Origin of the sequence: Sphingomonas sp. R86521 (genome assembly GCF_042466235.1) — a bacterium.
GTDB lineage: Bacteria > Pseudomonadota > Alphaproteobacteria > Sphingomonadales > Sphingomonadaceae > Sphingomonas.
This window is the reverse complement of sequence record NZ_JAXHBY010000001.1, coordinates 2,512,501-2,965,321: the sequence shown is the minus strand read 5'-3', so window position 1 is coordinate 2,965,321 and position 452,821 is coordinate 2,512,501. Positions and strand designations below refer to the sequence as shown.

At 66.4% G+C, this 452,821-nt stretch carries 447 protein-coding genes, 8 tRNA genes, 2 other RNA genes and 3 pseudogenes (1 of these 460 cut by a window edge); 288 read left to right on the top strand and 172 right to left on the bottom strand.

The window, feature by feature from the left end:
- The 5 genes and pseudogenes from SJY20_RS13885 to SJY20_RS13865 form a co-directional block, all read left to right on the top strand.
- A protein-coding gene (locus SJY20_RS13885) for a regulatory protein RecX (protein WP_380787505.1) crosses the window boundary here: on the top strand, positions 1–88 show its 3' portion. Its footprint begins 464 nt before the window's first position; the window shows 88 of its 552 coding nt (coding positions 465–552); its start codon lies beyond the left edge, outside the window; its stop codon occupies positions 86–88.
- Positions 89–204: 116 nt separating this feature from the next.
- Positions 205–726, top strand: coding sequence for a cold-shock protein (locus tag SJY20_RS13880; RefSeq protein WP_380787504.1), 522 nt, complete (start codon positions 205–207; stop codon positions 724–726).
- On the top strand, positions 726–1,232 hold the full coding sequence (locus tag SJY20_RS13875) for a DUF192 domain-containing protein (protein ID WP_380787503.1): 507 nt from the start codon (positions 726–728) through the stop codon (positions 1,230–1,232). The genes SJY20_RS13880 and SJY20_RS13875 overlap by 1 nt, the downstream gene beginning before the upstream one ends.
- A gap of 69 nt (positions 1,233–1,301) precedes the next feature.
- Complete coding sequence (locus SJY20_RS13870) at positions 1,302–1,694, top strand: NADH:ubiquinone oxidoreductase subunit NDUFA12 (protein ID WP_380787502.1); 393 nt, start codon at positions 1,302–1,304, stop codon at positions 1,692–1,694.
- Positions 1,691–2,122: pseudogene (locus tag SJY20_RS13865) on the top strand (DUF2155 domain-containing protein); the annotation flags it as partial. The gene SJY20_RS13870 and the pseudogene SJY20_RS13865, both read left to right, overlap by 4 nt.
- Positions 2,123–2,157: 35 nt before the next feature.
- Here SJY20_RS13865 and aat read toward each other — a convergent pair.
- From aat to SJY20_RS13850, 3 genes are all read right to left on the bottom strand, one after another.
- A complete protein-coding gene (aat, locus tag SJY20_RS13860) occupies positions 2,158–2,889 on the bottom strand; it encodes a leucyl/phenylalanyl-tRNA--protein transferase (protein WP_380787501.1) in 732 nt (243 codons plus the stop codon).
- Entirely contained in the window at positions 2,889–3,593 is a 705-nt protein-coding gene (locus SJY20_RS13855) for a ParA family protein (RefSeq protein ID WP_380787500.1), read from the bottom strand. The genes aat and SJY20_RS13855 overlap by 1 nt, the downstream gene beginning before the upstream one ends.
- An 89-nt stretch (positions 3,594–3,682) precedes the next feature.
- Positions 3,683–4,066 (bottom strand): hypothetical protein, encoded by a 384-nt coding sequence (locus tag SJY20_RS13850; protein ID WP_380787499.1) that lies wholly within the window; start codon positions 4,064–4,066, stop codon positions 3,683–3,685.
- Positions 4,067–4,264: 198 nt separating this feature from the next.
- Here SJY20_RS13850 and SJY20_RS13845 point away from each other — a divergent pair, with 198 nt between their 5' ends.
- From SJY20_RS13845 to SJY20_RS13745, 21 genes are all read left to right on the top strand, one after another.
- On the top strand, positions 4,265–5,329 hold the full coding sequence (locus SJY20_RS13845; RefSeq protein ID WP_380787498.1) for an NAD(P)-dependent alcohol dehydrogenase: 1,065 nt from the start codon (positions 4,265–4,267) through the stop codon (positions 5,327–5,329).
- A 229-nt stretch (positions 5,330–5,558) separates the two neighbouring features.
- Positions 5,559–6,539, top strand: a complete 981-nt coding sequence (locus SJY20_RS13840) for a cysteine synthase A (protein WP_380787497.1) — start codon at positions 5,559–5,561, stop codon at positions 6,537–6,539.
- 47 nt (positions 6,540–6,586) lie between these two features.
- Positions 6,587–6,859 carry a hypothetical protein gene (locus SJY20_RS13835; RefSeq protein WP_380787496.1) on the top strand — a complete coding sequence of 91 codons (273 nt, stop codon included), beginning with the start codon at positions 6,587–6,589 and terminating at the stop codon, positions 6,857–6,859.
- A 296-nt stretch (positions 6,860–7,155) separates the two neighbouring features.
- Positions 7,156–7,656, top strand: a complete 501-nt coding sequence (locus SJY20_RS13830; RefSeq protein WP_380787495.1) for a division/cell wall cluster transcriptional repressor MraZ — start codon at positions 7,156–7,158, stop codon at positions 7,654–7,656.
- The gene (rsmH, locus tag SJY20_RS13825) at positions 7,653–8,597 is read left to right on the top strand and encodes a 16S rRNA (cytosine(1402)-N(4))-methyltransferase RsmH (protein ID WP_380787494.1); all 945 of its coding nucleotides are present in this window, start codon (positions 7,653–7,655) and stop codon (positions 8,595–8,597) included. The genes SJY20_RS13830 and rsmH overlap by 4 nt, the downstream gene beginning before the upstream one ends.
- Positions 8,594–9,286 (top strand): hypothetical protein, encoded by a 693-nt coding sequence (locus SJY20_RS13820; RefSeq protein ID WP_380787493.1) that lies wholly within the window; start codon positions 8,594–8,596, stop codon positions 9,284–9,286. The genes rsmH and SJY20_RS13820 overlap by 4 nt, the downstream gene beginning before the upstream one ends.
- Positions 9,283–11,001 (top strand): peptidoglycan D,D-transpeptidase FtsI family protein, encoded by a 1,719-nt coding sequence (locus SJY20_RS13815; RefSeq protein ID WP_380787492.1) that lies wholly within the window; start codon positions 9,283–9,285, stop codon positions 10,999–11,001. The genes SJY20_RS13820 and SJY20_RS13815 overlap by 4 nt, the downstream gene beginning before the upstream one ends.
- A 10-nt stretch (positions 11,002–11,011) precedes the next feature.
- Positions 11,012–12,439, top strand: a complete 1,428-nt coding sequence (locus tag SJY20_RS13810) for a UDP-N-acetylmuramoyl-L-alanyl-D-glutamate--2,6-diaminopimelate ligase (protein ID WP_380787491.1) — start codon at positions 11,012–11,014, stop codon at positions 12,437–12,439.
- 130 nt (positions 12,440–12,569) lie between these two features.
- Positions 12,570–13,928 (top strand): UDP-N-acetylmuramoyl-tripeptide--D-alanyl-D-alanine ligase, encoded by a 1,359-nt coding sequence (gene murF, locus SJY20_RS13805; RefSeq protein WP_380787490.1) that lies wholly within the window; start codon positions 12,570–12,572, stop codon positions 13,926–13,928.
- Entirely contained in the window at positions 13,928–14,998 is a 1,071-nt protein-coding gene (gene mraY / locus SJY20_RS13800) for a phospho-N-acetylmuramoyl-pentapeptide-transferase (RefSeq protein ID WP_380787489.1), read from the top strand. The genes murF and mraY overlap by 1 nt, the downstream gene beginning before the upstream one ends.
- Complete coding sequence (murD, locus tag SJY20_RS13795; protein ID WP_380787488.1) at positions 14,995–16,284, top strand: UDP-N-acetylmuramoyl-L-alanine--D-glutamate ligase; 1,290 nt, start codon at positions 14,995–14,997, stop codon at positions 16,282–16,284. The genes mraY and murD overlap by 4 nt, the downstream gene beginning before the upstream one ends.
- Before the next feature lie 14 nt (positions 16,285–16,298).
- Positions 16,299–17,525 (top strand): FtsW/RodA/SpoVE family cell cycle protein, encoded by a 1,227-nt coding sequence (locus SJY20_RS13790; RefSeq protein WP_380787487.1) that lies wholly within the window; start codon positions 16,299–16,301, stop codon positions 17,523–17,525.
- Positions 17,522–18,664 carry an undecaprenyldiphospho-muramoylpentapeptide beta-N-acetylglucosaminyltransferase gene (murG, locus tag SJY20_RS13785; protein WP_380787486.1) on the top strand — a complete coding sequence of 381 codons (1,143 nt, stop codon included), beginning with the start codon at positions 17,522–17,524 and terminating at the stop codon, positions 18,662–18,664. The genes SJY20_RS13790 and murG overlap by 4 nt, the downstream gene beginning before the upstream one ends.
- Complete coding sequence (gene murC / locus SJY20_RS13780) at positions 18,661–20,076, top strand: UDP-N-acetylmuramate--L-alanine ligase (RefSeq protein ID WP_380787485.1); 1,416 nt, start codon at positions 18,661–18,663, stop codon at positions 20,074–20,076. Before murG ends, murC begins: the two co-directional genes overlap by 4 nt.
- A gap of 125 nt (positions 20,077–20,201) precedes the next feature.
- Entirely contained in the window at positions 20,202–21,155 is a 954-nt protein-coding gene (murB, locus tag SJY20_RS13775) for a UDP-N-acetylmuramate dehydrogenase (protein ID WP_380787484.1), read from the top strand.
- Between the two features lie 26 nt (positions 21,156–21,181).
- Entirely contained in the window at positions 21,182–22,093 is a 912-nt protein-coding gene (locus tag SJY20_RS13770; RefSeq protein WP_380788711.1) for a D-alanine--D-alanine ligase, read from the top strand.
- A complete protein-coding gene (locus tag SJY20_RS13765) occupies positions 22,090–23,037 on the top strand; it encodes a cell division protein FtsQ/DivIB (protein WP_380787483.1) in 948 nt (315 codons plus the stop codon). Before SJY20_RS13770 ends, SJY20_RS13765 begins: the two co-directional genes overlap by 4 nt.
- Positions 23,038–24,300 (top strand): cell division protein FtsA, encoded by a 1,263-nt coding sequence (gene ftsA, locus SJY20_RS13760; protein WP_380787482.1) that lies wholly within the window; start codon positions 23,038–23,040, stop codon positions 24,298–24,300. It begins immediately after the preceding gene.
- 109 nt (positions 24,301–24,409) lie between these two features.
- Positions 24,410–25,921: a cell division protein FtsZ gene (ftsZ, locus tag SJY20_RS13755; protein WP_380787481.1), complete on the top strand. Its 1,512-nt coding sequence runs from the start codon at positions 24,410–24,412 to the stop codon at positions 25,919–25,921.
- Between the two features lie 141 nt (positions 25,922–26,062).
- A complete protein-coding gene (locus SJY20_RS13750) occupies positions 26,063–28,318 on the top strand; it encodes an SPOR domain-containing protein (protein ID WP_380787480.1) in 2,256 nt (751 codons plus the stop codon).
- Positions 28,315–29,499: a deoxyguanosinetriphosphate triphosphohydrolase gene (locus SJY20_RS13745; protein WP_380787479.1), complete on the top strand. Its 1,185-nt coding sequence runs from the start codon at positions 28,315–28,317 to the stop codon at positions 29,497–29,499. Before SJY20_RS13750 ends, SJY20_RS13745 begins: the two co-directional genes overlap by 4 nt.
- A gap of 64 nt (positions 29,500–29,563) precedes the next feature.
- Here SJY20_RS13745 and SJY20_RS13740 read toward each other — a convergent pair whose 3' ends face one another.
- The gene (locus SJY20_RS13740) at positions 29,564–29,857 is read right to left on the bottom strand and encodes a hypothetical protein (protein ID WP_380787478.1); all 294 of its coding nucleotides are present in this window, start codon (positions 29,855–29,857) and stop codon (positions 29,564–29,566) included.
- 204 nt (positions 29,858–30,061) lie between these two features.
- Here SJY20_RS13740 and argS point away from each other — a divergent pair, with 204 nt between their 5' ends.
- The 8 genes from argS to tatC all read left to right on the top strand — a co-directional run bounded on the left by argS (position 30,062) and on the right by tatC (position 36,561).
- Complete coding sequence (argS, locus tag SJY20_RS13735; protein ID WP_380787477.1) at positions 30,062–31,786, top strand: arginine--tRNA ligase; 1,725 nt, start codon at positions 30,062–30,064, stop codon at positions 31,784–31,786.
- Complete coding sequence (locus SJY20_RS13730; RefSeq protein WP_380787476.1) at positions 31,786–32,508, top strand: SPOR domain-containing protein; 723 nt, start codon at positions 31,786–31,788, stop codon at positions 32,506–32,508. The genes argS and SJY20_RS13730 overlap by 1 nt, the downstream gene beginning before the upstream one ends.
- 166 nt (positions 32,509–32,674) lie before the next feature.
- On the top strand, positions 32,675–33,676 hold the full coding sequence (locus SJY20_RS13725) for a glycoside hydrolase family 3 N-terminal domain-containing protein (protein ID WP_380787475.1): 1,002 nt from the start codon (positions 32,675–32,677) through the stop codon (positions 33,674–33,676).
- 16 nt (positions 33,677–33,692) lie between these two features.
- Positions 33,693–34,415 (top strand): segregation and condensation protein A, encoded by a 723-nt coding sequence (locus SJY20_RS13720; RefSeq protein ID WP_380787474.1) that lies wholly within the window; start codon positions 33,693–33,695, stop codon positions 34,413–34,415.
- On the top strand, positions 34,415–35,002 hold the full coding sequence (gene scpB, locus SJY20_RS13715) for an SMC-Scp complex subunit ScpB (RefSeq protein ID WP_380788709.1): 588 nt from the start codon (positions 34,415–34,417) through the stop codon (positions 35,000–35,002). Before SJY20_RS13720 ends, scpB begins: the two co-directional genes overlap by 1 nt.
- Before the next feature lie 28 nt (positions 35,003–35,030).
- Complete coding sequence (locus SJY20_RS13710; protein WP_380787473.1) at positions 35,031–35,267, top strand: Sec-independent protein translocase TatA; 237 nt, start codon at positions 35,031–35,033, stop codon at positions 35,265–35,267.
- A 35-nt stretch (positions 35,268–35,302) separates the two neighbouring features.
- Complete coding sequence (gene tatB, locus SJY20_RS13705) at positions 35,303–35,797, top strand: Sec-independent protein translocase protein TatB (protein WP_380787472.1); 495 nt, start codon at positions 35,303–35,305, stop codon at positions 35,795–35,797.
- Positions 35,794–36,561 carry a twin-arginine translocase subunit TatC gene (tatC, locus tag SJY20_RS13700; RefSeq protein ID WP_380787471.1) on the top strand — a complete coding sequence of 256 codons (768 nt, stop codon included), beginning with the start codon at positions 35,794–35,796 and terminating at the stop codon, positions 36,559–36,561. Before tatB ends, tatC begins: the two co-directional genes overlap by 4 nt.
- A 103-nt stretch (positions 36,562–36,664) precedes the next feature.
- Here the strand turns inward: tatC and SJY20_RS13695 are convergent, their stop codons facing one another.
- From SJY20_RS13695 to SJY20_RS13685, 3 genes are all read right to left on the bottom strand, one after another.
- A complete protein-coding gene (locus SJY20_RS13695) occupies positions 36,665–36,799 on the bottom strand; it encodes an entericidin A/B family lipoprotein (protein ID WP_380787470.1) in 135 nt (44 codons plus the stop codon).
- Positions 36,800–37,105: 306 nt separating this feature from the next.
- The gene (locus SJY20_RS13690) at positions 37,106–38,635 is read right to left on the bottom strand and encodes a sensor histidine kinase (RefSeq protein WP_380787469.1); all 1,530 of its coding nucleotides are present in this window, start codon (positions 38,633–38,635) and stop codon (positions 37,106–37,108) included.
- 98 nt (positions 38,636–38,733) lie between these two features.
- Positions 38,734–38,898: a NepR family anti-sigma factor gene (locus SJY20_RS13685; RefSeq protein ID WP_380787468.1), complete on the bottom strand. Its 165-nt coding sequence runs from the start codon at positions 38,896–38,898 to the stop codon at positions 38,734–38,736.
- Positions 38,899–39,135: 237 nt separating this feature from the next.
- Here SJY20_RS13685 and SJY20_RS13680 point away from each other — a divergent pair, with 237 nt between their 5' ends.
- From SJY20_RS13680 to SJY20_RS13670, 3 genes are all read left to right on the top strand, one after another.
- Positions 39,136–39,933, top strand: coding sequence for a response regulator (locus SJY20_RS13680; RefSeq protein WP_380787467.1), 798 nt, complete (start codon positions 39,136–39,138; stop codon positions 39,931–39,933).
- A 44-nt stretch (positions 39,934–39,977) separates the two neighbouring features.
- Complete coding sequence (locus SJY20_RS13675; RefSeq protein ID WP_380787466.1) at positions 39,978–40,115, top strand: hypothetical protein; 138 nt, start codon at positions 39,978–39,980, stop codon at positions 40,113–40,115.
- Positions 40,116–40,205: 90 nt separating this feature from the next.
- The gene (locus SJY20_RS13670; RefSeq protein WP_380787465.1) at positions 40,206–40,862 is read left to right on the top strand and encodes a sigma-70 family RNA polymerase sigma factor; all 657 of its coding nucleotides are present in this window, start codon (positions 40,206–40,208) and stop codon (positions 40,860–40,862) included.
- Between the two features lie 57 nt (positions 40,863–40,919).
- Here SJY20_RS13670 and SJY20_RS13665 read toward each other — a convergent pair whose 3' ends face one another.
- Positions 40,920–41,096 carry a hypothetical protein gene (locus SJY20_RS13665; RefSeq protein ID WP_380787464.1) on the bottom strand — a complete coding sequence of 59 codons (177 nt, stop codon included), beginning with the start codon at positions 41,094–41,096 and terminating at the stop codon, positions 40,920–40,922.
- 152 nt (positions 41,097–41,248) lie between these two features.
- Between SJY20_RS13665 and SJY20_RS13660 the strand changes: the two genes are divergently transcribed.
- From SJY20_RS13660 to SJY20_RS13635, 6 genes are all read left to right on the top strand, one after another.
- Positions 41,249–43,849: a bifunctional [glutamine synthetase] adenylyltransferase/[glutamine synthetase]-adenylyl-L-tyrosine phosphorylase gene (locus tag SJY20_RS13660; RefSeq protein WP_380788707.1), complete on the top strand. Its 2,601-nt coding sequence runs from the start codon at positions 41,249–41,251 to the stop codon at positions 43,847–43,849.
- Positions 43,842–44,300, top strand: a complete 459-nt coding sequence (locus tag SJY20_RS13655; RefSeq protein WP_380787463.1) for a peroxiredoxin — start codon at positions 43,842–43,844, stop codon at positions 44,298–44,300. The genes SJY20_RS13660 and SJY20_RS13655 overlap by 8 nt, the downstream gene beginning before the upstream one ends.
- Before the next feature lie 266 nt (positions 44,301–44,566).
- Positions 44,567–45,682, top strand: a complete 1,116-nt coding sequence (locus SJY20_RS13650) for a M23 family metallopeptidase (RefSeq protein WP_380787462.1) — start codon at positions 44,567–44,569, stop codon at positions 45,680–45,682.
- Positions 45,683–45,860: 178 nt separating this feature from the next.
- Positions 45,861–46,199 carry an iron-sulfur cluster insertion protein ErpA gene (gene erpA / locus SJY20_RS13645; RefSeq protein WP_380787461.1) on the top strand — a complete coding sequence of 113 codons (339 nt, stop codon included), beginning with the start codon at positions 45,861–45,863 and terminating at the stop codon, positions 46,197–46,199.
- A 16-nt stretch (positions 46,200–46,215) separates the two neighbouring features.
- On the top strand, positions 46,216–46,980 hold the full coding sequence (gene xth / locus SJY20_RS13640; RefSeq protein ID WP_380787460.1) for an exodeoxyribonuclease III: 765 nt from the start codon (positions 46,216–46,218) through the stop codon (positions 46,978–46,980).
- Between the two features lie 9 nt (positions 46,981–46,989).
- Positions 46,990–47,793: a transporter gene (locus tag SJY20_RS13635; RefSeq protein WP_380787459.1), complete on the top strand. Its 804-nt coding sequence runs from the start codon at positions 46,990–46,992 to the stop codon at positions 47,791–47,793.
- 254 nt (positions 47,794–48,047) lie between these two features.
- On the opposite strand, the gene SJY20_RS13630 is transcribed toward SJY20_RS13635, so the two are convergent.
- Positions 48,048–49,199, bottom strand: a complete 1,152-nt coding sequence (locus SJY20_RS13630; RefSeq protein WP_380787458.1) for an N-acetyltransferase — start codon at positions 49,197–49,199, stop codon at positions 48,048–48,050.
- 140 nt (positions 49,200–49,339) lie between these two features.
- On the opposite strand from SJY20_RS13630, the gene SJY20_RS13625 reads away from it, so the two are divergent.
- Entirely contained in the window at positions 49,340–50,431 is a 1,092-nt protein-coding gene (locus tag SJY20_RS13625) for a fatty acid desaturase family protein (RefSeq protein ID WP_380787457.1), read from the top strand.
- 172 nt (positions 50,432–50,603) lie between these two features.
- On the opposite strand, the gene lptG is transcribed toward SJY20_RS13625, so the two are convergent.
- The 13 genes from lptG to SJY20_RS13560 form a co-directional block, all read right to left on the bottom strand.
- The gene (gene lptG, locus SJY20_RS13620) at positions 50,604–51,701 is read right to left on the bottom strand and encodes an LPS export ABC transporter permease LptG (protein WP_380787456.1); all 1,098 of its coding nucleotides are present in this window, start codon (positions 51,699–51,701) and stop codon (positions 50,604–50,606) included.
- Positions 51,698–52,903 (bottom strand): LPS export ABC transporter permease LptF, encoded by a 1,206-nt coding sequence (gene lptF / locus SJY20_RS13615; RefSeq protein WP_380787455.1) that lies wholly within the window; start codon positions 52,901–52,903, stop codon positions 51,698–51,700. Before lptF ends, lptG begins: the two co-directional genes overlap by 4 nt.
- Positions 52,904–52,972: 69 nt before the next feature.
- A complete protein-coding gene (locus SJY20_RS13610; protein WP_380788705.1) occupies positions 52,973–54,859 on the bottom strand; it encodes an ATP-binding protein in 1,887 nt (628 codons plus the stop codon).
- 91 nt (positions 54,860–54,950) lie between these two features.
- Entirely contained in the window at positions 54,951–56,213 is a 1,263-nt protein-coding gene (locus SJY20_RS13605; protein ID WP_380787454.1) for an aminotransferase class I/II-fold pyridoxal phosphate-dependent enzyme, read from the bottom strand.
- 133 nt (positions 56,214–56,346) lie between these two features.
- A complete protein-coding gene (locus SJY20_RS13600) occupies positions 56,347–56,592 on the bottom strand; it encodes an acyl carrier protein (protein WP_380787453.1) in 246 nt (81 codons plus the stop codon).
- A 58-nt stretch (positions 56,593–56,650) separates the two neighbouring features.
- Positions 56,651–57,562 carry an NAD-dependent epimerase/dehydratase family protein gene (locus SJY20_RS13595; protein WP_380787452.1) on the bottom strand — a complete coding sequence of 304 codons (912 nt, stop codon included), beginning with the start codon at positions 57,560–57,562 and terminating at the stop codon, positions 56,651–56,653.
- A gap of 91 nt (positions 57,563–57,653) precedes the next feature.
- Entirely contained in the window at positions 57,654–58,751 is a 1,098-nt protein-coding gene (gene proB, locus SJY20_RS13590) for a glutamate 5-kinase (RefSeq protein WP_380787451.1), read from the bottom strand.
- Positions 58,752–58,866: 115 nt separating this feature from the next.
- Positions 58,867–59,913, bottom strand: a complete 1,047-nt coding sequence (gene obgE / locus SJY20_RS13585) for a GTPase ObgE (RefSeq protein ID WP_380787450.1) — start codon at positions 59,911–59,913, stop codon at positions 58,867–58,869.
- A gap of 128 nt (positions 59,914–60,041) precedes the next feature.
- Positions 60,042–60,587 (bottom strand): GNAT family N-acetyltransferase, encoded by a 546-nt coding sequence (locus tag SJY20_RS13580; RefSeq protein ID WP_380787449.1) that lies wholly within the window; start codon positions 60,585–60,587, stop codon positions 60,042–60,044.
- Positions 60,588–60,771: 184 nt separating this feature from the next.
- Positions 60,772–61,059: a 50S ribosomal protein L27 gene (gene rpmA / locus SJY20_RS13575; RefSeq protein WP_380787448.1), complete on the bottom strand. Its 288-nt coding sequence runs from the start codon at positions 61,057–61,059 to the stop codon at positions 60,772–60,774.
- A 13-nt stretch (positions 61,060–61,072) separates the two neighbouring features.
- Entirely contained in the window at positions 61,073–61,420 is a 348-nt protein-coding gene (rplU, locus tag SJY20_RS13570; RefSeq protein WP_380787447.1) for a 50S ribosomal protein L21, read from the bottom strand.
- 302 nt (positions 61,421–61,722) lie between these two features.
- Positions 61,723–61,959: a hypothetical protein gene (locus SJY20_RS13565; protein ID WP_380787446.1), complete on the bottom strand. Its 237-nt coding sequence runs from the start codon at positions 61,957–61,959 to the stop codon at positions 61,723–61,725.
- A gap of 182 nt (positions 61,960–62,141) precedes the next feature.
- A complete protein-coding gene (locus tag SJY20_RS13560) occupies positions 62,142–62,915 on the bottom strand; it encodes a metallophosphoesterase family protein (RefSeq protein ID WP_380787445.1) in 774 nt (257 codons plus the stop codon).
- Positions 62,916–63,055: 140 nt separating this feature from the next.
- On the opposite strand from SJY20_RS13560, the gene SJY20_RS13555 reads away from it, so the two are divergent.
- A complete protein-coding gene (locus tag SJY20_RS13555) occupies positions 63,056–64,012 on the top strand; it encodes a PDZ domain-containing protein (protein ID WP_380787444.1) in 957 nt (318 codons plus the stop codon).
- A 4-nt stretch (positions 64,013–64,016) separates the two neighbouring features.
- Here the strand turns inward: SJY20_RS13555 and wecC are convergent, their stop codons facing one another.
- Positions 64,017–65,312: a UDP-N-acetyl-D-mannosamine dehydrogenase gene (wecC, locus tag SJY20_RS13550; protein ID WP_380787443.1), complete on the bottom strand. Its 1,296-nt coding sequence runs from the start codon at positions 65,310–65,312 to the stop codon at positions 64,017–64,019.
- Positions 65,296–66,417: a non-hydrolyzing UDP-N-acetylglucosamine 2-epimerase gene (gene wecB / locus SJY20_RS13545; RefSeq protein ID WP_380787442.1), complete on the bottom strand. Its 1,122-nt coding sequence runs from the start codon at positions 66,415–66,417 to the stop codon at positions 65,296–65,298. Before wecB ends, wecC begins: the two co-directional genes overlap by 17 nt.
- A 112-nt stretch (positions 66,418–66,529) precedes the next feature.
- Between wecB and galU the strand changes: the two genes are divergently transcribed.
- Complete coding sequence (gene galU, locus SJY20_RS13540) at positions 66,530–67,402, top strand: UTP--glucose-1-phosphate uridylyltransferase GalU (protein ID WP_380787441.1); 873 nt, start codon at positions 66,530–66,532, stop codon at positions 67,400–67,402.
- Between the two features lie 108 nt (positions 67,403–67,510).
- Here the strand turns inward: galU and SJY20_RS13535 are convergent, their stop codons facing one another.
- Positions 67,511–68,803 (bottom strand): hypothetical protein, encoded by a 1,293-nt coding sequence (locus SJY20_RS13535; RefSeq protein ID WP_380787440.1) that lies wholly within the window; start codon positions 68,801–68,803, stop codon positions 67,511–67,513.
- Between the two features lie 496 nt (positions 68,804–69,299).
- Here SJY20_RS13535 and SJY20_RS13530 point away from each other — a divergent pair, with 496 nt between their 5' ends.
- The 3 genes from SJY20_RS13530 (at position 69,300) to SJY20_RS13520 (ending at position 72,597) form a co-directional block, all read left to right on the top strand.
- Positions 69,300–70,607, top strand: coding sequence for a nitrous oxide reductase family maturation protein NosD (locus tag SJY20_RS13530; RefSeq protein ID WP_380787439.1), 1,308 nt, complete (start codon positions 69,300–69,302; stop codon positions 70,605–70,607).
- A gap of 68 nt (positions 70,608–70,675) precedes the next feature.
- Positions 70,676–71,914 carry a glycosyltransferase gene (locus SJY20_RS13525; protein WP_380787438.1) on the top strand — a complete coding sequence of 413 codons (1,239 nt, stop codon included), beginning with the start codon at positions 70,676–70,678 and terminating at the stop codon, positions 71,912–71,914.
- Complete coding sequence (locus SJY20_RS13520) at positions 71,911–72,597, top strand: acyltransferase (protein ID WP_380787437.1); 687 nt, start codon at positions 71,911–71,913, stop codon at positions 72,595–72,597. Before SJY20_RS13525 ends, SJY20_RS13520 begins: the two co-directional genes overlap by 4 nt.
- Here SJY20_RS13520 and SJY20_RS13515 read toward each other — a convergent pair.
- On the bottom strand, positions 72,594–73,850 hold the full coding sequence (locus tag SJY20_RS13515) for a hypothetical protein (RefSeq protein WP_380787436.1): 1,257 nt from the start codon (positions 73,848–73,850) through the stop codon (positions 72,594–72,596). The genes SJY20_RS13520 and SJY20_RS13515 overlap by 4 nt on opposite strands.
- A 56-nt stretch (positions 73,851–73,906) precedes the next feature.
- On the bottom strand, positions 73,907–74,908 hold the full coding sequence (locus SJY20_RS13510) for a glycosyltransferase family 4 protein (protein WP_380787435.1): 1,002 nt from the start codon (positions 74,906–74,908) through the stop codon (positions 73,907–73,909).
- A gap of 221 nt (positions 74,909–75,129) precedes the next feature.
- Here SJY20_RS13510 and SJY20_RS13505 point away from each other — a divergent pair, with 221 nt between their 5' ends.
- From SJY20_RS13505 to SJY20_RS13490, 4 genes are all read left to right on the top strand, one after another.
- The gene (locus tag SJY20_RS13505) at positions 75,130–76,467 is read left to right on the top strand and encodes an O-antigen ligase family protein (RefSeq protein ID WP_380787434.1); all 1,338 of its coding nucleotides are present in this window, start codon (positions 75,130–75,132) and stop codon (positions 76,465–76,467) included.
- Between the two features lie 86 nt (positions 76,468–76,553).
- Entirely contained in the window at positions 76,554–77,249 is a 696-nt protein-coding gene (locus SJY20_RS13500) for a polysaccharide biosynthesis/export family protein (protein ID WP_380787433.1), read from the top strand.
- Positions 77,250–77,295: 46 nt separating this feature from the next.
- On the top strand, positions 77,296–79,494 hold the full coding sequence (locus tag SJY20_RS13495; RefSeq protein WP_380787432.1) for a GumC family protein: 2,199 nt from the start codon (positions 77,296–77,298) through the stop codon (positions 79,492–79,494).
- Between the two features lie 31 nt (positions 79,495–79,525).
- Complete coding sequence (locus SJY20_RS13490) at positions 79,526–80,725, top strand: hypothetical protein (RefSeq protein WP_380787431.1); 1,200 nt, start codon at positions 79,526–79,528, stop codon at positions 80,723–80,725.
- On the opposite strand, the gene SJY20_RS13485 is transcribed toward SJY20_RS13490, so the two are convergent.
- On the bottom strand, positions 80,696–81,784 hold the full coding sequence (locus SJY20_RS13485; RefSeq protein ID WP_380787430.1) for an acyltransferase family protein: 1,089 nt from the start codon (positions 81,782–81,784) through the stop codon (positions 80,696–80,698). The two genes, SJY20_RS13490 and SJY20_RS13485, sit on opposite strands and share 30 nt — an antisense overlap.
- Positions 81,785–82,050: 266 nt before the next feature.
- Positions 82,051–83,052, bottom strand: a complete 1,002-nt coding sequence (locus SJY20_RS13480; protein WP_380787429.1) for a glycosyltransferase — start codon at positions 83,050–83,052, stop codon at positions 82,051–82,053.
- A 126-nt stretch (positions 83,053–83,178) separates the two neighbouring features.
- Here SJY20_RS13480 and SJY20_RS13475 point away from each other — a divergent pair, with 126 nt between their 5' ends.
- Positions 83,179–84,699 (top strand): lipopolysaccharide biosynthesis protein, encoded by a 1,521-nt coding sequence (locus SJY20_RS13475; RefSeq protein ID WP_380787428.1) that lies wholly within the window; start codon positions 83,179–83,181, stop codon positions 84,697–84,699.
- 93 nt (positions 84,700–84,792) lie between these two features.
- Positions 84,793–85,749 carry a class I SAM-dependent methyltransferase gene (locus tag SJY20_RS13470; protein ID WP_380787427.1) on the top strand — a complete coding sequence of 319 codons (957 nt, stop codon included), beginning with the start codon at positions 84,793–84,795 and terminating at the stop codon, positions 85,747–85,749.
- Between the two features lie 15 nt (positions 85,750–85,764).
- On the opposite strand, the gene SJY20_RS13465 is transcribed toward SJY20_RS13470, so the two are convergent.
- The 9 genes from SJY20_RS13465 to SJY20_RS13425 form a co-directional block, all read right to left on the bottom strand.
- Positions 85,765–86,733, bottom strand: a complete 969-nt coding sequence (locus SJY20_RS13465) for a glycosyltransferase family 2 protein (RefSeq protein WP_380787426.1) — start codon at positions 86,731–86,733, stop codon at positions 85,765–85,767.
- Positions 86,723–88,120: a sugar transferase gene (locus tag SJY20_RS13460; protein WP_380787425.1), complete on the bottom strand. Its 1,398-nt coding sequence runs from the start codon at positions 88,118–88,120 to the stop codon at positions 86,723–86,725. The genes SJY20_RS13465 and SJY20_RS13460 overlap by 11 nt, the downstream gene beginning before the upstream one ends.
- A gap of 120 nt (positions 88,121–88,240) precedes the next feature.
- A complete protein-coding gene (locus tag SJY20_RS13455) occupies positions 88,241–89,005 on the bottom strand; it encodes a HesA/MoeB/ThiF family protein (protein ID WP_380788703.1) in 765 nt (254 codons plus the stop codon).
- Positions 89,002–89,421 (bottom strand): hypothetical protein, encoded by a 420-nt coding sequence (locus tag SJY20_RS13450; RefSeq protein ID WP_380787424.1) that lies wholly within the window; start codon positions 89,419–89,421, stop codon positions 89,002–89,004. Before SJY20_RS13450 ends, SJY20_RS13455 begins: the two co-directional genes overlap by 4 nt.
- Complete coding sequence (gene dut, locus SJY20_RS13445) at positions 89,418–89,855, bottom strand: dUTP diphosphatase (protein WP_380787423.1); 438 nt, start codon at positions 89,853–89,855, stop codon at positions 89,418–89,420. Before dut ends, SJY20_RS13450 begins: the two co-directional genes overlap by 4 nt.
- Positions 89,852–91,036, bottom strand: coding sequence for a bifunctional phosphopantothenoylcysteine decarboxylase/phosphopantothenate--cysteine ligase CoaBC (coaBC, locus tag SJY20_RS13440; RefSeq protein WP_380787422.1), 1,185 nt, complete (start codon positions 91,034–91,036; stop codon positions 89,852–89,854). Before coaBC ends, dut begins: the two co-directional genes overlap by 4 nt.
- A gap of 10 nt (positions 91,037–91,046) precedes the next feature.
- On the bottom strand, positions 91,047–92,183 hold the full coding sequence (locus SJY20_RS13435) for a hypothetical protein (protein ID WP_380787421.1): 1,137 nt from the start codon (positions 92,181–92,183) through the stop codon (positions 91,047–91,049).
- A complete protein-coding gene (gene ubiB / locus SJY20_RS13430; RefSeq protein WP_380787420.1) occupies positions 92,180–93,712 on the bottom strand; it encodes a 2-polyprenylphenol 6-hydroxylase in 1,533 nt (510 codons plus the stop codon). Before ubiB ends, SJY20_RS13435 begins: the two co-directional genes overlap by 4 nt.
- Before the next feature lie 235 nt (positions 93,713–93,947).
- Positions 93,948–94,709 carry a class I SAM-dependent methyltransferase gene (locus SJY20_RS13425; RefSeq protein WP_380787419.1) on the bottom strand — a complete coding sequence of 254 codons (762 nt, stop codon included), beginning with the start codon at positions 94,707–94,709 and terminating at the stop codon, positions 93,948–93,950.
- A gap of 55 nt (positions 94,710–94,764) precedes the next feature.
- Between SJY20_RS13425 and mutM the strand changes: the two genes are divergently transcribed.
- The 4 genes from mutM (at position 94,765) to SJY20_RS13405 (ending at position 99,605) form a co-directional block, all read left to right on the top strand.
- On the top strand, positions 94,765–95,580 hold the full coding sequence (gene mutM / locus SJY20_RS13420) for a bifunctional DNA-formamidopyrimidine glycosylase/DNA-(apurinic or apyrimidinic site) lyase (protein WP_380787418.1): 816 nt from the start codon (positions 94,765–94,767) through the stop codon (positions 95,578–95,580).
- Between the two features lie 110 nt (positions 95,581–95,690).
- Positions 95,691–95,954 (top strand): 30S ribosomal protein S20, encoded by a 264-nt coding sequence (gene rpsT, locus SJY20_RS13415; protein WP_031394736.1) that lies wholly within the window; start codon positions 95,691–95,693, stop codon positions 95,952–95,954.
- 425 nt (positions 95,955–96,379) lie between these two features.
- Positions 96,380–97,858, top strand: coding sequence for a chromosomal replication initiator protein DnaA (gene dnaA / locus SJY20_RS13410; protein WP_380787417.1), 1,479 nt, complete (start codon positions 96,380–96,382; stop codon positions 97,856–97,858).
- Between the two features lie 52 nt (positions 97,859–97,910).
- Entirely contained in the window at positions 97,911–99,605 is a 1,695-nt protein-coding gene (locus SJY20_RS13405) for a hypothetical protein (protein WP_380787416.1), read from the top strand.
- A 4-nt stretch (positions 99,606–99,609) separates the two neighbouring features.
- On the opposite strand, the gene trpS is transcribed toward SJY20_RS13405, so the two are convergent.
- From trpS to secB, 3 genes are read right to left on the bottom strand one after another with little or no spacing between them, the layout of a single operon-like run.
- Positions 99,610–100,614, bottom strand: coding sequence for a tryptophan--tRNA ligase (gene trpS, locus SJY20_RS13400; protein ID WP_380787415.1), 1,005 nt, complete (start codon positions 100,612–100,614; stop codon positions 99,610–99,612).
- A gap of 8 nt (positions 100,615–100,622) precedes the next feature.
- Positions 100,623–102,188, bottom strand: coding sequence for a murein biosynthesis integral membrane protein MurJ (murJ, locus tag SJY20_RS13395; RefSeq protein ID WP_380787414.1), 1,566 nt, complete (start codon positions 102,186–102,188; stop codon positions 100,623–100,625).
- Between the two features lie 21 nt (positions 102,189–102,209).
- Positions 102,210–102,719 (bottom strand): protein-export chaperone SecB, encoded by a 510-nt coding sequence (secB, locus tag SJY20_RS13390; RefSeq protein WP_380787413.1) that lies wholly within the window; start codon positions 102,717–102,719, stop codon positions 102,210–102,212.
- A gap of 158 nt (positions 102,720–102,877) precedes the next feature.
- On the opposite strand from secB, the gene SJY20_RS13385 reads away from it, so the two are divergent.
- The 5 genes from SJY20_RS13385 to SJY20_RS13365 all read left to right on the top strand — a co-directional run bounded on the left by SJY20_RS13385 (position 102,878) and on the right by SJY20_RS13365 (position 109,129).
- A complete protein-coding gene (locus SJY20_RS13385; RefSeq protein ID WP_380787412.1) occupies positions 102,878–103,522 on the top strand; it encodes a Tim44/TimA family putative adaptor protein in 645 nt (214 codons plus the stop codon).
- Complete coding sequence (locus SJY20_RS13380; RefSeq protein WP_380787411.1) at positions 103,522–104,838, top strand: murein transglycosylase A; 1,317 nt, start codon at positions 103,522–103,524, stop codon at positions 104,836–104,838. Before SJY20_RS13385 ends, SJY20_RS13380 begins: the two co-directional genes overlap by 1 nt.
- Positions 104,813–105,403: a Smr/MutS family protein gene (locus SJY20_RS13375; protein ID WP_380787410.1), complete on the top strand. Its 591-nt coding sequence runs from the start codon at positions 104,813–104,815 to the stop codon at positions 105,401–105,403. The genes SJY20_RS13380 and SJY20_RS13375 overlap by 26 nt, the downstream gene beginning before the upstream one ends.
- Before the next feature lie 158 nt (positions 105,404–105,561).
- Entirely contained in the window at positions 105,562–108,030 is a 2,469-nt protein-coding gene (locus SJY20_RS13370; protein WP_380787409.1) for a TonB-dependent receptor plug domain-containing protein, read from the top strand.
- A gap of 58 nt (positions 108,031–108,088) precedes the next feature.
- Positions 108,089–109,129: an alpha/beta hydrolase fold domain-containing protein gene (locus SJY20_RS13365; RefSeq protein WP_380787408.1), complete on the top strand. Its 1,041-nt coding sequence runs from the start codon at positions 108,089–108,091 to the stop codon at positions 109,127–109,129.
- An 18-nt stretch (positions 109,130–109,147) separates the two neighbouring features.
- On the opposite strand, the gene SJY20_RS13360 is transcribed toward SJY20_RS13365, so the two are convergent.
- Entirely contained in the window at positions 109,148–111,460 is a 2,313-nt protein-coding gene (locus SJY20_RS13360) for a hypothetical protein (protein ID WP_380787407.1), read from the bottom strand.
- A gap of 99 nt (positions 111,461–111,559) precedes the next feature.
- Between SJY20_RS13360 and SJY20_RS13355 the strand changes: the two genes are divergently transcribed.
- The 4 genes from SJY20_RS13355 (at position 111,560) to SJY20_RS13340 (ending at position 115,631) form a co-directional block, all read left to right on the top strand.
- Positions 111,560–111,853 carry an Hpt domain-containing protein gene (locus tag SJY20_RS13355; RefSeq protein WP_380787406.1) on the top strand — a complete coding sequence of 98 codons (294 nt, stop codon included), beginning with the start codon at positions 111,560–111,562 and terminating at the stop codon, positions 111,851–111,853.
- A 63-nt stretch (positions 111,854–111,916) separates the two neighbouring features.
- Positions 111,917–113,098 carry a hypothetical protein gene (locus SJY20_RS13350; protein WP_380787405.1) on the top strand — a complete coding sequence of 394 codons (1,182 nt, stop codon included), beginning with the start codon at positions 111,917–111,919 and terminating at the stop codon, positions 113,096–113,098.
- 35 nt (positions 113,099–113,133) lie between these two features.
- A complete protein-coding gene (locus SJY20_RS13345; RefSeq protein ID WP_380787404.1) occupies positions 113,134–114,243 on the top strand; it encodes a DUF2336 domain-containing protein in 1,110 nt (369 codons plus the stop codon).
- Positions 114,240–115,631, top strand: coding sequence for an ATP-binding protein (locus tag SJY20_RS13340; RefSeq protein WP_380787403.1), 1,392 nt, complete (start codon positions 114,240–114,242; stop codon positions 115,629–115,631). The genes SJY20_RS13345 and SJY20_RS13340 overlap by 4 nt, the downstream gene beginning before the upstream one ends.
- Here the strand turns inward: SJY20_RS13340 and SJY20_RS13335 are convergent.
- The 3 genes from SJY20_RS13335 to gltX are packed head-to-tail and all read right to left on the bottom strand — an operon-like array spanning position 115,593 to position 118,593.
- The gene (locus tag SJY20_RS13335) at positions 115,593–115,796 is read right to left on the bottom strand and encodes a hypothetical protein (protein ID WP_380787402.1); all 204 of its coding nucleotides are present in this window, start codon (positions 115,794–115,796) and stop codon (positions 115,593–115,595) included. The two genes, SJY20_RS13340 and SJY20_RS13335, sit on opposite strands and share 39 nt — an antisense overlap.
- Complete coding sequence (gene gltA, locus SJY20_RS13330; RefSeq protein ID WP_380787401.1) at positions 115,796–117,079, bottom strand: citrate synthase; 1,284 nt, start codon at positions 117,077–117,079, stop codon at positions 115,796–115,798. Before gltA ends, SJY20_RS13335 begins: the two co-directional genes overlap by 1 nt.
- Positions 117,080–117,102: 23 nt before the next feature.
- Positions 117,103–118,593 (bottom strand): glutamate--tRNA ligase, encoded by a 1,491-nt coding sequence (gltX, locus tag SJY20_RS13325; RefSeq protein WP_380787400.1) that lies wholly within the window; start codon positions 118,591–118,593, stop codon positions 117,103–117,105.
- 19 nt (positions 118,594–118,612) lie between these two features.
- Between gltX and SJY20_RS13320 the strand changes: the two genes are divergently transcribed.
- Complete coding sequence (locus SJY20_RS13320; protein ID WP_380787399.1) at positions 118,613–120,817, top strand: ComEC/Rec2 family competence protein; 2,205 nt, start codon at positions 118,613–118,615, stop codon at positions 120,815–120,817.
- 638 nt (positions 120,818–121,455) lie between these two features.
- Here the strand turns inward: SJY20_RS13320 and lexA are convergent.
- The 3 genes from lexA to SJY20_RS13305 form a co-directional block, all read right to left on the bottom strand.
- Positions 121,456–122,127, bottom strand: coding sequence for a transcriptional repressor LexA (gene lexA, locus SJY20_RS13315; protein WP_380787398.1), 672 nt, complete (start codon positions 122,125–122,127; stop codon positions 121,456–121,458).
- A 67-nt stretch (positions 122,128–122,194) separates the two neighbouring features.
- On the bottom strand, positions 122,195–123,379 hold the full coding sequence (locus SJY20_RS13310; protein WP_380787397.1) for a molybdopterin molybdotransferase MoeA: 1,185 nt from the start codon (positions 123,377–123,379) through the stop codon (positions 122,195–122,197).
- Positions 123,376–123,531 carry a hypothetical protein gene (locus tag SJY20_RS13305; protein WP_380787396.1) on the bottom strand — a complete coding sequence of 52 codons (156 nt, stop codon included), beginning with the start codon at positions 123,529–123,531 and terminating at the stop codon, positions 123,376–123,378. Before SJY20_RS13305 ends, SJY20_RS13310 begins: the two co-directional genes overlap by 4 nt.
- A gap of 165 nt (positions 123,532–123,696) precedes the next feature.
- Here SJY20_RS13305 and SJY20_RS13300 point away from each other — a divergent pair, with 165 nt between their 5' ends.
- Positions 123,697–124,011 carry a hypothetical protein gene (locus SJY20_RS13300; RefSeq protein ID WP_380787395.1) on the top strand — a complete coding sequence of 105 codons (315 nt, stop codon included), beginning with the start codon at positions 123,697–123,699 and terminating at the stop codon, positions 124,009–124,011.
- A 318-nt stretch (positions 124,012–124,329) separates the two neighbouring features.
- On the opposite strand, the gene SJY20_RS13295 is transcribed toward SJY20_RS13300, so the two are convergent.
- The 5 genes from SJY20_RS13295 to SJY20_RS13275 form a co-directional block, all read right to left on the bottom strand.
- Positions 124,330–125,469, bottom strand: a complete 1,140-nt coding sequence (locus tag SJY20_RS13295) for an acyltransferase family protein (RefSeq protein WP_380787394.1) — start codon at positions 125,467–125,469, stop codon at positions 124,330–124,332.
- Positions 125,470–125,792: 323 nt separating this feature from the next.
- On the bottom strand, positions 125,793–126,260 hold the full coding sequence (moaC, locus tag SJY20_RS13290) for a cyclic pyranopterin monophosphate synthase MoaC (protein ID WP_380787393.1): 468 nt from the start codon (positions 126,258–126,260) through the stop codon (positions 125,793–125,795).
- The gene (gene trpC, locus SJY20_RS13285; RefSeq protein ID WP_380787392.1) at positions 126,257–127,033 is read right to left on the bottom strand and encodes an indole-3-glycerol phosphate synthase TrpC; all 777 of its coding nucleotides are present in this window, start codon (positions 127,031–127,033) and stop codon (positions 126,257–126,259) included. The genes moaC and trpC overlap by 4 nt, the downstream gene beginning before the upstream one ends.
- Positions 127,033–128,025: an anthranilate phosphoribosyltransferase gene (trpD, locus tag SJY20_RS13280; RefSeq protein WP_380787391.1), complete on the bottom strand. Its 993-nt coding sequence runs from the start codon at positions 128,023–128,025 to the stop codon at positions 127,033–127,035. Before trpD ends, trpC begins: the two co-directional genes overlap by 1 nt.
- Complete coding sequence (locus SJY20_RS13275) at positions 128,022–128,615, bottom strand: anthranilate synthase component II (RefSeq protein WP_380787390.1); 594 nt, start codon at positions 128,613–128,615, stop codon at positions 128,022–128,024. Before SJY20_RS13275 ends, trpD begins: the two co-directional genes overlap by 4 nt.
- Before the next feature lie 202 nt (positions 128,616–128,817).
- Here SJY20_RS13275 and SJY20_RS13270 point away from each other — a divergent pair, with 202 nt between their 5' ends.
- Positions 128,818–129,276 (top strand): hypothetical protein, encoded by a 459-nt coding sequence (locus SJY20_RS13270; protein WP_380788701.1) that lies wholly within the window; start codon positions 128,818–128,820, stop codon positions 129,274–129,276.
- A gap of 211 nt (positions 129,277–129,487) precedes the next feature.
- On the opposite strand, the gene SJY20_RS13265 is transcribed toward SJY20_RS13270, so the two are convergent.
- Entirely contained in the window at positions 129,488–130,963 is a 1,476-nt protein-coding gene (locus SJY20_RS13265; protein WP_380787389.1) for an anthranilate synthase component I family protein, read from the bottom strand.
- Between the two features lie 16 nt (positions 130,964–130,979).
- Positions 130,980–132,929, bottom strand: a complete 1,950-nt coding sequence (locus SJY20_RS13260; RefSeq protein WP_380787388.1) for a SurA N-terminal domain-containing protein — start codon at positions 132,927–132,929, stop codon at positions 130,980–130,982.
- Between the two features lie 114 nt (positions 132,930–133,043).
- On the opposite strand from SJY20_RS13260, the gene tpiA reads away from it, so the two are divergent.
- A complete protein-coding gene (tpiA, locus tag SJY20_RS13255) occupies positions 133,044–133,787 on the top strand; it encodes a triose-phosphate isomerase (RefSeq protein WP_380787387.1) in 744 nt (247 codons plus the stop codon).
- Between the two features lie 101 nt (positions 133,788–133,888).
- Positions 133,889–134,584: a hypothetical protein gene (locus SJY20_RS13250; RefSeq protein WP_380787386.1), complete on the top strand. Its 696-nt coding sequence runs from the start codon at positions 133,889–133,891 to the stop codon at positions 134,582–134,584.
- Positions 134,585–134,728: 144 nt separating this feature from the next.
- Here SJY20_RS13250 and SJY20_RS13245 read toward each other — a convergent pair whose 3' ends face one another.
- Positions 134,729–136,093, bottom strand: a complete 1,365-nt coding sequence (locus tag SJY20_RS13245) for a leucyl aminopeptidase family protein (protein WP_380787385.1) — start codon at positions 136,091–136,093, stop codon at positions 134,729–134,731.
- A gap of 133 nt (positions 136,094–136,226) precedes the next feature.
- Here SJY20_RS13245 and SJY20_RS13240 point away from each other — a divergent pair, with 133 nt between their 5' ends.
- Complete coding sequence (locus tag SJY20_RS13240; protein ID WP_267395103.1) at positions 136,227–136,373, top strand: lmo0937 family membrane protein; 147 nt, start codon at positions 136,227–136,229, stop codon at positions 136,371–136,373.
- Positions 136,374–136,412: 39 nt separating this feature from the next.
- Here SJY20_RS13240 and rimO read toward each other — a convergent pair whose 3' ends face one another.
- Positions 136,413–137,738, bottom strand: coding sequence for a 30S ribosomal protein S12 methylthiotransferase RimO (rimO, locus tag SJY20_RS13235; RefSeq protein WP_380787384.1), 1,326 nt, complete (start codon positions 137,736–137,738; stop codon positions 136,413–136,415).
- Positions 137,739–137,841: 103 nt separating this feature from the next.
- Between rimO and SJY20_RS13230 the strand changes: the two genes are divergently transcribed.
- Positions 137,842–138,978 carry an anhydro-N-acetylmuramic acid kinase gene (locus SJY20_RS13230; RefSeq protein WP_380787383.1) on the top strand — a complete coding sequence of 379 codons (1,137 nt, stop codon included), beginning with the start codon at positions 137,842–137,844 and terminating at the stop codon, positions 138,976–138,978.
- Positions 138,979–139,096: 118 nt separating this feature from the next.
- Here the strand turns inward: SJY20_RS13230 and SJY20_RS13225 are convergent, their stop codons facing one another.
- From SJY20_RS13225 to SJY20_RS13200, 6 genes are all read right to left on the bottom strand, one after another.
- Complete coding sequence (locus tag SJY20_RS13225; protein WP_380787382.1) at positions 139,097–139,399, bottom strand: hypothetical protein; 303 nt, start codon at positions 139,397–139,399, stop codon at positions 139,097–139,099.
- Positions 139,400–139,460: 61 nt separating this feature from the next.
- A complete protein-coding gene (locus tag SJY20_RS13220) occupies positions 139,461–140,639 on the bottom strand; it encodes a VWA domain-containing protein (RefSeq protein WP_380787381.1) in 1,179 nt (392 codons plus the stop codon).
- Positions 140,640–140,823: 184 nt separating this feature from the next.
- Positions 140,824–141,387 carry a CHAP domain-containing protein gene (locus SJY20_RS13215; protein WP_380787380.1) on the bottom strand — a complete coding sequence of 188 codons (564 nt, stop codon included), beginning with the start codon at positions 141,385–141,387 and terminating at the stop codon, positions 140,824–140,826.
- Positions 141,388–141,436: 49 nt separating this feature from the next.
- Complete coding sequence (locus SJY20_RS13210) at positions 141,437–142,888, bottom strand: hypothetical protein (RefSeq protein WP_380787379.1); 1,452 nt, start codon at positions 142,886–142,888, stop codon at positions 141,437–141,439.
- Positions 142,885–143,739 carry an AAA family ATPase gene (locus SJY20_RS13205; RefSeq protein ID WP_380787378.1) on the bottom strand — a complete coding sequence of 285 codons (855 nt, stop codon included), beginning with the start codon at positions 143,737–143,739 and terminating at the stop codon, positions 142,885–142,887. The genes SJY20_RS13210 and SJY20_RS13205 overlap by 4 nt, the downstream gene beginning before the upstream one ends.
- Positions 143,740–143,970: 231 nt before the next feature.
- Entirely contained in the window at positions 143,971–144,636 is a 666-nt protein-coding gene (locus SJY20_RS13200; protein WP_380787377.1) for a DUF6975 family protein, read from the bottom strand.
- 276 nt (positions 144,637–144,912) lie between these two features.
- Here SJY20_RS13200 and SJY20_RS13195 point away from each other — a divergent pair, with 276 nt between their 5' ends.
- Together SJY20_RS13195 and SJY20_RS13190 are read left to right on the top strand one after the other, a co-directional pair.
- Entirely contained in the window at positions 144,913–147,192 is a 2,280-nt protein-coding gene (locus SJY20_RS13195) for a DPP IV N-terminal domain-containing protein (protein WP_380787376.1), read from the top strand.
- A 204-nt stretch (positions 147,193–147,396) separates the two neighbouring features.
- A complete protein-coding gene (locus tag SJY20_RS13190; protein WP_380787375.1) occupies positions 147,397–148,422 on the top strand; it encodes an aspartate-semialdehyde dehydrogenase in 1,026 nt (341 codons plus the stop codon).
- Between the two features lie 212 nt (positions 148,423–148,634).
- Here the strand turns inward: SJY20_RS13190 and SJY20_RS13185 are convergent, their stop codons facing one another.
- Together SJY20_RS13185 and SJY20_RS13180 are read right to left on the bottom strand one after the other, a co-directional pair.
- Positions 148,635–148,853 (bottom strand): hypothetical protein, encoded by a 219-nt coding sequence (locus SJY20_RS13185; protein ID WP_380787374.1) that lies wholly within the window; start codon positions 148,851–148,853, stop codon positions 148,635–148,637.
- Positions 148,854–148,862: 9 nt separating this feature from the next.
- Positions 148,863–149,015, bottom strand: a complete 153-nt coding sequence (locus SJY20_RS13180) for a hypothetical protein (RefSeq protein ID WP_380787373.1) — start codon at positions 149,013–149,015, stop codon at positions 148,863–148,865.
- Positions 149,016–149,124: 109 nt separating this feature from the next.
- Between SJY20_RS13180 and SJY20_RS13175 the strand changes: the two genes are divergently transcribed.
- The 6 genes from SJY20_RS13175 (at position 149,125) to SJY20_RS13150 (ending at position 156,101) form a co-directional block, all read left to right on the top strand.
- Positions 149,125–149,209, top strand: a tRNA-Leu gene (locus tag SJY20_RS13175).
- 67 nt (positions 149,210–149,276) lie between these two features.
- Positions 149,277–150,905, top strand: coding sequence for a trigger factor (tig, locus tag SJY20_RS13170; RefSeq protein WP_380787372.1), 1,629 nt, complete (start codon positions 149,277–149,279; stop codon positions 150,903–150,905).
- A 165-nt stretch (positions 150,906–151,070) separates the two neighbouring features.
- A complete protein-coding gene (locus SJY20_RS13165) occupies positions 151,071–152,039 on the top strand; it encodes a glycosyltransferase family 2 protein (protein WP_380787371.1) in 969 nt (322 codons plus the stop codon).
- Between the two features lie 56 nt (positions 152,040–152,095).
- Positions 152,096–152,785, top strand: a complete 690-nt coding sequence (locus tag SJY20_RS13160) for an ATP-dependent Clp protease proteolytic subunit (RefSeq protein WP_380787370.1) — start codon at positions 152,096–152,098, stop codon at positions 152,783–152,785.
- A 120-nt stretch (positions 152,786–152,905) separates the two neighbouring features.
- A complete protein-coding gene (clpX, locus tag SJY20_RS13155; protein ID WP_380787369.1) occupies positions 152,906–154,171 on the top strand; it encodes an ATP-dependent Clp protease ATP-binding subunit ClpX in 1,266 nt (421 codons plus the stop codon).
- Positions 154,172–154,982: 811 nt separating this feature from the next.
- Complete coding sequence (locus SJY20_RS13150; protein WP_380787368.1) at positions 154,983–156,101, top strand: hypothetical protein; 1,119 nt, start codon at positions 154,983–154,985, stop codon at positions 156,099–156,101.
- A 327-nt stretch (positions 156,102–156,428) separates the two neighbouring features.
- Here SJY20_RS13150 and SJY20_RS13145 read toward each other — a convergent pair whose 3' ends face one another.
- Positions 156,429–156,761: a GFA family protein gene (locus tag SJY20_RS13145; RefSeq protein ID WP_380787367.1), complete on the bottom strand. Its 333-nt coding sequence runs from the start codon at positions 156,759–156,761 to the stop codon at positions 156,429–156,431.
- 286 nt (positions 156,762–157,047) lie between these two features.
- Here SJY20_RS13145 and SJY20_RS13140 point away from each other — a divergent pair, with 286 nt between their 5' ends.
- Together SJY20_RS13140 and SJY20_RS13135 are read left to right on the top strand one after the other, a co-directional pair.
- Positions 157,048–157,455 carry a hypothetical protein gene (locus SJY20_RS13140; RefSeq protein ID WP_380787366.1) on the top strand — a complete coding sequence of 136 codons (408 nt, stop codon included), beginning with the start codon at positions 157,048–157,050 and terminating at the stop codon, positions 157,453–157,455.
- Between the two features lie 212 nt (positions 157,456–157,667).
- Complete coding sequence (locus SJY20_RS13135; RefSeq protein WP_380787365.1) at positions 157,668–158,603, top strand: hypothetical protein; 936 nt, start codon at positions 157,668–157,670, stop codon at positions 158,601–158,603.
- A gap of 41 nt (positions 158,604–158,644) precedes the next feature.
- Here the strand turns inward: SJY20_RS13135 and SJY20_RS13130 are convergent, their stop codons facing one another.
- A complete protein-coding gene (locus tag SJY20_RS13130) occupies positions 158,645–159,172 on the bottom strand; it encodes a DUF3617 domain-containing protein (protein ID WP_380787364.1) in 528 nt (175 codons plus the stop codon).
- Between the two features lie 262 nt (positions 159,173–159,434).
- Here SJY20_RS13130 and SJY20_RS13125 point away from each other — a divergent pair, with 262 nt between their 5' ends.
- Positions 159,435–160,511 carry a calcium:proton antiporter gene (locus SJY20_RS13125; protein ID WP_380787363.1) on the top strand — a complete coding sequence of 359 codons (1,077 nt, stop codon included), beginning with the start codon at positions 159,435–159,437 and terminating at the stop codon, positions 160,509–160,511.
- 4 nt (positions 160,512–160,515) lie between these two features.
- Here SJY20_RS13125 and SJY20_RS13120 read toward each other — a convergent pair whose 3' ends face one another.
- The 3 genes from SJY20_RS13120 to SJY20_RS13110 are packed head-to-tail and all read right to left on the bottom strand — an operon-like array spanning position 160,516 to position 162,865.
- Entirely contained in the window at positions 160,516–160,917 is a 402-nt protein-coding gene (locus tag SJY20_RS13120; RefSeq protein WP_380787362.1) for a c-type cytochrome, read from the bottom strand.
- Positions 160,914–161,177: a hypothetical protein gene (locus tag SJY20_RS13115; RefSeq protein ID WP_380787361.1), complete on the bottom strand. Its 264-nt coding sequence runs from the start codon at positions 161,175–161,177 to the stop codon at positions 160,914–160,916. Before SJY20_RS13115 ends, SJY20_RS13120 begins: the two co-directional genes overlap by 4 nt.
- Positions 161,144–162,865 (bottom strand): M1 family metallopeptidase, encoded by a 1,722-nt coding sequence (locus tag SJY20_RS13110; RefSeq protein ID WP_380788699.1) that lies wholly within the window; start codon positions 162,863–162,865, stop codon positions 161,144–161,146. Before SJY20_RS13110 ends, SJY20_RS13115 begins: the two co-directional genes overlap by 34 nt.
- A 167-nt stretch (positions 162,866–163,032) precedes the next feature.
- Here SJY20_RS13110 and lon point away from each other — a divergent pair, with 167 nt between their 5' ends.
- The 7 genes from lon (at position 163,033) to SJY20_RS13075 (ending at position 171,177) form a co-directional block, all read left to right on the top strand.
- Positions 163,033–165,426, top strand: coding sequence for an endopeptidase La (gene lon / locus SJY20_RS13105; protein ID WP_380787360.1), 2,394 nt, complete (start codon positions 163,033–163,035; stop codon positions 165,424–165,426).
- A 199-nt stretch (positions 165,427–165,625) separates the two neighbouring features.
- Positions 165,626–165,898 (top strand): HU family DNA-binding protein, encoded by a 273-nt coding sequence (locus SJY20_RS13100; RefSeq protein WP_147079997.1) that lies wholly within the window; start codon positions 165,626–165,628, stop codon positions 165,896–165,898.
- Positions 165,899–165,959: 61 nt separating this feature from the next.
- Positions 165,960–166,034, top strand: a tRNA-Val gene (locus SJY20_RS13095).
- 268 nt (positions 166,035–166,302) lie between these two features.
- A complete protein-coding gene (locus tag SJY20_RS13090; protein WP_380787359.1) occupies positions 166,303–166,923 on the top strand; it encodes a CerR family C-terminal domain-containing protein in 621 nt (206 codons plus the stop codon).
- Complete coding sequence (locus SJY20_RS13085) at positions 166,920–168,083, top strand: HlyD family secretion protein (RefSeq protein WP_380787358.1); 1,164 nt, start codon at positions 166,920–166,922, stop codon at positions 168,081–168,083. Before SJY20_RS13090 ends, SJY20_RS13085 begins: the two co-directional genes overlap by 4 nt.
- Before the next feature lie 2 nt (positions 168,084–168,085).
- Complete coding sequence (locus tag SJY20_RS13080; RefSeq protein ID WP_380787357.1) at positions 168,086–169,672, top strand: DHA2 family efflux MFS transporter permease subunit; 1,587 nt, start codon at positions 168,086–168,088, stop codon at positions 169,670–169,672.
- A complete protein-coding gene (locus SJY20_RS13075; protein ID WP_380787356.1) occupies positions 169,672–171,177 on the top strand; it encodes an efflux transporter outer membrane subunit in 1,506 nt (501 codons plus the stop codon). The genes SJY20_RS13080 and SJY20_RS13075 overlap by 1 nt, the downstream gene beginning before the upstream one ends.
- 234 nt (positions 171,178–171,411) lie before the next feature.
- On the opposite strand, the gene SJY20_RS13070 is transcribed toward SJY20_RS13075, so the two are convergent.
- Positions 171,412–171,744, bottom strand: coding sequence for a DUF6481 family protein (locus tag SJY20_RS13070; RefSeq protein WP_380787355.1), 333 nt, complete (start codon positions 171,742–171,744; stop codon positions 171,412–171,414).
- A gap of 284 nt (positions 171,745–172,028) precedes the next feature.
- Between SJY20_RS13070 and SJY20_RS13065 the strand changes: the two genes are divergently transcribed.
- Positions 172,029–173,633, top strand: a complete 1,605-nt coding sequence (locus SJY20_RS13065) for a hypothetical protein (protein ID WP_380787354.1) — start codon at positions 172,029–172,031, stop codon at positions 173,631–173,633.
- A gap of 83 nt (positions 173,634–173,716) precedes the next feature.
- Positions 173,717–176,449: a TonB-dependent receptor domain-containing protein gene (locus tag SJY20_RS13060; RefSeq protein ID WP_380787353.1), complete on the top strand. Its 2,733-nt coding sequence runs from the start codon at positions 173,717–173,719 to the stop codon at positions 176,447–176,449.
- A 109-nt stretch (positions 176,450–176,558) separates the two neighbouring features.
- On the opposite strand, the gene SJY20_RS13055 is transcribed toward SJY20_RS13060, so the two are convergent.
- Positions 176,559–177,251 carry a prolyl hydroxylase family protein gene (locus SJY20_RS13055; protein ID WP_380787352.1) on the bottom strand — a complete coding sequence of 231 codons (693 nt, stop codon included), beginning with the start codon at positions 177,249–177,251 and terminating at the stop codon, positions 176,559–176,561.
- Between the two features lie 149 nt (positions 177,252–177,400).
- Here SJY20_RS13055 and SJY20_RS13050 point away from each other — a divergent pair, with 149 nt between their 5' ends.
- The 22 genes from SJY20_RS13050 to SJY20_RS12945 all read left to right on the top strand — a co-directional run bounded on the left by SJY20_RS13050 (position 177,401) and on the right by SJY20_RS12945 (position 196,476).
- A complete protein-coding gene (locus SJY20_RS13050) occupies positions 177,401–178,186 on the top strand; it encodes a type II secretion system protein N (RefSeq protein ID WP_380787351.1) in 786 nt (261 codons plus the stop codon).
- Complete coding sequence (gene gspD, locus SJY20_RS13045; protein WP_380787350.1) at positions 178,183–180,393, top strand: type II secretion system secretin GspD; 2,211 nt, start codon at positions 178,183–178,185, stop codon at positions 180,391–180,393. Before SJY20_RS13050 ends, gspD begins: the two co-directional genes overlap by 4 nt.
- Positions 180,393–182,036 carry a GspE/PulE family protein gene (locus SJY20_RS13040; protein ID WP_380787349.1) on the top strand — a complete coding sequence of 548 codons (1,644 nt, stop codon included), beginning with the start codon at positions 180,393–180,395 and terminating at the stop codon, positions 182,034–182,036. The genes gspD and SJY20_RS13040 overlap by 1 nt, the downstream gene beginning before the upstream one ends.
- Before the next feature lie 134 nt (positions 182,037–182,170).
- The gene (gene gspF, locus SJY20_RS13035) at positions 182,171–183,394 is read left to right on the top strand and encodes a type II secretion system inner membrane protein GspF (RefSeq protein ID WP_380787348.1); all 1,224 of its coding nucleotides are present in this window, start codon (positions 182,171–182,173) and stop codon (positions 183,392–183,394) included.
- Positions 183,395–183,402: 8 nt separating this feature from the next.
- A complete protein-coding gene (gene gspG / locus SJY20_RS13030; protein ID WP_380787347.1) occupies positions 183,403–183,843 on the top strand; it encodes a type II secretion system major pseudopilin GspG in 441 nt (146 codons plus the stop codon).
- Positions 183,818–184,345, top strand: a complete 528-nt coding sequence (locus SJY20_RS13025) for a GspH/FimT family pseudopilin (protein WP_380787346.1) — start codon at positions 183,818–183,820, stop codon at positions 184,343–184,345. The genes gspG and SJY20_RS13025 overlap by 26 nt, the downstream gene beginning before the upstream one ends.
- 103 nt (positions 184,346–184,448) lie before the next feature.
- Positions 184,449–184,892 carry a type II secretion system minor pseudopilin GspI gene (gspI, locus tag SJY20_RS13020; protein WP_380788697.1) on the top strand — a complete coding sequence of 148 codons (444 nt, stop codon included), beginning with the start codon at positions 184,449–184,451 and terminating at the stop codon, positions 184,890–184,892.
- A complete protein-coding gene (gene gspJ / locus SJY20_RS13015; RefSeq protein ID WP_380787345.1) occupies positions 184,889–185,521 on the top strand; it encodes a type II secretion system minor pseudopilin GspJ in 633 nt (210 codons plus the stop codon). The genes gspI and gspJ overlap by 4 nt, the downstream gene beginning before the upstream one ends.
- A 37-nt stretch (positions 185,522–185,558) precedes the next feature.
- Complete coding sequence (gspK, locus tag SJY20_RS13010; protein ID WP_380788695.1) at positions 185,559–186,494, top strand: type II secretion system minor pseudopilin GspK; 936 nt, start codon at positions 185,559–185,561, stop codon at positions 186,492–186,494.
- Positions 186,491–187,564, top strand: coding sequence for a type II secretion system protein GspL (gene gspL / locus SJY20_RS13005; protein ID WP_380787344.1), 1,074 nt, complete (start codon positions 186,491–186,493; stop codon positions 187,562–187,564). The genes gspK and gspL overlap by 4 nt, the downstream gene beginning before the upstream one ends.
- On the top strand, positions 187,561–188,034 hold the full coding sequence (gene gspM / locus SJY20_RS13000) for a type II secretion system protein GspM (RefSeq protein WP_380787343.1): 474 nt from the start codon (positions 187,561–187,563) through the stop codon (positions 188,032–188,034). Before gspL ends, gspM begins: the two co-directional genes overlap by 4 nt.
- A gap of 11 nt (positions 188,035–188,045) precedes the next feature.
- Positions 188,046–188,753: a type II secretion system protein N gene (gene gspN, locus SJY20_RS12995; RefSeq protein WP_380787342.1), complete on the top strand. Its 708-nt coding sequence runs from the start codon at positions 188,046–188,048 to the stop codon at positions 188,751–188,753.
- 47 nt (positions 188,754–188,800) lie between these two features.
- A tRNA-His gene (locus SJY20_RS12990) sits at positions 188,801–188,877 on the top strand.
- Between the two features lie 34 nt (positions 188,878–188,911).
- Positions 188,912–189,958: a Leu/Phe/Val dehydrogenase gene (locus SJY20_RS12985; RefSeq protein WP_380787341.1), complete on the top strand. Its 1,047-nt coding sequence runs from the start codon at positions 188,912–188,914 to the stop codon at positions 189,956–189,958.
- A 136-nt stretch (positions 189,959–190,094) separates the two neighbouring features.
- A complete protein-coding gene (ccmC, locus tag SJY20_RS12980; protein ID WP_380787340.1) occupies positions 190,095–190,820 on the top strand; it encodes a heme ABC transporter permease CcmC in 726 nt (241 codons plus the stop codon).
- A gap of 97 nt (positions 190,821–190,917) precedes the next feature.
- Positions 190,918–191,349, top strand: a complete 432-nt coding sequence (gene ccmE / locus SJY20_RS12975) for a cytochrome c maturation protein CcmE (RefSeq protein WP_380787339.1) — start codon at positions 190,918–190,920, stop codon at positions 191,347–191,349.
- Positions 191,346–193,259, top strand: a complete 1,914-nt coding sequence (locus SJY20_RS12970) for a heme lyase CcmF/NrfE family subunit (protein ID WP_380787338.1) — start codon at positions 191,346–191,348, stop codon at positions 193,257–193,259. Before ccmE ends, SJY20_RS12970 begins: the two co-directional genes overlap by 4 nt.
- A complete protein-coding gene (locus SJY20_RS12965) occupies positions 193,256–193,783 on the top strand; it encodes a redoxin family protein (RefSeq protein WP_380787337.1) in 528 nt (175 codons plus the stop codon). The genes SJY20_RS12970 and SJY20_RS12965 overlap by 4 nt, the downstream gene beginning before the upstream one ends.
- A gap of 53 nt (positions 193,784–193,836) precedes the next feature.
- Positions 193,837–194,220, top strand: coding sequence for a cytochrome c-type biogenesis protein CcmH (locus SJY20_RS12960; protein ID WP_380788693.1), 384 nt, complete (start codon positions 193,837–193,839; stop codon positions 194,218–194,220).
- On the top strand, positions 194,220–194,858 hold the full coding sequence (locus SJY20_RS12955; protein ID WP_380787336.1) for a tetratricopeptide repeat protein: 639 nt from the start codon (positions 194,220–194,222) through the stop codon (positions 194,856–194,858). Before SJY20_RS12960 ends, SJY20_RS12955 begins: the two co-directional genes overlap by 1 nt.
- A gap of 63 nt (positions 194,859–194,921) precedes the next feature.
- Positions 194,922–195,755 (top strand): carboxylating nicotinate-nucleotide diphosphorylase, encoded by an 834-nt coding sequence (gene nadC / locus SJY20_RS12950; RefSeq protein WP_380787335.1) that lies wholly within the window; start codon positions 194,922–194,924, stop codon positions 195,753–195,755.
- Between the two features lie 4 nt (positions 195,756–195,759).
- Positions 195,760–196,476 carry a ribonuclease T gene (locus SJY20_RS12945; protein ID WP_380787334.1) on the top strand — a complete coding sequence of 239 codons (717 nt, stop codon included), beginning with the start codon at positions 195,760–195,762 and terminating at the stop codon, positions 196,474–196,476.
- A gap of 4 nt (positions 196,477–196,480) precedes the next feature.
- Here SJY20_RS12945 and SJY20_RS12940 read toward each other — a convergent pair whose 3' ends face one another.
- The 8 genes from SJY20_RS12940 to aroA form a co-directional block, all read right to left on the bottom strand.
- Entirely contained in the window at positions 196,481–196,894 is a 414-nt protein-coding gene (locus SJY20_RS12940; RefSeq protein ID WP_380787333.1) for a DUF4112 domain-containing protein, read from the bottom strand.
- Positions 196,895–196,899: 5 nt separating this feature from the next.
- On the bottom strand, positions 196,900–198,348 hold the full coding sequence (locus tag SJY20_RS12935; protein WP_380787332.1) for an ABC transporter substrate-binding protein: 1,449 nt from the start codon (positions 198,346–198,348) through the stop codon (positions 196,900–196,902).
- Positions 198,348–198,431 (bottom strand) — tRNA-Leu (locus tag SJY20_RS12930). The genes SJY20_RS12935 and SJY20_RS12930 overlap by 1 nt, the downstream gene beginning before the upstream one ends.
- Positions 198,432–198,465: 34 nt before the next feature.
- Positions 198,466–198,747, bottom strand: a complete 282-nt coding sequence (gene ihfB / locus SJY20_RS12925) for an integration host factor subunit beta (protein WP_380787331.1) — start codon at positions 198,745–198,747, stop codon at positions 198,466–198,468.
- 134 nt (positions 198,748–198,881) lie between these two features.
- The gene (gene rpsA, locus SJY20_RS12920) at positions 198,882–200,600 is read right to left on the bottom strand and encodes a 30S ribosomal protein S1 (RefSeq protein WP_380787330.1); all 1,719 of its coding nucleotides are present in this window, start codon (positions 200,598–200,600) and stop codon (positions 198,882–198,884) included.
- Between the two features lie 943 nt (positions 200,601–201,543).
- Positions 201,544–202,095, bottom strand: coding sequence for a hypothetical protein (locus SJY20_RS12915; RefSeq protein ID WP_380787329.1), 552 nt, complete (start codon positions 202,093–202,095; stop codon positions 201,544–201,546).
- A 113-nt stretch (positions 202,096–202,208) separates the two neighbouring features.
- Entirely contained in the window at positions 202,209–202,832 is a 624-nt protein-coding gene (gene cmk, locus SJY20_RS12910; protein ID WP_380787328.1) for a (d)CMP kinase, read from the bottom strand.
- Positions 202,829–204,193: a 3-phosphoshikimate 1-carboxyvinyltransferase gene (aroA, locus tag SJY20_RS12905; RefSeq protein WP_380787327.1), complete on the bottom strand. Its 1,365-nt coding sequence runs from the start codon at positions 204,191–204,193 to the stop codon at positions 202,829–202,831. Before aroA ends, cmk begins: the two co-directional genes overlap by 4 nt.
- Positions 204,194–204,301: 108 nt before the next feature.
- On the opposite strand from aroA, the gene SJY20_RS12900 reads away from it, so the two are divergent.
- From SJY20_RS12900 to mprF, 4 genes are all read left to right on the top strand, one after another.
- Positions 204,302–204,631 (top strand): TIGR02300 family protein, encoded by a 330-nt coding sequence (locus SJY20_RS12900; protein WP_380787326.1) that lies wholly within the window; start codon positions 204,302–204,304, stop codon positions 204,629–204,631.
- A gap of 85 nt (positions 204,632–204,716) precedes the next feature.
- Positions 204,717–204,792, top strand: a tRNA-Ala gene (locus tag SJY20_RS12895).
- 166 nt (positions 204,793–204,958) lie between these two features.
- The gene (locus SJY20_RS12890) at positions 204,959–205,708 is read left to right on the top strand and encodes an AcvB/VirJ family lysyl-phosphatidylglycerol hydrolase (protein WP_380787325.1); all 750 of its coding nucleotides are present in this window, start codon (positions 204,959–204,961) and stop codon (positions 205,706–205,708) included.
- Positions 205,705–208,260 carry a bifunctional lysylphosphatidylglycerol flippase/synthetase MprF gene (gene mprF / locus SJY20_RS12885; RefSeq protein ID WP_380787324.1) on the top strand — a complete coding sequence of 852 codons (2,556 nt, stop codon included), beginning with the start codon at positions 205,705–205,707 and terminating at the stop codon, positions 208,258–208,260. The genes SJY20_RS12890 and mprF overlap by 4 nt, the downstream gene beginning before the upstream one ends.
- Positions 208,261–208,270: 10 nt before the next feature.
- On the opposite strand, the gene SJY20_RS12880 is transcribed toward mprF, so the two are convergent.
- A complete protein-coding gene (locus SJY20_RS12880; protein WP_380787323.1) occupies positions 208,271–209,269 on the bottom strand; it encodes an anion permease in 999 nt (332 codons plus the stop codon).
- Positions 209,270–209,461: 192 nt separating this feature from the next.
- The gene (locus SJY20_RS12875; RefSeq protein ID WP_380788691.1) at positions 209,462–210,580 is read right to left on the bottom strand and encodes a DUF47 family protein; all 1,119 of its coding nucleotides are present in this window, start codon (positions 210,578–210,580) and stop codon (positions 209,462–209,464) included.
- A gap of 200 nt (positions 210,581–210,780) precedes the next feature.
- Here SJY20_RS12875 and SJY20_RS12870 point away from each other — a divergent pair, with 200 nt between their 5' ends.
- Positions 210,781–210,948 carry a hypothetical protein gene (locus tag SJY20_RS12870; RefSeq protein ID WP_380787322.1) on the top strand — a complete coding sequence of 56 codons (168 nt, stop codon included), beginning with the start codon at positions 210,781–210,783 and terminating at the stop codon, positions 210,946–210,948.
- A 7-nt stretch (positions 210,949–210,955) separates the two neighbouring features.
- On the opposite strand, the gene SJY20_RS12865 is transcribed toward SJY20_RS12870, so the two are convergent.
- A complete protein-coding gene (locus tag SJY20_RS12865; RefSeq protein WP_380788689.1) occupies positions 210,956–212,245 on the bottom strand; it encodes an MFS transporter in 1,290 nt (429 codons plus the stop codon).
- A gap of 114 nt (positions 212,246–212,359) precedes the next feature.
- Here SJY20_RS12865 and pgsA point away from each other — a divergent pair, with 114 nt between their 5' ends.
- Genes pgsA through SJY20_RS12850 form a run of 3 tightly spaced genes read left to right on the top strand, consistent with a single transcriptional unit; the run spans position 212,360 to position 213,611 of the window.
- Complete coding sequence (pgsA, locus tag SJY20_RS12860) at positions 212,360–212,911, top strand: CDP-diacylglycerol--glycerol-3-phosphate 3-phosphatidyltransferase (protein ID WP_380787321.1); 552 nt, start codon at positions 212,360–212,362, stop codon at positions 212,909–212,911.
- 2 nt (positions 212,912–212,913) lie between these two features.
- Entirely contained in the window at positions 212,914–213,171 is a 258-nt protein-coding gene (gene moaD / locus SJY20_RS12855; protein WP_380787320.1) for a molybdopterin converting factor subunit 1, read from the top strand.
- Positions 213,168–213,611, top strand: coding sequence for a molybdenum cofactor biosynthesis protein MoaE (locus SJY20_RS12850; RefSeq protein ID WP_380787319.1), 444 nt, complete (start codon positions 213,168–213,170; stop codon positions 213,609–213,611). Before moaD ends, SJY20_RS12850 begins: the two co-directional genes overlap by 4 nt.
- 199 nt (positions 213,612–213,810) lie before the next feature.
- On the opposite strand, the gene SJY20_RS12845 is transcribed toward SJY20_RS12850, so the two are convergent.
- The 3 genes from SJY20_RS12845 to SJY20_RS12835 form a co-directional block, all read right to left on the bottom strand.
- Entirely contained in the window at positions 213,811–214,416 is a 606-nt protein-coding gene (locus SJY20_RS12845; protein ID WP_380787318.1) for a fasciclin domain-containing protein, read from the bottom strand.
- Positions 214,417–214,519: 103 nt separating this feature from the next.
- The gene (locus SJY20_RS12840) at positions 214,520–215,146 is read right to left on the bottom strand and encodes a fasciclin domain-containing protein (RefSeq protein ID WP_380787317.1); all 627 of its coding nucleotides are present in this window, start codon (positions 215,144–215,146) and stop codon (positions 214,520–214,522) included.
- A 63-nt stretch (positions 215,147–215,209) separates the two neighbouring features.
- A complete protein-coding gene (locus tag SJY20_RS12835) occupies positions 215,210–216,109 on the bottom strand; it encodes a hydrogen peroxide-inducible genes activator (RefSeq protein ID WP_380787316.1) in 900 nt (299 codons plus the stop codon).
- A gap of 144 nt (positions 216,110–216,253) precedes the next feature.
- On the opposite strand from SJY20_RS12835, the gene SJY20_RS12830 reads away from it, so the two are divergent.
- The 4 genes from SJY20_RS12830 (at position 216,254) to SJY20_RS12815 (ending at position 218,592) form a co-directional block, all read left to right on the top strand.
- On the top strand, positions 216,254–216,799 hold the full coding sequence (locus SJY20_RS12830) for a peroxiredoxin (protein WP_380787315.1): 546 nt from the start codon (positions 216,254–216,256) through the stop codon (positions 216,797–216,799).
- Between the two features lie 141 nt (positions 216,800–216,940).
- Positions 216,941–217,462 carry a carboxymuconolactone decarboxylase family protein gene (locus tag SJY20_RS12825; protein WP_380787314.1) on the top strand — a complete coding sequence of 174 codons (522 nt, stop codon included), beginning with the start codon at positions 216,941–216,943 and terminating at the stop codon, positions 217,460–217,462.
- 111 nt (positions 217,463–217,573) lie between these two features.
- The gene (gene epsC / locus SJY20_RS12820; RefSeq protein ID WP_380787313.1) at positions 217,574–218,254 is read left to right on the top strand and encodes a serine O-acetyltransferase EpsC; all 681 of its coding nucleotides are present in this window, start codon (positions 217,574–217,576) and stop codon (positions 218,252–218,254) included.
- A complete protein-coding gene (locus SJY20_RS12815; RefSeq protein ID WP_380787312.1) occupies positions 218,254–218,592 on the top strand; it encodes a DUF2794 domain-containing protein in 339 nt (112 codons plus the stop codon). The genes epsC and SJY20_RS12815 overlap by 1 nt, the downstream gene beginning before the upstream one ends.
- A gap of 36 nt (positions 218,593–218,628) precedes the next feature.
- Here the strand turns inward: SJY20_RS12815 and SJY20_RS12810 are convergent, their stop codons facing one another.
- From SJY20_RS12810 to SJY20_RS12770, 9 genes are all read right to left on the bottom strand, one after another.
- Positions 218,629–219,543 carry an SDR family NAD(P)-dependent oxidoreductase gene (locus SJY20_RS12810; protein ID WP_380787311.1) on the bottom strand — a complete coding sequence of 305 codons (915 nt, stop codon included), beginning with the start codon at positions 219,541–219,543 and terminating at the stop codon, positions 218,629–218,631.
- A gap of 84 nt (positions 219,544–219,627) precedes the next feature.
- A complete protein-coding gene (locus tag SJY20_RS12805; protein ID WP_380787310.1) occupies positions 219,628–220,065 on the bottom strand; it encodes a hypothetical protein in 438 nt (145 codons plus the stop codon).
- Between the two features lie 100 nt (positions 220,066–220,165).
- Positions 220,166–220,858, bottom strand: a complete 693-nt coding sequence (phoB, locus tag SJY20_RS12800) for a phosphate regulon transcriptional regulator PhoB (protein ID WP_380787309.1) — start codon at positions 220,856–220,858, stop codon at positions 220,166–220,168.
- 1 nt (position 220,859) lies between these two features.
- Positions 220,860–221,546 carry a phosphate signaling complex protein PhoU gene (gene phoU / locus SJY20_RS12795; protein WP_380787308.1) on the bottom strand — a complete coding sequence of 229 codons (687 nt, stop codon included), beginning with the start codon at positions 221,544–221,546 and terminating at the stop codon, positions 220,860–220,862.
- Between the two features lie 14 nt (positions 221,547–221,560).
- Positions 221,561–222,319: a phosphate ABC transporter ATP-binding protein PstB gene (gene pstB / locus SJY20_RS12790; RefSeq protein WP_380788687.1), complete on the bottom strand. Its 759-nt coding sequence runs from the start codon at positions 222,317–222,319 to the stop codon at positions 221,561–221,563.
- A 2-nt stretch (positions 222,320–222,321) separates the two neighbouring features.
- Positions 222,322–223,620, bottom strand: a complete 1,299-nt coding sequence (pstA, locus tag SJY20_RS12785; RefSeq protein ID WP_380787307.1) for a phosphate ABC transporter permease PstA — start codon at positions 223,618–223,620, stop codon at positions 222,322–222,324.
- A complete protein-coding gene (gene pstC, locus SJY20_RS12780; RefSeq protein ID WP_380787306.1) occupies positions 223,613–224,989 on the bottom strand; it encodes a phosphate ABC transporter permease subunit PstC in 1,377 nt (458 codons plus the stop codon). The genes pstA and pstC overlap by 8 nt, the downstream gene beginning before the upstream one ends.
- A 166-nt stretch (positions 224,990–225,155) precedes the next feature.
- On the bottom strand, positions 225,156–226,199 hold the full coding sequence (locus SJY20_RS12775) for a substrate-binding domain-containing protein (protein WP_380787305.1): 1,044 nt from the start codon (positions 226,197–226,199) through the stop codon (positions 225,156–225,158).
- A gap of 85 nt (positions 226,200–226,284) precedes the next feature.
- The gene (locus tag SJY20_RS12770) at positions 226,285–227,526 is read right to left on the bottom strand and encodes an ATP-binding protein (protein ID WP_380787304.1); all 1,242 of its coding nucleotides are present in this window, start codon (positions 227,524–227,526) and stop codon (positions 226,285–226,287) included.
- Positions 227,527–227,647: 121 nt separating this feature from the next.
- Between SJY20_RS12770 and SJY20_RS12765 the strand changes: the two genes are divergently transcribed.
- Genes SJY20_RS12765 through SJY20_RS12750 form a run of 4 tightly spaced genes read left to right on the top strand, consistent with a single transcriptional unit; the run spans position 227,648 to position 230,217 of the window.
- Positions 227,648–228,061, top strand: coding sequence for a hypothetical protein (locus tag SJY20_RS12765; protein ID WP_380787303.1), 414 nt, complete (start codon positions 227,648–227,650; stop codon positions 228,059–228,061).
- Between the two features lie 7 nt (positions 228,062–228,068).
- Positions 228,069–228,356, top strand: coding sequence for an HPr-rel-A system PqqD family peptide chaperone (locus SJY20_RS12760; RefSeq protein ID WP_380787302.1), 288 nt, complete (start codon positions 228,069–228,071; stop codon positions 228,354–228,356).
- Entirely contained in the window at positions 228,353–229,207 is an 855-nt protein-coding gene (locus SJY20_RS12755; protein ID WP_380787301.1) for an HprK-related kinase A, read from the top strand. The genes SJY20_RS12760 and SJY20_RS12755 overlap by 4 nt, the downstream gene beginning before the upstream one ends.
- Positions 229,204–230,217, top strand: coding sequence for a nucleotidyltransferase family protein (locus SJY20_RS12750; RefSeq protein WP_380787300.1), 1,014 nt, complete (start codon positions 229,204–229,206; stop codon positions 230,215–230,217). Before SJY20_RS12755 ends, SJY20_RS12750 begins: the two co-directional genes overlap by 4 nt.
- An 86-nt stretch (positions 230,218–230,303) precedes the next feature.
- Here SJY20_RS12750 and SJY20_RS12745 read toward each other — a convergent pair whose 3' ends face one another.
- Both SJY20_RS12745 and SJY20_RS12740 read right to left on the bottom strand, forming a co-directional pair.
- Complete coding sequence (locus tag SJY20_RS12745) at positions 230,304–230,678, bottom strand: hypothetical protein (RefSeq protein WP_380787299.1); 375 nt, start codon at positions 230,676–230,678, stop codon at positions 230,304–230,306.
- Positions 230,675–231,349 (bottom strand): HAD family hydrolase, encoded by a 675-nt coding sequence (locus tag SJY20_RS12740; protein WP_380787298.1) that lies wholly within the window; start codon positions 231,347–231,349, stop codon positions 230,675–230,677. The genes SJY20_RS12745 and SJY20_RS12740 overlap by 4 nt, the downstream gene beginning before the upstream one ends.
- Before the next feature lie 61 nt (positions 231,350–231,410).
- On the opposite strand from SJY20_RS12740, the gene glmU reads away from it, so the two are divergent.
- Together glmU and glmS are read left to right on the top strand one after the other, a co-directional pair.
- Entirely contained in the window at positions 231,411–232,778 is a 1,368-nt protein-coding gene (gene glmU / locus SJY20_RS12735; RefSeq protein ID WP_380787297.1) for a bifunctional UDP-N-acetylglucosamine diphosphorylase/glucosamine-1-phosphate N-acetyltransferase GlmU, read from the top strand.
- 26 nt (positions 232,779–232,804) lie between these two features.
- Complete coding sequence (gene glmS, locus SJY20_RS12730) at positions 232,805–234,628, top strand: glutamine--fructose-6-phosphate transaminase (isomerizing) (protein WP_380787296.1); 1,824 nt, start codon at positions 232,805–232,807, stop codon at positions 234,626–234,628.
- A gap of 92 nt (positions 234,629–234,720) precedes the next feature.
- On the opposite strand, the gene SJY20_RS12725 is transcribed toward glmS, so the two are convergent.
- Positions 234,721–235,323 (bottom strand): Dps family protein, encoded by a 603-nt coding sequence (locus SJY20_RS12725; protein WP_380787295.1) that lies wholly within the window; start codon positions 235,321–235,323, stop codon positions 234,721–234,723.
- A 158-nt stretch (positions 235,324–235,481) separates the two neighbouring features.
- Between SJY20_RS12725 and SJY20_RS12720 the strand changes: the two genes are divergently transcribed.
- The 4 genes from SJY20_RS12720 to SJY20_RS12705 all read left to right on the top strand — a co-directional run bounded on the left by SJY20_RS12720 (position 235,482) and on the right by SJY20_RS12705 (position 239,029).
- Complete coding sequence (locus SJY20_RS12720) at positions 235,482–236,219, top strand: hypothetical protein (protein WP_380787294.1); 738 nt, start codon at positions 235,482–235,484, stop codon at positions 236,217–236,219.
- Positions 236,216–237,454 (top strand): M48 family metalloprotease, encoded by a 1,239-nt coding sequence (locus tag SJY20_RS12715; protein ID WP_380787293.1) that lies wholly within the window; start codon positions 236,216–236,218, stop codon positions 237,452–237,454. The genes SJY20_RS12720 and SJY20_RS12715 overlap by 4 nt, the downstream gene beginning before the upstream one ends.
- 8 nt (positions 237,455–237,462) lie before the next feature.
- Positions 237,463–238,041, top strand: coding sequence for a hypothetical protein (locus tag SJY20_RS12710; RefSeq protein WP_380787292.1), 579 nt, complete (start codon positions 237,463–237,465; stop codon positions 238,039–238,041).
- Positions 238,042–238,114: 73 nt separating this feature from the next.
- The gene (locus SJY20_RS12705) at positions 238,115–239,029 is read left to right on the top strand and encodes an ROK family protein (RefSeq protein ID WP_380787291.1); all 915 of its coding nucleotides are present in this window, start codon (positions 238,115–238,117) and stop codon (positions 239,027–239,029) included.
- Positions 239,030–239,039: 10 nt separating this feature from the next.
- Here SJY20_RS12705 and dinB read toward each other — a convergent pair whose 3' ends face one another.
- A complete protein-coding gene (gene dinB, locus SJY20_RS12700; RefSeq protein WP_380788685.1) occupies positions 239,040–240,134 on the bottom strand; it encodes a DNA polymerase IV in 1,095 nt (364 codons plus the stop codon).
- A 122-nt stretch (positions 240,135–240,256) separates the two neighbouring features.
- Between dinB and SJY20_RS12695 the strand changes: the two genes are divergently transcribed.
- A complete protein-coding gene (locus tag SJY20_RS12695) occupies positions 240,257–241,687 on the top strand; it encodes a phospholipase D-like domain-containing protein (RefSeq protein ID WP_380787290.1) in 1,431 nt (476 codons plus the stop codon).
- A gap of 13 nt (positions 241,688–241,700) precedes the next feature.
- On the opposite strand, the gene SJY20_RS12690 is transcribed toward SJY20_RS12695, so the two are convergent.
- Complete coding sequence (locus tag SJY20_RS12690; protein WP_380787289.1) at positions 241,701–242,363, bottom strand: hypothetical protein; 663 nt, start codon at positions 242,361–242,363, stop codon at positions 241,701–241,703.
- A gap of 41 nt (positions 242,364–242,404) precedes the next feature.
- The gene (locus tag SJY20_RS12685) at positions 242,405–242,554 is read right to left on the bottom strand and encodes a hypothetical protein (RefSeq protein ID WP_380787288.1); all 150 of its coding nucleotides are present in this window, start codon (positions 242,552–242,554) and stop codon (positions 242,405–242,407) included.
- A 234-nt stretch (positions 242,555–242,788) separates the two neighbouring features.
- Here SJY20_RS12685 and SJY20_RS12680 point away from each other — a divergent pair, with 234 nt between their 5' ends.
- Positions 242,789–243,424, top strand: a complete 636-nt coding sequence (locus tag SJY20_RS12680; protein ID WP_380787287.1) for a glutathione S-transferase family protein — start codon at positions 242,789–242,791, stop codon at positions 243,422–243,424.
- Positions 243,425–243,566: 142 nt separating this feature from the next.
- Here SJY20_RS12680 and SJY20_RS12675 read toward each other — a convergent pair whose 3' ends face one another.
- Positions 243,567–244,868 (bottom strand): dicarboxylate/amino acid:cation symporter, encoded by a 1,302-nt coding sequence (locus SJY20_RS12675; RefSeq protein ID WP_380787286.1) that lies wholly within the window; start codon positions 244,866–244,868, stop codon positions 243,567–243,569.
- Between the two features lie 75 nt (positions 244,869–244,943).
- On the opposite strand from SJY20_RS12675, the gene SJY20_RS12670 reads away from it, so the two are divergent.
- Both SJY20_RS12670 and alaS read left to right on the top strand, forming a co-directional pair.
- A complete protein-coding gene (locus SJY20_RS12670) occupies positions 244,944–246,203 on the top strand; it encodes a M24 family metallopeptidase (protein WP_380787285.1) in 1,260 nt (419 codons plus the stop codon).
- Positions 246,204–246,500: 297 nt separating this feature from the next.
- Positions 246,501–249,140, top strand: a complete 2,640-nt coding sequence (alaS, locus tag SJY20_RS12665) for an alanine--tRNA ligase (RefSeq protein ID WP_380787284.1) — start codon at positions 246,501–246,503, stop codon at positions 249,138–249,140.
- 266 nt (positions 249,141–249,406) lie between these two features.
- On the opposite strand, the gene SJY20_RS12660 is transcribed toward alaS, so the two are convergent.
- A complete protein-coding gene (locus tag SJY20_RS12660) occupies positions 249,407–251,050 on the bottom strand; it encodes a thiamine pyrophosphate-binding protein (protein WP_380787283.1) in 1,644 nt (547 codons plus the stop codon).
- Positions 251,051–251,145: 95 nt separating this feature from the next.
- Here SJY20_RS12660 and SJY20_RS12655 point away from each other — a divergent pair, with 95 nt between their 5' ends.
- From SJY20_RS12655 to nadA, 17 genes are all read left to right on the top strand, one after another.
- Positions 251,146–251,856: a CoA transferase subunit A gene (locus tag SJY20_RS12655; RefSeq protein ID WP_380787282.1), complete on the top strand. Its 711-nt coding sequence runs from the start codon at positions 251,146–251,148 to the stop codon at positions 251,854–251,856.
- A 26-nt stretch (positions 251,857–251,882) separates the two neighbouring features.
- Positions 251,883–252,869 carry an HAD family acid phosphatase gene (locus tag SJY20_RS12650; protein ID WP_380787281.1) on the top strand — a complete coding sequence of 329 codons (987 nt, stop codon included), beginning with the start codon at positions 251,883–251,885 and terminating at the stop codon, positions 252,867–252,869.
- Positions 252,870–253,505, top strand: coding sequence for a 3-oxoacid CoA-transferase subunit B (locus tag SJY20_RS12645; protein ID WP_380787280.1), 636 nt, complete (start codon positions 252,870–252,872; stop codon positions 253,503–253,505).
- Positions 253,505–254,188 carry a glutathione S-transferase family protein gene (locus SJY20_RS12640; protein WP_380787279.1) on the top strand — a complete coding sequence of 228 codons (684 nt, stop codon included), beginning with the start codon at positions 253,505–253,507 and terminating at the stop codon, positions 254,186–254,188. The genes SJY20_RS12645 and SJY20_RS12640 overlap by 1 nt, the downstream gene beginning before the upstream one ends.
- Positions 254,188–255,069, top strand: coding sequence for an alpha/beta hydrolase (locus SJY20_RS12635; RefSeq protein ID WP_380787278.1), 882 nt, complete (start codon positions 254,188–254,190; stop codon positions 255,067–255,069). Before SJY20_RS12640 ends, SJY20_RS12635 begins: the two co-directional genes overlap by 1 nt.
- Positions 255,070–256,044 (top strand): NAD-dependent epimerase/dehydratase family protein, encoded by a 975-nt coding sequence (locus SJY20_RS12630; RefSeq protein ID WP_380787277.1) that lies wholly within the window; start codon positions 255,070–255,072, stop codon positions 256,042–256,044.
- 156 nt (positions 256,045–256,200) lie between these two features.
- Positions 256,201–257,640: a 3-isopropylmalate dehydratase large subunit gene (leuC, locus tag SJY20_RS12625; protein WP_380787276.1), complete on the top strand. Its 1,440-nt coding sequence runs from the start codon at positions 256,201–256,203 to the stop codon at positions 257,638–257,640.
- Between the two features lie 97 nt (positions 257,641–257,737).
- Entirely contained in the window at positions 257,738–258,367 is a 630-nt protein-coding gene (leuD, locus tag SJY20_RS12620; protein ID WP_380787275.1) for a 3-isopropylmalate dehydratase small subunit, read from the top strand.
- Complete coding sequence (locus SJY20_RS12615; protein WP_380787274.1) at positions 258,330–259,328, top strand: NADPH:quinone oxidoreductase family protein; 999 nt, start codon at positions 258,330–258,332, stop codon at positions 259,326–259,328. Before leuD ends, SJY20_RS12615 begins: the two co-directional genes overlap by 38 nt.
- A 204-nt stretch (positions 259,329–259,532) precedes the next feature.
- Positions 259,533–259,856, top strand: coding sequence for a DUF1476 domain-containing protein (locus SJY20_RS12610; protein ID WP_380787273.1), 324 nt, complete (start codon positions 259,533–259,535; stop codon positions 259,854–259,856).
- The gene (locus SJY20_RS12605) at positions 259,856–260,086 is read left to right on the top strand and encodes a BolA/IbaG family iron-sulfur metabolism protein (protein WP_380787272.1); all 231 of its coding nucleotides are present in this window, start codon (positions 259,856–259,858) and stop codon (positions 260,084–260,086) included. Before SJY20_RS12610 ends, SJY20_RS12605 begins: the two co-directional genes overlap by 1 nt.
- A gap of 10 nt (positions 260,087–260,096) precedes the next feature.
- Entirely contained in the window at positions 260,097–260,438 is a 342-nt protein-coding gene (grxD, locus tag SJY20_RS12600; protein WP_380787271.1) for a Grx4 family monothiol glutaredoxin, read from the top strand.
- Between the two features lie 391 nt (positions 260,439–260,829).
- Positions 260,830–261,198 (top strand): BlaI/MecI/CopY family transcriptional regulator, encoded by a 369-nt coding sequence (locus tag SJY20_RS12595; RefSeq protein WP_380787270.1) that lies wholly within the window; start codon positions 260,830–260,832, stop codon positions 261,196–261,198.
- Positions 261,195–262,757: a M56 family metallopeptidase gene (locus tag SJY20_RS12590; RefSeq protein WP_380787269.1), complete on the top strand. Its 1,563-nt coding sequence runs from the start codon at positions 261,195–261,197 to the stop codon at positions 262,755–262,757. The genes SJY20_RS12595 and SJY20_RS12590 overlap by 4 nt, the downstream gene beginning before the upstream one ends.
- 62 nt (positions 262,758–262,819) lie before the next feature.
- Positions 262,820–263,677, top strand: coding sequence for an MBL fold metallo-hydrolase (locus SJY20_RS12585; protein WP_380787268.1), 858 nt, complete (start codon positions 262,820–262,822; stop codon positions 263,675–263,677).
- A complete protein-coding gene (locus tag SJY20_RS12580; protein WP_380787267.1) occupies positions 263,659–264,375 on the top strand; it encodes a DUF4230 domain-containing protein in 717 nt (238 codons plus the stop codon). The genes SJY20_RS12585 and SJY20_RS12580 overlap by 19 nt, the downstream gene beginning before the upstream one ends.
- Before the next feature lie 14 nt (positions 264,376–264,389).
- Positions 264,390–265,373, top strand: a complete 984-nt coding sequence (nadA, locus tag SJY20_RS12575; protein WP_380787266.1) for a quinolinate synthase NadA — start codon at positions 264,390–264,392, stop codon at positions 265,371–265,373.
- Between the two features lie 121 nt (positions 265,374–265,494).
- Here the strand turns inward: nadA and SJY20_RS12570 are convergent, their stop codons facing one another.
- Complete coding sequence (locus tag SJY20_RS12570; RefSeq protein WP_380787265.1) at positions 265,495–265,710, bottom strand: DUF3072 domain-containing protein; 216 nt, start codon at positions 265,708–265,710, stop codon at positions 265,495–265,497.
- Positions 265,711–265,945: 235 nt separating this feature from the next.
- Here SJY20_RS12570 and SJY20_RS12565 point away from each other — a divergent pair, with 235 nt between their 5' ends.
- The 4 genes from SJY20_RS12565 to SJY20_RS12550 all read left to right on the top strand — a co-directional run bounded on the left by SJY20_RS12565 (position 265,946) and on the right by SJY20_RS12550 (position 270,094).
- Positions 265,946–267,904: a potassium transporter Kup gene (locus tag SJY20_RS12565; protein WP_380787264.1), complete on the top strand. Its 1,959-nt coding sequence runs from the start codon at positions 265,946–265,948 to the stop codon at positions 267,902–267,904.
- Positions 267,904–268,422 carry a 2'-5' RNA ligase family protein gene (locus SJY20_RS12560; RefSeq protein ID WP_380787263.1) on the top strand — a complete coding sequence of 173 codons (519 nt, stop codon included), beginning with the start codon at positions 267,904–267,906 and terminating at the stop codon, positions 268,420–268,422. Before SJY20_RS12565 ends, SJY20_RS12560 begins: the two co-directional genes overlap by 1 nt.
- A gap of 54 nt (positions 268,423–268,476) precedes the next feature.
- Positions 268,477–268,553 (top strand) — tRNA-Met (locus SJY20_RS12555).
- Between the two features lie 167 nt (positions 268,554–268,720).
- Positions 268,721–270,094 (top strand): tyrosine-type recombinase/integrase, encoded by a 1,374-nt coding sequence (locus SJY20_RS12550; protein WP_380787262.1) that lies wholly within the window; start codon positions 268,721–268,723, stop codon positions 270,092–270,094.
- 839 nt (positions 270,095–270,933) lie between these two features.
- Here SJY20_RS12550 and SJY20_RS12545 read toward each other — a convergent pair.
- From SJY20_RS12545 to SJY20_RS12520, 6 genes and pseudogenes are all read right to left on the bottom strand, one after another.
- Positions 270,934–271,344 (bottom strand): recombinase family protein, encoded by a 411-nt coding sequence (locus SJY20_RS12545; protein WP_380788683.1) that lies wholly within the window; start codon positions 271,342–271,344, stop codon positions 270,934–270,936.
- A 90-nt stretch (positions 271,345–271,434) separates the two neighbouring features.
- Positions 271,435–271,802: pseudogene (locus SJY20_RS12540) on the bottom strand (recombinase family protein); the annotation flags it as partial.
- A 144-nt stretch (positions 271,803–271,946) separates the two neighbouring features.
- Positions 271,947–272,147 carry a helix-turn-helix transcriptional regulator gene (locus SJY20_RS12535; RefSeq protein WP_380787261.1) on the bottom strand — a complete coding sequence of 67 codons (201 nt, stop codon included), beginning with the start codon at positions 272,145–272,147 and terminating at the stop codon, positions 271,947–271,949.
- A 286-nt stretch (positions 272,148–272,433) separates the two neighbouring features.
- Entirely contained in the window at positions 272,434–272,682 is a 249-nt protein-coding gene (locus SJY20_RS12530; protein WP_380787260.1) for a hypothetical protein, read from the bottom strand.
- Positions 272,679–274,163 carry a hypothetical protein gene (locus tag SJY20_RS12525; RefSeq protein WP_380787259.1) on the bottom strand — a complete coding sequence of 495 codons (1,485 nt, stop codon included), beginning with the start codon at positions 274,161–274,163 and terminating at the stop codon, positions 272,679–272,681. Before SJY20_RS12525 ends, SJY20_RS12530 begins: the two co-directional genes overlap by 4 nt.
- Positions 274,164–274,309: 146 nt before the next feature.
- Entirely contained in the window at positions 274,310–274,960 is a 651-nt protein-coding gene (locus SJY20_RS12520; protein WP_380787258.1) for an XRE family transcriptional regulator, read from the bottom strand.
- A gap of 54 nt (positions 274,961–275,014) precedes the next feature.
- Between SJY20_RS12520 and SJY20_RS12515 the strand changes: the two genes are divergently transcribed.
- Together SJY20_RS12515 and SJY20_RS12510 are read left to right on the top strand one after the other, a co-directional pair.
- The gene (locus SJY20_RS12515) at positions 275,015–275,254 is read left to right on the top strand and encodes a transcriptional regulator (RefSeq protein ID WP_380787257.1); all 240 of its coding nucleotides are present in this window, start codon (positions 275,015–275,017) and stop codon (positions 275,252–275,254) included.
- Positions 275,251–275,619 (top strand): hypothetical protein, encoded by a 369-nt coding sequence (locus SJY20_RS12510; RefSeq protein ID WP_380787256.1) that lies wholly within the window; start codon positions 275,251–275,253, stop codon positions 275,617–275,619. The genes SJY20_RS12515 and SJY20_RS12510 overlap by 4 nt, the downstream gene beginning before the upstream one ends.
- A gap of 10 nt (positions 275,620–275,629) precedes the next feature.
- Here the strand turns inward: SJY20_RS12510 and SJY20_RS12505 are convergent, their stop codons facing one another.
- Together SJY20_RS12505 and SJY20_RS12500 are read right to left on the bottom strand one after the other, a co-directional pair.
- Positions 275,630–275,833 carry a hypothetical protein gene (locus tag SJY20_RS12505; protein ID WP_380787255.1) on the bottom strand — a complete coding sequence of 68 codons (204 nt, stop codon included), beginning with the start codon at positions 275,831–275,833 and terminating at the stop codon, positions 275,630–275,632.
- A 93-nt stretch (positions 275,834–275,926) separates the two neighbouring features.
- A complete protein-coding gene (locus SJY20_RS12500; RefSeq protein WP_380787254.1) occupies positions 275,927–276,160 on the bottom strand; it encodes a hypothetical protein in 234 nt (77 codons plus the stop codon).
- A 17-nt stretch (positions 276,161–276,177) separates the two neighbouring features.
- Between SJY20_RS12500 and SJY20_RS12495 the strand changes: the two genes are divergently transcribed.
- From SJY20_RS12495 to SJY20_RS12480, 4 genes are all read left to right on the top strand, one after another.
- Complete coding sequence (locus tag SJY20_RS12495; RefSeq protein ID WP_380787253.1) at positions 276,178–276,648, top strand: hypothetical protein; 471 nt, start codon at positions 276,178–276,180, stop codon at positions 276,646–276,648.
- On the top strand, positions 276,645–277,640 hold the full coding sequence (locus SJY20_RS12490) for a CHC2 zinc finger domain-containing protein (RefSeq protein WP_380787252.1): 996 nt from the start codon (positions 276,645–276,647) through the stop codon (positions 277,638–277,640). The genes SJY20_RS12495 and SJY20_RS12490 overlap by 4 nt, the downstream gene beginning before the upstream one ends.
- Positions 277,637–279,064: a replicative DNA helicase gene (locus SJY20_RS12485; protein ID WP_380787251.1), complete on the top strand. Its 1,428-nt coding sequence runs from the start codon at positions 277,637–277,639 to the stop codon at positions 279,062–279,064. Before SJY20_RS12490 ends, SJY20_RS12485 begins: the two co-directional genes overlap by 4 nt.
- A gap of 111 nt (positions 279,065–279,175) precedes the next feature.
- Complete coding sequence (locus SJY20_RS12480) at positions 279,176–279,946, top strand: hypothetical protein (RefSeq protein WP_380787250.1); 771 nt, start codon at positions 279,176–279,178, stop codon at positions 279,944–279,946.
- Between the two features lie 35 nt (positions 279,947–279,981).
- On the opposite strand, the gene SJY20_RS12475 is transcribed toward SJY20_RS12480, so the two are convergent.
- Both SJY20_RS12475 and SJY20_RS12470 read right to left on the bottom strand, forming a co-directional pair.
- Entirely contained in the window at positions 279,982–280,215 is a 234-nt protein-coding gene (locus tag SJY20_RS12475) for a hypothetical protein (RefSeq protein ID WP_380787249.1), read from the bottom strand.
- 354 nt (positions 280,216–280,569) lie between these two features.
- Complete coding sequence (locus tag SJY20_RS12470) at positions 280,570–280,908, bottom strand: hypothetical protein (protein ID WP_380787248.1); 339 nt, start codon at positions 280,906–280,908, stop codon at positions 280,570–280,572.
- Between the two features lie 232 nt (positions 280,909–281,140).
- On the opposite strand from SJY20_RS12470, the gene SJY20_RS12465 reads away from it, so the two are divergent.
- From SJY20_RS12465 to SJY20_RS12400, 14 genes are all read left to right on the top strand, one after another.
- On the top strand, positions 281,141–281,605 hold the full coding sequence (locus SJY20_RS12465) for a hypothetical protein (protein WP_380787247.1): 465 nt from the start codon (positions 281,141–281,143) through the stop codon (positions 281,603–281,605).
- 821 nt (positions 281,606–282,426) lie between these two features.
- Positions 282,427–282,924 carry a terminase gene (locus SJY20_RS12460; RefSeq protein WP_380787246.1) on the top strand — a complete coding sequence of 166 codons (498 nt, stop codon included), beginning with the start codon at positions 282,427–282,429 and terminating at the stop codon, positions 282,922–282,924.
- Positions 282,890–284,902, top strand: a complete 2,013-nt coding sequence (locus SJY20_RS12455; protein WP_380787245.1) for a phage terminase large subunit family protein — start codon at positions 282,890–282,892, stop codon at positions 284,900–284,902. The genes SJY20_RS12460 and SJY20_RS12455 overlap by 35 nt, the downstream gene beginning before the upstream one ends.
- The gene (locus tag SJY20_RS12450) at positions 284,902–285,111 is read left to right on the top strand and encodes a phage head-tail joining protein (RefSeq protein ID WP_380787244.1); all 210 of its coding nucleotides are present in this window, start codon (positions 284,902–284,904) and stop codon (positions 285,109–285,111) included. Before SJY20_RS12455 ends, SJY20_RS12450 begins: the two co-directional genes overlap by 1 nt.
- Positions 285,111–286,547: a phage portal protein gene (locus tag SJY20_RS12445; protein WP_380787243.1), complete on the top strand. Its 1,437-nt coding sequence runs from the start codon at positions 285,111–285,113 to the stop codon at positions 286,545–286,547. Before SJY20_RS12450 ends, SJY20_RS12445 begins: the two co-directional genes overlap by 1 nt.
- Positions 286,547–288,529 (top strand): prohead protease/major capsid protein fusion protein, encoded by a 1,983-nt coding sequence (locus tag SJY20_RS12440; protein ID WP_380787242.1) that lies wholly within the window; start codon positions 286,547–286,549, stop codon positions 288,527–288,529. The genes SJY20_RS12445 and SJY20_RS12440 overlap by 1 nt, the downstream gene beginning before the upstream one ends.
- Positions 288,530–288,550: 21 nt before the next feature.
- Entirely contained in the window at positions 288,551–288,844 is a 294-nt protein-coding gene (locus SJY20_RS12435; protein WP_380787241.1) for a hypothetical protein, read from the top strand.
- Positions 288,845–288,894: 50 nt separating this feature from the next.
- On the top strand, positions 288,895–289,227 hold the full coding sequence (locus SJY20_RS12430) for a DUF2190 family protein (protein ID WP_380787240.1): 333 nt from the start codon (positions 288,895–288,897) through the stop codon (positions 289,225–289,227).
- A gap of 88 nt (positions 289,228–289,315) precedes the next feature.
- On the top strand, positions 289,316–289,627 hold the full coding sequence (locus SJY20_RS12425) for a hypothetical protein (protein WP_380787239.1): 312 nt from the start codon (positions 289,316–289,318) through the stop codon (positions 289,625–289,627).
- 1 nt (position 289,628) lies between these two features.
- A complete protein-coding gene (locus SJY20_RS12420) occupies positions 289,629–289,973 on the top strand; it encodes a hypothetical protein (protein WP_380787238.1) in 345 nt (114 codons plus the stop codon).
- Position 289,974: 1 nt separating this feature from the next.
- Positions 289,975–290,625: a DUF6441 family protein gene (locus SJY20_RS12415; RefSeq protein ID WP_380787237.1), complete on the top strand. Its 651-nt coding sequence runs from the start codon at positions 289,975–289,977 to the stop codon at positions 290,623–290,625.
- Positions 290,625–291,068, top strand: a complete 444-nt coding sequence (locus tag SJY20_RS12410) for a hypothetical protein (protein ID WP_380787236.1) — start codon at positions 290,625–290,627, stop codon at positions 291,066–291,068. Before SJY20_RS12415 ends, SJY20_RS12410 begins: the two co-directional genes overlap by 1 nt.
- Before the next feature lie 13 nt (positions 291,069–291,081).
- Positions 291,082–292,026 carry a phage tail tube protein gene (locus SJY20_RS12405; protein WP_380787235.1) on the top strand — a complete coding sequence of 315 codons (945 nt, stop codon included), beginning with the start codon at positions 291,082–291,084 and terminating at the stop codon, positions 292,024–292,026.
- On the top strand, positions 292,026–292,619 hold the full coding sequence (locus SJY20_RS12400) for a hypothetical protein (RefSeq protein WP_380787234.1): 594 nt from the start codon (positions 292,026–292,028) through the stop codon (positions 292,617–292,619). The genes SJY20_RS12405 and SJY20_RS12400 overlap by 1 nt, the downstream gene beginning before the upstream one ends.
- A gap of 29 nt (positions 292,620–292,648) precedes the next feature.
- On the opposite strand, the gene SJY20_RS12395 is transcribed toward SJY20_RS12400, so the two are convergent.
- Entirely contained in the window at positions 292,649–292,795 is a 147-nt protein-coding gene (locus SJY20_RS12395) for a hypothetical protein (protein ID WP_380787233.1), read from the bottom strand.
- Between SJY20_RS12395 and SJY20_RS12390 the strand changes: the two genes are divergently transcribed.
- The 9 genes from SJY20_RS12390 to SJY20_RS12350 all read left to right on the top strand — a co-directional run bounded on the left by SJY20_RS12390 (position 292,794) and on the right by SJY20_RS12350 (position 303,589).
- Positions 292,794–295,442, top strand: coding sequence for a phage tail length tape measure family protein (locus tag SJY20_RS12390; protein WP_380787232.1), 2,649 nt, complete (start codon positions 292,794–292,796; stop codon positions 295,440–295,442). The two genes, SJY20_RS12395 and SJY20_RS12390, sit on opposite strands and share 2 nt — an antisense overlap.
- Positions 295,442–296,116 carry a hypothetical protein gene (locus tag SJY20_RS12385; protein ID WP_380787231.1) on the top strand — a complete coding sequence of 225 codons (675 nt, stop codon included), beginning with the start codon at positions 295,442–295,444 and terminating at the stop codon, positions 296,114–296,116. Before SJY20_RS12390 ends, SJY20_RS12385 begins: the two co-directional genes overlap by 1 nt.
- A gap of 20 nt (positions 296,117–296,136) precedes the next feature.
- Entirely contained in the window at positions 296,137–296,754 is a 618-nt protein-coding gene (locus SJY20_RS12380) for a hypothetical protein (protein ID WP_380787230.1), read from the top strand.
- Between the two features lie 2 nt (positions 296,755–296,756).
- Positions 296,757–297,146 carry a DUF6950 family protein gene (locus tag SJY20_RS12375; RefSeq protein ID WP_380787229.1) on the top strand — a complete coding sequence of 130 codons (390 nt, stop codon included), beginning with the start codon at positions 296,757–296,759 and terminating at the stop codon, positions 297,144–297,146.
- Entirely contained in the window at positions 297,146–299,335 is a 2,190-nt protein-coding gene (locus SJY20_RS12370) for a phage tail protein (RefSeq protein WP_380787228.1), read from the top strand. The genes SJY20_RS12375 and SJY20_RS12370 overlap by 1 nt, the downstream gene beginning before the upstream one ends.
- 30 nt (positions 299,336–299,365) lie before the next feature.
- Entirely contained in the window at positions 299,366–299,806 is a 441-nt protein-coding gene (locus SJY20_RS12365; RefSeq protein WP_380787227.1) for a hypothetical protein, read from the top strand.
- Positions 299,803–301,845: an SGNH/GDSL hydrolase family protein gene (locus SJY20_RS12360; protein ID WP_380787226.1), complete on the top strand. Its 2,043-nt coding sequence runs from the start codon at positions 299,803–299,805 to the stop codon at positions 301,843–301,845. Before SJY20_RS12365 ends, SJY20_RS12360 begins: the two co-directional genes overlap by 4 nt.
- A gap of 134 nt (positions 301,846–301,979) precedes the next feature.
- Positions 301,980–302,972, top strand: coding sequence for a hypothetical protein (locus SJY20_RS12355; protein WP_380787225.1), 993 nt, complete (start codon positions 301,980–301,982; stop codon positions 302,970–302,972).
- Positions 302,973–303,001: 29 nt separating this feature from the next.
- Complete coding sequence (locus SJY20_RS12350; protein WP_380787224.1) at positions 303,002–303,589, top strand: hypothetical protein; 588 nt, start codon at positions 303,002–303,004, stop codon at positions 303,587–303,589.
- Positions 303,590–303,622: 33 nt separating this feature from the next.
- On the opposite strand, the gene SJY20_RS12345 is transcribed toward SJY20_RS12350, so the two are convergent.
- On the bottom strand, positions 303,623–303,973 hold the full coding sequence (locus SJY20_RS12345; RefSeq protein ID WP_380787223.1) for a PilZ domain-containing protein: 351 nt from the start codon (positions 303,971–303,973) through the stop codon (positions 303,623–303,625).
- A gap of 159 nt (positions 303,974–304,132) precedes the next feature.
- Here SJY20_RS12345 and SJY20_RS12340 point away from each other — a divergent pair, with 159 nt between their 5' ends.
- From SJY20_RS12340 to SJY20_RS12320, 5 genes are all read left to right on the top strand, one after another.
- A complete protein-coding gene (locus SJY20_RS12340; RefSeq protein WP_380787222.1) occupies positions 304,133–304,666 on the top strand; it encodes a hypothetical protein in 534 nt (177 codons plus the stop codon).
- The gene (locus tag SJY20_RS12335; RefSeq protein ID WP_380787221.1) at positions 304,666–305,076 is read left to right on the top strand and encodes a hypothetical protein; all 411 of its coding nucleotides are present in this window, start codon (positions 304,666–304,668) and stop codon (positions 305,074–305,076) included. The genes SJY20_RS12340 and SJY20_RS12335 overlap by 1 nt, the downstream gene beginning before the upstream one ends.
- Before the next feature lie 326 nt (positions 305,077–305,402).
- Positions 305,403–305,918, top strand: a complete 516-nt coding sequence (locus SJY20_RS12330; RefSeq protein WP_380787220.1) for a TIGR02594 family protein — start codon at positions 305,403–305,405, stop codon at positions 305,916–305,918.
- 205 nt (positions 305,919–306,123) lie between these two features.
- Positions 306,124–306,495, top strand: a complete 372-nt coding sequence (locus SJY20_RS12325; protein ID WP_380787219.1) for a hypothetical protein — start codon at positions 306,124–306,126, stop codon at positions 306,493–306,495.
- A gap of 1,238 nt (positions 306,496–307,733) precedes the next feature.
- On the top strand, positions 307,734–308,444 hold the full coding sequence (locus SJY20_RS12320; RefSeq protein ID WP_380787218.1) for a Crp/Fnr family transcriptional regulator: 711 nt from the start codon (positions 307,734–307,736) through the stop codon (positions 308,442–308,444).
- Between the two features lie 356 nt (positions 308,445–308,800).
- Here SJY20_RS12320 and SJY20_RS12315 read toward each other — a convergent pair whose 3' ends face one another.
- The gene (locus tag SJY20_RS12315; RefSeq protein ID WP_380787217.1) at positions 308,801–309,007 is read right to left on the bottom strand and encodes a hypothetical protein; all 207 of its coding nucleotides are present in this window, start codon (positions 309,005–309,007) and stop codon (positions 308,801–308,803) included.
- 140 nt (positions 309,008–309,147) lie between these two features.
- Between SJY20_RS12315 and SJY20_RS12310 the strand changes: the two genes are divergently transcribed.
- The gene (locus tag SJY20_RS12310; protein WP_380787216.1) at positions 309,148–309,333 is read left to right on the top strand and encodes a hypothetical protein; all 186 of its coding nucleotides are present in this window, start codon (positions 309,148–309,150) and stop codon (positions 309,331–309,333) included.
- 661 nt (positions 309,334–309,994) lie between these two features.
- Positions 309,995–310,888, top strand: a complete 894-nt coding sequence (locus SJY20_RS12305; RefSeq protein ID WP_380787215.1) for a hypothetical protein — start codon at positions 309,995–309,997, stop codon at positions 310,886–310,888.
- On the opposite strand, the gene SJY20_RS12300 is transcribed toward SJY20_RS12305, so the two are convergent.
- The 7 genes from SJY20_RS12300 to SJY20_RS12270 form a co-directional block, all read right to left on the bottom strand.
- Entirely contained in the window at positions 310,879–311,073 is a 195-nt protein-coding gene (locus tag SJY20_RS12300; RefSeq protein WP_380787214.1) for a hypothetical protein, read from the bottom strand. The two genes, SJY20_RS12305 and SJY20_RS12300, sit on opposite strands and share 10 nt — an antisense overlap.
- Positions 311,074–311,149: 76 nt before the next feature.
- Positions 311,150–311,290 carry a hypothetical protein gene (locus SJY20_RS12295; RefSeq protein ID WP_380787213.1) on the bottom strand — a complete coding sequence of 47 codons (141 nt, stop codon included), beginning with the start codon at positions 311,288–311,290 and terminating at the stop codon, positions 311,150–311,152.
- A 102-nt stretch (positions 311,291–311,392) separates the two neighbouring features.
- On the bottom strand, positions 311,393–311,599 hold the full coding sequence (locus SJY20_RS12290) for a hypothetical protein (protein ID WP_380787212.1): 207 nt from the start codon (positions 311,597–311,599) through the stop codon (positions 311,393–311,395).
- A gap of 116 nt (positions 311,600–311,715) precedes the next feature.
- Positions 311,716–313,038 (bottom strand): DUF418 domain-containing protein, encoded by a 1,323-nt coding sequence (locus SJY20_RS12285; RefSeq protein WP_380787211.1) that lies wholly within the window; start codon positions 313,036–313,038, stop codon positions 311,716–311,718.
- Positions 313,039–313,085: 47 nt separating this feature from the next.
- Positions 313,086–313,889: a formate dehydrogenase accessory sulfurtransferase FdhD gene (gene fdhD, locus SJY20_RS12280; protein WP_380787210.1), complete on the bottom strand. Its 804-nt coding sequence runs from the start codon at positions 313,887–313,889 to the stop codon at positions 313,086–313,088.
- Positions 313,886–314,392, bottom strand: coding sequence for a molybdenum cofactor guanylyltransferase (locus SJY20_RS12275; RefSeq protein ID WP_380787209.1), 507 nt, complete (start codon positions 314,390–314,392; stop codon positions 313,886–313,888). The genes fdhD and SJY20_RS12275 overlap by 4 nt, the downstream gene beginning before the upstream one ends.
- Positions 314,389–316,668 carry an FdhF/YdeP family oxidoreductase gene (locus SJY20_RS12270; protein WP_380787208.1) on the bottom strand — a complete coding sequence of 760 codons (2,280 nt, stop codon included), beginning with the start codon at positions 316,666–316,668 and terminating at the stop codon, positions 314,389–314,391. The genes SJY20_RS12275 and SJY20_RS12270 overlap by 4 nt, the downstream gene beginning before the upstream one ends.
- 129 nt (positions 316,669–316,797) lie before the next feature.
- On the opposite strand from SJY20_RS12270, the gene trxB reads away from it, so the two are divergent.
- The gene (gene trxB / locus SJY20_RS12265; RefSeq protein ID WP_380787207.1) at positions 316,798–317,766 is read left to right on the top strand and encodes a thioredoxin-disulfide reductase; all 969 of its coding nucleotides are present in this window, start codon (positions 316,798–316,800) and stop codon (positions 317,764–317,766) included.
- 6 nt (positions 317,767–317,772) lie between these two features.
- Here the strand turns inward: trxB and SJY20_RS12260 are convergent, their stop codons facing one another.
- From SJY20_RS12260 to SJY20_RS12250, 3 genes are read right to left on the bottom strand one after another with little or no spacing between them, the layout of a single operon-like run.
- Positions 317,773–318,558 (bottom strand): hydrolase 1, exosortase A system-associated, encoded by a 786-nt coding sequence (locus SJY20_RS12260; protein ID WP_380787206.1) that lies wholly within the window; start codon positions 318,556–318,558, stop codon positions 317,773–317,775.
- On the bottom strand, positions 318,558–319,241 hold the full coding sequence (locus tag SJY20_RS12255) for a hypothetical protein (protein WP_380787205.1): 684 nt from the start codon (positions 319,239–319,241) through the stop codon (positions 318,558–318,560). The genes SJY20_RS12260 and SJY20_RS12255 overlap by 1 nt, the downstream gene beginning before the upstream one ends.
- On the bottom strand, positions 319,234–319,506 hold the full coding sequence (locus SJY20_RS12250; RefSeq protein WP_380787204.1) for an acyl carrier protein: 273 nt from the start codon (positions 319,504–319,506) through the stop codon (positions 319,234–319,236). Before SJY20_RS12250 ends, SJY20_RS12255 begins: the two co-directional genes overlap by 8 nt.
- Positions 319,507–319,589: 83 nt before the next feature.
- Here SJY20_RS12250 and SJY20_RS12245 point away from each other — a divergent pair, with 83 nt between their 5' ends.
- The 12 genes and pseudogenes from SJY20_RS12245 to SJY20_RS12190 all read left to right on the top strand — a co-directional run bounded on the left by SJY20_RS12245 (position 319,590) and on the right by SJY20_RS12190 (position 334,885).
- The gene (locus SJY20_RS12245) at positions 319,590–321,242 is read left to right on the top strand and encodes an AMP-binding protein (protein ID WP_380787203.1); all 1,653 of its coding nucleotides are present in this window, start codon (positions 319,590–319,592) and stop codon (positions 321,240–321,242) included.
- Positions 321,243–321,246: 4 nt separating this feature from the next.
- Positions 321,247–322,476 carry a pyridoxal-dependent decarboxylase, exosortase A system-associated gene (locus SJY20_RS12240; protein WP_380787202.1) on the top strand — a complete coding sequence of 410 codons (1,230 nt, stop codon included), beginning with the start codon at positions 321,247–321,249 and terminating at the stop codon, positions 322,474–322,476.
- A gap of 93 nt (positions 322,477–322,569) precedes the next feature.
- Positions 322,570–323,214, top strand: coding sequence for an XrtA/PEP-CTERM system exopolysaccharide export protein (locus SJY20_RS12235; protein WP_380787201.1), 645 nt, complete (start codon positions 322,570–322,572; stop codon positions 323,212–323,214).
- 1 nt (position 323,215) lies between these two features.
- Positions 323,216–324,742, top strand: a complete 1,527-nt coding sequence (locus SJY20_RS12230; RefSeq protein ID WP_380787200.1) for an XrtA system polysaccharide chain length determinant — start codon at positions 323,216–323,218, stop codon at positions 324,740–324,742.
- 25 nt (positions 324,743–324,767) lie between these two features.
- Positions 324,768–325,766: an AAA family ATPase gene (locus SJY20_RS12225; RefSeq protein ID WP_380787199.1), complete on the top strand. Its 999-nt coding sequence runs from the start codon at positions 324,768–324,770 to the stop codon at positions 325,764–325,766.
- A gap of 5 nt (positions 325,767–325,771) precedes the next feature.
- Positions 325,772–327,406, top strand: a complete 1,635-nt coding sequence (locus tag SJY20_RS12220; RefSeq protein ID WP_380788681.1) for a hypothetical protein — start codon at positions 325,772–325,774, stop codon at positions 327,404–327,406.
- 9 nt (positions 327,407–327,415) lie between these two features.
- A complete protein-coding gene (locus tag SJY20_RS12215; protein ID WP_380787198.1) occupies positions 327,416–328,492 on the top strand; it encodes an XrtA/PEP-CTERM system-associated ATPase in 1,077 nt (358 codons plus the stop codon).
- 1 nt (position 328,493) lies between these two features.
- Positions 328,494–329,333 carry an XrtA system polysaccharide deacetylase gene (locus tag SJY20_RS12210; protein WP_380787197.1) on the top strand — a complete coding sequence of 280 codons (840 nt, stop codon included), beginning with the start codon at positions 328,494–328,496 and terminating at the stop codon, positions 329,331–329,333.
- On the top strand, positions 329,330–330,376 hold the full coding sequence (locus SJY20_RS12205; protein WP_380787196.1) for a FemAB family XrtA/PEP-CTERM system-associated protein: 1,047 nt from the start codon (positions 329,330–329,332) through the stop codon (positions 330,374–330,376). Before SJY20_RS12210 ends, SJY20_RS12205 begins: the two co-directional genes overlap by 4 nt.
- Positions 330,373–331,530: a TIGR03087 family PEP-CTERM/XrtA system glycosyltransferase gene (locus tag SJY20_RS12200; RefSeq protein WP_380787195.1), complete on the top strand. Its 1,158-nt coding sequence runs from the start codon at positions 330,373–330,375 to the stop codon at positions 331,528–331,530. Before SJY20_RS12205 ends, SJY20_RS12200 begins: the two co-directional genes overlap by 4 nt.
- A gap of 90 nt (positions 331,531–331,620) precedes the next feature.
- A pseudogene (gene xrtA, locus SJY20_RS12195) lies at positions 331,621–332,757 on the top strand (exosortase A); the annotation flags it as partial.
- 247 nt (positions 332,758–333,004) lie between these two features.
- Positions 333,005–334,885, top strand: coding sequence for an XrtA/PEP-CTERM system amidotransferase (locus SJY20_RS12190; RefSeq protein ID WP_380787194.1), 1,881 nt, complete (start codon positions 333,005–333,007; stop codon positions 334,883–334,885).
- Between the two features lie 132 nt (positions 334,886–335,017).
- Here SJY20_RS12190 and SJY20_RS12185 read toward each other — a convergent pair whose 3' ends face one another.
- The 3 genes from SJY20_RS12185 to SJY20_RS12175 form a co-directional block, all read right to left on the bottom strand.
- Positions 335,018–335,995 carry an alpha/beta hydrolase gene (locus SJY20_RS12185; RefSeq protein ID WP_380787193.1) on the bottom strand — a complete coding sequence of 326 codons (978 nt, stop codon included), beginning with the start codon at positions 335,993–335,995 and terminating at the stop codon, positions 335,018–335,020.
- Between the two features lie 212 nt (positions 335,996–336,207).
- Entirely contained in the window at positions 336,208–337,272 is a 1,065-nt protein-coding gene (locus tag SJY20_RS12180) for a deoxyhypusine synthase (RefSeq protein WP_380787192.1), read from the bottom strand.
- Between the two features lie 138 nt (positions 337,273–337,410).
- On the bottom strand, positions 337,411–338,595 hold the full coding sequence (locus tag SJY20_RS12175) for a type III PLP-dependent enzyme (RefSeq protein WP_380787190.1): 1,185 nt from the start codon (positions 338,593–338,595) through the stop codon (positions 337,411–337,413).
- Between the two features lie 136 nt (positions 338,596–338,731).
- Between SJY20_RS12175 and SJY20_RS12170 the strand changes: the two genes are divergently transcribed.
- Together SJY20_RS12170 and SJY20_RS12165 are read left to right on the top strand one after the other, a co-directional pair.
- On the top strand, positions 338,732–339,694 hold the full coding sequence (locus SJY20_RS12170; RefSeq protein WP_380787189.1) for a threonine/serine dehydratase: 963 nt from the start codon (positions 338,732–338,734) through the stop codon (positions 339,692–339,694).
- Positions 339,691–339,870: a hypothetical protein gene (locus SJY20_RS12165; RefSeq protein WP_380787188.1), complete on the top strand. Its 180-nt coding sequence runs from the start codon at positions 339,691–339,693 to the stop codon at positions 339,868–339,870. Before SJY20_RS12170 ends, SJY20_RS12165 begins: the two co-directional genes overlap by 4 nt.
- Positions 339,871–340,014: 144 nt before the next feature.
- On the opposite strand, the gene SJY20_RS12160 is transcribed toward SJY20_RS12165, so the two are convergent.
- Positions 340,015–340,671, bottom strand: a complete 657-nt coding sequence (locus SJY20_RS12160) for an alpha/beta hydrolase (protein WP_056015710.1) — start codon at positions 340,669–340,671, stop codon at positions 340,015–340,017.
- 81 nt (positions 340,672–340,752) lie between these two features.
- Here SJY20_RS12160 and SJY20_RS12155 point away from each other — a divergent pair, with 81 nt between their 5' ends.
- From SJY20_RS12155 to SJY20_RS12120, 8 genes are all read left to right on the top strand, one after another.
- Complete coding sequence (locus tag SJY20_RS12155; protein WP_380787187.1) at positions 340,753–341,775, top strand: cysteine desulfurase family protein; 1,023 nt, start codon at positions 340,753–340,755, stop codon at positions 341,773–341,775.
- A complete protein-coding gene (locus SJY20_RS12150; protein WP_380787186.1) occupies positions 341,772–342,842 on the top strand; it encodes a cysteine desulfurase family protein in 1,071 nt (356 codons plus the stop codon). The genes SJY20_RS12155 and SJY20_RS12150 overlap by 4 nt, the downstream gene beginning before the upstream one ends.
- The gene (locus SJY20_RS12145) at positions 342,833–343,144 is read left to right on the top strand and encodes a 2Fe-2S iron-sulfur cluster-binding protein (protein WP_380787185.1); all 312 of its coding nucleotides are present in this window, start codon (positions 342,833–342,835) and stop codon (positions 343,142–343,144) included. The genes SJY20_RS12150 and SJY20_RS12145 overlap by 10 nt, the downstream gene beginning before the upstream one ends.
- Positions 343,145–343,400: 256 nt before the next feature.
- The gene (locus SJY20_RS12140; protein WP_380787184.1) at positions 343,401–343,697 is read left to right on the top strand and encodes a hypothetical protein; all 297 of its coding nucleotides are present in this window, start codon (positions 343,401–343,403) and stop codon (positions 343,695–343,697) included.
- Positions 343,698–343,775: 78 nt separating this feature from the next.
- Entirely contained in the window at positions 343,776–344,006 is a 231-nt protein-coding gene (locus tag SJY20_RS12135; RefSeq protein WP_380787183.1) for a hypothetical protein, read from the top strand.
- A gap of 53 nt (positions 344,007–344,059) precedes the next feature.
- An RNA gene (gene ffs / locus SJY20_RS12130) (signal recognition particle sRNA small type) lies at positions 344,060–344,157 on the top strand.
- Positions 344,158–344,365: 208 nt separating this feature from the next.
- Positions 344,366–346,021, top strand: a complete 1,656-nt coding sequence (locus SJY20_RS12125) for a DNA polymerase III subunit gamma/tau (RefSeq protein WP_380787182.1) — start codon at positions 344,366–344,368, stop codon at positions 346,019–346,021.
- Positions 346,018–346,341: a YbaB/EbfC family nucleoid-associated protein gene (locus SJY20_RS12120; protein WP_380787181.1), complete on the top strand. Its 324-nt coding sequence runs from the start codon at positions 346,018–346,020 to the stop codon at positions 346,339–346,341. The genes SJY20_RS12125 and SJY20_RS12120 overlap by 4 nt, the downstream gene beginning before the upstream one ends.
- Positions 346,342–346,386: 45 nt before the next feature.
- Here SJY20_RS12120 and SJY20_RS12115 read toward each other — a convergent pair whose 3' ends face one another.
- Genes SJY20_RS12115 through SJY20_RS12095 form a run of 5 tightly spaced genes read right to left on the bottom strand, consistent with a single transcriptional unit; the run spans position 346,387 to position 350,461 of the window.
- A complete protein-coding gene (locus tag SJY20_RS12115; protein ID WP_380787180.1) occupies positions 346,387–346,626 on the bottom strand; it encodes a DUF3253 domain-containing protein in 240 nt (79 codons plus the stop codon).
- Between the two features lie 20 nt (positions 346,627–346,646).
- Complete coding sequence (gene mtgA / locus SJY20_RS12110; protein ID WP_380787179.1) at positions 346,647–347,324, bottom strand: monofunctional biosynthetic peptidoglycan transglycosylase; 678 nt, start codon at positions 347,322–347,324, stop codon at positions 346,647–346,649.
- A 9-nt stretch (positions 347,325–347,333) separates the two neighbouring features.
- Positions 347,334–348,554 carry a flavin monoamine oxidase family protein gene (locus SJY20_RS12105; RefSeq protein WP_380787178.1) on the bottom strand — a complete coding sequence of 407 codons (1,221 nt, stop codon included), beginning with the start codon at positions 348,552–348,554 and terminating at the stop codon, positions 347,334–347,336.
- A gap of 1 nt (position 348,555) precedes the next feature.
- On the bottom strand, positions 348,556–349,458 hold the full coding sequence (gene rpoH, locus SJY20_RS12100) for an RNA polymerase sigma factor RpoH (RefSeq protein ID WP_147081483.1): 903 nt from the start codon (positions 349,456–349,458) through the stop codon (positions 348,556–348,558).
- Positions 349,459–349,513: 55 nt separating this feature from the next.
- On the bottom strand, positions 349,514–350,461 hold the full coding sequence (locus tag SJY20_RS12095) for an RluA family pseudouridine synthase (protein ID WP_380787177.1): 948 nt from the start codon (positions 350,459–350,461) through the stop codon (positions 349,514–349,516).
- 17 nt (positions 350,462–350,478) lie between these two features.
- On the opposite strand from SJY20_RS12095, the gene SJY20_RS12090 reads away from it, so the two are divergent.
- From SJY20_RS12090 to SJY20_RS12045, 10 genes are all read left to right on the top strand, one after another.
- Positions 350,479–350,868: a M67 family metallopeptidase gene (locus tag SJY20_RS12090; RefSeq protein WP_380787176.1), complete on the top strand. Its 390-nt coding sequence runs from the start codon at positions 350,479–350,481 to the stop codon at positions 350,866–350,868.
- A 79-nt stretch (positions 350,869–350,947) separates the two neighbouring features.
- Positions 350,948–351,592, top strand: coding sequence for a histidine phosphotransferase family protein (locus SJY20_RS12085; protein ID WP_380787175.1), 645 nt, complete (start codon positions 350,948–350,950; stop codon positions 351,590–351,592).
- Between the two features lie 86 nt (positions 351,593–351,678).
- Positions 351,679–353,991: a chemotaxis protein CheA gene (locus SJY20_RS12080; RefSeq protein ID WP_380787173.1), complete on the top strand. Its 2,313-nt coding sequence runs from the start codon at positions 351,679–351,681 to the stop codon at positions 353,989–353,991.
- Positions 353,991–354,413, top strand: a complete 423-nt coding sequence (locus tag SJY20_RS12075; protein WP_380787172.1) for a chemotaxis protein CheW — start codon at positions 353,991–353,993, stop codon at positions 354,411–354,413. The genes SJY20_RS12080 and SJY20_RS12075 overlap by 1 nt, the downstream gene beginning before the upstream one ends.
- 73 nt (positions 354,414–354,486) lie before the next feature.
- Positions 354,487–354,852, top strand: coding sequence for a response regulator (locus SJY20_RS12070; RefSeq protein ID WP_380787170.1), 366 nt, complete (start codon positions 354,487–354,489; stop codon positions 354,850–354,852).
- Between the two features lie 16 nt (positions 354,853–354,868).
- Positions 354,869–355,993, top strand: coding sequence for a chemotaxis protein CheB (locus tag SJY20_RS12065; protein WP_380787168.1), 1,125 nt, complete (start codon positions 354,869–354,871; stop codon positions 355,991–355,993).
- Between the two features lie 44 nt (positions 355,994–356,037).
- A complete protein-coding gene (locus SJY20_RS12060; protein ID WP_380787166.1) occupies positions 356,038–356,844 on the top strand; it encodes a CheR family methyltransferase in 807 nt (268 codons plus the stop codon).
- A 145-nt stretch (positions 356,845–356,989) separates the two neighbouring features.
- Complete coding sequence (locus SJY20_RS12055) at positions 356,990–357,622, top strand: N-acetylmuramoyl-L-alanine amidase (protein WP_380788679.1); 633 nt, start codon at positions 356,990–356,992, stop codon at positions 357,620–357,622.
- 11 nt (positions 357,623–357,633) lie between these two features.
- Positions 357,634–358,013: RNase P RNA component class A (gene rnpB / locus SJY20_RS12050), an RNA gene on the top strand.
- Positions 358,014–358,061: 48 nt separating this feature from the next.
- Positions 358,062–360,047: a hypothetical protein gene (locus SJY20_RS12045; protein WP_380787165.1), complete on the top strand. Its 1,986-nt coding sequence runs from the start codon at positions 358,062–358,064 to the stop codon at positions 360,045–360,047.
- A gap of 106 nt (positions 360,048–360,153) precedes the next feature.
- On the opposite strand, the gene SJY20_RS12040 is transcribed toward SJY20_RS12045, so the two are convergent.
- The gene (locus SJY20_RS12040; protein WP_380787164.1) at positions 360,154–360,792 is read right to left on the bottom strand and encodes a carbonic anhydrase; all 639 of its coding nucleotides are present in this window, start codon (positions 360,790–360,792) and stop codon (positions 360,154–360,156) included.
- Positions 360,789–362,369 (bottom strand): SulP family inorganic anion transporter, encoded by a 1,581-nt coding sequence (locus SJY20_RS12035; protein WP_380787163.1) that lies wholly within the window; start codon positions 362,367–362,369, stop codon positions 360,789–360,791. Before SJY20_RS12035 ends, SJY20_RS12040 begins: the two co-directional genes overlap by 4 nt.
- A 217-nt stretch (positions 362,370–362,586) precedes the next feature.
- On the opposite strand from SJY20_RS12035, the gene SJY20_RS12030 reads away from it, so the two are divergent.
- A complete protein-coding gene (locus tag SJY20_RS12030; protein ID WP_380787162.1) occupies positions 362,587–363,126 on the top strand; it encodes a J domain-containing protein in 540 nt (179 codons plus the stop codon).
- Positions 363,123–363,419, top strand: coding sequence for a (2Fe-2S) ferredoxin domain-containing protein (locus SJY20_RS12025; protein WP_380787161.1), 297 nt, complete (start codon positions 363,123–363,125; stop codon positions 363,417–363,419). The genes SJY20_RS12030 and SJY20_RS12025 overlap by 4 nt, the downstream gene beginning before the upstream one ends.
- Positions 363,420–363,622: 203 nt before the next feature.
- Here the strand turns inward: SJY20_RS12025 and SJY20_RS12020 are convergent, their stop codons facing one another.
- Complete coding sequence (locus tag SJY20_RS12020; RefSeq protein WP_380787159.1) at positions 363,623–364,027, bottom strand: SufE family protein; 405 nt, start codon at positions 364,025–364,027, stop codon at positions 363,623–363,625.
- A gap of 95 nt (positions 364,028–364,122) precedes the next feature.
- Between SJY20_RS12020 and der the strand changes: the two genes are divergently transcribed.
- Together der and SJY20_RS12010 are read left to right on the top strand one after the other, a co-directional pair.
- Positions 364,123–365,493: a ribosome biogenesis GTPase Der gene (gene der, locus SJY20_RS12015; RefSeq protein WP_380787158.1), complete on the top strand. Its 1,371-nt coding sequence runs from the start codon at positions 364,123–364,125 to the stop codon at positions 365,491–365,493.
- A gap of 141 nt (positions 365,494–365,634) precedes the next feature.
- Positions 365,635–366,051, top strand: coding sequence for an Hpt domain-containing protein (locus SJY20_RS12010; protein WP_380787157.1), 417 nt, complete (start codon positions 365,635–365,637; stop codon positions 366,049–366,051).
- Positions 366,052–366,156: 105 nt separating this feature from the next.
- On the opposite strand, the gene bfr is transcribed toward SJY20_RS12010, so the two are convergent.
- The 6 genes from bfr to map form a co-directional block, all read right to left on the bottom strand.
- Positions 366,157–366,669, bottom strand: coding sequence for a bacterioferritin (bfr, locus tag SJY20_RS12005; protein ID WP_380787155.1), 513 nt, complete (start codon positions 366,667–366,669; stop codon positions 366,157–366,159).
- A gap of 99 nt (positions 366,670–366,768) precedes the next feature.
- Positions 366,769–366,939, bottom strand: a complete 171-nt coding sequence (locus SJY20_RS12000; protein WP_380787154.1) for a bacterioferritin-associated ferredoxin — start codon at positions 366,937–366,939, stop codon at positions 366,769–366,771.
- A gap of 100 nt (positions 366,940–367,039) precedes the next feature.
- Complete coding sequence (gene purL, locus SJY20_RS11995) at positions 367,040–369,268, bottom strand: phosphoribosylformylglycinamidine synthase subunit PurL (protein WP_380787153.1); 2,229 nt, start codon at positions 369,266–369,268, stop codon at positions 367,040–367,042.
- A gap of 104 nt (positions 369,269–369,372) precedes the next feature.
- Positions 369,373–369,636 (bottom strand): hypothetical protein, encoded by a 264-nt coding sequence (locus SJY20_RS11990; RefSeq protein WP_380787152.1) that lies wholly within the window; start codon positions 369,634–369,636, stop codon positions 369,373–369,375.
- 155 nt (positions 369,637–369,791) lie between these two features.
- Positions 369,792–370,469, bottom strand: coding sequence for a GNAT family N-acetyltransferase (locus tag SJY20_RS11985; protein ID WP_380787150.1), 678 nt, complete (start codon positions 370,467–370,469; stop codon positions 369,792–369,794).
- A 49-nt stretch (positions 370,470–370,518) separates the two neighbouring features.
- Complete coding sequence (gene map / locus SJY20_RS11980) at positions 370,519–371,346, bottom strand: type I methionyl aminopeptidase (protein ID WP_380787149.1); 828 nt, start codon at positions 371,344–371,346, stop codon at positions 370,519–370,521.
- Between the two features lie 50 nt (positions 371,347–371,396).
- On the opposite strand from map, the gene SJY20_RS11975 reads away from it, so the two are divergent.
- Positions 371,397–372,167 carry a competence/damage-inducible protein A gene (locus tag SJY20_RS11975; RefSeq protein WP_380787147.1) on the top strand — a complete coding sequence of 257 codons (771 nt, stop codon included), beginning with the start codon at positions 371,397–371,399 and terminating at the stop codon, positions 372,165–372,167.
- Positions 372,168–372,191: 24 nt separating this feature from the next.
- Here the strand turns inward: SJY20_RS11975 and SJY20_RS11970 are convergent, their stop codons facing one another.
- Together SJY20_RS11970 and SJY20_RS11965 are read right to left on the bottom strand one after the other, a co-directional pair.
- The gene (locus SJY20_RS11970; RefSeq protein ID WP_380787146.1) at positions 372,192–372,791 is read right to left on the bottom strand and encodes an alpha-ketoglutarate-dependent dioxygenase AlkB; all 600 of its coding nucleotides are present in this window, start codon (positions 372,789–372,791) and stop codon (positions 372,192–372,194) included.
- A 5-nt stretch (positions 372,792–372,796) separates the two neighbouring features.
- Positions 372,797–373,384: an arylesterase gene (locus SJY20_RS11965; protein ID WP_380787145.1), complete on the bottom strand. Its 588-nt coding sequence runs from the start codon at positions 373,382–373,384 to the stop codon at positions 372,797–372,799.
- 153 nt (positions 373,385–373,537) lie between these two features.
- Here SJY20_RS11965 and SJY20_RS11960 point away from each other — a divergent pair, with 153 nt between their 5' ends.
- Genes SJY20_RS11960 through SJY20_RS11950 form a run of 3 tightly spaced genes read left to right on the top strand, consistent with a single transcriptional unit; the run spans position 373,538 to position 376,263 of the window.
- Positions 373,538–375,100, top strand: coding sequence for a murein L,D-transpeptidase (locus SJY20_RS11960; protein ID WP_380787144.1), 1,563 nt, complete (start codon positions 373,538–373,540; stop codon positions 375,098–375,100).
- A 9-nt stretch (positions 375,101–375,109) separates the two neighbouring features.
- Positions 375,110–375,451, top strand: a complete 342-nt coding sequence (locus tag SJY20_RS11955; protein ID WP_380787143.1) for a hypothetical protein — start codon at positions 375,110–375,112, stop codon at positions 375,449–375,451.
- The gene (locus SJY20_RS11950; RefSeq protein ID WP_380787142.1) at positions 375,448–376,263 is read left to right on the top strand and encodes a D-alanyl-D-alanine carboxypeptidase family protein; all 816 of its coding nucleotides are present in this window, start codon (positions 375,448–375,450) and stop codon (positions 376,261–376,263) included. Before SJY20_RS11955 ends, SJY20_RS11950 begins: the two co-directional genes overlap by 4 nt.
- On the opposite strand, the gene SJY20_RS11945 is transcribed toward SJY20_RS11950, so the two are convergent.
- A complete protein-coding gene (locus SJY20_RS11945) occupies positions 376,260–376,505 on the bottom strand; it encodes a glutaredoxin domain-containing protein (RefSeq protein ID WP_380787141.1) in 246 nt (81 codons plus the stop codon). The two genes, SJY20_RS11950 and SJY20_RS11945, sit on opposite strands and share 4 nt — an antisense overlap.
- 139 nt (positions 376,506–376,644) lie before the next feature.
- Here SJY20_RS11945 and SJY20_RS11940 point away from each other — a divergent pair.
- A tRNA-Gly gene (locus SJY20_RS11940) sits at positions 376,645–376,718 on the top strand.
- A gap of 169 nt (positions 376,719–376,887) precedes the next feature.
- A complete protein-coding gene (locus SJY20_RS11935) occupies positions 376,888–377,376 on the top strand; it encodes a hypothetical protein (protein ID WP_380787140.1) in 489 nt (162 codons plus the stop codon).
- Between the two features lie 47 nt (positions 377,377–377,423).
- On the opposite strand, the gene SJY20_RS11930 is transcribed toward SJY20_RS11935, so the two are convergent.
- The gene (locus SJY20_RS11930; protein ID WP_380788677.1) at positions 377,424–379,076 is read right to left on the bottom strand and encodes an alkaline phosphatase family protein; all 1,653 of its coding nucleotides are present in this window, start codon (positions 379,074–379,076) and stop codon (positions 377,424–377,426) included.
- A 49-nt stretch (positions 379,077–379,125) separates the two neighbouring features.
- On the opposite strand from SJY20_RS11930, the gene SJY20_RS11925 reads away from it, so the two are divergent.
- From SJY20_RS11925 to SJY20_RS11910, 4 genes are all read left to right on the top strand, one after another.
- Entirely contained in the window at positions 379,126–381,126 is a 2,001-nt protein-coding gene (locus SJY20_RS11925; protein ID WP_380787139.1) for a protein-disulfide reductase DsbD family protein, read from the top strand.
- Positions 381,127–381,334: 208 nt separating this feature from the next.
- Positions 381,335–382,840, top strand: a complete 1,506-nt coding sequence (locus SJY20_RS11920; RefSeq protein WP_380787138.1) for a circularly permuted type 2 ATP-grasp protein — start codon at positions 381,335–381,337, stop codon at positions 382,838–382,840.
- Entirely contained in the window at positions 382,840–383,775 is a 936-nt protein-coding gene (locus tag SJY20_RS11915) for an alpha-E domain-containing protein (RefSeq protein WP_380787137.1), read from the top strand. The genes SJY20_RS11920 and SJY20_RS11915 overlap by 1 nt, the downstream gene beginning before the upstream one ends.
- 16 nt (positions 383,776–383,791) lie before the next feature.
- Positions 383,792–384,601, top strand: coding sequence for a transglutaminase N-terminal domain-containing protein (locus SJY20_RS11910; protein WP_380787136.1), 810 nt, complete (start codon positions 383,792–383,794; stop codon positions 384,599–384,601).
- A 30-nt stretch (positions 384,602–384,631) separates the two neighbouring features.
- On the opposite strand, the gene SJY20_RS11905 is transcribed toward SJY20_RS11910, so the two are convergent.
- Together SJY20_RS11905 and SJY20_RS11900 are read right to left on the bottom strand one after the other, a co-directional pair.
- Positions 384,632–385,405 carry an arginyltransferase gene (locus SJY20_RS11905; protein WP_380787135.1) on the bottom strand — a complete coding sequence of 258 codons (774 nt, stop codon included), beginning with the start codon at positions 385,403–385,405 and terminating at the stop codon, positions 384,632–384,634.
- Between the two features lie 134 nt (positions 385,406–385,539).
- The gene (locus SJY20_RS11900) at positions 385,540–386,793 is read right to left on the bottom strand and encodes a threonine ammonia-lyase (RefSeq protein WP_380787134.1); all 1,254 of its coding nucleotides are present in this window, start codon (positions 386,791–386,793) and stop codon (positions 385,540–385,542) included.
- A 56-nt stretch (positions 386,794–386,849) separates the two neighbouring features.
- Here SJY20_RS11900 and SJY20_RS11895 point away from each other — a divergent pair, with 56 nt between their 5' ends.
- Positions 386,850–387,710 carry an NAD(P)-dependent oxidoreductase gene (locus tag SJY20_RS11895; RefSeq protein WP_380787133.1) on the top strand — a complete coding sequence of 287 codons (861 nt, stop codon included), beginning with the start codon at positions 386,850–386,852 and terminating at the stop codon, positions 387,708–387,710.
- 128 nt (positions 387,711–387,838) lie between these two features.
- Complete coding sequence (locus tag SJY20_RS11890; protein ID WP_380787132.1) at positions 387,839–389,518, top strand: amidohydrolase; 1,680 nt, start codon at positions 387,839–387,841, stop codon at positions 389,516–389,518.
- Between the two features lie 1,031 nt (positions 389,519–390,549).
- Here the strand turns inward: SJY20_RS11890 and SJY20_RS11885 are convergent.
- The 3 genes from SJY20_RS11885 to SJY20_RS11875 form a co-directional block, all read right to left on the bottom strand.
- Positions 390,550–390,810, bottom strand: coding sequence for a hypothetical protein (locus SJY20_RS11885; protein WP_380787131.1), 261 nt, complete (start codon positions 390,808–390,810; stop codon positions 390,550–390,552).
- Positions 390,811–390,952: 142 nt separating this feature from the next.
- Positions 390,953–391,654, bottom strand: a complete 702-nt coding sequence (ctrA, locus tag SJY20_RS11880) for a response regulator transcription factor CtrA (RefSeq protein ID WP_380787130.1) — start codon at positions 391,652–391,654, stop codon at positions 390,953–390,955.
- Between the two features lie 182 nt (positions 391,655–391,836).
- Positions 391,837–392,730, bottom strand: a complete 894-nt coding sequence (locus tag SJY20_RS11875; protein WP_380787129.1) for a LysR substrate-binding domain-containing protein — start codon at positions 392,728–392,730, stop codon at positions 391,837–391,839.
- A gap of 217 nt (positions 392,731–392,947) precedes the next feature.
- On the opposite strand from SJY20_RS11875, the gene SJY20_RS11870 reads away from it, so the two are divergent.
- Positions 392,948–393,664 carry a pirin family protein gene (locus tag SJY20_RS11870; protein ID WP_380787128.1) on the top strand — a complete coding sequence of 239 codons (717 nt, stop codon included), beginning with the start codon at positions 392,948–392,950 and terminating at the stop codon, positions 393,662–393,664.
- Positions 393,665–393,802: 138 nt separating this feature from the next.
- A complete protein-coding gene (gene wrbA / locus SJY20_RS11865) occupies positions 393,803–394,405 on the top strand; it encodes an NAD(P)H:quinone oxidoreductase (RefSeq protein WP_380787127.1) in 603 nt (200 codons plus the stop codon).
- A 60-nt stretch (positions 394,406–394,465) separates the two neighbouring features.
- Here the strand turns inward: wrbA and SJY20_RS11860 are convergent, their stop codons facing one another.
- Positions 394,466–395,218 (bottom strand): M15 family metallopeptidase, encoded by a 753-nt coding sequence (locus SJY20_RS11860; RefSeq protein ID WP_380787126.1) that lies wholly within the window; start codon positions 395,216–395,218, stop codon positions 394,466–394,468.
- Between the two features lie 45 nt (positions 395,219–395,263).
- On the opposite strand from SJY20_RS11860, the gene SJY20_RS11855 reads away from it, so the two are divergent.
- Positions 395,264–396,022 (top strand): RluA family pseudouridine synthase, encoded by a 759-nt coding sequence (locus tag SJY20_RS11855; protein ID WP_380787125.1) that lies wholly within the window; start codon positions 395,264–395,266, stop codon positions 396,020–396,022.
- Between the two features lie 119 nt (positions 396,023–396,141).
- Here SJY20_RS11855 and arfB read toward each other — a convergent pair whose 3' ends face one another.
- On the bottom strand, positions 396,142–396,564 hold the full coding sequence (arfB, locus tag SJY20_RS11850) for an alternative ribosome rescue aminoacyl-tRNA hydrolase ArfB (RefSeq protein ID WP_380787124.1): 423 nt from the start codon (positions 396,562–396,564) through the stop codon (positions 396,142–396,144).
- Positions 396,565–396,657: 93 nt separating this feature from the next.
- On the opposite strand from arfB, the gene SJY20_RS11845 reads away from it, so the two are divergent.
- From SJY20_RS11845 to SJY20_RS11825, 5 genes are all read left to right on the top strand, one after another.
- Positions 396,658–396,733 (top strand) — tRNA-Ala (locus SJY20_RS11845).
- Between the two features lie 92 nt (positions 396,734–396,825).
- Positions 396,826–398,601, top strand: coding sequence for a site-specific integrase (locus SJY20_RS11840; RefSeq protein ID WP_380787123.1), 1,776 nt, complete (start codon positions 396,826–396,828; stop codon positions 398,599–398,601).
- Positions 398,602–398,846: 245 nt separating this feature from the next.
- Positions 398,847–399,467 (top strand): hypothetical protein, encoded by a 621-nt coding sequence (locus SJY20_RS11835; RefSeq protein WP_380787122.1) that lies wholly within the window; start codon positions 398,847–398,849, stop codon positions 399,465–399,467.
- Complete coding sequence (locus SJY20_RS11830) at positions 399,464–400,057, top strand: hypothetical protein (protein ID WP_380787121.1); 594 nt, start codon at positions 399,464–399,466, stop codon at positions 400,055–400,057. Before SJY20_RS11835 ends, SJY20_RS11830 begins: the two co-directional genes overlap by 4 nt.
- 10 nt (positions 400,058–400,067) lie before the next feature.
- A complete protein-coding gene (locus SJY20_RS11825) occupies positions 400,068–402,536 on the top strand; it encodes a hypothetical protein (protein ID WP_380787120.1) in 2,469 nt (822 codons plus the stop codon).
- Between the two features lie 163 nt (positions 402,537–402,699).
- Here SJY20_RS11825 and SJY20_RS11820 read toward each other — a convergent pair whose 3' ends face one another.
- Positions 402,700–403,983: a phosphatidylserine/phosphatidylglycerophosphate/cardiolipin synthase family protein gene (locus SJY20_RS11820; protein ID WP_380787119.1), complete on the bottom strand. Its 1,284-nt coding sequence runs from the start codon at positions 403,981–403,983 to the stop codon at positions 402,700–402,702.
- Between the two features lie 186 nt (positions 403,984–404,169).
- Between SJY20_RS11820 and SJY20_RS11815 the strand changes: the two genes are divergently transcribed.
- Both SJY20_RS11815 and SJY20_RS11810 read left to right on the top strand, forming a co-directional pair.
- Complete coding sequence (locus SJY20_RS11815; RefSeq protein ID WP_380787118.1) at positions 404,170–404,733, top strand: recombinase family protein; 564 nt, start codon at positions 404,170–404,172, stop codon at positions 404,731–404,733.
- Positions 404,730–404,915 (top strand): hypothetical protein, encoded by a 186-nt coding sequence (locus SJY20_RS11810; protein WP_380787117.1) that lies wholly within the window; start codon positions 404,730–404,732, stop codon positions 404,913–404,915. The genes SJY20_RS11815 and SJY20_RS11810 overlap by 4 nt, the downstream gene beginning before the upstream one ends.
- A 375-nt stretch (positions 404,916–405,290) precedes the next feature.
- Here the strand turns inward: SJY20_RS11810 and SJY20_RS11805 are convergent, their stop codons facing one another.
- Positions 405,291–406,346, bottom strand: a complete 1,056-nt coding sequence (locus tag SJY20_RS11805; protein WP_380787116.1) for a hypothetical protein — start codon at positions 406,344–406,346, stop codon at positions 405,291–405,293.
- 402 nt (positions 406,347–406,748) lie between these two features.
- Positions 406,749–406,979, bottom strand: a complete 231-nt coding sequence (locus SJY20_RS11800) for a helix-turn-helix domain-containing protein (RefSeq protein ID WP_380787115.1) — start codon at positions 406,977–406,979, stop codon at positions 406,749–406,751.
- A gap of 195 nt (positions 406,980–407,174) precedes the next feature.
- Here SJY20_RS11800 and SJY20_RS11795 point away from each other — a divergent pair, with 195 nt between their 5' ends.
- Entirely contained in the window at positions 407,175–408,035 is an 861-nt protein-coding gene (locus SJY20_RS11795; RefSeq protein ID WP_380787114.1) for a hypothetical protein, read from the top strand.
- 993 nt (positions 408,036–409,028) lie between these two features.
- On the top strand, positions 409,029–409,853 hold the full coding sequence (locus SJY20_RS11790) for a phosphatase PAP2 family protein (protein ID WP_380787113.1): 825 nt from the start codon (positions 409,029–409,031) through the stop codon (positions 409,851–409,853).
- A gap of 22 nt (positions 409,854–409,875) precedes the next feature.
- Here the strand turns inward: SJY20_RS11790 and SJY20_RS11785 are convergent, their stop codons facing one another.
- The 4 genes from SJY20_RS11785 to SJY20_RS11770 all read right to left on the bottom strand — a co-directional run bounded on the left by SJY20_RS11785 (position 409,876) and on the right by SJY20_RS11770 (position 411,695).
- Positions 409,876–410,061, bottom strand: a complete 186-nt coding sequence (locus SJY20_RS11785; RefSeq protein WP_380787112.1) for a DUF4113 domain-containing protein — start codon at positions 410,059–410,061, stop codon at positions 409,876–409,878.
- Between the two features lie 70 nt (positions 410,062–410,131).
- Positions 410,132–410,593: an aldehyde dehydrogenase family protein gene (locus tag SJY20_RS11780; protein ID WP_380787111.1), complete on the bottom strand. Its 462-nt coding sequence runs from the start codon at positions 410,591–410,593 to the stop codon at positions 410,132–410,134.
- Positions 410,590–410,781 (bottom strand): hypothetical protein, encoded by a 192-nt coding sequence (locus tag SJY20_RS11775; protein WP_380787110.1) that lies wholly within the window; start codon positions 410,779–410,781, stop codon positions 410,590–410,592. Before SJY20_RS11775 ends, SJY20_RS11780 begins: the two co-directional genes overlap by 4 nt.
- Positions 410,778–411,695, bottom strand: coding sequence for an alcohol dehydrogenase catalytic domain-containing protein (locus SJY20_RS11770; protein WP_380787109.1), 918 nt, complete (start codon positions 411,693–411,695; stop codon positions 410,778–410,780). Before SJY20_RS11770 ends, SJY20_RS11775 begins: the two co-directional genes overlap by 4 nt.
- Before the next feature lie 184 nt (positions 411,696–411,879).
- Between SJY20_RS11770 and SJY20_RS11765 the strand changes: the two genes are divergently transcribed.
- Complete coding sequence (locus SJY20_RS11765) at positions 411,880–412,317, top strand: acyl-CoA thioesterase (RefSeq protein WP_380787108.1); 438 nt, start codon at positions 411,880–411,882, stop codon at positions 412,315–412,317.
- Positions 412,318–412,717: 400 nt separating this feature from the next.
- On the opposite strand, the gene SJY20_RS11760 is transcribed toward SJY20_RS11765, so the two are convergent.
- Positions 412,718–415,303 (bottom strand): HWE histidine kinase domain-containing protein, encoded by a 2,586-nt coding sequence (locus tag SJY20_RS11760; RefSeq protein ID WP_380787107.1) that lies wholly within the window; start codon positions 415,301–415,303, stop codon positions 412,718–412,720.
- 218 nt (positions 415,304–415,521) lie between these two features.
- On the opposite strand from SJY20_RS11760, the gene SJY20_RS11755 reads away from it, so the two are divergent.
- From SJY20_RS11755 to SJY20_RS11735, 5 genes are all read left to right on the top strand, one after another.
- Positions 415,522–416,052: a biliverdin-producing heme oxygenase gene (locus tag SJY20_RS11755; RefSeq protein WP_380787106.1), complete on the top strand. Its 531-nt coding sequence runs from the start codon at positions 415,522–415,524 to the stop codon at positions 416,050–416,052.
- 625 nt (positions 416,053–416,677) lie between these two features.
- The gene (locus SJY20_RS11750) at positions 416,678–417,346 is read left to right on the top strand and encodes a sulfatase-like hydrolase/transferase (RefSeq protein WP_380787105.1); all 669 of its coding nucleotides are present in this window, start codon (positions 416,678–416,680) and stop codon (positions 417,344–417,346) included.
- An 8-nt stretch (positions 417,347–417,354) separates the two neighbouring features.
- The gene (locus tag SJY20_RS11745; protein ID WP_380787104.1) at positions 417,355–418,188 is read left to right on the top strand and encodes a glycosyltransferase family 2 protein; all 834 of its coding nucleotides are present in this window, start codon (positions 417,355–417,357) and stop codon (positions 418,186–418,188) included.
- A complete protein-coding gene (locus SJY20_RS11740; RefSeq protein ID WP_380787103.1) occupies positions 418,139–418,993 on the top strand; it encodes a hypothetical protein in 855 nt (284 codons plus the stop codon). The genes SJY20_RS11745 and SJY20_RS11740 overlap by 50 nt, the downstream gene beginning before the upstream one ends.
- Before the next feature lie 2 nt (positions 418,994–418,995).
- The gene (locus tag SJY20_RS11735) at positions 418,996–419,640 is read left to right on the top strand and encodes a sulfotransferase family 2 domain-containing protein (RefSeq protein WP_380787102.1); all 645 of its coding nucleotides are present in this window, start codon (positions 418,996–418,998) and stop codon (positions 419,638–419,640) included.
- Positions 419,641–420,784: 1,144 nt separating this feature from the next.
- Here SJY20_RS11735 and SJY20_RS11730 read toward each other — a convergent pair.
- Entirely contained in the window at positions 420,785–422,026 is a 1,242-nt protein-coding gene (locus SJY20_RS11730; RefSeq protein WP_380787101.1) for a multidrug effflux MFS transporter, read from the bottom strand.
- Between the two features lie 169 nt (positions 422,027–422,195).
- On the opposite strand from SJY20_RS11730, the gene SJY20_RS11725 reads away from it, so the two are divergent.
- Genes SJY20_RS11725 through SJY20_RS11710 form a run of 4 tightly spaced genes read left to right on the top strand, consistent with a single transcriptional unit; the run spans position 422,196 to position 428,255 of the window.
- Complete coding sequence (locus SJY20_RS11725) at positions 422,196–423,959, top strand: methyl-accepting chemotaxis protein (RefSeq protein WP_380787100.1); 1,764 nt, start codon at positions 422,196–422,198, stop codon at positions 423,957–423,959.
- Positions 423,960–424,010: 51 nt separating this feature from the next.
- Positions 424,011–424,685, top strand: a complete 675-nt coding sequence (locus tag SJY20_RS11720) for an ABC transporter ATP-binding protein (protein ID WP_380787099.1) — start codon at positions 424,011–424,013, stop codon at positions 424,683–424,685.
- Complete coding sequence (locus SJY20_RS11715; RefSeq protein ID WP_380787098.1) at positions 424,675–427,203, top strand: FtsX-like permease family protein; 2,529 nt, start codon at positions 424,675–424,677, stop codon at positions 427,201–427,203. The genes SJY20_RS11720 and SJY20_RS11715 overlap by 11 nt, the downstream gene beginning before the upstream one ends.
- A complete protein-coding gene (locus SJY20_RS11710; protein ID WP_380787097.1) occupies positions 427,203–428,255 on the top strand; it encodes a lipocalin-like domain-containing protein in 1,053 nt (350 codons plus the stop codon). The genes SJY20_RS11715 and SJY20_RS11710 overlap by 1 nt, the downstream gene beginning before the upstream one ends.
- A gap of 2 nt (positions 428,256–428,257) precedes the next feature.
- Here the strand turns inward: SJY20_RS11710 and SJY20_RS11705 are convergent, their stop codons facing one another.
- Positions 428,258–428,722, bottom strand: a complete 465-nt coding sequence (locus tag SJY20_RS11705; RefSeq protein WP_380787096.1) for a DUF3429 domain-containing protein — start codon at positions 428,720–428,722, stop codon at positions 428,258–428,260.
- Positions 428,719–429,072: a DUF4440 domain-containing protein gene (locus SJY20_RS11700; RefSeq protein WP_380787095.1), complete on the bottom strand. Its 354-nt coding sequence runs from the start codon at positions 429,070–429,072 to the stop codon at positions 428,719–428,721. Before SJY20_RS11700 ends, SJY20_RS11705 begins: the two co-directional genes overlap by 4 nt.
- A 148-nt stretch (positions 429,073–429,220) precedes the next feature.
- Between SJY20_RS11700 and SJY20_RS11695 the strand changes: the two genes are divergently transcribed.
- The 4 genes from SJY20_RS11695 (at position 429,221) to SJY20_RS11680 (ending at position 433,281) form a co-directional block, all read left to right on the top strand.
- Positions 429,221–429,577: a thiol-disulfide oxidoreductase DCC family protein gene (locus tag SJY20_RS11695; RefSeq protein ID WP_380787094.1), complete on the top strand. Its 357-nt coding sequence runs from the start codon at positions 429,221–429,223 to the stop codon at positions 429,575–429,577.
- On the top strand, positions 429,577–430,071 hold the full coding sequence (locus SJY20_RS11690) for a DUF427 domain-containing protein (RefSeq protein WP_380788675.1): 495 nt from the start codon (positions 429,577–429,579) through the stop codon (positions 430,069–430,071). Before SJY20_RS11695 ends, SJY20_RS11690 begins: the two co-directional genes overlap by 1 nt.
- Positions 430,072–430,087: 16 nt before the next feature.
- Positions 430,088–431,410: an ABC1 kinase family protein gene (locus tag SJY20_RS11685; protein WP_380787093.1), complete on the top strand. Its 1,323-nt coding sequence runs from the start codon at positions 430,088–430,090 to the stop codon at positions 431,408–431,410.
- 98 nt (positions 431,411–431,508) lie between these two features.
- Positions 431,509–433,281 (top strand): DUF885 domain-containing protein, encoded by a 1,773-nt coding sequence (locus SJY20_RS11680; protein WP_380788673.1) that lies wholly within the window; start codon positions 431,509–431,511, stop codon positions 433,279–433,281.
- Between the two features lie 146 nt (positions 433,282–433,427).
- On the opposite strand, the gene SJY20_RS11675 is transcribed toward SJY20_RS11680, so the two are convergent.
- The 4 genes from SJY20_RS11675 to SJY20_RS11660 all read right to left on the bottom strand — a co-directional run bounded on the left by SJY20_RS11675 (position 433,428) and on the right by SJY20_RS11660 (position 439,063).
- Positions 433,428–433,736: a hypothetical protein gene (locus SJY20_RS11675; RefSeq protein ID WP_380787092.1), complete on the bottom strand. Its 309-nt coding sequence runs from the start codon at positions 433,734–433,736 to the stop codon at positions 433,428–433,430.
- Between the two features lie 80 nt (positions 433,737–433,816).
- Positions 433,817–435,742, bottom strand: coding sequence for a CocE/NonD family hydrolase (locus tag SJY20_RS11670; protein ID WP_380787091.1), 1,926 nt, complete (start codon positions 435,740–435,742; stop codon positions 433,817–433,819).
- A 79-nt stretch (positions 435,743–435,821) separates the two neighbouring features.
- A complete protein-coding gene (locus SJY20_RS11665) occupies positions 435,822–437,600 on the bottom strand; it encodes a cation:proton antiporter (RefSeq protein ID WP_380787090.1) in 1,779 nt (592 codons plus the stop codon).
- A gap of 242 nt (positions 437,601–437,842) precedes the next feature.
- Positions 437,843–439,063, bottom strand: a complete 1,221-nt coding sequence (locus SJY20_RS11660) for an NADP-dependent isocitrate dehydrogenase (RefSeq protein WP_380787089.1) — start codon at positions 439,061–439,063, stop codon at positions 437,843–437,845.
- Between the two features lie 241 nt (positions 439,064–439,304).
- On the opposite strand from SJY20_RS11660, the gene SJY20_RS11655 reads away from it, so the two are divergent.
- Together SJY20_RS11655 and SJY20_RS11650 are read left to right on the top strand one after the other, a co-directional pair.
- Complete coding sequence (locus tag SJY20_RS11655; RefSeq protein ID WP_380787088.1) at positions 439,305–440,033, top strand: phosphatidylserine decarboxylase; 729 nt, start codon at positions 439,305–439,307, stop codon at positions 440,031–440,033.
- On the top strand, positions 440,033–440,833 hold the full coding sequence (locus SJY20_RS11650; RefSeq protein WP_380788671.1) for a CDP-alcohol phosphatidyltransferase family protein: 801 nt from the start codon (positions 440,033–440,035) through the stop codon (positions 440,831–440,833). Before SJY20_RS11655 ends, SJY20_RS11650 begins: the two co-directional genes overlap by 1 nt.
- Here the strand turns inward: SJY20_RS11650 and SJY20_RS11645 are convergent.
- Positions 440,772–441,005, bottom strand: a complete 234-nt coding sequence (locus tag SJY20_RS11645; protein WP_380787087.1) for a hypothetical protein — start codon at positions 441,003–441,005, stop codon at positions 440,772–440,774. The genes SJY20_RS11650 and SJY20_RS11645 overlap by 62 nt on opposite strands.
- A 319-nt stretch (positions 441,006–441,324) precedes the next feature.
- Here SJY20_RS11645 and rpsB point away from each other — a divergent pair, with 319 nt between their 5' ends.
- The 11 genes from rpsB to fabZ all read left to right on the top strand — a co-directional run bounded on the left by rpsB (position 441,325) and on the right by fabZ (position 452,807).
- Positions 441,325–442,176 (top strand): 30S ribosomal protein S2, encoded by an 852-nt coding sequence (gene rpsB / locus SJY20_RS11640; protein WP_380787086.1) that lies wholly within the window; start codon positions 441,325–441,327, stop codon positions 442,174–442,176.
- Positions 442,177–442,262: 86 nt separating this feature from the next.
- Entirely contained in the window at positions 442,263–443,204 is a 942-nt protein-coding gene (gene tsf / locus SJY20_RS11635; RefSeq protein WP_380787085.1) for a translation elongation factor Ts, read from the top strand.
- 409 nt (positions 443,205–443,613) lie between these two features.
- A complete protein-coding gene (pyrH, locus tag SJY20_RS11630; protein ID WP_380787084.1) occupies positions 443,614–444,342 on the top strand; it encodes a UMP kinase in 729 nt (242 codons plus the stop codon).
- A gap of 1 nt (position 444,343) precedes the next feature.
- Complete coding sequence (gene frr, locus SJY20_RS11625) at positions 444,344–444,901, top strand: ribosome recycling factor (protein WP_380787083.1); 558 nt, start codon at positions 444,344–444,346, stop codon at positions 444,899–444,901.
- 73 nt (positions 444,902–444,974) lie between these two features.
- Positions 444,975–445,712 carry an isoprenyl transferase gene (locus SJY20_RS11620; RefSeq protein WP_380787082.1) on the top strand — a complete coding sequence of 246 codons (738 nt, stop codon included), beginning with the start codon at positions 444,975–444,977 and terminating at the stop codon, positions 445,710–445,712.
- The gene (locus tag SJY20_RS11615; protein WP_380787081.1) at positions 445,709–446,515 is read left to right on the top strand and encodes a phosphatidate cytidylyltransferase; all 807 of its coding nucleotides are present in this window, start codon (positions 445,709–445,711) and stop codon (positions 446,513–446,515) included. The genes SJY20_RS11620 and SJY20_RS11615 overlap by 4 nt, the downstream gene beginning before the upstream one ends.
- Positions 446,512–447,666 (top strand): 1-deoxy-D-xylulose-5-phosphate reductoisomerase, encoded by a 1,155-nt coding sequence (dxr, locus tag SJY20_RS11610; RefSeq protein ID WP_380787080.1) that lies wholly within the window; start codon positions 446,512–446,514, stop codon positions 447,664–447,666. Before SJY20_RS11615 ends, dxr begins: the two co-directional genes overlap by 4 nt.
- The gene (gene rseP / locus SJY20_RS11605; RefSeq protein WP_380787079.1) at positions 447,663–448,796 is read left to right on the top strand and encodes an RIP metalloprotease RseP; all 1,134 of its coding nucleotides are present in this window, start codon (positions 447,663–447,665) and stop codon (positions 448,794–448,796) included. Before dxr ends, rseP begins: the two co-directional genes overlap by 4 nt.
- 59 nt (positions 448,797–448,855) lie before the next feature.
- A complete protein-coding gene (gene bamA / locus SJY20_RS11600) occupies positions 448,856–451,663 on the top strand; it encodes an outer membrane protein assembly factor BamA (RefSeq protein ID WP_380788669.1) in 2,808 nt (935 codons plus the stop codon).
- Positions 451,663–452,325, top strand: coding sequence for an OmpH family outer membrane protein (locus tag SJY20_RS11595; RefSeq protein ID WP_380787078.1), 663 nt, complete (start codon positions 451,663–451,665; stop codon positions 452,323–452,325). Before bamA ends, SJY20_RS11595 begins: the two co-directional genes overlap by 1 nt.
- Positions 452,322–452,807, top strand: a complete 486-nt coding sequence (fabZ, locus tag SJY20_RS11590; RefSeq protein WP_380787077.1) for a 3-hydroxyacyl-ACP dehydratase FabZ — start codon at positions 452,322–452,324, stop codon at positions 452,805–452,807. Before SJY20_RS11595 ends, fabZ begins: the two co-directional genes overlap by 4 nt.
- The last annotated feature ends 14 nt before the right edge of the window (positions 452,808–452,821 follow it).

Below are 452,821 nucleotides of genomic sequence, written 5' to 3'. Positions count from 1 at the left end.
GATCCGCGCCGGCCATGGCTTTGCGCTGGCCCGCCGGATCGTCAGCGCCGCGCCATCGGAGGACGTGAACGAGAAAGATTTCGAATGAGGCCACTATGGGGTCGTTGCGACTGCGACGAACCGTGCTAGCAACGGCGCAAGGGGTGTGGTGAGATGCGTAGCGAGACGCTAGCGGAAGACGATGAGCCGGCCGGCGTAATAGCCGTGGGCGCAGCCGACGCGCGTGCCGTGTCGGGCGTCATCAAATGGTTCGACGTCACCCGCGGGTTCGGCTTCGCGGTATCCGACGATGTCGATGTCGGCGATATCCTGGTCCATTTTTCGGTGTTGCAACCGCACGGCCGCCGCAGCCTGCCCGAAGGGGCGCGGGTGACGGCGATGGCGGTGCAGCGCGGCCGCGGCTTTCAGGCGCGCGAGATCGTCTCGATCGACATGACCGATGCGGTCGAGGAGGTCCCGCGTACGCCCGGCGCGACCGACCGGATCGATCCGGTCGCGCTGCTCGATGGTGCAGGGGCGTTCGAACCGGTCGCGGTCAAATGGTTCAACCGCCTCAAGGGCTATGGTTTCCTGGTGCGTAACAGCGATGGCGGCGATATATTCGTCCATATGGAAACGCTGCGCCGCGCCGGCATCGAAACCGTCGAACCCGATCAGCCGCTGCGCGCGCGGATCGTCGACGGGCGGAAGGGTCCGCTCGCGGTGGCGGTCGAAGGAGAGTTCTGATGATCGCGACGACCAAGGCGGCGTTGGCGGCGCTGCTGCTGTGCGGGGCGGCCGGCGGCGTCGCGGTGGTGGCGACGCGCGGCGGTGGCGATACCGCGCAGTCGGCGGTGCAGACGATGCCGCTGACGATCACCAGCACCAACGGCGCGCACGCGTTCAAGGTCGAGATCGCCAAGAGCGCCGCCGAGCAGGAGCGCGGGCTGATGTACCGCACCGACCTGAAGCCCGACGGCGGGATGATCTTCTGGCCCTATCCGGCCGGCGGGGGCGCGCCGCGCGATGCGAGCTTCTGGATGAAGAACACGCCTAGCCCGCTCGACATCGTCTACATCCGCCCCGACGGCACGATCGCGCGGATCGCCGAGAACACCGTGCCGTTTTCCGAAACGCCGATCCCCTCGGGTGAGCCGGTCGGCGCGGTGCTCGAGATCATGGGCGGCAGGGCGGCGGCGCTCGGCATCGCCGAGGGCGACCGGGTGAGCTGGGCGGGCGGGCCCAAGGGCTGACCCGCCTTTTGTCGGGTGGCGGCCCATCGCCTGTTGCCGCCCGCCAGCCTTCGGGTTAAGCGCACGGCCATGGGCTTCCTCGCATCGACCTTCACCTGGTGGAACGGCGCCACCCTTGGCACCAAACTCGGCCTTCGCGGCAAGGCGAAGATGGGCGAAGACGCGCTCGGCAACCTCTATTACGAGGGTGGCAAGGACACCAACGGGAACCCGCGCCGCTGGGTGATCTACTCCGGATCGAACGACGCCAGCCGGGTGCCGCCACCGTGGTTCAGCTGGCTGCATCACCAGGTCGACGACGTGCCCGATCGCGCGCTGCCGCCGGTTCGCGCCTGGCAGAAGCCTGCACTCGCCAATTTGACCGGCACCGCACTCGCCTATCGCCCCGCCGGCGCGCTCGAAAAGGGCGGTACCCGCGCTGCTGCGACCGGTGATTACGAAGCGTGGACGCCGGAAGGATGACACGCTGGATCGCCGCGGCCCTGTTGGTCGCGGTGCTCGGCATCGGCGGCTGGTTCGGCTATCGCGCCTGGACCGGCGCCAACACCCCGACCATCGCTGCGCACCAGGATCTGCCGATGGCGGACGAGCGCGCCGACGCGTCGGTCGAGACGATCGATACCGGCACTGCGGCACTGGCGAACGGCGGTACGCCGATGGCCCAGCGGGTCGCGGTGATCGGCCTGCTCAACAAACGCAACGGCGACACCCGCGAGATCACGCTGAAGCCTGGCCAGGCGACGCGGATCGGCGATGTCGTGCTGCGCCTGCGGGCCTGCGAACGCACCGCGCCGTGGGAGCAGGAGCAGCTGACCGGTGCGTTCGTCCAGGTCGTCGTGCGCGGCGTCGACAAGCATTGGCGGCGGACGTTTTCAGGCTGGCTCTACAAGGAGCGCCCCGCGCTGAACGCGGTGCAGCATCCGATCTACGACGTCTGGAGCAAGAGCTGCGCGATGACCTTCCCCGCGACCGGGCCGGACACCGTGTCCGCCTCCGAGCCGGGGCCCGCGACGCGGTCTAGCGCGAAGAAGTCGCCGGCTGCCGACGCCGAACCCGACGCGCCGACGCCTCCACCGACGACGCCGTCGATCGCCGCGGACAGCAACGCCACGTAATCCGCGCGCGCGATCTCGATTGTCCCGAAGGTCGCAAGGTGCGCGGTCTGGAACTGGCAGTCGAGCAGGGTGAAGCCGCCCGCCTTCAATCGTGCGACCAGTGCGGCCAGCGCCACCTTCGATGCGTCCGTCGCGCGGCTGACCATGCTCTCGCCAAAGAACGCGCGGCCGAGCGCGAGGCCGTAGAGCCCGCCGACCAGCCGGTCGCCGTCCCAGCACTCGACCGAATGCGCGAAACCCATCGCGTGCAGCGTCAGGAAGACGCGCTCGATCCCGGCGTTGATCCAGGTGTCGGGTCGCCCCTCGACGCTTTCCGCGCACAATTGCACGACCTGTTCGAACGCGGTGTCGACGGTGACGCGGAAGCGGTCGGAGACGATCCGTTTCTTCAACGACCGCGACAACCGGAAACCGTCGAGCGGCAGGATCGCGCGGCGGCGCGGCTCGACCCAATAGACGCTGTCGGCGTTGCGGTCGTCGGCCATCGGGAACACCCCGACCGAATAGGCGCCGAGCACGAGCTTCGGGTCGAGCATCTCCATCACGCGATCCGGTGTTCGATCGCGCGCCACAGGTCGGCAAAGGCCTTCGCGGCGGGCGATCGCGGCGCCGACACCCCGACCGGCTCGCGCCGTGCCGCCATGCCCTCGATCGCGCTCGACATCGGCACCACCGGCCAGTCGGGGTCGGCGGCCAGCGCCTCGGCATGCAGCGCGCGGCGGCGGTCGACCATGACGTGCACCGGCATCAGCGGTGCGCGGCCGCCCAGATGCCGTTCGACCTCGGCATAGGCGCGCTGCGCCAGCGGCGACGGGATCACCGGGATGACGATCAGGTCTGCGGCGCGCATGACCTGATCCGCGGTTTCCGTCAGCCCCGGCGGGCAATCGAGGATCACGCGGTCATACGCTTTCAGGTCGCCGAGCAGCCGGGACAGCCGCTTCTTCTTGTCGAGGTCGTGGAACAGCTGATCCAGCTGCCGCAGCGAGGCGTCGGCGCCGATCAGGTCGAGTTTGGGATAGCGCGTCGGCCGCGCCTGCGCCGCAACCGCGACGTCCTTCGAGAACACCGCCTGCGCGCGGTCGCCGGTGGCGCCGCCGAGCAGCCAGGTCGCTGCCGCCTGCGGGTCGAGATCCCATAACAGCGTGCGCCGCGACGAGTTCGCGGCGGCGCACCATGCCAGGTTGACCGCGAGCGTGGTCTTCCCGACGCCGCCCTTCAGACTGTAGATCGCGATCGTCGCCATGCGCTCAGCGTGCCGCCCGGGAACGGCCAAGGCAAGCGGCGGACGCAAAAACGGCCGACGGACAATGTCCGCCGGCCGGGATCAGGGGATCAGGCGTGGCAGGTCTGTGCCGACTTGCCGGGCTGGGTCAGCACGACGCTGCTTTCGCCACCGGTCATCGACCAGCCGCCCTCGGCGGTCTTGGGGGCGCCGGGCGCGTCGGCGACCAGCTTGGTCGGCGTGCCGCCTTCCTTGGTGCGGACATTCACCTGCTTGTCGCCTTGGAAGAAGGTGACATAGACCAGCGTGTTGTCCTTGCAACGCAGCGTCTTTTCCGACTTGATCGCCGGGGGGAGCTCGACCGGTGCCGCGTTGGCGAGCGTGTTCGCCATCGGATCCGGATTGGAATCGACCACCTCTGGCGAGGCGGGCTTGGAGTTGCAGGCGGCCAGCGCGAGCAGCGCGGCGACGGCGGTCAGGGGGAGGGTTTTCATAGCGTGCCGGGCTTCGCGCATGCAGCATGGAGCGTCAAGGCAGTTTCCCCACACGATCCCGATACCGGACGCTACGGCATCGGTCGGCCGCGCGAAAAATCGGGCCGCGCGTGTTGGAGTAGGGCGGGTGCGTTGCCATATCCCGCGACCCGGCGCCCGCGACCACGCGGCGCGCCTGCCAGAAATCCAAGGATTCCCATGCCCGTATCCACCAAGGCCTTCGCCGCGCAGTCGGCAACCACGCCGCTCGCACCCTTCAGCATCGATCGTCGCGATCCGGGACCCAAGGACGTCGCGATCGACATCCTGTTCTGTGGCGTCTGCCACTCCGACCTGCATACCGTACGCGGCGAGTGGGAAGGGACGCTGTTCCCGTGCGTGCCCGGCCACGAAATCGTCGGCCGAGTCAGCGCGGTCGGCAACGACGTGACCAAGTTCGCGGTCGGCGACATCGCCGGCGTCGGTTGCATGGTCGGCAGCTGCGGCCATTGCCCGTCCTGCAACGAGGGCGAGGAGCAATATTGCGAGACCACCGGCTTCGTCGGCACCTATAACGGCCCCGACCCGGTGCTCGGCGGTCACACGCTTGGCGGTTATTCGGACCATATCGTCGTCGACGAGGGTTTCGTGCTGAAGGTCGGTCATGACGAAGCCGACCTCGCCGCGGTCGCGCCTCTGCTGTGCGCCGGCATCACCACCTATTCGCCGCTGAAGCACTGGAAGGTCGGCCCCGGCCAGAAGGTCGGCATCGTCGGTCTTGGCGGCTTGGGTCACATGGGCGTCAAGATCGCCGCCGCGATGGGCGCCGAAGTCTATGTGTTCAGCACGTCGCCCGGCAAGCGCGAGGACGCCAAGCGGCTGGGCGCGACCGACCTGATCGTGTCGAAGGATGCCGACGCGATGGCCGAGCATGCCGGCAGCTTCGACTTCATCCTCAACACCGTTGCCGCGCCGCACGATCTCGATCCGTTCCTGGTGTTGCTGAAGCGCGACGGCACGATGACGCTGGTCGGCGTGCCAGATGCGCCGCACAAATCGCCGTCGGTCGGGATCATGGTGTTCGGGCGCAAGTCGATCGCCGGCTCGCTGATCGGCGGGATCGCCGAGACGCAGGAGATGCTCGATTTCTGCAAGGAGCACGGCCTGACCTCGGACATCGAGATGATCGATATCCAGGAGATCGAGACCGCGTACGAGCGCATGGTGAAGAGCGACGTGAAATATCGCTTCGTGATCGACATGGCGTCGCTGAAGGCGGCGTAAGCCTCTACCGCCGTAATCAGAACTGCCGTCATCCTGGGCTTGACCCAGGATCCAGGGTTACGGGCGGTGCCGCTTGCAACTCTGGGTCCTGACTTTCGTCAGGATGACGGCAGATGGATGGCAGACGGAGGATGGCGGAAGAGGGGCGGCGGAAGCGAGATCACCAGGTTTTGGCCCCCGATAGCTTAGCTCGCTTGTCGCGGGCGGGGTGTGCCGCCATTTAGGTTCGATGCACACAATATCCGATACGCTGGCCTTGATCGGCAACACCCCGCTCGTTCGGCTGAAAGGGCCGAGCGACGCGACCGGGTCCGACATCTTCGGGAAATGCGAATTCACCAACCCCGGCGCGTCGGTCAAGGATCGCGCCGCGCTCTATATCGTCGAGGATGCCGAGGCACGCGGCACGCTGAAGCCCGGCGGCACGATCGTCGAGGGCACCGCGGGCAACACCGGCATTGGCCTAGCGCTGGTCGCCAACGCCAAGGGCTACAAGACGATCATCGTCATGCCCGAGACGCAGAGCCGCGAGAAGATGGACACGTTGCGCGCGCTTGGCGCCGAACTTGTTCTGGTGCCCGCGGCCGCATTCTCTAGCCCCTGCCATTTCGTCCACACGTCGCGGCGGATCGCCGAGGAAACCCCGGGCGCGGTCTGGGCGAACCAGTTCGACAACATCGCCAACCGCCGCGCGCACATCGTCGGCACCGCCGAAGAGATCTGGGCGCAGATGGACGGCCGCATCGACGGCTTCACCTGCGCGGCCGGAACCGGCGGCACGATCGCGGGCGTGGGACTGGGACTGAAGGCCAAGGACGAGAACGTCTGCATCGCGCTCAGCGACCCGCATGGCGCGGCGCTCTACAATTACTACGCACACGGCGAACTGAAGGCCGAAGGATCGTCGGTCGCAGAAGGCATCGGGCAGGGGCGGATCACCGCCAATCTGGAGGGTGCGCCGATCGACACGCAGTTCCGCATTTCGGACCAGGAGGGCATGCACTGGGTGCGGCGCCTGCTTGACGAGGAAGGGCTGTGCCTTGGTCTGTCGTCGGGGATCAACGTCGCGGGTGCGGTCGCGCTGGCGCGGCATCTGGGGCCGGGAAAGCGCATCGCTACGATCCTGTGCGATACCGGTTTCCGCTATCTTTCGACGCTCTATGACCCGGAATGGCGTGCCGCAAAGGGGCTTGCTGAGGACGCAGATTGAGGTTCGGTCGACAAGCCCGCGGCAGTCGGGTATCTGCGCGGGACAAGATGAAGCCCAAGCAGAACCTTTCCCAGAGCATGCAGCGCGCCAAGGTCGGGATGATCGGGCTCGCTGCGATCGTCCTGTTCATCGGCCTGGCCAGCGCGATCATCGGATCGGCGACGCGCGAGCGGCCGGTCGCGACCGCCGGTGCCGCGCAGGCCGATGCCGTGGCCAACATGGCGATCGCCAACAGCAGCACGGCCGATCGCGCCGGCGAACCGCTTGCCGAAATGGGCGTCGCACCCAGTGCGAACGCACAAGAGCCCGCCGCGCAGTGATCGTACGGGGAAATCCGGGGATGGTGTCGTGCCGTGCTCTATCGATGCGACATCTGCACCTCGACGGCGGGCGTTATCAAACCGGGACGGTTTTCAACTCGCCCCGCAACGGCAGTCGAAAAACCGGCTGATCCCCCGAATTCCCCAATTCTCCCGTTGCGTCCCCGAACCGCTGTGATAGACAGAGGTTAACACAGGGGCACGCTCTATCGTTTGCTGAAGCAGGCGCCTGAGACGCGACGATGGTCGCGTTTCGGAACGATGAAGCGCGCGCGCCATGCATGAGGCTTATTGGCGTGACGAACAGGGGTCGGTATCAGGGAGACGGCATCGGCCTTGTCGACGACAAGGGCCGGGTAGCCATCCCTTCCGCACTCCGCACCACGCTCTCCGCCAACGCCCCCAAGGCCAACGGCAAGGACGGCGGCACCATCATCATCGGCGCGCATCAGAAGAACCGCTGCCTGGTCGCGTATGATCCCGGCTATGTCGACCTGCTCGCCGAGCGGCTCGACCGGCTCGAAGCCGCGAACCTCACCGAAGACGGCGACATCGACTATAACCGCAAGCGTGCCGGCGCGTCCGGCGAAGCGGTGCCGTTCGACGGCTCTGGGCGGTTCATCATGCCGGCGTTCCCGCGCTTCTACGCCGGGATCACGGGGCACGCGTTCTTCTACGGCGTGCTCGACTATATCGAGATCTGGGATCCCGCGACGCTGATCGCCACCGACGGGTTGCCCCCCGTCGTCAAGGAAATGGCGCAATTCTACATGGCCGAGCGCGGAGTGGCTCTGTGAGTCGCCCCGACGAACCGCACATCCCCGTGCTGATCGACGAAGTGATCGCCGCGCTGGCCCCGGCGCCCGGCGAGACCATCGTCGACGGCACGTTCGGCGCCGGCGGCTATACGCGCCTGTTGCTGTCGAGCGGCGCGCAGGTGATCGCGTTCGACCGCGATCCCGATGCGATCGCGGCAGGCGAGGCGCTGGCGCTCGACGGACTGACGCTGGTCGCGGCGGATTTCTCGGCGATGGAAAGCGAACTCGAAGCGCGCGGCGCGGTGCCGGTCGACGGCGTGACGCTCGACATCGGCGTGTCGTCGATGCAGCTCGACCAGGCCGAGCGCGGGTTCTCGTTCCAGGCCGACGGCCCGCTCGACATGCGGATGGCGCAGGTCGGCATGTCGGCGGCGGACTTCCTGAACGACGCCGACGAGGCCGAGATCGCCGACATCATCTATCAATATGGCGACGAGCCCAAGTCGCGGCGGGTCGCGCGCGCGATCGTCGCGGCGCGGCCGCTGACGCGGACCGGTGAACTCGCACACGTCGTCCGCCGTGCGCTGGGGCACAAGCCGCACGACAAGAAGGATCCGGCGACGCGCGTCTTCCAGGCGATCCGCATCCACGTGAACCGCGAACTGGGCGAACTGGCGGACGGACTGGCGGCGGCCGAGCGCGTGCTCAAGCCCGGCGGCCGGCTGGCCATCGTGACGTTCCACAGCCTCGAGGACCGCATGGTCAAGCGCTTCCTGCGCGAACGCAGCGGCGGCACGCCTTCAGGTTCGCGACATCTTCCGCAGGCCAGTGCGGCCGCCGCGCCGAGCTTCGAGGCGGTCGGGCGCGGCGTGAAGGCAGGCGAGACCGAGCTTGCGCGCAACCCGCGCGCACGATCGGCGACATTACGGACGGCGCGGCGGACCGCGGCACTACCCTGGGCGAAAGAGGTGACGACATGACGGCGGCGTATCGGTTGAGGGGCGTGGGTTGGTTCGGGGGCTGCGTGGCCGTCGTGCTCGGCTTCTATCTGGTGTCGCTGCAGGTGGCGGCGGAGCGCAAGAAGCTGGAAGCGGTCAACGGCCAGATCCGGTCTGCCGAGCGCGACATCCGCGCGCTGGAGACCGAGTTCGACACCCGTGCGAACCTGGCGCAGCTCGAACGCTGGAACGGCGATACGCTGGCGCTGTCGGCGCCGGTCGCCGGCCAGTTCGTGACCAGCGAAAGCGCGCTCGCCGCGATCGACGTCAACCAGCCACTGGGTGGCGGGACCGATGTCCGCATGGCGTCGCTGCTGGTGCCATCGATGCCCAGCTCGATGCCGCAGCCGGTTGCCATTGCCCAGGCGGTTGCCCAATCCGCTGCTCGCTCCACGGTCCAGCCCCAGGTGATCAAGGTGCCGGTGCAGACCGCGGCGAACGTCGCGCTGAAGCCCGCCGTGATCCGCGCATCGATCGCGCCGTCGCGCGCCGCCGAAGCCGCGATCGTCCGGGCGATGCCGCAGCGCGTCGCCGACCGGCTGAACGCGAAGCTCGCGGTCGCGAAGGTCCGGCCGCAGGCGGTCGCGATGCTCGACAAGAAGCTGCTGTCCGACAACACGCTGGGTGATATCCTGAGCGGCGCGCGCGCCGAGGCGGGCCGGCGGCGGTGACCGTCCTGGTCGCCCGGCCCGCCTCCGAGCGACGCACTGCCGGCCAGCGCCATGCGCTGGTCGCGACGGCGCACATGCGCCTGATGATGCTGATGGTGTTGTTCTGCGCCGCGGTGCTGCTGGTGATCGGGCGGCTGGGGATGCTGGCCGTCCAGACCTCGATGGCCGATCCGCAGGCGGTTGCCGCGACCATCGCCGGCCGCGGCGACATCGTCGATCGCAATGGCGCACCGCTGGCGCGCACGATCGACGCATGGACGATCGCCGTCCACCCCAAGAAGCTGATCGGCGACCCCAGCGATATCGCGAGCAAGCTCGCCGCGCTGATGCCCGAGGGCGGCGACCAGGCGCATTACTACGCGGTCCTGACCTCGAACCGCAATTTTGCCTATCTGCAGCGCCGCGCCTCGCCTGCGCTGGTCGAGCAGGTCAACGCGATCGGCGAACCCGGCATCGTCTTCGACCGTGAGACCCAGCGGCTCTATCCGCAATCGACGATGGCGTCGCATGCGCTCGGCTTCCTGTCGACCGATGGCCACGGCATGAGCGGGATGGAGCGCGTGCTCGACGAGCGGCTGACCAACCCCGCGCTCAACCGCACGCCTGTGGCGCTGTCGCTCGACACCCGCGTCCAGGCGGCGATGGACAGCGAACTGAGCCGCGCGATGACCACGTTCGGCGCGCGCGCCGCGGCCGGCGTGGTGCTCGACGTGCATACCGGCGAAGTCATCGCGATGACCTCGCTGCCGTTCTTCAACCCCAACCGGGTCGGGATGGCGGGCACCGAGGAGTTGCGCAATTCGGTGACCCAGAGCGTCTATGAGCTCGGCTCGACGTTCAAGCCGATCGCGATGGCGACCGCGATCGATACCGGCGTCGTCACCAGCATGGCGCGGCGGTTCGATGCGACTCATCCGCTGCAGGTCGGCCGCTACACGATCCACGACGAGCGCGGCGATCCCAAGCGCTGGCTGAACATCCCCGAGACGCTGATCTATTCGTCGAACGTCGCCACCTCGCGCGTCGCGGACGAAGTCGGGGCTGCGCGGATGCAGACGATGTTCAAGAAGCTCGGTTTCGATACCCGGCCCGATATCGAACTGCGTGAAAAGGCACGGCCGCTGTGGCCGAAATACTGGGCGCGCACCACGGTGATGACGACCGCGTTCGGCCACGGCATCGCGGTGACCCCGCTGCATCTCGCCAGCGCCTATGCCGCGCTCGTCAACGGCGGCACCTGGCGCCCGGCGACGCTGCTCAAGGTCGCGCCCGGTCACGAGGCCAAAGGTCGCCGGGTGATCAGCGAGGCGACCAGCGCGCGGATGCGCCAGCTGCTGCGGCTGATCGTGCTGCGCGGTACCGGCCGCAAGGGCGAGGCGCCCGGCTACCGCGTCGGCGGCAAGACGGGCACAGCTGAAGCCGCAGTCGCCGGCGGCTACGACCGCTCGCGCAACGTGGCCACCTTTGCCGCCGCGTTCCCGATGGATGCGCCGCGCTACGTCGTGCTGGCGATGCTCGATTCGCCCAACGGCACCAAGGAAACCGGCGGGTGGAAGACCGCGGCGTGGAACGCGGCTCCGGTGGTCGGCCGCACGATCTCGCGCGTCGGGTCGATGCTGGGCGTGATTCCCGACAACAACCGCGATATCGACGTGTCCGACATCACGCCGCTGCTCTGGCAGGAGCCGGGCGCGAAGCAGCCGACGGGACAATGAGGATGGGCGAATGAAACTTGGTGCGCTGACCGGCTCCGACTTCCCCGGGGCGGACGAGCGCCAGGTCACCGGGTTTGCGATCGACCACCGCAAGGTCGCGCCCGGCACCGTCTTCGGCGCGTTCGAAGGCGCGCGCGTCAACGGCGAGGATTATATCGCCGACGCGATCCGCTCCGGCGCGGTCGCCATCGTCGCGCGGCCCGGCCTGCGGTTCGAAGGCGCCGCCTATATCGCCGACGCCAATCCGCGTGAGGCGTTCGCCAGACTCGCTGCCAAGTTCTTCGCGCCGTTCCCGGCGACGTCGGTCGCGATCACCGGGACCAACGGCAAGACGTCGTGCGTCGAGATGACGCGGCAATTGTGGCGGATGGCGGGGTTCCACGCCGCGTCGATCGGGACGCTGGGCGTGACCACGGCGGACGAGCGCGTCACCACCGGGCTGACGACGCCCGACGTCGTCACCTTCCTGTCGAACGTCGCGGGGCTGGCGCGCGAGGGCGTCACGCATCTGGCGTTCGAGGCGTCGAGCCACGGCCTGACGCAGTACCGCACCGAAGGCCTGCAGGTCGCCGCCGCGGCATTCACCAATCTCAGCCGTGATCATCTCGATTATCACGGCGACATGGCGGCGTATTTCACTGCCAAGATCCGGCTGTTCTCCGAAATCCTTTCGCCAGAGGGCGTCGCCGTGGTGTGGGCGGACGATCCGCAGAGTGCGCGGGTGGTCGACCTGGCGCGCGAGCGTGGCAACCGGCTGATCACGGTCGGGACGCACGGCGATACGCTGCGGCTGGTCGGGCGCGACCCCACCTTGCTCGGTCAGGCGCTGACGATCGAGGCGGAGGGCAAGGCGTACACCGTCAACCTGCCGTTGATCGGCGCGTACCAGGCGGCGAACGCGCTGGTGTCCGCCGGGCTGGTGATCGCGACCGGCGGCGACGTCGCGGCGACGATCGCCGATCTGGCGCGGTTGCAGCCGGTACGCGGGCGACTCGAGCGCGCGGCGATCGCGACCAGCGGCGCACCGGTCTATGTCGATTACGCGCATACCCCCGATGCGCTGGAAGCCGCGATCGCTGCGCTCAAGCCGCACGCGGGCGGCAAGCTGGTGGTGGTGTTCGGCGCCGGCGGCGACCGCGATACCGGCAAGCGCGAGACGATGGGGCAGGTGGCGATCCAGCACGCCGATCGCGTCATCGTCACCGACGACAACCCGCGGACCGAGGATGCGGCGGCTATCCGTCGCGACGTCCTGAAGGGTGCAGTCGGCGCCGAAGAGATCGGCGATCGCCGCGCCGCGATCGCATCGGCTGTACGCGAGGCGGGGCCGGAGGATATCGTGCTGATCGCCGGCAAGGGGCACGAGCAGGGCCAGATCGTCGGCGACATGGTGCTGCCGTTCGACGATGTGTCGGTCGCCCGGGAGTTCGCGGCGTGAGGGGTTTCTTCTCCTCCCCTCCCGCTTGCGGGAGGGGCCGGGGGTGGGCTCGCGCTTTCCACCAGCGCCGTCTCCTGAGGACAGCGCGAGCCCACCCCCCAACCCCCTCCCGCAAGCGGGAGGGGGAGCAGTGAGTCTCTGGACCGCCGCCGAAATCGCCACTGCCACCGGCGGAACCGCCTCGACCGACTTCGCCGTCACCGGCGTCGCCTTCGACTCGCGCGAAGTCGGCCCCCGCGACCTCTTCGTCGCGATGAAGGGAGAGGCCAGCGACGGCCACCGCTTCCTCGACCAGGCCTTCGCGCAGGGCGCAGCCGGCGCGATCGTCTCCGAACCGACCGCGCACCCGCATGTGCTGGTCGCCGACAGCTTCGTCGCGCTGCAGCACCTCGGCCGCGCCAGTCGTGCTCGGTCGTCCGCCAGGATCATCGGCGTCACCGGATCGGTCGGCAAGACCAGTGCCAAGGAAGCGCTGTTCGCGTGCCTCGACCGCGCCACGCCGGGCGACGTTCATCGCTCGGTCAAGAGCTACAACAACCATACCGGCGTGCCGTTGAGCCTAGCCCGCATGCCGGCGGCCGCGCGGTTCGGCGTGTTCGAGATGGGCATGAACCACGCCGGCGAGCTCGCCGAGCTGACCCAGCTCGTCCGCCCGCACATCGCCATGATCACCGCGATCGCGCCGGCACACACCGCGTTCTTCGCGGACGAGAGCGCGATTGCCGACGCCAAGGGCGAAATCTTTGCCGGTCTCGAACCGGGCGGCACCGCGATCATCCCGTACGACAGCCCGCACCGCGACCGCTTGATCGGCCATGCCACGCCGCACGCGCACCGGATCGTGACGTTCGGCCTCGAGAAAGGCGCCGACGTCCGCGCGATCGAGACCATGCCGGTGTCAACCGGCGGCACCTTCGTCACCGCGGTGCTCGGGACTCGCGAACTCAGCTTCACGATCGCGCAGCCGGGGATGCACTGGGTATCCAATGCGCTGGGCGTGCTGGCCTGCGTCGACGCTGCGGGTGGCGATCTGGGTCTGGCCGGCCTCGCGCTCGCCGAACTGGGCGGAATGCAGGGTCGCGGCGTGCGGTTCATGGCCGGCGAAATGCTGGTGATCGACGAAAGCTACAACGCCAACCCGGCCTCGATGCGCGCCACGCTGGCGGTGCTGGCGAACGAGCCGGGCCGGCACGTCGCCGTGCTGGGTGAGATGCGCGAACTCGGCGAGCGCTCGGATGCGTATCATGCCGACCTGGCCGAGCCGATCCTGGCCGCACGCGTCGAAGCGGCGCTGCTGGTCGGCGAAGCGATGGCGCCACTCGCCGCAGCGCTTGAGGGCCGCATCGATATCGTCCATGTGGCCGATACTGCCGCTGCGCTTTCGTCGTTACGGACGATCCTGGCGCCGGGCGATGCGGTGCTCGTCAAGGGATCGAACGGCGTCGGGCTGTCGCGGCTGGTCGCAAGTCTCGCGGGCGGGAATTTATAATGCTGTACTGGATCGCCGAGCATCTGGGGTTTCCCGGGTTGCTCAACCTGCTTCGCTATCAATCGACCCGCACCGGCGGTGCGGTGGCGACGGCTTTGTTGATCGGCCTGATCATCGGCCCGCGCTTCATCGGCTGGTTGCGGGTGCGGCAGGGCAAGGGGCAGCCGATCCGCGCCGACGGTCCGCAGACCCACCTCGCCAAGCGCGGTACGCCGACGATGGGCGGCCTGATGATCCTGACCAGCATGGGGCTGGCGATCCTGATGTGGATGGACCTGTCCAACCCCTATGTCTGGGCGTGCCTGTTCGTGACGTTGGGGTTCGGCGCGATCGGCTTCATGGACGACTATGACAAGGTCCGCAAAGCCAGCAGCGCGGGCGTGTCGGGACGGACACGGTTGCTGCTCGAGTTCGCGATCGCCGGGATCGCCGCGACCATCATCATGTCGCAGAACGGGCCGCATCTGTACCTGCCGTTCACCGACCGCTTCTATCTCGATCTCGGCTGGTTCTTCCCGGTGTTCGCGGCGTTCACGATCGTGGCGTTCGGCAATGCGGTGAACCTGACCGACGGGCTCGATGGCCTCGCGACGATGCCGGTGATCATCGCCAGCGTCGCGTTCATGCTGATCGTGTACCTGGCGGGCAACGTGAAGTTCGCGAACTACCTGGGCATCCCGCACGTGCCGGGCGCAGGCGAACTCGCGATCTTCTGCGGGGCGATCGTCGGCGCAGGCCTCGCGTTCCTGTGGTTCAATGCGCCGCCGGCTGCGGTGTTCATGGGCGACACCGGGTCGCTGGCGCTCGGCGGCGCGCTGGGGACGATCGCGGTGGTCGCGCATCACGAGATCGTGCTGGGGATCATCGGCGGGCTGTTCGTGGTCGAGGCGCTGAGCGTCATCATCCAGGTGTTCTTCTACAAGCGGACCGGCAAGCGGGTGTTCCGGATGGCGCCGATCCACCATCATTTCGAGCAACTGGGCTGGGCCGAGGCGACCGTCGTGATCCGGTTCTGGATCATCGCGTTCGTGCTCGCGCTGGCCGGCCTGTCGACGTTGAAGCTGCGGTGATCGTCGCACACGTCTGGGCTGGAAAGCGGTATGCGGTGCTGGGCCTGGCGCGGTCCGGCCTGGCGACGGTGCGTGCGCTCGCCGCGGCGGGCGCCTATGTCGTCGCCTGGGATAGCGATGCGGCAGCGCGAAGTGTTGCAGAAGCGGTCGACGGGGTGATCGTCCATGATCCGGCGCTGCTCGACCTCACCGACGCGGCGGGGCTGGTGATGTCGCCCGGCGTTCCCCTCAACACCCATCCGCTCGCGGGTCAGGCGCGCGCCGCCGGCGTCCCGATCATCGGCGACATCGAACTGTTCGCGCAGGCCCGCGCGGACCTGCCGCCGCACAAGGTCGTCGGGATCACCGGCACCAACGGCAAGTCGACCACCACCGCGCTGGTGCACCACATCCTCAAGACCGCCGGCATCCCGACCCTCATGGGCGGCAACATCGGCCTGCCGGTCCTCGGGCAGGAGCCGCTGCCGGCCGGCGGCGTCTACGTGCTCGAACTGTCGAGCTACCAGATCGACCTGACGCAAAGCCTCGACTGCGACGTCGCGGTGCTGCTCAACATCACCCCCGACCATCTCGACCGCTATGACGGGTTCGAGGGCTACGCCGCATCGAAGGCGCGGCTGTTCGCGATGCAGTCGGCCGAGCACGCCGCGGTAGTCGGGACGGGTGACGCGACGTCCACCGCGATCGCGGGAACGTTGTCGCAAAAGGGGCGAACCCCGACGACGATCGCTCCCGGTACGTCGGTAGATCAGTCGAAGTGGCCATCGCTGCAGGGCCCGCACAACGCGCAGAACGCGCTGGCGGCGATTGCGGTGTGCGAGCGGCTCGGTCTGTCGCCCGATCAGATCGACGCCGGCCTCGAAAGCTTCACCGGCCTGCCGCACCGCATGGAGCGGGTCGCGACCCTCGACGGCGTCGCCTACGTAAACGACAGCAAGGCGACCAACCCCGAATCCACCGCGCCAGCACTCGCCGCGTTCCCCCGGATCCACTGGATCGTCGGCGGCAAGGCCAAGGGTGACGACCTCGACGCCTGCCGTCCCGCTTTCAGCCATGTCGTGCGCGCCTATACGATCGGCGAGGCCGGCCCGCGCTTCGCCGCGATCCTGCAGGGCGAAATGCCCGTGGAGGAGGCGGGGACACTCGCCGCTGCGGTGCGCGCCGCCGCCGCCAACGCGCAGCCAGGCGAGACGGTGTTGTTGTCGCCGGCCTGTGCTAGCTTCGACCAGTTCCGCGATTACGAGGACCGCGGCGCGGCGTTCCGGGCCGCGGTGGAAGCACTATGACGGATGTGCGCGCCATGAGCGACCTGAACGAGATCAAGGGCCGCGGGATCGTCGCGAAGATGAAGCGGCGCGGCGGGCGCGGCGATCGGTCGCCGCTCGGCACCTGGTTCTGGGATATCGACCGGGTGCTCCTGCTGCTCACGCTGTTCCTGATCGCGATCGGGCTGATCGCGGTGGCGGCGGCGAGCCCGGCGACCGCGGTCCGCTATTCGGGCGAGCACCGGAAGCTGGCGCCGCTCTATTATTTCTGGCGTCAGCTGATCTGGGTCGCGGTGTCGATGCCGGTGCTGTTCGGCGTGTCGATGATGCCGGTGACGATGGCGCGGCGGATGGCGCTGGTCGGCACCGCGGTGCTGGTCGCGATCCTCGCGGTGACGCCGTTCGTCGGGGTCGAGGTCAACGGCGCGCGCCGCTGGGTCGGCTTCGGGTTCGCGCAGTTCCAGCCGTCCGAGTTCCTGAAGCCGATGTTCATCGTCAGCGTCGCGTGGCTGTTGTCGCTGCGCGCCAGGGATCCTGAACTGCCGACCGTGCTGATCACCGGCGGGCTGACCGCGGCGATCGCGGCGATGCTGATGCTGCAGCCGGATTTCGGGCAGACCATCATTTATTGCTCGGTGTGGATGGCGCTGCTGATGATCGCGGGGACGCCGGTCCGGGTGATGGCCGGCCTCGTCGCGTGCGTGCCGGTGGGCTTGGGCGCGGCGTACATGTTCTATGGCACCGCACGAAACCGCATCGACGCCTTCATCTTCCCGACCGCCGAGGGTGACGGCGCCAGCGACCATTTCCAGACCAACGCCGCGCACAATACGTTGACCGCAGGCGGCTGGACCGGGACCGGGCCCGGCGGTGGCTCGGCCAAGTTCGGGCTGCCCGAGGCGCATACCGACTATATCTTCTCGGTGATCGGCGAGGAGTTCGGCCTCGTGGCCTGTTCGATCATCGCACTGCTGTTCCTCGCGATCGTGGTGCGGGTGTTCGTCAAGCTGCTGGACGAGCAGGATGAATTCAAGCTGCTGGCCGCCGCCGGGCTCGCCACGCAGTTCGGTGCACAGGCGCTGGTCAGCATGCTGGTGAACACCGGCCTCGCGCCGTCGAAGGGCATGACGCTGCCGTTTATCAGTTATGGCGGATCGTCGATGATCGCACTGTCGATCGGCATGGGGTTGCTGCTGGCGTTCACCCGGCGCAATCCGTTCCTGACGCGGAGCCCTTATGTCGTCCGCTGGAGTGGTGAATGAGTAAGCATTATGTCCTGGCTGCTGGCGGCACCGGGGGACACATGGTCCCCGCGGCGGCGCTGGCGGCGGAGCTGACGAAGCGCGGCCACCGTGTCGCGCTGGTCAGCGACGCGCGCGGCGTGCGCTTTCCCGGACTGTTCGACGACGTCCAGACGCACGTCCTCCCGGCGGGGCGGATGACCGGCGGGCCGCTGGGCTGGGCCAAGGCGCTGCGCGAGATGTGGCGCGGCCGGGCGATGGCGCGCGAGCTGTTCAAGACGTTCCGGCCGGCGGCGGTGATCGGGTTCGGCGGCTATCCCGCGATGCCCGCGCTGCTGGCGGCGTTCGCGGACGGCATTCCCACCGCGGTGCACGAACAGAATGCGGTGCTGGGTCGGGTCAATCGCTTCGTCGCGGGACGCGTCGACGCGATCGCGACATCCTATGACCGGACCGAACGTCTCGCCCCAAAGCTGGAAGCGAAGACCCATCTGGTCGGCAATCCGGTGCGCGAGGCGGTGCTGGCGCTGCGCACCAAGCCCTATCCGCTGCTGGAGGAGGACGGCATCTTCCGCGTCCTCGTGACCGGCGGCAGCCAGGGCGCGAGCATCCTCAGCCAGGTCGTGCCCGATGGTCTCGCGATGCTGCCCGTCACCTTCCGCCGCCGGCTGCAGGTGACGCACCAGGCGCGGATCGAGGATATCGACGCAGTGCGCGCCAAATATGCCGAGCATCACATCCCGGCCGAGCTCGCCACCTATCTCCCCGACATGCCCGAGCAGCTCGCCTGGGCGCATCTGGTGATCGCGCGCGCCGGCGCCTCGACGATCGCCGAACTGACCGCGGCGGGGCGCCCTGCGATCCTGGTGCCGCTGCCGTCCGCGACCGACGATCACCAGACCGTGAACGCGCGCGAGATGACGCAGGCGGGCGGCGCGCGCACGATCGCGCAGCGCGACTTCACCGCGGTGGAGCTCGCCAAGCAGATGCAGAAACTGGGGCTGGATCCCTCTGCGCTGCAGAATGCGGCGGGGCGTGCGCGCAGCGTCGGGCGGCCGAACGCGGTCAGCGACCTCGCCGACCTGGTCGAGAGTCTGGATGCACCGGTCGCACGGCTGCCGGTGTCGACTCCCACCAAGCCAAAGGCGCAGTTCGCATGAAGGGTGTCGCAACCGACATCGGCACGATCCATTTCGTCGGCATCGGCGGGATCGGCATGTCGGGCATCGCCGAGGTCATGATGAACCTCGGCTACAGCGTGCAAGGGTCGGACGTCGCCGAGGGCTATGTCGTGCAGGGCCTGCGCGACAAGGGCATTCCGGTGGCGATCGGGCATAGCGCGGACAATCTGGGCGACGCCGCGGTGGTGGTCGTCTCGACCGCGATCGTCCGCAGCAACCCGGAGGTCGAGGCGGCGCTCAACGCACGCATCCCGGTGGTGCGGCGCGCAGAAATGCTCGCGGAGCTGATGCGGCTGAAATCGACCGTCGCGGTCGCGGGCACGCACGGCAAGACCACGACCACATCGATGGTCGCGGCGCTGCTCGATGCCGGCGGGGTCGACCCGACCGTGATCAACGGTGGGATCATCAACAGCTACGGATCGAACGCCCGGCTGGGCGCGAGCGACTGGATGGTGGTCGAGGCGGACGAGAGCGACGGCAGCTTCCTGCGGCTCGACGGCACGATCGCGGTCGTCACCAACATCGATCCCGAGCATCTCGATCACTATGGATCGTTCGAGGCGGTGAAGGACGCGTTCGTCGAATTCGTCGAGAACGTGCCCTTCTATGGCGCGGCGGTGCTGTGCCTCGATCACCCCGAAGTGCAGGGCATACTGCCGCGGGTCCGCGACCGGCGCGTGGTGACGTACGGCTTCTCGGCGCAGGCCGACGTCCGCGGCGTCAACGTCACGCCGATCCCGGGCGGCAATCGCTTCGAATGCATCGTCCGCAGCCGTGACGGCGCGACGCGGTCGATCGAGGGGATCGAGATGCCGATGCCCGGTCGGCACAACGTCCAGAACGCACTGGCGGCGATCGGCGTGGCGCTGGAGCTCGGCATCGACGACGCCACGATCCAGCAGGGCTTCGCCAAGTTCGGCGGCGTGAAGCGGCGCTTCACCAAGGTTGGAGACGTAGACGGCGTCACGATCATCGACGATTACGGCCATCATCCGGTCGAGATCCGCGCCGTGCTGGCCGCCGCGCGCGAGGGTGCGAAGGGCCGTGTGATCGCGGTGGTGCAGCCGCATCGCTATTCGCGGCTCGGCAACCTGATGGAGGATTTTCAGACAGCGTTCAACGACGCCGACCGCGTGTTGGTGACCCCGGTCTATGCCGCGGGCGAGGCGCCGGTCGAGGGTGTCGACGCTGCGGCCTTGGTCGAGGGACTGAAGCGGCGCGGGCACCGGTTTGCCGCGACGGTCGCGGATGCGGATACGCTGGCCGAGGAACTCGCGGCGACGATCGAGCCGGACGACATGGTCGTGTGCCTGGGTGCCGGCGATATCACGAAATGGGCGGCAGGGCTCGCGGATGCGATCGCGGCCAAGCGGACGGTGTCGGCATGAGCGCGCGCGCATCTTCTCCCCTCCCGCTTGCGGGAGGGGTCGGGGGAGGGCCTGTTCATGCCCCGAGCGATGCGTTCGCGGCTACATCATTCCCTCCCCCAACCCCTCCCGCAAGCGGAAGGGGAGTGAAGGTCGAGCCTGCTGCTTCGCTTGCTAGCTTCATCTGGTTCAGGACCGGTGGTCCGGCCGAGTTGCTCGTCCGGCCAGATACGGCAGAAGATCTGGCGACATACTTGGCCGACCTCGACCCTTCGACGCCCGTCCTCCCCGTCGGAGTCGGCTCGAACCTGATCGTCCGAGACGGCGGCGTACCCGGCGTCGTCGTCCGCCTCCCCAAGGCGATGGCGAAAGTCTCCGTCGAAGATGGTCGCGTCCGCGCGGGCGCCGGCGCGATGGGGATCACCGTTGCCAGCGCCGCCCGCGATGCCGGGATCGCAGGGCTCGAGTTCCTCCGCGGCATTCCCGGCACCGTCGGCGGCGCCGTTCGCATGAACGCAGGCGCCTATGGCCGCGACGTCAGCGATATCCTGGTCGAGGCGACCGTCGTCACGCGCGCCGGTGCGGTCGAGACCTGGTCCGCTGCGCAGCTCGGTTTCACCTATCGCCACTCGGACCTGCCGCCGGGCGCCGTCGTCGTCGAAGCGGTATTCTCCGGCACACCCGGCGAGCCCGCCGTGATCGGTGCGGAGATGGACCGCATCGCCGCCGAGCGCGAAGCCTCGCAGCCGCTGCGCTCGCGCACCGGGGGCTCGACCTTCAAGAATCCCGAGGGTCACAAGGCCTGGGCGCTGATCGATGCCGCCGGCTGCCGGGGCCTGACCCGCGGCGACGCGCAGGTGAGCGAGAAGCACTGCAATTTCCTACTGAACCTCGGCGCCGCATCGAGCGCCGAGATCGAGGCATTGGGCGAAGAGGTACGCGACAAGGTGAAGGCGCATTCGGGGGTTACGCTGGAATGGGAAATCCAGCGGGTCGGCATCGCCTGTCATCCTGACGAAAGTCAGGATCCAGGGTTACAAAGTGCACCGTTCGTGACTCTGGATCCTGACGTTCGTCAGGATGACGGGGTGTTGAAGTGACCGCCCCCCTCCACATCGCCGTCCTAATGGGCGGCTGGTCCGCCGAACGCGACGTCTCGCTGATGTCGGGCGCCGGCTGTGCCGATGCACTCGAGTCGCTCGGCCACCGCGTCACGCGGATCGACATGGGCCGCGACGTCGCCGCCAGGCTCGCCGAGGCGCAGCCCGACCTCGTCTTCAACGCGCTCCACGGCACCCCCGGCGAGGACGGCTCGGTGCAGGGCCTGCTCGACCTGATGGGCTTGCGCTACACGCATAGCGGGCTCGCGACCTCGGTGATCGCGATCGACAAGGTGCTGACCAAGCTGCTGCTCGTCCCCGCCGGCATCCCGATGCCGGGCGGCCGGATCGTCAAGTCGGCGGACCTGTTCGACGCCGACCCGATGGCGCGGCCCTACGTGCTGAAGCCCGTCAACGAAGGCTCGTCGGTCGGCGTCGCGATCGTCACCGACCAGGGCAATTACGGCAACCCGATCGCGCGCGACAGCGTCGGGCCGTGGATCGACTTCGAGGAACTGCTCGCCGAACCCTATATCCGCGGCCGCGAACTGACGACCGCGGTGCTTGGCGGTCGCGCGCTGGGCGTTACCGAGCTGATCCCGAAGAGCGGCTGGTACGACTACGACGCGAAATACACCGATGGCATGACCGTGCACGAATGCCCGGCGAACATCCCCGACGAAATCGCCGAAGCGTGCAAGGCGCTCGCGCTCGAGGCGCACCGGTTGCTCGGCTGCAAGGGCGCGTCGCGGTCGGACTTCCGCTGGGACGACGAACGCGGCGTCGACGGGCTGTTCCTGCTCGAGGTCAATACCCAGCCGGGAATGACCGCGCTCAGCCTGGTGCCCGAACAGGCGCGCCATGTCGGCATGAGCTATGCCGAGCTGGTCCAGGCGATCGTCGACGAAGCCATGCAGGACGAGGCGCAGACGCCATGAGCCGCACGATCAAGCGGGGCCCCCCGCCCAAACGACCCGCACCGCGACGGAAAGTCGTGGTCAAGAAGGTGTCGGTGATGGACCGCGTGATCGGCATGCTGCCGGTCAGCGAGGAGACGCTGAAGAAACTCGCGACCTGGTCGATCCTGGGTGCCGGCGCGGCGGTCGCAATCGCCGGCGCGGTGTGGGTCGGCATCCCCGGGATGATCGGCGGCGCGGTCGCCGACGGCGCCGGGCGCGCCGGGTTCAAGGTCGACCAGATCGAGGTCACGGGCCTCAAGCGGATGGACCGGATGTCGGTCTATGCGGTCGCGCTGGAGGACAAGCAGAACCAGACGTCGATGCTGTCGGTAGATCTGGAAGGGATTCGCCAGAAGCTGCTGCGCTATGGCTGGATCGCCGATGCGCACGTCTCGCGGCGGATGCCCAACACGCTGCTCGTGGACATCGACGAGCGGACGCCGGCGGCGGTGTGGCAGGACAATGGCCAGCTGACGCTGATCGACGCGGCGGGCGTGCTGCTCGAACCGGTGCAGCCCAATGCGATTCCCAACCTGCCGCTGGTGATCGGCCCCGGCGCGGACCGGCAGGAGGCGTCGTACCAGACCCTGCTCGCCGCCGCCCCGGCGCTGCGGCCGCGTGTGAAGGCGGCGACCTGGGTCGGCAACCGGCGCTGGGACCTGACGTTCGAGAGCGGCGAGACGCTGGCGCTACCCGAAGACGGTGCACCGCGCGCGCTGGTGAAGTTCGCCGAGCTCGACGGATCGCGGCCGCTGCTGGGCCGCGGATGGATCCGGTTCGACATGCGCGACCCGACCAAGCTGGTCGCGCGCAAGCCCGGCGCGAGCCTGGCACACAGCGTCGACGTGCCGGCGCAGGATACGACGTCGATGAAGACCCGATCGGAGACCGCGGGGGCGGACGCAACAGGCGAGGAAGTCTAGATGGCGAAAGTGGCACCTGAGGGGCTGATCACGGCCCTCGATATCGGATCGTCGAAAGTCTCGGCGATGATCGCACAGAAGGGCGATGGCGGCGAGCTGATCGTGCTCGGTACCGGGCAGCGGGAGAGCCGGGGCGTCAAGCGTGGCTATATCGCCGACATGGCGGCCACCGAAGCCGCGGTACGCGAGGCGGTCGAACAGGCCGAGCGGATCGCGGGCATCAACATCGAGAACGTCTGGGTCGGGTTTTCGGCCGGCGGGCTCGTGTCCGATGTCGCCGAGGTCGAGTTCGAGCTGGGCGGCCACCGTGTCGAGCAGCAGGATATCGATGCGCTGCTCGCGGCCGGACGCAACTCGATCGATCCGCAGGGCCGCATGGTGCTGCACGCTCAGCCCGCGCTCTACACGCTGGACGGGCTGACCGGGGTGAAGAAACCGCTCGGGTTGCACGCCGACCGACTGGGCGTGCACATCCACGTCGTCGCCGCCGATGGCTCGCCGGTCCGCAACCTCGATCTCTGCGTCCGGTCGGCGCATCTCGAGGTGAAGTCGATCATCGCCTCGCCGGTCGCGACCGGTCTTGCCTGCCTGTCCGAAGAGGAGCGCGAACTGGGTGTCGCGCTGGTCGAGATGGGCGCGGGGATCACCAACGTGTCGCTGTTCGCCGGCGGCATGCTGGTCGGGCTCACCTCGATCCCGGTCGGTGCGCAGGACATCACCGACGACATCGCCTCGGCGTTCGGCACGCGGCGGCAGCTGGCGGAGCGGATGAAATGCTTCCACGGGTCGGCCAACGCATCGCCGCGCGACAATCACGACATGATCCCGGTCGTGCCGATCTCTGCCGAGGACGGGGCGGGCGAGGGCGCGCAGATCACCAAGGCGCAGCTGATCGGCGTGATCCGCCAACGCCTGGAACATCAGATGGGCGAGGTGCGCACCGCGCTCGCCAAGCTGAAGTTCGAGGGACCGGTCGGGCGCCAGGTCGTGCTGACCGGCGGCGGCGCCGAGCTGAAGGGCATCGCCGATTACGCGCAACAGGCGCTGGGCCGCTCGGTCCGGATCGGCCGGCCGCGCGGACTGACCGCCCTGCCAGAGGCGCATGGCGGTCCGGCGTTCGCCACGCTAGCGGGTCTGGCTTTCTATGCGGCGACCGATCCGGTCGATCTGCGCGGCCTCGCGCCGCAGCGGACGACGGTGCATCGACCGAAGGGCATGGGCATGATGCGCAAGCTGATTCAGGCGGCGCGCGCGAATTATTGAGGAATGGTGACGTTCGACTCGCTTTTGTGTGGAACGTCGCAAGTCGATAGTGCAAAACGGTTAATCAGGGGCCCGGCGGCGTATCATCCGGGATGTGCGGAGACAGGCTATGAGCATCGAATTCTTGAGTCCCGAAGTGGATGAGCTGGCCCCGCGCATCGCGGTGATCGGTGTCGGTGGTGCGGGCGGCAACGCCATCGCCAACATGATGCGTGCGGACGTCCAGGGCGTCGACTTCCTGGTCGCGAACACCGACGCGCAGGCGCTGAAGCAGTCGATCGCGCCGCAGCGCATCCAGCTCGGCACCAAGATCACGCAGGGCCTCGGCGCCGGCAGCCGTCCCGAGATCGGTCGCGCCGCCGCCGAAGAGACGATCGACCAGCTCGCCAAGATGCTCGAGGGCGCGCACATGTGCTTCATCACCGCCGGCATGGGCGGCGGTACCGGCACCGGTGCTGCCCCGGTGATCGCCAAGGCGGCGCGCGACATGGGCATCCTGACCGTCGGCGTCGTCACCAAGCCGTTCGCGTTCGAGGGCAACCGTCGCGCCAAGTCGGCCGAGGGCGGCATCGAGGAACTGCAGAAGTACGTCGATACGCTGATCGTCATTCCGAACCAGAACCTGTTCCTCATCGCCAATGCGAACACGACCTTCAAGGAAGCGTTCACGATGGCGGACGAGGTCCTCCAGCAGGGCGTCCGCAGCATCACCGATCTGATGGTCATGCCGGGCCTGATCAATCTCGATTTCGCCGACGTCCGCAGCGTGATGCAGGAAATGGGCAAGGCGATGATGGGCACCGGCGAGGCGAGCGGCGACAACCGCGCGCTCGAAGCCGCGCAGAAGGCGATCTCGAACCCGCTGCTCGAAGGCGTCAGCATGCAGGGCGCAAAGGGCGTGATCATCTCGATCACCGGCGGCGACGACATGCGCCTGCTCGAAGTCGACGAGGCCGCGAACCACATCCGCGACCTGGTCGATCCCGATGCCAACATCATCTGGGGTTCGGCGTTCAACCAGGAACTCGAAGGCAAGATCCGCGTCTCGGTCGTCGCGACCGGGATCGATGCCGACGCCAAGGCGCCGGCCGCGCCGCTCGAGCCGACGCGCTCGTTCAGCTTCGGCGGCATCCGCAAGACCGACGAGACCACCTCGTTCCGTCCGAGCGAGCCTGCCGCACCCGCCGCCGCGGCTCCCGCAGCGCCGGCTCCTGCACCGGTGGCACAGGACGAGCCGATGGACCTGCCCGCGTCGACCGCGATCCCGGCCGAGCCGGCCAAGGCGGACGACGAGGAACTCGTCCTGGGTACCGAGACGATCGTGCCGGAGCCGCCGCGGACCTTCGCCGACGAGACGTTCGGCTCGGCGCCGACGGTCGCAACCGGTCACGTGCCGACGCCGGCCGCCGACGAAGGCGGCGCACGCCGTCGCTGGCTCGCCCCCGGTGCCGAAGCGCCAGCCGAAGCTGCGACCGCTGCAACGCCCCGCGTGAAACTTGGTGGTACGCTGTTCGAACGGATGTCCAACGCGGCGCGCGGCGCGGCCAAGGAAGACGGCGAGGCTCCGGCGACGGACCCGCTCGACATTCCCCGGTTCCTGCATCGCCAGAACAACCAGTAAGCCCGACGCTGCGGCCATTCCCCGGAATGGCCGCAGCGTTGTCGCGTCCCGCATTCGTCGCCGGCTTCCCCCGCTTCATCGTGACGGTGAAGATGTGACATTGCCGGTTGGAGCGCGCTGGCGTCTAGCTGTCGGTCGACCATGATACGTCCTCTCACCTTTACCCTGACGGCGATGCTGCTGCTCGCGGCCAGCCCGTGCGCGGTGGCCGCGCAGGAAGTCGTGCAGGCGCTGCCCGGCACCACCGATGCCGATCGCCTCGGCGACGTGATGCGCCAGCTCGCGAGCAGCCCGCAGAATGTGGACGCACTCCTGCATGCCGGCGAATTGTCGATCGACGTCGGCGACCTGAGCGGTGCCGCGGCGTTGTTCGCGCGCGCGGAAAAGGTCGATCCCCGCAACGGCCGGGTCAAGGCGGGGATGGCATCGATCCTCGTCCGCTCGGAGCGGCCGGGCGAGGCGCTCCGCTATTTTTCGCAGGCCGAGGCACTGGGTCTCGATCCACGCCGCTTCGCCGCCGATCGCGCGCTCGCCTATGATCTGGTCGGGCAGCAGGACCGCGCGCAACGCGACTACCGCGTCGCGCTGCGCGATACCCCGGATGACGAAACCGTGCGGCGCTATGCGTTGTCGCTGGGCATTTCGGGCAAGCAGGAACTCGCGCTGAAACAACTCGCGCCCCTATTGCAGAAGACCGATCGCGGCGCGTGGCGCGCCCGCGCGTTCATCCTGGCGATGACCGGCGATGTGCCGGCGGCCGAGCGGATCGCGACGACGATGATGCCGGCGGGGATGGCGCAGGGCTTGCTCCCGTTCTTCGCGCGGTTGCCGTCGCTGCCGGCGGGCGACCGTGCGTTTGCGGTACATTTCGGCGAGATCCACGCGTCGCCGGAACGGCTTGTCGATGCGCGGATGGTGCCGCCGTTGCCGATGCTCGGTCCCGATCCGACCGCGCCGGTGATGATGGCCGCGGCACAGCCGGTAACCGTCGTGCCCGTGCAAAAGTCGCAAAAGGCGTCGAAGCGCGACCGGCGGCAGGCGTCGCGCGTCGAGATGGCGGCGGTCAGGCAGGGTTCGCCGACCAGGACGGTCCAGCCGACGCCGTCGCCCGTGATGGTGGCGCAGGCTGCCGTCCGTACCGCGCCATCGACCGTTCAGGCGGTGCCGGCACCGGTCGTCGTTGCGCAGGCGCCGGTTCGCACCGCTCCCGTGACGGTCCCGTCGTCGCCGACGCCCGTGGTCGTCGCTCAGGCGCCCGCTCGGACAGCGGTTCCAGCGACGGCATACGCGTATCGTGCGCCGACCACGCTGGCGCAGGTGCAGACCCAGAGCGCGACCAGGACCGAGACCCAGGCCGAGACCCGGACTGTCGCGCCCGTGCTGGCGCAGTCCGTCCCGGCGCGGATGCCGCCGACGACCGCGAGCGGGCAGTTGCCGGCGACGATGGTCGCGCAGATGGCGGCGATGCCCGCGCCGAGCAGTGCGCCCGTCACGCGCGCGTCGAGCATGGGGCTGCCGGCCACGCCGCTGTCGCCGGGGGCATCCTCCGTGGCGAGCGCGCAGCCCTTGCCGTCGCCCGGATTTTCGAGCGGCGCGACCGCGGTTACTGCAGCGCCCAGCGTGTCGCCATCTGCGACCTTCTCCCGCCCGACCACGGTCGCGCCGGTGCAGGCAGGGGCCGTGGCGACACCGGCACCGGTCGCGGTGGCCGCTATACCCACCCCCGCTGCGGAGGTCGCGGCGGCGCCGGAGTCTATTGGCCGGACCGGCGACGATTCGATCCTGGCGCGGATCGTTGCCGGGCTTTCGATCCCGGCGTCCGAGCTCGATGTCGCGCCGGTCGTCGCACACCCGACGACCGGTGCGGCGCCTGCCGTCGCGATAATGTCGCCCGACGCCCAGCGCGTCATCGCCGAGGCGCAGGCAAAGGCCGATCGCGATGCCGCGGCGAAGGCCGTCCTCGCCAAGAAGCTGGCCGCGGAAAAAGCGATCGTCGCGAAGAAGGCCGCGGACAAGAAGGCCGTTGCCGACAAGAAGGCGCTCGCCGAGAAGAAGGCCGCCGCCGCTGAAAAGGCGATCGCGGACAAGGAAGCCGCCGAGGAGAAGCGCATCGCGCGCGCCAATCCCGAGCGGATATGGGTCCAGGTCGCCGGTGGCGCGACTGCGGGCGATCTGCCCAAGGCGTGGAAGGCCGTGAAGGCCAAGGCGCCGACGGTGTTCGCCGCGCGTGGCGGCTGGACCACGCCGCTGCGCGCGACCAACCGCGTGCTGGCGGGACCGTTCAAGACCGATGCCGAGGCGCGCAGCTTCGTCAATCAGCTGGCCAAGAGCGGCGTCTCGGCATTCACCTTCACCAGCGATGAGGGCCAAGCGGTCACCAGGTTGCCGACGAAATGAGTTACCGCGCGCCCTGGGCTTCGGACCCGGCGCGCAGCAAAGGTCGTCTCCACGAGGAACAGAACGGGACCGCGCGCGGACCCCGCGACGCCTTTCAGCGTGATCGCGACCGGATCATCCATTCGATCAGCTTTCGCCGCCTGCGCCACAAGACGCAGGTGTTCATGGCGCCCGACGGCGACCATTTCCGCGTCCGGTTGACGCACAGCCTGGAAGTCGCGCAGATCGGCCGCACCATCGCGCGGACGCTGGCGCTGAACGAGGACCTGACCGAGGCGTTGTGCCTGGCGCATGACATCGGCCATCCGCCGTTCGGCCATGCCGGCGAAGACGCGCTGAAGGCAGCGCTGATGCCCTCGGTCGAGGAAGGCGGGCAGGGCGGCTTCGATCACAACGGCCATACCCTGCGCACGCTGATAACGATCGAGCATCCCTATCCGTGCTGGACCGGGCTCAACCTGACCTGGGAAACGCTGGAGGGACTCGCCAAGCATAACGGCCCGGTACGCCATCCGGGCTGGGCGCTGGCGGCGGCGGACGCGGAGTTCCCGCTCGACCTGACGCAGTTCTCCAGCCTCGAGGCGCAGGTCGCGGCGATCGCCGACGATATCGCCTACGACAATCACGACATCGACGACGGTCTTCGCGCGGGGTTGCTGACGCTGGACCAATTGATGGCGGTGCCGCTGGTGGCGCAGGGCTGGGATGCGGCGCGCGCGCGCTACCCGGATGTCGCGCCGAAGCGGCTGATGGGCGAACTCGTCCGCGGGCAGATCGGGACGATGGCGAACGACCTGATCGCCGAGACTCGCCAGCGCATCGCGGCCAGCGGTGTCGCGACTGCCGACGATGTGCGGGCTGCGGGAACCTGCCTGGTCGGATTCTCGGATGCGATGCGCGATCAGGAACGCGACCTGAAGCGGTTCATGTACGCGAACCTGTATCACCATCCGCGCCAGCTGGAGGCGGCAGGCGCCGCGCACGGCATCGTCGCCGGGCTGTTCGCGGCCTATCGCGCCGACCCCGCAACGATTCCAGAGGAGTGGCGCGACCGGCTGCCCGAAACCGAACCGGATCGCAGCCGGCATATCGCCGACTTCATCGCCGGAATGACCGATCGCTATGCGGTCTCGCGCTACCGCGAGATCGTTGGGCCGATCGACCTGCCGGACGGATTCTGAACCAACGAAAACGGCGGCCGGGAATGTCCCGGCCGCCGTTACGGTACGCTAGCAGAAGCCGAAATCAGTTCGCGGTCGGGGCGATCCCGCCGGCGGCACCGCTGGCATCGCGGGTCTTGAACGAAACCGGCACACCGCCCGACTTGCCCGAGACGTGGTCGCCGCGGACGATCAGGTGGAACGCCTCACCCGAGGGGAAGCGACGGCCGTCGATGACCTGGCGGTCGTCCTGATGGCTGGACGTATAGACATAGGTGCTGCCGTCGTGGACGAAGCTCTGACGGCCCTCGGCGGCCATGCCGATCGACGAGGTCAGGGCAGCGGCGGCGGCGGTCAGGATAAGGATGGTCTTGCGCATGATCATGTCTCCACAGTGCAGGTGTCGAGCCGGATCAGCTGGGCCGGTCTCCGAAGAGGAAATTATTGCAGCGCAGCATAAGTCGCAATTGCAAACCCACCGATCGCGATTGCGTCTGACGCATTCCGTCACAATTGGTGTCACTTCTCAAAATTGCGGTGACCGGCTAAGGGACGCGCTTTCGTGCCACGCCTGGAACTCCCGATGACGCTCTACATCCGTTTCGCCGCGCATATCGATGCGGCGCTCGACACGCTGACCGCGGCAGGCACGCTGCCCGCCGGGCTCGATCGCAAAAACGTTACCGTCGAGCCGCCACGCGACGCCAGTCACGGCGACCTCGCGACCAACGCCGCGATGGTGCTGGCCAAGCCTGCCAGGACCAATCCGCGCGCGCTCGCCGAGGCGCTGGTCGCCGAACTGGCCAAGCTGGACGACGTCGCCGAGGCGAGCGTCGCGGGCCCGGGCTTCATCAACATGAAGCTGACCGACGACGCGTGGCGCGGCGAGCTGGCGGCAGTGCACGCGGCGGGGGCCGATTACGGCCGCTCGACACAGGGGCAGGGGATCACGGTCAACATCGAATACGTCTCGGCCAACCCGACCGGGCCGATGCACATGGGCCATTGCCGCGGCGCAGTGGTCGGCGATGCGCTGGCCGCATTGCTCGAATTCGCCGGGCACCGCGTGATCCGGGAATATTACGTCAACGATGCCGGTGGCCAGGTCGACGTGCTCGCGCGCTCGGTTCACCTGCGCTACCGCGAAGCGCTGGGCGAGACCGTGACGATCCCGGAAGGCCTGTATCCCGGCGAGTACCTGATCCCGGTCGGCCAAGCGCTGGCGACCGAGTTCGGCGATCGTTTCGTGGACGCACCCGAAAGCGAATGGCTCGTCACCTTCCGCACCCGCGCGGTCGCGGCGATGATGGTGATGATCCGCGCCGATCTGGCGCTGCTCGGTATCGAACACGAGATATTCTCGTCCGAGGCCGAACTGCAGGCGCTCGGCAAGCCCGAGGCTGCCGAGGCCGAGCTGCGGTCGCGCGACCTGGTCTATGACGGCGTGCTCGAAGCGCCCAAGGGCGAGATGGCGGACGATTGGGAGCCGGTCGAGCTGCCGCTGTTCCGCTCGACGCAGTTCGGCGACGACCAGGATCGGCCGATCAAGAAGTCGAACGGGTCGTGGACCTACTTCGGCGCCGATCTCGCCTATCACTTCCAGAAGAGCCAGACCGCCGACCAGCTGATCGATATCTGGGGCGCGGATCACGGCGGCACCGTGAAGCGGATCGTCGCGGCGGTCGCGGCGCTGACCGGCGGCAAAACCCGGTTCGACGTCAAGCTGGTGCAGATGGTGCGCCTGCTGCGCGCCGGCGAGCCGGTGAAGATGTCCAAGCGCTCGGGCAATTTCGTCACGCTGGCCGACGTCGTCCGCGAAGTCGGCAAGGACGTCGTCCGCTTCACGATGCTGACGCGGCGGTCCGACGCGCAGATGGATTTCGACTTCGCCAAGGTGGTCGAGGCGTCGAAGGACAACCCGGTATTCTACGTCCAATATGCCCATGCGCGGATCGCGTCGCTGCACCGGCGCGCGGCGGAGGCGGGAATCGCAGAGATTTCGGCGGACCTGTCCCGGCTTGATACGGACGAACTGGCGCTGGTCCAGCTCGCAGCGCAGTTCCCGCGGACCGTGGAGACCGCCGCCACGGCACGCGAACCACACCGTATCGCGTTCTATCTCTATGACTTGGCGGCGGCGTTCCATGCGTTGTGGAATGTCGGCAACGATCGTCCCGACCGGCGTTTCCTGGTCGTCGAGGATCCGGGTGCGACTGCGGCACGTCTTTTCTTGGCGGACGCAATAGGGCAGATTATTCGCAACGGCTTGGGCATCATGGGTGTCGAAGCGGTATCGGAGATGAAGTGATGGCCGACGACATGGATCTGCGCGAGGAAGACCGGCTTCCCTGGCTGGAAACGGTCGAGCCCGACGAGGACGAATCGGTCGGGATCGGCCGAGTCGTGGCGCTGGTCGTGCTCGGTCTGGGCGTGCTCGCCGCAATCATCTTCGGCATCTATTCGCTGCAGCATCGCCAGCCCGCCGGCGACGGCCAGCTGATCGCCGCGCAGGAGGGCGACTACAAGGTCAAGCCGCAGGATCCAGGCGGCCTGAAGGTCGACGGCGAAGGCAACAGCGCGATCGCCACCAGCGCCGGCAAGGGCGCGGGCAACGGCGCGATCGACCTGCGCGGCGTGCCGGAAACCCCGGTTGCCGGCCAGCATGCCAAGCCGGTGGCGGCAAAGGATGCGACCGGTCGCAACGCCGTAGCGCAGGTGCCGGCTTCGGGCGGACGCCTGATCGCGACCGCACCGGTGGCCGCATCGCGCCCGGGTGGCACGAACGCCGTGGTGGCCGGGTCGCTGGTCCAGCTCGGCGCATTCCCGAGCGAGGCAGTCGCCAACGCCGCCTGGGATCGGTTCTCGAAGCAATTCGCCTATGTCGCGGCACTCGGCAAGTCGGTCCAGCCGGTCGCGACCGGTGGCAAGACGCTGTACCGGCTGCGCGTGAACGCGGGCAGCGCGAACCAGGCAGCGGATATCTGCGGCCGGCTGCGCGTCGCTGGCGAGACGTGTTTCGTCGCGAGCTGACCTAGCGCGCTGAGCTAGCCTTCCCGGTTCTCCCGCGAACGCGGGAGCCCAGGGTCAAGCAGCGACATCGCGCGTAACTCTGGGCTCCCGCTTTCGCGGGAGAACAAGTTGTTGAGAGGCACGTTCAGGGTGACGGCTGGAAAGCGTCCGGCTACACCCCCGCGCCATGAAACCCGTCATCTTCGGCCTCTCCGGCCCGACCCTGACCGCCGAAGAACGCGCGTTCTTCGCGGATGTCGAACCCGCCGGCTACATCCTGTTCAAGCGCAACGTCGTCGACCGCGCACAACTCCATGCCCTGACAGACTCGCTCCGCGCCGTCGCGGGCCGCGAAGATCTCGCGATCCTGATCGATCAGGAGGGCGGCCGCGTCGCGCGGATGGGGCCGCCGGAATGGCCCGACTTCCCCGCCGGCCCCCAATTCGACGCGCTGTACGAGCGCGCGCCGATGACCGCGATACAGGCGGTGCGCGCCAACGCGCAAGCCCTCGGCCTGATGCTCGCCGAGGTCGGGATCACCGTCGATTGCGCGCCGCTGCTCGACGTCGCGCAGCCCGACACCACCGACGCGATCACGATCCGCGCGTTCGGGTCCGAGCCGATGCGAGTCGCGGCGATGGGTCGCGCGACGCTGGAAGGGCTGGCCGCGGGGGGCGTCGTCGGCGTCGTCAAGCACATGCCGGGCCACGGCCGCGCGCAGGTCGATTCGCATCATCTACTCCCGACCGTCGCCGCCAGCGATGCCGAGCTCCAGATCGATATCGAACCGTTCCGCACGCTGAACGCCGCCCCGATGGGCATGACCTCGCATATCGTCTTCGAGGCCTGGGACGCCGACCGCCCCGCGACGCTGTCGCCGACGGTCATCGCCGACATCATCCGCGGTCGGATCGGGTTCGACGGCCTGCTGATGACCGACGATATCGACATGAAGGCATTGTCGGGCTCGGCGGGCGACAAGGCGGCAGGCGCGATCGCCGCGGGATGCGACCTGGTCCTCGATTGCCACGCCAACATGGCCCAAATGCTTGAGATCGTCGCGCGGCTGGACGACATCGCCCCGGCATCGCGCGCCCGACTCGACCGCGCGATGGCCAGTGTCGGCGCCCCCACGGGCGACTTCGCGGAATTGATCGCGCGACGTGATGCCTTGATGGCGGCCAGCTGACCGCTAGGCTGGCCGGATGGCTGCCGACGACACGCTGACGCTGGAACTGGACGGGTGGGAGGGGCCGCTCGACCTGTTGCTGTCGCTCGCGCGCGGGCAGAAGGTCGATCTGCGCGCGATCTCGATCCTCGCGCTGGTCGAACAGTATCTGGCCTATGTCGATCAGGCGCGCGCGCTGAAGCTGGAGCTGGCGGCCGATTATCTGGTGATGGCGGCATGGCTCGCCTATCTGAAGTCGGCGCTGTTGCTGCCCCGCGATCCGCAGGCGGACCCGGACCCCGAGGAACTCGCGGTAAGGCTGCAGCTTCGTCTCGCCCGGCTGGGGGCGATGCGCGAAGCAGGTGCCCGGCTTGTGGCGCGCGACCGCACCGGCCGCGACGTCTTCGCGCGCGGCGCACCCGAGGGATTGCGCACCGTCCGCACCGCGCAGTGGAGCGTCGAAATCTACGACCTGATCGCCGCCTATGGACGCGTCACCGCGCGGACGCGGCCGGTGATGCACGTCGTCGCGGACCGTGCGGTGATGACGCTGGAGGCGGCGCTGTACCGGGTCTCGACGCTGCTCGGCGAGCGCATCGACTGGAGCGTGATCGAAAGCTTCCTGCCCGACGCGGGTGAGGCGCTGCGGCGGTCGGCGCTGGCGTCGAGCTTCGTCGCGGCTCTCGAACTCGCACGGCAGGGCCGGGTCGAACTGCGCCAGGCCGGACCGTTCGCGCCGCTCTATCTGCGCGGCCTGTGATGCCGCTCGACGTGACCCCGCCCGACGATTTCACGCGGGCGGTCGAAGCGGTGCTGTTCGCCGCCGAGACCCCGCTGACCATCGAGGCGATTCGCGCGCATGTCGGGAGCGGCGACGTCCGTGCCGCGCTCGACCGGATCGCCGGGGACTATGCCGGCCGCGGCATCGGCATCGTCCGCCGCGGCGACCGCTGGCAGTTCCAGACCGCGCCCGACATGGCGCACATGCTGCGCCGCGTCCGCGCCGAGACCCGGAAGCTGAGCCGCGCGGGGATCGAAACGCTGGCGATCATCGCCTATCACGAACCGGTTACGCGTGCCGAGATCGAGTCGATCCGCGGCGTGCAGATATCGAAGGGTACAATCGACGTGCTGATGGAGGCGGGGTGGGTGCGCCCCGCCGGTCGGCGCGAGGTTCCGGGGCGGCCGCTGACCTATGCGACCAGTCCGGAATTCCTCGTTCATTTCGGTCTGGCGAGCCGGCGCGATCTGCCCGGACTCGACGATCTGCGCGCCGCCGGGCTGCTCGATCCGGTCGATCTCGCCTTTGAGCAACTGGAGGTGGAAAACCCTGGCGAAGAGGACTAGATAGAACGGAGTTTCCAGGAGAATTGCCATGGGCGGTTTCAGCCCGATTCACTTACTCGTGCTTGCAGTCGTTGCGATCCTTCTGCTTGGCGGCGGCCGATTCTCCAGCCTGATGGGCGACGTCGCCAAGGGCGTGAAGAACTTCAAGAAGGGCATGGCCGAGCCCGACGAGGATGCCGGCAAGCCCGCCGCGCGTATCGAAGCGCAGAAGACCGCCGATCCCGCGTTCGATCGCGACGGCAATCGCGTCCGCGAAGACCGCTAGGACCTTCGTTGACGTACCAGGACAGGCGCGGCTGAATGTTCGATATCGCGCCATCCGAGCTGTTGCTCGTGGGTTTCGTCGCGCTCGTCGTGATCGGACCGAAGGATCTGCCAAAGGCGATGCGCGTCGTCGGCTATTGGGTCGGCAAGGCGCGCGGCGTCGCGCGGCAGTTCCGCTCGGGTTTCGATTCGATGGTCCGCGAGGCGGAGCTCGAGGAAATGGAAAAGCGCTGGGCCAGCGAGAACGAGCGGATCATGCGCGAGCATCCGCAGACCTCCGACGCTGATACGCATCCGGTCGCCGACGCCGCTCATCCGTCGACGGAAGACGGCGAAGGCGCGGTGGTGACGGTCGACAAGCCGGTCGTCGTTCCCGCCGACCCCAAGCCTGCCGACCCTAAGCCTGTTGAGACGCCCGCGCACGCGCCGGACCTGTTCGACGGGGCGGGGCATCCCGATGCGCACGCCAGGCCGGTGGACGAAACGCCCCCACATGACCCTGCGCACGACAAGGGTATCGCACAGTCATGAGCGAGATCGACGACAGCCGCGCACCCTTGCTCGACCATCTGATCGAGCTGCGCCGGCGCCTGCTGTATTGCATCGCGGCGTTGGTCGTGACGTTCGCGGTGGCGATGTATTTCGCCGAGGATATCTTCGGCTTCCTGGTCCACCCGCTGCTGATCGCCGGGCAGAACACGGTAATCTATACCGAGATTTTCGAGGCGTTCTTCGTCCAGATCAAGGTCGCGTTCTTCGCCGCGATGATGTTGTCGTTCCCGGTGATCGCGAACCAGCTGTGGCAGTTCGTCGCGCCGGGGCTGTACAAGAAGGAGAAGCGCGCGCTGTTGCCGTTCATCCTGGCGACCCCGGTGCTGTTCCTGATGGGCGCGGCGATGGCCTATTACATCGCGGTGCCGATGGCGCTGCACTTCCTGCTCGGCTTTGACGGCGTCGTCGGCGGGGTGAAGCGCGAGGCGCTGCCCGGGATCGGCAATTATTTGTCGTTCATCATGCAGTTCCTGTTCGGCTTCGGCATCGCGTTCCTGCTGCCGGTGCTGCTGATGCTGCTGGAGCGCGCCGGGATCGTCACGCGGAAACAGCTGATCGGGGCGCGTCGCTATGCGATCGTCGCGGCGTTCGCGATCGCCGCGGTGCTGACCCCGCCGGACATCGGATCGCAGCTGTTGCTCGCGATCCCGCTGGTGATCCTGTACGAACTGGCGCTGATCGGTATCTGGTTCACCGAGCGCAGCCGGGCCAAGGCCGCGAGTACCGAGATCGTCGAGATCTGACGCTGGCCGCAGCGGCGCCACGTCGAGCCGCTACGCAGTCCAAACCAAAACGGGCCCCGGTGCGTCTGCACCGGGGCCCGTTCGGTATCCGCAGAAGAGCGGTTTACTTGGCGTCGTGAGCCGTCTTGGCAACGGTCTTTCCGGCCGAGCTGACATCCTTGCCAGCGCCTTCGACCGTGTTGCAAGCCGAGACCATCAGCGCGCCGGCGACAAACGCCAATCCAACCAACTTACGCATGATACTATCTCCTGAACGGGCTTGAATGCCGCCTTCCCAATGATCGATCGCAGCTTTCGTTCCGTGTTCGGAACGGTCGGCGAGATGTAGAGAAGGGATAAAGGCCCGGAAGCACCACCGGGGGGGGGAAGGGTGGAAACTTCCGGGCCTTATGACTTGGATGACGAGAGCGGGGGGGCATAAAGTCGCCATCCGAAGAGTAAAACGGCAAGCGGTGAAGTCAGTTCCGCCGAGTTTGAACTTTTTTCCAATACCGCAGGATCAAGGTCGAATGCCGGCCTGTAACGCCTGCGATTACGCCGTCGGTTAGTCGGAACCGGTGATCGCAAACGCGATCTCGTACGCGCCGGCAAGCGGATCGTGATGCAACGGCGACCGCAGCTGGCGCGACAGGCCTTCCATCACACGCCCATAGCGCGTCGCCGCGTCGCGCAGCGCGTCGCTCTCGACCAGCGCACGTGAGACCACCCTCAACAGAGCGCGTTTGGGATCGTCGCAAGGCTTCACCACCAGCCGGATTTGCGCGGTCGGATCGCAAGTCATCGCGAGTTCGATGGTCTCCGTGACCAGGAACGCGATCGCGACGGCGACGTCCTGGTTGACGAGGAATGGCCCGACATCGAGCGTGATGCCCATCCCGTGCGAGCGATCCGGCGCGGTGGCGCGGATATTGGCCGCGAGTTCCCCGATCATCGTGCGCAGGTTCAGCCCGCGATTCTCTTCCATCTCGGCGAAATGGTTGCGGTGGACCACCGCCAGCGCATCGACGCGCCGCTGGATCGACGAATAGGCGTCGGTCGCATCCGCACTCTTCGCGCTGCGGGCGTGGAAATTGATCAGGCTGGAGATCACCTGGAGATTGTTCTTCACGCGGTGATGGACTTCGCGGGTCAGCTTGGTCTGGCGCACCAGCCCCTCGGCGAGCCCGGCTTCATGCAGCGCGACGGTCCGGCTAATCGCCTGGAAGGTCTCGCCGAGTTCGCGAATCTCCTGGGCAGGGAGCGTGCGGACGCTGCCCGGATCAATCTCTTCGCCCGGCTGGAACGCGGCCACGCTGCCGCGCAACTGGCGCAGGGGGCGAATCAGCAGATGGTCGACGACGAACCACGCGATGCTGGCGGCCGCGAGCCACATCAGCAACGGCAGCAGCATCGCGATGACCAGCGACGACGTGATCGGCGCACTGCGGACGCTGGTGCGCAGTGCGAGGCCAGCCACGCCGAGATCGGTCCGCATCGTCTCCAGCCGGTCGAGCGGTTGCTCGTCGGGGATGTTCTCGAGCACCAGCATGTCCTCGCCCAGCACCAGCGCGCTGCTGAAGGTCAGCGCGTGACTGGACGGGCTGCCGATCTTTTCGAGGAAGGGCCGCGGGAAATACGCGCGGGCCGAGGTATCGCCGCGAGGCCCGGAAATTGCCAGCACCAAACCACGACCCGGCAGGATCGCCGCTGCCACCGGCATGTCGTTCGATCGCAACGCGACCGGATCGGGCAGCGATTCGCCGCACAACACGCGGCCGCTGCGATCGGCGATCACGAACCGCGTTCCCGCCGACGATTGCTGCGCGAACACACCCTGGGCACGCGCGCAGGATGGTGCGTCGGCGGGATCGGACCCCAGCGCGTTCACCGCAACCCTAAGAGCGGTCATGTCACCGATCAGTTCGATCGCGATCGCGCGTGCGCTTTCGTTGGCAGTCACGCGCAATCGCGCCCGCGCTTCTGAATCAGCCAGGCGCGTGGTCTGCAACGTCGCGAAGACCGCGATCAGCGCCAGTGGCAACAGCGCCGCACTGAGGATGAGGAACAGTTTTGCGCCGGTGGGCAGGCGACCCATCGCATCGAACGACGCCTGCAGGAAACTGCAACGCGCTGCGTTCGGAATTGGGGTGGGTTCGGAGGGGATTGGGGGCGGCGAGGCCATAAGGCCCGCCGTCAGTCCAGCTTGCCGAGGAGTGCCATCATCTCGTCGGGCACCGCTTCGTCGACCGTCTTCTGGTATACCGATCGCAGCGCGGACCCCATCTGCTGGTCCTTGTCGCTACGCTTCTTGTCCGGCTTCACTGCGGAATTCGTCGGTGTGTCGTCGCCAAAACTCAAGATTTCCCCCTGCACGACGCACTCGATATGTTGGCGAATGCCTGCCGCGCCGATCCGCGTCCAGCCGCATTTTCGCGAAATGATTGTTCGTGAAACCAAATAGCCCCTCGATGGTTCCACTTTCGACGCGAAAAAATCGCAGGCCCGCTGGCGCCGCGATTTTGGCGGGGACCATTGCAATGACGCGAACCAGCCGACACATGGTGGTCGCACAGGATCAGGGAGTTTTCATTACCCATGTCGCTCGGACAGCAACTCGCACCGCACCTACCGTTCCTGCGCCGCTATGGCCGTGCCCTCACCGGCAGCCAGAGCCACGGCGACAAATATGTTCGCGCCACGCTCGAGGCTATCGTCGCGGCGCCGGAGGAATTCCCGCGCGACGTCGATCCGCGGCTTGGCCTGTACCGCATGTTCCATGCGATCTGGTCGTCGGCAAACTACGACGACATCGCGGACGAGGGCGACACCAGCGGCCATGAAGCCACTGCGCGCGCACGCCTCGCCCGGATGACGCCATTGTCGCGTCAGGCACTGCTGCTGACCGCGATGGAAGGCTTCACGCCCGAGGACGCGGCGTATCTGATCGAGGTCGACACAGACGAGGTCGACAGCCTGGTCGCCGAGGCGCTGTCCGAGATCGAGAACCAGACCCGCGCGCGCGTCCTCATCATCGAGGACGAGCCGATCATCGCGATGGATATCGAGACGATCGTGCGTGACCTGGGACATGACGTCACCGGCGTCGCGGTCACTCGCGACGAAGCGGTCGGTCTGGCGATGGAAGATCGTCCGGGCCTGGTGCTCGCCGACATCCAGCTGGCCGACGACAGTTCGGGCATCGACGCGGTCAAGGACATCCTGGCCGAGTTCGAGGTTCCGGTGATCTTCATCACCGCGTTCCCCGAGCGTCTGTTGACCGGCGAGCGTCCCGAACCGACCTTCCTGATCACCAAGCCGTTCCAGCGTTCGACGGTGAAGGCGGCGATCAGCCAGGCGCTGTTCTTCAATCAGGCGACCATTCCGGCGGCCTGATTATCGGTTACGGACCCAAAACGATTGTCGGGGGTTGATGCGTCATGTCTGATCCGAACGAACGAATTCACGTCGAGACCGATGACGCACGTGCGGGGGCAACCCCGCACATGACGCGCTACATCCTCGCGATCTCGCTGGTGTTGGTGATTGCGATCTTCGCGTTCCTCGTCATTCGCTGACCTGAATCAAAGACCGAAGCGGCTCGCTGTGGCAGTCGTGTGTTTGTACTGTGTTCGTCGGCGCGACGGACCAAAGGATTTGCGGATTTCATGACCCAACCAGTGCCGCGCGACGATGACGCCGACGACGATGCGGCCGAGACGGTCGCACCGGTCGAGCATGTCTCGTTGTCCGATGCCGAGTTCAAGGTACAGCTGGCACAGGTCATCCCGCATCTGCGCGCGTTTGGTCGTTCGCTGTCGGGTAGCCGCGATCTCGCCGACGACCTTGTCCAGGAAACCCTGCTGAAGGCTTGGGCCGCGCGTCTGCGGTTCCAGGCCGGCACCAACATGCGCGCATGGACCTTCATCATCCTGCGCAACCTGTATCTGTCGCAGATGCGGCGTGCGCGCTTCAAGGGCGAGTGGGATGACCTGGTCGCCGATCGCATCCTCGCGGCACCGGCCAGCCAGGATCGTCACGTCGAACTGGGCGACATGCAGCGCGCGCTGATGCATTTGCCACAGCCGCAGCGAGAGGCGCTCATCCTGGTGGGTGCCGGTGGCTTCGCGTACGAAGAGGCCGCAGAAATCTGCAACGTCGCGGTCGGCACGATCAAGAGCCGTGTCGCGCGTGGGCGCGTGGCACTCGAGACGATCCTGACGGATGGCTCGCTGCCATCACGCCGCGATCACGAGACGGATACCAGCAAGACCGCCCTCGACACCATCATGGGCGATGTCGAGGAACTGAGCCGCGGTCGGTAAATCGCTCAGTATTTAACCGGGGGCGCAGTCTGCGGCCCCGGTCGTTGGCAGAGGTTCTCAGCCCGCGTGCACGCGGTCCAGCTGGCGGAGCATCCGCGCCATATCCTCGGGCAACCCACGCGCTTCGCCGAACGTGCCACGCAGGGCCTGGCCGATAACGTCGGTCGCGCGGGGCCGGCGGACGAGGCCCTGGCCGTCCGGCTGGTTGCTGATGGTGAGGAATCCGTAAGTCATGCAGTTGTCAACGGCCGAATGCGGATTTTGTTGCTTTGCGATCGTGAATGTGTCTGCAACGATACCTTGTGACGCCCGAGATTAGCATTCTACAAGACCTCGCGATTGGCGAAGCCGTCGAGCGAGCGCGCGCCTATTCGCCGTTCCTTGCGATGATCCTCGACCGTGAGCCGGCGCTCGACGCCGCGCTGTCGGCAGGGCGGCTGGACCTGTCCGCATCGAGCGCGGATCCCGCCATGCCGGTCGCGCGCCGCCTGCGGATCGAGCGTCGCGCGCTCGCCCTGCAGGTCGCGATCGGCGATCTCGCCGGGCTGCTCGACCTCACCGCAGTGACCGCAGCGCTGACCGGGTTTGCCGACCGTGCGCTCGACACCGCGATCCGCGCCGCGATCGAGGAGCGCACGCCGGGGGCCGAGCCCCGCGGCTTCGTCGGCATCGCGCTCGGCAAGCAGGGCAGTGGCGAACTCAATTATTCCTCCGACATCGATCCGATCCTGCTGTTCGATCCCGAAACCTTGCCGCGCCGCGCGCGCGACGAGCCCGAAGAGGCGGCGGTGCGGATCGGCAAGCGGGTGGTCGAACTGCTCCAGGCGCGTGACGGCGACGGCTATGTCCTGCGCGTCGACCTGCGGCTGCGGCCTTCACCGGAGATCACGCCGATCGTGCTGCCGGTCGATGCTGCGATCGGCTATTACGAGGCGCAAGCGCTGCCATGGGAGCGCGCCGCGTTCATCCGCGCGCGCGCGGCGGCGGGCGACATCGCGCTCGGACGGCGTTTCCTCGACGCAGTCCGCCCGTTCGTCTGGCGCCGCGCGCTCGATTTCGGTGCGATCGGCGAAATCCGCGGCATCTCGCGGCGGATTCGCGATCATCATGCGCAGGGCCAGGTCTTCGGTCCGGGCTACGACCTGAAGCGGGGGCGTGGCGGTATCCGCGAGGCGGAATTCTTCGCGCAGATCCACCAGCTGATCCATGGCGGCCGCGACCCGGCGTTGCGGGCACCGGCGACGCGCGATGCGCTGGCGCGGCTCGCGACGGCGGGGTGGATCGGGTCGGACGAGGCGACGACGCTGATCGACGGCTACACACTGCTGCGGACGATCGAGCACCGCGTCCAGATGATCGACGACCGGCAAACCCATGCGCTGCCGACCGGCGAGGCGCTGGAGCGGGTCGCGAAGCTGGCGGGCTACGAAGACTCGCACACGTTGCTGGCGATGCTCGCGCCGCACGTCGAGGGGATCGGCCGGATTTACGATGCGCTCGACGACGATATCCGGCCGGCCTTCTCGCGCGACGTGGTGACGCTCGAGGCGGATCTCGCGAACGCCGGCTTTGCGGACGCCGCGGCGGCGCGTCAGCGGATCGAGACCTGGCGCAGCGCGGCCTATCCGGCGCTGCGCAGTCCGGCGGCGCGCGAGGCGCTGGAGGCGGTCCTGCCGACGCTGGTGCCCGCGCTCGCCGCGGCGCCGGTACCGCAGGCGGCGCTGCTGCGGCTCGACGCGCTGCTCGAACGGTTGCCGAGCGCGATCAACATCTTCCGCCTGCTCGAAGCCCGGCCGGCGCTGGCGACGTTGCTCGCCGCGATCCTCAGCCATGCGCCGACCCTGGCCGACGATCTCGGGCGCCGTCCCGACCTGCTCGACGGGCTGATCGATGCGACCGCGTTCGACCTGGTCGGCGACGTTGCCTCGTTGATGGCGGCAATGCGGAGCGGGGAGGCGGGCGGCGATTATCAGGCGCAGCTCGATCATGTCCGCCGCGTCGTCGGCGAACGACGGTTCGCGCTCGGCACGCAGATCGTCGCGGGCGCCGCCGACCCGCTCGACGTCGCGGCGGGGTACGCCCGCGTCGCCGAAGCCGCGATCGGCGTGCTTGCGAACGCGACCATCGCCGAATTCGTGCGTGCGCATGGCCGTGTTCCCGGCAGCGAACTGGTGATCCTCGCGCTCGGGCGGATGGGCGGCGCGATGCTGACCCACGCGTCTGACCTCGACCTGATCTATCTGTTTACCGGCGATTTCACGGCCGAATCGGACGGTCCCAAACCGCTGGGCGCGACGCTCTATTACAACCGCCTCGCGCAGCGCCTGACCGCCGCGCTGTCGGTCGCGACGCCTGCCGGGCCGCTTTATCAGATCGATACGCGATTGCGGCCATCGGGCGCGCAGGGGCCGCTGGTCGTCACGCTCGACAGCTTCGCGCGCTACCAGCACGAGGACGCGTGGACCTGGGAGCATATGGCGCTGACCCGGGCGCGGCCGGTGTTCGGATCGGCGGCGGCGCGCGAAGCGGTGTCGGCAGTGATCGCCGAGGTCCTGGCCGGCGCACGGCCGTCGCGCGATATCGTCGGCGACGCCGCCACGATGCGTGCCGAGATGGCCGCGCACAAACCGCCGCAGGGCGAACTCGACGCAAAGCTGCTGCCCGGCGGGCTCGTCGATCTCGAATTCACGGTGCACGTCGTGCAACTCGTCCACCACGCGGGGCTGCAGCCGAACCTGGCCAGCGCGATCGACGACCTGGTCGGGCAGGGGCTGCTGCCGTCCGGCATGCGCGCGGCGCACGACCTGCTGACCCGGTTGCTGGTGACGCTGCGCCTGGTCGCACCCGATGCGCAGGTGCCGGGCCTCGCGACGCAGGCGCTCGTCGCCCGCGCGCTGGGCCTCGCGGACTGGCCCGCGGTGGTTGCCACGCTGGCGACGACCCGGCAGGACGTCGAGCGGACATGGCAAGAGGTGACCCGTGGTTGAAGGCGACGAAATCCCCGACGTGACGGTGCTGCTGGCCGACGGCACGATGCCGCTCGCAGAACTGGGTCTGCCCCTCGTCGTCTATTTCTACCCGAAGGACGACACCACCGGCTGCACCCGCGAGGCACAGGATTTCACCGCGCTGGCGCCAGCTTTCGCGGAGGCCGGTGCGGTCGTGGTGGGCATCTCGAAGGACAGCCCCGCCGCGCACGCAAAGTTCTCCGCCAAGCACGCGCTGTCCGTGGCGCTCGCGACCGACGTCGACGGCGCTGTGTGCGAGGCCTTCGGCGTCTGGGTCGAGAAGAACATGTACGGCCGCAAGTCGATGGGGATCGAGCGCGCGACGTTCCTCTTCGGATCCGACGGCAAGCTGGTCAAAGCGTGGCGCAAGGTGCGCGTCCCCGGCCATGTCGACGCCGTTCTCGCCGCCGTCGGGGCGTTGCGCAGCTGACGCTCGTCTTGCGCGAATCGCCGGATCGTTCCGGTAATTCCGGCTGTATTCAACAACTCGCCGCACGAAGCTGCCAGCTTGGCGCGCGAGCCTTGCCTGGGTCGGCGGGATCGGCCCTAACCGTCTCTGTCTGATGGGCGGAGGGGCTGCACGTCAGGGACACTATTCGGCACTGCATTCTTTCAGGGGGAGTGCAGCCTGTGCCTTGTCGGGGACTAGTCATTATTTCCGTATCCGCAGCCGCCTTCGCCACCCGCATCAAGCGTATGTTCGCAACGCGGCAGGTTCTGTTTCATGATGGCCGCTCGGTGCAGCGGGTCCGCATCGGCGGTACGAGCCAGGCCGTGATGGCCGCGGTCGGCGCGATCACGATCGGGTTCTCTGGCTATGGCGCCGCTGCGGCAACCGGGGTGGTCGCCACCGACGCCAACGGCCAGCAGGTCGCGCACATGGAGCGCCAGATCGGCCAGCTCCACGCCCGCGTCGCGACCATCCGCCACACCGCCGAAGTCCATGCCCAGCGCATCGAACAGCGCCAGGCGCTGATCACCGCCGCGCTGACCGGCAAGGGCGATGCGCAGCAGCTCGCGCTCGCCAGCCTGCCGATCGATCCCGCCGCCGAGAAGATGTCCGCCGACGTCGTCCAGCCTTTGGTCAAGGCCGAGGGCCACCAGGTCGCGCTCGCCGGTGCCGCGCAGCGTGTCCTCGACCAGCGCTATGCCGAAACCACCGCGACCGTCCGCAAGCTCGGCCTGCGTCCCGAGCGTCTCGCCAAGGCCCCGCGCGGCATGGGCGGCCCGATGATCGACGCCAGCAGCGAGGAAGCCACCGCCGACCTGCGCGCCGACGCCCAGTTCCGCACGCTGTTCCAGACCTGGAAGAAGCTCGACACGCTGCAGCAGGGCGTGATCGCGATCCCCTCGGTCCATCCGGTCCACACCTTGGCCTTCACCAGCAATTTCGGGATCCGCTCCGACCCGTTCCGCGGCACCGCCGCGATGCACGCCGGTGTCGACATTCCCGGCCCGGTCGGCACGCCGATCTATGCGACCGCCGACGGCATCGTCAGCCACGCCGGATTGCAGGGCGGCTATGGCAACATGGTCGAGCTGAACCACGGCAAGGGCATCGCGACGCGCTACGGCCATCTGTCGAAGATCCTCGTCGCCGATCACGCCCGCGTCACCCGCGGCCAGCTGATCGCGCTGATGGGCTCGACCGGGCGTTCGACCGGCCCGCACCTTCATTACGAAGTCCGCATCGACGGCCACGCGGTCAACCCGGTGCCGTTCCTGACCACCGCCGACTACCTGCTCGCCGCCCAGGATCGCTCGGTCCGCGCCATCCCGATCTCGACCACCGGCCCCGCCGCGCAGGATTGAATCCTACCGTTACCCCAACCCTCCCCGTCATCCCAGCGAAGGCTGGGATCTCAAGCGGCAAGGACGGAGCCGATACGGGGAGACCCCAGCCTGCGCTGGGGTGACGTAGGAGTAGGGGGTAGCAGTCGCTAACGCTGGCAAGGTTGCCCCGACCCCCTCGACCGCCTATCTCCCGTGCATGGCAACGCTGGCACCCGAGATCATCCTGACCCCCTCCGCCGCCGCGCGCGTCGCGGCGATCGCGGCGAAGCAGGGCAAGCCTGCGATCCTCCGCCTGTCGGTCGACGGCGGCGGCTGCTCCGGCTTCCAGTACAAGTTCGGGTTCGCGGACGCCGCGGAAACCGACGACGTGATCGCCGAGACCGACGGCGTCCGTCTGGTCGTCGACAGCGTCAGCATCGATCTGGTCCGCGGCTGCGCGGTCGACTATGTCGAATCGCTTAGCGGCGCCGCGTTCAAGGTTGAGAACCCGAATGCCGCATCGGGCTGTGGTTGCGGGTCTTCCTTCGCGATCTGAATCATCGGAGCGCTGCGTGAAGATCGTCACCTACAACGTCAACGGCATCAAGGCGCGGCTGCCGCGGCTGGTCGAGTACCTGACCGAACAGCAGCCCGATATCGTCTGCCTGCAGGAACTGAAGGCCGAGGCGTTCCCGATCGCGGAGATCGAGGAGCTCGGCTACGGCGCGATCTGGCATGGCCAGAAAAGCTGGAACGGCGTCGCGATCCTGGCGAAGGGCAGCACCCCGGTGGAGCGCCAGCGCGGGCTGGAGGGCGAACCCGAGGACGAGCATAGCCGCTATCTCGAGGCGGAGGTGAACGGCGTCGTCGTCGGCGCGCTCTATCTCCCCAACGGCAACCCGCAACCCGGCCCCAAATTCGACTACAAGCTGCGCTGGATGGACCGCCTCGCGGCACGTGCGCGCGTGCTGCTGGCGGAGGAGAAGCCGACGGTGCTCGCCGGCGACTTCAACGTTATCGCCAATGACGACGATACCTATTCGGTCCGCGCGATGCAGGACGATGCGCTGATGCAGCCCGAGAGCCGCGAACGCTACCGCGCGCTGGTCGCGCAAGGCTGGACCGACTCGCTGCGCACGCAGTTCCCGACGGGCAAGGTCTGGACCTTCTGGGACTATCAGGCCGGCGCATGGCCGCGCGACGCCGGGTTTCGCATCGACCATCTGCTGCTCAGCCCGCAGGCCGCGGATCGGATGATCGACGCGGGCGTCGACAAGGCCTATCGCGGCCGTGAAAAGGCGAGCGACCATGCGCCGACCTGGGTACGACTGCGATAGGGGACTGAGATGATTGGACGTTTGGGGCTGCTCGGCTTGGCGATGATCGCCGCGACCCCGGCGCTGGCGCAGGCCGACGAGCCGCGCTTCTGCCCCAATCGTCCGAGCCTCGGCTCGTCCGCCTGCATCACCGAGCCTGGCAAGGTCCAGCTCGAGGTCTCGGGCGTCGACTGGCAGCGCGACGACAGCAGCGATTCGCGCGAGGACACGGTGCTGTCGGGCGACGTCCTTGCACGCATCGGCCTGGGCGCGAGCACCGAGGCCCAGATCGGCTGGACCGGCTTCGGCCACGTCCGCACCCGCGACAAGACAACCGGCGCGATCGACACCGTCAACGGCGTCGGCGACGTCACGCTCGCCCTCCGCCAGAATTTTGCGAACCCCGACGGCAAGGGGCTGTCCTACGGCGTCGAACCGTTCGTCACGCTGCCGGTCGGCCGCGAACCGATCGGCGCCGGCGACTGGGGGGCGGGCGTCATCGTCCCGGTGACCTACGACCTGTCCGACAAGGTCAATCTGGCATTCACCGGCGAGGCGGACGCCCAACCGGACGAGGACGGCAACGGCCGCCATTTCGCCTATAGCGGGATCGTCGGGCTGGGCTACGAACTCAGCAAGCAGTGGACCGTAGTCGGCGAGTTGTCGGTCGCGCGCGATGACGATCCGATGGACAAGCATACCGAGGCAGTCGCGGCGGGGTCACTCGCCTGGCAGCCGCGCAACGGGTTGCAGCTCGACATGCTCGGCACGGTCGGCCTGAACCACGACGCCCCCGACTTCCGGCTGGTCACCGGCGGCGCGATTTTGTTCTGAGGCGGGCGGTTACCCGTGTTCGGGGACCGTCCTCCTTCGGAAAACTGCTCCCCTCCCTGAAAGGGAGGGGCTGGGGGTGGGTAGGCCCGAGAGGAAACGCAGGCCCGCGCCCCGAGCCGACCCACCCCCTACCCCTCCCTTCCAGGGAGGGGAGATGCGACGTTCGACCCGGATAAGCGCCGACATTTTCCGGGGGCGTCACGCCGTAACCGAATCACGGCTTCCGCCTTCGCGGGAGCACATCAGCGGCGCCGCTACAGCGTCTTCCCGTACACCTGATACACCTTGTTCATCCGGCTCTCGATCGTCTCGGCGATCGATCGCATGCCCTGGTTGTCGTCGAGGATCCAGCCGATCTCGGCCCGCGTCGCGCCGTAGTTCTCGACCGAGGCGCGGCGGATATATTCGATCATCATGAAGGCGAGCTGGCTCGCCATCCGCGACGATTGCAGGTCCTTGACCACGCCCATCAGCGGCACCCGCACGGTCCGCACCCTGGGCTTGCGCAGCCACCACAACAGCTTGGCCCAACCGAACGGGAACAGCTTGCCGTTGAGCGGCTTGATCGGCTCGTTGAGGTCGGGCAGCGTGATCATGAACGCGACCGGCTTGCCGTCGACTTCGGCGATCCGGATCAGGTCGTTGAACACGATCGGCTTCAGCTTGACGCCGACGTCCTTGATCTCGGGTTCGGTCAGCGGCACGAATCCCCAATTGTCCGACCACGCGTCGTTCAGGATGCCCAGGATGATCGCGGCCTCCTGCTCGAACTTGGTCTTGTCGACCTCGCGGATGACGATCCGCGGGTTGTTCTCGCCCGACTTGATGATGCGCTGCACGATCGGCGGGAACATCCGCGTGACGTCGACCTCATAGGTCAGCAGCTGCTTGACCGGCTCGTACCCTGCGCCTTCGATCCACCCGCGATACTCGGGTTTCGCATGCCCCATCATGATCGTCGGCGGATGGTCGTACCCCTCGATCAGCAGCCCCGGTTCTTCCCAGATCGACATGCTGATCGGCCCCAGCGCGCGCGTCATCCCCTGGCCGCGCAGCCAGTCCTCGGCGGTCGCGATCAGTTGCGCGCCGGTGTCGGCATCCTCGGCATCGAGCAGCCCCCATTGCCCGACGCCGGGACCGAAGCCCTGCTCGGCCGGCATCGTCAGCGCCAGCGTGTCGATATGCGCCGAGATCCGACCGATCACCTTGCCGTCGCGCTCTGCCAGGAACAGCTGCGCCTTGGCATGGCTGAACCAGCCGTTCTTCTCCGGCGTGATCAGGCCCAGCGCTTCGCCCTTCAGCGGCGGCACCCAGCTGGGATCACCGGCGTAAAGACGGAAGGGCAGGTCGATGAACGCCTTGCGGTCGCGCTTCGATTCGATCGGACGGACGATGGTATTGGCCAAATGACGATGCCTTGTTGTGTCGCGTACCACTTCTCTCGGCTGGCGCCTGTGTCAAGCGGACCGCGCAACGCAGCGTTTCCCGACGCGATCGGGCTGTAAAGTCACCGTCTCGCCATTATCTACCGGTAATGGAAACGCTTATGGACAGCTCGATCGCCCTTTCGCGCGGCCCCGCCATTGCGGCGCCGATTTCGTCCGCCACGCACCGCGTCGCCGACGACAAGGCCATGCTGCGGACCGCGGCGGAGGCGACGCGCGACCTGATCGCGCCGAGCAAGGCGATCTACTGGAGCGACCTGCTCGCGTCGGTCGTCGTCGGTTACGGCGCGCTCGCGGTCGCGGTGACCACCGGCTCGACCGCCGTGATGATCGCGGCCGGCATCGTCTCGGTGCTGGCGCTGTACCGCGCGCTCAGCTTCATTCACGAGATCACGCATATCAAGCATGCCGCGCTGCCGGGCTTCCGGGCCGGATGGAACGCGCTGGTCGGCGTACCGATGATGGTGCCGTCGTTCATGTACGAGGGCGTCCACAACCTCCATCACGCCAAGACGCGCTACGGCACGTCGGAAGATCCCGAATACCTGCCGCTCGCGCTGATGAAGCCCTACACGCTGCCCTTGTTCGTCCTCGTCTCGGCACTGGCGCCGGTCGGCGTGCTGATCCGCTACGGCGTGCTGGCACCGTTGTCGGCGGTGATCCCGGGGTTCCGCAAGGTCGTCGTCGAACGCTATTCGGCGCTGTCGATCAACCCGTCCTTCCGCCGTCGCCTACCCGAAGGTGAGTTTCGCGCGCAGTGGCTGAAGGTCGAGACCGCGACAGCGGTCTGGGCCGTCGCGCTGCTGACGATGGTCGCGACCGGCGTCATCCCGATCCGCGGGTTCGCGATCGCGATGATCATCGGATCGGGCGTCGCGGTGCTCAACCAGGTCCGCACGCTGGTTGCGCATCTGTGGGAGAACGAAGGCGAGGTCATGAGCGTCACCGCGCAGTATCTCGACAGCGTCAACGTGCCGCCTCCGGCGCTACTCCCGGTGCTCTGGGCCCCGGTCGGCCTGCGCTACCACGCGTTGCATCACCTGCTCCCGGGCGTGCCCTACCACGCGCTGGGCGAGGCGCACCGCCGTCTGTCGGACACGCTCGACGCGATGTCGCCCTATCACAAGGCGAGCTATCCGGGTCTGCCGGGGCTGGTGAGCAAGATCACCCGCAGCACGATGGGCACGCGCTGATCTTCTGATCGGTCAACGTGAAGACCTCCCGTCACCCCGACCACCGTCCGTCATCCTGACGAAAGTCAGGACCCAGGGTAACAAGCGCTGCCGTCCGTAACCCTGGGTCCTGACTTTCGTCAGGATGACGGCGGCGGGCAGGGGGGCTCGGCAACTCAAACTGCGGCGAAACCTATTCCTCGCTGCGGATCAGCACCGCTTCCCCGATCAGGAAGAACAGCAGGAACGGCGCCCAGGCTGCCAGAAACGGCGGATACGCCCCCAGATTCCCCATAGCGATCGCGAAATTGTCCGCGACGAAATACGCGAACCCCAGCGCCATGCCGATCACCGCGCGGATGAACAGTTTCCCCGACCGCGCGATACCGAACGCCGCGACCGCGCCCAGCAACGGCATCAGCACCGCCGACAGCGGCCCCGACAGCTTGTGCCACAACGATCCCTCCAGCGCCTTGGTCGGCCGTCCGGCATCGGACAGGTCGCCGATCGCAGCCTTCAGCGCGCCGAACGACAGGCCATCGGCGTCGACGGTCGACAGCGTGAACTGATCGGGACGGACGTTCTTTGCGATCACCGTGGTGCCGAGTTCCGTCACCGTGCCCTTGGCGACGTCGAAGCGATTGGCCGGCCAGATCGCCCAGCCATTGGCGACGCGCTTGCCGTGGTCCGCGCGGATCACCGCGACCAGGTTGCCGCCGGTCCGGTCGTACAACGTGATCCCGCCCAGCCGCGCCGCATCGCCGCGGCCACGGATCTGCGCCACTTCGATCAGGTCGTCGCCGTCGCGGACCCAGACGTTGGTTCGGTCGCCGCGATCGATCGGCAGCTTGCCGTAATTGACCTTCTGCCACTGGTCGAGCGTCGCGGTCGCGCGCGCGACGACGCGGTCGCTGAACACGAAACTGATCACCGCGATACCCAGGCTGGCGACGAGCAGCGGGGCCAGCACCTGGTGCGCGGACAGCCCGGAGCCCTTCAGCGCGATGATCTCGCTGTTCTGGTTCATCGTGATCAGCGTCAGGATCGTGCCGAGCAGCACCGAGAAGGGCAGGAAGCGCGCGACGATCTGCGGCACTCTAAGCCCGACATAGTGCCACACCTGAGCGTCGCCATTGCCGGGAAACGCCAGGATGTTGCCCGATTCGCTCAATAGGTCGAGCGCCTGCAGCACCAGCACCAGCGCCGCCAGCACCGCGAACGTCCGGATCAGGAACATCCGCGCCATGTAGATCGCGACGGTCCGCGACGGAAAGAAGCTCAGCGTGCTCATGCCGGGACTCCGCGGCCCATGTTTCTACGGCGCCCGGGCAGGCGACTGGCGATCGCCTTGGCGATCTTGGAAAAGACCCGCTCGAGCGCGCCGATCGGCTGCCCGCCCGGGACATAGGCGATGGTGTAGTACATCCACAGGATCAGCCCGGCGAACACCGTGAACGGCACCCACAGCGCGATGATCGGGTCGATCCGCCCGAGCTCGCCGATGTCCGCCGCGTACTGGTTCACCTTGTGATAGGTGACGATCATCACGATCGCCAGGAATACGCCGAACGCCGACGAGGATCGCTTCGGCGGCACCCCCAGCGCGAGCGCGAGCAGCGGCAACAGGAACATCGTCGCGACCTCGGCCAGGCGGAAATGGAACTCCGACCGGCTGCCGTCGCGCGCCTCCAGGCTCGCCGCGCTCTGTCCCTGGCGGGCAAGTTCGGGCAGCGTGTATTCCAGGTTGCGACCACCACGACCGCGGAAGCTGCCGAATTTCGGCAGGTTGATCGGCAGGTCGTGCGTGCTGAAGGTCAGCACCCGCGGCGTCTTGAATTCAGGCCGGTTGTGGATCAGCGTCCCGTTCGCAAGGCGGAAGATGATGACGTTGGGATCGTCGGTGGCCAGGAACTTGCCGTGGTCCGCGGTCACCCCGACCCAATCGCCGTTCTGCGACTGCGCATGGACGAAGATCCCCGACAGCTCGCGGCCCTTGTCCTTGCTCTGCTCGATCCGCAGCGTCATCCGGTCGCCCAGATTGGTGAACTCGCCGACCTTGATCGACGCGCCGAGCGCCCCGGTGCGAAGCTCGAAGCGCAGCCCCTCGTAATAGTACCGTGCGATCGGCTGCACATAGCCGACGATCGCCAGGTTAGTGAGCGCCAGCGCGATGGTGTACATGTACGGTACCCGCAACAGCCGGTTGTAGCTCATGCCGACGCCGCGCAGCACGTCGAGCTCCGACGAGGTCGCAAGCCGGCGGAAGGCGAGCAGGATACCGAGCAGCAGCCCGATCGGAATCCCGAGCCCGAGATACTCCGGCAACAGGTTGGCGAGCATCCGCCACACCACGCTGATCGGTCCGCCCTGCGTCGCGACGAAGTTGAACAGCCCGAGCATGCGATCGAGCACGAACAGCATGACCGCAATCAGCAGCGTCGCGAACAGCGGCACCGCGATCAGCCGGGCCATGTAACGGTCGATGGATTTCATGGAGAAGGCTCGGAGGGCAGGTCGGGCGGATATAGGCGGGGCGGGGCGGGGCGTCACGCGCTATCGCGCCTATGCCGCGGCGACCTGCTGCGTCGCTGCCGGCCGCTCCGCCGCGACCGCGGCCGCGACCGCGCGCTCCAACCCGGTCAGCGTGAACGGCTTGCGCAATACCTCATGCCCACCGAACGCCTTGGCGTCCGCCTCGCCGGCGAACCCGGTCACGAACAGCACCGCGATGTGCGGATAGCGCGGGGCGAGCGCGGCGATCATTTCCGGCCCGGTCTGGCGCGGCATCAGCACGTCGGAAATGATCAGGTCGATCGCGTCGTGCGCCTCGAGCAGGTCGGGGGCCGCCATCGGATCGCTGCACGGTATCGCGACATGGCCCAGTTCCTCCAGCGCACCCGTGGTCGCGGTCAGCACGCGGGGATCGTCCTCGACGACCAGGATCGTCAGCCCAACCGGCGCGACGACGGCATCGCGCGCGTGCTCGACGACTGCTGCGGGGGCGGGGGCGGCGCAGGCGTCGCTCAGCAGATAAAGCGTGACCGTCGTACCCTTACCCGGCGCGGTATCGATCGCGACCTCGCCCCCCAGCTGCCGGACCAGCGCGAACACCTGGCTCAGCCCTAGCCCGGTGCCCTTGCCGACCGCCTTGGTGGTGAAGAACGGCTCGAACACGCGCTCGGCGATGGCGGGTTCCATGCCCGACCCGGTGTCGCCGATCGCGATCGTGACATAGGGCCCGACGGCGCAGTCGCCGACCTGGCCCGCCGCCAGCACCGTCGCGCCGGTCGCGATCGTCAGCACCCCGCGGCCGTCCATCGCATCGCGCGCGTTGACGGCGAGGTTCAGCACCGCGTTCTCCAGCTGCAGCCGGTCACCCCGGACGCAGCCGGCGGCGGACGCATCGCGCGCGACGATCGTGATCGAATTGCCCAGCGTGCGGTCGAGCAGGTCGGACATCCCGGCAACCAGTGCGGCGACCGGGATCGATTCGGACTTGAGCGAATCCTCGCGGCTGAACGCGAGCAGCCGCCGGGTCAGCGCCGCCGCCCGGTTGGCGCCTTCGCTGGCGCTGTCGATGTGCCGCTGCGCCGCGGTCGGATCGATCGCGATCTGGCGCGAGGCGAGTTCGAGGCCACCGAGAACCACCGCCAGCATATTGTTGAAATCATGCGCGATCCCGCCAGTCAGCTGGCCGACCGCTTCCATCTTCTGGATCTGCCGGATCTTGGCCTCCTGCACGCGAAGCTCGGCGGTGGCCCGCTCGACGGCCGCGGTAAGTTCGTCGGCGCGTTCGCGCTCCAGTTCGGCGTCTGCCTGTGCATCCGCGCGCTCGCCGACGGCGCGGATCGTGAACCAGCCGAGCATGATCGCTCCGATCACGATCAGCACGCCGAACACCGCCAGCGTGGCGGCGCTGTGGTTCGATCGTTCCACCGATCGTTCCGCCGCGTCCGATCGTGCGTCGAGGATGGTCCGCTCGCGCGCGATCAGGCGGTCGAGCGTGGTATTGATCGCGGCCAGCGTCGGCGCGGTGCCGGCACGATAATAGCGCGCATAGGCCTGCTCGTTCTTGCCGTAGTTGGTGCTCAGCGCGGTCATCGACAGCTCGCGCCCGCGGGCCTCGTAGGCGGCACGCAACGCACCGATATCCGGTCGCTGGTCGGCATTGTCGAAGGTCAGCGACTCCAGCCGGTCGATCTGCGTCCCGGCAAGCCGCCATTCGTCGAAATACAGCCGCCCAAGCTGCTTGTCCCCGCTGATGACGTAGCGCCCCAACGACGCCTCCGACCGCGCGATCGTGCCCGACAGCGAGCGCGCCAGGATCATCACGTCGTAGCTATGCGCCTGCCGCGTCAGCGCGCGGTCGCGCTGGCGATTGGCGCTGCCCAGCGTCACGATCAGCGCGACCAGCACCGCCGCGCCGAGCAGCCCCATCACGACCAGCATGATGATCCGCCACGTCGCGCCGCCCCAGGGGGCCGCAGCGTCGGCTTCGTCTCGCGTCACCCCCCGGTCCTAGCGTATCAGCGCGGGGAAGTCAGGCGATGACGCCGACGGCACGTCCCGCCGCCTGGAACATGCCTAGGATGGTCTCGATCTGTGCGTCGGTATGTTCGGCGCACAGCGAGCAGCGCAGCAGGAACGTCCCCGCCGGCGTCGCGGGCGGCCGCGCCATGTTGACGTACAGGCCACCCTCGAGCAGCGACTGCCAGATCGCGATCGCCTGTTCCTGGTCGGTGAGGATGACCGCGATGATCGCCGAATCGGACGTCTCCGTGCCGAGCTTGAACCCCATCGCCTTCAGCCCGCCATGCAGCGCGCGGGCGTTCTTCCACAGCTGCGCGCGCTTGTCGTGCGCCGTCATCAGCTTGCGGATCGATGTCGCGGCGGTGGCGACCACCGATGGCGGCAGCGACGCGGTGAAGATGTATGGACGGCAGGCGAACCGCACCATCTCGAACTTCGGATAATTCGACACCACGAAACCCCCGACCGTCCCGACCGACTTCGAGAAGGTGCCGACGACGAAATCGACCTCGTCGGTCAGCCCCATCTCCTCGTAAACGCCGCGGCCATTAGGGCCGAAGAACCCCATCGAATGCGCTTCGTCGACCAGCACCATCGCGCCATGCTTCTTGGCGACCGCGACCATTTCCTTCAGCGGAGCGATGTCGCCGAGCATCGAATAGACGCCCTCCAGCACCACCAGCTTGCCGGCCTCGGCGGGCAGGCGACCGAGCCGCTTGTCGAGGTCGTTGACGTCGTTGTGGCGGAACCGGACGATCTCGGCATTGCCCTGCTTGCAGCCGTCATAGATCGACGCATGGCTGTCGGCGTCGAGGATGACGTACTCGCCCTTGCCCGCCAGCGTCGAGATGATGCCCAGATTGGCCATGTACCCGGTCGAGAACACGATCGCGCCGGTCATGTCGTAGAATTCGCGGAGCGCCTGCTCGACGTCGATATGATCGTGGAACGTGCCGTTGAGCATCCGGCTGCCATTGGTGCCCGAGCCGAACGCGTCGAGCGCGGTCTTGCCGGCCTGGATGACGTCGGCGTCGAACGTCATGCCCATGTAATTGTAGGTGCCGAGCAGGATCGTGTCTTTGCCGCGGATCACCGCCTGGGTCGGCGATTTGACCTCGTCCATCACGATCGTGAACGGGTTGCGCACGCCGGAGTTCACCAGCGCCTCGCGCTCGGCGATCAAGCCGTCGAACTTCGACATCAGGTCGCGTTCAGGCGCGACCTCGGGGGGATCGACGGGGAGGGCGTGGGCGGTTGTGGCGGCTTCGGTCATATCATTGGCCTTGAAAATATCCGTTGGTCCCGAATGGCCACCGACGGGGCCGGAGTGGCGGATCGAAGGACAGTCGTTCAATACGGGCCTTGGCCCTGCTCGGTCCCCGTTCGCGACGAACGGGACCTGGCCTTCAGTCCTGTTTCAGCGTCGCGACCGCATCGACGAGTTGCCCGACGGTCTCGATCTCGGCCTGCATGTTCATCGTGATGATGATGTCGAACTCGTCCTCAATCGCCGCGACGAAATCCATCACCGTCAGGCTGTCCCATTCGAGATCGCCCTGGAAGGTCGTTGCGTCGCTGAGCGCGGCGCCCTTCTTGTTGAACGGTTCGATCTGCGCGACGACGGTGTCGTAGATGGCTTGGCGGTCGCTCATGCTGGTCCTTCCGGGTGTCGCGCCTGTCCTGACAGGCAAATGCGGCGGCTTTTCGGCGCTATAGCAGCCCCGCCGCGCGATACCATGCGGCGGTTTGCGCGAGCGCCTGCGCGGTCGGGACGGCGGCCGACCAAAGCGCGGCCGGTGGCGGTTTGTGCGCGACCCAGTCGGGGTGGCAAAGATAGCCGACCCGGTCTCGCGTGAGCTTGGCCTTGCGGCGGCGGACGAGCCTGTCGGCGGCGGACGCGAGTTTCATCATGGCCCGGGGCATGGAGAGCACCTTGACCGGCTTGCCGACCGCCCCGTTCACCGCCGCGCCGATCGCGCGGGCGAAGTCGCGGTTGTCCCAGCCGCCTGGCACGCCGTCGTCGGGCTCCATGATCGATGGCGCGTCGGCAGTCTCGGCAAGCGCGAGCAGCAGCGCGGTCAGGTCCTCGACATAGAGCAGCGAGACGCGCGTGCCGGCCGGGGGCATCGGCAGATACCCCGACCGCGCCGTCTTGAAGAGATCGAGGATATCATGGTCGCGCGGACCGAATATCGCGGGCGGACGAACGATCGTCCAGTCCAGCCCCGATGTCTGGACCCGCGTTTCCGCTTCGGCCTTCGACCAGCCATAGTTCGACAGCGCCGGCTCGCGTGCGGCGAGCGAGGAGACATGGACGAAGCGCCGGATGCCGGCGGCCCGCGTCGCCTGCAGGATGCCTTCGGTGCCGGCGATATTGCCCTTGCCGAAGGCCGCGCGGTCGGGTGCGTTGACCACGCCGGCAACATGGATGACCGCGTCGGCACCTTCGACCAGCGTCGCAAGGCTCTTGGGACGATCGAGCGCCCCTTCGATCCAGGTCACCCCGACGCGCCTGGCCTGCGGTTTGCGGGCGAGCGCACGGACCGTGTGCCCGCTCTCCAGCGCATGATCGATCAGGTGGCTGCCGACGAACCCGGTGCCGCCGGTGATGGCCAGGATCATGAGTCCATTCCCCAGACAGAAGCGTGTTCACCCGCGAAGGCGGGTGCCCAGTCTGGGCACCCGCCTTCGCGGGTGAACAAGGCTTGGCGGATCATACGAGCGCCAGATGATTGCGATGCACCAGCGCAGACCGGGGCGCATAGCCCAGGATCGCCGCATGATCGTCGCTATGTCGACCGAGCAGGCGCGCAGTATCCGCCGCGTCATACTCGGCCAGTCCACGCGCGACCGTCCCGGTCGGCCCCTCGATCGTCACCAGATCCCCCCGCGTAAAACCGCCATCGATCCGTGTCGCGCCGGTGGCCAGCAAACTCCGCCCCTGGCCAAGCGCCGCCGCAGCCCCGGCGTCGACATGGATCGCGCCTTTCGCGGTCAGCCCCCCCGCGAGCCAGGCCTTCCGCGCAGACGCGGTCCGCTCGGCGGGGAAGAGGGTGTGGCGGGCAGGGGTGGAAAGCGGATGCTCGATGCGGCCCGACGCGATCGCCAGCGGAATACCCGCACCCGTCGCGATTCGCGCCGCGGCGATCTTCGAGGCCATCCCGCCCGACCCCATTCCCGAACCCGACCCGTCGTCCGCCATACCGGCCACCGCATCGATCCGCGGCACGCTGGCGATGTGCGTCGCGGAAGGGTCGGTGTGCGGGTTCGCGGTGTAGAGCCCGTCGACGTCGGACAACAGGATCACGCCCTGCGCGCCTGCCGCCTGCGCGACTCGCGCGGCGAGCCGGTCGTTGTCCCCAAACCGGATTTCCTCGGTCGCGACGCTGTCGTTCTCGTTGATGACGGGGACGACTTTCAGCGACAACAGCCGGTTGAGCGTCGCCGCAGCGTTGAGATAACGGCGACGGTCCTCGAGATCGTCGAGCGTGACGAGGATCTGCGCCGCGTTCAGCTCCTGCGCGCCGAGCAGTTCGGCCCAGACCTGGCTGAGCGCGATCTGGCCGGTGGCAGCGGCAGCCTGCGCGTCTTCGAGACTGGCGCGGCCACCCTTGGCCAGACCAAGTCGCCGCGCACCCAGCGCGATCGCGCCGGACGACACGATCGCAACCTGCTGGCCGGCGCCGATGCGCGCGGCAATGTCGGCAACAAGGCCGGTGAGCCAGTCCCGCCGAACGCTCCCATCGGGATCGACCAGCAACGCCGACCCGATCTTCACGATCAGCCGCGCACAAGACGACGGTGGAAACATCACTGCTCCCTCTCCCCTACGGGGAGAGGGCCGGGGTGAGGGGCAGCCACGAACGATAGCGCTCGTGGCTGCCCCTCACCCAACCCTCTCCCCGTAGGGGAGAGGGCTTTAAGGGTCAGAGCGGCGACCATGCGACCGGCACTTCGCCTTCTTCCAGCTCCTTCGGCGCACCCGGTGCGGGCCCGATCGCCTCGATCAGCTTGTCCAGCACCGGCTCGACGCCCGCGCCACTCGCGCCGGACAACGCCATCACCTCGGCGCCGCTGGCCTCCGCCAGTTCCGCCGACAGTGCCGCGATCAGTTCCGGATCGAGCATGTCGATCTTGTTGAGCGCAACGATGACCTTCTTGTCGGTCAGGCCGGCACCGTAATTCTCCAGCTCGTCGCGGACGATGCGGTACAATTCGGCGACATCCTTGTCGTTCGCGTCGACCAGGTGCAGCAGCACGCGGCACCGCTCGATATGGCCCAGGAACCGGTCGCCGATGCCGGCGCCGTCGGCCGCGCCCGCGATCAGCCCGGGGATGTCGGCGATCACGAACTCGCGCTGCTTGTGGCGCACCACGCCCAGCTGCGGTCGGGTCGTGGTGAACGCGTACTCGCCGACCTTGGCCTGCGCGTTCGACACCTGGTTGATGAAGGTCGACTTGCCCGCATTAGGCAGCCCGACGAGCCCGGCATCCGCGAGTAGTTTCAGCCGCAGCCAGACCCACGCCTCCTCGAACGGCCAGCCGGTGCCGTGCTGGCGCGGGGTGCGGTTGGTCGAGGTCTTGTAGCTGGCATTGCCGCGCCCGCCATCGCCGCCGCGGAAGAACACTTCGCGCTGGCCAGCCTTGGTGAAGTCGAGCAGCACCTCTTCCTTGTCCTCGGACAGCACCTGCGTGCCGACGGGGACGCGGATGACCAGGTCGTCGCCACCGCCGCCGGTGCGGTTCGATCCCGAGCCGCCGAAGCCGCGGGGCGCGCGGAAATGCTGGGTGTAGCGAAAGTCGATCAGGGTGTTGAGGCCGGCGATCGCTTCGAAGATGATGTCGCCGCCCTTGCCGCCGTTGCCGCCGTCGGGCCCACCATATTCGATGAACTTCTCGCGACGGAAACTGACGGCCCCGGGGCCGCCCTCGCCCGAACGGACGTAGATCTTGGCTTGGTCTAGAAAATGCATCGCCGTCCCATAGCGAAAAACGCGAATTTCGCCAGCCTTGCGGTTGAGCGGGGCGCTGACCCCGTTTCGTCACGCCCGCCAGGGCCAACATGATCGGCCGATCCCGTCATGCTGGCCCTCGTCGCGTCCTACGCCGCGATCAACATCGGCGCTCGATCGTCATCGTCGTCGAGGACGCATTCGAGCATCGCGCACGGCATCTCCCGCCCGCGCGCGATGCTGGGACGCTCCGACCGCCCGACCTCGCGGAAGCCGAGCTTGCGCAGCACGTTCGCGGACGCCGGGTTGTCGAGCGCGTGGCTGGAAACGATCCTTCGCAGCCCCAGCGCGTGGCGCGCGATCTGCAGGACCGCACGCCCCGCCTCGGTCGCATACCCGCGACCCCAGGCATCGGGGGTCAGCCAATAGCCGAGCTCATGGGCATCGCCGTCGCGCATCAGCTCGATGCCGCCGACGATCCGCGGGGTGTCGCCGTCCATCGCCTCGATCAGGAAGCACGGCTCGTGCGCCCCGCGCGGCACCGACAGGAACGCCTGTGCATCCGCCAGGTCATAGGGCCACGGCGCGCGCACCAGCATGGTCGCGACGCGCTCGTGCGCGATCGCCTGCGCCAGCGCGGGCGCATCCTCGGGCCAGCCTGGCCTCAGTGTCAGTCTCTTGGTCCGCGCGAACATTGCTCTCTTCCTCTCGCGTCGTCGGCTGCGCGCATGCCACGTCGGAATGACGGGACCGCGACAGGCCGAGGGGAGGGAGCAATAAAAAAGGGAGCCAGGACGGACCCGGCTCCCTTGTTTGGCTGGTCCGCTTGGCAGCGGACCCCGGATCACCCTGGTGGGCAACCCGGCTGGTTACCCGATGTTATTCGGCCGCGACCGCAATATCGGCGTCGTTCGCCGGCATCTCGACCGAACAGAATTTACGACCGAGCTTGCCCTTGCTGAACAGCACGCGGCCGTCGACCAGCGCGAACAGCGTGTGGTCGGTGCCGATGCCGACATTGGTGCCGGGATAAAATTTGGTCCCGCGCTGGCGCACGAGGATGTTGCCCGCGACGCATTCCTGCCCGCCGAACTTCTTGACGCCGAGGCGACGACCGGCCGAATCGCGACCGTTGCGCGAAGAGCCGCCTGCTTTCTTATGTGCCATCTGAAGCTACTCCTTATGCCTGCGCGGCCGGGGCGTCGGCCTCGGTACGCTGCTGGGCGGTCTGGCCGCCGACCGACACGATCTTCAGGATCGTGTGCTGCTGGCGATGGCCGTTCTTGCGACGATAGTTGTGACGACGACGCTTCTTGAAGACGATGACCTTGTCCGCCTTCGCCTGCGCGATGATCTCTGCGGCGACGGTGAAACCCTCGACCGAGCGCAGCTCCGAGCCTTCGCCCGCCAGCAGCACATCACCCAGCGTCACCGACGCACCTGCATCGCCCTCGATCTTTTCGACGACGATCTTATCTCCAGCGGCGACGCGATACTGCTTGCCGCCCGTGCGCACGACTGCGAACATGGCCCTTGTCACTTTCCAAATACATGTACCCCACGCACCGAAGTCCGTCGGGAGAAGCCGGGCAGCTAGGCAAGGGGGGCGCTTCTGTCAACCGCAAAGGGTGATGATCGCGGCCGGTCGAGCCGGAAACCCTCATTCTGTGCCCGTACGGCTCTGGTGTTGTTCGGCGCGCATGACCCAGAGCCGTGAGCCCGGCATTGGCACCCGCCGAATCGGCAGGGTTGGCGCTCCCCGACCGATCTACGCCGGGCAAAAAAATAGCGGCCCGAAGACCGCTACTTCTTTTGCAATAAGCGTAAAGCTTAGTTGCTGTCGGCCTTGTCGTCGCTGTCTGCGACGACAACGATGCCGGCGATGACAGCAGCCGCTGCGAGAACCGCAACGATGATGCCGCTGCCTGCAACGTCGCTCTTCTCGCCCGATACCGCGCCAGCGCGGACCGACTTCGAAGCCGAAAGGTTAGCAGCCGGTGCCGCCATGGCCGGAGCAACTGCCATCGTGGCTGCCGCTGCGGTCAGGAGATACTTCCCAAAACGCATGTAAAAACTCCCTTTGTGCTCGTCGCCCGATGCACTGGCACGAAACCGGACACAAGGCAACCGAGGTAACTCCACAGCTATGGAAGCGTTCCACACTGTTGCAGAGACACAACAATGCGCTCCACATTATGCCTCCATAGACCGATCGCGGACGCCCCGAAAGAGCGCTTCGTCACGGCCATCTACGCCTGCGAAACGCCGGTCTGCAGCTCCCAGCGCCGATCGCCCTCCAGGCCCAGTGCGGTCAGTCGGCCGGTGGTATAGGCGCCGGTGTCGATCCCGATCCGGTGCGGGCGGGTCTCGACCGCGGCGGTGATGGTATGGCCGTGCACGATCATCTTGCCGAGTCGGCTGCGGTGGTCGAGGAACGGATCGCGGATCCAGCGCAGGTCGCCGCCGCGTTGCTGGTCGAGCGGGGTGTCGGGCCGGACTCCGGCATGGACGAACGCATAATCGCCGATCACGATCATGTCCTCGAACCGCTCGAAGAAAGCGCGGTGCGCGGGCGGCACGATCTGGCCTAGGCGGTTGACCAGTTCCTCGTAGTCGAGCCGCTCGTATTCGGCCGCCGCCATGCCATAGCTCAGCACCGTCTCGCGGCCGCCGATCCGGCAGAACAGCCGCAACGCCTTGGGCTCGCCGTCGAGCGCGCCGAGGAATATCTCCTCGTGGTTGCCGAGCAGGAAGCGCGTGCCGGGGCGCAATGCGACGAGCGCGATCAGCCGGTCGATCACCGCGGCGGAGTCCGGCCCCCGATCGACCAGGTCGCCGAGCAGGATGATGCTGGTCTCGGCGGGCCCGCGCTCTGCGTCGTCGGCCTCGATCCGCCCGAGCAACTCGTCGAGCAGGTCGGCGCAGCCATGGATGTCGCCGATCGCATACACCCGCTGGCCATCGGGGATCGCGGGCGCAGTCTCGGCGGCGCGACGACGGGACGGGAAAAGCTTTGAAATCATGCGTGTGTGGATGTCCGGGGAAGCGGTTCCGATACCGCCAAACGGACGCGCTCGCAACGATAACGCCGGCTGACGCGCCGCTCTCCACCGGCTATGCCCCGCCGATGCCGTCTCGCCCCTTATTCCTGCTGCTTCCCCTGTTGCTGCTCGGAGCCGCACCGCCTCCGAAGGAAGCGCCGCCGTCGCCCGCGTTTTTCGAGGCGTTGCGGACCGCCGACCTGCGGCTGGCGACGATCGCGTATCGGCTGACCACCGCCAATGCCGCGTTATGCGACCGGTTGCAGCCGCAACTCGGCCTGCCGATCCATGCGCTGACGCAATATGGCGCGACCGCCCGGCCGAACGCCCGCGCGGTGTTCGGATTCGAATCGGCGGTGGGGGTCGAGGGTGTGGTGACCGGTGGCCCGGCAGCGCGCGGCGGTGTTCGCGCGAACGATTCGATCGTCGCGATCGACGGCCATGCGCAACCCGGTCTCTCCTCGGGCACGCAAGGGCCCGCGGATCGCGATGCGGCGGAGGCGCAGATCGCGAACGCCGCGCCGAACCGCCCGGTGACACTTTCGGTTTCGCGCAACGGCGGTCGGCTCGATCTTGCGGTGACGCCGGTGCCGGGGTGCCGGTCGCGATTCGAGATCCTGCTCGGCAGCGGGTTGGGTGCGAGCGCGGACGGCGCGATCGTGCAGATCGGCGAACGGTATTTCCAGGACTATGACGATGCGGAGATCGCGGTGGTCGTCTCGCATGAACTCGCGCACAACATCCTGCGGCACCGCGCGCGGCTCGACGCAGCGAAGGTCAAGACCGGCCTGCTCGCCGAGCTGGGGCGGAACGGGCGGCTGATCCGCGAGACCGAGGACGATGCCGATCGGCTCGGCATCTATCTGCTCGCCAATGCGGGCTATGATCCGATGGCGGCCCCGACCTTCTGGCGGACCAAGGGCGGCGATATCGATGGCGGGGTGTTCCGCAGCCGGACGCATGCCTCTTCGCGGGCGCGGGCGGACGTGCTGGAGACCGTGGCGCGGCAGATCGCGGCGACGAAGACGCGGCCGATCGTGCCGGATATCCTGGCGACCCGCGACACCCCGCTGCAGTGACGCCTCAGCTCGCCAGTCGCACCGCCTCGGCCGCAACGAACCTCGGCTGATCCGGCCAGATCCCGCGCGTATCGAGCACCGCCTTGCCGGCGCGCTCCTCCAGCGGGATTGACCGGAAGACGTCGTGGTCGACCAGCACGACCATGATCCCGCAGGTCTCGATCGCGGTGTCGACATCGATCAGCGTCGCGCCGGTGCCGTCGAACGCGGACGGCAGCGCCGCGGCATAGGGCTCGACGATCCGCACGCGCTCGCCGAATCGCGACGCGATCGCCGCAGCGACCTTGACCGCCGGGCTCTCGCGGAAATCGTCGATGTTCGCCTTGAACGCCAGGCCCAGGCACGCGACCGGGGTGCCAGGCATCGCCTCGATCAGGCTCGCGACCTGCGCGATGACATGGTCGGTCTTGCCGTCGTTCACCTCGCGGGCCGTGCGGATCAGCGGCGTCTGCTCGGGCGCGGCATGGACCAGGAACCACGGGTCGACCGCAATGCAGTGCCCGCCGACACCGGGACCGGGCGACAGGATTTTGACGCGCGGATGGCGGTTGGCGAGCCGGATCACCTCCCACACATCGACGCCCATCGTGTCCGCGATCAGCGACAGTTCGTTCGCGAACGCGATGTTGACGTCGCGGAACGCGTTCTCGGTCAGCTTGGTCATCTCCGCCGCCTTCGCGGTCGTGGTGACGCAGGCTCCCCGCACGAACCGGCGATAGAAGGTGAGGGCTTTCCGCGCGCACCGCGGCGTGATGCCGCCGATGACGCGGTCGTTGTCGATCAGTTCGACCAGGATGCGGCCGGGCAGCACGCGTTCGGGGCAATAGGCGATCGCGATATCGGCCTGGTCTCCCGTACGGCCGGGAACCCTCAGGTCGGGACGCAGGGTCGCCAGCAGGTCGCGGACCTGCTCGGTCGTGCCCACCGGCGAGGTCGATTCGAGGATGATCGTGTCGCCGGCCTTCAGCACCGTCGCGATCGTCGTCGCGGCCTGCAGCACGTAACCGACGTTGGGGGCGTGATCGTCGTCGAACGGGGTCGGCACCGCGATGACGAAGACGTCGGCGGGCGCGATCTCCATCGATGCGCGCAGCGTGCCGCGCGCGACGACGCCCGAGACCAGCCCGTCGAGATCGACTTCCTCGATATGCACCTTGCCCGAATTGATCGTGTCGACGACGCTCCGCGTGACGTCGACGCCGAGCACCTGCGCACCGGTCCGTGCGATGATCGCGGCGGTGGGCAGGCCGATATAGCCGAGCCCCAGCACGACGACCTTCAACTCAACGTCCGACAGCATGCGCTATGATCCCTGCTATTCTGGCTGCGGCGTGGCCGTCGCCATACGGGTTATGCGCATGGGCCATCGCGGCATAGGCGGCGTTGTCGTCGAGCAGCGTGAAGATTTCGGAAACGATGCGATCCTCGCCAGATCCGACCAGCTTCGCGGTGCCGGCGGCGACGCCTTCGGGGCGCTCGGTGGTCTCGCGCATCACCAGCACCGGCTTGCCCAGCGCGGGCGCCTCCTCCTGCACCCCGCCCGAATCGGTCAGGACGATATCGGCCATGCCCAGCGCGCGGACGAAATGCGGGTAATCGAGCGGTTCGATTCGCGCGACGTTGGCCCGGTCGCCCAGGATCGCGTCCATCACCGATACGACATTGGGATTGGGGTGGACCGGGAACAGGATGGCGACGTCGTCGCGCTCTGCGATCCGACCGATTGCACGCGCGATCTGGCCCATGCCGTCGCCGAAATTCTCGCGCCGGTGCGTGGTGACCAGGATCAGCCGCTTGCCCGCGAACCGCGCGGCGATTGCGTCGAGCCCGGCGGCGAGGCCGGGATCGGCGGCCACCCGTTCGCGTGTCCAGTGCAGCGCGTCGATCACGGTATTGCCCGTCATGTGGATGGTGTCGGGCCGGATCGTCTCGGCCCGCAACGCGGCGGCTGCGGTTTCGGTTGGCGCGAAGTGCAGCGCCGCGATCGGCGCGACGATCCGCCGGTTCACCTCCTCGGGCCACGGATGATAGATGTCGCCCGATCGCAACCCGGCTTCGACATGCGCGACCGGTATCTTGCGGTAATAGCCGGCGAGCGCACCGGCCATCGCGGTCGCGGTGTCGCCCTGCACCAGGACCATGTCGGGGCGTTCGGCGTCCATGACTTCGCCAAGGCCCGTCAGCAGCCTTGCAGTCAGACGGTCGAGCGTCTGGCCCGGCTCCATGATGTCGAGGTCGATGTCGGGGACCAGGTCGGCGATCGCCAGCACCTGATCGAGCAACCCGCGATGCTGCGCGGTGACGCAGGTGCGGACCGACAGCCCGGGCGTGGCGGCCAGCGCGCGGACCACCGGGAACAGCTTGATGGCTTCGGGGCGGGTGCCGAATATGACGAGGACCTTCATGGGAACCGCCTGTAGCGCACGCCGTTTAAGGACGCCCTAACCGTATGCACCGCGATTTGCCGATGCCCCGCCGGGGGGGTAAAGGCGCGGCCAGGTTTTCCAGGAGTATTCGATGCCGATCAAGCCGCTGCGCAAAGCCGTGTTTCCCGTCGCCGGCCTCGGAACACGCTTCCTGCCCGCGACCAAGGCGATGCCCAAGGAGATGCTGACGGTCGTCGACAAGCCGCTGATCCAGTATGCCGTCGAGGAGGCGCTGGAAGCGGGGATCGAGCAGATCATCTTCGTGACCGGGCGCAACAAGGGCTCGCTCGAGGATCATTTCGATATCTCGTACGAGCTCGAGGACACCATGCGCGCGCGCGGCAAGTCGCTCGATCCGATCGACGGCATCCGCATGAAGCCGGGTTCGCCGGTCTATATCCGCCAGCAGGAGCCGCTCGGCCTCGGCCATGCGGTCTGGTGCGCACGCGAGATCGTCGGCGACGAACCGTTCGCGGTGCTGCTGCCCGACGAGCTGATGGTCGGCGCGCCCGGCTTCATGAAGCAGATGGTCGAGGCCTATAACCAGGTCGGCGGCAACGTCATCGGTGCGCTCGAAGTCGCCGATTCGGAGACCGACAAATACGGCATCATCTCGCCCGGCAAGATCGACGGTCGCCTGACCGAGGTCACCGCGCTGGTCGAAAAGCCCAAGCGCGGCACCGCACCGTCCAACCTGATGATCCCCGGGCGCTACATCCTCCAGCCCGAGGTGATGCGGATCCTCGAGAACCAGGAAAAGGGCGCCGGCGACGAGATCCAGCTGACCGACGCGATGGCGCAGCTGATCGGCCGCCAGCCGTTCCACGGCTTCACCTTCGACGGCCAGCGCTACGATTGCGGCGACAAGGCCGGGTATATCGAGGCGAACCTGGCGATCGCCCTGGGCCGCGAGGACATCGGCCCGGTGGTCCGCGCGTTCATGGAGCACTTGCTTGCGCGGTGAGGGCAACGTTGGTGCAATATATTGCCGGGGGGCGGGGTGACATCGAGGCCCGCCCCATAGGGAGGCCGGCTCCGTGTTATAGAGTCGATCCGCTGTACTTCCGACCCGTCAGGTTACCACAGGTCCCCGCAGCCGCTCATACCCTCCAAAGAGGCGGTTTGCATCAAGTTCACCGGCGAGCCATGTCATCATTTCCCCATAAATGATGCGTTGCGCCGCCCACTGCGGGTGATTGTAGGTCTCGAAGACGACACCTTGGCTGACTGATCGATACACCGACGGCCAGCCATGCTGCTCTACCCATTTGAAACCCCGATATTCCAGGTCGATCAACTTGACGTCCTGTTCGCGTGCGAGGTCGGCGAGGATGGCGTTCCATGTCGCATAACTGACGATGCCTGCAACGGAAATTCCGGCACCCGTCCAATCGCGCGTCTGTACCTGCTGGGCCGGAGGCGGCACGAGGAACTCGTCGACGGGCGGGTTGAAATGCCGGACGTAGCCAACGGAGGCACCGCTCTGCCGGATCGACCCAGGATCGACCTCAACCGTCGTGCCACTCAACCGGCGTGTCACCGTCATCCGCACACCGGCATTGCCACCCGAATCGCTTTCGATCATCAACTGGCTGCCCGCTCGGATCGATTGGCCGCCATCACGTTCGAAAATCCCGCGTCCGTCCGCGCTCAAGGTCGGCGAGCCAAACAAGTTGTTGTCCCGGTCGAAGGTGAGGGCGCCCCCGAACAATAGTGTCTGCTGCTCGGGTGGCCACGCGATACCTTCGGACAGGGCACTGCGGATCAGTTCCGGCGTCGTCTTTTCGGGCCAGGGGTGGATGGTATTGCATAGGACTGGTGTGCCGCCATCCGCCTTGATCTGCACGAGCAGCGCGCGCAGCCTCTCCTTGGTAAAAGCCGCGTTCGGTCCGCGACCGTGCACGCCGTATGCAGAGCCGCTGTTCATTGCCAGGCCCAGGATCGTGACGTCGTACGGTTTGCCGGTAGCACCGGCATATTGGCCGGGAGTCTGGTCGTCGAAAGAACCGCCCACGGCCGCGATCTGTTCGCGGACCGCTCGATCGGGACGGGCGTACAGCAACGCCTTTGCGAAGTATCGTGACGGCGCATAGTCCGAGACGATCGTCGCACGATACGGATTGTCGTAACCAACCAGATCGTCGCCCAGAAAGACCGACATGCCCAAGGTGAGAATGTTGAGTGATGTACGCGATTGCAGCGCGTTCGGGGTAGGAGGCTGCGGAGCGGCGGGGTAGGGTATCGATGTCGGGAACGGCTCGGGAGCGGGAAAGACGAAAGGCGCTTCGCCCGTCCCGCCTGTCCCACCGCCGCCGTTGCCGGTCGTGTCTCCGTCACCGCACGCCGCCAGCGCCACGGTGCTCATCAAGCCGGCTATAACGGCGCGTCGGTTCACGGTCATAATCTAGTCGTTGCCCGCAATACCTGGCGACTGGCGACAACGACATGACAAGGTGGTAGCCTCGACAGACCATCCGTTGACGCCAACCGATCGAGACCCTCAGTGTAGGCCTTGTCAAACTTAATCATGCGGCATTGTCGCCGTTGCACGAGACCACGCGATCCGACGCCACCGCTAAACGCCACGCCGCCTTGCGAGCAGGCTGGCCGACGATCACGTAAGACAGACCAACGCCGCATAAGGAATTTTTCAAGACAACAACCTGTTAAGTTGGGCGCACTTTGTCACCTGAGCAGCGTTGCCGCAACCCGGATCTGGTAACGAACAATCCGCGCCAAGGCACTGAAATCGCCGGGCCGGCCTACAGAACGGCTTGTCAGAACCTTCGCTGGTTACGCTGGGGCGAGACCTCGATGGGCCTATCGCTGGTCTTTTTTTCGCAACGGCTCTAAATGCCTTCATGGAAAAATATGAACTTGCAGACGAGCGGCCGCTGTCGAACGGTGGCAAGCGCGTTGATCGGCGTTCGGTAATATGGGGCACCTTCCTTACGGTGACATCGACCGCCTGCGGGAAGGCGTCTGGACAGGGCGGCTCCGGCGACGTGCGCAAATTCGGCGCCAAAGCTGACGGGGTTACCGACGACGGTCCTGCCATACAGCGTGCCATCGATGCGGCGGCTGAGGCGGGGGGGGGCGTAGTGACGCTGAGTCCCGGCACCTATCTTGTACGCTACAGGCCGTCGGACGATGGTGACGGCGGAAGCGCGCTGACGCTGCGATCAGGCGTGACGATCGAGGGCACCGACCGCGACCGCTGTATCGTCAAACTGGCAGATGCGCAGTTGGGCCCGGGCAGCTATGCGCGAATCGTCGCGAGTAAGGGGAACCTCAGTCGCGCGGGCTTGCGTTCTTTCCGTATCGACGGAAGTCGGCAGGCCCAGGGCAAGTTTCGCGACGAGTTCGGCGGTGCAGCGGTGCTGCTCGGCTGGAAGGGGCGATGTGTCGATGTAATTATCGAAAACATGCACGTCCACGATGCCGTGGGGCAGGGGATCATGTTGCAGGGCACGGTCGGCAACCTTTCTCGCAATTTGCGCATCGCGAACAATCTGGTCGAGCGTACCAGCTTCATCGGTATCCAGTGTTCGCAGTTCGACGGCGTCGAGATCGTGGATAACGAACTTAACGACTGCCGTGACAACGCCATCGACGTTTATGGCGACGACACCGACGGACATTCGACGGTTTCGACTTCGCACCGCGCGACGATCAGCGGCAACCGAATCCGGGGGTCCAGCATCGGGGTGTTCCTGGAAACAGTCGCGGACTGCGTTGCGGTTCGCAACATCATTACCGACTGTCGGACCGCAGGCGTGCGAGTCAATCGCATCCATGGCGAACCGCGCAACCTCACGATCGAGCGCAACAAGATCAGCGGCACCCCGATCGGTGTTGCTATGGGCGGCGATACAGGCGGCGTCGTCATCCGCGACAACGATATCCGCACCTTCACCACCGCAGGAATCGAATTCAGTTACAACGTCAGCAGGGCTACCGTGACAGCCAACCGCTTCGTACCGTCGACCACCACGACGCCGATCGTTCTCGGCCGTCTGACGACGCCGGGATCGACCCCGCCCGAGCAACTTGTTTCGGTAATCGTGAAGGGCAATCGCGTGCCGCGCGGGCACGATCGGTCACGCCTGTTCGTCAACCAGTATAAGCGCGTAGTGGACGTTGTAGTCGGCGAGTTCATTTCCGAATAATCACGCACGGTATCACGGGCCTTGCGGTCTTGGTGGTGCGGCTATGACAAACTGGCTTACAGGGGGGCATGCTGTCCACCGATCGACCGTTGCGCATTCTTAACGTCAACCAGAACTACCATGTCTTGGGTGGCATGGACGTCGCGATGTTCACGCTGGAGGCGCTGCTACGCGGGCATGGGCATCACGTCGTGCCCTTTGCCGCCGCCGATCCGGCGAACCTGCCGAGCGACTATGCCCACTATTTCCCGCCGGCGCCTTCCACGACCGATACGGCGGCCTCCGATCTGTTGCGGACGCTGTATTCGCCTGCTGCCAGACGCGCGATCGGGCGCGTGCTTGATGAACAAGCGATCGAGCTCGTCCATCTCCACAGCTATTTCAAGCGACTAACACCGGCGATCCTGCCCGAGATCGCGCGTCGTGGCATTCCGATCGTCCAGACCATGCATGAATATCGCGCGGTCTGCCCGATCTCGCTGCTGTACCGCGACGGCCATGTATGCACCGACTGTCACGATCGCCGCTATACGCAGGTGCTTCGTCATCGGTGCGCCGGCGGCTCGCTTGCGCGCTCGGCATGGAACATGGCTGAGATGCGCCTGTCGGATGCGCTCGGTCACAAGCGCCATATCGCGCGTTATTTGTCGATTAGTGCCTATCAGCGTGACCAGCTTATCGTGATGGGCATGCCCGCCGACCGGATCGAGATGATCTATCACCCGGTCGCGCTTCCTGCCCTCGTCGAAACCCCTGCGTTGCGCGACCAAGTCTTGTTCGCCGGGCGGGTCGAACCGCACAAGGGCATCTTTACGCTACTCGACGCAGCACGGTGCTTGCCTAATGTCCGGTTCGCGATCGCTGGCGATGGTTCTGCGCGGAGCGAAGCGATGGCACGAGCCGCGGACCTTGCGAACGTCGAGTGGCTCGGCGTCCTGAACGAAGCCGGGCTGACCGCCGCCCGCGCGCGCGCGTTCTGCGCGGTGGTCCCCTCGCTCTATCCCGAGCCGTTCGGTCTTACCGCTATCGAGGCGCTGGCCCACGGTATTCCGGTTATCGCGGCGGCAGCCGGTGGGCTGGCCGAAACCGTCGTCGACGGCGTCGACGGCTTTAGAGTCGCGCCGGGCGACGTAGGCATGCTGGTAGATCGCGTCGGCCGCCTAGCCGCGGTGCCAGATCTGGCGCGTACCATGGGAGCAGCAGGGCGGGTGCGGGCCGCAGACGATTTTTCGGCGGAGCGGCACTACACGCGGACAATGGCGGTCTACCGTCAGGTCCTGTTCGGAAAAGGAAAGATCGCCGCATGATCGGGACGCTAATTACCAGGCTTACGGGACGGACCTATGCCGTCGAGACGGGTGATCTCGGCTATCTGATCGCCAAGGGCGGTATCCCGTTCCTGCGCGGCTTGGTCTGGAGCGTAATCCGCCTGCGGAAACCCTCCGCGCTGATGCTCGGACCTGGCATTCAGTTCGTTCAGGCGACGCGCCTGACGCTCGGCCGTGGCGTGGCGATCGGTGGTTACGGCTATGTCGATTGTGCTGCCGCGCAAGGAGTGATGCTTGCCGAACGGGTGACGTTACGTGAGCGCGTATGGATCCAGAGCCGCAGCGGACTCAATGCGCGCGCGATCGGCCTCAGGATTGGCAAGCGCAGCTATATCGGGCCGAACGCAGTTATCGGTCTCGGCGGCCTAGTAACGATCGGCGAAGACGTCCAGATTGGAGCCGGATTGACCGTCACCGCGGAATCACATGAGTTGGGCGAGGACGGCAGTTTCGTCTCGGGCGCGGTATCGCGGCACGGCGTGTCGATTGGCGACCGATGCTGGCTCGGTAACAATGTGTCGATCCTTGACGGCGTCGATATCGGCGAGGGTTCGGTAATCGGTGCAGGGTCCATCGTTACCCGTTCGATCCCGCCGTACAGCGTCGCGTTCGGCGCGCCCGCAGCGGTCCGGCGGTCGATCGCCCCGCCCGCAGTGCGCTAGGCCGGTTGTACGGGGGCCGATCGCGGCGTCGGCAGTTGCCGCGGGCGGAGGCGGAACAGCGGCCGCGCACGCCGGAACGCGAAGGGGTGACCGGCGTGTTCGAGGGCAAGGAACACCCACAAGATCGGCATAACCTTTGACGAGGCAAAAATGTCGATGAAGAATCCGGCGATGATGAGCATGACGAGCGAGAACTTGCCGATACTACGCTGCTGCAGCGTACGCAGCGCAGCGACGAGGCAGGCGACGAACAGCGCCACGCCGATCAGGCCCGTCTCGCCGAAAATGCGAACATAATAGCCGTCGACTGCGTTGCTCCAAGCGCCCGGACCCCACCCAACGAAGAGTTGTATCCAACGCGCAGCGGTCGATTTGATGATGATCGGCCAACGCACAGCGCGATACTTAAAGCTCAAGTCGCCCCGCGTATTGGGCATGTATCGAAAGATCTGAGAGCCTTGCAGAAAGCGTTCGCGATAATAGGCTGGGCGCGGCACCACCGGCACGCGCTTCCATGTATAAGCAAGTAGCCCCCCCATCGCGAGCGGGGTTTCCGAAGCGCCAAGCCTCGATGCGCTGATAGCGGTATAGATCGGCTGAGCGGCAACCGTCGCGACGAGGGCACCCGCGAACCCCAGCGCCATGGTGCGGCCCGGGCGCGCGGCGGCGAAGCTGACAAGAATCCCCAGTAGCGTGATGCGTGCCTGGGTCAGGAAGATGATGACGATCATGAACGGTGTGAGCCAGAACGCCGGGGCCGCATAGGCGAGCATCGCCAACATCGCCGAGGTCTCAAACGGGCCAGAAGTGTTGATCGTCAGACGTTGCGTCGCACCGGAAAACTTGCCGATCCGCGGGATAATACTAGTGTATTCGCCGAACCCCCAAATCACGAAGCACCCGCAGACTATCAGGCACGTCCAGCGCAGTGAGCGAGCGCTCAAGTGCGGCGCTGCTTCGTATAAGATAAAGAACCACGTCATGTATTGCGCGAGTCGGATGCCGTAGACGAGTCCGACGAGACCGCCCTGTCCGAGGTTGATGACCGCGGCAATAAGTCCGAAGCCAATGAATAGCAGGTAGAATTTGGCATAGCCTGGTACCGAGAACGGCCGTCGCGACGACACGACATAAACTAGGAACGCTACTGCGTTGATGATGTCCTCCGGGCGGATCGCGGCGGAACCAATCGCGTATAGATCGATCTTTGGCGCGAGGACGTACAGCGCGAACAGAATGAGATAGATAATCATCGCGCGAGGATCCGGGCGTGCGAGGAGAAACGGCGAAGACGAGATCGCGCGCTATGTCATAAGTGCGGCATTGATGGCAAATATGCACCGGAATTAAGGATATGGTTGAAAACCTCCTTCGCTTCGGCGTCTGCTAACGATTTGATAGCGTAGGCATGCTCGACACATGCGTACCGTGTCGTTGCCCAATCCCGTGCGCAGTCGGCGACCCGTGCTTCGATCAAAGCGGTATCAGCATTTCGATCAAGGCTCATCAGATGCCTTGAGGTACGGATACGATCCCGGATGCATCCGGTGTCGTTGGCGACTACATCGACGCCCCGGCTGAAGGCTTCTAGCATTACCAGAGGTTCGGCCTCGTCCACCAGCGTTGTCGGCAGCACAAAAAGGTCGATATCAGCAAAGAACAATTCCTTTTTACGACCTGAGACGGCACCACGATAATCTACCCTGCCGCGATGTGCGACGACCGCCTCGGTCAGCGTCCTGCTCAGAGTCGGGTCGGCGCATGGGCCGGCAATTATTAACCGCCAATCGTGACCGCGCCCTGCGAGTATTGCGAACAAATCGAGCAGGTATTCTACACCCTTTTCGTAGGTCAGCACGCTCATATGACCTAGCGTTACCGGTCTGTCAGGGCGGCTTGCTGCTGCCGCCAACGGAGGCCGAGGCAAGGTAGGGCCGAACAAATAGGCGTTTGATAGCGTTGCTGCCCGATCGTCGTCGCCAGCAAGATAGATATCCGTGAACCGGCGCCGCATGTCGGCGGACAGGAGGATGTGGCGCTGATGGCGCCCTCCGGCCCAAACCAGCATACCCATACCGCGCAATGGTGCCAGATTGATCGGGCGAAAGCTGTGGTGATGGACGAAATGTACGATCCCGCGCAGCCGCAAAGCTAGCGCCAGTGGTACGAGCAGCCATACCCCAACCTTGCCGGGAACCGACAGATAGGCGCGATCATGCTCAAGCGCCTTCGACAGCACACCTTGAATTGCGCGCCAAACGCCGCGCAGCTTTGTAGCCGTTGTCCCACCGATATCGTATACTCGGATCAAGCCTCCGCGCGCGCGCATCTCCTCCAGCATTGCGTGATTGCACGCTGACTGGCCGTTCAGCGGGGGCGGAAGAGCGCCCACGAACCAAGTTGAGGACGCAGAAGTTGACGATGAAGACATAGGGGGAACCATATGTGGTGAAGTGCGGCCAGGGCGAACGTTGCCATCGTGAAACCCGTATGCGAGACGCGAGGTCTACCGAAGGCAACGGGTGAAGAGAAGTGAGTTTAGCCCAGGATATTCGTCGCGGCGATTTTGTCGTTGCGGCCGGATTGCTAGCTCTGGCCCTGCTATTTGGTGGCGGTAGCCCTTATGCGCCCGTGCAGCAGATGGTGGTAGAGTTGGGCGGCGTGGTCGCGCTCGGCTGGTTTTTCTCGCGTGGTTGGCGGGCGCCGCGGGGGCGATCGATCACCGGAGCGCTGGTCCTGATCGCAGCGCTTTTCTTGTTAATAATCCTGCAGACTATACCGCTTCCGCCCAGCGTGTGGCACGCCTTGCCCGGACGTGGCATCGTGGTGGGCGTTCTAGGTGCCGTCGGAGCGCCTCGCTCATGGCAGCCACTTAGTTTGGACCCTGCTGCAACGCGAACGGCCGGCTATTTTCTGATTCCTCCAGTGGCGATGTTCGTCGGGACACTGCATCTTGATCGGGATGCGCAACTCAAACTTCTCGTCCTCATCGTCGCGGCGGCGCTTGTGAGCGCGATCCTGGCAATGATCCAGGCTCAGGACGCGATGTGGTTGACGCTTTACGACACCCCAAATCCGACTAAGGGCAAGGGCATCTTTGCCAACAAGAACCATAACGCGGTCATGCTGGTGCTCGCGATCCCGCTCGCAGCGTTAGTGGGGCGGACCACAACCATGCTAAGACAGCGGAAAACGCAGATTGTCGCGACCGGAATCGTGATAGCAGTTCTAGCCGTATCGGTCGCAGGCTGCCTTTCGCGTGCGGGCCTCACCCTCCTGCCGCTCGCCTTGGCAAGTTGCGTACCGCTGCTCGGCGGATGGGGGCTCGTACGACAGCATCCCAGGATCACGATCGCGCTGGCCGTGGTCCTGTTGGTCGGACTGGTGGTGATCGCGCAATCGTCGATTGCTCAGGAAACGCTTGATCGGTTCGGTGCCAGCCGCGAAGGCCGATACGTATTTTGGCCCGACGTCTTGACGGCGATCCGTCAGTTTCTACCATGGGGGTCGGGTTTTGGCACGTTCGTGCCCGTGTTTCGCATGACGGAATCTCTAAATGCGGTTCATCAAACCTATACGAACCATGCCCATTCCGATTTCATGGAGATCGTGCTGGAGGCGGGGGTCGCAGGGTTAGTGCTGCTGCTCGGGTTCATCATGTGGCTTGCGGCGACCGCTTGGCGGCGCCTGCACGGTCGGATGGGGACATCCGATTTCGCACCGATGCTGACTGCCTTTGTGGGGATCGGACTGTTGCTTGCGGCGTCGATTGTCGATTACCCGCTGCGCACGCTGCTCTTGGCTTGCGTCTTTGCCGTGCTGGCCGCCATGCTGGCCTCGCCGGTGCCTTTTCGCGCGAGCCGAGCCTAGCCAACGTGTCAAACGCTCAGTAAGGGCGTGGGTTGATTAGATTTGGGATAGCCATCCCAGACCGGATATTCCTTGTAGAGGCCATAATGCCGGCTCGCTTTGCCTTCCTGCTGCTTACCACGACGTTAAGCGCCTGCGTCTCTTCCGAGAAGTGGGAGGGGCTGCCTGCCGGTCAAGACGCCTATCAGACCATTCCCGCTACGCGACCTGCCGGATCGCGTCCCGAGTACCGCATCAACGTCCAAGACACGCTAAATATCACAGTCTTCCGCGAGCCAGACATGTCTGTCGAGGCGGCGCCCGTGGAAACGGGGGGGACGCTGGTCCTACCGTTGATCGGTCGCGTGGTCGCTGCGGGCAAGACGACGGAGGAACTCTCTAAGGAAATCCAGTCGGTGCTCGCCTCGCGCTATCTGGTTGATCCGCGAGTATCGGTAATCGTCATGGAATCGCGCGCCCAAAACGTCACGGTCGATGGCGCGGTCAACACGCCCGGCGTATACGGCCTGCAAGGCGACACGACGCTACTTCAAGCGATCGCGCTTGCACGTGGGGCGACGCGGACGGCAACCTTCGACAAGGTTGCGATATTTCGTCATATCGATGGCAAGCGTTACGGGGCCTTGTTCGATATGGGTGAAATTCGCGCCGGTCGTTTAGAGGATCCCATCCTGCAAAGCGGCGATTATGTCGTGGTTGGTACATCGGGCGCCAAGGCGCTTGGTTATGACCTGCTAACCCTGGCGCCGGCCGCCGGCTTGTTCGTACAGTTGCTCAATTGATCGTGCGGCTCTTTCGATCAGTTACTCCAGCTCGTCCGGACCTCGCATGAACAACACCACCCCTCTTACCCCTCGGGTCCAGGACGTATCGATGGCTTCCCAGGGAGAAGTGCCGCACGAGGAATCGGGTCCAATCGACCTGCGTGCGATCTGGTCCGCGGTTTATCGAAACCGGCTGAAGCTGGTCGTCACAATCGTCGCCGCGCTGCTTCTGGGCCTGCTTGTGACGTTTTTAAGTACGCCAATCTTCCGTGCAGAAGCGCGTATTCAGATTGATCAACAGGCAGCTGAAATACTGGCGGGGAACGACGTCGAGCCCAATTCCGATTCGGTCATGGATGGTGATCGCTTCCTCCAGACCCAAATCGACGTAATAAAGAGCCGCACGCTCGCACGCCAAGTTGCAGAAAATCTTGGTCTGTACCGAAATAATCAGTTTTTCGACAAAATGCACATGAAGCCGGCGACCGAACCTCGCGGCGCCTATAATCTTCAGCAGACACATCGCGAACAGATCGTTGACGCTTTACAGCGCAATCTCGATATTGAACTCCCAGTGGAATCGCGCGTCGCGATCATCTCGTTCGACAGCCCCGACCGCCAGTTGTCCGCCAGCGTTGCGAACAGCTTCGCCGACAGCTACATCGTCAGCAACATCCAGCGCAAGTTCAATACGACGGCCTACGCTCGCCAATTCCTTGAAGGGCAGTTGCGACAGACCCGACAACGCCTGGAAGAATCCGAACGTGCTCAGATTGATTATGCTCGGTCGGCAGGGCTGATTGATGCCAGCACCGGTGCCGGGGACGGGCAGTCGACTGGACCGCGTTCACTGACAACCGCCAATCTTGTTCAGTTGAACCAATCTTACGCGCTAGCTTCAGCAAGTCGCGTGGCCGCCGAACAGCGGTGGCGAGAAGCATCGGGAACGGCGTTGTTGAGCCAGCCCGAAGTGCTAGCCAATCCTGCGATCCAGACGCTGCTCCAAGAGCGCGCCAAGTTGCAGGGTGAATACGCCCAAAATGCGAAGCGCTATCTCGGCGATTATCCCGGCCAAACCCAAGCGGCGGCGCAAATTGAGACCGTCACCAGCCAGATAGAGCGCCTAGCGCGGGGTATTCGCGACGGTATTCGGCAGCAGTACCAGATCGCGGTTGCGCAGGAAAAGGCGCTGTCCAGTGACCTCGAAAAAATGAAGGGCACGACGCTGACCGAGCAGGGTCGGGGCGTGAAGGCAAATATCTTGCGCCGCGAGGTTGATACTAACCGGACCCTCTACGACGCGCTGCTCCAGCGCTACAAGGGGGTAAGCGCCACCGCCGGCGCGTCGTCCAACAATGTCTCGATCATCGATCGTGCCGATCCTCCGATACGGCCGGTGTCACCTAAGCTGTTCCTTAATCTCGCCTTGGCATTGTTCGCCGGCTTGCTGCTTGGTGTCGGCTATGTGGTTCTGCGCGAGCATTTCGACGATGCGATACGCTCCGGCGAGGACGTAGAAAGCGAATTGGGCGTTAGCATGATCGGCGTCGTTCCCATATTGGCGACGGATCAAACACCAGGCGGCGAACTGCAAAAGGTTCGCTCTGACATGTCAGAAGCTTATTACGCGCTGCGTGCGGCGCTGGAGTTGTCGACGCCGAGTGGCGCGCCCCACAGTTTAATGGTGACCAGTAGTGGCGCTTCAGAAGGTAAGTCGACGACTTCTTATGCACTTGCCCGTGGCTTTGCGCAGATCGGTCGTCGGGTAGCGCTGATCGACGCTGACATGCGTAAGCCGGCTCAGCATCGAAATTTTGGATTGTCCAACAAGGTTGGACTGGCTAATCTGCTTGCGCGTCAGGCGACATTGCACGAGGTATTGCAGCGGACCGATACGCCGAACCTATCGCTCATCGCGGCAGGACCTGTCCCGATCAACCCTGCGGAGTTGATTGCCGGTGCTGGATTTGCGGCATTGCTTGATCAGATCAAAGCGGAGTACGATATTGTTCTGGTTGATGCACCGCCTGTACTCGGTTTAGCCGATGCCCCGACGCTGGCGTCTCAGGTCGAGGCGACCCTGTTTGTGGTCCAGGCGAACCACGCCCGTGGCCGCCATGCGCGCATGGCGTTGACTCGCCTGAAAATCGCGCGCGCGGCCGTTGTCGGTGTCTTACTGACCAAATTTGATGCGAAGGCGAATGGCCAATCTGGTGACTATAATTACACGTATAGCTATGGCCAGGCCGACGAGGGGGGTTGACCCTGTGGATACGAAGGGCACTCCGGGACGCGTGGGCCGGCGCTATCTTCGTACGATCGCCGCTGTGTTGCTGGGCGGTGCGTTGTCCTGGCAGATCGTCGTTACCGGTTTGGCGGGGTTGGCAGAGCGCTCGGCCAACCCTCGGCTGCTAGTCGTGATGGGCACCGCAACGCACCCGGATGCGGGTGCGTTGTTGGCACAGGCGCTTTTGGCGGCGGGTGCCGCCGCCAAGGCCGCCGATGTCGCCCAAGCCGTCGTGTTGGCTGCCCCAATCAACGATCGCGCAATGCGAGTCTTGGGCTTGGCAACCGAAAGCTTAGGCAATCGCCCAGCCGGTGTGCGGATCATGCGCCAAGCGGCAGAGCTGGGCTGGCGCGATACTCCAACGCAGTTATGGGCGTTGCGCGATGCCGCGCTTCGTGACGATGCTATTCCGGTCATCCAACGTGCAGATGCTCTGGCCCGGCGAAACCGGTCGACCGATATCACTCGCGCTGTGTTCCTCGCTGCGGTCAACGAGCCCCGGTTGCGTGCCGCACTGGCCGATAGTCTTGCTTTGCAGCCCGTCTGGCGGCCCGCATTTTTTACCGACGTCCACGAGCGCCTACCCGCTACCTCTACCGAAGGGATGGAGGCGTTGTTTCGCGAGATGCGGGCCCGTCGATTATCGATCGCTCCAACTGAATGGTTGAATTATATCGACCGGTTGATTGACCTTCACGACTACGTCCGGGCGCGGAATTTATGGGCCAAGATGTTCGCAGTTCCCGCAACGCGTATTGCTGCCGCCCCCTATGATAGCGACTTCGCCTTAATTGCGGCAAGACCGGACGACAAGCCAGCTAGTCAATTTGAATGGACGGTCGATCCAAACCTTGCTGGCGCCGTAACGTTTGCTGGCGGTCCAAATGGTACGGCGCTATCGATTCCGTCGGATCTCAACAGCGGTACCGTCATCGTATCCCAGTTGCTGATTTTAGGGCCCGGCGTGCATACGCTCACATCGCGTGTTGGCGGGAATACGGGCACTCCGGCGGCGGGCTGGGGCATTGCCTGCCTACCGTCGGGAAAAGACCTGCTGCGGCGCTTGGCGCATGGCTCGGACGATGCGCTTTTGACGCTGTCCTTCGATATACCTAATAGCGGTTGCGCCGCTCAGCGCCTGACGCTTACGAAGCGGGATCAACTGCCGGCGCGGACCTTATCCGTCGAGGCTGTTCGCATCCACTGATTCGACAGCCGCACCGGTTCCGCGAGGAGTAGATCGGATCGACGCGTTTACTGTCGGCTCAATCAGGACCCGCGATTGAACTACGGCACGCCGCTTGTGAAACAGAATGATCAGCCTTCGTTCAATGAGCCGGTAGAGGATGTAGCCCATCGCGATCGCGAATATCGCGATGATCGGGATCGCCAGCGCTGCCGGCATATGTGGCACAACGATCAAGCCTAGCTTGCACGCGAACGAGATCGCAATAACGTGTGCCAGATAGATCGAGAAGGAGGCGTTGCCCAGTTCGGGCAGCAGTTTGCCTGTGTAAGTCTTGTGTGCGTCGGCGTAGATTGCGATTGCAACCAAGGCGGTCGAGGGCAAACCAAACGCCCATACCCGCCACGCTGCGCTTTCGAACGGCAAGGTAAGCAGGACGAACAGAGCACCAGCCGCCATCCAGGGGAACGAGGAGCGGTCGTACAAATAGGCTCCGATCGTCATCCCGAAAACAAATTCCAGCATGATCGGATTCTGCAGAAAAAACGCAGTACCGTGTCCGGAGAGCACGGTAGCGCACATGGCGAACGACGCGGCTAGCCAGGGGCGTGGAGTCAATGCCATTGAAAGTGCCGCAATGATGTAGAAAAACATCTCGTATTCCAGCGTCCAGCCGACGTTCAAAACCGGATACGTTTCTGGGCCGTTCATCCAGGAAATGAATAACGTTGATTGCAATAGATGATAGGGCCCCGAAATCTCGAGCCGCGCAAGCCCTGGAATATGGGTCAGCGCGAAAGTTAGCGCAGTCATCAGCCAGTATAGGGGTATCACGCGGACGATGCGCCGAACAGCGAAGACCGAAGGCCGCCTTTCGCGGGTCGATCCGATAAAAACGATAATGAATCCCGATATGACGAAGAACAGATCGACGCCGTATGATCCGAACTCAAGAATCTTGTACGGACTAGGGCCGCCGAAATACGATATGGCGGTTATTTGCGCATGATATCCGACGACTGCTACCGCCGCGACCAACCGCAAAACCTGGATGCGTAAAAATAGTGGCTTCTGCTGCACTGAAAACAAACCCGAATACCGAGATTTTACACACGCTGAATTGCTAAGATCGGGCCAATTCAACCGACGCGACAGAATATTTCGCGATCGATATCAAGTAGGTCGAAGCAGGTCGTCGCGTGACCATCGAGGTCCGCTTCGCTTGCGCCAGATTGTGGGTTGCCGATCCGGGGTCACTCGTACCGCCATACATTAAAATGGATCGCCACCAAGTGACCTTGGTGACATGTGACGCCGAGCGACCGATAATCGATGGAATTTAACGGTCATTCCAAGGGGAAACGTATGCTTGGCTTCAGGTCACCGGTCAGGCCCTCACTCGAACTGTCACGGATGAACGTGTAGCGCGCCTTGAGTCCGTGCCTGTGCGCATAAAACCGCAGAATTGAAAAATACACGATCCGGTTGAGCGTGAAAAGCAATGGCTTGCGCCGCCGAAAGCGCCGTTCGAAATAGGCAAGATTACGGAACGTATAATAGGTCCGGAAGTCGCTATCGGTTAGCAGTGCGCCTAAAAATCGATTTCGTAACTGCGCGTTCTTCTGGAAGGCCTGCTCAAGATCGTCAACGATCGCATCCGCAATCTGTATGATACGGCCGCCGTTGCTAGTGATCCGCCAGGTAAATTCGGTATCGTCACCATATTGGCCGAATTCGAGCCGCGGCAGCCCCAGGTGCTCGATGAGCGACCGGTGAAACAGCATGCCGCCATAGGGCGCGACGCCTAACGGTATGCGGCCAGGCATCGCCGTGCGCGCGCGCAGAGGCAGCCGGTTGATTAGCTTTTCGAACAGGTCGGCGACGTGGAATCCAGCAAAGCTGTCCCAGCGCGTCATCAGCTGTTTCGGCGCGACGCCGCCTGCAAAATGCTCCGGACGCAACGCCAACACCGCCAGCAGGCTGGACGGAGTTTGATCGATTTCTTCTTTGTAGGCTTTGCGAAGCGTTGCCAGACACCCTGGCCGCGGCAGGTTGTCATCATCGAGTAGCCAAATGAACGGCAGGCGGCTCGCCATCGCCGCTTCGATTCCCGCGACATAACCCCTCGCACTGCCGGTGTTACCACCCATCGACACGATCTTGACGAACCCACCCAAACGCGTCGTCAACTCTGCGGCAACCGGCCAACTCGCGCCGTTGTCGACAACGATGACATGGGTGGCGCCCTCTACGCGCAAGGCGTCGAGTACGGTGAAAAGCATATCGCGTCGTTCGCCATAAGTTACCGTGACGGCAACTATGTCGCCCTTGGTTGCATCGATCATCATGGCGTCTCATCAATCGCCCGGACCGCTATTCGGTTGGCCTAACTGATCGCATTAGCTCGATCGACGCTGACTGCAAACCGGCTGCCGGGATGGCAAACGGTCCGCAGGGCGCGTAAGCGCTCGCGCATGCTGTCCCAGACGCCACACGCCAATGTTCCCGACACCATTGTCGCCGATCCTTTGGGGCTGGCAGCGGATGTCGATCCTACGAATTTCCGTAGGCGCGCGGTGATGGGCACGATGTACACGGGGGCGGCCCAGGCTATCCGCATACCGCTGACGTTCGCGTTGCAAATAATTTTGGGGCGGATTCTGCTGCCGCAGGAATTCGGCGTTGTGGCGATGGCGACCCCGATTATCGTACTGATCGAGATATTTACCAACCTTGGCCTAGCCCAGGCGGTGGTCCAACGTGAGAAGATAACGCAAGCGGACCTAACATCCATTTATTGGGTGTCGCTCGGCGGCGCGTCGCTCATGTTGTTGACGGTCGTTTTAAGCTCGCCGCTGATCGCAAGGATGTACGGGCAGCCCGAAGTGCGCGACATCGTCATCGTGCTGGCCCTGCAGATGCCGATCGCTGCAATCGCTGGCCACGCGTCGGCCCTGATGGCGCGCCGCATGCGCTTCGGCGCGATCGCGCTGGTTGACGTCGTCGGCACGTTGGTCGTCTTTGCCGTATCGATCCTGGCGGCTTTGAAAGGCGCCGGATACTGGTCGATCGTGCTCGGTACCGTCGCGGGAACGCTGACGCGCGCGGTCATGGATAGGCAGTTGTGTGGTTTTCGTCCGGGTCGCCCGACGTGGAGCCCCGCCGCCCCGGAAATGATGGCGTTCGGCGGCAAGTTGCTGTCCGCCAGTCTGCTCAACTATGTGTCCAACTATGCCAACACCGTCGTCATCGGGGTGCTGATGGGTGCTAGGACGTTGGGCCTGTTCGATCGCTCGTTCGCGCTCGTGCTACGGCCGATCGCGTCGGTCACGCTGCCGGTGACGCGTATCGCGGTACCATTGCTTTCGCGACTTCGCGGCGACGCCGACCGCTACGCCGCTGCGTTTTCGGCGCTGTTGCAGGGGACCGTGCTGATCGCAATGCCGGGGCTGATCACCGCATCGGTGTTGGCGCACGATGTCGTGTTTATGCTGCTCGGCAAGAACTGGCTGCCGATGACTCCGATGTTTTCGGCGATATCAATCGCCGCGATCTTCCAGGCGTTCTCCGGCGCGAGTTCTTGGTTGTTCGAAAGCCAGAACCGTGCCGGTGAGCAGATTTCCGTGGCGTGGCGGAGCGGGTTGCTGATGATCGGCTCGCTACTCTGTGGCCTGCCGTTCGGTGCCGTCGGGATCGCGATAAGCTATGCTATCTTCGCACCGCTCTTCCATGGCGTGTATCTGTGGGCCGCGTCGCGTAATGGGCCTGTCACACACGAGATAGTCGGCCGCGCGATCTACCCGCTGTTCATCGCGGCGATCGGCGCTGTGGCGGGTGCGCTGATCGTGGATCGGTTCGTGTTCGGTCTGTATGTCCGCGTTGTACTGGGTGCAATCGTCGCCTATACCTTGTCGGGTTGTATGCTGATGACATTTTCTGAAGGTCGGAGAATCGTTGCGTCGATTGCGACGCTAGGCAGAATGGCAAGACACTGATTTCGTCTTCGTTCGATGGTCTTGCCGTCAATCCGCGGATTGCGATCGTCGACGTTCGCAGGCTCGCCTCACCTACTACGAGATTGAGATACAATGGCCTCTGCAACGATCGATCCATGCCGGTTTTGCCTGTCCGACACCGTCGCACGGACATTTAAGGCGCGCGAGATGATGATCGGACATCGTGACTGGTTCGGGTATCACGAATGCGGTGCCTGTAGGAGCATCAACCTGGACGACCGTCTGCCGGAAGACGCGCTTGAGCGCTACTACGGCCCGGGTTACTATTCATTCGATCCGAACCGCTCATCCGCCGTCAAGCGCTTCTTAATCGGTCAGCGAGATCGCGCTTCCGTGGGTCGCTTCACCCCGTTAGGCAAGGTGCTGTCATGGGCTAAGCCGGATGCCGAAATGGCACTTATGCGATCCCATGGTCTAGCGCGAGATGCCGTAATCCTCGATGTCGGCTGCGGTGCCGGCCATCTTCTCGATCGGCTCGCCAACGTCGGATACATCAACCTGTTGGGTATCGATCCGTTCATTACGGCCGACACGCAATCGGCTGGCGGCGTTAACATCCTGCGCCGCGCAATCGACAAGATGGAAGGCCGCTTTGATCTCGTGATGTTCAATCATTCGCTCGAGCATGTCGTATCGCCGCGTGTGGCCTTGGCTGACGCTTGCCGTTTGCTTGGCCCCAGCGGCGTCTGTGTCGTGCGCATTCCCACTGTGTCGTCCGCCGCTTGGGAAGAATATGGTACCGACTGGGTGCAACTCGACGCGCCACGCCACGTATCGCTGCCGTCGCGAGAAGGCATGCGGATAGCGGGCGAGGCGGCCGGTATGCAGCTGGACCGCGCGGTGGACGACTCTAGTGGGTTCCAGTTTTGGGCAAGCGAGCAGTATCGTCGCGACATTCCGCTGTCCCAGCCGCAGGTTTTCACTGGCATGTTCAGCAAAAAAGAACTCGGGGGTTTCACTAAGCGGGCACGCACGTTGAATGCCCAGTCGCGTGGCGATCAAAGCGCATTCATCTTCCGGCCAGCATAGTGCCTTCGCGCAAAGTCAGTTGCGCCAGTAAAAGGGCTGCATAGACAGGCGCTGCTTCCAAGCGTTGGAGAACTTTATCTCACGACGGCCCATCTTGTACCCCGCGTATTTCGCCAGTGATCGTATTATTGCAGTCGGCAATTGTGTGGCATCGTTTCGCGCAAGGTAAACAATTTCCGATCGGATGAAGCGCAGTCCTTCTCCCTCCGCGGCGCCGAAGGTGTCGACCAGCCAGGCGTTGCGACCGTGGAAGACGCCGACGTCGAAATAGCGCCGGAATTCCTCCATGACCGTATAGCCGTGGCTGTGGACGACCTCTGCATCGCCGCGATACGCGATCCGCCAGCCGTCGATCAGCATCCGCCCCGCGGTCAACTGATCCTCGGCGAAAAACGCGTCTTCGGGAAACCCGCCGACCGCGGCGAGTGCCGAGGCGCGGTAGGCGGCGAAGGAATCGGAGCAGAACACCGTCTTGACCCCGGTACGGGTACGATCGTCAAGGCTGCGGGTTTCGGACCCTGCCGGATAGTTCATCAAGCGGGCGTGGCGTTCGATGCCGCGGGCCGTCGCGCGTGGCAGCTGGCGCCCATAGGCCAGGCCCACCGCCGGATCGACGAAGGCATCGACGAGTCGCGCGATCGCATCGCTGCCTTGCGGGATGGCGTCCTGCGTCAGCATGACGACGAACTCGGCCTCGGGTCGCATCTCTACCGCGCGTTGCCGGGTCCCGCCGTGATTGAACGTTCGCCGGTCGATTTCGACCACCGACGCGCCGAACCGGCGAAACGCGGCAGGGCTGTCGTCGTCGGACTGCGAATCGACGATCAGGAATTGCGCCGGGTCGAGCCCCTGCCGGGCGAGCGCGGGCAACAGGTCCGCCAGATGCGGGCCTGCGTTCAGGGTCGGGATTACCACCGATACGCGGCTTGGATCGATCGTCCAGGACCGCGCCTCGGACAGGCCGTCGCCTCCGTCAGAAGGCATTGTCGTGCCGGATCACGAAGATGGTCCGGAACAGGATCCACAGATCCTTCCCCATCGACCAATCGCGCAGATATTCGAGATCGGATGAAAGCCGGTTGGTGAGATCGGTCGCGAATACGGTTGCGCCACGAAACCCGCGCACCTGCGCGAGCCCGGTCACGCCCGGCTTAACCGCGTGGCGGTGCCGGTACCGTGCGTCGATATCCCAATAGAGCTGTTCGGCCGCGCGTGCGGACAGCGCGTGCGGGCGCGGTCCGACCATGCTCATGTCACCGCGCAGGACGTTCAGAAGCTGCGGCAGTTCGTCGATGCTGTTGCGGCGGATGAACTGGCCGACCTTGGTCACGCGGTTGTCGGTGCGCGAGGTCAGCACGCTGGCGGACGGATCGCAGCGGTCGTTGTGCATGCTGCGAAACTTCAACATCATGAACAGTGTATTGTCGCGTCCGATCCGCTGCTGCCGGAACAGCGCCGGACCGGGGGATTCGAGCCGGATGGCGATGGCGGTGGCGATCAGCACGGGCGACAGCACCAGGAGCGCCAAACTCGATACGATGATGTCGAAGACGCGCTTTGTGATGCGATCGCGCAGGTGAAGGGGGCCTGCAGAGACCACCAGCGTGCGCCGGTTCTTGTACAGGCTTACCCCGATCATCCCGATCCGATCGACGTCGGGCGTGAGGATCTCGCCATCGACGGCCATCGATTTCAGGACGTGTGCCCAGGCGACGACCCGGTCGTCCTGGCACGCGATGACGACTCGGTCGGCATGCGCGACCAGCTTTGCCAGGCGGTCGAAGTGCAGGGGGTCGTCGGTCTGCGGATCGAAGCCGATCTTGTCGGCGTCGATCACGACGTCCAGCGGGTCCGTCGCCCACTGGATCTTGTCCACCACGACGACGGTGCTGAACGGGGTGCCGCCCATCGCGCGCAGCATGGTGCGCCCGAGGGTGATACGCCCGACCACGAGAAGCCCGATCGCGGCGAGCGTGCCGGTCCAGAATACCAGTCGCGAGAACGCCGCGCCGACCTTGAACGAATAGGCGATGATCAGCATCGCGGCGGCGGCGAACGCGACCGCGCGGATCGCCTTGAACGCCCCGATGCGCGGATCGCGAAGGACCTCGCCGCTGTAGGACCCGTTGATCGCCGCCATCCAGAGGTAGATCGGCAACAGCACGGTCAGCATCGTCGTGCCGTGCGTAGCGGACCAGCCGCCGAGATAGATCAGGTTGGCGAACAGGAAGCCGAGGCCGATCGAGACGACGTCGAAGGCCGCCAGCGTGGCGTAGCAACGGATTCGCCGCATTTCCATGTTACCGATCGGGATCAGCCGCTCCGCCATGTCGCGCGCCTGATCGTACCGTCGTTCCGTGTACATCGTCATCTGATCGTTTCCGGGAACTGGTGGAACCCCACCGCAAGACCGTCCTGTCACACATCGGACAGGGGCTTTACCCTATCCCTATGCCCGCTGCCATCGGGCCGCGTTACAATGCTGACGGAGTCAGGGCGGCGGCGCCTTGGAACAGGCCGGGCATCCCGCGTCCTTTGGAAGGCGGATCGTTCGGAAGCGCAGTGCGAGCAGGTCGACGATCAGCAGCTTGCCGGCAGGGTCGTCGCCGAACGGTGCGATCGCACGCAGCACTTCGAGCGCGGCGAGGCTGCCGAGGACGCCGGTGACGGGGCCGAGCACGCCGTCCTCGGCGCAGCTCGTCTCCGCGCGTTCGGGGTCCTCGCCGACGAAGCAGCGATAGCAGGGCTTGTCGTTCTCCCAACCGCGATAGACCGCGAGCTGGCCCTCGAACTGTCCGACGGCGGAGGATACCAGCGGGATCTGCAGCGCGTGCGCGGCGTCGGCCACCACGAAACGGGTGGCGAAATTGTCGCAGCCGTCGAGGACGACGTCGCAGCCCTGCAGCAGTGCGGTGACGTTGTCGTGATCGAGGCGGATGCGGTGCGGCTCGACCGTCACATGCGGGTTGATGCGGATCGCGGCGGCGGTGGCGGCGTCGACCTTGGCGACCCCCGTGTCGGCGGTGGTGAAGATCGTCTGGCGCTGCAGGTTGGATGGCTCGACCGAATCGTCGTCGATCAGCACCAGACGGCCGATCCCGGCCGCGGCGAGATACTGGATCGCCGGCGAGCCGATGCCGCCGGCGCCGACGATCGCGACCGACGCCGCCTTTAGCCGCGCCTGTCCGGCGCCGCCGAATTCCTTGAGCACGATATGCCGGGCGTAGCGGGCGAGTTCGTCGTCGGAGAGCGTCACTGGCTCCACGCGAAGGTCATGCTGGTGCGGTACCAGGTATCGGCGAGCGCACCGCGAACATCGACATTGTCGCGCGCCGTGCCGAGCACGAGACCGGCGGCATATTGTTCGACCGTCGGGCAGTCGATCGCCCGCGGCGTGATCCGGCGGACCTGCCCGGTTGGCGTGGCCAGCACGGCAAGATCGATCTTGAGCGTCCAGCCCTGCGGCGACGCATAGGCCGCGGCGCAGCGGCCGGCGTCGACTTCGGCTCGCACGAACGCGGACAAGTCGGGCAGGTCCGATGCGGCGCGGCGGACACGCAGGATCGGCAGCGTGCTCCAGTCCTGCGGCGGTAGCGGGGCGACGATCGTCGGCTGGGTCGGGACGATGGCGGGCGGGGCAATCTGCGCCAACAGGGCGAGCAACGCGATCATTTGCCGGTCGATCCGAAACCGCCGACACCGCGAACGGTGTCATCCAGCACTGCCACCTCGTCGAGCGTGGCGCGCAGGACGACGGCGGGCACGAGCTGCGCGATGCGGTCGCCGCGCGCGATCTCGAACGGGTCCTCGCCGAGATTGGCGAGGATCACCTTCACCTCGCCGCGATAGTCGCTGTCGATCGTCCCGGGCGTGTTCAGGCAGGTCACGCCGTATTTGAGCGCGAGGCCGGAGCGCGGACGGACCTGGACCTCGTGCCCCTCGGGGATAGCGATCGCGAAACCGGTTGCCACTGCGGCACGCGCGCCGGGGGCGAGGGTCAGCGCTTCGGCGGCTACGACGTCGAGACCGGCGGCACCGGCGCTGGCATAGGCGGGCAGCGGCAGGCCCTCGCCATGCGGCAGGCGCTTGAGTTCGATACGGATCATGATCCGTCCAATAGCGCATCGGCGATACGCTCCGCCAGCCTGTCGGCGACGACCTGCTTGGGAAGCCGGTCCCAGCTCTCGACGCCGGCCGCGGTGACGAGGTGGACGGTATTGGTCGCGCCGCCCATTACGTCGCCCGAAACATCGTTGGCGACGATCCAGTCGGCGGCCTTACGCGTGCGCTTGGCGACGGCGTGTTCGATGACGCGTTCGGTCTCGGCCGCGAAGCCGATGACGAGGCGGGGGCGGTCGGCTCCTTGCGCGACGCCGGCCAGGATGTCGGGGTTTTCGGCGAGGGTAAGCGCGGGTGCGCCTTCGCCCTTCTTCATCTTTTGCGGGGCGGTGGCGACGTGCCAGTCGGCGACTGCGGCAACCATGACCGCGGCGTCGGCGGGGAGCGCGGCGTCAACCACGGTCGCCATCTCGCGCGCGGTCTCGACGTCGATGCGGTCGACCCCGGACGGCGTCGCGAGCGTGACGGGGCCGGCGACCAGCGTCACGCGCGCGCCGCGTGCTGCCAGTGCCCCGGCGATCGCGAAGCCCTGGCGGCCGGAGGAACGGTTGGCGAGATAGCGGACCGGGTCGATCGGCTCGTGGGTGGGGCCGGCCGTGACGAGGATGTGCTTGCCGGCAAGGCGCCGCTCGACGGGCGCCAGCATCGCCTCGATCGCCGCGACGATCGCATCCGGCTCGGGCAAGCGGCCGGGGCCGAACTCACCACACGCCATCGGGCCTTCGTCGGGCGCCATCACCGTGACGCCGTCTGCGCGCAGCTGCGCCACGTTGCGGCGGGTGGCGACGTGCCCCCACATCCGGACGTTCATCGCAGGGGCCGCCAGCACCGGCTTGTCGGTCGCGAGCAGCAGCGTCGTCGCCAGGTCGTTGGCAAGCCCGGCCGCCATCCGCGCGAGCAGGTCGGCGGTGGCGGGGGCGACGACGATCAGGTCGGCTTCGCGGCTGAGCTGGATATGCCCCATCTCGGCCTCGTCCTTGAGGTCCCACAGCGTCGTATAGACCTTGTCCTCGCTGAGCGCGGCGAGCGTCATCGGGGTGACGAAGTGATGCCCCGACTCAGTCAGCACACAGCGAACGGCGTGGCCGCGCTTCTTGAGCAGACGGATGAGTTCGGCCGCCTTGTACGCGGCGATGCCGCCGCCGACGATCAGGAGGATGCGCTTCATGACCGCTGCTCTAGCGAATAACGCGCGTCACCGTAATGCGCCGCGTATCGCGCGCGGCGGCGATCATGTCGCGCAGACCGTCGACCGCGAAGACCAGCCCGACCAGCAGCACGGGCGTGGTGATCAGCGCCCAGTAGAAATTGTCGCTGCGCGCGAACAGCGAGATAAGCGCGGCATAGGCGGCGAAGACGATCAGCGCGCGGGTTGCAATTGGGTCGCGCCACGCCAGCCAACCGAACAGCGACGTGCCGAGGATCAGCGAGGCAAGCCACTGTGGCACGATGTCGAGGCCCGACGAGATGGTCGCGAGCCTGACGTAGAAGCCGAATCCCTCGAGCCCGCTCCAGCCCTGCGATACGCGATCGAGCGGGCCACTGACGAGCGAGACCGCGTGCGCGTGGGCGGCAAGGGCCAGTGCGAAGATCGCGATCGCGCCGAGCCAGCCGAGTGTCTCGCGGCGCTCGCCCTCGACCCAGGCGATCACCGCCATGATCGCGACGTACAGCAGCGCGGTCTCGCGGATCAGCATCGCCGACAGCCCGAACGCGACCGCGGGCAGCCAGTGGCCGGGCCGGCGCAGCGCCAGCGACAGCGCGATCAAGGGGCCTGCCCAGATCTCGTGGAACACCACGAAGCTCGGATCGAGGTTCACATAGAGACCTGCGACGACCAGTAGGCCTGCCACGCCGAGCGGGACGACACCGGTCGTTTCCGGGCGAAGTCGCGCGACCCAGGCGAGTATCGTCCCGATGCACAGCCCCAGCAGCAGAAGTTTCACCAACAGGGGGGGCAACGCCGCCTCGACCACTGCAAGCGTCGGCAGGCGGACCGCGAAGAAGGGTTTCAGCGGATAATGCCCCATCCGCTGCGTCTCGGCGGCGACCGCGTAATAGGGGGATCCACTCCGAACGCCCGCGACGATCGACTGGTAGAGGAGGAGGTCGGTCTGGCCAGGTGAGTCGTCCGACGCGGTCGCGATCGGTTTCTGATCGCCGCTCGGGCGCGGTCCGGGCGAAGCGACCGCTGTCAGGCAGGCGGCTAGGAAAAGGATGAACACCGCCAGGCCGATCCGGGCCTGCACGCGCGGCATGCCCGCGAACCGCGTCGCGCCGGTGATCCATATCGGAGCGCGGCGCGGCGCCCTCATCCGAGCAGCAGCGTGGCCACGACCCCGGCGGCTGCCGCGAGGAGCGCGACGAGGCCGTAGCGCCAGCCGCCACCGATGCGGACGATCTCGATCGCGCGCAGCGGCGGGGCGGGGGGCTCGCCCCCGGCAGCAGGATAATGCGCCTCGATCCGGCGGACCAGGTCGGGGAGGCGGGTTAGGAGGCGGAAATCCTCGACCAGCCGGTCGGCAAGCGCCGCTTCCGGGCCGAGCTCGCCGCGGATCCAGTCGCGGACGAACGGCTCGGCGGTGCTCCACAGGTTGATGTCGGGATCGAGGCTGGTGGCGACGCCCTCGACCATCACCATCGTCTTCTGCAGCAGCAACAGATGCGGCTGCGTCACCATGTCGAAATCGCGCGTGATCGAGAACAGGCTGTCGAGCATCATGCCGATCGACATGTCCTTGACCGGTAGCCCGCGCATCGGCTCGCCGACGGCGCGCAGCGCGGTGGCGAATTCGTTGACGTCGTGATGACGCGGTACGTAGCCGGCCTCGAAATGGATTTCCGCCACCCGCACATAGTTGCCGGTGATCAGCCCGTAGAGGATCTCGGCCAGCCAGACCCGGGCGCGCCGGTCGATCCGGCCCATGATCCCGAAGTCGATCGCGGCGATGCGGTTGCCGGGCAGCGCGAACAGGTTTCCCTGGTGCATGTCGGCATGGAAGAACCCATCGGCGATCGCCTGGCGGAGGAAGGCCCGGACCAGCAGCTGCGCGAGCGCGGGCAGGTCGTAGCCCGCCGCGACCAACGCGGCGCGGTTCGACAGCTTGATGCCGTCGATCCATTCGATCGTCATGACCTTTGCGGTCGACCGCGCCCAGTCGATCTGCGGCACGATGAAGTCCGACTCGGCGGTCATGTTCTCGGCAAGCTCGGACGCCGACGCCGCCTCGCGTCGGAAATTGAGTTCTCTCAGGGTCCAGCGCTTGAACGTCTCGATCGTCAGGCGCGGGCGTAGTCGTGCGGCTTCGGGGCTCAGCGCCTCGAGCTGCGCTGCGGCCCAGCTATAGGTGTCGATCGCGCGCGCGAATTCGTCCTCGACGCCCGGGCGCAGCACCTTGACCGCGACCTGGCGGCCGTCGGTGGTGACCGCCCGGTGGACCTGCGCGATCGAGGCGGCACCGACCGGGACCTGCTCGATCCGGCTGTACAGGTCCTCGAGCGGGCGGCCGAAGCTCGCGAGCATCGCCGCCTCGATCGTCGCATAGGGCACTGGCGAGAGCTGGTCCTGCAGCCGCAGCAGGTCGTGCGCGGCGGCTTCGCCGACCAGGTCGGGGCGAGTCGCGAGCGTCTGGCCGAGCTTGATCGCGGCGGGGCCGATCGCCTGGAACGCATCGGCGTAGCGCGGGATCTTCGGCACGCGGGCGCCGATGCGGGCGATGCGGGCGAGGCGACGGACCGGGGCGGGGGTGTTCGGATCGCGCTCGATCCCCGACAGCGCGCCGTGACGCGCAAGGATCCTGCCCCATTTGAGCAGCCGCCAGACATGGGTGGTCGAGGCTGTCACTGGGCAGTGGAGAAGATTGGTTCACGCAAAGGCGCGAAGGCACGAAGGAGAAGTAGGAGGTTGGTTCGCGCAGAGGCGCAGAGGACGCAGAGGTGTTGCGCCCGAGCGCGCACGCGGCTTTTCACGATCAGCGATCGAAAAATAATACGCAGACGCGCGTGCAGCCCCTTTGCGCTCTCTGCGCCTCTGCGCGAACCCAATCTTCTCTTCGCGTCTTCGCGGCTTCGCGTGATCATCAAATCTTCCAGCCGCTGTGGATCGCGACCAGCCCGCCCAGCAGCGGTTCGACCTTGGTCTGGACGAAGCCGGCCTCGGCGATCATCGCCTTGAACTGCGGCATGCGCGGGAAGCGGCGGATCGATTCGATCAGGTACCGATAGCTGTCGGCATCCTGTGCGAGCAACTGGCCGAGTTTCGGCACCATCTTGTGCGAATAGGCGTCATAGACCTCGGCAAAGCCCGGCCACTGGGTGGTCGAGAATTCGAGGCAATAGAAGCGCCCGCCACGACGGAGCACGCGGTGCGCCTCGCGGAGTGCCTTGGGGATGTCCGTCACGTTCCGGATGCCGAACGCGATCGTGTAGGCGTCGAAGAACTTGTCCGGGAACGCCAGCGTCTCCGCATTCGCCTCGGTCCAGACCAGGCCGTCGATGCCGCGCTTCCGGGCGCGTTCCATGCCGACTTCGAGCATCTGCGGGTTGATGTCGGCGACCGTGATCGATGCGCCCGACGGTTCCATGCGGAACGCGATGTCGCCGGTGCCGCCGGCCATGTCGAGGATCTGCTCGCCCTCGCGCGGCTTTACGCGGCGGACGAAGCGATCCTTCCACAGCCGGTGCATGCCGCCCGACATCGCGTCGTTCATCAGGTCGTATTTGGCCGCGACGTTCGAGAAGATGCCGCCGACGCGGGCGGTTTTTTCCGATGCGGGGATGTCTTCGTAGCCGAAGGAGACGATTGCGGGCGCAAGCGGGGCGGTCGTGGCGGGCTCGGTCATGCCCGCGCTCTAGCCGCGCCTTGTGGCTCGGGCAAATGCAACCTAGCTGATTGGCGTGCCAGAACTTCCCGAAGTCGAAACCACCGTCCGCGGGCTGGAGCCCGTGCTGCTCGGGCAGCGCCTGACGCGGGTCGAGCCGCGCCGTGCCGATCTGCGCAAGGCGATCCCGGTCGACCTGCGCCAGCGGATGACCGGCTCGGTCGTCGAGCGACTCTGGCGGCGTGCGAAATACGGGCTGATCGATACCGATCGCGGCGACACGCTGGTCTTCCATCTCGGCATGTCGGGGCGGTGGCGGGTCGATCCGAGCGAGATCCTGCCGCACGACCATCTGCTGATCGAAACCGCGGCGGGGCGGTTGGTCGCGCTCAACGATCCGCGGCGGTTCGGCTTTCTCGATCTCTGGGCCACCGAGGACATCGCGAACTATCCGCCGTTCCTGGCCACCGGACCCGAGCCGCTGGGGCCCGACCTGACCGCCGCCTACCTGATGGAGATGCTGGCGGGGCGGGGCGCCTCGATCAAGGCGATGCTGCTCGACCAGCGGATCGTCGCGGGGCTGGGCAACATCTATGTCTGCGAGGCGCTGCATCTCGCGCGAATCGCACCGAGCCGTGCGGCGGGGCGAATTTCGCTGTTTCGACTCGAACGACTCGTCGAGGCGATCCGCACCGTACTGACCGCGGCGATCTTGGCCGGCGGATCGACGCTCAAGGATTATGCGCGACCCGACGGCGAACTCGGCTATTTCTCCAAGCAGTGGCGCGTCTATGGGCGCGAGGGCCTGCCATGCGACTGCGGCGGCATCGTCAAGCGCCGGACCGAGAACGGCCGATCGACCTTCTGGTGCCCGCGCTGCCAGCGCGGTTGACGATAAGCCGGTTGACGATTTGGGCCGGACTAGCTAGGGACCGCGACTTCGAGAGGGCGTAGGAGCAATCCGGCGCCCCTTTTTATCATTCCAGCATCCACGAGGGCTTCATGGCGAACACGCCGCAGGCGAAAAAGCGTATCCGTCGCAACGACCGTCGCGCGGAAGTGAACGGCAACCGAGTCGGCCGCATCCGTACCTTCATCAAGAAGGTCGAGGCCGCATTGGCTTCGGGCGACAAGGGCGCAGCGACCACGGCACTCGCAGCGGCGCAGCCTGAGCTGCAGCGCGGCGTCGCCAAGGGCGTGCTGCACAAGAACACCGCGAGCCGGAAGTTCGCACGCCTGACCAAGGCCGTGACCGGACTCGCCTGAGCCCGACCACGATTGGTAAGCGGATCGCCCGCCGGAGTCCTCTCCGGCGGGTTTTTTGCGTCTGCGAAGGTTCGCTCCGCAAGACTCCGGAATCCACGGATTCCTCACGATTCGAGCAACCTGCCAACGACCCGCTCCAGGGTCGAAATCAAGAAAAATCTGTTAACTGAGGAACTTATAAAAATTCCGACGCATTTCCGCGGCTTGTTGGCGTCAACCCAGTTTATTTCAAAAATCTGACAGGCGCGGGCCTTGCTCAACGCGCCGATCGCTTCATAACTACAGCCAACGCGACGGTGGATCACGGTCGCATCATTAGGAACTGGCGAAGATGCCGGGCTGCCTTTCGGCGGTCACGGGGGGACATTGCCTGTTGGAATTTTAGCCGCCTGCGCGAGTGTCGCGCGGGCTCGGAAAGGTGCGCGTTGACGAATTGGGCCGGACAGACGACGCGAGCGGGCGAGGCCGAACAGGCCTGGGCACGCGTGCGCACGTCGCTCCGGGAGTCGGCCGGCGCGCGATTGTTCGATCAATGGCTGAAGCCGATCGAACTGGTGCCGGGCAGCGATGCCGACACGATTCGTCTCGCACTGCCATCCGCCTTCATGACCAACTGGGTGCGCAGCCATTATGCGGACCGGCTGACGCTCGAGTTCCGGCAGATCATGCCGGGTGTCCGGAGCGTCCAGATCGAGACGCGGGTGGCAGGGCCCGCACCGGTTGCGTTGTCGCTGGTACCCGAAACCGCTGCGCCTTCTCCGGCTGCGCCGACCACGGTCGCGCCGGCCGCCATCCCGACGCCGGTTCGAAGCTTCGGGGTCGATCCCTCGATCAGGCCCGCGCCGGCGCTGGTCGCGGCGCGTCCGCTGCCGCCCGCCGAGCGTCCGCCGCTCGATCCGCGCTACACCTTCGACCGATTCGTCGTCGATGCGTCGAACAAGGTCGCGTTCAACGCGGCGCGGGTGTTGGCCGAGCCGGGCCCGGTGCGTTTCTCGCCGCTGTTCCTTCATAGCGGCACGGGGCAGGGCAAGACCCACCTGATGCACGCGATCGGCCATGCGTTCCTCGCGGCCAACCCGCAGGCGATCGTGCTCTGCATGTCGGCCGAGCGCTTCATGTATGATTTCGTTGCCGCACTGCGTGCACGGGACACCCATGCCTTCAAGCAGCGCCTGCGCGGTGCTGATTTGCTGCTGATCGACGACCTGCAGTTCATTGCGGGCAAGGATGCGACGCAGGAAGAGTTCTTTCACACCGTCAACGAGATCATGGCGGCGGGCAAGCGGCTGGTGATTTCGGCGGATCGTTGTCCGCAGGCGCTGGAAGGCGTCGAGGCGCGGATCATCAGCCGGATGGCGGTGGGGCTGGTCGCCGACATCAAGGCGCCGGACCTCGCGCTGCGCCGCGCGATCCTCGATCGCAAGCTGGTCGACCTGCCCGACATGCGCGTGCCGCTCGACGTGCTCGACCTGCTCGCCAGCCGGATCCAGGCCAACATCCGCGAACTGGAAGGCGCGCTGAACCGCGTCGTCGCCTATGCGCAGCTGACCGGGGACAGCATCGACCTCGATTTCGCGATCGCGACGCTGGGCGAAGTTCTTCGTGGTGCGCAGAAGCGCGTGACGATCGACGAGATCCAGAAGCTGGTGTCCGCGCATTTCGAGCTGAAGCCGCTCGACCTCATCTCCGCCCGCCGTGCCCGCGCGGTCGCGCGACCACGCCAGATCGCGATGTACCTGGCGAAGCGGCTGACGACACGCTCGCTGCCCGAGATCGGGCGGAAGTTCGGCGGCCGCGATCATTCGACGGTGATCCATGCGGTGCGCCGCATCGAGGAACTGCGCGACGTCGACCGCGACATCGACGCCGCGGTCCGCGTGCTGATGCGCGAGCTCGAGGGCTGATCGCGCTGCTTGGCTAACGCGATGTTAAGCGCGTCCGGCGATGGTCGCGCGGATGGAGCCCATCGCTAACGCCGACCCGATCCAGTCCCTGCTGCTGCGGTCGGGCATCGCCGCGCTGCTGCTGTGCGGGTTCGCGGCGGTAACGATCCCGTACGCCGTCCCCAACACGCTGATGGACTATTATTTCTTCCATCAGGACGTCTGGCTGCTGGGCGTCGGCGGGCTGATGTTGTGCGTCACGTCTCGGCTGGCGTTCGGATCGCGAGCGCTTCCGACCCGGACCTGGCCGTTGGTCGTGGCCGTGACGATAGTCGCGCTACTGGCGTATGTCGGATCGTTCGTCGTGATGCAGCGCTACGCACTGTCGCGCGACGAGGTGATGGCCGATCTTGCGGCGGCGTATTTTCGCGATGGTCTCGCTGGTCGTCCGGTGCCGGCGGGGTGGCAAACGCTCGCCAGCGCAATGATGCCGTGGGCCGATACCGCGCATGGCCTGTGGACGTCGAACTATCTGCCGGTCGGCTCGCTGCTGCGCGGTGGGGCGTGGCTGCTCGGCGATCCGTTCCTTGCGGGTCCTTTGCTGCTCGTCGTCGGCTGCGGCGGGCTGTGGGTGTCGGCGCGGAAAATCTGGCCCGAGCGGGTCGAGCCTGCTGTCGTCGCGCTGGTGCTGGCGTTGAGCTCGACCCAGCTGCTCGCCAACGCGATGACCGCCTATGCGATGACCGCGCATTTCGCGCTCAACGCGGTGTGGCTCGCCTGCTACCTGCGGCGCGACGCGCGCGGGCATGCGGCGGCGATCGTGATCGGGCTGCTCGCGACCGGGCTTCACCAGGTCCAGTTCCACATCCTGTTCGTCTCGGGCTTCATCGTCTGGGATTTCGTCGGCGGACGACGGCGGACGGCTTTGCTCTACCTTGGCGCGTGTCTCGGTTATCTGCTGGTCTGGGGCTGGCTGTACCCGGATGTCATCCTGCGCTGGGCGCTCGGCCCGCCGCCGCGCAGTACCGAGCCGGCCTTGCCGTTCGGTGCGCTGCTGATGAAATTCGCCGGGCGGATCGGCGACCTGCAGCCGATCAGCAGCCTGGCGCGCTTCGCGGCCTGGCAGAACATCCTGTTGCTACCGCTTGCGTTCGTCGGCGCGCGCGATCTGCGGGATGCGGAAGGGCGGCCGACGATCATGGTCGCGTTCGCGGTGTCGTGTACGGTCGGGCTGCTGTCGATGGTCTATCAGGGGCATGGTTATGGCTATCGCTATCTGCACGGCCTGATCCCGTGCTTCTGCCTGCTCGCGGCGGGGGGCTGGGTGCGGCTGTCGGAAGCTCGCGGGCGGCCGATGCCGGCGGCGCTGCTGTGGGTCAGCTGTGCGTTCGCGCTGGTGTTTACCGCACCGGTCGCGCTGACGCTGTCGCACCGGTTCCTGCACCCTTATGCCACCGCCTACCGCGTGCTGCGCGCGGCCCCGGCGGACGTGGTGCTGGTCGATGGCCGGGGGGGCGCCTTCATCGAGGATCTGGTGCGGATCGACGGACCGATCGCGCGGCCCGTTCTGCTCGATATGAGCTTCGTGTCGCTCGCCGACCTGCGCCGGTTGTGCGCGGGCAACCGCGTGATGATCTTCGACCAGATCCAGGCGCGACCACTGGGGATCCCGGCGGGCGGCGATGCCGGCAAATACGAACGCCATCTGGTTGCTGGCCGGGCGCTGCTCGACCGGCTGCATTGCGGGCAGCCGGTGCCAATCAGCTGACCCGTCAGATTTGCAGCCCGACCGCCTCCTGTGCCGCACGCAGCGTCGGCGCCGCGAGGGTGCGGGCGCGGTCTGCACCATGGTCCAGGATAGCGGCGACTGCGCTGCGATCCTCGAGAAGCGCGGTCAGGCGATCGCGGATTGGTCCGAGCGACGCAACCGCAAGGTCGGCGAGCGCGGGTTTGAACGCGCCGAAGCCCTGACCGGCGAACTGCGCAAGGACCGCGTCAACGCCAGTGCCGGCGAGTGCCGCATAGATCGTCACCAGGTTGCGCGCTTCCGGCCGGCCTTCGAGGCCATCGGCTGTCTCGGGGAGCGTATCCGCATCGGACTTCGCCTTGCGCAGTTTCTGGACGATGACGTCGTCGCTATCGACCAGGTTGATTCGCGAGGCGTCGGACGGGTCGGACTTCGACATCTTTGCGGTGCCGTCGCGCAGGGACATAATCCGCGGCGCGGCCTTGCTGATCAGCGGTTCGGGCAGCGTGAACAGCTCGACGTTGAAATCGGTGTTGAACTTGGTCGCGATGTCGCGCGCGAGTTCGAGATGCTGCTTCTGGTCGTCGCCGACCGGGACATGCGTCGCGTTGTAGAGCAGCACGTCGGCGGCCTGCAGCACCGGGTAGACGAACAGCCCGACGCTGGCGCCTTCGCGGTTCTTGCCGGCCTTGTCCTTCCACTGCGTCATGCGGTTGAGCCAGCCCATCCGCGCGGTCCCGTTGAGGATCCAGGCGAGCTCGCTGTGCGCCGGCACCCGCGCTTGGTTGAACAGGATCGCGCGGGTCGGGTCGATCCCCGACGCGATCAGGGTCGCCGCCATCTCGATGGTGTTGGCGCCGAGTTCCCTCGGGTCGATCGCGACGGTCAGCGCATGGAGGTCGGCGAGGAAGAACAGGCAGTCGTCGCCATCCGTCATCGAATCCTGCATCGCCACCCATTGCCGGATCGCGCCGAGGTAGTTGCCGAGGTGGAGATTGCCCGTGGGCTGGATGCCGGAAACGACGCGCATGGAAAAGCCTATTTGGAACGGCGCAGGAGCGTGGCGATATCGCCGAGCCGGAACGCGCCGGTGAGTAACGTGGCGATCGCATAGACGACCCCGCCGGTGGTCACCAGCACCACCATCGCACCCCAGCGCTCGATGCTGGTGCCGGTCACGAACGGCTGGAACAGGTGGTTGAGGAAGAACATCACCCCGCCCATGATGAGCGCCGCGACCAGCAGCCGCCCAGTACGGCGTGCGAGCCGCGCGTCCGCCTTGAAATGACCGCGACGGACCAGCGTGCGGTACAGCAGCGCGACGTTGACCGTGCTGGCGATCGCGGTGGCGAGCGGCGGGCCCATATGCCCGAGCGGCTTTATGAAGGCGATGTTGAGCACCAGGTTCACGACCATCGACATCGTCGCATAGCGCACCGGCGTGCGGGTGTCCGACCGCGCGTAATAACCGGGCGTCAGCACCTTCACGAGGATGTACGACGGCAGCCCGATCGAGAAGGCGGCGAGCGCCTGCGCCGTGAAGACGGCGTCCTGCGCGGAAAATTTGCCGTGCTGGAACAGCGCGCCGACGATCGGCATGCCGCAGACGATCAGCGCGACGGTGGCGGGCAGGGTCAGGAACAGCGCGAGCTCCATGCCGCGATTCTGCGTTTCCATCGCCTGGGCATCCTCGCCGCGGCCGAGTTGGCGCGAGATCGTCGGCAGCAGGACGGTGCCGAGACCGATGCCGATCAGGCCGAGCGGCAACTGGTTCAGGCGATCGGCGAAATAGATGTACGAGACCGATCCGGCGGGCAGCAACGCGGCGGCCAGCGCAGTCGAGACGACGAGGTTGATCTGCACCGCGCCAGCGCCTGCAGCGGCAGGCCAGATCAGGCTCATCAGTTTCTTGACGTCCGGGTTCAGCTGCGGCCGCTTGAGGCGCAAACGAATGCCCGATGTCCGGCAGGCATAGATCAGCCAGAGCAGCTGCAGCGCACCCGAGACGGTGACCGCGATCCCCTGGTTGCGCGCGGTCATCAGCGGTTCGTTCGCGTGGAACAATAGCAGCGCGGCGATCAGCGTGGCGTTGAGCAGGATCGGCGCGGCGGCGTTGACCCAGAATTTGTGCAGCGAATTGAGGATCCCGCCGAGCAGCGAGACGAGGCTGATCAGCAAGAGATAGGGCAGCATCAGCCGCGACAGGTGCACCACGAACGCGAAACGCTCCGCGGGAACGCCATTGAAGCCCAGCGTCAGCAGCCAGGTCAGTGGCCAGGCCGCCGCCTCGAGCAGCGCGGTCATCACGATCAGTGTCGGCAGCAGCACCGATAGCGCGTCTTCGGCGAACGCGATGCCGTCGGGCAGGCCGCGACCGTCCTTGTCGCCGACTTTCCGATTGAACATCGGGATGAACGCGGCGCTGAATGCGCCCTCCGCGAAAAGCGCGCGGAACATGTTGGGTAGCCGGAACGCGATCAAATATGCGTCTGAGGCAAATCCGGCGCCGACGAAGCGCGCGAACAGCGCGTCGCGAACAAGCCCCAGGACGCGGCTGGCGAGCGTCAGCCCGCCGACCGATCCCAGGGCTTTGGTAAGGTTCATGGAAGGGGTTCGGACGGGCGCTTAGGCCTGCCCGAAATCACCCACGTTGGGCTGCACGCCCTGTTCGGCCTGCTGCAGATAGAGCTGGCCGAAATCGATCGGCTCGAGCAGCAGCGGCGGGAAGCCGCCGTCGCGGACCGCATCGCTGAGCACGCGACGGGCGAACGGGAACAGCAGGCGCGGCGCTTCGCCGAGCAGGAACGGCTGGACATGCTCGGCGGGGATGTTGCGGAGCCCGAACAGCCCGGCATAGGAAAGGTCGACGATGAAGGCGACCTGGCCTTCGCTCTCGGCGCGGACGTCGATCTTCAGTACGACTTCATGCACTTCGTCGCCGACCTGCGCCGCGCCGATGTTGAACTGTACGTCGATCGCGGGCGGGGTCTGGTTCTGGTATACCGCAGGCGCGTTCGGATTCTCGAACGACAGGTCCTTGATATACTGCGAGATCAGCCCGGCGGCGGGAATGGTGTCCTCGCCGTTGGCCAGATTGGTGTCGGCCGCGGTCATGCCGTTGTCCTGGTCGTCCATGTCATCCTGTCCCTTGAAATGCGTAAGGACCGAAGCGGAGGGGTCGCGCGTTCGGGTCCGGTATGGCGTTCGCTAGCAGTGCGTGCGGGGCGTTTCAACGGGCGCCGCTTTGAATCGCGCGCTGCATGGCCTATGTTCGCCCGAAGATCGGAGGCACTTTGTTCTACGTAGTTCTTCTCGCGATGGTTGCAGGCTTCCTGGCGATGCGACTCTACAGCGTACTCGGCAAGCGGACCGGGCATGAGCAGCCTCTGCCGCGTGCGGCAGAGGACCGTCCCGCGACGCTATCCGTGCCGCGCTCCATCGCGCCGGTTGGTGAAGTGCGCGAGATCGCCAACCGCAACATCGAGCCGCGCGCCGAACCGGGCCTGCGCAGCATCGTCGCCGGCGAACCCGGCTTCGACGTGAGCCAGTTCCTGGAAGGCGCGCAGGCCGCGTACCGGATGGTGCTGGAGGCGTTCTGGAAGGGCGACGAGGACACGCTCGCCGAGCTGGCCGTGGACGACGTCCGCGCCGCCTTCGGCGAAGCGATCGCTGCCCGCCATGCGGCCGGCGAAGTGCTCGACAACCGCCTCGTGACGATCGAGCGCGCGATGATCGCCGACGCCAGCCTGTCGGGACGCGACGCGCGGATCACGGTGCGCTTCGACGCCGATATCGCTGCGATCACGCGCGATGCCGAGGGTAACGTCATTGCCGGGTCGATGACCGACGCGGTCGAGACGCACGACGTGTGGACCTTCGCGCGGACGCTGAAGAGCAGCGATCCGAACTGGAAGCTTGCCGACACCGACGAAGCCTGATGCGCAAGCTGGGAGGAGTGGCGCTTGGCCTGTTGCTGAGCGCGTGCGTCGGCGGGGTCGAACCGCCGCGTACGGGGGTGTCGTCGCCAAGCGATCGCGCACCCGAGCCGGCGCGGGTCCATCCGACGCGCGATACCGGCGCGTCGCCCAACATCCGCGGTATCCAGGCGCCCGCGCGGATCGTCGGCGCGGTGCCGATGCTGGCGACGCCAGTGGTATCACCGGTCGAGCCCGCGAATGCTGCGGCGGCGGGTGTGTTGCCGGGGCCTCCTGTGGCGAGCCTGCCGATCAGCGATGATCAGGCAGAGGCCGCGCTTGCCGCATTCGTCACGAGTTGCCCCGGATTGCTGCGTCGAAGCGACGTCTCGGGGCTGACCCGTGGCAGCGACTGGCAGCCCGCCTGTGCGGCGGCGCGACCGGTGCAGCGTGGCGGGGCGCGTGCGTTCTTCGCGCAGTGGCTGGAAGCGGTCCAGGTCGGCGACGGCAAGGCGTTCGCGACCGGGTATTACGAGCCGGAGATCGCCGGATCGCTGACGCGGCGGTCGGGCTATGAGGCGCCGGTGTATGGCCGGCCCGACGATCTGGTCGACGTCGACCTCGGCGCGTTCTCCGCCGGCCTCAAGGGCAAGAAGATCCGCGGGCGCGTGCAGGGCAGCAACTTCGTGCCCTATTACGACCGCACCGCGATCGAGCAGGGCGCGCTGTCGGGCAAGGCACCGGTGCTCGCCTGGGCGCGCGATCCGGTCGAACTGTTCTTCCTGCAGATTCAGGGATCGGGGCGGCTGCGGCTGCCCGATGGCGAGATCCTCCGCATCGGCTATGCGACGCAGAACGGGCGCGATTACACCGGCATCGGCGCGCTGATGAAGACTCGCGGGCTGCTCCAGCCGGGGCAAACCTCGATGCAGGGGATCGTCGCGTGGCTGCACGACCATCCGGTCGAGGGCCAGGCGATCATGCGCGAGAACAAGAGCTTCGTGTTCTTTCGCGAACTGGACGGTGCCCCCCTCGGCGCGCTTGGCCTGCCGGTGATCGGCCAGGTCAGTGCGGCGGCCGACGTCAAGTTCGTGCCCTTGGGCGCGCCCGTGTTCCTGTCGCTCGACCGGCAGGATGCGAGCGGACTGTGGGTGGTGCAGGATACCGGCGGCGCGATCAAGGGCAGCAACCGCTTCGACACCTTCTGGGGCGCGTGCGCGGCGGCGGAGGCGACTGCGGGCGGCATGGCGGGGCGCGGCACCGCGTTCCTGCTGTTGCCGGTCGGTACCGTCGCGCGCCTGAATGGAGCGCGATATGGCGGTCCGACCCCTCAACCCTGACGAGGCCCAGCTCTGGGCGAAGGTGATGGCGACCGTGCGTCCGATGCGCGCGGTGACCATTGTCGCGCATATTCCTGAGAAGCCTGCACCGGTCGGCAAACCGGTCCCGCCGCCCCCTGCGCCGCTGCACGGGGTGAAGCCAGTGGTGCGGACTCCGGTGCGCGCGCCGGTGCAGATGGCAGCAAAGCCTGTTGCGCGCGCGGCGCCCCGGCCGATCACCGAAAGCACGCTCGACGGCGGCTGGGACAAGAAGCTGGTGCGCGGCGCGGTGAGCCCGGACAGTTCGATCGACCTGCATGGGCATACGCTGGCGTCGGCGCATGCGATGCTCGATTCGGGGCTCGGCCGGGCGATCGCGCGGGGCGACCGCGTGCTGCTGCTGGTCACCGGCAAGCCGCCGCGTCCGGAGAGCGAACGGCCGCACGCGCGCGGCGCGATCCGCGCGGCGGTGACGGACTGGCTCGCTGGATCCCGGCATTCCGATGCGATCGCCGCGGTCCGCGGCGCGCATCCGCGGCATGGCGGGCAGGGTGCGCTCTACATCATTCTGCGGCGAGAGCGCTGAAGGCGCTGCTAAGGTCTGCGATCGCTGTCGTTTGCCTCGCGATGTCGCGCGGAACGCATCCGACCGTAGTTTTTTTTCGTTGAGCGAACGCCCGTCCGGGACGACTGCAGCGTACGAAAAGCCCGTCGAAGAGCGGGTTGTCAGCAGGGACCAGATATATGACCGTCTATCGTACCGCGTTCGCGTTGATCGCCTCCACCGTCGCGCTGATCGCCGCGCACGCCGCCAGCGCGCAGGCCGTGCCGCCGGCGACCACCGAGGCGAACGATCCCGCCGCCACCCCGCCGGCCGACGTGCAGGACGACATCATCGTCACCGGCACGCGCACCGCGGGCCGCTCGCGACTCGATAGCGCCTCGCCGGTCGACGTGCTGAGCGGTGCCAGCCTGCAGCGCCAGGGCACCACCGAACTCGCCACCGCGCTGTCCGCGATCGCGCCGTCGATCGACTTCCCGCGGCCGTCGGCGACCGACGGCACCGACGCGATCCGCCCGGCGACGCTGCGCGGCCTGTCGCCCGACCAGACGCTGGTGCTGATCAACGGTATCCGCGGCCACACCTCGTCGCTGCTCAACACCAATGGCAGCGTCGGCCGTGGCTCTGCGGCGGTCGATCTCAACACCGTGCCGACCGTCGCGCTCGACCGTATCGAGGTGCTGCGCGACGGGGCGTCGGCACAATATGGCTCGGACGCGATCGCCGGCGTGGTCAACCTGCGCCTGCGTGAGGCGCGATCGGGCGGCGGTGCGCAGGTCACCTACGGGTTCTACGACACCGACGTCGACACCGCGAACAACAGCCGCAACGTCAAGGGCGAGCACGCCGTCACCGCATCGGCATGGCAGGGCATCGGCTTTGGCAGCGACGGCTTCGTCACCGTGTCGGGCGAATATACCAAGCGCCAGCCGACCAATCGCGCCGACATCGACACCCGCGTCACGCCCAACCGCGTCACCGGCCGGTACGGCGACCCGGCGGTCGAGCAATATACCGGTTTCGTCAACGCGGGCACGTCGCTGACCGACAATCTGAGCCTCTACGCGTTCGGCGGATACCAGGACCGCGACAGCCGCAGCGCCGCATTCCCGCGGATCGCGGCGACGGGCGCCAGCGCCGCGACGCTCGCGCCGTTGGTGCGCGCAGGTCTTGCCGGTGGCTTCCTGCCGATCATCAATACCAAGTCGAAGGACATCAATTCGGCGGTCGGACTGCGCGGCGACGTCGGTGGGTTCAACGTCGACCTGTCGCTGAGCTATGGCCGCAACCGGATCGATTATCGCACGCTCAATTCGGCGAACTATGCGTTCGGCACCGCCAGCCCGCGGAACTTCGACGACGGGGCGACGATCTACGATCAGTATGTCGCCGGCCTCGACGTCACGCGGAAGTTCGACGTCTTGCAGTCGCTGAACGTCGCGTTCGGCGTCGAGGGGCGCCGCGAGGGCTACAAGATCGTCGCAGGTGAACTGGCCTCCTACGGCTATCCGGCCGCGGGCACGGTCACCGGCATTCCCGCCAACACCACCGCGGCGCCGGGCGCGCAGGGGTTCGGCGGGTTCTCGCCGGGCAACGCCACCGAGCGGAGCCGCCGCAACGCCAGCGTCTATCTCGATCTCGAGGCGCAGGTTACCGACAAGCTGCTCTTCGGGCTCGCCGGACGCGCCGAGGATTATTCCGATTTCGGCACCACCGCGACCGGCAAGGCCTCGCTGCGCTACGACTTCGCGCCGTGGTTCGCGCTACGCGGCACCGCATCGACCGGGTTCCGTGCACCGTCGCTGCAGCAGCAGTATTTCACGCAGACCGCGTCGGTCGTCACCAATGGCGTCCCGATCCTGACCGGCACGTTCCCGTCGGTCAGCCCGGTGGCGACCGCGCTCGGCGGCATTCCGCTCGAGCCCGAGAAGTCGACCAACCTGTCGGTCGGCACGGTGATCCGCGCCGGCGGGTTCGACTTCACGGTCGACGCATACCGCATCCACATCCGCGACCAGATCGGCCTGTCGGAGAACATCAATGCAAGCTTCAGCCCGACTGTCGCCGCGTTGCTCGCGCCGTATAACGTCTCGGCGGCGCGGTTCTTCCTGAACGGGCTCGCCTCCACGACCAAGGGTATCGACGCGGTCGCGCATTACCGGCTGTTGTCCGAAGGCGCGGGGACGTTCGACTTCACCGTGGCCGGCAACATCAACGACGTGAACGTGACGCGCGTGCCGGTCACGACGTCGACGTTGAACCCGGCGCCGACGCTGTTCGCGCGCAGCCGTATCCTGACGCTGGAGGACGGCACGCCGGGCGAGAAGGTGACGGGGTCGATCGACTGGTCGCTGGACCGACTGGGCGCGCTGGCCCGCGTGACCTATTACGGCGACGTCAACCAGCCGGGCACGCTCGTCAGCGGGAGTGCCGACGTCCACACCGGCAAGCACGCGATCACCGACCTCGAACTGCGCTATTCCGCGCCCAAGGGCGCGCAGATCGGGCTGGGCGTCAGCAATGTGTTCGACGTCTATCCGGACCGCACGATCGCGGCGAACAACACGACCGGCGTGCTGGGCTATCCGTCCTATTCGCCATTCGGTTTCAACGGCCGTTACCTTTATGCGCGCGTTGGTCTGAACTGGTGATCCGGGCCTAGCCGGACTCCGCGATGACCGGTACGCTCGTCGCGGAGCGGAGGACGGCATGCAGAACAGGCGGGATATTCTAAAGGGCGCGGGTGCTGGTCTGCTGCTCGCCGGCAGCGGGACGGCGTGGGCGCAAGCCCCGGTCGCGCGGTTCGCGGATGTCGATCCGGAGATGGTCGACGACCTGCGGCTGCTGCAGGAAATGGTGGTTTCCGCCGATAATCTGACGGCGTTTCGTCACCGTCCGGTGGCGCGGCGGGCGCATCCGGTGCCGCCGCCCCCGCCGGTTGCGAGCGTGAAGCTGCCGGTCGTTATGGTGCCGGGGCTGCCCGGCCAGCCTGCGGTCCGCACCGTCCAGTTCGATGGCGCGCCCGGCCGCAAGGGGCGGGGCGCGGTGATCTGGATACATGGGGGCGGCTATGTCGCGGGCGCGGCCGGCATTCCGACCGACCTGCGGCTGGCGGCACAGCGCCAGGGGTGGCTCGTGGTGTCGGTCGATTATAGGCTGGCGCCCGAAGCGACCTACGCCGGATCGCTCGCGGATAATTACGCTGCACTGCGCTGGGTGCATGACAACGCCGCGACGCTGGGCGTCGATCGTTCGCGGATCGCGGTCGGTGGGGCGAGTGCAGGCGGCGGGCATGCCGCGATGCTGGCGCTCGCCGCGCGCGACCGGGGTGAGGTCAAGCTCGCCTATCAGGTGCTGATCTACCCGATGCTCGACGATCGCACCGGCAGCAGTCGTCCGGGGAAGCCCGGCACCGGTCGGTACGTGTGGACCGCAGAGGCCAACCGCTTCGGCTGGTCCTCGCTGCTCGGCGTGCCGGCCGGGAGTGCGCAGGTGCCGGCCGGCATCGTGCCTGGGCGGCGGCGCGATCTGGCCGGGCTGGCCCCAGCCTTTGTCGGCGTCGGTACGCTCGACCTCTTTCTCGATGAGGATCTGGCCTATGCCGGTGGCTTGCGCGCGGCCGGGGTGCCGGTCGACCTGATCGTCGTGCCCGCGGCGTTCCACGCGTTCGACGGCGCGGCACCGATCGCCCGGGCGTCGCTGGATTTCACGCGGCGCTGGATCGCATATCTCGAGAAAGCGCTGACCTGACGGGCAGCGGGCTGGAACTTACCGCAACCGCTCGATCGCCTGCGCCATCGCGACGTACAGCTTGCCCATGTCCGACGACAGCAGGGTGACACCGAGCGGCGACCCATCACGCTGCGCCAGGATCGAGCGCAGCATCGTCTCGAAGTCGTGGATGTAGCGGTTCACCATCTCACGGAACGCGTCGTTCTCGTCGTAATAGCGCGCGATGTCGCGGGCTTCGGCCGCATCGAGGATGCGCACAGCGCGACGCGTGAACACGCCGCGGTCGCCCTTCAGATACGCCGCCCAGGCGCTGTCCGACACTTCGGGCGCGAACGCCTTGGTGATGTCGATCGACGCCGAGTTGAGCGATTCGATGAGCAGCGACACGCGCCGGGCGAAGCTGTCGCGATCGGCGTCCTCGCGTTCGCCGCGCGCCTTTTCGATCCGGCTTTCCACGATCGTCGTCTGGTCGACGATCTCCTGGACCTGCTCGGCGAGGCGTTCGGTGGCGCGCATCGCGGCTTCGACGGCGGCATCGCTGGATTCTGCGAGCGCATGGACCTGGCGCTCCACGGTGTCGTTGGTCGCGCGCCGCATTGCGTCGGCAGCGGCCTTGCCCAGCGCGTCGGCGGCCTGCGGAATGACCTGCGACAGGGTTTCGCGGGCATTGTCGGCGGCGAGGGTGGCGGTTTCTCGTACCCGGAGCAGGGCTTCGACCAGGCGCGGTGCGGCGTCTTCGGAGAAGCGGTTGGTGCGGTCGATGGTCTCGTCGACGATCTGGCCGAGGGCATCGGCCTTGGCACGCCCGGCTGCCAGCGTTTCCAGCAACGTCCCCGACAGATGGTCGAGCACGCGGCGCTGTTCGCCGACCACGCCAGCGATCGCCTCGATCGCGTCGTGCGTGCTCTCGGCCGCGGTGACCAGCGCGAGCAATTCGGGTTTGGCACCGACGACGATGCTCTTGCTGGCGAGGATGCGGGTGTCGAGGCGGCTGAGGGCTTCCGGCAGCGTCTCGTCGATCTCGCGCGCGGCGGAATCGAGCGCGATCAACAGCGTCTCGGTCGTCCCGATGGCGCGATTGGCCATCGCCTCGCCCGATTGCAGCGCCTCTGTCATCGCGTCGGCCGACCCGCCGAGCGCGCTGATCGACGCCGCGAGCATCTGCGACTTCTCGACGCCCTGGCGATGCATCGCCTCGACGCGGGTCTCGACCGCGCCGAGCCCGGCGTTGAGGTCGTCGACGATCCGCTCGCCCGAACTGCGCTGCAGGTCGAGGCGGATCGCGACGCGCTCGATCGCGTCCTCGATCGATGCGATCCGGCGGGCGAGCGCCTCGGCACTGTCGCGCGCCGCGCTGTCGAGCGCGGCCTGGTTGGCGCCGACCATCGCCAGCATCGCGTCGCCGTGCCCGACGATACCCCTGCGGGCTTCTTCGACCGCATCGGCGGTGCGCCCTACGAGTTGGTCGACCGCATCGCTCATGCCGTCGGTGATCGCCTCCAGCCGGGCGCCTGCGGTTTCGCTGGTCGCGTCCATCCCGACGATGTGCGCGGCGAGCCGCTGGGCCGCGCCGCTTGCCATCGCATCGGCGTCGCGGCCACGGTCGGCGAGCGCACCGATCTGCGCATCGAGCGCGGCGGCATGATCGCTGGCGGCGAGCCCGATCCGATCGAGACGTTCGGCGATCGCGTCGGTTTCGGCCTGCGCGCGCGGCAACGCGGCGATCAGGATGCCGAGACTGGTCTGCGCCGCGGTGGCGGCATCCGCGAGGTCGCGGGCATAGGCGTCGGCCTGGTCGATCTCTGCGGCCATGCCGCGGCTGATCGTGCGCAACTGTTCGGTCGCGCCGTCGCCCATCATCATCAGCTGCGTGACCTGTTCGGCGAGCAGCGCACGGTTGGTGTCGATGACGTCGGACAGCGCGGCGACGGTGCGTTCGAGGCTGGCCGCCTCTTCGCGCATGCCGCGCGCGCTGGCGCCGAAGCGCTGCGCCTCGGCACGGCTGGTGCGCATGCCGAGCATCCAGAGGATCCCGATCAGCGCGGGGACCACGCAGAGCGCCGCCAGGAACTGGGTCAGTTCGATCGCATCGAGGGTGCGAAGTGCGCCGCGCGCCATCCAGAGCATGGTGCCGAGCCACAGGAGGACGACGGCCGCCGAGGCGATCGCCAGCGCCAGATGATGGCGTGGACCGTCGTCCGTTTCGGGGTCCGGTTCGGACGCGTATTCATAATGTTCGGGCAGGTCGAACCGCGGTTCGGACGGCGGCAGGGCATCGTGTTCCATGTCTTGCGTCTGCCTGTACGCGCCGATCGGCGCGGCCGTTTCCGCCTCCGCACGATATCCCATGATCGACGAACCCCCGTTCATGACGCCGGTTTATCATAGAACGCCGCCGCACAAAGCGAATAACCTTCTCTTAAGCGTCTTTGCGGTAGGCCGTTCGTCATGGCCTATGACCCGGGAGCAATCGACGCCACGCTGGCGGCTGCGGTGGGCGATGAGCCTGCACTGATCGCCGAACTGCGCCAGGCGTTCAGCGAAAGCGCCGAACGCGCGCTGACCGCGATGACGCTGGCGACCGATCACGAGGAATGGCGCGCGGCGGCATGGCGGCTGAAGGGTCTTGCGGCGAGTTTCGGTGCAGTCCGGCTGATGGCGCTCGCGATGGAGGTCGCCGAGGGCAATCCGCGCGATCCGGAAGCGCTCAGGAAGCTGCGGCGCGCGGTGCTGCGGCTCTAGGCGCGCTCGTAGGCGACGGCGACGGCTTTGCATCCACGGCCGCGACCGCCTAACAGCCGAGCGATGTTAGCCGGCCTTCTCTTCGCAATTCACGACGCCGACGATCGCCCCGATCGTCTTGCCGCCACGCTGCCGTTCAGTGGCGTCACGCTTATCGAATATCAGGCGCGGCTGCTGGTTGCCGCAGGCGTCAGCCAGGTGATCGTCGTGGTCGCGCGCCTGACGCCCGAACTGCTCGGCGCGATCGCGCGGATCGGGCGGCGCGGGGTGTCGGTCGATACAGTGCGGTCGGCGGCTGAGGCGGTCGAGCGGCTGCATCCGCTGGCACGGATCCTGATGCTCGGCGACGGGCTGGTCACCACCGAGGCCGTCGTCACCGCGATGGCGGCTGAGGAGGGCGAGGCGCTGCTGGTGGTGCCCGAGGGCGATGCCGGACCGGGTTTCGAGCGCGTCGGCGGCCAGATGGCGTGGGCCGGGGTCGCGCGGATCGATCCCAGCCGGGTCGCCGAAGTCGCCGCGCTGCCGCATGATTACGACCTCCAATCGACGCTGCTGCGGCTCGCGGTGCAGGGCCGTGCGGTCCATATCCTGCTGCCGACCGATGCGATGCGCGGCGGAGGGCATGGCATCGAGCGGCAGGCACGGACGCTGGAGGAGCGCGGCCGTGCGGTGCTGGTCACGATCGTATCGGGACGGCGCGGGTGGTTCGACCGCTACGTGCTCGCGCCGATCGCGCGCGCTGCGCTGCCGTCACTGGTCGATCGCAACGTCGCCGGCAGCACGCTGGGCGCGGTCGGTGGGGCATTCGGGCTGGTAGGTATCGTCGGCGAAGGCTTTGGCCTGCTCGCGACCGGCATGGTCATGGCGTTGCTCGGTTGCATCACGCTGGCGCTGGGGTCGGTGCTGAGCGGGTTGCGCGACGATGCCCCGGTCGCGCGTGCGCAGACGCTCGCGGTTGCCGGCGTCGCCGGATTGTCGGTGCTGGTGCTGGCGTTCCTGGTCAGTGACTATGCCGGCGACAATACCGCGCTCGCGATCGGCGTTGCCGGTGTCGCGGCAGGGGCACTGGGCGAGCGCGCGATCGTGGAACGTGTGCGGAAGCTTTGGTGGGGCAGCCCATCGGCGTATCTGGCGGTCGTCGCGCTGTTCGCGGTGCTCGGTTTGCCGGTGGTCGGACTGGCGATCGCGGCGATTTACGCTGCCGCGACGCTCGCGGCTGTAGTCGAAGGACTTCGACAGCCTTAGCTTGCCCTTAACGACAGGGAGGTAAGCAGCACGGCATGTCGGTCGGCCCAGACCCCGCGAGCCAGGACGCTCCATCGCGCATCGATGCCGCTGCGTGGGCCGAACAGGCGCGTGGTCGTGCCGACGCGCGGCTGGCGGTCACGATCGCCGATTTTTTCCTCGACGCCGACGCACGGTTGGACGAGCGGACGCGGCTTCGGCTGGCACAGGTGCTCGACGGTATCGTCGGTGCGATCGAGACGGACATTCGCCGCCATGCCGCGCGGTTGCTCGCGAACGCGGGCGATCCGGCACGCGGCGAGGCGATCCTCAAACCCGGCAAACCCGGCGGCAGCGTCGTCGCGCGGCTGACCCGTGCGCGGTTGTTGCATGACGACGCGCTGATGGGTGAACTGGTCGCACGAGTCCGTCACGACCTGATCGCCGACGCGCTGCCCATCGCGATTTCCGGTCCCGACGAATCGAGCCTGCTGGTGCGGCTCGCCAGCGTTCCCGACAGCGTGGTTGCCTCCGCGGCCAACGCCCTGCTGGCCAGCGAGAGCCGACGGCGCTCGGCAAACGAGGCCGGGACGATCGCGGGCAGCGACCTGCCGGCAGAACTGCATCACCGGCTGGTGTGGTGGATCGCCGCCGCGATCCGCGGAGACGTTGACGACACAGGGGGCGCGACGGTCGATCGGGCGCTGGTCGATGCCGCGCTGCGCAGCTTGAGCGCGCATGACGAGGGCGAGCGGCCCGAGGCGGTCGCGATGCGGCTGGCCGGCGCGATCGAAGCGAGGCCCGACGAGCTGGCGGCACTGCTAACCGAGGCGATCGGCGACCGGCGCCTGTCGCTGTTCGTCGCGGTGCTGGCGCGGGCGATCGGGGTCGAGTTCGAGCAGGCGCGGCGCATGACGATCGAGCCCGATGGCGACCAGTTGTGGATCGCGTTGCGGGCGGCGGACCTGGATCGGCCGACGATCGCACGGATCGCGCTTGCCCTGTCCGAAGCCGATCCGCGCCGGGATATCGAGGCATTCGCCGATTCGCTCGACGCGATCGCTGCGATTTCCGTGGCGGATGCGCGTGCGGCGTTGGCGCCGCTGTCGCTGCACCGTGATTTTCGCGCCGCGATGCGCGCCCTGACGCGTTCGGAGCGGCGATGAACGCCTATGATCCTTCCGCGGAGAACCCGGTTGCGCATGCGGTAGTCGGGATGGACGGCGTGCTGCACTCCGCCGATCCGGCGCTGATCGCGCTGAACCAGCGCGCGGGCGGGGATTTGGGGCGGGCGCTCGCGGTGCCGCAGCTCGCGACGATCACACGGCTCGCGCGACGGCTGGGGATCATCGTCTCACGCGGCGTGGTGGTCGCCGACGACGACGCCGACATCGACCTGTGGGTCCGGGCCCAGCCAGAGGGCGATACCATTCGCCTGGCGGTCAGCGGCTGGCGCGAGGTCCAGCCGTGGCAGCCGATCGGTCCCGCCAGCGATGCGCGGGCGACGTTCCTGGCCAGCGATGCGGACTGGCGCTGGGATACCGACGCGTCGCTGTGCCTGACCTTCGTATCGCTGGAGGCAGGGCCGCGGTACGGGTTCGATGCGATCGCGTTGCTCGGCCAGCCGCTGACGCAGATGTTCGCGCTGGAAGCCGGGGACGATGGCGCGCTGCCGATGCTCGATGCGCTGGCCCGGCGACGCGCGATGACGGGGCAGCCCGCACGTCTCCGCGGGTCGGGGCGGCCGGTGATGCTGAGTGCCGAAGTGCGTCATGACCGCACCGGTGCGTTCGCCGGGTTCGTCGGCGCCGCGCGGATGGTCGAGGCGGAGGTGACACCCGCGCCGGTCGAGGCTCCGCTGTCGACGACCTTCACCAGCGGACTCGACCGGGCATTGCGTGCGCCGCTGGCGCGGATCGTCGCCAATGCCGACAGCATCAACGCGCAGGCCGATGGGCCGGTGCAGCCGGATTATGCCGATTACGCCGCCGATATCGCCAGCGCGGGGCGGCACCTGCTCGAACTGGTCAACGATCTGGTGGATCTGCAGGCCGTGGAGCGGCCCGATTTCACGCTCGCGGTGGAGCGGATCGATCTGGCCGACGTCACGCGTCGCGCGGCAGGCCTGCTCAGCGTGCGCGCGGGCAATGCAGGGGTCACGATCGCGCGTCCGGCATTGGGCGAGCTGAGCTGGGCGCTGGGGGATTTCCGGCGGGTTCTGCAGATCCTGGTCAACCTGATCGGCAATGCGGTGCGCTATTCGCCACCGGGATCGCAGGTGACCGCCGTGGTCGAGCGCGGGGCGCGGGATGTATCGGTGGTCGTCACCGATCAGGGCAAGGGTATCGCGCCCGAGGACCAGGTGCGCATCTTCGAGAAGTTCGAGCGGGTCGATCCGTCGGAAGCCGGTGGCAACGGGCTGGGCCTGTATATCGCGCGGCGGCTGGCGCGGGCGATGCAGGGCGATCTGACGGTCGAGAGCGCGCCTGGGCAGGGCGCGCGGTTCGTGCTGACGCTACCGGCGGATGCGCCGCGCGGCGAGGATCAGCGCTAGCCCAAGCGCGGCGAGGATCGCGCCGCGGTCCGCCCATGGCCGCTGATCGAGCATGAAGCTCGACTGCGGCCAATGGACGTAGCCAAGCCCCTGGCCGATCCACAGCAACCCCGTCAGCGTGCAAAGCACGCCGACGACGTACAGGATCGGCCGGAGCCTGGACATCAGCGAGTGCCGATCGGCGCGTAGTCGCGCTGTGCGGCACCGTTGTACAGCTGGCGCGGACGGCCGATCTTCTGGTCGGGATCGGTGATCATCTCGTTCCACTGCGCGACCCAGCCGACGGTGCGGGCGAGCGCGAAGAGAACGGTGAACATCGAGGTCGGGAAGCCGATCGCCGAGAGGATGACGCCCGAATAGAAGTCGACGTTCGGGAACAGCTTCTTCTCGATGAAGTACGGATCGCTGAGCGCGAGACGCTCGAGTTCGATCGCGACGTCGAACACGGGGTCGGTGACGCCGAGCTCGCCGAGCACTTCCTTGACGGTGGTCTGCATCACCGTCGCGCGCGGATCGTAGTTCTTGTAGACGCGGTGGCCGAAGCCCATCAGGCGGAACGGATCGTTCTTGTCCTTCGCGCGGGCGATGAACTCGGGGATCCGGTCGACCGTGCCGATCTCGCGCAGCATGTTGAGCGCGGCTTCGTTGGCGCCGCCATGTGCGGGGCCCCACAGGCAGGCGATGCCGGCGGCGATGCATGCGAACGGGTTGGCGCCCGACGAACCGGCAAGCCGGACGGTCGAGGTCGACGCGTTCTGCTCGTGGTCGGCGTGGAGGATGAAGATACGGTCCATCGCCTTCTCGACGACCGGGTTCACCACGTAGGGCTCGGCGGGAACGCCGAACGTCATGCGCAGGAAGTTGCCGGTGTAGCTGAGCGAGTTGTCCGGATACAGGAAGGGCTGGCCGACGCTGTACTTGTACGCCATCGCGGCGATCGTCGGCATCTTGGCGATCAGGCGATGCGACGCGATCACGCGCTGCGCCGGATCATGGATGTCGGTCGAGTCGTGATAGAACGCCGACAGTGCCCCGACGACGCCGCACATGATCGCCATCGGATGCGCATCGCGACGGAAGCCGCGGAAGAACGTCGCGAGCTGCTCGTGCACCATGGTGTGGCGCGTAATCGTGCGCGTGAAGGTGTCGAGCTCGTCGGCCGACGGCAGTTCGCCGTTCAGCAGCAGGTAGCAGACTTCCATGAAGCTGGACTGCTCGGCCAGCTCGCCGATGGTGTAGCCGCGATGCAGCAGCACGCCTTCGTCACCATCGATATAGGTGATGTCGGACTTGCAGCTCGCGGTCGAGGTGAAGCCGGGGTCATAGGTGAACGCGCCGGTCTGCGCATACAGCTTGCGGATGTCGATGACGTCCGGACCGACCGTACCGGACATGACCGGAAATTCGACGTCCTTGCCGTCGACGGCCAGGGTTGCGGTCTCGCTCATGCTGTTATCCTTCCTTGGAATTCTCAGGCCGACGCGCTTTGGTCGGCGATCCGTGCGAGGCTCTCTTCGCGCCCGAGCAGGTCGAGCACATCGAAGATGCCCGGCGACGTCTTGCGTCCCGTCAGCGCGGCGCGAAGCGGCTGTGCGACCTGGCCGAGCTTGACGCCCCGCTCCTCGGCCACACGCCGTACCGCGTCTTCGAGCGTCTCCGTATCCCAGTTGTGCACCGCGTCAAGGGCAGCATGAAGATTGGTCAGCAAAGCTTTCGCTTCGTCGCTCAAAAGCCCCCGTGCGCCGTCGTCCATCGCGATCGGACGCAGGCTGAACAGGAACCCGGCACCGTCGGCGAGTTCGTTGAGGTTCGCGGCGCGCGGCTTCAGCGACGGCATCGCCCGGGTCAACAGATCGAGGCCACCATCCGGCAGCGCATGGCCGAGTCGGTCGGCGACCAGCCCGGCGAGCCGCGCGTCGTCGGCCTCGCGAATGTAATGGCCGTTGAGGTTCTCGAGCTTCTTCAGGTCGAACCGCGACGGGCTCTTGCCGACATGCGCGAGATCGAACCATTCGACCGCCTGCTCGCGGCTGATGATCTCGTCGTCGCCGTGGCCCCAGCCGAGTCGGAGCAGATAGTTGTCGAAGGCTTCCGGCAGAATGCCCATCTCGTCGCGGTACGCCTCGATGCCGACCGCGCCGTGGCGCTTCGACAGCTTGGCGCCGTCGGGGCCGTGGATCAGCGGGATGTGCGCGTAGATCGGCTCGGGCCAGCCCATCGCGCGATAGATCGGCAGCTGGCGGAACGCGTTGTTGAGGTGATCGTCGCCGCGGATCACGTGCGTCACGCCCATGTCGTGATCGTCGACCACCACGGCCAGCATATAGGTCGGCGTGCCATCGGAGCGCAGCAGGATCATGTCGTCGATCTCGGCATTCTGCACCGTGACCGATCCCTGAACCTGATCCTGGATCGTCACCGCGCCCTCGGTCGGCGCGCGCAGGCGGACGACGTGCGAGCGGCTCGGCAGGTCGCCGCCCGAATGGTCGCGCCACGGGCTGCGAATGCGCAGCGGCTTCTTCGCGGCCTGCGCTTCGGCGCGCATCTCGGCAATCTCGTCGTTGGTCATGTAGCAGCGATAGGCGTGGCCGGCCGCAACCATCTCGTGCGCGACCTGCGCATGGCGGTCGGCGCGCGCGAACTGCATCACCGCGTCGCCGTCCCAGTCGATCCCGAGCCAGCGCATCCCGTCGAGGATCGCGTCGATCGCCGGCTGCGTCGAACGCACCCGGTCGGTATCCTCGATACGGAGCAGGAACGTACCGCCGTTCGCCTTGGCATATAGCCAGTTGAACAACGCGGTGCGCGCGCCGCCGAGGTGCAGGAACCCCGTCGGCGACGGAGCGAAACGGGTAACCACGGGGGCGGACGGACGCCCGCGCGTTTCAGATGTTGCGCCCAATCGCGGGTGCTCCCAGACTGTAAGAACGATGGCGAATTCCGCCGTTGCCGCCCCTAGCATGGCCCTTGTGCGGCGACAAATGGGCTTGCCGCGATGGGTGGCGAGGACCGGCCGCGCGATCGAGCGCTGGCTTGAGGCGGAGCGCGACCAACTCGTCCTGTGGCTGCCGGTGATGCTGGGCGTCGGTATCGCGGCGTGGTTCGCGCTGCCCGATCCGGTGGCGTGGCGTGCTGCGGTGCTCGTGCTGGTGGCGATCGGCTGTGGCGGGCTGGCGACGGGACGGGGCGGCCGGGCGGCGCGGGCGATCGCGATCGGTGCGCTGGCCGCGGCGATCGGCCTCGGGCTGATCTGGGCGCGCGCGGACCGGGTGGCGGCGCCAGTGCTCGACCGGCCGACGGTGGCGAAGTTCGCGGCGCGGGTGGAAACGGTGGAGCCGCTCGCGGCACGGGCGCTTGTGCGGTTGACGTTGGCGCCGTTGGGACCGGCGACGGATTCGCGTGGTTTGCCCCTCGCGCTTCCGCCGCGGGTGCGGGTCAATCTGGCCGAGGATGATGCGCCCAAGGGGCTGGGCCAAGGCGTCGTCGTCACGTTGCGCGCGCGCCTGATGCCGCCGCCGTTGCCGGCGGTCCCGGGCGCGTACGACTTTGCCCGCGTCGCGTGGTTCGCGGGGATCGGCGCGACCGGGCGGGGTTTTGCGCCGGTCGTGGTGACGGGGCATGTCGACAGCGGGTCGGGGCTTCGCGGGCGTCTTTCGAAGCATATCACCGACAGCCTGGACGGCAGCGCGGGCGGGATCGCCGCGGCGCTCGCGACCGGCGACGTCGGGGCGATAAGCGAGGAGGATTCGGAGGCGATGCGCCGCGCGGGGCTTGCGCATCTGTTGTCGGTCAGCGGGTTGCATATCACCGCGGCGGTGGCGGCGACGATGCTGATCGTGATGCGATTGCTGGCGCTCAGTCCGTGGCTGGCGCTGCGGGTGCGGCTGCCGCTGATCGCCGCGGTGGCGGGGGCCGCGGCGGCGATTGGGTATACTTTGCTGACCGGCAGCCAGGTGCCAACGATCCGGAGCTGCGTCGCGGCGCTGCTGGTGCTGACGGCATTGGCGATGGGACGCGAGGCGGTCACGCTGCGGGCTTTGGCGGCGGGTGCCGTGATCGTGCTGATTGCGCTCCCCGAGGCGCTGGCCGGGCCGAGCTTCCAGCTGTCGTTCGCGGCGATCGCGGCGATCGTCGCACTGCACGAGCATCCGCGGATCAAGGCGCTGTTCGGGCCGCATGAGGAAGGGCGGGGGCGGCGGTTGCTGCGGGAGCTGGGGTCGCTGCTGCTGACCGGGATCGTCGTGGAGGCGGCGCTGATGCCGATCGCGGTGTATCATTTCCACCGCGCCGGGCTGTACGGTGCGGTCGCGAATATCGTGGCGATCCCACTGACGACGTTCGTCGTGATGCCGCTGGAGGCACTGGCGCTGGTGTTCGATGCAGTCGGCCTCGGCGCGCCGCTGTGGTGGCTGGTGCAGCACACGCTCGACCTGCTGCTGTGGATCGCGCATCTGGTCGCGGCGGCACCGGGTGCGGTGCGGTCGCTGCCGGCGATGCCGGACGGGGCGTATGCGGCGATGGTCGGCGGCGGATTGTGGATCGCGTTGTGGCGGACGCGGTGGCGGCGGCTAGGGGTGGTGCCGTTGCTGTTCGGTGCGAGCTGGGCGCTGGCGACCCCCGCGCCGGACCTGCTGGTGACCGGCGACGGGCGGCATGTCGCGGTGCGGACGGCGGCGGGCCTGGCGCTGTTGCGCGACCGGGCGGGGGATTATGTCCGCAACACGCTGGCAGAGAATGGCGGGCTGATCGGTGAGCCGCTGTTGCTGGCAGACCAGCCGGATGCGCGGTGCAGCCGGGATTTGTGCCTGACTGATATCGTCGCGCGGGGGCGGCGGTGGCGGATACTGGCGACACGGAGCGGGTACCCGGTGCCGACCGCCGAGCTGATCGCGGCGTGTCGCCTGGCGGATATCGTGGTCAGCGAACGCGGTGTGCCGCGGGGTTGCCGGCCACGGTGGCTGCGGTTGGATCGCTGGATGCTGCAGCGGACCGGTGGTGTTGCGATTACGCTGGGGACGGGACGGGTGGTGACGGTGCTGTCGCCGGAGGACGCGCATCCTTGGCGGGCCGTGGCGGCGCCGGTGCCGTTCAGGAACTCGCGGCGTTCCCGAGACAGCGGGCGTTTCGCCGGTCCTCGTCATCCTGACGAACGTCAGGATCCAGTTTCACAGGCGCCGCGCTTGTAACTCTGGATCCTGGGTCGAGCCCAGGATGACGGTTTTGGGGAGGTTTCGTCCATTCAAGACCAGATCTGCCGGTCACTGTGGGTGTTCAATAAGTACCCGCAGGGGGTGCGCTCGCGACCCTGGGCTCCCGCTTTCGCGGGAGAACTGGATGCGGTTTTCGGTCGAGGCGGCCCAGGATGCTCAGCCTGTGCTGAACCCGAACTTGGTTGGGTCGCAGCGTTGGGGGTCATGGCGCGGTCGGCCGGCCGGGTGACGGCTACGGTGGCTGCGACTGGATCGAAGGATGCTGTAGCGGACCGGTGGGGTTGCGATTGTGCTGCTCACGGGTTGGGTAGTGACCGGGTGGCCGGGGGGATGCGCACCTCGGCGGGCACTGAGAGTCGGTGGATGCCAGACACGTCGCCAGTTACGAGAACGTCGTCATTACCTAGAGCTTCGTCATCCTGACGAACGTCAGGATCCAAGGTTACGGACGGTGCGCTCGTAACTCTGGATCCTGGGTCGAGCCCAGGATGAAGGGTTTGGGGAGGGTCTCGCCTATTTCAGGACCAGTTCCGCCAGTGGGTCGGGCGGTCGACTTGTACCGGCAGCGACGGCGCGCGTGACCCTGGGCGCCCGCCTTCGGGGAGCCCAGAGCTTCAGTCGTAGCGGCGGAGGATGCCGGAGAGTTTGCCCTGCACGCGGACCTGGTCGGGGGCGTAGCGTTGGGGGTCGTAGGCGCGGTTGGCGGGGTCGAGGCGGACCATGGCGCCTTCGCGGCGGAAGTATTTGAGGGTGGCTTCGCTCTCTTCGATCAGCGCCACGACGATCTCGCCGTCGCGGGCGGTCTCGGTGCGGCGGATCAGGGCGTAGTCGCCGTCGAGGATGCCGGCATCGACCATCGAGTCGCCAGACACTTCGAGCGCGTAATGCTCTCCGGAGCCGAGCAGCGCTGCGGGGACTGCGAGCATCGACGATCCCTCGAACGCCTCGATCGGGACGCCGGCGGCGATCCGGCCGTGGAGCGGGATCTCGATCACGTCGTTGGCGGGCTGCGGCGTCGGCTTGACGTTGGCCGGGGCGGGCGCGGCCTTGGCCGGAACCTTCTTCTCGGCGCGCTCGGGCATCCGCAGCACTTCGAGAGCGCGGGCGCGGTTGGGCAGGCGGCGGATGAAATTGCGCTCCTCGAGCGCGCTGATCAGGCGGTGCACGCCCGATTTCGACTTGAGATCGAGCGCGTCCTTCATCTCCTCGAACGAGGGCGAGACCCCGGTATCCTCGAGGCGGTCGTTGATGAAGCAGACGAGTTCGTGCTGCTTGCGCGTTAGCATGGCAATCCTCCGTCCGGAACAGACTGGGAACTTCTATGGAACAAAATTTACCACGTCAAGCGCCGCGTTACGCGATCACCAGGATTTCCGCCGAGTTGCCGATGTGCGCAGCGGGCGCATTGCCAGGCCGGATGATCAGGCAGGTCGACCGCGCCAAGGTCAGCAGCATCGAGCTGTCCTGGATCGTCGAGGCATAGGCGCGGCCGTCCTTGAGTTCGGCGCGGAGATAGTCGGTGCGGGCGTTGTTGGCGGGGAGGTCCTCGCCGAGCAGTGCATGCGTAGTCTGCGGCAGCGGATCGCGCGCGCCCGCGATGTGCGCCACGACCGGGCGGACGAACAGCATCGCGGTGACGAACGCCGAGACCGGATTGCCGGGCAGGCTGAGCACGGTGGCGTCGCCGAGCTTGCCCGCCATCATCGGCTTGCCGGGGCGCAGCGCGATCCGCCAGAAATCGATCACCCCGCCGGCAGCCTCGATCGCGGGCCGGACGAGGTCGTGGTCGCCGACCGACGCGCCGCCGGTGGTGACGAGCAGGTCGCATTCGGCGCCGGCGAACGCGTCGCGCAGGGCATCGAGCCGGTCGGGAAGGATGCCTAGGTCGACGATGTCGACGGGCAGGTCGGCGAGCATTGCTGCCAGCATGATGCCGTTCGATTCGGGGAGCGCGAGCGGGTCGTCGGTCGATCCGGGGGGCACCAGTTCGTCGCCGGTGGCGGCGACCGCGACGCGGACGCGGCGATTGACGAGAAGGGTACCGTGGCCGCCGGTCGCTGCGACTGCGATGCGGGCAGGCGTGAGGCGGTCGCCCTTGCCGATCAGCCGGTCGCCGGTGCTGAAATCGAGACCGCGGGCGCGGGTGTTGCGGCCGAGTCGGGGTGGGCCTTCGCCGCTGAGGGTCAGGCGATAGTCCGACCGTTCGGCTTCTTCCTGGATCAGGACGGTGTCGGTGCCGGCGGGCATCGCCGCGCCGGTAAAGATGCGGACCGCTTCGCCGGGGTTGGCGGTGCCGGCGAACGGCCGGCCGGCGGCGCTTTCGCCGATCACGGTCCACGGCCCCGGCATGTCGTCGAAGCGGATCGCATAGCCGTCCATCGCGGAGAGGTCGGTGGCGGGCTGCGTCCGTCTGGCGAGGATGTCCTCGGCGGCCCAGCGGCCGGCGGCTTCCCGGAGCGCGACGGTTTCGCTACCGACGCGGCCGGCGAGCGCGAACAGGCGGGACTGGGCTTCGGCGACGGGCAGGAGAGTTGTCATCGGGATGCTGTTCCGGCGCGAATGTTGAGGCGATCGACGTGTTTTGCGTCGCGAATGTTGAGAACGTCGAGGCGCGGGAAGGGTTTCGCGCCGCACATGTCGAGGCCGTGCCCGGCGGTGGGGTTTTCGGGGAGGGTGGCGCGGCGGGTCACGCCGAAGGGCTGGCATATCGTGGCTGTGTAGGACAGCGCGGAATGGTGCTGGCAGTGTCTGGGATTATTGGCGGATGATGTTCAAGAGTGGCGGGAAGCGGACCGTCTGCCTTGCTGCTTTCAGGGGAGGATAGCTGACGTTGGTCGTGTCGTCTTCTTTGATTGATGGAGTTACGACTGAGTTATGCCGAAGCAGCGGCACGAGTCGCCGATGTGATCGAAGCCATCGTCCTAACCGACGCATGGGAGCAACATTGCCGGAACCTGTCCGCCTCAACCTTCTTGGAGGCGCGTGAACCAGGGCGCCAGATCTTCGACGCTTACGAAGGTCGCGAGGGCGAGGAGTGGCTTGGTGTGCTGGAGACCATGGTCATTGACGAGATGCGCCTGAACGGACCTCGCTTCGCAGCGAATTCTGCCGCAATCGACGCCGTCGTAGCTCGACTCGTGGGCCACCCGAATGTCCGGTTAACGCGCTAACCGCAAAGCGAACGGGGGATTTTGAACGTTGGGCTGTCATTCGGTCGATCGCTTAGCCGAATGCAGCATTGGGTTGGTTCGCGGACCAACTCCTTCCGGCGTTTGGTACGGCCGCAACGATCACTTCTTAGACTGAAGATTTGCCGTTCGAGCGAAACGCAACTGCGTGATCCGAATAATGCCGCCGCTGCTACTCTACGGCCGAATCACGTTGCCGGAACAGGACCACCATGCGGACCTTTGGTCCGCCCGGAGCACTGAAGGTTAAATTTGTTGAGCTCGAAGCCGTGATATAGAAATCATACAGTTTCTAAAAACTTAGCCTACGGATACTCTTCCGATCGGTTCAATCAGTTCTAAATGGTGGTGTCCCTCCGGTTTTCGCGATCGAAGATCGCCCGCTCGCAACCACCGCGATCGTAGTACAAGCGCGGGCTTCTCAATCGCAACCCAGGACAATACGGACAACGCCAAGGTGACCAAGAACAGGATGGGGACTTGGACGTCGTCGAGGGACGATCGAATATCGAGAACTCCCCCTGAAACCACATAGAGCGTGTCGCTCGTGATCCAGTAATGGTAAAGGTAGAAACCATAGCTCACGCGTCCGAAAGCCTTCAGTGGCGCGACCTCCAGGAGTTTCACCGCAAGCGATCCAGGCTGCCCAGCTACCGCGACGATCAGGAACGCCGCCAAGGGAATTGTCGTTAACGCAATGTACGGGAAGAGGCCGGACACCGGGTAAAGCATGATCGGCGAGGCGACATAGAGCGTCAGCACCGCGAGGACGGACGTGTCGGACAAGCGGGAGGTCTTTGTCCCGAGCTGACACAGGCAGCCGCCGATCGCAATCATACCGAAACTGGTTAGAGAGTCCGTCAGGACCTGTATTGCCGGCGCGTGCGTTGAGACGAGGTAAATGCCCCGCAACAGTGCCGTCACCACCAGCGCAGAGCAGATATGTTGCCACCAACGATGACCCGCCAATATCAGCAGAGGAGCAATGAGGAGATAGAATTGCTCTTCGACAGCTAGGCTCCAGAGATGACTTAAAGCCGCCGACCATTGGCCAACAATCTGACCGGTGTAGATGTTGCCGGCAAATGCCGAGTGCCAAGCCAACTCCGTCCAAGAGACGGCGTCGGTGACGCCAAATGCTAACAGCAAGGCTGCGCCGGCGAGTGTCAGCCAGTAAATGGGAAGTATCCGGAAAGCGCGATTCACGAAGAACCGCCGCATCTGCTCCGCCTTTCCTCCCCCGTCTGCTTCGAAGTTCCGGACGATGCCACCAATAATGAGGTATCCGCTGAGAACAAAGAAAAGGCGAACCCCATAACCGCCGATGGCCAAGCTTCCGAGTGCTGTCTTGTGTTCGAGGAAAACCATCAACGCGGCGATTGCGCGAAGGCCGTCCAGCCCAGCTATGCGATGCCCTGGGGCAGCTTTCGACAATGCCACCATCCTCTTTTGTCAACATCGCGCGAGGTGGCGACCCTGCGGAATTATCGACGAAAAGTTGGGTCCCGGTTAATAGCGGCTTTAGTCACTCCTACCTCTGTGGCGGGGGAACGTCCGAGTGTGGGCGTTAGCTGCCGTTTTCGACCTGCTGTTCAGGGACTGCCGCTCTTCTCGCCAGTGGAGCATTGCCGACTGGCGGCGGGGTGGTCCGACTGCTGCCGGGGTCCGTGGTCGAATGGCAGGCGTGGCGCTTGGGGCTCTGGGTCCTGACTTTCGTCGGGATGACGGGAGGGGGGCTTTTCCTCCCGCCTTGTGGAAGAAGCTCAGGCGGTCCAGTCGCCGGACTTGCCGCCGCGCTTTTCTAGCAGGCGGATGTCGTGGAGGATCATAGCTTTATCGATCGCCTTGGCCATGTCGTAGATCGTCAGCAGGGTGACCGAGACGGCGGTCAATGCCTCCATTTCGACGCCGGTCTTGCCGTCGGTCGTGGTAGTCGCGGTGGCGGTTACGCCGGTTTCGTCGACTGCGAGGGCGATGTCGACCGAGGTTAGGGGGAGGGGATGGCAGAGCGGGATGAGGTCGCTGGTGCGCTTGGCCGCCATGATGCCGGCAACGCGGGCGACGGCGAGGACGTCGCCCTTCTTGGCGGTGCCTGCGGCGATCGCGGTCGCGGCTTCGCGCGACATCGTGATGCGGCCGCTGGCGATGCCGATGCGGGTGGTGACGGCCTTGCCGCCGACATCGACCATCCGCGCCGCGCCCTCGGCGTCGATATGGGTGAGGCTGGTCATCCGATCAGGGCGCGCGTGGCGGCTTCGATGTCGGGTTGGCGCATCAGCGCTTCGCCGATCAGGAAGCAGTGGACGCCCTTTTCGGCCAGCGCGTCGAGGTCGGCGCGGGTGGTGAGGCCGCTTTCCGCGACGAAGGTGCAGTCCTTGGGGGCGAGCGCGACGAGGTCGTAGGTGCGGCGGAAGTCGACCGAGAAGTCGCGCAGGTCGCGGTTGTTGACGCCGATTAGGCGGGATTTCAGTTTTAGTGCGCGCTCCAGTTCCTGCGCGTCGTGCACTTCGACCAGCACGTCCATGCCGCATTCGATCGCGGAGGCTTCGATCTCGGCCATTTGCGCGTCGTCGAGCGCGGCGACGATGATCAGGATCGCGTCGGCGCCGATGCTGCGCGCCTCTGTCGCCTGCCACGGGTCGACCATGAAATCCTTCCGCAGCACCGGGATCGATACCGCGTCGCGTGCGGCGGTGAGGTAGGAATCGGCGCCCTGGAACCAGCGCTCGTCGGTGAGCACCGACAGGCAGGCGGCACCGCCGGCTTCATAGGCACGGGCGTGTGCGGGGGGATCGAAGTCGGCGCGGATGAGGCCCTTCGACGGGCTCGCCTTCTTCACTTCGGCGATCAGCGCATGGCCGGGCTTGGCGTCCAGCGCGGCGCGGAAACCGCGGGGCTTGGTCGCCTTTGCGATGCCGGCGTCGATGTCGGCGAGGCTGGTTGTGGCCTTGCGCGCGGCGACTTCGGCACGCTTGGTTTCGAGGATGCGGTCGAGCATGGTCATCAATAGGCGATCCAGCGGGCGAGCAGCGCTTCGGCGCGGCGTTCGTCAAGGGCTTCGGCGGCGCGGGCTGCGCCGTCGGTGAGGGTCTGCACGGTGCCGGCGACGATCAGCGCGGCGGCGGCGTTGAGCAGGACGGCGTCGCGGTACGCACCGGTCTCGCCCTGCAACAGGCGTTGCAGCGCGGCGGCGTTGTAGGCGGCGTCGCCACCGCGGATCGCGGTGACGGGGTGGCGGGGCAGGCCGGCGTCTTCGGGGACGATCCGGCGGGGCAGGTCGACCGCTCCGATCGCGGCGACGATGCTGGGGCCGGCTCCCGAGAGTTCGTCGAGGCCTTCCTCGCCCGATACGACGAGCGCCGCCTGGGTGCCGAGCTGTTCCAGCGCGTCGGCGTACAGCGGGACGTAGTCGGGACGGGCGATACCGATCAGCTGGCGGGTGACGCCGGCCGGGTTGGCGAGCGGGCCCATCAGGTTGAAGATCGTGCGGCGGCCGATGCGCTGGCGGATCGGGGTGATGCGGCGCATCGCCGGGTGGTGGTTGGCGGCGAACAGGAAGGCGATGCCGATGTCGCCTAGGCTCTGTTCGGCGGTGGCGCCGGCGCGCTCCATGTCTAGGCCGAGGACTTCGAGCGTGTCGGCAGCGCCGGCCTTGCTGGAGGCGGCGCGGTTGCCGTGCTTGGCGACGGGGACGCCGCACGCCGCGACGACGAGCGCGACTGCGGTCGAGACGTTCAAGGTGTGGTGGCCATCGCCGCCGGTGCCGCAGACGTCGATCGCGGCGGCGGACGCGGTGATCGGCAGCATTCGGTTGCGGAGCGCGCGGGCGGCTTCGGCGACTTCTATGCTGGTCTCGCCGCGGATCGCCAGGGTCGTGAGAAAGGATGCGATCGCGTCGTCGCTGGCGCGGGCGTCGAGGATGTCGGCGAACGCTTCGCGGGCGGATTCGCGCGAAAGCGGGGTCGTGGGATCGGGGAGGAGGGTGACGGTGGTCACGCCGCGTCCTCGCGTGCCTTGCCCGGCACCCCTGCGATCGCGAGGAAGTTCGCCAGCATTGCGTGGCCGTGTTCGGTCGCGATGCTTTCGGGGTGGAACTGCACGCCGTGGATCGGCAGCGTCGCGTGGCGGAAGCCCATGACGGTGCCATCCTCGGCGGTGGCGTTGACGACCAGGCTGTCGGGCACCGCGTTAACGATCAGCGAGTGATAGCGGGTCGCGAGGAACGGCGAGGGCAGGCCGGCATAGAGACCGGTGTCGTCGTGAAGTACCGGCGAGGTTTTCCCGTGCATCAGCCCGCCGCGCTCGACGATGCCGCCGAAATGCTGGCCGATCGCCTGATGGCCGAGGCACACGCCGAGCAGCGGCCGGCCCGCGTCGGCGCAGGCGGCGACCAGATCGAGGCTTACGCCGGCTTCGTTGGGGGTGCAGGGGCCGGGCGAGATCAGGAACGCGTCGGCGCCCGACGACAGCGCCTGGCCTGCCGAGATCGCATCGTTGCGGACGACCTCGACCTCGACGCCGAGCTCCATCAGGTAATGGACCAGGTTCCAGGTGAAGCTGTCGTAATTGTCGATGACCAGGATCATGCCGATCGCCATAAACGATGGGTGTCATCGTGCAACGGTGTTGCGAGCAGGGGCGGGGGTGTTGCGACCAGAGCCGCGGAACACCAGATCGTAACCGCCGCCCGGCAGGATCATCGCATCGCAGCATATCGTCGCATCGCAGCATTCAGGTCGGAGCAATGCGTGGCGGCGGACGTTGTTCGACTACAAGGGAGTTTCCGTGATGTTCCGTACCGCGTTGTTCGCCACTCTGGCCATATTGCCTGGGGCTCTGTCGCCAGGCCTCGCTTCGGCACAGGCTCCCCAGGCTCGGGCTTCGAAGCCGACCCAGGCCGAAGCCGCGCAGGCCGGCCAGCCGCCGCAGCGCGTCCGCAGCGTGACGCTGACCGCGGGGCAGGCGTGTCCGAAGGGGACGGGCGACGAGGTCGTGGTTTGCCAGACGCTCGACCAGCCGTATCGCATTCCGAAGTCGTTGCGCGACGACAAGCCGATCCCGGCGCAGAACCAGAGCTGGGTCAACCGTGCGGCGTCGCTGGACGAGATCGGGCGTACGGCTGGCGGTTTGCCGGATACGTGTTCGGCGGTCGGGACCGGTGGGCAGTCTGGGTGTTCGCTGCAGCGGGCGAAGGCGTATTCGGCCGAGCGTCGTGCGAATTCTTCGGAGACGACGACCACGCCGTGAGGTGATCGTTGCGGCGAGGGGTGAGCCCCGTTGGGTCAGCGTACGGGCCGAAACGGGGAGATCCCAGCTTTCGCTGAGATGACGGCGGGTGAGTAGCCCTCCGTCATCCCGGGCTTGACCCGGGACCCAGGGTTACGGGCGGTGGCGTTTGGTACTCTGGGTCCTGACTTTCGTCAGGATGACGGGTTTGGGTGGGGCGTGCTCGCGACGCCTATTGGCCGAAGCCGGCTGCCCCCGCTCGCGCTACCGCTTCGCGGGCGGCGGCGAGGATCGCGCCGGCTTTCGCTTCGCATTCGCGTTGTTCGTATTCGGGGACGCTGTCGGCGACAATGCCGGCGCCGGCCTGGACGTGGATGGTACCGTCCTTCACCACCGCGGTGCGCAGGACGATGCACGAGTCCATCGATCCGTCGGGCGAGAAATAGCCGACGCCGCCGGCATAGGCGCCGCGGCGTTCGCTTTCGAGTTCGGCGATGATTTCGCACGCTCGCACCTTCGGCGCGCCGCTGACGGTGCCGGCGGGGAAGCCGGCGAACAGTGCGTCGAGCGCGTCCTTGTCGGGGGACAGCCGGCCGACGACGTTCGAGACGATGTGCATGACATGGCTGTAGAATTCGACGCCGTAGCTGGCGGTGACCTTGACCGATCCCGGCGCAGACGCGCGGCCGACATCGTTGCGACCGAGGTCTAGCAGCATCAGATGCTCGGCGCGCTCCTTGGGATCGGCGAGCAGGCTGATGCGGTTCGCCTCGTCCTCCGCCGGCGTCTTTCCGCGCGGACGGGTGCCGGCGATCGGGCGGATCGTAACTTCGTCGTCGCGGACGCGGACCAGGATTTCGGGGCTCGATCCGATCAGCGCGAAGCCGGGCAGGTCGAGGTGATAGAGGAACGGCGACGGGTTGATCCGGCGCAGCGAGCGGTAGAGCTCGAACGGCGGCAGCGCGAACGGCGTGCTGAAGCGCTGCGCCAGCACGACCTGGAAGATGTCGCCCGCGAGGATATAGTCCTGCGCGGCGGCGACCATCTCGTTGTAGCGGCCCGGCGCCAGGGCGGGGGTGTAGACGGGTTCGGCGACGTCGGCGCGGACCGGCGGCGGCACCGGCGTGCCCGCGAGCTTGGCCGCGACCGCGTCGAGGCGATCCTCGGCGGCGCGGACCAGCGTCGCGGGATCGCCGCCGGGCCACGCCGGCGCGACCAGGTACAGCGCATCGGTCAGGCGATCGAACACCAGGATGACGGTCGGTCGCACGAAGATCATGTCGGGCAGGCCGAGCGGATCCGCCTCGGGCTGGGCGAGCGTCTCGACAAGCCCGATCGTCTCATAGCCGAAATACCCGACCAGGCAGGCGAGCGCACGGGGCAGTTCGGGCGGCACCTCGGCGCGGCATTCGGCGACCAGCGCGCGCAGGGCATCCAGCGTCGGCTTGGCGCAGGGTTCGAACGCGTCGCGGTCGGTTGCCCAGTGGCGGTTGGTCTCCGCGTGCTGGCCATGCGCGCGGAACAGCAGGTCGGGGGCGAGTCCGATCAGGCTGTGACGCCCGCGGATCTCGCCGCCCTCGACCGATTCGAGCAGGAAGTCGCCGCGTCCCGGTTCGATCAGCTTCAGCGCGGCCGCGACCGGAGTCTCGGTATCCGCGACCTGGCGGCGCCAGATCAGCGCGGGGCGGTCGGCGGCGAGTGCCGCCACCGCCGCGTTCGTCGACTCAGTTATTGGAGCTACCCCCGCTGAGCAGTTCGGCCTTCACGCGGGCAATCGCGGCGGCATCGGTCTTGACGCCGACATCGGCGCGGACCGCCTTGGCGAACTGTTCGCTGTATTCGCGACCCAGGCCACGGCCGATATTGCCACGGGTGGCGTTGATCGCGGCCGGAGTGCGCGAGGCGTCGCCGCGGTCGATGCGGTCGAGCTTGATCACGAACCAGCCGCTATTGTCGGGCGCTGCGAGCGTCTTGGCGGTGCCCTGTGCCATCGCGAACATCAGCGCGAGTGCGGGCGGCGCGCCCTGCGGGTTGGCGCTGATCTGCGCGCGGGTCGGGGTCAGCGTCTGCGGCGGGGGCAGCTTCAGACCGGTCGCGAGCAGCGACTGCGGCAACGGCATGCCCTTGTTGATCCGCGCCAGCACGTCGTTCGCAACCTTGCGCGCGGCCTGGCGGCTGCGATCGGCGGAGACGTCGCGGAGCACGGCGTCACGGACCTGTGCCAGCGGACGCGGTGCGGCGGCGACGATGCGGCCGAGACCGACGACCGCGAAGCTGCCGTCCGGACCGGTCTGGACCATCTGCGGGGCGTCGCCTTCGCTCGCCTGGAACGCGGCGGCGACCAGCGGTGCCATCTTCGGATCGGGCTGCGCGGTCGCATCGTCGGGGTTGGCGCCGTTGGCCGCGAGCGGCGCGGTGGTCTGCGCCTGGAGCTTCTGGTCGGTCGCGATCTCGTCGAACGTCGCGTTCTTGGCCAGCGCGTCGTCGATCTTGTCGTGGATGTCGCTGAGCGCGGCGGCGGACTTCTGGGTGGCGAGCGCGGCGGCGATCTCGGCGCGAACCTGATCGAGCGAGCGGGCGGCGACCTGATCGACCGAATCGACCTTTGCGACGGTCCAGCCGAGCGGGCCGCGGACCGGGCCGACCACCGCACCCTTGGCGGCGGCGAACATCGTATCGGCGAGCGTGGTCGAGGTGGCGCCGGCATAGGCGGCCTTGTCGACGCCGGTCTGGACCGAAGCCTCCAGCCCGGCGGCGCGGGCGGCGTCGGACAGCGAAGCGCCGCCCTTTGCCTTGGCGGCGATCGCAGCCGCGCCGGCCTGGTCGGAGACCACGACCTGCGTGATCGTGCGCTTTTCAGTGGCAGCGTATTTGGCGCGATCCTGCTGGTAGCGCTGGGCGATCTCGGCATCGGTGGGGACGGCGCGGGCCTTGACCATGTCGGGCGTCACCACCGCATAGCGGACGATGCGGCGCTCGGGCACCGTGTAGCGCGCGACGTTGCGCTTGTAGAAGGTGGCGAGGTCGGCATCGCTCGGCGCGGGGCCGGCGGGGACCACCGAGGTCGGGATGAAACCAATCGTGCCGGCGCGCTTTTCGAGCAGCAGCGAGGCATAGGGGAGCGCCAGCTGCGCGGGCATCTGGGTCGCGCCGTTGGTCGGCAGGATCAGCAGCTGCGCCAGCGTGTCGCGGACGATGTCGCCGCGGATCTGGACGTCGGTCAGCTTCCGCTCGGCGAGCACCTGGCGATAGAGATTCGGGTCGAACTTGCCGGTCGGGCCCTGCAGCGCGGGGATGCTGGCGATCTGTCCGTCGACCGCGCGCTTGCTGATCACCATGCCCTGGTTGCGGGCGAACTGTTCGAGCGCGAGGCTGGAGACGATCCGCTCCATCGTGCCCTCGAAGCCGCCCTGGGCGACATAGGTCGCCATGTCGAGTGTCGGCTGCTGCTGGCGATAGCCCTCGAGCTCGGTCTGGACGCGGCTCTTGACCTCGCTCTCCGTGACCTCGGCCTTGCCGACCTTGGCGACGTCGTTCGCGGCGATGCTGCCGCCCAACGATCCGATGCCGGTAACGTCGCCGGCCGCGAACGCGATCGCGATGACGCCGAGCACCAGGAAGGTGATGATGACGCCGCCCCTGGACTGGGTGAGGCGGCGGAAGAATGCGAGCATGTAAGGCCGATCGACTGGATTGAACCGCCACGCTTTACGGGGAGCACCGCCACGCTTCAAGCTTGTGCGGTTCGGAGGCTGCGCTATCGACCGGGTATTGAACGGGAGACGGCAATGCGGCGCAAACTGGTGGCGGGAAACTGGAAGATGAACGGCAGCCGGGCGGCGCTTGCCGAACTGGATGCGATCACCGCGGCGGCGGACGCGGCGTCGGGGATCGACGTTGCCATGGCGGTGCCCTTCACGCTGATCACCCCCGCGTCGGACCGCGTGCCGGCGCTGGCGATCGGGGCCGAGGACGTCCACGAGGCGGACAGCGGCGCGCATACCGGCTGCGTCTCCGCGGCGATGGTCAAGGAGGCGGGGGCGCGCTTCACGATCGTCGGGCATAGCGAACGCCGCACCGACCAGCACGAGACCAGCCACGACGCCTGGGCCAAGGCCGCGGCGGCGCACCGGCAGGGGCTGAACGTCATCCTGTGCTGCGGCGAGACCGAGGCCGAGCGCAACGCCGACCGCGCCGAACGTGTCGTGCAGGCGCAGATCGAAAAGTCGGTACCCGATAACGCGCATGGCGACTGGTTCACGCTCGCCTATGAGCCACGCTGGGCGATCGGCACCGGGCGGACCCCGACGTTGGACGAGATCGCCGCGATCCATGCGATCGCGCGCGCGAAGCTGAAGATGCTGATCGGCGATGCGGCCGGGGGGGTGCGAATCCTGTATGGCGGGTCGGTGACCGGCGACAATGCGGCTGCGATCCTGTCGACCCCGAACGTCGACGGCGCGCTGGTCGGCGGCGCCAGCCTGACCGCGGCGAAGTTCGTGCCGATCATCGAAGCTGCTGGCGCGCTTTGAAGATCGGGTATTGCGCAACATCAAGGACTGGTAAACGACTTGGCGGTAGACCGGCCGGGTCGGTTTGGCCGGATTCGATGTTCTTCGCAGGTGGGTAGAGTATGATGACCCGGGTGTTCCAGACATGCATCGGCGCGGCGGTCGCCGTATCGGCGTTGGCGGCGGCGTCCGTGCAGGCCGAGACGCCGCGCGAATTGCTGACGCATGCCAGTTTCATCGATCGTGATCGCACCGTCGCGTTGGCGCGGGTCGATCGCGCGAGTGCGGTGGCCGGCGCGGTGCTGGCGCGGGCGCCGGGCGACCAGGAGGCTGCGCTGATGCAGGCGATGGCGGTGGGTTATCGGGCCAAGCTGACCGGCAACCGGAGCGAGGCGATCGCCGCGCGGCGGCAGTACGAGTCGCTGGTCGCGCGTTTCCCGCGTAATCCCGAGGCGCAGGCGGCGCTGGGCGCGTGGCATGTCGGGGTGATCGTCAAGCTGGGCCGCTTCGTCGGTCGCGCGGCTGCGGGTGCGCAGAAGGGCGTCGGCTATGAGGCGCTGGACCGCGCAGTCGCGCTGGGCGGCAACCGCGCGATGTTCTGCGGGCTGGCGGGGCTGTTGCGGCTGGAGATCGATCCGGAGGACCCGCGCGGCCGCGCGCTGGTCGAGACCGCCAGCGCGGCGCCTGCGCCGACGCCGATCGACGGGTTCATCCGGCGGGCGGCGGTGGCGGTGCTGGTGCCGTTGAGGGCAGGGCGGGGCAAGGAGGCGAAGCTGCTCGCCGACAAGTTGCTGCCGTTTGGGCAGATTCCGACTTGACGATCCGCTGGCCGTCGTTCCGCTTCCCGTCCGATCTTCTCTACCGTCATCCTGACGAAAGTCAGGACCCAGAGCCCCAAGCGCCCCGCCCGTAACCCTGGGTCCTGACTTTCGTCAGGATGACGGGGGGGGTGTGACGGCCCGTTACGCCTGCGGGTATCGCCTCGCCAGCATCGCGAACGCTGCGCGCAGGGCATAGGCTTCGCCGCCCTTCGGCCGCCCCGGCTTGGTCGCTGCCTGCCAAGCGAAGACGTCGAGATGCGCCCAGGCGATGTCGTTGCGCACGAATCGGCGGAGGAACAGCGCCGCGGTGATCGCACCGGCCAGTCCGCCCTCGGGTGCGTTGACCAGGTCGGCGACGTCGGACTTCAGCATCTCGTCATACGCATTCCATAGCGGCATCCGCCACATCTGGTCGGCCTCCGCGATCCCCGCCGCCAGCAGGTCCGCTGCCAGCGTCTCGTCGTCGGTGAACAACGGCGGCAGATCGGGACCGAGCGCAACCCGGGCAGCGCCGGTCAGCGTTGCGAAATCGAGGATCAGTTCGGGGGACTCCTCGCACGCCCGGGTCAGCGCGTCGCCGAGCACCAGTCGCCCCTCGGCATCGGTGTTGGTGTTCTCGACCGTCAGCCCGGCGCGGGTCCGCAGTACGTCGCCGGGGCGGAAGGCGTTGCCGGCGATCGCGTTCTCGACTGCGGGGATGAGCAGATGGAGGCGGACCGGGAGCTTTGCCGCCATGACGAGACTCGCCAGCGCGAGCGCGTGCGCCGCGCCGCCCATGTCCTTCTTCATCAGCCGCATGCCCGCGGCGGGCTTGATGTCGAGCCCGCCCGAATCGAAGCACACGCCCTTGCCGACGAGCGCGATTCGCGGGTGTGCCGGGTCGCCCCATTCGAGTTCGATCAGCCGCGGCGCGCGGTCGTCGGACGCGGCGAGTCCGACCGCGTGGATCATCGGATAGCCGCTGGCGAGCGCGTCGCCGCGCGTCGTCGTCACGGTCGCGCCGTGGCGTTGGGCGAGGGATTCGGCTTCTTGCTCCAGTTCCGCCGGACCCAGGTCGGATGCGCCGGTATTGACCAGGTCGCGAACCAGCGCGGTTGCCGTCGCCAGTCCGATGGCCTGCGCGATCTGCGTCTCGTCCTCGACCAGCAGGACCCGCGCGCCGGCATTCGGAGCCTTGCGATAGCGGTCGAAACGGTACTGGCCGAGCAGCCAGCCCAGCAGCAGCGCCTCGGTATCGAGGCGATAGACGCCCTCGGGCAGCGTCTCCGCGAGTTTTGCCAATGCCCAGGGTCCGGACTCGATGGCGGCAACCACGTACCAGCCATCGTCGGTGGCGACGATCGCGACGCTGCCGGGTTTGCCGACGAATCGCTGCCCCGCGACCGACTGGCGCACGGACGGCGTCTGTTGCGCTAGCCAGGCGTCGAAGCCTGCCGCGTCGACGATGTGGATCGCGTGTGCAGGCTGGCCATGGTCGGGCTGCAGCAGGGCAGAGAAGTCGGTCATGACGCGGGATGCAGGGTTATCATTGTCACACCGAAACAGAATCGCCGTGCCGGCGCAACCGTCTGGAACACGCGGGCGGTCGCCACGTTGAGAGGGCAGACCGGGTGACGGTCATCTGACAGGAGTTTTTGCAATGCTTTGGACCATCGCCGTCATCCTTCTGGTGCTCTGGCTGCTCGGCTTCTCGCTGCACATCGCCGGTGGCCTGATCCACATCCTGCTCGTCGTCGCGCTGATCGTCGGCCTGATCCAGCTGTTTTCGGGTCGCCGCGCGGTCTAGCTGGATGTCATCCCGGACCCGGTCCGGGATGACGATTGCTCAGGCGGGCACGCCGTACAGGTCGTGCTCGTCGGCGTCCTCGATCAGGACGGGGACGATGTCGCCGAGGTCGAGATGGCCGGCGTCGCGGAGGAAGACTTCGCCGTCGATCTCAGGCGCATCGGCCTGGCTGCGGCCGGTCGCTCCGCCATCGCCGACCGCGTCGATGATGACGTCGAGCGTGCGGCCGACCTTGGCGGCAAGCTTTGCGGTAGAGATTGCCGCGGTGCGTTCCATCAGGCGAGCGTAGCGCTCTTCCTTGATCTCTTCGGGGACGTGATCAGGCAGCAGGTTCGCGGCCGCGCCCTCGACCGGTTCGAAGCGGAACGCCCCGACGCGGTCGAGCTGCGCTTCATCGAGCCAGTCTAGCAGATACTGGAAATCCGCCTCGGTCTCGCCAGGGAAGCCGACCACGAAGGTCGAACGGATCGTGATGTCGGGCGCGATCTTGCGCCAGTTGTGGATCCGCTGCAGCACCTTGGCATCGTTGCCGGGGCGCTTCATCCGGCGCAGCACTTCGGGTGCGGCGTGCTGGAACGGAATGTCCAGATAGGGGAGGATCAGCCCCTCCGCCATCAACGGGATGACCTGGTCGACGTGCGGATAGGGATAGACGTAGTGGAGCCGCACCCACGGTGCGATCTTGCCGAGTTCGCGGGCAAGGTCGGTCATGTGCGGGATGACTTCCTGCCCCTTCCACATCCGCGGTTCGCGGCGGATGTCGATGCCGTAGGCCGAGGTGTCCTGGCTGATGACCAGCAGTTCCTTGGTGCCGGCGGCGACCAGCTTTTCCGCTTCGCGTAGAATCGCGTCGGGGCGGCGGCTGACGAGGTCGCCGCGCAACGACGGGATGATGCAGAACGAGCAGCGGTGGTTGCAGCCCTCCGAGATCTTCAGATAGCTGTAGTGGCGCGGGGTCAGCTTCAGTCCGGCGTCGGGGACGAGGTTGAGGAACGCCGAGGGCGGCATCGGGGCTGCCTCGCGGACCGCGCCGACGACCTGTTCGTATTCGTGTGCCCCGGTGATCGCCAGCACGCCGGGGAAGCGCGCGCGGATCACGTCGGCTTCCTTGCCCATGCACCCGGTGACGATGACCCGGCCATTCTCGGCGATCGCTTCGCCGATCGCGTCGAGGCTTTCCTCCTTGGCGCTGTCGAGGAAACCGCAGGTGTTGACCAGCACGACGTCGGCGCCGGCATAATCCGGAGACATCTGATAGCCGTCGCTGCGCAGCTGGGTCAGGATCCGCTCGCTGTCGACGAGGTTCTTCGGACAGCCGAGCGAGACCATGCCGACACGGGGCGGGGAGGGGAGTATCGTTGCCATGAGAGCGCGCCACATAGGGGAGATGGCGGCAGTTTTCTAGGTGCGCTCGATTTCTCGACTTTTGCGCGGCACCGCCCCATTATGGTTCGACAAGGGGACCTTTATGCTGGCCATTGGGCTGATGTCGGGCACCTCGCTCGACGGGATCGACGCCGCGCTGATCGAGACCGACGGCGTCGGCGACGTTCGTGCGATCGCGTTTCGCGGCGAGGCGTGGTCGGATGCGGCGCGCGCGGAGCTGGCCGAAGCGACGCGGATGGCGCTGACGTTCGAACGGCCGCGCGCGAGCCCGCCGATCGTTGCGGCGGGTGAGCTCGTCACCCGTGCGCACGTGTTCGCGGTGCACAAGCTGCTGGCGGATGCAGGCGTGAAGGCGGAGGACGTCGGCGTGATCGGCTTTCACGGCCAGACCATCGCGCATCGCCCAGACCGGCGCTGGACCTGGCAGATCGGCGACGGCGCGGCGATGGCGCGGTCGACCGGGATCGTCACGGTGTCGGATTTCCGATCGGCCGATGTCGCGGCAGGCGGGCATGGCGCACCGTTGCTGCCGGTCTATCACGCCGCGCTGGCGGCCCGGCTGGACGGGCCGGTCGCGGTACTGAACCTGGGCGGGGTCGGCAACATCACCTTCATCCCCGCCGACGACATGACCCACATGTCGCACGAGATGGCACCCGAAACGCTGGACGCGCGCGGCGCGCTGGTGGCGTTCGATACCGGGCCGGCGAACGGCCTGATCGACAGCTGGGTCGAGGCGGAGACCGGTGCGCGCTACGATGCCGGCGGCGCGCTGGCCGCGTCGGGGCGGATCGACGAGGCGGTGCTGACCGCGATGCTCGACCATCCGTTCTTCGATGCACCTCCGCCGAAGTCGCTCGATCGCAACGATTTCACGATCCAGCCGGCGCGCGGGCTGTCGTCCGCGGACGGAGCGGCGACGCTGACGGCGTTCACCGCGGCGACGGTGGCGGAGGCGCTGAAGCATTTGCCGGCGCGGCCGAAGCGGTTGCTGGTCGCGGGTGGCGGGCGGCACAATCCGACGCTGCTGCGGATGATCGGCGAGCGGACCGGGCTGGTGCCGGAACCGACCGATGCGCTGGGGTGGAACGGTGATGCGCTGGAGGCGGAGGGGTTCGCCTATATGGCGGTGCGGACACTGAAGGGGTTGCCGATCAGCTTTCCGGGGACGACCGGCGTGCCGCATTCGATGGCGGGTGGGGTTGTGGACCGGCCTTGATATTCGGGCTGCCGATCCGCCCGTCATCCTGACGGAGGTCAGGACCCGGGGTTACGAGCGCTGGCGCCCGTAACCCTGGATCCCGGGACGAGCCCGGGATGACGGCGGTTTTCGTGGGTTACTTCTTGGCCGACTTCTTGGGTGCGGGCTTCTTTGCCGGCTCGGGCTCCTTGGCGAGCAGTGCGGGGCCGGCGACGGCGGCTGCGATACCGGCGATTACCGCCGCACCGACCGCGAGCGCGGTCTTGGGGTGTTCCTTCACAGCTTCGGTTGCGGTTGCGAAGCCGGACTTGGCGGCGTCGGTCGCGGTATCGATCCAGTCGCCGGCTGCAGCCTTGGCACCGGCCTTTGGCGCGGTCTTGGCAGGCTCGTCGTGGTGAGCCTTGGCGTGCGGCATCGCGGAAGAGGGGATCGACGACATAAGTAACGCTCCTGAAACGACTTGGAGGTTTCTAAACCGGCGGTACGCGCCGCCGGTTCCCTCAGCGTTTGCGCGAGAGCTCGCGCATCGCGTCGTCCAGCCCGGCGAGCGTCAGCGGATACATCCGGTCGGACAGCAACTCGCGGATCATCCGGACGCTCTGCGAATAGCCCCATTGCTCCGCCGGCACCGGGTTGAGCCACACCGCGGCGGGATAGGTCGTGGTCAGCCGCTGCATCCACACCGCGCCCGGTTCTTCGTTGAAATGTTCGACCGAGCCGCCGGGGTGGGTGATCTCGTACGGGCTCATCGACGCATCGCCGACGAACACCAGCTTGTAGTCGTGGCCGAACTTGTGGAGCACGTCCCACATCGGCGTGCGTTCGGTCGAGCGGCGGCGATTGTCCTTCCACACGCCCTCGTACGGGCAGTTGTGGAAGTAGAAGAATTCGAGGTTCTTGAACTCGCTGGTCGCCGCGCTGAACAGTTCCTCGCAGAGCGTGATCCAGGGATCCATCGACCCGCCGATGTCGAGAAACAGCAGCAGCTTGACCGCGTTGCGGCGTTCGGCGCGCATCACGACGTCGAGCCAGCCCTGGCGGGCGGTGCCGGCGATGGTCGCGTCGATGTCGAGTTCGTCGGCGGCGCCGTCGCGCGCGAATTTCCGGAGGCGACGCAGCGCGACCTTGATGTTGCGGGTGCCGAGCTCCTTGGTGTTGTCGAGGTTGCGGAATTCGCGCTGGTCCCAGACTTTCAGCGCGCGGCCGTGCCGGCTCTCGCCGCCGACGCGGACGCCTTCGGGATTGTAGCCGGCATTGCCGAACGGGCTGGTGCCGCCGGTGCCGATCCACTTGCTGCCGCCCTGGTGGCGACCTTCCTGTTCGGCGAGGCGCTGCTTCAGCGTCTCCATGATTTCGTCCCATGACCCCAGCGACTTGATCGCGGCCATTTCCTCGGAGGTCAGGAATTTTTCGGCGACTGCCTTCAGCCAATCGGCGGGGACTGCGCCATCGGGGGTGCCGTAGGTCGTTGCGAGCCCGCGGAAGACTTTCGCGAAGACCTGGTCGAAGCGGTCGAGCAGCCCCTCGTCCTTCACGTATACCGCGCGGGAGAGGTAGTAGAATTGCTCGGGGGTGTGCTCGATGACCTCGGCGTCGAGGGCTTCGAGCAGGATTAGGTGCTCCTTGAGGCTGGCGGGGATGCCGGCGCTGCGCAGTTCGTCGAGGAAGTTCAGGAACATGGGTGCAGGATGGCAGAAGCGGGCCGCCGACGACACCCCCGCGTTTCCGTCCGCCCTCCGTTATCTCCACTTTCTTCCGTCATCCTGACGAAAGTCAGGACCCAGGGTTACGGACCGTAGCGCGTGTTACTCTGGGTCCTGACTTTCGTCAGGATGACGGCCAGGAGGGTAACAGCTAAGCCGGTTAGCGCGTGATCGGTCCGCCGCTGATCGGGACGTACGCGTCGATCAGGGCGCCGACGTCGTCGGGATGGCGGCCGGTCAGTTCGGGTGCGGTGCGCGCGTCGCCGTAGATGAAGCCGTAGACCGGGTAGACCCCGCCGCCGAGGCCGTCGACGTCCTTGTACCAGACCTTGACGTCGCTCCAGTCGTTGCGGCGCGAGACGTCGAACAGCGTCACGTCCTGTTCGGCATGACCGCGTTCGCCGTTCTGGCGCGACCAGTTGGCGTGGGTGAGCATTACGACGCGCTTTTCGACGATCCGGCTGATCACCGCGACATGGCCCATCGGCAGGCGCGGCGTCTTGGCGAAGACGATGACGGCGCCGACGCGGGGCTTGTGTGCGCGCTCGTACTTGCCGTCGGCTTGGTCCCACCAGGTCCAGGCGTTGCCGTAGAGCTGGATGCCGGACGCCGCGCGCGCGAACGGGACGCACTGGCCGACATAGCTGAGCAACGAGGCAGCGGGTGCGGTCGCGGGAACAGCAGCAAGGGCGAACAGCGGAAGGAGTCGGGCGAGTCGCTTCATGCCCGAAACGCTAAGGTCGGGACGATGACTGCGAGGTTGCGGATTTTAGTTAATGGACAGCAGGACTTCCGCTTTGCGGTGGTATGCGCGTGTAGAGCGCCCAGTCGAAACCTGACATCGCCAGGTAGCGGCCGACCGCGATCCTTGCGTAATGCTGGCGGCAGCGATCGAGTGCCGCGGGCGCAGCGATCCGATCCTCGAGGTCGACGAACAGGAACGCGGCGGCGGGACAGTGCTGGCGAATGTCGAGCGGGTAGCCTGCGGTCCGTGCGGCTGCGTCGAGCACCGCTGTCGGCCGGATGGTGTCGACGCCGACGCTGGTGCCTGCCGGGGCGGCGGCGCGCATCAGGGTTACGGCGCGCGCAGGGTCGCCGCGAAGCGACTGCGCGAGGCCGTAGTCGCGGGACAGGCTCGCCGCTGCGATGATCGCGATGAAGGCGATTGCGACCACGCGCTGCGACCCGCGGCGTGCGATCGCGGCTCCGGCGACATCGGCAGCCAGCAGCAGCAGCGCGGTGCACGCGACCAGGTAATAGCGTGCGAACCCGGCATTGCCGATGCGGCTGAGCGCCAGCCCGAGCATCGCGGGGAAGGCTAGCAGCGCGAACACGTAGAGGAAGCGGCGGGGCATGGCGCCCGGTGCGAGGAGGATCGTCGCGGCGACCGCGACTGCTGCGGCTGCGATGGTCGCGAACGGCGCGCCGACCGACAGGCCTAGCGTATAGACGACGGCGTCCGAGAGGGCGGCGGAGAAGCCGGGCATGGTGAAGCCCGGATAGCCGCCCGCCTGGAACCCGGTGGTGCTGGCGCGGGCCGCGGCGGCGACCACGGCGATGACCAGCACGACCGCGCCGATCGACGGCGCCAGCGTCCGCATCCCGCCGCGGACCGCGTCGTCGAACGTCATCCGGCGGGCGCGCGTTGCGACGATCCAGCCGCCGAGTGCCGCCAGCGCGAAGATGTAGGTGAATTGCGCGAGCATCCCGATCAGCGTCAGCACGGCGAGCGTCCACACGGGCGCGTCGCGTTCGCCGTCCAGCCAGCGATCGATCGCCAGGATCGCGACCAGCATCACCAGCACCATCGGTCCGTAGCCGCGTGCTTCTGCCCCGTAGGCGACGAAGATCGGCGAGACTGCGAACAATAGCGCTGCGATAATTCCGGTCGCGGTGCCGCGGCGCAGGCCGACCGCGCCAGCGACCGCGATCGAGGCGACGCCGGTCGCGATCGACAGAGAGCGGACCAGCATCGGCGGCGCGTACGGCCCGACCAGCAGCATCCACCAGCTGTTGAGGAAGTGGTTGTTGTCGTGGTTGATCCGCCACAGCACGCCGATCGGATCGCCCGCCTGCGCGACGAACCGCGCGGTCCAGGCCTCGTCGAGCCACAGCCCGCCACGCGCCACCGCGATCCGCAGCGCGAGGCCGACCAGCATCGCGAGCCCGATCGCGCCGTAAGCGCGGGGACCGATCGCGCCATAGGCGCTGCGGCGTGTGGTCATCCCTGGTTCTTCTGACGCTTGGCCATGAACGCAAGGCGTTCGAACAGCATGACGTCCTGTTCGTTCTTTAGCAGCGCGCCGTGCAGCGGCGGGATCGCCTTGGTCGGGTCGCGGTTCTGCAGCACGTCGAGCGGCATGTCCTCGTGGAGCAGCAGCTTCAGCCAGTCGAGCAGCTCGGACGTGCTCGGCTTCTTCTTCAGGCCGGGGACCTCGCGGATATCGTAGAACAGGTCCATCGCGCGGCCGACAAGGATCTTCTGGATGCCGGGAAAATGGACGTCGACGATTGCCTGCATCGTGTCGCGGTCGGGGAACTTGATGTAGTGGAAGAAGCACCGCCGCAGGAACGCGTCGGGCAGTTCCTTTTCGTTGTTGCTGGTGATGACGACGATCGGGCGTTCGACCGCGCGGATCGTCTCGCCGGTCTCGTAGACATGGAATTCCATGCGATCGAGTTCCTGCAACAGGTCGTTGGGGAATTCGATATCGGCCTTGTCGATCTCGTCGATCAGCAGCACCGGCGGTTTGGGGCGCGTGAACGCCTCCCACAGCTTGCCCTTGCGGATGTAGTTGCCGATGTCGTGCACGCGTGCGTCGCCGAGCTGGCCGTCGCGCAGGCGAGCGACCACGTCGTATTCGTAGAGGCCCTGCTGCGCCTTGGTGGTGGACTTGACGTTCCACTCGATCAGTTCTGCGCCGACCGCTTTCGCGATCTCGTAGGCGAGCACGGTCTTGCCGGTGCCGGGTTCGCCCTTGACGAGCAGCGGCCGGCGCAGGGTTACCGCGGCGTTGACCGCGACCTTGAGGTCGTCGGTCGCGACATAGCTTTGCGTGCCTTCGAAGCGCTTCATGGTGGTTCCCGGGTGGCGATTGTCGGTTAGCGATAGAGGGTTCGCGGCGCGGCGCGCAAGCACCCTGCCTATGTCCGTCGTCCCCGCGTCCGTGATGCTGCGTTCGTGATCCTCGCGTTCGTCATCCCGGGCTCGTCCCGGGATCCAGAGCTCCAAACGCCACCGCTCGTTACCCTGGATCCCGGGACGAGCCCGGGATGACGGAGGGAGGGACGGCGCGGAGTAGGGGTTCTAGAGGTCGCCGCGGGCGCTGGCGCGGGCTTCGAGCAGGGACCACAGGCCGCGGTGCTGGGCGAAGAGCTGTTGCGCGCCGAATGCGATCGCGCGTTCGCGGGCGGGGGTGTCGCCGAACGCGGCGATGGCCTCTGCGATCTCGGTTTCGGGCGGCAGGGCGGAGCGCCAGACGTCGACCCCGAACCGCATCGCGGCGGTATCGAGGACGCGGCGAATCTGCGTCCAGTCCTGCAGCAGTGCGCCGACCGCGCCGGTCGCACAGCCGGCACGATCGGAGCGTGCGAGCATCTCGAGGGTATGGCGCTCGGCGATCAAAGCGCTCGCGGTCTCGGACTGGCCCGGGGTCGAGGGCAGCGGGCCGACCGCGGCGAGCAGCTGGGCGAGATAGGAGCGTTCGACCGCAAAGCCCTGCGAAACCGCGACCAGCCAGTGATGCGCCTCGGGCTGGGCATCGCGGTTCTGCGCTTCCTCGACCATGCCGGGATGGTCGCCGTGGACCGCACAGATCGCGTGGACCGCGTCCGACAGGTTGCGCTGCGCGGGGCCACCCTGGGTCAGGCGCTGCAGATGCGGATGCGACGCGCTGCCATCGGCCGCGGCAAGGCGGACCAACAGGTCCCATGCGCCGCCTTGCGCGCCATTCGATGCCGGTTGCGAGATCATTGTGTTCCGTCGCGTTGCAGGCGGGACTGTCCCTCATGCCAATGTTCATGCTGGCACCTACAGCAAGGGCGTAAACACGAGGTGAAGACGTAGTGAACGCCCGGTAAAGGTGCGCGAAGATGGGGAATGCGCGGCACGATCCGGTCTTTACGGATGTCGGCGACGCCGCGATAACGCAGCCCGGCCACCGGCGTCCGTCCGGCGGGTCCCCACGGAGACGGTAGGATGCGTACATGGTTGCTTGGACTTGCCCTGGCGTCGGTCGGGACGGCCGCGATGGCCGCTGACGACGTGCAGAAGACGCCTGCGCCTGCTACGCCTTCGCCCGCTACGGATCCTGCTGCGCCGGTCCGGCCAGCGGAAGTCGTGCAGCCCGGCGACCTGACGATGGCGCGGGTGTTCGGCAGCCCCGACCTGTCCGGCCCGCAGCCGCGTGCGCTGAAACTGTCGCCCGACGGCAGCCTGCTCACCTTCCTGCGGCCGCGTGCCGACGAGAAGGAGCGGCTCGACCTGTGGGCGCGCGACACCAGCACCGGGACGGAGCGGATGCTGGTCGATTCCAAGCAGGTCGGCAGCGGCGCCGAACTGACCGAGGCCGAGAAGATGCAGCGCGAGCGCGCGCGGATCGGCGGATCGAAGGGGATCGTCGCGTACGACTGGGCGCCGGACGGCAAGTCGATCCTGGTGCCGCTGGACGGCGACCTGTACCTCGCGGGACTGGACGGCGCGGCCAAGCGGCTGACCAACACGCCGGGCGGCGAGCTGAACCCGGTGGTCAGCCCCAAGGGCGGCTTCGTCTCGTTCGTCCGCGACCAGAACGTGTTCGTGCAGCCGCTGGGAGGCGGCGAGGCGCGTGCGATATCGAAGGGCGGCGGCGGTACCGTGCATTTCGGCGAGGCGGAATTCGTGGCGCAGGAGGAAATGCACCGCGACACCGGCTATTGGTGGTCGCCCGACGAGCGCTTCGTCGCGGTCGAGCGGTTCGACGAAGCGCCGGTCCACACCGCGACGCGCGCGTCGATCGGCGCGACCGGGACCAAGGTCTATGAACAGCGCTACCCCGCCGCGGGCACGCCCAACGTGCTGGTCGACCTGTACATCATGAAGGCGGACGGGTCGGGGCAGGTCAAGGTCGACCTGGGCACCAACCCCGACATCTATCTGGCGCGAGTCGACTGGACGCCGGACGGGTCGCAGCTGCTGGTGCAGCGCCAGAGCCGCGACCAGAAGCTGATGGAAATGCTGCGGGTCGATCCCGCGACCGGCAAGTCGACCGTCCTGTTCACCGAGAAATCGGGCACGAAGAGCTGGCTCAATCTGTCCGACGCCTACCGCGTGCTGAAGGACGGCAGCCTGATCTGGCGGTCCGAGCGCAGCGGCTATGGCCATCTCTATCGCTTCGCCGCGGGCAAGTGGACGCAGCTGACCAGGGGCAGCTGGGTAGTCACCGACCTGGTCGGGGTCGACCAGGCCAAGGGGCGGCTGTTCTTCCTGGGCAACAAGGACGACGTGCTCGAACAGCATCTCTACGCGGTCGATATCGCCAAGCCCAATGCGATCACCCGGCTGACCGAAGCGGGCTGGTGGAACAGCGCGACGATGGACGATGCGGGCACGCGCTTCATCGTCTCGCGCTCGAACCCGAAGCAGCCGACCCAGGTCTATCTGGCGGGCGAGGACGGCAGGCGGCTGTCGTGGATCAACGAGAATGCGGTGGTCGAGGGGCACCCCTATTACCCGTATCTGGCCAGCCACCAGGAGACCAAGTTCGGGACGCTGAAGGCCAAGAACGGCATGACGCTGTATTACGAGATGATCACCCCGCCGCTGGAGCCCGGCAAGAAATACCCGGTGTTCTTCGAACATTACGGCGGGCCCGGCACCGGCCAGATCGTCACCCGCGGCTGGCAGGGGGCGTTGCCGCAATATCTGGTCGATCGCGGCTGGATCTATTTCAAGATCGACAACCGCGGTTCGTACAACCGCGGGAAAGCGTTCGAGGACCAGATCTATCATGCGATGGGCACGGTCGAGGTCGAGGACCAGCTGGCAGGGGCGAACTATCTGAAGACGCTGCCGTTCGTCGAGCCGAGCAAGATCGCGACCTATGGCTGGTCGTATGGCGGGTACATGTCGCTGAAGATGCTGGAGAAGACGCCGGGCGTATATGCCGCAGCGGTGTCGGGTGCGCCGGTCACCGACTGGCAGCTGTACGATACGCATTACACCGAACGCTATCTGGGCGATCCGCGGGTCGATCCGGCGAGCTATTCGGGGTCCGCGGCGGTCGAGGAGGCGAACAGGATCGTCGATCCGCTGCTGCTGATCCACGGCATGGCGGACGACAACGTGTTCCTCGACAATTCGACCAAGGTCGCGGCAAGGATGCAGGCGACCGCGACGCCGTTCGAGATGATGTTCTACCCGGGGTATACGCACCGCGTGGCGGGGCCGGGGATCAGCGAGCATGTCTGGGGGACGATCTTGAACTTCCTGGATCGGACCGTGAAGGACAAGCCGGTCGCGTCCGTCCTGCCGGTCTCGCCGGCGCAGTAACGCCATCCCCTTCGTCATCCCGGCGAAAGCCGGGACCCAGAGCCACGGGCGGTGGCGTTTGGGGCTCTGGGTCCTGACTTTCGTCAGGATGACGGAGTGGGTGGAACTTGCGTGGCACGAAATAAAGTTAGCTGGCGAGCGCTGTTCGAGACGTTTAAGGACGCCGCCGAAGCCTCGCGGGGCTCGTGCAATCGGAGAAGTTTGATGGGTTATCGGATCGTGGTCGCGGGCGCGACCGGCAATGTCGGGCGTGAAATGCTCAATATCCTGGCGGAGCGCGAGTTTCCGGCGGATGAGATCGCGTGCGTCGCATCGTCGCGCAGCCAGGGCGAGATGGTCGACTACGGCGACACCGGCAAGCAGATCAAAGTCCAGAACATCGAGAATTTCGATCCCGCGGGCTGGGACATGGCGCTGTTCGCGATCGGGTCGACCGCGACCGCGGTGTACGCGCCGAAGTTCGCGGCTGCCGGCTGCACGGTGATCGACAATTCGTCGCTGTACCGGATGGACCCCGACGTGCCGCTGATCGTGCCCGAGGTGAACGCCGACGCGATCGACGGCTACAAGATCCGCAACATCATCGCCAACCCGAACTGCTCGACCGCGCAGATGGTGGTGGCGCTGAAGCCGCTGCACGATGCCGCCAAGATCAAGCGCGTCGTCGTCGCGACCTATCAGTCGGTGTCGGGCGCGGGCAAGCAGGGCATGGACGAGCTGTTTGAGCAGAGCCGCAACATCTTCGTCGGCGATCCTGCCGAGCCCAAGCTGTTCACCAAGCAGATCGCGTTCAACGTGATCCCGCACATCGACGTCTTCCTCGACGACGGATCGACCAAGGAAGAGTGGAAGATGGTCGTCGAGACCAAGAAGATTCTCGACCCCAAGATCAAGATCAGCGCGACCTGCGTCCGGGTTCCGGTGTTCGTCGGCCATTCGGAAGCGATCAACATCGAGTTCGAGAACGAAATTTCGGCCGAGGAAGCGCAGAACCTGCTGCGCGAGGCGCCGGGGATCATGCTGATCGATAAGCGCGAGGATGGCGGGTACATCACGCCGATCGAATGCGTCGGTGAGTTCGCGACGTTCATCAGCCGGGTGCGCGAGGATCCGACGGTGGAGAACGGGATCTCGCTGTGGTGTGTCAGCGATAACCTGCGCAAGGGCGCGGCGTTGAATGCGGTGCAGATCGCGGAACTGCTCGGGCGGCGGCATTTGAAGAAGGATTGAGCCTTCGGGTGAAGAAGGATTGAGCCTTCGGGGCTCGTGACCCCGTCTTCCGTCATGCTGAACTTGTTTCAGCTTCCACCTCGCCACTATCGATAGCGGTTGTGGTGCGGTGGACCCTGAAACGAGTTCAGGGTGACGGAGTGGGTGAGGTTATCGAAGTGCCGCAAACCGGGAGATGCCAGCCTTCGCTGGCATGACGGTGAGGCGCCTCGTTACTGTGCGTCGGAGTCCTGGTTCTTCACCACGCCGCCCGAGCCGCCGACGCCGTCGGGCATTCCGGTATCGGTGAACGTCGCGGGTTCCTCGCCGCCATCGCCGCGTTCCACCGCGTCGGAGCGCGACGCGACGACCTGTTCGAGGTCGCTGCGGCTATCCTCGTCGCGGTCCTCGGGGAGGGTTTCGGGATCGGTGGCTTTATGCGGATCGGTCATTTCGGTCCTTCAGACTTCGGGCTGGATCGGCGACGGGTCGTTCGGTGCGCCGGGGTCGGGCACGACGACGTCGGGCGGCGGCGGGTTGAATTCGGGGGGCGCCACGGTCGGCTCGGCGGGCGAGCCCGGGACTGGGGTTTCGGCTGGGGGCTGGGTAGCCATATCGCGTCTCCTTCTGGGGTGTTGAACGCGCAAGCGCCGCCGCGGTTGCCTCTGCGCTTGCCCCCGACCGCATCGTTGGTATAGACGCGCCCGCTACGACGGTGTCCATGCGGGCGTGGCGGAACTGGTAGACGCAGCAGGTTTAGGTCCTGCCATCGCAAGATGTGGGGGTTCGAGTCCCTTCGCCCGCACCAGACCCGTCGCCTCGGCGGGGAACGCCACACGAATTTTTCCGAATGCTCTTATAGACAAAGGCCGGACATGCAGACTGTCGAGACGTTGAACGAGGGCCTCAAGCGCGCCTACACGCTCACCATCACCGCAAAGGATATCGACTCCAAGGTCGATGTCGAGCTGAAGCGCCTGGCGCCGCAGATGAAGATGCCCGGCTTCCGCCCCGGCAAGGTGCCCGCCAACCTGGTGCGCAAGATGCACGGTCCGGCGCTGGCGCAGGACGCGCTGAACGCCGCGATCCAGGAAGGCGTCCAGACCCTCGTCGCCGAGAAGCAGCTGCGCCCCGCGATGCAGCCCTCGGTCGAGCTGGTCGATGGCTATGACGTCGGCAAGGACGCGACCGTCAAGGTCGAGATGGAGGTCCTGCCGCAGGTCCCGGCACCCGCGATCGACAGCCTGAAGCTGGAGCGCCTGACCGTTCCCGTCGCCGACGACGCGGTCACCGAGCAGCTCCAGAAGTTCGCCGACCAGCAGAAGAAGTGGGACGATGCCGCCGAGGGCTATGAAGCCAAGATGGGCGACCTGGTCACCGTCGACTTCGTCGGCAAGACCAGCGACGGCGTCGCCTTCGACGGCGGCACCGGCACCGACATGGGCGTCGAGCTGGGCGCGGGTCGGCTGATCCCCGGGTTCGAGGACCAGTTGGTCGGGATCAAGACCGGCGAGGAGCGCACGCTCAACGTCACCTTCCCCGAGGAATACCAGGAGAAGTCGCTGGCCGGCCAGCCCGCGACCTTCGACATCACCGTCAAGTCGGTGAAGACCGCGGGCGAGAGCGTGATCGACGAGGACCTGGCAAAGAACCTGGGTCTCGAGAGCCTCGAGCAGCTGACCGGTCTGCTCAAGGGCCAGATCGAGCAGGAGCATAACGGGCTCACGCGCACCCACATGAAGCGCAAGCTGCTCGACCAGCTCGCCGAGGGTCATGACTTCGAGGTTCCGCCGTCGATGGTCGAGGCCGAGTTCCAGCAGATCTGGTCGCAGCTGCAGCACGAAGCCACGCATGAGGCCGATCCGGAGGCCGCGATGGCCGAGATGGAAGGCGAGCGTGACGATTACCGCAAGATCGCCGAGCGTCGCGTGCGCCTGGGGCTGTTGCTGTCCGAGATCGGCCAAGCCAACGGCGTCGAGGTTTCGCAGCAGGAAATGCAGCGCCTGATCGCGCAGGCCGCCCAGCAGTATCCCGCCGAGCAGCGCCAGCAGTTCATGCAGTATGTCCAGCAGGAGCCGATGGCGGCCGCCCAGCTGCGCGCGCCGCTGTACGAGGACAAGGTCGTCGACTTCCTGTTCGAGAAGGCCGAGATCACCGACCGCGACGCGACCCGCGAAGAGCTGGAAGCCGCGATCGAGAGCGAGGATGGTTTCGCGAGCGGCACGCACGTGCATGATCACGACAACCACAAGCCCAAGAAGGCCGGCAAGAAGGCCAAGGCCGAGGCCGTGACCGACGAGGCTGCTCCTGCCGAGGGCGCCGCTGCAGAGGGTGAGGCCGCGCCGGCGAAGAAGGCCGCGAAGAAGAAGGCTGCTCCGGTCGAGGCCGAGACCGCGGTGACGGAATCGTCGCCGGTTGCTGCCGAGAACGCCGAGGGTACCGAAGCGGCCGACGTACCGGTGAAGAAGCCGCGCGCGAAGAAGGCGAAGACCGAAGAGGCGTAAGCGTCGACGACCGGCCCGGCGTTCGCCGGGTCGGTCAAACACCCACCCCGGCGAAGGCCGGGGCCCAATTGGGAAGGCCGATGTAATGGAGCGCGATACTCCGTTATACGCCTTCCGCAATTGGGCCCCGGCCTTCGCCGGGGTGGAGTAGCAGTGGGGCCGAGCGTGACCGAACCGACGATCGCAGTCCTGCTGCCCTGCTACAACGAAGACGCGGCGATCGCGCAGACCGTGGCGGGGTTCCGTGCCGCGTTGCCCGGCGCGACCATCTACGTCTACGACAACAACAGTTCCGATCGCACGATCGACGTCGCGCGCGCCGCCGGTGCCGTCGTGCGCAGCGAGCGGATCCAGGGCAAGGGCGCGGTCGTGCGGCGGATGTTCGCGGACGTCGATGCCGACATCTATGTGATGGCGGACGGCGACGCGACCTATGACGCCGCCTCTGCGCCGGCGCTGGTCGCACGGCTGCTCGACGATCAGCTCGACATGATCGTCGGCAGCCGCATCCACGAAGCCGCCGAAGCCTATCGCCGCGGGCACCAGTTCGGCAACGCGCTGCTGACCGGCATGCTCGCGCGGCTGTTCGGGCGAAGCTTCACCGATATCCTGTCAGGCTACCGCGTGTTCTCACGGCGGTTCGTGAAGAGCTTCCCGTCGTTGTCGGCCGGGTTCGAGATCGAGACCGAGATCAGCGTCCACGCGCTCGAACTCAAGATGCCGACCGCGGAGATCGAGACGCCGTATTACGCGCGGCCCGAAGGATCGACGTCGAAGCTCAGCACCTACAGCGATGGCTGGCGCATCCTCGGCACCATCCTGACGCTGTACCGGATCGAGCGGCCATTGTGGTTCTTCGGCACGGTCGGCGGGGCGTTCGCGCTGCTCGGGCTGATCCTCGGCATCCCGCTGGTGCTGACCTATATCGAAATCCATCAGGTCCCGCGCTTTCCGACCGCGATCCTGATCACGGGCCTGGGCCTGTTCGCGGCGCTCAACGTGTTTACCGGGTTGATCCTCGACACCGTGGTGCGCGGGCGACGCGAGGTGCGGCGACTGGCGTATCTCGCACACCGCGCGCCAAGCCGGGATGGCGGTATCGGTAGCGGGCGAGATGGCAAGCCCGGGGCTTGAACTCCCCACTGCAAGCGCCGATGTTGGCGGCTCACTGGGGCATTAGAGAGATTTCCATGCATAATCCGTTCGAGACCGGCGACTTCGCGGCGCCCCTGGCCAATGCCGGGCTCGGCCTGCAGCAGACGAACGCGGGCCTGGTTCCCATCGTCATCGAACAGTCGAACCGCGGCGAGCGCTCGTTCGACATCTTCTCGCGCCTGCTCCGCGAGCGCATCATCTTCGTGACCGGTGGCGTCGAGGACGGCATGGCCTCGCTGATCACCGCGCAGCTGCTCTTCCTCGAGTCCGAGAACCCGAAGAAGGACATCTTCATGTACATCAACTCGCCGGGCGGTGTCGTCACGGCGGGCATGGCGATCCACGACACCATGCAGTACATCCGGCCGCGCGTCGGCACCGTCTGCGTCGGCCAGGCCGCGTCGATGGGCAGCTTCCTGCTCGCATCGGGCGAGAAGGGCATGCGAGTCGCGATGACCAACGCGCGGATCATGATCCACCAGCCTTCGGGAGGCGCGCAGGGCATGGCCAGCGACATCGAGATCCAGGCGCGCGAGATCCTGCGCATCCGCAAGCGGATGAACGAACTGTACGCGCAGTACACCGGCCAGCCGATCGAGGAGATCGAGCGCAAGATGGACCGCGACACCTTCCTCGAAGCCGAGGAAGCCAAGGCGTTCGGCCTGGTTGACGAGGTATTCGACAAGCGCCCGGCGCCTGCAGACGACACGGCGAACCCGGCGTAAGGCGGGTTGAGCCATAGGCCGTCCGATTTGGCCGGATAGGCCATTGTCGGATGGAACACGGCCGGGCTACCATGTCCGGCCCACATATGTGCAGGTGGACCTGCACCGAGGAAGGTTTTGATGACGAAGCTGAGCGGTGGCGACTCGAAGAGCACCCTCTATTGCTCGTTCTGCGGCAAGTCGCAGCACGAAGTGCGCAAGCTGATCGCGGGTCCGACCGTCTTCATCTGCGACGAGTGCGTAGAGCTGTGCAACGACATCATCCGCGAGGAGACGAAGTCGGCGCTGGTGTCCAAGAAGGACGGCGGCGTGCCGACCCCGCAGGAAATCTGCAACGTCCTCGACGATTATGTGATCGGCCAGAAGCGCGCCAAGCGCGTCCTGTCGGTCGCGGTCCACAACCACTACAAGCGCCTCAACCACGGCGCCAAGGGTGCGGACGTCGAGCTGTCGAAGTCGAACATCCTGCTGATGGGGCCGACCGGTTGCGGCAAGACGCTGCTCGCGCAGACGCTGGCCCGCATCCTCGACGTGCCGTTCACGATGGCTGACGCGACCACGCTGACCGAAGCGGGCTATGTCGGCGAGGATGTCGAGAACATCATCCTGAAGCTGCTCCAGGCGTCCGACTATAACGTCGAGCGGGCGCAGCGCGGGATCGTCTATATCGACGAGATCGACAAGATTTCGCGGAAAGCCGAGAACCCTTCGATCACCCGCGACGTGTCGGGCGAGGGCGTCCAGCAGGCGCTGCTCAAGCTGATGGAGGGCACGACCGCGTCGGTGCCGCCGCAGGGTGGGCGGAAGCATCCGCAGCAGGAGTTCCTGCAGGTCGACACGACCAACATCCTGTTCATCTGCGGTGGCGCGTTCAGCGGTATCGAGAAGATCATCGGCGACCGCCTGCAGGGCAAGTCGATCGGCTTCGGCGCATTCGTCGCCGGGCCGGACGAGCGTAAGACCGGCGAGACGCTGAAGTCGGTCGAGCCCGAGGATCTGCTGAAGTTCGGCCTGATCCCGGAATTCGTCGGTCGCCTTCCGGTGATCGCGACGCTCGAGGATCTCGACATCCCCGCGCTGGTCAAGATCCTGAGCGAGCCGAAGAACGCGCTGGTTAAGCAGTACCAGAAGCTATTCGAGATGGAGTCGGTCGAGCTCGACTTCACCGACGACGCGCTGGTGACGGTCGCCAAGAAGGCGATCGAGCGCAAGACCGGTGCCCGCGGGCTGCGCTCGATCCTCGAGAGCATCCTGCTCGACACGATGTTCGACCTGCCCGGAATGGACGGCGTCGACGAAGTGATGATCGACAAGGACGTGATCGAAGGCCGCAAGGAACCGATCCGCGTCTACACCAAGAAGGAAAAGACCGGCGACGCCGCCTGATCCTTTGGTGATGAAGTAGCGAGCGGGCGTCGAGCGATCGGCGCTCGTTTTGCGTTTGGGGATGGTGGTGGAGGAGGAAGGGGTTCGCTCCATAATGTCCGCACCTAACGACGGCGCCGCGCCATCCTGACCGTCATCTGGAGTTGATCCCGGACCTAGAACTTGCGGGTACAAGGCTAGAAACGCTGGATGCTGATTTTCGGCCGTGCAAGAGACCTGCCGCCAACGGTCGCTTTGTTAATCACTCATCCGAATGGCGCTTTCTGGTGGAAAGCGGAACGGCGGCTTTCAGGTGCGAGGGGCGCGATACCCGCCGTCCGGAGACACGAGTAATCGTCGCATGCTACGGCGCCGGTCATAGCATTATGGATCATGGAAGTGTCGGGAATCTGTCGGTCCCAGCGCAATACAGAACCTGTAATTTTCGTCATGCCGCGGGCATTTGCGCTCAGGCGCTATCGCCCTTGTATCGCAAAGCAGGTCGAGCAAACCTCAAGTCCCGCGCGGCCTGGGCTTCCGCCACGGCCGGATGGCGGACCGACGTTGCCGCCTCGAGCTTGGACTTCCGCCGCATTCAAACTCTCCGGCTTCGAGAACATTGTATCTTGGTGTCCACGAACCGGTAGCACCGCAAGCGCCAAAACCGGTTGCAACAATCGTACCGCCCGCTAAGCTTTTTCGATGTATTTTGCGTCGAAAAAACCGTTCGGTCTCCGTTGCCGCGCTGACACCTTGGCGTGATTGTCATGCATGGTAACGATCATGGTGCATTCCCGATCGTGTTCTTGGCTCTTCGGGTACCGGTTCTGATTTGACCTCTATTCTCACCGAAGCCGAGACGCTGACGTTGCAGCAGGTCCGATATTTTGCGCGAGCCGATCAGGTGCGTCCAGTCATCGACATCTTGGGTCCGCAGATCGATGCCGCATTGGCCAACGGGCGCGGTTCGCGACCGTTCCTCGGCACGAGCTTCGATGTTCTCTGCCGCGCCATTCTCTCCGCTGAGGGTTCGGACGAGCCGAACCGGGTTAGGATTGCCGATCTATGTGCGCGTAGCGAGGACCGCTTCGGTGCGCAGCCTTGGAGCATCCTCTACCGCGCGTGTCTCGCGCATCTGACAGGCGATCGCGACGCAGCGGCGGCGCTGTACCAGGCCGTCGGCTCCGAAGCCGATATCCTATGGCCAAGCTCGGTCGGTAGTCGGAGCGTCATCGGATCGGGCGATCTCGCGGCCTGGCGGACGGCCGACTCTTTGAAAATCACACCCGCGCGTATTGAACATCGCGGCGCGACGGGCACGTCGGTGCTGTTCGTCGCCTGTGACGGCATCTATCTGCGCGCCTTTGCCCCCGCCTATCTGCAGTCGGTCGCCACCTGGGCCCCCGAGGCATCCTTGCACGTTCATCTCGTTGATCCGGCAGCAGACGATCTCGCTTGGATCGAAAGCGCGGCACGCGATCTATGGTCGAGGATCTCGATTTCGTCGGAGGTCTATGCCGGGCCCGATCGGCGGACCTGGTACGCCATGACGCGGTTCGTGAGGCTACCGCAGATTTTGGATATGTACGATCGCCCTGTCCTGGTCAGCGACATCGACGCCGCCTTGACGCGACCGTTAGGCGGATTTGCAACAGGCGGTGATATCGGCTTTCGGATCAAGCGCGCGGGCTTCCGCGCACATCCGTGGCAAACGGTGCAGGCAGGCGCCCTCACGGTTCGCCCGACTCCGGACGGTATCGCATCGGCGCAGCTGCTGAAAAGACTGGCAGTGGGTATGTTCGACGCGCGAGGCGGCAGGGGTCTTTGGTTTGCCGATCAGAATGTATTGTTTTCCGGATGGCGGGCACTGGTTGAGGAGGGCCATGTCCTGGTTGACGATATCAGCGGGCAGGCGCTGCCAGGTGGGCTCGTTTTCGGCAAGGCCCTATGACGCTGCCACTCAATGGAGGGGCTCTGTCAAACCGAGCATGGCGCCTATGAACGCCTCGCAACCTTTGCTGACGTGGCCTTTGACATTGTTGGCGGAACGTGTCGAACCCGATCAAAACGCGGTACGCAGCAACGTGTGAGGCTATCAGATTTTGACCGTCGTGGGTCGAGACATAAGGGGCTATCGTTCCCCTTCCTACATCCGTGAACGAATGGCCGTTATCGGAAGCCCGGAGCGCCAGCCTGAACGCCCGACATTGGGCGCTAGAGGCCGTTCGATCGATTGCCGGTTGGAATGTCGTTTGGTGGTGGAACGCGCACGTCGGCGTCACGCTGCGTTGTCGAATTTCCTGACTTCGACGGCGCTTTCATCGAAATCGTCGAGCAAGCGCGCATTGATGCCGATCTTGCCGAAATCCTCGCCGAGCGTCTGCCAATGGGTGCCGCAGCCGCACACCGGACAATGGTGGATGCCGATCATGCGATCGCCCCAGACATAGGCGACGGTTTCGCCCAAAATGCGGACGTCGTCGGGCGGGTAGTAAGCGGTACGCCACGCGGTCCGGCGGCAGAGCGAGCAATTACAGTCTGCCACCCACGCGGGCGGACTCGGCAATTCGATCTGTACATTGCCGCAGTGACAGCTTCCATGAACGCGCATGACGATGTGTAGTCGCCGATCGGAGATGTCTGCAACTGATGGTTAGCTGGCAGTCCGCTTGTAGCACCGTGAGGTTCGGCACTGCCGGTGGCGATCGGCTGACGTGCCTTGCTTCGTCGATTTCCCGGTCTAGACGGGGGCAGGGGGGCACATGATCGGAAAGCTTTGTATCGTAGCGGTGCTGCTCGCGGCGCCGTCTGCTGGCTTGGGTATGGAGCCGGGGGGCACGCCTGTGCCGGCGTCGGTCCGTGCGCTCACGGGGTGCTGGCAGGGGGAAGGCAGTGTGATGGGCAAGGCCGTCGCCGTCGCCGTCAACGCCTATCCGATCGTCCAGGATGCCATGCTGGCGGTGGAGGCGGCTAGCAGCGCGCTTGCCGATCCGGAGGATCAATACGCGGCGCATATCGTCTTCGGGGGAGCTGGCAAGCCGACCGGGACAGCGCCTAGCTCCGTCGTCGGATATTGGGCAGACAGTTTTGGCGGCGCCTTCGCAGTCGAGGGACGCGGGGACATCCGGACGGGCGGGTTCGACATCACCTACCAATATCCCGACCGAGCGTACGTGAACCGCTGGCGGATGTCGGGCGACACTCTCACCTGGGATATCGTCGCGCGCGATCGCAAGGCCGTCGAAAAGCCGTTCGCGAGTTACGTGCTTCACCGGATGGCCTGTCGATCGTCGGCACGCGGCTAAGCAGGCGGGGCGGTTGGCGGACGTCGCGCCAGAGTTTGCCGGCTCCAGGCAATCTTCGATCGCGCGATACTAGCCAGTCCGAGAGGCTGAAGTGCAAGTCGCTCAAGACAAAGCGGCGGCGAGAGTTGCGTGCAGTCGATGTCATGCTCACGTCAGCACGCTGTAATGCCGACACGACCTAGATGGTGCGTCCGACCATAGGCGAGGCTTTCATGGTTCCTCGAATTATCCTGGCAGCGCTGATGCTGACGGCAAATGCGGCGCACGCTCAGCGTGCCGAACTGCCGGTCCGTCTGGTCGATCTTCCCAATGGTGATCGGCGATTTTCAACCACGTTGACGATCGACGGGCGGCCGGTCGAGGTGGGGATCGACACCGGGTCAACCGGCTTGCGTGTACTGCCCCGCGGATTGGGCGACCAGGCCGCGGATAGCGGGCCGAGAGTGGCCTATAGCTATGGGTCGGGCACCGCGTTCGAGGGCCGCGCGGTCGTCGCGAACGTCGCGGCCGGTACCATCGCGCGACCGGTCACCCTGATGCGGATCACCAGCGTCGGCTGCACGGCACGGCACCCGGACTGTCCGGTCGCCCATATGGACCTCCCGACCTACGGCATCCAGGGCGACGGCATCCCGGGGCAGGGCTTTGCCGCGATCCTCGGCATTCGGCTCGAGCGAGATGCGATCGACAACCCCTTCGAGCAACTCGGTGTACGGCGATGGATTATCGATTTGCCACGCACAGCCGACGCTGTGGGGCGCATCGTGCTCAATCCGGACGATGCCGAACTTGCCGGCTACGCGCGCCTTGCCGTCGATGGCGACGGCACGACCCCGGGGTGCCTGATCGGGCCGCAGAAAATCTGCGGGCGTGCGATATTCGACACCGGGGCCAGCGGCTTGCGGGTGATCCGCGCGGCGCCGTTCCGCCCCTGGCCGAACGACACCGCTATCACCGTCACCGTCGGTACCGGCGCGACGGTGACACAGGGTTTCGCCGCAACGACCGGTCGGCGCGACCAGGCCACCAAATTGCTTTACGAACCGGGTGGCGCCGATACGCGGCTGTCACTCGGGTTCGCGCCGTATTTCCGATGGTCGGTCCTGTATGATCCGGAGCACCATCAGATCGGCGTCAAGACCCGTTAGCAGATAGCCGAACCAAACGCGGTGGGCTCGTCTCATCGGGGTCAGCCTTGCCTGCTCTCGCCGGGTTTCATGTCCGCGGGACAGGCGCCGAGATATTTGGCGTCGACCGAGGACTTCGTCCCGGTTGCGGCGGCGGCCGGCATGTTGGCGCCGGTCATGCGGGTGACGAGATCGGTGCGGAAGCTGGTCGAGAAGTCGCCGGAGACCGTCCCCTGGATCGCCATGGTCATGCCGTTGGCGCTGCATTCCGTGTCGATCGTATAGCCGGTCGCGGTCGGCACGACCGAGCTTTTCGCGCAGGTCTGTCCCGGCTGCGGCGGCGGCGTGAAGGACGTGCTGCCCGGCGCGGTCGCGGCCATGCAGGTGCGCATCGTCATCGGGTTCGGCATTCCCGCCGCGGTGACGGTCATCGCCCACAAGCCGGGTTTTGGCGTTCGCGGCGTGATCTTCGCCGGCGTGACTGCTGCGGTCGTCGCATTGCTTCCGGTCTTGTCGTTCTTGCCCGAGCAGCCGCCGAGCAGCATCAATCCGACCGTCGTGCCGACCAGTATCCTGCTATGGTAAAGCATCGTTCCCCCTGTTGGTTCGTAGCCTGGGGCCTAGCCTATCAGCAGACTGGCGATGGGCCAACGCCTTGCCGGGTGAGCGCATCGTCAATCGTATGATCGCTTAGAGGTTGGTATGTTCGATCGCTGGCTGCGCGATCCGCCGGCAGGCGGGCAACGGACCCATCGTGGCGCTCGCGCATTCGTTATGTGACCGCAACGAAGGAGCCGAACTATCGCCACCGCCACCCCTTCGACCGCTGCCCTGCCGACCGACGGCGAGACCATGCCCGACCGCGCGGCACTGCCGCCCTGGACGCTGGTCGCGCCGGTCCTGGGGCTTCTCGCCGTGCTCCTGGGGCTCGCCAAGATGGGCACGCCCGGCACCGTCGCCGCCGTGGTCATCCTGATCGGCAGCGTGCTGGCGGCGGTGCATCATGCCGAGGTCGTCGCACACAAGGTCGGCGAACCGTTCGGAACGCTGGTGCTGGCGATCGCGGTGACGGTGATCGAGGTGTCGCTGATCGTCTCGCTGATGCTGTCGAACGCCGGCGACGCCGCGACGCTCGCGCGCGACACGGTGTTCGCGGCGATCATGATCATCGTGAACTTCATCGTCGGGCTGTGCCTGCTGGCGGGCGCGCTCCGTCACCACGAGCAGCGCTTCACACTGAAGGGCGCCAGTGCCGCGCTGGGCGTGCTCGCGGCGATGGTGGTGCTGTCGCTGGTGCTGCCCAACTACACGTCATCGACGCCGGGGCCGACCTACGCGCCGTCGCAGTTGGTGTTCGTCGCAGTGGTGTCCCTGATCCTCTACGCGACCTTCGTGCTGGTGCAGACGGTGCGGCACCGCGATTATTTCCTGCCTGCGACCGAGGGCAAGGACGACCACGCCGCGCCGCCCTCGACCCGCGCGACGTATATCGCGTTCGGCGTGCTGCTGGTCGCGCTGGTCGCGGTGGTGCTCCTGGCGAAGACGCTGTCGCCGACGATCGAGGCGGCGGTGGTGGCGGCGGGACTGCCGCAGGCGGTGGTCGGCGTGGTGATCGCCGCGCTGGTGCTCGCGCCCGAAAGCCTGGCGGCGTACAAGGCGGCGCGGCGCGACCGGTTGCAGACCAGCCTCAACCTCGCGCTGGGGTCGGCGCTGGCGACGATCGGGCTGACGATCCCCAGCGTGGCGATCGTGTCGCTAATGCTCGACCTGCCGATCGCGCTGGGGATCGATCCGAAGGGGCTGGTGCTGCTGGCGCTGTCGCTGTTCGTGGCGACGCTGTCGCTGGGAACCGGCCGGACGACGGTGCTGCAGGGCGCGGTCCACCTGGTGATCTTCGCGGCCTATCTGTTCACGACGGTGGTGCCGTGACGCGTCAGGGGCCGTTGGCGGCGAGATAGGCGATGACGTCGGCGCGGTCCTTCGGGTCGGGCAGTCCCGCGAAGGCCATCGCGGTACCGGGGACGACGCGGCGCGGATTGGCGAGCCACGCATCCAGGCGCTTGCGATCCCAGCGACCGCCGAACGCCTGCAACGCGGCGGTATAAGCGAAGCGCGGGCGGCGTTCGGCGACGGGCGCGCCGACCACGCCGTACAGGTTCGGGCCATCGGTATCGGAGCCGTTGCGGCTGATGGTGTGGCAGGCAGCACAGCGGCGGAATACCGCAGCGCCGGCGCTGGCATCGCCGCCCGCGGTTCCGGCGGCTACCGGCGTCGCCGAATGCGGATCGCAGCCCGCGAGCAGGAGCGCCCACCACGGCAGGCGGCGGACGGTCACGGCCTTTGGCGAGCCGCCAGCGCCAGGCCGGCGGCGATCTGTGCCAGCGCGTAGAGGCGACGCCGGCCCGGACGGTCGACGAACGGCCGCACGGTGATCTCGGCGCCCAGCGCGCGGTCCTTCCACAGGTCGACGTGGCGGCGCGGCTGGACCAGCGCGATCAGCCCGTCGCCGACCATGAAGATCGCCGCCATCTCGGCGATCCGCGGCACCAGCATGCCCTCCGTCAGGGTTTCGCGGTCTTGGGTCGAGCGTTCCATGCCTGCGTTTCCTCGATGGCGACACTGCGTCGCAGGATCTTCGCGTCGGGGTCGATCACGACATGCGCCGCCGCCGGAACCGACAGGCTGCCCTTGCCGCCGGTCATCGCCACGACCTGGGTCCTGCCGTCGACCTGAACCTCGATAGGCATGGGAAACGCTCCACCGCCCGGGACGGTCCATGCCAGCGACAGCCGCCCGCCGTCGCGGCGCTCGACCAGCTCGGGCAGCGCGGCCTGGCGGAGATAGACGTCGAAGAACCATCCATAGTCCTTCCCCGTCGTGCGGCGGACAAGGCCTTCGAACTCCCTGCTCGATCCGAACCGCGGCGTGAAATTGCCCGGCTTCGGGTCGGCGCGGCCATAGACCGCAAGGCGCGTCGCGTCGAAGAACGCGCGGTCGCCGATCAGCCCGCGCAGGGTGTGGAGCATCCACGACGCCTTGTAGTAGATGTCGAGCCCGGCGCCGCCCTTGTCGGGCTCGTACACCTCTTCCTCGGTGGCGACGCGCTGCTGGGTGATCGGCTTGCGGTTGGTGATCGAGGCGCGCTGCGTCTGCATCATCGCGTCGTAGCGCGCGCGGCCTTCTCGCCACTGGCCATAGAGCGGCTGCATGTAGGTCCCGAAGCCCTCGTGCAGCCAGTAATCGTCCCAGTTCGCCGCGGTCAGCTGGTTGCCGAACCATTCATGCGCGAATTCATGCTGGAACAGCCAGTCGAACCCCTCCGGCGCCTTGGCGTATTCGTTGCCATAGGCGTTGATGGTCTGGTGCTCCATGCCCTTGTGCGGGGTCTCGACCACACCGACCTTTTCGTCGCCGAACGGGTAGGGACCGATCATCGTCTCGAAGAAGTCCAGCGTCGGCGCGAATTCGGCGAACAGCTTTTCGGCCTGCGTCTTTTCGCCGGGCAGGTACCAATAGGCCATCGGAATGCTGTTGCCGAAGCGGCTCTTGTAGGTCCCCGAAATCTCTTCGTAGGGCCCGACGTTCAGCGCGATCGCGTAGGTGTTGGGGTGCTTGACGCGCCAGTTCCAGCGGGTCCGGCCATCCGCCAGCGTGTCGACGCCCAGCAGCACGCCGTTCGATGGCGCCTTCAGGCCCTTGGGCACGGTGATGTGCAGCGTGACGACGCCAGGCTCGCCGGTCGGGAAGTCGAGGCACGGCCAGAACAGGTCGCAGCCATAGCCCTCCGCGGTGGTCGCGAACCAGGTGCGGCCGTCGGGCGTCTTCGACCAGACCATGCCGTCGTCCCACGGCGCCTTCACCGCGACGTGCGGCGTGCCGCCATAAGTGATCGTCGCGGTGATGCGGCCGCCGGCGGCCAACGGTTTTGGCAGGGTGATTATCAACCGGCCCTCGGGGTTGGTCCATGCGGTCGCGGGCAGCGGCGTGCCGTCGATCGCGATCGCGCTGACGGGCAGGTTGCGGTCGAGGTCGATCGGCAGGCGCGCGATCGGCGCCTTTGCCACGAAGACAAGGGTCGCGACGCCGTTGAAGCTTTCGGTTTCCGGAAGGACTTCGAACGCCAGGTCGGCGCTTTCGAAGGTCAGCGCGGTCTGCTCGGCGGTGAGAATGCCGCCCGAGCGCTGGGTCTGCGCGGTGATCGGCGGCTCGCCCTTCTTTGGCAACGGCGCGGCGGCGAGCAGGGCGAGGGTGCTGGCGGCGAAAAGCAGGCGTATCGTCATCATCGCGTCATCGCGCCGGGCGCGTGCGGACACAAGCCCGGGTGCGCCTGCGGACATGCGTGACTGACACAAGCATCGTGATCGACTGATCCAGGCGATTGATGGACGCTTTACCCTCCCCATATAAGGATCAACGAGTCGCCCGCGTACCGGGCACCTACGGAGCGTCCATGACCCAGTATCCCGTCCTCCCCCTGCGTGACATTGTCGTCTTTCCGCACATGATCGTGCCGCTGTTCGTCGGCCGCGACAAATCGGTCGCCGCACTCGAAGCCGCGATGGCGGCGGACAAGGAGATCTATCTGGTTGCACAGATCGATCCCGGCGAGGACGATCCGACGCGTGAAGACCTGTATTCGATGGGCGTCACCGCGACTGTGCTGCAGCTGTTGAAGCTGCCCGATGGCACCGTGCGCGTGCTGGTCGAGGGCAAGGGCCGCGCGACTCTGGAGACGCTGGACGAGAACGGCGACTTCCTGACCGCCACCATCGCGGCGGTCGACGACGATGCGGTCGAGGGCCCCGAGGTCCAGGCGCTGATGCGTTCGGTGGTCGACCAGTTCGAGAATTACGCGAAGCTCAACCGCAAAATGCCGTCCGAGGCCGCGGTGCAGCTGTCCGAGATCACCGAGGCAGGCAAGCTGTCCGACGCGGTGATCGCGAACATCCAGATCAAGGTCGCCGAAAAGCAGGCGCTGCTGATGCAGAGCGATCCCGCCAAGCGCCTCGAGATGGCGCTGGTGGCGATGGAGGGCGAGCTTGGCGTCCTGCAGGTCGAGAAGAAGATCAAGAGCCGGGTCAAGCGCCAGATGGAGAAGACCCAGCGCGAATATTATCTCAACGAGCAGCTGAAGGCGATCCAGCGCGAACTCGGCAACGAGGGTGACGAGGGCGAGGGCGACGAGATCGCCGAGCTGACCCAGAAGATCGCGACGCTGAAGCTCAGCAAGGAGGCGCGTTCGAAGGCGACCGCCGAGCTGAAGAAGATGAAGACGATGGCGCCGATGAGCGCCGAGGCGACCGTCGTGCGCAACTATCTCGACGTCCTGCTGGGCCTGCCCTGGGGCAAGAAGTCGAAGATCAAGAAGGATATCTCGGCGGCACAGGCGGTGCTCGACGAGGACCATTATGCGCTGGAGAAGGTCAAGGACCGGATCGTCGAGTATCTGGCCGTCCAGGCGCGCACCAACAAGCTGAAGGGGCCGATCCTGTGCTTGGTCGGGCCTCCCGGCGTCGGCAAGACGTCGCTGGGCAAGAGCATCGCGAAGGCGACCGGACGCGAGTTCATCCGCCAGTCGCTGGGCGGCGTGCGTGACGAAGCCGAGATCCGCGGGCATCGGCGGACGTATATCGGCTCGCTGCCGGGCAAGATCGTGACCAACCTCAAAAAGGCCGGGACCGCGAACCCGCTGTTCCTGCTCGATGAGATCGACAAGCTCGGACAGGATTTCCGCGGCGATCCGGCGTCGGCGCTCTTGGAAGTTCTCGACCCTGAGCAGAACGGCAAGTTCCAGGATCATTATCTGGAGGTCGATATCGACCTGTCGGACGTGATGTTCGTGTGCACCGCGAACACACTGAACCTGCCGCAGCCGCTGCTCGATCGCATGGAGATCATCCGGCTGGAGGGCTATACCGAGGACGAGAAGGTCGAGATCGCCGAGCGTCACCTGATCGAGAAGCAGATCGAGGCGCATGGCCTGAAGCCAGGCGAGTTCGCGCTGACGACCGAGGGTCTGCGCACGCTGATCCAGCAATATACACGGGAAGCCGGCGTGCGTACGCTGGAGCGGGAGATCGCGAAGCTGTGCCGCAAGGTGCTGCGCCAGATCCTTGAGAACAAGACGACGGGCGTGACGATCACGCCGGAGAACGTCGGCGAGTATGCGGGCGTGCAGAAGTATCGCCACGGTCTGTCCGAGACCGAGCATCAGATCGGTGCGGTCACTGGCCTCGCCTGGACCGAGGTCGGTGGCGAGCTGCTGACGATCGAGAGCGTGACGGTGTCGGGCAAGGGCGCCGCCAAGCTCACGGGTACGCTGGGCGACGTGATGAAGGAGTCGATCGAGACCGCCTTCTCGTACGTGAAGGCGCGCGCACCGAGCTATGGCATCAAGCCGTCGCTGTTCAACCGCAAGGATATCCACATCCATCTGCCCGAGGGCGCGACGCCCAAGGACGGACCGTCGGCGGGTGTCGGGATCGTCACGTCGATCGTGTCGACGATGACCGGCGTGCCGGTGCGGCGCGAGGTAGCGATGACGGGTGAAGTCACGCTGCGCGGCCGTGTGCTGCCGATCGGCGGGCTGAAGGAGAAGCTGCTCGCCGCACTGCGTGGTGGGATCGAGACGGTGCTGATCCCGGCGGAGAACGAGAAGGACCTCGCGGAGATCCCGGCGAACATCAAGGCGGGGCTGAAGATCATCCCCGTCGCGCATGTCGACGAGGTGCTCCGACTCGCGCTGACCGAACCGCTGACCGCGATCGAGTGGACCGATGCCGACGAACTGGCGGCGCTGCCGCCCGCACCGATCGCGCCGGTCGGCGCGACGGTGCATCACTAAGGGCACGCCGATCGCGCCGGTCGGCGCGACGGTGCATCACTAGGGGCGCAGCGTCCTCCTGCTAACCCATGTCATACGCCGTTAACCGCTAATGCCCTTGGTTTCGTTTGACAGGGGGGCGGGGCGTTGCCTTACTGACCGACCGGGCCGGCCGCGATTCCATCGTGGCCGGTTCGATACATTTCGCCGGGGGATTTAAATGAACAAGCAGGAGCTGATCGCAACGGTCGCCGATCATTCGGGCCTTGCAAAGGGTGACGCGATCAAGGCGGTCGAGGCGGTGTTCGACGCGATCTCCGCGACCCTTAAAAAGGGTGACGAAGTCCGCCTGGTCGGGTTCGGCACGTTCTCGATCTCGAAGCGCAAGGCGTCGACGGGACGCAACCCCCGGACCGGCGAGCCGATGACGATCAAGGCGTCGACCCAGCCCAAGTTCAAGGCCGGCAAGGGCCTGAAGGACGCGGTCAACTGATCGTTTCGATAAGGCTGGACAGCGGCACGGGCGCCGCTTAAAGGCCCGTTTCCCGGTTTCGGGGCGCGTAGCTCAGCGGTAGAGCACACCCTTCACACGGGTGGGGTCACAGGTTCAATCCCTGTCGCGCCCACCATATTCAAGGCTCTCGGTTCGTAGGAACCGGGAGCCTTTTTGGTTTGGTGCTGGGTGTGGGTTTTGGCGATCGTGATCGGGCGAGGCCCTCATCCTGCCCCCCTCCGTCATCCTGACGAAAGTCAGGACCCAGGGTTACGAACGTCAGCGCCTGTAACTCTGGGTCCTGACTTTCGTCAGGATGACGGGAAGGGGTGAGGAAGCGAACCGCAGCAAGATGACGCACTTGTCATTATGTCCGTTCGTTCGATCGAACTAATGCCGTCCGCATGGCTCATGCTCGCCTCCTTGACATCGCGATTCGCGAATTCGGCTCGAAGGGGCTGGATGGTGCCAGCACGCGCAGCATCGCGGCGGCGGCGCAGACTGCGATGTCGTCGATCACCTATCATTACGGCGGCAAGGAGGGCCTGTACCTCGCGGCCGCCGATCGCATCGCCGAGCTGATGGCGACGACGATGACCGAATCGCTGCCGTTCGATGACACGGTGACCGATGATCCGGCGGCGGCGCGCGCGCGGATCCACCGGATCCTCGGCCAGCTCACCGACAAGATGGCGAGCGATGCCAGCGGCGAATGGACGCTGTTCGTGATGCGCGAACAGATGAAGCCGAGCGCGGCGTTCGACCGGATTTATGGCGGGGTGATGGGCCGGATGGTCCGGATGCTCGCCGACCTCGTCCGCGTCGCCACCGGGCAGGATATCCGCGCGGCGCAGGTCGCGACGATCACGTTGATGGGCCAGGTGCTCGCGTTGCGCGCGAGCCGCGCGACCTGCCTGCGGCTGCTCGAACGCGACACCCTCGATGCTGACGACATCGCTCAGATCAAGGCGCGGATCGACGCCAACATAGACGCCATTCTCGATTCGATGCGGGGACCAGCATGACCGACGACACCAAGACCGACCACGAGCCCGACGAGGCGAAGGCTGGCAATGAACCCGAAGAGTCCAAGGCCGGCAACGACGCGCCCGAAGACTCGGGCAAGGACGACGCCGCGGACAAGCCGTCGATCTTCAAGAAGCCGCTGTTCTGGATCATCCTGATCGTCGTGGTCGGCGGCGCGGTGATCGGCGGCGTGCTCTACTGGCTGCACGCGCGACAGTTTGAATCGACCGACGACGCGTTCGTCGACACGCATATCGTCCGCCTCGCGCCGCAGGTCGCGGGCACGCTGATCCAGGTCGCCGATGTCGACAACCGCCATGTCGAGGCCGGGCGGCTGCTCGCGGTGATCAAGGCGTCGGGCCGCGACGCGCAGGTCGCCGAGGCGCAGGCTAACGAAGATCAGTCGCGCGCGCAGCTTTCGCAGGCGCAGGCGCAGGTCACCGCCGCGCTCGCCTCGCAGCAGCAGGCCGCAGCGCAGGCCCGCGTGCCGCTCGCCGCCGCGATCAAGGCGCGGCAGGACCTTGGCCGTTACGAGGCGCTGCTGCGGCTCGACCCCAACGCGGTCGCCGGCCAGCAGCTCGACCAGGCGCGCAGCACCGCGCGCCAGACCGCGGCCGATGCCGCCGCCGCGCGCGAGCAGGTCGATACCGCCGCGGCGCAGGTCACCGTCGCCCGCCGCCAGGTCGGCGCCGCGCGCTCGGTGATCGACGCCCGCCGCGCGCAGGTCGCGCAGGCCAATGTCGCGATCGGCGACCTGCGCCTGACCGCGCCGGTCTCCGGCCAGGTCGTCAACCGCCAGGTCAATGTCGGGTCCTATGTGTCGCCGGGCTCGCAGCTAATGGCGATCATTCCCGACCGGATGTGGGTGACCGCCAACTTCAAGGAAACCCAGCTGACGCTGATGAAGATCGGCCAGCCGGTCGACATCCGTGTCGATGCGTATCCCGACGTCGAGTTCCGCGGTCACGTCGATTCGGTCCAGCGTGGCGCCGGCCAGGCGTTCGCGCTGCTGCCGCCGCAGAACGCGACCGGCAATTACGTCAAGGTGGTGCAGCGCGTGCCGGTCCGGATCGTGTTCGACGCCAAGAACGGCCCCGATCCGCGCCGCTACCCGATCGGCCCCGGCATGTCCGTGGTCCCGACCGTCAAGGTCCGCTGACAATGGCCGCCCATGAGTGGAGTCCGTCGCGGTCCGCCGCGGGCAAGTACAGCCCGTGGCTGATCGTGGCGATCATCTCGATCCCGACCTTCATGGAGGTGCTCGACACCTCGATAGCGAACGTCGCGCTCGACCATATCTCGGGCGGCCTGTCGATCACCACTGATCAGGCGACCTGGGTGCTGACCAGCTACCTGGTCGCCAACGCGATCATCATCCCGATCTCGGGGTGGCTGTCGGACGCGATCGGGCGGAAGCGGTATTTCCTGCTGTCGATCGCGCTGTTCACGCTGGCGTCGCTGCTGTGCGGGCTGGCGCCGAACATCGGCACGCTGGTGGTCGCGCGCGTGCTGCAGGGCATCGGCGGCGGCGGGTTGGCGCCGGTCGAGCAGTCGATCCTTGCCGACACCTTTCCCCCCAAGCAACGCGGCATGGCGTTCGCCGCCTTCGCGATCGTGGTCGTCGTCGGACCCGTGCTCGGGCCGACGCTCGGCGGCTACATCGTCGAATATTCGAGTTGGCACTGGGTGTTCCTGATCAACGTCCCCGTCGGCATCGCCGCGTGGTTCGCGGTCGAGACGTTCGTCGACGAACCCGCACAGGTGAAGAAGGACCGCGACGAGCGGTTCAAGCACGGCCTGACGATCGACTATGTCGGCGTCGCGCTGGTCGCGCTGGGCTTGGGCTTCCTCGAACTCACCTTCGATCGCGGCGAGCGCGAGGACTGGTTCTCGAGCGGCTTCATCGTCATGTCGGCGATAATCGCCGCGGTGTCGCTGGTCAGCCTCGTGATCTGGGAGCTGAACCACAAGGATCCGGTGATCGATCTTAAGCTGCTGAAGAACCGCAACTTCGCGTTGACGATCGGCATCATGGGCGTGGTCGGCATGATCCTGTTCGGAACGACCCAGCTGATCCCGCAGATGCTGCAACAGGTGCTCGGCTACAGTTCGCTCGATGCCGGGCTCGCGCTGACCGCGGGCGGGCTCGCGACGCTCGTGATGGTGCCGTTCGCGGGACGGTTGAGTGGCCTGGTCGACGTCCGCTTCCTGCTGTTTCCAGCGTTGCTCGTGCAGGCGTTTGCGCTGTGGAACATGAGCCACCTGAGCGCCGACATCGCGTTTTCCGATGCCGCGTTCGCGCGACTGTTCCAGGCTGCGGCGTTGCCGTTCCTGTTCGTGCCGATCAACGCGATCGCCTATGTCGGGCTCAAGCAGACGCAGACCGCACAGGCGTCGAGCCTGCTCAACGTGTCACGCAATCTGGGCGGCACGATCGGCATCTGCTTCGCGCAGACGCAGTTGGCCGGGGGCCTGCAACGCCACCAGTCGGAACTGACGCAGACGCTCAACCCGCTCGACCCGAACTATACCGACTGGATGACGAAGGCCGCGCAGGCGTTTGGCGGGCAGGGTGATTCCACCACGCCGCTGGCCGTGCTGTACAGCCAGATGCAACGCCAGGCGACGATGCTCGCGTTCCTCGACGTGTTCCGTTCGATGATGGTCGTGGTGCTCGTCGTCGCACCGCTCGTGCTGTTCATGCGATCGGGCAAGACCGGCAGCGCCCCGCCCCCAGGAGCCCATTGATGCGTCGTATCGTCACCGTCCTGCTCGCATCCGGCGTGCTCGCGGGCTGCACCGTCGGCCCGAACTATGTCGCCCCCGAACTGCCGGTGCCGCCCGCCTTTGTCGGACCGCAGGGCGTGGCGGGCGCGTCGGTCGACCCCGCACGCTGGTGGTCGGCGTTCGGCGACCCGCAGCTCGACGGGCTGGTCGAACGCGCGCTGAAGGGCAATCCCGACATCGCGATCGCCGCCTCGCGCGTGCGACAGGCGCGTCTGCAAGAGATCGTCGCGCGATCGGCGGGCTTGCCGAACGTCAACGCGACGGCCAACGCGTCGCGGGTCGACTTCAGCAAGAACGCCGGCTTCTCGTCGCTGGCGCGCGCGTTCGGCGGCAATTCCAGTGGCGGGGATTCGACCGGAGGCGCACAGGGCATCGCCTTGCCCGGCAGCGGCATCACGACGTTTTCCGCCGGGTTCGACGCCAGTTGGGAGCTCGATCTGTTCGGCGGGGTCCGCCGCAGCACCGAAGCCGCCCGCGCGCGCACCGATGCGGCGGTCTGGTCGAAGCGCGATGCCGCGGTGACGCTCGCCGCCGAGGTCGCGCAGGCCTATTTCGCGTTGCGGCTCGATCAGGCGCAGATCGCGACGATCGAGCAGGAGCTGGTTCGCCAGCGCCGTGCGCTGCAGATCGCCGGGAACGTCGCCAAGGTCGGGCTGGTCCCGCCGATCGACGTTACCCGCCAGCGCGGATCGATCACCTCGACCGAAGCACGCGCGGAGCCGGTCCGCGCCGATATCGCGGTGCGGATGCATGCGCTCGCGATCCTGCTGGGCGAGCCGCCGGCGACGTTGATGGCCGAACTGGCCGCGCCGTCGACCGCGCCGCTGGCGGTGCCGACGATCCCCGCCGGGCTGCCGTCTGAGCTGCTGCGGCGCCGGCCCGATATCCGCGCCGCGGAGCGTGATCTTGCCGCGTCGACTGCCGATATCGGCGTCGCGGTCGCGGACCTGTATCCGCGCTTCACGCTGACGGGTGTGGCGCAGCTGATCTCGACGACTTTGGGCACGTTGTTCCAGGGCGACAGCCTGCAGCTGACCGGGACCGGTGCGGCGCAGTTCCCGTTGCTCGACTGGGGCCGGCGCAAGTCGACCGTGAAGATCCGGAAAGAGGATCGTGAGCAGGCGTATCAGCGCTACCGTGCGACCGTGTTGCAGGCGTTGCGCGACGTCGAGGATCCGCTGACGCAGATCGCCGCCGAACGCCGCCGCAACGCCGCGCTGCAACGGGCCGTTGTGGATGCGGAGAGCAGCGCGAAGTCGACCGAGTCGCAATATCGTACGGGGTTTATTGCGCAGGACGCGTTGTTGAATGCGGAGACGCAGGTGCTGTCGGCGCGCGAGCAACTGGTGTCGAGCGATGCCCAGCTGCGTCAGCTGACCGCGGCGCTGTTCAAGGCGCTCGGTGGCGGTTGGGAAGCGGGTGAGGGGGGGGCGTCACCTGCCGGCTCAGAAGCGGCCCGTCCGTAAGTCTCAGTCCGTCATCCTGACGAAAGTCAGGACCCAGGGTAACGGAGCGTTGCGCTTGTAACCCTGGGTCCCGGGTCAAGCCCGGGATGACGGACTTGGAAGCGTCCGCGCTACACCACCCCGGCGAAGGCCGGGGCCCAATATGGATGTCGGCGAATGAGGGCCGGAACCTCGTCACCGTTCTCCAATTGGGCCCCGGCCTGCGCCGGGGTGGAGTCAGGCAGGTAAAAGTTCTTACTTCTTCTTATTCTTTCGCGCGGCGTACTTCGCATCGCGTGCGGCTTTTTTGTCGGCGTCGCTCATTACGGAGACCTGAGCCGCAGCCAGTGCCTTGGCCTTCGCGGCTTCGGCTTCGGCCTTCTTTGCAGCCTTCGCATCGGCCTCGGCCTGGCGCTTGGCGGCGTTCTTGGCACGCTCGGCGGCTTCCTTGGCTTCGCGCGCGGCGAGGCGTTCGGCGACCGCCGCTTCGTCGACCGGCGGCTTGGCGCGCAGCGCTTCCAGCGCCTTCTGCTTGGCCTGGGCGGCGCTGTTGGTACGATCCTGGAAACTGGGGTCTTTGAAAGCCATTGTCGTCGATAGGTCCCGTGGTGATAGTCGAATGCGATCGCGCCGTGCCGGAGCACGGACGCGTTTGCGCGACGCCTTAGAGCATCGCGTCGGAGATCGGAAGCGCCCCGTATAGCCGCGATCGCCGGCACGGTCCACTGTCACGGAAACGTAACGTCCGCGTCACTTCATCGTCATCGAAAACGCATTTGCCCGTCATGAACGGCGCCTACCCGCCGAGTTGCGATCGGCGGGGGGGAGCCTGAGTCGATCCATTCATTCAACGATTCGACCCGGGAGTTCCTATGACCAGCTTCAAGCGCCTCAGCCTCGTCCTGCTGACCGGCACCGCAGCATTCGCGCTCTCGGGCTGCGACGGTGCGGACAGCGTCGCGTCGCCGGGCGAGGGCGTCATCGTCGTCCCCGGTACGCCGACCCCGTCGCCGACCCCCACGCCGTCGCCGACCCCCACACCGGCCGCCGGCACGCCCGCCGCGTCGTGCCCGTCGGGCACCACCGATGTCGGCATCCTCGGCAGCTATCGTTCGTGCCGCCTGCCGTCGGTGATCTCGACCGCGCTGTCGCTGCCCAAGGTCGCTGGCGTCGCCTATGAGATCAACGGTCGCGTCGACGTCGGCATCGACATCGGCGGCGCGGGCACAGCGCCTGGCGGTATCGCCACGCAGCTGACGATCGCAGCCGGTTCGTTGATCTATGCCAACACCACCAACGCCGACAACGACTTCATGGTCGTCAACCGCGGTTCGAAGCTGTTCGCCGAAGGCACCGAGACGCAGCCGATCATCTTCACCGCGCAGGCCAATTTGACCGGCGGCGTGAACGACGAATCGCAGGGCCTGTGGGGCGGCATCATCCTGGCCGGCCGCGCGCCGATCTCGAACTGCAACGCCACCGTCGGCGGCGGCACCGCGACCTGCGAGAACGTCGTCGAGGGCACCAGCACCGCGCTGTACGGCGGCGCGTCGCCGACCGACAACAGCGGCACGATCCGCTACGCGCAGATCCGCTATTCGGGCACCGTCATCAGCCCCAACAACGAACTGCAGGGCCTGACGCTCGGCGGTACCGGTTCGGGCACGACGCTGGATCACATCCAGATCCACAACAGCTCGGATGACGGCATCGAGATCTTCGGCGGCCGCACCAACCTGCGCTACCTAGCGTTCACCGGCGCCGACGACGACGGCCTGGATACCGATGTCGGCTGGCAGGGTTTCGTGCAGTTCGTGCTCGCGATCCAGAAGCCGACCAACACGCAGACCGACAACTATTCGACCGAGATCGATTCGAACGGTTCGGAAGACGCGCTGCCGCGCCAGGCCTACACGCTCGCGAACTTCACCTTCGTCGAGACCTCGACCGCGACCAACGCGGCGATCCGCCTGCGCGGTGGTGCCGATGCGACCTTCGTCAACGGCATCGTCAGCAACCCAGCGAGCGCGTGCCTGAACGTGATCGCCGGTGCCGACGCCGGCGGCAAGACGACGATCCGCCCGGCCAATGCCGCGCTCGAGGATAAGGGCCCGCCGGTCTTCAACTCGGTCGTGTTCAGCTGCCTCACGCCCTACGCCGAGACCGCCGTCAACGGCGTGACGGTGACGACCGCGGAGCAGCAGGCGCTGTTCCGTGCCGGCACCAACAACACCGAAGCGGCTGCGGTCGGTTCGGCGCTGACCGGGACCTTCCTGCCCGCCGGCGTGGCCACCACGACGACCGGCTTCAACGCCGCCACGCTGAACCCGGCGGGAACGTCGTTCCTGGTCAACACGTCGTATGTCGGCGCGGTCAACGGCGCCAACGACACCTGGTACCGCGGTTGGACGTGCAATTCGAACCGCGCGAACTTCGGCACGACCAGCAGCGCCTGCACGGCCCTGCCGACCAGCTGACCTGACCGACGACGTGGCGCGGGCGGCGGGGGCCGTCCGCGCCATGTCTCTATTCGAATGATCCTCTTGTTGCCGGGGCAGCCATGAAGTCTTCCGTTCTCGTCTCCGTCCTTCTTGCGACGACGACGCTCGTGCCCGCGCATGCGCTGGCCCAGTCGGCACCCGGTGGCGCGACCGCGGGCGGGGGCCAGTCGGCACCCGCCGGCAGCGTCGTCTCGCCGCAGGCCGGCACGCCCGCCGATCCGGCGCAGCAGGCGGATCAACAGCAGGAACAGGTCGAGATATCGACCCCCGGCGGCAACAGCGGGGGCGACGAGATCGTCGTCGTCGGTCGCAACATCCCCAACGTCGTCCGCGCGACCCCGGAGGTCGTCAGCGTCCTTTCGACCGCGGACATCGCCCGCACCGGCGAGGGCGACATCGCCGGCGCGCTGCAGCGGGTCACCGGCCTGTCGGTGGTCGGCAACGGCTTCGTCTATGTCCGCGGTCTCGGCGATCGCTATTCCTCGTCGCTGCTCAACGGGTCGCCGCTGCCATCGCCGGAACCGCTGCGCCGTGTCGTCCCGCTCGACATCTTCCCGACCAACGTGATCGCGTCGGCGCTGGTGCAGAAGAGCTATTCGGTGAACTACCCTGGCGAGTTCGGCGGCGGTGTCATCAACCTGACCACCAAGGCCGTGCCGCAGGAGACGTTCCTGCAGATCGGCGGATCGGTCGGTGCCGACACCGTCACGACCAGCGAGCTCGGTTACGTCTATGACGGCGGCAAGTACGACCAGTTCGGCTTCGACAGCGGCGAGCGCAAGGTGCCCGCGTTCATCAAGGCGGCGGGCAAGAACGGCACCTCGCCGACGTCCGCCGACCTGACCGCGCTGTCGAACGCGCCGACCACTTTGCTCCAGCAGAACAATCAGCTGCCCGCCAATTTGTCGGGCGAGATGAGCTTCGGTACGTTCACCGATGTCGGCAGCACGCGCCTGGGCGTTATCGCCGCGGCGGGGATCAGCAACACCTGGCGCACGCGTTTCGACAAGCAGCAGTCGACCGACGACGCCACCGGCATCCTGACGCGCGATTTCCGCACCGTCCTGACCGACAACCGCGCGATCGTGAACGGCCTGCTCGGCTTCGGCGCGGAGTTCGGCGAGAACAAGATCCGCTGGACCAACCTCTACATCCACGACACCCTGAAGCAGGGACGCCTCAGCAGCGGCAACACCGCGAACATCGGCATCCCGTCGCCTTACGGCAAACCGGCGTTCATCACCCAGAACACCAGCTGGTTCGAACGCCAGCTGATCGACACCCAGCTGGTCGGCGAGTTCAAGTTCGGCAACTTCGCGTTCGATACCCGTGGCAGCTATGCCAAGACCGAGCGCAACTCGCCCTACGAGCGCCAGTTCACCTATCAGTACAATACGGCGGTCAAGGACTATACCAACAACCTCAGCGGGTTGCAGAGCGCGTCGGTCGCGTTCAGCGAACTGAACGAGACGCTATGGTCAGGCCAGGCGAACCTGACCTACAACGCACCGACCGACCGGCCTTTGGCGCTCTCCGTCGGCTATGCGTACAACGACACCAGCCGCGATTCGAGCCGCTATACGTTCCAGTATTCGGCGGCGAACAACGGTGCGCTGGGCGATGTGCTGGCGCAGCTGCGCCCCGACTATCTGCTGTCCGATTACATCGTCACGACCAACGGCATCTATCTGCGCAACACCTCGACCGGGCAGGGCGCCGCCGCCTATGACGCGTCGCTCAAGGTGCACGGCGCGTACGGGCAGGTCGAAGCCGAGATCTTCGACGGTCTGCGCGCAACGGCCGGCGTTCGCTACGAGACGGCCGAGGAGCGCGTGACGCCGTCGGGCGGGGCAGCCGCGACCAACCTGAAGAACGATTATTTCCTGCCGGCGGTGACCGTCACCTGGAACTTCGCGTCGGACCTTCAGGCGCGGCTGCACTTCTCGAAGACGCTGGCCCGCCCGCAGTTCCGCGAGCTTGCCCCGCAGCTGTACCAGGATTTCGATTCGGACCGGCTGTTCTTCGGCAACGCGTTCCTCAAGGACTCGCAGCTCTACAACGCCGAGGCGCGGACCGAATGGTATTTCGCCAAGGACCAGCGCTTCACCGCGGCTGCGTTCTACAAGCGGATCAATAACCCGATCGAGGCGGTCGCGTTCTTCCCGGCAGGCAGCGACACGCTGCAGACCGGGTTCGCCAACGCACCGCAGGCCAAGCTGTACGGCGGCGAGACCGAGTTCCAGAAATATATCGGTCTGGACGTGCTCGGCGCGGACTGGCTTGCGACCCGTCGCCTCGTGCTGATCGCCAACTACACCTACACCCACTCGTCGATCAGCGCTGGCGACGAGCTGATCGCGAGCCCGTTGCAGGCCGGGTCTCAGGTCCAGCTGCGGCCTGCCAACATCCTGTTCCAGGACGGCGCGCCGCTGGTCGGGCAGTCCGACCATCTCGTAAACCTGCAGATCGGGATCGAGGACAAGAAGAGCCTGTCGCAGTTCACCTGGCTGTTCAACTACGCCAGCAACCGCGTGACCAACCGCGGGCCGGTCGGCGGCGGTGGCGGGATCCGGTTGCCCGACCTGATCGAGAAGCCCGGCATCCGGCTCGACTTCGTCGGGCGCCAAGGCATCAAGGTGATGGACAAGCAGATCGAGGTGAAGTTCGAGGCGCGCAACATCACGGGTACGGGTTACCGCGAGTATCAGACGTTTGCGAACGGCAACCAGGTCGATATCAACAAGTATCGCCTGGGCCGGATGTTCACGCTGGGCGCCAGCGTCACGTTCTGATCCGTCTTCGTCTAACCTACCGTCATCCTGACGAACGTCAGGATCCAGGGTTACCCAGCGCAGCGCTTGGGGCTCTGGGTCCTGACTTTCGTCAGGATGACGGACCGGGCTACAGCCATTCGCGTTCCCGGAACCACTTCGTGATGACGTACTTGACCCCGCTGCGCACCTTCATCCCGTGATGGAGCGTCGCGGGGTTGAGGCTGCCGTCGGCGCGGCGGTTGTTCCAGGCGAGCAGCTTGCCGGCCTCTGCGGGGACGATCTTGTCGATCGCCTTGAACCGCGTCGCGCCGCCCGCGTCCGGTGTGTTGAGATAGACCATGACGGTCCAGGTGCGGTTGCCCGCGACCGAGCAATAGCGGTCGAAATCCACCCCGGTCGGCTCGAAATAATCGGTATGACCCTTGAACTCCTGCCCGACCGCGTAGCGCTGGCCCTGCAGCGGCTCGCCGTGCGCACCGTCGAGCCCGGTCAGCGCGGCGATGCGCGCCTCGACGTCGAGCACTACCGGATCGGTCGCGTCGAGATCGCCGGTCTCGCTGGTCCGGTACGCCGCGTCGCCGTTCGAATCGGAGATCGTCGACGGGCGGCGGACCGCATCGATCCGCGCGATCAACGCAGTGCACAGATCTGGCGGCAGGAAGTCGCGTTTCACGAACAGGTCGAGCTTGGGGCTGGGCACGCGCTGGACGCCCGGCACGCCCAGTCGCGCGACGATCGGAGCGGGATCGAGCCCGGACGTGGGGGCGGACGGGGGGCCGGACGGGGGGCCGAAGCCGGGAGCGGGGGAGGTGCCAGTCATGGCGCGCTTGTGCCAAGTCGTTGCGGTCGGCGCAAATATGACAGGACTTTGACGCGGCGCTGTAACATGGCATGCCTAGCCACGGGGATGCGGAACGGAATCACATGCGGTTGAAGCTTGATGCACGGGCCCGCCGTATCTTGCGGCGGATGCCCGTCGTGAATGTCTATTCGCTGGCCGAACTGGCGCTGATGGCGGCGCTGGCGGTGCAGTGCGCGCGGTTCGCCTGGGTGCTGGCGACGCCGGTCACCCCGCTCGGCGAATGGCGCCCGGCAGCACCGATGGTCGCGGGGGCGGACATTCTCGGCAGCTTCGACCCGTTCTTTCGGTTGGGCGGCGGCGCGGGGGCACCTGCCACCGTCACCACGCTGCAACTGACGCTGTTCGGGACGCGGATCGACGAGGCGATGGGCGGCGGCTCGGCGATCATCGCGGGCCCCGACGGCGTCCAGCAGAGCGTCGCGGTCGGCGCCGAGATCCAGCCCGGCGTGCGGCTGAAATCGGTCGCGTTCGATCATGTCACGATCGAGCGGGGCGGTGCCGACGAAGACCTGTTCCTCGACCAGTCGGGCGCGGTGACTCCGGTAACGCCGGGCGTCGCGCCGGTGGCCGGCGCAGCGCCTGCCGCCGTCGGCGTCCAGATCGGCCAGTTGCGCCAGGACATCGGCTTCATCCCGCGGATCGATGCCGGCCGCATCAGCGGGCTGACGGTGCGGTCGCAGGGCAGCGGCGCGGCATTCCGCGCGGCGGGGCTGAAGGACGGCGACGTCCTGACCTCGATCGGCGGTCGCCCGGTCTCCGGCCCCGGCGACCTCGACCGCATCGCCAAGGATTTCGCAGGGGGCGGCAACGTTCCCATCACCGTCGAGCGCGGCCAGGATACGCTGACGCTCACCATCACGATCGCTCCTCCCGCAATGAAACCCGCCCAATGAAACGATATCTAGCCTCCGTCGCGGTCGTCGCGATGGCCACGACCGCGCAGGCGCAGACCACGCTGAACGTCCGCGATGCCGATATCCGCGCGTTCATCGCGGATGCCGCCAAGGTCACCGGCCGCACCTTCATCATCGACAACCGCGTCGCGGGCAAGGTGACCGTCGTCACCGACCGGCCGTTGTCGCGATCGGAATATTTCGAGATATTCCTGTCGACGCTGCGATCGAATGGCCTCGTCGCGGTGCCGACCTCGAACGGTGCGTTCCGGATCCAGCCGCTCGACAACGCGGCGTCGCAGCCGAGCCGGATCGGCGTCGCCGGCGCGGCGCGGAACAGCTATGTGACCGAGATCGTGCGGTTGCGCTCGATCGACGCGGCGAGCGCGGTCGATACGGTGCGTCCGCTGGTCAGCGCGCAGGGGTCGGTCAGCGCGAACCGTGGCGGCAACAGCCTGGTGATCGTCGATTTCGCCGACAACATCCGCCGCGTCCGCGAAGTGCTGCGCCGGATCGATACCGATAACGCCAGCACGCGGGTGATCGCGCTCAAGAACGCCAGCGCCAAGGAGATCGCGACCGCGCTGCAGGGCCTGATCGGGACCGGCACGGGCGGCGGGCAGGGCGGTGCCGCGGCGGCGGGGCCCAGCGCGTCGGTGGTCGCGGTCGAGGGATCGAACGCGGTCGCCCTGCGCGGCGATGCGTCGACCGTCGCACGGCTGTCGCAGGTGGCGATCGACCTCGACCAGAAGGCGCGCAACGGCACCGAGATCAAGGTCGTGTTCCTCGAGAACGCCGACGCCGAGCAGCTGTTGCCGGTCCTGCAGGAACTGGTCGGCCAGACGCCGACTCAGCCGACGTCGCAGGCGCTGTCGCGGACCAATTTCGGATCGAGCGGCACCAATGGCAGCTCGGGCGGACAGAACGTCCAGCAGCCACAGATCCAGCAGCCGGTACAGACCGCATCGAGCGGTGGCGGAACGGGGTCCGGCCAGCCCGCGCTGACCGCCGCGGGGGGCAAGACCGCCGCGGTCGTGACCCGCTTCACCGGCGCCAACGCGATCGTCATCGCCGCCCCCGCCGAGATACAGCGCCAGCTCGCCGAGGTAGTGCGCCAGCTGGATACGCGGCGCGAACAGGTGCTGGTCGAGGCGATCGTCGCCGAGGTGTCCGATTCGACCGCGAAGACGCTGGGTGCGCAGTTCATCGTCGGCGACCCCAGCGGCGGCGCGTTCGGCGCGTCGACCTTCTCGAATTCCGCGCCCAACATCCTGCAGATCGCCGGCGCGATCGGCGCGACGCAGCTCAACACGTCGAGCACCACGACCACCAACACCGACGGCAGCACGACCACCACCAAGAACACCAGCAGCGCCGCCGACACGCTGCAACAGTCGGCGATCGCGTCGATTCTGGCCGCGACCGGCGGGTTCGGCGGGTTCGGTGGCAAGATCGGCAGCACGTTCTTCGGCGCGATCATCAATGCGGTGAAGAGCGATAGCCAGTCGAACCTGCTCCAGGTCCCGCACCTCGTCACGCTCGACAACCAGGAGGCGCACAGCTTGGTCGGGCAGGAGATCCCGATCACCACGGGCCGCGCGCTGTCGAACAATTTCGACAATGCGTTCCAGACCACGCAGCGCCAGAATGTCGGCATCGAGCTGACGGTGCGGCCGCAGGTCAATTCGAGCGGCACGGTGAAGCTCAATTTGCGGCTTGAGGTCAGTTCGATCGCGGGGCCGGTTTCCAGCGATAACAGCGACCTGATCCTCAACAAGCGCGAGGTCGAGACCGTGCGGACCGTCGACGACGGCCAGATCGCGGTGATTTCGGGGCTGCTGGACGACAACGAGCGCCGCACGATCGAGAAGATTCCGCTGCTCGGCGACCTGCCGGTGCTGGGGCATCTGTTCACGTCGAAGGCGAAGCAGCGGTCGAAGACCAATCTGATGATCTTCATCCGGCCGACCATCCTGCGCACCGCGGAGGACAGCCGGCGGCTGACCGAGCAGCGTTATGGCTATGTGCGGTTGCAGCAGGGGCTGCAGGAACCGGGGCAGGAGCCGTCGATCGACCAGCTCGTGCGCGACTACATGGGCGCGGCGCCACCGATCCCGAGCGCGCCGATACCGGGGAATATCGAGGATCCGCGGGTTGCGGTGCCGGTGCGGAGTTCGAGCACTGTGTTTCGGCCGGCGAAGCGGTGATGATCATTCGGGAAGGGAGCGAGTTCGACCTTCTTTCCCCCCTCCCGCAGGCGGGAGGGGCCGGGGGTGGGCTCGCGCTCTCTTCGGACGATATCGTCGCGGTAGAGCGCGAGCCCACCCCCGGCCCCTCCCGCCTGCGGGAGGGGGGTGATGTCGTCCTTCCCCAACTCACCATCCCCTACGCGTTCGCGCGGAAATTCGGCGTGGTGATCGACCATACCGAGACCGACTCGCACCTCGCCATCGCGATGCGCGAGGGGGCGGACCCGAAAGTCCTGCTCGAACTGCGCCGCTATCTCGGCCGCGCGTTCGCGATCGGCGTGGTCGATGCCGTCGCCTTCGATCGGCTGCTGTCGAACGTCTATGCGATGGACGGTCAGGCCAACGCGCTGGCCGCGGTCGGGATGGGCGACGAGCTCGACCTGCTCGCGGGCGACATGCCGACCGCCGAGGATCTGCTCGACACCGCCGACGACGCGCCGGCGATTCGGCTGATCAACGGCATCATCGCCGACGCGGCACGCAACGGCGTTTCGGACATCCATATCGAGCCGTATGAGTCGGGCCTCGTCATCCGGATGCGGATCGACGGCGTGCTGCGCGAGACGCTGCGGATGCCCGCCAACGTCGCGCCGGTCGTCGTCAGCCGGATCAAGGTGATGGCGCGGCTGGATATCGCCGAACGCCGCGTGCCGCAGGACGGCCGGATGGGGCTGACGCTGGGCGGCAAGCTGCTCGACGTCCGCGTCTCGACGCTGCCGAGCCGCGCGGGCGAGCGGGTCGTGCTGCGTATCCTCGACAAGGAGAATGCCGGCATCACGCTGGAGGCGCTGGGGCTGCCGCCGGCGCTGTTCGCGCTGCTGCGCGAATCGCTGGCCGAGCCGAACGGGATCATCCTGGTCACCGGACCTACGGGTTCGGGCAAGACGACGTCGCTGTACGCGGCGCTGCGCCTGCTCAACGATGGCAGCCGCAACATCCTGACGGTCGAGGATCCGGTCGAATATGCGGTCGACGGGGTCGGCCAGACGCAGGTCAATCCGAAGGTCGGGCTGACCTTTGCGGCGGGGCTGCGTGCGATCCTGCGGCAGGATCCCGACGTCGTGATGGTCGGCGAAATCCGCGACCGCGAGACCGCCGAGATCGCGGTGCAGGCGTCGCTGACGGGGCATCTGGTGCTGTCGACGGTGCATACCAACGACGCGATCGGCGCGATCACGCGGATGCGCGACATGAAGGTCGAGAGTTTTCTGCTCGCGTCGACGCTGCGCGCGGTGATCGCGCAGCGGCTGGTGCGGCGACTGTGCCCGACCTGTCGCCGGCCGGTGGCGGCATCGGAGACGGTCGCGCCGCTGCTGGGGATCGCGCCGGATGCGACGGTGTATGTCGCGCAGGGTTGCGACGGGTGCGCGCAGACCGGGTACAAGGGGCGGATCGGCGTGTTCGAGGCGGTGCGGATCGACGACACCATCCGGCGGCTGATCAACAGCGATGGGGATGAGGGCGCGATCACCGCGCATGCGTTCGCGCGGAGCCCTAATTTGGCGCAGTCGGCGCGGGAGCTGGTGCTGTCGGGGCAGACTACGGCTGAGGAGGCTGTGCGGGTGTCCAGGCGGGATACGGCGGAGGTGGAGGATGCGTGAACCTCAGCCAAACCCGGTCCGTCACCCTGAACTCGTTTCAGGGTCCACCTGCATGCGAACGCTGCCGATTGTGGAGCGGTGGATGCTGAACCAAGTTCAGCATGACGGGTGTGTGTTGGGGGTCGGTCGGCAGCATGGCTGACTTCGACTATCTCGCGATCGATACGAAGGGTGCGGAGAAGCGGGGGCATATTGCCGCCGCGGATATCGACGTCGCCCGCGCTACGCTCGACGCGCGGAAGCTGTACGTCGTCAAGCTTGCGCCGGGTGCGCCGCCGCAGGCGACCGGGCGGCCGTTGTTCGGGCTCCAGCTCGGCAAGCCCAGGATGTCTGGCAAGAACCTGACGCTGTTCACGCGCCAGCTGGCGACGCTCAACCGCGTCTCGCCGCTCGAGGAATCGCTGCGCACGATCACCCGCCAGACCGAGCAGGACAGCGTTCGCGGGATCGTTGCGGCGGTCCATGCGGGTGTGGTCGAGGGGCGACGCCTCGCCGATGCGATGGCGCGCGAGCCGAAGAGCTTTCCGCCATTGTACCGCGCGATGGTCGCTGCCGGCGAAAGCTCGGGGTCGCTGCCGACCATCCTCGACCGGCTTGCGGCGCTGCTCGAACGCCAGGCCGAAATCCGCGGGAAGCTGATCACCGCGCTCGCCTATCCGTCGATCCTGGCGCTGGTCGCGCTGGGCGTCGTCACCGCATTGATGATGTTCGTGGTGCCGCAGGTCGTCGAACAGTTCGACACCGTCGGCCAGCAGCTGCCGTTCCTGACCCGGATGGTGATGGCGTTCTCGGCGTTCCTGGTTGGTTATTGGTGGGTGATGCTGCTGGTCGTTGCGGTTGCAGCGCTGGGGGGCTGGCAGGCGCTGAAGAACCCCGATCTGCGGCTCGCGTTCGACAGCTGGCTGTTGCGGATTCCGTTGCTCGGCCGGTTGCTGCGCGACCTGCACGCGGCGCGGATGGCGCGGACGCTGGGGACGATGGTGGCGAGCCGATTGCCGTTGCTCGACGGCCTTAACCTGACCGCGAGCACGATCCACAACCGGCGGTTGCGGCTCGCGTCGGACCAGATCGTCGAGGCGATCCGTGGCGGTGGCAGCCTGTCGGCGGCGATGCGTCGCGCCGGCGTGTTCCCGCCCTTGCTCACCTATCTGGCGGCGAGCGGCGAGGCGGCGGGGCGGCTCGACGAGATGCTGGAACGCGCCGCCGACTATCTCGAACGCGAATTCGACCGCTTCACCGCGACCGCGCTGTCGCTGCTCGAACCGCTGATCATCGTCGTGATGGGCGGTATCGTCGCGACGATCGTGCTATCCATCCTGCTCCCGATCCTCCAGCTCAACACGCTGGCTGGCCAATGAGGTTGTTCATGCGTCCCAGTCCCAAGAAGCGTCGCCGCGAAGCCGGCTTTACCCTCGTCGAATTGATGGTCGTGATCGTCATCATCGGCCTGCTGGCGACGATCGTCGCGCTCAACGTGCTGCCATCGGGCGACACCGCGCGGATCCAGAAGGCGAAGGCCGACATCGCGCAGATCGAGGGCGGACTGGAGCTGTACAAGCTGCAGAACATGAGCTTCCCGAACACGTCGCAGGGGCTGAACGCGCTGGTCAGTGCGCCTGCGGGGCTCGCCGATCCGTCGCGGTACCAGCGTGGCGGCTATCTGAAGAAGCTGCCGAACGATCCCTGGGGCCGGCCGTATCTGTATGCTTCGCCGGGCACGCATGGCGAGGCCGACGTGTGGACCTTCGGCGCCGATGGCAAGGAAGGCGGGCAGGGGATCGATGCCGATATCGGCAGCTGGCAGTAATCGCCCTTCGACCTCGGCCCCGGCCTGCGCCGGGGCGCTTTCGCGCGCGAAAGACGCACGCGAAAGCGGCTTTACGTTAGTCGAGCTGATGGTCGTGGTGACGATCATCGGCCTCGCCTCGGCGTCGGTAGTGTGGGCAATGCCCGACCCGCGTGGGCGGGTGCAGGACGAGGCGGTGCGCTTTGCAGCGCGCGTTCGAGCGGCGCATGATTCGGCGATCGTCGAAGCGCGCCCGGTGAGTGTGTGGGTGACCGGCGGCGGCTATGGCTTCGACCGGCGGCTGTCCGGTGGCTGGGTGCCGATCGCGGAGAAACCGATGCGCGTCGAGCGCTGGAGCGAAGGGACCAAGGCCAGCATCGGCGATGCGAGTGGTCGCGTCCGCGTGACGTTCGACCCGACCGGGCTGACCGACCGTCCCGCGGCGATCCGGCTCGACCGTGATGGGGTGGGATCGGTCGTCAATATCGACGCCGATGGCAGCGTCCACGCCGATGCGGGGTGAACTTTGCCAGTCCGATGCGAAGGCGTTGCCCATGCGTCAATTTCGCCGTCATGCCGGACTTGGTCCGGCATCCATCGTGCTCCGCACTCATTGGCCGCTGAAAATGCGGGACGATGGACCCCGGAACAAGTCCGGGGTGACGGAGCTTGCGGGGGAAGCGCAGGGACTAGATCGGCGACAACCAGCAGAGCGCGGGTTTACACTCATCGAGATCATGGTCGCGCTGGCGGTGTTCAGCCTGGCGGCGATGGCGCTCGTGCGGCTGGAAAGCGCGACGATCCGCGGCGCGACGATCCTCAACGAAACGCTGGTGGCGCAGATGGTCGCGCGCAACGTCGCGATCGAGGCCGTCACCGATGGCGTGCCGCCCACCGCCGGACGCGTCACCGGTGTCGAGACCAATGGCGGTCGGGCGTGGGCGTGGACGCGGCAGGTCAGTGCGCTCGGCGATGCGGGCGTGCTTAGGATCGACGTCATGGTCGCGGCGCCGGGCGGCGCGATGCTCGGCCGCCTGACGATGATCCGGCCACCGAGGGGCGCGGCGTGACGCCGCCGCGGTCCGAGGCCGGCTTCACGCTGATCGAGGTGATGGTCTCGCTGCTGATCTTCGGGATGATCGCAGCGGCGGGCGTCGCGATACTGTCGTTCAGCGTCCGCGCGCAGGGCACCACCGGCGCGAAGCTCGACGACATGACCGCACTGACGCGGACCGTGTCGATCCTGTCCGCCGACCTGGCGCAGGCGCGCGACCGCGGTGCGCGCGATGAGGCGGGGACGATGATGCCGGCGTTCGTCGGCCAGAGCGGATCGGGCGTCGCGCCGATGCTGCGGTTCGTCCGCGCCGGGTGGAGCAACCTCGACGGGGCGCCGCGCGCCAGCCTGCAAAAGGTCGCGTACCAGGTCCAGGACGCGACCTTGCAGCGGATCGCCTACCCGATGGTCGATGGCGCGCAGGGCCTGCCGCCGGCCGCGCTGATGACGCATGTCCGCCAGGTCGCGCTGCGCTATCGGATCGCCGGGGCGTGGAGCGACCGCTGGGACGGCACGACCGGGGTGCCGTTGCCCGATGCGCTCGAGCTGCAGGTCCAGCGCGACGACGGCACGCTGTTCCGCCAGCTGTTCCTGGTCGGATCGGGGTATGTCCCGGTAATGGATCAAGCCAGTGCGCCCGGTTGACCCCGCCGAGCGCGGCGCCGCGCTGCTGACCGTGCTGATGCTGGTCGCGATCATCGCGGTGATGGCGGGTGCCGCGCTGGAGAAACTGCGGCTCTCGACGCGGCTGGCGGGGAATGCGGCGGCGGGCGAGCAGGTCCGCGCCTATGCCTATGCCGCCGAGACGATGGCGGTGACGCGGATCGGGTCGATGCTGGGCGCCAATCCCAAGCGCGTGACGCTGGCGGGTGGATGGAGCGACAAGCCGTACGGCCTGCCGCTGCCCGGCGGTGGCTTCGCGACCGCGCGGGTGCGTGATGGCGGCAACTGCTTCAATCTGAACGGCCTGGTGACGCGGACGTCGGACGGCCTTTACGTCACGCGGGGCGAGCAGCGGCCGGTGTTCGTCCGCTTGATGCGGCTGTTGCAGGTGCCCGCGCAGGTCGCCGAACAGATCGCGTCGAGCGCCACCGACTGGATCGACAGCGACCAGGACCAGCAGGCGATGGGTGCGGAGGACGGCACGTATCTGGGGCGCGACCCCGCCTATCGCACCGCGGGCACGCTAATGAGCGATCCGAGCGAACTGCGCGCGGTCGCGGGGATGACGCCGCAGATCTACACGACGCTGCGGCCCTGGGTCTGCACGCTGCCGGTCGCGCAGCCGGCGCCGATCAACGTCAACACGCTGCTGCCCGAACAGGCGCCGCTGTTCGCGATGCTGTTGCCCGACACGCTGTCGGTCGAGGCGGCGCGCCAGCTGATCCTCAAGCGGCCGCCGCCGGGCTACGGCGCGACCTCCGAGTTCTTCAAGGGTGCGGCGCTGCAGGGGGCGACCGATGCGGGTGCGGAGGGGCAGACCGCGGTGGTGTCGAAGTGGTTCACGCTCGACATCGACGTGACGCTCGGCACCACGCAATTGCAGGAACGCGCGCTGATCGACGCGACACGACTTCCCGCGCGGCTCGTATCGCGGCAATGGGGCGAGCCATCATGACGACGTTACTGTTCCTTCCCGCCGGCGAGACCGGATACCGCTGGATGCGGGTGGTCGATGCGCGCATCGCGGACGAGGGCGAGGGGTTGCCCTTGGGGGACGATCCCGTCGTCGCGGTCGCGCCGGCCGAGGATGTCACGCTGCATTGGGCCGAGTTGCCGTCGCGCAGTCCTGCGCAGGCGACGGCCGCCGCCCGGCTGCTGGTCGCGGAGGCGAGTGCTGCGCCGCTTGCCGAACTCCATGTCGCGGTTGGGGACGAGGGCAGGCCCGACCGCCCCATCGGCGTGGTCGGCGCAGGATTGATGGGCGACTGGCTGGCGGCGCTCGCGGCGGAGGGGATCGATCCGGTCGCCGTCGTGCCCGCGCCGATGCTGCTGCCGCAGCCCGCGGAGGGATACGCGCGCGCCGAGATCGCGGGCGTCGGCGTGGTGCGGGGGACGTCTAGCGGGTTTGCCGACGACGCGCTGCTGACGCCGTTGATCACCGGTGGCGTGGCGCCAGTGATGGTGAGCCCGGAAGCGCTGGCCGATGCGCTGGTCGCGGCCGCCGGTGCGCCGGCGCTCGACCTGCGGCAGGGACCGTTCGCGCGGCGACGGCGGTTTGCGCTCGACTGGGCGCTGATCCGGCGACTGGCGATGCTGGCATTGCTGATCCTGGCGGTGACGCTGGCGATCTCGCTGGTCCGGATCGCCAAATACAGTTTCGGCGCCGACGCGCTGGAGGCACAGGCGGATGCGATCGCGCGCACCGGATTGCCGCGTGGCGAGACCGTGACCGATCCGTCGCGCCAGCTCGACGAGCGGCTGTCGCGCGTCCGCGGCCCCGGCCTGGGGTTCAGCGCGACCACCGCCGCGGTATTCGCCGCGGTCCGCGCGACGCCGGGCACCGAAGTGACCGCACTCGATTTCCAGGCGAACGGCGATCTGCGGCTGTCGGTCGCGGTCGAGCGCGAGGCGCTGGCGACCGACCTGAAGCGTGCGCTCGAATCGGCGGGCTTCACGGTCCGCGCGGGGACGTTCCAGATGGCGGCGGGCCGCGTGACGGGGGATTTGACGGTGACCGCACGATGAGCGCGCTGCGTATCTGGTTCGACGGCCGCGCGCCGCGCGAGAAGAAGCTGTTGCTGGTGATGGCGGCGCTGGCGGTGCTGACGCTGATCTGGGGCGCTATCATCCGGCCGGTCGGCGACGGCTTGGCGAGCGCGCGCGAACGCCATGCGGATGCGGTGACGCGGCTGGGCGAGACCCAGGCGCAGGTTGCGGCGTTGCGCGCGATCCAGCGGGGCCGGCCGCGCCCGCTAACGGGCACGCTGGCCGATGTGGTGCGGATCGAGGCGGACCAGGCCGGCTTCACGCTCGCCAGCCTCGACCAGGACGGCGCCAATGTTCGCGTCGCGATCCAGTCGGCGCGGCCGGCGGCGCTGACCGCCTGGCTGGCGCGGCTGGAACGGATCGGCATCCTGGTCGAGACCGCGACGATGACCGACACCGGCAACAAGTCGGTCGGCGTGACGCTGGTCCTGAAGGCGCGTGCGGCATGAGGCGGATCAGGTTGAGGACCGCACCCACCGCGCTGTTCGGCGCGATGCTGGTGATCGCGCTGGTGGTGTTCCTGCCGATGCGTGCCGCACTCGGCTGGGCCGGTGTCGGTGCGCAGGGGTTCGTGGCGCGGAGCGTCAGCGGGACGATCTGGGGCGCGACGTTGCGGGATGCACGATTCGGCGATCTCGCGCTTGGCGACCTGCACGCGCGGCTGTCGCCGTGGCCGCTGCTGGTCGGGCGCGCCAAGATCGTGCTGGAGGGACCCGAATCGGCAGCGCAGACGCTGCGCGGGGCGGCCAGCATCAGCCGCCATGCCGTCGGGATCGAGGACCTGACCGCGCATATTGCCACCGGCGGCGTGTTCGCACCGGTGCCGGTCTCCGCGCTCGACCTCGATGCGGTCAGCGTCGTGTTCCGCGATGGCCGGTGCGAGAGCGCCGAGGGCCGGGTTCGCGCGACGCTGTCCGGCGATGTCGGCGGGATCGCCTTGCCACAGACCGTCGCCGGCAACGCGCGTTGCGATGGCGACGCGCTGATGCTGCCGCTGACCAGCCAGGCCGGCGTCGAGGGTATCGCACTGCGTATCGATGCGGGTGGCCGCTACCGTGCGGCGCTGTCGCTGCGCCCGTCCGACCCCCTTGCCGCAGCGAAACTGGAGGCGGCTGGGTTCGTCGCCAGCGACGGCGGATACCGTCTTTCGATCGAAGGGCAATTCTGAGTCCTTGACGGGACGGCCACCGTCCCGCTAGGGGCAGCGCCTTCGCGGCGATCGTAGTTCAATTGGTTAGAGCGTCGGCTTGTGATGCCGGATGTTGCGGGTTCAAGTCCCGTCGGTCGCCCCATATCTTCTTCCTCAGATTATCTCCGGGGCATTCCATGACCAGCTGGGGCTTCCCCGACTTCGACGACCACGAAGGCGTCCACCTCTTCACGGACCCCGCATCGGGTTTGCAGGCGGTCATCGCCGTGCATTCGACCGCGCTCGGACCCGCAGCGGGCGGCGCGCGCTTCTGGCATTACGCCGACAGCGACCGCGCGATCACCGATGCGCTGCGCCTGTCGCGCGGCATGAGCTTCAAGAACGCGATGGCCGGGCTCGAACTCGGCGGCGGCAAGGGCGTCGTGCTCGCGGCCAAGCCCGGCGACACGATCACCACGGCGCAGCTCCAGGCGTTCGGCCGTGCGGTCGAATCGCTCGGCGGCCGCTATGTGACCGCCGAAGACGTCGGCATGTCCGAAGAGCGCATGAAGGTGATCGCCAGCCAGACGCGCTACGTGTCCGGCCTGCCGGTCGCCAGCGGCGCCGCTGGCGGCGATCCCGGACCCTATACCGCACTCGGCATCTATCTCGGTGTGAAGGCTGCGGCCCAGCGCGGGCTGGGCGCGACCGACATGAAGGGCGTGCGTGTCGCGATCCAGGGCGTCGGTTCGGTCGGCGGCGGGCTCGCGAAGCTGCTTGCCAAGGACGGTGCGGTGCTGACGCTGGCCGATGTCGACGAGGGCCGTGCGCAGAAGCTGGCCGGCGAACTCGGCGCGACCGCGGTTGCCGCCGAGGCGATCATGACGGTCGAGGCCGACATCTTCAGCCCCAACGCACTGGGTGCGATCCTGACCGAAGCGTCGATCGCGGCGCTGAACGCGAAGGTCATCGCGGGCGGCGCGAACAACCAGCTGAGCGTCCGCGACGACGGTCGCCGGGTGCACGAGCGTGGTATCCTGTATGCGCCCGACTACGTGATCAACGCTGGCGGCATCATCAATGTCGGTCTCGAGTATCTGGGTCATGGCGACGAAGCCGAGGTGAAGGCGCGGATCGCGCGGATCCCCGAGCGGCTGGTCCAGGTCTGGGACGAGAGCGACCGTACCGGCGAACCGGCGTCGGACGTCGCAGACTCGATCGCGCGGAAACTGATCGGGCGTTGAGCTTGGTGGCGTCCCGGGGTCGACCCGGGATGCCGTGTCGCGGACTTCGGGACCTGTGCCATCACCGCGGGACGTACCGAAAGCCGCTGCAACTCGCGCGTGACGGCCTGCGGTTTTACCCATAAGAGCGGCGCTAGTGCCGACGCTTCACGCCTTTGCAAATCCCGCGCGCTTCCTGAAGATCGCCAGGCCGCTGACGCCCGTGCTGTTGTGGCTGGGTGCGGCGCTGATCGCGGTCGGGTGCTGGGCCGGGCTGACGCAGACGCCCCCCGATTATCTGCAGGGCGAGACGGTTCGCATCCTCTACATCCATGTTCCCGCCGCCTGGCTCGGCATGGGCGGATGGAGCGGGATCGCGATCTCGAGCATCGCGTACCTGGTCTGGCGGCATCCGCTCGCCAGCGTCGCGGCGCGCGCGATCGCGATGCCGGGCGCGGTGTTCGCGACGATCTGCCTGGTCACAGGTTCCATCTGGGGCCGACCGACCTGGGGAACGTGGTGGCAATGGGATGGGCGGCTGACGTCGATGCTGCTGCTGGTGTTCGTCTATCTCGGCTACATGGCGCTGGCCCGCGCCGATGCGGAGCGTGGCGGCGATGGCCGGGTGCCGGCGATCTATGGCATCGCGGGCACGGTGCTGCTGCCGATCATCCGCTATTCGGTGGTGTGGTGGAACACGCTGCACCAGGGGCCGAGCATCGGCCTGCGCAGCTCGACGATCGCGGGTTCGATCCTGTGGCCGCTGCCGATCATGCTGGCGGGCTTTACCTGCGTATTCGCGGCGATCGTGCTGATGCGGATGCGTGCGACGCTGGCGACCACCAAGGCCGAGGCGCGGATGCGGCGGATGGCGCGCGCATGAACCCCTGGCCGTTCATCGCTGCGGCCTATGCCCTGACGCTTGGCGGCGGGGCGGTGCTCGTGCTGATCAGTTATATCGCGATGCGGCGCGCGGAGCGATGAAGGCCAAGCATCAACGCCTGACGCTGGCGCTGCTCGCGCTGGCCGCGGTGGTGGTTGCCGGGTTGCTCGCGCTGTCGGCGCTGAAGGACCAGGCGGCATTCTTCTATGCGCCGTCCGACGTGCGCCGCGACGGGCTGCCGCTGGGGCGCGCGGTGCGGCTGGGCGGGATGGTCGAGGGCGGATCGGTGAAGCGCGCCGCCGACGGCGTCACCGTGCATTTCGTCGTCACCGACGGCCAGGCGACGACGCCGGTGGTGTTCGCGGGGATCGTCCCCGACCTGTTCCGCGAGAAATCGGGCGTGGTTGCCGAAGGGGTGTTCCAGCCGAACGGCAGCTTCATCGCGTCGAACCTGCTGGCCAAGCACGACGAGAAATACATGCCGCCCGAAATGGCCGGCAAGATGCATGAGACGAAAACACTGAAATGATGGCCGAAGCGGGACTTGCGGCGCTGTGGTTCGCCGGCGCGCTGGCGGCGTTGCAGCTGGTGATGGCGGCGATCGCAGTGGCGCGCGAGCGGGCCGAGGTGGCCGTCGCGGTACGCCCGGTGGCGATCGTGCAGGGACTGCTCGCGCTGCTGGCGATGGCGTTGCTGATCGGCGTCTTCCTCGATTCCGACATGTCGGTGAAGCTGGTCGTCGAGAACAGCCATTCGGCCAAGCCGTGGCTCTACAAATTCGCCGGCGCGTGGGGCAACCACGAGGGGTCGATGCTGCTGTGGGTGACGATCCTGGGGCTGGCCGGGGGCGCGGTGGCGATGTTCGAGCGTTCGCTGCCCGAACGCACGCTGATTGCGACGCTCGGCGCACAGGCGGCGATCGCGCTGGGTTTCTATGCGTTCCTGCTGTTCTCATCGAACCCGTTTGCGCGGATCATGCCTGCGCCGGCGGACGGCTTGGGGCTGAACCCGCTGTTGCAGGATCCGGGTTTGGCGTTCCATCCGCCGACGCTCTACACCGGCTATGTCGGGCTGTCGGTCGCGTTCTCGTTCGCGGTCGGCGCGCTGGTGACCCGCGATGTCGGACCGGCGTTCGCGCGGGCGATGCGGCCCTGGGTGTTGATCGCCTGGATTTTCCTGACGCTGGGGATCACCGCGGGCTCCTATTGGGCGTATTACGAGCTCGGCTGGGGCGGCTGGTGGTTCTGGGATCCGGTCGAGAACGCCTCGTTGATGCCGTGGCTTGCTGCGACCGCGCTGCTGCATTCGGTGACCGTGCTGGCGACGCGCGACGGCCTGCGCGCCTGGACGATCATGCTTGCCGTCGTGGCGTTCTCGATGTCGATGATCGGCACGTTTTTGGTGCGCTCGGGCATCCTGACCAGTGTCCACGCCTTCGCGGTCGACCCGGAGCGCGGCGCGTTCATTCTGGCGCTGCTCGCCATCTATATCGGCGGCGCGCTGGCGCTGTTCGCGGCGCGGATCGGTACCGTGCGGGCGGGCACGACGTTCGACCCGGTCAGCCGCGAGGGTGGGCTGGTCGCGAACAATCTGCTGCTCTCGGTGATCCTCGGGATCGTGTTGATCGGCACGCTGTACCCGATCGTCGCGGCGAGCTTCGGCGTGCAGCTGTCGGTCGGGCCGCCGTTCTTCAACAAGGCGGCAGGGCCGATCGCGCTGCTGCTGGTCGCGGTGATGGCGGTCGGGCCGTTGCTGCGCTGGCGCCGCGACGACGCGCGCGCGGTGATCGCGCGGGCGGCGGCACCGATTGGTGCGACGGTGCTGGCCGCGCTCGCCCTTCTGCTCATCCGGCCCGGCGTGTTGCCTTGGGCGGGGCTGTCGCTCGCGGCGGGCCTCGCGGTCGCCAGCGTCGCGCCGTTGTGGAAGCGCAACCTGCGCCGCACGCCGTTGTTCACCTATGGCATGGTCCTCGCGCATCTCGGGATCGCCGTCAGCCTGGCGGGTATGGCGTCGGACAGCGCCTTCACCAGCGAGACGCTCGTCGCGGTACGCGCGGGCGAAGCGGCGCGGGTCGGGCCGTACAGCGTGACGCTGGACGGCATCAGGCCGTTGATCGGCGAGAACTGGTCGGCGCTGGAAGCACGGCTGACCGCGACGCGGGGCGGTAGTTCGCGGATACTGCACCCGCAGCTGCGGTTCTTTGCGAACCCGCCGACCAATACCAACGAGAGCGCGATCCTGACGGTGCTCGACGGCCAGCTCTATACCGTGCTCGGCCAGCCCGACGGGCAGGGGCGCTGGCAGCTGCGGCTGTGGTGGAAGCCGTTCGTGACGCTGATCTGGGTGGGCGGAGCGATGATCGCGTTGGGCGGGCTGTTGTCGCTGCTGGGGCGGGTACGTCGCGAGCGGCGTGCTGCGCAACGGGAGTTCTGGGCATGAGGCGAATCGCGCTATGGGCGCCGCTGGGCGTCTTTGCGTTGCTGTTCGCGGTGGTCGCGAGCGGGCTGATCAGGCCGGCGAGCACGACGATCAAGTCGGCGATGGTCGGCAAGCCGCTGCCGCGGTTCGCGGTGCCGCCGATCGTCGCGGGCAAGCCCGGGCTTTCCAGCGCGACGTTCGGGCAGGGCGAGCCGCGGTTGCTCAACGTGTTCGCTAGCTGGTGCATCCCGTGCATCGCCGAGGCGCCGCAGCTGATGCGGCTGAAGGCGATGGGCGTGCCGATCGACGGACTCGCGGTGCGCGACACCGGCCCGGCGGTGACGGCTTTCCTCAAGCGCAACGGCGATCCCTATGCGCGGATTGGCAGCGATGCGCAGAGCGCGGTGCAGCTGTCGCTCGGCTCGTCGGGCGTGCCCGAGACGTTCGTGATCGACGGCCGCGGGGTCGTGGTGAAGCAGGTCATCGGCGACATCCATGCGGATGACGTGCCGGCGATCCTGCAGGCCTTGAAGGACGCGCGGTGAGAGGGGCTTTCCTTATTCCCCGCCCGCGAGCGGGAGGGGAGGTTCTTGCGGGGCTGCTGCTCTGCATCTCGCCGGTCGCCGCACAACCCTCCACGCCGCCTGCGCACTACGCCAACGTGCAACTCGCCGACCCCGCCAAGGAAGCGTCGGCCAAGGCGCTGATGGAGACGCTGCGCTGCCTGGTCTGCCAGGGCCAGTCGATCGCCGACAGCGATGCGGACATGGCCGCCGACATGCGCGCGCTGGTCCGCGAGCGGGTGGAGGCGGGGGAGACGCCGGATTCGATCCGTGCCTGGCTGGTCGCGCGGTACGGCGACTATGTGACCTATGATCCGCCGCTGTCCGGCCTGACCTGGCCGCTGTGGTTGGCGCCGCTGGCGTTGCTCGCGGTCGGCGGCTGGATCGCACGATCGAGTTTCCGGCGGAGGGTGCGCTGATGGGCTGGATCTCGCTTGCGATAATTGGCGTCGCGGCCTTTGCGATGCTCGCCTGGCTGAAGGTCGACCGGCTGCTGTGGACGATGGTCGCCGCGGCGCTGATGCTCGGGGCAGCCGGCTATGCGTTGCAGGGCTCGCCGTCGTTGCCCGCGCACCCGGTGGTCACCGCGCTGGCGCCGACGCCGGACGACGGCGAGCTCACGGACCTCCGCGACCGCATGCTCGAACGCTATACCGGGCAGGCCGCGTATCTGGTCGCCGCCGACGCGATGACGCGGCTCGGCGACCGCCGCGCCGCGGTGCAGGTGTTGCTCGGCGGCATCCGGATCGCGCCGAACAGCCTGGTGTTGTGGACCGGGCTGGGCGAGGCGCTGGCGGCGCATGACGGCAATCAGGTGTCGCCGGCGGCGCTGTTCGCGTTCCAGCAGGCGATGCGGCTGGCACCGCGCCATCCGGCGCCGCCGTTCTTCCTGGGGCTTGCCTATGTGCGTGCGGGTAACCTGGAAGCGGCCCAACCCTATTGGGCGCGCGCGCTGGCGCTGACCCCGCCGGGTATTTCGTACCGCAAGGATATCGCGATCCGGGTGGCGCTGCTCGATCGTGTGCTGGCCACCCCGGACGCCGCGCCCGGAAAGTAATTGCGCCCGGTGGTGCGCTAAATATCTGTCCGACCGGGCCCGTTCTGTGGCATCGCTGACGCCATGATCGACATCGATATCGACGCCTTCGTCGCCGCCACCCTTGCCGAAGACCTTGGCACCGTAGGCGACATAACCTCCGCCGCCGTGATCCCCGCGGATGCGCGATTTACCGCAGTGATGGACAGCCGCGATCCGATCGTGGTCGCAGGTCTGGAGCTTGCCGAAGCGTTTTTTCGCACGCTGGACCCGGCGGTCAAGATTGAACGGCTGGTCGAGGACGGCGATCTGGTCGCAGCCGGCACCGAACTGATGCGCCTGGAAGGACTGGCGCGGGCGATGCTGACCGCGGAGCGCTCGGCGCTTAACACCATGCAGCATCTGTCCGGGATCGCGACCATGACGCGCGGCTATGTCGATGCGATCCGCGGCACCGGCGCGATCCTGCTCGATACGCGGAAGACCATCCCCGGGCTGCGCGTGATCGAGAAATACGCGACGCGGATGGGTGGGGCGCAGAACCACCGGATGGGGCTGTGGGATTCCGCGATGATCAAGGACAACCACGTCGCGGTCGCGGGCGGTGTCGCCGAAGCGGTGCGGCGCGCCAGGGCTGCCGGCATCGAGCGGATCATCGTCGAGGTCGACCGTATCGACCAGATCGAACCGGCGCTGACCGCCGGCGCGACGCATCTGCTGCTCGACAACATGGCGCCGCCGACGCTGCGCGAAGCCGTCGCGCTGGTCGCAGGCCGCGTCCCGACCGAGGCGTCGGGTGGTGTCCGGCTCGATACCATCCGGGCGATCGCCGAGACCGGCGTGACCTATATCTCGGTCGGACGATTGACGCAGTCGGCGCCGGCGGCCGATATCGGGCTCGATTTCGCGGCCGCTTGAGGAAATGACCATGATCCGTAGCGCCATTGTCGCTCTTGCCCTGTTCGTTCCGGCCGTCGTGCAGGCGCAGGCGTACAGCTGTGCCGCCCCGGCGGGCATCCTGCCGGTGCATCCGGACCTGCCGTTGCCCGAACAGCCCGCGCGCGACATTCCGATCGGCAGCTATACGCTGGCGATCACCTGGGCGCCGCAGTACTGCCACGACAATAGCGACCGCGAGGCATCGCAGCTGCAATGCGGCAGCGGCAATCGGTTCGGCTTCACGCTGCACGGACTGTGGCCCGACGGGGTGGGAAAGACCTGGCCGCAATATTGCCGTGCGGCGGGAATCGTCCCGCAGCCGGTGATCCGCGAGCATCTGTGTTCGACACCATCGGCACAGTTGATCCAGCATGAATGGGCCAAGCACGGGACCTGCATGCCCGGATACCGCCCGGCCAAGTTCTTCGCGCAGTCGGGCGCGTTGTACGCCAAGCTGCGCTATCCCGACATGGATGCGTTGTCGCGCGCTCCGTTGACCGCTGGGGGGTTCGCGGCGGCGATGGCGCGCGTCAATCCCGGGCTGGGCGCGACGATGATGCGAGTCACCGCGAACAAGCAGGGGTGGCTGGACGAAGTCTGGATCTGCCTCGACCGCCGCTTCCGCTATCGCCGCTGCCCGGTGCATCAGGGCGGGCTGGCACCCGCCGCGACGCTCAAGATCTGGCGTGGCGGTCGCTAGGCTATCAACCCTCGAGCGTAACCGTGGCCGGATAATGCTTGTCGAGGTGCTTGCGGATGATCCGCAGGTTGCGGGTGTTCGAGCGGAAGAAGAGGTCGGGGATCGCGCCGACGAACGGGATCATCCCGAACGCCCAGTCGATACCGATATTGCCCGCCATCCGCGCGATCTGCACCTTCGACATGCCGATGTTGCGCGCTTCCCATGCCATCCAGCCGCCGATCGCCGCCGCGATCGTGCTGCCGGCGAAGGGCAATATGTCGAGGACGACGTCCATGCCGACCTTGCGGTTGGTGCCGGGGATGACGAACAGACCCTCCATCACGTGCTCCATCGCCTCGACGCGGCGGCGGACCGACAGCGCGTCGCGGCCGATGGGCAGATGGCCGAAGCCGAGGGGCGTGGTGCGCTGGTTCATGGATATCAGTTGGTGTCGGCGCGCAGCCGGTTCAACGGGTGCCAGGCGCGGAGGTTGGGCTGCCATTGCCGCAGCCGGGTGGCGACGAGCGACCAGCGCAACGGGCGCGCGAGCGGGATGAAGGCGACATCGGCGTTCATCGCGGCGTCGGCCTCGGCGATCCGCTGCGCCCGGGTTGCCAGCGTCGGCGCTTGGCGCGCGGCGTCGAGCGCGGCCTGCGCTTCGTCTCCGCACAGCATGCACGCAGTGGCCAGGTACCAGCGGCCGCTGTCATAGGGGGCGACCGCGTCGATCAGTTTCAGGTCTGCGGGTGCGTCCGGGGCCACCCGCTCTGCCGCGATGCCGATCCGCGACAGCGACGCCGTGACATAGGCGTAGAGCAGTGTCGCGCCGGGTCCCGTCGGCAGGGCGATGCGCAGGCGTACGGGCTCGCCGGTCCAACCTGCGACCTGCCGCGCCGCCGCCGCCTGCCGTTCCGCCTGGGTCAGTAAGGTCCAGGGCGGCACTTGCGGGAGGGCGGCGGAGTCGAGGATATCGGGAAGGATGCGATCGGCGGGGGCCCAGTTCGGTGCGATTGCCGCTGTCAGCGCGGTGCGGTCGATCGCCTGCGCCACCGCTGCGCGGTTGGCCGGTGTCGCCAGGAACCCGTCGCGGCTGGTGATCGCGAAGCCGAACAGACCGGCGGCGGGATCGACGCGGATTGCGGCGGGGGCGATGTCGGTGGTGGCGAGCAGCGGCCAGTCGACGAAGCTGCCACCGCTGACCAGATCGGCGTTCCCATTGGCGAAGCGGACGATCGCGCGTGCCGCGCGCTCGCCGATCAGTCGGACGTCTTGTTCCGGCTTGGTCTGACGCTGATCGTCGGGGTCCGCCTGTCCGGGATCGAAGGCGGGCCGCAGCAGCGGTGTCGAGCCGCGGCGTGCGACCCGGAACGGTCCGCTGCCGCCAGACGGTTTCACGCGGAGCAGCGCGAGTTCGGGTTGCGCGAACAGTTTCAGCAGATCGGGGCGGGGACGACCGAGGCGGACTTCGATGACCTGCGGGGTCATCACGACGATCTCGTCGATCGCGGTCAGGAACGGGGTCAGCGGGTTGTGCGAACCGGGCGCAATCTGGCGGTTGAGGATGGCGACCACCTGATCGGCGGTGACCGGGGTGCCGTCACCCCATTCGCCCTCGCGGAGGCGAAAGATGTAGCTCATGCCGTTGTCGGTGACGATCCAGCGTTCGGCGAGCCCGGGCTCGATCTGGCCGGCGGCGTCGAAGCGGACCAGGCCCTGGGCGGTCGAGTCGAGCAGCAGGCGGGAGGGTGTGTCGACCAGCCCGCGGCTGGGGTCCGCAACGTGGGGGCTGCCACCGATCGCGCTGACGACGACGGCGCCGGAGTCCGGGCGATGATCGCAGCCAGCGAGCAACAGGATAGCGGTCAGCAGGGCAGCCGGGAAGGTCTTCATGGTGCGGACGGCGGGACTCGAACCCGCACTCCTGGGGAGGGAGATTTTAAGTCTCCTGCGTCTACCGGTTTCGCCACGTCCGCACACCCCGCCAACAAGCGGAGCGTAGCCGATCCGTCAAGCGACGTTGAGGCGGGCGCGCATTTCCTTGCCGGGCTTGAAATAGGGGACGCGCTTGGCGTCGACCGCGACGATTTCGCCGGTACGGGGGTTGCGGCCGGTGCGGGCGTCGCGAGCCCGGGTCGAGAACGCGCCGAAACCGCGGAGTTCGACGCGGCCGTCGGCGGCTAGCCGCTTGCAGATCTCGTCGAAGAACGTGGTGACGATCCGCTCGACCTCGTTGGGCTGGAGATCGGGATGCGCTTCGGCGATCTTGAGGACCAGTTCGGATCGGATCATCGGTTCGAGCCCTGCCCTTGTTCTGGAGTGGTATTGATTTGGGTCAATATCGGCAGCGTTAGCAGCATTCGGGTGCGTGTCAAAAAAAAGGCCGGCATGTCGGGGACATGCCGGCCGGGTAGTGCGTGGGTCGCTTACTTCTTTTCGGCTTCCGTGCGGGCCTTGAGAGCCTCGCCCAGGATGTTGCCGAGGGTCGCGCCGGAGTCCGACGAACCATACTGGGCAACGGCCTGCTTCTCTTCGGAGATCTGCATCGCCTTGATCGAGAAGGTCGGCTTCTTCGAACGATCGAAGCCGGTCACCATCGCGTCGAACTTCTGGCCGACCTGGAAACGCTCCGGACGCTGCTCGTCGCGGTCGCGACCCAGATCCGTGCGCTTGATGAAGCCGGTCGCGCCATCGTCGCCCTGCTGGACTTCGAGACCCGCGTCGCGGACTTCGAGGACCGTCACGGTGACGACTGCGTTCTTGTTCAGCTTGTCGCCTGCCGCTGCGATGCCGCCGGCCGAAGGCCCGCCGCGCTCAAGCTGCTTCATGCCGAGCGAGATACGCTCCTTCTCGGCGTCGATGTCGAGCACCACGGCCTCGACGGTCTCACCCTTGCGATGCAGGTTGAGCGCGTCCTCGCCCGAAACGCCCCAGGCGATGTCGGACATGTGGACCATGCCGTCGACGTCGTTGTCGAGGCCGATGAACAGACCGAACTCGGTGGCGTTCTTGACTTCACCCTCGACGGTCGAACCGATCGGATGAGCGGCAGCGAATGCCTCCCACGGATTGGCCTGAGCCTGCTTGAGGCCGAGCGAGATGCGACGCTTCTCGGAATCGACTTCGAGGACCATGACGTCGACTTCCTGCGACGTGCTGACGATCTTGCCCGGATGGACGTTCTTCTTGGTCCAGGACATTTCCGACACGTGGACCAGGCCTTCGATGCCCGGCTCCAGCTCGACGAACGCACCGTATTCGGTGATGTTCGTCACGCGGCCGGTCAGCTTGGCGCCGATCGGATACTTCGCCGATGCACCATCCCACGGATCGCTCTCCAGCTGCTTCATGCCGAGGCTGATGCGCTGGGTGTCCTTGTTGATGCGGATGATCTGAACCTTGACGGTGTCGCCGATGTTCAGGACTTCCGACGGGTGACCGACGCGCTTGTAGCTGAGATCGGTGACGTGCAGCAGGCCATCGATGCCGCCGAGGTCGACGAACGCACCGTAATCGGTGATGTTCTTGACGACGCCGTCGATGATCTGGCCCTCGGCCAGGCTGAGGATCAGGCCCGAACGCTGCTCTGCGCGGGTCTCTTCGAGGACCGCACGACGCGACACGACGATGTTGCCGCGCTTGCGGTCCATCTTCAGGATCTGGAAGGGCTGGGGGATGTCCATCAGCGGGGTGACGTCGCGCACCGGGCGGATGTCGACCTGCGAGCCCGGCAGGAATGCCACGGCGCCGTTGAGGTCGACGGTGAAGCCACCCTTCACGCGGCCGAAGATCACGCCTTCGACGCGGGTGGTCTTGGAGAATTCGGTTTCCAGCTTGTCCCAGGCGGCTTCGCGGCGGGCGCGGTCGCGCGACAGCATCGCTTCGCCGTGGACGTTCTCGACGCGGTCGACATAGACTTCGACTTCGTCGCCGACCTTGAGGTCAGCCTTCTGGCCCGGCGCTGCGAATTCGCGAAGCGGCACGCGGCCTTCCGACTTCAAGCCGACGTCGATGACGGCCATGTCGTTCTCGATGCCGGTCACGGTGCCATGCACCACGCGGCCCTCGAAGCTGTCGGCGTCGCCGAGCGTCTCGTTCAGCATCGCCGCGAAATCGTCGCGGGTCGGCATTACCTGGGTTGCCATAAAGTTCAGTATTCCTAGTCTGTTTCGGGCCAACCGGTTGTCTCCGGTGGTCTTGGCCTTCGCTGCCGCCGCGACCGAATGTCGCAACGGCGTCCGCCGGGTGATGCTGTGAAGGCCCTCCGCGATGAATGCGAAAAGGGCGCGTGAGGACGAACCTCCGCGCCTTCCTCCACGAGCATGGCTCGTCGGACGGGGTGTTCGTAGCGGAATTGCAGGATGGGAGCAAGGCGAGGCGGAGAGGGGTGCGGTCGGCGAGAGGCGGCGAATGTTGTGGACGTTGCGACGGTAGCGAAGTTTTCGCGGCGGAGACGTCGGTTGCGCGGCTGGGAGGCGGCCGTGGAGCGACGGAGGCGCGGCATTGAGGCGACAGGACGCGACAGGTGCGCGACATGGTGGCGACAGCGGCGCGACGGGTTCGGGTGGTGGCGCGACGGTGCGACTCTGCCGCGGGAGATCCCAGCCTGCGCTGGGATGACGGGAATGGGGTTGGTGCGCGACTCCATGCCGCGTTCGATCATGGATGGGTTGTGTAGGACAGCGGTAATGCGCGTCGGGCCGGGGTGGTGTAGTGTGGATGGGATGCTTGACGCATCAACGCCCCGGACTCGTTCGGCCGGCCTTCTTGAGAACGAGCAGAAGGCTTGTTTCCCCGCGAAGGCGGGGACCCAGACTGGGCTCCCGCCTTCGCGGGAGAACATGAAGCGGGCGCTCGCGCTTTTGCGGGAGCGTCGCGCAAGCCGCCGTCACCCCGGACTTGGTCCGGGTGCCACCATGCCGCGAACCCCGTCTTCTAGGGTTTGCGGCACCGTGGATGCCGGAACGAGTCCGGCATGACGGGGGTGCGTTACTTGCGCTTGGTCGTCTTTGCCGGTTCCGCCACCGGGGCGATCGGCACCACGGCCGGTGCCGCGGCGACCGCGACCAATGGCGCGGGAGCTGCGCCCTAGGCGAATGCGACGGGTACGTCCTCGTCGAGCGAGGCGGTGATGACCGTGCCGGCGGGCAGGCGTGCGCTGGTGCCGGTCATGAAGAAGCCGGCGGGCAGGAAGACGAGGGCGGAGACCGCAGCCGCACCACCGCCGCCGGCCTTGCCCTTGTCGTCGGCGATTCCGGAGACGCGGATCTGGCGGTCACCGACGCGCAGCGACAGCAGGCGGACGTCGAAATGGCCGGACTTGCCCCACATCCCCTTGTTGCGGACGCTGGTGACTTCGCCGACGCCGGGCGTGCCGACCGGGATCACGACCCGGCCGTTGAGCGAGACCGGCTCGGCCGTCTCGACCTCGAACCGCTGGCCGACGCGCAGCGCCTTGTCCTTGGTGGTCAGTTCGGTGCGGGTGCGGACCGGAATCTGGGTGCCGATGCGCAGCACGTTGCCGCCCTGTGCGCCGACGATCATCGCCTGCTGCGGTGCGGGCGCTGCGACTTGCGCGATGGCTGTGGACGACACGCAGGCCGACAGGGCGCCAATGATGGCGCCGAATTTATTGAACACGTTGAACCCCCGTTCGCTGTTGAGCCTGAAAAGGCTCGGCGAGAATGGCAGTATTGGCGGGAGCGTCAATCAGGAAGCGCGAGGCAAACCAGGCAATTACGTCCAAAACCGACTCAACGGCTGCGGCGTGCCTCCACCAGCGCGATCGCGCGCTGCACGCTCGCCTCGATCGAGAGGAAACTGGTGTCGAGCAGTGCGGCGTCGGCGGCCATTGCGAGCGGGGCGGTCGAGCGGCTGCTGTCGCGGGCGTCGCGGGCGCGGATGTCGGCGAGGACGCGGTCCTTGCTGAGCAGGCCGCCGCGCGCCTGCAGTTCGGCGTGGCGGCGTTGCGCGCGGATGTTGGGCGTCGCCTTCACGAACAGCTTCGCATCGGCTTCGGGGGCGATCACGGTGCCGATGTCGCGGCCGTCGAGCACCGCGCCGCCGGGCTGCGCGGCGAAGCGGCGCTGACGCTGGAACAGCGCGGCGCGGACCAGCGGGTGCGCCGATACCACCGAGGCGAGCAGGCCGACCTCGTCTTCGCGCAGCGCCGGATCGTCGAGCAGCGAATCGTCGAACGCGCTGGCGGCGACGGCGTCGGCCTCCTTCTCGGGGTCGAGCGCCATGAGCTGCACGCTGAGCCCGACCGCGCGGTAGAGCAGGCCGGTGTCGAGATAGGGCAGCGCATAATGCTTGGCGAGGGCGCGGGCGATGGTGCCCTTGCCCGAGGCCGCAGGGCCGTCGACGGCGATGATCATTCCGGACCCCCGGTGAGTGCTGACCCAGTCAGTGCTGATCCAGTCAGGGCTGAAAGGGTCTGGAAGAAGGCGGGATAGCTGGTCGCGACCGGCGCAATGTCGTCGATCGTGATCGGCGCGGCGGCGTGGAGCCCGGCGACGACCATGCTCATCGCGATACGGTGATCGAGCTTCGAGGCGATCGTCGCGCCACCGGGGATCGCCACGCCGCCGGTGCCGGTGATGGCTAGGCCGTCGTCGAACTCCTGGCAGGCAACGCCGCATGCGCCGAGTGCGGCCGCCATCGTCGCGATCCGGTCCGATTCCTTGACGCGAAGCTCGTGTGCGCCGCGGGCGGTGGTGCGGCCGGTCGCGAAGGCGGCGGCGACGAACAGCACGGGATATTCGTCGATCATGCTGGGTGCGAGATCGGCGGGGACGTCGATCGCGGTCAGCGCGGCGTGGCGGACGCGGAGGTCGGCGACAGGCTCGCCGCCGACGGTGCGGGGATCGAGTTCGGTGATGTCGGCGCCCATCATGCGCAGCGCGGTGAGCAGGCCGATCCGGGTCGGGTTGAGCCCGACATTGCGGACGACGATGTCGGAGCCGGGAACGATCGAGCCGGCGACCAGCCAGAAGCCGGCGGAGGAGGGGTCGCCGGGGACGGTGATGTCCTGCGGCTTCAGCTCGGGCTCGCCGACCAGCGTGATCACCCGGCCGTGGTTGGTTTCCTCGACCGTCAGGTCGGCGCCGAAGCCGCGCAGCATCCGCTCGCTATGGTCGCGGGTGGCGATCGGTTCGATCACGCGGGTGATGCCGGGGGTGTTGAGGCCCGCGAGCAGCACGGCCGACTTAACCTGCGCGGAGGCGACGGGGAGGGTGTATTCGATCGGTACCGCGGGACAGATGCCGCGCACCATCAGCGGCAGCCGACCCCCGGGAGACGCGGTGATATCTGCGCCCATCTGCGACAGCGGCTCGATCACGCGGCCCATCGGGCGGCCCGACAGCGAGGCGTCGCCGGTGAAGGTGACGGTGATCGGGTGGCTGGCGACGAGGCCCATCAGCAGGCGCGTCGAGGTGCCAGAATTGCCCATCTCCAGCGCGGTGGCGGGCTGTCGCAGGCCGCCGACACCGACGCCGTGGACGCGCCAGGTGCCGTCCTCGTCGCGCGTGATCTCGGCGCCCATCGCGCGCATCGCGGCGGCGGTGGCGAGGACGTCCTCGCCCTCCAGCAACCCCGTGATGCGGCTCTCGCCGACCGCGAGGCTGGCGAACATCAGCGCGCGGTGACTGATCGACTTGTCGCCGGGAACGGTGAGCGCGCCGGTGAGGGGCCGCTCGGCGGGGACCGCAAAGGGCTGGGGAACGGGGTGTGCCATGGGGGCGGGTCTTTGACAGTCGGCTTGTGCTATGGCAAGGCGCGCCCCACTTTGCCGGGGCATGTTCCTGGGCAAATCCAGAACACCCATCCGAAAGGTTCTATCGGCATGATCAAGCCGGAATGGGGCACGAAGCGTTCGTGCCCGAAATGCGCCACGCGTTTCTACGACCTCGAAAAGGCCGACCCCGTCACCTGCATCGAATGCGGGTATGCGTGGGAGCCCGAGCCGATCCTGAAGTCGAAGCAGCCGCTGCCGTTCGAGGTCGCCAAGCCCGACACCAAGAAGCCGGACGCGGACCTCGAGGGTGACGAGGAAGAGGAAGACATCGCCTCGATCACCGGCGAGAACGAAAAGCCGTCGGCCGACGACGAGGTCGATCTGGGCGGCGACGACGACCTGGGCGTGGAAACGCCTACGGACGAAGACGAGCATTAAGTTTCGAAGTTTTTGGCAAGCGGTGTGAAAGCGCCGCTTGCCAACCGGGAAGCACCCCGTTAGGGACGCGCTTCCCGAGAGGAATGGGGCCTTAGCTCAGCTGGGAGAGCGCCTGCATGGCATGCAGGAGGTCAGCGGTTCGATCCCGCTAGGCTCCACCATTCCCTCGGATATTCCTATCGTTATTTCCCGCCAGATCGAGCGGATGAGACGGTTGCCCGACGGCGCCGATCTGCATGCGCGCGCTTTCCCCCGACGCTGCGATGGTTTAACGATTCGTCGTATGCGCGTCACCGTCTTGTCATCTTCGCGGGAGGAGTAGTCGCGATGACTACCCCTGCATCGTTCGCCGCATCGCCCCCCCGATCTTTCCGCCGGTCGCGCATCATCGCGAAGCTGGTCGGGATACTGCTGCTCGTCGCGCTCCTCGGCCGGTTGTGGTCCGGCGGCTATTTCGACCGCGATCCGGTGTGGCGGTTTCCGGCGCAGGGCCCCGCCGCGCCGGTCGACATGCTGTTCTTTTCGGGCGATGCCGGGCTGCGCTTCGGGATGGGGCCGTACATCGCGAAGCAGTTCGCCGCGCACGGCGTCGACGTCACCGCGATCAGTACCTCCACCGCGTTCCGCACGAACGCGACGCGCGCCGGGGTCGATCGCATCGTCGCGGCACGGATCGCAGAGGCGGAACGCGCGGCGGGTTCGCGGAAACTGGTCGTGATCGGACAGTCCTACGGCGCCGACGTGCTGCAGACCGGGCTCGCGCATCTGCCGCCCGCGCTGCGCGACCGGATCGCGGGGATCGTCCTGATCGTGCCGGGGACCGGGACCTATTTCGGGGCGGATCCGCTTGGCCTCGCTTATTATCGCGCACCCGACAGCCGATCGCTGACGACGATCCGCGCGCTCGACTGGGCGCCGCTGACCTGCATCTATGGCGCCGAGGAAACCGATAGCGCCTGCCCGCTGGTGCGGATGCGCAATGCGACGGTGATCAAGCTGCCCGGCGATCATTATCTGAACCACGACCAGCCGGGCGTCGCCGCCACCGTGCTGCGTGCCGTGCGGGGTGCGTGGTGACGGCAACCGCCCGCGCGGTGGATTTGGTGCGGGGCAACCGGCGCGTGCTGCTGATCGTGGCGGCGGCGCTGCTCGGGATCGTCGGGTTCGAGGCGTTGCACCTGATGCTACGCGAGGTGCATTTGCGCGACGTCCGCGCCGCCTGGGCCGCGACGCCGCACTGGCGGATCTTGGCTGCGCTCGGCCTGACGGCTATCAGCTATCTGGCGCTCACCGGGTATGATGCGATCGGGCTGCGGGTGATCGGACGGCCACAGCCCTGGCCGCTCGCCGCGGTGGCGTCGTTCACCAGCTTCACGATCAGCAACAATTTCGGACTGACGCTGATCACCGGCGGCTCCGCGCGGTACCGGGCCTATGGGTCGGTGGGCCTGCGGGTCGGCGAGATCGCCAAGCTGGGCGTGCTGACCAGCCTGGTGTTCTGGGCGGGCGTCGCGGCGACGGCGGCGGTCGCGTTGCTGGCGACGTCCGCGCCGGTCGCGATCGGCGGGCTGGCGATCGCCGCGCCGCTGGCCCATGCGGCGGGTGCGGTGGTGCTGGCGGCGTTGCTAGCGCTGCCGGTGGCGCGTGCGCTTGGCGTGACCCAGCTGCGCGTCCTGCGCTGGACGGTGACGCTGCCTAGCGTCGCGCAGTTCGCAGGGCTCGGCACGGTCGCGCTGATCGACCTGATGGCGTCGGCGGCGACGCTGGCGGTGCTGGTCCCCGGTCTCGACGCCGGCGCGTTGCCGGGGTTCGTCCTCGCCTATGCACTGGCGCTGATGGTCGGCGCGGCGACGCACGTACCCGGCGGCATCGGCGTGTTCGAGGCGGTGCTGCTGGCAGCGATGCCGGAGGACCGGCCCGCGGTGTTCGCGGCGCTGCTGCTGTACCGGCTGATCTATTACCTGCTGCCGTTGCTGCTGGCGGGCGTGCTGGTGGTCGGGATCGAGGGCGCGCGGTTGCGCCGGCCGATCGGGACCGGGCTGAGGCTGCTCGACCGTGCCGCGCGGGCGCTTGCGCCCACTGTAGTGACGCTGCTGGTGTTTGCAGGCGGAGTCGCGCTGCTGGTGTCGGGGGCGCTTCCCGGCGTAAAATACCGGCTGGCGAGCCTCGACGACGTGCCGCTGCCGCTGGTCGAGGGATCGCATCTGGCGGGCAGCCTGGCGGGGATGGCGCTGCTGCTGGTCGCGCCGGCGCTGAACGCGCGGCTGACCAGCGGCTTCCAGGTCGCGCGCGCGCTGTTGCTGGGCGGCGCGCTGTTCTCGCTGCTCAAGGGCCTCGATTACGAGGAAGCGGGGATCCTGCTGATCGTCGCGATGGCGCTGCAATACAGCCGCCGTTCGTTCCACCGGCAGGGCGGGGTGTTGTCGCAGCCGCTCGACTGGGCGTGGCTGATGGCGGGGATCGTCGCGCTGGGGCTGAGCCTGTGGGCGGGGTTCTTCGCGTACAAGCGCGTGCCGTACAGCACCGAACTCTGGTGGCATTTCGCGATCGACGGCAACGCGCCGCGGTTCCTCCGCGCAAGCTTCGGCGCGGGTGTGATGATGACCACCGCGATCGCGTGGCGGATGCTGCTGCGGCGCCGTGCGCCCGAGCCGGGGCAGCCGCTGTCGGATGTGGTGGCGGCGCGCGCGATGGCGGTGAGTCCGCGCAGCGACGCCAACCTCGCGTTCACGGGCCGCAAGCGCTTCATGGTCGCCGAATCGGGCGATGCGTTCCTGATGTACGGGGTGCAGGGCCGGACCTGGATCGTGATGGGCGATCCGGTCGGCCCGCGCGAACGCTGGGCAGGGCTGGTCTGGGCGACCCGGCGCGCATGCGATGCCGCGCGCGGGCGGCTGTGCTTCTTCCAGTCGAGCGAGGCGATGCTGGCGTTGTTCGTCGACCTGGGGCTGGCGGCGTACAAATATGGCGAGGAGGCGCATATCCCGCTGGCCGGCTTCACGCTGAACGGGCCGAAGGCAAAGGCGCTGCGGCATGGGCGCAAGCGCGCGATCGGCGCCGGCCTGACCTTCGCGGTGGTGCCCCGCGCGGACATGCCGCCGCTGTTGCCGACGTTGCGCGAGATTTCCGACGAATGGCTGGTCGCCCGCGGTGCGCGCGAGAAGAGCTTCAGCCTGGGCACCTTCACCGAAGATTACATGCGGCGGTTCGATTGTGCGGTGGTGCGCGACGACGACCGGGTGATCGCGTTCGCCAACATCTGGACCAGCGGCGACGGCAGCGAATTGTCAGTCGACCTGATGCGCCACCGCAACGCGGTGCCTTACGGCACGATGGATTTCCTGTTCGTCGAACTGCTCGAGCGTGCGCAGGCGGAGGGCTTTGCGCGGTTCAACCTGGGGATGGCGCCGCTGTCGGGGATCAACGGCGACCGGCTGGCGCCGAACTGGGCGAAGCTGGCGCGGACGCTGTTCGAGAATGGCGAGCGGTTCTACAGCTTCGCCGGCCTGCGCGCGTTCAAGAGCAAGTTCGATCCGGTCTGGACGTCGCGCTATGTCGCCACCGTGCACGGGCTGGGCGCCGGCGCCGCGCTGATCGACCTGGTCGCGGCGGTCAGCGGCACCGACTGACCGAAGTAGCCTAGGCGAACAGGCCGGTCAGCCAGTAGGTCCCGGCGCCGATCAGTGCGGCCGCAGGCAGCGTCAGCGTCCAGGCGATGACGATGCTGCTGGCGATGTTCCAGCGCACCGCCGACAGCCGCCGCGCGGCACCGACGCCGACGATCGCGCCGGTGATGGTGTGCGTCGACGATACCGGGATGCCCCAGATGTTGGCGGCGAACAGCGTGATCGCGCCCCCGGCTTCGGCGCAGAACCCCTGGGCGGGGGTCAGCCGGGTGATCTTCGACCCCATCGTGTGGACGATCCGCCAGCCGCCCGACATCGTGCCGAGCGCCATCGCCGCCTGGCACGACAGCACCACCCAGAACGGGATGTGGAAGCTGCCGCCGAGCATGCCCTGCGAATAGAGCAGCACCGCGATGATCCCCATCGTCTTTTGCGCGTCGTTGCCGCCGTGCCCGAGCGAATAGAGTGCGGCCGAGATCAGCTGGAGCTTGCGGAAGCGCTTGTCGACGCCGAGCGGGGTGAGCTTCAGGCTGGTCCAAGCGACCGCGAGGACCAGCATCAGCGCGAGCATCAGGCCGATCGCGGGCGAGGCGAAGATCGCGACGACGGTCCTGACGACACCGCTCCACACGATCGCGCCAAAGCCGATCTTGGCGATGCCGGCGCCGAGCAGGCCACCGATCAGCGCATGGCTGCTGCTCGACGGGATGCCGAGAACCCAGGTGATGACGTTCCACGCGATCGCGCCGATCAGCGCGGCGAAGATCACCTGCGCGTCGATCACCTGCGCATGGACGATCCCGGTGCCGACGGTCTGCGCGACGTGGAGGCCGAACACGGCGAAAGCGATGAAGTTGAAGAACGCCGCCCAGAGGACGGCGTATTGGGGTTTGAGGACGCGGGTCGAGACCACGGTGGCGATCGAGTTCGCGGCGTCGTGGAGGCCGTTGAGGAAATCGAACAGGAGGGCGATGCCGATGAGGCCGATCAGCATGGGGAGGGAGAGGATCATGCCTTCACTCCGGCATTCATCCCAAGCGCGATCCGCCGTCCAGTCGCACTCCGTCCGACCAAGGCACCTCCCCGGCGGAGGCCGGGGCCCAGTTGGAGAGGTCGCAGTAACTGCGTGCTTCCCTCAGTTACTGCTGTCCCCCAACTGGGCCCCGGCCTCCGCCGGGGTGGGGTAGCTGCTGGGAAGCGGCCCTCAAGCATGGTCGATGACCAGGCCCTGGATCTCGTTGGCGACATCCTCGAACCGGTCGACGATCTTTTCCAGGCTGCCGTAAAGTTCGCGGCCGATGATGAAGGCCATCGGGTCGGCGCCACCCTTGGATGCGTGGAACAGCGCCCGGATGCCGGCATCGTGGATGTCGTCGGCATGACCCTCGATCTGGATCAGCCGCGCGGTCAGGTCGTGGAGGCGGCCGGCGTTGGCGCCGAGCGAGCGCAGCAGCGGGATCGCCTCCGCGGTAATCCGTGCGGCCTCGACGACGATGCCGGCCATGTCGCGCATCTCGGGCGGGAATTCGGTGACTTCGTAGAGCAGGATGGCATTGGCGGTGCCGTTCATCTGGTCGATCGCATCGTCCATCACACCGATCAGGTCGGTGATCGCACTGCGGTCGAACGGCGTCACGAACACGCGGCGGACGTCCTGAAGGACCTCCCGCGTGATGTCGTCGGCCTCGTGCTCGCGCTTGACGATCTCAGCGACCTGTCCCTCGATCGATCCCTCGCCGTGCAGCAGCCGGGCGAGCGCGTCGGCGCCTGCGACCAGCGTCGCGGCATGCGCGTCGAACAGTTCGAAGAAGCGGCCCTGTTTGGGCATCAGCGACTGGAACCAGCCCAGCATCGGAATTCTCCTCTTCGCGCTCGTGCGCACAGCGGGCAGCACACGCTGCGCGAACGATGCCATAACCGGCGGTTCACGAAACGCCATGATCAGCGCCTTCAATTCCGGCTCATCCACCGACGCCGCGGCGCGATCAAGCGGAAACCAGCGGGTGTCGCGCTGATGGCGTTCGGGCCAGTCGTCGAGCTGCTCGACGAACGCCAGCGGAAACACGGTGACGACGAGGTCGCGGTAGCGCCCGGTGCGACGGCGCTTGCGATAGGCGAAGCTGCCCAGCGCGAACGGGCAGGGAATGCCGCGGACGCCGGCTTCCTCATAGGCTTCCTGCGCGGCGGCTTCGTGCGCGGCGAGGCCGGGGATCGGGTTGCCCTTGGGGATCACCCAGCGGCCGGTATCGCGCGAGGTGATCAGCATCACCTGCGTCCGGCCGTCCGCATCGACGATATAGGGGAGTGCTCCAATCTGCTGGATGTCGGTCGTCCCGTGCGTTGATGGGGCGATGCTATCGGCGCTTGCGGCCGATGGCTATCGACGATGCACCAGCAAATACGGAATTTTCGGTGCGGACGGGTTCGGACAGCATGGCTCAGAAGTGTCCCAAATGCGCACATCCCGATTTTGGCGCGATCGGGCTATGGGCAGAATCGTAAACGCCGCGTTAACTCTTCGCCATGACCAGACGCCTCGTCCTCACATCCGAATCCGCGCGCCATCCGTTCCGCCAGTCGCTGCCGCCACCAGCGGTCGCGCCGGCGCGGCGCAGCGACGACGAGGACTGGAAGCTGTTCGCGCTGAGCTTCGCGGCGTTCTTCACCTGCTTCTACAGCTTCATCTTCTGAACCGGCTCTAGTCGCAGGCGCGGTGGAGCTTCTGGGCGATCCACGCCGAGACCACGCACATCGCCGCGACCAGGAACAGCATGTCCTCGGGCGTCACGCCCAGCGCGGTGATGCCGAGCACGGCGAACGCGCCGATCGTCATCGCGCCGGCATTGACGACGTTGTTCGCCGCCACGGTGCGCGCGGTCTGATCCTTTTCGACGGTCGTGGTCAGGAACGCGTAGAGCGGCACCACGAACATGCCGCCGGTGATCGCGATCGCCAGCAACGTCGCCAGCAGCAGGATCGACCCGCGCTGTGCGACGAACCCGGCCCAGTCGTAATAATGGCCCGCGGCGGCCGGCGTCCAGTTGCGCGCGATCAACGAGAACAGCACCACGAACGCACCCATCGCGATCACCGAGGCGGGCGAGTATTTCGCCGAGATCTTGCCCTTGAGCATCGAGTTGATCACCACCGACCCGATTGCGACCCCGACCGAGAACACCGCGATCACGAAGCTGGCGACGCGTTCGTCGGCGGTCAGCACGTTCTTCACCAGTGGCGGGAAGACGATGATCAGCACCGATCCGATCGTCCAGAAGAAGCTGATCGCGCAGATCGCCAGGAACAGCCGCGGAATGTGCAGCGTCGCGCTGATCAACCGCCACGACGCGGTGAACGGGTTGTAGTCGAGCTTCAGCAGCGGCCCTTCGCGCGGCGCCGGCGGGATCTGGCGCGCGGCGAACCAGCCGACTCCGGCGATCACCAGCACGGTCGCAGCCGCACCCTCGATCGAAATCCAGCCGGCCAGCACGGTGCCCATCAGGATCGCGAGATATGTCCCGGCCTCGACCAGACCGGTGCCGCCCAGCACTTCGTGGGGGCGCAGATGCTGCGGCAGGATGGCGTATTTGATCGGCCCGAAGAACGTCGAATGCACGCCCAGGCAGAGCACCGCGCCGAGCATCAGCGCCACCCCGAGCGTCGAATGGCCGGCGCGCGCGACCAGCAGCCCGGTGGCGCCGAGCAGCATGATGCCGATCTCGACGGTCTTCACGATTCGGATGATCCGCGCCTTGTCGTGGCTGTCCGCCAGCTGCCCGGCGAGCGCGGACAGCAGGAAGAACGGCAGGATCGAGATCCCCGTCGCCAACGCGTTGAAGTTCGCCTCCATCTTCGGGTCGTTGAAGATGGCGTAGGTCGCGAACAGGACCATCGAGGTCTTGAACAGATTGTCGTTGAACGCGCCGAGGAACTGGGTGGTGAACAGGGGCAGGAAGCGACGTTGCTTCAGCAACCCCATGGCGTTGAGCATGACGAGAAATGGCCCGATCGTGGCAAAATGACGGGTCATCCTAACCCAGCGTCGGGGCCGCGCCAACGCTTAAACCGGTTTCGTGGCGCGCCCGACCGGTATAGGGGTGAAGGGGTGTGGACCTTGCCTAACCTCCTGACCTTGTCGCGGATCGTCGCGGTGCCCCTGCTCGTCGCCTTCCTGTGGTGGCCCGGCTGGGCGGCCGGATACGGCATCGCCTTCGCGCTGTATTGCCTGATGGGCATCACCGATTATTTCGATGGCTACCTCGCGCGGGCCAATGGCGCGGTGTCGCGGCTGGGGATCTTCCTCGACCCGATCGCGGACAAGATCATGGTCGCCGCCGTGGTGCTGATCCTGGTCGGCACGCGCGACATCGCCGGGCTGGAGATCATCGCCGCGCTCGTCATCCTGCTCCGCGAGATCGCGGTGTCCGGGCTCCGCGAGTTCCTGGCGCAGGTCCAGGTCTCGGTGCCGGTGTCGCGGCTGGCGAAGTGGAAGACGACGTTGCAGCTGGTCGCGCTGGGCGGGATCATCCTCGGCGGCGCGCTGCCGGATATGCCGTGGGTGCACCAGGTCGGCATCGTCGCGCTGTGGGGCGCTGCGGTCCTGACCGTGCTGACAGGGTGGGATTACCTGCGCGTCGGCCTGAAGCATATGGACTGAGCATGGCGATCGAAATGCTGTATTTTTCGTGGGTGCGTGAGCGCGTCGGCGTCGCCGAGGAGCGGGTCGATCCGCCCGCCGAGGTGACGACGATCGCGGGGCTGGTCGACTGGCTGGCAGGACTGGACGAGGCGCATGCCGCCGCCTTTGCCGAGCGCGGGCGGCTGCGCGCCGCGGTGGACCAGGCGTTCGTGGCGTTCGACGCGCCGATCGCCGGCGCACGCGAGATCGCGATCTTTCCCCCGGTGACCGGCGGATGATCCACGTCGTGGTACAGCGCGGACCGATCGACCTGGCGGTCGAGATGGCGCGGGCCGAAGTTGCCGGCGCTGGTGCGGTGGCGACGTTTACCGGGCTGGTGCGTGCGGACGACGGCGTTGAGACTCTGGAACTCGAGCATTATCCGGGTGCGACTGAGGCGGCGTTGCTCGGGGTCGCGGAGGGTGCGGTGACGCGCTGGGGGCTGCAGGCTGCGACGATTGTGCACCGGGTCGGGCCGATGGGGCCGGGGGAGCGGATCGTGTTCGTTGCCGCGACTGCGCCGCATCGGGGCGCTGCGCTGGAGGCGTGTGCGTATCTGATCGACCGGTTGAAGACCGATGCGCCGTTCTGGAAGCGCGAGACGCGGGGCGGGGCGGCGTCCTGGGTCGAGGCGCGGGGTGCCGATGACGCTGCGGCGGCGCGGTGGCGGGCTGAATGACCGGTTGAGGTCGGTGAGCCGATCTCGCGCCATTTTCTCAAACACTACCCCGGCGGAGGCCGGGGCCTAGGTGGGGGAAGGTGGTAACTACCGTCAGCGCGCCGTTACTGCAGCTTTCCCAACTGGGCCCCGGCCTCCGCCGGGGTGGTATAGATTTCGCGTATTTGTGCGCCGAGACCTTGTCCCGGCGCCCCAAATGTTACCCGATCTTCGGGACGCTCATGCCGTTGGTCAGATGCACGACGCCGTTGGTTTCCCGGACGTCGGCGGTGTCGACATAGGCCTTGCCGCCGTTGACGTCGGTCAGCATCACGTTGCCGTTCTCGCCGAGCGAGGCGATCAGCGGCTGTCCGGCGAGCGTGGTGAGCGTCGCCTTGCCGCCGCCCGCGGTGATCTGCGCCTTGAGCTGGTCGGCGGTCAGTGCGCCGGCGACGACATGGTATTTCAGGATCGTCGTCAGGCTCGCGACGGCGGCCGGCTTCATCAGCGTGTCGAGCGCGCCCGGGGGCAGGCGACCGAACGCCTCGTCATTGGGGGCGAACACCGTGAACGGACCCGGTCCGCCCAGCGTCGCGTCGAGCTTGGCCGCGGTCACCAGCTTGGCGAGCGTCGCGTGGTTGGGGAGCGTCCGCAGCGCCTGCGCGATCGTCGTGGTCGGCGCCGCGGCCGGCGTCGCAGCGGGCGCGGTACCCTGAGGAGCGACGGCGGGTTGCGCCGGTGCCGTGGTGGGAGCGGTCTGCGCGAACGCCGCCGTGCCGAGCAGCAGGGCGGTCGATGCGGCGATAAGGGTCGTCTGACGGATCATGGAAAACTCCGGACGGTTGATGGGACCCGTCATCAATCCGTCATCGCCGCCGCGGTTCCATTCCCCTGGCGCAACGACCGGGCCGGTCGTTGCGGTCGAGCGGTCAGCCGAGCTTTGGCACGATCACGCCGTTGACGACATGGACGATGCCGTTCGACTGGCGGACGTCGCCAGTCTCGACATAGCTCTTGTTGCCGTTGACGTCGGTCAGCGCGATGATGGCGCCGACCATCGTCGCGGTAATCGGGTCGCCCTCGACCGTGGTCAGCGTGGTGCTGCCGCCGCCGGTCATGATGCGCTCCTTCAGCTGTTCCGCGGTGATCGTGCCGCGCACCACGTGATAGGTCAGCACCTTGACCAGCGACGCCTTGTTCTCGGGCTTGAGCAGCGTGTCGACCATCCCGGGCGCGAGCCGCCCGAACGCGTCGTTGGTGGGGGCGAAGACGGTGAACGGGCCGGGGCCGGACAGCGTCGGGACGAGGTCGGCGGCCTTCACCGCGGCGACCAGCGTCGACAGGTTCGGCGCCGCCGCGGCGTTGTCGACGATCGTCCGCGTCGCCAGCATCGGCGCGCCACCGACCGCGGGGTTGGGCGCGAGCGGGGCGGGGGCGTCCGCGCTCGGCGCCTCGGTAGAGGGGGTCGAGGCGGTTTCGATATTGCCCTTGCCGCGGCTGCACGCTGCCAGCGCCAGGGTGCTCGCGACGATCAAAAGGACGGTCTTGTTCGACATGGGGATCTCTCCGGAAGGCGGCGTGGCGTCGGATACCATATGGTTACCGACGCGCAAGGTTCCCTACTGCGCCTCGGCCAGCAGCTGCGCTAGCAACTGGAAATCCTTTTCGCGGGGCGATGCACGGCGCCAGACCAGCGCGATCCGGCGCACCGCATTGGCCTCGTCGAGCGGCTTGGCGGTAATGTTGGTGTTGTCGAGCAGCCCCGCCTTCAGCGCCATTTCGGGGAGGATGGTGATACCCAGTCCGTTGTCGACCATCTGCACGATGGTGTGCAGCGAGGTGCCGAGCATCGTCGCCTCGGCGCGGATCTCGGGGCGGTTGCACGCCGCCAGCGCATGATCCTTGAGGCAATGGCCGTCCTCGAGCAGCAGCAGCCGGGTCTCGTCGATGTCGGCGGCGGCGATCGCGGGCATCGTGCTTGGCATCTCGCCGGTCGGGAAGGCGAGGAACAGCCGATCCTCGAACAGCGTCTGATGCGCGACCTCGCCGCAGGCATAGGGGAGCGCCAGCAACACGCAGTCGGCGCGGCCGTTGTGGAGCCCCTCGCACGCCGCGCCGGTCGGTTCCTCGCGTAGGAACAGCTTGAGGTCGGGATAGCGCTCGCGGATCCGCGGCAGGATGCGGGGCAGCATGAACGGCGCGATCGTCGGGATCACGCTCATCCGCATGTCGCCCGACAAGGGGCGCCCCGCGGCGCGCGCCATATCGCTGAGTTCCTCGGCCTCGCGCAGCACGCGGCGTGCCTTGTCGGCGAAGCGGTCGCCGAGCGGCGTGAACCGGACGACGCGGCGCGTACGCTCGACCAGCACGACGTCGATCAGCGTCTCGAGTTCGCGCAGGCCCGCGGACAGCGTCGACTGGGTTACGAAACACGCTTCTGCCGCGCGCCCGAAATGGCCGTGGTCCTTGAGCGCGACGAGATATTGGAGCTGTTTCAGGGTCGGAAGATAGGTTGCCATTAATCGCCTCTGTCGATCATTAACCGAGAGATAGACTATTGGATCGATAAGACAATCGCCTATATGGAGACGACAAGAGCCGAGCGGGAAACACCTGCCGATCGCGAGGATGCCTGGAGCACGACATCATTCCAGGAGACCATCATGCTGACCATCGGCGATACCTTCCCCGCCCTGACCATCCCCGTCCAGCAGGGCACGGCCGCACTCCCGGCCGGCGAGACGCTCGACCTGACCACGGTCTATCCCGGCAAGTGGAAGGTGCTGTTCTACTGGCCCAAGGATTTCACGTTCGTCTGCCCGACCGAGATCGTCGGCTATAGCGAGCTGAAGGGTGACTTCGAGGATCGCGACGCTGTGCTGATCGGCGCTTCGACCGACACTGCGCACGTCCATCTCGCCTGGCGCAAGTCGGACGCCGACCTGGCCGCAGCGGACTTCCCGTGGCTGGCGGACAACGGCGCGAAGCTCGCCGAAGCACTCGGCATCCTCGACAAGAACGAGCATGTCGCGTTCCGTGCGACCTTCACGATCGATCCGGACAACGTCATCCAGGCGGTCCAGGTCAACGGCCTGAACGTCGGCCGCAACCCCGCCGAGACGCTCCGCGTGCTCGACGCACTGCAGACCGACGAGCTGTGCCCGTGCAACTGGAACAAGGGCGAAGACGTCCTCCAGCTCGCGGCGTAACACGCGTCTTCTTTCCCCCTCCCGCTTGCGGGAGGGGGCAGGGGGTGGGCCCGCGCGCTCCCCAAACGCTTCGTTCATGGTGAGCGCGGGCCCACCCCTCGGTCCCCTCCCGCATGCGGGAGGGGAGGAAGAAAACAGAGAATGTCGCTCAAGGAATTCGCCGGGACGCTTCCCGATTTCGCCAAGGACGTGCGCCTCAACGTCGGTTCGCTGCTGAGCGAGCCGCAGCTGACCGATCAGCGCAAGTTCGGGCTGTTCCTGGCCTGCGCGCACGCATCGGGCTACAAGCCGCTGGTCGATGCCGCGGAACTGGAATGCGCACCGAAGCTGAGCCCGGAGGCCGCCAACGCGGCGCGCGCCGCAGCGGCGGTGATGGCGATGAACAACGTCTATTACCGGTTCACGCACCTCGCCGGGAACCAGGAATATCGCAACATGCCGGCCAAGCTGCGCATGAACGTGATCGGCCAGCCGGGGATCGACAAGGTCGATTTCGAGCTGTTCAGCCTGGCGGTGTCGGCGATGAACGGTTGCGGCATGTGCATCGACAGCCATGAGCAGATCCTGAAAAAGGCGGGAGTCACTGCGGATGCGATCCAGACTTCGGTCCGGATCGGCGCGGTGATCAAGGCGGTCGCGACCGTCCATGCCGCGGTGAACTGAACAGCCTCCGTCATCCCGGGATAAGTCCGGGATGACGGCAGTCCTTGGTCTGCTTCTGGAAATCTCCGGCCCGACCCCTTAGATACTCGCCCAGACAAAGGGGACGCGCGTATGGCGAGTCGATTAATCGCCTATCTCGAATCGATTCGCGCGCGCGACCCGGCACCGCGGTCGCTCGCCGAAATCCTGCTCTACCCCGGGGTATGGGCGCTCGGCTGGCACCGCATCGCGCACCGGCTGTTCCTGGCGCGGTTCTTTTTCCTGGCGCGCGCGGTCAATCACTGGTCGCGCTTCACGACCGCGATCGACATCCATCCGGGTGCGACGATCGGGCGCAACTTCTTCATCGACCACGGCTTCGTCGTGATCGGCGAGACCGCCGAGATCGGCAACGACGTGACGATCTATCAGTGCGTGACATTGGGCGGCACCAGCCCCGACAACGGCGTGATGGGCAAACGCCATCCGACGATCATGGACGGCGCGATCATCGGGTCGGGCGCGCAGGTGCTCGGGCCGATCACGATGGGGCCGCGCTCGCGGGTCGGCGCCAACGCCGTCGTGACCCGCGACGTCCCCGAGGGAACGACCGTCGTCGGGATCCCGGCGCGTGCGACGACCGTTGCCGGCGGGATGGCCCCCGCGGCGCCGTTCGTGCCTTACGGCACGCCGTGCAGCGAGATGTTCGACCCCGCGACGCAGCGGATGGAGATCATGCGCTGCGAACTGGAAACCATGCGCAAGCGACTCGACGCGCTGCTCGCCGAACCGCAGGAGCGCGACCGCGCCTGATGGGTGTCGTCACACCATTCCCCAGCCGTCCGTCCGCGGTACAGGTCGGCTTCGAGCGTATCGAGCTGAACCGGATCCTTGACCTGTACGGCCGGATGGTCGCGGCCGGGCATTGGCGCGACTATGCGATCGACCTGGGTACCGAGGCGGCGGTGTTCGCGTGCTTCCGCCGCGCCGCCGAGCGCCCCGAATTCCGCATCGAGAAGCGCCCCGCGCTGCGCAACCGGCAGGGCATGTGGACGCTGTTCGGCGAGGGCGGCACCATCTTGAAGCGCGGCCATGACCTCGGCCCGGTGCTCGCGCCGGTCGAGCGCCGGTTCATGAAGCTGGTCGACTGACCAAAACCGCCCCCCGTTCCCTGCTTGGGCGCGCGATCAGCCGCCGTGCAGCGTTCGCATGATGCTCATCGCCTGCTCGGCGCCGGACTGCGGGACCGATTCGCCGGTGCGGTCGATGATCTCGGCCCAGTGCGCCGCGACGCCTTCGACCGACAGATCATCGCCGTGCAGCGCCTTGCCTTGAGTCAGCGTGACGTATGCCGCCTGGAACACGCCGGCGCCGGCGCCCACGATCATGTTGGTCGGTGCGTCCTCCGACACCAGGTACACCGCGGCGGGCGCGACCTTGTCCGGGGAGAACGCCGCGAAGGCCTCCTCGGGAAAGATGTCCTGCGTCATCCGCGTACCCGCGGTCGGGGCAATGGTGTTGACGCGAATATTGTTCTTCGCACCCTCGATCGCGAGTGTCTTGGTGAGGCCGGCAAGCCCGAGCTTGGCCGCGCCGTAATTCGCCTGGCCGAAATTGCCGTACAGCCCGGTCGACGACGCGGTCATCAGGATGCGTCCATAATTCTGGCTGCGCATCGTGTCCCACACCGCCTTGGTAGCGTTGGCCGATCCGTTGAGGTGGACGTCGACGACGAAGCGGAAGTCGGCGGGCTCCATCTTGGCGAAGCTTTTGTCGCGCAGCACGCCGGCGTTGTTGATTAGGATGTGGACGCCGCCCCACGCTTCGGTAGCGCGCGCGACCATCTCGACCATCTGGTCGTACTCGGTGACACTGCCGCCGTTCGCGATGGCTTCACCGCCCGCGGCCTCGATCTCCTCGACGACTTTGAGCGCGGCATCGCTCTGCCCGGTGCCGTCGCGGCTCGCGCCGAGGTCGTTGACGACGACCTTCGCACCGCGGCGCGCGAGTTCGAGCGCATATTCGCGGCCGAGGCCACCGCCGGCACCAGTGACGATCGCGACGCGGCCGTCGAACCGGATCGAGCCGTTTGTATCAGACATGGAAAAGGCGCCCCTCTCGAATGAGTTGAGCGCCCTGTCCTAACGTCGGCGGTGGCGGGCGCAACCGCCCGCTACCGACCTCGCTTACTTGTGGCGACGCGCCTTGCGGGCACCACCACCGGCCTGCATGCAGCCGTCATACTGGCCCTTCTTGCAGATCGGGTACGACGCCTTGGGCGCCGGTGCCGGATAGGCCTGGTCGGGCGACGGTGCGGCCTGGAAGCGGACGGTGGCGCCCGGTGCGACGGGGCCCGATGCGGCCGGACCGGCAGGCTGGTAGCCACCAGCAGGCGTCGGCGCGTTCGGATCGGCGGCCATCGGTGCGGCTGGCGCGGCGGGTGCCGTCATCGCCGGATCGGCGGCCGGGGCAGCAGGCGCGGCCTGGTCTGCGGGCGGCGGTGCGGCCGGATCGGCAGCGGGTGCGGCCATCGCGGGGTCGGTCGCCGGAGCCGTCTGCGGCGCGGTCTGCGCGATGACGGGAGCGGCGATCAGGGCCGTTGCGGCGAGGAGGATGAACTTCATGCGTATCTCCTAAAATCGGTGCGCTAGTCGATTAGCACCCCGCCCCAACGCACCAATGCGAAGTTCGGTCCTTCGTTTCGCAACCGATTCCAATTTAGACTTATCCGCCGGTGTCGAGCGAGTATCCGGCCGACCGCACGGTGCGGATGATGTCGGGGCGTTCGCCGACGTTGATGGCCTTGCGCAGCCGCCGGATATGGACGTCGACGGTGCGCGCCTCGATGTCCGAATCGTGACCCCATACCGCGTCGAGCAACCGCTCGCGTGAGAACACCCAGCCGGGATGTTCGAGGAAATGCTTGAGCAGCCGGAACTCGGTCGGCCCGAGCGAGACCACTTCGCCCGAGCGGCGGACCTTGTGGCCGACGGTGTCCATCTCGATGTCGGCATAGCTCAGTGCCTCGCCGGCAAGCGCCGGGCGGACGCGGCGCAGCACCGCGCCGACGCGCGCGACCAGTTCGCGCGGCGAGAAGGGTTTCGTCACATAATCGTCGGCGCCGGTCTCCAGCCCGCGGACCCGGTCCTCCTCCTCGCCGCGGGCGGTGAGCATGATGATCGGGACGTTCTGCGTTTCCGGCGCACGGCGCAGGCGGCGGCATACCTCTAGCCCCGACAGGCCTTCGACCATCCAGTCGAGCAGGACGATGTCGGGCACCTTCTCCTTGGCGAGCAGCAGCGCTTCCTCGCCATCGGGGGTATGCGCGATCTCGAAATCCTCGCGCTTGAAATGCCACATCAGCAGTTCGGCGAGCGCCGCGTCGTCCTCGACCAGCAACATCCGTGCACGTGCCATGTTATCGCTCCTGCTCGCCGCCGCGATCGCGCTCGGCCATCTGAGTGCCGGTCGCCGCGAAATAGACCATCTCGGCGACGTTGGTCGCGTGGTCGCCGATCCGTTCGAGGTTCTTGGCGACGAACAGCAGATGCGCGACCTGGCTGATCGTCTTGGGGTTCTCGACCATGTAGGTGACGAGGGTCCGGAAGATGCTGTCGTAGAAATCGTCGAGCGCGCTGTCGCTCTCGACCACCCGGATCGCGGCGTCGGCATCGCGCGCGGCGAACGCGTCGAGCACCTCGCGGACCATCTCGCTCGCCATCCGTCCCATCGCCGGCAGGATCGAGATCGGCTCGATCCGGTGCTCGCCGTCGATCTGCGGCACGCGCTTGGCGATGTTCTTGGCATAATCGCCGATGCGTTCGACGACGCCGGCGATCTTCAGCGCGGCGACCACCTCGCGCAGGTCGACCGCCATCGGTGCCCGCAGCGCGATGATCCGGACCGCGAGCCGCTCGACCTCGGATTCGATCGCGTCGATCCGCTTGTCCTCGGCACGGACCTGCTGCGCGAGGTCGAGGTCGTTGCGGACCAGCGCCTGCATCGCCTTGGCGATTGCATCCTCGGCGAGCCCGCCCATCTGCGAAATCAGGCCCCGGAGCTGCCCGATGTCGTTGTCGAAGGCTTTGACGGTATGGGTGTTCATGGTCGTCCCTCCACTCAACCGTAGCGGCCGGTGATGTAGTCCTTGGTGCGTTCCTCGCGCGGGTTGGTGAAGATGTCGGACGTGTTGCCGTACTCCACCAGCGTGCCGAGATGGAAGAACGCGGTCTTCTGGCTGACGCGCGCCGCCTGCTGCATGTTGTGCGTGACGATGACGATCGCATAGCGGCCGCGCAGTTCGTGGATCAGTTCCTCGATCTTGGCGGTCGCGATCGGATCGAGCGCCGAACACGGCTCGTCCATCAGGATGACTTCGGGATCGACCGCGATCGCGCGGGCGATGCACAGCCGCTGCTGCTGGCCGCCCGACAACGCGGTGCCGCTGTCGGCCAGGCGATCCTTGACCTCGTCCCACAGCCCGGCACGGCGCAGCGACTTCTCGACGATGCGGTCGAGATCCGCCTTGGCGCCGGCGAGGCCGTGGATGCGCGGGCCGTAGGCGACGTTCTCGTAGATCGATTTGGGGAACGGATTGGGCTTCTGGAACACCATGCCGACGCGCGCGCGCAGCTGCACGACGTCCATGTCGGGGGCGTAGATGTCATGCCCGTCGAGCTGGATGTCACCGGTCACGCGGGCGCTGGCGACGGTGTCGTTCATGCGGTTCAGCGTCCGCAGGAAGGTCGACTTGCCGCAGCCGGACGGGCCGATGAAGGCGGTGACCTCGTCCTGGTCGACGTCGATCGAGACGTCGTCGATCGCGAGCTTGTTGCCGTACGACACGCAGACGTTCCGCGCGGTCATCTTGGGTTTCATGGTCACCAGCGGGTCTCGAATTTGTTGCGGAGGTAGATCGCGACGCCGTTCATCGCGAGCAGGAAGACGAGCAGGACGATGATCGCCGCCGAGGTCTTTTCGACGAAGCCGCGGCTGACCTGGTCCGACCAGAGGAAGATCTGCACCGGCAGCACGGTCGCGGGATTGTCGAGGCCCGACGGCGGCGCGGCGATGAACGCGCGCATGCCGATCATCAGCAGCGGCGCTGTTTCGCCCAGCGCGCGCGCCATGCCGATGATCGTGCCGGTAAGGATGCCGGGCAGCGCGAGCGGCAGGACGTGGTGGAACACCACCTGCACCGGCGACGCACCGATACCGAGCGCGGCATCGCGGATCGACGGCGGCACCGCCTTGATCGCGTTGCGCCCGGCGATGACGATCACCGGCATCGTCATTAGCGCGAGGGTCAGGCCCCCGACGATCGGCGCCGAGCGCTGCATCCCGAAGGTGCCGAGGAAGACCGCGAGGCCGAGCAACCCGAAGATGATCGACGGGACCGCGGCGAGGTTGTTGATCGAAACCTCGATCAGGTCGGTCCAGCGGTTCCGCGGCGCATATTCCTCGAGGTAGAGCGCCGACAGCACGCCGATCGGGAAGGCGAGCAGCAGCGTCACCACCATCGTCAGCAGCGATCCCTTGAACGCGCCCCAGATGCCGACGCGGGTGGCGTCGGTGGAGTCGGCGGCGGTCAGGAACGTCATGCTCAGCGCGCTGGAGATCGCGCCACGCGCCTGCAGATGCGCGAGCGACGCTTCGGCCTGCGGCGTGCCGTTGCCCTTGGCTGCGACGTCGATCGGGCTGGAGACGGGAACCTCGAACACCGACTTGCGCTGCAACAGGGTCGGATCCGCCTTGATCGCGTCGCGCACCGCCATCCACGCGCCGTCGGAGAGGAGCTCGGCGCCGTCCTTGCCGAACGCCTTCGTCGCTGCGCTATCGACTGCACCCTCCAGATTGGCGGATGCGAGCGCGAGGTCGGCGCCGCGACCCTGCAGCCGCGCGGGCTCGACGGGCAGCTTCACTGCGGCGAAATCGATCGGGAGCGCGACGCGCGTCTCGGTGAACCCGGTCGCGCCCTGCATCAGCATCGAGACCAGCAGGAAGGCGAGGAAGCTCGCGGACAACCATACCGCCGCCATCCCGGCGAAGCGGAACCGCCGTTCGGAGGCGTAGCGACGGCGGATGCGACGCTGCATCGACTGCGTCGTCCAGTCGGTCGGCATGCGCTCGACGGGCTCGGCCGGGCTGACCGGCAGCTGGGGGACGAGCGACTCAGTCATAAGCTTCGCGGTACCGTTTGACGACGCGCAGCGCGACGATGTTGAGGAGCAGCGTGACCACGAACAGCGTCAGGCCCAGCGCGAACGCGGCGAGCGTCTTGGGGCTGTCGAACTCAGCCTCGCCGGTCAGCAGGTCGACGATCTGCTTGGTGACGGTGGTGGTGCTGGCGAACGGGTTGAGCGTCAGCGTCGCCACCCCCGATGCGGCCATCACGACGATCATGGTCTCGCCGATCGCGCGGCCGACCGCGAGCAGCACGCCGCCGACGACGCCGGGCAACGCGGCGGGCAACAGCACGCGGCGGATCGTCTCGGATGATGTCGCGCCCATCGCCAGGCTGCCGTCGCGCATCGACGACGGCACCGCGGCGATCGAATCATCCGCCATCGAGGACACGAACGGGATGATCATGATCCCCATCACGAGCCCTGCGGCGAGCGCGCTTTCGGAACTTGCCCAGCTGATCCCGAGCCACACCGCGAAGTCACGCACAGCCGGGGCGACCGTCAGCGCGGCGAAATAGCCGTAGACGACGGTCGGCACGCCCGCGAGCACCTCGAGGATCGGCTTCATCCATTTGCGCGTGTTCGGCGCGGCGTATTGCGTCAGGTAGATCGCGCTCATCAGGCCGAAGGGAATGGCGACGATCATCGCGATCACCGCGCCGATGAAGAAGGTACCCCAGAACAACGGCACCGCGCCCAGCGACGCGCCAGGGTCGCGTGCGTCGATCACCTGCGGGCTCCAGTGCGTCCCGAACAGGAAGTCGCCGATCGGCACCACCGAGAAGAAGCGCGTCGATTCGTACAGCAGCGACGCGACGATGCCGACCGTGGTGAGGATCGCGATCAGCGACGCCGCCAGCAGCAGCAGCATGACGACGCGCTCGACCTGGCTGCGCGCGCCGAAGCCCGGGCGGACCCGGGTGAAGGCGAACGCGCCGCCGGAAAAGGCGAGCAGCAGCGCCAGCGCGGTCGCGATCCAGTCGAACCGCGACTGTGCTGCGGCATAGGCTGGGGCGAGCGTTCGTGCGAGCTGGTGGAACGCGCCGTAGCTGTGGCCCTCGGCAAGGCTGCGGGCTTCGGACAGGATCGAGGCGCGGTCGAAGCCGGGCGGGGGGAGCTGTACCGCCGCGGGGGTGCCGAGCACGGTGTCGGTTACCAGCGCCGGGGATACCAGGCTCCAGGCGATCAGGAAGACCAGCGGCGGGACCATCGTCCACAGCGCGACGAACCAGCCGTGATGGCTGGGGAGCGAACTGAACCGGGCGGTGGTGCCGACGCGGAACCGCGTGGCGCGCACGCGGGCGGTGAGCCAGCCGATCAGGCCGAGTCCGAGAACGAGGAAGAGGAGCGCGAGCGCGGACATCAGGCGGTCGCCCCGGCGTAATTGAGCGCGACAACCGCACCACACGCTCCGTCATCCTGAACTCGTTTCAGGATCCATAGGGCGGCAGGCGCCTCCGATCGTGGTGTGTGCCGCCCGATGGATCCTGAATCGAGTTCAGGATGACGGGGGAGGGGAAGGGGCATCATCACTTCAACACCGCCGGATCGAGCACGGTCTCGGCCTTCACGATCGCCGCCGACCGCGCCTGGACGTCCGCCGGCGCCGCGATCAGGCCGCGTTTCACGAGTGGGCCGGTCGCGCTCCAGTTCGCTGCGTAGAGTTTCAGTAAGTTCCGCAGCCTCGGGATCGCGCTCAGATGCGCCTTCTTCACATAGATATACAGCGGCCGTGACCCCGGATACTGGTTGTCCGCGATCGTCGCATAGGTCGGGGCGACGCCCGAAATCCTGACGCCGTTCACCGAATCCTTGTTCTCTTCCAGATAGCTGTAGCCGAACACGCCGATCGCGTTGGGGTTCGACTGCAGCTTCTGGACGATCAGGTTGTCGTTCTCGCCAGCGTCGACATAGACGCCGTCCTCGCGGACCCGCGTGCACAGCGCCTTGTGCGCCTCCGGATCGGATTTCGCGAGCGGGGTGGCGGATGGGTCGAACGCCTCGCACCCCTTGGTCAGGATCAGCTCGGCGAGCGCATCGCGGGTGCCGCTGGTCGCTGGCGGCCCGTATACCTGGATCGGCACCGCGGGCAGCGCGGGATTGACGTCGCGCCACACCCTCGCCGCGTTGGGCTTGCCGCCGGGGTTGGCCGCCAGCGCGCGGTAGAGATCGGTCGGGGTCAGGGCCATCTTCGCGCCGTTCTTGGCCTCGGCGAACGCGATGCCATCGATGCCGACCTGGATTTCGAGGATCTGGCTGACGCCGTTCTTGGCACACTGCGCATATTCGCTGGCCTTCATGCGGCGCGAGGCATCCTCGATATCGGGATGTGCGGCGCCGACGCCGGCGCAGAACAGCTTCATGCCCGCGCCGGTCCCGGTCGATTCGATCACCGGTGCCTTGGCATCGGGATCGTTCGCGACCAGCTGTTCGGCGATCATCGTGGTGAAGGGGTAGACCGTCGACGATCCGACCGCGGTGATCTGGTCGCGCGAGCCCGCGCCGCCGCCATTCGCCTGATCGACGCATCCGCTCAGGACGCTACCGCCAAGGGCGATGCCGAGCGCCGTCATTCCAGAAAACCAAACTCGACGCACCGCAATCCCCGTTCCGGGATCGGCCCTACCGCCCCACGACAGCGTCCGTGTGACAGTAAAGTTACCCTTTTGTGACAGCGTCTTTTGCAGGGGCTTTGGTTGGGGCCTTGGCGGGGGGAAGAATGACCATCACGGTGGTGCCGACGCCGACCTGGCTGACGATGTCGAGCCGGCCGCGATGGCGCTCGACGATGTGCTTGACGATCGCGAGGCCTAGCCCGGTGCCGCCGACCGAACGGCTGCGGCCGGCGTCGGCCCGGTAGAAGCGTTCGGTCAGCCGGGGGATGTGGACGGCGGCGATGCCTTCGCCCTGGTCGCGTACCGACAGCCGCACCATCCCCGAATTGTCGCGGCGCAGCGAAATCGTCACGGGCGTACCGGCGCGCCCGTATTTCATCGCGTTGCCGATCAGGTTGTGGAGCATCTGCGACAATTGCACGCGGTCTCCCGATACCGAGGGCACCGCCGGGTCGACCAGATCGACCAGGTCGCGTCCGCGTTCGCCGGCGCCATCCGCCAGTTCGGCGCGGACGTCGGCGACCAGCGCGGCCAGATCGACCGGGTTGTCGGGCAGGCGGTATTTCTCCGCCTCGATCCGCGACAGCGAGATCAGGTCCTCGATCAGCCGCAGCATCCGCTGCGCTTCGTCGTCCATGACTTTCAGGAAGCGGGTGCGGACCATCGCATCCTCGCCCGCCTCGTCGCTCAGCGTCTCGATGAAGCCGAGGATGGAGGCGAGCGGCGTGCGCAGTTCGTGGCTGGCGTTGGCGACGAAATCGACGCGCATTCGCTCGGCGGCATAGTTGCCGGTCTGGTCGATGAGGTGGACGATGCGCTGGCCGTCCGACGCCTGGCCGACGCGCATTTCCCAGCGTTGTTCGCGATTTCCCAGGCCGACCAGCTCGATCGCGCGCTCGATGCCGAGCGGCTGCGGCGCGGACAGATGCTCGGCGGCGGCGGGATGGCGGATCGCGACGCGGGCGTCGTCGCCGACGATATACTGGCCGAGCAGGTCGCGCGCCGCGGTGTTGGCGACCGAGACGCGGCCGTCGCGGATCAGCATGACCGGCTCGATGATCGCGTCCAGCACTTCGTCGAGGATCGAATGCGACGGAGGCGGCGGCACCGCGGGCGTCTCGGTCGCATCGTCGCCGGTGCCGGCGGCGACCAGCGCGGCGGCGACCCCGCCGACCAGCGTCACGATCGCGCCCTGGATATCGCCGGTGATCGCCAGCACCGCACCTGCGGCGATGACGACGACGACGATCGCCCAGAAGGTGCGCAGGCCAAAACCGGATAACATAAGATAGCTCCTACGATATCCGGTGTACGCCGCGCCAGCCCGTCCCGGTTCGGTACGGCGTGCGGGTTCGCCTTGTCACGTCTTCAGGATTATGAAAGGGCTTCTGCGTAGCGGGGGCAGCATGAGCGACGATACGCGATCCGAGAATGACGGCCCCGAGGCCGCAGCGAGCCCGACGCGGCGCCTGCTGATGCTCGGCGCGGTGTCGGCGAGTGCGGTGGTATCGATCCGTCCGGCGCTGGCGCAGACCGCAGGCTCGGTGCTGAACTGCGAGATCCCGATCCCCGATCCCGGTCGCGCCGGCAGCTATATCGATCCGCAGGGCCAGGTCGTCGCATTGGGCACCAAGGGTGCGTTTCCGCCCGCCAGCCGTCCGTTCAAGGGCGAAGAGGTTCGCCGCGCGATCGCCGGCGGCAACAGCCTGCCCGGGACCGAATCCGATCGCAGCCGCGCCTATGTGAATTATATCCGCCGGTTGCAGCGCGGCCAGGGCGGCTTCACCTGCTTCGCGTCGTTGCAGATGCCGCGGGGCTGAGCCCGCGTTGTCCCGCGCGACTGCGGACGTGATCTATAGTGCGCCAGCGGCGGATGCTGTGCTGGTCGCGGCGCTCGATGCGTTCACTGCGGTGTTCCACCGTGCGTCGGGGATCACCCATCTGCTGACCGAGCCGGCGCCGCAGATTCTGGCGGCGCTGGGCGAGGGTGGGTTGACGCTCGACGATTTGCTGGCGCGGCTTGCCGACACCTACGACCTCGCCGATGCCGATCGCGACGCGCTGGCCGCGCGGCTCGACGAGCTGGTGGTCGCGGGGCTCGTCGCGGCGGCATGAGGCACGCCTTCGCCGTCCGCATCGGCCCGGTCGGTTTTCGCATCGGCTCCGACTGGCGCGCGCCGATCGCGGCGCTGGAGACGCTGTACCGCGACTATCCGACGCCCGGCGTGCCCGACTTCACCGTGCGGCTGTTCGCGCGGCGACCGTGGCGAAAGGTGTTGCGGCCGTCGGTCGAGATCGGCGGCGATTACATGCTGCCCGAGGCGGCACCGCTGCCGCTGTCGCAGGGGCTGCTCGCCGCCGAGATGGCGATGAATTTGCAGATGGCGCTGGGGGGACGCCGCTACCTGCTGTTGCACGCCTCGGCAGTCGAGCGCGACGGACGCGCGGTGCTGATGACCGGGATATCGGGCGCGGGAAAATCGACGCTCGCCAGCCTGCTGGCGGCACGCGGCTGGCGGTTCATGGGTGACGAGTTCGCGCTGCTCGATCCGGTGACCGGGCTGGTCCACGCCTTCCCGCGGCTGATCAGCCTGAAGAACGAGGGCATTGCGGCGGCGGTCGCCGCGCAGCCTGACGCGCGGTTCGGGCCGTTGATGCCGGGTACGCCGAAGGGCGACATCCGCCACATGGTCCCCGACGCGCGCGCGATCGCCGCCATGGACGTGCCCGCCGCCCCCGCGCTGTTGCTGTTCCCGCGTTTTGGGTTCGAGGCTGCGGTGCGCGCTGTGCCACCCGCGGAAGCGTTCGTGCGGATGACGCAGGCGTCGACCAACTATGTCGCGCTGGGCGAGGCCGGGTTCGCCGGGCTGACTGGATTGATCGGCGCGGTGCCGTCGCTGGCGATCGATTATCCCGACGGCGCGAGCGCGGTGGCGCAGGTGGAGGCGTTGTGGGACGCGCTTTGACCGGCGCCTGGCCGCTGGCGCGGGCGCTCGCCCATCCGGCGACTACGGCGGGGCTGGATGCCGCGGGCTGGACCGCGCTGATCACGATGGCCCGCGCGGAGCAGTTGATCGGGACGCTGGCGTTGCGGCTCGACGGGCTGCCGATGCCGGCTTCGGTCGCGCGGATTCTGGAGGATGCGCGTGGCAGCGCCGAGCATGGCCGGCGCGCAGCCCTGTGGGAGGCGAAGATGGCGCGGCGTGCGCTGGCGCCGCTCGGCTGTGCGGTCGTGCTGCTGAAGGGCACGGCGTTCGCTGCGGCCGGGCTGCTTGCGGGGCGGGGGCGGTCGATCGGCGATCTCGATATCCTGGTGCCGCGCGCCGATCTCGATGCGGTGGAGGCGGCGTTGCTCGGGGCGGGGTGGGAATGGGTGAAGCCCGATCCCTATGACGACGCCTATTACCGGCGCTGGATGCACGAACTGCCGCCGCTGATCCACCGCGAGCGCGACAGGATGATCGATGTCCACCACACCATCCTGCCGCCGACCGCGCGGCCGACTCCGGACGCGGACGCGCTGATCGCGGCGCGGGTGGAGCTGGGCAACGGGTTGTCGGTGTTGAACTCGAACGACATGATCGTCCACGCCGACGCGCACCTGTTCGCGGATGGGGATCTGGCAGGGGGCTTGCGCAACCTGTGGGATATTCGCTGCCTGGTCGAAGAATTCGGGACCGAAGGCCTTGCGCTGCGGGCGGCGCACCACGGACTGGCGCGTGAAGTCGCCCGAGCCCTGCGGCTGGTGGCGATCGTGTTCGACGATGGGAAGGCCAGGGGAATCGACCGGGCCTATGTCCGCCGCCTGCTCGCCCGCGACGGCTGGGGTCGGCCTACGCGTCCGTTCACGCGGTTCGCCTTCTACGTTCGGTCGCATTGGCTGCGCATGCCGCCGGCGATGCTGGCGCGGCATTTGTGGATCAAGTGGCGCAAACCTGCGTCATCAGGCCGCCTTCCTTCGTCATCCCGGGCTTGACCCGGGACCCAGGGTTCCGGGCGGCAGCGCCTGGAACCCTGGGTCCTGACTGTCGTCAGGATGACGGTGCGGGGCAACGCGCAGGATCAGTGGAGCGTCTTGCCGACGATGGTGCTGCGCCGGCGGATCGTGCCGACGATCAGCAGCACGACGCAAATCGCGAGCGTGTCCGCGATCCAGTCGCGGATGTCGCAGTCGCGGTGGAGGGCGGGGATCGACTGCATCACCTCGACCAGCGCGCCGAGGAACGACAGGCGCTCGCCGATCCGGACCAGCGACGCGCGGGGATAGGCGAGCGCGGCGAGCAGCGCCATCGTCGAGAACGCCAGCATGTGCTCCGCCTTGTCGCCGAACCGGTCGATCGGCAGATGCGGCGGATTGGGCAGCAGCGCCATCGTCACCGCGATGATGATCGCCACGAACAGCCCGATCCTGAACAGCCAGATCGTCCGCGCGCTCATGCCGCGAGCCTGGTGAGCGTCGGCAGCAGCTCGTGATAGCCGTCGATGATCGCATCGGCGCCGAGTTGCTCGACCGGCTGCATCAGGAAGCCGAAGCTGCAGGCGATCGCCGGCACGCCCGCCGCGTGCGCCGCCTCGATATCGAAGATCGAATCGCCGACGAACGCGGTCCGGCCGCCGCCAGATCGGCGGACCATCTCGTGGATCGGGACCGGCGACGGCTTGGCCTTGCCCGGCCCCATCGTGTCGCCGCCGATCACGCAGGTGAAGCGGTCGAGCAGGCCCAGCTCGACCAGCACCTGCGTCGCCAGCGCCTCCAGCTTGTTGGTCACGACCGCGACCTTCGCACCCCCCGCAGTGAGCGCGTCGAGTGCCTCGAGCGTCCCCGGATACGGCCGGGTCAGCACCGCGATGTTGGCTTCGTAATAGGCCAGCAGCCGCGCATGCAGCAGGTCGAGCGTCGCGGTGTCGCAGCCGCCGGTCGCCGCCATGCCCTGCGCCAGCATGTGGCGTGCGCCACCGCCGATCATCGGCTTGACCTGCTCGACCGTCAGCAGCGGTCGGCCGATCGAGCCGAGCGCGTGGTTCACCGCTGCGGCAAGGTCGCCGCTGGTGTCCAGCAATGTCCCGTCGAGGTCGAACCCGACGATATCGAATGAAAAGTGCGTCATCCGGGCTCGCGTGCCAGCCGCGCTATGGAATTGGCAAGGCTTTCGTGGCAGCGCGGTCGGTATGTCAGACGCAGCCCCCGCCGCCGATCTAGCCGTCGTGATCCTCGCCGCCGGCAAGGGTACGCGGATGAAGTCCGACCTGCACAAGTTGCTCCACCCGATCGCCGGGCGGCCGATGCTGCTGCACCTGATCGCCAGCGCTGCCGAATTGTCGCCGGCGCGGACCGTCGTCGTCACCGGCGCCGGGCGCGAGCAAGTCGAGGCCGCGGTGACGCCGTTCGGGATCGCTACCGCGCTGCAGGCCGAACAGCTCGGCACCGGTCATGCCGTCGCGCAGGCACGGGATGCGCTGGCCGGTTTTTCGGGCGATGTGCTGATCCTGTACGGCGACGTGCCGCTGGTCGGCGCGGCGACGATGCGGCGGATGGTCGACCGGCTGCACGGCGACGACACGCCCGCCGCGGTCGTGCTCGGCTTCCGCCCTGCCGATCCGGGCGCTTACGGCCGGGTGATCGCCGATGCGGCGGGGCGGATCGCGCGGATGGTCGAATACAAGGACGCATCGGCGGAGGAACGCGCGGAAACGCTGTGCAATTCGGGGCTGATGGCGGTGCGGTCCGACGACCTGTTCGCGCTGCTCGACCGCGTCGGCAACGACAATGCCGCGGGCGAATACTACCTGCCCGACATCGTCATGCTCGCCGCCGCCGATGGCCGCGCATCCGCGGTTATCGAGACCGCTGCCGCCGAGGTTGCGGGCGTCAACAGCCGCGGCGAGCTCGCCGGCGTCGAGGCTGCGTGGCAGGCGACCCGCCGCGCCCGCGCGATGGCCGACGGCGCGACGCTGATCGCGCCGGACACCGTCTGGTTCGCGCACGACACCGTGATCGGCCGCGATGTCGTGATCGAGCCCAACGTCGTGTTCGGCCCGGGGACCCGGGTCGGCGACGGCGCGACGATCCACGCCTTCAGCCATATCGAGGGCGCCACCATCGGCGAACGCGCGGAGGTCGGCCCCTACGCCCGGCTGCGCCCGGGTGCGGTGATGGGCGTGGCGTCGAAGGTCGGCAACTTCGTCGAGATGAAGAAAGCGGTGCTCGGCGACGGCGCCAAGGCGAGCCACCTCACCTATCTGGGCGATGCGGAGATCGGCGCCGGCGCGAACATCGGCGCGGGGACGATCACCTGCAACTACGACGGGTATTTCAAGGCGAAGACCATCATCGGTGCGGGCGCGTTCATCGGGTCGAACTCGGCGCTGGTCGCGCCCGTGACGATCGGCGCGGGCGCTATCGTCGCTGCCGGATCGGTGGTGACGCGGGACGTTGCCGCCGACGCGCTGGTCCTGGTCCGTCCGCCACAGACCGAAAAGCCGGGCTGGGCGAAACAATTTCGCGAGCGCATGATCCTTCGCAAGGCTGCGAAGTGACATCCGCTCTTGGGAGTATGATCTGAATGTGCGGAATCGTTGGCATCCTGAGCACCGAAGACGTCGCCGAGCGATTGCTCGACGGGCTGCGGCGGCTCGAATATCGTGGCTATGATTCGGCGGGCATCGCCACCGATCACGACGGCCAGATCGAACGGCGGCGGGCGTCGGGCAAGCTCGTCAACCTTGCGACCGAACTCGCTGCGCATCCGTTGCCCGGCAAGACCGGGATCGCGCACACCCGCTGGGCGACGCATGGCGGTCCGACCACCAACAACGCGCATCCGCATGCGACGGCCGAAGTCGCGGTGGTCCACAACGGCATCATCGAGAACTTCAAGCCGCTGCGCGAGGAACTGATCGCGCGTGGCCGGGTGTTCACCAGCGAGACCGATACCGAGGTCGTCGCGCACCTGATCAGCGAGAAGGTCGAGGCGGGGATGGACCCGGTGTCGGCGGTCCGCGACGTGCTGCCGCGGTTGCACGGTGCGTTCGCGCTCGCGATCCTGTTCCGCCAGCACCCCGACCTGCTGATCGGCGCGCGCCTCGGTTCGCCGCTGGTCGTCGGGCACGGCGACGGCGAGATGTATCTCGGCTCCGACGCATTGGCACTCGCGCCGCTGACGCAGCGGATCGCGTATCTCGACGAGGGCGACTGGGTGGTCCTGACCCGCGACGGCGCGCAGGTCTATGACCGCGACAATGCGCCCGTCGAACGCGCGATCACGATCTCCGGCATCACCGGCGAACTGGTGTCGAAGGGCAACTACCGGCATTACATGCTCAAGGAGATCTACGAGCAGCCGATCGTCGTCGCGCAGACGCTGCGGTCGTATCTGAAGCGGATGGAGGGCGAGGTCTCGCTGCCGATCCCGGAGTTCGACCTGTCGAGCATCAAGCGCGTGACGATCGTCGCGTGCGGGACCAGCTTCTATGCCGGGATGGTCGCCAAATACTGGTTCGAACAGTTCGCGCGCGTTCCCGTCGATCTCGATGTCGCATCCGAGTTCCGCTACCGCGCGCCGGTGATGGAGGATGGCGGGCTCGCGCTGTTCATTTCGCAATCCGGCGAGACCGCGGACACGCTGGCGGCACTGCGCCACGCGAAGGCCGAGGGGCAGAAGATCGCGGTCGTCGTCAACGTGCCGACCAGTTCGATGGCGCGCGAGGCGGACCTGTTGCTGCCGACGCATGCCGGGCCCGAGATCGGCGTCGCGTCGACCAAGGCGTTCACCTGCCAGCTCGCGGTCCTCGCCGCGCTGGCAGCGAACCTGGCCAAAGCGAAGGGTCTGCTGAGCGTCGAGCAGGAGCGCGATATCGTCCGTCACCTGGCCGAGGCGCCCGCCGCGCTCAACGGTGCGCTGGCATATGACGAGGCGATCCAGGCTATGTCGGGGGTGATCGCGGTTGCGCGGGACGTGCTCTACCTTGGCCGCGGGACGGATTACCCGCTGGCGCTGGAAGGTGCGCTGAAACTGAAGGAAATCAGCTACATCCATGCCGAAGGCTATGCGGCTGGCGAGATGAAGCATGGTCCGATCGCGCTGATCGACGAGAACGTGCCGGTGATCGTGATCGCGCCATCGGGGCCGTTGTTCGACAAGACCGTCAGCAACATGCAGGAGGTGCAAGCGCGGGGCGGCAAGGTCGTGCTGATCAGCGACTATGACGGCATCCAGGCGGCGGGTGACGGCTGCGTCGCGACGATCACGATGCCGAAAGTGCATCCGCTGATCGCGCCGCTGGTCTATGCGGTCCCGGTGCAGCTGCTGGCGTACCATGTTGCTGTCGCGAAGGGCACGGACGTGGACCAGCCGCGGAATCTGGCGAAGAGCGTGACGGTCGAATAGCCCCTTTGTTCTCCCGCGAAGGCGGGAGCCCAGGGTTTCGAACGATACCGCCCGGAACCCTGGGCCCCCGCTTTCGCGGGGGAACGGTGCGGTTACTTGTCGCCGCGCAGCAGTTCGGTCGCGGCGAGATGCTCTGCCAGGAACCACACCTGCGGTTCGCCGGTGCGGATGATGTTGCTGACCAGCAGGTCGTTGGTGCCGTCGTCACCCGATTCATCGGCCTGTTCGGCACCCTCGTGCGCCTGGCGCAGGATGATCTCGTGCGCTTCGAGCAGGCGTGCGATCTGCGTCGGGACGTCCTCGCGGCCCTTGGGCGGGCGGGGGATGCGGGTCATCTCGGCGACGTCGGGCGCCATCGCGATGCTGATGCCGCCCAGCGCCATGATCCGCTCGGCGATCATGTCGACGAGCTCGGCCTGCGCCTCGTAATGCGTGTCGAGCAGCAGGTGCAGCTGGTAGAAGGTCGCACCCGACATCTGCCAATGATGCTTCTTGTACATGTCGCGCAGCGTCATGGTGTCGGCGAGGACCTGGTTCAGGATCGCCACGCTCTGCGCGCGGGCATTGTCCTCCAGCGCGATCGGCAGGCTCTTCAGCGTGCCGTAAGGCTGGATCTCGCGATACTCGACCTTGTACTGCGGCTGCGCTTCGGCATCCGCGGGCGTCTTGTCGACCTTGAGCGGCTTCTTGGCCATGGGATATCCTGTCTGATCGAGTGTGGAGGGACCGGCCTAGCGATCGGTCGTGACGGTGTAACGCGATCCCGCCGGTTTTCGATCCGGTTTCGCTGTTCGCGCCTGCAGCGGAAGCGCAGTTTCCCGACCAGGCCTGGGGGCAGGCGAGGGGGGACGGCATGGAGACGCGCGCGCGTGCGGCACTATTGGCAGCAGGGCTGCTGGCCGGATGCACGCATACCAGGCAGCTCGCCGATATCGGGTTCCAGCCGCCGGAGGGGAGCTATCGGCTGATCGTCATGCGGCCCGATGTCTCGGTCGGGCTACTGACGGCGGGCGGCGTGGTCGAGCTGCGAGAGGAGTGGGCCACCGCGGCGCGCGGCAACATCCTGCGCGCGATCGAGGCGCAGCAGGCCGGGCGGGGCGGTACCGTGACGATCGCGGCGACGCGCGACGTCACCGGATCGACGCCGGCGGCGGTCGCCGATCTCGACCGGTTGCACCAGGCGGTCGGGACGGCGATCCGCGTCCACAAATATGCCGGGATGACGTTGCCGACCAAGCGAGACCGCTTCGACTGGACGCTGGGCGACGATGCGGTGCGGTTCGGGCGCGCGACCGGCTATGACTATGCGCTGTTCCTGCATGCCGAGGACAGTTTCGCGAGCTCGGGCCGGGTCGCGGTGCAGGCGCTGGGCGTGCTTGGCTGCGTGGTCGGCTTCTGCGTCCTGCCGCACGGCGGGCGGCAGGCGGCGTTCGCGTCGCTGGTCGACCTGAGGACCGGGCGAATCGTCTGGTTCAATGCGCTCGCGTCCGGCGTCGGCGACATCCGCGATCCCCCCGGCGCGGACCGGATGATCGCCCGCCTGCTCGACCGCATGAAACCGGGCAGGACCGTGAAGACCGCCGCACGATGACGACGCGCCGCGCGTTCGTCGCCGGCGGGCTGTGCGGGTGCGCGATGCACGGCGCCGCGCAGGCCGAGCGGATCCGGCCGGCGGCGATGCAGGCGCTGGTCGCGCCCGGCTATCGCCCGGTTGACGCCGACGAGCGCGGGATGTGGCACAGCGTCGCGCGGCTGGAGGAGGAACTCGCGTCGTCCAACCTGCGATTGGATGCGCCGCAGATGCAGCGCTATGTCGAGGGCGTGATCGTGCGCCTGCTCGGCGAGCGCGCCCGCGAGACGCGGGTCTATATCGTCCACGATCCCGACTTCAACGCGGCGATGTTCCCGAACGGCATGATGATCGTGCAGACCGGGCTGCTGGCGCGGATCCGCGACGAGGCGCAGCTTGCCGCTGTGCTTGGGCATGAGTGCGGGCATTATCTGCGGCGGCATTCGCTGCAACGCTGGCGCGATTATCGGCGGAAAACCGGGATCATGGCGTTCGTCGGCGCGGGCACGCGGATCGTCGCGGGGGTTTCGCTGAGCGTCGGCGTCGATCCGCGCGGCTGGATCGACATCGCCAATTCGATCAACACCGCCTTGGTGTGCTCGATCCGGCAATTCTCGCGCGAGAGCGAGCGGGAGGCGGACGCGTTCGGGGTCAGGCTGATCGAGCAGGCCGGGTACCCGCCCGACGCCGCAGCCGAGGTGTGGCGGCACTATGTCGAGGAACGTCGTGCCAGCGCCCGGGCGCGCGACAAGCGCTACCGGGACAAGGCGCGATCGGCGACCTCGACGCATCCGCCGACCGCGGAGCGGATGCTCGACCTGACGGCCTCCGCGCGGGAACTGGAGGCGGCGTCGGCGCCGCCGCGGCTTTATGATGACGGGCGCGACGCATGGCGTGCCGTCGTCGCGCCGTTGAGGGCCGGCCTGCTCGACGAACAGATCAAGCTGAACGATCCCGGCGCCAGCCTGTATCTGGTCAACGCGCTCGCGCAGGACGGTTGGGATGGAACGCTGCGCTATTGCGAGGGCGAGGCGTACCGGCTGCGCGACGAGCCCGGCGACGCCGCCCGCGCCGGTTGGGCGTACGCGCAGGCGGTGACGCTCGACGATGCGCCGCCCGAGGCGTGGCGTGCCAATGGCTATGCGCTGCTGAACGCCGGGGACGCCGACCGTGGGCGCCAGTCGCTCGCTCGCTATCTCGCCCGCAAACCCGATGCGACAGACGCGGCGATGGTCCGCTTCGCGCTCGCCCAGTGAGGATCGCCATGCGCTACGTCCCCGCACTCCTGCTGGCGATCACCGCCTGCGCGCCGCACTACACGCTGGTGTCGCCGGCACCCGTCGCGGTCGCCAGACGGAGCATGCATGTCCACCCCGGGATCGCCTGGAACAAGGCGCCGAAGGGGCGATACGACATCGCCTGGGAAGAGAACTGGACCGAGAACGGTGCCACGCTGGACTCGCTCGGGTTCATCGGTGGGCTGCCGGACGGCCAGGCGATCGTGAAGCAGCGCCGCAAGGTCGACCGCAAGGTCCCGGTGTTCCGCGCGACGATGAGCCCGCAGGATCTCGTCGCGATGATCGAGAGCTATTACCGCATTCGCGCGGGCGCCGCGGTGTTCGAGACCCGCGGGGTGGCGCCGGCGCGGTTCCTCGGCGTGCCCGGGTTGCAGTTCGACTTCGCCTATGTCGGCGCGGACGAGGTCAGGCGGCGCGGCCGCGCGGTGCTGGCGGTGGTCGACGGCAAATTCTATTGCCTGTCGCTCGACGGAGCGGCGTTGCATTATTTCGACGCCGCGCTGCCCGAATTCGACGCGATCGCACGGTCCGCCACGCGCAGGTGAGCGACCGAGCTTGACGCCGCCGCCCCACCGACCGATGCGGGCGCCCGGCTCGCCTTGGGCCAGGAGCATGTGCATGACCGAAGCCCCGTTGATCGCTGGAATCGAGCTCGGCGGCACCAAGATCATCTGCATCCTCGCGCGCGGTCCCGACGATATCGAGGAGACGGTCCGCATCCCGACGACGCGCCCTGACGAGACGATGGCGGCGATCGAGGCGGTGCTGGATCGCTGGAGCGGGTTCCTCGCGATCGGGATCGGCAGCTTCGGTCCGGTGTCGATCGACCGGCATTCGCGCGATTATGGCCACATCACCTCGACGCCGAAACCCGGCTGGGCCGGCACCGATATCGCCGGCCGACTGCAGCGGCGCTACGGCGTGCCGGCCGGATTCCACAGCGATGTCGTCGGCGCTGCGCTGGCGGAGGCGCGCTGGGGCGCCGCCAAGGGCCTGGCCGACATCGCCTATGTCACGGTCGGCACCGGCGTCGGCGCGGGGATGATCGCGGGCGGGCGCCCGGTCGATGGACTGACGCACAGCGAGCTCGGGCATATCCGTCCGGTGCGCTTCCCCGGCGACGACTGGATCGGCCATTGCCCGTTCCACGGCGCCTGCGTCGAGGGGCTTGCCGCAGGCCCTGCGATCGCAGCGCGGATCGGCCAGCCCGCGCACGAGGCGCCTGCCGACCATCCGGTGTGGGACTGCGTCGCGCATGCGCTGGGCCAGCTGCTGCATACGCTGGTGCTGACCGGCATCCCGCGGCGGATCGTGATGGGCGGCGGGGTGATGGACGCGTCGCACCTGTTCCCGCGCGTCCGCGCCGCGATGACGCGCAGCCTGAACGGCTACATCGCGCTGCCCGAGGTCGGGCTGACCGACAGCTTCATCGTGCCCCCGTCGCTCGGCGGCAATGCCGGTCCGCTGGGCGCGATCGTGCTCGGCGAACACGCCCTGGCCGATTATCGAGGGACGGCGTTTACGTCGGCGTGATCGGCTGGCGCTAAAGTAGCAGCGCGGGCTGCACCGGTTCGTCGTCCCCGACGATCCCCGACAGCGTCAGGCCCAGCAATCGCACGCCGTCGGGCACCGGTAGTTGCGCCGCCAGCAGTTCCAGCCCGGCCGCCAGGAAGACAGCCTGGTCCGACACCGGTCCCGAGAACGATCGCGCCCGCGTGATGGTGCGGAAATCGGCATGCCGCAGCTTCAGCGTCACGGTCCGCCCCTTCACGTCGTGACGCGCGATCCGGACCCAGGCCGCCTCTGCCACGCGCTCCATCCCGGCGCGCAGGTCGGCAGGGTCGGTCAGGTTGGTGTCGAAGGTCCGCTCCGCGCCGACCGACTTGGCGATACGGTTGACGCGCACCGGCCGGAAATCCTCGCCCCGCGCGGCGCGGTAGAGATACTCGGCATAGCTCCCGAAATGCGCCTGCAGAAAGCTCAGCGGCCGGTCGCGCAGGTCGGCACCCGACAGGATCCCCAGCCGTTCCATCTTCTGCGCGGTCACCGGCCCGACCCCGTGGAACCGCTTGACCGGCAGCGAGGCGACGAACGCCGCGCCCTTGTGCGGCGGGATCACGCAGATGCCGTCGGGCTTGTTCTGGTCGGACGCCAGCTTGGCGATGAACTTGTTGTAGCTGACCCCCGCCGATGCCGTAAGCCCGGTGGTTTCGCGGATTCGCGCGCGGATTTCCTCGGCGATCGCCTTCGCCGATCCCAGCCCGCGGACATCCTCGGTCACGTCCAGATACGCCTCGTCGAGCGACAGCGGTTCGACCAGCGCGGAATAATCGGCGAAGATCGCGCGGATCTGGTCCGACACCGACTTGTAGACCTCGAACCGTGGCTTCACGAAGACGAGGTCGGGGCAACGCCGGATCGCGGTGACCGACGGCATCGCGCTGCGCACCCCGAACACCCGCGCCTCATAGCTCGCCGCCGCGACGACGCCGCGCGCGCGTGACCCGCCGACCGCGACCGGGCGCCCCTTCAGCGCCGGATCGTCGCGCTGTTCGACCGATGCGTAGAAGGCATCCATGTCGACATGGATCACCTTGCGCTGCACGGGCGGGGGGCTAGGAGGGGCGCGATCGGGCATCGTCCGGCATAGATAAGCGCGCGAGCGCCGCCGATACAGGTGGCGCATGCGCGTGCCTGATACAGGTGGCGCCTCAGCGTGCCTTAGACAGGTGGCGCATCCGCGCTGGCGAAGGGACGTCGATGCAGGTCGGAAAAGAATGCTGGCGGATCGAAAGCGCACGGCGGATGGCCGTGATCGTCGATGCCGCGGATTATTTCCGCCACGCGCGCGTCGCGATGCTGGGCGCCAAGCGCCGGATCATGCTGATCGGGTGGGATTTCGACGCGCGGATCGACCTGGAACCCGGCGTCGAGCGGCCCGGCGAGCCGACCACCCTTGGGCAGTTCATCTATTGGCTGGTCGAGCGCGAACCCGACCTAGAAGTGTTCCTGCTGCGCTGGGATACCGGCGCGATCAAGTCGCTGTTCCGCGGCTCGACGATCCTGACGATGCTGAAATGGATGCGGCATCCGCGCATCCACACCAAGCTCGACGGCCATCACCCGACCGGCGCGTCGCATCACCAGAAGATCGTGATCATCGACGACAGCTTCGCGTTCTGCGGTGGCATCGACATGACCGGCGACCGCTGGGATACGCGCGAACACCTGCATGACAATCCGCTGCGGGTTCAGCCGTCGGGCAAGCCGTACAAGCCGTGGCACGACGCGATCAGCGCGGTCGAGGGGCCGATCGCGGTCGCGCTGGGCGAACTGTTCCGCCGCCGCTGGCAGCTTGCGGGCGGCGAGGCGATGGCGGACCCCGCGCCCGGCGACGAATTCTGGCCGGAGGGGCTGCCGGTCGACTTCGAGGGCCAGCAGGTCGCGATCGCGCGGACCGAGCCCGAAATGCCCGACCAGCCCCCGGTCCATGAGAGCGAGGCGCTGTTCCTCGCCCAGATCGCTGGCGCCAGGCGGCATCTGTATATCGAGAGCCAGTATTTCGCCTCGCGCCGGATTGCCGAGGCGGTCGCGCGGCGGCTCGACGAAGCGGACGGCCCCGAGATCGTCATCATCAATCCCGAGACCGCGCAGGGCTGGCTCGAACCGCTGGCGATGGATACCGCGCGCGCCCGGCTGATGGCGGCGCTGATGCACCGCGACGTCCACAAGCGGCTGCGGATGTACCACCCCTATACGTCGGAAGGCGCGGCGATCTATTGCCATGCCAAGATCCTGATCGCGGACGACGACGTGTTCCGGCTTGGTTCGTCGAACATGAACAACCGGTCGCTGCGGCTCGATACCGAATGCGACCTGGCGATCCGCGCGTCCGATCCGGCGACTGCGACCTGCATCGCCAAGGTCCGCGACGGCCTGATCGCCGAGCATCTGGGGGTCGAACGCGACGTGGTGACCGAGAAGATCGCGGAAACCGGCTCGCTGATCGCCACGATCGAGGCGTTGCGCGGGCACGGCAAGACGGTGCGTCCCTACGAGGTCCCCGACCTGACGACGGTGGAAGCCTGGCTTGCCGACAACGAGGTCCTCGATCCCGAAGGACCCGAGGAGATGTTCGAATCGCTCGACAAGCGCGGGCTGTTCCGGCGCTGGCGAACGTCCGGACGCTGACCGCCGCCCGAGGCTAGGTCGACGGCGCGATGGTGTTGGTCAGCAGGGTTTCGATGCGGTCCAGACCACGCTGGGTGAGTTGTGGCTGATCGACGCGGTTGCCGTCGAATTCCACCAGCGCGCACGAGCGCAGCGCGCGGAGCCAGTTCGCCTTTGAGGTGGCCGAGATGCATCGGGTGGCGCACGCGTCGCCATCGTCGAGACCGCGACCCTCCGCTTCGGCGACATAGAGGCCGAGCAGCACCGACCAGGCGCCGTCGTTGAACAGATCGGGACCCAGCGCGGCATTGCGATCGGCGATCAGCCGGGTCTGCCGCTTCGCCGCCGCCCAGAGGTCTGCCGGGGTGGCTTGCGGCTCCTTCAGATCGAGACTGAAGATCGTTCCGATCAGCCGCCCCTGGTCGAGCCCGGTGTGCAGCTTCGAGATTTCGACGGTCGCCCAGACATGGCCGCCCCGCGGCAGGATATAGCGCTTGCGCAACCGCAACGGCTGTCCGCCCACGGGCATCAGGTCGACCCGGTTCACGTTCGCATGCCGATCGTCGGGGTGCGTGATGTCCGAATAGGTCAGGCCGTGCAGTTCGGCCTTCGACCGCTGCAGGAAGTCCGCGACCGCCCCGTCCATCGTGAGCAGCAGACCGGACTCGGCGCCGATCGAGTGACCGATCATCGTCATATCATCGGCCTTGATCGTCCGGCATGGCTATCCCCTTCGTGTCATGGCGAAACGTCGTGATCGCCCGCGCCGTCATAGCGGGACGACTGGATCCATTCGATGCAGTCGGAAAGCTTGGCCGCGAGGACGAAATCGTCGAGACTCTCCGCGAGTTCGCACGCCCGCGTCAACGGTTCGGTCAGTTTCCTCAACTCGGTTGCACGATCCGACTCACACATAGCTACTCGCTCCACTCGACCGGTCATGCCACCTAAACTTGGGTTCATTTCCGATCAATCGTGAGCAACGTTCGACAGTACAGAACGGACGCAACGCCGTGGCTGTTCGAGCCCGAACGGGCGTCCCGTGCATTGCACCACCGACCGCGGTCTGCGACCATCCCTGCGATGGCGGCGCCGCCCCAGCAGCCCGAGAGGAAGAGCCTTATGACGATCATCGTCCACCATCTGAACAATTCGCGGTCGCAGCGCGTGCTGTGGATGCTCGAGGAACTCGGGCTGCCCTATACGATCAAGCGCTATCAGCGCGACGCCAAGACGATGCTCGCGCCGCCCGAACTGAAGCAGGTCCACCCGCTCGGCAAGTCGCCGGTGATCGAGGACACCGACGCCGACGGCCTGGTGGTCGCCGAGACCGGCGCGATCGTCGAATATCTCGTCGACAAGGGCGACGGACGGCTGGGCGCGCCGGCGAAACGCGCGGATGCGCTGCGCTACCGGTTCTGGCTGCATTATGCGGAAGGGTCGCTGATGCCGCCGCTGCTGCTGAAACTGGTGGTCAGCCGCATCCCGGTGTTCGGGAAGGTCGCGCTCAAGCGGATCCAGCCGATGATCGACGTGCATCTCGATTACATCGAATCCGAACTGGCGCAGCGGCCGTGGTTCGCCGGCGACCAGATGACCGCCGCCGACATCATGATGAGCTTCCCGCTCGAAGCCGCGCGCAGCCGCGCTGGGCTGGATCAATCGCGTCCGGCGACGATCGCGTGGCTGGCGAAGGTGCATGCGCGGCCTGCGTACCAGGCGGCGCTGGCGAAGGGTGGGCCGTACGCTTACGCTTGAGGCGGTCCACCCCTCGATCCGTCACCCCAGATTCTACCGTCACCTCAGCGAAGGCTGGGGTCTCCCTGTGGATGCCGCAGCGCCCGCTCCGGAGAGATGCCAGCCTTCGCTGGCATGACGGTCAGGGGAGGGCGCCCAGACTTCAGCCGTGGCCGGTCAGCCCATGGCTCGGCGCATGCGGTGGTTCGATATCGATCGGCTCGGGCGGATCGAGTTCGCCCTCCCAGCGCGCCACCACGCTTGCCGCGACCGCGTTGCCGATCACGTTGGTGGCCGATCGGCCCATGTCGAGGAAATGGTCGACCGCGAGGATCAGCAACAGCCCCGCCTCCGGAATATGGAACAGCGGCAGCGTCGCGGCGATCACCACCAGGCTGGCGCGCGGCACTCCGGCGATCCCCTTCGAGGTCACCATAAGCACCAGCAGCATCGTGATCATCTGCCCCAGCGACAGATGGATGCCATACGCCTGCGCGATGAACAGCGACGCGAACGTCATGTAGATCATCGAGCCGTCGAGGTTGAACGAATAGCCGAGCGGCAGCACGAAGCTGGAGATCTTCGGCGGTACCCCGAACCGGTCGAGCGCTTCCAGCGTCCTGGGATATGCCGCCTCGGACGACGCCGTAGTGAAGGCTAGCAGCAGCGGTGCACGGATATAACCGACCAGCAGGCTCATCCGCCGGCCGATGAACACGAACCCGAGCCCGATCAGCAGCGCCCACAGCAGTCCGAGACCGATGTAGAAGGTCAGCATGAAATAGCCGAGGTCGCCGATCACCCCCGGCCCCCGTTCGGCGAGCGTGCTGGTGACCGCGGCGAACACCGCGAACGGCGCGAACCGCATGACGTAGTTGGTGATCTGCAGCATCACGCTGGCCAGCGCGTCGATCGCGCGGACGAGGGGGGCGGCCTTCTCGCCGACCGCGGTGATCGCGACGCCGACGAACAGCGACATGATGACGATCTGCAGGATCTCGTTCTCGGCCATCGCCTGGATCATCGACGCGGGGACGATGTGCGTCACGAACTTGGCGATGTCGAACGCCGCCTGGTCGACGCCGCTGGATGCGGTGACCGGCGGCAGCGGCAGGTTGAGCCCGACCCCCGGGTGGAACAGGTTGACCAGGATCAGGCCCAGCGTCAGCGACAACAGGCTGGCGCAGAGGAACCAGCCGACCGCGCGCAGGCCGACGCGGCCGAGCGCCCCGGTGTCGCCCATGTGCGCGATGCCGACCACCAGCGTCGAGAACACCAAAGGCGCGATGATCATCTTGATCAGCCGCAGGAAGATCGTCGTGACGATCGAGACATAGCCCGCGATCTCGGTCAGCCGCGCCGCCGAGGCCGCGCTGCCGTCGTCGATCGCGACGTGTAGCCCCCATCCGGTCACCAGCCCCAGCACCAGGCCGATGAGGATATAGAGGGTCAGGCGGTTGGCCAAATTCGATCTCCCGAGAAACGTCGCGCCTAGGGAGGGGATTGCGGCGGCGCGGTCAAGGACCCTATCGTCCCGTCCATGTCCCCACACCCCAATCGCCGCCACATCCTCGCCGCCGCCGCCGCACTGCCGCTGCTGTCGACCACGGCGCTGCTGCGCGCGGCGGAGCCCGACCTGTCGGCGCTGTCGGACATCACCGGCGCGGCCCGCCCGATCGACGCCACCGAGCGCGCCGCGCGGCTGGCGCGCGCGCAAGGGTTGATGAAGGCCGCAGGGATCGGCGCGGTGGTGATCGAGCCGGGATCGTCGATGATCTACTTCACCGGAGTGCGCTGGCACACCAGCGAGCGGCTGACGCTGGCGATCCTGCCGGTCGAGGGGACCCCGTGCATCGTCACGCCGTTCTTCGAGGAGCCGTCGGTGCGCGAAACGCTCGCGGTGCCGGCGGAGGTTCGGGTCTGGCAGGAGGATGAAGACCCGCTCGCGGTCGTCGCGGGGTTCCTGCGCGACCGGCGGTTGGCGGCACGCGCCGTCGCGGTCGAGGAGAATGTGCGGTATTTCGCCGCCGCCGGGCTGACCCGCGTGCTGCCCGACGCGCCGATCGTCTCGGCGAACCCGGTCGTGCGTGGCTGCCGGATGATCAAGACGCCCGCCGAGATCGCGCTGATGCAGGCGGCAACCGACGTCACGCTCGCCGCGTATCGCTGGACGCACGCGCGGGTCGAGGCGGGCATGACCGGTCCCGACATCTCGGCGCTGATGAACGCCGCGACCCGGAAACTTGGGGGTGCGCCCGAATTTGCGTTGGCGCTGATCGGCGAGGCGTCGGCCTATCCGCATGGCAGTCGCGAGATCCACCGCGTCGCCGACGGGCAGGTCGTGCTGATGGACTGCGGCTGTACCGTCCAGGGCTATCAGTCGGACATCTCCCGGACCTGGGTGCATGGTGCGGCGACGGCCGAGCAGCGGAAGACCTGGGACCAGGTCGCGCGAGGCCAGCAGGTCGCGTTCGCCGCCGCGCGGATCGGGGTGGCCGCGGGGAGCGTCGACGATGCGGTGCGGCGCTATTACGAATCGCTCGGGCTGGGGCCGGGCTACAAGCTGCCCGGGCTATCGCACCGCACCGGGCACGGGATCGGCATGGACGGGCACGAGCCGGTCAACTTCGTCCACGGCGAGACGACGCGGCTGGCGGCGGGGATGTGCTTTTCGGACGAACCGGGGATTTATGCGCCGGGCAAGTTCGGGGTGCGGATCGAGGATTGCTTCCACATGACGGCGGCGGGGCCGGCGTGGTTCAGCGTGCCGCCCAAATCTATCGATGCGCCGTTGGGGTAGGGGGGCATCGGCCGCCTCCCAGTACCACCCCGGCGGAGGCCGGGGCCCAATTGGGGACGGTGTGAAACAGCGGACCGCCCTCAGTTACCATTGCCTTCCCAATTGGGCTCCGGCCTCCGCCGGGGTGGTGCCGGAGGTGTGTCACATTCGAACGACAGCTCCCGCCTCCTTGTTCTCCCGCGAAGGCGGGAGCCCAGTCTGGGTCCCCGCCTTCGCGGGGAAACAAGCTTTGGAACGTACACAACCTCGCCCACACCCTCACTTGAGCGAACCGCGCCGCTCGCCTAAGTCCCGCGGATGACCTCGACCAACGACATCCGCCGCGGCTTCCTCGATTTCTTCGCAGGCCAGGGCCACACCATCGTCCCGTCCGCGCCGCTGGTGCCGCAGAACGATCCGACGCTGATGTTCGTCAACGCCGGGATGGTGCCGTTCAAGAACGTCTTCACCGGGCAGGAATCGCGGCCCTATTCGACCGCGGCGTCGAGCCAGAAATGCGTCCGCGCCGGTGGCAAGCACAACGACCTCGACAATGTCGGCTACACCGCGCGGCACCACACCTTCTTCGAGATGCTCGGCAATTTCTCGTTCGGCGATTACTTCAAGGAACAGGCGATCCTCAACGCCTGGACGCTTCTCACGCGCGACTGGGGCCTGTCGCCCGACAAGCTGACCGCGACGGTCTATCACACCGACGACGAGGCGTTCGACCTGTGGAAGAAGATCGCCGGCCTCCCCGATCACCGCATCATCCGCATCCCGACCAAGGACAATTTCTGGACGATGGGCGAGAACGGCCCGTGCGGGCCTTGTTCCGAAATCTTCTACGACCACGGCGACCACATCCCCGGCGGTCCTCCGGGATCGCCGGACGAGGACGGCGATCGCTTCGTCGAGATCTGGAACCTCGTGTTCATGCAGTATGAGCAGGTCAACAACGAGATCGTCGGCAGCCTGCCGAAACCCTCGATCGACACCGGCATGGGGCTCGAGCGCATCGCCGCGGTCATGCAGGGCGTCACCGACAATTACGACACCGACACCTTCAAGGCGCTGATCGCCGCGTCGGGCTCGCTGACGCATACCGCGACCGATGGCGCCAACACCGCCAGCCACCGCGTCATCGCCGATCACCTGCGCACCAGCGGCTTCCTGATCGCCGACGGCGTGCTGCCGGCGAGCGAAGGCCGCGGCTACGTCCTGCGCCGGATCATGCGCCGCGCGATGCGTCATGCGCATATCCTGGGTGCGAAGGAGCCGTTGATGCACCGGCTGGTACCTGCGCTCGTCACGGAGATGGGCGCCGCGTACCCCGAACTCTCCCGTGCGCGCGGCCTGATCGAGGCGACCCTGCAGCAGGAGGAGACGCGGTTCCGCCAGACGCTCGACAAGGGGCTCAAGCTGCTCGACGAGGCGACCGCGGACATGACCGAAGGCACATTGCCCGGCGAGACCGCGTTCAAGCTCTACGACACGTTCGGCTTCCCGTATGATCTAACCGAGGACGCGCTGCGCGAGCGCGGGATCGGCGTGGACCGCGCCGGGTTCGACACCGCGATGGCCGAGCAGAAGCGCGCCGCGCGTGCCGCCTGGAAGGGTTCGGGCGCGAAGGCCTCGGACGACATCTGGTTCGACATCGCCGAGACCAGCGGCAGCACCGAATTCCTCGGCTATGCGTCGGACAGCGGCGAGGGCGAGGTCGTCGCGCTCGTCAAGGACGGCGCGCGCGTCGAGTCCGCGACCGCGGGCGACACCGTGGCGATCGTCGTCAACCAGACGCCGTTCTACGGCGAGAGCGGTGGCCAGGTCGGTGATGCCGGGCAGATCACGAACGACGCCGGGCTGCATGCCGATGTCACCGACACCTCGAAGCAGCTCGGCCGGGTGTTCGTCCATCAGGCGGTGATCGGCTCGGGTGACGTCAAGGTCGGCGATTCGGTCAAGCTGCAGATCGACGTCGCGCGCCGCGCGCAGATCCGCGCCAATCATTCCGCGACGCACCTACTGCACGAGGCGCTGCGGGAACGGCTCGGCAAGCATGTCGCGCAGAAGGGCAGCCTGGTCGCGCCCGATCGCCTCCGCTTCGACTTCTCGCAACCGGTGGGCATGACGCCCGCCGACATCGCGCAGGTCGAGGCCGACGTGAACGCGCAGGTTCGCGGCAACGGCGCGGTCACCACGCTGCTGATGACGCCGGACGCGGCGATCGAGATGGGCGCGATGGCGCTGTTCGGCGAGAAATACGGCGACGAGGTCCGCGTGGTGTCAATGGGATCGACCGCGGACGGCACCTATTCGATCGAGCTGTGCGGCGGAACGCACGTGAACGCGCTCGGCGATATCGGCCTGTTCAAGGTGGTCGGCGAGGGCGCGGTATCGAGCGGTATCCGGCGCGTCGAGGCGCTGACCGGCGAGGCGGCGCGGGCCTATCTTAGCGGGCGCGACGATCGCCTGCGCGAGGCGGCGGCGGTGCTCAAGTCGACCCCCGACGAAGTTCCGGCCCGCGTCGCGGCGTTGATCGAGGATCGCCGGCGGTTGGAGCGTGAGCTGGCCGATGCGAAGAAGGCGCTGGCGCTGGGCGGCGGTGGTGGCGAAACGGCCGGTCCGGAACAGGTCGGCGGCGTCGCGTTCATCGGCCAGGTCCTGAACGACTTCGAAGCCAAGGGCCTGCGCGGCGCGGTCGACGACGCCAAGCAGCGTCTGGGGTCCGGCGTAGCGGTGATGCTCGCCGTCAACGAAGGCCGCGCCTCGGTCGCGGTCGGCGTGACCGCGGATCTGGTCGCCACGCACAACGCTGTCGACTTGCTCAAGGTCGCGGTCGCGGCGCTCGGCGGGCAGGGCGGCGGCGGCCGGCCCGACATGGCGCAGGGCGGTGGGCCGGACGGCGACAAGGCGGCTGATGCGCTGGCGGCGGTGCGGGCGAAGCTGGAGGCCTGACCGCGTCCAATCTCACTGCCCGTTCCCTCGCGGACGCGGGGGCCCAGCTAAGTACCGATACCGATCGTGACTCCTGGGCCCCCGCCTTCGCGGGGGAACAGGAAGTGAGCGCGTAAGACCACCCGCTATAACAGGCTCCAACCCGGCGAAGGCCAGGGACTGACCCCCCTTCCTGCGTCATCCTGACGAAAGTCAGGACCCAGAGTTACGAACGGTGCGCTTGGTACCCTGGGTCCTGACTTTCGTCAGGATGACGGGGAAATGGGTTAGCCGCTCCGCACTTTCGCCAGCGTCGTCCCCGCAGTAATCGCCTCGACATCGGTCTTCAGGTGCAGCATCCGCACCCCGGTCTGCCCCATCGCGCGCGCCAATGCCGGCGCGAAATCCTCGGTCCGCGCGACGGTTTCCGCCCCGCATCCATAGGCCCGCCCCAGCGCCGCGAAATCCGGATTGCCCAGCGTGGTCCCCACCACCCGCCCCGGATACTCGCGCTCCTGGTGCATCCGGATCGTCCCGTAGGCGCCATTGTCCACGACGATCACCAGCATGTCCGCGCCGTGTGCGACCGCGGTCGCCAGTTCCTGTCCGTTCATCAGGAAACAGCCATCGCCCGCCAGCGCGACCACACTGCGCCCCGGATGCCGCAGCGACGCCGCGACCGCCGCGGGCACGCCGTAGCCCATCGCCCCGGCGGTCGGCGCCAGCTGCGTCCCCGGCCCCGCATAGGGCCAGTAGCGATGCCACCACCCCGAATAATTCCCGGCCCCGTTGCAGATGATCGTATCCGCTGGCAGCCGCTCGCGCATCGCCGCGACGCATGGGCCCAGGTCCATCGCCAGCGCGCGCGGTTGCGGTGTCGACCAGGCCTGCCACTCCGCATGCGCCTCGTGCCCCGCGGTGCGCGGCGGCAGGTCGACCGCGAGCAACGCCTCGGCGAACTCCGCCATCCCTGCACAGATCGCGACATCGGCACGGTAGGTGCGCTGCAGTTCATCCGGGTCGGGATGGATATGGATCAGCCGCTGCCCCGGATGATCGGGGGTGACCAGCGCATAGCCATCGGTGGTTGCCTCGCCCAGCCGCGGCCCGACCACCAGCAACAGGTCGGCGGCCTTTACCCGTTCGACGAGCTTCGGATTGGGGCCATAGCCGAGATTACCGGCCCAGACCGGGCAGTCGTTGGGGATCGCATCCTGGCGCCGGAACGCCGCTGCGACGGGGATGCCGTTGCGGTCGGCCCAGGTCGCGAACGCGCCCGAGGCGGCGACGTCCCAGCCGGCGCCACCGACGATCGCGACCGGGCGTTCGGCGGTGGCGAGCAGGTCCGCGAGCAGGTCCATGGTGTCGGCGTCGGCGGCCTGCGCGACCCGCTCGACACGCGGCCGGTCGACCGCGTCGGCGACGTCGAGCAGCATGTCCTCGGGCAGCGCCAGCACCACCGGCCCGGGCCGTCCCGACATCGCGGTCGCATAGGCGCGCGCGACATATTCGGGGATGCGCCGCGCATCGTCGATCCGCGCCGCCCACTTCGCGATCGGCGAAAACATCGCGGTGAAGTCGACCTCCTGGAACGCCTCGCGATCGCGGGTGCCGCGGTCGACATCGCCGATGAACAGGATCATCGGCTGCGAATCCTGCATCGCGACATGGACGCCGATCGATGCGTTGGTCGCGCCGGGCCCGCGGGTGACGAACGCGACGCCCGGTCGCCCGGTCATCGCGCCGTCTGCGCACGCCATGAACGCGACTCCGCCCTCCTGCCGGCAGGTGACGAGATCGATCGCGGGGGTGTCGTGCAGCGCGTCGAGCACGGCGAGGAAACTCTCGCCCGGCACGGTGAAGATCCTGTCGCAGCCTTGCGCGACGAGTTGGTCGACGAGGATACGGCCGCCGGTCCTGGACTGTGTCATCGCCGCATCCTGCCGCCTGCCTTGCGCGAAGTCGAGCGCCGACGATTGCGGTCGCCGGGCCGGCACTCTATGCGCGAGACGAAAGAGGAGGATGCATGGCGCACAAACGCTACGACGATGCGGCGGCGGCTCTGGACGGCGTGCTGTTCGACGGCATGACGATCTGCGCGGGCGGATTCGGACTATGCGGCATCCCCGGACGGCTGATCGACGCGATCGAGGCTTCGGGCGTCCGGAACCTGACGATCGCGAGCAACAATGCCGGCATCGACGGCCAGGGCCTCGGCAAGCTGCTGCGATCGCGCCAGGTCAGGAAGATGATCAGCTCCTATGTCGGCGAAAACAAGGAGTTCGAGCGGCAATATCTGAGCGGCGAGCTCGAGGTCGAGTTCTGTCCGCAGGGCACGCTCGCCGAACGCGTGCGGGCAGGGGGCGCGGGCATCCCCGGATTCTATACCAAGACCGGCGTCGGCACGCAGGTCGCCGACGGCAAGGAAGTGAAGGTCTTCGACGGCCAGGAGTATATCCTGGAGCTCGCGATCCGCGCCGACCTGTCGATCATCAAGGGGTGGAAGGCAGACGGGGCGGGCAATTTGATGTTCCGCAAGACCGCGCGCAACTTCAACCAGCCGATGGCCACCGCGGGGAAAATCTGCGTCGCCGAGGTCGAGGCGATCGTGCCGGTCGGCAGCCTGGATCCCGATGCGATCCACTTGCCCGGCATCTATGTGAACCGGATGATCATGGGCGGGCCGTACGACAAGAAGATCGAGTTCCGCACCGTGCGCGAGCGGGCCGCCGCGTGAGACACCGCGCGACGCTTGCGTTGGTGATGGCGGCACTGCTGGTGCAGGGTTGCGTGGCGGCGGCGATTCCGGTCGTGGCGGGTGGACTCGTGGGTCGGACCAAGCTGCAGGACCGCAACGCCAAACGCGAACTCAAGCGCGACCGGGCCGCGGCGCGGCTGGCCGAAGCGAAGGGCCTGCCGCGGCCGGCCGCGATGGCGGATGCCGGCACCGTTCCCGGATCGATGCAGTATCTCTACGGCTCCGGCGAAGCGGCGGCACTCGACGTGCAGGCCTATACGGCGCTCGGCGATTATCTGGTCGGCCTGCCCGCGGATCGGTCGATCGGGCACGACGTCCCCTCGGTGGTGATCGCGCGGGGATCGCCGCTGGAGGCGCCGCGCTTCGTTCCGTGCGGCGACAAGCCGCTCGCGATCGTGTTCGACATCGATGAAACCGCGATCCTCAATCTCGGTTACGAAGCCGATGCGGCGCGGCGTGGCGAGACCTTCGATGCAGCGCGCTGGGCCGACTGGGAGCGCACCGGCGCCGGTCATGTCGCGGTGGTGCCGGGGCTGCTCGAGGTCATCAAGATGGCGCGGGCCGAGCATATCGCGGTGGTGTTCAACTCCAACCGCAGCGTCGCGCATGCCGCCGAGACCGCGGCGATGCTGGACGGCGTCGGGCTGGGGCCGGTGGTGCACGGCGACACGCTGTGGCTGCAGGGCGATGCCGGTGGCACCGACAGCGGCAAGGACGCGCGGCGCTGGGCGATCGCCGCCAAATATTGCGTCGTCGCGATGTCCGGCGATCAGCTCGGCGATTTCAGCGACCTGTTCAACACGCCGGCGATGACGCCCGCCGTGCGCCGCGCCGCGGTCGGGGGCCGGATGCTGTCGCTGATGTGGGGGCATGGCTGGTTCATGCTGCCCAACCCGATCTATGGCACCGGGCTGAAGGGCGATTTCGACACTGTCTTCCCGCCGTCGACGCACTGGACCCCGACCCCGATACCAGCCGCCAAGGAGAAGTAAATGCCCTGGGATCGCAATCAGATGGCGGCGCGCGCGGCGCAGGAACTCCGCGACGGCTTCTACGTCAACCTCGGCATCGGCATCCCGACGCTGGTCGCCAACTACATCCCGGCGGGGGTCGACGTGACGCTGCAGTCGGAGAACGGCATGCTCGGGATCGGTCCGTTCCCCTATGACGAAGACGTCGATGCCGACCTGATCAATGCCGGCAAGCAGACCATCAGCGCGCTGCCGTCATCGTCCTATTTCAGCTCGGCGGACAGCTTCGCGATGATCCGCGGCGGGCATATCGACCTGACCGTGCTCGGCGCGATGGAGGTCAGCGAAGGCGGCGACATCGCCAACTGGATGATCCCCGGCAAGATGATCAAGGGCATGGGCGGCGCGATGGACCTGGTCGCGGGCGTCAAGAAGATCATCGTGGTGATGGACCACAATGCCAAGGACGGCAGCCCCAAGTTCATCCCGGCCTGCACGCTGCCGCTGACCGGCCGGAACGTCGTCGACATGATCGTCACCGATCTGGCGGTGTTCCAGCGCCCCGATCATGACGCCCCGTTCGAACTGGTCGAAATGGCGCCGGGCGTGACGGCGGACGAGATCGCCGCGAAGACCACCGCGCGCTACACCGCCTGATGGGCTACACCCTCGTCACCGCGAACCGCAATTACTCGAGCTGGTCGCTGCGGCCCTGGGTCTTGATGAAGGCGCTTGGCATCGCCTTCGAGGACCGGATCGAGCCGTTCCTCGCGCCCGTCAATTACGACGCGTTTCGCGCCTTCTCGCCGACCGGGCAGGTGCCGGTGCTGATCGATGGCGCGCGAACCGTGTGGGATTCGCTCGGTATCGTCCTCTACCTCGCCGAGCGTCACGACGGCGTGTGGCCGATCGACGAAGATGCGCGCGGCTGGGCGATCTGCGCGACCGCCGAAATGCATGGCGGGTTCTCCGCGCTCCGCAACGAGCGGACCATGAACGTCGGGGTGCGGGTCGATGCTGCCCCCGGTAGCGACGCGCTCGACCGCGACGTCGCGCGCATCGCCGAACTCTGGGGCGAAGGACTCGACCGGTTCGGCGGCCCTTGGCTCGCGGGCGCCGACTTCACCGCGGTCGATGCGTTCTATGCGCCGGTTGCGTTCCGCGTGCGCACCTATGGCATCGACGTCGGTCCGGCCGGGCTCGCCTGGGTCGAGCGGATCATCGCCCACCCGGCGATGCGCGATTGGGAATCGACCGCTCTCGTCGAGGCTTGGCGCGAGGAGGGTCACGAGGCCGATCTCGCGGCCTGCGGATCGATCACCGCGGATTTCCGCCGCTGATGCGCCGCGTCGCGATTGTTCTGGCGCTGATCGTGATCCTGATCGCAGGCACGGCGTTCACCGCGGGGCCGGGCACGCTCAGCGTCCTCGACGGCGTGATGGGCGGCGGCCGCGGGACGGCGCGCGTCCGCGAAGGCGTCCCGTTCGGCACGCACGGCCAGAAACTAGACGTCTGGCGCCCGTCCGGTGGCGCGAAGACCGGCCTTCCGGTGCTGATCTTCTGGTATGGCGGCGGCTGGGTGCACGGCTCGCGCGGCGCCTATGCGTTCGCGGCGCGCGCCTATGCCAAGGCGGGCTACGTCGTCGTCATGCCCGACTACCGCAAGGTGCCCGACGTGCGGTTCCCCGCGTTCCTGCAGGACGGCGCGGAGGCGGTAAAATGGACCCGCGACCACATCGCAGAGGATGGCGGAGACCCCGACCGGATCGCCGTCGCCGGCCATTCCGCCGGCGCCTACACCGTCGCGATGCTGACCCTCGACGAGCGCTGGCTGAAGGCGGAAGGCGTCGACCCGCACATCATCAAGGCCGCGGTCGGGCTGTGCGGCCCGTACGACTTCTACCCGTTCACGGCGCAGCGCGCGATCGACGCGATGCAGGGCGCGGCGGACCCGGTGATGACCCAGCCGATCCATTTCGCCCGCGCCGATGCGCCGCCGATGCTGCTGATCACCGCGGGCGACGACACGCAGGTGAAGCCGCATAACGCGATCAACCTCACCGCGCGGTTGACGGCGCTGGGCGCGCCGGTCCGGCACATCGACTATCCCGGTCTGAGCCACGAGAACGTCGCGATGGCGCTGTCGAAGCCGTTCCGTGGCAAGGCGCCGGTGCTGGCGGACAGCGTCGCGTTCCTCGATGCCAGTCTGAAGGTGCGATAGATGCGCGTCCTGGTCACCGGATCGTCGGGGTGGCTGGGACGCTATCTGGTCCCGGCGCTGGTCGCGGCCGGTAACGACGTCATCGGGCTGGACGTCGCGGCCGGTCCCCATACCAAAGTGATCGGATCGGTCGCCGACCGCGCGCTGATCGACCGGCTGTTCGCCGAGACGCGGATCGACGCGGTGATCCACGCCGGCGCGCTGCACAAGCCCGACATCGTCCGCTATCCGCGCCAGGCGTTCATCGACGTCAACGTCAGCGGCACGCTCAACCTGCTCGAAGCCGCGGTCGCGCACGGGGCGTCGCGGTTCGTCTTCACCTCGACCACCTCGCTGATGATCAGCCATGCGATCCGCGCCGGCGAAGGCGATGCGGCGGTGTGGATCGACGAGACGATGACGCCGCTGGAGCCGCGCAATATCTACGGCGTCACCAAGCTGGGTGGCGAGCGGCTGTGCCGGCTGATCCATGACGAGACCGGGCTGCCGGTCGTGATCCTGCGTACCAGCCGGTTCTTTCCCGAGGAGGACGACACGCTGCGGACCTTGTCGGGCGAGAACATGAAGGCGAACGAACTGCTTCACCGCCGCCTGACCGTCGAGGATGCGGTGGCGGGCCACCTCGCCGCGCTGGAGAAGACGCCGGAGATCGGCTTCGACACGCTGATCCTGTCCGCCCCGACGCCGTTTTCGCGTGGCGAGGCGGCGGCGTTGAAGACCGATGCGGCGGCGGTGATCGCGGCGCATTATCCGCAGGCGGCCGCGCTGTATGCGGCGCGCGGATGGTCGCTGCCTGCGAGCATCGATCGGATCTATGACGCGGGGCGGGCGGAGCGCGTGTTGGGGTTCCGCTGTGCCACGGATTTCGCGGCGGTGCTGGGTGCGCTCGAATACGGCGAGCCGCTGCCGTTCGCCCATGATGCCGACTATACCTCCCCCCTCGTCATCCCGGACTTGATCCGGGATCCAGGGTAACGGGCGCTGCCGCCTGTAACCCTGGGTCCTGACTTTCGTCAGGATGACGGAAGCGCGCAGCAGGATGACGGACTGGTCGGAAAGGGCGGCGGCACGAGTAAGAAAGTTGCCGGAAAGCTTGGCCCGGCGCGCGGTTTCGGTTAACGGAGCGCCGTCATGGCAACCCGTCCGCAAACGCTGTACGAAAAGATCTGGGCCGCGCATGTCGTCGAGCGACGCGACGATGGCACCTGCCTGATCTATATCGACCGCCACCTCGTCCACGAAGTCACCAGCCCGCAGGCGTTCGACGGCCTGCGCCTTGCCGGTCGCCCGGTGCGCCGCCCCGACCTGACGCTGGCGGTGCCCGATCACAACCTGCCGACGACGCAGCGTGTCGATGCGCAGGGTCGCGAGATCCCGATCGCCGACCCCGAGAGCGCGGCACAGCTCGACGCGCTCCGCCGCAACACGACCGAGTTCGGCATCGACTATATCGACGCCAACGCGGTGCAGCAGGGCATCGTCCATGTCATCGGGCCAGAACTGGGCTTCACGCTGCCCGGCACGACTCTGGTGTGCGGCGACAGCCACACCTCGGCGCACGGTGCGCTCGGTGCACTGGCATTCGGGATCGGCACCAGCGAGGTCGAGCATGTCCTCGCCACCCAGACCCTGCTGCTGTCGCCGTCCAAGACGCTGGAAGTGCGGGTCGACGGCGAACTCGGCTTCGGCGTCAGCGCGAAGGACGTCATCCTCGCGATCGTCGGGCGCCTGGGCGCTGCCGGCGGCACCGGCTATGTGATCGAATTCACCGGCAGCGTGATCCGGAACCTGTCGGTCGAGGGTAGGCTGACGATCGCGAACATGTCTATCGAGGCGGGCGCGCGTGCCGGCTTGGTCGCGCCCGACGACACGACCTTCGCCTATCTCAAGGGCCGGCCGATGGCGCCCTCGGGCAAGGCCTGGGACGATGCGGTCGCCTATTGGCGGACGCTGCCCAGCGACGCTGGCGCGGTCTATGACAAGACCATCGTGATCGACGCCGCAGAGATCGCGCCGGGCCTCACCTGGGGCACCAGCCCCGAGGATTTCGTGTCGATCACCGGCGTCGTGCCCGACCCCCAGAGCTTTGCCGATCCCGCCAAGCGGATCGCGGCGCAGAAGTCGCTCGACTACATGGGTCTGACCGCGGGCACGCCGATGACCGAGGTCAGCGTCCAGCACGTCTTCATCGGCAGCTGCACCAACAGCCGGATCGAGGATCTGCGCGCCGCCGCGAGCATCGCCGACGGCCGCCACGTCGCGGCCGGCGTCCGCGCGCTGGTCGTGCCGGGCTCGGGTCAGGTCAAGCGTCAGGCCGAGGCCGAGGGGCTCGACCGGATCTTCAAGACCGCCGGGTTCGAATGGCGCGAGCCTGGCTGTTCGATGTGCCTGGCGATGAACCCGGACAAGGTGCCGCCGGGCGAGCGCTGCGCATCGACGTCCAATCGTAATTTCGTCGGGCGACAGGGGCCGGGGGCGCGCACGCACCTCGTCTCGCCGGCGATGGCTGCCGCTGCTGCGGTGACCGGGCATTTGAGTGACGTACGAGACTTGATGGGGGAACGGGCGTGAAGAAGGTTCTGGTCTTGCTGGTAGCAGGCGCAATGTTCAGCGGCGTCGCGGCGTATGTCGCATCCGCGCGCCCGCTCACGGAGCATCCGGCGCAGCGATGAAACCGGTCACCTCCGTCAGCGGCACCGCCTATCCCTGGGGCGCGAAGAACGTCGACACCGACGTCATCATCCCCGCGCACTGGCTGAAGACGATCACCCGCACCGGCCTCGGCAAGGGCGCGTTCGAGACGGTGCGCGCGCAGCCGGGCAACATCTTCGACGATCCCGCCTATGCTGGTGCGCCGATCCTGATCGCGGGCGATAATTTCGGCTGCGGGTCGAGCCGCGAGCACGCCGCCTGGGCGCTGGCAGACATGGGTATCGCCGCGGTGATCGCGCCGAGCTTCTCCGACATCTTCTCGGGCAACGCGTTCAAGAACGGCATCGTCACCGTGGTGCTGCCGGAGGACGTGATCGACCGGCTGATCGAGGTGGCGAAGTCCGAGCCGATCACGATCGACCTCGAGACGATGACCGTCACCACGCCGTATCAGGACCGCTTTGCGTTCGAACTCGACGCGTTCCGGCGGCAGTGCCTGATGGAAGGGCTGGACGAGATCGGTCTGACGCTGGCAAGAGATACCCAGATTTCGAAATTCGAGGCCGGGGTGCGCGAGAATCGTCCCTGGACCCTCAAGGAGAGCGGGTATGCGGGCGTTGCTGTCGAAGGTGTCGGGCGGACCTGAAACTCTGGAACTGAGCGAACTGCCGGATCCGGTCGCCGGACCGGGGCAGGTCGTGATCGCGGTCAGGGCCTGCGCGATCAACTATCCCGACGTCCTGATCATCGAGGACAAATACCAGTTCAAGCCGCCACGCCCGTTCGCGCCGGGCGGCGAGATCGCCGGGACGATCGCGGAACTGGGCGAGGGCGTGACCGGCTGGGCGGTGGGCGACCGGGTGATCGCGATGATCGGCAATGGGGGCCTCTCCGAGAAGGTCGTGGCGAGCGTCGGCGCGCTGTACCGTCTTCCCGAAGGGCGCAGCTTTGCCGAGGGCGCGTCGCTGATCCTGACCTATGGCACCACGATCCACGCGTTGCTCGACCGCGGGCATATCACGGCCGGGCAGACCCTGCTCGTGCTCGGCGCGGCGGGTGGAGTCGGGCTTGCCGCGATCGAGCTGGGCAAGGCGTTCGGCGCGACCGTCGTCGCTGCGGTATCGTCGGACGAAAAGGCTGCGGCTGCCAAGCAGGCGGGGGCCGACGTCACGCTGGTCTATGGCCGCGCGCCGTTCGACAAGGACGCGTCGAAGGCGCTGGCCGAGCAGTTCAAGGCGGCGGTCGGCGCGGGCGGTGCGGACATCGTCTATGATCCGGTCGGCGGCGACTATGCCGAACCTGCGCTCCGGTCGATCGCGTGGGGCGGACGGTATCTGGTCGTCGGTTTCCCCGCGGGCATTCCGAAGCTGCCGCTCAACCTGACGCTGCTGAAGAGCTGCGACGTCTGCGGGGTGTTCTGGGGGGCGTTCGCGGCGCGCGATCCGAAGGCGAACGCCGCCCATGTCGCGACGCTGTTCGACCTGTGGGCGCAGGGCAAGATCGCCCCACGCGTCACGGAAGTCTTCCCGTTGGAGCGCGGCGGCGACGCGATCGCCAAAATGGCCGCCCGCGGCGCTATCGGGAAGCTGGTGGTCGAGATTGGCTGATAACTCCGTCATGCTGAACTCGTTTCAGCATCCACCGGGCATCGAGCGATGCGGCTCGTGATCGAAATCTGGTCTGTGCCGCGAGGTGGATGCTGAAACGAGTTCAGCATGACGGTTGGGGCGGCGGCGGTTCGCCCATTGTTGCACGCCTCACTCCCGGCCCCTATCTTGTCCCCGACGACAAACACCGGGGACCCGCGCGCCATGACCAGTATCGAAGACCGCGGACGCGCGAACGAAACGCATTTCGCGCGTGAGGAGGAACTCGCGTTCCGCATCACCGCGCGCCGCAACCGCCTGCTCGGGCAATGGGCGGCGACCGAGATGGCGCTGACCAAGGAAGAGGCCGACGCCTATGCCACCGCGCTGGTCCATGCCGATCTCGAAGGCGGCGGCGACGACGATGTCGTGCGCAAACTCGTCGGCGACCTGACCGCCGCGGGCGTGGACCATGACGAAGCCACCGTCCGCCGTGCACTCGCGCAACAGATGATCGAAGCCCGCCGCCAGCTGCTGGACGCGCAATAATGCCGATGGCCGCAGACGACATCGCCGCGATCATCCGCGATGCGATCCCCGACGCCGATGTCGTCATCACCGATCTCGCCGGCGACGGCGACCATTATGCCGCGCGCGTCACCAGCGCGAGTTTCGCCGGCCTGAGCCGCGTGAAGCAGCACAAGGCGGTCTATGCCGCGCTTGGCGACCGCATGGGCGGCGTGCTGCACGCGTTGCAACTTACCACCGTGATTGCTTGAGGACGAAATGATGACCGATCCGATTACCGACCCCAATACCGACGACGCCGGCGCCCGCATCGATGCGGTCGTGAAGGCCAACCCCGTCGTGCTGTTCATGAAGGGCAGCCCGTTGTTCCCGCAGTGTGGCTTTTCCAGCCGCGCGATCGCGATCCTCAATCATCTGAACGTCGAGTTCGAGAGTGTGGACGTTTTGCAGGACCAGGGCATCAGGCAGGGCATCAAGGCCTATTCGGACTGGCCGACGATCCCGCAGCTTTACGTCGACGGCGAGTTCGTCGGCGGGTCGGATATCATGATGGAAATGTACGAGAGCGGCGAGCTGGCCCAGCTGTTCGCGAAGGAAGGCTGAACCGGGTGCGGGTGGATCGACGCGAGATCGTGAAGCGATCGATCCACCCGGCTTGAAGCGCTGAAACGCTCGGTACGTGGAAGGTAGATGCAGTCCGTGTGCCAATCGGCGCAATGCACGGCTTCCCGCGGAATACGGTGGTTAACGCGCAATATCCGACAGCTTTGCTGTAAAGAACGGCGACACCTACCCCAGCCGTCATCGAAGCGCGTCCGTGACACGCATCCGTCATGCTGACGAACGTCAGGACCCAGAGTTCCGAGCGCCACCCCTGGTGCCCTGGGTCCTGACTTTCGTCAGGATGACGAGAGCTTGAGGGTCGGCGACACCCCCCCCTTGACTACAACCGTAATCGGTACGATTACAGACGTAGTCATCGAGGAGCCGAGTCGTGCCAGAACGCATCAGCGACGCCGAACATACCGTGATGGAGGTGTTGTGGGACGCATCCCCGCTGACCGCGCAGGACGTCGCCGAGCGCGTCGATCCGGCGAAGGGCTGGAGCGCCAACACCGTCAAGACGCTGCTCGGCCGGTTGCTCGCCAAGACCGTGATCGGTCACGAACAGGACGGCCGGCGATATCTGTACCGGCCGCTGGTCGCGCGCGACGATTATGTCAGCGGCGAATCGCGGCGGCTGATCGACCGGTTGTTCGGCGGCAAGCTGACCCCGCTGGTCGCGCACCTCGCCGAGCGCGATGAACTGACCGCGCAGGACATCGCCGAGATCGAGGCGCTGCTCCAGGCGTTGAAGGCATGAGCGCCGCGGTGACGGCCTGGGCGATCGAGGCGCTGGTTGCGTCGACGTTGCTGATGGTCGGTGTCCTGCTCGCCCGCGCGCCGGTGCGACGGCTGTTTGGGCCGCAGGTCGCCTATGCGCTGTGGGCATTGCCCGTACTGCGGCTGGTGCTGCCGCCGATGCCGCAGGGCTGGCAGACCATCGCCACCCCGATCACGCGCGCCGGCGAGACGATCGCGGTGTACGTGATCCAGCCCGCCGCATCCGCGACCATTGCTGCCAGCGCTACGTCGGTGCCGCAATATCCCTCGATCGGCCTGATCATCGGGGCCGCATGGGGGGCAGGGGCGGCGGCGTTCCTGGTCTGGCATTTCGTTCAGCACAACCGGTTCTGCGCGCGGATGCTCGGCACCGCCGAACGGCTCGACGACCTAGACGGCGTGCGCGTCATCGCCAGCGCTGCGGCGCCGGGGCCGCTCGCGTTCGGTATCCTGCGCCGCTACGTCGCCTTTCCGCATGATTTCGACGACCGCTACGACGCCGACGAACGCGCGCTCGCGCTGGCGCACGAGATTGGCCACCACCAGCGCGGCGACCTGCTCGCCAACTGGGCGGCGCTGGTCGTGCTGTCGCTGCACTGGTTCAACCCGGTCGCCTGGCGCGCTTTCCGCAGCTTTCGCGCCGACCAGGAACTGGCGAACGACGCGCGCGTGCTCGCCGGGCGCTCGGCGGTCGACCGCCACATCTATGCCTGCGCGATCGTCAAGGCGGCGCATGGCGGCGCGGTGTCCGCGGCCTGCCACCTCCACACCATCACCGACCTGAAAGGGAGACTCCGGATGCTGACCACCTCGCGTACCTCGCGCCGCCGCGTCCTGGCGGGCACCGCCGCCGTCGCGCTGCTCTCCGTTGCCGGTCTTGGCTTGACGATATCGGGCACGCGCGCCGCCGCGACCGTCACGCACAGGATCGAGACCGCGACCGGCCTGTCGCTGCAGGCCCCCGCCGCGCCGTCGACGCCCGCGCCGTCGTCCCTCGCGTTCGCGGTGCCGCCGACCCCGCCCGTTCCTTCGGCCAGTGGCAACGCCCGCCGCGTGGTTGTCGTCAAGAACGGCAGGACCGCGGTCTATGAAGGCGCGGCCGCCGACCGCTATATCGCGGCGCATCCCGTGCCTGTGCCGCCGGTTCCGCCGCGCCCGCAATTTGGCCCCGGACCGGTTTCCGTGCCCGCAGCGCCCGCGGTTCCGATGCCGCCGGTCCCCGTCGTCTCAGGACAATGCGGCCCCGACGCCGGCCGCAGGAACTTCACGATGACGCGACGCGAAGGCAATGCGACCGTCACGATCATCTGCAACGACCGGATCGAGGCGGCGGCGCGGGCAGGCCAGATGACCGAAGCGGACGGGCTGGCGATCGGGCGGCAGGCGACGACCGCCGCGCTGTCCAGCCTGCAAGCCACGCGGGCATCGATGAGCGCCAACGCGTCGATCCCGGCCGCCGACCGCGCCGAGGCCCTGGCCGATATCGACGCCTCGATCGCGGACCTGCACCGCGAGATCGCGGATATGCGCCGCGATTGAGCAAGGCGCGGCGAGCGGGAGGCGCACTTGCCTTTGCCGGTCGCCGCCGCCATCTGCGCCGCATGGCCGAGCATCCCACCGGAATCCCGATCCAGCTCGAGCCGCTCGTCGTCCGCGTGCTCGCGCCCAACGCGTCGCCCTACACCTATACCGGAACGCAGACGCATATTGTCGGCACCACCGATCTCGCGGTGATCGATCCCGGGCCCGACGATCCCGCGCATCTCGACGCGCTGGCGGCGGTGATCGCCGGCCGCCCGGTCACCGCGATCGTCGTCACGCACCATCACCGCGACCACAGTCCCGCGACCCGGCCGTTGCAGGCGACGACCGGCGCACCGATCGTCGGTGCGGCGCCGTTCGACCTGACCGACACGGGCGCGCGCGCCGATGCGTCGTTCGATCCCGATTACGCGCCCGACCGCGTGCTGGCCGAAGGCGATACGGTAAGCGGAGACGGCTGGACGTTGCAGGCGATCGCAACGCCGGGGCACACCTCGAACCACCTCGCCTTCGCGCTGCCGGAAACGAACGCGCTGTTCTCGGGCGACCACGTCATGGGCTGGTCGACGTCGATCGTATCGCCCCCCGATGGCGACATGGCCGATTACATGGCGAGCCTCGCCAAGCTGATGACGCGCGACGACCGGGTCTATTATCCCGGCCACGGCGAGGCGATCGACCAGCCGCAACGCCTGGTCCGCGGCATGCTCGGTCATCGCAAGCAGCGCGAGGGACAGATCCTCCGGCTGCTTCGCGAGGATGCGCTGGACATCCCGGCGATGGTCGCGCGGATGTATGTCGGGCTCGACGCGCGGCTGCTGCCGGCCGCCGGCCGCTCGGTGCTGGCGCATCTCTATGACCTGCGCAACCGCGGACGCGTTGCCGAAGAGGGGGCGACATGGCGGATCGCGGCGTGACGCGGAAGTCGATCGTCAGCGTCGTGCTGGCGCTGATCGTCATCGCCGCCGCGCTGGCTGCGATCCTGGCGGCGTATCGGACCTATACCGACCGCTACACCGTCACGACCGAGGGACGCGATGGCCCGGCGGTGGCTCGGATCATCGCCACCGCATTCTCGGGCGCGAGCGATCTCAAGGTCAGCACGCTGTCCGGCACCGTCCAGAGCGTCGGATCGGACAAGGGCGTGTTCAGCTGGCTCGACTCGAGCTACGTGATGAAGGCGCCGTTTTCCGCCGGCTATTATGTCGACCTCTCCGCAATGCGCGCGTCCGACTTCCGCTGGGACGAGAAAGCCAAGATGCTAACGGTGCGCGCGCCCGACGTCCGGGTCGGCGACATCAACATCGACGAATCGCGGATCTATATCGAGGATACCAAGGGCGTGTTCGTCACCCGCAACATGATGGGCCGGATGCGGCGCCAGGCCTCGACGGGTGCCGAACGCGTCGCCGCGACCGAAGCGAGCAAGCCCGAACGCCTTGCGGCTGCGCGCCGCAATGCCCGTGCGGCGCTGTCGACGTTCGTCGCCGCACCGCTGCGCGCGGCCGGCCTCGGCAACGTCAAGGTCACTGTGACGTTTGCCGGCGAGGGGCGGTCGACCGAGCGCTGGGACACCTCGCGCTCGCTGCAGGATGTGCTAGGCAACGCCAGCTAACCGGGATTTGCTTGATGGAACAGCCTACCAACCTCATCGGCGTCGACATCCGCGCCGAGATCGAACGCCTCCGCAAGGAGAAGAACGCGGTCATCCTCGCGCATTATTACCAGAAGCCCGAGTTGCAGGACCTCGCCGATTTCGTCGGCGACAGTCTCGACCTGTCGCGCAAGGCGGCGGCGACCGATGCCGACGTCATCGCGTTCTGCGGCGTGCGCTTCATGGCCGAGACCGCGAAGATCCTGTCGCCCGACAAGACCGTGATCCTGCCCGACATGGATGCCGGCTGCAGCCTGGAGGACAGCTGTCCGCCCGAACAGTTCGCGGCGTTCCGCGCCAAGCACCCCGATCACATCGCGCTGACGTACATCAACTGCTCGACCGAGGTGAAGGCGCTCAGCGACATCATCGTGACCAGTTCGTCGGCGGAAACGATCCTGGCGCAGCTGCCCGCGGACCAGAAGATCATCTTCGGTCCCGACCGCAACCTGGGCGGGTATCTGGTCCGGAAGACCGGGCGCGAGATGCTGCTATGGCCCGGCGTCTGCATCGTCCACGAGGCGTTCAGCGAAACCGAGCTGATGAAGCTGAAGGCGCAGCATCCCGGCGCGCCGGTCGTCGCGCATCCCGAATGCCCGGCGATCATCCTCGACCATGCCGATTATATCGGATCGACCCGCGGCATCCTGGACTATGCGATGTCGATGCCCGGCGACACGCTGATCGTCGCGACCGAGCCGCACATCATCCACCAGATGGAAAAGGCGCTCCCGAACAAGCGCTTCATCGGCGCGCCGGGCGCGGACGGCAACTGCAACTGCAACATCTGCCCGTACATGGCGCTGAACACGGTGGAGAAGCTGTACGTCGCTCTGCGTGACCTCGAGCCGCGGATCGAGATCGAGGAGAGTCTGCGGTTGAAGGCGAAGGTCAGCCTGGATGCGATGCTGGCGATGGCGTCGGGTTCGGTCGGCAAGGGCGACCTCGGGCCGCGATAGGTCACCAACGCTCCGTCATCCTGACGAAAGTCAGGACCCAGGGTTACGAGCGGTGTCGCCTGTAACCCTGGATCCCGGAACAAGCCCGGGATGACGAAGGGTAGCTGGGCAGCCGGCGTCGTTACTGACCTCGCCCGGTCTTCCCCTGCAGCTCGTCGATCTTGAGCGACGCATCCGCCTTGGTCAGCGAATCGTCGAATTCCTCATGCGCTTCTTCGCTGAGCGTCTTGAGATAGCTCGCCTGCGCACCGGTCATCTTCTCGTCGCCGGTGGTCCAGTCGTGCGGGTCCTTCTCGGCGTTCGAGAAGGGTTCGGCCTTTGGGTTGGTGTCGGACATTGCGGTGTTCCTTTCGACTCAACCCAACGCCGATGTTCCGTATGTGTTCCAAGGAAAAATGCCGGTATCGCGGGGGCTTGCGGCGAACGATCGTAAATACCAGATGCATCATCGTAGAACGCATCAGACAGTCCCGTTGCCTGCCCTCGGCGCAACGTGCTAAATCCTGTCTCTGGGGTGAACAACGGGTTTTGAACATGGCGATTTCCAACCTTTCGGACACCGCGCAGCGCCGGTGACCGATACCCCAGACGCCGCGCTTCCGGCGGCCCGCGACCCAGCCGCCGCCCCTCCGGCGGCTAGCCACGATTCGGACGCGCACGGCGGCCATCACAACGCCGATGGCATGCTCAAGCTGGCGGTCGGCGCGATCGGCATCGTCTTCGGCGATATCGGCACCAGCCCGCTCTATGCGTTCCGCGAGACGTTCGCCGGGCATCACAAACTCGCGCTCGACCCCGCGCACATCATGGGCGTCATCAGCCTGATGTTCTGGTCGATGATGATCGTCGTCACGGTCAAATACGTCATCATCATCATGCGCGCCGACAACAAGGGCGAGGGTGGCAGCCTGGCGCTGCTCGCGCTGGTCTCGGGCAAGACCAAGACGCGGCGCTGGAGCAAGGGGATCATCCTGCTCGGCGTGTTCGCGACGGCGTTGTTCTACGGCGACAGCATGATCACGCCCGCGGTGTCGGTGCTGTCCGCGGTCGAGGGGCTCGCGGTCGCGGCGCCCAGCTTCGCCGGCCTGGTGCTGCCGATCGCCGTCGCGATCCTGATCTTCCTGTTCTATATCCAGAGCAGCGGTACGGCGCGCGTCGGGCTGTTCTTCGGGCCGATCATGCTGGTCTATTTCTCGGTGATCGCGGTGCTGGGCGGCCTGAGCATCGCGCAGACGCCGGAAGTGCTGTGGGCGTTGTCGCCGCATTACGCGGTGCAGTTCTTCCTGATCGACCCCGAACGCGCGTTCCTGGCGCTCGGCTCGGTGGTCCTCGCTGTCACGGGGGCTGAGGCGCTGTATGCCGACATGGGGCATTTCGGACGCCGGCCGATCGGCATATCCTGGCTGTTCTTCGTGCTGCCGGCGCTGATCCTCAATTACATGGGGCAGGGCGCGCTCCTGTTCCGCGACGGCAGCAGCGCGCTGGTCAGCCCGTTCTACAACCTCGCGCCCGACGCGTTGCAGCTGCCGCTGGTGATCCTGGCGACCGCCGCCGCGGTGATCGCGTCGCAGGCGGTGATCTCGGGCGCGTTCTCTGTCACGCAACAGGCGATCCAGCTCGGCTTCATCCCGCGGCTGCGGATCGAACATACCAGCGCGTCGACCGCGGGGCAGATCTATATCCCGCTGGTCAACTGGGCGCTGATGATCATGGTCATCCTGCTGGTGCTGTTCTTCCGCACCTCGTCGAACCTGACCAGCGCGTACGGCATCGCGGTAACCGGGGCGATGTTCATCGACACCTGCCTGCTGGGCGTGGTGCTGTTCCGCCTGTGGCACTGGCCGGTGTATTTCGCGGTGCCGCTGCTCGCGATATTCTTCCTGGTCGACGGCGCCTATTTCGCGGCGAACCTGACCAAGGTACCCGCGGGCGGCTGGTTCCCGCTGCTGGTCGGCTTCATCATCTTCACTTTCCTGACGACGTGGTCGAAGGGGCGGCAGCTGATGATCGACCGGATGCGCGAGGCGGCGATGCCGATCAAGGTGTTCATCGGATCGGCGTCGGGCTCCGCCTCGCGCGTGCCCGGCACCGCAGTGTTCATGACCTCAACGCCCGACGGCGTTCCGCACGCGCTGCTCCACAACCTCAAGCACAACAAGGTGCTGCACGAGCGCGTCATCCTGCTGACCGTCAAGATCGTCGGCCAGCCCTATTGGCCGGCAGACGATCGCGCGATCCGCGAGGAGCTGGGCGAGGGGTTCCACCGCTTGGTGCTGCGTTACGGCTTCATGGAGGATGCCGACGTGCCCGCCGCGCTGCGCGAGGTCCATAATTGCGGGGCCGACTTCAAGATGATGGACACCAGCTTCTTCCTGTCGCGGCAGACGCTGCTGCCGTCCGACAAGCCCGGCATGATGATCTGGCGCGAGAAGCTGTTCGCGTGGATGCTGCGCAATGCCGAAAGCGCGATGGAGTTCTTCCGCCTGCCGACCAACCGCGTCGTCGAGCTCGGCAGCCAGATCGAGATTTGATGTCTAGCGAATCGGGGCCTGCGCCCATCATCGTCACCGCGCTGTTCGGGCGGCAGGACACCGCGTTCTTCGATACGATGCGGCGCGCGCATTTCCCGCCGGAGCGCAACCAGCTCGATGCGCACCTGACGCTGTTCCACCATTTGCCGCCATCCAGTGTCGACGAACTCAAGCACCGCCTTACCCTGGAGACGCGGGGCATCCCTGCGCCCCAGGCGCGGGTCGGCGGCTTGATGTCGCTAGGTCGCGGGGTCGCCTATCGCATCGAATCGCCCGAACTCGTCGGTATCCGCGCGCGGCTGGCGGATGCGTTCACCGGCATGCTGACGCCGCAGGATGCCGGGGGCTGGCGTCCGCACGTCACGATCCAGAACAAGGTGACGCCCGCGGTGGCGAAGCTTTTGCTCGCCGAACTCAACCGCGATTTCCGCCCGCGCGACGTCGAGATCGCAGGGCTGGGCGCGTGGTGGTATCGCGGCGGGCCATGGGAAGCGCTGTCGCGTCACATGTTCGCTTGACCACCCGGAATCCCATTCCTATAGGCCCCCCTCGCGAGTGAACGCATCGCCTTTGGCGGAGTAGCTCAGTTGGTTAGAGCACGGGAATCATAATCCTGGGGTCGGGGGTTCAAATCCCTCCTCCGCTACCACTCGCGAGTATTTGACGGGCCACAGCCGTCTACAATCCCTTGAAATCCGCGGTTTTCTCCCCTTCTCTGGGGTGCAGCCGGTCCATGGTAGTCCACACGCGTCTACCCCTCGGCATGGCATTTCCCATGGTACCGCGCCGCGGATACCATGGTATCGGGGACGCAGAATGCTGAACGACGCTAAGGTGAAGGCAGCGAAGCCGAAAACCACCGCCTACAGGCTGGGGGACTCGGGACAGCTCTACCTGCAGGTGAGCCCGTCGGGCGGCCGCCACTGGCGCATGAACTACACCTACGGCCGCAGTGCCAAGGATCCGGGCAAGCCGGCTCAGAAGACGCTGAGCTTCGGCTCCTACCCGGCAGTCACCCTTACCGAGGCGCGGAAGCGCCGTGACGAGGCGAAGGCGCAACTGGCTGCCGGCAACGATCCATCGATCGAGAAGAAGACCTCTCACAGCGCGCGGGCCGCGGCGAACGCCAATACCATGCGAACGGTCGCGGAAGCATGGTACGCGAAAAAGAAGTCGACGTGGGTGCCGAAGCACGCCGAGAAGGTCTGGCAGAGCCTCGAGGAGAACGTCCTGCCTGAAATCGGCGACCTGCCGATCACATCGATCAAGGCGCCGACGCTGCTGGCCATCCTCACCGAAGTCGAGTCGCGGGGCGCGATCGAGACGGCTCACCGGCTACGCCAGCGCCTGTCAGCTGTGTTCGTCTATGCGATAGCTGCCGGTATCGCCGAAACCGACCCAGCAGCCAGCCTGGGGAAGGCACTGAGCTCCAAACCGCGGGTAAAGCCGCAACCGTCCATAATCGACGGCCTGCGCGACCAGCCGGCCCGTATCGCAGCGACACGGACAATGCTGGAGAACTGCGAAGCGGAGCGATGCCGTGCAACGACCAAGCTGGCGATGCGTCTGCTGGCGTTGACCGCGGTCCGGCCGGGCGAGCTGGGCGGCGCGCGCTGGGCGGAGTTCGAGGATCTCGACGGGAAGGAGCCGCTGTGGCGCATCCCGGCGGCGCGCATGAAGGGCGACGAGGATCGAAAGGCGGATGCCGATGGCGACCACCTGGTGCCGCTTGCCCCGCAGGCGGTCGCCATCCTGCGCGCGCTAAAGACGCTGACCGGTGACCTCGCCCTCGTTTTCCCGGGGGAGCGACACCTCCACAAGCCGATGTCGGAGAACACGCTGCGCCAGTTGCTGATCCGCGCCGGCTATTACCAGCGTCACGTCCCGCACGGCTTCCGCGCTGCGTTCAGCACGATCATGAACGAACGACTGAAGGCGGAAGGGAAGGGCGACGATCGCGCAGTCGTCGACCTAATGCTGGCGCACGTCCCGAAGGACAAGGTCGAGGGGGCGTACAACCGAGCCGCGTACATGCCTCGCCGGCGGGAGATAGCATGCGAATGGGCTGACCTGCTCCTTGACGGGTTCGTGCCGCCCCTAGAGCTTCTGGGGCAGCCTATGCGGCACGCAGCGACGGGGCCGGGGGGGGGGGGGGGGGCTGAATCGAGGCGGCGGCGGTATCAGGCCTGATCTGCTTGCGATTATGGTTGAATGGCCGACTTTGGCGGAAAACGGACGGACGGCATGTAAGTGAAAGTTGGCGAAGCGGTCGCTGCGCCGCAATCACGAGATACGGGAAACGCATATACGGCAGTTCACCACCGCCGCCATGCATACCTACTCAGGCCAAAGGCTGACAGCGCGATAATATGTGACCAACCCAATTGAACGCCCTTCGTGAGGATGGATCGTTAGGTAGAGAGTGAGTTCCGCCCCCTTTTCTAGCGGCAACGTTCCACCGGCACCGCAAACCATGCCGAAAACCAGTTCGACATCTGATGGGGTGAAAGATCCTTTCAGGTGCTTGATGATATGAACCTTGATCCGAGCATCATTACCATATGGCTGTGGATCGCTGAGAAGCCTTGATCTCACAATATTGGGAAATATTTTAGGAGCGTCGGGATTCCACGTTGCGTTCCGTGTGGTGCCCTGAATTATTGGCTCGCCCGGTCGCGGGGGCGTCGGCAGTCGACTAATAGACGGTTGATAAGTTTCTGCTTGCACAGCAAGCATCAGAGCAATCGCCGTGCTACTCGCGAATAAGTTAAGCATTATCGCATTTCCCCGTCAGGTTTTCACGCTTGGTCAGGATAGGTATCGCGACGGCGCAGCGCGCGAGCGTTGCCGTCAGTGTCACTCACAAATCGAATAGCTTCGCTTCGCGTCGGTATCGCTACCGAACGGGTAGAACAGGGTCACCTCAGGTTGACATCGCGTGCGCTTGTATGTCCGCCCTTAAGCATCAGCGGCCGTTCGGTCGATCTTCAACCGAAATGTCGCATGGTGGTGAAGAGCGGACTCAAGCGCTAAGCAGAAGCTTGACGCGTCTTGACGGCTTTCCAAAGCCGTTGCTGAACTATCCGCAACTCGGGAACGTCGGTGATGACCCATGAAGCAGGGTCGTTCAGCCGAGATACACGACAACCGGTATACGGATTTGTCATCCAGCGCTGACGGTTCCAGACTAGCTTTCCAACATATAAAGCGTTATTCAACACACCACTTCCTCTTTTCTGGTTTCCAAGAATAGTAGTGTGGTGCCAGATGTTGCCTCGAGGTCCCGATACCCCATTATGGTTTAAAAGGTCTGTTATATACCGCCCGGACCGTCCCTCGGCGTAACTACGAAACACCGACCGAATAACTTTGGCCTCATCTTCGTTTATTTGCCGCTCACCGCGCACAATCTCACCTTGTTGATCGATATGGCGAAGCATCCTGTAACCATAAGATATACCTCCTGCCGCCTTTCCGGACGCAATGCTACCCAACATACCTCGTCGCGTTTTGTCAGCTAGATCTTTGAGAAATAGAGCGGACATTGTGCCTTTCAACCCAATGTGGAGCTCATTGATTCGCCCATCGGCAAGCGTATGTATTGTCATGTTCGCGAATGACAATCTCTTGTAAATAGCTGCAATATCCTCTTGGTCGCGAGAGAGCCTGTCCAATGATTCCGTAACTAGAATGTCAAAGCTTCCTGCCTGACATTCGTTTAAGAGCCCCTGTATGCCGGGTCGCATTATGTTAGAGCCGAATAGGCGTAGTCTGAAAAAACCTGGGTGGTTAGCCACCCTTCTTTGTCAATTTTAGCCTGGCAGACTCGCACTTGGTCTTCAATCGACACCGCCCGCTGGCGTTCGGAACTATAGCGAGCGTAAATCACGACGCGCATATTGTAGCCTTTCAAGGCGCACCCGTGTTCGGGTGGCCACGGCAGGCTGATCCCTTCAAGCAAAAATGACAATCAGGGTCAGAAGTCGGTCCAGACGAATGGCTGTTTGTGGGCGTTAGCGGACGTTCGGCCGTCGATATTTGATTAAGCCGCTCGCGCGTCTTCAACCCGCTCCCGCCACGCGCGCACCTCGCTCTCCACCCAGCGGGTTGCGATACCGCCAGGCTTGCAAGGCGTCGGGAACTTCCCTTCCCGCACCAAGCGGTAGACCATAGCCTTGCTGAGGCCGGCAATTTCTAGAACCTGCGACAGCCGCAGGAGGCGGTCACTGATAATATCGGTCATGCGGCGATCCTCGTTGGCACGCCAGGAAACGGCACGACGCGCTCGCCGCCGTCCCCGTCAGGTCCCGGGCGCGCCTGGCCACGCCACTCGCCGCAGCCGCGGCTTTCGTGTGTCACGGGGAACATGGATACCGGGAACGGCCCGTTGCCCTGCACGACACTGGGCGCCCGCCGTTCGCATGTCCCCTCGTCCTGCGCAGCGGAGGGGTCGCGCTGGGCGTTGGCGAGCTTTGGTCCCATACGCCGCCAGTGACGGCACGACGCACAAGAGTTTGCAGCATGGGCGGTCAGCATACTGGCACCAGGCTGTCCCACCGGCCGCAAGCGCTTTCCTGGTGGGTGACCGGGAAGGCACTTGCGACGTAGATGTCGCGCTCGATGTCGTCGTACTCCGACAGCGGTACGCTCAGGCCAGGGAGCATGCGCGCGAGCAGCGTCTCGCTGATGCGCGGGGGATCGAAGCGACAGTCGCCGAACTTTTTCGAGATGTCGCTTTCGGCATAGCGATCCCAGAACCGGCACGATGCGCAGGTCATGCACCCTGCTCCGCGAGGTTCACCCCGCCGATGCGGGCGAGATCCTCAATCGCACCCCAGGCCATGCGAGTGTACATGTCCGATAGACGCAGACCGTCGCTGAAGACCGGGTTCGTGATATTCGAAATGGCCAGATCGGACCAAGCTTCCCCGGTCTGATGTAGAAACGCGACACGTAGCTTAGCGATTACGCCTTCGATCGTCGACGCGCGGCCACTGAGTAGCGCCATATCCGCGGCGTCGATGCGACTGAAATGCGTGGTTTCCTGTGCCGCCGACAGGTCCACTCCGACGGTCGCCTCAAACTCGCACCGCCGGGTCTGGTAGGCGTCGAGTACAGCCGTGTCGGTTTGCAGGAAAGCACCGTGGCGGCCGAACCGGCGAGCGTCGCACGTGATCTGCTGGAGAATCTCATCGGCGCGACAGAGGTGACGGTCACCGTCCTTCGAGAACAGCTTGAGCTTGATGGCGAGTTCCCCGGCCCCCGGGGCAGGGATCAGATACAGGCGCTCTTTAGCTTCATAGGCCGCGGCGCAGAGTTCGTCGTAACGTTCCTCCTCATCAGGATAGTCGACTGTATCCAGTTCAAGCGACGCGGCACTGTCTGAAGAAAAGTCGTAATTCGCCGGCCACTTCTCGCGAACGGGCATGAAACGCGCGTGGGCTGGCGTGATCACATCTGCATGATAGCGATCTGCTTCGGCCTGGGCGTCCACGAACCGATCATATGCGCGCTGCCACTGAATCAGCGGGCCGCGCATGAACGGGTTGTAGCCGTCCATATTGACCACCGCGATGCCGAGGTTGCGTTCAATGGAGTCCTCGCCGCGGGCGAAGCTGAAAGCGCTGGTGATCGCAGTGCCGATCGGCAGCGAGAACGACGATGTCGCGTTCGACAGGGCCCAAGCCCGCTTGCTCAACGCTTCGAACAGGTCAGCAACGGGCGAGAGCGACGATAGGTCGGCGCTCAGTGCCTTGGTCAGTGCTTCCAGCGGAAACCCATTCTCAGAGCCTTCGATCTCAAAGGGGCCGAAGCCTGAGCAGTCGCCGGCTTCGATGCCGGCAAGGAGTGCTCGGAACATCATATCGTGGGCGTTCTCGGCCTGGATCAGCCCCACGGCACGAAGCGCATCTTCGCTCGCCTTGCAGCGCACGGCGCCTTCCTCGTCGCTCTCATAGAACGAGGAGCTATGCGAGGCCGTCTCACCCCACCGCAGGAACGCAGTGTACATCCGCGGCGACAGAAGCTCGCGCGCCGTTTCGATTAGCGAGCAGGTCATGCTCTGGATCAACTCGACGTCTGCTGCCGTGGCGGTCGCCAGTTCGTCAAGCGTCGCATCGCGCGTTGCCGCCGGCAGCTTCGCCATCGTGTCATGGACGGCGGTTGCCGCCTCGCCCGCGATGAAGGCGACCCGGATGTTGGGGCGCGGGGTCAGCGCCGACGTTGACGTGAAATCGAAATGCTTGAGCTGCGTTGCCATGGGCGTTCTCCTGCGAGGGCGCAGGAGTGCGGCAGAGGCTGGCGAACCGAGCGTGCTTTACGGACCTGCGACAGCGTCTTCGGCCTGTGGGCGATCAGCTGCTGAATAGGACACTATGCGATGATAGGGCCCGAGTCCATAGCTTTCTATGCGGCTAGGCTTCTACCTTGCCAGATAACTTTCCCCCAGAAGTCGATCTCCTGCCCCTCAGCTTCGAAGGGCGCAATGACAGGATTGTCCGCGGAAAGGTGATATTTACCACTACGAAGTGACCTGACACGCCTCAAGAGAGCCGCCTCGTTATATTCGAGGAACCATATGCCATCGGGCCTTCCGTCGTGCTCCCGACTGTGTCGATAGCAAACGTCATCGCCTCGAGATAACGTCGGCGACATTTCGTCAGTCGACAATTTACAAAACGAGACGTCGGATGGTCCAAGCCCGTCGGTGATGTCCGCAAACCAATACGAGCTTAAGGTAAGACTTCGGATACCTACCTGCACCCGCTCCCAGGAACGGCCTTCAAAGACGCCCAAATAGGGGACGTCAACAGTTTCACGATCATTGGAGAAACTAGCGACCTTGAGCCCCACGATCGGCGTTGCCCCTTCTAAGCCCTCCAGCCAATCGGGATTCACTTCTAATGCAGCGGCAATCGTGCGGAGTGACCGCGTTGTTTTGCTAGATCCATTTAATAACTGCTGGATAGCCGCCGGACTTACATTTGCACGTCGCGCCAGTTCAGCTTGAGAAACCCCTTTGAGGGCCATACATTCGCGTAATCGGTCAGCCCTCATGATCAATCCATAGTTTTCTATGGCCTACTGCGTGATAGGCTGCTATTGGGCGCTATGGCTAAACGAAACGAATTGGCGGCGCCAGACCCGCATTCCGTGCTGCTCGAAGCGATCAGGCGGGCAGGAAGTCAGGGGAGGTTGGCTTCTATTTGTGGCTGCACCCCACCGAACATATGGCAGTTAGTTCGCCGCCGTCGTCCGCTGCCTGCGCGCTACGTTCTTGCGGTAGAGCAGCATACCGGTCTTTCGCGCCATTGTATTCGGCCCGATATATATCCTGACGAGGTGGCATGACTGAAACCGTCGCCATGGGAGCTACCCCCCCAGCCACACAGGCCGCGACTTACCGCCTCCGGCCACTCGCGTTCCGGATCGACTTCTCGACACACGCTTCTGGGGTAGGCTGGGCGCTGCCGTTCGGCATCAATTTGTGCGATGCGGAAAATAACGCCGAAGCAGACGTTGCGCTCGTTCTTGGCGTTCACGCCGATTCGATACGTGTGACAGTCATCGGCGACGACGCACTTGGCGAGGAGCACTACCGCACGTTCGGGGTCGACGAGATGCCCCGGGCGGATCTTTACGGCATAGAAACGGCTGGTTGGCTGAACCTTCCGCTCCGATTCTACGAAAGCCCGCAGGCGCGCGTCGATGCGTGAAGCGGTCGAGCTACTCTCCGCTTTTGCCGGCAGCGATGTCATCGGCCAGAGAACGAAGCGTCTCCGCCTGCCGAACATGGCCCCACCCGTCGGTAATCTTGCCAACTGCTTGGAGCTCGTCCGCGATAGCGGCGACTGCCGCATCATCGATCGCGCCGCTCTTACGAAGTCCGTTGATGATGGCCGCAATGGCAAGCCGTTGCACAAGGTCCATAGCCTCTCTTCCTCTCGGTGGTCTCGACAACCGAACGATAGCTTCAAGGGGGCGGCCCGCAAGACGTGCCTTGGAAGGGTGTCAGCGCTGACCTCAGTCATTCGAGGCCACCGTAGACCGAACGACCTCCACGATGGTGTCCATCATCTCGTACGCCGGTCCATCGAGGGTGATGCAGTTCAGCTCGTCCAGGTTGTTGAGGAAGTGTCGAATCACGTCGTTCGGTACGTCCGCAAAGCGCATCGCATCGACCATCGCGGCGATCATGTTCGCCAGAGCCGTCAGCGTGATGCGGTTGTCCCGCCGAGCGCGTTTGTCTTTCACCATGCCAGGGCTTTTGCCGCATGAACGCACCGTACATCCACGGACGCCGTCGCACGTTCTCCGCGTCAGCCGCGGTCGATACGCAGAACGCCATCCTCACCGCGATCAAGACCGAGGACGCTGCGACCTGGCTGGATATCGGTCGGGTGCTCGGAAAGTCGGACGATCGCGCAGCCGCCTATGCCAACACCGCGTCGCCGATCGACCTGCCGACGTTCCTGGCTGGCTGCCACGAATGGGGCGGACGGTTCGCGGATCCGCTGCTCGCGCTGGCGGGCGGGCGCTGGGCCGACGCTGGCGCGGTGTGCAGCGGTGACGAAGCCGCAGCGCTGACGATCGCCAACCTGCTGCCGGCGATCATCGCGATCGAGGCGGACAACGTCACCGAGCCGCGCGAGCTGATGCCGCACGAGGTGCTGATCCGGCGTGTGAACGCATTGACCTGCGCCTGGCTTGAGATGATCGCCGCCGAGAAGGTCAGGGGGCAATGAGCCGCTCCACCGATCGCGCCGAGCGTGACGCCGCTTTCCGTCGCGCGGTCGACGAGGCCAAGCAGCGCTACAACATCAGCGACGTCGTCGCGCGGACCCGCAAGGTCACGCGCGCAGGGAAGAACGAGAAGCGGGCGCTCTGTGCGTTTCACAGCGAGCGCACGCCCTCGATGCAGCTCAACGACGCCAAGGGCACCTATCATTGCTTCGGTTGTGGGGCATCGGGTGACCTGGTCAGCTACGTCATGAAGACCGAGGGTATCGGCTTCATGGACGCGCTCCGCTGGTTGGGCGCGGCGAGCCTGCCGGGCGTAGACCCCGCTGACCGGGTGAAGGCTGCAGCCGAGGACGAAGCCGATCGTCAGCGTGCCATCGATCGTGCCCGCCACGTCTGGGATAAGGCGCACGCGGCCCCGGGCACGCCTGCCGAGGTCTATCTGCGCGGACGCGGCATCACCATGCCGATCCCCCACACGATCCGCTTCGCCATGACACCGGCCTGGTACGACGACGACACCGGCGAATGTGGCCCCGACCTGCCGGCGTTGGTCGGCGCGGTCGTGGACGGCAGCGATCAGCTGATCGGTCTGCAGCGCATTTTCCTCAGCGATGGCGGTCGGCAGAAGGCACGGATGGCGAAGCCGAAGCGCAGCCTTGGCCGCGTGAAGGGCGGGGCGCTGCGCATCAACTCGGACGCCGACAGCGTCGAGCACGAGCTGATCCTGACCGAGGGGCCTGAGGACGGTCTGAGCATCGGACAGGAGCTTGGCGCCGAAGTGTGGGTCACGCTCGGCACCGCCATGATGCCGCATATCGACTATCCGCCGCGCATCGTCTCGATCGTCATCGCGGGACAGAACGACGACGCTGGCCGCACGGCCGCTCTCGCTGCGGAGGAGGAGCTGATCGAACGGGGTTTCGCGACTCGCACGATGTGGCCGGCCGAGGGGTTCAAGGACTGGAACGACCAGCTCCGGGGTATTCGGGCATGAGCGGCTCGTTCCAGGAGCAATTCGCCGCGGCCGAGTCCGCCAGCCCGCTCTACAACGTCGAGGCCGAGATCGCCTTTCTGGGCGACTTGCTCGCCAACAACCGCTTGATCGACGAGGTCGCGGACCGCTGCCGGCCAGGTGACTTCTCGGTCCCGCTGTACGGGCGGATCTACGGCAAAGTCCTCGAGCAATCGTCCGCCGGCGGTGCGGTCGACGCGGTCACGCTGGCGCCGCACTTCGCAGAAGACGGCGAATGGCCACGCGCCTACGCGAAGCTTGCGGCTGCCGACCTGAACGCTGGCCCACGAGCTCGTACCAAGGCCTACTTCGAACAGATCACGCTGCTGTCGAGCAGGCGTCGCATGGTCGCCGGCCTGCAGGACGTCATGGCTTCGGCGCGCGACCTGACCGTGACGCGCGAGGAACTGGTCGCGAATGCTGACGAGGCTGTCGCCGAACTCGCCGAGCAGACGGTCACCGCCCAGGCGTCCGTCGGCGATTATGCGCAGATCGTTATCGACAGCTTCGGCAAACCCGTGGTCGGTGTTCGTTGCGGCACGATCGGCTCGCTTGACGATGTCATCGGCGTGCTGCGCCCGTCGAACATGGTCGTGGTCGGTGGGCGCCCGGGTATGGGCAAGACCTCCCTCGTCACGTCATACTCGATCGGCGCGGCCGGCCTTGGTCACGGCGTCCTGATCTTCTCGCTCGAGATGAGCGCGGATGAGCTGACGCGCCGGATGATCGCCGACATGACGTTCACGACGCGGGGCGGGGTGCCATACGAGCATGTCCGCGACGGCACAGTCCGCCCCCATGAGATGAACGCGGTCCTGTCGGCCAAGGCGCGGTTCGACGCGCTGCCGATCGAGATCAACGAGTCGTCGGGCCTGACCCTGGCGAAGCTGATCCGCCAGGCACGCACGCACAAGCGTCGCCTGGCAGCCAAGGGGCAGAAGCTCGAGCTGGTCGTCGTCGATTATCTCCAGCTGATGGCGCACAGCCGCAAGGGCATGTCGCCGTACGAGCATGCGAGCGAGGTCAGCGTCGGGCTCAAGCAGTTCGCCAAGTCCGAGGGACTGGCCGTGATGGCGGTAGCGCAGCTGAGCCGAGACGTTGAGAGGCGTCCGGACAAGCGGCCGATGCCGTCGGACCTGCGCGACAGCGGGCAGATCGAGCAGGACGCCGACGTGATCCTCTTCGTCTACCGCGAGGAGGAATACCTCAAGCGACAGGAACCGGACGACCAGTTCGGGCCGAAATACGAGGCGTGGCGAACCGACATGGAAGCCGTGCGCAACAAGGTCGAGTTCCTCGTTCCCAAGCGCCGCAGCGGTCCGTCAGGCAAGGCCCTGGGCTGGTTCTTCGGGGCAAACTCCGCGGTCCGCGGAAGTGATTTCTACAGTAGCCGGGAAGGTCAATAAATGGCGCGTATACGATCGATCCACCCCGGCCTCTAGACCGACGAGACCTACGTCTCGCTGTCGCCATTCGCGCGGCTCCTGTTCCTCGGTATCTGGAACGAATGCGACGACATGGGCTCGTTCGAATGGTCGCCGGTGAAGCTTAAGATGCGGCTCCTGCCGGCCGACAGCGTCGATGCTGTCGCGTTGCTGGACGAGCTGACCGAAGCACGCTGCATCATGTCCTACGAGGTCGGTGGCAAGCGCTACGGCGCGGTTCGGAATTTCTGCCAGTACCAGCGCCCGAAGAAACCCAACTCGACCTATCCGCAGACGGAAGCAGTTCGGAACTGGGTGAACATCGAGGCCCGTTCAACACGCGACGGTGGGGAACTGGGTACCCCTTCAGACACCTCGGGTGGGGAACTGACACCCCCTTCAACCAAGGCCAGTGGGGAAGCGGCGCCCCCTTCAACTAGGTCGAGTGGGGAACCGGTGGGGAAGCGGTTACCCACCGGTGGGGAAAAGTCCCGCCAGAGGAAGGAGGGAGGAGATAGTTCAGTAGATAAATCTACTGACGCTGTCGCGTCGCCAAGCGATCCGAGGAAAGCTCTGTTCGACGCTGGCGTGGCGCTGCTGGGCGAAGCAGACGTGTCGGCTAAGTCGGCCCGGGCTTTGATTGCCAAATGGTCCAAGGCTCACGGCGAGGAGGCGACGAACGCGGCGCTGCTGAGCGCTGCCGGCCGAGCTGAACCCGTGTCATGGATCGAGGCCCGGTTGCGAACCAAAGTCGCGTCCGAAGACGAGGCGTTCGCAGCCAGCCGGGCAACTGCCGAGCGGTACCGGCGGATGGCCATTCCAGGACCGCCGTCCGACGTCCGCCCGGTTCCGGTGCCCGCATGACCGCGATCGCTCGGGGTCACGCCGGCAGCATCGGCTTACGGCGCGCTGTCAGGCCGCTCGTCGTCACCGCGGATCGAGAGGTCATCCGCCGCCTCGTCGACATCGTTGGCTTCGGTCGCGAGCGAGTCCGGCGCCTCGTCGCTGTCGGCATCCAGGTCTTCGACGCTGGAACCGTCGTGCGCCGCGCCGTCCTCGGTTTCCATGTTGCCCTCGACGTACGGTTCGCCGGTCGTCTCGCGCTCGATGTCGGTGTTCGGGTCGGTAGGCATGGCATGCTCCTGTCGTTGCCCGTTGCTAACGCACTGCTGCTGCGATCGAGCCGACGGTTTACCGCCGTTCGATGGCATCCATCGCACAATGCAGGTCATAACGCGTCGCTCAGCACTTCAGTCGAGCAAGACCTAGAACTTGTGAAGCACTGTATTATTACAGTGACACACCAAAGCTCGGTCGGTACGGACGTTTTGCCGGGATTGCGATCCCTCGCTGCCCGGCATTATCCCCGTCGGGACACCTCCGGTCGCGGTCTGATCGTCGATACCGCGACCGGCTTTTTCCAGCAGCGCGATCGTAACGCGCGCGACGGCCAGCTGATGAGCGGGCTGACCGCAGCGTGCGGCTCTTCAGGTCTCGGGACCACTTCGCGAGGTGTCGAGGTCGATGTCCTCGCCCGGGTTACCCCCGCCAGCGCTGGATCCGCTGCCGTGCACTTCGCCGGTTTTGTTATCGATGTACGCGCGCTTGCCGGCTCCCGGCGGGATGTCTCGGCCGGCGGCGGGCTCGTCAGCGCCGGCTTCGTGCGTATCGCGGTTCTTCAAATGCCGCTCAGCCGCGTGGCCCACGCTGTCGTACTCGTCTCCGGAATAGCCATCGCCCTGGCCAAAGCCGTCCGCGGTTGGGTCGGCATCGCCCGGTTTCACACTGACGTTGTCGGCGGGCTTCGGTGCGTTTTCGTCGGACATGATGATCTCCGTGTTTCGAACGCGATCAACGCGCGACCAACGAAAATGCATCGTCTGGGCAACGTAGCCCGGCACATATTTGAAACAGGCGAGGATTGAGCGGATGAATCGCGGGAACGATAAGGCGGCAGGCGGGGAAGGGTGGTGCATCCTGCGGACTGGGGCCGCACGCACGCTAGCCCTTACTGCATCGCTCGCCGCAGCAGGGCTTACGGCGTGGACGCCGACGCAGATGGTCCGTCGTGCCGGACGAGGGCGCCAGCGCCGGGACGTCGAGGAGCGGCCCGCGCCGATCACGCCGACGTTCGTGTTCGCGGCTGCTGGTGACCTGTACGAACTGATCAGGTTGGCGGCGGACCCGACCAGCGGACACCCCTCATTCTCGATCTTTCGCCACCGTGATCGCTACCCGCTGATCTCGAATCGCAGCTTGGCCCCGCTGCGAGAGGAAGAAAACCGTCACCGGTTACGCGAAATGAAGAAGACCAGGCGCGTCGTCGAGCCAGGAACGTCGATCTGCCTGACCGAGGGCGCCTTCGCCGGCATGACGGGTATCGTTGAGGGTGGGAATGGAAAGCAGGCGGTGGTCAATTTCGGCGGCGGGTTCGTGGTGTCGATTGCCACTTACCTGCTCGTATCTGATGTGGTACAGGACGAGGACAAGCCCGAGTTGGGCGTTGCCGCACAAGCGGCTTAGACGTGCTAGCGTCGGCTGGTCATGGACCGTGCCGCCTACGTCGCCACCAAGCTTCGGTGGTTGTCCTGCGGTATGGTTTGATACGACGAGACAACGGATCGACGATTGTCGTATCCGTTAGGAACGCAGTTTAGGCTGCGCGCGTCATCGGTGCAGCGGTCAGATCGTTTGCAGCGGTCTTTACCGGCGGTGTAGCCTGGGCTGCGTATGCGGCCGACGGTTGGCGGTTTGCGAAGTAGAGAACGATCAAGCTGAACATATTGGCCTCGTGGTAATTGCTGCTGTGCAGCATCAAGGTCCAGATGGTCTCTCGAACGGTTGGGCACAAACGCACCGCGCGCGTTCGCGATTGCACAAACTGCAACCGTCGGTCGGTATCAACGGGCAGTCTGTACGAGGTAGGTCATGACAGCTGCCTTCACGCCAACTGCTGCTGATGTAGTCGAAGCGATCGCCATGCGCTTGCTCCGCACTGCCGAGGACCTACGCTGCCAATCGCGACACCACAGTCGCAGCGATCGGCTGATCGGCGACGTGGAGCAGGCAGCGCAAGACCTGAGAGCATCGGTTCGAGGCAGATAGCGAGTATTCAAACCATGACGCCTAACCCTCGCACCTGGAGCGATTTTCCGGGGTCGCCGATACGACCTGGTCGCCTAATCCCACATCGTGGGACGGGGCCGATGGGTCCTTCCTGGCCTCCCGGGTAATACGGGGGGCAAAGGCGCAGAAGATCGCTAGGCACGAGATGCCCTATAGTTCTTCCTCCCTCTTGCCATTTTCGGCGGTTTTCTGCGGCTTTCGCGAAATGGAGCAGGGAAGTGGCGCAAATCGACCTCGATGAGCCGACCCGGCCGCAGCTCGCCGCGCTCTTCGGCTGCTCCAGCCGGTGGATCGGCGAGCTCCGGTCGAAGGGCGACCTGCCTGCTGACGGGGCCTCGCTGCTCGAGAACATCGAGGCCTGGGCCCAGATGAAATACGGCGTCGATGACGTCGATCCGGATTCGCTCGACAAGGAACAGCAGCAGGCCCGCCTCGCCAAAGAGCAGGCCGACGCGAAGGCGATGGACAATGCCGAGCGCCGCAAGGAGCTGGCGTCGCTTCCCGACATGGTCGCCGCCGGCGCGGGCGTGATCGTCATGATCGTCGCCCAACTGCAGCAGGTCGGTGCCCGGGTTGCCAAGGGTGACACGAAACTCCGCGCACGCGTCGACGCCGAGATCAACAACGTCCTTACCGACTTGAGCATGGCCCGGATCGAAGAGGCGCGCGGCGGGGGCTTTGATGAGGGCGAGCCCGAAGACGAAGGCGGCGCCTGAGCCGTACCGCGCTCCCGGCGCGCACGGTGTAACGCTTGCCGCGGGCTGGCTCGCAGCGTGCCGGCCGCGCGAGCGTCCGCCCCTTTCGAAGTTCATGGCCGAGCACGCGCGATCGGACGACGGCGCGCGCATCCGGCCATTCCCGTTTCAGGCCGATATTGCCGACGCGTTCACCGATCCGGAAACGTCTCAGCTATCGGTCAGGAAGAGCAGCCGCATCGGCTACTCGACGATCCTGCAGTGCTTCGTCGCCTGGCGCATCAAGTTCGACCCCGCGCGAACGCTGATCTACCAGCCGACGATCGACGATGCGGAGAAGTTCAGCCGCGACGATCTCGACCCTGTGCTGCAGTGGCCGGTCGTTCGGTCTGTCGCGACGTTCAAGCCGCGGCACGCCGACAACCAGATCAGGGCCAAGCGCTACAAGGGCGGCTGGATCCAGATCAAGGGCGCGAACAGCCCGAAGGAGTTTCGCCGCGTCACCGCGGACGACGTGTTCCTTGAGGAATGCGACGGTTACCCTTGGGCAACGAAGGAGGAAGGCGACCCTGCCCGCCTCGCGTTCAAGCGCAACCTGACATCGCCGCGGCGCTTCAGCGCTGCCGGTTCGACACCGAAGGTGAAAGGCTTCAGTCGGATCGATGCCCTGTTCGAACAGGGCAGCCAGGAATTCCGTTACGTCCCTTGCCCGCATTGCGGCCTGTCCCAGACGCTGGTGTTCGGCGACGGTACCGGCGCCGGCATCCGCTGGGAACCGAAGGAGCATCCGACCCGCGCTTGGTATCAGTGCGAGAACGGATGCGAGATCGACGAGGCGGAAAAGCCTTGGATGGACGAGAACGGCGAATGGCGCGCCCACAATCCGATCGCGTTTCCACGGCACCGCTCTTTCCATATCTGGGCAGCGTACAGCCAGCACCCCGGGGCCGCGTGGCTGGAGATCGCGCGCGAGTTCATGGAGGTCCGCAAGGATCCGAACCTCTTGCGCACATGGGTGAACCAGGTGCTTGGCGAGGCATGGGCGGAGCGCGGCGAGGCGCCAGAATGGCAGCGCCTGTACGATCGCCGGGAGAAGTCGATGCAGCTCGGCACGCCGTCGGCGAAAGCCGGACTGCTGATCGGCGCGGCAGACGTCCAGCGCGGCGGCGGCGGTCGTATCGATATGGACATCTGGGCCTTCGGGCCCGGCCGGCGCCGTGAGTTCGTCGAGCGCATCGAGGTTTTCGGGTCGATCTCGGACAAGGCGACCTGGAAGAAACTCGACGAGCAGGTGTCGCGCGACTGGATCACTGAAGACGGACGATCGCTCCGCCTCGCGCGGGTCGCGATCGACTCCGGCGACGGTGACAGCACGATGGAGGTCTATAGCTGGGCTCGTCGTCACCCAGGGTTCGCGATGGCGGTCAAGGGTCGCCATTCGATCACAGCGAACCAGCCCATCGGATCGCCCAGCTGGCAGGACGTAACGGTCAACGGGCGAAAGATGAAGCGCGGCGTCCGGCTGTGGAACATCGGCACATCGATGCTCAAGCGGGAACTGTTCGGACTGCTCGAGCTGGAGAAGCCGGTCGACGGCGAGGCCTACCCTGACGGCTACGTCTATCTGCCCGACGGCACGCCAGATGAATGGATCAAGCAGTTGGTCGCCGAAGAGCTCCGGATCATCCGGCTGCGAAACGGCGGATTTCGTAGCGAGTGGCACAAGACGCGAGACCGAAACGAGGCGCTCGACAACGCGGTCTATGCCCGCGCCGTGGCATTCTCGCTCGGCGTTGATCGCTGGACGGACGCGCACTGGGCGAAAGTCCGCGGCGAAAACGTGAAGCCTGTCGATCCTGTGTCGCCGCCGAAGCCGACCGTGCCTGCCTCCCGCTTGGCGAAACCAGCCGGCGCGAAGCCTGCGGCGAAGGCCGCGACGTCCGCTCCTAAGGCTGCGCCGACGCGCAAGCCGAACCCGTTTACGACCAGGAGGCGCTGATGGCGTTCCAGCAGTCCGATCTCGACAAGCTCGACACCGCCATCCTAGGCGGCGTGCGCAAGGTCATCTTCGCCGATGGCCGGAGTACCGAGTTCCATTCGTTGACGGAGATGCGCGCCCTGCGCTCGGACATCAAATCCGAGCTGGCGGCTGCATCGTCGCAGACCCAGCCCCATCGGCGTACGACCGTCGGCAGGATTCGCCGCTAGTGGACCTGATCGAGCGATCCATCGCCGCGATCGCGCCACGCTACGCCGCCAAGCGGGCGCTTGCGCGCGTTCAGTACGAGCAGGTTCGCCGGGTCGCCGGCAGCATGAAGCGGCTGCGCGAGGATAACCCGAACTTCGGCGTGAACACGGGCGACCCCAACGATGCGCGCCCGGCGCGCCTGGTGGATCGCGCAACACTGCTGCGGCTTGCGTATCAGAACCCGTACGGACGCAAGGCAATCCGAGCGCTGCTAAACGGCACGATCGGCTGGGGCATCACCGGCGCGCCCAAGGGGCCGAAGGCGCTGCAAACGCTGTGGACCGACTGGACCAAGGTCAGCGACTATCGCGGGCGGCTGAACTTCTACGGGCAGCAGGCACTCGCTACGCGAACGATGTTCCGCGAGGGCGACAGCTTCATTGTCCGTCGGTACGTGAAGGACGCCAAGGTGATCCCGCTGCGCATCGACGTGCTCGACGGCGGCCTGCTCGACACTTCCAAGGTCGGCGAGAACATCGAGGAGGGAATCGAATACAGCGTTGACGGTGTCGTCACCGGCTACTGGTTCATGCCAGCCCGAGCCGATTATCGGCGCAGCCGCCCGTCGTTCCGCGTCCCCGCCGAAGACGTGATCCACCTCTACGAGCAGGAAGAGGCGGGGCAGAAGCGCGGGCGCTCGGTATTCGAGTCCGTCATAAAGAAGCTCGGCGACATCGACGAGGCGCTCGAGGCCGATCTCGTCCGCCGCAAGATCGAATCCTGCTTCGTCGGCTTCCGGCGGATCAATCCGGACTGGGTCGACGAGCCATTCGGGCAGATCCAGTCGCGCGGCGACGACCTGCCGCCCGCTGAATATTTCGAACCGGGCACGATGACGACGCTGGCCCCCGGTGAGGACGTCCAGTTCGCCGATCCGAAGCCCGCTGGCGGTCTGAACGACGCCCTTAAGGCCAACCTGCTGGCGACTGCTGCGGGTGTCGGCGTGACCTATGAGCATCAGACCGGCGACCTGTCGAACGTCAACTTCTCGTCGTACCGTGCCGGCGCGCTGGAGTTCGATGCAACGAACGAAGAGCGCCAGTTCAATACGATCATCCCCGTGTTCCTAGACCGCGTCTGGGATTGGTTCTGCCAGGCGGCATACGAGTTCGGAAAGACCCGCGCTCCATCCTACGAGATGCGGTGGACGCCGCCCCCGCGGAAATCGATCGATCGTGAGGGCGACGCCAAGGCCGACATCCTCGAGATGCAGGCCGGCCTCGAAAACCGCCGCAGCCTGCTCAACTCGCGCGGCATCGATCACGACACCTTCATGGCCGAAACGAAGGCTGACCTGACCAAGCAGCAGGATCAGGGCCTCTATTACAAGGGCGACCCGTTCACGGCGAACCAAGCCGCCGGCGGTCAAACCGCCCCCGCACAAGGAACCAGCTGATGCCCGATCCTGCCCCCGCGCTGGAAACGCGCGCCGTCAACGCTCCGACGATGCTGCGCGCAGCCGATGTTCGGCCCTCGTCCTACCAGGAAGCCGACAACTCCATCGAAGTCGTCTGGTCGATCGGCGCGGCCGGCCTGCGCTTCGACTGGCTCGACGGCGGCTACTACACCGAAGAGCTTTCGATGGACGCCAGCGCCGTGCGGCTGGGTCGCCTCAACGCAGGGGCATGCCTGCTCGACAGCCACAGCACGTACAGCCTGAGCAGTGTCCTGGGATCAGTCGTTCCCGACAGCGTCCGTATCGAGAACGGCGAAGGTCTGTGCCGCGTCCGGCTCGCGCGCACCCCGGACGTTGCCGACACGGTCGCCAAGATCATCGATGGTCACATCCGCTCGCTGAGCGTGTCCTACAACGTATTCGAGTTTCAGCGCACCGAGCGTGAGGGTGAATATCCTCACATGCTCGCCACGGACTGGGAGCCGGTCGAGCTTTCGTTCGTGACGGTGCCATTCGATGCCGCGGCGCAAGTGCGCCAGCGGAGTGCCGCGCAGGGCGGCGATCACCCCTGCACCATCCGCGGCGCCGCCGCTCCCAATACGGAGAATGAAATGCCCGATCCCGTGATCGCGCCGGCGGCTGATCCCGCGCCGGTCGTCCAGCCCGCCGCCGATCCGGCGCCGGCACCCGTCACCGAAAACCGCGCCGCGCCGACGGTGACCGCCACCGTCATCTATGAGCGTTGCGGCCGCTCGGCCGATCTCGGCGACACCTTCGCGCGTGAACTGATCGTTCGCAACGAAGCCACGCCACTGACCGCGATCGACTTCGAACGCGCGATCTCCGACCGACTGATCGAGTCGCGTGCCCTGCCGGTCATCGACGCCCGCGCCGGCCGCAGCGGTACCGAGAACGACGGCTATCGCCGCGCCATCGAAGCCGCAGTCATCCTCCGCGCCGATCCGAACGCGACGGTGCCCGAAGCCGACGCCACGGCCGCCCGCGAATTCCGCGGCATGACCATGATGGAGATGGCGCGCGATTACTGCATGCGCACCGGCATCGGCGTGTTCGGCGGCAACAAGCTGGAGATCGCGGGCGCAGCCCTTGGCTTGCGCTACGGCGCGCATACCACCAGCGACTTCGCGAACGCCCTGTCGAACGCGGCAGGCAAGCGCGTCCGTGCGGCGTACGAGTCCGCGCCGCAGACCTTCGGCCCCATCGTGTCGCGCGGCACTCTGCCGGACTTCAAGGACACGAACATCATCGGCCTGGGCGATGCCCCGTCGCTGCTGCTGGTCCGCGAGAATGCCGAGTTCACCTACGGCGCGATGTCCGACACCGGCATGAGCTATCGTCTGCAGACCTATGGCCGCATCATCGCCATCACCCGCCAGGCGCTGATCAACGACGACAAGCGTCTGTTCTCGCGCATCCCGACGCAGTTCGGGTTCAAGGCGCGCGACCTCGAGAGCGATCTCGTGTGGGGTCTCGTGATCAGCAACCCGACGATGGGTGACGGCTTCGCGCTGTTCTCGGCGCAGCATGGCAACCTCGGCACCGGTGCCGCGATCACCGTGGCATCGGTCACCGCGGGCCGGACCGCCATGGCACAGCAGAAGTCGGCCGAAGGCGGCTTCATCACCGTTCGCCCGACGTTTCTGGTCGTGGGCCCTGCCAAGCAGACGGAGGCCGAGCAGTTCCTCACCACCGTCACCGCCCAGCAGACGTCCAACGTCAACCCGTTCGCCGGCAAGCTGCAGCTGATCGTCGAGCCGCGCATCACCGACAACAGCTGGTATCTGATCGCCGATCCCAGCTCGATCGACACGATCGAACTATCGCACCTCGAAGGTCAGGAAGGCGTCTTCATCGAGACCCAGGCCGGCTTCGATGTCGACGGCATCAAGACGAAGGCACGTCTCGACGTCGGTGCGGCGACGATCGACTTCCGCGGTTTCTACCGCAACCCCGGCAACTGAGCCGAACCGAAAGGATAGACGATGAAGATCGTGAACCTAATCGGCCCGGCCGTGATCGCCGGTGCCGTGCGCTACCCCGTCGAGGGGCCGCTCACCGTCTCGGACACCGAGGCGGAGCAGCTGAAGGATTCGGGGCGCCTGGACGGCGACCCCGAGGATCTCCCGACCGAAGGCGACGAGCCCGAGGACGACGGGCTGGATGCTCTGAAGGCGGAAGAGCTCAAGTCGCTCGCGACGGACGAGGGCATCAACCTCGGCAGCGCCAACACCAAGCCCGCGATGGTCGCGGCGATCCGCGCGGCGCGCGCGGCCTGAACCCAACCGTCCCGGCTCGGCGATGCTGAGTCCGGACAGGGAGACACAGTATGAAGAACTATGTGCAGAAGGGTGAGAACCTCACCCTCACCGCCCCGCGCGCGCTCCTCAGCGGCGAGGGATTCCTCGTCGGTGCCATTTTCGCGGTGGCTTCGGCAGCCGCGGCGTCGGGCGCCCCGGTTGTCGGTGTGACCGAGGAGGTTTTCGACCTGCCGAAGGCGGCTGGCGCGGTCACCGCGGGCGCCAAGGCATACTGGGATAACACCGCGTTCGTGGTCACGACCAACGCGAGCGGAACGGTGCTGATCGGCGCGTTCACCCAGGCAGCCGCCTCCGCAGATGCGACGGGACGCGTAAAGCTCACCGGCCAGATCGCCGCCTAACCCACCGGGGTTCCCTCCCCTTTTACCCGGTGAAACCTGACGGGCGGCGTGCGCGACACGTCGCCCGTCCCTTATGCGGAGCGATCCTATGAAGACGATTACGCTTCTCGGCCCGACGATCGTGGACGGCAAGGTGAGGCACCTATTCGAAGGTCCGCTGACCGTCTCGAACAAGGAAGCGAGCCGCCTCGTGCTTGCGGGCGTGCTCGCGGGCGAACCTCAGGATGCCGAAGGCGACCATGAAGACGACCGGGAGCCGCAGGGCGACGGACTCGACGCGATGCTCGTCGACGACCTCAAGGCACTGGCGGCCACGGAGGAGGTGGACCTCACCAGCATCACCCTGAAGGCCGATATCATCGCCGCAATCCGCGCTCACCGTTCCGCGGCCAAGGCCTGACGTGTCCGACCCGTTCGCCATGGCCCTCGACGCGCTGTTCATGGCGCCAGGGTCGGCGGCGGCCGTCTACCAGCCGGCCGACGGCGTACCGGTCAAGATCCGCGTGGTCCGCAGCGCGCCGGACCGCGAAACAGGGTTCGGCCAGGGCCGCATCATCAACAACGCAGGCACGCTGTTCGAACTGCGCAGGTCCGAGGTCGTCAATCCGCAGTCGGGTGACTTCGTCGTGATCGACGCCGAGATCGTCGACGGCCAGGTCTCCGGGGGTGAGCCGTTCATGCTGTTCGGCGACCCCGTCCTCGACCTCGAGCGTGTTGGCTGGACCTGCGGCGCGAACCCAGTCTGACATGAAGATCGACATCGAAGTTCCCGACTTCGCCGCCCTCATGTCGGACGTAGAAGGCGGAATAGCGAAGGCCGCGACCGCGGCTATGCGGGAAACTTCGAAACCGACCGTCATGTCCCTTCGCGAACAGGTGACGTCGAACGGTCTCGGTCAGCGCCTCGCGAACACCTGGCGCGACCGCGTCTACCCCGAGAAGCGTGAGAGCATCACGCCCTCCGGATACATCTGGTCGAATGCTCCCGACGTTATCGACAGCTTCGTACGCGGCGCCACGGTCCGACCAGTCGCCGGCGGTAAGTACCTGTGGATTCCAACCAAGAATGTCCCGCGCGCCCGCGGACGCAGCCGAGCCACCTCCACCAAGCGCATGACGCCCGACGAAGTGCAGGCTGAATTCAATCAGGAGTTCGTGATCCTGAGGGGTCGCGCCGGACGCCTGCTGGCGTTCCTCGCACGTGACCGCGGTGTGACGAAACGCGGGGCGCTCCGGAAGGCAGGCAAAGGGCGAATGGCCCACGGCAAGCAGGAGTTGACCCTGATGTTCACGCTCGTTCGCACCGTCCGGCTTCCAAAGCTGCTCGACCTGAAGAAGCCAGCCGATCAGTGGGGCAGCGCTTTCGTTGCCGCTTTCGAGCGGAGGTTCGCCGCGTGATGTCGAAGCGCCTCGCTGTGCTGATCGCCGTGAAGCAACTGATCGAGATCGCACTGCCAGGCGCGAAGGTGCTTGGGCTAGACGGCAAGGAAGCGCCGCCTGCCACGGTGCCAGCTACGGGCATGGTCGTCGTTCGGACTGGCGATCCAGGCGACGCGGAGGTCGACCTCAGCCCGCTCAGCTACAATTACGAGCACCGCATTCCCCTCGAGGTGTCGGCAATCGCCGGCCGCGGCCTTTCCAGCGAGGAAGCGCTCGACGCCATGCTCGTCGCGATTGGGGTAGCCGTTGCCGCAGACCGGCACCTCGGCGGCCTGTGCCAATGGCTCGATATCACGTCGGCGGGAACGGAAGACATCTACGCCGATGGCGGCGGCGCCCCCCCCCGCGGCGCCGACATCATGATCATCGCGTCCTACTCGACGCCTAACCCCCTCGCCTGACAGGAGATCGACTATGGGTCGCGCACGCGGTGCCAATGCTGCGATGAATATCGCATTCGAAACGACGTACGGAACGCCACCTGCCACTGGCTATCGGCGCATGCCGTTCGTCAGTGCAGATATCGGTGCCGAGCGCGGCCTGATCGAAAGCGATCTGTTGGGACAGGGTCGCAACCCCTTCGATCCGTCGCCGGATGTCACGAACAACGACGGCAACGTCGTCGTTGCGGTCGACGAGCTGTTCTTCGGCCATTGGCTGAAGCTGCTGCTCGGCGCGCCCGTTACGATCGCCGGCAATGGACAGTTTCTCCATACGTTCGACAGCGGCGCCGCGGCGCTGCCCTCCTTGTCGGCGGAGCTGGCGTTCCCCGATGTTCCGAGCTTCTCGACCAACTATGGACTGCGCGGATCGACCATGCAGCTTTCCGCACAGCGCAGCGGACTCCTGAACGCCACCATTGGCCTGATCGGGCGCGGCGAGACCGTGGCGGCAGCGACCAGCGCGATCACGACGAACGCTGACATCGCGGACGTCATCCGCTTGGCGCAGATGAGCGGCGACGTGACGATCGATGGCGCACACGGTGGCGTCATCGTCGCCGCGGACATGTCTTTCTCGAACTCGCTCGAGAAGATCGAGGCCATCCGGCCAGACGGCGAAATCGAAGACGCGGATGCCGGTATGCCGATGGCCAGCGGCAGTGTTACGATCGCGTTCGACAACAATGCGCTTCCACTGAAGGCAAGCAGCAACACCCCCGTGTCGCTGGAGATGCGCTGGGCATCAGTGACGGCCAGCCTAACCTTGCAGTTCGGCCGCGTGTTCCTTCCCCGTCGTAAGAAGCAGGTGTCCGGACCGAAGGGCATCCAGGTGAAGTACGATTGGATCGGCTCTGGCGAGGGGCAGCTGCCGCTGTTCCGCGCGCTGCTGCTGAACAAGACGCCGAGCTACGCCTGATGCTTGTCGCGCAGAGACCCCAGCCAGAGCCGTTCTGGCGCCCGGTGATGGGCGCCACGGTGCTCTTCGATCCGATCACCCGGCCGATGTTGCGCCGCGCACGCCGTGCCGCGATCGAGGTGCTCGGCCTCACGGATTCGGGTCCGGATCAAGACGCGTCGCTTGATGAGCAGATGGCGGACCTGGGCGATGCGCTCAGCCATGCCCTGATCATCGCCGGCGCGCGCGACTGGAAGGATGTCGGCCGCGCTGTTCTGGACGAGCATGACGAGCCGGTGCTGGTCGATGGGCTGCCGCAGTTTGACGAGCTGCCGTTCACCGCCGAGAACTTGGCGATCGTGCTTGCTGATCCGCTCGCGTTCGAGGCGTTCGACGCAGCCTATGTGATCCCGTTCGTCCAGGCCGAGCGTGAGCGCGCCGCGCCGGGAAAAGGATCGTCGCCCTCGCCGAATGGCATTTCGACAGCGGAGACGCAGGGGCAGATTATTGCCGCCTCACCTGCTCCGCGGGCGACGGCGACCGATGTTCGGAATGCCCCTACGTCCTCCACGAAGCCGAAACGGAAGCCGAGGAAGCGGTCTGGTCAGTCCTGACCGGATGTGACCGACAGCTGCGCGTCGGTTTAGGCGGCGCGCCGTTCGCGCTCGATTTCGGCGCGGTCATGACGATGGGTCAGGCGCTCGACGTCGATCTTCACTTGCTCGCCGATGTCCTGCCGGCCGTCGAAACCGTGATCGTCAACCGCCTTGCCGAGGAAGGAGAATAGCATGCCCAATCCAGCATCGATCCGCCTCGGCACGTCCGGGAAGGCGCAGGTAAAGGCCGATCTGGTCGAGATCGGCGATACCGGTGCAAAGTCGTTCAAGACGATCGGCGACGCCAGCGAAGCTCAGGCGAAGCGGTGGTCGCGGTCGTATGAGAATGCTGGCCGTGACGTCGAAGCGGCGCTCCAGCGTCAGCAGACCGCAGCCGAGAAGATCGCGGCGATCATGCCCCAGACCGCGGTGCAGATGCGGATCGCAGATACCAACGGTACCGGGTTCGGCCAGTATGAAGGCTCGGCCCGTTCGTCTGCCGCTGTGTTCATCGCTCTGGAGGCCGAGCAGCAGAAGCTCGAGGCTCGAACGCGCGCGTTGGTATCGGCGATCGATCCTGCATTCGCCGCCCAACAGCGGTTCAACCATGAGATCGGCGAAGCGCGCGCGCTCGTCAGCGCCGGCACGCTGTCGCTCGATCAGTATGTCGCGGTACTGCGAAAAGAGCAGGCAGCAGTCGACGCCGTGTCTGGCGGGCACAAGGTATTTTCCAACTCCGCGGGCGCTACCCGCCAAGCGATGCAGGGGCTGAGCTACCAGCTGCAGGACACCTTCACCCAAATTTCCATGGGGACGAACGTGTTGCAGGTGGCGGCTATCCAGGGCGGTCAGGTCGCGGGCCAGTTCTCCAACCTGGAGGGCAAGGCGGGCAACGTCGCCCGATTCATGATCGGCCCGTGGGGGCTTGCAATGACGGCCGCAGCGCTCGTGCTCGGTCCGTTGCTCGGTAAGATCATCAACACGAACAGCGCCATCGACGACGCCATCGAGAGGCTGAAGAAGGACGCCAAGGAGACCGATAACACCCGCATTGCAAAAGAGCGGTTTGCGCGGTCGGCCGACGGCGTTGCTATCTCGATCCGCGAGCAGGCGCGCGCGCTGGATGACGCCGCGAAGGGCGAGCGGTCGGCAGCCGAGCGCGCCAACATTCTCGCGAAAGAGAACCTGAAGCGCGAGATGGCGATCCGTGCGGTTACGGCCGCGCTGCTCGATCAGGCCATCGCGCAGGAGGACGTCGACAAGACACGGTCGATGGCGCCTGGTCAGAGGGGTGAACTCGGCACGCTGGCGCTGACGGAGTCGTCGGGCCGCGTCGCCGGGCTGCAAGCTCAGCTGAAGGCAAACCAAACCGCTATCGATCTGGCCAAGCGCAACCTGATGGGCACGCGGATCGATCTCGCGACTGATGCCGCTGGCCGAGCTGCCGACCCGATGGCGCAGATCAAGAAGCGGTACGATGATCTTGCGGACGCTGCCCGGAGTACGGCCCGCGCGCGGGTCAAGGTCGGCCAGGACGTTGACGCATCGCTGACCCGTGAACTCGCGACGATCGAGCGCAACCGTGCTGCAGCGGTGAAGGTCGAGCAGGACAAGCAGAAAGCTTCGCAGGAAACCTCTCGCCAGTACGGTCGCGAGGTGACGTCCTCACAGGCGTCCGCGATCGCGCGCGCAGCCGGCCTGCAGGTCAACAGCGCCGATCGCAGCACCGCGCGTCAGACCGAACTCTACAATGCATGGATCGCAAAGGGCAGGCCGAAGGAAAACCCGGTCGCGAAGCCCGGCACGAGCGCGCACGAGCGCGGCAACGCGCTCGATATTCAGTTCGAAGCTGGCGTCACCGCGAGGAAGATCCGCGACGCGTTTGCGGCCGAGGGCGTGCGCCTGACGAAGATCTTCGCCGAGAAAGGCCACTGGCATATTGAATGGGCGCGCACCTCCGCGCAGAAAACCGCGGACGTCGACGCGGCAAAGGCGACGCGGGCGGCGGCGGCGGCCAACAAGGAACTCGACAGCAGCCTCGAAGAGATCGTCATGCAGTTCGATCCCGCACGGGCCGCGGGCGAGGAATACGCCGCCACGCTAGCGAAGATCGCGGCGCTTCGCGGCGCCGGCAAGCTGACGGCCGGGCAGGCCGACGACTATGGCTTTGCCGCATTCAAGGAAGCGCAGGCGGCAGCGCAGCAGCGCCAGACGCAGATGGCAAAAACCGTCCTCGGTGATTTCGACGACCCGTTCGAGGCGTCGAACGCCGCCCGCGAAGGCGAAAAGGACGCCTGGAGCCAGGAGTTCGAGCGCCGCCAGCAGGTACAGGAGAACGGAGTGCGTAATGTCTCCAGCCTGTACCGGAACTTGATGAGCGGCGGGACGCGGTCGATCTTCGACAGCTTCAGGCAGCGCGGCCTAGATGCCATCGCGGACCTCGCGGCGAAGTGGACGATCAGCCAGATCGGCAAAATGAGCGAGTCCGGTGGGTTCCTCGGCTCCGTCGCCACCCTTCTGAAGGGAACCGGCGGATCGACGCCCGCGTACGCGAGCGGCACGGAGTACGCGTCGGGCGGCGCATCTATCGTCGGCGAGTTCGGCAAGGAGATCGTCAATCTGCCGCGCGGTTCGCGCGTCACGCCGGCGGCGGAAACCCGGCGCATGCTGGCAGGGAATGACAACCCGCCAGCAATCCACATCGATGCGTCGATCTATGCTCCGGGGGCAGACGGTGCCGCGCTGGCGCGCGTCGAGGCGGCTCAGCAGCAGATGATGGATGAACTGCCGGGCACCGTGCTGGCCATCTACCGCGACGGTAAATCGAGGCGCTATATCTGATGTTGCCACTCGAACAGCCAACCGCCAGCGCGGCCCAGCAGTCTTTCGAACTCCAGCGCGTCGACTTCGTTTCCCCCGAAGCGGGCGGCCGGATCGGCGCGGTCAGCGCCGGCAACCCGCTCTGGGCTGCGACGTGGCAACTCGCCAAGATCGGCGCGCTTCGGTCAGATGAGTGGCGCGCGTTCATGCTTCGCTTGCGCGGCAGCCAGCGCACGTTCCTCGCGCGCGATATCGCCCGGCCGTTTCCGCTCGCTTTCATTGGCGGCTTTGCCGGCATGTCACGCGCCGGCGGCGGTTCCTTCTCCGGTGCAGCTGTTGCCTGGAGCCAGTCGATATCGGCGGATGGCGACGCGGTTCTGACCCTCTCGGGATTGCCTGGGAACATGGCGTTCGCGGTCGGTGACTATGTCGGGTTTCGCTGGGGCGACGGTGACGGACGCCGCGCGCTGACGCGTGTGGTTGTGCGGGCGACCAGTTCGGCCAGCGGCGTAGTGGCGTTGATCGTCGAGCCGCCTGTCCCGACACTCGTAGTTCCTGCCGGTGCGACCGCGCATCTGGATCGACCGGCGTGCGTCATGCGGCTGGTGCCCGGACAGTCCGACATGGGGCCGATCGACCGGCGCCTGGCGGTCACCAGTGCCAAGATCACTGCCGTGCAGGATCTCCGGCCATGAAGAGCTTCTCCGATATGGCGATGGCCGCAATCGAGCGCGGCGACGCCATCGTCTCCGGTGCGACCGAGATCCTGTGCGACCCGCCCGTACGCCTCTGGATGGGCGAAGGCATGCTTCCCCTGGACGGTCACGACTACATCGGCATCGGCGATCGCGCCCTGGCACAGGTCACGTCAGCGGCGGTCGGCGGCGCGGCGCAGGGTGTGACCATGTCGCTTTCCGGGGTCGATCCGGACGTGATCCCGCTCCTCGATGCGGACGATCTGCGCGGCGCTGCCGTTGCGTCACGCCGGCTCATCTTCGACCCGTCCGGGACGCAGATGCTCGACCAGCATGTGTTCGATCGAGGCCGGATCGATGCGGTCAGCACCGACGAGACGATCGGCGAGCAGGCGGCAATCGCGGTCGCTGTCGAAGGCGCCGCGCGCGGGCTTGGTCGGCGCGGCGGCCGGATGCGGACGGACAGCGACCAGCGACTGATCGATCCGACCGACGGCGGCTTTCGCCGTGTCAGCTATGCCGGAGAGAAGACGCTGTACTGGGGTGGCCAGAAGCCCGCGAACAGTGCCGCGGCGCTGCCGGGGTCGATGAGTTCGGCGGCGGGCAGCATGCAAAACGGTCGACAGGAATCGTACTGATCATGCGTGATTACGATGCTCTTCTCGCGTTCGTCGCGGGGCGCACGACGCTGCCGTTCGACTGGAAGCGGAACGACTGCGTGCGCTACGCCGCGGGTGCGGTGCTGGCGCAGACCGGCGTCGATCCGCTGCGCGGCGTGATCCGGTGGGGGACGGCGCGCGGCGCGGTCCGCGTCCTCGATCGGATGGGTGGCATGGAAGCGGCCGTCTCCAGCCGGTTGACCGCGATCGCGCCGGCAATGGCCGCGCGGGGCGATATCGCCGGTGTACCGGACGACGACCTCGGTCTGCGGCTTATGGTCATCGAAGGGGAAACGCTCGTTGGCCCAGGCGACGCCGGCAATCGCCGCCTCAAGCGCTCGGTGATGACGCACGCCTGGCGGGCCTGCTGATGTCGAAGGTCGTCGGCTTCATCACGTCGCCCTTGTCGATCATCGACAAGAAGCTCGGCAAGATCGGTCAGTCGATCGGGTTGATCGGGATTGGGATCACGACCGGCAACCCGGCCTTCATCGCAGCCGGCGTCGGCGGCCTCGTCGACTCCCTGAAGAAAACCGGAAACGGCCAGGCGCGGCAAGCGGCCGAGACGTCACTGCAGATCGGGGAAGGTCCGCGACGTGCAGTATTCGGGGAGACGGCGACTGCCGGGTCACTCGGAGACGCGTTCAACTATGGCGGGAAATACGGCACCGATTGGGAGGTGATCGTGGTGATCCTCGCCGACCATCTTTGCGAAGCGCTGATGGGGTTCTACGTCAACGACGCATACGTCGCTTATGCCGGCGATGGCGACGTCGCTGGCTATAACGGCCAGCTGCGCGTGTCGTGGCGGCCGGGGTCCGCAGATCAGGCCACGGTCGCGGTGCTGACCAGCCAGGGCGGATGGGCGTCGACCGATCGGCTTCGCGGGATCAGCTATGTCGTGTTCGAATACAAGGCTGACGCGGCCGACGCGAAGAAGCCGATCTGGACCAGCGGCCGGCCGGAGTTTCTGTGCGTGCTTCGCGGACTGCGGCTTTACGATCCGCGCAAGGACAGCACGGTCCCTGGCGGATCCGGCCCACACCGCTGGCTCGACCCGAGCACCCGCGAATGGGGCGAAAACGCCGAGCTTTGCCGGTACAACTTCGATCGTGGCATCTACGCGTGCAACCGGATTGATCAGCCGACCCAGCTCCTGATCGGCCGCGGTCTGTCCGCGCTCGAGGCGCCGCCAGAACGCATCTTCTCGGCCGCCAACCTGTGCGACGAACCCGTGGCATTGCAGGGCGGCGGCAGCGAGCCGCGATATCGCGCAAGCGGTGTCATTTCAGCGGACGAGGTGTTCGGCGACGTCGCTGACGTGTTCGCGGCGGCTATGGGCGGCATCGTGATCCAGCCCGAAGGCAGCGTGGCGGTGGAGCCGGGTCACGGCAAGAGCCCCGTCGCCTACATCACCGACGACGATCTCGTATCTGGGACCAAGGTGACCTTCAGCGATTTCCGAAGCGAAGCCGACGAGGACTGGGCGAATACCGTTATCCCGAGTTTCATCGACCCGTCGCAGAAGTGGGCGAGCCGGGCGGCGCCGATCCGGCGCAACAGCGCGGATGTCCTCGCCGATGGTGGGCCGCGTGAAGCGCCGGTCAGTCTGCGGCTCGTGAAGTCGATTACCCAGGCGCAGCGGATCGGCGAAATCCGACGCAGGATCGGCAGGCTGCAGCGGACCGCCAGCCTGACCCTCGGCCCGCGGTTCTGCGAACTGGAGGAAGGCGACTGGATCGTCTGGACGTCGGCTCGACGCACGAAAGCACTGCCGGTACAGTTTCGTATCGAGTCCTATGCGCTCGGCCGGGAATGGCGGAACGCGCTGTCGCTGCGCGAGATCAATGCCACCTGCTTCAGCTGGAAGATCAGCGACGAGATAGCGGACGGAACGACCGCGGAATCGCAGACGCCGCCCGACGGCTACGGCGAGCCGGATCCTGGCTCCTGGACGCTCACGGGCACGACGATAACCAGCGCCGACGGATCGACGCAGCCGGTGCTGATCTTCACCGGCGCGGTCGAAGACATGTATTGCAGCGAAGTCCGGTTCGAATACCGCGAGCACGTCACCGGGCAGGCTGCTGATGCCGCGTGGATCGATCCCGTGTTTGCCGCCCCCGATGTTCGCGAACGGCGCATCCTCGTCGCCGGTGGCAAGGTGTACGACGGGGCGGTGTCCTACAGGTTCCCGGGCAGCATTCCGGGGCCGCGCCTGATCCTGACGCCTGTGACATCCGGAGATCTGTCGCTCCCCGGCGCAGGCGGGGACAACGGCACCAACCTGACCGCGGCGACCGACTTCATCGCCACGCGTCGTGCAGGCACCCGAACGGTCGACGTCGCATGGCGCAACCCGAGGTCGCCCCGCTTCAACTTCGCGCGAGTGCTCGCGAACGGAGAGCAGAAGGGTGGCGACATGCTTGGGGGCCTGGGCGTCTACATGACCTCGGTCATCACCCTGTCAGGGGCCGCCCCCGACTTCGACATCGTCATCCGGTCCTATGACGATGGCGGCGACTTCGTCGACACCGACCCGCAGACCATTACGCCCTAACTGATCGGAAAAGAGAATGACGAACCGTGCATGGTTGCGCGGCGCGGAGTCGCGCGCGTGATCGACCGCAACCTCGACATGCGTATCGCCGGCGGGGATCCGCTTGCGCTCCGCTACCGGCGACAGCTGGCAGACGGCACCACGCGCGAGCTGCTCGGCGAAGTCTACGCCTTCACGATCTACCGCGCGGACGGCAGCACCGCCGATGGTTGGAGCGCTGCCAGCACGATCGAGCGCGATCTTGACGGAGACTATGCCGACATGGCGCTCGCGCCGACGCTGAGCGTCGCGCTTGCCGGCACCGTCGGACTGAAATGGGCCCTCGACGAAGTCCTCCCTGATGGCGGCCGACAGGCTCGCCAGGGCGGCGCCCTCTACGTCTCGCGCAGCCCCACCACCATCGCCGGCACCGCCTCGCCGCTCGCGCGCGCGGACATCGACTGGATCATCGAAAGGGACGACGAACGATGACTACGACCATCGTACAGACGCGCGGCGCCAAGGGGCTGACCGCGGCCGAGCAACTAATGCTCGCAGGCCTGATCGAGGAGCCGACCGTCGCCGCCATGGACGAACGGTATTCCGCACCTGGTGAGGGCGCGGTGGCCGACGTTGTGGCTGCAATCGCTGCTTCGGATGCGAAGATCGCGGAAACCGAAGAGACGCGCGTGCTGACCGACGCTGCGCGCGTTGGCGCAGAGGCCGTCATCGATTCCGGCAATGCGATCGTCGCTGGGGCGCCTGTGATCCTCGCGGCGCGCGATCAGGCTGTCGCGGCTGCGTCGATGTTTGAAGATGTGCGGGTGCAGGCAGGAAACCTTACCGAGCAGGTCGAAACGCTCAATCCCATAGTGGCGGACAGCCGGGATAAGGTGATCGACCTTTACAGGTTGTCTGCGGCGGAGGCGGGTGCTCGCGAAGGCATCTCGCAAGCGGTCGATACGCTCTCCGGCGGGGTCTCGGCTCTGAGCCAGCAGACCGACAACCTCACCGCGCAAGTCGGCACGCTCAATCCCATCGTTGCCGACAGTCGAGACAAGGTGGTCGACCTGTACCGCTTGTCTGCCGCGGAAGCGGGAGCGCGCGAAGGTATCTCGCAAGCGGTGGACTCGCTTTACGGCGGTGTCTCCATTCTCAACCAGCAGGCATCCGATCTCACGATAAACGTCGGCGAACTGAATACTCAGGTGGCAGCCGCCAACGTGGCGATTGCTCGCCTGAACCGTGACGTGCCCGCCAAGCTGCCACCAAGCCACACGATCGGAACGATGATCTTCGGCGGCATCATGTCGTACGTGCAGGACAACACGACGCCCAAGACTTACCGGACGATCTTTGCCCTGCCGGCCGGGGTGAAGCGCGTTCGCCCGATCTATTCTACGGGCCACAACGCGCCGGTTCACATCGGCAAGGCCGCGGTCGCCGCAATCTCCAGTGCGGCAAACTTCGCCGCCAGCGGTGTCACGTGGAAGCCGGCGTTGTTCGACGGCCAGGCTAGCGGCATTATCCCCGCTCGACCGGGCGCCTTCCGGCGCGACTACCTCGCCAACGACTGGGTCGACGTGGCGAGCGTTCAGCGCACCGACGATCTCAACGCGCTGCCGCTTATCGTGGTCAGCGCCTATGTGCCTGACGCCGCGAACATCACGATGCTGGGCACGTCTGCCGGCCCGTTCTATCTGGACTGGGCGAACGACCCTACGCGGCCCCACGTCATGCGATACAGCAACGGCGACTGCGTCACGAACCCGGCCGCGTTCACCAGCACGACCAATCGCAGCACGTCGCCGATCATCGGCATCCAGTACGAGCTGGTGAGCGGCGAAGTGCTGACGATCGCAGCTGCGGGCAACAGCATCACGGAAGGTGCGAACGCGACAGTGTTCGGAAACTCGTGGTTCACGCGGATAGCCCGCCAGATGCAGAGCGACTTCATGGCAGTCGACCGGGTAATGCTCGCGTGGTCAGGGAATGACATGCCGGGCATTCGGAATGAGGTCCTGGACTATTATGCTTTCTGCGAGCGGGCGCGGCTCGTACCGCCAACGATCCTGTTCGCGCCCAACGCTTCACCGAACAGCCTGCCGGCTACATCTGCGGCGCCCGCGGCCCTCACGAAGGCGATGTTCGACAGCCAGTATTTCGACGCTGTCGTGATGGTCCGTGCGGCCAAGGCGGCGGGGACGAAGCCGATCATCTGGACGATCCTCCCGACGAACGCGAACACGAAAATCTACAGCAACGGGACCGACAGCGTGCGCCGCGACTACAATAAGGCGTGGCGTGACATGGGCCCCGCGGGCGTTCTGGTCGCGGACATGGATGCAATCATGTCGGGGCCGCAGGATGCCAACGGACAGGCCACACTGCTGTACGCCTCGCAGGCGCCCGGCGGCGACGGCATCCACCCGAACGACCAGGGCAACGATGTGATGTCGGTGCTGGGTGTCAGCGCCGTACGCCAGATCATGCCTTCGATCGGCTTGGTTGCTGGGGCATTGGTCGCATAAGGTGAGCTGACCAACGCGGCCGCTCTTTCCGCCCCGACAGTCCGGTGACCGCGGGCTCAAAATCAACGCTGCCCCGCGGTGTCGCCGTCATACCCCGGCACGGATAAGGCCGGGTTACCCTTGAAAGGAACGACATGAACAACCTGCTTCGGTGGGCGTGCGCGGCTGCGTACGTCCTGTTGCCCTCGCTTGCCTCCGCGCAATCGGTCGGGAGCTCGGTCATCTTTCCTTCGGGCTGGGCGCCAGGTCAGTCGGTGTGCGTCAAGCAGGTCGACGGGACCTGCGTGCCTGTCAGCGCAGCGAACCCATTGCCGGTTTCGGGCGGCGGGGGTGGCGGGAGCAGCGATGCGACCGCCGTCAACCAGACGGTTACGAACGCGCGCCTTGGCGATACCAGCGCGCCAGCGGCGGGATCGGCTAATCAGCGGCTTGGCCTGATCAATACGACGCTGGGCTCGCCGTTCCAGGCTGGCGGCTCGATCGGCAATACCGCGTTCGGAATTTTGGGCAGCCTTCCCGCGGGAGCCAACGCCATCGGTACGGTCACGGCAGTCGGTAACCTTGCGTCCGGGGCCGCTGACGCCGGCAATCCGGCGAAGGTAGGCGGCGTCTATCGCGCAGCGCAGCCAACGTTTAATGACGGGAACCGAGCGGATTTGCAGGTGGACCAGCGCGGCAATCTTCGCACGACGCTTTTAGCGTCCGACGGCAGCAGCAACCTAGGGACCATCCGCGCTCAAAACTCCGATGCTCAGACGCCCGTCATAGGCGCTTTGACGACGTCATCGGTCGGGTTCTACTTCAACGGCACAACGATAGACCGCGCACGCGGCGACGTGAGTGGTGCTTATGTGGTGACCAAGGGCGGCGCCAATATTGCAACCGGGCAGATTGCCGTCGGCACCGCGGCGACACTGATCGCCGCGGCTCGCACCGGACGCCAGCGCATCGGCATCACGGTTGTCCAGACCGTCCAGTGCGCATTCGGCGCTGCCGGCGTGACGCTCGCGACCGGCTGGCCACTCGCTGCCGTGGCCTACGCCGCTGACAACTGGGACACGTCGTCGGCCCTGTACGGTGTATGCGCGACTGCAGGTACCACCGTCGCTTACCGGGAACTGTTCTGATGTGGCGCGCTATATGGTGCGCTGTCGCGATGGCGTTTTGCGCTCCGGTTCCCGCCCAGGTCCCGACCTATCCGCCGCCCAACACGGCTGCGCTTGCCGAGCAGGCTACGGCGGCGCAGGCCAAGGCAGATGCGGCACAGGCGAAGGCTGACGCAGCGCAGGTCCGTGCCGACGCCGCGATCGCGTCGATTCCGGTGCGTGCTACCACGCTTCCGCCAGCCGAGCGCACGAGCCCAACGTTGGGGTCATCGATGCAGTACCGAGGTGCCGACGATCCCCAACCGCGGATCACGCGCACGGCTTCTTGCACTCTGATGATCACTGCCGGCATTGGATCGTGCGATGCGCTTTGGGACGGCAGCCCGTTCGCCAGCGGCGTCGTGGTCCGCTTGGCAGGGTCGCCGGCCGTCGTCACCACCTCGGTCGGCGCTGCGAATGAACAGCCGATGACGTGCAAGGCCTGTGCGCTGTCGACCACCAGCATCTCATTCCGGTGCTGGCAGGCTCAGTCGTCGGCGCTGACGCTCGGCATTGTGAGCGCCGGGGTGAGCGTGCTGCCGTTCTCCGCGCCCGCGGCGACCGCAACCGTGATGGTCACTGCCCTTCCGTCGAGCTGACGGCTTCTTATTCCTACGCCATCCTGGGAGGCATCAATGATCAATGGGTACGGGCGGGTGGGCTTTGACAATGTGCTCAACGACGCTCGCGTGGAGAGGGTTGGCAAACTCTAGGCCAACGCGATCGACCCGTGCCCACCGCACCGTCGTCAGCATCGGACCAAACGTTGGAATAGTGACTAGCACTGACGTTCCCGGCTGGGCGGTCAACGATGCCATGCATAAGCACCCTTGGGCCGAAATGTCCCTCAGCTCGGCACGACGTTTGCCAAGTGCCGAACTGCCAATCCAGCAAGGTACACCGGCGCGCCGCCGCCGAATGGATCGTCTATCTGTGATGCGGGGGGAGAATACCTCCGCAGTTTTTGTAAATATGCGCCGCATGATGCCCGGTGATACTTTCGCGGCCCGCCGGGATGGGGGCTGCGCTTGCTAACTGCCGCCGAAAGATTCCGATCCTCGATGAATAACATTTAATCGAAGGGCTCCCATTACTATGATCTATGTCAACTTCGTGACTTTAGTCGCGCGGGCAGGTGACGCATGAGCAATACCGACTTTGCGGTCCAAGCGGTCGCGAAAGGGCCGATGACGCTCGCACCACCCAGCTTCAACGGGCACGGCTGGCTTGTCGTCGTGAACCTTGCCGGGTTCACAGCCGGCTTCATCATCGCGACCATGTTGGCGCTCAAGATGTATCGCGACATCTGGCGGAACCGGGCGACGGACAAGCTGCATCATCCGGTGACGGTCTGGCGCGCATTCGGCGGAACCGTAAGCCTCGCCATGGCGGTCCGGTTCGGGCCGGCTGCAATGGTCCTGTGGGGCTGGGATCCCGAACAGGCGACGTCGACCGCTTGGCTGCTAACGTTGCAGCGTATGACCGACCCGATCGCATTCACCCTCGGACTTCTCGCGCTGGCGCTATTCGAGATCTCGGGCAAGAGTATGGCAGCGCACTTGAAGCGCGAGCCGCTGCCTTTGCGGATATGGGCGTCCCGTGACCAATTGAAGCGTCCCGCCTGCATTGCCCTCCTGAGCCTGATCGCCGCGATCGGCGTCGTGAGCACGCGGTGATGTGGCGCTTCATCGCGACCGCGGGGGCGGCGCTTCCGGTGGCAGCGGCCGCCATTGCGAAAGATAAGGCAGCAACGGTGACCGACAGCGTACCATCGATCTGGCATTTCCTCGGCTATCCGTTCGAGGCGGGCAGCATGATCGCGGGTCTGTGCGCCTGCCTGGCGGTGCGCTTCTACGTCAGCCAAGAGGACCGCAAGGATCATCGCTGGAACGTCGATCTGCCGGTGTCGATGCTCACGCTGCTGTTCACCGCTGGCATGATCATCCGCCTACGACCCGAGCCGTTCTGGTCTCTCGTCTACGGCACCGGCCTCGGCTCGGCCGGGGTGCTGATCATCAGCGCGTGCCTCGCCTGGGTGAAGCGCGGGAGCGACCTGTTCCAGCCGCCTGAGAAGCCAACCCCGTAACGGCCCGCCCCACAGGGCTGCGGGGCGGGCCGGGTTGCGGGGAAACCATAGGGGGGAAACCCTCAACCGGCCTAGTTACGTGCAGCCGACGAACTTTGATTGATTTCGGAAGCAAATCTTATGGCGACGGTATCACCGGCGAAATGGCCTCCGCGTCCTGCCCACGGGCTGGCGGCGCGGCGGGCGGCCTTGGCTCAGCAAAGGTAGTGACCCGCCAACAGAGTGCAGCTGTTGGCGGGTCAGTAGCGCAGTTCATCCGGGGGAAATCCTGCACTGCCACCGACAATACGCCGCGGGCGCTTCTAAAGTTTCACAGGAGGTTAACTATGACGACGGCTCTAGAGCCGGCGTGGCTTCGCCATGCTCGGACCCTTATCGGCACGCGCGAAGCAGCGGGTGCGGCCAACAGCCCGACCATCATGGGCTGGGCGAAGAAGCTCGGTATGAAGGTGCTGGGCATGGTCTATAATGCGGACAGCGTGCCGTGGTGTGGCCTGTTCGTTGCGACCTGTCTTGCGCAGGACGGCGTCCCGGCGGCGCCGATCGCGGTCCGCGCGAAGGCCTGGGCCACCTGGGGAGCGAACCTCGCGGCTGCGAAACTAGCGCCCGGCGCCGTGCTGGTGTTCGAGCGGGCAGGGGGCGGGCACGTCGGCTTTTACGTCGGCGAAGATCAAGCCTGCTATCACGTACTCGGCGGCAACCAGGGAGACCGGGTCAGCATCATGCGGCTTGAGAAAAGCCGCTGCGTGGCTCGTCGCTGGCCGCTCGGTCGCGCCGTCGTAGGCAAGCCTTCGTTTATGAAGGCCATTGCTGGCGTACCTTTGTCTCGCGACGAGGCGTAAGGTGGTCGCAGTGCAAGCAACTCTTTTGTAAATAATGATACAAACGATGGTTCGAGCGCTTACTGGATATTTACAGTTTGGGCTTCTAGCTTGCCCGCACCAACAAAAGGGATGACCCCGAAACCAAACTGATATCAAGTGGGTTACGTCGCTCGATGGCGACAAAGAGAAGCTGACGTAGATCAGGGTTTAATCGGGAGGCAGAATGCGTATGCATCGCGATCACTTGGAAACCGAGAACGGGTCCGGGGCAGGTAGTCGAGACGACCTGCGTATGCTCGCTCGTCGAATGGGTAACATGCGACGCTCCATAAGCGAGACGCTACCGGCAGAGCTGTTCCATGACCCGGCGTTAGACATTTTGCTGGCGCTTTATCTCGCCGATACGCCGGTAGCCGAAACCAACGTAAGTTTCTATACAACGGTGAGTGCGTCGGTCGCCGGACGATGGGTGAAAGCTCTAACGGCTTACGGTTTAGTCGATATCGTTGGCGAACGTATTAGCCTCTCCGCCGAGGGGGTAAAGCGGATGGACCAGATGTTGACAGCAGCTACAGGGCTGCAAGCCGAACCTTAACGGTATCAATCGTCTGTGCGATATACGCGGCGAGACAGTGATCCTCGACGGCGTCGATATGAGTTAGCGCTTCATCGAGTGCCTTGAGCGCCGCCTGGTAATGTTCCCTCATGTCGGTCTCCTTCGCCGAACCGTCTTATCATATGTAAGTATTTTTTAGCCTCGTCACGCAGAAGCCTATGAAATGCAATTATTTAGTAACCAGCGTGCAAATAGTGTCCGCCCGCTGCGGCGGGGATAAGGACGCTCGCGATACCCACCAGATCGCGATCGCTCCGTTGTTGAGCGGAGGGTTCGCCGCAGCACCTATCGTCCAAGCGTTCTATCCAGATGACAAGGGACCGAGGTTCGGGGCGGAGCGCACATTGGAACAACGTCAGCCAGTGTGACGCTCTTGCATCCAGAAATCTCCGGTATACGATCTAGCGAAACGCAGGGAGTCGCTCAGTGAAATTCTTGGTCGCAGCCGCTCTGGTAATGAGTTCCGGGACTGTAGCAGCTCAAACTTCGGATGGCGGAGCAAAGCCCTCCGACAAGCCTGCGAAAGAGAAGAAGACGTGCCGGTCGATGACACCCACGGGGTCGTTTATGTCAACCCGGGTGTGCAACACTGCGAAGGGCTGGCGCGCGTATGAAGGTGTCACCGCCGAAGGGGCGGAGCAGACCCGCAACGTCTATAGGATGCCGACAACCGGTGTGCCGCACTGAGATTAGTTGTAGAGCAAGGTCCTGACCGATATCGAGACGGAGCCGATCGCTCAACCCCGGAGGTTGAGCGCGAGAAGGGGCTTTATCGGGGGTGCTTTGGCGGCATCGTACGATAGTCGCCTTGTCTGTGTGGTAGGGTCATCGCCTACCATTCCCTTATATCATTACTCTCTAAAGAGAGGCAGAGGCGTCCAAAAAGGCCTGGGAAACCGTCATTCCGGCTTCTCATCCGCTATCAAGCCATGCCGTCCAAGCGCCGGCGTTTTGGAGCCAGGTTGGGGGGGGGCTATCCGCGAACTGAGGGTATCGCCTTTCCGGCAGACTCAGCGCGCTCGGCCTAGCATTTCGGTAGTCGAGGACGCGATAGCCAGACGCAGTCGTCTGCGGACGAGCAGTCGTCGTATGGTTCATGGTAAGTACGTCGCGTCGGGGGTAGACCGCTTTGGCCCCCGGCAAGACAATGAAGTCTGCCTGCCGCCGAAATTGAAAGAGACCGCTCGTTGCCCAAAACCGTCAGTCCGCTTGCGGTTATGGTGCGTAAACTCGGCTCTCAGGTGCCGCTGGAGAAAGGTGACCATGACGCACTGCTCGCGTTGTCGCATACGGTAAGGACCTGCGATCCTGCCACGATCCTGGTGCCCGAAGGCGAAAGCCCCGCCGCGTGTGTCGTGCTGCTCTCAGGTTTCGCATTCCGGGAAAAGCGGACCTCGCAGGGCAAGAGGCAGATCGTGTCGGTGTACGTTTCGGGCGACGCCCTCAATTTTGACCGGCTGTTCCTCAATGCCGTGGATGAAGATACCCTAGCCATGACTAGCGTGGACGTCGCAATCATACCGCGCGAGGCACTGCTGGAACTCACGCGATCGCGCCGGGCAGTCGCGGATGCGATGGTTGTCAGTACATTGGTTGAGGGATCGATCGCCCGTGAATGGATGTTCAACATCGGCCGGCGCGACGGATTCTCCCGAGTCGCGCATCTCCTGTGCGAATTTGCCGTACGACTTGACGCGGTAGGGTTGGCGTACGGCAAGACGAAGGGTTTTTATCTGCCGATGAGCCAGGACCAGCTGGCCGATGCGCTCGGGTTATCCCCGGTGCATGTGAACCGTATGCTGAAGTCCCTAGAGGCGGAGGGCTTGATCAAGCGCAAGGAGAGGTGGATCACTTTTCCCAAATGGGATGAGCTTTGCGAAATCACAGATTTTTCCAGCCGCTACTTGCATCTAATGAACAGGCCGTAGCTCACGATTGGTCGAGGCGCGGTGCATCGTCCGTCCCCGAAGCGCCCGACGCAGCTATGAGGACCGACAAGATGCGTCCAAGGTCCGGCTTATGGACACGCGCTAACCGGCCTCGGGGGGGCTTCATGGAAAAAACGACGGTGGAACGAGCTTTCGAGCTCGCGCGCGAAGGGGCGTGCCAAAGCCTAACGGATATCCGCCGCGAACTTTCGAGGGAGAAATTCGCTAACATCGATTCTCACCTCGACGGTCGGTCGTTGAGAACGCAGCTGAAGACCTTGATGAAGGTTGCCGGCCGGTAGGTCGCAACTATTCGGATGCGCGTGGAAGCGGGGTGGCCCGCTGGGCTGCTCCACTCACCGTCGGCGACTCTTCTCGTCCTTCGCGCGGTTTTGCGCCAGCGTCAGCTGGCCTTGCGCCTCAGCGGCGCCATCCAGCAGCCTGTCAGAGGTTTCAGCTGCAGCATCGGGCGTCATTGAACTGATCGCGCCGCCGGGACCGTCGACGTGAACCTCGCCTTCGTCCGCGCTAACTTCCGATGGGGTATCGTGAACGTTCGTCATAGTAGCCTCCATCGCACTAACGCACGGCTGAGGCGCATTGCGATATAGATTGCCATAGATCAGCGCGATTGCTGAATGATAGGTTATGGAGGTCAACGGTGACGTTGGTAGGAGAAACGCTCACCAACTAGGAAGCAATGGTGCCACTGCTCGAAAACGAAGCGGCTCGGTTCAAGTCGGTCGCCTATTTGTTGGCCGAAGCGCTGCGAGTCTCGGATGGGGGACGCTTGCCCGTCGTCGGTGCGAAGATCGCGGACTGCATGGACTGCGTGAAACGCGAGCTTGCGGACGTTATCGAGCAGATGAACCAACGGGACGCAGGCTGAATATCCCAGATAGCGACGGACGCCGGCGCGCCCGCCAATCTCCGGTAATTCCGCCTTCAAACAGCCACTCGGGGTCGAAGGCGGGCTCTTCATCGAATGATGCAGGCCCGCCAGCGGTGCGACGAAGTTTAATTGTGCGCGGAACGCTCGGGACTTCTCGTATTTCGCCGCCCGGAAACTCAACCTTGACCGGCACCCGCATCCCCTCTGAAAACAAGCGCAATCGCAGTAACCAATTGTCCGGTGAAGGGTTCCCCCGCGGACGATCACGGTATGGGCCCGTCAGGCCACTCGAATGTGATCCAGGCTAGATTTGGTTGGAAGGATTGTCTTGGGCCCAATGATCGCAACGATCCGTTGTGTTGATATGGATCAAGATCAAATACTCCGCGCTGCGTATGAGGCAGGTTTGGTCTGTGGCAGATCCATTGAAGGCCTGCCGGCTGAGTGTCCATTCGATCGGCTCGCGGGCCTCGCTGAGCGGATTGCGTGGCTGTCGGGTTTCAGTGTTGGAAAGGCGGTCCGCGTCACGAGGTAAGTGGCGCCTAGCGACACCGTCGGGCCGCTGCACTACTCGCAGGTTGTCGCAGATCAGGACGATCTCTGCTTTGACTCTTGAACAAGGCGCAGCTTAGCTTCCGGGAATTGGCGGGGGCAGCAGATGGCGACGGTTACGGCGACGATGGAGCGCGACGCGCTCAGTTTCTATGTCGACGTCGAGGACGGTGAGTTTGCCGACCTGGAAGTCGTATCCACTGCCGCTATCGCTTGGTCTCAGGCGGTGCGCGCCGCCGCACAGTCGATGTTTCCCGACGACGATATACGGATCACATTAATTGCCGCCGAGCGTGGGTCGTCGAACTGGCTGGCGAAGATCGAACGATCAGCGGCCAACCAGACGCTGGAAAGGGTGAAGCGCGGGTGGAAGGCGCTCCCACTCATCGTCCGAGTCGGGATAGGCCTCGGGGTTGTAATCCCCACGACGGCGGTCCCGACCGTCGAGTACTGGCTCGACAACGAGGGCTTCTCGGCAAGGCAAAAAAAAGAGATGGCTGAGATTGTAGGCCAGGTGGCCGCCAACCCTGCCGTCGAAGCGCCAAAACGGCAAATGTACCGCAGCCTGCAGCGAGACAGGAAGATAACGGGGCTTGGGTCGGGGGTCCCAACGAAACAGGGTTGGAAACCGGAGAAGCTGGTGCCTGCGAATCAGTTCGCTGAGGCCGATGGCTTGTTCGAGCCCCAACTCGACTTGCCTCAGGAGAAGGTGATCACATCGACGCTTGACGTCATTCTAGTGGCGCCCACGCTGGAGAATGCCGAACGCGTCTGGGTCTTCCGACAGGAAGGGATCCCGGGGACGTTCCGTGCGATCATGAAGGACCATCGGTTTCTGGCGGCGCTAGAGCGTCACGGCATCAAGGAGCAGGTGCGCTCACGCATTCCTATGCGCATCCGCATCGAAGTGCGGCAGCGGATGACCGAGGGAGAGTGGAAGGTGGTACGGAAGGGGCGCAGCGTCGTCGAAGTCATCTCGCCGCAGGTGGATCAGTCCTGAGGTTTCCCCGCGACCCATAGGGCAATCAGGCAGGCGAGCAGCGCCGCGCAGCCGACTATAAAGGTTGTGCCAGGGGCCAGCCGCCAGAACGCCAGATAGCTGACAATGGTCGTCAACGTGATCGCCAAGCCGGACAGCCAGCGTCGCCGTGACTCCATCAGCCGGACCTCCTTGTTCGCGTTCACAATCCCTGAATCGCACGGTGCGCCCCGCGAGTAAACCGGCTGCGGCGCCCACCGATACGGCGCCCGCGGCACAGCGTCAGCGCGGCGCCCACAGATCGCGCAGCCCCATAGGCTTTCCGAAATAGGCGGACCGCAGATCGTGATCGCGCTCGCTCAGCGCGCGCGGCACGCCGTCGTGGACGAAGTTCTGCAGATACCCGGGCCACCGGCCGAGCATCTTCGACAGAACTGCCAGGCTGTCGCCACGCGCGCGCCGCCGCCGGCAGCACTTCGCGCGGATCGAACGGACCGTTGCGGGGCTTGGCCGTGCCGATGCGCATCAGATACATAGCCAGTCGGTCTCAGCGTCATCGAGCGCCGCGAACATATCGCTTTCCGCCTCATCTTGCGGCTGAACTCCGATGGCGAATTGCCGACGCTGCCCGGTGGTTTCGGCAGATACAGCAATGTGGTATCCACCCGGCCGGCGGACGAATGGGCGGAATGCGGATCGGTCACGCGGCCGACATGCAAAAATATATTCCATGGTATGATCCATGGTATCGGTTAAATTCCGCTATCCAATATCGTGTTATTTCAATGGTGAAGCGGCGTGTTTGTGGTAGTCTCCTCCGCTACCACTCGCAGGCCCCGACGGGCGCTTTACGATACCGCAGCGACCGATCGGAACGGCAGCCGTCGCCGTGCGACGATCGACCGCCACGCCCATTCGACCGGCGCGATGTCGAAGCGGCGCAGATAGATATTGGCCGCCCACAACAGGGCCAGATCGACCGCGACCGACACCAGCATCATCGGCATCCAGTGCAGTCGGCCGTAGAGCGCCAAGCCGAACGGCGGGAACAGGATCCACAGCATCACGATCGTCTGCAGCACGTACAGCGTCAGCGCGGTGCGTCCCGCCGCCGCGAACGGCCGCAGCAGCCGCGCGCCGATGATCGTGCCGAGCAGCAGGTGGATCAGCCCGAGATGCCCCAGCGTGGTCGCCAGCCGCGCGAACTCCGACGTCGCCCAGTTGATCTGCGGCGCGTCGGTAAATCGCGTCGCTTCGTACGCGCCGAGGACCCGCAACGGCAGCCCGACCGCATAGGCGGCGACCGTGAGGCCCGAATAGAACAACCGCGACCGCGCGCCCTGCAGGATGCCGAGCTTGAACAGCGCGGCGCCGATCAGCATCGTACTCACCGCTTCCCAGATCGCGACGAGTTCGCTGACGCCGAGCCGCTCGACGGATTTTTCCGCCTGGGCGCCGACCCAGTCTAGGGTGCTGCCGGACCGGGCCCGGTTTTCATCGGCAATCACCGCCTCGTTTGCTGCGATGTTGGCGGCGCGGCTGGCGGCCCGTTTGGCGGAGGCGGCCAGTATCGTGGTTTCGGCTGGATCGAGCGCGATGCCCGCGTCGCGCCTGGCGCTTGCCGCCGTGACCTCGGCCTGCATCTGCAACGGTCGATACACGCCGAAAAAGCCTGCGCCGCCAAGCTGGACGGTGGCCGCGATCAACCCGATCGCGATCAACGCGCGTGGCCGCATCAGCCTGAACCCGAAGGCGATCAACGCCGCGACCGCATAGGTGTGGAGGATGTCTCCCGGCCACAGCAGCACGAACATGTGGATGATACCGAACCCCCACAGCACCGCGTTCCGCCAGTAATAGCGCTCGCGGACCAGCGTCTCGTCGACCATCTGCGCGAGGCGGTCGGTGAGGATCACCATCCCGGCGCCGAACAGCATCTCCAACAGCCCGCGCGCGGTGCCGTCGGCGAGGATCGCGCGCGTCCACCATGCGACCCGGTCCGCCACGGTCCATCCCAACTGGCGGATGTCGGGGTTGCTGAACGACTGTCCCATGTCGTTGACGTTCATGAACAGGATACCGAGGATCGCGATCCCGCGGAGGATATCGAGCGATGCGAGGCGGGGGGCGCCGTCGGGTTCGGTCGGAGGGAGCGTCTGCGCGGTGGTCATGGTGGAGCGCGCCTAGGGGGAACCCGGTTGCCGAGGCAAGACGCTCCTCAGGACGCTGGCGATCCGTCGAACCGGTTCCAGGGGTCGTTGACGACCAGGATCGCATCGCTCCGCGCCAGCGCCAGCAACGTCAGTCCGTGTTCGCGGGCGTGATCGATCGCCAGGCTGGTCGGCGCGGAGATGCCGACCAGCATCGGCACGCTCGCGACCAGCGCCTTGTCGACCATCTCGAAACTGATCCGCGACGTGACCAGGATGAACGCGCGGGCGGTGCCCGCGATCGCCAGCCCGCCGACCAGCTTGTCGAGCGCGTTGTGGCGACCGACATCCTCATAGGCGGCGATTACCGCCCCGTCGGCGTCACACGCCGCCGCCGCATGGATCGCGCCGGTCGCGGCGTTCAACGGCTGGTGCGCGCGCAGGCCCGCCAGCGCGGCGAATACTGCATCTCGCTCGACAGAGGGTGCCGGCGGCCGATGCGCGACCGGTCGACGCAGTTGTTCCAGCCCGGAGATCCCGCACAGGCCGCAGCTGGTGTCGCTGGTGCGGTGGCGGACGCGGTCGTGGATGCGGCCCCGGCATCGCTCCGCCAGCGTCGCGCGGACGATCCAGCCGATCTCGCCCTCGAACACATCGATATCCCCGATGTCGGCGGGGGTGTCGGCCAGTCGCTCGGTCAGCAGGAACCCGGTGGCGAATTCGGGCAGGTCGGCGGGGGTCATCATCATCACCGCATAGCCGAGCCCATCGACCTCGATCGCGACCGGCGCCTCGATCGCGATCTGGCGATCCGTGGATCCGAACCCGTCGGGACGAAGGATTCCGACCGACTCGACACGCGATGACGTCATAGCGCCGCCAACTCGGCGGGCGTGTTGACGTTTGGGATCGGACTGTCAGATTCGATCGGCACGGCGCCGATCGACCGCGCCCAGCGTCGCACCGACCGGTCCGGGAACGCATCGATATTCGCGCGTAATGCCGCGCCGACGGCGACAGGCCAATGACCGAGTACAGGCACGTCGGCGCAATAGGACGGGATCTGACGAGCGAGGGCGGCAATCAGCCCCTCCGGGACGCGCGGCATGTCGCAGGCGATCGTGATCACCGACGCGTAGCCAAGCGCGCCGGCGCGATCGAGCGCACCGGCGATACCGCCGAGCGGACCCATGTCGGGGCGGGGCAAATCGGGCATGTCGCCAGCCTCGCCGCCGACGATCATCGTCGTCGCGACGTGCGGTGCCAGCACGGCGCGGGCGTGCTCGACCAGCGCGCGCCCTTCGAACAGCGCGGCCGCCTTGTTCGACCCGAAGCGCGACGATCGACCGCCTGCCAGGACCACCCCCAGGATCATGCCTTCTCCAACCGCACCGGTACCGATTTCGCTGCCAGAACATGGCTTTCGATGGCGTGGTGCGCAATCGGTATGAGGGTGTTGCATTCGGGGTAATAGGCCCCGACGCAGCCGACCGGGATGTCGTATTCGACGACCCGCAGCCCCTCGACGCGGCGCTGCGCATTGTCGCCGGCATCGCCGACTAGGTGCACGATATCGGCATCCGCGACCCCAAGCTTCGCCATGTCGACGCGGTTCATGAAGATGATGTCGCGCGTACCCTTCACCCCGCGGAACCGGTCGTGATAGCCATAGATCGTGGTGTTGAACTGGTCGTTGGACCGCAGCGTCATCAGCCGGAAGCGACCCTCGGTATCGTCGAACCCGGTCGCGCTCAGCACCTCTGGCGTGTTGAATTCAGCCTTGCCGCTTTTCGTCTTCCATTCGCGATGTGCGGCGGCATTGCCCTTCCAGAACCCGCCAGGCGTGAACATCCGATCGTTAAAATTCGCGAACATGTCCGGATAGGTCGCCTCGATTTGATCGCGCACCTTGGCGTAGTCGCCCGCCCAGGCGTCCCAGTCGACCTTGGGGTTGGCGGGCATCATCGCCTTCGCGATTCCGGCCAGAATCGCGGGTTCGGACAACAGCGTGTCGGCGGCCGGGGTCGCCTTGCCCTTCGATCCGTAGATGTGGCTGAACGAATCCTCGATCGACACGCTCTGCGGACCGGTCGCCTGCATGTCGGTCTCGATCCGGCCGAGGCAGGGCAGCAGGTAACAGGTCTTGCCAGGCAACAGGTGCGACCGATTGAGTTTGGTCGCGATATGCACCGTCAGGTCGAGGTCGCGCCAGGCATCCTCGACCGATGCGGTATCGGCGACGGCGCGGACGAAATTGCCGCCCAGACCGACGAACGCCTGCGCCTCGTGCGCCATCACCGCTTCGCAGGATGCCACGGTGTCCCAACCGAGCTCGCGCGGCGGCTCGAAGTCGTACAGCGCCTTGAGCCGGTCGAGCGGCGCGAGCTCCGGCTTCTCGGTGATGCCGACGGTGCGCTGGCCCTGGACGTTCGAATGGCCGCGGACCGGGCCGAAGCCCGCGCCCGGCCGCCCGACATTGCCGCGCAACAGCATGAAGTTGACGACCATGTGGACGTTGTCGATGCCGTGGACGTGCTGGGTCAGGCCCATGCCATAGACGACGATCGTGGCCTTCGATCGCGCATAGACCGCGGCGGCCTCTTCGATCGCCGCGCGCGTCAGGCCACTGTTGAGCTCGATCGCGTCCCAGCTGGTCGCGCGCGCCTTGTCGGCGAAGGTGTCGAACCCGGTGGTGTGCTCGGCGATGAAGGCGTGGTCGATGATCCCGGGTGCGCCGGATTGGCGCGCGATATCATCGGCTTCGATCACGAACTTCGAAATGCCCATCATCACGGCGATGTCGCCGCCGGCCTTGACCTGATGATATTGCGAGGCGATCGGCGTCGACTTGCCGGTCGCCATCTCAAGCGGGTTCTGCGGGTCCTGGAAGCGTTCCAGGCCGCGTTCCTTGAGCGGATTGAACACCACGATCTCGACCCCGCGCTTGGCGCAATCGCGCAGCGGGTGGAGGAAGCGCGGGCTGTTCGACCCCGGGTTCTGCCCGAAGAAGAAGATCGCGTCGCATTTCTCATAGTCGTCGAGCTGGATCGTCCCGACCGGCGAGCCGATCGCGGACTTCAACCCGACCGACGTCGTCTCGTGGCACATGTTCGAGCTGTCGGGCAGGTTCTGGCTGCCATACATCCGCGCCATCAGGCCATACATGTACGAGGTCTCGAGGCTGGCACGGCCCGATGCGTAGAAGATCACCTTCTTGGGGTCGTAGCCCTGCAGCTTGGCACCGATATCGGCAAAAGCTTCGGCCCAGCTTACAGCGACATAGCGGTCGCTGCTCGCATCGTACTTCATCGGATGGGTAAGGCGCCCAGCCTGCTCCATGTCGAAATCCTTCCACTCCCGCAGCGCAGTGACGCTGTGCTCGCCGAAGAACGCGGGGGTGTTGCGATAGCTGGTCAGCTCCCACGCCGTCGCCTTGGCGCCGTTCTCGCAGAACTCGGCGATATGCGGCTTGGCGGGGCGGCCCCAGGCGCAGCTGACGCAGACGAAACCGTCGGGCTTGTTCTGCCGGGTCAGTTCCCGAAGCGTCTCAGGCCCGATCTTCTCGCGCGCGCTGATCTCGACCAGCGATCGCATCGATCCCCAGCCGCCGGCGGGTGCGGTGTATTCCTCGATATCGATGTCGTCGCTCATGGCTCGGTCCTTCGCTTTTGCCATCAAACGAAGCGGCTTGGCTTTCGATGCACGCAGAACCGCATCGCGGCAGTTCAAATCGCACCGCTCATCGCCTAGATAGGCACCGACGCACCAAGGATCTGCCCCATGACGACCCATACCACCCGCATGCTCATTCTCGGCTCCGGCCCCGCCGGGCTGTCCGCCGCGATCTATGGCGCGCGGGCCGGGATGGCGCCGATCGTCGTGCAGGGCATCCAGCCCGGCGGCCAGCTGACCACCACCACCGACGTCGAGAATTACCCCGGCTTCAAGGACGTGATCCAGGGGCCGTGGCTGATGGAACAGATGCAGGCGCAGGCCGAGCATGTCGGCACGCGGATGATGTGGGACACGATCGTCGAGGTCGACCTGACCCGCCGTCCGTTCCGCCTGATCGGCGACAGCGGCGACGTCTATGAAGGCGATACGCTGGTGATCGCGACCGGCGCGCAGGCCAAGTGGCTCGGGATCGACAGCGAAGAGCCGATGAAGGGAAAAGGCGTAAGCGCCTGTGCGACTTGCGACGGGTTCTTCTATCGCGGCAAGAAGGTCGCGGTGATCGGCGGCGGCAACACCGCGGTCGAGGAAGCGTTGTACCTGACCAACCATTCGCCTGACGTCACGCTGATCCACCGCCGCGATTCGCTGCGGGCCGAGAAAATCCTCCAGGAGCGGCTGTTCGCGCACAAGGGCGTGTCGGTGCTTTGGAACAAGGAAGTGCGGGGCTTTATCGATGGCGGTGGCAATGCCGGGCTGGTCGCGCTCGACCTCGAGGATACCGTGACCGGCGAGCATAGCCGGCTCGACGTCGACGGCGGCTTCGTCGCGATCGGGCATCATCCCGCGACCGAGCTGTTCCGCGGCCATATCGACCTCGATTCGGACGGCTATATCGCGGTCGAGACCGGCAGCACGCGGACCAGCGTCGAGGGCGTGTTTGCGTGCGGCGACGTCGCCGACAAGATTTATCGCCAGGCGGTGACCGCGGCGGGGACCGGGTGCATGGCGGCACTGGACGCGGAACGCTTCCTGGCGGCGGCTGAGTTCGCGGAACTGGCCGAAGCCGCCGAATAGCGGGCTCTACGAGTGGTCGAGCACGGACCGGATCGCGGCCTCGAGTAGTGCTCCGTTGGCGGCTCCAGCAAAGCTGTGCGACGCCGTCTCGATGTCGATGGTCGTGCACCTAAGCTCGGTACGTCGGGCTGAGGCGGCGAAGGCAAGCGCTGTTGCGTCGCCGCTGGCCAGGATGACGGTCGCGGCGAGGCCCCACCGGTGTATGTCGCCCACGACACGCGATTCTAGACCGTCCGCCTGCTCGCTCGATTTGGTAAGAAGTTTGCGCAAGCCACGCAGAAGATTGCGAACATCTACGCCACCGCGAAACAGCCGAACCCACTCCTGCGGATCACGCATCCGTACGGCATAGCGTGCGCGAATGGCGGCGGCGGGGGGTAGGGCGTCGGTCTGTTCGGTCACCCACGGGTTGGCGAGGATGACGCCGTCCAGCCCTGCGTCGCGACCGAACAGCGCGAGCGTGCTGGCCGCATCGCAGTTGCCGAACCCGATCATGCGATCGACCCCGGGCGCCATCGCGCGGAACGCAGCGACGGTCGCGGCAAGGTCGGGCTGAGCACTCAGGAAGCCACAATTCTCGCCGCTCGAATCGCCGATGCCCCGCCGATCGTAGCGCAGCACCGGCACGCCGCGGTCCGCCAGTCGCTGGGCGAGCATCGCCATGCCGCGGTGGGCGCCACAGCGGATCTCGTTGCCGCCCGAGACGATCAGCAGCCCGGTGCGCCCGTCGGCGTCGTCCAGCGTCGCGGACAGCATCTCGCCTTCGCACGGGATTGCGATCACGCGCCGCATCAGGCGATCCAGTCTGCGATGTCGTCGGCGATCGCAGCGGCGAGCGCCGGATCGGCGCCGGGCTCAGCAGCACGCCACAGCGGTCGTCCGGCGAATCGTCGGTCGGCAGGGCGGTGATCACCTTCCAGACGGACGACCCGCTGCGCCGCCAGCGGTTCGGCAGCGTCGAGAGCTCTGAGCAAGTCGCGCGAGACGGCGTTGCCCGCGAGTTCGATCGGTGGGCCGGGCTGGTCGATATCTGCCGGATCGAACGCCGCGCCGCCTTCGCGGACACCGGCCAGCCGCGCGCGGACGAGATCGCGCACGAGATCGGCGCCTTGCGGCGGCGACCAGTGATACCGGCCTGCGACATCGGCCTCGACGTCGAGCAGCGCGCCGCCCCGGATCGCGACGCTGTACGTCGGGCGAGACGGTACGGCGGCGGCGAAAGCCATACGCCAATCCTCGAGCCGGGCGTCACAGGTCGCGACCAGACTGTCGTTGGTGCCTGGCAGGTCGGGCAGGATGCTAGCGATGCCGCGGGCCGCTAGCGCGCGCATGATCGCGACCGTGACCGCGCGCATCCGGTTGGCTTCCTCGAACAGCGCAGGTGCTATCAGGACGACCGCGGATTCGGTATCGCCAAATGGCCCCAGGCATAGCTGCGCCTCAGCGCCGCCAGCCCAGGCGTAGCGGTCAGACAAGCGCCTTGTTCGCAGCGAACAGGACCAGCGCGCCGAATGTCTCGAGCATTTCGCCGTCGACCTCGTCATCCTCGATGACGATGCCGAGCCGGTCTTCGAGTTCGGTCAGCACGCCGGCCACGGCCATCGAATCGAGCTCGGGCAACGCGCCGAACAACGGCGTCTCGGACGTGAAGGCGGCGACGCGCGCGTCGCTCAGGCCGAGGATGTCGGCGAGCACCGCGCGGACCGCGGCGTCGACTTGGTTGGTTCCTTCAGGGATCAAGGTACAGGCCCAAACGGTTGCAATCGGGCCTGCGGTATAGTGCGGGGGTGAATTCGGCAACGGCTTGGCGCTATGAGGGCGCGATGATCGCGCTCGACCCAAAACCCTATCCGATCGACCATCTGCCCGCGCGTGGTGCGGCGGATGCCGTGGCGCTGGTCGATCGCACCGGGACGATGACGTTCGCCGATCTGGAGGCGGCGGTCGCGGCGGCGGCGGGATGGCTGGCGGGGCGGGGGCTTGCACCGGGAGACCGGGTGGCGACGTGGCTGCCGAAGACGCGGGTGGCGTGCGTGATGCCGCTAGCGGTGGCGCGGGCTGGGCTGGTGCATGTGCCGGTGAACCCCGCGCTGCGGCGAGCGCAGGTGGCGCATATTTTGGCCGACAGCGGGGCTGTGCTGCTGGTGACGCAGGGTGCGCGGGCGGGGACGCTGGAGGGGGCCGACGTGCCTGCGGGATGCGTTGTAGTGGAGGACCGCGACGTCCCCCTCGTTCCCCGGCGGAGGCCGGGGCCCAGTTGGCAAGGCCTTGATGACGAGGTTGAGCCATCGGTTACATCCGTTCTCCCAACTGGGCCCCGGCCCTCGCCGGGGAACGAGGAGGGGCTAGGTCCATCTTCCGCTGATCCCGATGCGCTCGCCGCGATCCTGTATACCTCGGGCTCCACCGGCCGGCCGAAGGGCGTCATGCTCAGCCATGCGAACCTGTGGCTGGGTGCGATCTCGGTTGCACACTACCTGGAGCTTACCCCGGACGACCGGGTGCTCGGTGTCCTGCCGCTGAGCTTCGACTATGGCCAGAACCAGCTGTTTTCGACCTGGGCGGCGGGAGCTTCGGTGGCGCCGCTCGACTATCTGACCGCGCGTGACGTCGTGAAGGCGGTCGAGCGGACCGGTGCGACGACGCTGGCGGGAGTGCCGCCTCTGTGGGTGCAGCTGCTGGAGGCGGAGTGGCCGCCCGAGACTGCGGCGCGGCTGAAGCGCCTGACGAATTCGGGCGGCGCGCTGACGCCGCGGCTGGTGCGGGGCTTGCGCGAGCGCTTTCCGGCGGCGGTGGTCTACGCGATGTACGGCCTGACCGAGGCGTTTCGTTCGACCTATCTCGATCCCGCGCTGATCGATACGCACCCCGACGCGATGGGGCGCGCGATCCCGTTAGCGGAGGTGACGGTGCGGCGCGCGGACGGGACGCAGGCCGCGGTCGGCGAACCCGGCGAACTCGTCCATGCCGGGCCGCTGGTGGCGCAAGGCTATTGGCGGGACCCGGAGCGGAGTGCGCAGCGGTTTCGGCGCGAACCGGATGGCAGCCTTGCGGTCTGGTCCGGCGACACCGTGATGGAGGGGGCGGACGGCTTGCTGCGGTTCGTCGGGCGCGACGACGAGATGATCAAGAGCGCCGGCAACCGCATCAGTCCGCTCGAGATCGAGGAGGCGGTGCTGGCAGGCGGCGAGGCGCGCGAGGCGGTTGCGGTCGGGATCGCGGACGAGCGGTTGGGGCAGGCGATCGTGGTTGCGGTGGCGGGGGATGCTGCGGACGAGGCTGCGTTGCGTGCTCGGCTTCGGGGGGTGTTGCCGAGTTTCATGCAGCCGGCGCGGTATGACTGGTTCGACGAACTTCCCCGTAATGCGAACGGCAAGCTCGATCGGTCCGCGATCGCTACAACGGCCAGAGCGTGTTCCCCCGCGAAGGCGGGGGCCCAGGCTGGGCCCCCGCCTTCGCGGGGAACAAGGAGGTGAGTCGATGAAGCCGATCGGGCCACTTCCGCCGGAGTTTCTGGATCAGGCGGGCGCGTTGAGCATTGCTGGGCGCTCAGTCGACTCGCTCGTCGCGGAGGCCGGCGACACACCGCTGTTCGTCTATAACATGGCCGCCGTCGCGACCCGCGTCGCGCGCTTCCGTGCCGCGTTTCCAGGCATCGACCTCCATTACGCGATCAAGGCGAACCCGCTTCCCGCGCTGCTCGCCGCGATCGCACCGCTAGTCGACGGCCTCGACGTCGCCTCGTCCGGCGAACTCGCTAAGGCGCTCACGGTAAAGCCCGCGCAGGCGATCAGCTTCGCCGGTCCCGGCAAGCGCGACGACGAACTGACCGCGGCGATCCGCGCCGGCGCCACGCTCAACGTCGAATCGGAGGGCGAAGCGACCCGCGCCTTCGCGATCGGCGACCGCGTCGGCGTCACGCCGCGTCTGGCGGTCCGCGTGAATCCCGACGTCGAACTCCGTGGCAGCGGCATGAAGATGGGCGGGCGGGCGTCCCCGTTCGGAGTCGATGCGGTCCGCGCCGCAGCGCTGGTCCGGCGGATTGTCGCGGCTGGCGCGGACTGGCGTGGGTTCCACATCTATGCGGGCAGCCAGGCGCTCGACGCGCAGGCGATCATCGACACGCAGTCCGCGACGCTCGCACTCGCCGCCCGACTCGCCGAAGAGGCCGGCGTCGCACCGCCACTAATCAATCTCGGCGGCGGCTTCGGCGTCCCGTATTTCGCCGGCGACGTAGCCCTCGACGTCGAGCGGGTCGGCGCGGCGCTGGCCGAATCGCTGGCCCGGCGCGCGCCGATCCTCGCCGACACGCGGTTCGCGATCGAACTCGGCCGCTGGCTGGTCGCAGAGGCCGGGGTCTACCTCACCCGGGTCGTCGACGTGAAGCAGAGCCAGGGCGAGACCTTCGTCATCGTCGACGGCGGTCTCAACCACCAGCTCGCCGCCAGCGGCAATTTCGGCACCGTCGTCCGCCGCAACTATCCGCTGGCGGTCGCCGCGCGGATGGGGGAGGCGCCGACTGCCGAGGTCACTGTGGTCGGACCGCTATGCACGCCGCTCGACCGTCTCGGCGACCGCGTCGCGCTGCCGCCGGTCGAGGTCGGCGACCTGATCGCGATCTTCCTGGCAGGGGCTTACGGGGCGTCGGCCAGCCCGGCGGCGTTCCTCGGCCACCCACCGGCGATCGAACTAGTTGTCGAGCGTTCCTAACGCTATATTCACCTGTTCAACCCATATCGATCCTGAGTTCAGCCGATCCCGGTGTAGACCCGTGGCCGGCATGACGTCAGGAGATATTTGCCCATGCGTGCCGGACCCGTTGCCCGTACCCTGCTGATTACCGGCCTCGCCGCCTCGACGCTGGCGGCCTGTACCAGCACCGGCGGGCGTCCCGAACTGCCGCCCGCGGCCTATGTCGCGAACAAGGAGATGCCCGGCGAGGAATACGTCATCGGGCCGCTCGATCAGCTCAACATCTTCGTCTGGCGCAACCCGGAGCTGTCGTCGAAGGTCCAGGTGCGCCCCGACGGCCGCATCACCACGCCGCTGATCAACGACATGCCCGCGGTCGGCAAGACGCCCGCCGTGCTGGCGGAGGACATGAAGAAGGCGCTGGCCCAGTACATCAAGGACCCGATCGTCTCGGTCATCGTCGAGAATTTCTCGGGCACCTACAGCCAGCAGGTCCGCATCGTCGGCGCCACCGAGAAGCCCGCGTCGATCCCCTACCGCGCCAACATGACGCTGCTCGACGCGATGATCGCGGTCGGCGGGCTCAGCCAGTACGCCGCGGGCAACAAGGCGCGGTTGGTCCGCTACGACCGTGCCACCGGCAAGCAGACCGAATTCGCGCTGCAGATCGGCAATTTGCTCAAGAAGGGCAATTCGTCGGCCAACGTCCGGCTCGAACCCGGCGACGTGATCATCATTCCGGAATCGATGTTCTGATATGAACGGGATCTACGACGAGGCCCGCATCGCGCTGCATGCGATCTGGAACCGCCGCTGGCTTGCGCTCGCGGTGGCGTGGGGCGTTTGCGTACTCGGCTGGCTGGTCGTGTCGCAGATCCCGAGCAAGTATGAATCGAGCGCGCGGGTGTTCGTGCAGATGCAGAACATCCTGCCGACGACGATGGATGCGCCCGCGCAGTCCACGCAGAAGGATGTCGATACCATCCGCCAGACCCTGGTTTCCGCGGTGAACCTCGAAAAGGTCGTGCGCGGGACAGATCTGGCCAACACCGTGTCGAGCGACCGCGACGTCGCCGACCGCGTCGCCGGGCTCGCGCAGAACATCAAGATCGTGTCGCAGCAGGATAACCTGTTCCAGATCACGACGACCGCCTCCAGCCCCAAGCTGGCGCGGACGATCACGCAGAAGCTGATCGATATCTTCGTCGAACAGAATCTGGCGGGCGATCGCACCAGCACCAGCCAGAGCCTTACCTTCCTCGACGCGCAGCTCGAACAGCGCCAGAAGCAGTTGCAGGACGCCGAGGCCAAACGCGCCGATTTCCAGAATCGCTATATGGGATCGCTCCCCGGCACCGGATCGGTCAGCGACCGCATCGGCGCATCGCGCGCGCAGATGTCGCAGGTCGATGGCGACCTTGCCGCCGCGCAATCGGGGCTCGCCGCGGTCCAGGGCCAGATGGCGGGTACGCCAAAGACCGTCGCCGGCGCCGGCGGCACCGCCGGGTCGGCCGGTCCCGCCCGCGCGCGTCTGCAGGCGATCCAGGGCCAGCTCGCCGATGCACGCGCGCGCGGCTACACCGACAGCCACCCCGACGTCGTCGCGCTGAAAAGCCAGCTCGCCGCCGCCACCGCGGCTGCCAGCGGCGAGCCGCTGGCGGGCGGCAGCGGTGGCGCGGGTGCGACGGCCAACCCGCTGTTCGTCTCGCTGCAATCGATGCTCGCCGACAAGCAGGCAGCGGTCGCCGCGCTGCGGATGCGGAAGAGCCAGCTGCAGGGCGATGTCGACCTGCTCAACAGCAAGATCGCCGCCGATCCCGAGGCTGCCGCCGAACAGGGCAGCATCGACCGCGACTATCAGGTGCTGAAGGACCAGTACGCGCAGCTGCTGACCCAGCGCGAACAGATCGCGCTGCGTGGCCAGGCGCAGACCCAGACCGACCGCGTAAAATTCAGCGTGATCGATCCGCCGACCACGCCGCGCACCCCGACCGCGCCGAACCGCATGCTGTTGCTGACCGGCGTCCTGATCGCCGGGCTCGGCGCAGGGGTAGGCGCGGCGTTCGCGATGGGTCAGTTGCGGACCACGTTCGCGACCGGCGCGCGGCTGCAAAAAGCATCGGGGCTGGCCGTGATCGGGTCGATCGGCGAGGTCGTGACGCGGGTCCAGTCCGAACAGCGCCGTCGTAAACTGAAGATGTTCCTGGGCGGCACCGCCGCGCTGGGAGCCGCCTATGTCCTGCTGCTGGGGGTCGAGATCCTCCAGCGCGGGCTGGCGGCGTGACGTGGGCGGCGCGAAGGATATGACCGTGACCAGGAACACCACGCGCGAGCCGTCGCTGCTCGAACGGGCCGCCAAGGTCTATGATTTCGGCGCACATGCCCGCGCGCGCGATCTGCCGGCCGTGGAGCAGGAGGCCGTTCCCGCGGACCCTGCGCTAGCGGACCCGACTCCGGCGAGCCCCGTTTCCGTCAACACCGACCCGACCTTCCTCGCGATTCCCGAGGAACTGCGCGCGCCGGTGGGCGAGGAACTGCCCGACGATTTCCATCTGCCGATCGACCAGGGCGACATCGCGCCGATCGATCGCGGAATGCTCGCGGGCAACGGCATGATCGTACCGGGCGCACCGGTCGGTCCGCTCGCCGAGGAATTCCGCCTCATCAAGCGCCAGCTGCTGATCACCCAGGGTCGTATCGCCGACAGCGACAGCCCCGACGCCGCGCGCACCATCCTGGTCTGCTCGGCCCGGCCGGAGGACGGCAAGACCTTCTGCGCGATCAACCTGGCGCTGTCGCTGGCTGCCGAGCGAGATACCGACGTGCTGCTGGTCGACGCCGATGTCGCCAAGCCCGACATCGTCAACCGGTTGGGGATCGCGGACGCGCCCGGGCTGCTCGACGCGCTCGCCGATTCGCGTATCGACGTCGAGACGCTGGTGATCCGCACCGACGTGTCGCACCTCTCGATCCTGCCCGCCGGCACCAAGACCGCGATGGACACCGAACTGCTCGCCAGCGCGCGCACGCGGACCGTGCTCGCGCGGCTGCTGGCGGCCAATCCGCGCCGTATCATCATCTTCGATTCGCCGCCCGCGCTCGCCGCGTCGCCCGCTGCGGTGCTGGCGATGCTGGTCGGCCAGGTGATGCTCGTGGTCCGCGCCGATCGCACGCCCGAGGGCGAGTTGCGCGACGCGGTCAACCTGCTCGACAGCTGCGAACACATCCAGCTCGTCCTCAACGCCGTTTCGTTCGTACCTGGCGGCGCCCGGTTCGGTAGCTATTACGGCCAGGAGGGATCCAAGTGACCGCCATGTTCCGTGCGACGACCCGGGGGGGTGGCGTCGCGATGATCGCATTGCTCGCGAGCAACCCCGCGATCGCGCAAGATGCACGCCGCGTCACGCTGACGCCCTATGTCGAGGCGAGCCAGATCCTCGACGCCGACCTCAACGGCGGCGATGTCGTGACCTATACCACGCTCGCGGCCGGCCTGGATGGATCGGTGCAGACCCAGCGCGTCTCGGCACAGGCCAGCGTGCGCTACGAGCACCGCTTCGCCTATGACGACCGCATCGGCGACCAGGACGTCCTGTCGGGTCTCGCCCGCGCCAACGTGCAGCTGACGCGTGCGCTGTCGGTCGAGGCCGGCGGCATCGCGACGCGCGCCCGGTCAGACATCCGCGGATCGGCGCCCGGCATCCTGGTCGGCAACGTCGACAACATCGCGCAGGTCTATGCCGGCTATGTCGGCCCCAGCCTGGCGACCAACGCCGGCCCGATCGCGTTCAACGCGGACTATCGCTTCGGATACACCAAGGTCGAGACGCCGACCTTCGCCGATACCGATATCGGCAGCCGGCGGCTCGATTATTACGACGATTCGATCGGCCATACCGCGACCGCCAGCGCCGGCTTCAAGCCCGGCACGCTGCTGCCGGTCGGCCTGACCGCCAGTGCTGGCTACGACCGCGAGACCGCGAGCCAGCTCAAGCAGCGCTACGAAGGCTATTACGGCCGCGGCGACGCGCTGCTGCCGATATCGCCCTATGTCGCGCTGACCGCCGGTGTCGGGTACGAGAAGATCGAGACCAGCCAGAAGGACGCGCTTGTCGACACGGCCGGCGCACCGGTGCTCGACGACAATGGCCGCTTCATCACCGCGCCGGGTTCGCCGCGCCGGATCGCCTATCGCACCGACGGGGTCTATTACGACGCTGGCGTGATCTGGCGCCCGAACCGCCGGACCTCGGTCGAGGGACGGGTCGGCAAGCGCTATGGTTCGCTCAGCTATACCGGCACCGCCACCTACCAGGCGTCGCAGGGCGTCGGCCTGCAGCTCAACGTCTATGACGGCGTCCAGACCTTTGGCCGCCAGCTCCGGACCGGGCTCGCCAACATCCCGACCAGCTTCGTCTCGCCGACTCAGGGGTTCAGCCAGCAGTTCAACGGCTGCGTGTTCGGATCGACCGGCGCTGCGCCCGGCGGTTGCCTCGACGACGTCTTCCAGTCGATCTCGACCGCGAGCTACCGCGCCCGCGGGATCGACGGCGTCGTGATCGCGACCCGTGGGCGCAGCACCTGGGGCGCCGGCATCGGCTATGCCAACCGCAAGCTGTACGCGCCGCGCGTCGCACCCGGGATCGTGGTCTCCGGGCTCGAGGATCAGAGCTATTACGGCCAGCTGTTCTACGCCCGATCGTTGACCGAGGTGTCGGGCATCAACGCCAACGCCTTCGTCAATTACTACGACAGCGGCGTCGGCGGCGGACTTGGGGACGGGCTCAGCGACGGTGGCGTGTGGTCATATGGCGCAACCGGGAGTTACTATCGCAACTTCGGCCGCCTCGGAACGACCGCCTCGGTCGGGTTGTACAGCTTCAAGGTCGGCGATTTCGACAGCGACTGGTCAGCGCAGGCGCTGCTCGGTGCGCGCTATCAGTTCTAGGACAGGCATATGTACGACGAACATTATGGACTGACCGGTCGGCCGTTCCAGCTGACCCCGGACCCGAAATTCTGGTTCGAGACCGCCACCCACCGCAAGGCGATGGCGTATCTCGGCTATGGGCTGGCGCAGGGTGAGGGCTTCATCGTCATCACCGGCGACATCGGCGCGGGCAAGACCACGCTCGTCGGCCATCTGATGGACACGATCGACCACAAGGCCCTGAACGCGATCAAGATCGTCTCAACCGCGATCGAGGCCGAGGACCTGTTGCGGATCGTCGCGACCGACCTTGGCGTGAACCCGGCGGGGCTCGAAAAGGCGGAGTTGCTGACCGCGATCGAACGCGGGCTGCACGCCGTCGCGCGCACCGGGCGTCGCACGCTGCTGATCGTCGACGAGGCGCAGGCATTGCCGGTGTCCGCGCTCGAGGAGTTGCGGATGCTGTCGAACTTCCAGGCGGGGGGCCAGGCGCTGCTGCAGATACTGCTGCTCGGCCAGCCCGATTTCCGCGATCGCCTGCACGGTTCCGACCGCCTCGAACAGCTGCGCCAGCGGATCATCGCGATCCACCATCTCGACCCGATGGAGGAGCACGAGGTTTCCGAATATATCGCGCACCGGCTGGCGGTGGTCGGGTGGACCGGCAACCCCGATTTCCAGGACGATTCGTTCGCCGCGCTGTACCGCGGTTCGGGCGGCGTCCCGCGCCGGCTCAACCTGCTCGCCGGCCGCGTCATGCTGCACGCCTCGATCGAGGACCTGACGCTGATCGACGAAGCCGTCGTCAACGCCGTGATCGGCGACCTCGACGCCGACCTGCCGACACTGGCCCTCACCACGCCCGACGAACCCGAAACGGCACCGGTCGCGTCCACGCCCGAGGCAACCCCGGCCGTTCGCGCAGCCCCGGCCGTCGATACCGAACTCACCGCGCGCGTTGCCGAACTCGAAGCGCGCGTCGAACAGCAGGACGCGGCGCTGCGCCGGGTGCTCACCCTGCTGGTCGACTGGGTCGAGAGCGATTCGGCGAAACCCGATTACGCGCCGATCCGGGGTGTCGCGAACTGGCACGACGCGGCCTGACATGCGCAACGGCATGTCCGTCGACGTCGAGGAATGGTTTCAGGTCGGCGCGTTCGAACGCGTGATCGACAAGGCCGACTGGAACGGCCTCGATTCGCGGGTCGAAGCGAACACCGATGCGACGCTGGCGTTGTTCGCGGAAAGCGGCGTCGTCGGCACCTTCTTCACGCTCGGCTGGGTCGCCGACCGCTACCCGCGGCTCATCCGCCGCATCGTCGATGCAGGGCACGAGATCGCCAGTCACGGCTGGGACCACCAGCGCGTCTTCACGATGGATGCCGAAATCTTCCGCGCCGATCTCGCCCGCGCGCGTGCGACGATCGAGGATGCGGCCGGGCAGAAGGTGACGGGCTACCGCGCGCCGAGCTTTTCGATTGACCAGCGCACGCCCTGGGCGCACCGCGTCCTGGCCGAGGAGGGCTATGCCTATTCGTCGAGCGTCGCGCCGCTGAAACACGATCACTATGGCTGGCGGGAAGCCCCACGCTATGCGTTCAAGCCGCTCGCCGACAGCGCGCTGATCGAACTCCCGGTGACGGTGGCGGAGATCGGCAAGCGCCGCTTGGCGACCGGGGGCGGCTTCTTCCGCCTGTTGCCGTCCGCGCTTACCGACTTCGCGGTCCGCCAGGTCAATCGCGCCGAGCGACCGGCAATATTCTACTTTCACCCCTGGGAGATCGATCCCGCTCAGCCGCGCGTGACGGCGGCACCGATGCGATCGAAGCTGCGCCATTATGCGCGGCTGGCGGCGATGCAGGGCAAGTTGCGCGGGCTGATCGGACGGCACGACTGGGGCCGCGTCGATGCGGTGGTGGCGCGCGAAGCCGCACGACTGCTATGACCGATCCGGTGGCGGCACCGGTTGCCGTGCGGGAAGTGGATTTGCGCGACGCGTCCGAGTGCGCGCGGATCGCCGGCTTCGTCGAAGCGGCCGCGGGTGCGACGCCGTTTCACCTTCCTGATTGGAGCCTGGCCGTGCAGGCCGGCTGTGGCCAGCGTGCCCGCTACCTGATCGCCGAACGCGCCGACGGCTCGATCGCGGGAGTCCTGCCACTCAGCGAAATGCGCTCGCCGCTCTTCGGTCGCGCGCTGGTTTCGACCGGGTTCGGCGTCGATGGCGGCGTGCTGGGCGACGCGGTGGAAGAGCTGTCCGACGCGGCCTGGGCGCTCGCGCAACGGATCGGCTGCCCCTCGGTAGAACTGCGCGGCGGTGCAGCGCCGGATGGTTGGACGAGCGATGCCACCAGTTATCTCGGTTTCGCCCGCGACCTGGCGGCGGATGACGATGCCGAACTGCTCGCCATTCCCCGCAAACAGCGGGCGGAAGTGCGTCGCGCGCTAGGCTTCGATCTCGAGATCGCGACCGGTACTGACCGCGCGATTCAAGCCGAGCATTACCGCGTGTATGCCGAGTCGGTCCGCAATCTGGGTACGCCGGTCTTCCCGGCAAAACTGTTCCGCGCCGTGATGGCATCGATGGACGCCGATATCCTCACCGTCCGCCACGAAGGCCGCGCGGTGGCGAGCGTCCTGAGCTTATATTTTCGCGGCACCGTTTTCCCCTATTGGGGCGGCGGTACCGCAGCGGCGCGGGGGCTGCGCGCCAACGACCGGATGTATTTCGCGCTGATGGCCCACGCCCGCGCCCGCGGCTGCACGCGCTTCGACTTCGGCCGCTCGAAGACCGGGACCGGGGCCGCGGCATTCAAGAAGAACTGGGGGTTCACGCCCGAACCGCGCAGCTATGCGAAGCGTAGCGACGGCCCGGCGCGCGAGGTCAATCCGCTCAACCCGAAATACGCGCTGATGGTGCGGACCTGGAAGAAGCTCCCGCTATGGGCCGCCAACGCCGCCGGTCCGTGGATCTCCAGGGGCCTGGGATGAGCTTGCTCTTCCTCGCCCACCGCGTTCCCTTTCCCCCCGATCGCGGCGACAAGATCCGCAGCTTCCACATCCTGCAGCATCTCGCGGCGCGCACCCGTGTCCATCTCGTGGCATTCGCGGACGACGAAGCCGATCACGACCCGCCGGAATCGTTCACGCGAATGCTGGCGAGCTGCACGATCGTGCCGCGCGACAAATCGCGGCGCCGTGCCGCCGTCGAGGCGCTGGTCGGCGGCAAGCCTGTCTCGCTGACGGCGTTCGCCAATCGTCGCATCGCCGCCGCGGTGGCCGCGGTGCGCGAGCGCCATCCGATCGCGATGACCTTCGTCTTTTCGGGCCAGATGGCACAGTATCTGGGCCCGGACGAACCGGCGATCATGGATTTCGTCGACATGGATTCCGCCAAGTTCGCCAGTTACGCCGAGGACTCGAGCGGACCGATGCGCTGGATGATGCGACGCGAGGCGCGGCTGCTCGGCGCGTTCGAACGCGACGTCGCCGCGCGAGTCTCGGCCAGCCTGTTCGTCAGCGATGCCGAAGCCGCGCTGTTCCGCGCGGGCGGTGCGCAGGGCAGGGTGCTGGCGGTCGAGAACGGCATCGACTCGGCGACCTGCGATCCGGCCGCCGTGTCGCCCGAAGCGATCGCCGGACCGCTGATCCTGTTCACCGGCCAGATGGATTATCGCCCGAATATCGACGCGGTGACCTGGTTCGCGCGCGACATCCTGCCGATCGTTCGCCGCCGGCACCCGGCCCGCTTCGCGATCGTCGGCCGCGCGCCCACCGCGGCGGTGCAGGCGCTGGCGAGCGACGACGTCATCGTCACCGGTGCGGTCGACGACGTGCGCGGCTGGCTAGCCGCGGCGGACGTCTGCGTCGCGCCGCTGAAGCTTGCACGGGGGATTCAGAACAAGGTGCTCGAGGCGATGGCGATGGCGCGGCCGGTGGTCGCCTCCGCCCCGGCCGCTCAGGGCATCGAGCACGCCGGCACGATCCGCGTCGCCGACGATGCGGAAGGCTTCGCCGCCCGGATTTGCGATCTGCTCGACGACCCCGTGGCGGCGGCCGCGCTCGGTACGGCAGCGCGCGCGCAGGTCATTGCACGCTACGGCTGGGACGCCCGCCTCGCCCCGCTCGACGCGCTCCTGCCATGACGACGTGGCAACGCCACAGCCTCGCGCTCGCGCTCGTCGCAACCGCGCTGCTCCTGCTTCTTCCGCAGCGACGTCGCCGATCTCGGCCGGATCTGGTGGAACAGCACGACCTTCGGGCATTGCCTGTTCATCGGCCCGGTGATCGCTTGGCTGGTCTGGCAGCGCCGCGGCGAACTCGCACAACTCAGACCGGTCGGCTGGTGGCCCGGTCTCGCGCTCGTCGCGGTCGGCGGGTTCGGGTGGCTGATGGGGGACGCCGCGTCGGTCGGTTTCGCGCGTCAGCTCGGCCTGGTCGTGATGCTGCAGGGCGCGGTCGTCGCGGTCCTCGGCCCGAACGTCGCCCGCGGGCTGCTCTTCCCGCTCGGCTACGCGCTGTTCCTCGTCCCGTTCGGCGAAGGGCTGGAGCCACCGCTGCAGAGCATCACCGTCGCGATCGTGATGCCGCTGCTCCATCTGGTCGGTGTGCCCGCGGTGGTCGACGGCGTGCTGATCCATGCCGGCCGCTACTGGTTCGAGGTCGCCGAAGCCTGTTCGGGCGCGAAGTTCGTCATCGCGATGGTCGCGTTCGGCGTACTGGTCGCCAATCTGTGTTTCCTGTCGTGGCGACGTCGCGCGGTGTTCCTGATCGTGTCGGTAGTGGTCCCGGTCCTCGCCAACGGAGTCCGCGCGTTCGGGACGATCTGGGCGGCGGACCTGACCTCGGTCGAGGCGGCCACCGGGTTCGATCATATCGTCTATGGCTGGCTTTTCTTCGCGCTCGTGATGGCGGGTGTTCTCGCGATGGGCTGGCGCTGGTTCGACCGCGCGCCCGACGATCCCGCCTTCGACCCCGCGCGGCTGCAGACCATGGCACGCCGTCGCCCCGGCCTCGTTCTAATTTCGGTCATGACGTTCATTATCGCGGCGATCTTCCCGGCGTGGAGCGACTCGATCAGCGGCCGTGCCGCTGTCCTGCCCGCGCATATCGACCTGCCCGACATCCCCGGCTGGCACCGCGCCCCGATCAGCACCCGCGCGCCGTGGACCCCCTATTATCCGAACGCGGATCACATCTTGTTCGGGCGCTATGCCGACGCGTCGGGCGAGAGCGTCGACCTGGCCATCGCGGTCTATGGCCGCCAGCGCGAGGGGGCAAAGCTCGCCGCGTTCGGCACCGGCGTACTGCGCGAGGAGGATCGCTGGGTCCGCGTCGCCGACCTGCCCGACCTGGCAGGCGGATCGATGATGCGGATCACTGCGCCGGGGCCGGTGGAGCGGATCGTCGGGACATGGTACCGAGTTCGGCGATGTCACCACGCACGATCCCATGGCGATGAAGCTCGCGACCCTGAAGGCACGCCTGCTCGGCGGCCCGCAACGCGCGGTCGCCATCCATCTGTCCACCGAAGCGGCGTCGCCCGCACCGATCGCGCGCTTCCTGGCCGCGCTGGGCCCGATCGACCGTCTCGCCGACCAGTCCGCGGGCATTCGCTAGATGTGCGGCATCGCCGGGATCTTCCACCCGGGCACGCCGAAGCCGGTCGACCCGACCCGCGTCCATGCGATGATCGCGGCGCAGGCGCATCGCGGCCCCGACGGCGACGGCATCTGGACCGCGCCCGGTGTCGGCTTCGGGCACCGGCGGTTGTCGATCATCGACCTCGCCGGATCGCCGCAGCCGATGTCCGACGGCGCGCTGACGGTCACCTATAATGGCGAGATCTACAATTTCGCCGAACTGCGCGCCGAACTCGCGGCCAAGGGCGCGGTCTTTCGTACCGCGGGCGATACCGAGGTGTTGCTGCACGGCTGGCGGGCGTGGGGGCCGGGGCTGCTCGACCGGCTGAACGGCATGTTCGCGTTCGCGATCCATGATGCCGGCACGCTGTTCCTCGCGCGCGACCGGCTGGGCGTGAAGCCGCTCCAATATGTCGAACTGGCGGACGGATCGGTCGCCTTCGCCTCCGAACTGAAGGGCCTGCTCGCGCATCCGCTGGTACGCCGCACGCCGGATCTGCGCGCGGTCGAGGATTACCTCGCGCTCGGCTATGTGCCCGACGACGCGTGTATGGTCGCCGGCGTGCGCAAACTCGCCGCCGGGCACTTCCTGCTGATCGAGCGCGGTCGCGGCGTTCCCCAGCCGCGGCGCTACTGGGACGTCGATTTCTCCAACCGCGCGCGCGGGTCGGCCGCGGCGCTGGGCGAGGAGCTGGTCGATCGGATGCGAGCCGGCGTGCGCAGCCGGATGGTCGCCGACGTGCCGCTGGGCGCGTTCCTGTCGGGTGGCGTCGACAGCTCCGCGGTGGTCGCGTTGATGGCGGAGGCAAGCCCCAAGGCGGTCCGCACCTGTACGATCGGTTTCGACGAAGCCGGCCACGACGAGCGCGTCTATGCCAGCGCGGTCGCGCGCCGCTTCGCGACCGATCACCGCGAGCGGGTGGTCGGGTCCGATGACTACGGCCTGATCGACACGCTGGTCGCGAGCTTCGACGAACCCTTTGCCGACGCCTCCGCGCTCGCCACCTATCAGGTCTGCGCGCTCGCCCGCGAGAGCGTCACCGTCGCGCTGTCGGGCGATGGCGCGGACGAGGCGCTGGCCGGATATCGCCGCTACAAGTTCCAGGCCGCCGAAGAGCGCGTCCGCGGACTGCTGCCGGACCATCTGCGGCAGGACGTGTTCGGCACGCTCGGCCGCTGGTATCCCAAGGCCGACTGGGCACCGCGCCCGCTGCGCGCCAAGTCGACGCTGCTCGCCCTCGCGCAGGGAGGCGGCGAGGCCTATGCGCGATCTGTCGGTGTCACCACCCCGGAACTGCGCGGCCAGTTGTTCAGTGAGACCGCGCTCGCGGCGCTTGGCGGCTACCGGGCCGAGGATCGCTATGTCGCGACGATGGCGGGCGCGCCGGCGCGCGACGCGATCGACCGCGCGCAATATGCGGACATCAAGCACTGGCTGCCCGGCGACATCCTGACCAAGGTCGACCGCACCAGCATGGCGGTCGGGCTGGAAGCGCGCGAACCGCTGCTCGACCACCGCCTGATCGAGTTCTGCGCGACGTTGCCCGCGTCGATGCGGCTGCACCGCGGCGAGGGCAAGTGGCTGATGAAGAAGGCGATGGAGCCCTATCTACCGAAGGACATCCTCTACCGGCGGAAGATGGGGTTCGTGACCCCGATCAGCGCGTGGTTCCGTGGCGGTCTGGCCGGCGAGGCGCGTGCGCTGGCGAAGTCGCGGACGCTGGGCGAGACCGGCTGGTTCGACATGGGCGTGCTCGCGCGGATCGCCGAGGAACATCATGCCGGCCGCGCCGAGCATGGCCGGACGCTGTGGCAGTTCGTGATGCTGGAACGATCGATGAAGCGGATGTTCGGGTAGGCGCACGAATATCCTCCCCTGCAAGGGGAGGTGGCAGCGCATCGCGCTGACGGAGGGGTGACCCGCTATCGAGAGGGCGTTACCCCTCCGTCTGGCTGCGCCAGCCACCTCCCCTTGCAGGGGAGGATTGCGTTATTCGATCGGCTCCCCCATCCACCGGTCGAACAATTGTGGCCACAACGATCCCGGCGACCGCAGCGGCAATCGCACCCCGAACCCGTGCCCGCCGCGGCGCAGGATATGCGCCTCGACCGGGATCTCGGCACGCCGCGCGGCGGCGAGCAGGTCCAGGCTGTTGAACACCGGCACGGTGGTGTCGTCCTCGGCATGGACCAGGAACAGCGGCGGATCGCCGCGCTTCAGCTGGCGGTCGATCGCATAGCGGGCCTGCACCGCCGGCGACGGATCGGGCCCGAGCAGGTTGGCGCGCGAGCCGCCATGGCTGCGGCCGGGATCGACGTTCGACACCGCATACATCAGCCCCGCATAGGCCGGGCGCGCCGAATGGCGGTCGGCGGCGTCGACGGTGCGATAGACCTCGATCGCGTGGTTGACGGTTAGCGACCCGGCCAAATGTCCGCCGGCCGAGAACCCCAGCACGCCCAGTTTATCAGCGCGAATGCCGTAATGCCGCGCGTTCGCCCGGATCAGCCGCATCGCGCGCTGCGCATCGGCGAGCGGCACGTCGGCGCGGTCGGCCCAGCCTTCGCCGGGCAGCCGGTAGCTGAGCACGAACACGGTGATCCCCACCGCGTTCAGCGCGCGCGCGACGTCGATGCCCTCGTTGCGCAACGAGGTGAAGCTGTAGCCGCCGCCGGGCATCACCAGCACCGCGCGACCATCTGGGCGGAGCGGGCGGAACACGCCGACCTCGGGACGCGCGACGCCGCGCATCTGGACGTCGCGGTAGCCGCCGGGCTTGCCGGTGATCTGCGGGGCGGGGCGGGGCAGCGGGGTCGGTGCGCCCGGTGGTATACCGGGCCAGAGCGGGAAGCGCTCGGTCGGCGGCCAGATGGGAATGTCCGACGGTGCGCCGGGTTGTGCGAACGCCTGGGGTGCGATGCCGGCGGCGACGGGGAGGGCTAGGAGCGAGCGGCGGGTGGGCGTCATGCCGCGCGTGATACATCAACCGCTGCGCCAGTCACCCCGGCCATGATCGATATAGGTGTCGGCGCACACGACCACCCCGGCGGCGGCCGGGGCCCAATTGGGCGGTCGGTGTAAGGAAGAACGATCCTCCGTTACTACCGTCCCCCATTTGGGCCCCGGCCTCCGCCGTGGTGGGCCGTTTCGGTTAGCGTGGTGAACGCCTACCTAACGGATCAGTCGAAGCTCGCGCCCCACTTGCGGACCGGGCGGTCCTTCCAAAGCCCACGATGATACGCGTCCGACGCCAGCAGCGGCATCACCGAACCGGCTTCGGCGAACACCATCTGCTCGATGCCCGTATTCACCTTGCCCCACGACGCCGCCTCCTGCAGCGTCGAGGACGAGCACGCACCGTCGCGCACATCGGCGACCGTGATCTGCACCGCGTACTTGTGAACCTGGACGTCGTCGTGGCCGAGGATCTCGGCGCAAACCACGGTATCCTGGATGAAGTTCTTCGGCACGCCGCCGCCGATCATCAGCAGCCCCGTGGTGCCCGCCTTGATCTTGATCTCCGTCAGCTCGCGGAAGTCGGCGATCGCGTCGAGGACCATGTACGGCTTGCCCGCCTTCACCGCGTCGACCTGATGCTTGACCAGACCGAAGCCCGCCGAGGAATCGACGAACGCCGGGCAGAAGATCGGCACGTCATGCTCATAGGCGAGCTTGACGAGGCTGTTCTCCTTCTTGCCGTGCTCGACGAGATACTTGCCCATCTCGCGGATGAACTCGCGGCTCGAATAGGCGCGCGGCTCGAGCGTCTCGGCGATCTCGAAGATCGTGTGATCGACGTGCTGGAGCTCTTCCTCGTCGATATAGGTGTCGTAGATACGGTCGATCATCAGCGAGCGCAGCACGTCGTCGTGCGGCACCTCGAGCGCCTGGTAATGCTTGTGGCCGAGGCCCTCGAAGAAATCCATGTCGACGATCGTCGCGCCGGTCGCGACGATGCCGTCGATCATGTTGTTGCGCAGCAATTCGGCATACAGGTCCATGCAACCGCCGGCGCTCGTCGAGCCTGCGATCACGAGGAAGATCGTGCAGTCCTTGTCGGCCAGCATCTGGTTGTAGATGTCGGTCGCACGGCCGAGATCGCGGCTGGTGAACGACATCTTCTTCATCGCATCGACGATCGGCCGCGCGTCGAAGCTGGTGATGTCGATATGCTCGACGGTGGTCGAGAGGAGTTCCGCCTTGCGCTGCGCGTCGATGCGGGTGTCGTTGGTGGCTTCGGTCAATGTCTGTCTCCATTCCCCTCCCGCTTGCGGGAGGGGCTAGGGGTGGGCTCGCGCTAACGGCAAGCGATACCGGCGGGGGAGAGCGCGAGCCCACCCCCGGCCCCTCCCGCAAGCGGGAGGGGAGTTAATGCAACTGCGTTACAGCGTGACGACGTTCGACGCGACCACCTGGTATGCGTCGTCGTACAGCGAGACCATCGGCTCGTCGGTGACGATCACCGTCTGGTCCGATCCGAAGCCGTTGAACGCGGTCCGCATCGCCGAGCCATAGGCGCCGAGCATGCCGATCTCGATGTAATCGCCGGCCTGCATGTCGGCCGGCAGCATGAACGGCCCGGCCATATGGTCCATGTCGTCGCACGTGGGACCATAGAAGCTGAATTCCATGTCCCGCGCGCGGCTGTCCGGTTCGCGGAGCAGCTGCACCGGAAAACGCCAGCCGATATGCGCTGCATCGAACAGCGCGCCGTATGCGCCATCGTTGATGTACAGCTCCGACCCGCGACGCTTTTCGACGCGCACGATCAGCGACGAATATTCCGCACACAGCGCCCGGCCGGGCTCGCACCACAGTTCCGACGAATAGCTGACGGGCAGCGATTCGAACGACCGGTGGATGGTCTCGAAGAACCGCTCCAGCGGCGGTGGCTCCATGCCGGGATAGCTCGACGGGAAGCCGCCGCCGACGTCGATGACGTCGACCGTGACCGCCGCCTCGACGATCGCCGCACGGACGCGCTCCATCGCGTTCGAATAGGCTTCCGGAGTCATCGCCTGCGAACCGACATGGAAGCAGATGCCGAGCGCGTCTGCCGCCTGGCGAGCCGCGAACAGCAGCGCCTTGGCTTCGTGCGGCGCCGCGCCGAACTTCGACGCGAGGCTGAGCTTCGAATGCTCGGACGACACCCGCAACCGGACGCACAGCGTCAGGTCGGATGCTGCGTTGGTCGCACGAACGATCTTCTCGAGCTCTTCCAGGCTGTCGAGAGAGAAGGTGCGGACGCCATGCGTGTAATACGCCTCGCGGATCGCTTCCTCGGCCTTGACCGGGTGCATGAAGCACAGGGTCGCGTCCGGCAACGTGCGCGCAACCAGGCGTACCTCGGTCAACGAGGCGACGTCATAGTGCGTGATGCCGTTGTCCCAGAGGATCTGGAGCAATTCGGGAGACGGGTTCGCCTTCACCGCATACATCGAACGACCCGGGAACTTCTCGACGAAGAACCGGGCCGCACGGGCAGCGGCGTGAGGACGGACCAGAGTTACCGGATTAACCGGTGAAAGGGTGGTCGCTAACCCCAGCGCGTTATGATGCTTGTGCAATTCAAGGGACCTCCAATGTCCTGAGACAAATACGAAAACACTGCCTTGCGGTTGGAAGTCCCATGGGGCAGCGGAAGAGCGATCTAGGGTCGCCGGCCCCCCATGTAAATAGGCTGTGGTCCACAGGAGACGACATGTGACGATTTTGCGACAGCCGACACGAGCGGGCCTGCGGGACGCCGCCGAAAAGATCGCGCGCATCCTGCCGCCGACGCCGCTTTTCGTCCATGAAATCAATGGCATGCCGGTCGCCTTCAAGGCGGAATCGTTGCAGCCGATCGGCGCGTTCAAGATTCGCGGCGCGTGGCATCGGCTGACCGCACTCGACGACGCGACTCGGGCGCGTGGCGTCGTGGCGTTCTCCTCGGGGAATCATGCGCAGGGCGTCGCCTGGGCAGCGCGGCGGCTGGGGATCGCGGCGACGATCGTGATGCCCGCGGATGCGCCTGCAGTGAAGCGGAGCAACACGCTCGCGATGGGTGCGGAGGTCGTCGACTATGATCGCGCGACCGAACGCCGCGAAGTGATCGCCGCGGCGCTGGCGACCGCGCGCGGTGCGACGCTGGTGCCGAGTTTCGACGATCCCTGGGTGATCGAGGGGCAGGGCAGCGCCGGCATCGAGATACTGGCGCAGTGTGCGGCGATGGCACTGCCGGCGCCGACGCGGATCGTGGTGCCGTGCAGCGGCGGCGGACTCGCGGCCGGGTTGGCGCTGGCGGTGCCCGACGCGGAGATGACGATCGTCGAGCCCGAAGGCTGGGACGACATGACCCGCAGCCTGGCAACCGGCGTGATCGAGCCGGTCGGGGAAAATCCGCCGCCGACCGCCTGCGACGCGTTGATGACCCGCGAAGTGTCGCCGCTGACGTTCGACGTGCTGTCGCGGCGTGGCGCGACTGGCGTCGCGGTGAGCGAGTCGGAAACCGCTGCGGCACAGCGCTGGGCGGCGGAGAAACTGCGGCTGGTGATCGAGCCGGGGGGCGCCGTCGCGCTCGCTGCGGTGCTGGCGGGGAAGGTCGCGCTCAGGCCGGGGATGGTGATCATCCTGTCCGGCGGCAATGTCGACCTGGGGGATTATGCTAAGGCGATGGGAGGATGAACCCGACCCTGACCGCGATCGCCGGTGCCGCGCCCGCCATCGCGATGCTTGGCGCGTTCGCCTGCCTGATCGGTGGCGGCGTCATGATCGCGCGGAAGCGCGACCGCCGCAAAGGCATCCTGATGCTGGTGATGGCCGCCGTGCTGATCGGCAACGTAGCGATCTGGACGCTCTAAAACCCTCTCCCTTCGGGGAGAGGGAGGGGCCCGCCGCTCTTGCGGCGGGAGGGTGAGGGGGAGTTAGGGAGAGTATCTCTATCCCCAACTCCCCCTCATCCGGCGCTACCGCGCCACCTTCTCCCCGAGGGGAGAAGGACAAAATCACCGGATCGGCGAGTTCGGATCGAGCCGCATATCCAGATACTTGTCCACGCTACCCATCAGCTGCGGCATCTCGTGCTCGAAGAAGTGGTTCGCCTTGGGGATGGTGTCGTGATGGATCGTGATGTGCTTCTGCGTGCGCAGCTTGTCTACCAGCTTCTGCGTCGCGCCGGGCGTCGCGACCTCGTCGCCTTCGCCCTGGATGATGATCCCGCTCGACGGGCACGGCGCCAGGAAGGTGAAGTCGTACAGGTTGGCCGGCGGCGCGATCGAGATGAAGCCGCGGATTTCCGGGCGACGCATCAGCAGCTGCATGCCGATCCACGCGCCGAAGCTGACGCCGGCGATCCAGGTCGTCTGCGCCTCGGGGTGGAAGCTCTGCACCCAGTCGAGCGCGCTCGCCGCATCGCTCAGCTCGCCGACGCCGTTGTCGAACACGCCCTGGCTCTTGCCGACACCGCGGAAGTTGAAGCGCAGCGTCGCGAACCCGCGGCGCTGGAAGGTCTTGTACAGCTGCTGGACGATCGCGTTGTTCATCGTGCCGCCCGCCGACGGATGCGGATGCAGGATCATCGCAACGGGTGCGCGCGGACGCGGCCCCGGCGCAAAACGACCTTCGAGACGGCCTTCGGGACCGGGAAAAATGACTTCTGGCATGGGGCACTCGCGAACTGGAGGCGCACTCGGGTGGAGTGCCGGACTATGCGCGCTATATAGGCGGCGAGCCCCTTTTCGCAATTGGAACCGGCCCTGGCCCGCAACGCCTCCCGAATCTACCTCGATCATGCCGCGACCACGCCGATGCGCCCGGAGGCGATCGCGGCGGTGAGCGACGGCATGACGCGCTGGGCGAACCCGTCGTCGCCGCATGCCGAGGGCCGTGCGGCACGGGCTGCGCTGGAGGATGCGCGACGGCGGATCGCGGCGGCGCTCGACTGGCCGCATCACGTGATCCTGACCAGTGGTGCCAGCGAGGCGATCGCGCTGGCATTCCGCGGGCGTGGCGACATGGCGATGCTCGCGGTCGAGCATGACGCAGTGCTGCGTGCGGGGCAGGGGGCGTTGATCCCGGTCGGCAGCGACGGTCTCGCAGCGGCGTTGCCGCCTGGTTTCGTCGCGATCCAGTCCGCCAACAGCGAGACCGGCGTGTTGCAGGAGGTCGCGCATGCCGGGCTACGCGACTGTTCGCAGACCGCCGGCAAGCTGCCGCTCCCCGACGCCGACCTGATCGTCGTTTCCGCACACAAGCTCGGCGGGCCACCGGGGATCGGCGCGCTGCTGGTCCGCGACCTCGGCTTGCTCGACCCGACCGGCGGGCAAGAACGCGGCTATCGCGGCGGGACCGAGAATTTGCCGGGCGCGCTCGGCTTCGCCGCCGCACTGGAGGCGCCGCGCGACTGGTTCGACACGATGCCCGCGCTCCGCGCCGAACTGGACGCGGTCGTGGTCGAGCATGGCGGCGAGATCGTTGCGCGCGGCTCGCTCCGGATCCCGACGATCGCGGCTTATCGCATGCCCGGCGTCTCCTCCGCCGCGCAGCTGATCCGCTTCGACATGGCCGGCTTCGCGGTCTCGGCGGGCAGCGCGTGTTCCTCGGGCAGCATGCGGCCGAGCCACGTCCTCGCCGCGATGGGCTATCCGCCCGAAGCCGCCGCGGAAATCGTCCGTGTCAGCTTCGGGTGGACCACCACGGCGGACGACGTCGCACGGTTCGCCGAAGCCTGGACGCGCGTCGCACGCGACGTCAGGCGGGCCGCATGACCTATCTCGATTACCAGGCAACCACCCCGCTCGCGCCCGAGGCACTGGCCGCGATGCTGCCCTGGTTCGAATCGCAGCACGCCAACCCGCACTCCGCCCACGGCGAAGGCCGCCGCGCGAAGGCCGCCGTCGAAATCGCCCGCGACCAGATCGCCGCGCTGCTCCCCCCCGGCCGACTGGCGTTCACCAGCGGCGCTACCGAAGCGCTCAACTGGGCGATCAAGGGGACGCGCGGTCCCATCGTGACGCTCGCCACCGAACACGCCGCGGTGCTCGACACCGTGCAGGCGAGCGGTCGGCCGTTCACGATCCTGCCGGTCGGCGCGGACGGCCTGGTCGATCTGGAGGTCGCGCGCGCCGCGATCGCGCCCGGTACCGGGCTCGTCGCCGCAATGCTGGTCAACAACGAGATCGGCGTGATCCAGCCGATCGCGGCGCTCGCCGACCTCGCGCACGCAGCCGGCGCGCTGATGCTGTGCGACGCGGTGCAAGGCTATGGCCGCGTCGAAATCCCCGCGACGGTCGACCTAATCGCGATCTCCGCGCACAAGATCTACGGGCCCAAGGGCGTCGGCGCGTTGTGGCTCCGCGACGGTGTCGACCTCGCGCCGCTGCTGCACGGCGGGGCGCAGGAAGCGCCGGGTCGTTCGGGTACGCTGTCGCCCGCACTCTGCGCCGGCTTCGGCGTTGCCGCGCGACTGATGGCGGAGCGGCGCGACGCGGACGACGCCCATGTCCTCGCGCTGTTCGAATCCGCTCGCGCTATGCTCCCCGGCTGGCAGGTCAACGGCGCGCTCGACCACCGCTATTTCGGCAACCTCAACATCCGCAGGGACGGCCTGGACGTGAACCGGCTGATGTCCGACCTGCGCGACATCGCGTTTTCCGCGGGGTCCGCCTGCGCCAGCGGGTCGGGGCGCTCCAGCCACGTCCTCCGCGCGATCGGGCTCAGCGAGGTGCAGGCGCGGTCGAGCATTCGGCTCGGCTTCGGCCGCTACACCACCGAGGCGGAACTGGGCGAGGCGATCGCGGCGATCGTCGCCGCGGCGGAAGGGCAATGGTCGTGATCGTCCGGTTCATCGCCCGCGACGGCACGATCAGCACCGTCGAGGCCGAAGACGGTGCGCGGCTGCTCGACGTCGCGCAGGCCGATGGCCAGCCGCTGGAGGGGACCTGCGAAGGCGATCTCGCCTGCGCGACCTGCCATGTCGTTATCGACCCCGCCGATTTCGCTCGCCTGTTGCCGGCGAGCGAGGACGAGGAGGACATGCTCGACCTCGCGCGCGACGCGACCCGGACCAGCCGTCTCGCCTGCCAGATTCGGCTGACTGCGGCGCTCGACGGGCTGACCGTGCGGATGCCGGGATGAGCTTACCCCTATTTCCGTCATCCTGACGAAAGTCAGGACCCAGAGCCACAGGCGCCGTCCCCGGTACCCTGGGTCCTGACTTTCGTCAGGATGACGGAGGGGGGCGCGAGGGCGAGACGGCGCGTCAGGATGGGGAACGAGGACCGCAACGCAAACCTTACATCCACACAACAGCGGGTTCAGGGAACGTCCACGCGCGAGAGCCGATTATCCCTCCATCGCCCCAGAGTACGGGGCCAGCAGAGGAGTATCGATGATGAAGATGATTGCCATGCTCGGCGCCGCAGCCCTCGCGGTCGGCGCAATCGGAGCAGTCCCGGCGGACGCGCAGCGTTACGACGGTTATCGCGGCGGTGGCCACGGCTGGCACGGTGGCGACGGATATCGCGGCCATGACGGGTACCGGGGCGGGTATCGCGGCGGCTACCGGGATCGCGGCTATCGCGGATACCGGGGCGGCTATGGCGGTCCGCGCGGCTATGGACGGCACCGCGTCGTCTGCCGGATCGAGCGCGGCTATTACGGCCCGGTCCGCCGCTGCTTCCGCCGCTGATACGGAACCGTAACGAGCGCGCACTGTTTTGAAATCGGCGCAGGGTTCGCAGGAGCCCGCGCCCAGCAGGAGAAAATCATGAAATTGTTCACCATCGCCGCCGCCGGTCTCGTCGCACTCACCGGGCTCGCGCCGGTCGGCATTGCTGCCAAGGCATCCGCACAGCGGACCGTCGTCCATGAGCGCACCGTCGTTCGCCACAATGGCGGCTATGCTCGCCACCGCGTGACGACCCGCCGGGTCTGCCGCGTCGAACGTCATCACGGCCGTCGCGATCGGGTTTGCCGCACGGTGCGTATCCGCCGCTAAGGCCGTAGCCGCTAATCCGGCTTGAACATACCGCCCGACCCCGCCATAGGCGACGCGGGAGTCGGGCGGACGAGGTCGTCGCCAACTTGGTCAGATCCGGAAGGAAGCAGCCACAACGATTCCGCCGCGGGTCGTCCCGGCTCCCACCGCGAATGTTTGCAAGCAAACATGAGCGCGGCCAGCGGCGCAAAGCGCCGACTGACGATGCGGCTAAGCCGCAGCGCACTTCCTTCTAACTGTTGGCAGCACCCCGAACCCTGGGCCCCCGCGTTCGCGAGGGAACAGAAGGGGGTCACGCCGTGGAGACTTCGACCGCTAGCCCTTCGACAGCGCCCCCCAAACCGCCTATACCACCCGCAATGTCAGATTCCTTCGACCTGGGCGAACCCCCGCAGCCGACCAAAGCGCCGGACGCCGCGTACCGCGTCCTCGCGCGCAAATATCGCCCGCAGACCTTTTCCGAGCTGATCGGGCAGGACGCGATGGTCCAGACGCTCGCCAACGCGATCAAGCGCGACCGGCTCGCGCATGCCTTCCTGATGACCGGCGTCCGCGGCGTCGGGAAAACCTCGACCGCGCGCCTGATCGCCAAGGCGCTCAACTGCATCGGCCCGGACGGGCAGGGCGGTCCGACGATCGATCCGTGCGGCGTCTGCGAACCATGCACCGCGATCGCCGAAGGTCGGTTCATGGACGTCATCGAGATGGACGCCGCCAGCCATACCGGCGTCGACGACGTCCGCGAGATCATCGACGCATCGCGCTATTCTGCGGTCAGTGCACGCTTCAAGATCTACATCATCGACGAAGTCCACATGCTCACGAAGAACGCGTTCAACGCGCTCCTGAAGACGCTGGAGGAGCCGCCGGCGCATGTGAAATTCCTGTTCGCGACGACCGAAGTCAACAAGGTGCCGGTGACGGTGCTGTCGCGCTGCCAGCGCTTCGACCTGCGTCGCATCTCCGCCGAACAACTCGCCGCGCATTTCGCCTGGGTGTCCGAACAGGAAGGCGTGGTTGCCGAACCCGAGGCGCTGATGCTGATCGCCCGCGCCGCGGAAGGCTCTGCGCGCGACGGCCTGTCGATCCTCGACCAGGCGATCGCCCACGGCAGCCTGGACGGCGCCGGCGTCACCGCGGATGCGGTCCGGCAGATGCTCGGCCTGTCCGATCGCGGCGCGGTCCGCGATCTGCTCGGCCTGATCCTCAACGCCGACGCTGCGGCCGCGCTCGCGTCGCTGCGCCGGCAATATGACTACGGCGTCGACCCGGTGTCGGTGCTGCGCTCGCTGCTCGAAACCGTCCACGGCATCACGCTGACCAAGGTCGGCACGCCGCCCGACGCCGCGCAGCCGATGGAGGAACGCGCGGCGCGTGCCGAATGGGCGGCGGCGCTGTCGTTCCCCGCGCTGCACCGGTTGTGGCAGCTGTTCCTGAAGGGCCATGACGAGGTCGCGAAGGCTGCGCTGCCGATCGAGGCGGCGGAAATGGCGCTGCTGCGTGCGATCCACGCTTCGACGCTGCCCGATCCCGGCGAGCTCGCCCGCCAGATCGCCAGCGGCGCGCCGATGCCGACGATCGCGGCGCCCGTCGCGCCCGCACCTCCGCCGGCCCCTGCTGCCGAACCCGTCGCCACCGGCCCGACCTTCCCCGAGACGTTCGAAGCGCTGGTCAACCATCTCGACGACAACGGCTCGATCGCGATCGCGGCACGGTTGCGTCACGGCGCGCGGCTCGTCAGCTACGCCCCGCCCGAAATCGTCCTCAGCGGCAGCCGCCCGATCTCCGCCGATACGCTGAGCGAGTTCACTGGCGTGCTGAAGGCCCTGACCCAGACGGTATGGCGGGTGACCTTGGCCGACGCGCCGGGCGAGCCGACCTTGCGCGAAAAGCAGGAGGCGGCTGACGCGGCGAACAAGCAGCACTATATGGAATCCCCCATGATGACGGCCGCGCGAGAGGCGTTTCCCGACGCGGAACTCGAAACCTGGCCCGGCCAACGGAGCAACGCATGAAGAACATCGACGAAATCCTCGCCATGGCGCAGAACGTCCAGAGCGAACTCGAAAAGGCGCAGGCCAATCTCGACACGATCGAGGTCGAGGGCGCATCGGGCGGCGGCTTGGTCAAGGTCAAGGCGTCCGCCAAGGGTCGGATCATTGGCATATCGATCGACGATTCGCTGATCGTGCCGGCCGAGAAGCAGATGCTCGAGGACCTGCTGACCGCCGCGTTCAACGACGCGCGGGCCAAGGCCGATGCAGTGTCCGGCACCGAGATGTCGAAGATGACCAGCGGCCTGCAGCTGCCGCCGGGGTTCAAGCTGCCGTTCTGAGCTTTCGATCCTAAAGCCCGTTAGTCCCGAGCGGACGAACGGGCTTCAGGACAACGCGCGCCGTATCCGGTACGGGCCGTCCCTTGCCGCAAGAGGCGCGCCCTTCCAGCTCAGGCTGACCAAGCCGTCCGCCACGAGCTCGTCGACAGCCGCGTGAACCGCAGGCATCGCGTCGCGCCAAGCGTCGGAGGCCGATCCTTTGGCGAGCGTCCGCGCCACTTCGCTCGGACATACTGTCGCTTCCGGTGACCGCTTTGCAACGAGCGCCATCACCGCATCCCGCACGATGTCTGGCGACTTCCCCGCTATTTCAGGCACGCATCCAGCCCGTCGTTGCGCACCACGCCGACACGCCGCGACAGCGTATTGCCGTGGCGCCTGACGAACCCGTGCGGATCGATCGCCGCGCGCTTCTTGGGCAGCGGCAGCACCGCGGCGATCCGCCCGGCCTCGGTCGGCGACAGGTGCGACGCGTCGTGATGGAAGTACCGCATCGCCCCCGCGTTCGCGCCATAGGTGCCGATCCCGGTCTCGGCGATGTTCAGATACACCTCCATGATCCGGCGCTTGCCCCACAGCGCCTCGATCAGCACGGTGAAATACGCTTCGAACGCTTTCCGCACATAGCCGCCGCCCTGGAACAGGAACGCATTCTTCGCGGTCTGCTGGCTGATCGTGGATCCGCCGCGGATCCGGCCGCCCTGCGCATTGCGTGCCGCGGCGCCGGCCATCGCGCGGAAATCGAAGCCGTTATGCTTGCAGAATCGCGCATCCTCGCCCGCGATTGCGGCGCGGGGCATGTCCGGGTCCATCTCCGACAGCGACATCCAGTCCTTGGTGACGCCGTGCCCAGCGACGACATCGCCCATCATCGTCCAGGTGAACGGCGGCGGGACGAAGCGATACAGCCCGACCCACGCCACCGTCACGACGACGAACAGCAAACCGGCCTTCAAGGCGATGCGGAGGATGCGAGCGACCATCGCCGCTCCTTATGCGATCGTGCGCCGCTGGCAAATCGCGCGCGCCGCGGCGACGCCGGTCTCGTACGCGCCGTGTGCCGTCGAGAAGTCGAACGGGTGGCACGCTTCCCCCGCGAAGAACAGGCGATCGTCGATGGGCGCGGCGAGCACGGCGCGCTGGCCTGCCTGACCAACTTTGGCATGGCTATAGCTGCCGCCGATATGCGGGACGTGCCGCCAACGCGTCGTTCCGCGGGGCGTCAGTCGGCGGCGCCAGTCGCTTCCCAGCAGGCCGACGAGTTCGTCGATCGCGAACTGCGCGGCATTGCCGTCCTCCAGCGCTTCCGCGCAGTCGCCGCCGAAGAAGCTCTCGATCAGCGGCAACCCGAACGGCGACAGCCGGTGGCTGGCGGTGCACGCGCTGTACGGGTTGCCGACGAGATGCGCGTTGGCGGGCCATTCGGGGCCGTCGACTTCGAGGAACACCTTGTCCGCCAGCCCGAGCGGCAGCGCATCGGCGGCGGCCTGCTTGTCCGCCAACGGGGGATCGAACGTCAGCGCGCCGCTCGCCAGCACGGTGGTCGGTACGCAGACGATGACCCGGTCGGCCTCGATCGTGCCGGCCTGCGTTTCGAGTTTCAGGCTCCGGCCATGATGGTCGATCCGGGTGACGGGGGTCGACAGCCTTACCTGGACGCCGGCGGCGTGGTTCGCGACGACCGTGCCGTAACCCTCGACCACCGCCCAGTTATCCTCGGTCGATGCATTCTCGTACGCCGCCCAGTCGTGCAGCGACACCTGCGCCAGCGGCGCGCCGTTCGCATAGCCGGAGATCGCGTCGATCATCCCTCGCCACCGGTCGTCCGCCGCGACGAAGTCGGACAGCGGCCGGTCCGCGCCGTCCAGCGCCGCAAGGGCACGCGCATTCCACGATGCATAGGCAGCGTGCGCCGCGTACTGATCCGCCGGGGGGAAGCCGAGATCGTGCCACTGAGTCCGCCAGTTCGCCGACGATCGATCGACCGTGAACCCGGCAGTCTCTGCGATGTCGGTCCACGGATTGCGCGCCGCGGAGTGGAGCCAGCCACAGCCGTGATCGACCATGCCCAACCCGTCGAGCGTCACGCTATGCGCGCGACCGCCGAGGCGATCGCTCGCCTCGACCAGCAGCACGTCCTCGCCCGCATCGTGCAGCGCGCGTGCCGCGGCAATCCCGGCTGCACCGCCGCCGATGACGACGGTGCCGACCATATCAGGCTGCGAGCAGGCGCTTTTCGCCAGCGATCCGCATCATCGCCTTTTGCAGCTTCTCGAACGCGCGCACCTCGATCTGGCGGACCCGCTCGCGCGACACGTTATAGACCTGCGACAGTTCCTCGAGCGTCTTGGGATCGTCGGTCAGGCGCCGCTCGGTCAGGATGTGCTGCTCGCGCTCGTTGAGATCGTCCATCGCCGACACCAGCATCGAGTGCCGAACGTCGGCTTCCTGCGCGTCGGCGACGATCTTGTCCTGCAGCGGGGCATCGTCCTGCAGCCAATCCTGCCACTGGCCCTCGCCATCCTCGCGCATCGGCACGTTGAGCGAGGTGTCGCCGCCCATCGCCATGCGACGGTTCATGCTGACGACATCGGTCTCGGCGACGCCCAGGTCGGTGGCGATCTTGGTGACGTGCTCGGGACGCAGGTCGCCATCCTCGAACGCGTCGAGACGGCTCTTCATACGGCGAAGGTTGAAGAACAGCTTCTTCTGCGCCGCCGTCGTCCCCATCTTCACAAGGCTCCAGGAACGCAGGATATATTCCTGGATCGAGGCGCGGATCCACCACATCGCATAGGTCGCGAGACGGAAGCCGCGGTCGGGCTCGAACTTCTTCACGCCCTGCATCAGGCCGATGTTCCCCTCGGAGATCAGCTCGGAGGTCGGCAGGCCATAGCCGCGATAGCCCATCGCGATCTTCGCGACGAGGCGGAGGTGCGACGTCACCAGCTGCGCGGCCGCATCGGTGTCCCCATGTTCCTGGAACCGCTTGGCGAGCATGAACTCCTGCTCGGGCTGCAGGATCGGGAATTTCTTGATCTCGGCGAGGTAGCGGTTGAGGCCCGCCTCGCTGCCGAGCGCGGGAATGGTCGCCGGAACGTTGCTGCGGGCTGCCATGATATGAATTCCCTTTCCTGAAGCGCATGCCGCACTGCGGCAATTCGCTTGGTAGCTATACGTGAAGGTGGCTGAACAGTTCCTGCATATCGGCAGGCATTTCGCTGTCGAACGCCAAAGCGACCCCACTCACGGGATGAATGAACCCGAGGCGTGCAGCGTGCAAGGCCTGCCGTCGGAAATCCAACGTTTCGAGAAGCGACTTTTGAGCGTGTTTTGTTCTACCATAGACCGGGTCGCCGAGCAAGGCATGGCCCAGCGACGCCATGTGCACCCGGACCTGATGCGTGCGTCCCGTCTCCAGTCGGCATTCCACCAGTGCCGCACCGCGCAGCGGGGTCAGCGTCGAGAAATGCGTCACCGCGCGCTTGCCGTTCGCGACGATCGCGATCTTCTTGCGGTTCTGCGGACTGCGCGCGAGCGGCGCGTCGACGGTGCCGGCCGACGGGCGCGGCACGCCGGCGACGATCGCCTTGTAGCGCCGGTCGATACTGTGGTCCGCGAACTGCCGTGCCAGGCCTTCGTGGGCGCGGTCGGACTTGGCGGCGACCATCAGCCCCGAGGTATCCTTGTCAATCCGGTGAACGATACCGGGTCGCGCCACGCCGCCGATCCCCGACAGGTTGCCTGCACAATGATGCAGCAGCGCGTTGACCAGCGTCCCGTCGTAATTGCCCGCTGCCGGATGCACGACCAGCCCCGCCGGCTTGTCGATCACGATCAGTTCGTCGTCCTCGTACGCAACGACGAGGGGAATATCCTGCGCTTCGTTGTGCAGCGGCGTCGGAGCCGGCACCGCCACCGCGAAGATCTCGCCCAGCGTCGCACGCCGCGATGCGTCATTCACCGGCCGCCCATCGCGCGACACCGCGCCGGCCGCGATCAACGCCTGGACCCGCGCCCGCGACATCTCCGGCAGCACATCCGCCAGCGCACGGTCCAGCCGCAGCCCGTCCGTCGCCGCCGTGATCGATGCTTCGATGATGGAAACCCCCCGGTCCATGTCTTAACGATGTGGCGATGAGCGTTTCGATTTCAAGCGGACTATTGGCCACCCTGGTGGCGGCGGCAGGCGCATCGCCCGATGCGGAGATCTGCGGGCTGCTGCTCGGCACGCCCAACCGCATCGAAGCGGCGGAAGCATGTCGCAACGTCGCGGCGAACCCGGCGCGGACCTTCGAGATCGATCCCGCCGCGCTGTTCGCCGCGCATCGAAACGCGCGCCGCGGTGGATTGGCGGTCGTCGGGCATTATCATTCGCACCCCTCCGGCATCCCGGTTCCGTCCCCGCGCGATGCGGCCCAGGCGATGGGAGACGGCGCACTGTGGCTGATCCTGGCCGGCGGCGATGCGCGGGCGTGGCGGTCGGTGGAGATCGGGGCGTTCGTCGAGGAACCGCTCGCCACCTAGTTCCGCGGCATTCGCGGCGGACGACTTGCCTACGCCCAACCGCATCGCCACAAGACGCCGTCACGACGAGAGGATTTCCATGACTGTCAGCCCGGTCGATTTCGCGAGCCTGCTGTGTTCGCGATTGTGCCACGACCTGTTGTCGCCGGTGGGTGCGCTCAACAACGGGCTGGAGCTGCTCGCCGACGAGACCGATCCGGCAATGCGCGAGCGCTGCATGGAACTGCTCGCCGACAGCGCGCGGGTGTCCGCCAGCAAGCTCAAATTCTTCCGGCTCGCGTTCGGGGCCGCGGGCGGGTTCGGTGAGATGGTCGCGACCGACGAGGCGCGGGGCGCGATCGAGGGACTGATCGCGGAGAACAAGCGCATCGAGCTGCACTGGGCGGTCGAGGAAGCGACGATGCCCAAGACCGCGATCAAGGTGCTGATGAACCTGGCGCTGATGGCGAGCGAATCGCTGGTGCGCGGCGGCCGGATGGATATCGGCGGCGAGGATAACGAGGGGCATCTGGAGATCGTCGTGAAGATCGAAGGCGGCCGCATCGTCCTCGATCCGGAGATCCGGCGTACCCTGATCGAGGGCGAAGGCGTCCACGACGTCACGCCCCGTGCTGCGGCGGCGTACATGATCAACACGCTGGTGACCGAGGCGGGGGGAACCGTGCTGGTGTCCGAACCGGACGACGGGGTCATGATCTTCGGCGCGGTATTCAACGCCCGGTAGCGAACTGCGGACCGTGAGGCCGGTTGCAAAGCTAACGCAGTCTTAACCCCGGTCGGTCATGACGGATGCCTGACCACGGGGCCGGCATGGACGATCTGCTACAGGAATTCATTGCCGAGACCCGCGAGACGCTCGAGGCGATCTCGGGGGAGATCGTCGCCTGGGAGGCGCAGCCCGCCGATCGCGAACGGCTCGATTCGATCTTCCGCTTCGTCCATACCGTAAAGGGCAGCTGCGGGTTCCTCGACCTGCCGCGGCTCGGACGGCTCAGCCATGCCGCCGAGGACGTGCTGGCTTCGGTTCGGGACGGCAAGCGGGTGCCGGATACCGCGCTGGTCGATGCCGTGCTCGCGATCGTCGACCGGATCGCGGAACTGGTCGAGGCGATCGACGCCGGCGTCCCGCTGGACGATTCGAGCGAGGACCTGCTGATCGCAGCACTCGCCGAGGATGCGCGGCCGGCTATGGCCGTGGTGCCGATCATCGCGAATCGGTCGGCAAGCCGGAGCGTTCGACTGAACGTCGACCTGCTCGACCGCATGATGAGCGGCATGTCGGAGATGGTGCTGGCCCGCAACGAGCTGGCACGGCGGTTGCGCGACTCCGCCTCCGACCCGGCGGTCGAAGCGGCGCTGGAACGGCTGTCGCTGACGGTCGCCGACATGCGCGAGACGGTGACGCGGACGCGGATGCAAAAGATCGACGCGCTGTTCTCGGCGCTGCCGCGGATGGTGCGCGATACCGCCGCCGAACTCGGCAAGGCGGTCACGCTGGTCGTCGAGGGCGCCGATGTCGAACTCGACCGCGAGATGATCGAACTGATGCGCGATCCGCTGGCGCACGTCATCCGCAACTCGGTCGACCACGGTATCGAATCCCCCGCCGATCGCGTCGCCGGGGGCAAGCCGCAGACCGGCCGGCTGGTCGTGTCGGCGCGCCAGTCGGGCAACCAGATCCTGATCGAAATCGCCGACGACGGTCGCGGCGTCGACACCGCGCGGCTGATCGCCAAGGCGCGACAGCAGGGCCTCTACGGAGAAGCCGAGCTCGCGGCGATGGACGAGGCTGCGCAGCTGAACCTGATCTTCCACGCCGGGCTGTCGAGCCGCGACACCGTGACCGCGATCTCGGGACGCGGCGTCGGCATGGACGTCGTGCGCGCCAATATCGAACAGATCGGCGGGCGGGTAGTGCTGACCAACCAGCCCGGCAAGGGGCTCAGGATCGTCATCCACGTGCCGCTGACGCTGTCGATCCTGTCGACGATCATCGTCGGCGTCGGCGCGCAGCGGTTCGCGCTCGCCCGCCAGGCGATCGAGGAGATCGTCCGGGTGCGCGGCGACCAGGTGCGGATCGACATGATCGGCGATGCCGCGACCGTCGCGGTGCGTGGGCGGCGGATGCCGCTGGTGTCGCTCGGCGAACTGCTGAAGATCGACGATGCACCGCCGACCAACCTGGTCATCGTCTCGACCCGCGAGGGCAATTACGCGCTTGGCGTCGATACCGTGCTGGATACCGAAGAACTGGTGGTGAAGCCGGCCTCGTCCGCGGTGATGGCGACGCGCATCTATGCGGGCATGACGCTGCCCGACAGCGGCTTGCCGATGCTGTTGCTCGATGGCGGCGGCATCGCCGCGGTGGCGGGGCTGAAATTCGTCGCTGCGCCGGTCGCGGACGATGCGGCCGCCGAGGCCGAGGAGCCCGGCGTGCAGGCGTTGCTGTTCGACGATCTGGACGGCCAGCGTCGCGCCATCGCGCTCGCGGTCATCGACCGGGTCGAACCGGTCTCGACCTCCGCGATTCGCTTCACCGCCGGCGCGATGCGTCTTGCGATCGGGGGCACCACGGTGCCGCTGTACATGCTCGGCGACCTCGCGGGCCGTACCGAAGTTCCGGTGCTGCGCCTGACCGACGGCGACAGCGAGATCGCCTATGCGATCGCGGAGCCGATCGAGATCGTCACCTTGCCCAAGGCGATGGCGCCGGCGCGCGACGCCGGGCCGATCGCGGGTGTCGTCATGATCGCCGGCGAACAGGTCGAACTGGTCGATCCGCACGCGCTGTTCGCAGGCGAGCCGGTGGTGCATGCGACGCAACCGGTGTGCCTGTTGCAGGTCGATGGATCGGGCTGGATGGAGACGTTCCTGAAGCCGGCGCTCGAGGCGTCGGGCTATCGGTGCGTGACCAAGCTCGGTGCCGACGAACAGGCCGTGATTACGCTGGCGATGGACGATGCGGCAGAGCCCGTCAGCCTGGCGCCGGTCGTGACGCTGCGCCGCAACCGGACCGGGCAGGGCGCGGATGACGCCAGTATCTATCGCTACGATCGTCCTGCGCTGATCGAGGCGATGGCGGAGCGTGTCGCCCGCCATGGCGCCGGGGCGGGGGCACGCTGATGGACCTGTTTCTCATCGCGCATATCGCCGGCCGCGGGGTCGCCATCGAATCCGGTCAGGTCGATTCGGTCGTCGATATCGGCGACGTGGTCGCGGTACCGCTCGCCGACCGTGCCGTGCGCGGGCTCGCGGCGCTGCGCAGCCGAGTGGTGACGGTGATCGATACCGGCATCGCGCTGGGGCTGGACCCGACGCCGGCCAGCGCCCGGCGCGCGGTGATCACGCGCATCGACGGCCATCATTACGCCGTGCTGGTCGACTCGCTCGAAGACGTCGCGCCGTTCGAGCGGCTGCCGCTGGCATCGGGCATGGCGCTCGACCGCGGCTGGGCGCGCGCCGGCACCGGCATCGTCGAGCGCGACGGCGAGCCGCTGCTGATCCTCGACCTGACTGCCGTCGTCCCGACCGCCGTACCGGCGTAAAAGCCCATGGGCTTAACGCGACGCTTACGCTTTGGCGGCTAGCAAGGCTCAGGACACTCCCGGAAGGCCATTCATGAAGACCTGTCTTGTCGTCGATGATTCGAAGGTGATCCGCAAGGTCGCGCGCCACATCCTGGAGACGCTCGACTTCACGGTCAGCGAAGCGTGCGACGGGCGTGAGGCGATGCAGGCGTGCATGGTGTCGATGCCCGACGTCATCCTGCTCGACTGGAACATGCCGGTGATGAGCGGGATGGATTTCCTGCGGGCACTGCGCGAGGCCGAGGTTCCACGGCGCGCCAAGGTGGTGTTCTGCACCACCGAGAACGGCATGGCCTATATCCGCGCCGCGATCGAAGCGGGGGCCGACGAATATGTCATGAAGCCGTTCGATCGCGATACGCTGGAAAGCAAACTCCAGATCGTCGGCATGGCCTGATCCGGGGCTGGCCGCGATGACCTACCCGATCTCTGTGCGTGCCGGTACGCGCCCACGTGCCGACGGCGCGCGCGTCCTGATCGTCGACGATTCGGTCGTCGCGCGCGCGGTGATGAGCCGCATGATCGACGCGAGCGACCGTTTCGCGGTTGCCGGCGCGGTCGCCAATGCGGTGGCGGCGCTCGAGTTTCTGGCGCGCGACGACGTCGACTTCATCCTGCTCGATATCGAGATGCCGGGACGCGACGGCCTGACCGCGCTTCCCGACCTGATCGCAGCCGGCAAGGGCGCAAAGGTGCTGATCGTGTCGTCGTCCGCTGCCGATGGCGGGGCGATCACGGTCCAGGCGCTGGCGCTGGGCGCGGCCGAGACGCTGGTGAAGCCGGGCGCGAGCTCCGCGCTGACCGGCCGGTTCGGCGCGGCGCTGATCGAGAAGCTGGAACGGCTGTACGAGCCGGCGGCGATACCGGCGCCGAAACTGGTCCGCCCGGCGGCGACGGTGGCGCCGCTGCCGGTCGAGTCGACTGCTCCCCGGGCATTCGTCGCACCGCGCAGCGGCAGCGGCGACTATGACATCGTCGCGATCGGCGCCTCGACCGGCGGAATCCATGCGATCAGCCAGTTGCTGCGCGTGCTGCCGCCCGGGTTCCGGCTGCCGATCGTCGTGACCCAGCACCTGCCAGCGTCGTTCATGCCCTATTTCGCGGCCCAGCTCGCGGTCCTGACCGGACGGCCGTGCGAGGTCGCGACCGACCGGCTGCGGATCCGCGCCGGGCGGATCGTGGTCGCGCCGGGGGATGCGCATCTGAAATGCGTCAAGCTGGGCGATGGCGGTGCCGCGCTGCGGCTGGTCACCGATCCGTCGGCGACCGGGTGCATGCCCTCGGTCGATCCGATGCTGGTATCGATGGCCGAGGTTTACGGACCGCGGATGCTGGCGATCGTGCTGAGCGGGATGGGGCGTGACGGCACCGATGGCGCGCGCCGGGTCCATGATGCCGGCGGCTGCGTGATCGCGCAGGACCAGGCGAGCTCCGTGGTCTGGGGCATGCCTGGCGCGGTTGCGGCTTCCGGGATTGCCGACGCGGTGATGAATCCCGATGCGATCGGCCGCGTCGTCGCGTCGCGCCTTCGCCCGTGAGCGTGCAGCCCGTGCCATCGCCAAGATTGCCCTCGTCGGCGCCGGTGGCTTCGGCCAGCAGCATCACCGTGCTGACCGCCTTGCTGGAGGCGCGGACCGGTCAGCAGATCGCGGCGTATCGATCGTGGCGGATGGATACGGTGCTGAAGCCGTTGCTGCGCGAACGCAATTTCGAGACGCTGGACCAGCTCGTCACGCACATGCTGGAGGGCAACGACCGGGTGATCGGCGACCGCATCGTCGACGCGCTGCTCAACCAGGAAACCAGCTTCTACCGCGACGCGCAGGTGTTCGAGACCATCGTCGCGGCGATCGAGCAGGCGGAGGCGGAGAAACGCCGCGTACGGATCTGGTGCGCAGGCTGTTCGACCGGGCAGGAACCGCTGTCGCTGGCGATGCTGTTCGCCGAGCGTCACGAGGCGACTGGGATACCGGTACCCGAAATCGTCGCAACCGACGTCTCCGATGCCGCAATTACCCGCGCGCGCGCCGGACGCTATACGCAATTCGAGATCCAGCGCGGTCTGCCAGTGCGACGCATGATGCGCTGGTTCGACAGCAACGGCACCGACTGGCTCGCAAGCCCCGAGCTGGTCAAGCTCGTTACCTATCGACGGGCCAATCTGGTGGCAGGGCCGATCCCGCCCGGTCCGTTCGATATCGTGCTGTGCCGCAACGTCCTGCTCTATCTGTCGGGAGAGACCAAGGCGGCGGTATTCCCGCGGATCGCCGGCGTCCTCGGGCCCGGCGGGCTGCTGGTGATGGGTGCCGGCGAGACCGTGATCGGCCAGACGCGGCTGTTCGAGCCGAGCAAGCGACAGCGCGGATGTTACGAGGTGGTCGGGCGCTAGATCGCCGGCGTGACGCCAGCGAACGACTATTACGTCGGGCGCGCGTTCCCGCTATCGTCCCGGGCGAACGGCTTGAGGGAAAGCGCGCTTGAGGATCATCGATACGCCGTCGCCCAATTTCGATGCGCGGCTGTTGCCGATCACGATGATCGTGCTGCACTATACTGGCATGCAGGACGGCGCATCAGCGATCGCCCGGTTGCGCGACCCGGAGGCGAAGGTCTCGTCGCACTATCTGGTCGATGAGGACGGTACCGTGGTCCGGATGGTCGACGAGGCGGACCGGGCTTGGCACGCCGGACGCTCTCACTGGCGCGAGATCGACGACGTCAATTCGGCGAGTGTCGGCATCGAGATCGTCAATCCCGGCCACGAATTCGGCTATCGCCCGTTCCCCGCCGAGCAGATCGCGGCGGTTCTGCAACTCGTTGCCGAGATCAAGGATCGCCACGAAATTACCCGTGGCAACGTCGTCGGGCATTCCGATGTCGCGCCGGCGCGCAAGCGCGATCCGGGCGAGCTGTTCCCGTGGCATGAACTTGCCCGGCGGCGGTTGGCGCTGCCGCGGCCGACCAGGAACCTGATGGACCCGTGCTGGACCGAGGCCGGCTTTTGCCTGGCGCTCGAGCGGTTCGGCTATGACGTGGCCAATCGGATGGCGGCGATCATGGCGTTCCAGCGCCGTTTCCGCCCCGAGATGGTCGACGGTGAGATCGATGCCGAGTGCCGGATGATCCTGCTCGCGTTGCTGCTTCCCAAACCGATGGGGGACGACTAGGGGTCGCTCCGCCAGAGGGTCGGGCGGCCGCGGGGATGCTGTAAGGGCATCCGCGAGGAAAGTCCGGGCTCCGCGGAACGACGGTGCCGGGTAACGCCCGGCGGGGGCGACCCCAGGGACAGTGCCACAGAGAGCAGACGGCTAAGGCTTCGGCCCAGTCAGAGTGAAAGGGTGCGGTAAGAGCGCACCGCGCGCCTGGTAACAGGGGCGGCACGGCAAACCCCACCGGGAGCAAGGCCGAATAGGGGTGGCACACGGGCTTCGTTCCAGCTCGTCACCCGGGTTGGTTGCTTGAGGCGGCGCGCAAGCGTCGTCCTAGAGGAATGGTCGCCCAACTTCCGATCGAAGGATCGGGAATGGACAGAACCCGGCTTACAGACCCTCTGGCACATTCGCGCAAAGCACTGCAGATCAACCCCCGGGAAATCAGGGGGATATGATGCGGATTCGATCGATCGTGGCGTTGAGCACGGCTTGCATAGTCATTTCCGGTGCCACGGCTCAGACGCCGACGCGGACGGTACAGCAGGATTTCGAGGCGGCGACGTTGCTCGATACCAAGGACGACCGCACGGCATCGCTGGCTGCTTGGCAAAAGCTAGAGACGCGCACCAAGCCCGGATCGAGGACTCGCGGCATCGTTTTGGTCCGCAAAGCGCCGATCCTGTTCTGGTTGGGCCGCGACGACGATGCGCTTGCTGCGGCGCGCGGGGGACTTGCCCTCCTGCAGGCTGCCGACCCGACCCTTGCCGAAGATCGCACGCGCGCATTCCTGGTGATCGGCGAGATCGCGACGCATACCCTCGATTACGCCGGGGCGGTCGCCGCGTTCGAAAGCGCCGAAGCCAGCGCGACGGCGGCGTCCGACAAGCTTGGCGCGATGCTGTCGCTGGTGTCCGCTCAGATATTCGTCGATCCCTCGGCGGCGGCGTCCACGCTGGCGCGTAGCGAGGCTGTGTTCGCGTCAGCCAAGGTCGACGATCAAAGCCGCGCGCTATTCGGGCAACAGCGAACGATCCTGCTGCTCAACACCGGCGATATCAAGGGCGCCCGCGCCAGTGCGTTGCAGACGATCAGGCTGCTCGGCGGGTTGAATACCAACAAGATCACACCGCTGCAGGCGTCTGTCCGTTCGGATACGGCTATCGCGTACCTGCTGTCGGGCGACGCGGAGGAGGCGCGGCGGTACATGGCGTATACGGGCGCGGGCAGGCTCGCCAAGGGATCGTTCGATCCCGCAGCCGAGATGAGTTCGCCGGACTGCGGCGGCGAAGCCGGGCTCAAGCCGCAGGATGTCGCCGTGGTCGACTTTACGATAGCGCCCGACGGAACTGTTTCGCAGGCCACGCCGGTCTATGCCGCCGGGGGCGGTAAGGTAGCGCTGGAATTCGCGCGGGCTGTAAAGGGATGGTCGTGGCCGGCGGATAAGGTCGAGGCGATCCCGCCATTCTTCCGCTACCATGCGCGCGTCGAGATGCGGTGTTCGACGGCGTTCGCACGCCCATCGATCCAGGACGGACTGGACGGCGCACTCGAGCAATGGCTTACCAGCAAGGGAGTCGCGCTGTCGCCGCCATCCCAGGGACCGCAGGCCGCGGCGCTTGGCGCGCAACGTGCCGAACTGGCCGCCGCGATGGCGCAGTCGCCGAACAGCCTGCGGACGCTGGCGGCGATCCACCGGCTCGTGGCCAATCCCACGCTGTCGCGCGAGGACCGCGCGCCGCTCGAGGCGCAGGGGCTGGTCATCGCGACTGCGAACGATGCGCCGGCCGATGTGCGGCTGGCACTCGACCTACCGGCGCGGGTCGATGCCGTTACCGATCGGTGGAAAACCGGGGTCTACGAACGCATCCTGTCCCCGATGACGGCAGAACCGGCCTACGCGAAAGACCCTCAGGCGCGCGCCGCGATCCGATTGCTTCTGGTGGATGGTGTGGGCACCCGGAACGGCAAGTCCGCGAAGAACGACGCGTCGCTCGTCGTGTTGCACCAAGTGGCGGACGACAAGGCGCTGCAAGCCAATGATCCTTTGCGGATTGGCGCGCTCATCCGGATCGCGTCGATCGAGCAGCGCAACGGGCAGGTCGAGGCGGCGCGAGCGGCGTTCGCGTCTACCGGCCTTACGGCGAACCAGTGCGCGATCATGGATGCGCCGCCCAAGATGGTCTCCATGCCAGGCTCCGAAGCGTTCCCGATGGAGGCGCTCCGCTGGGGTTTCGAAGGCTGGACACAGGTCCAGTATGACGTTGGTGCCGATGGAACGGTCATCAACCAGCGTGCGCTGCTGAGCTATCCCCCCTTCATCTTTTCGGAGGCAGGCGCGAAATTCTTCGGCAAGGTGAAATTTGCGAAGACATACCGGCCGGACGGCGGCCTCGGCTGCGGCGCGACGACACAGCGCGTAGGGTTCAAGCTGCCGGGGTAGGCATCGTTCGGGTTCGGAATCTCTGCGTACTGCGTTGTTCTCCCGCGAAGGGGCGAGCCCGGTTTGGTTCCCTGCCTTCGCGGGGAAACAAGCGGGCGTCGCTCGCTTACACCAGCACCTTGTCCGGGCGGCCGACCTCGTCGAGCACGGTCGTCGAATCGATCTCCATCATCGGTTTGATCAGCCCGTCGCGGATGTCGTAGACCCAGCCGTGGAGCAGGACTTCCTGGCCGCGGGCGAACGCGGCCTGGATCGTGGCGGTGCGCGCAAGGCGGACGATCTGGTCCCGGACGTTGACCTCTACCAGGCGGTTGACCTTGGCCTCCTCGCTAGCCTGCGCGTCGATCTCGTCCTGATGCTCGCTCAGCACCTGGCGTGCGGTGGCGAGCCAGTCATGGACCGGCCCTTCCGTGCCGCCGCCGAGCGTCCCCTTGATCCCGCCGCAGCCGTGATGGCCACAGACGATGACGTGCTTCACGCCCAGCACGTCGACAGCATATTGCAGCACCGACATCAGGTTGAGGTCGTCGTCGTTGACGAGGTTGGCGATGTTGCGGTGGATGAACATGCCGCCGGGCTGCGTCATCGTCATCTGTTCGGGGCTGACGCGGCTGTCGGAGCAGCCGATCCAGAGGAATTCGGGCCTCTGCCCGACGGCCTGGCGCGCGAAGAAGTCGGGATTCTCGTCCGTTAGTTCGGCTGCCCAGGCCTTGTTGGCGAGCAGGAGCTGTTTGTAGCGTCTCATGTGTAGGCGACCTCGGTGGAGGGGGCGTTGATCAACTGGGCGCGTTTGCCGGCAACGTCTCCGCGGACGCTGACCGTGATCTCGCGGTAGCCGGCGCCCTTGATGAAGGCGTTGATGATGTCGACGTTGTCGAGATCGACATAGTTGGTCGACGACAGGTCGATCAGCACGGTCGACCCGTCGGGCACGCGATCGAGCGCCTTTTGCAGCTCGTATTTGTGCATGAAGTACAGGTTGCGACGGGCCCGGACCAAGCAGTCGGTGCCGTCGCAGGCGAAGGTGATCGCGGTGCGGAAGTTGCGCGCGATGACGAACACGAAGCCGACGACGATGCCGATCACGATGCCTTCGAGCAGGTCGGTGAACAGGATCGCGACCACCGTGACGACGAACGGGATGAACTGGGTCCAGCCCTGCTTGTAGCGTTCGAGGAAGAGCTTCGGCTTGGTCAGCTTGTAGCCGGTCGCGATCAGCACCGCGGCAAGAGCCGACAGCGGGATCAGGTTGAGCACCGCCGGGATCAGCGCGACGCTGACCAGCAGCCAGAAGCCGTGGAGCATCGTCGACAGCTTGCTCTCGGCCTTGGCGTCGACGTTCGCGGACGAGCGCACGATCACCGAGGTGACGGGCAGGCCGCCGATCAGGCCGGAGATGATGTTGCCACCGCCCTGCGCCATTAGTTCCCAGTTCTTGTCGGTGCGGCGGCGGCGCGGATCGATCTCATCGACCGCCTTTACGCTGAGCAGCGATTCGAGGCTGGCGACGATCGCGAGGGTCAGCGCGGTGGTCCACACCACCGCCATGCCGATGCCGGAGAAGTCGGGCAGCGTGAACAGCGACGGGAAGTCGGCGAGGCTTTGCGTGATCGGCACCTGGACGAGGTGGGTCGGCTGCAGCTGCCAGGCGGGGATGACCGCGCCGAGGATGGCGTTGCCGACGATACCGATCAGAACGACGACGAGCGGGCCGGGGACGAAGCGCAGCGGGCCGTCCTTGGGCCGCGCGCCTTCCCACCAGAACAGGAACACCAGGCTGATGGCAGCGATGATCACCGCGCCGGGGGTCAGGCTTCCGGTCAGGCTGTCCCACACACGCGCGAAAGTGTTGACGCCGTCGGCGGTGGTGAATTCGAAGATCCCCTCGGACTCGGCGTCGTAACCGACCGCGTGCGGGATCTGCTTGAGGATCAGGATCAGGCCGATCGCGGCCAGCATGCCGGTGATAACCGACGACGGCACGAATTCGCTGAGGATGCCGGCGCGGGTGAACGAGAAGGCGAGCTGAAGCACGCCGGCGAGCACGACCGCGAGCAGGAAGATCTGATAGCTCGGCATGCTTTCGATCGCGGCGAGCACGATCACGGTCAGGCCGGCGGCAGGGCCGCTGACCGACAGCGGGGATTTCGAGAACAGCCCGACGGCGATGCCACCGACGATCCCCGAGATGACGCCGGCGAACAACGGTGCGCCCGATGCCAGCGCGACGCCGAGGCACAGCGGCAGCGCGACCAGCGCCACGACGATCGAGGCGGGCAAATCCGCGCGCCAGGTATTGAATTTCGGGATGAGTGTCGGCACCAGGATTCCTGTCACTGAGGTGTCGGCTGGACGGCGCCCGGCAACGGCGTGCGCCATCTAGAATGCCCGCACCGGGCACTGCTCACCCTGGCACATGACAAAAAGTTCATCATTGTTAATCGACGAGGCGTTGCTTCGGTGCGATGAATTGTTGCGGTGCACTGTAATCGGGCGGCGTGGTTGCGTTGTTCGCGGGGAAGCCTATTTCGGACGACTTATGGCACGCCCTACAACACGTTCGTCCGATTGGGGCTTTCCGCGCTGGCGCGGCTATGGCTCGAGCAACGAGGCGGTCACGGTCCGGCTGTGCGATCGACATGGCTGCAACGAACCCGGCAATTGCCCGGCGCCGAAATCGCCGAACAGCCCCGACCGCTGGTATTTCTGCTCTCCGCATGCAGGCGAATACAATCGCGGGTGGAATTATTTCGAGGGCCTGAGCGCCGAGGAAGCCGCCGAGCGCGAGGCCGCGGAAACGCGTACCGCCGACGAATATACCGCGTCGCGTCACAACGCCTGGGCGGGCTCGGGCGACGGCAGCCGGTCGCGAGACGAGATGCGCGCGCTGGAGGTGCTGGAGCTCGAAGTCGACGCGACGTTCGAGGATGTCCGCGCGGCGTGGCGGCGGATGGCGAAGGCGAACCATCCCGACGTGCGGCCCGGCGACAAGGATGCCGCGACGCGCTTCCAGGGCGTGCAGGCGGCGTACGAGGTGTTGCGCTCGGCAGAAGACGCGCGGACCTGGAAACCGGCATGATCCGTCCGGTGCGGGCCGGATGGACCGGCGCCGTGCTGGTGTGCGGCAAATGTTCGAAGAAACTGGACGGCGGGTTCGGCAAGGGCGGACGGCTGTCGCTGGCCAAGGCGTTGCGCAAGGACATGGGGCTGAAGAAGGGTCGCAAGGCGGTGCTCGGCGTGGTCGAGACGAAGTGCCTTGGCGTCTGCCCGAAGAACGCGGTGATGGTGGTGGATGCCGCCCACGCCGATCGCTGGCTGGTGGTCCCGGCGGGGACGGACCTGGCCGAGATCGAAGCGGCGATTCTAGCCTAGCTTGACGTTACGCGGATTGCGTTCCGGTATCCTGTCTGCGCAGGAACACCGAGACGTTTTCAACCGTGCGAAAGGTCACAAAAGTCACGCCCGCGAGCTAGTGTTTACGGGCGCAGGCCGGTCCGTCGGTCGCGCAAGAGTCTAGAGCCGGTCATGAGAAAGACGCAGCGACGCTCGCGCAACATTTCCTACATTGCAATGCCTCAGACGTAGCGCTGCGCGGTCTCGCGGATCAGCGCGATCATGTTGGGGATACCCTGCGTGCGGTTCGAGCTTAGCTGCTTCGCAAGATCGAACGGCGCGAGTTCGGCGGTGATGTCGGTCGCGGCGATCGCTGCGGGCGGCTGGTCCTGCACGGTCTGCAGCACTAGCGCGATGATCCCCTTGGTAATCGCGGCGTTCGAGTCCGCGAGGAAATGCAGCGTGCCGTCGGCAGCGGTGGTCGGGTAGACCCACACCGAGGCCGAACAGCCGCGGACCAGCGTGGCGTCGGTCTTCAGCGCATCGGGCATCGGTTCCAGTTCGCGGCCGAGGTCGATCAGCAGGCGATAGCGGTCGTCGGCTTCGAGGAAGTCGTATTCGTCGTGGATATCGGACAGGCTGGACATGCGCGCGAGGTAGCGGGTCGGGCCGGCACGAACAAGGCTGGGGGACGCGAACGGGGCCGGGTGACGGGGCTCGCCATCCGCGCTAAGGGGCGCGGATGTCCAAACTTCCTGTGGTCGCGATCGTCGGCCGCCCCAATGTCGGCAAGTCGACCCTGTTCAACCGCCTCGTCGGCAAGAAGCTGGCGCTGGTCGACGACCGCCCCGGCGTGACCCGCGACCGTCGCGAGGGCGATGCGTCGCTCGTCGGCCTCGAATTCCGCATCATCGATACCGCTGGGTACGAGGATCACGACGCCCAGACCCTGCCGGGCCGGATGCGCCAGCAGACCGAGGCGGCGGTGGCGTCGGCCGACGTCGCGCTGTTCCTGTTCGACAGCCGGTCGGGGATGATGCCGCTCGACGAGGAGATCGCGCGCTGGCTGCGCGGTGCCGACGTGCCGGTGATCCTGGTCGCCAACAAGGCCGAGGGCAGGGCGGGCGAGCAGGGCATCCTGGAGTCGCTGGCGCTCGGCTTCGGCGATCCGGTCGAGGTTTCGGCGGAGCACGGCGAGGGCATGGGCGACCTGTTCGAGGCGTTGCTGCCGCTACTCGAGGGCAAGGACGAGGTTCCCGAGGAACAGCCCGACAACGAATATGAGGGGCCGCTGAAGCTCGCGATCGTCGGGCGTCCGAACGCGGGCAAGTCGACGCTGGTCAACCGCATCCTCGGCGAGGACCGGATGATCACCGGGCCCGAGGCGGGCATCACGCGCGATTCGATCTCGGTCGATTACGACTGGCAGCCGGCCGGTGGCGAAGCGCGGAAAGTCCGCCTGATCGACACCGCCGGCATGCGCAAGCGCGCCAAGGTGCAGGACAAGCTGGAAAAGATGTCGGTCGAGGACGCGCTGCACGCGGTCGACTTCGCCGAGGTCGTGGTGCTGCTGCTCGATGCGACGCTGGGGCTTGAGGCGCAGGACCTGCGGATCGCCGACAAGGTGCTGCAGGAAGGCCGTGCGCTGGTCATCGCGCTGAACAAATGGGACGTCGCCGAGAATGCCTCGTCGCTGTTCAACGGGGTAAAGCGCGCGCTCGAGGACGGGCTGAGCCAGGTCAAGGGCGTGACCGTGATGACGGTATCGGGCGCCACCGGCAAGGGTATCGACCAGTTGCTGCAGGCGTGTTTCGACACCCGCGACGCGTGGTCGAAGCGGGTCGGTACCGGCGAACTCAACCGCTGGTTCGAGCGCGCGATCGAGGCGACGCCGCCGCCGGCGCCGGGCGGCAAGCGGATCAAGATGCGCTATGTCACGCAGGTCAAGTCGCGGCCGCCAAGCTTCGTGATCTTCGGGACGCGGGTCGACCAGTTGCCGGCAAGCTATGAGCGCTATCTGGTCAATTCGATGCGCAAGGACCTGGGGTTCGGCGCGGTGCCGGTGCGGCTGATGTTCCGTGCGCCGAAGAACCCGTACGACCACGACAAGTAACCGCGATTGCCGGAGTCGATTTCGGCCTCGGTCCGGTTTTTGTTAAAACCGGACACATCGATGGCAACATTGTGTTTACGCAATCTTGCTATCACAGACGCCGGACCTGCGCGTCGTGGGCCGAACGGGAGCAGAGCAGCAGTGGCGTTCGACGGAAGCACTCTCGTGGACTGGCCGACGTTCGCGCGGGCGCGTAGCGAACTGGGCGCGGGCTTCGTCCGCATCCTCGGCTATTTCCGCGAGGACGGGGTCAAGTCGGTCGCGACGATCGAGGCCGCGATGCGTGGCGGCAATGCGGCGGCGATGGTGATCCCGGCGCATACGCTGAAGGGCGAGGCGCGCCAGTTCGGCGCCGAGCCGCTGGCCGATCTGGCCGAGACGATCGAGAATATCGCGCGCGATTGCGTCGAATTGCAGGACACGCCGGAGCTGGCGCTGGAGCATATCGCGCAGTTGCGGAGCGTGTTCGGTGAGACGCTGACGCTGCTGGAGCGCGAAGCGAACCCGCTGGTGGCGCGACGGCCCGCGGCGGGTGGTTTTGGGCGACGGATGGTCTAGTTGGGTCATCCCGGAATCCAGAACTACCAGCGCGGTCGCCCGTAACCCTGGATCCCGGGACAAGCCCGGGATGACGGGAGGTTGTTCAGCCCGGGATGACGGGGGTTATTTCAGATAGGGTGCGGCGCCCGACTGCGGGGCGTCATGCTCCGAGATCGAGTTCAGCTGGATGTAGTTGTGGATCCCCATCCGGGCGATCATCTCGAACTGGCGTTCCAGCGTGTCGACATGCTCTTCCTCGCCGGCCAGGATGCGCGCGAACAGCTCGCGGCTGACGTAATCCTTGACCTCCTCGCAATAGGAGACGGCGTTCTTGAGCTGCTCGACCGCCTCGATCTCGAGCGCGAGATCGGACTTCAGCACTTCCTCGACGGTCTCGCCGATGCGCAGGCGACCCAGAAGCTGGAAGTTCGGCAAGCCATCGAGGAACAGGATGCGCTCCGACAGCATGTCGGCATGCTTCATCTCGTCGATCGATTCCATCCGCTCGAACTGGGCGAGCTTGTAGACGCCCCAATGGTCCAGCATCCGGTAGTGGAGCCAATATTGGTTGACCGCGGTCAGCTCGTTCTTGAGCGCCTCGTTCAGATATTCGATAACCTGGGGATCGCCCTGCATTGCCATGTCTCCGTACCTTTGGCCGTGTCTTAACGGCGCGGGTCGGGCAGCGGCAACTTAAAAATGGCGGATTTGTGCGGGTTTCAGGCCTTGCGAATGCTACGCAGCCGCGCGCTCGTCGGCGATTATCGCGCGGGCGACCGACACGCACTGACCGCATTTGGGCTGGCGGCCGAGCGAACGGAACGCCTGGCAGGGTGTCGTGCAGCCACCGCGCGCGCAGCTGCGGACATCGGATTCTCGTATGGCATTGCAAACGCAGACGACCATGGAAGCTCCCTCGCTATGAAGCGGGGAATAGGGCTAATGCGAACCAGTCGCAAGCCCTTTTGCGCATGGTTCGCAATATTAGCCTTGTTCCGCCTGCGGATTACGCGAGGGCGGCGTCGGCTCCCATCAGTTTCGGGAAGAAGCCCTCGTGCGCTGCACGCAGATCGTCGAGCTTCACCGCGAAATCCGCGTCGGGAAGCTCGAAGATCAGCCGCGTGCCGCCGGTCCGGCCGAGCGGTTCGGCAAGTACGCCGGCGCCGTGCGCCTCGGTCAGGAAGTCGAGCAGCGCGTGGTCGTGGACCGTGACGATGTAGACGCCCTGGTCCTCGGCGAAGAACGCGCGCGGGGCGTCGAACGGCAGCGGGCGGTTGATCATCGCACCGATGTTGCCGGCCAGCGCCATTTCCGCGAGCGTGACCGCGACGCCGCCGTCGGAGACGTCGTGGACCGCGCTGAGCTTGCCGTCGGTGATCGACGCGCGGATGAAGTCGCCGGTGCGGCGCTCGGCCGCCAGATCGACCGGCGGCGGCGGGCCGGCATCGATGCCTTCGCGGCCCTGGCATTCGCGCAGCCACAGCGACTGGCCGAGATGCCCGGTGCGGGTGCCGACGATCATGATCACGTCGCCGGGATCCTTGAAGGCGACCGTCATGTTCTTCTGCCAGTCGGCGAGCAGGCCGATCGCGCCGATCGCCGGCGTCGGCAGAATCGCGCTGCCGCCGCCGGTCGCCTTGGATTCATTGTAGAGGCTGACGTTGCCCGACACGATCGGGAAGTCGAGCGCAATGCACGCCTGGCTCATGCCGTCGAGGCAGCCGACGATCTGGCCCATGATCTCCGGGCGCTGCGGGTTGGCGAAGTTGAGGCAGTTCGTCACTGCAAGCGGAGTCGACCCGACTGCGGTGAGGTTGCGCCACGCCTCTACGACCGCCTGCTTGCCGCCCTCGACCGGGTCGGCGTAGCAATAGCGCGGGGTGCAGTCGGTGGTCATCGCCAGCGCCTTGTCGGTGCCGTGGACGCGGACGACCGCGGCGTCGCCACCCGGACGCTGGACGGTGTCGCCACCGACCATATGGTCGTACTGCTCCCAGATCCAGCGACGGCTGGCGATGTCGGGCGAACCCATCAGCTTGAGCAGGTCGGCGGCGAGATCGGTGCTGGTCGGCACGTTGGTCAGCGGCGCGGGCGCGGGGGTCGGAACGTGCGGGCGGTCGTAGAGCGGGGCGTCGTCCGCGAGCGGGCCGAGCGGGATGTCGCAGACCGTCTGTCCCTCGAACTTCAGGACCATCCGGCCGGTATCGGTGACGTGGCCGATGACCGCAAAATCGAGCGCCCATTTGCGGAAGATCGCTTCGGCCTCGGCTTCGCGGCCGGGCTTCAGAACCATCAGCATGCGCTCCTGGCTTTCGCTGAGCATCATCTCGTACGGCGTCATGCCGGTCTCGCGCTGCGGCACATCGTCCATGATCAGCTCGATCCCGACGCCGCCCTTCGACGCCATCTCGACCGCGGACGAGGTCAGGCCCGCCGCACCCATGTCCTGGATCGCGACGATCATGTCGGTCGCCATCAGTTCGAGGCACGCCTCGATCAGCAGCTTCTCGGTGAACGGGTCGCCGACCTGCACGGTCGGGCGCTTGGCGTCGGAATCCTCGCCGAAGTCCGCGCTCGCCATGGTCGCGCCGTGGATCCCGTCGCGCCCCGTCTTGGACCCGACATAGACGATCGAGTTGCCGAGGCCGGAGGCGGCGGAATAGAAGATTTTGTCCTGGTCCGCGACGCCGACGGTCATTGCGTTGACGAGGATGTTGCCGTCGTACGCGGGGTGGAAATTGACTTCGCCGCCGACCGTGGGGACGCCGACGCAATTGCCGTAGCCGCCGATGCCGTGGACGACGCCGGCGATCAGGTGGCGCATCTTGGGATGGTCGGGCGACCCGAAGCGCAGCGCGTTGAGGTTGGCGATCGGTCGCGCGCCCATCGTGAAGACGTCGCGGAGGATGCCGCCGACCCCGGTCGCCGCGCCCTGATAGGGTTCGATGTACGACGGGTGGTTGTGGCTCTCCATCTTGAAGATCGCCGCCTGACCGTCGCCGATGTCGACCACGCCGGCATTCTCGCCAGGGCCGCAGATGACGCGTTCGCCCTTGGTGGGCAGCTTCATCAGGTGGATCTTGCTCGATTTGTAGCTGCAATGCTCGGACCACATCACCGAGAAGATGCCGAGCTCGACGAGGTTGGGCTCGCGGCCGAGCGCGGCGAGCACGCGCTCGTATTCGTCGGGGGACAAGCCGTGGTCGGCGACGATCTGGGGCGTGATGGCGGTCATGCCCGCGCTTTAGCGGGGCAGGCGCTGCTAGGCCAGCATCTCCGAGTCAACGCCCGGTCACCGGACCGGGCGTTGGCGGGCAGCGTTGGCGGGACGGGCCGGCGTTACTGCTTGCGGCCGATGGTCAGGCCTCGCTCTGCCCAGTCGCTGCTGGTCTTGCACTGTTCGAGGACCAGCCGACTTCCGGTGCTCGGCGAAGCCTGGCGGTCGAGTACGCAATAGCGGTCGCGCTTGGCGTCGTAGCGGACCGCATACCGGGACGCGGGTGCCTTTGCCGGCGCTGCGAGCGCGACATCGGCGGCGGGCGCTGCGGGGACGGTACCGGCGGTGAGGGTGGCGGCGGCGAGCAGGGCGGCGATCGTGATCATGGCATTCTCCTGGGATGGCGCAGGCTTCGGCGCCCACTCCCCAACCAATGCATGAGCCGTGCCAGTGTTCTAACACACCATAACGCAAGGATTTATGGGATTGGCCTGGCTTTCTGCGCGCCAACGCTTGGCGTTGGGCGCCAACCCGTGGGATTTTAGCGGCGTTCGATGGTGGCGAACGTCATCTCGCGGCGGGTCCGGAAGCCGAGGCTTTCGTACAGCGCAATCGCTCCGGTATTGGTGACGTAGCTGGTCAGGAACGGCACTTCGCCCCGTCTGTGTATCCCGGCGACGAGGTGCCGCGTGAGCGCTGCGCCGAAACCCCGGCCGCGATAGTCGGGATGCGTGCAGATCGCGCTGACCTCCACGAAGCCGGGCAGCGACAGACGGGTGCCCGCCATCGCCACCAGCACGCCGTTGCGACGCACGCCGACATAGCCGCCTAGGCGGTGCGTTCCCGCGAAGAAGGGGCCCGGTCGCGTCAGCGTCGCCAGCGCCAGCATGTCGGGGGCATCGGCGTCGGTGAGCGACAGGATGTCGGGCAGGGTCGGACCGGCGGCCGCTTCGGTCGCGATCATCTGTGCCAGTTGATACGCGCCGGTCGCATGGAACGCATCGGGCAGCGGCCAGGCATCGGTCTCGATCATGCCGACGGTCTCGCCGGGCGTGACCAGTTCCGCAAGATCGTCGAAGCTTGCGGCGCTGCGATCCTCGATGGCGACGAACAACCCGATACTCGGGTCAATCCGCCGCGCGCGACCGGTGCCGACCGCCAAGTCGGCGCGACGGGTCGTCAGGGCGGTCCAGACCGCGCGATCGAGGGGGTGCGTCATCTCCGCAGTCTAGCCGCGGCGGCAACGCACGCCGCCCCGCGACTTCCGTTCAACCGTACGGCGGTTGGGTGTAGCCTGCGGGGCTAAGCGTGAAGATCTCGCAGCCGTCTTCGGTGATGCCGATCGAATGTTCGAACTGCGCGGACAGCGAGCGATCGCGGGTCACGGCGGTCCAGCCGTCGTCGAGCAGCTTCACGTCGGGCCGGCCGATGTTGATCATCGGTTCGATCGTGAAGATCATCCCCGGGCGGAGTTCGGGACCGGTGCCGGGCTTGCCGACATGGACGACTTCGGGTGCGTCGTGGAACAGGCGGCCGACGCCGTGACCGCAGAAATCGCGGACCACGCCGTAGCGGTGCTTCTCGGCATGGCGCTGGATCGCGTTGGCGACGTCGCCCATGGTGTTGCCGGGCTTCGCCTGCTCGATGCCGAGCATCAGGCACTCGTACGTGACCTCGACGAGGCGCCGCGCCTTGATCGGGACGTCGCCGACCAGATACATCCGGCTCGAATCGCCATGCCAGCCATCGAGCAGCGGGGTGACGTCGACGTTGACGATATCGCCCGACTTCAGCGTCTTGTCCGACGGGATGCCGTGGCAGACGACGTGATTGATCGAGATGCAGACGCTGTGCGTATAGCCGCGATAGCCGAGCGTGGCCGGCACGCCGCCGCGGGCGGTGATGAAGTCGTAGATCAGCCGGTCGATCTCGGCGGTGGTGACGCCGGGGACCATATGCGGCACGATCATGTCGAGCGTTTCGGCGGCGAGCCGCCCCGCCTCGTGCATGCCGTCGAACGCCGCGCGTCCGTGGAGCTTGATGGCGCCGGTGCGCGCCTCGGGGGCGTCGGAGGTGACGGTCACGTATTCGGTCATCCCGGCGATATAGCGTGGCGCGGCGGATTTTGCGAGACTATGTCCGCGTCATGACCAAGGACGCCATCGCAGACCGCATCTGGACCGCCGCCCTCGTGGTGATCGGCGACGAGATCCTGTCGGGCCGCACGCAGGACAAGAACGTCGCGCAGATCGCCGCGTGGCTCAACGTGCAGGGCATCCGGCTCGCCGAGGTCCGCGTGGTATCGGACAAGACCGAGGCGATCGTCGAGGCGGTCAACACCCTGCGCGCACGCAACGACTATCTGTTCACGACCGGCGGGATCGGGCCGACGCACGACGACATCACCGTGGATGCGATCGCCGAGGCGCTGGGCGTCGCGGTCGAACTGCATCCGCAGGCGGTGGCGGTGCTGGAGCAATATTATGCGACCCGCGGCGGGCTGACCGAGGTGCGGGCGCGGATGGCGCGGGTGCCGGCGGGGGCGGACCTGATCGTCAACAAGGTGTCGGGCGCACCGGGCATCCATGTCGGCAACATCTTCATCATGGCGGGCGTGCCGCATATCACCGCGGGCATGCTCGATGCGCTGACCGGTACGCTGGAGGGTGGCCGCCCGGTGGTGTCGAAGACGATCGGGTGCTGGGTCGCCGAAAGCGAGGTCGCCGACGTGTTGCGTGATGCCGAGAAGGCGCATGAGGGCGTTGCGATCGGGAGCTACCCGTTCTTTCGCGATGGGCGGACCGGGGCGAACTTCGTGGTGCGGAGTCCGGACGAGGCGCTGGTGGATGGGTGTTTGGTGGATTTGACGGCGGCGCTGGAGACGGCTGGGTATGCGGTGGTGGCGGAGGGGATTTAGGCCTTCTTCCGAGCTACCCTTTCGTCAGGATGACGGTGGTGGTTGTTGCGGGGTCACCATCCGGCCCCGTGCCGACAGGCTGCGGAACGTGATCGACCAGCGTGGTGCGTCCATCGGCGCGACGCTGTGTTCCCAGTCGTGGCGCGCTTCGCCGGTCAGGTGATAGGCGGACCGCGGCACCAGCGGCAGCGTCGCGCGGTCGAAGCCGGTCTCGCGGCGCCTGCGCAGCCGCAACGTCGCCGGTGACCCGAGCGAGATGCCGACGACATGCTCGAACTGCGGACGGTCGCGGTGCCAGCCGATGCCGGCGCCGGGATCGTAGCGGATCAGCAGCGCCTGTTCGAGCGCGTCGGGGTCGAGCCCGGCAAACGCCGCAGCCCGCGCGCGGACCGGCAGCAGGACCTCCGGGACCGGTGCGCCGCGAGCCATCGTGCCGCGCTCGAAATCATAGCTCCAGCCGAAGCTGGTGGTCAGCCGCTTGCCGAGCCAGCCCTGGAAGCGGAACGGCGTCGGCTCGGTCGCATCGATCGCCGCGATCAGCGCGGCTTCTTCGGCAACGTCGATGATGTCGGCGCGCGTTGCGACATGCGGTCCGGATGGGGCTTCGAAGAAGTCAGGCTGCATGACCGTCAGGCCGCGGCGCGCGCACCGGCGGCGCTCAGCGCGCGTTCGACATGCGGCAGGATGCGACGGGCGACCTCTGCAATCGCGGCGGCGTTCGGGTGGATGCCGTCGGCCAGCGTCAGTTCGCGCCGTCCGACGACGCCGTCGAGGAAGAACGGATAGAGCGGGACGCCGTGGCGCGCGGCCAGATCGGGATGGATCGCGTTGAACGGCGCCGCGGCGGCACCCAGGAATGGCGGCGCGCGCATGCCCGCCAGCAGCACCGGGATCCCGCTATCGGCGAAGGTGACGAGCATGGCGTCGAGGTTCTGCCGCGTGCGCGCCGGGTCCAGCCCCTGCAGGAAGTCGTTGGCGCCGAGTTCGAGGATCGCGAGGTCGGGACGCTGGCGCAAGGCCGACAACAGTCGCGGCAACCGAGCGCGGCCCGACGTCGTGGTATCGCCCGACACGCCGGCATTCTGTACGACGGCATCGGGCTGCCGCGCCCGCAGCAAGCTCTGCAGCCGCACGGGAAAGGCATCGTCGCGCGCCAGGCCATAGCCCGCGGTGAGGCTGTCCCCGAAGGCGAGGACGAAGGGACGCTGAACGGGCATGAATTCTCCTGGATAGGGGTGAGATATGGGTAAATTCGCCGTCGTTTCCAGTTGGATACTATTCCCCTGTTTTCGGGTCGCGCCGGCCCGCCGTTCAGCCTAGAGCGAGGTGTATCGTGCGAAGAGGCCGATCGAACGCGCTACAGGAGCGACATGCACACCATCATTTCGACGCGGACCATTCTGGCAGGCGGTGTCGCCGCACTGGCGCTGCCGTTCGCGGCGCCGTTCCCGGCGCACGCCGCCCAGACGACGCCCGCAAAGCCTACCGTATCGAAGATCGCGCCGCCGACGCTGGCGCGACCGATGCTGGCGCCCCCCATCCAGACGCAGACCGCGGCGACCCCGCAGGTCGCCGCGCCGATCCTGACCCCGGCCGTCGCGCTGCCGAAGCTGACCGATGCGCAGGCCACTCAGCTCGCGACGCTGCTCGAAGCCGACGTGACGGGGCAGGGGCTGGCCGCGCTGCCGCCGACGCCCGTGACTGGCGCCGATGGCACCCGGCTGATCCGCCAGGCGCTCGACCACGCCCGCGCGGTCCATGCCGGAAGGCTGGAGACGGTCGATTTCCAGGAGGATTGGGGCCTGCGTCCGCCGGCCTATGATCCGTTGCCGGGCTTTGCCGCCGCGGTGCGCGCGGATCGGATCGCGGCGTGGTTCGCATCGCTGCCGCCGCCTTACGCTGGCTATGACGGGCTGAAGGCCGGTCTGGCGCGCTATCGTGCGCTGGCGACATCGGGCGGCTGGGGCACGATCGCGGCCGGGCCGGACATGAACATCGGCACGAGCGGCCCGCGCGTGATCGCGTTGCGCAAGCGCCTCGCAGTCGAGGATCGCGATACCAACGTCAGCGGCGACAGCTACGACGTCGGTCTGGTCGACGCGGTACGGCGCGCGCAGCGTCGCTATGGCCTCAACCCCAGCGGCATCGTTTCCACGCAGACGCTCGCCGCGCTCAACGTGCCCGCCGAGGCGCGAGTCCGCCAGATCATGGCGAACATGGAGCGCTGGCGCTGGTTGCCGCAGGTGATGCCGAGCGACCGCATCCAGGTGAACATCGCCGCGGCGGTGCTGACGCTGTTCGACGGCGACAAGCCGATCCAGTCGATGCGCGCGGTCACCGGGCGACCGGGCGACGAGACGCCGATGCTGTCGTCGACGATCCACAGCATCGTCATCAATCCGCCGTGGAACGTCCCGACCTCGATCGCGACCAAGGAGTTGTGGCCCAAGGAAAAGCGCAATCCGGGCTATCTGAAGCGCGCCGGGTTCAAGGTGATCGACGGCACGCGGCTGCAGCAGCAGGCCGGCGACCAGAGCGCGCTCGGGCGGTTCAAGTTCGACTTCGCCAACCCCTATTCGGTGTATCTGCACGACACGCCGTCGCGCGCGAAGTTCGCCAGCTTCGACCGATTGGCGAGCCATGGCTGCGTGCGGCTGGAAAAGCCGGGCGAACTGGCGGAGACGCTGCTGTCGGGCGACCCCGCCTGGACGGCCGAGACGATCGCGGCGACGATCGAAAAGGGCGACACGGTGCGCGCGAAACTGGTCAAGCCGGTCGCGGTGTACCTGCTCTACTGGACCGCGTTCGCGAGCGGCAACGGGCAGATGAATTTCCGCAACGATCCCTATGACTGGGATGGCAAGCTGGCCGCGAAGATCGAGGCGCGTACGGCGCGCCAGACCCAGATCGCGCAGACTTTGGCAGCACGGTAAGGACACGCCATGAAGACCATTCCCCTTATCGCATCCGGCCTGTTCGCGCTGAGCGTGCTCGCCGGCTGTTCGCGGTCCGAGCCGGACGAGGCGCCGCCGGTCGAGAATTCCGTGACCGAGGAGGCGCCGCCGGTCCGCGAGGAGGCGCCCGCGCCGGCACCGGTCGCGCCGGCGCCGGTCGAACCTGCACCGGTGGAGGCGAGCAACGTCGTCGCGCCGCCGCCGGCCAAGGAGATCGCGCCCGACGAGCAGATGATCGACGATGCCGACGCCACCGGATTGACCGCACGGGCGAATCGGGAAGCGCCGGTGACCGAGGCACCTGTGGCGAACGAGACGGAAGAGAAGTGAAGCGCTTGGTCGGCGGGGCGCTCGTCTGCGCCGCTTTGCTAGCGACGGCACCCGCCGCGCAGGCCGCGGTGGCGGTCCGCCCGGTCTCGGCGATCCTGATCGACGCCGAGGATGGCCGCGTGCTGTATGCGCGCGACGCCACGCTGGTGCGGCGACCGGCCTCGCTGACCAAGATGATGACGCTGTTCCTGGCGTTCGACGCGCTCGACGCGCACACGCTGAAGCTGACCGACCGGGTACCGGTGTCGCGTCATGCCGCCGCCCAGCGGCCATCGCGGCTGGGACTGAAGCCGGGGACGTCGCTGAGCGTGGACGAGGCGATCCGCGCGATCGCGGTCAATTCGTCGAATGACATCGCCGTGGCGCTCGCCGAGAAGCTTGGCGGTACCGAATCGGAGTTCGCCGAGCGAATGACGCGCAAGGCGCGTGCGCTCGGGATGCGAGAGACCGCGTTCCAGAACGTCACCGGGCTGCCAGGGTCGAATACCACCACCGCCAAGGACATGGCGGTGCTGTCGATGGCGCTACTCGACCAGCATCCGCTGCGCTACGCCTATTTCGGCACGCGCAGCTTCCAGTGGAAGACGCGGCGGATGCAGAACCACAACCACCTGCTCGGTAATTTCGTCGGTCTCGACGGGATCAAGACCGGCTATACCGTTGAGGCCGGGTATAACCTGGCGGCGTCGGCGCGGCGCGGCGGGCGGCGGCTGATCGCGGTGGTGCTCGGCGAACGCACCGTCCAGGCCCGCGACTTACGCGTGGCGCAGATGTTGGCGGACGGGTTCGCCGGGCTGGCGATCGGGTCCTAACCGGCGAGATAGCGTTCGAGGTCGTCGCTGCCGCCGATCTGTTCGCCGTCGATGAAGATCAGCGGGGTGGTGGCGATGCCGTGCTCGGCCTTGAACGCATCCACCTCTTCGCGCGAGCGGAGGATCTGATCGTCGACTGCGAAACCTTCGGCCTGCAACAGCTGCTTGGCGCGGACGCCGAACGGGCAGATATGGTCGGGCAGCACCATGCGGTACAGCGTCGCGGTCCGGGCCTCGGTCATCGTCGTGTCCTTTTGAAATCTGCTGCTACAGCGCGGGACCGGGCCGGACGTTCCCGGTGGCCATGACGCGAACTGCACGTTGACGAGGGCGTGACAGCTGTGGCATCGGCTCGCGGAACGGTGCTGCGGCGCCGGTGATGCGGGTGTAGCTCAATGGTAGAGCTTTTGCTTCCCAAGCAAGTGACGAGGGTTCGATTCCCTTCACCCGCTCCATTCACTCATCGATAGAGCGACAGGCCGGTCACCAAGTATGGCGGTTGGCTCCGGTGGTCTCGCAAAAACGACCGAAGCCTCGGGCGGCGTGCTTTCGCGTTGCGGGCGCACGGCGTCGGCGATAGGCGCTCGGCAACGCCGTTGAGGCGCAACAATCATCGGGGACATCATGAAAAGTTACGCAATAGGCGCCTTGGTGGCGGCGATCGGTATCGCCTGTGCGGCGCCGGCGGCGGCGCAGATCGGCGTCGAAGCCAACGGCGCGCGTGCCGATGGCCATTGGGGCGGCGAAATCGGGGTCGGCTATTCGGTCGGGCTAGCCGGTTTCAAGATCACGCCGAGCGCTGGCGCTCTGGTCTACTCCGGCAGCAACGATCGCTACGAGACACAGGACAATGGCGGGTCGTCGCGGTGCCGCGATCTCTCGAACGGCCAATATGCGGACAAGGCGCGGTGCGACAACACCAAGGTCAAGGCCTATGGCCGCGTCGAGGCGACCTATTCGATCCCACTGTTCGCGACGGTCGGTGCGGGCGTTCGCGTCGGGCGCGACACGCGGCCATATGGCATCGTTGCGCTTCCGCTGGCGCCGCTGTTGAAGCTCAAGGGCAATGCAGGGCCGCATTATTTCGCGGCGGGCCTGACGCTAGGCTACTGACGATACGGCGGGGGCGGGGGCGTTGCTCATCGTCCCCGCCGACCGCGTCAGCTGCCCGGGCAGGTCGTCCCGGCACCCGGATCGAGATCGAGGCAGCGGCCATCCAGCCCGTGCACCGGTAGTCCGATGGTCGCCGCCAGCGTGGGGGCGATGTCCACCGTTTCCACCGAGAGCGGCTGTTCGAAGCCGGCCATGCCCTTGCGCCAGAACAGGATCGGGACGCGGCGGTCGTAGTCCCACGGGCTGCCGTGGGTCTCGACATAGCCGACCGCGGGGTTTTCGATCGTCGTGACGCGGGGTTTGAGCAGGATCAGCAGGTCGCCCGAGCGCGCCGGGTCGAACGAGGCGCGGGCGCGTTCGAGTAGCGTCCAGGTCTCGGGCGGGGTGGTCGGCATCGCCTGTGCTGCGATTTGGTTGCGCGGGAAGGCGGCGGCGACCTGCGGCATCGCGGCGTAGCGGCGCGTCGCCTCGGCGAGCACTTTCGCGCGGGTGGCGGCGGGCAGGTCGCGGTCGACATAGATGTCGCCTTCGGCCGAGAGCAGCACGGGTCCCTTGAGCTTGAGGTCGGCAGCGATCGCGGCGGCGACCTGCTTGGTCTGCGCGGTGGGAGCGACATGCTGCTCCATCGGCATCGCGCGCTGCAGCTGGCGTTCGGTCATGTCGTGTGCGCCGTGGTCGGCGGTCAGCACGACCTCGTAATCGACCCCGGTGGCGTCGAGCACGTCGAAGAACCCGCCGAGCGAACGATCGAGCTCGTCCATCTGGATGCACATCTCGGTGCCCTGGGTGCCGAGACTGTGGCCGATATAGTCGGTCGCTGAGGCGCCGACGGCGATGATGTCGGTCTGCGGACCCTGGCCGAGCTTCATGTCCTGGACGAGGCCGGCGGCCATGGCGAACACCGCGGCGTCGCTGGCGGGGGAGGCGCGGAAGCCCTTCAGGTCGCCTGCGGCGCGTTCGAAGCGACCCTGGCCGTAGACCTTGCCCGCGACCGTGATCGGACGATCAAGCGATTTGCACCAGCCCGGCAGCGGTAGCGCGGCCTGAGGTTGCGCGAGCATCGCGGCGACCGCGTCGCGGGTGCGTTGCACCACCGGCGGCACCGCGCGGCCGGTATAGCTGGAATAGGTCTTGCCGTCCCACCACCAGATCTCGTCGACCTTGTGGCCGCCCATCATCACCGCGGCGCGATCCTTGCCCGCGACCGAGACGACGCGGGCGCGCGGGTCGGCGTTCTTCATCATCTCGCCGAGCGTAGGCACCTTCAGATGCTTGTCGGTGACGGTGTACGCTTCATGCGTGCTGCCGGGGACGCTCTCGTCCTCCGCGCAATAGATGATCTTGTCTTCGAGCCCGACGCTCTGGTCGACCCAGTTGTTGGCGACGATGCCGGTATGCGCGGGGCGCATGCCGGTGAGGATCGTCGAGTGGCCCGGGCAGGTCTCGGTCGCGGCGTGCGCCTGGTAACCGCTGGGGAATACCGCGCCGTTCAGCAGTCGCGCGAAGCCGCCGGTGAAATGCTGGCGATATTGCTGGAACAGGTCGGCCGAGAACTGGTCGACCGAGATCGCCACGATCAATTTTGGGGCGGGCTTTGCCGGTGCCGGAGCCGCGGGCGGCGCGGTCTGTGCAGCAAGGGGTGCGGCGGTCGCGAACAGGGCGGCGGCAATAAAAGCTTTCACGGGCGGTCCTTGGTGCATGGCGACGCGACCGCTATGGCTGGCCGTGATGATCGAGACAAGAAATGCCATGCGCGTACTTCGTTGCGCGATGATGACGGTGCTGCTGGCGTTCTGCGCGCCGGCCTTTGCCGAATTGCTCAACGGATCGAGCCAGCATCTGTCGATGCGGCTGGTCGCGGAAAGTGCGCAGCCGAGAGCAGGCGCGCCGCTGACGATCGCGATCGCGACGACGCCCGAACAGGGCTGGCACGGCTATTGGCGAGTGCCGGGCGATGCGGGCTTCCCGGCGACGTTCGACTGGACGCTGCCAAAGGGCGTGACCGCGGGGGAACCCGAATGGCCGGTGCCGACGACGCTGCTGATCGCGGGGTTGATGAACTATGTCTATGAAGCGCCCTATGCGCCGCTGGTGACGCTGCAGGTTCCGGCAGGGCTGGCGGCGGGGACCAAGCTGCCGATCCGCCTCAAGACCTCGTATCTGGTGTGCTCGGCGACGATCTGCGTGCCCGAGGAGCAGGCGCTGTCGCTCGACCTGGTGATCGGCGATGGCGCGGCGACGCAGGCGGATGCGTTTGCGGGCTGGCGGCGAGCGATTCCCAAGCCGCTGGATGCCCAGGCGACCTATGCCGTGAGTGCCGACGGGGTGCGGATCGCGGTGCCGATTCCCGCGAGTGCCGAGGTCAAGGACGCGTTCTTCTTCCCGGTCACGGTCGGCGCGATCGACTATGCCGCGCCGCAGACGGTGACGCGGGTCGGCGACACGCTGACGATCGCGACCAAGGGCAAGCCGGCGGGGCCGATCGAGGGCGTGCTCAGGATCGGCGACGGGCTGGGCCTGTCGGTAAAGGCCACGCCGGGCGTGTTGCCGCAGGCGGCGCCGACGCAGAACGTCTGGATCACCGCGCTGGTGGCGTTTGCCGGCGCAGTGTTGGGCGGGCTTATCCTCAATATCATGCCGTGCGTGTTCCCGATCCTGAGTCTCAAGGCGCTGAGTCTGGCGCGCGGCGGGGCCAGCGAGAAGGACGCGCGGGGCGAGGCGCTGGCCTATACCGCGGGCGTGGTGATCGTGTGCCTCGGACTGGGCGCGGCGATCCTCGGGCTTCGCGCCGGCGGGTCGGCGGTCGGCTGGGCGTTCCAGTTGCAGCATCCCGCGGCGATCGTCGTGCTGCTGCTGTTGAGCGTCGCGATCGCGTTCAACCTGAGTGGGTTGTTCGAGGTGCCGACTCCGCGGTTCGCGGGCGAGAGCGGTGCGAGCGGTGCGTTCGCGACCGGCGCGCTGGCGGCGTTCATCGCGACGCCGTGCACCGGGCCATTCATGGGTGCCGCCCTCGGCGCGGCGCTGGTGCTGCCGTGGCCGGCGGCGCTCGCGGTGTTCGCGGGGCTCGGGATCGGGCTGGCGTTGCCGTTCCTGGCGATCGGGTTCGTGCCGGCGTTGCGGCGGTTCCTGCCTAGGCCGGGCGCATGGATGGAGACGTTCCGCCGCATACTGTCGGTGCCGATGTTCCTGACCGCGATCGCGCTGGGCTGGGTGCTCGGGCGGCAGGCGGGCGTCGAGTCGCTGACGCTGGCATTGGTCGCAGCGCTGGCGATCGGTGTGGTGCTGTGGATCGGTGGCTTGCGGCAGCACAAGGGCAAGGCGTTCGGCTGGGCCGCGCTGGTGGCGCTGGCGCTGATCTTCGTCGGCAGCGCTGCGCTGATCGCGCAGGCGCCGGCGGAGGCCAAGACGGCCGCACCGACGGACGCCGCGTTCACCGAGGCGAAGCTGGCGTCGTTGCGCGCGGAAAAGCGGCCGGTGTTCGTGTATTTCACCGCGGACTGGTGCCTGACGTGCAAGGTCAACGAGAAGGCGGCGATCGAGACTGCGGGCGTGCGCGACGCGTTTGCGAAGCACAACGTCGCGGTGCTGATCGGCGACTGGACCGATGGCGACCCGGTGATGGGGCGGTTCATCCAAGCGCATAACCGCGCCGGCGTGCCACTGTATCTGTATTATGCGCCGGGTGCGGCCGAGCCGACGGTGCTGCCGCAGGTGTTGACGCCGGGTTTGCTGGAGGGGTTGGGGGCTTAGCCTATCCTCCCTCCGTCATCCCAGCGTAGGCTGGGATCTCGTGCGGTGGGGTGTGCGCTCGATTGCGGGAGACCCCAGCCTGCGCTGGGGTGACGGAATTTGTGTGACGTCTTCGCCTAGTAACGGGGGGTTGGAGAACTAGGCTTGTGCACGATCCCTTCGCAGTGCAGCATGGAACCTTAACCACGTTGGGGGCTTTACCGTTTCGATGGGGCAACAAGCGTTCGACGAGATCATGGGTAAGCCGGGCGCGGAAACCGCTCGTTCCGAATTGGCAGCGCTTTGCAAATGGATCGAGGACACCCCTGACGCGGAGCTTCGCCGGCGCCAGGAAGCCGCGGAGACCACGTTTCGGCAGCTCGGAATCACCTTTGCCGTGTACGGCGAGGAAGAGGCCGCCGAAAGGATCATCCCGTTCGACATCGTGCCCCGCGTGTTCCTGCACGACGAATGGACGCGGTTGTCGGAAGGGCTGGTCCAGCGCGTCGAGGCGATCAACGCGTTCCTCCAGGACATCTATGGCGAGCGCCGTATCCTGAAGGAGGGCGTGCTGCCCGAGGATCTGGTGCTGGGCAACGCGCAGTTCCGGCCCGAGATCGCCGGGATGCGACCGCCGCACGGCATCTTCGCGCATATCTGCGGGATCGACCTGGTACGCACCGGGCCCGACGACTTCTTCGTGCTCGAGGACAATGCGCGGACGCCGTCGGGTGTCAGCTACATGCTTGAGAACCGCGAGGCGATGCTGCGGCTGTGTCCCGAGCTGTTCCGCCAGTTCCGCGTGGCTGCGGTCGACAGCTATCCCGACCGTTTGCTGGAGACGATGAAGTCGGTCGCGCCGCACGGTACCGGGTCGAACCCGACCTGCGTTCTGCTGACGCCGGGGCATTACAACTCGGCCTATTACGAGCACAGCTTCCTCGCCGATTCGATGGGGATCGAGCTAGTCGAGGCGGCTGATCTGCTGGTCGACGACGATATCGTATGGATGCGGACGATCGCGGGCCGCGTGAAGGTCGACGTGATCTATCGCCGGATCGACGACGACTATCTCGATCCGCTGGTGTTCCGACCGGACTCGGCGCTGGGCGTGCCGGGACTGATTGCGGCCTATGCGGCGGGCAACGTCGCGATCCTGAATGCGCCGGGCAACGGCATCGCCGACGACAAGGCGATCTACAGCTACATGCCCGATATCGTGAAGTTCTACTCGGGCGGGGAGTGCAAGCTGCCCAACGTCGAGACATGGCGGTGCCGCGAGCCGAGTTCGCTGAAATACGTGCTGGAGCATCTCGACGAGGTGGTGGTGAAGCTGGTGGACGGATCGGGCGGGTACGGGATGCTGGTCGGGCCGACCGCGTCGAAGGCCGAGATCGAGGCGTTCCGCGCCGCGCTGATCGCGGAGCCGCAGCGCTATATCGCGCAGCCGACGCTGGCGCTGTCGACGGTACCGACGATGGCGGATGGTGGCCTGTCGCCGCGGCACGTTGATTTCCGGCCGTTCGTGCTGACCGGATCGAAGGGCGTGCAGGTCGTGCCCGGCGGGCTGACCCGGGTCGCGCTGAAGGAAGGGTCGCTGGTGGTCAATTCGAGCCAGGGTGGCGGGACCAAGGACAGTTTCGTGCTGATGGCCGACCAGACCCAGCGGATGTCGCGCGGCGGCATGACGCAGAGCATGAGCGGCATGACCCAGACGCTCGGGGACCTCGCCTGATGCTCTCTCGCACGGCATCGTCGCTCTATTGGCTGGGGCGGTATTTCGAGCGCGCGGACTTCATCGCGCGGCTGGTCGAGGCAACGGTGCGGCTCGACGTGCTGTCGTCGCAGCCGGCGGGCGAAGCGGCATGGGCGTCGGCACTGGCGGTGACCGAGACCGACACCGCTTTTGCCGAGACCGGCGACGCGCTGGAACAGGCCGAGGTCGTGCGGTTCCTGACGCTGGACGCCGGGCATCCGGGATCGATCGTCCGGTGCCTCGACATGGCGCGCAACAACGCGAAGGCGGTGCGGACCGCGCTGACCCGCGAAGCGTGGACCACGATCAACCGCGCCTGGCTGTTGTTCGAGAACCGCGCCAGCCCGCGCGGCGTGACCGAGACGCTGAACCTGGTCGAAGCGGTGAAGAACGAGACCCGCGGGTTCGAGGGTGCGGTCCACCGGATGCTGCGCAACCAGACGACGTGGTTCATCCGGCTGGGCCAGGCGGTCGAGCGTGCCGACAACACGGCCCGGCTGCTCGACGTCAAATACCATATCCTGCTCCCTGAGGGGCAGCAGGTCGGCGGTGCGATCGACCGCGACCAGTGGACCACGATCCTGCAGATGGTCTCGGCCGTGACGGCGTATCGCTGGCTGTACAACGACGGGTTGCGGCCGGCGGACGTGATCGACCTGCTGATCGCGCGGTCGGAATTGCCGCGCAGCCTGGCTGCGTCGGTCGAGGAGACGGTCGACGTGCTCAACCTGCTCGCCAAACGCACCGGGCACCACGGCGAGGCCGACCGGATGGCGCGGATGCGCGCGGCGCGGCTGGCCAAGACCCGGTCGGGCGAGGTGATCGCATCGGGGCTGCACCAATACCTGCAGGCGTTCATCCAGGAGAACGGCTTGCTGCACGCGGCGATCGGCCGTCAGTTCAAGTTCCTCTGATGCGGCGGACCGGGCGATGAGACTCTCGATCGATCACCGCACGGTCTATCGCTTCGCGGTACCGCAGGCGCGGCTGGTGCAGATGCTGCGGCTGACCCCGGAAAACTCGCACGACCAGACGATCGCGTCGTGGCGGATCGATGTCGACTGCGACGCGCGGCTGCGCACCGGGCGCGACGGCTTCGGCAATGTCGTGACGATGCTGTACGCGGAGGGTCCGGTCGACGGCATTGCGATCACGGTTCACGGCGAGGTGCTGACCAGCCATTCGGACGGCGTGCTGCACGGCGTCCACGAGCCGCTGCCGCCGCCGCTGTTCCTGCGTTCGACCGAGGCGACGCCGGCCGATCCGATGATCGCCGAGTTTGCCGCGGATGCGGCGGTGGGCGCACTGAGCCCGGTCGGCGCGCTGCACCGGGTCAATGCGGCGCTGCATGCACAGTTCAGCTTCGACTGCGGCCGGCCGGTGCCGGGGCGCAACGCGGCGGCAGCATTCCGCGAGGACTGCGCGACGCCGCGCGACATGGCGCAGATGTTCGCGGTGGCGGCGCGGTCGATGGGACGCCCGGCGCGGTATGTCTCGGGCTATTTGCATACCGACCGCGACGGCGAGCATCGGCCGACACCGCATGGCTGGGCCGAGGCGCATGTCGAGGGGCTGGGCTGGGTCGGGTTCGACCCGTGTTCGGGGTTGTCGCCCGAAGAGCATTATGTGCGGGTCGCGATCGGACTGGATGCAGCGAGCGCGGCGCCTATCGCAGGGTCGCGTCTGGGCGATGGCGCCGAGGAACTCGATGTCGACGTCGTGGTCGTCCAGGAGGACTGAGGACTCGATCCTTCCGCTGGCGGGGGAGGATTACGCCGGGACGGTCTGTGGCGCGACGGCCATGTCGGCGTCCTCGAGTAACCGCCATCCGGCGGGACCAAGGACCTCGATCGGGCGATAGCGCGTCTTGTAGGCCATCCGCTGCGACCCCTTCACCCAATAGCCGAGATAGACATAGGGCAGTCCGGCGTCGCGGGCGCGCAGGATGTGGTCGATGATGATGAAGTTGCCGAGCCCGGGCCTCGCGACCTCGTCGTCGGCGGCGAAGAAGCTGTAGATCATCGACAGCCCATCGGCCTGGCGGTCGGTCAGGCAGGCGCCGATCAGCCGGCCGGGAACGCCGTCGACGCTGGGTTCGCGATATTCGACGACCAGCGAATTGACCGGGGAATGCTCGACCATGTCGGCATAGTCGTCCTCGTCCATCCCGGCCATGCCGCCGCCGGGGTGGCGCGCGCCGAGATAGCGGCGCAGCAACTGGAACTGTTCGTCGGTCGCCCATGCCTTGCACGCGGTGACCTGGATGTCGCTGTGCCGTTTCATCAGCTTGCGCTGGGTGGCGTTGGGCGCGAATTCGGGGGTGACGACGCGGACCGAGACGCAGGCGGAGCAACTCGCGCAACTGGGGCGATAGGCGACGCCCTGGCTGCGACGGAACCCGATCCGCCCGAGCGCGTCGTTCAGTTCGATCGCGTGCGGGCCGGTCAGTTCGGTGAAGACCTTCCGTTCCTGGCGGTCCGGCAGATACGGGCAGGGCGACGGGCTCGTGACGAAGAAGCGCGGAAAGCGGAACGGCGCAGTCACGGCTTCGAAATCCCCTCCGGCGCCTTAGTGCGCGTCGCTGCTATATGAGGCGCAGCGCGTTGATGAAAAGGCGCTTTACCACGATTATGGGTTAATGGCCGGACCGATCCGGCCACCGTACCAGGACGGGACGGTCAGGCGAGTTCGACGGTACTCGTCTCGTACCCCGCATCGCGCAACGCCATCACCAGGCGATCGAGATGCGCACGATCGCGCGCCTCGCATTCGATGTCCGTGATCAGGCCCTTTGCCGGCAGCGTCGTGAACACGCGCTGGTGATAGATCTCGATGATGTTGATGCGTTGCTGGTCGAAGATCCGCGCGACGTTGAACAGTGCGCCGGGCTGGTCCTGCAGGCGGATGCGCAGCCGGGCGAGACGGCCCGACCGCGCGAGATCGCGCAACAGCACGTTGGCGAGCAGGCGAGTGTCGATGTTGCCACCGCACAGGATCACGCCGATCGTCCGCCCTGCGAACCGCTCCGGATGCTGGAGCAGGGCCGCCAGTCCGGCAGCGCCGGCGCCCTCGACCACGGTCTTCTCGATCTGGAGCAGCAGGCTGACCGCCATTTCCAGGCTGCGTTCGCTGACCAGGACGATGTCGTCGACCAGTTCGGCGACCATCTTCGCGGTGATGCCGCCGGGTTCCTTGACCGCAATCCCCTCGGCCAGCGTATCGCCGGCGCAGGGCATTTCGGTGCCGTTGATGCGGTTGTACATCGACGGGAACAGCTCGGCCTCGACCCCGACCACCTCGATCGGGTGATCCGCTGCGCGCGCGACCGTCGCCATGCCGGAGATCAGGCCGCCGCCGCCGATCGGGGTGACGAACATGTCGATCGAGGGCACGTCCTCCAGCATCTCGATGGCCGCGGTGCCTTGCCCGGCGATGACGCGCGGATCGTCGAACGGGTGGACGAAAGTGAAGCCGCATTCGCCTTCGAGGATGCGGGCATGTGCATAAGCCGCGTCGAAGGTGTCGCCGTGGAGGACGACGTTGGCGCCGTGGCCCTCGGTCTGCGTGACCTTCACCGTCGGCGTGTTGGTGGGCATCACGATCGTCGCGGGGATCCCGAGGCGGTTGGCGTGATAGGCCAGGCCCTGCGCGTGGTTGCCGGCCGATGCCGCGATGACGCCCTTGGCGCACGCTTCCGGGGATAGCTGCAACAGCGTGTTGAGCGCGCCGCGCTCCTTGTAGGCCGCGGTGAACTGCAGGTTCTCGAACTTCAGATACACCGTCGCGCCGGTCATCTGGCTCAGCGTCCGGCTGATCAGCGTTGGGGTGCGGACGATCGAGTTGCGGATGCGGTCGTGCGCGGTGCGGATATCGTCGATCGATACGGGCATCGATACGGGGCTGGGTGCCGCTACGGCAGCTTGGGTCGTCATGCCGGTTCGCTAGACCATCTGGCGCGAGGGGGGAACACCGCTTATGCGCGGAGCCCATGGCAAAACTGGCATTCATTGGGACTGGCGTGATGGGCGCGCCGATGGCGGGGCATCTCGTCGCGGCGGGACACGCGGTCACCGTCTACAACCGCACGCAGGCGAAGGCGGAGGCCTGGGCGGCCAAGCACGGCGGCAGCATCGCTGCGACTCCGGCGGAGGCGGCCAGGGGTGCCGAGGCGGTGTTCACCTGCGTTGGCAACGACGATGACCTGGCGGCGGTGACGCTGGGGCCGGACGGTGCGTTCGCGGCGATGACGCCGGGGGCGCTGTTCGTCGATCATACCACGGTGTCGGCGAAGATCGCGCGGCGGCTGGCCGAGGAGGGCGCGGCGTTGCTGGTCGTCGACGCGCCGGTATCGGGTGGTCAGGCGGGGGCCGAGAACGGCAAGCTGTCGATCATGTGCGGCGGCACCGAGGACGCGATCGCGAAGGCGACGCCGTTCATGGACGCCTATGCCGCGCGGATCGTCCATGTCGGCGCGGCGGGCGCGGGGCAGATGACCAAGATGTGCAACCAGATCGCGATCGCCGGCGTGCTGCAGGGGGTCGCCGAGTCGCTGCGGTTCGCGCAGGCCAGCGACCTCGATCTGGCGAAGGTGTTCGAGGCGATCTCGGGCGGCGCGGCGCAGAGCTGGCAGATGGTCAATCGCTGGGAATCGATGGGCGAGGACCGGTTCGACTTCGGCTTCGCGGTCGACTGGATGCGCAAGGACCTCGGGCTCGCGCTCGACGAGGCCAAGGTCAACGGCGCGGTGCTGCCGGTCGCGGCGCTGGTCGATCAATTCTATGCCGAGGTCCAGGCGATGGGCGGAAGCCGCCAGGACACGAGCGCGCTGGTGCGGAGGTTGCCGAAGTGAACGAGATCGTCACAGCGCTTCTCCCCTCCCTGGAAGGGAGGGGCCGGGGGTGGGTTGGCCCGTTGGGTAACGGTGCGCCTGCCCCGAGCCGACCCACCCCCAACCCCTCCCTTCCAGGGAGGGGAGTCTTGATCGCGGCGGCCGGGGCGCTGGCTGCGCTGCTCGCCACCCCCGCCTTTGCGGATGGGATCGTCGACAACGTCAACGGCATCACGCTGGCGGACGGCGGGCGGGTGATCCATTTCAAGGCTATCCTGGTCGACAAGGACGGTCGCGTCACGCGGCTGGTGCCGCCGGGCGAGGCGCCGCCGAAGCTCAGCCGCAAGGAGCTGATCAAGAACGCCGGTCGGCCGCTGTACGACTGGCGCGTCGACATGGGCGGCAGGACGCTGCTGCCGGGCTTTATCGACGCGCATGGTCATGTCCTGGAACTCGGGTTCCGCGCGCTCGAACTCGACCTGTCGGGGACCAAGTCGCTCGACGAGGCCAAGGCCAAGATTGCGAACTACATCAAGGCCAACCCGGATCGCAAATGGGTGCTGGGCGGCGGCTGGAACCAGGAGGCGTGGGGACTCGGTCGCTTCCCGACCGCGGCCGAGCTCGATTCGGTGACCGGCGACCATCCGGTCTGGCTTAGCCGTGCCGATGGTCATGCCAGCTGGGGCAACACCGCAGCGATGAAGGAAGCCGGGATCACCGCGAAAACGGTGGCACCGGCGGGCGGACGGATCGAGAAGACCGGCGCGCAGCCTTCGGGCGTGTTCGTCGATTCGGCGCAGCAACTGGTCGCCAAGGTGGTACCGCAGCCGCTGCCCAAGGAGCGTGATGCGGCGTTCCTGACCGCGCAACAGATCCTGCTCGGCTACGGCGTCACCGCGACCGCGGACATGGGCACGACGCTGGACGAGTGGCTGACCTATCGGCGGATGGGCGACATCGGCGCGCTGCGGGTGCGAATCATGAGCTATGGCATGGGCGTCGAGACCGCGAACCGGGTCGGCGGCAAGGGGCCGACGCCGTGGCTGTACGCCGACCGGCTGAAGATGGGCGGCGTCAAGATTTATGCCGACGGCGCGCTGGGGTCGCGCGGGGCGTGGCTGAAGGCGCCCTATTCCGATGCGCCGGGGCAGTCGGGCGCGGGGTTCCTGACCGACGACCAGCTGCAGAATTCGATGAGCCGCGCGGCGATGGACGGCTTCCAGATCGCGGTCCACGCGATCGGCGACCGCGCCAACGAAGAGGTGCTCGACGCCATCCAGGTGCTGTCGGAGACGTACAAGGGCGACCGCCGCTGGCGGGTCGAGCACGCGCAGATCGTCGCACCCGAAGATCTGGTGCGGTTCGGCCGCTACGGCACGATCGCGTCGATGCAGCCGACCCACCAGACCAGCGACCGGACCATGGCGGAAGCGCGGCTGGGGCCGAACCGTCTCGCCGGGGCCTATGCGTGGAACACCATGCTGAAGAACGGCGCGGGCCTGGCGTTCGGATCGGACTTCCCGGTCGAGCGGCCCGATCCGTTCGCCGGCTGGGCGGCGGCGTTCACGCGGCAGGACGCCGACGGACAGCCGTTCGGCGGCTGGCGCCCCGAGGAGCGCGTGACCCGCGAGCAGGCCTGGTGGGCGTTCACCGGTGGCGCCGCCTATGCCGGGTTCGCCGAGAAGCAGTTCGGATCGCTGCAACCTGGGCAGCGCGCGGACTTCATCATCGTCGACCGCGACCCGACGTTGGCTTCGCCGACCGATCTGCGGAAGACCGTGGTGCAGCAGACCTGGGTTGGGGGCGAGAAGGCGTTCGAGCGGAGTTAGCGGGCGGAAGGTCACAAAGGTCACGCCCGGGGGGGGGGTGCGTTGGGGCTGGGTCTGGTGGATTTGAGACAGTCCGCTTTCGGCCACGACGAGAAGAAAGCTGCCCTTACGAGCGCACAATGCTACAATTCACCCGCGCATTAGCGGGGGCAGCCAAACATCAGAAAAGATGGCTGCGAAGAGCATAAATGCCGCAAATAAATAACCAGCTATCAAACAAGCGCGAAAAGCCTTCGGCTGTGCGTCACGTCCAATGTTTCCGAATAACGTGAGAAACCTCCTGCGCTTGGGTGCTGTCGCCGTCTTTAGGAGCATATAGAAAGCAAAGGCCCCAAGCAGCAGTCTGATTGTAATTTGATCCACTCGGCTTCTCCGCTCGCTACCGTGCCCGGTCCCGGCTATTTTAATGGCCGGTATTGGGCATCTACACAAATCCGCCGAACGGCAAGATGTGGGCGATAGCTGCCGGATCATATTTGCAACCTCGGTTCTTGCTACCGTGCTTCGACTTCGCTCAGCACGAACGGAGCGGGGCGGCGGGGCTCACCGCTACGCCGGAGTCGCCGCCGATGTGTCCGTGGCGCGGGTTCTACGCCGAGAAAGACCGTAGCAGGCAATCACATCGTCGGTGTGTAGGACAGTATAAAATGGCCGCAGCGCCTCTCGGTGTCGCAGCGTTCGGTCAAGGATTGCGGATCGGGCATCGGGATTGCCGAGCGTCGCGCATCTGGGCCCCAGCCTTCGCCGGGGTGATGGAAGGGACTGTTGTTCTCCCGCGAAGGCGGGAGCCCAGTCTGGGTCCCCGCCTTCGCGGGGAAACAAGGGGGCCGGACCGACGCCCGAGTGTTTCACGGAACAGGCCGGGGTGATCGCGACCGTCGCTGGCTCGAAGCAACGGCGCTGGTCTTCCCTTCGTCATCCCGGACTTGATCCGGGATCCACAGCCACGAACGGTGCCGCCTGGGTCTCTGGATCCTGACTTTCGTCAGGATGACGGAGGTTGGTAGCAGGCTACTCTTCGCCAGACAGTGCTATGCGATACGGCGGCGATGCCGGTAGAACATCACTGCCGACAGCGCGACCAGACCCGCGACCGAACCGAGCGCGCGAAGGCGGAGCATGTCTTCGGGATCTGCCGCGGCATGCCCGCCGAAACTACCGGCGGCAAAACCGATGGCAAGAAAGAGTCCGGCGACGCGCGCGTGGCTTCGGTGCCTCAGCCATCCGACGACAGCCCATCCCAGCAGTCCGTAGATCAGGACGTTCGCACATACTGTAGCGACGGTGAACATGCCGGCTGTTTCCTCAGATCGGGATGTGAACGCTAACCGGCCAGCATCTTGAGCGCAATCACGTCCCCGCGCTGTAGGACAGCACAAAAAAAAGGCCGCGGCACCCCCCGGTGCCGCGGCCTTTTCTCGCCGATGATTGGGGTCAGGCGACCTGCGCGGTTGCCACTTCGTCGGGTTCGCGCAGGACGTAGCCGCGGCCCCAGACGGTCTCGATGTAATTCTCGCCGTCGCAGGCGAGGCTGAGCTTCTTGCGCAGCTTGCAGATGAAGACGTCGATGATCTTCAGCTCGGGCTCGTCCATCCCGCCGTAGAGGTGGTTGAGGAACATTTCCTTGGTGAGCGTGGTGCCCTTGCGCAGCGAGAGCAGCTCGAGCATCGCATATTCCTTGCCGGTCAGGTGGACGCGGCTGCCGTCGACTTCGACGGTCTTGGCATCCAGGTTGACCGCCAGCTTGCCGGTGCGGATGACCGACTGGCTGTGACCCTTGGAGCGGCGGACGACGGCATGGATGCGCGCGACCAGTTCCTCGCGGTGGAACGGCTTCGTCACATAATCGTCGGCGCCGAAGCCGAACGACCGGACCTTGCTGTCCATTTCGTTGACGCCCGACAGGATCAGCACCGGGGTCGAGACCCGGGCGACGCGCAACCGCTTGAGCACGTCGTACCCGTGCATGTCGGGCAGATTGAGGTCGAGCAGGATGATGTCGTAGTCGTACAGCTTGCCGAGATCGAGGCCTTCTTCGCCCAGGTCGGTGATGTAGACGTTGAAGCCTTCGGCCGAGAGCATCAGCTCGATCGCCTTGGCAGTGGTCGGCTCGTCCTCGATCAGCAGCACCCGCATTGGTCGTCCCCTGTTCGCGACACCGTCCGACACCCTTATGTCCGCGGCTCGACGTCAATCCATTAACCACTGAATGTCTGAAGGCAAAAGGTTAATTTGGATTTAAGCGCGCTGAGTCGTGTCCTGGCAAGGTCGAAATGTGTAAAAAATCGTTGCCATCTGGTGGCGGGGCCGATCGCAGATCAGCTGCCGTCGCGCAGGCGCTGGCTGAGGAATGCGATCAACGCTTCGACGCGGGCCGGGCGAAGCGGGCTCGGCGGGGTCAGCAGATGGAGGCCGATCGGCGGCGGCGCCCAGTCCTTGAGGAGCTCGACCAGCGCGCCCGACGCGAGTTCCTCGGCGATGATGAAGGTCGGCAGCAATGCGATGCCGAGCCCGGCGACGAGGGCAGGGACCAGCGCCTCGCCGCTGTTGGCGGATAACTGGCCCTGCGCGCGGACCGAGACATCGCCTTCGCCGGTGCGGTGGAAGCGCCACGGGCCGGTGACGTTGGTGTAGCCGAACAGCGCGTGCTCGCCGAGCTGCGCCGGATGGGTGGGCGTGCCGCGGCGCGCCAGATAGCTGGGCGCGGCGACGATCGGCGCGGTGATCGAGCAGAGCCGGCGGGCACGCAGCGAACTGTCGGGCAGGGTGGCGATGCGGAGCGCGATGTCGAAGCCCTCGGCGACGATGTCGACGCGGGCGTCGGACAGATGCAGCTCGATCTCGATGCCCGGATGCGCTTCGAGGAATTCGGCGAGCAGCGGCGCGACGTTGCTGACGCCGAAGCTCATCGGCGCGGCGAGCCGGACCCGGCCGGTCGGCGCGCTGGCGGCATCGTTGGCGGATTCTTCGGCGGCGCGGGCCTCGGCGAGGATCCGTGCGGCGTGTTCGGCGAGCGGCTTGCCGGCTTCGGTCAGCGCCAGGCGGCGCGAGGTGCGGTGGAACAGCGACTGGCCGAGATGCGCCTCTAGCCGGGTGATCGCCTTCGAGACGGTCGCCTTGCTGAGGCCGATCGTGTCGGCGGCGGCGCTGAACGATTTATGTTCGACGACGCTGGCGAAGATCGCCCAGGCTTCGAGATCTGGCAGGCGCATCCGTGGTTCTCCTCCCCTCCCTGGAAGGGAGGGGCTGGGGGTGGGTCGCTATCGGGGGAGCGCTGTGCCGGACTCAGGCCGACCCACCCCCTTCCCCTCCCTTCCAGGGAGGGGAGTAGAGGGCGGACGCTAGCGAACGAAACGATCGGTTTCCAGCGTTTCTATTTACGGCGTAATCGCAGCGCTTATCTTGGGGACAACAGATTGGAGACTTTCCATGATCGATACCAAGACCACCGTAGAGCGCCGCTCCTTCGACAGCCTGGGCCATGCCAACCACGGCTGGCTCAACGCGCGGCACCATTTCTCGTTCGCCAGCTATTACGACCCTGCCCGGATGGGCTGGGGCGCGATCCGGGTGTGGAACGACGACGAGATCGCTGCCAACAACGGCTTTCCGGCGCATCCGCACCAGGACATGGAGATCATCACCTATGTCCGCAGCGGCGCGATCACGCACCAGGATTCGCTCGGCAACAAGGGGCGTACCGAGGCTGGCGACGTCCAGGTGATGAGCGCCGGCAGCGGCGTGCGGCATGCGGAATACAACCTCGAGCCCGAGACGACGACGATCTTCCAGATCTGGATCGAGCCGACGCGGAAAGGTGGCAGCCCGAGCTGGGGTGCGAAGCCGTTTCCCAAGGGCGAGCGGTCGGGTGCGTTCGTGACGCTGGCTAGCGGGTTCGAGAACGACGGCGACGCGCTGCCGATCCGGGCGAATGCGCGGGTGCTGGCGGCGACGATCAAGGCCGGCGACAGCGTCACGCACAGCGTCGGCGCGGGGCGTCACGCCTATCTGGTGCCGGCGACCGGCGCGATCGAGATCGACGGCCAGCGCTTCGCGGCGCGCGACGGTGCGGCACTGACGGGCGGCCAGACCGTTACCATCACCGCGATCGAGGACGCCGAGATCGTCCTGGTCGACTCGGAATAAACTCCCCGCGGTTCAACCGTCACCCCAGCGAAGGCTGGAGTCTCCCGGTTCGGGCCGCGGCATTTGCCCACAAAGACCCCAGCCTTCGCTGGGGTGACGATAGATTTCCAGCGATCCACTTTCTTGAAGGAACTGCCCATGACCAAGGTTCTCGTTCTCTATTACTCGTCCTACGGCCATCTCGAGCAGATGGCGGATGCCGTCGCCGAGGGCGCGCGCGCCGGTGGTGCGGAGGTCGATATCCGCCGCGTCGCCGAGACCGCACCGGCTGACGTGGTCGCCGCCGCGCACTTCAAGACCGACACCGCGCACGACGTCATCGAAGGCCCCGACGCGCTCAAGGACTATGATGCGATCATCGTTGGCGCACCGACGCGCTTCGGACGGATGCCCGCGCAGATGGCGCAGTTCTGGGATACCACCGGCGGCCTGTGGTTCACCGGCGCGCTGGTCGGCAAGGTCGGCGGCGCGTTCACCGCGACTGCCAGCCAGCATGGCGGGCAGGAGACGACGTTGTTCTCGATCATCACCAACCTGCTGCATCACGGCATGACGATCGTCGGGCTCGATTACGGGTTCAAGGGTCAGATGGGCGTCGACGAGGTCCGCGGTGGAACGCCGTACGGCGCGACCACGATCGCCAGCGGCGACGGCTCGCGCCAGCCGCACGCCGAGGAACTGGAGGGCGCCCGCTATCAGGGCAAGCGGATCGCCGAGACTGCGGCGAAGCTCAAGCGGTAAGTCGCGTCCCGTCACCCTGAAACGAGTTCAGGGTGACGGGAATTGCTGCCGCCGCTAACTTTAGCGGCGCCGCTTTACGTCGATCACCGGCAACCGCAGGATCAGCTTCGGCGGCGGCGGAACAACGCGCACCACCACCGGGTCGATCACCGGATCCGCCGGATACAGTTTCCGCGCCCGCGCGAACACGAAGCGCGCCTTGGCTGCCCCCGGCGCGGCGGCGGTGACGCCGACCCAGCGCCAGTGCCACGGCTCCCATTTGACGTTCTGCTTGTTGCCGCCGGGAAAGCTCTGCTCGAACCCGAACCGCGGCGCGTTCAGCCGCAGCCATTTCGCTGCTGGCGTAGCTGCCATGCAGGCCTCGGCGTCGGGGCAGCCGTTGCGCGGGCGCACCGCGAAGTCGAGCGCATAGCCAGTGGCATGCTCGCTATACCCCGGCGGCGCGACCGAGATCGCACGGTCGGCGGCGGTGTCGCTGCCACGGCAGAACACCGTGCGCTGGCGAGCGATCGAGCGCTGGCACGACAGCGCCTTAAGCTCGCCCATCACCGCGGGATCGCCGCGCGCTGCCTCGAACAGCCGCAACAGGTCGGGCAGGGCGTCGGCGCGGACGACGCATGGGTTGCCGACCGAATACTCCGACGGCAACGTCACCAGCTCGGTCTCAGGCGCGTCGCCGTAGGGCAGATGCCCGAACGCGCGGCCGTCGGCAGCGATCGCGGCGCTCTGCCCCTCGCAGAGCTGGGCCTGCGCGACGACGGGTGCAAACGCCAGGATAAGTGCCGGGACAAGTGGAAGTGTGCAGCGCAGCATGCTCTGCCTCTGGCATGCGGGCGCCGATACTGGCAAGGGCGGCGGATGCATGGTGAACGCGTACTCTTCCTCGACGGCGAGGCCCTAATCATCGACAAGCCCACTGGGCTGCCGGTCGATCCGCCCCGCGATGGCTCGCTCAGCCTCGAGAATCATCTCGAGAGCCTGAAGTTCGGGTTCCAGCGCTGGCCGAAACCGGTCCACCGGCTCGACCGCGATACCAGCGGCTGCCTGCTGCTGTCGCGCAACCCCAAGGCGCACGCGCGGCTGCAACAGGCGTTCGAGCAGGGGCTGGTGACGAAGCGCTATGTCGCGTTGCTCGAGGGTGTGCCGGCCGAGGAATCGGGGCGGATCGAGATGGTGCTGGGCAAGGTCAGCACCGCCGAAACCGGCTGGCGGATGGTTGAGGACGTCGACGGCAGCCTGAAGGGCAAGGCGTCGCGCACCGCATGGCGCGTGCTGGACGTTCGCGGTGGCCGCGCGCTGGTCGAGTTCCTGCCCGAGACCGGACGGACGCATCAGATCCGCGTCCATGCGGCCACCGGGCTCGGCGCGCCGGTGGTCGGCGACGGCGTCTATGGCACCGCGGACAGACTGGGGATGATGCTCCACGCGCAGAAACTGGCTGTGCCGCGCGCCGGCAAGCCCGACGTGATCGGCGAAGCGCCGATGCCGGAGCGTTTTGCGGCGGCGGGGTTCGGCGAGGATCCGGCTGAAGCGACGACGTCTAAGGCTGGGCCTGATGCTGCGGTCGATCCAGCGGGCGATGCCGGGAGCCATAGCCACGACGGTTCCGCGATCTGACCGTTCTCCCGCGAACGCGGGAGCCCAGGATCAAGCAGCGCTACGGTCGGAACCCCGGGCTCCCGCGTTCGCGGGAGAACGGCAGTCTCCCGACGAGGAATGGGCAACCGACCGCGCGCCTATTCCCAAACCTTCCCGCGCCCCTGCTTGACCGCAGAGCGCTTGACCTTCGAATCCACCCGACGCGTCTGGCTACCCTTGGTCGGCTTGGTCGGCCGGCGCTTCTTAGGCACGATGGTCGCATCGCGGATCAGCGCGACAAGCCGCTCGCGAACCTCCTGCCGGTTGAGTAGCTGCGACCGCGACCCTTCGCTGCGCAACACCAGCACGCCGTCGCGAGTCAGCCGCGAGCCCGCCAGCACGGCCAGCCGGTCCTTGACCATCTCGGGCAGGTTCGGCGATCCGGCGACATCGAAGCGCAGGATGACCGCGCTGTCGGTGGTATTGACGTGCTGCCCGCCAGGCCCGCCGGCACGCGTCGTGGTCTCGCCGATCTCGCTGTCGTCGATCGCGGTCGAGCGGGTGATCGGAATCCAGACCATCGGAAAACCTTAGCAGGGCGGGGCGCCGGGAAAAACTGGCGGCGCGATATTGCAAGCCAGAAACCAAGCCGCTAGGGGCGTTTTCGGACGCGCGGGGCCGTAGCTCAGATGGGAGAGCGCTGCAATCGCACTGCAGAGGTCAGGGGTTCGATTCCCCTCGGCTCCACCACGCGTCCAAGAAATCCTTATATGGCTGCTATGTAGCGGTATTCGGGGCTTTCCTCTTGCTTGCTGTTCCATCCGCTGTGTTACACATTGGAAATGGACGAGTTGGGCAAAGATCAGAATTTGGAACGTCGCGGCGCGGTGTATCGGTGCCGTCTGCGCTGTCCGCAGCACCTCATTCGCGAGAACGTGCCTGTCGAAAAATCGGTCTCGCTCCACACCAAAGAACGGTCCGTTGCCCTTGAACGATTGCCTGCGGCGCGGCTGGCACTGATGGAGTTTTTTCAGCGGGGCGGAGAACGGCCGGGCGCGCCTTCCGGCATTGCGTCGAGCGTGCCAAGAGCGCACCGACCAGACCACCCCGATTTACCATTCCTGACCGCGATCGAGGCCAAGAGTATCGCGACGGACTATTTCCGAACGGCGTTTGCCGAACTGGACCTTGCTAGCGCCGACTTGATCGGTATGTCGCCAGATCGCCTTGAGCAGTGGTTGATCGAACTGGAAGATCGGATCGCCGGCCTCGGACATGGATCGGAGGGAACGGAAGACCCGGCAATAAGTGTCGAGATTTTCTTACTCCGTCGGGAGGGAAGGCGCTCGCCTTACGCCAGCGAGCCTAGTCGCCTCCTTCGCGGCTATGTTCGGCGCGCCTTAGGGCAGCTGTGGCGGATCGAGCTGGACCGGGCTCGCGGGGACTTCCGCGACCGCATCACAGACGCTCTTTTCCGGGCTGCTCGGGATGGCCCGGTAGCTTTGCCGCCCACTGTTGCAATGCCCGCACCCGTTGCACTGTTACGTACCGTTCGCGCGACGTTCGAGCAGAGCGAAATTGACGGGGACGATGCGATCACCCCGAAGACGCGCTTGAAAAAGAAAGCAGCGTTGGCGCTCATCGAGCGCCACTTTGGGCCAAACTGCGATTTAGCTTCTTTGACCGGCAGCCATTGCAGGGCGTTCCGGGATTTGGTTGCACGGCTTCCGCCGAACCTAACCAAGCGATACCAGGATGACGTACTGCTTGGAGCACTAGCTGACGAGAACGAGGCCGCCGGCAGGCCCTGCATGAGTTACGCCACACAGGGTGTATATTTGCGTCTTTTGGCAAACCTGCTGGCCTTCGGGAAAAGCGAAGGCTTGATGCTTACCAACCCCTTCCCTCCCGAACTCAGTCCGCGGGGAAAGAAGGGTGCCCGCGAGAAGGCACGAAACAGTTACTCCGACGACCAACTACGAGCCATTTTTACGTCCCCGTTATATACCAGCGACTTGGATGACGGGCGACAGCACACCCAACGGCTGCCCGGTAACGTTGCTCGACGGAGCCGGTTTTGGCTTCCGCTAATCGCGCTGTTCAGCGGGCTGCGAATGAACGAGATTTTGCAGCTTACAAGATGGCATATTCAGACAGCGACGGATGGCTTACCAGCCTTCATGATAGGCGGAGACATGAGTGTAAAAACGAAAGCGAGCTATCGGGTTGTGCCCGTGCATCGCGAACTGATCCGATGCGGCCTCATCTCCTATGTCGCCAAGCTGGCCGACGACAACGCTCTCTTGTTTGACGATGTGCCGGCCGGTTCAGATGGATATGCAAGTTCAACGTTTTCCAAGCGGTATGCACATTTTTGGAAATCCCTAGGGGCGACAGAGCCCGACCGAAAAGTAGGCTTCCATTCCTTCCGGCATAACTTCCGCGATGCGTTGCGCGTGCCCGGCGCGGACGAAGCGCTCGTGAAAGAGCTTGGTGGATGGTCGCGAGGAAGTAGCGTCAGCAATAGCTATGGAGACGGCGCTCGAGCCGCCGTCTTACGCTCATTACTGGATGCCGTGAGCTATAATGTGGATTTCTCTGCGCTGCACGTATCTTAGGGCACATGGCCAACCTCTTCGATGATGCCATGTACGGTCTCGTTCAGCCGTCGTGAACGAGCGCTTGCTAGGCTGCGGCGAGCAGCCTACGGCCTGCGTGCAACCGGGTGCAAGGAACCGGATGCCACGAGCGTATAAAGGTGATCCAAGGCGGGTTTCCCTACCCAAAGCACATTTTGCTCCACATATTCGCTGCCTATGATACCTTGTTCCGGTCCCCTGCGGACGATGGAGATACATAACCCGTGCACCGCTTCGATACGATATTGCGCGACCCTCGCGGGGCAGCCGACCCTTGGGACCGCGCGCTCGACGAAAGCTCATCTTTCGTGGCCTTTCCGTCATTGGGGTCGCTGGTAGCTGGCTGGGTACTGATTGTTCCCCGTCGTCCTATGCTGAACCTTTCGGGCCTGACATCGGCCGAATGGGACGAGCTGGATCAGTTTCAAGCCAACGTCGCGGAGCGCCTCCTCGCGTTCGGTACAAACCTGTTTTTATTCGAACATGGCAACCGTATACCGGGTGGTGCTCTCGGTTGCGGCGTCGATCAAGCGCATCTTCATCTCGTTCCTTTGCCGTTTGACCTGCTCCAAGCGGCGCTCGATCTGGCGGACGACGACATTGATTGGACGGCGCACAGCGGAGCTTCCAGTTTCCGGACCGCAGTCGCTACTGACGCCGAATACGTTAGCATCATGAACCCGGCATCGGGTGCGGCAATCGTAGGAAACGTTCGGCAGCCAAAGTCACAATGGGTTCGCCGTATCATCGCTCAGCGCCTTGGCTGCGACGAGACATGGAATTATAGGCAGCATCCCAACGTTCCGAACCTCCTTGGGACCGTGGCCGGCTATAAATCTGCGTGAGCGATGAACTTCCACAGCCTGCCGTGGAGCTGACCGACGGGCGGCAACCGGGACACTTTGCGACACGCTATCCTCGGTCTGCATGGTTCCAGATTGCGGTTGAGTTCGTATTTCTTTTAGTCGTTTTAATTGCCGTGTCGGTCAGCTTATTGATCATTGGGAAGGCCGTCGGCGCAAAGCCCGTTAATCCACAGGCTCTCGCGTTCGGCCTTCAATATCCCCGCGACCGCACTTTCCTGATCTGGCTTTCAATCGCGTTGAGCGGTTCGGCGGGCGGCACAGCCTTTGCTCTCAAATGGCTCTATCATTCGGTTGCCAAGTGGACGTGGAACCGTGATCGCATCTTATGGCGCTTCATCGTCCCTGCGCTATCCGGGGTGTTCGCCGTATTTGTAGCGTTTATGGTGTCGGCCGAAATCGTTCCGTTTTTAAACGCAAAGGCATTTGACAGCTTTTATCGCGCACTAGGCGCGGGATTTTTACTCGGGTATTTTTCCGACAACGTTCTTGCCGCTCTTCAAAATCTTGCTGTTAAATGGTTCGGAACCGTCGATGCACGCGTTCGTAGTGCTTCGGATAAGCAAGACTGAGCACTGCTGGATGACTGACGCGCCCTTGTTTATTAACCATGGAGAGGGCCTTCTCGAACTTGCTCGACCTTCACGACATCAGGCCGATGTGCGATCAAAATTGGTTCCGCGCGTCGGCCGAAAGGGTGCGGGACTGAGTGTCCTTCCTGCTCTGTGGACGCCTCCATTTTTCTTCATCGATGTATCGGTATTCGAAAAATGGCGCGCCGCTGCTGACGACGTGCGCGATGAGGTATTGATCGATAGTGCTGAAATCGCTGCGGAGCTCGCACGGCGTTGGGACCCCACCTGGCATAAAGGGCTCGTAGTACGGTCCAGCGCCACGGACGAAACATTGCGAGAGCGTGGCGCTAATACGACATTAGAATTAGCTGCTGATTACGACGCCGCCATGATTGTTCGCGCCATGGCTCAGATTTATTCAGGTTTCTCCGCAGGCGGCGGCACCGGATCGATGGCACTGGTTGTGCAAGCCCGCGTGCCGAACCTTGTTATGGGCCACATATCGAACGAGCAGCGCGTCTCGCGAACAGTAAATCACTGGATGTGGGAGCAAGAGCCGGCCGATACCGGCAATGGTAGGTTCAACTCGCAACGAGAGAAAAATATAGATGTTGAAACCGCGCTTGGAACCGTCGCATCCCGCCAATCTGGGCTAGTTTCCAGCCTTCGGCGGGTTGGCAGGTGGGCGACGCTACTCCGCGCTGGCAGGACGCATCTAGAATGGGGTGCAACGTCGAACCGCCTTTGGCTTTACCAGCTCGACTTTGAGGAGGACCAGCCTGATGAAGGCGTCGATCCTACAGCGTTTCTCAGGGCTGGCGATATTTTCCCACCCGGCCCCCTCCCCGTTGGATCAATCGTAAAGGTTGCGCCGACCGATGGTAGTAGCGGATGGAGCAAGATCGATAAAACGGCGAGTTTTATCAATTGTGTTTCTGGCGTGTATCCTAGTCTTGTATACGTGACCGGGGACCTGCTTACGGCGCAGCCCGAAATTCAGGTGAGGCTCGTCGATGATCTCCGCATCTTCGCGCGTGATCGCATTGTATGCCGCACCGACTGCCGAGATAAGACAATACCGTCGTTAAACCTACCAAGAACCCAAACCGTATCATCGAACGATGCGGTTGATTTCATGTATAGGGTTCTTTCCGAATTCGAGCAACGAGGTGTCGCTCCAAACGACGTATGCTTCGTTCTTCATAAGTTCATTCCTTCGGTAACCGCTGCATGGGCAGTCGCTCGCCCCGGGGGGAGCATCGTTAGAGTAGATAGCCTTTGGGGACTGCCAGATGGCCTCCAATATCTACCGCATGACAGTTATGAATACGACCTAACCTCCAATCGCCAATCTACAGAGAGAACGCACTATAAACACGCATTCCTCCAAGAGACCAAAACTGGAACGTGGGCTGTAGTTCGTATACTAAGAAAATCAACTCGCGGGAGAAGCTTACCGCAAGCCGACCTTGCCGAGGTTGCGCGTATCACCCAGCAAATTGCAAATGATAAGAACGATGACGTACAAATTATGTGGTTTTGTGCCGTGCCGCCTGAAACTGGATTGACCCGAAACATTCCTTGGTTTTCGATGAAGCCACACGCGCAGGTAGCGCGGCAACCTTCTGTATCACCAACATTGCGTCGTTTCATTATAGCGTCGCTTGAAGATTTAAACGACGCGGAGCACATAGAACCTGGTCGCGCTATCTTAATGTTGGAGCCTGACGATCCGGAGTTGTTCAGGAGCCAGATATTTTTAGACAGAATTATTGAGGTTGCCGAACGGCGCAATTTACCCGTGGCACTCACAGGTTCCATTCTTTCCCATGCGTTTTACGTATTAGAAAAAGCAGGTCTGACTGTTGTCGCTCTGGCTGAACCAACCAGAACGAGAACCCGCCAACGGCGCGTCTTCCGCAAACTTGTCCGTGACGATATACCAGCCAAGATCGAGCGTGGTGGTGAGATAGTTACTCTTGCTGAGATTGCCAAAGAAGAGGCCCGCGCGGCGCTCGTCTGCAAACTGTTTGAAGAAGCATTCGAACTTTTGCAGGCCGATACACCGCAGGACGTGACTGCTGAATTGGCTGATCTATTAGAGGTCGTAAGGGCATTAGCTGCTACAACCGGCGTGGAATGGTCTGACGTAAACACCGTATCGGATGCGAAGAGAGAGGCTCGCGGCGGATTTGCGCGAAACCTTGTTTTGCTTGAAACATCAGCGCCGGCATGGGCGGAGGATCAATCGAGCGGAAGTACCCGAACCATACCGCTATCGCGGCTTGGCCAAATCAATCGCTCTGGATCCGGTCTCAGCATTAGCTATCCTTTACTTTTGTCGTCAAAGTCCTCCGTGCCGATCACTCTGAGCAACGGACAGGAGATTACTGTAACGCTCGATGGTAACGGCCTTCAAGTTCGACCTAACGAGCTTGCAAGACCGTCGTCGGGCCAGCTCTACTTTACATTCTAGACGCTGGTAGGCTGAGCGCGGTTGCAGCAAACCCCAGTTACTATCCTACAGAACCTTGCTCCAGTGAGACGCCGCATTCCCGGCTCAATTGTATCACATGGGTCGCATCATTCCCCGTGCGAAGGTTTCTCACAGGGTTCGGGCCCTTGTGAGACGAGCAGCCCTATTCCTTCACGTCAAAGCCGAGGAAGCGCAGAGCTTTAATGGTGCGGCCGTTGATCGGCGGGCGAGCGGTGTCCATCCAGCCGAGAAACTCCATGACACCCGCTTCGCCAAAACCAGCTAAGCGATAGCTCTCGTTGTAGATGCAGTCGTAAGCCCGTTCGAGGGCCGTGCCGGGGCCATGCAGAAGATAGGTTAGGGTCTTCTTGATTGCCGGGAGCGTGTTCTTTGCGCCAAACTCTGCGCGAAGTCCGGGCAGCCCGCCTGCGACGAACCGCAGGCGATCGTAAAACGCATGGACGCTAATCAGGGCGTCGAACAGTTCGTCGTAGGTCAACGCTTCGATCGTCTCCACGGAGGAAAATGCCGCTCGCAGGCGGTTAATGTTGGCCACCTCGCGTTCCGCGTTGAACATGTCACCTGCCGTTGTGTCGGCGACGGCGCTCCATTCACCAAGATAATGAAGGGTGCGCTTCTTTCGCTCCGGCTCATCTGCCAAGGCTGTCGATTTCCAGTCGTCGGCAGGAGCTCTTGCAATCCTCAGCCAGCCAAGGAACCGGCCCAGCTCGATTTCGGGGTCGCCATCTGCAAACTCGGGACGACGCTGCCCGGTCGCGACGAAGACGCGTTCCACCTCACGAAACGCCGGGATCAATTCCTCGTCGTACTTCTGACGCAACGACTGAATGAACGATCGGCGTGCCGATACCAACTCGCTGCCGACTTTGGCATTAGGCGGCGATGCGGCTCCGACGAGGTTCTCAAGGTGCGCTTGAAATGCCTGTTCCTCGATGGGCTTGCCGATCATGCGGAACGCTTGCTCGTAACGGCTGCATACCTCGCTGGTCATAACGCTGGCATATTCCCAATACTGATTGAACATAGCCGGTAAGTCGTCGAAGCCAGCATCGCGGCCGCGTTGCAGGACAACTGAAACTTCCCGGTTCGTCATGAGGCCGGCATTTGTCAGGTTGGCAGACCCGACCAACGCTACATCGTCAACGATGTAAAGCTTGGCGTGGAAGCTGCGATCCGTAAAATAGCGTAACGTCACATTTGGATCGTTCACTGCCTGGCGAATAATTGGCGGCGGCGTAATTGAACAGAGCCGGACCAGCAATTTCACGCGACATCCTCGGTCGGTCAGATAGCGCACCGGCTCATAGGTCGAGAAAAACGGACTGGCCAACCACGCGTCTTTCGCGCCCGCAGCGCTGATCGAAAAAAAGTTCATCGTATACCCGGTCGGCCCAGAATTGCCGTAGGTATCGCGCAAATTAGCCATCGTTTGACCCTGCCCCTATTGCCTCTGCCCAGACGTAGAACGGGTTTTCGGTATCTGCACCACCCCAAAAAATCGCCACCGTGCTTCGGGCAACGCGAGCTGAAAATAAACGCGTGCGCGTGATGAAAGGCCTTTGCACCACCTGTCACTCCTCTAATCTGTCGTAGGATTAGATAGGAATAACAGATGCTTGTCGGATACCGCCGGTCTTCAACGACAGATCAGATTGCAGGCTTCGACGCCCAAGAAGCACAACTTTTTGCAACGGGTTGCACAAAGCTTTTCAGCGAGATGGTTTCATCCGTCGCGGATCGTTCTCAACTCAAAGCGGCGCTTGAGTTTGTGCGAGCCGACGACACGCTTGTCGTCACCCGGCTTGACCGATTAGCGCGCTCGACGGTCGACCTTCTAGAACTCGTCGCAAAGCTGGATGCCAAGGGGGTTGCGCTTCGCATCCTCGATTTCGGTGGAGGCGAGGTCGATACGCAATCGGCAACGGGAAAGATGTTGCTGACTGTTCTCGGCGCGGTGGCGGAGTGTGAAAGGTCGTTGATGTTGGAACGCCAGCGTGCGGGCATCGCCCGCGCCAAAGCGGAAGGCCGCTACCGTGGGCGTGCTCCAACTGCGCGAGCGAAATCGGCTCAAATATGCGAGTTGAAGGGACGTGGTGTCCGACCCGGTTCGATTGCAAAGCAACTAAATATCTCTCGCGCGTCCGTGTACCGAATACTGGCGGACCACGTCGCATGATCGACGTAGGTGAGACGTTTGCGGTCATCGCGGCTTACCTTGAGGAGATGCACGGTGTCGCGGTCGAAGGGCAAAGCCCGATGCTGACGGCGGACGAGGGGTGGGTCTTGCTCGCGTCGCTACGCGATGGGGTGCAGCGTGTTAGCCGAACGATGGCCGACATCGCTCTGACGCTGGGATAGGGATGCGCGCGAACTACAACGGGTTTAGCCCCAAGCAACGAAGGATTGCCGGTCGTGAGATCAACGCAGCCGTCGCTGATGGGCGGATGGCATGGCGCTCGTTCTGCTCGGTTTGCGCAACAGCGATTGGAATGCCCCACCAGTGGCATTTGGAAGATTATAGGGACGTGCTGTCGGCCTATCCGGTGTGTCGGCGCTGCCATCACGCCATCCACGTCAGGTTTGCCCAGACCAACTATTGGCAAAGGCTCCTCAAGGAGGTGCCTGTAGCGAAGTGGGTCCATGACCTGTCCATCGATATTGCTACGCTAACTCGCCCATTTGACGAGACCTATCCGCACGGGTTGCCTTAACCCACCGAACAGCAACGGTTCGCTACGCCGTACCTGCGATTGGAGCAGATGAATGGCGCGCTTCGATCGTCGCAAGCCGCCTATGGGCAGCCTCAATAATCTGTTCTCGTCGGCGGTTTGCGGTCGCATCTTTGCCATCCGGGAGGAACTCCGCGAAATCGCGCTCACGCTTTTCGGCAAAGTAACAGAGAATGACAGCGTGCGTGGCTTGGGATTTGTTGAGGGGCGCGGCATTTTCGTAAAATCGGAGTGCCGCCAACTCGGCGAGATAGCGCATCTCCCATATGTCGCCCTCTGGCCATGAAGGATACGCCTTCCGCCACTGACTGACCTTCCGCTCAATCTTTTCAATCTCTCCTTCCGTGATAATTGCACCGTTGTCAGCCAAGCTATATTCATCGAGCTTGCGCTGATCCGGCGACCACGTCACGCGACGGGCCGGGCATGTTGCATCCCCATCATCACGAACTTCTCCGACATGATGAAGGAATGTGAACTGCGCCGGGATCGCGGCAATTCCGCTGTTTCCGGTTAGATGGGTAATTCCGTTATCCCTTAACCTCAACGGCCCCGTTGCAAGCCCTTCGGCAATATTGCGCAGGTGTTCGAGACACGTTGCCACAGCGTCCGCCTGTCGTCCGAGAACGAAGACGTTGTCAGCGTAAGCCACGAACCTGATGTCACGGTGTTCCGTGAGCAGTAGACCCATGATCTTCTCGCCGACGATGGCCGAGGTTCCGGCACCGGGTGCAAGTCCCACGAAGCCGTTGAGGGAAGGATCATCCAGTGACGACACAGACATGAAATCACTGTCAGGATCACGCCTGACACCCGTGTCCCATACCACGTGTTGAACCACGCTGGCGGGCAATGGGCGGAGTAGTTCGGCCAACTCGGTTGAGTATCGGACGCTGGAGTAAAAGTGAACGACGTCCACCTCTGCCCCATAGACGTATCCATCCTTGATGGCCGCTTCGACGGCCGCTAGGGCCGCCGGCATCCCGCCCCAAATTAGCTTTTGGCATTTGAGAGGGGGATGTAGGTCGCGGATGATATGGGCAACGAGGCCCTGATGCATCCGCCGATGGGGACCGAAGCTCACGACGCGGCGTTCGCGGTGTCTGCCCGGTACCATGAAAATGTTTGTGGCCTCCCGGCATACACCGAACGGGTTCCACTCGCTCGCGAGGCCCCTGACCGTTTCCGGTGTCGCGGCACCCAGTTGCCGCGTCTTCCGCAATGCGTCGTAGGCATAAAGGACGTGTAAGCGGCGGTCTCGCAGAAGCTTGCGGACGCGCGCGTGACGAGCGCTCTCCGGTAGCGCTCTTAGCTTAGCCCGTTCGCGGTCGCGTTGCTGCCGATGGGCTTGAAGCTCTGCCATGAACGCCGGATAGCTTGCTCGGAAAACGTCGTAGCCGGAGGTTGCCTCGGGAGGCGGCACAAGCGGCAGAAGCGGGGAGCGGACGATAGTCACCGCCGCTTACGCTTTGCCGTCGAGGTCAGCAGGGTCGTCCAGAAGCGATCCCGTGCGAACCTTCAAGGCAACCGCAAACTTTTCAACGATCTCAATCGTGGGGTTGCGCCTGCCGCGCTCCACATCGCTGACATAAGTGCGATGGATGTTTGCGGCGTCGCCGAACGCTTCCTGCGAGTAGCCAGCCGCCTCGCGCAACCGTCTCACGTTCGTCCCTAGTCGCTTCCTCACATCCATAGCCCACGATTGGCCCGAACGTCACTCATCCGTCATCAGACGAAGAGTGTAATCGTTCTTCCTCCCAGCCCGTCGCGCAGTTAATGTCACTGATCGGATGCAACGCGGTGTAAGCTGCTGGGAGATTTTAATGGAAGCTACAGGTCCTCGGGCACTGGGTGCCAACGACGGAGAAATAGGTTCGGGGTGGCCGCGATGAGCGACCCATTGTCACGTCGCATGGACTGGCCGGAACGACTTGCAATCGCCGCGCTTTTTGCGGCGGCTGTCGCCCTGTTTGTGTACGGCAGCGTAATCTCGGCCATCGCGTTCACCCTGTGCGGGTTCATGGGTTGGACCCGAATGGTCGACCACGTGCGAGCGCAGGGAAAATCGACACTTTCCGGCACGGGGCGGGGCGTCGTGGCTGCGGTATTGGCTATCGTCGGCGTGTTAGCGATGCCGTCTGGTGCAGCGAACTCGCCAGCAGACCACGCTGCCTCGGAAGGAGGCGACAAGAGGAACGTTGCGAACGATGGCGCGGCGGCCGTCGAGGCAAACCACACCAAAGTCACGCTTGCCAAGGGTCAAGCAATGGAGCGGCGGAACGACGCCAAGATCAAGAGCTTGCTCGCTGACCTAAAAACCTTGCAAAAGCGCGATTATGAGACCCGTCTGACGTTTTGGAACGACATTGTCGCCCTTGCCCCAGCCAATCCAGGATACGCCGACAAGAGGCGGGAACTAGCAGATCAGGTAGCCAGTCTCGACGTACTCCGCGAGCACCCGGAGCAGGGCATGGCGGTTGAGAAGGTTCGCGGGCGGAAAGAAGGCTTCGGCAACGTCCTCGTTGTCGACATCACGCTTCGCAACGACGCGCTTTCAAACCTCAAGGATTTCGAGATTACGTGCGAGAGCAAGGGGCCATCTGGGACCGTCATAGATAGCAATACTCGTATGCTATATGAGGTTGTCGATGCACGACGCACGCGAACGTTTCGCAAGGTCAACATGGGTCTGCTGCATAGTCAGGCTGTCAGCACGCACTGCACGGTTGGACAGGCAGCAATAGCCTAACAGCGACGAACGCGACCTTCGGCTAGGGGTATGCAGGTGTGAATATCGTAGAGAGCTGGGAAGGGTACGAACTCGAAATCCACCATCTCATGGAGGTGATTTTCACAGGTTTTGGTAGGACGAGCACTCCACCAAGTTTGGTACAGCGCCTTCGCTGAATGGCCTTGTATGATACACACTCCCTGTTACACAAGGAGGCGGAACAGCAAGCTAAGTCGTTGAAATGTTGTGGTGCCGGGGTAGATGCGTAGTCTCCCCTCGGCTCCACCAGCGCTCCCCAGCTGTTGAAAAGACAGCAAGGTGCTGGAAAAAATAGGACTTTTACAGGCGTCTAGTACAAGGGTACGAGGACGAAAGCCTAACGTTCCTATCTGCATCGCGTCCCGAATGGGGTCTATTATTTCCGTATGGGGATGATACCGCTAACCGAGTTTAGCGAAAGGACGCCGAGGAGCATTGTGAGCAAGGGCGCGCTTACCATAGGCAATGTGGTTCGATGTCCATGATCAGCCAGTGTTCGCGGTTACCGGGTTCCAGCAGCAGGCGGCGAAGGGAGCAGGATTCACGATGGTGACCTGCGACCCGAACGAGCTAGCCGCGCGAATCCACCCAGAAGCTATGATCATGATCCTGCGGCCGGACGAGCACAAGCCGTTGCTTACTGCAGCTGCAATGACGTGCTGATATTGCAAGGGCTATACGCGCCAGACCGAATGACGATACGAGCGCCGCTATTTCTAATTAGATGGTAAACGGCTAGTCACTTATTGGGACGCGAAACCACACTAAAGACGCCATCTTTCCCGGTGGGCGAAATTGTCTGTTAACTGAACGGCGTCACTATAGTCGGCATATGTCACAAGATTGGGTTTGATGGTGGAGTCGGCTGAGGGTGCAACTTGCACGGGGGCAGCCGTTCCGCGGTGCTTCGCCTGTTTGAGCGTGCGCAGTCCCCTCGATAGCCGCGCGTTCGTAGCGTATGCCATGATCTTAGTGCAGATTGGCGTTTCTGCCGGAGCAGTCGCTCTTGGCCTTTTTAATTATTCTTCCGAAACGCTCAATTCAATAGCAATCGCAATTAGCTTGCTCATTGGCTTAGCAATTGCGCTACGATGGCTGGAAGTGAACGTCGCATCCGATCTAGTCGAGATCATAGCTTTACTATTGGCTCTCATGATCGCCTCGCCATTGTGTACAATCGTATTAGCAAGTGCGAACTTTCCATTGGCGGACCCGCTGCTCAAGCGGTTAGACGATGTTATCTTTTTAGGCGTTGATCGTGATCTGGTCGAAGCGCTGTTACGATCCGATAGGTCGGTTTTATCGATCCTACGTTTCGCCTACGACAGTATCAATTTTCAGCCGTTTCTCTTGGTCCTAACGCTGTGCTTAGGACGTTTTCGGGATCGTGCATGGTGCTTCATAACAGCGTGGGCGATCGCACTGACGATTACCGCGCTCGTTTCGCCGCTGTTTCCAGCCTATGGCACGTCACGAAGCCTTATCAACGCAGTGGAGACCCATATGCGCGTTCGGAGCGGAGACTTACATGTTCTGGGTGCAGATGCCTTACGCGGAATAGTCTATTTTCCCAGCTTTCACGCCGAAGCCGCCGTACTGCTAGGTTGGTTCTTTGCTCCTGTCAGAATTATAGGTCGTCCTATGATATTAATGAATATTCTCATGTTATTTTCAGCGGTTATATGTGGAAATCATTATCTTGTCGACTTGCTCGCAGGATCAGCGGTTGCGGCCCTATCGATTTATCTCAGTGAAAGGATGCTAAGACCAGAACTTATCGGCCAAGCCGGAACATAAGCGGCGCAGCTAAATTTGCGGGTCAAGCCAGGTAGCCTCCGTCTTCCGCGACTTGTCTTGGATTTGTTTGGTATCGACCATAGGCACGTTCCTCAATGTCCGTCGTCCAAGCGGGGGAACGCATTCTCCATTCCCGCTTTAACCCCCTGCGACACCGCCAACGCCACCACGTACCGAACCTGCCGTTGATCGCATCCAGTGCTCCCAACAGAAGGTCGCGCTCCGACGCGACGGCCTTGAGAAGCGCCCGCGGCCGTTCGTTTTCTGGCAGAAGATCGTCAATCAGGATATCGACCTTGGTATAGGGGTGCGCTCGTCATTGGATGGAGCGTCACCATTCGCGATGCGTCGTACTGCGGGCGGTCAGGCTTGTGCTTGTTGGTGTGGAAGAGCGCTTCCATTGGGAACCCGCCCTCGCGCACCGCGTCCGCCAGCATCGCAGCACCGTTCGCGGCATACCAGTCGCAGAGTACGGCACACTTCTCGACTTCGCCGCGCGCCTGCGAAATCGGCTTGCCCATTTCCTGAACGATCATGGACGCGAACGAGTCGGCGCGGCGACGTAGAACCGTGCCCAGTCGCTGTAGTCGCTCACTGCGCGCTGCAACCGGAACGGTACGCCAGTCCTGCCACCCCGCCCACGCGCGTTCGAGTGCGGCGTCGATACCCGCGGCGTCCAGCAGGGCATGGTCGGCGATGGGCTCGCCGGTCGCCGGGTTGATCGATGTGATGCGCGTCATGGATCGAACCTTATGATCTGTCGGACAGCGCGGCCCGCGTGGAGTTCGTCGAATCCGGCGTTGATGTCGTCGAGCGTCAGATAGCCGCTGACCAGCCGGTCGACCGGGAGGCGACCGGCGCGGTAGAGAGCGACGTATCTGGGAATATCGCGGGCGGGAACGCACGTCCCGATATAGCTGCCCTTCAACGTACGCTCCTCGGCGACCAGCGCAACGACGTTGATTGCCAGCGCGGCATCGGCCGGGGTAGGCCGGCCGTGACGGTCGTCCCACCCCGCCGGGTCATCGCCACCGCGCTTTCCAGTGCGCGAACCGACCCGGCCATTTCCAGCACCACGTCGCACCCGCCGTTCGTCAGCGCGCGAACTTGTCCAGCCGCATCCGCGCCGGCCGCTATCGTCGTGGTCGCGCCGAGTGCGCGGGCCAGCGTCAGCTTGTCCTCCAGCATGTCGATCGCGATCACCTGCGATGCCCCTGCCGCGACCGCGCCGAGCACCGCGGCGAGGCCGACGCCGCCCAGGCCGACGACCGCGACCGTCTGGCCGGCCTTGACGTTCGCGGTATTCACGACGGCACCGACGCCGGTGAGGACGGCGTATCCGAACAATGCGGCCTCGTGGAGCGGCAGATCGGAATCCACCTTCACGAGGGACCGGCGAGAGACCACCGCGTGGCTGGCGAACGCCGAGCAGCCGAGATGATGGTGGAAAACGCCCGCATCGTCGCTCAGCCGCCGGTCGCCACTCAGCAGCGTTCCCGCAACGTTGGCCGCGGCACCCGGACCGCACAGCGCCGGGCGGCCTTCGGAACAGGGCAGGCAGTGACCGCAGCTCGGCATGAAGACCATGACGACATGGTCGCCGATGGCGAGGTCGCTCACCCCGTCACCCAGAGCCTGAACCACGCCGGCCGCCTCATGGCTCAGCGCCATCGGCGATGGGCGTGGGCGATCGCCGTTGATGACAGACAGGTCGGAATGACACAGTCCGGCCGCGGCGATGCGGACGAGCACTTCGTCGCGCCCTGGAGGAGCGAGCGACAGTCGCTCGATGCTGAGCGGGCGGCTCTCGGCGTAGGGGAGGGGGGCGCCCGGTTGCCGCAAGACGGCTGCCTTTATCTGCATAGGCATGACGATCCGTACGAGAGGGCTTTACCGCGCAAATCCTGACTGCGCCTGGATACCCACCTCTGTTCGTTCCCGCCACATCGTTCCGACGGTCGGGTTGACGCATGCACGATCCAATGGTCAACGAGCTGTTCGAGACATGGTTGGAGCGGAACCGATGATGGCACGCGACGCATTGCGGCCCCGTGCCGACTATCGCTGGTGGCATTCCATCACCACACGCTGGAGCGACAACGACGCCTACGGCCACGTCAACAATGCGATCTATTATCACTGGTTCGATACGGCCGTGAACACCTGGCTCATCGAAGCGGGACTACTCGACATCGCCAATGGAGACCCGATTGGTCTGGTCGTCGAAACGCAGTGCCGATACGCACGGTCGATTACCTATCCGGAACCGGTCGAGATGGGCCTCGCGATCTCGCGCCTCGGGTCGTCCAGCGTAACCTACCGGCTGGGTGCGTTCGTGCCGGGCACGGAGGGTGCTGCTGCCGAGGCCTTGTTTACGCATGTGTATGTCGGTCGTGACGACCGCCGACCGACACCGCTGCCCGCCGCATGGCGCAAGCGGATGGAAAGCCTTAGCTGCCCATAGGGTTTGTCGGTTTCGCTTCGCGGTCGCGTGGAACCAGTGGACCTGGCATCAAACCGGTGCGGTGACAGTGAGTACTGACCGAGATCGTAGATCCATCAGACAGCGCGGTCGGTTCGCGGTAGGTGTCTACTGACGGATCGAAGTGCTGCTTTGGCGCGGCGGACGAGTGCGATCGAATCCTTGGTAGCGTGCAGCATGGTACGTGCAAACGCTGGCCGGGCCGACTGCCGCCTGTTTGTAGGCAAATTCTGGGTCGGTCCGTCCACTTGCGCCGTGGAACGGGTGCAAGCGCGGGGCACCTTCGGTCGCTATTATCGTACAGGAGAATATGCCGATCGGCGACGCCGTCCGCTAGCTGACGGCATCAACCGCACGCTTACGGGCGGGGTAGATACCGGCGTCAATGCGAGCTCAAGATGCCCGCGCCGCGGCTCAACACCAGCGTGATCGCGCCCTGCAGGTCATGTTTGCTATAGGGCTTGCGGACGATGATGCTGTCGGCAAGGTCGTCGGTCAGGCCCGCATCGTCGCCGTAGCCGCTGGCAAAGAAGAACGGGATCGCAGCGGCCCGCAACCGCACGGCCAGGTCGACACTCGTCTCGTCGCCCAGGTTGATGTCGAGCATCGCGAAATCGACGGTTTCGGTCGTCATGATCGCGTCGGCATTGTCGAGATGCGACGCGGTCCAGACGTGCGCCGCGCCAAGATCGAGCAACAGGTTCTCCGCCGTCATCGCGACGATCATGTTGTCCTCGAGCAACAGCACCCGCAGGCCGAGTAGCGGCTGTGCCTTGGCACCCGCCGCGGCCAGCGCCTGTGCGCGGACCTCAGGTTCGCGGCTCTCGCCCGGTGGGGCGCGTCCGGCCAGATGTCGTGCGGGAATGAAGAAATCGGCTTCGAACCCGGCGGGCGGAAAACGCACTTCCGCGGTGCCTCCCAGGTCGTAGGGGACGGTGCGTTCGATGATGACGCTGCCGAAACCCGCGCGCGTCGGCGGTGAAACCTGCGGCCCGTCGCTCTCGCGCCACGTCATGTACAGCCCTTCGCCGTTACGATGATCGAGCACGACGTCGACGACGCCGCCATCCGACAACGCACCGTATTTCATGCTGTTCGTCACGAGTTCGTGGACCACTAGGGCCATCGAGGAATAGGCGTCGGGCCGCAATAGGATCGCCGGCCCCGCGATGCGGAAACGCTCGCGATTGCCCGGCATGAACGCGGCGATCTCTGCTTCGAAGAGGTTGGCGAGCAGCGCCGGCGACCAGTTCTGCACCGTGACCTGATCATGCGCACGCGCCAGCGCCTGGACCCGGCCGCCCAGCGCCTCGACATAGGTGGCCGTGGCGATGCCCGGCGCGTTGGTTTGGACGATCAGCCCCCGGATCAACGTCAGGATATTGCGCACGCGGTGGTTGAGTTCCGCGATCAGCACCTCCTGATGGGCCGAAGCGCGATGGCGTTCCTCGTCGGTCTCCTCCGACAGTCGCAGCAGGATCTCGATCAGCGCAGTCCGCATCGTTTCGGCGACGCGGCGTTCGCGCGTCGTGAAGGGCGTCGATGTATCGCGGATGGTCTGTTCGAACGCGGCGAAGCTTTTCCGCGGGCTGATCCGCACGCCGTCGGTGTCTTCGGTGACGGGCTTGTCGGGATCGCCGCCCCATTGCACCGTGGAGACCCGCTCACGTCGGAACAGCATGACGTAATCACGCGGTGTCCGCGAGATCGGGATCGCCATCAGCCCGGCGGTGCGGTCTGTCACGTCGTCGCCCCGCGGCGCGATCGTGACGAGCCTGTCGGTGTCGAAGATGCGGCTGGCAGGCGCGGTATCGAGGATGCCTGCGATCTCCAGCAACCGCGTCCGGTCGGGCGTCTCGCCGGCCACGGCCAGTTCGCCGCGCAGATAGACGGCGATGCCGTCGCAGGGGATCATGTCCTCGATCGTATCCCGCAGCCAGGACGGGTCGGCCAGCAGCGCAGGGTTGGACGCGACCGTCAGGATCACGCGATCGGCGAGACCGCGCGCGCGCTCGTCGTCGGCGACCGCGGCGGTGCGCAACCGGCTTTCCAGCGTGAGCGAGAACATCGCGCCGAACAGTTCGGCGGCGCTGCGCATCACGAAGCTCGGGACCCGCGCCGTTTCATGGTGGCACGCGATCAGGCCCCAGAGCCGGCCGTCGACGATGATCGAGATCGACAGCGACGCGCCGACCCCCATGTTGCGCAGATATTCGATATGCACCGGCGACACGGCCCGCGTGATGGCCAGCGACAGATCGAGGGGGCGCACCGCGATCGTCTGCGGCAGGATCGGGACGATGACGGCATCGACGTCGGCGATGATGCGGAACGGATTGCGCAGATACAGCGCGCGCGCCTGGACTGGAATGTCGGACGCGGGATAATGCAGCCCCAGCAACGGATTGACCGGCGACCGCGCGGACTCCGCGACGACCTCGCCGACGCCGTCGTCGTGGAAGCGATAGATCATCGCGCGGTCGAAACCGGTGATCGCGCGGACCTGTCGCGCCGCGTCGCGCAGGAAGGCCTGCATCGTCGCCTGAGATTGCAGCCGCGTCATCATCGATCGCACGAGCGTCGCCGCCTCGGCAGGCTCGTCGGCGCCGCTGGGTTCGCCTTCGATGATCAGCACTTCGCCGGAATAATGCAGCGCCAGATCGAACAGCCGGTGACCCACCGTCATGCGGACGCCGAACAGGCGCTCGGTGCCGCTGTTCGGGGAGAGGCCGGCGAGACGGTTGCGGACATCGTGCAGCGCAGTCTGCGCCATGACCCGGTCCGCCTTCATCCCGATGGCATCCGCGGCCTCGGTTCCCAGGAATGCATGGAGGTTCGCCGACGCCCGAACGATCGTCCAGTCATTCGCCAATGCAAGCAGAAACCCGAACGGCTGGACATGATCCAGGAACGCGATCGGTTCGCGCGCGCACTGGTCAAGATCGCCTAGGGCAACATCGTGGTTCATGAGTCTTACCTTCACCCGCGCGACGGAACCGTCCATCGGCAATGGGCATCGGCCGAGTGAAAGTAGTGGGTACACGTACTGACCATGCAAGCGTAGGACCGCGGGAGCGCATACGCCATCGGCCATTTCGCAAAATCGGTACCGGGCGTTTCGATCGCCGGCAGCAGCCTCGAACCTAAGCGATAATCATGTCCACCGTCCTCACAGCCCGGCAGGCGTTGCGCGTCGGCACCAGTGTTCACCACGCCCGGATCGACGTGCTGTTCTCCAGCTTCGACCTGACGAACCGCGATAAGTACGAGCGCTTCCTGACCATCCAGGTCTCCGCCTATCTCCCGATCGAGTCCGCGCTCGACCGCTCCGGCGCGGCAGCGGTGGTACCCGACTGGCCGAACCGGCGTCGATCGCATCTGCTTGCCGCAGATCTTGCCGCGCTTGGCCTGTCCGTCCCCGAAACCGCGGAGGCGGCGGCTTTCGATGGCGTCGCAGCGATCCTCGGCGGGATTTATGTGCTGGAAGGATCACGCCTGGGTGGCGCGCTTCTGAAACGGTCCGTGTCGCCCGATCTCCCCGCTGCGTTCCTGGCAGCGACGAACCCGGGTGGATGGCGATCCTTCGTGTCCCTGCTCGATCGAACGTTGCTGACGCCTGAGCAGATCGCAGTTGCCACCGCAGCGGCCACGCGCGTTTTCCGATTGTTCGAAGATGCCGCCAAACTGCATTGCCAGACCAAATGCACAGATCGTTAGAGCACGGGTGAGAAGTGCGGATGCCTCGCCTGCGCAAGTCCACCGGCCTGTTCCGCTACTTCAATTTCTTCCCGAGGCAATCCGGCTGGGTATGTTGATGTACGTGCGATTCCCCCAATGATCGCGCAACGTTGAGGACCTCCTGTTCGATCGCGGGATCGACATCTGGCATGAGACGGCACGTAAATAATGGAACAGAACTGGTTCGATCTTCGCCCGCTACATGCACCGCTAGCGGATAGGCCAGATGCGCGGCTTTCGGCACTAACGGTCGCAAAAGGGGGGCTTCAAAACTGGTTGCAACAATCATACTGCGCGCTAAGCATACCCCAATGTACTCCGCGTCGGAAAACCGCGCCGCCTTCGTGTTCGCGCTTACGCGGTCGTGCGATCTGCCACACATAGCAGTCGTCAGGGTACATTCCCGATCGTATCTTCCGCTCTGGGGTGAGCTGCCGTGACTGTAGACCGGGCGCCAAGCGCAAGCGTGTTGTTAATTACTCTTGATTCGTGTCGGTTCGACACGTTCGAACGCGCGGCCGTGCCTGCCATGCGGGCAGTTGGACCTCTGCACCGCGCAACCGCCCCTAGCCATTTTACGTTTGGCTCGCATGCCGCGATGTTCATGGGATTCACGCCGAGCGCGACGCTCAAGCCGGTGCCACTGCTCAATCCAAAGTTCGCCAAGCTGTTCAAGCTGATGGGCCCGGCGTTTGGTGGGCGTGGCGGAGAAGGTTACGTCCTCGACGGCGCTGACATCGTCGACGGGTTCGGGAACGCAGGGTTCGCGACCTATGGCACAGGCGCAGTAAAGTGGTTTGATTCAGCTGTCGCGTCGTCGCGTAAGCTAACGTCAAACTTCGGTGAGTTTATGTACGCAGGCGATTACTGGTCGAGCAAGCGTCAGGTTGCTTGGACCATGGAACGTGTGCGCCGACACGTCGACGAACCGGTCTTCGCGTTCCTCAACGTAGGCGAGACACACACGCCGTATTGGCACGAGGGTGCCCCTTGGTCGCGGGATGATAACCCTTGCATACCCTTTCAACAGGTGGATCGCTCCCAGGACTGCGCCGATCGTCAGGCGGCGTGTCTTGCGTATCTGGATGATGTTCTAGCCCCCCTGCTGCGTATGTTCGCCGACTCGACGATCTTGGTCTGCGGTGACCATGGCGACTGCTGGGGCGAAGACGGCGTCTGGGAGCATGGCATTCCGCACCCGGCCGCGCTAACAGTGCCAATGCTGATGCGATTACGAGGTCGAGCTGTTGGTGTCGGAGGCGTGCTCGAATGAAGCTCGTAATGACACTGCTGGTACGCAACGCCGAAGACATCTTGGCCGCTAACATCGATTTCCATCGGCGCCAAGGCGTCGATTTCTTTGTTGTGACAAACAATCGATCGGAAGATGCCACAGTAGCTATTGTTGAGGATTATGTCCGCGCGGGCATTGCCGAGCTGCTTCATGAAGACAGCGACGATTACTCGCAGGCACGTTGGGTGACGCGAATGGCACGCCGCGCCGCCAGCGTTCACGGCGCCGACTGGGTCGTCAACAATGACGACGACGAGTTTTGGTATAGCCCCGACGGAACGCTCCGTGAGATGCTCGAGGCCGTGCCCTTCGATCAAGACGGGGTAATTGTAGACCGTTTCAATCATCCGCCACTTTGGAATCAGGACAACGGCGGTTTTGCCGAGACCATGGTGTATCGCGAGGTGAGATCGCTGAATGCGCTGGGAACGCCTTTGCCGCCCAAACTCTGTCATCGCGGCTTCACCGACATCATTGTTGGCCAAGGCAATCATGCGGCATCTCGGAACGACGCTGCGTTACGGACGGATGCAGCGGCGAACCTTATGATTTCGCACTTTCCAGTGCGTGGTTTTCCGGCGTTGGAACGCAAGATCGCGCTGGGCGGGGCGGCCTATGCACGCAATACTGAACTGCATCCCAGCGTCGGGGGGACCTGGCGTTGGCTCCACGGCCTGTACCAAGCGGGCGATCTTCGCGCTTGGTACGATGCACAACGCCTTACGCCGGAGGCGATTTCGACCGGTCTGGCGGAGGGAAGCCTAGTGCGCGATGATATTGTTCCGCGCGTATTGGGCGTTGGGGCCGTCAACCATGCATGAACGCGGCATAGTCACACTGTGCGACAGTAACTATTACCCGGGCTTGCTCAGCTTACACGCGTCGGTTCAGGCGAGCCTGCCGATCCCGGTGCTGTGTTATGACATCGGCCTCTCTTCTGTGCAGCGTGAAGAGGCCGCAAAGATCCATAATCTCGAAATTCTGGCGCTTCCCGACGATCCGCTGATCGAGGCTCTAAGAATCGGGACGTCTGATTGTACCCCGCTGAAGAAGCCGAACAAGAGAATTTGGCCCCTCTGGATCTGCCCGCTGCTCATTCGTGCGGCGCCCGCGATCGAGCTTTTCTGGCTCGATTGCGACCTAGTGGTGTTACGCGATCTGGATATATTGTTCGGCTTTCTGGATGATGGACCAGTGCTGACGCCTGAGAACAAGGCGCCGCATGCCACCCCAAATTCGCCTCGACTTTATGAGTTGATGCCCATCGCGCGATCGTTTGATCCGGTATTGCCGACACTTAATGCCGGCGTATCGGGATGGCGGCGCGGACGCGACGACGCGGCACTCGCTGCTTACATTGCGCCCATTGCGCGCGCCGCACACGACGATGAACTACGCGGCGCGATTGCGTGGCACGACCAAGGCGCGTTAATCTGGGCGGTGCAGAGCCTTGGTATTGAAGACCGCGTTCTGTCCGATTGGCGTTTCAACCTGTGCGTGGATCATGTCTTGGATCGGCTTGACGGTGTCATTTGGGACGTGGATATCGCCGAGCGGTTACGGCCGCTCTTGCCAGATGTCGCGGTTTTACACTGGAATGGCCTAAAGGCGCCCTGGCTGGACTAACGATGCCCATTGATCGCACGCGCTCCGTCCTGTTCATTCATATCCCAAAGACTGCCGGTACGAGCATCGAGCAGGCGCTCGGCATATGGGGCGATTGGCGTATAGAAGATCGCATCAAACTGTTCGGGAAAATTTCTTCGCATGATTTGCTCGCCGCTGGCTTCGGTTCACATTTCTTACAACATCTAACATTATCCGAAGTGCGGACGCATTTCGAGCAACGATCAAGCCTATTTACCTTCAGTATCGTGCGCAACCCTTGGGACCGGTTGCTGTCGCTTTACCACCGCATCGATCCCCATCTTGCCAGCTATGCACTTGAGGGCGGCGTTGACCTTGCCAGCCTGAGCTTCGATTGCTTCGTGCCGGAGGTACTACGACTTAAACACGCACATACCTCCTCGCAGACTGCATATCTCAGGGTAGATGGGACGATAGCGATCGACTTCATTGGGCGATATGAAACGTTGGCTGCCGATATCGAGCAGATTGGTCGCAAGCTTGGTACGCGTCTGGATCTGCCGTTGGTCAACCTTGGCCGGCGCCGGGAGCACGGCGACTATAGGGCATTCTACTCTGCCGAGACCTGCTCGCATGTGGCGCGTTTCTACGAGGAAGACTGTGATGCGTTCGGTTATCGGTTTTGACTTAACGTAAACGCGTGCCGAAGCCGAGACGCTGGCGCGCGGTGGTTGGGGACTCTATGCGATTCGAACAAGAGCATTTCGTTTTTGATACTTTAGGCGATCAGGCCGGCTGCCGCGTTGAAGCGCCGATTGCGTGAAGGTCGCTAGTTGATGAGAGCCGTATCTTAATTCGTGATCTTGGTGCGACCCATTGGTTGAGGGGATTCTGTCAGACCGAATTCTACGCCTGATAAAAGGGGGCATGTGAGCGGTCATATCCTTCAACCTCATAGACCCCTAGCCTAATATCCACTTTAATTATTCATTTTGTGTGATCCGCCTGGCGACGAAGATGTACGATTGCTTTCCTTTGGCATTGCACAACGCCGAGGACTTGCTGTGCATTAGTGGAACCGCCATCTACCATGAGGTTGCGCGGATGCATGAACAGGTTCCATGCAGCTTCACCAAACAGGTCGGGTGCTAGAATTTCGCATTGTCCACAACGGAATCTCAGTACGGCAGCCGCTACGGCCGCAGCTTGCAAATTTCCTGCAATCTGACCTCCGACGCCAACCCGTGCCAGTCTGCACGGCTGCGCCTTGAGGCCGCAAGTCACGTGTCGTCGAGCGTGTACCGGTCATAAATACGGACAGGAACGTTAATAAGTTTCGCTGACGGGGGGCGTCCTCTTCGTGCTCGGCTTGCATCGAGATCAGGATAGAGCGCGGCTCTGCAGAGCTTCGCAGACGTACCAGAGCGCGCTTTGTAAGCTGGAAGGACGGCGTTGGTTGAGTTCGGCGCGAGCGCGCGCAAGAGCCGCGATACGGGCTGTCGCATCGACCAGTGCCGGCAGCGCGTGCCGCGTTCTTTGGCAATCCAGTCGAAACCGATACCGTCGTGGACGGAGTATCGGTCGGAGGACGATAAGCACGGTCTAACACATGGTGCATCATCGCCGCTTCGACGCCGATGCACATGCTTTGGCGGACGCTAGGGACGCTGTATCGAGAGGCACTGAAAATCGCGTCGGGCGGATCGAAGATCTGAGCGCGGCCGGCGTACCGCGTGTTCGACGTCCGGGATGGCCGCACGATCGTTCTGAACAGGGTCGCCGCTCGGTCCAGATCGCGCCGCCGCCAGCGGGGGTGAGTAGCGACTTCCGTCAGGCGGCCATGCGCGGCTGGAACAGCTTGCCGCCCTCGACGACGTAGACGACCCCCAGTACGGCGAGGCCGATGCAGAGATAGCCGATCGCCAGCGGGGCGGTGGTGCCGTTGTACGACTGGCCGATCGCGGTGCCGACCGCGACCGCGCCGACGCTGGTGATGAAGCCCTGGATCGACGATGCTGCGCCGGCGATATGGCCGACCGGCTCCATCGCCATCGCGCCGAAATTCGATCCGCACAGCCCGATGCAGGTCATGCTGAGCGCCTGGAACGCGATATAGGTCGGCAGCGATTCGACGCCCGCGACGATCACGAGCAGATGCCCGACCGACAGCGCGATCAGCGCGAGGACGGCGGATTGCGAGATCAGCCGCGTGCCCAGCCGCTCGACCAGGCGGCTGTTGGCGAAGGACGCGCACCCCATCGAGAACGCGCAGAGTGCGAACAACAGCGTGAAGTGCTTGCCGGCACCGAACTCGTCGACGAACACTTGTTGCGCCAGCGAGACGAACGCGATGATGCCGCCGAAGGTCAGCGACGCCGCGACCGCATAGCCCGCGGAATAGCGGTTGGTCAGCGTCAGCCGATAGCCGTTGGCGAGCGACGCCAGCGACAACGGCACCCGCCGTTCGACCGGCAGCGTCTCGGGAAGCCGGGTCAGGACATAGCCCAGCACCAGCGCCGCGAACGCACCGAGCGCGTAGAAGATGAAGCGCCACGGCCCGAACAGCAACAGGCCCTGGCCCAGCGTCGGCGCCAGGATGGGCACGAGGAAGAAGATCATCTGCGCCACCGACAGCGTCCGTGCCATCTGCCGCCCCGAGAAACAGTCGCGCACGATCGCGACCGCGAGCACGCGGGTCGATGCCGACATCATCCCCTGCAACACGCGCGCGCCGAGCAACGCGCCGAAGGTCGCCGAACTGGCCGCGAAGATGCTCGCCGCGACGAACCCGATCAGCGACACGATCAGCACCGGCTTGCGCCCGAACCGGTCGGCGAGCGGGCCATAGACCAGCTGTCCGCTGCCGAACCCGAGCATGTACGCGGTGATCACCCATTGCCGGTGATTGGCGGCGACCACCGACAGGTCGCGGCCGATGTCCGCCAGCGCCGGCAGCATCAGGTCGACGCCCAGCGCATTCACCGCAATCAGGGCGGCGACGAACGCGATGAATTCGTTGCGGTGCAGCGCGGGCGGGGGGGCGGCTGAAGGGGTAGGCTCGGTCATGCGCATCGCCTAGCCGGACATGCCGCGAAGCGCCACGGTTGCGACCGCGCTGACTGCGGGTCGTCTTCGCCGATGCTGTCATATGCCGTTAACGTCACCCGCATACCGGGCGGCTATGGTTACTCGACACTCAAGACTCTGGCGTGCGCTCGGGCGCAGATTCTGGCCGCAAAGCATGACGGCGCGGCTGATGGCGCCGGTCGCGGTGATGTTCGTGCTGGTCGGGCTGATGGCGCTGATCGGGCTCGGCACGCGCGCGCGGATCCAGCGATCGCATGCCGCGGTGCAGGCCAGCCAGCGCATCGGCACCGACCTGACCGAACTCCGCTCGCTCAGCCGGTCGCTGCAACGCGACGCGCTGAACCTGCTGATCGAGCCGGACCGTGCCGAGCTTGCCGTGATCCATGCCAAGTTCGTCGGACGTCATGTGCAGATGCGGGCGATGCTGCGCCGGATCGCGGTCGACCCGCTGTTCGTCGCGGAGCCGCGCGCGGATCGATATCTGCGCGCGCAACGCGTGGTGCTCGGCAGCCTCTACACGGTCGCGCGCACCGTGCAGACCGGCGGTCGCCGCGCCGCGCTCCAGTCGTTCCGCACCGCGGTGCGGCCCAACGAACGCATCGCGTCGCAGCTGGCCGACCGGTTGATCGAGGATCAGGGCGCGCGCGTGGCCGCGTTGCAGCGCCGCGCCACCGCGCTCGAGGATCAGGACATGCTGATCATCAGCATCACCGGGGTGCTGCTGTTCGCCTGCGCGGCGATGGCGACCGTGATCATCGTCCGCCGATCGGTGATCGCGCCGCTCGCCGAGATCGAAGCGGCGCTGACCCGGATCGCAGACGGCGCGACCGATGGCGGCACGCCCTACACCGATCGCCCGGACGAGATCGGTCGGATGGCGCGCGCGATCGAGGTGTTCCGCGCCGCAGTGCTGGCGCGCGAGCGGCTCGAGCGCGAGACCGCCGAGCGGCGGACCGCCGATGTGCAACGCGCGCTGGACCATGAGCAGGGGCGGCGGGCTGCGCGTGATGCGGAGGCGGTGCGCGGTGCCGCGCTCGACAGCTCGGTCGGTGCGCTGGAGGAGGAGGTCGCGCAGGTGATCGCCGGGCTGCGGAGCGCGGCGGGGCAGCTGTCGGTGACGTCGGGCCGGTTGCGCGGGCATTCGACCGCCGCCACCGGGCAGCTTGGCGACGTCCGCGTCGCGGTGACGCGCGCCGCCGACGGCGCCACCGACATTGCCGCCGCCGCCGACCAGTTCATGACCGCGCTCAACACCGCGAGCGAAACCACGCGGCGGTCGGCGAAGTCGAGCGCGGATGCCGGCGAGCAGGCCGCGGTGCTGGTCGCGCAGATGGAACAGGTCCGCCACGATGCCAGCAACGTCGCGCAGGTCGTCGACCTGATCCGCGGGATCGCACGCCAGACCGACCTGCTGGCGTTGAACGCGACCATCGAAGCCGCGCGCGCCGGCGAGATCGGCAACGGCTTCGCGGTGGTCGCAGGCGAAGTGAAGGCACTCGCCCGCCAGACCGAGCGCGCGACGCTGGAGATCACCTCGCGGGTCGAACGCATGCAGGGCGCCGCGCAGGACGCAGGTGCCAGCCTGGAACGGATCGGCGCGATGATCGGCGCGATGATCGCGGGGTCCGACGGGGTTGCGCTCAGCATCGGCGAACAGGCGATCAGCGGCAGGATCATCAACCGCAACATAGCCGGCGCCGCCGCCGATCTCGACATCATCAACGGGCGGATCGCCGATGTCGCGGTCGCCGCGAGTGGGGTCGACGCGCTGGCGGGCAAGCTCGGCGGCGATGCCGAACTGGTCGAGGCGAGCGCGACCGCGATCGACGTCGCGCTGCGCCAGTTCTTTGCGCGCCTGCGTGCCGCCGAAGGCGCGCGTCCGGTGTTCGCGCCGCCACAGCTGTTCGTGGTGCGGTAATCGTTGCGGCGCGCGCGAGAGTCCGCCACGGCTCCGCGGATGATCGCGCCCATGCCCCTTCTCGCTGTCCGCGCGCTCGGCAAGTCGGTGCCGGGGCCGCGCGAACTGTTCCGCGACCTCGATCTCGACGTCCGCGCGGGCGAACTGGTCGCGATCATCGGTGAATCCGGGGTCGGCAAGTCGACCCTGCTCAACATCCTCGCCGGGCTCGACGATGCCGATACCGGCAGCGTCGCGATCGACGGCGTCGTGCTGGGCGACCTCGACGAGGCGGCGCGGACCCGGGTGCGGCGCGAACGCATCGGCTTCGTGTTCCAGGCCTTCCACATCCTGCCCTATCTGACGCTGCGCCAGAACGTCGCGCTGCCGCTCGCGCTGATCTCGCCCGACCAGGCCGCGGCGGGGGTGCGGGCGGACGCGATGCTCGACGCGGTGGGGCTCGACGGGCGCGGCGACGGCTATGCGCGCGACCTGTCGGGCGGCGAACTGCAGCGCGTCGCGATCGCCCGTGCGCTGGTCCACCGCCCGGCGCTGATCCTGGCGGACGAACCGACCGGCAATCTCGATCCCGACACCGCCGCGCGCGTACTCGCGCTGTTCGCCGAGGCGGTGCGCGGCAATGGTGCGGCCGGCGTGATGGTGACGCATTCGGACGCCAGCGCGGCGATCGCCGACCGCGTGCTGACGCTCGGCCGTAACGGGCTGGTGGAGCGGCGTGTCGTTTGAGCCGGGCCTGTGGTCGGGGCGGCTCGCGCTCGGCTGGCTGATCGGCGGCGAGTGGCGGTTTCATCCGGCGCGCTTCCTGACCACCGCGGTGGCGATCGCGGTCGGCGTCGCGCTGGGGTTCGCGGTGCATCTGGTCAACGGATCGGCGCTGGCGTCGTTCGACGGCGCGCTGCGCGGCGTCAACGGTGCCGCCGAGCTGTCGGTTCGCGCGACCAGTCCACTCGGGTTCGACGAACGGCTGTACCCTCGGGTTGCGCGTACCGCCGGGGTCGGTGACGCGAGCCCAGTCGTTCGTCTCGACGCTCGGATCGGCAAGACGCGGCTGACGCTGCTCGGCGTCGACGTGATCCGCGCCGCGGCGGTGACGCCGTCGCTGATCGGCATACGCCCGCGCGGGCCCGACACCGGCAACGACGCCGCGTTCGACGAGCGCGCGCTGTTCCTTTCGCGCGCGGCGTTGACACAACTCGGCGCCAAGGTCGGGGCGGAGATGGTGGTGGTTGCGAACGGCCGGTCGGTGCCGCTACGCGTTGCGGGCACGCTGCCAGCGACCGACGATGTGGTGGCGGTGGGGGTTATCGACATCGCCGCGGCGCAGTGGCGGTTCGGTCGGCTTGGCCGGATCGACCGCATCGACCTCGCGCTGTCGGATCGCGACGCCGCGCAGGCGTCGCTCGCCGCGCTGCTGCCCGCCACCGCGATGCTCGCCAACGCCGAGACGCAGAACGCGCAGGGCGATGCGTTGTCGCGGGCGTACCGCGTCAACCTCGACATGCTGGCGCTGGTCGCGCTGCTGACTGGTGGCTTCCTGGTGTATTCGGCGCAGTCGCTGTCGGTGGTGCGCCGCCAGCGCGCGTTCGCGTTGCTCCGGACGCTCGGCATGCCGCGCGGCGGGGTGATCGCGGCGGTGGTGGTGGAAGGGTTCGTGATCGGCCTGGTCGGCGCATCGGCAGGGCTGGCGGCGGGCTACGGCCTCGCCTGGGCAGCTCTGCACTGGTTCGGCGGCGATCTTGGCGCGGGCTATTTCGGCGGCGGCGCGGCGCACGTCGTGTTCCAGCCGATCGCGGCGCTGGGGTTCTTCCTGCTCGGCCTGCTCGCGGCGATCCTCGGCAGCGCCCTCCCCGCGCGGCTGGCGGCCCGCGCCGCCCCCGCCGCGGCACTGAAGAATGCCGGCGACGTGCTCGATCCGCGCAGGCCGGTGGCATGGTGGCCGGCGGTCGTGCTGCTGCTGGCGGGCGGCGCGGCGGCGCTGTTGCCGGCGGTCGCTGGCCTGCCGCTGTTCGGCTTCGCCGGGATGGCGCTGATGCTGGCGGGCGGCGTGGCGGGCGTCCCGTGGTTTGCGCGCGCACTGCTGGCGCCGCTCGCCCAGCGGACGATGCGCAGCGTGCCGGGGCAACTCGCGATCCGCCACCTGCACGGCGCGCCGGGCGAGGCGGCGACGGCCTTGTGCGGGATCGTCGCCTCGACCGCGCTGATGATCGCGATGGCGACGATGGTGACCAGCTTTCGCGGTGCGGTCGACGACTGGCTGGGCCAGGTGCTGCGCGCCGACCTGTATTTGCGCACCACCGCCGGCGCGAGTTTCGACCCGGCGACGCGCGCGCGGCTCGCGGCCATACCGGGAGTGGCGAACGTCGCCTTCAGCCGCCAGCTGCCGCTGACGATCGCTGCGGATCGGCCGCCGATCAGCCTGATCGCACGCCCCGAACGTGGCGGTCGCGATCCGTTGCTGGTGCTGATCGATCGCGGACCGCCACTGCCCGCCGCCGCGCTGCCGGTCTGGGTCTCCGAACCTGCGCAACGCCTGTATGGCTGGGATCCGGGCGAGACCGTGACGCTGCCGATCGCCGGGCGCACGCGGTTCGTCGTGGCAGGCGTGTGGCGCGACTATGGGCGACAGGCCGGCGCGGTGCTGATCGACGAGGGTGATTACCAGCGTCTGACCGGCGACACCGGACGTGACGAGGTTTCGGTGATGGTCGCGCCCGGCGCCGATGCCGCAAAGGTCGGGCGCGCGATGACGACCGTGCTGCCGGCCGGCTTGCGCGATCAGGTCGAGGTCAGCCAGCCCGCGACGCTGCGCCGGTTCGCGCTGACGCTGTTCGATCGCAGTTTCGCGGTCACCTATCTGCTGGAGGCGGTCGCGATCCTGGTCGGGCTCGCGGGCGTCGCCGCGACGATGTCGGCGCAGACCATCGCCCGCGAACGCGAGTTCGGGATGCTGCGCCACCTCGGCCTGACGCGCGGCCAGCTGACCGCGATGCTCGGCGTCGAGGGTGCGATCGTCGGGCTGACCGGGGCACTGGCGGGGATCGGACTGGGGCTGGGTCTGTCGCAGGTGCTGATCCACGTCATCAACCCGCAGTCGTTCAACTGGACGATGAGCACGCGGATCCCGGTCGGCACGCTGGTCGGCGTCGCGGCGGCGCTGACGGGTGCGGCGGCGGTGACGGCGATCCTGGCGGGGCGCCGCGCCACCGCGAAGAGCGCGGTGCAATCGGTGCGGGAGGATTGGTGATGCGCGCGGTGATAGCCCTGGTCGCGGCGGTCGGCGTCGCCGCGTCCGCGCCCTATCCGGTGGTGCGGCCCGGCATCGTGCTGCGCTTTCCCGCCGACCACGGCGCACACCCGGCGTTCCGCACCGAATGGTGGTACGTCACCGGATGGCTGCGCACCGACGCGGGCAAGGACCTGGGGTTCCAGGTCACGTTCTTCCGCACCCGCCCGCCGGTCGATCCGCGCAACCCGAGCCGCTTCGCTGCAAGCCAGGTGCTGTTCGCGCATGCCGCGCTGTCCGATCCGGCGACCGGCAAGCTGTTGCACGGCGAGCGCGCGGCGCGCGCGGGGTTCGGGCTCGCGCAGGCACGCACCGGCGATGCCGATGTCGCGATCCGCGACTGGCGGCTGCGGCGGTCGGCGGACGGGCACTGGAAGACGCAGTTGGCCGCCGACGGCTTTGCCCTGGCGCTCGATTTCCAGCCGACCCAGCCGCCGTTGCCGCAAGGGCAGGGGGGCTATAGCCGCAAGGGACCGCGCCCCGAACAGGCGAGCTATTATTACTCGATCCCGCATCTGCGCGTGACCGGTCGAGTGAAGCGCGGCGACCGGACGGTGGCGGTGACCGGCGAGGCCTGGCTCGACCGCGAATGGTCGTCGGATTACCTCGCGCCCGCCGCGCAAGGCTGGGACTGGACCGGGCTCAATTTCGACGACGGCTCGGCGGTGATGGCGTTTCGGATCCGGCGGAAGGGCGGCGGGACGGTATGGACCGGCGGATCGCTGCGCCGACCGGACGGCCGGATCACGGCGTTCGGCCCGAACGACGTCGCGTTTCGACCGCTCGCGGCCTGGCGCAGCCGGGCGACCGGCGCGGTCTATCCGGTGTCGCAGATGCTGAGCGTCCGCGCCGATGGTCGCATCCGCCACTGGCAGCTGGCGCCGATGTTCGCCGCGCAGGAACTGGACGCTCGGCGCAGCGGGCTACCGGTCTATTGGGAGGGCGCGGTGCGTACCCAGGGCGGGCGCGGCTATCTGGAACTCACCGGCTACGACCAGCCGCTGAAGATGTAGCCTCAGGCCAGATACCCGATCGCGAGCGTCAGCACGCCGAGACCGATCGACAGCGGCAGCCGCAGCGACAGCCACCAGTCCGGGCACAGCCCCGCCGCGCGCATCCGGTAATCGACGAACAGCGACCCCAGCAGCGACAGCCCGAGCAGCGCCATCGACGGTCCCGGCCACGCATCGCCGGTCGCCCAGGGCACTGCCGACACCAGCGCGATCAGCGACGGCGCCACCGCGGCGAACCACACCCAGCGCGGCGCCGGAGCCCGCGCCTGCGCCGCCAGACCCCACCACATCCCGCCAAGGAAGCTGAGGATCAGCGCGGCATAGGCATAGGACAGCGCCAGCGCAGTGAACCGCCCGCCGACGTCGCCCGCCGCCACCGCGATGAGCGCGAGGACCTGCGGCAACAGCCCGGCATAGCCGAGCCAGCGCGGCAACGGCGGCGGTGACGGATTGCCGAGTGGCGTCATGCGGTCAGAGGCGGGGTCTGCTGGTGCTGGACGACCTGCCAGTCGTCATGCGCACGGCGGCGATAGGTCGAGGTGCAGTGCGCCGCGTAATGCTCGTCGTCGCGGGCGACCGCGATATGATAGGCGACCACGATCAACCCCTCCTCGGGCCGTGCGATGCGCTGGGCGCTGAACGTCACCGACGTCCAGCGCGGCGTGTTCGCAACGGTGGCGACCGCCTCGTCGCCGCCCAGCACGTACGGCGGGACCGGCAGCACCATCAGGCACTCGGCGTCGATCAGCGCGCGGTAATGCTCGGCGTCGCCGGTCCACAGGCTTTCCTCGAATTCCCAAACGCGATTGTCGTCCATGATGTCTCTCCCGATGTCAGGATGCTCAAGACTTCGCAGCAGGCTAACGTTCCGCCGGATGCGGGGTCGCGGCGATTTTCCGCGCCCGTTGCGGCCATCCGGCGTCGCCCTACGTTAGGGTGGTGATGCTCTTCCAGAACCTACGCCCATGCTGACCGTCTGGCACGATGGCGGCTGTCCGCTGTGCCGCCGCGAAATCGCGTTTCTGCGGCGACTCGATCGCGGCCATCGGATCGAATTCGTCGACGTATCAGGCGACGGGCCGGTGTCGTGCCCGCTAGATCGTACCGCGATGCTCGCCCGCTTCCATGCGCGCGAGGACGGTCGCCTGCTGTCGGGTGCGGCGGCGTTTGCCGCGATGTGGCGCGCGATCCCTGTGCTGCGACCGATCGGGCTGGCGGCGCGCAACCCGCTGGTCCGGTCGCTGCTGGAGCGCGGCTATGGCGCGTTCCTGCGGCTGCGCCCGTCGCTGCAACGCATCGCGACGCGGCTGGAACGCGCATGATGAGGCCGAAACCCGATCCCGCGGCGCCGGGGCAGGAAAGCGTCTGGTCGTTCCCGCGCCCGGCGATCGCCGAGCTCAGCCCGGCTCACATCGTGATCGAGCATGCCGACGTGATCGTAGCCGATACGCGTGCGAGCGTACGCACGCTCGAGACCAGCCACCCGCCAAGCTATTACATCCCGCGCGACGACATCCGCGACGGCGTCCTGCGCCGCGCCGAGGGCAGCTCGTTCTGCGAATGGAAGGGCGCCGCGGTCTATTGGGACGTCGTGATCGGCGACATCGTCCTGCCGCGGGTAGGCTGGAGCTATCCGACGCCGACCGCACCGTTCGCGATGCTGCGGGATCATGTCGCCTTTTACGCGGAGCCGTTCGACCGGTGCAGCGTCGACGGCGAGACGGTCGTGCCGCAACCCGGCGGTTTCTATGGCGGCTGGATCACCAGCGCCTTCGCCGGACCGTTCAAGGGTATTCCGGGCAGCCGGCTATGGTAGATTTCAGGACCGAGACATGACCGACGACACGCGCGAGCGCGCAGTACCCAGCGGCCGGCTGTCGCGGCTCGGCGTGTTCGGCAAACTTGCGGGCGGGGTCGCGGGTGGCGTCATCGCCGAGGGTGCGCGGCGGCTGGCCGACGGACAGCGGCCGAAGATGGGCGAACTGTTGCTGACGCCTGCCAATATCGGCCGGGTCGCGGATCAGCTGTCGCATCTGCGTGGCGCCGCGATGAAGCTTGGGCAGATGATCTCGCTCGATGCCGGCGAATTCCTGCCGCCCGAACTGACGCAGATCCTCGCCAAGTTGCGCGACCGTGCGCACCACATGCCGCCGGCGCAGTTGCAACAGGTGCTGGCGCGCGACTGGGGCAAGGACTGGCGCCGCCGGTTCGCGCGGTTCGACGCCCATCCGCTGGCCGCCGCATCGATCGGCCAGGTCCACCGCGCGCGGACGCATGACGGCCGCGACCTGGCGATCAAGGTCCAGTATCCCGGCGTGCGCGAGAGCATCGACGCCGACGTCGACAACGTCGCGACGTTGCTGCGGGTGTCCGGCGCGCTGCCCAGGACGATCGACATCGCGCCGCTGCTCGCCGAGGCGAAACGGCAGTTGCACGAGGAAGCCGATTATCGCCGCGAGGGCGAGCAGCTGGCGCGGTTCGGTGCGCTGCTGGCGGACAGTCCGGACTATGTCGTCCCCGCGCTCGACCGCGAATTCTCCGCCGACGACGTGCTGGCGATGACCTTCGTCGAGGGCGTCCCGATCGAGACGCTCGAGGGCGCCGAGCAGGACGTCCGCGACACCGCGATCCGCAAGCTGGTCGCGCTGGTGCTGCGCGAGCTGTTCGAGTTCCGGCTGATGCAGACCGATCCGAATTTCGCCAATTATCGCTACCAGCCTGCGACCGGAAAACTGGTGCTGCTCGATTTCGGTGCGGCGCGCGACATCCAGGCCGAGACGGTCGAGGGGTATCGCGGGCTGTTGCTCGCCGGGCTTGCAGGCGACCGCGACGCGGTGCGCGAGGCGGCGGTCGCGGCGGGATTCCTGGGCGAGGCGGCGGTGACGCGGCACCGCGTGCTGGTCGACCGGATGACCGACGTGGTGCTGGGCGAACTCAACCGGTCCGGCCCGTTCGACTTCGGCGACCGCGCGTTCGTCGCGGTGCTGCGCGAACAGGGCGCGGCGATGGCGAGCGACCGCGACACCTGGCACGTCCCGCCGATCGACACGCTGTTCGTCCAGCGCAAGATCAGCGGCACCGCGTTGCTCGCCACCCGGCTGAAGGCACGGCTGGATGCGCGCGAGATGATCGGCGCGGCTTTGGCGGGTCGCTGAACCACCGTCTTGCCCGATCCGCGCGGCGCGGTTAGCCGTAGCGACAAAGGGGCAGGATCATGACCGGACTGACGAAACGTGGGTTTATCGGCGCGCTGATGGCGAGCGTCGCGGTGCCGGTACTTGGGCAGGGCGTAACGGCGGGCTCCGACGACTCTCGGCTGCTGAAATTCCTGGACGCGGCGTTCGATGCGCAGGTCGCGCTGAGCCCGGAGACGCAGACCAATCTGGGGCTCAAGACCGACAACGATCGGCTCGACGACTATACCGACGCCGCCGCGCAGCGCCGCCAGGCGCTGGAGGAGTCGCAGCTCGCCGAGATGAAGCGCAGCTTCGCGCCCGACCGGCTCGGCGTCGGTGCGCGGCTGAGCTATCGGCTGTTCGAGGATCAGGTCATCACCGACCGCCGCCAGTTCGCATTTCGCGACTACAGCTTTCCGGTGTCGACCAACGGCAGCCCGGCGGGGGACATCCCGGTCTTCCTGATCAACGAACACCGCGTCGACACCATCGCCGATGCGCGCGCCTATGTCGCCCGCCTGCGCGATTCGTTGCGGGTGATGCGCGAGATCGGGGCGAAGATGCGCGCGCAGGCGGCAAAGGGCATCGTGCCCCCCAAGATGGTGTTCGTCCCCGCGCGCAACGACGCCCGGCAGGTCGTCACCGGGGCACCGTTCGACACCGGCGCCGACAGCAGCCTGCTCGCCGACTTCAAGGCCAAGCTCGCCAAGCTGACCGCGCCCGAGGCCGTCAAGACGCAGCTGCTCGCCGACGTGATCGCCGCGCTGAAGGGTCCGTTCCGCGAAGGGTTCGACGTGCTGTTCGCGGCGCTTGACGCGATCGAGCCGCTGGCCAAGGGCAATGACGGCGCGTGGAGCCTGCCGAACGGCGCCGCCTATTACCAGTCGCGGCTGGCCTATTACACGACGACGGACCTGACCGCGGAACAGATCCATCAGCTCGGGCTCGACCGGGTCAAGGCGATCCATGCCGAGATGCAGGCGGTGATGACGCGGATCGGGTTCAAGGGCAGCCTTCAGGACCTGTTCGCCAGCCTGCGCACCGACCCGCGGTTCAAATATCCGAACACCGATGCCGGGCGTCAGCAGTATCTGAGCGACGCCCGCGCCGCGATCGCACAGACCATGGCAGCCGCACCCCGGTTCTTCCGCCGCCTGCCCAAGGCGCCGCTGGAGGTTCGCGCGGTCGAGGCGTGGCGGCAGGACACTGCGGCGGTGGCGTTCTACAACCAGCCCGCGCCCGACGGCTCGCGCCCCGGCATCTTCTACGTCAACCTCGCCGACATGAGGCAGGTTCAGAAGCCGCAGGTCGAGGGCATCGCGCATCACGAGGGCGCGCCAGGGCATCATTTCCAGATCGCCCGAGCGCAGGAACTGACCGACGTGCCGAAGTTCCGGCGGTTCGGCTATTACGGAGCGTATACCGAGGGCTGGGGCCTGTATTCGGAGCGCCTCGCCAAGGAGATGGGGGCGTATGCCGATCCCTATTCGGAGCTCGGGATGCTGTCGCTGCAGGTCTGGCGCGCGTGCCGGCTGGTGCTCGACACCGGCATGCATGCCAAGCGCTGGAGCCGCGACCAGGCGATCGCATACTTCACCGCGAACGCCCCGCTGTCGCAGCGCGACGTCACCAAGGAGGTCGATCGCTACATCAACAATCCGGGGCAGGCGACCAGTTATATGGTCGGGCAGTTGCGGATCGCTGGGTTGCGGAAGAAGGCGGAAGCGGCGTTGGGGGCTAAGTTCGACCTGCCCGACTTCCATGAGGTGGTGCTGGGTTCAGGCGCGCTGCCGCTGGGGGTGTTGGAGGAACAGGTCGATGCTTGGATCGCGGGCGTGAAGCGGGGGTAATCAGCGGGGTTTGGTAGTCTTCAACTAAGCCACCCCCCCGGCCGAGGCCGGGGCCCAGTTGGGAAGGCGGCGGTAACGGCGGATTGTCGTCCACCATTTTCGTCCCCCAACTGGGCCCCGGCCTGCGCCGGGGTGGGGCAGAAGCGTTACTTCGCCGCCACATCCTCGGCGTCGAACTCTGCAAACGCCTCGCGCACAGCCGTCGCCGCGGCATCGTCCGCCACCTCAACCGAGACCCGCACCTGGCCGTTCAGCGCCGCATCGTCGCGCTGCTCCGGGCTGGGTCCACCCGCTTCGTTGTCCGATCCGGCGACATCCTCACCCGCCGTATTTTCATCGCCCGCTGCGGCGACGGAGATCTTCGCGCGGTCGAGGCCGTGTTCCTGAACCAACCGCTCGACGGTCATCTCGGCTTCGCGCCGCGTGTCGAACTTCGCGGTCAATGTCGTCGCCATGGTGCTCTCCCAATGAAAAAGGAGGCCGGCGGTGTCGCCGGCCTCCTCGCATAACGTCGGGATCGCGTGTCGGTGCCGCGTTACTTCACCAACGCGGCCGACTGGTCGAGCGGCACCACCGGCAGCAGCACCGCGCTCGACTGCGCGCCGCCGCGGACGATCGTCACCGTTGCCGCCTTGTAGTCCGACTTCTTCGCCAGGAAGATGTTCGGCACGAAGGTCTGCGGGTTGCGATCGTAGAGCGGGAACTGGCTCGACTGGACCTGCACCATGATCTTGTGGCCCGGCTGGAACACATGGTTCACCGTCGGCAGGCGGAACTTGTACTCCTGCACCTTGCCCGCGGGGATCGCAGTCGGCTTGGAAAAGCTGTTGCGATAGCGGCCGCGGAAGATGTCCATGCTGATCGGCAGCTCGTATCCGCCCATCTTCGGATCGGTCGCGTTCTCGGCGGGATAGACGTCGATCACCTTGACGACGAAATCGCCATCGGTGCCGGTCGTCTTGGCGAAGATGTCCGCCATCGGCGTGCCCGACACGCGCACCGGCGCGGTCAGCGCCTCGGTGGTGTAGGTCATCACGTCGGGACGACCATCGACGCCGCGCTGGTCGCTGACCAGCCAGTCACCCCAGCGGCCGTCGCCGAAGTTCACCGGCCGCGGCAGATGCGGCACCGGCTTGGACGGGTCGGAGACATAGCTGTCGCCACCCGCGGTCGCGGCACCGAAGCCGAGCGCACCGCCGGCCTGCAGATAGATCGGCTTGAGCGGCGCCGCGCACCCGGTCGCGCACGCCAGCGGCCAGGTCGCGAACTTGTCCCAGTGGTTCTCGCCGGTGTTGTAGATCGTCGCGGCGGGCAGCGTGACCGCCGGACCATCCTTCAGATACTGGTTGAACAGGGGCAGCACCATGTCCTCGCGGAACTGCTCCGCGGTATCGCCATTCCATTCCAGCGGACCCAGGCTGCGACCCTCGCGGTTGACCTGGCTGTGCCGCCACGGCCCCATCACGAGGTGGTTGTTGCCGAGCTTGCCCTTGGCCTTCAGCGCTTCCCAGCTGTTGATCGCGCCGTACATGTCCTCCTGGTCCCACAGCCCCTGTTCCCAGATCGTGGGCACGTTCGACGGGTTCGCCGCGATCAGCTTGTCGAGCGCCTGGCCCTGCCAGAACTCGTCATAGGCCGGGTGCGCCACCATCCGCTGCCAATAGGGCAGCTGGTCGTATCCCGACTTCTTCGCCCAGTCGCCGGCCGAGCCGACGTCGCGGAAATTCTCGTAATCGTCGTATCCGCCGGTCGGGGGTGCCTTGCCTGGGCCCTTGTAGCCGGTCTGGCTGCCGAGCCACGCGATGTTGGCGAGGCGGAACGCGCCGTAATGGAACCAGTCGTCGCCCATCCAGCCGTCGATCATCGGGCTCTCGGGGGCCGCGACCTTCAGCGCCGGGTGCGGGGCGAGCAGCGCCATGACGACGGTGAAGCCTTCGTACGACGATCCGATCATGCCGACGCGACCGTTCGATTCGGGCAGGTTCGCCTTGTTCACCAGCCAGTCGATGGTGTCGTAGGCGTCGGTGACGTGATCGACCTTGGTCGGATTGAGCGGACCGATGACGGGACGCGTGACGACATAGTCGCCCTCCGAGCCGTATTTGCCGCGGATGTCCTGATAGACGCGGATATAGCCCGCCTTGACGAACATCTCGTCGGCGAGCGGCAGCGTCGCAAGGATGCTCGGGCTGTCGGCGCGGTTGGCGCGGCCCTTCGCGTTGTACGGCGTCCGGGTCAGCACGATCGGCGCGTTGGTGACGCCCTTCGGATAGACGATCACGGTGTACAGCTTGGTCCCGTCGCGCATCGGGATCATCACCTCGCGCTTCACATAGTCCTGCGCGGCGGTCGGCGGCACGAACTTGGCGGGGATGTCGCCACCGACGGGGGCGGTCACTGTTTGAGCAGGCGCGGTTGCGGCGAACGCGATCGAGGCGAGAAGGGCGAATTTCAGGTTCATTGGAATGGGCTCCGAAGACGATGCGGCGAAGCTAGGCGCAATCGGGGGGCGGGGGCAATCGCGATCCGGCGGCGACCGCTCAGATCGTTCGCGGCGTCCGCTTCGCCTTCCGGATACGCGGTTCAACGACCATGTCCGCGGCGGCCTTGATCTCCCTGCGAAGCTCGTCGCGCTTCTCGTGGATCGATGCGATCACCGGGCCCATCGCAACGCCCAGGTCGACCAGCACCGCCTCGGACAATTGCAGCGAGCTTTCCAGCGTCTCGGGAACCGCATCGGTGACGCCGGCACGGTAGAGTTCGGCGGCATGCGCGGTGTCGCGGGCGCGCGCGATGATCGGCAGGTCGGGCGCCAGCGCGCGAACCTGGCGCGCCAGACGCACCGTGAGCACAGGGTCGTCCATCGTCAGGATCAGCGCCTTGGCGGTGTGCAGTTTCAGCCGGTCGACCAGCTCGGCGCGCGCGACGTCGCCGAACAGCACCGGGTGGCCCTGGCGCCGGGCAGCGGCGACCGCGTCGATATCGGCCTCGACCGCGACATAGCGCTGGCCGTGGACCGCGAGCATCTCCGCGACCATCCGGCCGACCCGGCCGAAGCCGATGACGACGGTGCCGGGGCCATCGGCGTCGATCGCGATGTCGCCCGGGTCGGCGGCCGAGCGGCTTTCGATCCGACGCGAGACGGTGCTGCCGAGCTTGGCGAGCAACGGCGTGATGGTCAGGCCGATCGCGGTCACGGTCTGCCAGAACGACGCGGTGGAGGGCAGGATCAGTTGCGCCTGCGCCGCCGTCGCCAGCACGATCAGCGTGGTCTCGGACGGGCTGCCCATCAGCAACCCGGTTTCGGCCGCGACCCCGCGCCGCGACTGGGCGACGCGCAGGAACAGGAAGGTGACGACCGCCTTGACCGCGACCACGCCGACCACCGCGGCGAGCAGCGCCGGCCAGTTCTGCGCGATCAGCCGGAGGTCGAGGCTCATGCCCACGGTGATCAGGAACACCCCGAGCGCGAGCCCCTTGAACGGCGCGGTGATGACCTCGACCTCGCTGTGATATTCGGTCTCGGCGATCAGCAGCCCGGCCAGCAGCGCACCGACGATCGGCGACAGCCCGGCGGCGGTGGTCGCGACGCTGGCGACGATGACGACGAGCAGCGACGCGGCGAGGAACAGCTCCGGGCTCTTGGTCCGCGCCGCCTGCCCGAACAGCCGGGGCAGCACGATGCGGCCGCCGCAATACATCGCGACCACGGTCAGCCCGCCGCGCAGCGCGACGCCGGCGATGTTGGTCCATCCGTCACCGGTCGCGGTCGGGGCCAGCGCGCCGAGCACGAAGATGATCGGGACCAGCGCCAGATCCTCGAACAGCAGCATCGCGAACGCGCCGCGCCCGACGACGCCGGTGGTGCCGACCAGCGGCAGGACCAGCGCGGTCGACGACAGCGCGAGCGCGAAGCCGAGCCCCAGCGCGCCGGGCCAGCTCTGCCCGATGAAATGGATCGCGACGCCGATGATCAGCGCCGAGCCGATCAGTTCGGCCGCGCCGGTGCCGAACACCAGGCGCTTCATCGACCATAATCGACGGAACGAGAGTTCGAGACCGATGGAGAACAGCAGCAGGATGATCCCGAACTCGGCGAACGGTTCGATCGATTCCGGGCTGGATATGGTCAGGTAGTAGAGCCACGGCATGCGGTCGACCAGCGCGCCGAGCCCGGCGGGGCCGACCAGCAGGCCGACCAGGATGAAGCCGATCACCGGGCTGATCCGGAACCGCGCGAACGCCGGGATGACGAGGCCCGCTGCCCCGAGGATGACGAGCGCGTCGCTGAAACCGTGATTGTCGAGCCTGAGTGCCATGGCGGCTACCCTAGGGGAGGCATGTCGGGATTGTCACCCGTGCCGTCGTATCGCGCCCGATATGACTTTTGCGAGGGGTTGGTGTGGGTCGCAACGCATGCCGCCCACCGTCCGTCATCCTGACGAAAGTCAGGACCCAGAGCCAAGAGCGCAGTCCTGTGTAACCCTGGGTCCTGACTTTCGTCAGGATGACGGGAGGTAAGGAGGCCCCGCTCCCGTTTCGGGGGAGCGGGGCAGTCCGATCAGGCCCAGTTGGCCATTTCGGTTTCGAGGTTGGCACGGACCTGTTCGAAGAACTGCTCGGTGGTCATCCACGGCTGGTTCGGGCCGATCAGGATCGCGAGATCCTTGGTCATGTGGCCGTCCTCGACGGTCTTCACGCAGACCCGCTCGAGCGTCTCGGCGAACTTGGTGACGTCCGGAGTATCGTCGAACTTGCCGCGATACTTGAGGCCACCGGTCCATGCGAAGATCGACGCGATCGGGTTGGTCGAAGTCGCCTTGCCCTGCTCGTGCATGCGGAAGTGGCGCGTCACGGTGCCGTGCGCGGCTTCGGCCTCGACGACGCTGCCGTCCGGAGTCAGCAGGATCGAGGTCATCAGGCCAAGCGAGCCGAAGCCCTGTGCGACCTGGTCCGACTGGACGTCGCCGTCATAGTTCTTGCACGCCCAGACGAACTCGCCGTTCCACTTCAACGCCGATGCGACCATGTCGTCGATCAGGCGATGCTCGTAGACGATGTTCGCGTCCTTGAACTTGTCCTTGAACTCGGCCTCGAACACCTCGGCGAAGATGTCCTTGAAGCGGCCGTCATAGGCCTTGAGGATGGTGTTCTTGGTCGACAGGTAGACCGGCCATTTCAGGTTGAGGCCGTAGTGCATCGATGCGCGCGCGAAATCGCGGATCGAATCGTCGAGGTTGTACATCGCCATCGCGACGCCGGGGCCCTCGAACTGGAACACTTCGCGGTCGATGACCTGGCCGTCGTCGCCCTCGAACACCAGGCGCAGCTTGCCGGGGCCGGGGATCAGATAGTCGGTCGCGCGGTACTGGTCGCCGAACGCGTGGCGGCCGACGACGATCGGGTGGGTCCAGCCCGGGATCAGGCGGGGGACGTTCTTGATCACGATCGGCTCGCGGAAGATCGTCCCGCCGAGGATGTTGCGGATCGTGCCGTTGGGCGAACGCCACATCTTCTTCAGGCCGAATTCGGCGACGCGTGCCTCGTCCGGCGTGATCGTCGCGCACTTCACCGCGACGCCGTATTTCTGCGTCGCCTTGGCGCTGTCGATCGTGACCTGGTCGTCGGTGGCGTCGCGATGCTCGATGCCGAGATCGTAATAATCGAGTTCGATGTCGAGATACGGCTTGATCAGGCGCTCACGGATCCATTCCCAGATGATCCGCGTCATCTCGTCGCCGTCGATCTCCACGACGGGCGTCTTTACCTTGATCTTGGCCATTACCAGTTCCTTTGGGGGAGGGGGTTTGCGCCGCGTCTAGGGGAGGGGGCGGCGGGGATCAACCGGGGGCGGGCTCCATCCCCCTACTTCCGTCATCCTGACGAAAGTCAGGACCCAGAGCCCAGAACGCCGCATCCCGTAACCCTGGGTCCTGACTTTCGTCAGGATGACGGGGAATGTTGCGTTGCGTAAACGACGCTCCAGCGTTGTGTCGTACGAAAACCACGGATAGACCGAAGACATGCCATCGCTAGACACGCCGCCCGTCCTGACCCCCACGGTCAAATGGCGATTTCCCGCAGTCCATCCGGAAGGCTATAAATACGTCGCGATCGCGACCGGAATCACGCTGTTGCTGACGATCGTCAGCAACGTGCTGTTCTGGCCGATGGTCGGCGTCGTGATCTGGGTCGCGACCTTCTTTCGCGATCCGGTGCGGACCACGCCGCAGGGCCAGGGTCTGATCGTCGCGCCGGCCGATGGCCTGATCACGATGATCCAGCGCATGCCGGTCCCGCGCGAGCTGGCGGGCGTCAACGGGCTGGGCGACGCGCCGCTGATGCGGGTGTCGATCTTCATGTCGGTGTTCGACGTCCACATCAATCGCACGCCGATCGCCGGCACGATCAAGCAGGTCGTCTATATCTCGGGCAAGTTCGTCAACGCCGACCTCGACAAGGCGTCGGAAGAAAATGAGCGCCAGCATTTCGTCGTCGAAGGCCGCGACGGCCAGCGGGTCGGCTTCACCCAGATCGCAGGCCTCGTCGCGCGCCGCATCCTGGGCTTCGTAAAGGCCGGCGACATGGTCGCGGCCGGCCAGCGGATCGGGCTGATCCGTTTCGGTAGCCGTGTCGATGTCTTTCTTCCCGAGAACGTCGTGCCGCAGGTTGCGCTCGGCCAGCGCAGCATCGCTGGCGAGACTGTCCTCGGCCGCGTCGCTGGCGTGCCGGTTACGGGCGTCGCGCAGTGATGCCACCACGACGGTTGCCACGGCCGCCGCGCGGACTGCCGTTGCGGGCGGTCGCGCCCAATGCGGTCACCGCGCTGGCGCTGTGTTCGGGTCTGACCGGCGTGCGGTTCGCGATCGCCGGCGAATGGCAGAGCGCAGTGGCGATGATCATGGTCGCCGGCGTGCTCGACGGGGTCGACGGCCGGATCGCGCGGATGCTGCACGGCGAGAGCCGGTTCGGTGCGGAGCTCGATTCGCTGTCCGATGCGATCTCATTCGGGGTCGCGCCCGCGCTGATTCTCTATCTATGGTCGCTGTCGGCGCTGCCGCGGGTCGGATGGATCTGCTCGCTGATCTTCGCGGTGTTCTGTGCGCTGCGCCTCGCGCGCTTCAACGCCAAGATCGACGAGACCGACCAGCCGCATAAGTCCGCCGGCTTCCTCACCGGCGTTCCCGCGCCGGTGGGGGCGGGGCTGGCGTTGATGCCGATGTTCTTCTGGTTCTGGACCGACGATGCGCGGTTCGCATCGCCCTGGTTCGTCGCGCCCTGGGTCGCGTTCATTGCGATGCTGATGGTGTCTAGCGTCGCAACCTTCACCTGGGGGTCGCTCAAGCTGCGGCGGAACATCCGGTTCGAGGCGCTGGCGGGGTTCGTCCTGCTCGGCGCCGCGCTGGTCAGTGCACCCTGGCACACGCTCAGCGCGATTTGCGTCATCTATCTCGCGCTGATGCCGTTCAGCGTCGCGAGCTATACCAAGGTCAGGCGGCTGCGCGCCATTTCCGCGACGACACCAATGTCTGCGACGACGCCCAGCGCCTGACGGTGATCCGGCGGTCGGCGACCATCACGGTCCCGACCGTCGTGAATGCGGGTTCGACATGACCCGTCGCGAGGCGGACGATGCGCTGCCACTGCGGCGCGATCGACGTTGCGATCACGGCTACCGAAAGGGCCAGCGCGCCCGCGAAAATCAAAATGCTCAGAACAACCATCTCGTCGCCTCCCGGGAAGTCGCGAACGTTTCCCAACATCCGCTAATGTTTTGTTAGGAATTTCGTTCCGTTCGTCGCATTTTTACCGAGCCAAATCGGATGAATAACGCGGCGAGTCGGTCTTCCGTCCCTGTCTGAACCCTGTATGTTCTCATTGCGTTCCATCCGTCAACCCCTTGCGTTTCGCGGAGGCGTCGGCTAGGGGCCCGCGCTCTACAAACCCGCATGGGAAGCATCATAGCCCGGTGCGCGACGGCCACGGTTACCGTAGCCAAGCGTCATCCGCTTCCCAGAGGCACAACCGGAAGGATATATCCCTATGGCGGCTCCAGTCGTCTCCATGCAGCAGCTCATCGAAACGGGCGCGCATTTCGGCCACCAGACTCATCGGTGGAACCCCAAGATGAAGCCTTACATCTTCGGTGATCGCAACGGCGTCCACATCCTCGATCTTTCGCAGACCGTGCCGCTGTTCGCGCGCGCTCTCGAGTTCGTCTCGTCGGCTGTTGCCGGCGGCGGCAAGGTCCTGTTCGTCGGCACCAAGCGCCAGGCGCAGGAGCCCGTCGCGGACGCAGCGCGTCGTTCGGGCCAGCACTTCGTCAACCATCGCTGGTTGGGCGGCATGCTCACCAACTGGAAGACCATCTCGGGTTCGATCAAGCGTCTCAAGACGCTCGAGGAAATGCTGTCGGGCGACACCGTCGGCCTGACCAAGAAGGAAGTCCTTCAGCTTACCCGTGAAAAGGACAAGCTCGAGCTTTCGCTGGGCGGCATCCGCGACATGGGCGGCGTTCCCGACGTGATGTTCGTGATCGACGCGAACAAGGAAGAGCTGGCGATCAAGGAGGCCAACACGCTGGGTATTCCCGTCGTCGCGATCCTCGATTCGAACGTGTCGCCGGACGGCATCGCCTTCCCGGTTCCCGCGAACGACGACGCAGCCCGCGCCATCCGCCTGTACTGCGAGGCGATCGCGATCGCAGCGACGCGCGGCGGCCAGGAGCAGCAGCGCCGCACCGGTGCCGACATCGGCGCGATGATCGAGCCGCCGAAGGAAGAGGCTGTTGCAGAGCCGGTCGTGGAAGCTTCGGCCGACACGACGGAAGTTGCCGCGAACGCCGACATCGCGGCTGAGTTCGCAGCCGAGGGCGAGCGCCAGATCGACGCATAAGCGTCGTCGCCGAAACGTCATGCGGGCGGGGTAGGGCGAAACCCTGCCTCGCCCGCACTCATATTCAGATCAGAAGGATGACAGACATGGCCGATATTACGGCAGCGATGGTCAAGGACCTCCGCGAAACGAGCGGCGCGGGCATGATGGATTGCAAGAAGGCGCTGAACGAGACCAACGGCGACATGGAAGCCGCGGTCGACTGGCTGCGCACCAAGGGTCTCGCGGCCGCCGCAAAGAAGTCCAGCCGCACCGCGGCCGAGGGCCTGGTCGGCGTTGCGGTGTCGGGTACCAAGGGTGCCGCCGTCGAGGTCAACTCCGAGACCGACTTCGTCGCGAAGAACGACCAGTTCCAGCAGTTCGTCCGTGACGTCACCCAGATCGCGCTCGCGACCGGCGGCGACGTCGACGCGCTGAAGACGCAGGCGATGCCATCGGGCAAGACCGTCGAGGAGGTCCTGACCAACAACGTCGCGACGATCGGCGAGAACCAGTCGCTGCGCCGTTCGAAGACGCTCGAAGTGACCAAGGGCGCGGTCGTTCCCTATGTCCACAACGCAGCGGCACCGGGCCTCGGCAAGATCGGCGTGCTCGTCGCGCTCGAATCGGATGCGGCGGACGACGTGCTCCAGGCACTCGGCAAGCAGATCGCGATGCACATCGCGGCGGCTTTCCCGAAGGCACTGAACGAGAGCGACCTCGACGAAGCCGAGATCGAGCGCGAGCGCGCGATCGCGACCGAGAAGGCAGCGGATTCGGGCAAGCCTGCCGACATCATCGCAAAGATGGTCGAGGGCGGCATCGCCAAGTACCGCAAGGAGCATGCGCTGGTCAGCCAGCTGTTCGTGATGGACGGCAAGACCAAGATCTCCGACGTCGTCGCCAAGGCCGGCAAGGATGCCGGCGCCGAGATCAAGCTGGTGGACTATGTCCGCTTCCAGCTCGGCGAGGGCATCGAGAAGGAAGCATCGGACTTCGCCGCCGAAGTCGCTGCCGCTTCGGGCGTGCCGCAGGCACCCCAGGCGTAACCTGACGTCTCCCTCGCCCCTCCGGGGAGAGGGAGGGGGCCCGCGGCTACCTGGCCGTGGGAAGGGTGAGGGGAGTGGTGAGGTCTCGAACCTCGCGCCCCTCATCCGGCCCTGCCGGGCCACCTTCTCCCCAGCGGGGAGAAGGATCAGGGCTTCGCTCAAATACTGCGTCGTCATCCCCGCGCAGGCGGGGATCCATAAACTCCGGGCGCAGTGATAGATCGCGCGATCAGCCAGTATGGGTTCCCGCCTCCGCGGGAATGACGGCAGCTTTTCCAGAGTGCTCGCCCCGAACGCGATTTCCGTCTCATCTCCGTCGAGATTCGGTGCAGCCGCCTCGCACCCGCTTCACATCGGCGGCCCCTCCGCCTAAGGTCCGCGCCGCCCCGCCAATCACAATTCGAGATTTATGACGCCTCCGCGATACAAGCGTATTCTGCTGAAACTGTCGGGCGAGGTCCTGATGGGGACGTCCGGCCTGTCGATCGACACCGAAGTCACCGCGCGCGTTGCCGGCGAAATCGCAGACGTCAAAGCCAAGGGTTACGAGATCTGCATCGTTGTCGGCGGCGGCAACATCTTCCGCGGCATGGCGGGCGCCGCGCGCGGCATGGACCGGGCGACCGGCGACTATATGGGCATGCTCGCGACCGTGATGAACGCGCTCGCGGTGCAGAACGCGCTTGAGCAGATCGGCATCGACACCCGCGTCCAGTCGGCGATCCCCATGGCCAGCGTCTGCGAACCCTTCATCCGCCGCCGTGCCGAGCGTCACCTGGAAAAGGGTCGCGTCGTGATCTTTGCGGCCGGTGTCGGTAGCCCCTATTTCACCACCGATTCCGGTGCTGCGCTACGCGCCGCCGAGATGAAGTGCGACGCGCTGTTCAAGGGCACCAGCGTCGACGGCGTGTACAGCGCGGATCCCAAGAAGGATCCGACCGCGACCCGCTACGAGACGATCTCGTACAGCACCGTGCTGTCCGAGGATCTGAAGGTCATGGACGCGAGCGCGATCGCCTTGTGCCGCGACAACAATATCCCGATCGTCGTCTTCAACATCCGCGAGCCCGGCAATCTTGCCGCGGTGCTGGCGGGTGAGGGTGTGTCGACGATCGTCCAGAACGAGCAGGAGCTTTAAGATGGCAGCCTATGACAAGACCGACCTCGAACGCCGCATGGCGGGTGCCGTCGAAGCGCTGAAGGGCGATCTCGGCGGCCTGCGTACCGGCCGTGCGTCGACCGCGTTGCTCGATCCGGTGATGGTGACGGTGTACGGATCGTCGATGCCGCTGAACCAGGTCGCGACCGTGTCGGCGCCCGAACCGCGGATGCTGTCGGTGCAGGTCTGGGACAAGTCGAACGTCGGCCCGACCGACAAGGCGATCCGTTCGGCCGGTCTCGGGCTCAACCCGATCGTCGACGGCCAGACGCTGCGCCTGCCGATCCCGGATCTGACTGAGGAGCGCCGCAAGGAGCTCGCCAAGCTTGCCGGCCAGTATGCCGAAAAGGCGCGCATCGCGGTCCGTAACGTCCGCCGTGACGGCATGGACAGCCTGAAGACCGACGAGAAGAAGGGCGTGTTCAGCGAGGACGAGCGCAAGCGCCACGAGACCGAGGTGCAGAAGCTGACCGACGCGACGATCGCCGATCTCGATGCGACCGCGACGGCCAAGGAAAAGGAAATCATGGGGAAGTGACGGGCAAACAGCGACCGCTGTTTAGCGCATGCCGGGGGCATGCGCGGCCCGGCACTCCTTGTGACGTCGTGCGATGAGCAGCGTGCCCATCCTTTCCGCGGTCCCGGTAACCGCGCTGGTGCCGCGCCACGTCGCGATCATCATGGACGGCAATGGCCGCTGGGCGAAGAAGCGGTTCCTGCCGCGCTTCGCCGGGCACCGTGCCGGCGTCGAGGCGGTACGCAAAGTCACCCGCGCCGCGCGTGCGATGGGGATCGAGGCGCTGACGCTCTATGCATTCTCGTCGGAGAATTGGCGCCGCCCGGCCGAGGAGGTCAGCGACCTGATGGGGCTGTTGCGGCATTTCATCCGCAGCGACCTCGACGAACTGGTCCGCGAGAACGTCCGCCTTCGCGTGATCGGCGACTATCGCAGCTTTTCCCCCGATCTGGTCGCGATGGTCGACGACGCGATCGCGAGCACCGCCGGCAATACCGGACCGATCCTGGCGATCGCGCTGAATTATGGCGCGCAGGCCGAGCTGGTCGTCGCCGCGCAACGCCTGGCAGCGCGCGCCGCGCGCGGTGAACTCGATCCGTCCGCGATCGATTCCGACGCGATCGAAGCTGAGCTCGACACCCGCGACCTGCCGCCGCTCGACCTGATGATCCGTACCTCGGGCGAACAGCGGCTGTCGAACTTCCTGCTGTGGCAGGCCGCGTATGCCGAACTGCTGTTCGTCGACACGCTGTGGCCCGATTTCGACGGCGCCGCGCTGGCCGATGCGGTGGCCGCGTTCGGGCTTCGCCAGCGTCGCTATGGTGGCCTTTGACGACTCCTGACGAAAAGCTGCGGACGCCGTCGAACCTGCAGCTTCGGGTGTTCGCGAGCATCGCGATGATCGGCGTCGCGACCGTGGCGCTGGTGCTCGGCGGTATCGTGTTCTGGATACTCGCGATCGTCGTCGCGCTGTTCATGATGGCCGAATGGTCGTCGCTCCACGGCGCCGATGCGCGGACCAAGCGGCTGGCGCAGCTCAGCCTGTCGGTGCCGCTGGCGCTGATGGCGCCGGCATCGCTGCTGCTGGTGGTCCATGACTTCTTCACGCTGGGGCTGCTGGCGGGTGCGGCGTTCTTCGTCGTGATCGTGACGCGCAAGCCGCAGTTGGCGCTCGGCGTGCTGTATTGCGGGCTGCCGGTGTTCGCGCTGATGATCATCCGCCGCCAGCATGAAGGCATCGTCTTCACGCTGTGGGCGCTCTCGCTGGTCTGGGCCTGCGACATTGGCGCGTACTTCACCGGGCGGACGCTCGGCGGACCCAAGCTTGCGCCCGTGATCAGCCCGAACAAGACCTGGTCGGGGCTGATCGGCGGCGTGGTGCTGGCCAGCCTGGTCGCGACGCTGCTGCATTTCCAATACGGCCTGCCGCTGCGGCTGACCCTGGCGACGCCGGTGCTCGCGGTGCTGGCGCAGGCCGGCGATCTCTACGAGAGCTGGCTGAAGCGCCGTGCGGGGGTCAAGGACAGCGGCAACATCCTGCCCGGGCATGGCGGCATCCTCGACCGCCTCGACGGGCTGGTGCCGGTCGCACCGGTGGCCGCGTTCCTCGTTCTGCTGCCGCACCTATACCGATGAAGACGGTCACGATTCTGGGGGCGACCGGATCGGTCGGGACGTCGACGCTCGACCTGATCGAGCGCGAGCCCGACCGCTTCCGCGTCGTTGCGCTGACCGCCAATTGCGACGTCGGCCGGCTCGCGGCGGCGGCGATCCGTACCAAGGCCGAGTTCGCCGTCGTAGCCGACGAAGCTTGCCTGCCCGCGCTGCGCGACGCGTTGGCAGGCAGCGGCGTACGGGCAGGGGGCGGGCCCGCCGCGATCCGTGAGGCGGCGATGTCCGGTGCCGAATGGACGATGGGCGCGATCGTCGGATGCGCCGGGCTGGAACCGGTGATGGCGGCGATCGAGGGCGGTCGCACCGTCGTCATCGCCAACAAGGAGCCGCTGGTCTCTGCCGGCGAAGTGATCCTGGCCGCCGCGGCGCGGACCGGTGCGACGCTGCTCCCGGCGGACTCCGAGCACAACGCGATCTTCCAGTGCCTCGACCCGACCCGGCTGGAGCGCGTCCGGCGAATCATCCTGACCTGCAGCGGTGGGCCGTTTCGCGACTGGTCGCTGGAGCGAATGCGGACGGTGACGCCCGAACAGGCGGTGGCGCACCCGAACTGGTCGATGGGCGCGAAGATCTCGGTCGATTCGGCGACCTGCATGAACAAGGGACTCGAACTGATCGAGGCGGCGCGGTTGTTCCCGATCCCGCACGACCGGATCGAGATCGTGATTCACCCGCAATCGGTTATCCACAGCCTGGTCGATCATGTCGACGGCTCGGTCCTCGCGCAGCTGGGCCCGCCCGACATGCGGACGCCGATCGCGCATACGCTGGCCTGGCCCGACCGAATGGCGACGCCGATGGCACCGCTCGACCTCGTCGCGATCGGCCGGCTCGATTTCGAGGCGCCCGACCCGGTGCGCTTTCCGGCGTTGCGGCTGGCACGCGAGGCGCTCGACGCCGACGGCGCACGGCCCGCGATCCTCAACGCCGCGAATGAAGTCGCGGTCGAGGCGTTCCTACAGCGGCGGATCGGCTTCCTCGAAATTGCCGCAATCGTCGAGCATATCGTGACGTGCTACGACCCGGCCGCGCCGGACAGCGTCGACGCCGTGTTGGGCATCGACGCCGAGGCGCGAATCCTGGCGGGCGAGCGCGTGAAGGATCTGGCTTGATCGAAACTCCCGGCATCCTGATGACCATATTGTCCTTCGCGCTCGTGATCGGGCCGCTCGTGTTCGTCCACGAGCTGGGGCATTATCTCGCCGGTCGGATCTTCGGGGTTAAGGCCGACGCCTTCTCGATCGGTTTCGGCCGTGAGATCGCCGGCTTCACCGACCGCCGCGGCACCCGCTGGAAGTTCGGCTGGCTGCCGCTCGGTGGCTACGTCAAGTTCGCCGGCGACATGAACCCGGCCAGCCAGCCGTCCGCCGACTGGCTCGCGCTGCCCGCCGCGGAGCGCCAGCAGACCTTTCAGGCCAAGACCGTCTGGCAGCGCGCGATCATCGTCGCCGCCGGGCCGTTCGTGAATTTCGTCGTCGCGATCCTCATTCTTGCCGGTTTCGCGATGGCATATGGCGATATCCGCATGCCCCCGGTCGTCGGCGGCACCGCCCCGGCCAGCCCGGCAGCGCAGATCGGCCTGCAAATCGGCGACCGCGTCACCGCGCTCGGTGGCCGGTCGGTCGAGACGTTCGACGACATGGTCCGCTATGTCCGCATCCATGCCGGCGAGACGGTCCGCGTCGACGCGATCCGCGGAGGCCAGTCCTTCACGCGCGACGCGCTGATCGCCACCGACGTGCAGCGCGACCGCTTCGGCAACGAATATCGCGTTGGTCGGCTCGGGATCATCGGCGGCACGCCGATCGTCGTCCCGGTTACCGTGCTTGAGGCGCCAGGAGTCGCGGTGCGGCGTACCGGCCAGATCGTTTCGATGATGGTCGAGACGCTGGGGCAGGTCATCACCGGTCGCCGCTCGGTCAAGGAACTCGGCGGACCGCTGAGCATCGCGAAGGTCTCGGGCGAACAGATGGCGCTGGGCCTCGACGCCTATGTCTTCCTGATCGCGCTGGTTTCGATCAATCTCGGGTTCATCAATCTTTTGCCAGTGCCGATGCTCGATGGCGGGCACCTGTTCTTCTACGCGATCGAGGCCGTGCGTCGCCGGCCGGTCGAGCCGCAGGTCCAGGAATGGGCGTTTCGCGGGGGTTTGGCAGCCATCCTGGCGCTCATGCTGCTCGTCACATTCAACGATTTGGGCAATTTCGGCCTCTGGAAGAATTTGGCCGGCTTGATCGGGTGACGCCGTTAGGGCAGGGCGTGCGCGGTGTGAGCCGCGTACTTGGCACATTTTCGGGGTATATGGTGACAGTGACTTCAGTTTCCCCATTCGGCGGCCGTGCCGTCGCTATGCTGCTCACGGGCACCATGCTCGCCGGTCTTGCCGTGCCTGCGGAGGCTCAGCGTGGCCAACGCGGCGGCGGCGGTGGCCGTCCGCGCGGCGAAGGTCGGCCGAGCGCCGGCCCTGCACAGGCGATTCCCGCAGCCACGCCGCAGGGGCCTGGGGTCGTCGTTACCGATCCAAACGCGTTGACGATCAAAACGTTGCGTGTCGAAGGATCGCAGCGCATCGAACCCGAGACGGTGCTGAGCTACACGCGCCTCCGCGTCGGCATCAAATACACCGCGGAGACGCTCGACCAGGCGCTGAAGGACCTGCAGGCCAGCGACCTGTTCGCGGATTATTCGATCTCGGGCGTCGCCGACGGCAACATCGTGCTGCGCATCCGCGAGAACCCGATCATCAACCGCGTGATCCTCGAGGGTAACAAGGCGCTGAAAAGCGACAAGATCACCAAGGAGATCAAGCTCGCACCGCGGCAGATCTTCACGCGCACCGCGGTCCGCCAGGATATCGGCCGGATCATCGAGCTGTATCGCCGCCAGGGCCGCTTCGCCGCGGTGGTCGATCCGAAGATGGTCAATCTCGACCAGAATCGCGTCGACGTGGTGTTCGAGATCAGCGAAGGGCCGAAATCGAAGGTCCGCCAGATCAACATCATCGGCAACGAGGTGTTCTCCGACGACAAGATCCGCGGCCAGATGGCGACCAAGCAAGCGCGCTTCTTCCGCCTGCTGTCGTCCGCCACGACCTATGACCAGGATCGCCTGAGCTACGACCAGCAGAAGCTGCGCCAGTTCTACCTGACCGAGGGCTATGCCGATTTCCGCGTGACGTCGGCAGTGGCCGAGCTGACGCCGGACAAGAAGGACTTCATCATCACGTACGTGGTGGAGGAGGGCAAGCGCTACAAGTTCGGCGACGTCACCGTCGACAGCCAGATCCGCGACTTCGACAACAACAAGCTGGCGGCCTCGTTGCCGCTCAAGAAGGGCGACTGGTACAACGCCAAGCTCGTCGAGGATTCGGTCGACAACCTCAGCCAGACCGCCGGTTTGTTCGGCTATGCGTTCACCGAGGTGAACCCGGAGTTCCAGAAGGACGCCGATACCCTGACGATGGGTATCAACTTCAACATCGCCGAAGCGAAGCGCACCTACGTCGAGCGCGTCGAGATCAACGGCAACACCCAGACCCAGGACAAGGTCGTCCGCCGCGAGATCCGTCTCGCCGAGGGCGACGCGTTCAACAGCTTCCAGGTCAAGCGCTCGCAGGATCGCATCAACTCGCTGGGCTATTTCCAGGACAAGATGGAGATCAAGCAGAACCCCGGTTCCGCGCCCGACCGCGTCATCCTCGAAACCAACCTCGAAGAGAAGTCGACCGGCGAACTGCAGCTGTCTGCCGGCTATTCGAGCCTCGAACGCTTCATCATCCAGGCGAACATCACCCAGCGCAATTTCCGCGGCAAGGGCCAGGAACTGCGCGCCGGCGTCAACTATTCGAGCTACTCGAAGTCGATCGAGCTGGGCTTCACCGAGCCGTATCTGTTCGACAAGAACATCGCGCTCGGCGGCGACCTGTTCCGCCGCGACTACAACTCGTTCAACTATGTCGGCAACGATCGCCAGACCAACTATTCGCAGGTCTCGACCGGCTTCCAGCTGCGCGCCGGTGTGCCGCTGACCGAATACTGGTCGCTGTCGGGCCGCTATGGTCTGTCGTATGACGAGGTCAGCCTCGACAGCCAGTATCTGAACGCCGACGGGTCGTGCAACCTAGAGGTCGCGGGACGCTATCTCTGCGAGGCGATCGGCAACCGCTGGACGTCGTCGGTCGGGTATTCGATCAGCCGCGATACGCTCAACAGCCGCCTGCGCCCGACCGCCGGGTCGCGTTTCTCGTTCAGCCAGGATTTCGCCGGGCTCGGCGGCGACGTGAAGTACATCCGCACCCGCCTCGAAGGGTCGAAGTACAAGAACCTCGGCAGCGGGTTCATCGGTTCGATCGTCGCCGAGGGTGGGTACATCCACTCGCTCGAAAGCGCGCGTGCCGATGGCGGTGACCGGGTCCGCATCACCGACCGCTTCTATCTCGGCGAACCGCAGTTCCGCGGCTTCGACATCCGCGGCGTCGGTCCTCGCGTGCTGCGCGCGGCGTACATTACCGCGGCGGACGGTACCCAGTCGGTGCAGACCGACCGCGACCAGATCCAGGACGACGCGCTCGGCGGCCGTGCCTATTACCTGGCACGGGCGGAAATCGAGATCCCATTGGGCTCGGGCGCGCGTGAACTCGGGCTGCGGCCATCGATCTACGCACAGGTCGGCAGCCTGTTCGGCGTGACCAAGCCGGCGCCGACGTTCACCTATCAGCAGGCGGTGAACGCCGCTGGCGTCGCGCAGTTCAACGCGGATGGCTCGCCGACCTATCTGCCGAACCAGTATAAGGACAGCGCGGGCAACCTGCTGTTCACCGTGCCGACCGGCGCGGTCGGCGAGGGGACCACGACCACGTGTCCGGTCGGGACGATCGACGCGACGACCAAGGCCTGTGTCGGTACGGTCGCCAATGCGAAGTTCATCAACCCGAACATTTACCAGGAGCAGTTCCTGGGCAATTCCGCCAAGCCGCGCCTGTCGGTCGGTATTGGCGTGAACTGGAATTCGCCGTTCGGTCCGCTGCGGATCGATCTGGCCAAAGCCTTCCTCACCCAGAAGGGTGACGATCCCAAACTCATTACTTTCAACGTAGGGACACAGTTCTGATGACGACGTTCAAGACGCTTCTCCTCGCCGCCGCGCTCGTTGCCCCGGCGACCCTCGCAGCATCCGCTGCCGATGCGCAGACCACCAGCGTCGGTGTGGTCGATCCGCAGGGCGCGATCGCCGGCTCCAAGGCCTGGTCGACTGCCCGCACGCAGATCGAGGCTACGTACAAGACCCAGCTCGATCAGGCTGATGCCCGCCGCCGCGCGATCGCGACCGAGCTGCAGCCGCTGGTGACCGCGTTCCAGACCGCACAGCGTGCGCCGAACCCGAACGCTGCGGCGCTGCAGACGCAGGCTCAGGCGATCCAGGCGCGTGAGAACGCCGCCAACCAGGAACTCGCTCGTTTGACGCAGCCGGCGCAGCGCGCACAGCAGTACGTGATCGAGCAGATCCAGGCGAAGCTCGGCGACGCGGTGACCAACGTCACCAAGGCGAAGAACATCGGCATGGTCGTCCGTCCTGACGCGGTGCTGTTCGCACAGCCGGTCGCCGACATCACGCCCGCGATCACGACCGAGCTCGACCGCCTGGTTCCGACCGTCAGCACCGCGGTTCCTGCCAACTGGCAGCCGAACCAGCAGGGTCAGGCCCAGGGCGCAGCCCCTGCCGCGGCCGCTCCTGCAGCAACGCGCACCGGCCGGCCTGCTCAGGGCCGGTGAGCGACGCCGCCAATACCGCGTCGGGCACCGCCCTCGGCCCGCTCGATATCGGGCGGGTGATGGCGGCACTGCCGCATCGATACCCGATGCTGCTGGTCGATCGTGTCGAGGAGCTGATCCTCGACACGTCGATCACCGCGATCAAGGCGGTGACGATCAACGAGCAGTTCTTCCAGGGGCATTTCCCTGGACGGCCGATCATGCCCGGCGTGCTGATCGTCGAGGCGATGGCGCAGGCGGCGGGAATTCTCGCGGTCGAATCGCTGGGTCTCGCTGGGTCCGGCAAGCTGGTCTATTTCATGGCGATCGACGGTGCGAAGTTCCGCAAGCCGGTCGAACCCGGCGTGCTCCTGACGCTCGAAGTGTCGTTCGTCCAGAAGCGCAGTTCGGTCTGCAAGTTCGCCGGCCGCGCGCTGGTCGATGGCCAGCTGGCGGCGGAGGCGAACTTCACCGCGATGATCGCCGACCCGCCAAAGGCGTGAACCTTGCAAGGCAG

Bases quoted from the DNA above. Each gene is read 5' to 3' on its own strand.
- SJY20_RS13875 (WP_380787503.1), top strand. From the start codon at position 726: ATGATCGCGACGACCAAGGCGGCGTTGGCGGCGCTGCTGCTGTGCGGG.
- SJY20_RS13870 (WP_380787502.1), top strand. From the start codon at position 1,302: ATGGGCTTCCTCGCATCGACCTTCACCTGGTGGAACGGCGCCACCCTT.
- aat (WP_380787501.1), bottom strand. From the start codon at position 2,889: ATGGAGATGCTCGACCCGAAGCTCGTGCTCGGCGCCTATTCGGTCGGG.
- SJY20_RS13855 (WP_380787500.1), bottom strand. From the start codon at position 3,593: ATGGCGACGATCGCGATCTACAGTCTGAAGGGCGGCGTCGGGAAGACC.
- SJY20_RS13850 (WP_380787499.1), bottom strand. From the start codon at position 4,066: ATGAAAACCCTCCCCCTGACCGCCGTCGCCGCGCTGCTCGCGCTGGCC.
- SJY20_RS13845 (WP_380787498.1), top strand. From the start codon at position 4,265: ATGCCCGTATCCACCAAGGCCTTCGCCGCGCAGTCGGCAACCACGCCG.
- SJY20_RS13840 (WP_380787497.1), top strand. From the start codon at position 5,559: ATGCACACAATATCCGATACGCTGGCCTTGATCGGCAACACCCCGCTC.
- SJY20_RS13835 (WP_380787496.1), top strand. From the start codon at position 6,587: ATGAAGCCCAAGCAGAACCTTTCCCAGAGCATGCAGCGCGCCAAGGTC.
- SJY20_RS13820 (WP_380787493.1), top strand. From the start codon at position 8,594: ATGACGGCGGCGTATCGGTTGAGGGGCGTGGGTTGGTTCGGGGGCTGC.
- SJY20_RS13810 (WP_380787491.1), top strand. From the start codon at position 11,012: ATGAAACTTGGTGCGCTGACCGGCTCCGACTTCCCCGGGGCGGACGAG.
- mraY (WP_380787489.1), top strand. From the start codon at position 13,928: ATGCTGTACTGGATCGCCGAGCATCTGGGGTTTCCCGGGTTGCTCAAC.
- SJY20_RS13790 (WP_380787487.1), top strand. From the start codon at position 16,299: ATGAGCGACCTGAACGAGATCAAGGGCCGCGGGATCGTCGCGAAGATG.
- murG (WP_380787486.1), top strand. From the start codon at position 17,522: ATGAGTAAGCATTATGTCCTGGCTGCTGGCGGCACCGGGGGACACATG.
- murC (WP_380787485.1), top strand. From the start codon at position 18,661: ATGAAGGGTGTCGCAACCGACATCGGCACGATCCATTTCGTCGGCATC.
- SJY20_RS13770 (WP_380788711.1), top strand. From the start codon at position 21,182: ATGGGCGGCTGGTCCGCCGAACGCGACGTCTCGCTGATGTCGGGCGCC.
- SJY20_RS13765 (WP_380787483.1), top strand. From the start codon at position 22,090: ATGAGCCGCACGATCAAGCGGGGCCCCCCGCCCAAACGACCCGCACCG.
- ftsA (WP_380787482.1), top strand. From the start codon at position 23,038: ATGGCGAAAGTGGCACCTGAGGGGCTGATCACGGCCCTCGATATCGGA.
- ftsZ (WP_380787481.1), top strand. From the start codon at position 24,410: ATGAGCATCGAATTCTTGAGTCCCGAAGTGGATGAGCTGGCCCCGCGC.
- SJY20_RS13750 (WP_380787480.1), top strand. From the start codon at position 26,063: ATGATACGTCCTCTCACCTTTACCCTGACGGCGATGCTGCTGCTCGCG.
- SJY20_RS13745 (WP_380787479.1), top strand. From the start codon at position 28,315: ATGAGTTACCGCGCGCCCTGGGCTTCGGACCCGGCGCGCAGCAAAGGT.
- SJY20_RS13740 (WP_380787478.1), bottom strand. From the start codon at position 29,857: ATGCGCAAGACCATCCTTATCCTGACCGCCGCCGCCGCTGCCCTGACC.
- argS (WP_380787477.1), top strand. From the start codon at position 30,062: ATGACGCTCTACATCCGTTTCGCCGCGCATATCGATGCGGCGCTCGAC.
- SJY20_RS13730 (WP_380787476.1), top strand. From the start codon at position 31,786: ATGGCCGACGACATGGATCTGCGCGAGGAAGACCGGCTTCCCTGGCTG.
- SJY20_RS13725 (WP_380787475.1), top strand. From the start codon at position 32,675: ATGAAACCCGTCATCTTCGGCCTCTCCGGCCCGACCCTGACCGCCGAA.
- SJY20_RS13720 (WP_380787474.1), top strand. From the start codon at position 33,693: ATGGCTGCCGACGACACGCTGACGCTGGAACTGGACGGGTGGGAGGGG.
- scpB (WP_380788709.1), top strand. From the start codon at position 34,415: ATGCCGCTCGACGTGACCCCGCCCGACGATTTCACGCGGGCGGTCGAA.
- SJY20_RS13710 (WP_380787473.1), top strand. From the start codon at position 35,031: ATGGGCGGTTTCAGCCCGATTCACTTACTCGTGCTTGCAGTCGTTGCG.
- tatB (WP_380787472.1), top strand. From the start codon at position 35,303: ATGTTCGATATCGCGCCATCCGAGCTGTTGCTCGTGGGTTTCGTCGCG.
- tatC (WP_380787471.1), top strand. From the start codon at position 35,794: ATGAGCGAGATCGACGACAGCCGCGCACCCTTGCTCGACCATCTGATC.
- SJY20_RS13695 (WP_380787470.1), bottom strand. From the start codon at position 36,799: ATGCGTAAGTTGGTTGGATTGGCGTTTGTCGCCGGCGCGCTGATGGTC.
- SJY20_RS13690 (WP_380787469.1), bottom strand. From the start codon at position 38,635: ATGGGTCGCCTGCCCACCGGCGCAAAACTGTTCCTCATCCTCAGTGCG.
- SJY20_RS13680 (WP_380787467.1), top strand. From the start codon at position 39,136: ATGTCGCTCGGACAGCAACTCGCACCGCACCTACCGTTCCTGCGCCGC.
- SJY20_RS13675 (WP_380787466.1), top strand. From the start codon at position 39,978: ATGTCTGATCCGAACGAACGAATTCACGTCGAGACCGATGACGCACGT.
- SJY20_RS13670 (WP_380787465.1), top strand. From the start codon at position 40,206: ATGACCCAACCAGTGCCGCGCGACGATGACGCCGACGACGATGCGGCC.
- SJY20_RS13665 (WP_380787464.1), bottom strand. From the start codon at position 41,096: ATGACTTACGGATTCCTCACCATCAGCAACCAGCCGGACGGCCAGGGC.
- SJY20_RS13660 (WP_380788707.1), top strand. From the start codon at position 41,249: ATGATCCTCGACCGTGAGCCGGCGCTCGACGCCGCGCTGTCGGCAGGG.
- SJY20_RS13650 (WP_380787462.1), top strand. From the start codon at position 44,567: ATGTTCGCAACGCGGCAGGTTCTGTTTCATGATGGCCGCTCGGTGCAG.
- erpA (WP_380787461.1), top strand. From the start codon at position 45,861: ATGGCAACGCTGGCACCCGAGATCATCCTGACCCCCTCCGCCGCCGCG.
- SJY20_RS13635 (WP_380787459.1), top strand. From the start codon at position 46,990: ATGATTGGACGTTTGGGGCTGCTCGGCTTGGCGATGATCGCCGCGACC.
- SJY20_RS13625 (WP_380787457.1), top strand. From the start codon at position 49,340: ATGGACAGCTCGATCGCCCTTTCGCGCGGCCCCGCCATTGCGGCGCCG.
- lptG (WP_380787456.1), bottom strand. From the start codon at position 51,701: ATGAGCACGCTGAGCTTCTTTCCGTCGCGGACCGTCGCGATCTACATG.
- lptF (WP_380787455.1), bottom strand. From the start codon at position 52,903: ATGAAATCCATCGACCGTTACATGGCCCGGCTGATCGCGGTGCCGCTG.
- SJY20_RS13610 (WP_380788705.1), bottom strand. From the start codon at position 54,859: ATGCTGGTCGTGATGGGGCTGCTCGGCGCGGCGGTGCTGGTCGCGCTG.
- SJY20_RS13605 (WP_380787454.1), bottom strand. From the start codon at position 56,213: ATGACCGAAGCCGCCACAACCGCCCACGCCCTCCCCGTCGATCCCCCC.
- SJY20_RS13600 (WP_380787453.1), bottom strand. From the start codon at position 56,592: ATGAGCGACCGCCAAGCCATCTACGACACCGTCGTCGCGCAGATCGAA.
- SJY20_RS13595 (WP_380787452.1), bottom strand. From the start codon at position 57,562: ATGATCCTGGCCATCACCGGCGGCACCGGGTTCGTCGGCAGCCACCTG.
- proB (WP_380787451.1), bottom strand. From the start codon at position 58,751: ATGTTTCCACCGTCGTCTTGTGCGCGGCTGATCGTGAAGATCGGGTCG.
- obgE (WP_380787450.1), bottom strand. From the start codon at position 59,913: ATGCATTTTCTAGACCAAGCCAAGATCTACGTCCGTTCGGGCGAGGGC.
- SJY20_RS13580 (WP_380787449.1), bottom strand. From the start codon at position 60,587: ATGTTCGCGCGGACCAAGAGACTGACACTGAGGCCAGGCTGGCCCGAG.
- rpmA (WP_380787448.1), bottom strand. From the start codon at position 61,059: ATGGCACATAAGAAAGCAGGCGGCTCTTCGCGCAACGGTCGCGATTCG.
- rplU (WP_380787447.1), bottom strand. From the start codon at position 61,420: ATGTTCGCAGTCGTGCGCACGGGCGGCAAGCAGTATCGCGTCGCCGCT.
- SJY20_RS13565 (WP_380787446.1), bottom strand. From the start codon at position 61,959: ATGCGTTTTGGGAAGTATCTCCTGACCGCAGCGGCAGCCACGATGGCA.
- SJY20_RS13560 (WP_380787445.1), bottom strand. From the start codon at position 62,915: ATGATTTCAAAGCTTTTCCCGTCCCGTCGTCGCGCCGCCGAGACTGCG.
- wecC (WP_380787443.1), bottom strand. From the start codon at position 65,312: ATGCTGTCGGACGTTGAGTTGAAGGTCGTCGTGCTGGGGCTCGGCTAT.
- wecB (WP_380787442.1), bottom strand. From the start codon at position 66,417: ATGAAGGTCCTCGTCATATTCGGCACCCGCCCCGAAGCCATCAAGCTG.
- galU (WP_380787441.1), top strand. From the start codon at position 66,530: ATGCCGATCAAGCCGCTGCGCAAAGCCGTGTTTCCCGTCGCCGGCCTC.
- SJY20_RS13535 (WP_380787440.1), bottom strand. From the start codon at position 68,803: ATGAGCACCGTGGCGCTGGCGGCGTGCGGTGACGGAGACACGACCGGC.
- SJY20_RS13530 (WP_380787439.1), top strand. From the start codon at position 69,300: ATGGAAAAATATGAACTTGCAGACGAGCGGCCGCTGTCGAACGGTGGC.
- SJY20_RS13525 (WP_380787438.1), top strand. From the start codon at position 70,676: ATGCTGTCCACCGATCGACCGTTGCGCATTCTTAACGTCAACCAGAAC.
- SJY20_RS13520 (WP_380787437.1), top strand. From the start codon at position 71,911: ATGATCGGGACGCTAATTACCAGGCTTACGGGACGGACCTATGCCGTC.
- SJY20_RS13515 (WP_380787436.1), bottom strand. From the start codon at position 73,850: ATGATTATCTATCTCATTCTGTTCGCGCTGTACGTCCTCGCGCCAAAG.
- SJY20_RS13500 (WP_380787433.1), top strand. From the start codon at position 76,554: ATGCCGGCTCGCTTTGCCTTCCTGCTGCTTACCACGACGTTAAGCGCC.
- SJY20_RS13495 (WP_380787432.1), top strand. From the start codon at position 77,296: ATGAACAACACCACCCCTCTTACCCCTCGGGTCCAGGACGTATCGATG.
- SJY20_RS13480 (WP_380787429.1), bottom strand. From the start codon at position 83,052: ATGATGATCGATGCAACCAAGGGCGACATAGTTGCCGTCACGGTAACT.
- SJY20_RS13475 (WP_380787428.1), top strand. From the start codon at position 83,179: ATGCTGTCCCAGACGCCACACGCCAATGTTCCCGACACCATTGTCGCC.
- SJY20_RS13470 (WP_380787427.1), top strand. From the start codon at position 84,793: ATGGCCTCTGCAACGATCGATCCATGCCGGTTTTGCCTGTCCGACACC.
- SJY20_RS13465 (WP_380787426.1), bottom strand. From the start codon at position 86,733: ATGCCTTCTGACGGAGGCGACGGCCTGTCCGAGGCGCGGTCCTGGACG.
- SJY20_RS13460 (WP_380787425.1), bottom strand. From the start codon at position 88,120: ATGACGATGTACACGGAACGACGGTACGATCAGGCGCGCGACATGGCG.
- SJY20_RS13450 (WP_380787424.1), bottom strand. From the start codon at position 89,421: ATGATCGCGTTGCTCGCCCTGTTGGCGCAGATTGCCCCGCCCGCCATC.
- dut (WP_380787423.1), bottom strand. From the start codon at position 89,855: ATGATCCGTATCGAACTCAAGCGCCTGCCGCATGGCGAGGGCCTGCCG.
- coaBC (WP_380787422.1), bottom strand. From the start codon at position 91,036: ATGAAGCGCATCCTCCTGATCGTCGGCGGCGGCATCGCCGCGTACAAG.
- SJY20_RS13435 (WP_380787421.1), bottom strand. From the start codon at position 92,183: ATGAGGGCGCCGCGCCGCGCTCCGATATGGATCACCGGCGCGACGCGG.
- SJY20_RS13425 (WP_380787419.1), bottom strand. From the start codon at position 94,709: ATGACCGAGCCCGCCACGACCGCCCCGCTTGCGCCCGCAATCGTCTCC.
- rpsT (WP_031394736.1), top strand. From the start codon at position 95,691: ATGGCGAACACGCCGCAGGCGAAAAAGCGTATCCGTCGCAACGACCGT.
- SJY20_RS13405 (WP_380787416.1), top strand. From the start codon at position 97,911: ATGGAGCCCATCGCTAACGCCGACCCGATCCAGTCCCTGCTGCTGCGG.
- trpS (WP_380787415.1), bottom strand. From the start codon at position 100,614: ATGCGCGTCGTTTCCGGCATCCAGCCCACGGGCAATCTCCACCTCGGC.
- murJ (WP_380787414.1), bottom strand. From the start codon at position 102,188: ATGAACCTTACCAAAGCCCTGGGATCGGTCGGCGGGCTGACGCTCGCC.
- secB (WP_380787413.1), bottom strand. From the start codon at position 102,719: ATGGACGACCAGGACAACGGCATGACCGCGGCCGACACCAATCTGGCC.
- SJY20_RS13380 (WP_380787411.1), top strand. From the start codon at position 103,522: ATGCGCAAGCTGGGAGGAGTGGCGCTTGGCCTGTTGCTGAGCGCGTGC.
- SJY20_RS13375 (WP_380787410.1), top strand. From the start codon at position 104,813: ATGGCGGTCCGACCCCTCAACCCTGACGAGGCCCAGCTCTGGGCGAAG.
- SJY20_RS13370 (WP_380787409.1), top strand. From the start codon at position 105,562: ATGACCGTCTATCGTACCGCGTTCGCGTTGATCGCCTCCACCGTCGCG.
- SJY20_RS13365 (WP_380787408.1), top strand. From the start codon at position 108,089: ATGCAGAACAGGCGGGATATTCTAAAGGGCGCGGGTGCTGGTCTGCTG.
- SJY20_RS13360 (WP_380787407.1), bottom strand. From the start codon at position 111,460: ATGGGATATCGTGCGGAGGCGGAAACGGCCGCGCCGATCGGCGCGTAC.
- SJY20_RS13355 (WP_380787406.1), top strand. From the start codon at position 111,560: ATGGCCTATGACCCGGGAGCAATCGACGCCACGCTGGCGGCTGCGGTG.
- SJY20_RS13350 (WP_380787405.1), top strand. From the start codon at position 111,917: ATGTTAGCCGGCCTTCTCTTCGCAATTCACGACGCCGACGATCGCCCC.
- SJY20_RS13345 (WP_380787404.1), top strand. From the start codon at position 113,134: ATGTCGGTCGGCCCAGACCCCGCGAGCCAGGACGCTCCATCGCGCATC.
- SJY20_RS13340 (WP_380787403.1), top strand. From the start codon at position 114,240: ATGAACGCCTATGATCCTTCCGCGGAGAACCCGGTTGCGCATGCGGTA.
- SJY20_RS13335 (WP_380787402.1), bottom strand. From the start codon at position 115,796: ATGTCCAGGCTCCGGCCGATCCTGTACGTCGTCGGCGTGCTTTGCACG.
- gltA (WP_380787401.1), bottom strand. From the start codon at position 117,079: ATGAGCGAGACCGCAACCCTGGCCGTCGACGGCAAGGACGTCGAATTT.
- gltX (WP_380787400.1), bottom strand. From the start codon at position 118,593: ATGCTAGGGGCGGCAACGGCGGAATTCGCCATCGTTCTTACAGTCTGG.
- SJY20_RS13320 (WP_380787399.1), top strand. From the start codon at position 118,613: ATGGGCTTGCCGCGATGGGTGGCGAGGACCGGCCGCGCGATCGAGCGC.
- lexA (WP_380787398.1), bottom strand. From the start codon at position 122,127: ATGCTAACGCGCAAGCAGCACGAACTCGTCTGCTTCATCAACGACCGC.
- SJY20_RS13310 (WP_380787397.1), bottom strand. From the start codon at position 123,379: ATGACAACTCTCCTGCCCGTCGCCGAAGCCCAGTCCCGCCTGTTCGCG.
- SJY20_RS13300 (WP_380787395.1), top strand. From the start codon at position 123,697: ATGGAGTTACGACTGAGTTATGCCGAAGCAGCGGCACGAGTCGCCGAT.
- moaC (WP_380787393.1), bottom strand. From the start codon at position 126,260: ATGACCAGCCTCACCCATATCGACGCCGAGGGCGCGGCGCGGATGGTC.
- trpC (WP_380787392.1), bottom strand. From the start codon at position 127,033: ATGACCATGCTCGACCGCATCCTCGAAACCAAGCGTGCCGAAGTCGCC.
- SJY20_RS13275 (WP_380787390.1), bottom strand. From the start codon at position 128,615: ATGATCCTGGTCATCGACAATTACGACAGCTTCACCTGGAACCTGGTC.
- SJY20_RS13270 (WP_380788701.1), top strand. From the start codon at position 128,818: ATGTTCCGTACCGCGTTGTTCGCCACTCTGGCCATATTGCCTGGGGCT.
- SJY20_RS13260 (WP_380787388.1), bottom strand. From the start codon at position 132,929: ATGCTCGCATTCTTCCGCCGCCTCACCCAGTCCAGGGGCGGCGTCATC.
- tpiA (WP_380787387.1), top strand. From the start codon at position 133,044: ATGCGGCGCAAACTGGTGGCGGGAAACTGGAAGATGAACGGCAGCCGG.
- SJY20_RS13250 (WP_380787386.1), top strand. From the start codon at position 133,889: ATGATGACCCGGGTGTTCCAGACATGCATCGGCGCGGCGGTCGCCGTA.
- SJY20_RS13245 (WP_380787385.1), bottom strand. From the start codon at position 136,093: ATGACCGACTTCTCTGCCCTGCTGCAGCCCGACCATGGCCAGCCTGCA.
- SJY20_RS13240 (WP_267395103.1), top strand. From the start codon at position 136,227: ATGCTTTGGACCATCGCCGTCATCCTTCTGGTGCTCTGGCTGCTCGGC.
- rimO (WP_380787384.1), bottom strand. From the start codon at position 137,738: ATGGCAACGATACTCCCCTCCCCGCCCCGTGTCGGCATGGTCTCGCTC.
- SJY20_RS13230 (WP_380787383.1), top strand. From the start codon at position 137,842: ATGCTGGCCATTGGGCTGATGTCGGGCACCTCGCTCGACGGGATCGAC.
- SJY20_RS13225 (WP_380787382.1), bottom strand. From the start codon at position 139,399: ATGTCGTCGATCCCCTCTTCCGCGATGCCGCACGCCAAGGCTCACCAC.
- SJY20_RS13220 (WP_380787381.1), bottom strand. From the start codon at position 140,639: ATGTTCCTGAACTTCCTCGACGAACTGCGCAGCGCCGGCATCCCCGCC.
- SJY20_RS13215 (WP_380787380.1), bottom strand. From the start codon at position 141,387: ATGAAGCGACTCGCCCGACTCCTTCCGCTGTTCGCCCTTGCTGCTGTT.
- SJY20_RS13210 (WP_380787379.1), bottom strand. From the start codon at position 142,888: ATGACCACACGCCGCAGCGCCTATGGCGCGATCGGTCCCCGCGCTTAC.
- SJY20_RS13205 (WP_380787378.1), bottom strand. From the start codon at position 143,739: ATGAAGCGCTTCGAAGGCACGCAAAGCTATGTCGCGACCGACGACCTC.
- SJY20_RS13200 (WP_380787377.1), bottom strand. From the start codon at position 144,636: ATGATCTCGCAACCGGCATCGAATGGCGCGCAAGGCGGCGCATGGGAC.
- SJY20_RS13195 (WP_380787376.1), top strand. From the start codon at position 144,913: ATGGCCGCTGACGACGTGCAGAAGACGCCTGCGCCTGCTACGCCTTCG.
- SJY20_RS13190 (WP_380787375.1), top strand. From the start codon at position 147,397: ATGGGTTATCGGATCGTGGTCGCGGGCGCGACCGGCAATGTCGGGCGT.
- SJY20_RS13185 (WP_380787374.1), bottom strand. From the start codon at position 148,853: ATGACCGATCCGCATAAAGCCACCGATCCCGAAACCCTCCCCGAGGAC.
- SJY20_RS13180 (WP_380787373.1), bottom strand. From the start codon at position 149,015: ATGGCTACCCAGCCCCCAGCCGAAACCCCAGTCCCGGGCTCGCCCGCC.
- tig (WP_380787372.1), top strand. From the start codon at position 149,277: ATGCAGACTGTCGAGACGTTGAACGAGGGCCTCAAGCGCGCCTACACG.
- SJY20_RS13160 (WP_380787370.1), top strand. From the start codon at position 152,096: ATGCATAATCCGTTCGAGACCGGCGACTTCGCGGCGCCCCTGGCCAAT.
- clpX (WP_380787369.1), top strand. From the start codon at position 152,906: ATGACGAAGCTGAGCGGTGGCGACTCGAAGAGCACCCTCTATTGCTCG.
- SJY20_RS13145 (WP_380787367.1), bottom strand. From the start codon at position 156,761: ATGCGCGTTCATGGAAGCTGTCACTGCGGCAATGTACAGATCGAATTG.
- SJY20_RS13140 (WP_380787366.1), top strand. From the start codon at position 157,048: ATGGGCAAGGCCGTCGCCGTCGCCGTCAACGCCTATCCGATCGTCCAG.
- SJY20_RS13135 (WP_380787365.1), top strand. From the start codon at position 157,668: ATGGTTCCTCGAATTATCCTGGCAGCGCTGATGCTGACGGCAAATGCG.
- SJY20_RS13130 (WP_380787364.1), bottom strand. From the start codon at position 159,172: ATGCTTTACCATAGCAGGATACTGGTCGGCACGACGGTCGGATTGATG.
- SJY20_RS13125 (WP_380787363.1), top strand. From the start codon at position 159,435: ATGCCCGACCGCGCGGCACTGCCGCCCTGGACGCTGGTCGCGCCGGTC.
- SJY20_RS13115 (WP_380787361.1), bottom strand. From the start codon at position 161,177: ATGGAACGCTCGACCCAAGACCGCGAAACCCTGACGGAGGGCATGCTG.
- SJY20_RS13110 (WP_380788699.1), bottom strand. From the start codon at position 162,865: ATGATGACGATACGCCTGCTTTTCGCCGCCAGCACCCTCGCCCTGCTC.
- lon (WP_380787360.1), top strand. From the start codon at position 163,033: ATGACCCAGTATCCCGTCCTCCCCCTGCGTGACATTGTCGTCTTTCCG.
- SJY20_RS13100 (WP_147079997.1), top strand. From the start codon at position 165,626: ATGAACAAGCAGGAGCTGATCGCAACGGTCGCCGATCATTCGGGCCTT.
- SJY20_RS13090 (WP_380787359.1), top strand. From the start codon at position 166,303: ATGGCTCATGCTCGCCTCCTTGACATCGCGATTCGCGAATTCGGCTCG.
- SJY20_RS13085 (WP_380787358.1), top strand. From the start codon at position 166,920: ATGACCGACGACACCAAGACCGACCACGAGCCCGACGAGGCGAAGGCT.
- SJY20_RS13080 (WP_380787357.1), top strand. From the start codon at position 168,086: ATGGCCGCCCATGAGTGGAGTCCGTCGCGGTCCGCCGCGGGCAAGTAC.
- SJY20_RS13075 (WP_380787356.1), top strand. From the start codon at position 169,672: ATGCGTCGTATCGTCACCGTCCTGCTCGCATCCGGCGTGCTCGCGGGC.
- SJY20_RS13070 (WP_380787355.1), bottom strand. From the start codon at position 171,744: ATGGCTTTCAAAGACCCCAGTTTCCAGGATCGTACCAACAGCGCCGCC.
- SJY20_RS13065 (WP_380787354.1), top strand. From the start codon at position 172,029: ATGACCAGCTTCAAGCGCCTCAGCCTCGTCCTGCTGACCGGCACCGCA.
- SJY20_RS13060 (WP_380787353.1), top strand. From the start codon at position 173,717: ATGAAGTCTTCCGTTCTCGTCTCCGTCCTTCTTGCGACGACGACGCTC.
- SJY20_RS13055 (WP_380787352.1), bottom strand. From the start codon at position 177,251: ATGACTGGCACCTCCCCCGCTCCCGGCTTCGGCCCCCCGTCCGGCCCC.
- SJY20_RS13050 (WP_380787351.1), top strand. From the start codon at position 177,401: ATGCCCGTCGTGAATGTCTATTCGCTGGCCGAACTGGCGCTGATGGCG.
- gspD (WP_380787350.1), top strand. From the start codon at position 178,183: ATGAAACGATATCTAGCCTCCGTCGCGGTCGTCGCGATGGCCACGACC.
- SJY20_RS13040 (WP_380787349.1), top strand. From the start codon at position 180,393: ATGATCATTCGGGAAGGGAGCGAGTTCGACCTTCTTTCCCCCCTCCCG.
- gspF (WP_380787348.1), top strand. From the start codon at position 182,171: ATGGCTGACTTCGACTATCTCGCGATCGATACGAAGGGTGCGGAGAAG.
- gspG (WP_380787347.1), top strand. From the start codon at position 183,403: ATGCGTCCCAGTCCCAAGAAGCGTCGCCGCGAAGCCGGCTTTACCCTC.
- SJY20_RS13025 (WP_380787346.1), top strand. From the start codon at position 183,818: ATGCCGATATCGGCAGCTGGCAGTAATCGCCCTTCGACCTCGGCCCCG.
- gspI (WP_380788697.1), top strand. From the start codon at position 184,449: ATGCGGGACGATGGACCCCGGAACAAGTCCGGGGTGACGGAGCTTGCG.
- gspK (WP_380788695.1), top strand. From the start codon at position 185,559: ATGCTGGTCGCGATCATCGCGGTGATGGCGGGTGCCGCGCTGGAGAAA.
- gspL (WP_380787344.1), top strand. From the start codon at position 186,491: ATGACGACGTTACTGTTCCTTCCCGCCGGCGAGACCGGATACCGCTGG.
- gspM (WP_380787343.1), top strand. From the start codon at position 187,561: ATGAGCGCGCTGCGTATCTGGTTCGACGGCCGCGCGCCGCGCGAGAAG.
- SJY20_RS12985 (WP_380787341.1), top strand. From the start codon at position 188,912: ATGACCAGCTGGGGCTTCCCCGACTTCGACGACCACGAAGGCGTCCAC.
- ccmE (WP_380787339.1), top strand. From the start codon at position 190,918: ATGAAGGCCAAGCATCAACGCCTGACGCTGGCGCTGCTCGCGCTGGCC.
- SJY20_RS12970 (WP_380787338.1), top strand. From the start codon at position 191,346: ATGATGGCCGAAGCGGGACTTGCGGCGCTGTGGTTCGCCGGCGCGCTG.
- SJY20_RS12965 (WP_380787337.1), top strand. From the start codon at position 193,256: ATGAGGCGAATCGCGCTATGGGCGCCGCTGGGCGTCTTTGCGTTGCTG.
- SJY20_RS12955 (WP_380787336.1), top strand. From the start codon at position 194,220: ATGGGCTGGATCTCGCTTGCGATAATTGGCGTCGCGGCCTTTGCGATG.
- nadC (WP_380787335.1), top strand. From the start codon at position 194,922: ATGATCGACATCGATATCGACGCCTTCGTCGCCGCCACCCTTGCCGAA.
- SJY20_RS12945 (WP_380787334.1), top strand. From the start codon at position 195,760: ATGACCATGATCCGTAGCGCCATTGTCGCTCTTGCCCTGTTCGTTCCG.
- SJY20_RS12940 (WP_380787333.1), bottom strand. From the start codon at position 196,894: ATGAACCAGCGCACCACGCCCCTCGGCTTCGGCCATCTGCCCATCGGC.
- SJY20_RS12935 (WP_380787332.1), bottom strand. From the start codon at position 198,348: ATGAAGACCTTCCCGGCTGCCCTGCTGACCGCTATCCTGTTGCTCGCT.
- ihfB (WP_380787331.1), bottom strand. From the start codon at position 198,747: ATGATCCGATCCGAACTGGTCCTCAAGATCGCCGAAGCGCATCCCGAT.
- rpsA (WP_380787330.1), bottom strand. From the start codon at position 200,600: ATGGCAACCCAGGTAATGCCGACCCGCGACGATTTCGCGGCGATGCTG.
- cmk (WP_380787328.1), bottom strand. From the start codon at position 202,832: ATGATCATCGCCGTCGACGGCCCTGCGGCCTCGGGCAAGGGCACCATC.
- aroA (WP_380787327.1), bottom strand. From the start codon at position 204,193: ATGGCACACCCCGTTCCCCAGCCCTTTGCGGTCCCCGCCGAGCGGCCC.
- SJY20_RS12900 (WP_380787326.1), top strand. From the start codon at position 204,302: ATGATCAAGCCGGAATGGGGCACGAAGCGTTCGTGCCCGAAATGCGCC.
- SJY20_RS12890 (WP_380787325.1), top strand. From the start codon at position 204,959: ATGACTACCCCTGCATCGTTCGCCGCATCGCCCCCCCGATCTTTCCGC.
- SJY20_RS12880 (WP_380787323.1), bottom strand. From the start codon at position 209,269: ATGATCCTCTCCCTCCCCATGCTGATCGGCCTCATCGGCATCGCCCTC.
- SJY20_RS12870 (WP_380787322.1), top strand. From the start codon at position 210,781: ATGACCAGACGCCTCGTCCTCACATCCGAATCCGCGCGCCATCCGTTC.
- SJY20_RS12865 (WP_380788689.1), bottom strand. From the start codon at position 212,245: ATGCTCAACGCCATGGGGTTGCTGAAGCAACGTCGCTTCCTGCCCCTG.
- moaD (WP_380787320.1), top strand. From the start codon at position 212,914: ATGGCGATCGAAATGCTGTATTTTTCGTGGGTGCGTGAGCGCGTCGGC.
- SJY20_RS12850 (WP_380787319.1), top strand. From the start codon at position 213,168: ATGATCCACGTCGTGGTACAGCGCGGACCGATCGACCTGGCGGTCGAG.
- SJY20_RS12845 (WP_380787318.1), bottom strand. From the start codon at position 214,416: ATGATCCGTCAGACGACCCTTATCGCCGCATCGACCGCCCTGCTGCTC.
- SJY20_RS12840 (WP_380787317.1), bottom strand. From the start codon at position 215,146: ATGTCGAACAAGACCGTCCTTTTGATCGTCGCGAGCACCCTGGCGCTG.
- SJY20_RS12835 (WP_380787316.1), bottom strand. From the start codon at position 216,109: ATGGCAACCTATCTTCCGACCCTGAAACAGCTCCAATATCTCGTCGCG.
- SJY20_RS12830 (WP_380787315.1), top strand. From the start codon at position 216,254: ATGCTGACCATCGGCGATACCTTCCCCGCCCTGACCATCCCCGTCCAG.
- SJY20_RS12825 (WP_380787314.1), top strand. From the start codon at position 216,941: ATGTCGCTCAAGGAATTCGCCGGGACGCTTCCCGATTTCGCCAAGGAC.
- epsC (WP_380787313.1), top strand. From the start codon at position 217,574: ATGGCGAGTCGATTAATCGCCTATCTCGAATCGATTCGCGCGCGCGAC.
- SJY20_RS12815 (WP_380787312.1), top strand. From the start codon at position 218,254: ATGGGTGTCGTCACACCATTCCCCAGCCGTCCGTCCGCGGTACAGGTC.
- SJY20_RS12810 (WP_380787311.1), bottom strand. From the start codon at position 219,543: ATGTCTGATACAAACGGCTCGATCCGGTTCGACGGCCGCGTCGCGATC.
- SJY20_RS12805 (WP_380787310.1), bottom strand. From the start codon at position 220,065: ATGAAGTTCATCCTCCTCGCCGCAACGGCCCTGATCGCCGCTCCCGTC.
- phoB (WP_380787309.1), bottom strand. From the start codon at position 220,858: ATGGCACGTGCACGGATGTTGCTGGTCGAGGACGACGCGGCGCTCGCC.
- phoU (WP_380787308.1), bottom strand. From the start codon at position 221,546: ATGAACACCCATACCGTCAAAGCCTTCGACAACGACATCGGGCAGCTC.
- pstB (WP_380788687.1), bottom strand. From the start codon at position 222,319: ATGAAACCCAAGATGACCGCGCGGAACGTCTGCGTGTCGTACGGCAAC.
- pstA (WP_380787307.1), bottom strand. From the start codon at position 223,620: ATGACTGAGTCGCTCGTCCCCCAGCTGCCGGTCAGCCCGGCCGAGCCC.
- pstC (WP_380787306.1), bottom strand. From the start codon at position 224,989: ATGTCCGCGCTCGCGCTCCTCTTCCTCGTTCTCGGACTCGGCCTGATC.
- SJY20_RS12775 (WP_380787305.1), bottom strand. From the start codon at position 226,199: ATGACGGCGCTCGGCATCGCCCTTGGCGGTAGCGTCCTGAGCGGATGC.
- SJY20_RS12770 (WP_380787304.1), bottom strand. From the start codon at position 227,526: ATGTTATCCGGTTTTGGCCTGCGCACCTTCTGGGCGATCGTCGTCGTC.
- SJY20_RS12765 (WP_380787303.1), top strand. From the start codon at position 227,648: ATGAGCGACGATACGCGATCCGAGAATGACGGCCCCGAGGCCGCAGCG.
- SJY20_RS12755 (WP_380787301.1), top strand. From the start codon at position 228,353: ATGAGGCACGCCTTCGCCGTCCGCATCGGCCCGGTCGGTTTTCGCATC.
- SJY20_RS12745 (WP_380787299.1), bottom strand. From the start codon at position 230,678: ATGAGCGCGCGGACGATCTGGCTGTTCAGGATCGGGCTGTTCGTGGCG.
- SJY20_RS12740 (WP_380787298.1), bottom strand. From the start codon at position 231,349: ATGACGCACTTTTCATTCGATATCGTCGGGTTCGACCTCGACGGGACA.
- glmU (WP_380787297.1), top strand. From the start codon at position 231,411: ATGTCAGACGCAGCCCCCGCCGCCGATCTAGCCGTCGTGATCCTCGCC.
- glmS (WP_380787296.1), top strand. From the start codon at position 232,805: ATGTGCGGAATCGTTGGCATCCTGAGCACCGAAGACGTCGCCGAGCGA.
- SJY20_RS12725 (WP_380787295.1), bottom strand. From the start codon at position 235,323: ATGGCCAAGAAGCCGCTCAAGGTCGACAAGACGCCCGCGGATGCCGAA.
- SJY20_RS12720 (WP_380787294.1), top strand. From the start codon at position 235,482: ATGGAGACGCGCGCGCGTGCGGCACTATTGGCAGCAGGGCTGCTGGCC.
- SJY20_RS12715 (WP_380787293.1), top strand. From the start codon at position 236,216: ATGACGACGCGCCGCGCGTTCGTCGCCGGCGGGCTGTGCGGGTGCGCG.
- SJY20_RS12710 (WP_380787292.1), top strand. From the start codon at position 237,463: ATGCGCTACGTCCCCGCACTCCTGCTGGCGATCACCGCCTGCGCGCCG.
- SJY20_RS12705 (WP_380787291.1), top strand. From the start codon at position 238,115: ATGACCGAAGCCCCGTTGATCGCTGGAATCGAGCTCGGCGGCACCAAG.
- dinB (WP_380788685.1), bottom strand. From the start codon at position 240,134: ATGCCCGATCGCGCCCCTCCTAGCCCCCCGCCCGTGCAGCGCAAGGTG.
- SJY20_RS12695 (WP_380787290.1), top strand. From the start codon at position 240,257: ATGCAGGTCGGAAAAGAATGCTGGCGGATCGAAAGCGCACGGCGGATG.
- SJY20_RS12690 (WP_380787289.1), bottom strand. From the start codon at position 242,363: ATGACGATGATCGGTCACTCGATCGGCGCCGAGTCCGGTCTGCTGCTC.
- SJY20_RS12680 (WP_380787287.1), top strand. From the start codon at position 242,789: ATGACGATCATCGTCCACCATCTGAACAATTCGCGGTCGCAGCGCGTG.
- SJY20_RS12670 (WP_380787285.1), top strand. From the start codon at position 244,944: ATGTCCCCACACCCCAATCGCCGCCACATCCTCGCCGCCGCCGCCGCA.
- alaS (WP_380787284.1), top strand. From the start codon at position 246,501: ATGACCTCGACCAACGACATCCGCCGCGGCTTCCTCGATTTCTTCGCA.
- SJY20_RS12660 (WP_380787283.1), bottom strand. From the start codon at position 251,050: ATGACACAGTCCAGGACCGGCGGCCGTATCCTCGTCGACCAACTCGTC.
- SJY20_RS12655 (WP_380787282.1), top strand. From the start codon at position 251,146: ATGGCGCACAAACGCTACGACGATGCGGCGGCGGCTCTGGACGGCGTG.
- SJY20_RS12650 (WP_380787281.1), top strand. From the start codon at position 251,883: ATGGCGGCACTGCTGGTGCAGGGTTGCGTGGCGGCGGCGATTCCGGTC.
- SJY20_RS12645 (WP_380787280.1), top strand. From the start codon at position 252,870: ATGCCCTGGGATCGCAATCAGATGGCGGCGCGCGCGGCGCAGGAACTC.
- SJY20_RS12640 (WP_380787279.1), top strand. From the start codon at position 253,505: ATGGGCTACACCCTCGTCACCGCGAACCGCAATTACTCGAGCTGGTCG.
- SJY20_RS12635 (WP_380787278.1), top strand. From the start codon at position 254,188: ATGCGCCGCGTCGCGATTGTTCTGGCGCTGATCGTGATCCTGATCGCA.
- SJY20_RS12630 (WP_380787277.1), top strand. From the start codon at position 255,070: ATGCGCGTCCTGGTCACCGGATCGTCGGGGTGGCTGGGACGCTATCTG.
- leuC (WP_380787276.1), top strand. From the start codon at position 256,201: ATGGCAACCCGTCCGCAAACGCTGTACGAAAAGATCTGGGCCGCGCAT.
- leuD (WP_380787275.1), top strand. From the start codon at position 257,738: ATGAAACCGGTCACCTCCGTCAGCGGCACCGCCTATCCCTGGGGCGCG.
- SJY20_RS12615 (WP_380787274.1), top strand. From the start codon at position 258,330: ATGCGGGCGTTGCTGTCGAAGGTGTCGGGCGGACCTGAAACTCTGGAA.
- SJY20_RS12610 (WP_380787273.1), top strand. From the start codon at position 259,533: ATGACCAGTATCGAAGACCGCGGACGCGCGAACGAAACGCATTTCGCG.
- SJY20_RS12605 (WP_380787272.1), top strand. From the start codon at position 259,856: ATGCCGATGGCCGCAGACGACATCGCCGCGATCATCCGCGATGCGATC.
- grxD (WP_380787271.1), top strand. From the start codon at position 260,097: ATGACCGATCCGATTACCGACCCCAATACCGACGACGCCGGCGCCCGC.
- SJY20_RS12590 (WP_380787269.1), top strand. From the start codon at position 261,195: ATGAGCGCCGCGGTGACGGCCTGGGCGATCGAGGCGCTGGTTGCGTCG.
- SJY20_RS12585 (WP_380787268.1), top strand. From the start codon at position 262,820: ATGGCCGAGCATCCCACCGGAATCCCGATCCAGCTCGAGCCGCTCGTC.
- SJY20_RS12580 (WP_380787267.1), top strand. From the start codon at position 263,659: ATGGCGGATCGCGGCGTGACGCGGAAGTCGATCGTCAGCGTCGTGCTG.
- nadA (WP_380787266.1), top strand. From the start codon at position 264,390: ATGGAACAGCCTACCAACCTCATCGGCGTCGACATCCGCGCCGAGATC.
- SJY20_RS12570 (WP_380787265.1), bottom strand. From the start codon at position 265,710: ATGTCCGACACCAACCCAAAGGCCGAACCCTTCTCGAACGCCGAGAAG.
- SJY20_RS12560 (WP_380787263.1), top strand. From the start codon at position 267,904: ATGTCTAGCGAATCGGGGCCTGCGCCCATCATCGTCACCGCGCTGTTC.
- SJY20_RS12550 (WP_380787262.1), top strand. From the start codon at position 268,721: ATGCTGAACGACGCTAAGGTGAAGGCAGCGAAGCCGAAAACCACCGCC.
- SJY20_RS12545 (WP_380788683.1), bottom strand. From the start codon at position 271,344: ATGCTTCGCCATATCGATCAACAAGGTGAGATTGTGCGCGGTGAGCGG.
- SJY20_RS12535 (WP_380787261.1), bottom strand. From the start codon at position 272,147: ATGACCGATATTATCAGTGACCGCCTCCTGCGGCTGTCGCAGGTTCTA.
- SJY20_RS12530 (WP_380787260.1), bottom strand. From the start codon at position 272,682: ATGACCTGCGCATCGTGCCGGTTCTGGGATCGCTATGCCGAAAGCGAC.
- SJY20_RS12525 (WP_380787259.1), bottom strand. From the start codon at position 274,163: ATGGCAACGCAGCTCAAGCATTTCGATTTCACGTCAACGTCGGCGCTG.
- SJY20_RS12520 (WP_380787258.1), bottom strand. From the start codon at position 274,960: ATGAGGGCTGACCGATTACGCGAATGTATGGCCCTCAAAGGGGTTTCT.
- SJY20_RS12515 (WP_380787257.1), top strand. From the start codon at position 275,015: ATGGCTAAACGAAACGAATTGGCGGCGCCAGACCCGCATTCCGTGCTG.
- SJY20_RS12510 (WP_380787256.1), top strand. From the start codon at position 275,251: ATGACTGAAACCGTCGCCATGGGAGCTACCCCCCCAGCCACACAGGCC.
- SJY20_RS12505 (WP_380787255.1), bottom strand. From the start codon at position 275,833: ATGGACCTTGTGCAACGGCTTGCCATTGCGGCCATCATCAACGGACTT.
- SJY20_RS12500 (WP_380787254.1), bottom strand. From the start codon at position 276,160: ATGGTGAAAGACAAACGCGCTCGGCGGGACAACCGCATCACGCTGACG.
- SJY20_RS12495 (WP_380787253.1), top strand. From the start codon at position 276,178: ATGAACGCACCGTACATCCACGGACGCCGTCGCACGTTCTCCGCGTCA.
- SJY20_RS12490 (WP_380787252.1), top strand. From the start codon at position 276,645: ATGAGCCGCTCCACCGATCGCGCCGAGCGTGACGCCGCTTTCCGTCGC.
- SJY20_RS12485 (WP_380787251.1), top strand. From the start codon at position 277,637: ATGAGCGGCTCGTTCCAGGAGCAATTCGCCGCGGCCGAGTCCGCCAGC.
- SJY20_RS12480 (WP_380787250.1), top strand. From the start codon at position 279,176: ATGGGCTCGTTCGAATGGTCGCCGGTGAAGCTTAAGATGCGGCTCCTG.
- SJY20_RS12475 (WP_380787249.1), bottom strand. From the start codon at position 280,215: ATGCCTACCGACCCGAACACCGACATCGAGCGCGAGACGACCGGCGAA.
- SJY20_RS12470 (WP_380787248.1), bottom strand. From the start codon at position 280,908: ATGTCCGACGAAAACGCACCGAAGCCCGCCGACAACGTCAGTGTGAAA.
- SJY20_RS12465 (WP_380787247.1), top strand. From the start codon at position 281,141: ATGGTCCGTCGTGCCGGACGAGGGCGCCAGCGCCGGGACGTCGAGGAG.
- SJY20_RS12455 (WP_380787245.1), top strand. From the start codon at position 282,890: ATGAGGGCGAGCCCGAAGACGAAGGCGGCGCCTGAGCCGTACCGCGCT.
- SJY20_RS12450 (WP_380787244.1), top strand. From the start codon at position 284,902: ATGGCGTTCCAGCAGTCCGATCTCGACAAGCTCGACACCGCCATCCTA.
- SJY20_RS12440 (WP_380787242.1), top strand. From the start codon at position 286,547: ATGCCCGATCCTGCCCCCGCGCTGGAAACGCGCGCCGTCAACGCTCCG.
- SJY20_RS12435 (WP_380787241.1), top strand. From the start codon at position 288,551: ATGAAGATCGTGAACCTAATCGGCCCGGCCGTGATCGCCGGTGCCGTG.
- SJY20_RS12430 (WP_380787240.1), top strand. From the start codon at position 288,895: ATGAAGAACTATGTGCAGAAGGGTGAGAACCTCACCCTCACCGCCCCG.
- SJY20_RS12425 (WP_380787239.1), top strand. From the start codon at position 289,316: ATGAAGACGATTACGCTTCTCGGCCCGACGATCGTGGACGGCAAGGTG.
- SJY20_RS12415 (WP_380787237.1), top strand. From the start codon at position 289,975: ATGAAGATCGACATCGAAGTTCCCGACTTCGCCGCCCTCATGTCGGAC.
- SJY20_RS12410 (WP_380787236.1), top strand. From the start codon at position 290,625: ATGTCGAAGCGCCTCGCTGTGCTGATCGCCGTGAAGCAACTGATCGAG.
- SJY20_RS12405 (WP_380787235.1), top strand. From the start codon at position 291,082: ATGGGTCGCGCACGCGGTGCCAATGCTGCGATGAATATCGCATTCGAA.
- SJY20_RS12400 (WP_380787234.1), top strand. From the start codon at position 292,026: ATGCTTGTCGCGCAGAGACCCCAGCCAGAGCCGTTCTGGCGCCCGGTG.
- SJY20_RS12390 (WP_380787232.1), top strand. From the start codon at position 292,794: ATGCCCAATCCAGCATCGATCCGCCTCGGCACGTCCGGGAAGGCGCAG.
- SJY20_RS12395 (WP_380787233.1), bottom strand. From the start codon at position 292,795: ATGCTATTCTCCTTCCTCGGCAAGGCGGTTGACGATCACGGTTTCGAC.
- SJY20_RS12385 (WP_380787231.1), top strand. From the start codon at position 295,442: ATGTTGCCACTCGAACAGCCAACCGCCAGCGCGGCCCAGCAGTCTTTC.
- SJY20_RS12380 (WP_380787230.1), top strand. From the start codon at position 296,137: ATGGCCGCAATCGAGCGCGGCGACGCCATCGTCTCCGGTGCGACCGAG.
- SJY20_RS12375 (WP_380787229.1), top strand. From the start codon at position 296,757: ATGCGTGATTACGATGCTCTTCTCGCGTTCGTCGCGGGGCGCACGACG.
- SJY20_RS12370 (WP_380787228.1), top strand. From the start codon at position 297,146: ATGTCGAAGGTCGTCGGCTTCATCACGTCGCCCTTGTCGATCATCGAC.
- SJY20_RS12365 (WP_380787227.1), top strand. From the start codon at position 299,366: ATGGTTGCGCGGCGCGGAGTCGCGCGCGTGATCGACCGCAACCTCGAC.
- SJY20_RS12360 (WP_380787226.1), top strand. From the start codon at position 299,803: ATGACTACGACCATCGTACAGACGCGCGGCGCCAAGGGGCTGACCGCG.
- SJY20_RS12355 (WP_380787225.1), top strand. From the start codon at position 301,980: ATGAACAACCTGCTTCGGTGGGCGTGCGCGGCTGCGTACGTCCTGTTG.
- SJY20_RS12350 (WP_380787224.1), top strand. From the start codon at position 303,002: ATGGCGTTTTGCGCTCCGGTTCCCGCCCAGGTCCCGACCTATCCGCCG.
- SJY20_RS12345 (WP_380787223.1), bottom strand. From the start codon at position 303,973: ATGCGGCGCATATTTACAAAAACTGCGGAGGTATTCTCCCCCCGCATC.
- SJY20_RS12340 (WP_380787222.1), top strand. From the start codon at position 304,133: ATGAGCAATACCGACTTTGCGGTCCAAGCGGTCGCGAAAGGGCCGATG.
- SJY20_RS12335 (WP_380787221.1), top strand. From the start codon at position 304,666: ATGTGGCGCTTCATCGCGACCGCGGGGGCGGCGCTTCCGGTGGCAGCG.
- SJY20_RS12330 (WP_380787220.1), top strand. From the start codon at position 305,403: ATGACGACGGCTCTAGAGCCGGCGTGGCTTCGCCATGCTCGGACCCTT.
- SJY20_RS12325 (WP_380787219.1), top strand. From the start codon at position 306,124: ATGCGTATGCATCGCGATCACTTGGAAACCGAGAACGGGTCCGGGGCA.
- SJY20_RS12320 (WP_380787218.1), top strand. From the start codon at position 307,734: ATGGTGCGTAAACTCGGCTCTCAGGTGCCGCTGGAGAAAGGTGACCAT.
- SJY20_RS12315 (WP_380787217.1), bottom strand. From the start codon at position 309,007: ATGACGAACGTTCACGATACCCCATCGGAAGTTAGCGCGGACGAAGGC.
- SJY20_RS12305 (WP_380787215.1), top strand. From the start codon at position 309,995: ATGGCGACGGTTACGGCGACGATGGAGCGCGACGCGCTCAGTTTCTAT.
- SJY20_RS12295 (WP_380787213.1), bottom strand. From the start codon at position 311,290: ATGCTCGGCCGGTGGCCCGGGTATCTGCAGAACTTCGTCCACGACGGC.
- SJY20_RS12290 (WP_380787212.1), bottom strand. From the start codon at position 311,599: ATGGAATATATTTTTGCATGTCGGCCGCGTGACCGATCCGCATTCCGC.
- SJY20_RS12285 (WP_380787211.1), bottom strand. From the start codon at position 313,038: ATGACCACCGCGCAGACGCTCCCTCCGACCGAACCCGACGGCGCCCCC.
- fdhD (WP_380787210.1), bottom strand. From the start codon at position 313,889: ATGACGTCATCGCGTGTCGAGTCGGTCGGAATCCTTCGTCCCGACGGG.
- SJY20_RS12275 (WP_380787209.1), bottom strand. From the start codon at position 314,392: ATGATCCTGGGGGTGGTCCTGGCAGGCGGTCGATCGTCGCGCTTCGGG.
- SJY20_RS12270 (WP_380787208.1), bottom strand. From the start codon at position 316,668: ATGAGCGACGACATCGATATCGAGGAATACACCGCACCCGCCGGCGGC.
- trxB (WP_380787207.1), top strand. From the start codon at position 316,798: ATGACGACCCATACCACCCGCATGCTCATTCTCGGCTCCGGCCCCGCC.
- SJY20_RS12260 (WP_380787206.1), bottom strand. From the start codon at position 318,558: ATGCGGCGCGTGATCGCAATCCCGTGCGAAGGCGAGATGCTGTCCGCG.
- SJY20_RS12245 (WP_380787203.1), top strand. From the start codon at position 319,590: ATGATCGCGCTCGACCCAAAACCCTATCCGATCGACCATCTGCCCGCG.
- SJY20_RS12240 (WP_380787202.1), top strand. From the start codon at position 321,247: ATGAAGCCGATCGGGCCACTTCCGCCGGAGTTTCTGGATCAGGCGGGC.
- SJY20_RS12235 (WP_380787201.1), top strand. From the start codon at position 322,570: ATGCGTGCCGGACCCGTTGCCCGTACCCTGCTGATTACCGGCCTCGCC.
- SJY20_RS12230 (WP_380787200.1), top strand. From the start codon at position 323,216: ATGAACGGGATCTACGACGAGGCCCGCATCGCGCTGCATGCGATCTGG.
- SJY20_RS12220 (WP_380788681.1), top strand. From the start codon at position 325,772: ATGTTCCGTGCGACGACCCGGGGGGGTGGCGTCGCGATGATCGCATTG.
- SJY20_RS12215 (WP_380787198.1), top strand. From the start codon at position 327,416: ATGTACGACGAACATTATGGACTGACCGGTCGGCCGTTCCAGCTGACC.
- SJY20_RS12210 (WP_380787197.1), top strand. From the start codon at position 328,494: ATGCGCAACGGCATGTCCGTCGACGTCGAGGAATGGTTTCAGGTCGGC.
- SJY20_RS12205 (WP_380787196.1), top strand. From the start codon at position 329,330: ATGACCGATCCGGTGGCGGCACCGGTTGCCGTGCGGGAAGTGGATTTG.
- SJY20_RS12200 (WP_380787195.1), top strand. From the start codon at position 330,373: ATGAGCTTGCTCTTCCTCGCCCACCGCGTTCCCTTTCCCCCCGATCGC.
- SJY20_RS12190 (WP_380787194.1), top strand. From the start codon at position 333,005: ATGTGCGGCATCGCCGGGATCTTCCACCCGGGCACGCCGAAGCCGGTC.
- SJY20_RS12185 (WP_380787193.1), bottom strand. From the start codon at position 335,995: ATGACGCCCACCCGCCGCTCGCTCCTAGCCCTCCCCGTCGCCGCCGGC.
- SJY20_RS12165 (WP_380787188.1), top strand. From the start codon at position 339,691: ATGAACCCGACCCTGACCGCGATCGCCGGTGCCGCGCCCGCCATCGCG.
- SJY20_RS12160 (WP_056015710.1), bottom strand. From the start codon at position 340,671: ATGCCAGAAGTCATTTTTCCCGGTCCCGAAGGCCGTCTCGAAGGTCGT.
- SJY20_RS12150 (WP_380787186.1), top strand. From the start codon at position 341,772: ATGACCTATCTCGATTACCAGGCAACCACCCCGCTCGCGCCCGAGGCA.
- SJY20_RS12145 (WP_380787185.1), top strand. From the start codon at position 342,833: ATGGTCGTGATCGTCCGGTTCATCGCCCGCGACGGCACGATCAGCACC.
- SJY20_RS12140 (WP_380787184.1), top strand. From the start codon at position 343,401: ATGAAGATGATTGCCATGCTCGGCGCCGCAGCCCTCGCGGTCGGCGCA.
- SJY20_RS12135 (WP_380787183.1), top strand. From the start codon at position 343,776: ATGAAATTGTTCACCATCGCCGCCGCCGGTCTCGTCGCACTCACCGGG.
- SJY20_RS12125 (WP_380787182.1), top strand. From the start codon at position 344,366: ATGTCAGATTCCTTCGACCTGGGCGAACCCCCGCAGCCGACCAAAGCG.
- SJY20_RS12120 (WP_380787181.1), top strand. From the start codon at position 346,018: ATGAAGAACATCGACGAAATCCTCGCCATGGCGCAGAACGTCCAGAGC.
- mtgA (WP_380787179.1), bottom strand. From the start codon at position 347,324: ATGGTCGCTCGCATCCTCCGCATCGCCTTGAAGGCCGGTTTGCTGTTC.
- SJY20_RS12105 (WP_380787178.1), bottom strand. From the start codon at position 348,554: ATGGTCGGCACCGTCGTCATCGGCGGCGGTGCAGCCGGGATTGCCGCG.
- rpoH (WP_147081483.1), bottom strand. From the start codon at position 349,458: ATGGCAGCCCGCAGCAACGTTCCGGCGACCATTCCCGCGCTCGGCAGC.
- SJY20_RS12095 (WP_380787177.1), bottom strand. From the start codon at position 350,461: ATGGACCGGGGGGTTTCCATCATCGAAGCATCGATCACGGCGGCGACG.
- SJY20_RS12090 (WP_380787176.1), top strand. From the start codon at position 350,479: ATGAGCGTTTCGATTTCAAGCGGACTATTGGCCACCCTGGTGGCGGCG.
- SJY20_RS12085 (WP_380787175.1), top strand. From the start codon at position 350,948: ATGACTGTCAGCCCGGTCGATTTCGCGAGCCTGCTGTGTTCGCGATTG.
- SJY20_RS12080 (WP_380787173.1), top strand. From the start codon at position 351,679: ATGGACGATCTGCTACAGGAATTCATTGCCGAGACCCGCGAGACGCTC.
- SJY20_RS12075 (WP_380787172.1), top strand. From the start codon at position 353,991: ATGGACCTGTTTCTCATCGCGCATATCGCCGGCCGCGGGGTCGCCATC.
- SJY20_RS12070 (WP_380787170.1), top strand. From the start codon at position 354,487: ATGAAGACCTGTCTTGTCGTCGATGATTCGAAGGTGATCCGCAAGGTC.
- SJY20_RS12065 (WP_380787168.1), top strand. From the start codon at position 354,869: ATGACCTACCCGATCTCTGTGCGTGCCGGTACGCGCCCACGTGCCGAC.
- SJY20_RS12055 (WP_380788679.1), top strand. From the start codon at position 356,990: ATGATCGTGCTGCACTATACTGGCATGCAGGACGGCGCATCAGCGATC.
- SJY20_RS12045 (WP_380787165.1), top strand. From the start codon at position 358,062: ATGCGGATTCGATCGATCGTGGCGTTGAGCACGGCTTGCATAGTCATT.
- SJY20_RS12040 (WP_380787164.1), bottom strand. From the start codon at position 360,792: ATGAGACGCTACAAACAGCTCCTGCTCGCCAACAAGGCCTGGGCAGCC.
- SJY20_RS12030 (WP_380787162.1), top strand. From the start codon at position 362,587: ATGGCACGCCCTACAACACGTTCGTCCGATTGGGGCTTTCCGCGCTGG.
- SJY20_RS12025 (WP_380787161.1), top strand. From the start codon at position 363,123: ATGATCCGTCCGGTGCGGGCCGGATGGACCGGCGCCGTGCTGGTGTGC.
- SJY20_RS12020 (WP_380787159.1), bottom strand. From the start codon at position 364,027: ATGTCCAGCCTGTCCGATATCCACGACGAATACGACTTCCTCGAAGCC.
- der (WP_380787158.1), top strand. From the start codon at position 364,123: ATGTCCAAACTTCCTGTGGTCGCGATCGTCGGCCGCCCCAATGTCGGC.
- bfr (WP_380787155.1), bottom strand. From the start codon at position 366,669: ATGCAGGGCGATCCCCAGGTTATCGAATATCTGAACGAGGCGCTCAAG.
- SJY20_RS12000 (WP_380787154.1), bottom strand. From the start codon at position 366,939: ATGGTCGTCTGCGTTTGCAATGCCATACGAGAATCCGATGTCCGCAGC.
- purL (WP_380787153.1), bottom strand. From the start codon at position 369,268: ATGACCGCCATCACGCCCCAGATCGTCGCCGACCACGGCTTGTCCCCC.
- SJY20_RS11990 (WP_380787152.1), bottom strand. From the start codon at position 369,636: ATGATCACGATCGCCGCCCTGCTCGCCGCCGCCACCCTCACCGCCGGT.
- SJY20_RS11985 (WP_380787150.1), bottom strand. From the start codon at position 370,469: ATGACGCACCCCCTCGATCGCGCGGTCTGGACCGCCCTGACGACCCGT.
- map (WP_380787149.1), bottom strand. From the start codon at position 371,346: ATGACCGAATACGTGACCGTCACCTCCGACGCCCCCGAGGCGCGCACC.
- SJY20_RS11975 (WP_380787147.1), top strand. From the start codon at position 371,397: ATGACCAAGGACGCCATCGCAGACCGCATCTGGACCGCCGCCCTCGTG.
- SJY20_RS11970 (WP_380787146.1), bottom strand. From the start codon at position 372,791: ATGCAGCCTGACTTCTTCGAAGCCCCATCCGGACCGCATGTCGCAACG.
- SJY20_RS11965 (WP_380787145.1), bottom strand. From the start codon at position 373,384: ATGCCCGTTCAGCGTCCCTTCGTCCTCGCCTTCGGGGACAGCCTCACC.
- SJY20_RS11960 (WP_380787144.1), top strand. From the start codon at position 373,538: ATGCACACCATCATTTCGACGCGGACCATTCTGGCAGGCGGTGTCGCC.
- SJY20_RS11955 (WP_380787143.1), top strand. From the start codon at position 375,110: ATGAAGACCATTCCCCTTATCGCATCCGGCCTGTTCGCGCTGAGCGTG.
- SJY20_RS11945 (WP_380787141.1), bottom strand. From the start codon at position 376,505: ATGACCGAGGCCCGGACCGCGACGCTGTACCGCATGGTGCTGCCCGAC.
- SJY20_RS11935 (WP_380787140.1), top strand. From the start codon at position 376,888: ATGAAAAGTTACGCAATAGGCGCCTTGGTGGCGGCGATCGGTATCGCC.
- SJY20_RS11930 (WP_380788677.1), bottom strand. From the start codon at position 379,076: ATGCACCAAGGACCGCCCGTGAAAGCTTTTATTGCCGCCGCCCTGTTC.
- SJY20_RS11925 (WP_380787139.1), top strand. From the start codon at position 379,126: ATGCGCGTACTTCGTTGCGCGATGATGACGGTGCTGCTGGCGTTCTGC.
- SJY20_RS11920 (WP_380787138.1), top strand. From the start codon at position 381,335: ATGGGGCAACAAGCGTTCGACGAGATCATGGGTAAGCCGGGCGCGGAA.
- SJY20_RS11915 (WP_380787137.1), top strand. From the start codon at position 382,840: ATGCTCTCTCGCACGGCATCGTCGCTCTATTGGCTGGGGCGGTATTTC.
- SJY20_RS11910 (WP_380787136.1), top strand. From the start codon at position 383,792: ATGAGACTCTCGATCGATCACCGCACGGTCTATCGCTTCGCGGTACCG.
- SJY20_RS11900 (WP_380787134.1), bottom strand. From the start codon at position 386,793: ATGACGACCCAAGCTGCCGTAGCGGCACCCAGCCCCGTATCGATGCCC.
- SJY20_RS11895 (WP_380787133.1), top strand. From the start codon at position 386,850: ATGGCAAAACTGGCATTCATTGGGACTGGCGTGATGGGCGCGCCGATG.
- SJY20_RS11885 (WP_380787131.1), bottom strand. From the start codon at position 390,810: ATGTTCACCGTCGCTACAGTATGTGCGAACGTCCTGATCTACGGACTG.
- ctrA (WP_380787130.1), bottom strand. From the start codon at position 391,654: ATGCGGGTGCTGCTGATCGAGGACGAGCCGACCACTGCCAAGGCGATC.
- SJY20_RS11875 (WP_380787129.1), bottom strand. From the start codon at position 392,730: ATGCGCCTGCCAGATCTCGAAGCCTGGGCGATCTTCGCCAGCGTCGTC.
- SJY20_RS11870 (WP_380787128.1), top strand. From the start codon at position 392,948: ATGATCGATACCAAGACCACCGTAGAGCGCCGCTCCTTCGACAGCCTG.
- wrbA (WP_380787127.1), top strand. From the start codon at position 393,803: ATGACCAAGGTTCTCGTTCTCTATTACTCGTCCTACGGCCATCTCGAG.
- SJY20_RS11860 (WP_380787126.1), bottom strand. From the start codon at position 395,218: ATGCTGCGCTGCACACTTCCACTTGTCCCGGCACTTATCCTGGCGTTT.
- SJY20_RS11855 (WP_380787125.1), top strand. From the start codon at position 395,264: ATGCATGGTGAACGCGTACTCTTCCTCGACGGCGAGGCCCTAATCATC.
- arfB (WP_380787124.1), bottom strand. From the start codon at position 396,564: ATGGTCTGGATTCCGATCACCCGCTCGACCGCGATCGACGACAGCGAG.
- SJY20_RS11840 (WP_380787123.1), top strand. From the start codon at position 396,826: ATGGACGAGTTGGGCAAAGATCAGAATTTGGAACGTCGCGGCGCGGTG.
- SJY20_RS11825 (WP_380787120.1), top strand. From the start codon at position 400,068: ATGACTGACGCGCCCTTGTTTATTAACCATGGAGAGGGCCTTCTCGAA.
- SJY20_RS11820 (WP_380787119.1), bottom strand. From the start codon at position 403,983: ATGGCTAATTTGCGCGATACCTACGGCAATTCTGGGCCGACCGGGTAT.
- SJY20_RS11815 (WP_380787118.1), top strand. From the start codon at position 404,170: ATGCTTGTCGGATACCGCCGGTCTTCAACGACAGATCAGATTGCAGGC.
- SJY20_RS11810 (WP_380787117.1), top strand. From the start codon at position 404,730: ATGATCGACGTAGGTGAGACGTTTGCGGTCATCGCGGCTTACCTTGAG.
- SJY20_RS11805 (WP_380787116.1), bottom strand. From the start codon at position 406,346: ATGCATCAGGGCCTCGTTGCCCATATCATCCGCGACCTACATCCCCCT.
- SJY20_RS11800 (WP_380787115.1), bottom strand. From the start codon at position 406,979: ATGGATGTGAGGAAGCGACTAGGGACGAACGTGAGACGGTTGCGCGAG.
- SJY20_RS11795 (WP_380787114.1), top strand. From the start codon at position 407,175: ATGAGCGACCCATTGTCACGTCGCATGGACTGGCCGGAACGACTTGCA.
- SJY20_RS11780 (WP_380787111.1), bottom strand. From the start codon at position 410,593: ATGACGCGCATCACATCGATCAACCCGGCGACCGGCGAGCCCATCGCC.
- SJY20_RS11765 (WP_380787108.1), top strand. From the start codon at position 411,880: ATGGCACGCGACGCATTGCGGCCCCGTGCCGACTATCGCTGGTGGCAT.
- SJY20_RS11760 (WP_380787107.1), bottom strand. From the start codon at position 415,303: ATGAACCACGATGTTGCCCTAGGCGATCTTGACCAGTGCGCGCGCGAA.
- SJY20_RS11750 (WP_380787105.1), top strand. From the start codon at position 416,678: ATGGGATTCACGCCGAGCGCGACGCTCAAGCCGGTGCCACTGCTCAAT.
- SJY20_RS11745 (WP_380787104.1), top strand. From the start codon at position 417,355: ATGACACTGCTGGTACGCAACGCCGAAGACATCTTGGCCGCTAACATC.
- SJY20_RS11740 (WP_380787103.1), top strand. From the start codon at position 418,139: ATGATATTGTTCCGCGCGTATTGGGCGTTGGGGCCGTCAACCATGCAT.
- SJY20_RS11735 (WP_380787102.1), top strand. From the start codon at position 418,996: ATGCCCATTGATCGCACGCGCTCCGTCCTGTTCATTCATATCCCAAAG.
- SJY20_RS11730 (WP_380787101.1), bottom strand. From the start codon at position 422,026: ATGCGCATGACCGAGCCTACCCCTTCAGCCGCCCCCCCGCCCGCGCTG.
- SJY20_RS11725 (WP_380787100.1), top strand. From the start codon at position 422,196: ATGACGGCGCGGCTGATGGCGCCGGTCGCGGTGATGTTCGTGCTGGTC.
- SJY20_RS11720 (WP_380787099.1), top strand. From the start codon at position 424,011: ATGCCCCTTCTCGCTGTCCGCGCGCTCGGCAAGTCGGTGCCGGGGCCG.
- SJY20_RS11710 (WP_380787097.1), top strand. From the start codon at position 427,203: ATGCGCGCGGTGATAGCCCTGGTCGCGGCGGTCGGCGTCGCCGCGTCC.
- SJY20_RS11705 (WP_380787096.1), bottom strand. From the start codon at position 428,722: ATGACGCCACTCGGCAATCCGTCACCGCCGCCGTTGCCGCGCTGGCTC.
- SJY20_RS11700 (WP_380787095.1), bottom strand. From the start codon at position 429,072: ATGGACGACAATCGCGTTTGGGAATTCGAGGAAAGCCTGTGGACCGGC.
- SJY20_RS11695 (WP_380787094.1), top strand. From the start codon at position 429,221: ATGCTGACCGTCTGGCACGATGGCGGCTGTCCGCTGTGCCGCCGCGAA.
- SJY20_RS11690 (WP_380788675.1), top strand. From the start codon at position 429,577: ATGAGGCCGAAACCCGATCCCGCGGCGCCGGGGCAGGAAAGCGTCTGG.
- SJY20_RS11685 (WP_380787093.1), top strand. From the start codon at position 430,088: ATGACCGACGACACGCGCGAGCGCGCAGTACCCAGCGGCCGGCTGTCG.
- SJY20_RS11680 (WP_380788673.1), top strand. From the start codon at position 431,509: ATGGCGAGCGTCGCGGTGCCGGTACTTGGGCAGGGCGTAACGGCGGGC.
- SJY20_RS11675 (WP_380787092.1), bottom strand. From the start codon at position 433,736: ATGGCGACGACATTGACCGCGAAGTTCGACACGCGGCGCGAAGCCGAG.
- SJY20_RS11670 (WP_380787091.1), bottom strand. From the start codon at position 435,742: ATGAACCTGAAATTCGCCCTTCTCGCCTCGATCGCGTTCGCCGCAACC.
- SJY20_RS11665 (WP_380787090.1), bottom strand. From the start codon at position 437,600: ATGGCACTCAGGCTCGACAATCACGGTTTCAGCGACGCGCTCGTCATC.
- SJY20_RS11660 (WP_380787089.1), bottom strand. From the start codon at position 439,063: ATGGCCAAGATCAAGGTAAAGACGCCCGTCGTGGAGATCGACGGCGAC.
- SJY20_RS11655 (WP_380787088.1), top strand. From the start codon at position 439,305: ATGCCATCGCTAGACACGCCGCCCGTCCTGACCCCCACGGTCAAATGG.
- SJY20_RS11650 (WP_380788671.1), top strand. From the start codon at position 440,033: ATGCCACCACGACGGTTGCCACGGCCGCCGCGCGGACTGCCGTTGCGG.
- SJY20_RS11645 (WP_380787087.1), bottom strand. From the start codon at position 441,005: ATGGTTGTTCTGAGCATTTTGATTTTCGCGGGCGCGCTGGCCCTTTCG.
- rpsB (WP_380787086.1), top strand. From the start codon at position 441,325: ATGGCGGCTCCAGTCGTCTCCATGCAGCAGCTCATCGAAACGGGCGCG.
- tsf (WP_380787085.1), top strand. From the start codon at position 442,263: ATGGCCGATATTACGGCAGCGATGGTCAAGGACCTCCGCGAAACGAGC.
- pyrH (WP_380787084.1), top strand. From the start codon at position 443,614: ATGACGCCTCCGCGATACAAGCGTATTCTGCTGAAACTGTCGGGCGAG.
- frr (WP_380787083.1), top strand. From the start codon at position 444,344: ATGGCAGCCTATGACAAGACCGACCTCGAACGCCGCATGGCGGGTGCC.
- SJY20_RS11620 (WP_380787082.1), top strand. From the start codon at position 444,975: ATGAGCAGCGTGCCCATCCTTTCCGCGGTCCCGGTAACCGCGCTGGTG.
- dxr (WP_380787080.1), top strand. From the start codon at position 446,512: ATGAAGACGGTCACGATTCTGGGGGCGACCGGATCGGTCGGGACGTCG.
- bamA (WP_380788669.1), top strand. From the start codon at position 448,856: ATGGTGACAGTGACTTCAGTTTCCCCATTCGGCGGCCGTGCCGTCGCT.
- SJY20_RS11595 (WP_380787078.1), top strand. From the start codon at position 451,663: ATGACGACGTTCAAGACGCTTCTCCTCGCCGCCGCGCTCGTTGCCCCG.